General features: G+C 74.7%; 412 protein-coding genes, 6 tRNA genes, 3 rRNA genes, 14 pseudogenes and 3 other annotated features (2 of these 438 cut by a window edge). Of the genes and pseudogenes, 171 read left to right on the forward strand and 264 right to left on the reverse strand.

Annotated features, from left to right (window positions below):
- The 3 genes in view from ACWIZO_RS20990 to ACWIZO_RS21000 are tightly spaced (at most 59 nt apart) and all read left to right on the forward strand, a layout consistent with a single transcriptional unit that may run on beyond the window.
- Positions 1–314 carry the 3' portion of an ABC transporter ATP-binding protein gene (locus ACWIZO_RS20990; RefSeq protein WP_448639561.1) on the forward strand. The gene continues 652 nt to the left of window position 1, outside the view, so 314 of the gene's 966 nt are visible here — the last part of the coding sequence; its start codon lies off the left edge, out of view; the stop codon is at positions 312–314.
- Positions 311–1,159: an ABC transporter permease gene (locus ACWIZO_RS20995; protein WP_448639562.1), complete on the forward strand. Its 849-nt coding sequence runs from the start codon at positions 311–313 to the stop codon at positions 1,157–1,159. Before ACWIZO_RS20990 ends, ACWIZO_RS20995 begins: the two co-directional genes overlap by 4 nt.
- Positions 1,160–1,218: 59 nt before the next feature.
- The gene (locus ACWIZO_RS21000; protein ID WP_448639563.1) at positions 1,219–1,479 is read left to right on the forward strand and encodes a hypothetical protein; all 261 of its coding nucleotides are present in this window, start codon (positions 1,219–1,221) and stop codon (positions 1,477–1,479) included.
- 64 nt (positions 1,480–1,543) lie between these two features.
- On the opposite strand, the gene ACWIZO_RS21005 is transcribed toward ACWIZO_RS21000, so the two are convergent.
- Both ACWIZO_RS21005 and ACWIZO_RS21010 read right to left on the reverse strand, forming a co-directional pair.
- Positions 1,544–1,825: a hypothetical protein gene (locus ACWIZO_RS21005; protein WP_448639564.1), complete on the reverse strand. Its 282-nt coding sequence runs from the start codon at positions 1,823–1,825 to the stop codon at positions 1,544–1,546.
- Positions 1,826–1,970: 145 nt separating this feature from the next.
- Positions 1,971–2,696 (reverse strand): GntR family transcriptional regulator, encoded by a 726-nt coding sequence (locus ACWIZO_RS21010; RefSeq protein ID WP_448639565.1) that lies wholly within the window; start codon positions 2,694–2,696, stop codon positions 1,971–1,973.
- A 225-nt stretch (positions 2,697–2,921) separates the two neighbouring features.
- Here ACWIZO_RS21010 and iolC point away from each other — a divergent pair, with 225 nt between their 5' ends.
- From iolC to ACWIZO_RS21055, 9 genes are all read left to right on the forward strand, one after another.
- Positions 2,922–3,884 (forward strand): 5-dehydro-2-deoxygluconokinase, encoded by a 963-nt coding sequence (iolC, locus tag ACWIZO_RS21015; protein WP_448639566.1) that lies wholly within the window; start codon positions 2,922–2,924, stop codon positions 3,882–3,884.
- On the forward strand, positions 3,877–4,800 hold the full coding sequence (locus ACWIZO_RS21020; protein ID WP_448639567.1) for a class I fructose-bisphosphate aldolase: 924 nt from the start codon (positions 3,877–3,879) through the stop codon (positions 4,798–4,800). Before iolC ends, ACWIZO_RS21020 begins: the two co-directional genes overlap by 8 nt.
- 88 nt (positions 4,801–4,888) lie before the next feature.
- Positions 4,889–5,800 carry a 5-deoxy-glucuronate isomerase gene (iolB, locus tag ACWIZO_RS21025; protein WP_448639568.1) on the forward strand — a complete coding sequence of 304 codons (912 nt, stop codon included), beginning with the start codon at positions 4,889–4,891 and terminating at the stop codon, positions 5,798–5,800.
- On the forward strand, positions 5,797–7,743 hold the full coding sequence (iolD, locus tag ACWIZO_RS21030; RefSeq protein WP_448639569.1) for a 3D-(3,5/4)-trihydroxycyclohexane-1,2-dione acylhydrolase (decyclizing): 1,947 nt from the start codon (positions 5,797–5,799) through the stop codon (positions 7,741–7,743). The genes iolB and iolD overlap by 4 nt, the downstream gene beginning before the upstream one ends.
- 31 nt (positions 7,744–7,774) lie before the next feature.
- Complete coding sequence (locus tag ACWIZO_RS21035) at positions 7,775–8,737, forward strand: sugar phosphate isomerase/epimerase family protein (protein WP_448639570.1); 963 nt, start codon at positions 7,775–7,777, stop codon at positions 8,735–8,737.
- Positions 8,734–9,819, forward strand: a complete 1,086-nt coding sequence (locus ACWIZO_RS21040) for a Gfo/Idh/MocA family protein (RefSeq protein WP_448639571.1) — start codon at positions 8,734–8,736, stop codon at positions 9,817–9,819. Before ACWIZO_RS21035 ends, ACWIZO_RS21040 begins: the two co-directional genes overlap by 4 nt.
- Positions 9,816–10,763 carry a sugar phosphate isomerase/epimerase family protein gene (locus ACWIZO_RS21045; RefSeq protein WP_448639572.1) on the forward strand — a complete coding sequence of 316 codons (948 nt, stop codon included), beginning with the start codon at positions 9,816–9,818 and terminating at the stop codon, positions 10,761–10,763. The genes ACWIZO_RS21040 and ACWIZO_RS21045 overlap by 4 nt, the downstream gene beginning before the upstream one ends.
- A 9-nt stretch (positions 10,764–10,772) precedes the next feature.
- Entirely contained in the window at positions 10,773–12,266 is a 1,494-nt protein-coding gene (locus ACWIZO_RS21050) for a CoA-acylating methylmalonate-semialdehyde dehydrogenase (RefSeq protein ID WP_448639573.1), read from the forward strand.
- A 199-nt stretch (positions 12,267–12,465) separates the two neighbouring features.
- Complete coding sequence (locus ACWIZO_RS21055; RefSeq protein ID WP_448639574.1) at positions 12,466–13,320, forward strand: mycofactocin-coupled SDR family oxidoreductase; 855 nt, start codon at positions 12,466–12,468, stop codon at positions 13,318–13,320.
- Positions 13,321–13,706: 386 nt separating this feature from the next.
- Here ACWIZO_RS21055 and ACWIZO_RS21060 read toward each other — a convergent pair whose 3' ends face one another.
- The 3 genes and pseudogenes from ACWIZO_RS21060 to ACWIZO_RS21070 form a co-directional block, all read right to left on the reverse strand.
- On the reverse strand, positions 13,707–15,356 hold the full coding sequence (locus ACWIZO_RS21060; protein ID WP_448642983.1) for a sugar porter family MFS transporter: 1,650 nt from the start codon (positions 15,354–15,356) through the stop codon (positions 13,707–13,709).
- A 65-nt stretch (positions 15,357–15,421) separates the two neighbouring features.
- Positions 15,422–15,877, reverse strand: a complete 456-nt coding sequence (locus ACWIZO_RS21065; RefSeq protein ID WP_448642984.1) for a hypothetical protein — start codon at positions 15,875–15,877, stop codon at positions 15,422–15,424.
- 19 nt (positions 15,878–15,896) lie between these two features.
- Positions 15,897–16,169: pseudogene (locus tag ACWIZO_RS21070) on the reverse strand (DeoR family transcriptional regulator); the annotation flags it as partial.
- 32 nt (positions 16,170–16,201) lie between these two features.
- On the opposite strand from ACWIZO_RS21070, the gene ACWIZO_RS21075 reads away from it, so the two are divergent.
- Positions 16,202–17,431, forward strand: coding sequence for an FUSC family protein (locus ACWIZO_RS21075; RefSeq protein ID WP_448639575.1), 1,230 nt, complete (start codon positions 16,202–16,204; stop codon positions 17,429–17,431).
- Between the two features lie 151 nt (positions 17,432–17,582).
- Here the strand turns inward: ACWIZO_RS21075 and ACWIZO_RS21080 are convergent, their stop codons facing one another.
- The 4 genes from ACWIZO_RS21080 to ACWIZO_RS21095 form a co-directional block, all read right to left on the reverse strand.
- Positions 17,583–17,975: a tautomerase family protein gene (locus ACWIZO_RS21080; RefSeq protein ID WP_448639576.1), complete on the reverse strand. Its 393-nt coding sequence runs from the start codon at positions 17,973–17,975 to the stop codon at positions 17,583–17,585.
- A gap of 348 nt (positions 17,976–18,323) precedes the next feature.
- Positions 18,324–19,817 (reverse strand): GntT/GntP/DsdX family permease, encoded by a 1,494-nt coding sequence (locus ACWIZO_RS21085; RefSeq protein ID WP_448639577.1) that lies wholly within the window; start codon positions 19,815–19,817, stop codon positions 18,324–18,326.
- Positions 19,818–19,937: 120 nt separating this feature from the next.
- Entirely contained in the window at positions 19,938–20,714 is a 777-nt protein-coding gene (locus ACWIZO_RS21090) for a TIM barrel protein (RefSeq protein ID WP_448639578.1), read from the reverse strand.
- Positions 20,711–21,721 (reverse strand): Gfo/Idh/MocA family oxidoreductase, encoded by a 1,011-nt coding sequence (locus ACWIZO_RS21095; protein ID WP_448639579.1) that lies wholly within the window; start codon positions 21,719–21,721, stop codon positions 20,711–20,713. Before ACWIZO_RS21095 ends, ACWIZO_RS21090 begins: the two co-directional genes overlap by 4 nt.
- Positions 21,722–21,833: 112 nt before the next feature.
- Here ACWIZO_RS21095 and ACWIZO_RS21100 point away from each other — a divergent pair, with 112 nt between their 5' ends.
- Positions 21,834–22,835, forward strand: coding sequence for a LacI family DNA-binding transcriptional regulator (locus ACWIZO_RS21100; RefSeq protein ID WP_448639580.1), 1,002 nt, complete (start codon positions 21,834–21,836; stop codon positions 22,833–22,835).
- Between the two features lie 21 nt (positions 22,836–22,856).
- On the opposite strand, the gene ACWIZO_RS21105 is transcribed toward ACWIZO_RS21100, so the two are convergent.
- Entirely contained in the window at positions 22,857–25,133 is a 2,277-nt protein-coding gene (locus ACWIZO_RS21105) for a cytochrome P450 (RefSeq protein ID WP_448639581.1), read from the reverse strand.
- Positions 25,134–25,253: 120 nt separating this feature from the next.
- Positions 25,254–26,252, reverse strand: coding sequence for a LacI family DNA-binding transcriptional regulator (locus tag ACWIZO_RS21110; protein ID WP_448639582.1), 999 nt, complete (start codon positions 26,250–26,252; stop codon positions 25,254–25,256).
- A gap of 181 nt (positions 26,253–26,433) precedes the next feature.
- Here ACWIZO_RS21110 and ACWIZO_RS21115 point away from each other — a divergent pair, with 181 nt between their 5' ends.
- Positions 26,434–26,610, forward strand: coding sequence for a hypothetical protein (locus ACWIZO_RS21115; RefSeq protein ID WP_448639583.1), 177 nt, complete (start codon positions 26,434–26,436; stop codon positions 26,608–26,610).
- 26 nt (positions 26,611–26,636) lie between these two features.
- Positions 26,637–27,635, forward strand: coding sequence for a sugar phosphate isomerase/epimerase family protein (locus ACWIZO_RS21120; RefSeq protein ID WP_448639584.1), 999 nt, complete (start codon positions 26,637–26,639; stop codon positions 27,633–27,635).
- Between the two features lie 21 nt (positions 27,636–27,656).
- On the opposite strand, the gene ACWIZO_RS21125 is transcribed toward ACWIZO_RS21120, so the two are convergent.
- The 3 genes from ACWIZO_RS21125 to ACWIZO_RS21135 all read right to left on the reverse strand — a co-directional run bounded on the left by ACWIZO_RS21125 (position 27,657) and on the right by ACWIZO_RS21135 (position 30,836).
- Positions 27,657–28,685 (reverse strand): Gfo/Idh/MocA family protein, encoded by a 1,029-nt coding sequence (locus tag ACWIZO_RS21125; RefSeq protein ID WP_448639585.1) that lies wholly within the window; start codon positions 28,683–28,685, stop codon positions 27,657–27,659.
- On the reverse strand, positions 28,682–29,689 hold the full coding sequence (locus ACWIZO_RS21130; protein WP_448639586.1) for a Gfo/Idh/MocA family oxidoreductase: 1,008 nt from the start codon (positions 29,687–29,689) through the stop codon (positions 28,682–28,684). The genes ACWIZO_RS21125 and ACWIZO_RS21130 overlap by 4 nt, the downstream gene beginning before the upstream one ends.
- A gap of 106 nt (positions 29,690–29,795) precedes the next feature.
- A complete protein-coding gene (locus ACWIZO_RS21135; RefSeq protein ID WP_448639587.1) occupies positions 29,796–30,836 on the reverse strand; it encodes a LacI family DNA-binding transcriptional regulator in 1,041 nt (346 codons plus the stop codon).
- Between the two features lie 72 nt (positions 30,837–30,908).
- On the opposite strand from ACWIZO_RS21135, the gene ACWIZO_RS21140 reads away from it, so the two are divergent.
- On the forward strand, positions 30,909–31,745 hold the full coding sequence (locus ACWIZO_RS21140) for an aldo/keto reductase (RefSeq protein ID WP_448639588.1): 837 nt from the start codon (positions 30,909–30,911) through the stop codon (positions 31,743–31,745).
- 103 nt (positions 31,746–31,848) lie between these two features.
- Positions 31,849–33,048, forward strand: a complete 1,200-nt coding sequence (locus ACWIZO_RS21145) for a phytanoyl-CoA dioxygenase family protein (protein WP_448639589.1) — start codon at positions 31,849–31,851, stop codon at positions 33,046–33,048.
- Between the two features lie 124 nt (positions 33,049–33,172).
- Here ACWIZO_RS21145 and ACWIZO_RS21150 read toward each other — a convergent pair whose 3' ends face one another.
- From ACWIZO_RS21150 to ACWIZO_RS21170, 5 genes are all read right to left on the reverse strand, one after another.
- The gene (locus tag ACWIZO_RS21150; protein WP_448639590.1) at positions 33,173–33,988 is read right to left on the reverse strand and encodes an ATP-binding cassette domain-containing protein; all 816 of its coding nucleotides are present in this window, start codon (positions 33,986–33,988) and stop codon (positions 33,173–33,175) included.
- Between the two features lie 4 nt (positions 33,989–33,992).
- On the reverse strand, positions 33,993–35,054 hold the full coding sequence (locus ACWIZO_RS21155; protein WP_448639591.1) for an ABC transporter permease: 1,062 nt from the start codon (positions 35,052–35,054) through the stop codon (positions 33,993–33,995).
- A 59-nt stretch (positions 35,055–35,113) separates the two neighbouring features.
- Positions 35,114–36,094 (reverse strand): substrate-binding domain-containing protein, encoded by a 981-nt coding sequence (locus ACWIZO_RS21160; protein ID WP_448639592.1) that lies wholly within the window; start codon positions 36,092–36,094, stop codon positions 35,114–35,116.
- 199 nt (positions 36,095–36,293) lie between these two features.
- Positions 36,294–37,472: a Gfo/Idh/MocA family protein gene (locus ACWIZO_RS21165; RefSeq protein WP_448639593.1), complete on the reverse strand. Its 1,179-nt coding sequence runs from the start codon at positions 37,470–37,472 to the stop codon at positions 36,294–36,296.
- A gap of 22 nt (positions 37,473–37,494) precedes the next feature.
- Complete coding sequence (locus tag ACWIZO_RS21170) at positions 37,495–39,432, reverse strand: BCCT family transporter (RefSeq protein ID WP_448639594.1); 1,938 nt, start codon at positions 39,430–39,432, stop codon at positions 37,495–37,497.
- A 247-nt stretch (positions 39,433–39,679) separates the two neighbouring features.
- On the opposite strand from ACWIZO_RS21170, the gene zwf reads away from it, so the two are divergent.
- Complete coding sequence (zwf, locus tag ACWIZO_RS21175; RefSeq protein WP_448639595.1) at positions 39,680–41,170, forward strand: glucose-6-phosphate dehydrogenase; 1,491 nt, start codon at positions 39,680–39,682, stop codon at positions 41,168–41,170.
- 85 nt (positions 41,171–41,255) lie between these two features.
- The gene (locus tag ACWIZO_RS21180; RefSeq protein WP_448639596.1) at positions 41,256–41,465 is read left to right on the forward strand and encodes a dodecin; all 210 of its coding nucleotides are present in this window, start codon (positions 41,256–41,258) and stop codon (positions 41,463–41,465) included.
- On the opposite strand, the gene ACWIZO_RS21185 is transcribed toward ACWIZO_RS21180, so the two are convergent.
- Together ACWIZO_RS21185 and ACWIZO_RS21190 are read right to left on the reverse strand one after the other, a co-directional pair.
- On the reverse strand, positions 41,431–42,507 hold the full coding sequence (locus ACWIZO_RS21185) for a lysophospholipid acyltransferase family protein (protein ID WP_448639597.1): 1,077 nt from the start codon (positions 42,505–42,507) through the stop codon (positions 41,431–41,433). The genes ACWIZO_RS21180 and ACWIZO_RS21185 overlap by 35 nt on opposite strands.
- Before the next feature lies 1 nt (position 42,508).
- Positions 42,509–43,375, reverse strand: coding sequence for a patatin-like phospholipase family protein (locus ACWIZO_RS21190; RefSeq protein ID WP_448639598.1), 867 nt, complete (start codon positions 43,373–43,375; stop codon positions 42,509–42,511).
- Positions 43,376–43,467: 92 nt separating this feature from the next.
- On the opposite strand from ACWIZO_RS21190, the gene ACWIZO_RS21195 reads away from it, so the two are divergent.
- Complete coding sequence (locus tag ACWIZO_RS21195; RefSeq protein WP_448639599.1) at positions 43,468–44,037, forward strand: N-acetyltransferase family protein; 570 nt, start codon at positions 43,468–43,470, stop codon at positions 44,035–44,037.
- 16 nt (positions 44,038–44,053) lie between these two features.
- Here ACWIZO_RS21195 and ACWIZO_RS21200 read toward each other — a convergent pair whose 3' ends face one another.
- Together ACWIZO_RS21200 and ACWIZO_RS21205 are read right to left on the reverse strand one after the other, a co-directional pair.
- The gene (locus ACWIZO_RS21200; protein WP_448639600.1) at positions 44,054–44,956 is read right to left on the reverse strand and encodes an MOSC domain-containing protein; all 903 of its coding nucleotides are present in this window, start codon (positions 44,954–44,956) and stop codon (positions 44,054–44,056) included.
- A 24-nt stretch (positions 44,957–44,980) separates the two neighbouring features.
- Entirely contained in the window at positions 44,981–45,622 is a 642-nt protein-coding gene (locus ACWIZO_RS21205; RefSeq protein WP_448639601.1) for a LysE/ArgO family amino acid transporter, read from the reverse strand.
- Between the two features lie 72 nt (positions 45,623–45,694).
- Between ACWIZO_RS21205 and ACWIZO_RS21210 the strand changes: the two genes are divergently transcribed.
- Complete coding sequence (locus ACWIZO_RS21210; RefSeq protein WP_448639602.1) at positions 45,695–46,660, forward strand: LysR family transcriptional regulator ArgP; 966 nt, start codon at positions 45,695–45,697, stop codon at positions 46,658–46,660.
- Here ACWIZO_RS21210 and ACWIZO_RS21215 read toward each other — a convergent pair.
- Positions 46,636–47,127 carry a DUF5313 family protein gene (locus tag ACWIZO_RS21215; protein ID WP_448639603.1) on the reverse strand — a complete coding sequence of 164 codons (492 nt, stop codon included), beginning with the start codon at positions 47,125–47,127 and terminating at the stop codon, positions 46,636–46,638. The genes ACWIZO_RS21210 and ACWIZO_RS21215 overlap by 25 nt on opposite strands.
- A gap of 89 nt (positions 47,128–47,216) precedes the next feature.
- Positions 47,217–47,732, reverse strand: a complete 516-nt coding sequence (locus ACWIZO_RS21220; protein WP_448639604.1) for a MarR family winged helix-turn-helix transcriptional regulator — start codon at positions 47,730–47,732, stop codon at positions 47,217–47,219.
- A 165-nt stretch (positions 47,733–47,897) separates the two neighbouring features.
- Between ACWIZO_RS21220 and ACWIZO_RS21225 the strand changes: the two genes are divergently transcribed.
- A complete protein-coding gene (locus tag ACWIZO_RS21225; protein WP_448639605.1) occupies positions 47,898–48,638 on the forward strand; it encodes a ComF family protein in 741 nt (246 codons plus the stop codon).
- Here the strand turns inward: ACWIZO_RS21225 and ACWIZO_RS21230 are convergent.
- The gene (locus tag ACWIZO_RS21230) at positions 48,616–48,939 is read right to left on the reverse strand and encodes a hypothetical protein (protein ID WP_448639606.1); all 324 of its coding nucleotides are present in this window, start codon (positions 48,937–48,939) and stop codon (positions 48,616–48,618) included. The two genes, ACWIZO_RS21225 and ACWIZO_RS21230, sit on opposite strands and share 23 nt — an antisense overlap.
- Before the next feature lie 215 nt (positions 48,940–49,154).
- Between ACWIZO_RS21230 and ACWIZO_RS21235 the strand changes: the two genes are divergently transcribed.
- On the forward strand, positions 49,155–49,616 hold the full coding sequence (locus ACWIZO_RS21235; protein WP_448639607.1) for an ester cyclase: 462 nt from the start codon (positions 49,155–49,157) through the stop codon (positions 49,614–49,616).
- 48 nt (positions 49,617–49,664) lie between these two features.
- Here the strand turns inward: ACWIZO_RS21235 and ACWIZO_RS21240 are convergent, their stop codons facing one another.
- On the reverse strand, positions 49,665–50,525 hold the full coding sequence (locus tag ACWIZO_RS21240; RefSeq protein WP_448639608.1) for an amidohydrolase family protein: 861 nt from the start codon (positions 50,523–50,525) through the stop codon (positions 49,665–49,667).
- A 176-nt stretch (positions 50,526–50,701) separates the two neighbouring features.
- Between ACWIZO_RS21240 and ACWIZO_RS21245 the strand changes: the two genes are divergently transcribed.
- On the forward strand, positions 50,702–51,253 hold the full coding sequence (locus ACWIZO_RS21245) for a DUF6158 family protein (RefSeq protein ID WP_448639609.1): 552 nt from the start codon (positions 50,702–50,704) through the stop codon (positions 51,251–51,253).
- Here the strand turns inward: ACWIZO_RS21245 and ACWIZO_RS21250 are convergent.
- Entirely contained in the window at positions 51,204–51,548 is a 345-nt protein-coding gene (locus ACWIZO_RS21250; RefSeq protein WP_448639610.1) for an IS630 transposase-related protein, read from the reverse strand. The two genes, ACWIZO_RS21245 and ACWIZO_RS21250, sit on opposite strands and share 50 nt — an antisense overlap.
- 90 nt (positions 51,549–51,638) lie before the next feature.
- Positions 51,639–52,484 carry a PaaX family transcriptional regulator gene (locus ACWIZO_RS21255; RefSeq protein ID WP_448639611.1) on the reverse strand — a complete coding sequence of 282 codons (846 nt, stop codon included), beginning with the start codon at positions 52,482–52,484 and terminating at the stop codon, positions 51,639–51,641.
- 313 nt (positions 52,485–52,797) lie between these two features.
- Between ACWIZO_RS21255 and ACWIZO_RS21260 the strand changes: the two genes are divergently transcribed.
- Positions 52,798–53,730: a DMT family transporter gene (locus ACWIZO_RS21260; protein ID WP_448639612.1), complete on the forward strand. Its 933-nt coding sequence runs from the start codon at positions 52,798–52,800 to the stop codon at positions 53,728–53,730.
- Between the two features lie 99 nt (positions 53,731–53,829).
- Here ACWIZO_RS21260 and ACWIZO_RS21265 read toward each other — a convergent pair whose 3' ends face one another.
- Together ACWIZO_RS21265 and ACWIZO_RS21270 are read right to left on the reverse strand one after the other, a co-directional pair.
- A complete protein-coding gene (locus tag ACWIZO_RS21265) occupies positions 53,830–56,058 on the reverse strand; it encodes a DUF222 domain-containing protein (RefSeq protein ID WP_448639613.1) in 2,229 nt (742 codons plus the stop codon).
- 101 nt (positions 56,059–56,159) lie between these two features.
- A complete protein-coding gene (locus ACWIZO_RS21270) occupies positions 56,160–56,855 on the reverse strand; it encodes a GNAT family N-acetyltransferase (RefSeq protein WP_448639614.1) in 696 nt (231 codons plus the stop codon).
- Positions 56,856–56,991: 136 nt separating this feature from the next.
- Here ACWIZO_RS21270 and boxC point away from each other — a divergent pair, with 136 nt between their 5' ends.
- The 5 genes from boxC (at position 56,992) to ACWIZO_RS21295 (ending at position 63,400) form a co-directional block, all read left to right on the forward strand.
- Positions 56,992–58,719, forward strand: coding sequence for a 2,3-epoxybenzoyl-CoA dihydrolase (boxC, locus tag ACWIZO_RS21275; RefSeq protein WP_448639615.1), 1,728 nt, complete (start codon positions 56,992–56,994; stop codon positions 58,717–58,719).
- 2 nt (positions 58,720–58,721) lie between these two features.
- Entirely contained in the window at positions 58,722–60,203 is a 1,482-nt protein-coding gene (gene boxB / locus ACWIZO_RS21280) for a benzoyl-CoA 2,3-epoxidase subunit BoxB (RefSeq protein WP_448639616.1), read from the forward strand.
- Positions 60,204–60,382: 179 nt separating this feature from the next.
- On the forward strand, positions 60,383–62,068 hold the full coding sequence (locus tag ACWIZO_RS21285) for a benzoate-CoA ligase family protein (protein ID WP_448639617.1): 1,686 nt from the start codon (positions 60,383–60,385) through the stop codon (positions 62,066–62,068).
- A 50-nt stretch (positions 62,069–62,118) separates the two neighbouring features.
- Positions 62,119–62,451, forward strand: a complete 333-nt coding sequence (gene fdxA, locus ACWIZO_RS21290) for a ferredoxin (protein ID WP_446760739.1) — start codon at positions 62,119–62,121, stop codon at positions 62,449–62,451.
- A gap of 31 nt (positions 62,452–62,482) precedes the next feature.
- Positions 62,483–63,400, forward strand: a complete 918-nt coding sequence (locus ACWIZO_RS21295; protein WP_448639618.1) for an LLM class flavin-dependent oxidoreductase — start codon at positions 62,483–62,485, stop codon at positions 63,398–63,400.
- Between the two features lie 7 nt (positions 63,401–63,407).
- Here the strand turns inward: ACWIZO_RS21295 and ACWIZO_RS21300 are convergent, their stop codons facing one another.
- A complete protein-coding gene (locus tag ACWIZO_RS21300; RefSeq protein WP_448639619.1) occupies positions 63,408–65,213 on the reverse strand; it encodes an AMP-binding protein in 1,806 nt (601 codons plus the stop codon).
- 298 nt (positions 65,214–65,511) lie between these two features.
- Between ACWIZO_RS21300 and ACWIZO_RS21305 the strand changes: the two genes are divergently transcribed.
- The 6 genes from ACWIZO_RS21305 to ACWIZO_RS21330 all read left to right on the forward strand — a co-directional run bounded on the left by ACWIZO_RS21305 (position 65,512) and on the right by ACWIZO_RS21330 (position 70,607).
- Positions 65,512–66,378, forward strand: coding sequence for an amidohydrolase family protein (locus tag ACWIZO_RS21305; protein WP_448642985.1), 867 nt, complete (start codon positions 65,512–65,514; stop codon positions 66,376–66,378).
- A 40-nt stretch (positions 66,379–66,418) separates the two neighbouring features.
- Positions 66,419–67,465: a zinc-dependent alcohol dehydrogenase family protein gene (locus tag ACWIZO_RS21310; RefSeq protein WP_448639620.1), complete on the forward strand. Its 1,047-nt coding sequence runs from the start codon at positions 66,419–66,421 to the stop codon at positions 67,463–67,465.
- Positions 67,466–67,687: 222 nt separating this feature from the next.
- A complete protein-coding gene (locus tag ACWIZO_RS21315) occupies positions 67,688–68,314 on the forward strand; it encodes an antibiotic biosynthesis monooxygenase (protein ID WP_448639621.1) in 627 nt (208 codons plus the stop codon).
- 211 nt (positions 68,315–68,525) lie between these two features.
- A complete protein-coding gene (locus ACWIZO_RS21320; RefSeq protein ID WP_448639622.1) occupies positions 68,526–68,780 on the forward strand; it encodes a hypothetical protein in 255 nt (84 codons plus the stop codon).
- Positions 68,781–69,053: 273 nt separating this feature from the next.
- The gene (locus ACWIZO_RS21325) at positions 69,054–69,308 is read left to right on the forward strand and encodes a hypothetical protein (protein WP_448639622.1); all 255 of its coding nucleotides are present in this window, start codon (positions 69,054–69,056) and stop codon (positions 69,306–69,308) included.
- Positions 69,309–69,392: 84 nt separating this feature from the next.
- On the forward strand, positions 69,393–70,607 hold the full coding sequence (locus ACWIZO_RS21330) for a hypothetical protein (protein WP_448639623.1): 1,215 nt from the start codon (positions 69,393–69,395) through the stop codon (positions 70,605–70,607).
- On the opposite strand, the gene ACWIZO_RS21335 is transcribed toward ACWIZO_RS21330, so the two are convergent.
- The 4 genes from ACWIZO_RS21335 to ACWIZO_RS21350 all read right to left on the reverse strand — a co-directional run bounded on the left by ACWIZO_RS21335 (position 70,597) and on the right by ACWIZO_RS21350 (position 76,677).
- Positions 70,597–73,926, reverse strand: coding sequence for a sensor histidine kinase (locus ACWIZO_RS21335; RefSeq protein WP_448639624.1), 3,330 nt, complete (start codon positions 73,924–73,926; stop codon positions 70,597–70,599). The genes ACWIZO_RS21330 and ACWIZO_RS21335 overlap by 11 nt on opposite strands.
- A complete protein-coding gene (locus tag ACWIZO_RS21340; RefSeq protein WP_448639625.1) occupies positions 73,923–75,266 on the reverse strand; it encodes a hypothetical protein in 1,344 nt (447 codons plus the stop codon). Before ACWIZO_RS21340 ends, ACWIZO_RS21335 begins: the two co-directional genes overlap by 4 nt.
- Positions 75,267–75,358: 92 nt before the next feature.
- Positions 75,359–76,024 carry a response regulator transcription factor gene (locus tag ACWIZO_RS21345; protein WP_448639626.1) on the reverse strand — a complete coding sequence of 222 codons (666 nt, stop codon included), beginning with the start codon at positions 76,022–76,024 and terminating at the stop codon, positions 75,359–75,361.
- Entirely contained in the window at positions 76,015–76,677 is a 663-nt protein-coding gene (locus tag ACWIZO_RS21350) for a sensor histidine kinase (RefSeq protein WP_448639627.1), read from the reverse strand. Before ACWIZO_RS21350 ends, ACWIZO_RS21345 begins: the two co-directional genes overlap by 10 nt.
- Positions 76,678–76,837: 160 nt before the next feature.
- On the opposite strand from ACWIZO_RS21350, the gene ACWIZO_RS21355 reads away from it, so the two are divergent.
- Positions 76,838–79,246: an Hsp70 family protein gene (locus tag ACWIZO_RS21355; protein WP_448639628.1), complete on the forward strand. Its 2,409-nt coding sequence runs from the start codon at positions 76,838–76,840 to the stop codon at positions 79,244–79,246.
- Between the two features lie 42 nt (positions 79,247–79,288).
- On the opposite strand, the gene ACWIZO_RS21360 is transcribed toward ACWIZO_RS21355, so the two are convergent.
- The 3 genes from ACWIZO_RS21360 to ACWIZO_RS21370 form a co-directional block, all read right to left on the reverse strand.
- Positions 79,289–79,495, reverse strand: coding sequence for a hypothetical protein (locus ACWIZO_RS21360; protein ID WP_448639629.1), 207 nt, complete (start codon positions 79,493–79,495; stop codon positions 79,289–79,291).
- A 100-nt stretch (positions 79,496–79,595) separates the two neighbouring features.
- Positions 79,596–79,721 carry a hypothetical protein gene (locus ACWIZO_RS21365; protein WP_448639630.1) on the reverse strand — a complete coding sequence of 42 codons (126 nt, stop codon included), beginning with the start codon at positions 79,719–79,721 and terminating at the stop codon, positions 79,596–79,598.
- Positions 79,722–79,961: 240 nt separating this feature from the next.
- Positions 79,962–81,155: an NAD(P)/FAD-dependent oxidoreductase gene (locus ACWIZO_RS21370; protein WP_448639631.1), complete on the reverse strand. Its 1,194-nt coding sequence runs from the start codon at positions 81,153–81,155 to the stop codon at positions 79,962–79,964.
- Between the two features lie 176 nt (positions 81,156–81,331).
- Between ACWIZO_RS21370 and ACWIZO_RS21375 the strand changes: the two genes are divergently transcribed.
- Positions 81,332–82,255 carry a fumarylacetoacetate hydrolase family protein gene (locus ACWIZO_RS21375; RefSeq protein ID WP_448639632.1) on the forward strand — a complete coding sequence of 308 codons (924 nt, stop codon included), beginning with the start codon at positions 81,332–81,334 and terminating at the stop codon, positions 82,253–82,255.
- Here ACWIZO_RS21375 and ACWIZO_RS21380 read toward each other — a convergent pair.
- From ACWIZO_RS21380 to ACWIZO_RS21395, 4 genes are all read right to left on the reverse strand, one after another.
- Positions 82,150–82,743: a phosphatase PAP2 family protein gene (locus ACWIZO_RS21380; RefSeq protein ID WP_448639633.1), complete on the reverse strand. Its 594-nt coding sequence runs from the start codon at positions 82,741–82,743 to the stop codon at positions 82,150–82,152. The genes ACWIZO_RS21375 and ACWIZO_RS21380 overlap by 106 nt on opposite strands.
- A 91-nt stretch (positions 82,744–82,834) precedes the next feature.
- On the reverse strand, positions 82,835–83,464 hold the full coding sequence (locus ACWIZO_RS21385; protein WP_448639634.1) for a DedA family protein: 630 nt from the start codon (positions 83,462–83,464) through the stop codon (positions 82,835–82,837).
- A gap of 72 nt (positions 83,465–83,536) precedes the next feature.
- Positions 83,537–84,877, reverse strand: a complete 1,341-nt coding sequence (locus tag ACWIZO_RS21390; RefSeq protein ID WP_448639635.1) for an ATP-binding protein — start codon at positions 84,875–84,877, stop codon at positions 83,537–83,539.
- Positions 84,874–85,554: a response regulator transcription factor gene (locus ACWIZO_RS21395; protein ID WP_448639636.1), complete on the reverse strand. Its 681-nt coding sequence runs from the start codon at positions 85,552–85,554 to the stop codon at positions 84,874–84,876. Before ACWIZO_RS21395 ends, ACWIZO_RS21390 begins: the two co-directional genes overlap by 4 nt.
- Before the next feature lie 83 nt (positions 85,555–85,637).
- Here ACWIZO_RS21395 and ACWIZO_RS21400 point away from each other — a divergent pair, with 83 nt between their 5' ends.
- Positions 85,638–86,444 carry a COG4705 family protein gene (locus ACWIZO_RS21400; protein ID WP_448639637.1) on the forward strand — a complete coding sequence of 269 codons (807 nt, stop codon included), beginning with the start codon at positions 85,638–85,640 and terminating at the stop codon, positions 86,442–86,444.
- Positions 86,445–86,460: 16 nt separating this feature from the next.
- On the opposite strand, the gene ACWIZO_RS21405 is transcribed toward ACWIZO_RS21400, so the two are convergent.
- The 10 genes from ACWIZO_RS21405 to ACWIZO_RS21450 all read right to left on the reverse strand — a co-directional run bounded on the left by ACWIZO_RS21405 (position 86,461) and on the right by ACWIZO_RS21450 (position 99,025).
- Positions 86,461–87,675 (reverse strand): alpha/beta hydrolase, encoded by a 1,215-nt coding sequence (locus tag ACWIZO_RS21405; RefSeq protein WP_448639638.1) that lies wholly within the window; start codon positions 87,673–87,675, stop codon positions 86,461–86,463.
- A gap of 32 nt (positions 87,676–87,707) precedes the next feature.
- Positions 87,708–89,342: an alpha/beta fold hydrolase gene (locus ACWIZO_RS21410; RefSeq protein WP_448639639.1), complete on the reverse strand. Its 1,635-nt coding sequence runs from the start codon at positions 89,340–89,342 to the stop codon at positions 87,708–87,710.
- Positions 89,343–89,509: 167 nt separating this feature from the next.
- Positions 89,510–90,709, reverse strand: coding sequence for an imidazolonepropionase (gene hutI / locus ACWIZO_RS21415; protein WP_448639640.1), 1,200 nt, complete (start codon positions 90,707–90,709; stop codon positions 89,510–89,512).
- Positions 90,706–92,040 carry a formimidoylglutamate deiminase gene (locus ACWIZO_RS21420; RefSeq protein WP_448639641.1) on the reverse strand — a complete coding sequence of 445 codons (1,335 nt, stop codon included), beginning with the start codon at positions 92,038–92,040 and terminating at the stop codon, positions 90,706–90,708. The genes hutI and ACWIZO_RS21420 overlap by 4 nt, the downstream gene beginning before the upstream one ends.
- Positions 92,037–93,251 carry an allantoate amidohydrolase gene (locus ACWIZO_RS21425; RefSeq protein ID WP_448639642.1) on the reverse strand — a complete coding sequence of 405 codons (1,215 nt, stop codon included), beginning with the start codon at positions 93,249–93,251 and terminating at the stop codon, positions 92,037–92,039. Before ACWIZO_RS21425 ends, ACWIZO_RS21420 begins: the two co-directional genes overlap by 4 nt.
- Positions 93,252–93,279: 28 nt before the next feature.
- A complete protein-coding gene (gene hutU, locus ACWIZO_RS21430) occupies positions 93,280–94,959 on the reverse strand; it encodes a urocanate hydratase (protein ID WP_448639643.1) in 1,680 nt (559 codons plus the stop codon).
- A gap of 60 nt (positions 94,960–95,019) precedes the next feature.
- The gene (gene hutH, locus ACWIZO_RS21435; RefSeq protein ID WP_448639644.1) at positions 95,020–96,558 is read right to left on the reverse strand and encodes a histidine ammonia-lyase; all 1,539 of its coding nucleotides are present in this window, start codon (positions 96,556–96,558) and stop codon (positions 95,020–95,022) included.
- A gap of 74 nt (positions 96,559–96,632) precedes the next feature.
- Positions 96,633–97,592, reverse strand: coding sequence for an IclR family transcriptional regulator (locus tag ACWIZO_RS21440; RefSeq protein ID WP_448639645.1), 960 nt, complete (start codon positions 97,590–97,592; stop codon positions 96,633–96,635).
- A gap of 141 nt (positions 97,593–97,733) precedes the next feature.
- Positions 97,734–98,828, reverse strand: a complete 1,095-nt coding sequence (locus ACWIZO_RS21445; protein WP_448639646.1) for an FUSC family protein — start codon at positions 98,826–98,828, stop codon at positions 97,734–97,736.
- The gene (locus tag ACWIZO_RS21450) at positions 98,825–99,025 is read right to left on the reverse strand and encodes a hypothetical protein (protein ID WP_448639647.1); all 201 of its coding nucleotides are present in this window, start codon (positions 99,023–99,025) and stop codon (positions 98,825–98,827) included. The genes ACWIZO_RS21445 and ACWIZO_RS21450 overlap by 4 nt, the downstream gene beginning before the upstream one ends.
- A 225-nt stretch (positions 99,026–99,250) precedes the next feature.
- Here ACWIZO_RS21450 and ACWIZO_RS21455 point away from each other — a divergent pair, with 225 nt between their 5' ends.
- Positions 99,251–101,476, forward strand: coding sequence for a malate synthase G (locus ACWIZO_RS21455; RefSeq protein ID WP_448639648.1), 2,226 nt, complete (start codon positions 99,251–99,253; stop codon positions 101,474–101,476).
- A gap of 53 nt (positions 101,477–101,529) precedes the next feature.
- Complete coding sequence (locus ACWIZO_RS21460; protein ID WP_446761516.1) at positions 101,530–101,958, forward strand: GlcG/HbpS family heme-binding protein; 429 nt, start codon at positions 101,530–101,532, stop codon at positions 101,956–101,958.
- Between the two features lie 154 nt (positions 101,959–102,112).
- Here the strand turns inward: ACWIZO_RS21460 and ACWIZO_RS21465 are convergent, their stop codons facing one another.
- Positions 102,113–103,198, reverse strand: a complete 1,086-nt coding sequence (locus ACWIZO_RS21465; RefSeq protein WP_448639649.1) for an SDR family oxidoreductase — start codon at positions 103,196–103,198, stop codon at positions 102,113–102,115.
- 221 nt (positions 103,199–103,419) lie between these two features.
- Between ACWIZO_RS21465 and ACWIZO_RS21470 the strand changes: the two genes are divergently transcribed.
- Entirely contained in the window at positions 103,420–103,914 is a 495-nt protein-coding gene (locus tag ACWIZO_RS21470) for an N-acetyltransferase family protein (protein ID WP_448639650.1), read from the forward strand.
- Positions 103,915–103,956: 42 nt separating this feature from the next.
- Here ACWIZO_RS21470 and ACWIZO_RS21475 read toward each other — a convergent pair whose 3' ends face one another.
- Complete coding sequence (locus tag ACWIZO_RS21475; protein WP_448639651.1) at positions 103,957–104,859, reverse strand: EamA family transporter; 903 nt, start codon at positions 104,857–104,859, stop codon at positions 103,957–103,959.
- Positions 104,860–104,929: 70 nt separating this feature from the next.
- Between ACWIZO_RS21475 and ACWIZO_RS21480 the strand changes: the two genes are divergently transcribed.
- Entirely contained in the window at positions 104,930–105,796 is an 867-nt protein-coding gene (locus tag ACWIZO_RS21480) for a LysR family transcriptional regulator (RefSeq protein ID WP_448639652.1), read from the forward strand.
- 43 nt (positions 105,797–105,839) lie between these two features.
- Here ACWIZO_RS21480 and ACWIZO_RS21485 read toward each other — a convergent pair whose 3' ends face one another.
- Positions 105,840–107,219, reverse strand: coding sequence for a patatin-like phospholipase family protein (locus ACWIZO_RS21485; RefSeq protein WP_448639653.1), 1,380 nt, complete (start codon positions 107,217–107,219; stop codon positions 105,840–105,842).
- Between the two features lie 286 nt (positions 107,220–107,505).
- Positions 107,506–107,820 carry a hypothetical protein gene (locus ACWIZO_RS21490; RefSeq protein WP_448639654.1) on the reverse strand — a complete coding sequence of 105 codons (315 nt, stop codon included), beginning with the start codon at positions 107,818–107,820 and terminating at the stop codon, positions 107,506–107,508.
- A gap of 245 nt (positions 107,821–108,065) precedes the next feature.
- Here ACWIZO_RS21490 and ACWIZO_RS21495 point away from each other — a divergent pair, with 245 nt between their 5' ends.
- Together ACWIZO_RS21495 and ACWIZO_RS21500 are read left to right on the forward strand one after the other, a co-directional pair.
- Positions 108,066–109,478 carry a TrkH family potassium uptake protein gene (locus tag ACWIZO_RS21495; RefSeq protein WP_448639655.1) on the forward strand — a complete coding sequence of 471 codons (1,413 nt, stop codon included), beginning with the start codon at positions 108,066–108,068 and terminating at the stop codon, positions 109,476–109,478.
- Positions 109,471–110,136: a potassium channel family protein gene (locus ACWIZO_RS21500; RefSeq protein WP_448639656.1), complete on the forward strand. Its 666-nt coding sequence runs from the start codon at positions 109,471–109,473 to the stop codon at positions 110,134–110,136. The genes ACWIZO_RS21495 and ACWIZO_RS21500 overlap by 8 nt, the downstream gene beginning before the upstream one ends.
- 175 nt (positions 110,137–110,311) lie before the next feature.
- Here ACWIZO_RS21500 and ACWIZO_RS21505 read toward each other — a convergent pair whose 3' ends face one another.
- From ACWIZO_RS21505 to ACWIZO_RS21520, 4 genes are all read right to left on the reverse strand, one after another.
- Positions 110,312–111,073 carry an alpha/beta fold hydrolase gene (locus tag ACWIZO_RS21505; RefSeq protein WP_448639657.1) on the reverse strand — a complete coding sequence of 254 codons (762 nt, stop codon included), beginning with the start codon at positions 111,071–111,073 and terminating at the stop codon, positions 110,312–110,314.
- 44 nt (positions 111,074–111,117) lie between these two features.
- Complete coding sequence (locus tag ACWIZO_RS21510; protein WP_448639658.1) at positions 111,118–111,639, reverse strand: alpha/beta fold hydrolase; 522 nt, start codon at positions 111,637–111,639, stop codon at positions 111,118–111,120.
- Positions 111,636–111,938 (reverse strand): alpha/beta fold hydrolase, encoded by a 303-nt coding sequence (locus ACWIZO_RS21515; RefSeq protein ID WP_448639659.1) that lies wholly within the window; start codon positions 111,936–111,938, stop codon positions 111,636–111,638. Before ACWIZO_RS21515 ends, ACWIZO_RS21510 begins: the two co-directional genes overlap by 4 nt.
- A 153-nt stretch (positions 111,939–112,091) precedes the next feature.
- Positions 112,092–113,042, reverse strand: a complete 951-nt coding sequence (locus ACWIZO_RS21520) for an alpha/beta fold hydrolase (protein WP_448639660.1) — start codon at positions 113,040–113,042, stop codon at positions 112,092–112,094.
- Between the two features lie 185 nt (positions 113,043–113,227).
- On the opposite strand from ACWIZO_RS21520, the gene ACWIZO_RS21525 reads away from it, so the two are divergent.
- Positions 113,228–114,214 (forward strand): RNA polymerase subunit sigma-70, encoded by a 987-nt coding sequence (locus ACWIZO_RS21525; protein WP_448639661.1) that lies wholly within the window; start codon positions 113,228–113,230, stop codon positions 114,212–114,214.
- Entirely contained in the window at positions 114,211–114,834 is a 624-nt protein-coding gene (locus ACWIZO_RS21530) for an MBL fold metallo-hydrolase (RefSeq protein ID WP_448639662.1), read from the forward strand. The genes ACWIZO_RS21525 and ACWIZO_RS21530 overlap by 4 nt, the downstream gene beginning before the upstream one ends.
- 110 nt (positions 114,835–114,944) lie before the next feature.
- Here ACWIZO_RS21530 and ACWIZO_RS21535 read toward each other — a convergent pair whose 3' ends face one another.
- The 5 genes from ACWIZO_RS21535 to ACWIZO_RS21555 all read right to left on the reverse strand — a co-directional run bounded on the left by ACWIZO_RS21535 (position 114,945) and on the right by ACWIZO_RS21555 (position 120,956).
- Complete coding sequence (locus ACWIZO_RS21535) at positions 114,945–117,113, reverse strand: S8 family serine peptidase (protein ID WP_448639663.1); 2,169 nt, start codon at positions 117,111–117,113, stop codon at positions 114,945–114,947.
- A gap of 348 nt (positions 117,114–117,461) precedes the next feature.
- The gene (locus ACWIZO_RS21540) at positions 117,462–117,665 is read right to left on the reverse strand and encodes a hypothetical protein (protein WP_448639664.1); all 204 of its coding nucleotides are present in this window, start codon (positions 117,663–117,665) and stop codon (positions 117,462–117,464) included.
- Positions 117,666–117,781: 116 nt separating this feature from the next.
- Positions 117,782–118,690, reverse strand: coding sequence for an NAD-dependent epimerase/dehydratase family protein (locus ACWIZO_RS21545; RefSeq protein WP_448639665.1), 909 nt, complete (start codon positions 118,688–118,690; stop codon positions 117,782–117,784).
- A gap of 195 nt (positions 118,691–118,885) precedes the next feature.
- Positions 118,886–119,881: an NAD(P)H-dependent flavin oxidoreductase gene (locus ACWIZO_RS21550; RefSeq protein WP_448639666.1), complete on the reverse strand. Its 996-nt coding sequence runs from the start codon at positions 119,879–119,881 to the stop codon at positions 118,886–118,888.
- Positions 119,882–120,080: 199 nt separating this feature from the next.
- Positions 120,081–120,956 carry a helix-turn-helix domain-containing protein gene (locus tag ACWIZO_RS21555; protein WP_448639667.1) on the reverse strand — a complete coding sequence of 292 codons (876 nt, stop codon included), beginning with the start codon at positions 120,954–120,956 and terminating at the stop codon, positions 120,081–120,083.
- Positions 120,957–121,073: 117 nt separating this feature from the next.
- On the opposite strand from ACWIZO_RS21555, the gene ACWIZO_RS21560 reads away from it, so the two are divergent.
- A complete protein-coding gene (locus ACWIZO_RS21560; RefSeq protein ID WP_448639668.1) occupies positions 121,074–122,252 on the forward strand; it encodes an MFS transporter in 1,179 nt (392 codons plus the stop codon).
- Positions 122,253–122,526: 274 nt separating this feature from the next.
- Here ACWIZO_RS21560 and ACWIZO_RS21565 read toward each other — a convergent pair.
- Together ACWIZO_RS21565 and ACWIZO_RS21570 are read right to left on the reverse strand one after the other, a co-directional pair.
- Positions 122,527–123,281 (reverse strand): annotated as a pseudogene (locus ACWIZO_RS21565) (helix-turn-helix transcriptional regulator).
- Complete coding sequence (locus ACWIZO_RS21570) at positions 123,278–123,442, reverse strand: hypothetical protein (protein ID WP_448639669.1); 165 nt, start codon at positions 123,440–123,442, stop codon at positions 123,278–123,280. Before ACWIZO_RS21570 ends, ACWIZO_RS21565 begins: the two are co-directional and overlap by 4 nt.
- Here ACWIZO_RS21570 and ACWIZO_RS21575 point away from each other — a divergent pair.
- Positions 123,423–124,058, forward strand: a pseudogene (locus tag ACWIZO_RS21575) (SDR family NAD(P)-dependent oxidoreductase); the annotation flags it as partial. The gene ACWIZO_RS21570 and the pseudogene ACWIZO_RS21575 overlap by 20 nt on opposite strands.
- 277 nt (positions 124,059–124,335) lie before the next feature.
- Here the strand turns inward: ACWIZO_RS21575 and ACWIZO_RS21580 are convergent.
- Positions 124,336–125,112, reverse strand: coding sequence for a class I SAM-dependent methyltransferase (locus ACWIZO_RS21580; RefSeq protein ID WP_448639670.1), 777 nt, complete (start codon positions 125,110–125,112; stop codon positions 124,336–124,338).
- Positions 125,113–125,471: 359 nt separating this feature from the next.
- On the opposite strand from ACWIZO_RS21580, the gene srmL reads away from it, so the two are divergent.
- From srmL to ACWIZO_RS21605, 5 genes are all read left to right on the forward strand, one after another.
- Positions 125,472–126,611, forward strand: a complete 1,140-nt coding sequence (srmL, locus tag ACWIZO_RS21585) for a PheS-related mystery ligase SrmL (protein WP_448639671.1) — start codon at positions 125,472–125,474, stop codon at positions 126,609–126,611.
- 111 nt (positions 126,612–126,722) lie between these two features.
- Complete coding sequence (locus ACWIZO_RS21590; RefSeq protein WP_448639672.1) at positions 126,723–128,327, forward strand: FAD-dependent monooxygenase; 1,605 nt, start codon at positions 126,723–126,725, stop codon at positions 128,325–128,327.
- Positions 128,328–128,540: 213 nt separating this feature from the next.
- Positions 128,541–129,410, forward strand: coding sequence for an alpha/beta hydrolase family protein (locus tag ACWIZO_RS21595; protein ID WP_448639673.1), 870 nt, complete (start codon positions 128,541–128,543; stop codon positions 129,408–129,410).
- Complete coding sequence (lysS, locus tag ACWIZO_RS21600) at positions 129,407–132,790, forward strand: lysine--tRNA ligase (protein WP_448639674.1); 3,384 nt, start codon at positions 129,407–129,409, stop codon at positions 132,788–132,790. Before ACWIZO_RS21595 ends, lysS begins: the two co-directional genes overlap by 4 nt.
- A gap of 113 nt (positions 132,791–132,903) precedes the next feature.
- A complete protein-coding gene (locus ACWIZO_RS21605; protein WP_448639675.1) occupies positions 132,904–133,230 on the forward strand; it encodes a hypothetical protein in 327 nt (108 codons plus the stop codon).
- 3 nt (positions 133,231–133,233) lie between these two features.
- Here the strand turns inward: ACWIZO_RS21605 and ACWIZO_RS21610 are convergent, their stop codons facing one another.
- Both ACWIZO_RS21610 and ACWIZO_RS21615 read right to left on the reverse strand, forming a co-directional pair.
- A complete protein-coding gene (locus ACWIZO_RS21610) occupies positions 133,234–134,091 on the reverse strand; it encodes a DMT family transporter (RefSeq protein WP_448639676.1) in 858 nt (285 codons plus the stop codon).
- The gene (locus ACWIZO_RS21615) at positions 134,088–135,290 is read right to left on the reverse strand and encodes a cation:proton antiporter (RefSeq protein WP_448639677.1); all 1,203 of its coding nucleotides are present in this window, start codon (positions 135,288–135,290) and stop codon (positions 134,088–134,090) included. Before ACWIZO_RS21615 ends, ACWIZO_RS21610 begins: the two co-directional genes overlap by 4 nt.
- 154 nt (positions 135,291–135,444) lie before the next feature.
- Between ACWIZO_RS21615 and ACWIZO_RS21620 the strand changes: the two genes are divergently transcribed.
- Positions 135,445–136,209 (forward strand): hypothetical protein, encoded by a 765-nt coding sequence (locus ACWIZO_RS21620; protein ID WP_448639678.1) that lies wholly within the window; start codon positions 135,445–135,447, stop codon positions 136,207–136,209.
- 11 nt (positions 136,210–136,220) lie between these two features.
- Here the strand turns inward: ACWIZO_RS21620 and ACWIZO_RS21625 are convergent, their stop codons facing one another.
- Positions 136,221–137,816 carry an FAD-binding protein gene (locus tag ACWIZO_RS21625; RefSeq protein ID WP_448639679.1) on the reverse strand — a complete coding sequence of 532 codons (1,596 nt, stop codon included), beginning with the start codon at positions 137,814–137,816 and terminating at the stop codon, positions 136,221–136,223.
- Positions 137,817–138,062: 246 nt separating this feature from the next.
- Here ACWIZO_RS21625 and ACWIZO_RS21630 point away from each other — a divergent pair, with 246 nt between their 5' ends.
- Entirely contained in the window at positions 138,063–140,984 is a 2,922-nt protein-coding gene (locus ACWIZO_RS21630; protein WP_448639680.1) for an AfsR/SARP family transcriptional regulator, read from the forward strand.
- A gap of 33 nt (positions 140,985–141,017) precedes the next feature.
- Here ACWIZO_RS21630 and ACWIZO_RS21635 read toward each other — a convergent pair whose 3' ends face one another.
- A complete protein-coding gene (locus ACWIZO_RS21635; RefSeq protein WP_448639681.1) occupies positions 141,018–142,499 on the reverse strand; it encodes a class I adenylate-forming enzyme family protein in 1,482 nt (493 codons plus the stop codon).
- Between the two features lie 149 nt (positions 142,500–142,648).
- Between ACWIZO_RS21635 and ACWIZO_RS21640 the strand changes: the two genes are divergently transcribed.
- Together ACWIZO_RS21640 and ACWIZO_RS21645 are read left to right on the forward strand one after the other, a co-directional pair.
- Entirely contained in the window at positions 142,649–143,086 is a 438-nt protein-coding gene (locus ACWIZO_RS21640) for a hypothetical protein (RefSeq protein WP_448639682.1), read from the forward strand.
- Positions 143,087–143,090: 4 nt separating this feature from the next.
- Positions 143,091–143,294: a zinc-ribbon domain-containing protein gene (locus ACWIZO_RS21645; RefSeq protein WP_448639683.1), complete on the forward strand. Its 204-nt coding sequence runs from the start codon at positions 143,091–143,093 to the stop codon at positions 143,292–143,294.
- A gap of 117 nt (positions 143,295–143,411) precedes the next feature.
- On the opposite strand, the gene ACWIZO_RS21650 is transcribed toward ACWIZO_RS21645, so the two are convergent.
- Positions 143,412–144,266, reverse strand: a complete 855-nt coding sequence (locus ACWIZO_RS21650; protein WP_448639684.1) for an SDR family NAD(P)-dependent oxidoreductase — start codon at positions 144,264–144,266, stop codon at positions 143,412–143,414.
- Between the two features lie 453 nt (positions 144,267–144,719).
- Here ACWIZO_RS21650 and ACWIZO_RS21655 point away from each other — a divergent pair, with 453 nt between their 5' ends.
- The gene (locus tag ACWIZO_RS21655; RefSeq protein WP_448639685.1) at positions 144,720–145,718 is read left to right on the forward strand and encodes a YihY/virulence factor BrkB family protein; all 999 of its coding nucleotides are present in this window, start codon (positions 144,720–144,722) and stop codon (positions 145,716–145,718) included.
- A 225-nt stretch (positions 145,719–145,943) separates the two neighbouring features.
- On the opposite strand, the gene ACWIZO_RS21660 is transcribed toward ACWIZO_RS21655, so the two are convergent.
- Positions 145,944–146,930: an anti-sigma factor RsbA family regulatory protein gene (locus ACWIZO_RS21660; protein WP_448639686.1), complete on the reverse strand. Its 987-nt coding sequence runs from the start codon at positions 146,928–146,930 to the stop codon at positions 145,944–145,946.
- 183 nt (positions 146,931–147,113) lie between these two features.
- Between ACWIZO_RS21660 and ACWIZO_RS21665 the strand changes: the two genes are divergently transcribed.
- The 4 genes from ACWIZO_RS21665 (at position 147,114) to ACWIZO_RS21680 (ending at position 151,426) form a co-directional block, all read left to right on the forward strand.
- Positions 147,114–149,015, forward strand: coding sequence for a SpoIIE family protein phosphatase (locus ACWIZO_RS21665; RefSeq protein ID WP_448639687.1), 1,902 nt, complete (start codon positions 147,114–147,116; stop codon positions 149,013–149,015).
- A gap of 319 nt (positions 149,016–149,334) precedes the next feature.
- Entirely contained in the window at positions 149,335–149,721 is a 387-nt protein-coding gene (locus ACWIZO_RS21670) for an ATP-binding protein (RefSeq protein ID WP_448639688.1), read from the forward strand.
- A 487-nt stretch (positions 149,722–150,208) separates the two neighbouring features.
- Complete coding sequence (locus ACWIZO_RS21675) at positions 150,209–150,391, forward strand: helix-turn-helix domain-containing protein (RefSeq protein ID WP_448639689.1); 183 nt, start codon at positions 150,209–150,211, stop codon at positions 150,389–150,391.
- A 456-nt stretch (positions 150,392–150,847) separates the two neighbouring features.
- Positions 150,848–151,426: an integrase core domain-containing protein gene (locus ACWIZO_RS21680; RefSeq protein ID WP_448639690.1), complete on the forward strand. Its 579-nt coding sequence runs from the start codon at positions 150,848–150,850 to the stop codon at positions 151,424–151,426.
- A gap of 290 nt (positions 151,427–151,716) precedes the next feature.
- Here the strand turns inward: ACWIZO_RS21680 and ACWIZO_RS21685 are convergent, their stop codons facing one another.
- The 4 genes from ACWIZO_RS21685 to ACWIZO_RS21700 form a co-directional block, all read right to left on the reverse strand.
- On the reverse strand, positions 151,717–152,562 hold the full coding sequence (locus ACWIZO_RS21685; protein WP_448639691.1) for an alpha/beta fold hydrolase: 846 nt from the start codon (positions 152,560–152,562) through the stop codon (positions 151,717–151,719).
- Between the two features lie 841 nt (positions 152,563–153,403).
- A complete protein-coding gene (locus ACWIZO_RS21690; protein ID WP_448639692.1) occupies positions 153,404–153,787 on the reverse strand; it encodes a cupin domain-containing protein in 384 nt (127 codons plus the stop codon).
- A 21-nt stretch (positions 153,788–153,808) separates the two neighbouring features.
- Positions 153,809–154,582, reverse strand: coding sequence for an alpha/beta hydrolase (locus tag ACWIZO_RS21695; protein WP_448639693.1), 774 nt, complete (start codon positions 154,580–154,582; stop codon positions 153,809–153,811).
- 34 nt (positions 154,583–154,616) lie between these two features.
- Entirely contained in the window at positions 154,617–155,438 is an 822-nt protein-coding gene (locus tag ACWIZO_RS21700; RefSeq protein ID WP_448639694.1) for an alpha/beta fold hydrolase, read from the reverse strand.
- A gap of 347 nt (positions 155,439–155,785) precedes the next feature.
- On the opposite strand from ACWIZO_RS21700, the gene ACWIZO_RS21705 reads away from it, so the two are divergent.
- Both ACWIZO_RS21705 and ACWIZO_RS21710 read left to right on the forward strand, forming a co-directional pair.
- A complete protein-coding gene (locus tag ACWIZO_RS21705) occupies positions 155,786–156,535 on the forward strand; it encodes an SDR family oxidoreductase (protein WP_448639695.1) in 750 nt (249 codons plus the stop codon).
- 117 nt (positions 156,536–156,652) lie between these two features.
- Positions 156,653–157,393 carry a ZIP family metal transporter gene (locus ACWIZO_RS21710; RefSeq protein ID WP_448639696.1) on the forward strand — a complete coding sequence of 247 codons (741 nt, stop codon included), beginning with the start codon at positions 156,653–156,655 and terminating at the stop codon, positions 157,391–157,393.
- Positions 157,394–157,469: 76 nt separating this feature from the next.
- Here ACWIZO_RS21710 and ACWIZO_RS21715 read toward each other — a convergent pair whose 3' ends face one another.
- Positions 157,470–157,673, reverse strand: coding sequence for a hypothetical protein (locus tag ACWIZO_RS21715; protein WP_448639697.1), 204 nt, complete (start codon positions 157,671–157,673; stop codon positions 157,470–157,472).
- A gap of 279 nt (positions 157,674–157,952) precedes the next feature.
- Here ACWIZO_RS21715 and ACWIZO_RS21720 point away from each other — a divergent pair, with 279 nt between their 5' ends.
- From ACWIZO_RS21720 to ACWIZO_RS21730, 3 genes are read left to right on the forward strand one after another with little or no spacing between them, the layout of a single operon-like run.
- Positions 157,953–158,453, forward strand: a complete 501-nt coding sequence (locus ACWIZO_RS21720; protein ID WP_448639698.1) for an ATP-binding protein — start codon at positions 157,953–157,955, stop codon at positions 158,451–158,453.
- Positions 158,450–160,075: a hypothetical protein gene (locus ACWIZO_RS21725; protein WP_448639699.1), complete on the forward strand. Its 1,626-nt coding sequence runs from the start codon at positions 158,450–158,452 to the stop codon at positions 160,073–160,075. The genes ACWIZO_RS21720 and ACWIZO_RS21725 overlap by 4 nt, the downstream gene beginning before the upstream one ends.
- On the forward strand, positions 160,063–160,503 hold the full coding sequence (locus ACWIZO_RS21730) for a hypothetical protein (protein ID WP_448639700.1): 441 nt from the start codon (positions 160,063–160,065) through the stop codon (positions 160,501–160,503). The genes ACWIZO_RS21725 and ACWIZO_RS21730 overlap by 13 nt, the downstream gene beginning before the upstream one ends.
- Here the strand turns inward: ACWIZO_RS21730 and ACWIZO_RS21735 are convergent.
- Positions 160,486–161,598, reverse strand: coding sequence for an IS630 family transposase (locus tag ACWIZO_RS21735; protein ID WP_448639701.1), 1,113 nt, complete (start codon positions 161,596–161,598; stop codon positions 160,486–160,488). The genes ACWIZO_RS21730 and ACWIZO_RS21735 overlap by 18 nt on opposite strands.
- Positions 161,599–161,753: 155 nt before the next feature.
- Here ACWIZO_RS21735 and ACWIZO_RS21740 point away from each other — a divergent pair, with 155 nt between their 5' ends.
- Together ACWIZO_RS21740 and ACWIZO_RS21745 are read left to right on the forward strand one after the other, a co-directional pair.
- On the forward strand, positions 161,754–161,999 hold the full coding sequence (locus ACWIZO_RS21740) for a response regulator transcription factor (RefSeq protein WP_448639702.1): 246 nt from the start codon (positions 161,754–161,756) through the stop codon (positions 161,997–161,999).
- A gap of 263 nt (positions 162,000–162,262) precedes the next feature.
- Positions 162,263–162,478, forward strand: coding sequence for a hypothetical protein (locus ACWIZO_RS21745; RefSeq protein ID WP_448639703.1), 216 nt, complete (start codon positions 162,263–162,265; stop codon positions 162,476–162,478).
- A gap of 339 nt (positions 162,479–162,817) precedes the next feature.
- Here ACWIZO_RS21745 and ACWIZO_RS21750 read toward each other — a convergent pair whose 3' ends face one another.
- Both ACWIZO_RS21750 and ACWIZO_RS21755 read right to left on the reverse strand, forming a co-directional pair.
- Positions 162,818–163,126 (reverse strand): hypothetical protein, encoded by a 309-nt coding sequence (locus ACWIZO_RS21750; protein ID WP_448639704.1) that lies wholly within the window; start codon positions 163,124–163,126, stop codon positions 162,818–162,820.
- Positions 163,127–163,162: 36 nt separating this feature from the next.
- A complete protein-coding gene (locus ACWIZO_RS21755) occupies positions 163,163–163,642 on the reverse strand; it encodes a hypothetical protein (protein WP_448639705.1) in 480 nt (159 codons plus the stop codon).
- A 159-nt stretch (positions 163,643–163,801) separates the two neighbouring features.
- Between ACWIZO_RS21755 and ACWIZO_RS21760 the strand changes: the two genes are divergently transcribed.
- Positions 163,802–164,554: a transposase family protein gene (locus tag ACWIZO_RS21760; protein ID WP_448639706.1), complete on the forward strand. Its 753-nt coding sequence runs from the start codon at positions 163,802–163,804 to the stop codon at positions 164,552–164,554.
- On the opposite strand, the pseudogene ACWIZO_RS21765 reads toward ACWIZO_RS21760, so the two are convergent.
- Positions 164,526–165,774: pseudogene (locus tag ACWIZO_RS21765) on the reverse strand (IS3 family transposase). The gene ACWIZO_RS21760 and the pseudogene ACWIZO_RS21765 overlap by 29 nt on opposite strands.
- Positions 165,369–165,497 (reverse strand) — a sequence feature (AL1L pseudoknot). (Overlaps the previous pseudogene by 129 nt.)
- A gap of 382 nt (positions 165,775–166,156) precedes the next feature.
- Between ACWIZO_RS21765 and ACWIZO_RS21770 the strand changes: the two are divergent.
- From ACWIZO_RS21770 to ACWIZO_RS21790, 5 genes are all read left to right on the forward strand, one after another.
- The gene (locus tag ACWIZO_RS21770) at positions 166,157–166,393 is read left to right on the forward strand and encodes a helix-turn-helix domain-containing protein (protein WP_448639707.1); all 237 of its coding nucleotides are present in this window, start codon (positions 166,157–166,159) and stop codon (positions 166,391–166,393) included.
- A 251-nt stretch (positions 166,394–166,644) separates the two neighbouring features.
- Positions 166,645–167,685, forward strand: coding sequence for a TIR domain-containing protein (locus tag ACWIZO_RS21775; RefSeq protein WP_448639708.1), 1,041 nt, complete (start codon positions 166,645–166,647; stop codon positions 167,683–167,685).
- A 13-nt stretch (positions 167,686–167,698) separates the two neighbouring features.
- Entirely contained in the window at positions 167,699–169,081 is a 1,383-nt protein-coding gene (locus ACWIZO_RS21780; protein ID WP_448639709.1) for a tetratricopeptide repeat-containing protein, read from the forward strand.
- Positions 169,082–169,116: 35 nt separating this feature from the next.
- Positions 169,117–170,760: a patatin-like phospholipase family protein gene (locus ACWIZO_RS21785; protein WP_448639710.1), complete on the forward strand. Its 1,644-nt coding sequence runs from the start codon at positions 169,117–169,119 to the stop codon at positions 170,758–170,760.
- A gap of 13 nt (positions 170,761–170,773) precedes the next feature.
- Positions 170,774–172,183, forward strand: a complete 1,410-nt coding sequence (locus ACWIZO_RS21790; RefSeq protein WP_448639711.1) for a M4 family metallopeptidase — start codon at positions 170,774–170,776, stop codon at positions 172,181–172,183.
- 210 nt (positions 172,184–172,393) lie between these two features.
- Here the strand turns inward: ACWIZO_RS21790 and ACWIZO_RS21795 are convergent.
- Positions 172,394–172,716, reverse strand: a pseudogene (locus tag ACWIZO_RS21795) (transposase).
- Positions 172,717–172,928: 212 nt separating this feature from the next.
- Between ACWIZO_RS21795 and ACWIZO_RS21800 the strand changes: the two are divergent.
- Both ACWIZO_RS21800 and ACWIZO_RS21805 read left to right on the forward strand, forming a co-directional pair.
- Positions 172,929–173,732, forward strand: coding sequence for an HARBI1 family protein (locus tag ACWIZO_RS21800; RefSeq protein WP_448639712.1), 804 nt, complete (start codon positions 172,929–172,931; stop codon positions 173,730–173,732).
- On the forward strand, positions 173,729–174,541 hold the full coding sequence (locus ACWIZO_RS21805) for a transposase family protein (protein WP_448639713.1): 813 nt from the start codon (positions 173,729–173,731) through the stop codon (positions 174,539–174,541). The genes ACWIZO_RS21800 and ACWIZO_RS21805 overlap by 4 nt, the downstream gene beginning before the upstream one ends.
- A gap of 271 nt (positions 174,542–174,812) precedes the next feature.
- Here ACWIZO_RS21805 and ACWIZO_RS21810 read toward each other — a convergent pair whose 3' ends face one another.
- Entirely contained in the window at positions 174,813–175,823 is a 1,011-nt protein-coding gene (locus ACWIZO_RS21810) for a hypothetical protein (protein ID WP_448639714.1), read from the reverse strand.
- Positions 175,824–176,118: 295 nt separating this feature from the next.
- Positions 176,119–176,286 carry a hypothetical protein gene (locus ACWIZO_RS21815; RefSeq protein ID WP_448639715.1) on the reverse strand — a complete coding sequence of 56 codons (168 nt, stop codon included), beginning with the start codon at positions 176,284–176,286 and terminating at the stop codon, positions 176,119–176,121.
- Between the two features lie 199 nt (positions 176,287–176,485).
- Here ACWIZO_RS21815 and ACWIZO_RS21820 point away from each other — a divergent pair, with 199 nt between their 5' ends.
- The 9 genes and pseudogenes from ACWIZO_RS21820 to ACWIZO_RS21860 all read left to right on the forward strand — a co-directional run bounded on the left by ACWIZO_RS21820 (position 176,486) and on the right by ACWIZO_RS21860 (position 186,022).
- Positions 176,486–177,133, forward strand: coding sequence for a DUF4062 domain-containing protein (locus ACWIZO_RS21820; protein ID WP_448639716.1), 648 nt, complete (start codon positions 176,486–176,488; stop codon positions 177,131–177,133).
- An 11-nt stretch (positions 177,134–177,144) separates the two neighbouring features.
- Positions 177,145–177,960, forward strand: a pseudogene (locus ACWIZO_RS21825) (S8 family serine peptidase).
- Between the two features lie 529 nt (positions 177,961–178,489).
- Positions 178,490–179,713, forward strand: a complete 1,224-nt coding sequence (locus tag ACWIZO_RS21830) for a toll/interleukin-1 receptor domain-containing protein (protein WP_448639717.1) — start codon at positions 178,490–178,492, stop codon at positions 179,711–179,713.
- Between the two features lie 133 nt (positions 179,714–179,846).
- Positions 179,847–182,102 carry a hypothetical protein gene (locus tag ACWIZO_RS21835; protein ID WP_448639718.1) on the forward strand — a complete coding sequence of 752 codons (2,256 nt, stop codon included), beginning with the start codon at positions 179,847–179,849 and terminating at the stop codon, positions 182,100–182,102.
- A gap of 14 nt (positions 182,103–182,116) precedes the next feature.
- A complete protein-coding gene (locus tag ACWIZO_RS21840; protein ID WP_448639719.1) occupies positions 182,117–183,265 on the forward strand; it encodes a TRAFAC clade GTPase domain-containing protein in 1,149 nt (382 codons plus the stop codon).
- Between the two features lie 3 nt (positions 183,266–183,268).
- The gene (locus ACWIZO_RS21845; RefSeq protein ID WP_448639720.1) at positions 183,269–184,207 is read left to right on the forward strand and encodes a hypothetical protein; all 939 of its coding nucleotides are present in this window, start codon (positions 183,269–183,271) and stop codon (positions 184,205–184,207) included.
- Between the two features lie 29 nt (positions 184,208–184,236).
- Positions 184,237–184,698 (forward strand): hypothetical protein, encoded by a 462-nt coding sequence (locus tag ACWIZO_RS21850; RefSeq protein ID WP_448639721.1) that lies wholly within the window; start codon positions 184,237–184,239, stop codon positions 184,696–184,698.
- A gap of 326 nt (positions 184,699–185,024) precedes the next feature.
- Positions 185,025–185,432 (forward strand): IS630 transposase-related protein, encoded by a 408-nt coding sequence (locus ACWIZO_RS21855; protein WP_448639722.1) that lies wholly within the window; start codon positions 185,025–185,027, stop codon positions 185,430–185,432.
- 56 nt (positions 185,433–185,488) lie between these two features.
- On the forward strand, positions 185,489–186,022 hold the full coding sequence (locus ACWIZO_RS21860) for an IS630 family transposase (RefSeq protein WP_448642986.1): 534 nt from the start codon (positions 185,489–185,491) through the stop codon (positions 186,020–186,022).
- Positions 186,023–186,064: 42 nt separating this feature from the next.
- Here the strand turns inward: ACWIZO_RS21860 and ACWIZO_RS21865 are convergent.
- A pseudogene (locus ACWIZO_RS21865) lies at positions 186,065–187,262 on the reverse strand (IS3 family transposase); the annotation flags it as partial.
- Positions 186,857–186,985: a sequence feature (AL1L pseudoknot), on the reverse strand. Its footprint overlaps the pseudogene before it by 129 nt.
- 67 nt (positions 187,263–187,329) lie before the next feature.
- Positions 187,330–188,652 (reverse strand): annotated as a pseudogene (locus ACWIZO_RS21870) (NF041680 family putative transposase); the annotation flags it as partial.
- Between the two features lie 431 nt (positions 188,653–189,083).
- Here ACWIZO_RS21870 and ACWIZO_RS21875 point away from each other — a divergent pair.
- Positions 189,084–189,911 (forward strand): transposase family protein, encoded by an 828-nt coding sequence (locus ACWIZO_RS21875; protein ID WP_448639723.1) that lies wholly within the window; start codon positions 189,084–189,086, stop codon positions 189,909–189,911.
- A gap of 1,078 nt (positions 189,912–190,989) precedes the next feature.
- Here ACWIZO_RS21875 and ACWIZO_RS21880 read toward each other — a convergent pair.
- Positions 190,990–191,949, reverse strand: coding sequence for a TIR domain-containing protein (locus tag ACWIZO_RS21880; RefSeq protein WP_448639724.1), 960 nt, complete (start codon positions 191,947–191,949; stop codon positions 190,990–190,992).
- 550 nt (positions 191,950–192,499) lie between these two features.
- Here ACWIZO_RS21880 and ACWIZO_RS21885 point away from each other — a divergent pair.
- The 4 genes from ACWIZO_RS21885 to ACWIZO_RS21900 all read left to right on the forward strand — a co-directional run bounded on the left by ACWIZO_RS21885 (position 192,500) and on the right by ACWIZO_RS21900 (position 195,983).
- On the forward strand, positions 192,500–193,312 hold the full coding sequence (locus ACWIZO_RS21885) for an ISAs1 family transposase (protein WP_448639725.1): 813 nt from the start codon (positions 192,500–192,502) through the stop codon (positions 193,310–193,312).
- 48 nt (positions 193,313–193,360) lie between these two features.
- A complete protein-coding gene (locus tag ACWIZO_RS21890; RefSeq protein ID WP_448639726.1) occupies positions 193,361–193,687 on the forward strand; it encodes a transposase in 327 nt (108 codons plus the stop codon).
- Positions 193,645–193,773: a sequence feature (AL1L pseudoknot), on the forward strand. Its footprint overlaps the gene before it by 43 nt.
- Positions 193,732–194,436 (forward strand): IS3 family transposase, encoded by a 705-nt coding sequence (locus tag ACWIZO_RS21895; protein ID WP_448642987.1) that lies wholly within the window; start codon positions 193,732–193,734, stop codon positions 194,434–194,436. Its footprint overlaps the feature before it by 42 nt.
- A gap of 308 nt (positions 194,437–194,744) precedes the next feature.
- Complete coding sequence (locus ACWIZO_RS21900; protein ID WP_448639727.1) at positions 194,745–195,983, forward strand: IS110 family transposase; 1,239 nt, start codon at positions 194,745–194,747, stop codon at positions 195,981–195,983.
- 34 nt (positions 195,984–196,017) lie between these two features.
- Here the strand turns inward: ACWIZO_RS21900 and ACWIZO_RS21905 are convergent, their stop codons facing one another.
- The gene (locus ACWIZO_RS21905) at positions 196,018–196,278 is read right to left on the reverse strand and encodes a hypothetical protein (protein WP_448639728.1); all 261 of its coding nucleotides are present in this window, start codon (positions 196,276–196,278) and stop codon (positions 196,018–196,020) included.
- 74 nt (positions 196,279–196,352) lie between these two features.
- Here ACWIZO_RS21905 and ACWIZO_RS21910 point away from each other — a divergent pair, with 74 nt between their 5' ends.
- The 3 genes and pseudogenes from ACWIZO_RS21910 (at position 196,353) to ACWIZO_RS21920 (ending at position 197,979) form a co-directional block, all read left to right on the forward strand.
- The gene (locus tag ACWIZO_RS21910; RefSeq protein ID WP_448642988.1) at positions 196,353–197,261 is read left to right on the forward strand and encodes a transposase; all 909 of its coding nucleotides are present in this window, start codon (positions 196,353–196,355) and stop codon (positions 197,259–197,261) included.
- Positions 197,240–197,461, forward strand: a pseudogene (locus ACWIZO_RS21915) (integrase core domain-containing protein); the annotation flags it as partial. The gene ACWIZO_RS21910 and the pseudogene ACWIZO_RS21915, both read left to right, overlap by 22 nt.
- A 161-nt stretch (positions 197,462–197,622) precedes the next feature.
- The gene (locus ACWIZO_RS21920) at positions 197,623–197,979 is read left to right on the forward strand and encodes a hypothetical protein (protein ID WP_448639729.1); all 357 of its coding nucleotides are present in this window, start codon (positions 197,623–197,625) and stop codon (positions 197,977–197,979) included.
- Between the two features lie 493 nt (positions 197,980–198,472).
- Here ACWIZO_RS21920 and ACWIZO_RS21925 read toward each other — a convergent pair whose 3' ends face one another.
- From ACWIZO_RS21925 to ACWIZO_RS21935, 3 genes are all read right to left on the reverse strand, one after another.
- Entirely contained in the window at positions 198,473–199,432 is a 960-nt protein-coding gene (locus ACWIZO_RS21925) for a collagen-like protein (protein ID WP_448639730.1), read from the reverse strand.
- Positions 199,433–201,225: 1,793 nt separating this feature from the next.
- Positions 201,226–201,507 (reverse strand): type II toxin-antitoxin system RelE family toxin, encoded by a 282-nt coding sequence (locus ACWIZO_RS21930; RefSeq protein WP_448639731.1) that lies wholly within the window; start codon positions 201,505–201,507, stop codon positions 201,226–201,228.
- The gene (locus ACWIZO_RS21935; RefSeq protein ID WP_448639732.1) at positions 201,504–201,770 is read right to left on the reverse strand and encodes a type II toxin-antitoxin system Phd/YefM family antitoxin; all 267 of its coding nucleotides are present in this window, start codon (positions 201,768–201,770) and stop codon (positions 201,504–201,506) included. Before ACWIZO_RS21935 ends, ACWIZO_RS21930 begins: the two co-directional genes overlap by 4 nt.
- A gap of 821 nt (positions 201,771–202,591) precedes the next feature.
- Here ACWIZO_RS21935 and ACWIZO_RS21940 point away from each other — a divergent pair.
- Positions 202,592–203,419 (forward strand): transposase family protein, encoded by an 828-nt coding sequence (locus ACWIZO_RS21940; protein WP_448642989.1) that lies wholly within the window; start codon positions 202,592–202,594, stop codon positions 203,417–203,419.
- 102 nt (positions 203,420–203,521) lie between these two features.
- Here ACWIZO_RS21940 and ACWIZO_RS21945 read toward each other — a convergent pair whose 3' ends face one another.
- The 3 genes and pseudogenes from ACWIZO_RS21945 to ACWIZO_RS21955 all read right to left on the reverse strand — a co-directional run bounded on the left by ACWIZO_RS21945 (position 203,522) and on the right by ACWIZO_RS21955 (position 207,277).
- Positions 203,522–203,680: a hypothetical protein gene (locus ACWIZO_RS21945; RefSeq protein WP_448643014.1), complete on the reverse strand. Its 159-nt coding sequence runs from the start codon at positions 203,678–203,680 to the stop codon at positions 203,522–203,524.
- Positions 203,681–203,900: 220 nt separating this feature from the next.
- Positions 203,901–204,143 (reverse strand): annotated as a pseudogene (locus tag ACWIZO_RS21950) (RNA polymerase sigma factor); the annotation flags it as partial.
- A gap of 86 nt (positions 204,144–204,229) precedes the next feature.
- Entirely contained in the window at positions 204,230–207,277 is a 3,048-nt protein-coding gene (locus tag ACWIZO_RS21955) for a BTAD domain-containing putative transcriptional regulator (RefSeq protein ID WP_448639733.1), read from the reverse strand.
- Positions 207,278–207,471: 194 nt separating this feature from the next.
- Here ACWIZO_RS21955 and ACWIZO_RS21960 point away from each other — a divergent pair, with 194 nt between their 5' ends.
- Positions 207,472–207,774 carry a hypothetical protein gene (locus ACWIZO_RS21960; RefSeq protein ID WP_448639734.1) on the forward strand — a complete coding sequence of 101 codons (303 nt, stop codon included), beginning with the start codon at positions 207,472–207,474 and terminating at the stop codon, positions 207,772–207,774.
- Positions 207,775–207,833: 59 nt separating this feature from the next.
- On the opposite strand, the gene ACWIZO_RS21965 is transcribed toward ACWIZO_RS21960, so the two are convergent.
- On the reverse strand, positions 207,834–208,943 hold the full coding sequence (locus tag ACWIZO_RS21965) for a catalase family protein (protein ID WP_448639735.1): 1,110 nt from the start codon (positions 208,941–208,943) through the stop codon (positions 207,834–207,836).
- A gap of 5 nt (positions 208,944–208,948) precedes the next feature.
- Positions 208,949–210,460, reverse strand: a complete 1,512-nt coding sequence (locus ACWIZO_RS21970; protein ID WP_448639736.1) for a peroxidase family protein — start codon at positions 210,458–210,460, stop codon at positions 208,949–208,951.
- A 479-nt stretch (positions 210,461–210,939) separates the two neighbouring features.
- On the opposite strand from ACWIZO_RS21970, the gene ACWIZO_RS21975 reads away from it, so the two are divergent.
- The 3 genes and pseudogenes from ACWIZO_RS21975 to ACWIZO_RS21985 all read left to right on the forward strand — a co-directional run.
- Complete coding sequence (locus tag ACWIZO_RS21975) at positions 210,940–211,332, forward strand: helix-turn-helix domain-containing protein (RefSeq protein WP_448642990.1); 393 nt, start codon at positions 210,940–210,942, stop codon at positions 211,330–211,332.
- Positions 211,333–211,347: 15 nt separating this feature from the next.
- Positions 211,348–211,926: an IS630 family transposase gene (locus ACWIZO_RS21980; RefSeq protein ID WP_448639737.1), complete on the forward strand. Its 579-nt coding sequence runs from the start codon at positions 211,348–211,350 to the stop codon at positions 211,924–211,926.
- A gap of 20 nt (positions 211,927–211,946) precedes the next feature.
- Positions 211,947–212,658 (forward strand): annotated as a pseudogene (locus ACWIZO_RS21985) (IS256 family transposase); the annotation flags it as partial.
- Positions 212,659–212,697: 39 nt separating this feature from the next.
- Here ACWIZO_RS21985 and ACWIZO_RS21990 read toward each other — a convergent pair.
- The gene (locus ACWIZO_RS21990; protein WP_448639738.1) at positions 212,698–213,699 is read right to left on the reverse strand and encodes an IS256 family transposase; all 1,002 of its coding nucleotides are present in this window, start codon (positions 213,697–213,699) and stop codon (positions 212,698–212,700) included.
- 74 nt (positions 213,700–213,773) lie between these two features.
- On the opposite strand from ACWIZO_RS21990, the pseudogene ACWIZO_RS21995 reads away from it, so the two are divergent.
- From ACWIZO_RS21995 to ACWIZO_RS22020, 6 genes and pseudogenes are all read left to right on the forward strand, one after another.
- Positions 213,774–214,148: pseudogene (locus ACWIZO_RS21995) on the forward strand (transposase); the annotation flags it as partial.
- A gap of 850 nt (positions 214,149–214,998) precedes the next feature.
- On the forward strand, positions 214,999–215,937 hold the full coding sequence (locus ACWIZO_RS22000) for a CapA family protein (RefSeq protein WP_448639739.1): 939 nt from the start codon (positions 214,999–215,001) through the stop codon (positions 215,935–215,937).
- 1,439 nt (positions 215,938–217,376) lie between these two features.
- Entirely contained in the window at positions 217,377–217,589 is a 213-nt protein-coding gene (locus ACWIZO_RS22005) for a hypothetical protein (protein ID WP_448639740.1), read from the forward strand.
- 46 nt (positions 217,590–217,635) lie between these two features.
- On the forward strand, positions 217,636–218,262 hold the full coding sequence (locus tag ACWIZO_RS22010) for a hypothetical protein (RefSeq protein WP_448639741.1): 627 nt from the start codon (positions 217,636–217,638) through the stop codon (positions 218,260–218,262).
- A gap of 309 nt (positions 218,263–218,571) precedes the next feature.
- A complete protein-coding gene (locus ACWIZO_RS22015) occupies positions 218,572–219,456 on the forward strand; it encodes a hypothetical protein (protein ID WP_448639742.1) in 885 nt (294 codons plus the stop codon).
- Complete coding sequence (locus ACWIZO_RS22020; RefSeq protein ID WP_448639743.1) at positions 219,456–221,045, forward strand: asparagine synthetase B family protein; 1,590 nt, start codon at positions 219,456–219,458, stop codon at positions 221,043–221,045. The genes ACWIZO_RS22015 and ACWIZO_RS22020 overlap by 1 nt, the downstream gene beginning before the upstream one ends.
- A 526-nt stretch (positions 221,046–221,571) precedes the next feature.
- Here the strand turns inward: ACWIZO_RS22020 and ACWIZO_RS22025 are convergent.
- The 5 genes from ACWIZO_RS22025 to ACWIZO_RS22045 all read right to left on the reverse strand — a co-directional run bounded on the left by ACWIZO_RS22025 (position 221,572) and on the right by ACWIZO_RS22045 (position 225,276).
- Positions 221,572–222,102 carry a carboxymuconolactone decarboxylase family protein gene (locus ACWIZO_RS22025; RefSeq protein WP_448639744.1) on the reverse strand — a complete coding sequence of 177 codons (531 nt, stop codon included), beginning with the start codon at positions 222,100–222,102 and terminating at the stop codon, positions 221,572–221,574.
- 66 nt (positions 222,103–222,168) lie between these two features.
- The gene (locus ACWIZO_RS22030; RefSeq protein WP_448639745.1) at positions 222,169–222,663 is read right to left on the reverse strand and encodes an integrase core domain-containing protein; all 495 of its coding nucleotides are present in this window, start codon (positions 222,661–222,663) and stop codon (positions 222,169–222,171) included.
- A 1,030-nt stretch (positions 222,664–223,693) separates the two neighbouring features.
- Positions 223,694–224,209: a hypothetical protein gene (locus ACWIZO_RS22035; protein ID WP_448639746.1), complete on the reverse strand. Its 516-nt coding sequence runs from the start codon at positions 224,207–224,209 to the stop codon at positions 223,694–223,696.
- Positions 224,210–224,749: 540 nt separating this feature from the next.
- Positions 224,750–225,043 carry a DUF5615 family PIN-like protein gene (locus tag ACWIZO_RS22040; protein WP_448639747.1) on the reverse strand — a complete coding sequence of 98 codons (294 nt, stop codon included), beginning with the start codon at positions 225,041–225,043 and terminating at the stop codon, positions 224,750–224,752.
- A complete protein-coding gene (locus tag ACWIZO_RS22045; protein ID WP_448639748.1) occupies positions 225,040–225,276 on the reverse strand; it encodes a DUF433 domain-containing protein in 237 nt (78 codons plus the stop codon). Before ACWIZO_RS22045 ends, ACWIZO_RS22040 begins: the two co-directional genes overlap by 4 nt.
- 1,058 nt (positions 225,277–226,334) lie before the next feature.
- Between ACWIZO_RS22045 and ACWIZO_RS22050 the strand changes: the two genes are divergently transcribed.
- The gene (locus ACWIZO_RS22050) at positions 226,335–227,051 is read left to right on the forward strand and encodes a site-specific integrase (RefSeq protein ID WP_448639749.1); all 717 of its coding nucleotides are present in this window, start codon (positions 226,335–226,337) and stop codon (positions 227,049–227,051) included.
- Between the two features lie 110 nt (positions 227,052–227,161).
- On the opposite strand, the gene ACWIZO_RS22055 is transcribed toward ACWIZO_RS22050, so the two are convergent.
- From ACWIZO_RS22055 to xylA, 8 genes are all read right to left on the reverse strand, one after another.
- Positions 227,162–227,235: transfer RNA gene (locus ACWIZO_RS22055), tRNA-Pro, on the reverse strand.
- Between the two features lie 75 nt (positions 227,236–227,310).
- Complete coding sequence (locus ACWIZO_RS22060) at positions 227,311–228,192, reverse strand: alpha/beta fold hydrolase (RefSeq protein ID WP_448639750.1); 882 nt, start codon at positions 228,190–228,192, stop codon at positions 227,311–227,313.
- A 62-nt stretch (positions 228,193–228,254) separates the two neighbouring features.
- A complete protein-coding gene (gene der, locus ACWIZO_RS22065) occupies positions 228,255–229,604 on the reverse strand; it encodes a ribosome biogenesis GTPase Der (RefSeq protein ID WP_448639751.1) in 1,350 nt (449 codons plus the stop codon).
- Positions 229,601–230,296 carry a (d)CMP kinase gene (gene cmk / locus ACWIZO_RS22070; protein WP_448639752.1) on the reverse strand — a complete coding sequence of 232 codons (696 nt, stop codon included), beginning with the start codon at positions 230,294–230,296 and terminating at the stop codon, positions 229,601–229,603. Before cmk ends, der begins: the two co-directional genes overlap by 4 nt.
- Positions 230,297–230,436: 140 nt before the next feature.
- Entirely contained in the window at positions 230,437–230,799 is a 363-nt protein-coding gene (aroH, locus tag ACWIZO_RS22075; protein ID WP_448639753.1) for a chorismate mutase, read from the reverse strand.
- A 121-nt stretch (positions 230,800–230,920) separates the two neighbouring features.
- Entirely contained in the window at positions 230,921–231,835 is a 915-nt protein-coding gene (locus tag ACWIZO_RS22080; protein WP_448639754.1) for an aldose 1-epimerase family protein, read from the reverse strand.
- Positions 231,832–233,235, reverse strand: coding sequence for a xylulokinase (xylB, locus tag ACWIZO_RS22085; protein ID WP_448639755.1), 1,404 nt, complete (start codon positions 233,233–233,235; stop codon positions 231,832–231,834). The genes ACWIZO_RS22080 and xylB overlap by 4 nt, the downstream gene beginning before the upstream one ends.
- A gap of 7 nt (positions 233,236–233,242) precedes the next feature.
- Positions 233,243–234,433 carry a xylose isomerase gene (gene xylA, locus ACWIZO_RS22090; protein ID WP_448639756.1) on the reverse strand — a complete coding sequence of 397 codons (1,191 nt, stop codon included), beginning with the start codon at positions 234,431–234,433 and terminating at the stop codon, positions 233,243–233,245.
- A 66-nt stretch (positions 234,434–234,499) separates the two neighbouring features.
- Here xylA and ACWIZO_RS22095 point away from each other — a divergent pair, with 66 nt between their 5' ends.
- Entirely contained in the window at positions 234,500–235,699 is a 1,200-nt protein-coding gene (locus tag ACWIZO_RS22095) for an ROK family protein (RefSeq protein ID WP_448639757.1), read from the forward strand.
- Positions 235,700–235,814: 115 nt separating this feature from the next.
- Here the strand turns inward: ACWIZO_RS22095 and ACWIZO_RS22100 are convergent, their stop codons facing one another.
- The 7 genes from ACWIZO_RS22100 to ald all read right to left on the reverse strand — a co-directional run bounded on the left by ACWIZO_RS22100 (position 235,815) and on the right by ald (position 242,351).
- Positions 235,815–236,663: a pseudouridine synthase gene (locus ACWIZO_RS22100; protein WP_446760975.1), complete on the reverse strand. Its 849-nt coding sequence runs from the start codon at positions 236,661–236,663 to the stop codon at positions 235,815–235,817.
- A 169-nt stretch (positions 236,664–236,832) separates the two neighbouring features.
- Positions 236,833–237,681, reverse strand: coding sequence for an SMC-Scp complex subunit ScpB (scpB, locus tag ACWIZO_RS22105; protein WP_448639758.1), 849 nt, complete (start codon positions 237,679–237,681; stop codon positions 236,833–236,835).
- The gene (locus ACWIZO_RS22110) at positions 237,678–238,526 is read right to left on the reverse strand and encodes a segregation and condensation protein A (RefSeq protein WP_448639759.1); all 849 of its coding nucleotides are present in this window, start codon (positions 238,524–238,526) and stop codon (positions 237,678–237,680) included. The genes scpB and ACWIZO_RS22110 overlap by 4 nt, the downstream gene beginning before the upstream one ends.
- Positions 238,527–238,587: 61 nt before the next feature.
- Positions 238,588–239,097, reverse strand: a complete 510-nt coding sequence (locus tag ACWIZO_RS22115) for a hypothetical protein (RefSeq protein WP_448639760.1) — start codon at positions 239,095–239,097, stop codon at positions 238,588–238,590.
- A gap of 73 nt (positions 239,098–239,170) precedes the next feature.
- Complete coding sequence (locus ACWIZO_RS22120) at positions 239,171–240,079, reverse strand: ParA family protein (protein ID WP_448639761.1); 909 nt, start codon at positions 240,077–240,079, stop codon at positions 239,171–239,173.
- A 200-nt stretch (positions 240,080–240,279) separates the two neighbouring features.
- Positions 240,280–241,257, reverse strand: a complete 978-nt coding sequence (locus ACWIZO_RS22125) for a site-specific tyrosine recombinase XerD (protein ID WP_448639762.1) — start codon at positions 241,255–241,257, stop codon at positions 240,280–240,282.
- Complete coding sequence (ald, locus tag ACWIZO_RS22130) at positions 241,236–242,351, reverse strand: alanine dehydrogenase (RefSeq protein ID WP_448639763.1); 1,116 nt, start codon at positions 242,349–242,351, stop codon at positions 241,236–241,238. Before ald ends, ACWIZO_RS22125 begins: the two co-directional genes overlap by 22 nt.
- A 181-nt stretch (positions 242,352–242,532) precedes the next feature.
- Here ald and ACWIZO_RS22135 point away from each other — a divergent pair, with 181 nt between their 5' ends.
- Both ACWIZO_RS22135 and ACWIZO_RS22140 read left to right on the forward strand, forming a co-directional pair.
- Entirely contained in the window at positions 242,533–243,174 is a 642-nt protein-coding gene (locus tag ACWIZO_RS22135) for a hypothetical protein (protein ID WP_448639764.1), read from the forward strand.
- Between the two features lie 47 nt (positions 243,175–243,221).
- Positions 243,222–243,920 (forward strand): hypothetical protein, encoded by a 699-nt coding sequence (locus ACWIZO_RS22140; RefSeq protein WP_448639765.1) that lies wholly within the window; start codon positions 243,222–243,224, stop codon positions 243,918–243,920.
- A 74-nt stretch (positions 243,921–243,994) separates the two neighbouring features.
- On the opposite strand, the gene ACWIZO_RS22145 is transcribed toward ACWIZO_RS22140, so the two are convergent.
- The 8 genes from ACWIZO_RS22145 to steA are packed head-to-tail and all read right to left on the reverse strand — an operon-like array spanning position 243,995 to position 254,466.
- Positions 243,995–244,594 carry an NUDIX domain-containing protein gene (locus ACWIZO_RS22145; RefSeq protein ID WP_448639766.1) on the reverse strand — a complete coding sequence of 200 codons (600 nt, stop codon included), beginning with the start codon at positions 244,592–244,594 and terminating at the stop codon, positions 243,995–243,997.
- Position 244,595: 1 nt separating this feature from the next.
- A complete protein-coding gene (locus tag ACWIZO_RS22150; protein WP_448639767.1) occupies positions 244,596–246,344 on the reverse strand; it encodes a CTP synthase in 1,749 nt (582 codons plus the stop codon).
- On the reverse strand, positions 246,322–248,715 hold the full coding sequence (locus ACWIZO_RS22155; RefSeq protein WP_448639768.1) for a hypothetical protein: 2,394 nt from the start codon (positions 248,713–248,715) through the stop codon (positions 246,322–246,324). Before ACWIZO_RS22155 ends, ACWIZO_RS22150 begins: the two co-directional genes overlap by 23 nt.
- Complete coding sequence (locus ACWIZO_RS22160) at positions 248,712–249,896, reverse strand: glycosyltransferase family 4 protein (protein WP_448639769.1); 1,185 nt, start codon at positions 249,894–249,896, stop codon at positions 248,712–248,714. The genes ACWIZO_RS22155 and ACWIZO_RS22160 overlap by 4 nt, the downstream gene beginning before the upstream one ends.
- Positions 249,889–251,553 carry a murein biosynthesis integral membrane protein MurJ gene (murJ, locus tag ACWIZO_RS22165; protein WP_448639770.1) on the reverse strand — a complete coding sequence of 555 codons (1,665 nt, stop codon included), beginning with the start codon at positions 251,551–251,553 and terminating at the stop codon, positions 249,889–249,891. Before murJ ends, ACWIZO_RS22160 begins: the two co-directional genes overlap by 8 nt.
- Complete coding sequence (locus ACWIZO_RS22170) at positions 251,550–252,383, reverse strand: hypothetical protein (protein WP_448639771.1); 834 nt, start codon at positions 252,381–252,383, stop codon at positions 251,550–251,552. Before ACWIZO_RS22170 ends, murJ begins: the two co-directional genes overlap by 4 nt.
- Positions 252,380–253,333 carry a copper transporter gene (locus ACWIZO_RS22175; protein ID WP_448639772.1) on the reverse strand — a complete coding sequence of 318 codons (954 nt, stop codon included), beginning with the start codon at positions 253,331–253,333 and terminating at the stop codon, positions 252,380–252,382. Before ACWIZO_RS22175 ends, ACWIZO_RS22170 begins: the two co-directional genes overlap by 4 nt.
- Positions 253,330–254,466, reverse strand: a complete 1,137-nt coding sequence (steA, locus tag ACWIZO_RS22180) for a putative cytokinetic ring protein SteA (protein ID WP_448639773.1) — start codon at positions 254,464–254,466, stop codon at positions 253,330–253,332. Before steA ends, ACWIZO_RS22175 begins: the two co-directional genes overlap by 4 nt.
- Positions 254,467–254,681: 215 nt before the next feature.
- On the opposite strand from steA, the gene ACWIZO_RS22185 reads away from it, so the two are divergent.
- Positions 254,682–255,545, forward strand: coding sequence for a TetR/AcrR family transcriptional regulator (locus tag ACWIZO_RS22185; RefSeq protein WP_448639774.1), 864 nt, complete (start codon positions 254,682–254,684; stop codon positions 255,543–255,545).
- Positions 255,546–255,635: 90 nt separating this feature from the next.
- Here ACWIZO_RS22185 and ACWIZO_RS22190 read toward each other — a convergent pair whose 3' ends face one another.
- The 6 genes from ACWIZO_RS22190 to ACWIZO_RS22215 all read right to left on the reverse strand — a co-directional run bounded on the left by ACWIZO_RS22190 (position 255,636) and on the right by ACWIZO_RS22215 (position 260,582).
- Entirely contained in the window at positions 255,636–256,352 is a 717-nt protein-coding gene (locus ACWIZO_RS22190; protein WP_448639775.1) for a methylase, read from the reverse strand.
- Positions 256,353–256,557: 205 nt separating this feature from the next.
- On the reverse strand, positions 256,558–257,001 hold the full coding sequence (locus ACWIZO_RS22195) for a hypothetical protein (protein ID WP_448639776.1): 444 nt from the start codon (positions 256,999–257,001) through the stop codon (positions 256,558–256,560).
- Positions 256,943–258,400 (reverse strand): AAA family ATPase, encoded by a 1,458-nt coding sequence (locus tag ACWIZO_RS22200; protein WP_448639777.1) that lies wholly within the window; start codon positions 258,398–258,400, stop codon positions 256,943–256,945. The genes ACWIZO_RS22195 and ACWIZO_RS22200 overlap by 59 nt, the downstream gene beginning before the upstream one ends.
- Before the next feature lie 25 nt (positions 258,401–258,425).
- Positions 258,426–259,484 carry an NAD kinase gene (locus ACWIZO_RS22205; protein ID WP_448639778.1) on the reverse strand — a complete coding sequence of 353 codons (1,059 nt, stop codon included), beginning with the start codon at positions 259,482–259,484 and terminating at the stop codon, positions 258,426–258,428.
- A 94-nt stretch (positions 259,485–259,578) separates the two neighbouring features.
- Complete coding sequence (locus ACWIZO_RS22210; protein WP_448639779.1) at positions 259,579–260,403, reverse strand: TlyA family RNA methyltransferase; 825 nt, start codon at positions 260,401–260,403, stop codon at positions 259,579–259,581.
- Complete coding sequence (locus ACWIZO_RS22215) at positions 260,403–260,582, reverse strand: hypothetical protein (protein WP_448639780.1); 180 nt, start codon at positions 260,580–260,582, stop codon at positions 260,403–260,405. The genes ACWIZO_RS22210 and ACWIZO_RS22215 overlap by 1 nt, the downstream gene beginning before the upstream one ends.
- A 318-nt stretch (positions 260,583–260,900) precedes the next feature.
- On the opposite strand from ACWIZO_RS22215, the gene ACWIZO_RS22220 reads away from it, so the two are divergent.
- Positions 260,901–261,239: an alkyl sulfatase C-terminal domain-containing protein gene (locus ACWIZO_RS22220; protein WP_448639781.1), complete on the forward strand. Its 339-nt coding sequence runs from the start codon at positions 260,901–260,903 to the stop codon at positions 261,237–261,239.
- 37 nt (positions 261,240–261,276) lie between these two features.
- Here ACWIZO_RS22220 and ACWIZO_RS22225 read toward each other — a convergent pair whose 3' ends face one another.
- Positions 261,277–262,425, reverse strand: a complete 1,149-nt coding sequence (locus tag ACWIZO_RS22225) for an HAD-IIA family hydrolase (protein ID WP_448639782.1) — start codon at positions 262,423–262,425, stop codon at positions 261,277–261,279.
- The gene (locus ACWIZO_RS22230) at positions 262,422–262,793 is read right to left on the reverse strand and encodes a tetratricopeptide repeat protein (RefSeq protein WP_446761000.1); all 372 of its coding nucleotides are present in this window, start codon (positions 262,791–262,793) and stop codon (positions 262,422–262,424) included. Before ACWIZO_RS22230 ends, ACWIZO_RS22225 begins: the two co-directional genes overlap by 4 nt.
- A 171-nt stretch (positions 262,794–262,964) precedes the next feature.
- On the opposite strand from ACWIZO_RS22230, the gene ACWIZO_RS22235 reads away from it, so the two are divergent.
- Positions 262,965–264,296, forward strand: coding sequence for a DUF1015 family protein (locus ACWIZO_RS22235; protein WP_448639783.1), 1,332 nt, complete (start codon positions 262,965–262,967; stop codon positions 264,294–264,296).
- 23 nt (positions 264,297–264,319) lie between these two features.
- Here the strand turns inward: ACWIZO_RS22235 and ACWIZO_RS22240 are convergent, their stop codons facing one another.
- The 14 genes from ACWIZO_RS22240 to argC form a co-directional block, all read right to left on the reverse strand.
- Positions 264,320–264,679, reverse strand: a complete 360-nt coding sequence (locus ACWIZO_RS22240; RefSeq protein WP_448639784.1) for a single-stranded DNA-binding protein — start codon at positions 264,677–264,679, stop codon at positions 264,320–264,322.
- 99 nt (positions 264,680–264,778) lie between these two features.
- Positions 264,779–265,669, reverse strand: a complete 891-nt coding sequence (locus ACWIZO_RS22245; RefSeq protein ID WP_448639785.1) for a hypothetical protein — start codon at positions 265,667–265,669, stop codon at positions 264,779–264,781.
- A gap of 1,081 nt (positions 265,670–266,750) precedes the next feature.
- A 5S ribosomal RNA gene (gene rrf, locus ACWIZO_RS22250) occupies positions 266,751–266,867 on the reverse strand.
- A gap of 154 nt (positions 266,868–267,021) precedes the next feature.
- A 23S ribosomal RNA gene (locus ACWIZO_RS22255) occupies positions 267,022–270,166 on the reverse strand.
- A gap of 511 nt (positions 270,167–270,677) precedes the next feature.
- A 16S ribosomal RNA gene (locus ACWIZO_RS22260) occupies positions 270,678–272,200 on the reverse strand.
- The 16S, 23S and 5S rRNA genes sit together here, the layout of an rRNA operon.
- A gap of 364 nt (positions 272,201–272,564) precedes the next feature.
- Positions 272,565–273,842: a tyrosine--tRNA ligase gene (tyrS, locus tag ACWIZO_RS22265; RefSeq protein WP_448639786.1), complete on the reverse strand. Its 1,278-nt coding sequence runs from the start codon at positions 273,840–273,842 to the stop codon at positions 272,565–272,567.
- Positions 273,835–274,518, reverse strand: a complete 684-nt coding sequence (locus ACWIZO_RS22270; protein WP_448642991.1) for a DNA-3-methyladenine glycosylase — start codon at positions 274,516–274,518, stop codon at positions 273,835–273,837. The genes tyrS and ACWIZO_RS22270 overlap by 8 nt, the downstream gene beginning before the upstream one ends.
- Positions 274,482–275,942, reverse strand: a complete 1,461-nt coding sequence (gene argH / locus ACWIZO_RS22275) for an argininosuccinate lyase (RefSeq protein ID WP_448639787.1) — start codon at positions 275,940–275,942, stop codon at positions 274,482–274,484. Before argH ends, ACWIZO_RS22270 begins: the two co-directional genes overlap by 37 nt.
- A complete protein-coding gene (locus ACWIZO_RS22280; RefSeq protein WP_448639788.1) occupies positions 275,939–276,475 on the reverse strand; it encodes an arginine repressor in 537 nt (178 codons plus the stop codon). The genes argH and ACWIZO_RS22280 overlap by 4 nt, the downstream gene beginning before the upstream one ends.
- Positions 276,472–277,419 (reverse strand): ornithine carbamoyltransferase, encoded by a 948-nt coding sequence (argF, locus tag ACWIZO_RS22285; RefSeq protein WP_448639789.1) that lies wholly within the window; start codon positions 277,417–277,419, stop codon positions 276,472–276,474. The genes ACWIZO_RS22280 and argF overlap by 4 nt, the downstream gene beginning before the upstream one ends.
- Positions 277,416–278,600: an acetylornithine transaminase gene (locus tag ACWIZO_RS22290; protein ID WP_448639790.1), complete on the reverse strand. Its 1,185-nt coding sequence runs from the start codon at positions 278,598–278,600 to the stop codon at positions 277,416–277,418. Before ACWIZO_RS22290 ends, argF begins: the two co-directional genes overlap by 4 nt.
- Positions 278,597–279,649, reverse strand: a complete 1,053-nt coding sequence (gene argB / locus ACWIZO_RS22295) for an acetylglutamate kinase (protein ID WP_448639791.1) — start codon at positions 279,647–279,649, stop codon at positions 278,597–278,599. Before argB ends, ACWIZO_RS22290 begins: the two co-directional genes overlap by 4 nt.
- On the reverse strand, positions 279,646–280,797 hold the full coding sequence (gene argJ, locus ACWIZO_RS22300; RefSeq protein ID WP_448639792.1) for a bifunctional glutamate N-acetyltransferase/amino-acid acetyltransferase ArgJ: 1,152 nt from the start codon (positions 280,795–280,797) through the stop codon (positions 279,646–279,648). The genes argB and argJ overlap by 4 nt, the downstream gene beginning before the upstream one ends.
- Complete coding sequence (argC, locus tag ACWIZO_RS22305; RefSeq protein ID WP_448639793.1) at positions 280,794–281,834, reverse strand: N-acetyl-gamma-glutamyl-phosphate reductase; 1,041 nt, start codon at positions 281,832–281,834, stop codon at positions 280,794–280,796. Before argC ends, argJ begins: the two co-directional genes overlap by 4 nt.
- 259 nt (positions 281,835–282,093) lie before the next feature.
- Between argC and ACWIZO_RS22310 the strand changes: the two genes are divergently transcribed.
- Positions 282,094–282,828 (forward strand): 3-keto-5-aminohexanoate cleavage protein, encoded by a 735-nt coding sequence (locus ACWIZO_RS22310; protein ID WP_448639794.1) that lies wholly within the window; start codon positions 282,094–282,096, stop codon positions 282,826–282,828.
- Between the two features lie 6 nt (positions 282,829–282,834).
- Here the strand turns inward: ACWIZO_RS22310 and ACWIZO_RS22315 are convergent, their stop codons facing one another.
- The 3 genes from ACWIZO_RS22315 to pheS are packed head-to-tail and all read right to left on the reverse strand — an operon-like array spanning position 282,835 to position 287,178.
- Positions 282,835–283,641, reverse strand: a complete 807-nt coding sequence (locus tag ACWIZO_RS22315; protein ID WP_448639795.1) for an SDR family NAD(P)-dependent oxidoreductase — start codon at positions 283,639–283,641, stop codon at positions 282,835–282,837.
- The gene (gene pheT / locus ACWIZO_RS22320) at positions 283,634–286,114 is read right to left on the reverse strand and encodes a phenylalanine--tRNA ligase subunit beta (RefSeq protein WP_448639796.1); all 2,481 of its coding nucleotides are present in this window, start codon (positions 286,112–286,114) and stop codon (positions 283,634–283,636) included. Before pheT ends, ACWIZO_RS22315 begins: the two co-directional genes overlap by 8 nt.
- A complete protein-coding gene (gene pheS / locus ACWIZO_RS22325; RefSeq protein WP_448639797.1) occupies positions 286,111–287,178 on the reverse strand; it encodes a phenylalanine--tRNA ligase subunit alpha in 1,068 nt (355 codons plus the stop codon). The genes pheT and pheS overlap by 4 nt, the downstream gene beginning before the upstream one ends.
- A 204-nt stretch (positions 287,179–287,382) precedes the next feature.
- Between pheS and ACWIZO_RS22330 the strand changes: the two genes are divergently transcribed.
- The 3 genes from ACWIZO_RS22330 to ACWIZO_RS22340 all read left to right on the forward strand — a co-directional run bounded on the left by ACWIZO_RS22330 (position 287,383) and on the right by ACWIZO_RS22340 (position 292,071).
- Complete coding sequence (locus tag ACWIZO_RS22330) at positions 287,383–288,225, forward strand: EamA family transporter (protein ID WP_448639798.1); 843 nt, start codon at positions 287,383–287,385, stop codon at positions 288,223–288,225.
- A gap of 103 nt (positions 288,226–288,328) precedes the next feature.
- The gene (locus ACWIZO_RS22335) at positions 288,329–290,623 is read left to right on the forward strand and encodes a diguanylate cyclase domain-containing protein (protein ID WP_448639799.1); all 2,295 of its coding nucleotides are present in this window, start codon (positions 288,329–288,331) and stop codon (positions 290,621–290,623) included.
- Positions 290,624–290,721: 98 nt separating this feature from the next.
- Positions 290,722–292,071 (forward strand): sodium/calcium exchanger protein, encoded by a 1,350-nt coding sequence (locus ACWIZO_RS22340; RefSeq protein ID WP_448639800.1) that lies wholly within the window; start codon positions 290,722–290,724, stop codon positions 292,069–292,071.
- Positions 292,072–292,078: 7 nt separating this feature from the next.
- On the opposite strand, the gene ACWIZO_RS22345 is transcribed toward ACWIZO_RS22340, so the two are convergent.
- The 6 genes from ACWIZO_RS22345 to ACWIZO_RS22370 form a co-directional block, all read right to left on the reverse strand.
- Entirely contained in the window at positions 292,079–292,672 is a 594-nt protein-coding gene (locus tag ACWIZO_RS22345) for a DinB family protein (RefSeq protein ID WP_448639801.1), read from the reverse strand.
- Positions 292,673–292,697: 25 nt separating this feature from the next.
- The gene (locus ACWIZO_RS22350; protein WP_448639802.1) at positions 292,698–293,489 is read right to left on the reverse strand and encodes a TrmH family RNA methyltransferase; all 792 of its coding nucleotides are present in this window, start codon (positions 293,487–293,489) and stop codon (positions 292,698–292,700) included.
- A gap of 168 nt (positions 293,490–293,657) precedes the next feature.
- Positions 293,658–294,044 carry a 50S ribosomal protein L20 gene (gene rplT / locus ACWIZO_RS22355; protein ID WP_093579784.1) on the reverse strand — a complete coding sequence of 129 codons (387 nt, stop codon included), beginning with the start codon at positions 294,042–294,044 and terminating at the stop codon, positions 293,658–293,660.
- 34 nt (positions 294,045–294,078) lie between these two features.
- Positions 294,079–294,273, reverse strand: coding sequence for a 50S ribosomal protein L35 (gene rpmI / locus ACWIZO_RS22360; protein WP_448639803.1), 195 nt, complete (start codon positions 294,271–294,273; stop codon positions 294,079–294,081).
- Between the two features lie 115 nt (positions 294,274–294,388).
- Complete coding sequence (gene infC / locus ACWIZO_RS22365; RefSeq protein ID WP_448639804.1) at positions 294,389–294,988, reverse strand: translation initiation factor IF-3; 600 nt, start codon at positions 294,986–294,988, stop codon at positions 294,389–294,391.
- A gap of 408 nt (positions 294,989–295,396) precedes the next feature.
- On the reverse strand, positions 295,397–295,891 hold the full coding sequence (locus ACWIZO_RS22370; protein ID WP_448639805.1) for a PH domain-containing protein: 495 nt from the start codon (positions 295,889–295,891) through the stop codon (positions 295,397–295,399).
- A gap of 41 nt (positions 295,892–295,932) precedes the next feature.
- On the opposite strand from ACWIZO_RS22370, the gene ACWIZO_RS22375 reads away from it, so the two are divergent.
- From ACWIZO_RS22375 to ACWIZO_RS22390, 4 genes are all read left to right on the forward strand, one after another.
- On the forward strand, positions 295,933–296,979 hold the full coding sequence (locus ACWIZO_RS22375; RefSeq protein ID WP_448639806.1) for an MBL fold metallo-hydrolase: 1,047 nt from the start codon (positions 295,933–295,935) through the stop codon (positions 296,977–296,979).
- A gap of 87 nt (positions 296,980–297,066) precedes the next feature.
- Positions 297,067–297,795: a GAF and ANTAR domain-containing protein gene (locus ACWIZO_RS22380; RefSeq protein ID WP_448639807.1), complete on the forward strand. Its 729-nt coding sequence runs from the start codon at positions 297,067–297,069 to the stop codon at positions 297,793–297,795.
- Positions 297,792–299,246 (forward strand): PP2C family protein-serine/threonine phosphatase, encoded by a 1,455-nt coding sequence (locus tag ACWIZO_RS22385; RefSeq protein ID WP_448639808.1) that lies wholly within the window; start codon positions 297,792–297,794, stop codon positions 299,244–299,246. Before ACWIZO_RS22380 ends, ACWIZO_RS22385 begins: the two co-directional genes overlap by 4 nt.
- A 129-nt stretch (positions 299,247–299,375) precedes the next feature.
- Positions 299,376–300,518 carry a uroporphyrinogen-III synthase gene (locus ACWIZO_RS22390; protein ID WP_448639809.1) on the forward strand — a complete coding sequence of 381 codons (1,143 nt, stop codon included), beginning with the start codon at positions 299,376–299,378 and terminating at the stop codon, positions 300,516–300,518.
- Positions 300,519–300,688: 170 nt separating this feature from the next.
- Here the strand turns inward: ACWIZO_RS22390 and ACWIZO_RS22395 are convergent, their stop codons facing one another.
- Positions 300,689–302,068 (reverse strand): MFS transporter, encoded by a 1,380-nt coding sequence (locus ACWIZO_RS22395; RefSeq protein WP_448639810.1) that lies wholly within the window; start codon positions 302,066–302,068, stop codon positions 300,689–300,691.
- A 136-nt stretch (positions 302,069–302,204) separates the two neighbouring features.
- Between ACWIZO_RS22395 and ACWIZO_RS22400 the strand changes: the two genes are divergently transcribed.
- From ACWIZO_RS22400 to ACWIZO_RS22415, 4 genes are all read left to right on the forward strand, one after another.
- Positions 302,205–303,005 carry a hypothetical protein gene (locus ACWIZO_RS22400; protein WP_448639811.1) on the forward strand — a complete coding sequence of 267 codons (801 nt, stop codon included), beginning with the start codon at positions 302,205–302,207 and terminating at the stop codon, positions 303,003–303,005.
- A 61-nt stretch (positions 303,006–303,066) separates the two neighbouring features.
- On the forward strand, positions 303,067–304,041 hold the full coding sequence (locus ACWIZO_RS22405) for a methyltransferase (protein ID WP_448639812.1): 975 nt from the start codon (positions 303,067–303,069) through the stop codon (positions 304,039–304,041).
- Between the two features lie 72 nt (positions 304,042–304,113).
- Positions 304,114–304,551: an NAD(+)--rifampin ADP-ribosyltransferase gene (gene arr / locus ACWIZO_RS22410; protein WP_448642992.1), complete on the forward strand. Its 438-nt coding sequence runs from the start codon at positions 304,114–304,116 to the stop codon at positions 304,549–304,551.
- 527 nt (positions 304,552–305,078) lie between these two features.
- Positions 305,079–305,390 (forward strand): hypothetical protein, encoded by a 312-nt coding sequence (locus ACWIZO_RS22415; RefSeq protein WP_448639813.1) that lies wholly within the window; start codon positions 305,079–305,081, stop codon positions 305,388–305,390.
- 247 nt (positions 305,391–305,637) lie between these two features.
- Here the strand turns inward: ACWIZO_RS22415 and ACWIZO_RS22420 are convergent, their stop codons facing one another.
- The 3 genes from ACWIZO_RS22420 to ACWIZO_RS22430 are packed head-to-tail and all read right to left on the reverse strand — an operon-like array spanning position 305,638 to position 311,089.
- Positions 305,638–305,979, reverse strand: a complete 342-nt coding sequence (locus ACWIZO_RS22420) for a Rieske (2Fe-2S) protein (protein ID WP_448639814.1) — start codon at positions 305,977–305,979, stop codon at positions 305,638–305,640.
- Complete coding sequence (gene nirB, locus ACWIZO_RS22425) at positions 305,976–308,504, reverse strand: nitrite reductase large subunit NirB (protein ID WP_448639815.1); 2,529 nt, start codon at positions 308,502–308,504, stop codon at positions 305,976–305,978. The genes ACWIZO_RS22420 and nirB overlap by 4 nt, the downstream gene beginning before the upstream one ends.
- Positions 308,504–311,089, reverse strand: a complete 2,586-nt coding sequence (locus ACWIZO_RS22430) for a molybdopterin oxidoreductase family protein (protein WP_448639816.1) — start codon at positions 311,087–311,089, stop codon at positions 308,504–308,506. Before ACWIZO_RS22430 ends, nirB begins: the two co-directional genes overlap by 1 nt.
- 174 nt (positions 311,090–311,263) lie before the next feature.
- On the opposite strand from ACWIZO_RS22430, the gene ACWIZO_RS22435 reads away from it, so the two are divergent.
- From ACWIZO_RS22435 to ACWIZO_RS22460, 6 genes are all read left to right on the forward strand, one after another.
- A complete protein-coding gene (locus ACWIZO_RS22435) occupies positions 311,264–312,082 on the forward strand; it encodes a TetR/AcrR family transcriptional regulator (RefSeq protein WP_448639817.1) in 819 nt (272 codons plus the stop codon).
- Between the two features lie 125 nt (positions 312,083–312,207).
- The gene (locus ACWIZO_RS22440) at positions 312,208–313,218 is read left to right on the forward strand and encodes a DUF2382 domain-containing protein (protein ID WP_448639818.1); all 1,011 of its coding nucleotides are present in this window, start codon (positions 312,208–312,210) and stop codon (positions 313,216–313,218) included.
- A gap of 100 nt (positions 313,219–313,318) precedes the next feature.
- A complete protein-coding gene (locus ACWIZO_RS22445) occupies positions 313,319–313,924 on the forward strand; it encodes a hypothetical protein (RefSeq protein WP_448639819.1) in 606 nt (201 codons plus the stop codon).
- Positions 313,925–314,039: 115 nt separating this feature from the next.
- On the forward strand, positions 314,040–314,684 hold the full coding sequence (locus ACWIZO_RS22450) for an N-acetyltransferase (protein ID WP_448639820.1): 645 nt from the start codon (positions 314,040–314,042) through the stop codon (positions 314,682–314,684).
- Between the two features lie 98 nt (positions 314,685–314,782).
- On the forward strand, positions 314,783–315,130 hold the full coding sequence (locus tag ACWIZO_RS22455; RefSeq protein ID WP_448639821.1) for a YciI family protein: 348 nt from the start codon (positions 314,783–314,785) through the stop codon (positions 315,128–315,130).
- A 2-nt stretch (positions 315,131–315,132) separates the two neighbouring features.
- Positions 315,133–316,374 (forward strand): RNA polymerase sigma factor, encoded by a 1,242-nt coding sequence (locus tag ACWIZO_RS22460; RefSeq protein ID WP_448639822.1) that lies wholly within the window; start codon positions 315,133–315,135, stop codon positions 316,372–316,374.
- On the opposite strand, the gene arfB is transcribed toward ACWIZO_RS22460, so the two are convergent.
- Entirely contained in the window at positions 316,346–316,786 is a 441-nt protein-coding gene (gene arfB, locus ACWIZO_RS22465) for an alternative ribosome rescue aminoacyl-tRNA hydrolase ArfB (protein ID WP_448639823.1), read from the reverse strand. The two genes, ACWIZO_RS22460 and arfB, sit on opposite strands and share 29 nt — an antisense overlap.
- A gap of 161 nt (positions 316,787–316,947) precedes the next feature.
- A complete protein-coding gene (gene yidD, locus ACWIZO_RS22470; protein WP_448639824.1) occupies positions 316,948–317,481 on the reverse strand; it encodes a membrane protein insertion efficiency factor YidD in 534 nt (177 codons plus the stop codon).
- Positions 317,482–317,528: 47 nt separating this feature from the next.
- On the opposite strand from yidD, the gene mmuM reads away from it, so the two are divergent.
- A complete protein-coding gene (gene mmuM, locus ACWIZO_RS22475; protein WP_448639825.1) occupies positions 317,529–318,476 on the forward strand; it encodes a homocysteine S-methyltransferase in 948 nt (315 codons plus the stop codon).
- Between the two features lie 78 nt (positions 318,477–318,554).
- Here the strand turns inward: mmuM and ACWIZO_RS22480 are convergent, their stop codons facing one another.
- Complete coding sequence (locus ACWIZO_RS22480; protein WP_448639826.1) at positions 318,555–319,412, reverse strand: SDR family oxidoreductase; 858 nt, start codon at positions 319,410–319,412, stop codon at positions 318,555–318,557.
- Between the two features lie 136 nt (positions 319,413–319,548).
- The gene (locus ACWIZO_RS22485) at positions 319,549–319,677 is read right to left on the reverse strand and encodes a hypothetical protein (protein ID WP_448639827.1); all 129 of its coding nucleotides are present in this window, start codon (positions 319,675–319,677) and stop codon (positions 319,549–319,551) included.
- Between the two features lie 157 nt (positions 319,678–319,834).
- On the opposite strand from ACWIZO_RS22485, the gene ACWIZO_RS22490 reads away from it, so the two are divergent.
- The 4 genes from ACWIZO_RS22490 to ACWIZO_RS22505 all read left to right on the forward strand — a co-directional run bounded on the left by ACWIZO_RS22490 (position 319,835) and on the right by ACWIZO_RS22505 (position 324,921).
- Entirely contained in the window at positions 319,835–322,387 is a 2,553-nt protein-coding gene (locus ACWIZO_RS22490) for a DEAD/DEAH box helicase (protein WP_448639828.1), read from the forward strand.
- A 141-nt stretch (positions 322,388–322,528) separates the two neighbouring features.
- Positions 322,529–323,311, forward strand: a complete 783-nt coding sequence (locus ACWIZO_RS22495; RefSeq protein ID WP_448639829.1) for a sulfite exporter TauE/SafE family protein — start codon at positions 322,529–322,531, stop codon at positions 323,309–323,311.
- Positions 323,308–324,072: a sulfite exporter TauE/SafE family protein gene (locus ACWIZO_RS22500; protein ID WP_448639830.1), complete on the forward strand. Its 765-nt coding sequence runs from the start codon at positions 323,308–323,310 to the stop codon at positions 324,070–324,072. The genes ACWIZO_RS22495 and ACWIZO_RS22500 overlap by 4 nt, the downstream gene beginning before the upstream one ends.
- Before the next feature lie 105 nt (positions 324,073–324,177).
- Positions 324,178–324,921, forward strand: a complete 744-nt coding sequence (locus ACWIZO_RS22505) for a hypothetical protein (RefSeq protein ID WP_448639831.1) — start codon at positions 324,178–324,180, stop codon at positions 324,919–324,921.
- Between the two features lie 60 nt (positions 324,922–324,981).
- On the opposite strand, the gene ACWIZO_RS22510 is transcribed toward ACWIZO_RS22505, so the two are convergent.
- The 4 genes from ACWIZO_RS22510 to ACWIZO_RS22525 form a co-directional block, all read right to left on the reverse strand.
- Positions 324,982–325,761: a hypothetical protein gene (locus ACWIZO_RS22510; protein ID WP_448639832.1), complete on the reverse strand. Its 780-nt coding sequence runs from the start codon at positions 325,759–325,761 to the stop codon at positions 324,982–324,984.
- Between the two features lie 145 nt (positions 325,762–325,906).
- Positions 325,907–327,580, reverse strand: coding sequence for an alpha-amylase family protein (locus tag ACWIZO_RS22515; protein ID WP_448639833.1), 1,674 nt, complete (start codon positions 327,578–327,580; stop codon positions 325,907–325,909).
- A 118-nt stretch (positions 327,581–327,698) separates the two neighbouring features.
- Positions 327,699–328,772 carry a TIGR03885 family FMN-dependent LLM class oxidoreductase gene (locus ACWIZO_RS22520; protein ID WP_448639834.1) on the reverse strand — a complete coding sequence of 358 codons (1,074 nt, stop codon included), beginning with the start codon at positions 328,770–328,772 and terminating at the stop codon, positions 327,699–327,701.
- Positions 328,773–328,843: 71 nt separating this feature from the next.
- Positions 328,844–329,761, reverse strand: coding sequence for a helix-turn-helix domain-containing protein (locus ACWIZO_RS22525; protein ID WP_448639835.1), 918 nt, complete (start codon positions 329,759–329,761; stop codon positions 328,844–328,846).
- A gap of 106 nt (positions 329,762–329,867) precedes the next feature.
- Between ACWIZO_RS22525 and malQ the strand changes: the two genes are divergently transcribed.
- Positions 329,868–331,757 carry a 4-alpha-glucanotransferase gene (gene malQ, locus ACWIZO_RS22530; protein ID WP_448639836.1) on the forward strand — a complete coding sequence of 630 codons (1,890 nt, stop codon included), beginning with the start codon at positions 329,868–329,870 and terminating at the stop codon, positions 331,755–331,757.
- A gap of 66 nt (positions 331,758–331,823) precedes the next feature.
- On the opposite strand, the gene ACWIZO_RS22535 is transcribed toward malQ, so the two are convergent.
- On the reverse strand, positions 331,824–333,632 hold the full coding sequence (locus tag ACWIZO_RS22535; RefSeq protein WP_448639837.1) for an ExeM/NucH family extracellular endonuclease: 1,809 nt from the start codon (positions 333,630–333,632) through the stop codon (positions 331,824–331,826).
- A 362-nt stretch (positions 333,633–333,994) separates the two neighbouring features.
- On the opposite strand from ACWIZO_RS22535, the gene ACWIZO_RS22540 reads away from it, so the two are divergent.
- Both ACWIZO_RS22540 and ACWIZO_RS22545 read left to right on the forward strand, forming a co-directional pair.
- Complete coding sequence (locus ACWIZO_RS22540) at positions 333,995–334,225, forward strand: hypothetical protein (RefSeq protein ID WP_448639838.1); 231 nt, start codon at positions 333,995–333,997, stop codon at positions 334,223–334,225.
- Between the two features lie 74 nt (positions 334,226–334,299).
- The gene (locus ACWIZO_RS22545; protein WP_448639839.1) at positions 334,300–334,503 is read left to right on the forward strand and encodes a hypothetical protein; all 204 of its coding nucleotides are present in this window, start codon (positions 334,300–334,302) and stop codon (positions 334,501–334,503) included.
- A 118-nt stretch (positions 334,504–334,621) separates the two neighbouring features.
- Here ACWIZO_RS22545 and ACWIZO_RS22550 read toward each other — a convergent pair whose 3' ends face one another.
- Positions 334,622–335,872 carry an MFS transporter gene (locus ACWIZO_RS22550; RefSeq protein ID WP_448639840.1) on the reverse strand — a complete coding sequence of 417 codons (1,251 nt, stop codon included), beginning with the start codon at positions 335,870–335,872 and terminating at the stop codon, positions 334,622–334,624.
- 38 nt (positions 335,873–335,910) lie between these two features.
- Between ACWIZO_RS22550 and ACWIZO_RS22555 the strand changes: the two genes are divergently transcribed.
- The 3 genes and pseudogenes from ACWIZO_RS22555 to ACWIZO_RS22565 form a co-directional block, all read left to right on the forward strand.
- Complete coding sequence (locus tag ACWIZO_RS22555) at positions 335,911–336,324, forward strand: hypothetical protein (protein ID WP_448639841.1); 414 nt, start codon at positions 335,911–335,913, stop codon at positions 336,322–336,324.
- A 76-nt stretch (positions 336,325–336,400) separates the two neighbouring features.
- Positions 336,401–337,276: a DUF998 domain-containing protein gene (locus ACWIZO_RS22560; protein ID WP_448639842.1), complete on the forward strand. Its 876-nt coding sequence runs from the start codon at positions 336,401–336,403 to the stop codon at positions 337,274–337,276.
- Positions 337,277–337,377: 101 nt separating this feature from the next.
- Positions 337,378–337,671 (forward strand): annotated as a pseudogene (locus ACWIZO_RS22565) (pyridoxamine 5'-phosphate oxidase family protein); the annotation flags it as partial.
- Here the strand turns inward: ACWIZO_RS22565 and ACWIZO_RS22570 are convergent.
- Positions 337,662–338,621 carry a DMT family transporter gene (locus ACWIZO_RS22570; protein ID WP_448639843.1) on the reverse strand — a complete coding sequence of 320 codons (960 nt, stop codon included), beginning with the start codon at positions 338,619–338,621 and terminating at the stop codon, positions 337,662–337,664. The pseudogene ACWIZO_RS22565 and the gene ACWIZO_RS22570 overlap by 10 nt on opposite strands.
- A 98-nt stretch (positions 338,622–338,719) precedes the next feature.
- Complete coding sequence (locus ACWIZO_RS22575; RefSeq protein WP_448639844.1) at positions 338,720–339,469, reverse strand: SDR family oxidoreductase; 750 nt, start codon at positions 339,467–339,469, stop codon at positions 338,720–338,722.
- 87 nt (positions 339,470–339,556) lie between these two features.
- Here ACWIZO_RS22575 and ACWIZO_RS22580 point away from each other — a divergent pair, with 87 nt between their 5' ends.
- The gene (locus ACWIZO_RS22580; RefSeq protein WP_448639845.1) at positions 339,557–341,140 is read left to right on the forward strand and encodes a UDP-N-acetylglucosamine 1-carboxyvinyltransferase; all 1,584 of its coding nucleotides are present in this window, start codon (positions 339,557–339,559) and stop codon (positions 341,138–341,140) included.
- Here the strand turns inward: ACWIZO_RS22580 and ACWIZO_RS22585 are convergent.
- A complete protein-coding gene (locus tag ACWIZO_RS22585) occupies positions 341,089–341,997 on the reverse strand; it encodes an SDR family NAD(P)-dependent oxidoreductase (RefSeq protein WP_448639846.1) in 909 nt (302 codons plus the stop codon). The two genes, ACWIZO_RS22580 and ACWIZO_RS22585, sit on opposite strands and share 52 nt — an antisense overlap.
- Positions 341,998–342,071: 74 nt before the next feature.
- Here ACWIZO_RS22585 and ACWIZO_RS22590 point away from each other — a divergent pair, with 74 nt between their 5' ends.
- Positions 342,072–342,968, forward strand: a complete 897-nt coding sequence (locus ACWIZO_RS22590) for a polysaccharide deacetylase family protein (protein ID WP_448639847.1) — start codon at positions 342,072–342,074, stop codon at positions 342,966–342,968.
- Positions 342,969–342,975: 7 nt separating this feature from the next.
- Here ACWIZO_RS22590 and ACWIZO_RS22595 read toward each other — a convergent pair whose 3' ends face one another.
- The 3 genes from ACWIZO_RS22595 to ACWIZO_RS22605 form a co-directional block, all read right to left on the reverse strand.
- The gene (locus ACWIZO_RS22595; protein WP_448639848.1) at positions 342,976–344,025 is read right to left on the reverse strand and encodes a heparan-alpha-glucosaminide N-acetyltransferase domain-containing protein; all 1,050 of its coding nucleotides are present in this window, start codon (positions 344,023–344,025) and stop codon (positions 342,976–342,978) included.
- A gap of 43 nt (positions 344,026–344,068) precedes the next feature.
- Positions 344,069–344,812 (reverse strand): DUF5995 family protein, encoded by a 744-nt coding sequence (locus ACWIZO_RS22600; protein WP_448639849.1) that lies wholly within the window; start codon positions 344,810–344,812, stop codon positions 344,069–344,071.
- 92 nt (positions 344,813–344,904) lie between these two features.
- Entirely contained in the window at positions 344,905–345,483 is a 579-nt protein-coding gene (locus ACWIZO_RS22605; protein WP_448639850.1) for a TetR/AcrR family transcriptional regulator, read from the reverse strand.
- Positions 345,484–345,569: 86 nt separating this feature from the next.
- Between ACWIZO_RS22605 and ACWIZO_RS22610 the strand changes: the two genes are divergently transcribed.
- Positions 345,570–346,442: an SDR family NAD(P)-dependent oxidoreductase gene (locus ACWIZO_RS22610; RefSeq protein WP_448639851.1), complete on the forward strand. Its 873-nt coding sequence runs from the start codon at positions 345,570–345,572 to the stop codon at positions 346,440–346,442.
- Positions 346,443–346,509: 67 nt separating this feature from the next.
- On the opposite strand, the gene ACWIZO_RS22615 is transcribed toward ACWIZO_RS22610, so the two are convergent.
- Entirely contained in the window at positions 346,510–348,435 is a 1,926-nt protein-coding gene (locus ACWIZO_RS22615; RefSeq protein ID WP_448639852.1) for a PucR family transcriptional regulator, read from the reverse strand.
- Between the two features lie 287 nt (positions 348,436–348,722).
- Here ACWIZO_RS22615 and ACWIZO_RS22620 point away from each other — a divergent pair, with 287 nt between their 5' ends.
- Positions 348,723–349,715, forward strand: a complete 993-nt coding sequence (locus tag ACWIZO_RS22620; protein WP_448639853.1) for a DUF2877 domain-containing protein — start codon at positions 348,723–348,725, stop codon at positions 349,713–349,715.
- A 219-nt stretch (positions 349,716–349,934) separates the two neighbouring features.
- Here the strand turns inward: ACWIZO_RS22620 and hisG are convergent, their stop codons facing one another.
- From hisG to rpe, 7 genes are read right to left on the reverse strand one after another with little or no spacing between them, the layout of a single operon-like run.
- Positions 349,935–350,801: an ATP phosphoribosyltransferase gene (gene hisG, locus ACWIZO_RS22625; protein WP_448639854.1), complete on the reverse strand. Its 867-nt coding sequence runs from the start codon at positions 350,799–350,801 to the stop codon at positions 349,935–349,937.
- 28 nt (positions 350,802–350,829) lie between these two features.
- Positions 350,830–351,093, reverse strand: coding sequence for a phosphoribosyl-ATP diphosphatase (locus tag ACWIZO_RS22630; RefSeq protein ID WP_446761074.1), 264 nt, complete (start codon positions 351,091–351,093; stop codon positions 350,830–350,832).
- Entirely contained in the window at positions 351,090–351,629 is a 540-nt protein-coding gene (gene ribH, locus ACWIZO_RS22635; RefSeq protein ID WP_448639855.1) for a 6,7-dimethyl-8-ribityllumazine synthase, read from the reverse strand. Before ribH ends, ACWIZO_RS22630 begins: the two co-directional genes overlap by 4 nt.
- Positions 351,626–352,948, reverse strand: coding sequence for a bifunctional 3,4-dihydroxy-2-butanone-4-phosphate synthase/GTP cyclohydrolase II (locus ACWIZO_RS22640; RefSeq protein WP_448639856.1), 1,323 nt, complete (start codon positions 352,946–352,948; stop codon positions 351,626–351,628). The genes ribH and ACWIZO_RS22640 overlap by 4 nt, the downstream gene beginning before the upstream one ends.
- The gene (locus tag ACWIZO_RS22645) at positions 352,945–353,553 is read right to left on the reverse strand and encodes a riboflavin synthase (protein WP_448639857.1); all 609 of its coding nucleotides are present in this window, start codon (positions 353,551–353,553) and stop codon (positions 352,945–352,947) included. The genes ACWIZO_RS22640 and ACWIZO_RS22645 overlap by 4 nt, the downstream gene beginning before the upstream one ends.
- Position 353,554: 1 nt before the next feature.
- Positions 353,555–354,745 carry a bifunctional diaminohydroxyphosphoribosylaminopyrimidine deaminase/5-amino-6-(5-phosphoribosylamino)uracil reductase RibD gene (gene ribD / locus ACWIZO_RS22650; protein WP_448639858.1) on the reverse strand — a complete coding sequence of 397 codons (1,191 nt, stop codon included), beginning with the start codon at positions 354,743–354,745 and terminating at the stop codon, positions 353,555–353,557.
- Entirely contained in the window at positions 354,742–355,416 is a 675-nt protein-coding gene (gene rpe / locus ACWIZO_RS22655) for a ribulose-phosphate 3-epimerase (protein WP_448639859.1), read from the reverse strand. Before rpe ends, ribD begins: the two co-directional genes overlap by 4 nt.
- Positions 355,417–355,645: 229 nt before the next feature.
- Here rpe and ACWIZO_RS22660 point away from each other — a divergent pair, with 229 nt between their 5' ends.
- Entirely contained in the window at positions 355,646–355,924 is a 279-nt protein-coding gene (locus ACWIZO_RS22660; protein ID WP_448639860.1) for a hypothetical protein, read from the forward strand.
- A gap of 109 nt (positions 355,925–356,033) precedes the next feature.
- Here the strand turns inward: ACWIZO_RS22660 and ACWIZO_RS22665 are convergent, their stop codons facing one another.
- The 18 genes from ACWIZO_RS22665 to pyrR all read right to left on the reverse strand — a co-directional run bounded on the left by ACWIZO_RS22665 (position 356,034) and on the right by pyrR (position 376,085).
- A complete protein-coding gene (locus tag ACWIZO_RS22665) occupies positions 356,034–357,428 on the reverse strand; it encodes an RsmB/NOP family class I SAM-dependent RNA methyltransferase (protein ID WP_448639861.1) in 1,395 nt (464 codons plus the stop codon).
- Complete coding sequence (fmt, locus tag ACWIZO_RS22670) at positions 357,425–358,402, reverse strand: methionyl-tRNA formyltransferase (protein ID WP_448639862.1); 978 nt, start codon at positions 358,400–358,402, stop codon at positions 357,425–357,427. Before fmt ends, ACWIZO_RS22665 begins: the two co-directional genes overlap by 4 nt.
- Positions 358,351–358,884 carry a peptide deformylase gene (def, locus tag ACWIZO_RS22675; RefSeq protein ID WP_448639863.1) on the reverse strand — a complete coding sequence of 178 codons (534 nt, stop codon included), beginning with the start codon at positions 358,882–358,884 and terminating at the stop codon, positions 358,351–358,353. Before def ends, fmt begins: the two co-directional genes overlap by 52 nt.
- Positions 358,885–358,975: 91 nt before the next feature.
- The gene (locus ACWIZO_RS22680; RefSeq protein ID WP_448639864.1) at positions 358,976–360,967 is read right to left on the reverse strand and encodes a primosomal protein N'; all 1,992 of its coding nucleotides are present in this window, start codon (positions 360,965–360,967) and stop codon (positions 358,976–358,978) included.
- 41 nt (positions 360,968–361,008) lie between these two features.
- The gene (locus ACWIZO_RS22685) at positions 361,009–361,647 is read right to left on the reverse strand and encodes a hypothetical protein (RefSeq protein ID WP_448639865.1); all 639 of its coding nucleotides are present in this window, start codon (positions 361,645–361,647) and stop codon (positions 361,009–361,011) included.
- Complete coding sequence (locus ACWIZO_RS22690; RefSeq protein ID WP_448639866.1) at positions 361,644–362,024, reverse strand: hypothetical protein; 381 nt, start codon at positions 362,022–362,024, stop codon at positions 361,644–361,646. Before ACWIZO_RS22690 ends, ACWIZO_RS22685 begins: the two co-directional genes overlap by 4 nt.
- A 105-nt stretch (positions 362,025–362,129) precedes the next feature.
- Entirely contained in the window at positions 362,130–363,326 is a 1,197-nt protein-coding gene (gene metK / locus ACWIZO_RS22695) for a methionine adenosyltransferase (protein WP_448639867.1), read from the reverse strand.
- 144 nt (positions 363,327–363,470) lie between these two features.
- Entirely contained in the window at positions 363,471–364,685 is a 1,215-nt protein-coding gene (coaBC, locus tag ACWIZO_RS22700) for a bifunctional phosphopantothenoylcysteine decarboxylase/phosphopantothenate--cysteine ligase CoaBC (protein WP_448639868.1), read from the reverse strand.
- A gap of 155 nt (positions 364,686–364,840) precedes the next feature.
- Complete coding sequence (gene rpoZ, locus ACWIZO_RS22705; RefSeq protein ID WP_012949163.1) at positions 364,841–365,104, reverse strand: DNA-directed RNA polymerase subunit omega; 264 nt, start codon at positions 365,102–365,104, stop codon at positions 364,841–364,843.
- A 52-nt stretch (positions 365,105–365,156) separates the two neighbouring features.
- A complete protein-coding gene (gmk, locus tag ACWIZO_RS22710; RefSeq protein WP_448639869.1) occupies positions 365,157–365,762 on the reverse strand; it encodes a guanylate kinase in 606 nt (201 codons plus the stop codon).
- 49 nt (positions 365,763–365,811) lie between these two features.
- Positions 365,812–366,168 carry an integration host factor, actinobacterial type gene (mihF, locus tag ACWIZO_RS22715; protein WP_448639870.1) on the reverse strand — a complete coding sequence of 119 codons (357 nt, stop codon included), beginning with the start codon at positions 366,166–366,168 and terminating at the stop codon, positions 365,812–365,814.
- A gap of 393 nt (positions 366,169–366,561) precedes the next feature.
- Positions 366,562–367,440 carry an orotidine-5'-phosphate decarboxylase gene (gene pyrF / locus ACWIZO_RS22720; RefSeq protein ID WP_448639871.1) on the reverse strand — a complete coding sequence of 293 codons (879 nt, stop codon included), beginning with the start codon at positions 367,438–367,440 and terminating at the stop codon, positions 366,562–366,564.
- Between the two features lie 73 nt (positions 367,441–367,513).
- A complete protein-coding gene (locus tag ACWIZO_RS22725) occupies positions 367,514–368,845 on the reverse strand; it encodes a dihydroorotate oxidase (RefSeq protein WP_448639872.1) in 1,332 nt (443 codons plus the stop codon).
- Positions 368,842–372,147: a carbamoyl-phosphate synthase large subunit gene (gene carB / locus ACWIZO_RS22730; RefSeq protein WP_448639873.1), complete on the reverse strand. Its 3,306-nt coding sequence runs from the start codon at positions 372,145–372,147 to the stop codon at positions 368,842–368,844. The genes ACWIZO_RS22725 and carB overlap by 4 nt, the downstream gene beginning before the upstream one ends.
- Positions 372,147–373,313: a glutamine-hydrolyzing carbamoyl-phosphate synthase small subunit gene (gene carA, locus ACWIZO_RS22735; protein WP_448639874.1), complete on the reverse strand. Its 1,167-nt coding sequence runs from the start codon at positions 373,311–373,313 to the stop codon at positions 372,147–372,149. The genes carB and carA overlap by 1 nt, the downstream gene beginning before the upstream one ends.
- Positions 373,310–374,596, reverse strand: a complete 1,287-nt coding sequence (locus tag ACWIZO_RS22740; RefSeq protein ID WP_448639875.1) for a dihydroorotase — start codon at positions 374,594–374,596, stop codon at positions 373,310–373,312. The genes carA and ACWIZO_RS22740 overlap by 4 nt, the downstream gene beginning before the upstream one ends.
- Positions 374,593–375,513 (reverse strand): aspartate carbamoyltransferase catalytic subunit, encoded by a 921-nt coding sequence (locus tag ACWIZO_RS22745; RefSeq protein ID WP_448639876.1) that lies wholly within the window; start codon positions 375,511–375,513, stop codon positions 374,593–374,595. The genes ACWIZO_RS22740 and ACWIZO_RS22745 overlap by 4 nt, the downstream gene beginning before the upstream one ends.
- The gene (gene pyrR, locus ACWIZO_RS22750; RefSeq protein ID WP_448639877.1) at positions 375,510–376,085 is read right to left on the reverse strand and encodes a bifunctional pyr operon transcriptional regulator/uracil phosphoribosyltransferase PyrR; all 576 of its coding nucleotides are present in this window, start codon (positions 376,083–376,085) and stop codon (positions 375,510–375,512) included. Before pyrR ends, ACWIZO_RS22745 begins: the two co-directional genes overlap by 4 nt.
- Positions 376,086–376,313: 228 nt before the next feature.
- Here pyrR and bldD point away from each other — a divergent pair, with 228 nt between their 5' ends.
- Together bldD and ACWIZO_RS22760 are read left to right on the forward strand one after the other, a co-directional pair.
- A complete protein-coding gene (bldD, locus tag ACWIZO_RS22755) occupies positions 376,314–376,853 on the forward strand; it encodes a transcriptional regulator BldD (protein WP_446761096.1) in 540 nt (179 codons plus the stop codon).
- Positions 376,854–377,193: 340 nt separating this feature from the next.
- Positions 377,194–377,343 (forward strand): hypothetical protein, encoded by a 150-nt coding sequence (locus tag ACWIZO_RS22760; RefSeq protein ID WP_448639878.1) that lies wholly within the window; start codon positions 377,194–377,196, stop codon positions 377,341–377,343.
- 24 nt (positions 377,344–377,367) lie between these two features.
- On the opposite strand, the gene ACWIZO_RS22765 is transcribed toward ACWIZO_RS22760, so the two are convergent.
- From ACWIZO_RS22765 to ACWIZO_RS22785, 5 genes are all read right to left on the reverse strand, one after another.
- On the reverse strand, positions 377,368–380,076 hold the full coding sequence (locus ACWIZO_RS22765; RefSeq protein WP_448639879.1) for a LuxR C-terminal-related transcriptional regulator: 2,709 nt from the start codon (positions 380,074–380,076) through the stop codon (positions 377,368–377,370).
- 248 nt (positions 380,077–380,324) lie between these two features.
- Positions 380,325–383,024 (reverse strand): hypothetical protein, encoded by a 2,700-nt coding sequence (locus tag ACWIZO_RS22770; protein WP_448639880.1) that lies wholly within the window; start codon positions 383,022–383,024, stop codon positions 380,325–380,327.
- Between the two features lie 115 nt (positions 383,025–383,139).
- Entirely contained in the window at positions 383,140–383,337 is a 198-nt protein-coding gene (locus ACWIZO_RS22775; RefSeq protein ID WP_448639881.1) for a hypothetical protein, read from the reverse strand.
- Positions 383,338–383,759: 422 nt separating this feature from the next.
- Entirely contained in the window at positions 383,760–383,936 is a 177-nt protein-coding gene (locus ACWIZO_RS22780) for a hypothetical protein (RefSeq protein WP_448639882.1), read from the reverse strand.
- 400 nt (positions 383,937–384,336) lie between these two features.
- Complete coding sequence (locus ACWIZO_RS22785; protein ID WP_448639883.1) at positions 384,337–384,516, reverse strand: hypothetical protein; 180 nt, start codon at positions 384,514–384,516, stop codon at positions 384,337–384,339.
- 434 nt (positions 384,517–384,950) lie between these two features.
- On the opposite strand from ACWIZO_RS22785, the gene ACWIZO_RS22790 reads away from it, so the two are divergent.
- Together ACWIZO_RS22790 and ACWIZO_RS22795 are read left to right on the forward strand one after the other, a co-directional pair.
- A complete protein-coding gene (locus ACWIZO_RS22790; protein ID WP_448639884.1) occupies positions 384,951–385,799 on the forward strand; it encodes a glutaminyl-peptide cyclotransferase in 849 nt (282 codons plus the stop codon).
- Positions 385,800–386,011: 212 nt separating this feature from the next.
- The gene (locus ACWIZO_RS22795) at positions 386,012–386,404 is read left to right on the forward strand and encodes a hypothetical protein (RefSeq protein WP_448639885.1); all 393 of its coding nucleotides are present in this window, start codon (positions 386,012–386,014) and stop codon (positions 386,402–386,404) included.
- 33 nt (positions 386,405–386,437) lie between these two features.
- Here ACWIZO_RS22795 and nusB read toward each other — a convergent pair whose 3' ends face one another.
- The 15 genes from nusB to ACWIZO_RS22870 form a co-directional block, all read right to left on the reverse strand.
- Entirely contained in the window at positions 386,438–386,845 is a 408-nt protein-coding gene (nusB, locus tag ACWIZO_RS22800; RefSeq protein WP_446761105.1) for a transcription antitermination factor NusB, read from the reverse strand.
- Positions 386,846–386,866: 21 nt separating this feature from the next.
- Positions 386,867–387,427, reverse strand: coding sequence for an elongation factor P (gene efp, locus ACWIZO_RS22805; protein WP_446761106.1), 561 nt, complete (start codon positions 387,425–387,427; stop codon positions 386,867–386,869).
- A complete protein-coding gene (locus ACWIZO_RS22810; protein WP_448639886.1) occupies positions 387,428–388,531 on the reverse strand; it encodes a M24 family metallopeptidase in 1,104 nt (367 codons plus the stop codon).
- Positions 388,528–388,962: a type II 3-dehydroquinate dehydratase gene (gene aroQ, locus ACWIZO_RS22815; RefSeq protein WP_448639887.1), complete on the reverse strand. Its 435-nt coding sequence runs from the start codon at positions 388,960–388,962 to the stop codon at positions 388,528–388,530. The genes ACWIZO_RS22810 and aroQ overlap by 4 nt, the downstream gene beginning before the upstream one ends.
- Positions 388,959–390,017 (reverse strand): 3-dehydroquinate synthase, encoded by a 1,059-nt coding sequence (aroB, locus tag ACWIZO_RS22820; RefSeq protein ID WP_448639888.1) that lies wholly within the window; start codon positions 390,015–390,017, stop codon positions 388,959–388,961. The genes aroQ and aroB overlap by 4 nt, the downstream gene beginning before the upstream one ends.
- A complete protein-coding gene (locus tag ACWIZO_RS22825; protein ID WP_448639889.1) occupies positions 390,014–390,547 on the reverse strand; it encodes a shikimate kinase in 534 nt (177 codons plus the stop codon). The genes aroB and ACWIZO_RS22825 overlap by 4 nt, the downstream gene beginning before the upstream one ends.
- A complete protein-coding gene (gene aroC, locus ACWIZO_RS22830; RefSeq protein WP_448639890.1) occupies positions 390,544–391,722 on the reverse strand; it encodes a chorismate synthase in 1,179 nt (392 codons plus the stop codon). The genes ACWIZO_RS22825 and aroC overlap by 4 nt, the downstream gene beginning before the upstream one ends.
- Positions 391,723–391,892: 170 nt before the next feature.
- On the reverse strand, positions 391,893–392,558 hold the full coding sequence (locus tag ACWIZO_RS22835; RefSeq protein WP_448639891.1) for a prepilin peptidase: 666 nt from the start codon (positions 392,556–392,558) through the stop codon (positions 391,893–391,895).
- Positions 392,555–393,421: a shikimate dehydrogenase gene (locus ACWIZO_RS22840; RefSeq protein WP_448639892.1), complete on the reverse strand. Its 867-nt coding sequence runs from the start codon at positions 393,419–393,421 to the stop codon at positions 392,555–392,557. The genes ACWIZO_RS22835 and ACWIZO_RS22840 overlap by 4 nt, the downstream gene beginning before the upstream one ends.
- Positions 393,414–395,243, reverse strand: coding sequence for an endolytic transglycosylase MltG (mltG, locus tag ACWIZO_RS22845; protein ID WP_448639893.1), 1,830 nt, complete (start codon positions 395,241–395,243; stop codon positions 393,414–393,416). Before mltG ends, ACWIZO_RS22840 begins: the two co-directional genes overlap by 8 nt.
- Positions 395,240–395,899 carry a Holliday junction resolvase RuvX gene (gene ruvX, locus ACWIZO_RS22850; RefSeq protein ID WP_448639894.1) on the reverse strand — a complete coding sequence of 220 codons (660 nt, stop codon included), beginning with the start codon at positions 395,897–395,899 and terminating at the stop codon, positions 395,240–395,242. The genes mltG and ruvX overlap by 4 nt, the downstream gene beginning before the upstream one ends.
- Before the next feature lie 5 nt (positions 395,900–395,904).
- A complete protein-coding gene (gene alaS, locus ACWIZO_RS22855) occupies positions 395,905–398,592 on the reverse strand; it encodes an alanine--tRNA ligase (RefSeq protein WP_448639895.1) in 2,688 nt (895 codons plus the stop codon).
- Positions 398,593–398,653: 61 nt separating this feature from the next.
- Positions 398,654–398,950, reverse strand: a complete 297-nt coding sequence (locus tag ACWIZO_RS22860; RefSeq protein ID WP_446761117.1) for a hypothetical protein — start codon at positions 398,948–398,950, stop codon at positions 398,654–398,656.
- Positions 398,950–399,375, reverse strand: a complete 426-nt coding sequence (locus tag ACWIZO_RS22865) for a DUF948 domain-containing protein (protein ID WP_446761118.1) — start codon at positions 399,373–399,375, stop codon at positions 398,950–398,952. The genes ACWIZO_RS22860 and ACWIZO_RS22865 overlap by 1 nt, the downstream gene beginning before the upstream one ends.
- Before the next feature lie 88 nt (positions 399,376–399,463).
- The gene (locus ACWIZO_RS22870) at positions 399,464–400,798 is read right to left on the reverse strand and encodes a replication-associated recombination protein A (RefSeq protein WP_448639896.1); all 1,335 of its coding nucleotides are present in this window, start codon (positions 400,796–400,798) and stop codon (positions 399,464–399,466) included.
- A 36-nt stretch (positions 400,799–400,834) separates the two neighbouring features.
- Between ACWIZO_RS22870 and ACWIZO_RS22875 the strand changes: the two genes are divergently transcribed.
- Positions 400,835–401,689, forward strand: a complete 855-nt coding sequence (locus tag ACWIZO_RS22875; RefSeq protein WP_448639897.1) for an aldo/keto reductase — start codon at positions 400,835–400,837, stop codon at positions 401,687–401,689.
- A gap of 163 nt (positions 401,690–401,852) precedes the next feature.
- Positions 401,853–402,722, forward strand: a complete 870-nt coding sequence (locus ACWIZO_RS22880) for a hypothetical protein (protein ID WP_448639898.1) — start codon at positions 401,853–401,855, stop codon at positions 402,720–402,722.
- Between the two features lie 92 nt (positions 402,723–402,814).
- Here ACWIZO_RS22880 and aspS read toward each other — a convergent pair whose 3' ends face one another.
- The 4 genes from aspS to ACWIZO_RS22900 are packed head-to-tail and all read right to left on the reverse strand — an operon-like array spanning position 402,815 to position 407,558.
- Complete coding sequence (gene aspS, locus ACWIZO_RS22885) at positions 402,815–404,590, reverse strand: aspartate--tRNA ligase (RefSeq protein WP_448639899.1); 1,776 nt, start codon at positions 404,588–404,590, stop codon at positions 402,815–402,817.
- A gap of 27 nt (positions 404,591–404,617) precedes the next feature.
- Positions 404,618–405,562 carry an aldo/keto reductase gene (locus ACWIZO_RS22890; RefSeq protein ID WP_448639900.1) on the reverse strand — a complete coding sequence of 315 codons (945 nt, stop codon included), beginning with the start codon at positions 405,560–405,562 and terminating at the stop codon, positions 404,618–404,620.
- A 35-nt stretch (positions 405,563–405,597) separates the two neighbouring features.
- Positions 405,598–406,878, reverse strand: coding sequence for a histidine--tRNA ligase (hisS, locus tag ACWIZO_RS22895; RefSeq protein WP_448639901.1), 1,281 nt, complete (start codon positions 406,876–406,878; stop codon positions 405,598–405,600).
- Positions 406,875–407,558 (reverse strand): MBL fold metallo-hydrolase, encoded by a 684-nt coding sequence (locus tag ACWIZO_RS22900; protein ID WP_448639902.1) that lies wholly within the window; start codon positions 407,556–407,558, stop codon positions 406,875–406,877. Before ACWIZO_RS22900 ends, hisS begins: the two co-directional genes overlap by 4 nt.
- 170 nt (positions 407,559–407,728) lie before the next feature.
- On the opposite strand from ACWIZO_RS22900, the gene ACWIZO_RS22905 reads away from it, so the two are divergent.
- The 3 genes from ACWIZO_RS22905 to ACWIZO_RS22915 all read left to right on the forward strand — a co-directional run bounded on the left by ACWIZO_RS22905 (position 407,729) and on the right by ACWIZO_RS22915 (position 409,990).
- Positions 407,729–408,565, forward strand: a complete 837-nt coding sequence (locus ACWIZO_RS22905) for a peptidylprolyl isomerase (RefSeq protein WP_448639903.1) — start codon at positions 407,729–407,731, stop codon at positions 408,563–408,565.
- Entirely contained in the window at positions 408,562–409,281 is a 720-nt protein-coding gene (locus tag ACWIZO_RS22910; RefSeq protein WP_448639904.1) for a peptidylprolyl isomerase, read from the forward strand. Before ACWIZO_RS22905 ends, ACWIZO_RS22910 begins: the two co-directional genes overlap by 4 nt.
- A 61-nt stretch (positions 409,282–409,342) precedes the next feature.
- A complete protein-coding gene (locus ACWIZO_RS22915) occupies positions 409,343–409,990 on the forward strand; it encodes a class I SAM-dependent methyltransferase (protein ID WP_448639905.1) in 648 nt (215 codons plus the stop codon).
- Between the two features lie 268 nt (positions 409,991–410,258).
- Here the strand turns inward: ACWIZO_RS22915 and ACWIZO_RS22920 are convergent, their stop codons facing one another.
- The 20 genes from ACWIZO_RS22920 to ACWIZO_RS23015 form a co-directional block, all read right to left on the reverse strand.
- Positions 410,259–412,691 carry a RelA/SpoT family protein gene (locus ACWIZO_RS22920; protein ID WP_448639906.1) on the reverse strand — a complete coding sequence of 811 codons (2,433 nt, stop codon included), beginning with the start codon at positions 412,689–412,691 and terminating at the stop codon, positions 410,259–410,261.
- Positions 412,692–412,780: 89 nt separating this feature from the next.
- Positions 412,781–413,377 carry an adenine phosphoribosyltransferase gene (locus ACWIZO_RS22925; protein ID WP_448639907.1) on the reverse strand — a complete coding sequence of 199 codons (597 nt, stop codon included), beginning with the start codon at positions 413,375–413,377 and terminating at the stop codon, positions 412,781–412,783.
- Positions 413,374–414,795 carry a protein translocase subunit SecF gene (secF, locus tag ACWIZO_RS22930; RefSeq protein WP_448639908.1) on the reverse strand — a complete coding sequence of 474 codons (1,422 nt, stop codon included), beginning with the start codon at positions 414,793–414,795 and terminating at the stop codon, positions 413,374–413,376. Before secF ends, ACWIZO_RS22925 begins: the two co-directional genes overlap by 4 nt.
- A complete protein-coding gene (gene secD / locus ACWIZO_RS22935) occupies positions 414,792–416,525 on the reverse strand; it encodes a protein translocase subunit SecD (protein ID WP_448639909.1) in 1,734 nt (577 codons plus the stop codon). The genes secF and secD overlap by 4 nt, the downstream gene beginning before the upstream one ends.
- A gap of 11 nt (positions 416,526–416,536) precedes the next feature.
- Complete coding sequence (gene yajC / locus ACWIZO_RS22940; RefSeq protein WP_448639910.1) at positions 416,537–416,902, reverse strand: preprotein translocase subunit YajC; 366 nt, start codon at positions 416,900–416,902, stop codon at positions 416,537–416,539.
- Between the two features lie 175 nt (positions 416,903–417,077).
- Positions 417,078–418,202, reverse strand: a complete 1,125-nt coding sequence (ruvB, locus tag ACWIZO_RS22945) for a Holliday junction branch migration DNA helicase RuvB (RefSeq protein ID WP_448639911.1) — start codon at positions 418,200–418,202, stop codon at positions 417,078–417,080.
- Positions 418,199–418,843, reverse strand: coding sequence for a Holliday junction branch migration protein RuvA (gene ruvA / locus ACWIZO_RS22950; protein WP_448639912.1), 645 nt, complete (start codon positions 418,841–418,843; stop codon positions 418,199–418,201). Before ruvA ends, ruvB begins: the two co-directional genes overlap by 4 nt.
- Positions 418,840–419,421: a crossover junction endodeoxyribonuclease RuvC gene (gene ruvC, locus ACWIZO_RS22955; RefSeq protein WP_448639913.1), complete on the reverse strand. Its 582-nt coding sequence runs from the start codon at positions 419,419–419,421 to the stop codon at positions 418,840–418,842. The genes ruvA and ruvC overlap by 4 nt, the downstream gene beginning before the upstream one ends.
- A 159-nt stretch (positions 419,422–419,580) precedes the next feature.
- Complete coding sequence (locus tag ACWIZO_RS22960; RefSeq protein ID WP_448639914.1) at positions 419,581–420,333, reverse strand: YebC/PmpR family DNA-binding transcriptional regulator; 753 nt, start codon at positions 420,331–420,333, stop codon at positions 419,581–419,583.
- Positions 420,330–421,004 (reverse strand): pyridoxal 5'-phosphate synthase glutaminase subunit PdxT, encoded by a 675-nt coding sequence (pdxT, locus tag ACWIZO_RS22965; RefSeq protein ID WP_448639915.1) that lies wholly within the window; start codon positions 421,002–421,004, stop codon positions 420,330–420,332. The genes ACWIZO_RS22960 and pdxT overlap by 4 nt, the downstream gene beginning before the upstream one ends.
- Entirely contained in the window at positions 421,001–421,924 is a 924-nt protein-coding gene (gene pdxS, locus ACWIZO_RS22970) for a pyridoxal 5'-phosphate synthase lyase subunit PdxS (protein WP_448639916.1), read from the reverse strand. The genes pdxT and pdxS overlap by 4 nt, the downstream gene beginning before the upstream one ends.
- 65 nt (positions 421,925–421,989) lie before the next feature.
- Positions 421,990–422,526: a hypothetical protein gene (locus ACWIZO_RS22975; protein WP_448639917.1), complete on the reverse strand. Its 537-nt coding sequence runs from the start codon at positions 422,524–422,526 to the stop codon at positions 421,990–421,992.
- An 11-nt stretch (positions 422,527–422,537) separates the two neighbouring features.
- Entirely contained in the window at positions 422,538–423,770 is a 1,233-nt protein-coding gene (locus ACWIZO_RS22980) for a glycosyltransferase family 4 protein (RefSeq protein WP_448639918.1), read from the reverse strand.
- A complete protein-coding gene (locus ACWIZO_RS22985) occupies positions 423,770–424,735 on the reverse strand; it encodes a phosphatidylinositol mannoside acyltransferase (RefSeq protein ID WP_448639919.1) in 966 nt (321 codons plus the stop codon). Before ACWIZO_RS22985 ends, ACWIZO_RS22980 begins: the two co-directional genes overlap by 1 nt.
- The gene (pgsA, locus tag ACWIZO_RS22990) at positions 424,732–425,367 is read right to left on the reverse strand and encodes a phosphatidylinositol phosphate synthase (protein ID WP_448639920.1); all 636 of its coding nucleotides are present in this window, start codon (positions 425,365–425,367) and stop codon (positions 424,732–424,734) included. Before pgsA ends, ACWIZO_RS22985 begins: the two co-directional genes overlap by 4 nt.
- Positions 425,367–425,945, reverse strand: a complete 579-nt coding sequence (locus ACWIZO_RS22995) for an HIT family protein (RefSeq protein WP_448639921.1) — start codon at positions 425,943–425,945, stop codon at positions 425,367–425,369. Before ACWIZO_RS22995 ends, pgsA begins: the two co-directional genes overlap by 1 nt.
- Positions 425,942–427,999 (reverse strand): threonine--tRNA ligase, encoded by a 2,058-nt coding sequence (thrS, locus tag ACWIZO_RS23000; RefSeq protein WP_448639922.1) that lies wholly within the window; start codon positions 427,997–427,999, stop codon positions 425,942–425,944. The genes ACWIZO_RS22995 and thrS overlap by 4 nt, the downstream gene beginning before the upstream one ends.
- A gap of 100 nt (positions 428,000–428,099) precedes the next feature.
- A complete protein-coding gene (locus tag ACWIZO_RS23005; protein WP_448639923.1) occupies positions 428,100–428,651 on the reverse strand; it encodes an MOSC N-terminal beta barrel domain-containing protein in 552 nt (183 codons plus the stop codon).
- 52 nt (positions 428,652–428,703) lie between these two features.
- Positions 428,704–429,084, reverse strand: coding sequence for an HNH endonuclease (locus ACWIZO_RS23010; protein ID WP_448639924.1), 381 nt, complete (start codon positions 429,082–429,084; stop codon positions 428,704–428,706).
- 57 nt (positions 429,085–429,141) lie between these two features.
- Positions 429,142–429,552, reverse strand: coding sequence for a DUF1905 domain-containing protein (locus ACWIZO_RS23015; RefSeq protein ID WP_448639925.1), 411 nt, complete (start codon positions 429,550–429,552; stop codon positions 429,142–429,144).
- On the opposite strand from ACWIZO_RS23015, the gene ACWIZO_RS23020 reads away from it, so the two are divergent.
- The gene (locus ACWIZO_RS23020) at positions 429,532–430,080 is read left to right on the forward strand and encodes a dihydrofolate reductase family protein (protein ID WP_448639926.1); all 549 of its coding nucleotides are present in this window, start codon (positions 429,532–429,534) and stop codon (positions 430,078–430,080) included. The genes ACWIZO_RS23015 and ACWIZO_RS23020 overlap by 21 nt on opposite strands.
- Before the next feature lie 50 nt (positions 430,081–430,130).
- Here the strand turns inward: ACWIZO_RS23020 and ACWIZO_RS23025 are convergent.
- From ACWIZO_RS23025 to ACWIZO_RS23040, 4 genes are all read right to left on the reverse strand, one after another.
- A tRNA-Val gene (locus tag ACWIZO_RS23025) sits at positions 430,131–430,202 on the reverse strand.
- A gap of 26 nt (positions 430,203–430,228) precedes the next feature.
- Positions 430,229–430,579 carry a TIGR02611 family protein gene (locus ACWIZO_RS23030; RefSeq protein ID WP_448639927.1) on the reverse strand — a complete coding sequence of 117 codons (351 nt, stop codon included), beginning with the start codon at positions 430,577–430,579 and terminating at the stop codon, positions 430,229–430,231.
- A gap of 125 nt (positions 430,580–430,704) precedes the next feature.
- Entirely contained in the window at positions 430,705–431,619 is a 915-nt protein-coding gene (locus ACWIZO_RS23035; protein ID WP_448639928.1) for an anti-sigma factor domain-containing protein, read from the reverse strand.
- Positions 431,616–432,266, reverse strand: coding sequence for a sigma-70 family RNA polymerase sigma factor (locus tag ACWIZO_RS23040; protein ID WP_448639929.1), 651 nt, complete (start codon positions 432,264–432,266; stop codon positions 431,616–431,618). The genes ACWIZO_RS23035 and ACWIZO_RS23040 overlap by 4 nt, the downstream gene beginning before the upstream one ends.
- A gap of 138 nt (positions 432,267–432,404) precedes the next feature.
- Between ACWIZO_RS23040 and ACWIZO_RS23045 the strand changes: the two genes are divergently transcribed.
- From ACWIZO_RS23045 to ACWIZO_RS23060, 4 genes are all read left to right on the forward strand, one after another.
- A complete protein-coding gene (locus ACWIZO_RS23045) occupies positions 432,405–432,854 on the forward strand; it encodes an SsgA family sporulation/cell division regulator (RefSeq protein ID WP_448639930.1) in 450 nt (149 codons plus the stop codon).
- A gap of 67 nt (positions 432,855–432,921) precedes the next feature.
- Positions 432,922–432,994, forward strand: a tRNA-Gly gene (locus ACWIZO_RS23050).
- 43 nt (positions 432,995–433,037) lie between these two features.
- Positions 433,038–433,108: transfer RNA gene (locus ACWIZO_RS23055), tRNA-Cys, on the forward strand.
- A gap of 43 nt (positions 433,109–433,151) precedes the next feature.
- Positions 433,152–433,223 (forward strand) — tRNA-Val (locus ACWIZO_RS23060).
- A 51-nt stretch (positions 433,224–433,274) separates the two neighbouring features.
- Here the strand turns inward: ACWIZO_RS23060 and coaE are convergent.
- Positions 433,275–433,901, reverse strand: a complete 627-nt coding sequence (gene coaE, locus ACWIZO_RS23065) for a dephospho-CoA kinase (RefSeq protein ID WP_448639931.1) — start codon at positions 433,899–433,901, stop codon at positions 433,275–433,277.
- 154 nt (positions 433,902–434,055) lie between these two features.
- Between coaE and ACWIZO_RS23070 the strand changes: the two genes are divergently transcribed.
- Positions 434,056–434,325, forward strand: a complete 270-nt coding sequence (locus tag ACWIZO_RS23070) for a hypothetical protein (protein ID WP_446761158.1) — start codon at positions 434,056–434,058, stop codon at positions 434,323–434,325.
- 182 nt (positions 434,326–434,507) lie between these two features.
- On the opposite strand, the gene rpsA is transcribed toward ACWIZO_RS23070, so the two are convergent.
- Positions 434,508–435,971: a 30S ribosomal protein S1 gene (rpsA, locus tag ACWIZO_RS23075; protein ID WP_448639932.1), complete on the reverse strand. Its 1,464-nt coding sequence runs from the start codon at positions 435,969–435,971 to the stop codon at positions 434,508–434,510.
- 214 nt (positions 435,972–436,185) lie between these two features.
- On the opposite strand from rpsA, the gene ACWIZO_RS23080 reads away from it, so the two are divergent.
- Entirely contained in the window at positions 436,186–437,025 is an 840-nt protein-coding gene (locus tag ACWIZO_RS23080) for a class I SAM-dependent methyltransferase (protein ID WP_448639933.1), read from the forward strand.
- A 21-nt stretch (positions 437,026–437,046) separates the two neighbouring features.
- Here ACWIZO_RS23080 and ACWIZO_RS23085 read toward each other — a convergent pair whose 3' ends face one another.
- Together ACWIZO_RS23085 and polA are read right to left on the reverse strand one after the other, a co-directional pair.
- The gene (locus tag ACWIZO_RS23085) at positions 437,047–437,481 is read right to left on the reverse strand and encodes a hypothetical protein (protein WP_448639934.1); all 435 of its coding nucleotides are present in this window, start codon (positions 437,479–437,481) and stop codon (positions 437,047–437,049) included.
- Between the two features lie 234 nt (positions 437,482–437,715).
- Positions 437,716–440,469: a DNA polymerase I gene (gene polA, locus ACWIZO_RS23090; protein ID WP_448639935.1), complete on the reverse strand. Its 2,754-nt coding sequence runs from the start codon at positions 440,467–440,469 to the stop codon at positions 437,716–437,718.
- Positions 440,470–440,581: 112 nt separating this feature from the next.
- On the opposite strand from polA, the gene ACWIZO_RS23095 reads away from it, so the two are divergent.
- The gene (locus ACWIZO_RS23095) at positions 440,582–440,986 is read left to right on the forward strand and encodes a PaaI family thioesterase (RefSeq protein ID WP_448639936.1); all 405 of its coding nucleotides are present in this window, start codon (positions 440,582–440,584) and stop codon (positions 440,984–440,986) included.
- Positions 440,987–441,046: 60 nt separating this feature from the next.
- Here ACWIZO_RS23095 and ACWIZO_RS23100 read toward each other — a convergent pair.
- Both ACWIZO_RS23100 and ACWIZO_RS23105 read right to left on the reverse strand, forming a co-directional pair.
- Positions 441,047–441,724: pseudogene (locus ACWIZO_RS23100) on the reverse strand (IS982 family transposase); the annotation flags it as partial.
- 1,028 nt (positions 441,725–442,752) lie between these two features.
- Positions 442,753–443,397, reverse strand: a complete 645-nt coding sequence (locus tag ACWIZO_RS23105; RefSeq protein WP_448639937.1) for a GNAT family N-acetyltransferase — start codon at positions 443,395–443,397, stop codon at positions 442,753–442,755.
- Between the two features lie 191 nt (positions 443,398–443,588).
- Between ACWIZO_RS23105 and ACWIZO_RS23110 the strand changes: the two genes are divergently transcribed.
- The 4 genes from ACWIZO_RS23110 to ACWIZO_RS23125 are packed head-to-tail and all read left to right on the forward strand — an operon-like array spanning position 443,589 to position 447,812.
- A complete protein-coding gene (locus ACWIZO_RS23110) occupies positions 443,589–444,926 on the forward strand; it encodes a branched-chain amino acid ABC transporter permease (RefSeq protein ID WP_448639938.1) in 1,338 nt (445 codons plus the stop codon).
- A gap of 3 nt (positions 444,927–444,929) precedes the next feature.
- Positions 444,930–445,928 (forward strand): branched-chain amino acid ABC transporter permease, encoded by a 999-nt coding sequence (locus tag ACWIZO_RS23115; RefSeq protein WP_448639939.1) that lies wholly within the window; start codon positions 444,930–444,932, stop codon positions 445,926–445,928.
- Entirely contained in the window at positions 445,918–446,958 is a 1,041-nt protein-coding gene (locus ACWIZO_RS23120) for an ABC transporter ATP-binding protein (protein ID WP_448639940.1), read from the forward strand. Before ACWIZO_RS23115 ends, ACWIZO_RS23120 begins: the two co-directional genes overlap by 11 nt.
- Positions 446,955–447,812, forward strand: a complete 858-nt coding sequence (locus ACWIZO_RS23125) for an ABC transporter ATP-binding protein (RefSeq protein WP_448639941.1) — start codon at positions 446,955–446,957, stop codon at positions 447,810–447,812. Before ACWIZO_RS23120 ends, ACWIZO_RS23125 begins: the two co-directional genes overlap by 4 nt.
- A gap of 490 nt (positions 447,813–448,302) precedes the next feature.
- Here the strand turns inward: ACWIZO_RS23125 and ACWIZO_RS23130 are convergent, their stop codons facing one another.
- Both ACWIZO_RS23130 and ACWIZO_RS23135 read right to left on the reverse strand, forming a co-directional pair.
- The gene (locus tag ACWIZO_RS23130) at positions 448,303–449,643 is read right to left on the reverse strand and encodes an ABC transporter substrate-binding protein (RefSeq protein ID WP_448639942.1); all 1,341 of its coding nucleotides are present in this window, start codon (positions 449,641–449,643) and stop codon (positions 448,303–448,305) included.
- A 159-nt stretch (positions 449,644–449,802) separates the two neighbouring features.
- Positions 449,803–450,408 (reverse strand): ANTAR domain-containing response regulator, encoded by a 606-nt coding sequence (locus tag ACWIZO_RS23135; RefSeq protein ID WP_448639943.1) that lies wholly within the window; start codon positions 450,406–450,408, stop codon positions 449,803–449,805.
- Between the two features lie 78 nt (positions 450,409–450,486).
- Between ACWIZO_RS23135 and ACWIZO_RS23140 the strand changes: the two genes are divergently transcribed.
- Positions 450,487–450,560 (forward strand) — tRNA-Leu (locus tag ACWIZO_RS23140).
- Between the two features lie 274 nt (positions 450,561–450,834).
- Positions 450,835–452,526, forward strand: coding sequence for an aminotransferase class I/II-fold pyridoxal phosphate-dependent enzyme (locus ACWIZO_RS23145; protein WP_448639944.1), 1,692 nt, complete (start codon positions 450,835–450,837; stop codon positions 452,524–452,526).
- On the opposite strand, the gene ACWIZO_RS23150 is transcribed toward ACWIZO_RS23145, so the two are convergent.
- From ACWIZO_RS23150 to ACWIZO_RS23160, 3 genes are all read right to left on the reverse strand, one after another.
- On the reverse strand, positions 452,504–453,379 hold the full coding sequence (locus ACWIZO_RS23150) for an acyl-CoA thioesterase (protein ID WP_448639945.1): 876 nt from the start codon (positions 453,377–453,379) through the stop codon (positions 452,504–452,506). The two genes, ACWIZO_RS23145 and ACWIZO_RS23150, sit on opposite strands and share 23 nt — an antisense overlap.
- Positions 453,376–454,791 (reverse strand): pyruvate kinase, encoded by a 1,416-nt coding sequence (gene pyk, locus ACWIZO_RS23155; RefSeq protein WP_448639946.1) that lies wholly within the window; start codon positions 454,789–454,791, stop codon positions 453,376–453,378. The genes ACWIZO_RS23150 and pyk overlap by 4 nt, the downstream gene beginning before the upstream one ends.
- Positions 454,792–454,870: 79 nt before the next feature.
- Positions 454,871–456,004, reverse strand: the 3' portion of a protein-coding gene (locus ACWIZO_RS23160) for a glutamate synthase subunit beta (RefSeq protein ID WP_448639947.1). The gene runs 354 nt beyond the window's last position; 1,134 of the gene's 1,488 nt are visible here — the last part of the coding sequence; its start codon lies off the right edge, out of view; the stop codon is at positions 454,871–454,873.

Below are 456,004 nucleotides of genomic sequence, written 5' to 3' on the forward strand. Positions count from 1 at the left end.
GGGTGGTCGTCCTCGACCGCGGCCGGGTCGCCGCCTCCGGGACGCTCGCCGAGCTGCTCGGCCGGCGGGAGCTGCGGCTGCGCCTGGGTGGGCTCTCCGCCGCGGCGCAGGCCCGGCTGGCCGCGGTCGGCGCGGTCACCCGCCACGGCGAGGAGGTCACCGTCGCGCTGCCCCCCGACGACGACGGGTCGGTCGTGCCCGGCCTGGTCGCCGACCTGGTGGGCCTGGGCGTGCGGGTGCACGCGGTCGAGCCGGCGCGGATCAGCCTGGAGGAACGGCTGCTGGGCATCCTGCGCCACGAGGAGGGACCGTGACCGTCCTGACGGTCGCCGGGCTGACGCTGCGCGAGGCGGCCCGCCGCAAGGTGCTGCGCGCCCTGGGCGTGCTCACGCTGGCGCTGCTGGGACTGTCGGCCTGGGGCTTCGCCAAGCTGGCGTCGGTCGACCCCGAGTTCGGCGCGCTGACCAGCGGCGAGGCGCGGCTGGTCGCCTCCCAGCTGCTCAACCTCGTCATGTTCGGTCTGAGCCTGATCGCCGCGCTCGGGACGGCGTTCCTGGCCGGGCCCACGCTGTCGGGCGAGGTGGAGTCGGGCATGGCGCTGGCCGTGCTGGCCCGGCCGGTGCGCCGCAGCACCGTGCTGCTCGGCAAGTGGCTGGGGCTGGTGGCCTTCGGCAGCGGGTTCGTCGCCGTGGCCGGGCTGGCGCAGTTCCTCGTCGTGCAGATCACGGTCGGCTACTGGCCGCCGGACCCGGTGGTCGGGCTGCTGCTGCTCGCCGCGCAGACGACGGTGCTGATGACGCTCGCGCTGCTGCTGTCCACCGCCGTCTCCCCGATGGCCTCGGGCATCGTCGCGGTCGGGCTGTTCGGCGCGACCTGGGTGGCCGGCGTGGTCGGCAGCGTCGGTGAGGTGGTCGGCAACGACGGCGTGGCGCAGGTGGGCACGGTCTCGCGGGTGCTGCTCCCCACCGACGGGCTGTGGCGCGGCGCGATGTACGCGTTCCAGGACGCGACGGCGTTCGGCGCCCTCGGCGCCGGGTTCGAGGGCTCCCCGTTCCTCGGGGTCGCCCCGCTGAGCGCCGGCTACCTCGCCTGGGTGGCCGTGTGGCTGCTGCTGATCGGCGGGCTGGCCGCGCTGTCGTTCACCCGCCGGGACGTGTGAGCGCCGCCCCGCCGGCGGGTACCGCGAGCGGCGAGGAGGCCGACGGCGAGGAGGTGGGTGTGGCGCGAGGACGGCGGAGCGGGCTGCAGGAGGAGCTGTTGCGCCTGCTGCGCCCGCCGGTGCCCCGGCGGGCGGAGGTGCTCAGCGAGCGGGTGGCCCCAGCGCTGGCGGCGATCGGCGACCGCCTGGCCGGCCGGCCGGCCGAGGAGGTGCTCGAGGCGCTCGACGCCGCGGTCCGGGACGCCGGCGGCACGCCGGACCGCGCGGCGCTGCGGGAGTTCGCCGCCCAAGTCGAGGCCGGCGAGAACCCCTTCACCTGAGGGAGGGCCCCGTCCTCCCCACCCCTGCCAGGCTCGGGGCAGGCCCCTGGACGGGGGCCGGGCGTCAGCGGGTGCGGAAGAGGTCGCGGTGGGCCTGGCGGACGAGGGCGGCGGCGGTCTCACCGTCGGCGTCCCCGCGGCCGGCGATCAGCGCGGCGAGGTCGTCGCGGTCGCTGACGGTGGCGTAGTCGGCGAGCTCCTGCTCCACCGCGCGGCGGGCCCGCCGCGCGGCGCGGCGGCGACGGAGCCCGTCCAGGAAGGGCAGCTCGGGGGTGGTGGCGGCGAAGGCGAAGGCGGTGCCCTGCATGACGGTCTCCGTGGTGTCGGTGGGAATCTCCTCCTCCATGGTCGTCCACCGGCCTTGGCAGATGTCGCCGGAACACTGTGAGTGTCCCCACCACGGGTGAGCAGATGTGGTCGGAGCCACCGCCTCCGAGGGCCGCGGCATCCGGCAGGTCCTGTCGACACCCACCAGGTGGACCGGGTGCCGGTCAGCGGCCGACGAGCGTCGTCTCGAAGTCGTAGCGGGAGGCGCGGTAGACGTGCCGGCCGTACTCGACGGCGGCGCCCTGGTCGTCGAAGGCGGTCCGCTGCATCGTCAGCAGCGCCGAGCGCGGAGCCTCCTCCAGCAGCCGGGCCTCGTCGGCCCGGGCGAGTCGCGCCCCGATGCGCTGGTGGGCCACCCGCAGGTGCACACCCTGGGCGCGCAGGTACTGGTAGAGGCCCCGCTCGGTCATCTCGTCGACGGTGGGCCGGAAGCGCCCCGGCAGGTGGTTGGTCAGCAGCGCCAGCGGCTCGCCGCGCGAGCGCCGCAGCCGGCGCAGCACGACGATCTCGTCGCCCTCGGGCACGTCGAGCTCCTCGGCCACGTCGGCCGGCGCGGGCACCCGCTCCAGGGACAGCACCTCGGTGGTGGGCGCGTCGCCGGCCCGCGACAGGTCGTCGTAGAGGCTGGTGAGCTCCACGGAGCGCCGCACGTGCGGCTGGATGACCTGGGTCCCGACGCCCCGCTTGCGCACCAGCAGCCCCTTGTCGACCAGCTCCTGCACCGCCCGGCGCACCGTCGGGCGGGAGAGCCCGTACCGCTGGGCGAGCAGGACCTCGTTCTCCAGCCGCGAGCCGGCCGGGAGGGCGCCCCCGGTGATGGCGCCCTCGATGGCCTGGGCCAGCTGGAAGTACAGCGGCGTCGGGCTGGACCGGTCGATGTCGAACACCATCACAGGGGCCTCCTCGGCTGCGGGCGTCGCACGCGTGCGGCCGACGACCCGGCACGCCGCGGTCATGATCGCACCTGCACACGTGCTGTTGTCCTCACTCGTCCGGGGCGCTCGACGTCCCGACGTCCTGTTGCCTTTATGTCCTAACAAAGTCTTGACACAGCCGTGTGTGCCGGAGCACAGTCGCCAGGGCAGGCCGACCGACGAGCAGGGGGACGGAGCACCGTGGGAAACGCCCGGGAGATGGTCGTGATGGGCCGCAGCGGGGTGGACGTCTACCCCCTGCAGGTCGGGGTCGGCCTCGAGGACGTCGAGACGTTCGGGAAGTTCCTCGGCGGCAGCGCCGCCAACGTGGCGGTCGCCGCGGCCCGGCTCGGCCACGCCACCGCCCTGGTCACCGGCGTCGGGGACGACCCGTTCGGCCGGTTCGTGCGGCGGGCGCTGCGCGACCTCGGCGTCGACGACGGGCTCGTGGTGGTCGACCCGGCCCACCCGACGCCGGTCACCTTCTGCGAGATCTTCCCACCCGACGACTTCCCGCTGTACTTCTACCGCCGGCCCACCGCCCCGGACCTGCAGGTCCGCCCGGAGGACCTCGACGCCGCCGCGATCCGCGACGCGGAGCTGTTCTGGGCGACGGTGACCGGCCTGTCCGAGGAGCCCAGCCGATCGGCCCACCACGCCGCGTGGGAGGCCCGGGGACGGCGCCGGCACACCGTGCTGGACCTGGACTACCGGCCGGTGTTCTGGGCCTCGCGCGAGGAGGCGTCGGCGCAGGTGCGGGCGGCCCTCCCGCACGTGACCGTCGCCGTCGGCAACCGCGAGGAGTGCGAGGTCGCCGTCGGCGAGACCGAGCCCGACCGCGCCGCCGACGCGCTGCTCGACGCCGGGGTGGAGCTGGCGATCGTCAAGCAGGGGCCGCGCGGGGTCCTCGGCAAGACCCGCACCGAGCGGGTCGTCGTCCCGCCCACGCCGGTCGAGGTCGTCAACGGCCTCGGCGCCGGCGACGCGTTCGGCGGGTCCCTCGCCCACGGCCTGCTCGCCGGCCTGCCGCTGGAGCAGCTGCTGCGCAACGCCAACGCCGCCGGCGCGATCGTCGCCTCGCGGCTGGAGTGCTCGACGGCGATGCCGACCGCCGACGAGATCGCCGCCCACGTCACCGCCTCCCTGGAGGGCACCCGTGTCTGACACCGCCCTGTCCCCCGCCGACGTGCTCGGCGCGCCGCCGCTGTGCACGACCTACGCCGAGGTCACCGAGCTGCGCAGCCGCGACCCGCAGGCGATCGGCCGGGCCCTGGCCGCGCGCCGCCGGCGGCCGTCCTTCCTGCCCGAGGACGGCCGGCTGATGCTGGTCGCCGCCGACCACCCGGCCCGCGGTGCGCTGTCGGCCCAGGGGCGGCCGTCGGCGATGAACAGCCGCACCGACATGCTCGACCGGCTGCGCGCCGCGCTGGCCCGCCCTGGCGTGGACGGCCTGCTCGCCACCGCGGACGTCGCCGAGGACCTGCTGCTGCTGGGCGCGCTCGAGGACAAGGTCGTCGTGGCCTCGATGAACCGCGGCGGCCTGGCCGGTGCCAGCTTCGAGCTCGACGACCGGATGACCGGCTACGACGTCGCCGGCGTGGTCGAGGCCCGCTTCGACGCCGCCAAGATGCTCAACCGGATCGACCTCGACGACCCGGGCACGGTGCGGATGCTGGAGACCGCCGGGCGTGCGGTCACCGAGCTGGCCCGCGCCGGCGTCGTCGCGATGCTTGAGCCGTTCCTGTCCCGGCGGGTGGACGGCCGGGTCACCAACGACCTGAGCGCGGACGCGGTCATCAAGTCGGTGCACATCGCCCAGGGCCTCGGCGCCACCTCGGCCTACACCTGGCTCAAGCTTCCGGTCGTCGCGGACATGGAGCGGGTCATGGACGCCACGACCCTGCCCACGCTGCTGCTCGGCGGGGACCCCTCCCGCCGGCCCGAGGAGACCTACGCGCAGTGGCGCGACGCCCTCGCCCTGCCGGCGGTGCGCGGCCTGGTCGTCGGCCGCACACTGCTCTACCCGCCCGACGACGATGTCGCCACCGCCGTGGACACCGCGGTCTCCCTCGTGCACTGATCGAAGGACCCTCCTGCCCCCCACCGCTCGCACGCTCGCGGCGGGGCCCTGCAGGAGGGCCGCCCGCGCCTCTTCCCAGGAGCAGCTGATGACCGCGACCACCCAGTCGCAGCACCTGCCCGCCGGCAGCGCCGCCGCCGGTCCCTACGCCCTCGAGGTGACGCCCGAGTCCGCCGGCTGGGGGCACTCGAGCCTGCGCGTGCTCGAGCTGTCCGCCGGTGACCGCCACACGCTGGACACCGGCCCGGACGAGGTCGTCGTCGTCCCGCTGCAGGGCGGCCTGACCGTCGAGTGCGACGGGGAGGTGCTCACCCTCACCGGGCGCAGCAGTGTCTTCGCCGGTCCGACCGACTTCGCCTACCTCCCCCTCGAGGTCACCGCGGAGCTGTCGAGCGCCGACGGGGGGCGGTTCGCGCTGTGCGGTGCGCGCGCCCGCCGGCGGCTGCCGGTCCGCCACGGACCCGCCGCGGACGTGCCGGTGGAGCTGCGGGGCGCCGGCCGGTGCAGCCGCCAGGTGAACAACTTCGCCACCGCCGACGTCTTCGAGGCCGACGCGATCATCGCCTGCGAGGTCATCACCCCCGGCGGCAACTGGTCGTCCTACCCGCCGCACAAGCACGACGAGACCTCCGAGGTGGAGAGCGAGCTCGAGGAGATCTACTACTTCGAGGTCGCTCGCGGGCCGCAGGGCCAGCCGGGCCTGGCCTACCAGCGGGTCTACGGCACCCCCGAGCGGCCCATCGACGTGCTCGCCGAGGTGCGCGACCGCGACGTCGTCCTCATCCCCCACGGGTGGCACGGCCCGTCGATCGCCGCCCCCGGGCACGACCTCTACTACCTCAACGTCATGGCCGGCCCCGGCACTGAACGCGCCTGGCGGATCGTCGACGACCCCGACCACGCCTGGATCCGCGGCACCTGGGCCGACGAGCCGGTCGACCCCCGACTCCCCCTGCACTCCCCCGCCGGCACCGACGAGAACGGAGCCCCCCGATCGTGAGCGAGTACCCGCCCCCGGCCCGCACCGAGACGGTGCGGCTGACCGTCGCCCAGGCCGTCGTCCGGTTCCTGGCGCAGCAGTACACCGAGCGCGACGGGCAGCGGCAGCGGCTGTTCGCCGGCTGCTTCGGCATCTTCGGGCACGGCAACGTCGCCGGGCTGGGCCAGGCGCTGCTGCAGGCCGAGCTGGAGGAGCCCGGGGCGCTGCCGTACGTGCTGGGCCGCAACGAGCAGGCCGTCGTGCACACCGCCGTGGCCTACGCCCGCGCCAAGGACCGGCTGCAGACCTGGGCGGTCTCCACCAGCGTCGGCCCCGGCTCGACCAACATGCTCACCGGCGCGGCCCTGGCGACCATCAACCGGCTGCCGGTGCTGCTGCTCCCGGCCGACACCTTCGCCACCCGCTCGGCCGGCCCGCTGCTGCAGGAGCTCGAGCGGCCCGACAGCGGCGACGTGACCGTCAACGACGCCTTCCGGCCGGTGTCGCGCTACTTCGACCGGATCTGGCGGCCCGAGCAGCTGCCCGGCGCCCTGCTCGGCGCGATGCGGGTGCTCACCGACCCGGCCGAGACCGGCGCGGTCACCCTCTGCTTCCCGCAGGACGTGCAGGCCGAGGCCTTCGACTGGCCGGTCGAGCTGTTCACCGAGCGCACCTGGCACGTCGGCCGGCCGCTGCCCGAGCCGGCCGCGCTGGCCCGCGCCGTCGAGGTGATCCGCTCGGCGCGCCGGCCGCTGGTCGTCGCCGGTGGCGGGGTCATCTACTCCCAGGCCACCGAGGAGCTGGACGCCTTCGTCTCGGCCACCGGCATCCCGGTCGGGCAGACCCAGGCGGGCAAGGGCGCGCTGCCCTACGACCACCCGCAGTCGGTGGGGGCCATCGGCTCCACCGGGACGACGGCGGCCAACGCCCTGGCCCGCGAGGCCGACGTCGTCATCGGGATCGGCACCCGCTACCAGGACTTCACCACCGCCTCGCACACCGCCTTCAACGACCCCGGGGTGCGGTTCGTCAACGTCAACATCGGCTCGCTGGACGCCGTTAAGCACGCCGGAGTCGGCATCCAGGCCGACGCCCGGGAGACGCTCACCGCGCTCACCGACGCGCTGGCCGGCTGGTCGGTCGACGACGCGTACCGCACCCGCACCGCGGAGCTCGCCGCGGCGTGGGAGGCCACCGTCGAGGCGGCCTACCACCCGGAGACCCCGAGCGCCGGCGAGGGCGGCCGGCTGACCCAGAACGAGGTCATCGGCCTGGTCAACGAGGTGTCCGCCCCGCGGGACGTCGTCGTCTGCGCCGCCGGGTCGATGCCCGGCGACCTGCACAAGATGTGGCGGGTGCGCGACCGCAAGGGCTACCACGTCGAGTACGGCTACTCGACCATGGGCTACGAGATCCCCGGCGGCATCGGCATCCGGATGGCCAGCCCCGACCGCGACGTGTTCGTCATGATCGGCGACGGCTCCTACCTGATGATGCCGACCGAGCTGGTCACCGCCGTCCAGGAGGGCGTCAAGATCGTCGTCGTCCTGGTGCAGAACCACGGCTTCGCCTCGATCGGCGCGCTGTCCGAGCAGCTGGGCTCCCAGCGCTTCGGCACCCGCTACCGCTACCGCTCGGACTCCGGCCGGCTCGACGGCGACGTGCTGCCGGTCGACCTCGCCGCCAACGCCGCCAGCCTCGGCGTCGACGTCCTCGTCGCCCAGGACGGGCCGAGCCTCGAGGCCGCGCTGCGCAAGGCCAAGGCCAGCGACCGGACGACGGTCGTGCACGTCGAGACCGACCCGCTCGTCGACGCGCCGTCGAGCGAGTCGTGGTGGGACGTGCCGGTCAGCGAGGTCTCGACACTGTCGAGCACCCAGGAGGCCCGCGCCGTCTACGACCGCTGGAAGGCCGTCCAGCGGCCCGCCTACCTCGCGCCGTCCGAGGGCGGCGCGGACTCGTGATGCCCCGCCCGTCCCCCGGAGGAGAGAACACATGACCGCGCAGCACCCCGCGGCTGGCCGCGCCCGCATCCGGGTGGGGTCGGCACCCGACTCGTGGGGCGTCTGGTTCCCCGACGACCCCGAGCAGGTGCCGTGGCAGCGCTTCCTCGACGAGGTGAGCGCCTGCGGGTACGAGTGGATCGAGCTGGGCCCCTACGGCTACCTGCCCACCGACCCGTCCCGGCTGTCCGACGAGCTGGCCGCGCGGGACCTGAAGGTGTCGGCCGGCACCGTCTTCGAGCACCTGCACCGGCCCGACTCGTGGGACGCCGTGTGGGGCCAGGTCCGGGACGTCGCCGCGCTGACCAAGGCGATGGGCGGCACCCACGTCGTCGTCATCCCCGACACCTTCCGCGACCAGAAGACCGGCGCCGACGTCGAGTCCCGCGACCTCACCCCCGAGCAGTGGGAGGCCAAGACCACCGGCGTGACGCGGCTGGGCCGGGCGGTGCAGGAGGAGTACGGCCTGTCGATCGCCTTCCACCCGCACGCGGAGACCCACGTCGGCTGGCAGCGCGACATCGAGCGCTTCCTCGCCGACACCGACCCGCAGTACGTGCCGCTGTGCCTGGACACCGGGCACGTCAGCTACTACCGGGGCGACAACCTCGAGCTGATCAACAGGTACCCGGAGCGGATCGGCTACCTGCACCTCAAGCAGGTCGACCCGACGATCGTCGACGAGGTGCTGGAGAAGGACATCACCTGGCCCGACGCGGTGCGGATGGGCGCGATGACCGAGCCGCCGGGCGGCGTCCCGGCCTACCCGCCGCTGTTCGAGGCGATCGAGGCGCACGGTCTGGACGTGTTCGCGATCGTCGAGCACGACCTCTACCCCTGCGCGCCGGACGTGCCCCTCCCCATCGCCCGGCGCACGCACCGCTACATCGGCGGCTGCGGGTTCCCCTCGCTGCAGCTGGGCTCCCCGAAGACCCCCCGGGAGGACCGGGCGTGACCACCGCCGAGACCCGCGCCGGGACCCGCGCCGGGACCCTGCCCGCCCTGGCCGACGTCCCCGCGCGCGAGCTGCGGGTCGCCGTGCTGGGCGTCGGGATGATGGGCGCCGACCACGTCGCCCGCCTGCACAGCCGCGTCTCCGGCGCGCAGGTGGTCGCGGTCAGCGACGCGTTCGCCGAGAAGGCCGAGCAGGTGGCCGCCGGCGTGCCCGGCTGCCGGGTGGTCGGCGACCCGCTGGCCGCAATCACCGACGACGACGTCGACGCCGTGGTGATCGCCACGCCCGGCCAGTTCCACGAGGAGCAGGTGCTGGCCTGCATCGAGCGCGGCACGCCGGTGCTGTGCGAGAAGCCGCTGACCATGGACGCCGGGAGCTCCCTGGCGCTGGTGCGGGCCGAGGACGAGTACACCGCCCGCACCGGCCGCCGGCTGGTCCAGGTCGGCTTCATGCGCCGCTTCGACCCGGAGTACGCCGAGCTCAAGGCGCTCGTGGACGCGGGCGGCCTCGGCGAGCCGCTGGTCGTGCACTGCGCGCACCGCAACGCGTCGGTCCCGCCGCACTTCACCAGCGAGATGATGGTCAACGACTCGGTGGTGCACGAGATCGACGTCGCCCGGTTCCTGCTCGACGAGGAGATCGCCGCGGTCACCGTGCTGCGGCCGCGGGCGACCCGGCACGCCATCGCCGGCCAGTCCGACCCGCTGCTGGTGCTGCTGGAGACCACCGGCGGCCGGGTGGTCGACGTCGAGTGCTTCGTGAACACCGGCGTGGGCTACGAGGTGCGCACCGAGGTCGTCGGTGAGGACGGCAGCGCGATGATCGGCCTGGACGCCGGGCTGGTGCGCACGTCCGGCGGGCAGGCGGGGGCGAGCCGGTCGACCGGCATCGCCCCGGACTTCCGGCAGCGCTTCGGCCGGGCCTACGACATCGAGCTGCAGCGCTGGGTGGACGCCGCCCGCCGCGGCGAGGTCGACGGCCCGGGCGCGTGGGACGGCTACGCCGCCCAGGCCGTCTGCGCGGCCGGTGTCGAGGCGCTGCACAGCGGGCAGCGCACCGTCGTGCGGATGGAGGCCCGGTGAGGATCGCCCTGGACCCGCAGATGCTGCGGACCACCCCCCTGCTCGAGCTGCCCGACGTGGTGGCCGGCATGGGCTACGAGTGGATCGAGCTCTCGCCCCGCGAGGACTTCGTCCCGTTCTTCAAGCACCCGCGGGTGGACACCGCCACCGTGCGGGCGTTCAAGTCGCGGCTGGCCGACGCCGGCGTCGGCGTCACCTCGCTGCTGCCGGTCATGCGCTGGTCGGGCCCGGGCGAGGTGGAGCGGCAGGCCGCCGTCCGCTACTGGAAGCGGGCCATCGAGATCTGCGTCGAGCTCGGCGTGGACACGATGAACTCGGAGTTCAACGGCCGGCCGGAGGCGCCCGAGCTCGCCGAGGCGATGTTCTGGCGGTCGATGGAGGAGCTGCTGCCGCTCTTCGAGCGGGAGGGCGTCAAGCTGGCTCTCGAGCCGCACCCGGACGACTTCATCGAGCTCGGCCTGCCGGCGCTGGACATGATCCGCGGCATCGACTCGCCGTGCGTCTCCTTCCTGTACTGCATGCCGCACACGTTCCACCAGGGCGACGACGCGCCGGGCATCATCGCGAACGCCGGCGAGCTGCTCACCCACGTGCACGTGGCCGACTCGATGGACCACCGGGCCTCCGACGGGCTGCGCTACATCACCAATCCGCCGGGCAACACCACCCGCGTGCACCAGCACATGGAGCTCGGCCGCGGCGACGTCGACGCCGACGAGGCCTTCGCCGCCCTGGCCGGGATCGGCTTCGACGGCGTCCTCACCACCTGCGTCTTCGGCTGGGACGACCAGGCCCGCGAGTCCGGCACCCGGATGCTCGCCGCCATCCGCGACCTGGTCGACAAGCACTTCGCCGGCCAGGCGCCCGGCGGTGGCGCGCCGTCGGGCGCTCCCCACCGCAGCAACCTCCCGCAGACCCCGCTCCCCGACGACACCGCTCCCTGAGAGGCCACCATGCCCACCTCCATCCCCCACTGGATCGACGGCGCACGGCGCGAGGGCGCCAGCGGCCGCACCGGAGACGTGACCGACTCCGCGACCGGCGAGGTCATCGGCGAGGTCGCGCTCGCGTCCACCGAGGAGGTCGACGCCGGGGTCGCCGCCGCCTCGGCCGCCTTCCCGGCCTGGCGTGACACGTCCCTGGCCAAGCGCACCGCGGTGCTCTTCCGCTTCCGGGAGCTGCTCAACGCCCGCAAGCCCGAGCTGGCCGCGATCATCACCGCCGAGCACGGCAAGGTCCTCGACGACGCCCTGGGCGAGGTCTCCCGCGGCCAGGAGGTCGTGGAGTACGCCTGTGGCGTGCCCTCGCTGGTGCGTGGCGGGTTCACCGAGAACGCCTCGACCAACGTCGACGTGCACTCGGTGCGCCAGCCGCTCGGGCCGGTCGCGATCATCAGCCCGTTCAACTTCCCGGCGATGGTGCCGATGTGGTTCTTCCCCATCGCCATCGCCACCGGCAACACCGTCGTCCTCAAGCCCAGCGAGCAGGACCCGTCGGCGGCGCTGTGGATCGCCGAGCTGTGGAAGGAGGCCGGGCTGCCCGACGGCGTCTTCAACGTCGTCCAGGGCGACAAGGTCGCCGTCGACCGGCTGCTCGAGCACCCCGACATCCAGTCGGTGTCCTTCGTCGGGTCCACGGCGATCGCCCAGTACGTGTACGAGACCGGCACCCGGCACGGCAAGCGGGTGCAGGCCCTGGGCGGGGCGAAGAACCACATGGTCGTGCTGCCCGACGCCGACCTGGACCTGGCCGCCGACGCCGCGGTCAACTCCGGGTTCGGCTCGGCCGGTGAGCGCTGCATGGCGATCAGCGCCGTGCTCGCCGTCGGCGGGGTCGGCGACGACCTCGTGGCCCGCATCGCCGAGCGCACCAACACCCTGCGCACCGGCGACGGCCGCCAGGGCTGCGACATGGGCCCGCTGATCAGCAAGCGGCACCGCGACCGGGTGGAGTCCTACGTGGCCGCCGGTGAGGAGGAGGGCGCCAAGCTCGTCGTCGACGGCCGCGAGGTGCAGCCCGAGGGCGGCGAGAACGGGTTCTGGCTCGGCCCGACCCTGGTCGACCACGTCGAGCCGTCGATGAGCGTCTACAAGGACGAGATCTTCGGGCCGGTGCTCTCGGTGCTGCGGGTGGACACCTACGAGCACGCCGTCGAGCTGATCAACCGCAACGAGTACGGCAACGGCACCGCGATCTTCACCAACGACGGCGGCGCCGCCCGGCGCTTCCAGCACGAGGTGCAGGTCGGGATGATCGGCATCAACGTGCCGATCCCGGTGCCGATGGCCTACTACTCCTTCGGCGGGTGGAAGAACAGCCTCTTCGGCGACTCGCACGCCCACGGCGCCGAGGGCGTGCACTTCTTCACCCGCGGCAAGGTCATCACCAGCCGCTGGCTGGACCCCAGCCACGGCGGCCTCAACCTCGGCTTCCCGCAGAACGCCTGACAAAGGACCCCGTCCTCCTCACCGTTCGCACGCTCACGGTGAGCCTCGGGACGGGGCCGTAGGACCGGCCGGCGCCGGTGGGGCTCGTCCCCACCGGCGCCGGCCGTCCCCGTCCGACCGACTTCCAGACGTGCGACCCGCACGCGCCACCAGGACACGCGCCACCAGGACACGCGCCACCAGGAGAGGACACAGCGCCATGACCGGACCGAGGTTCGACCCCGATCGCTTCGCGGGGAGGGTCGCCCTCATCAGCGGCGCCGGTCGCGGGCAGGGGCGGCAGTTCGCCATCGACCTCGCCAAGGAGGGAGCCGACGTCATCGGCTTCGACATCTGCGAGGACATCCCGGGCGCCAGCACCGCGATGGCCACGAAGGCCGACCTGGAGGAGACCCGCGCCGCGGTCGAGAGCACCGGACGCCGCATGGTGGCCGAGCAGGCCGACGTCCGCGACTACGCGGCGGTCGAGGCCGTCGTGGCCCGGGGGCTCGCCGAGTTCGGCCGGATCGACGTCGTCGTCGCCAACGCCGGGATCTGCTGCGGCGCCGGGCCGTTCTGGGAGATCGACCTGCAGGACTGGAAGAACACCGTCGACACCGACCTGACCGGCGCCTGGCACACCGTCCGCGCGGCCACCCCGGCCCTGATCCAGGGCGGGCGCGGCGGGGCCATCGTCATGGTCGCCTCCGCCGGGGCGACCAAGGGCTTCCAGAACATCACCCACTACGTGGCGGCCAAGACCGCGCTGGTGGGCATGCTCAAGCCGATGGCCGCCGAGCTCGGGCCGCACTTCATCCGGGTCAACGCGTTGTCGCCGACGAACGTCAACACGGCCATCTACATGACCGACACCAACAAGCGGCTGTTCCTGCCCGACAACCCCGCCCCCACGGACGAGGAGTACGAGATCGCGTCGCGGCCGCAGCACGTGATCCCCATCGGGTGGATGGAGACGCGGGACACCTCGGCCGCCCTGCGCTGGCTGGTCTCCGACGAGGCGCGCTACGTCACCGGGCTCGAGCTGCGGGTCGACGCGGGCGTCGTCCTGCGCTGAGCCACCCACCGGAACTCCTCCGGAGCGCCGTCGTGCTCTGCCCACCAGTGTGGGCAGAGCACGACGGCGTTCGGGAGGTCCCCCACGGGCGGCCGGCGGACGGCACCGCTCCCGCTCGGCGGGTGTCGCCGACGCGTGCGGCACGCACCCCGCGATGACCGCCGTCGGACCGGCGCGGTGCCGAGGTCCGCGCCCGTGCGGCGGTGCCGCGCACCGGGCCCCAGCGGCCACAGCCGGCCCGGCACCGCCCCGCCGGCCACCGGGACACCGCCGCCGGACCGGGTGCGCACCGCAGCCACCGGCGGGTCGCCGGGCACGCAGACCGCCGCCGCCCCCGGGGCAGGGACCCCGGGGGCGGCGGCGGTCTGTGCAGGCGCAGCGGGCGATCAGCCGCCCCGGACGCCGGCCGGGGCCTCGTGGACCAGATGCGCCGCGTCGTGCGTCCGGAAGTCGTCCTCGAGCTCCTCCAGCGTGCGCCCGCGGGTCTCCGGCGCGAACTTCTTGGCGAAGACCCACGAACCGACGTTGACGAGCGCGAAGAGCCCGAACGTCGGGGTCGCGCCCAGTGCCTCGACCAGGGGCGGGAACGCGAAGGAGATGGCCGCGTTGACCGTCCACAGGACGAAGACCGCGATGCCCATGGCGAAGCCCCGGATGGTCATCGGGAAGATCTCGCTGAGCAGCAGCCACACCAGCGTGCCGATGAACGTCTGCACGAAGAAGACGACGAGCAGCATCGCGGCCAGGATCAGGTAGCTCCGGAAGCGGGACTCCGGCAGCAGGAAGGACAGCGCCAGGATCGCGTGTCCCGCCGCGACACCGGTGAACCCGGTGAGCAGCAGGGTCCGGCGGTTGAAGTGCCCGATCAGGACGATGCCCAGGACCGTGCCGATGATCGCGACGACGCCGACGGTGATCGTGAGGATCAGCGACGCGCTGGCCCCGAGGCCGGTCGACTCCAGGATGGTCGGTGCGTAGTAGTTGACGGTGTTGATGCCGGTGGCCTGCTGGATGGTGGCCAGGCCGCAGCCGATCCACAGGATCCGGCGCATCCACGGGTAGGCCCGCAGGTCGCGCATCGCCGCGCCCTTGTCCTCGTTGACGTCGCGCTGGGCGTGCGTGGCGATGACGTCGTACTCCTCGGCCGCCTCCGCCGGGTCCCGGCTGAGGCCGAGGACGCGGCGGCTCTGGTCGAGCCGCCCGCGCACGGCGTACCAGCGGGGGGAGTCGGGGAGGAAGAACATGCCGATGAAGAGGGCCACCGCGGGGACCGTGGCGACACCCAGCATCCAGCGCCAGACGTGCGGGTCGTGGATGAGGGCGTCGAGCAGCGCGTTCATCGCGAAGGCGAGGAACTGGCCGGTCACGATCATCAGTTCGTTGATCGTCACCATGCGTCCCCGCCGGTCCGCCGGCGCCATCTCCGCCAGATAGAGCGGGCAGGTCACCGCGGCGGCGCCGACCCCGAAACCGAGCAGGACCCGGCCGGTGACCATGACGCCCACGTTGGGAGCGGTCGCGCAGATGAGCGCGCCGACCAGGAACAGCCCGGCGCAGACCAGCAGGCTGCCCTTGCGGCCGAGGACGTCGGCCAGCTTGCCGCCGAGCAGCGCGCCGAACGCCGCGCCGGGGAACAGCAGGGAGCTGACCACCAGCGCCTCGGTGGTCGAGGTCAGGTCGAGGTCGTCCTTCAGGTACAGCAGGGCACCGGAGATGACACCGGTGTCGTAGCCGAACAGCAGACCTCCCAGGGTGGAGATCACCGTCAGCTTGACGAGGAAGCGGTTGTGCGCGGGTGAGCGCTTTCCCGCGGCGGCGCTGGGACCGGAATGGCCGCCGTGGGAGGAATGGATCGCCGACATTGGCGCCTCTCTCAGGGAACAGGCCGTGTCCGGCCTGTGTGCGGAATGGGTGGCGAATCGGTCGTGCCCCCCGCTCCCGTCCTCTTCTCGAACGGGGACGCTGAGCGGAGGAGATGGCAGTCGCACGGTCGATCGGTGTTCGGGATCGCACATCTGCGGATCGGTTCCGCACATCCGGCGATCAGGGCGCGCGGGGGCGGAAGAGGACCCGGGAACGGGCCGGCGCCGGGCCTCCCGGCTCACGCGCCGACGACACGGGGGACCACCCCCGCCCGGTCCAGGGCGGCGGCGAGCCCGGCGGGGAGCCGGCGGTCGCAGACCACCGCCGTCACCCGGTCCGGCGGTGCGACCAGGGCCGGCGCGGAGGTCCGGAGGGTCTCGGGCGTGGTCACGAGGACGACCTCGTCGGCGATGTCGAGGAGGCGGCGCTGCACGCCGGCCTCCGCCGGCGTCTGGGCGTACAGGCCGCGGGCGTCGACGGCGGCCGGGGACACGACGAACGTCCGCGCCCGGAGCTGCGCGACCGCGGCCTCCGTCGTCGGTCCCACGCGGGAGGGCCCGCGCGATCGCCAGGCCGGTCGTCCCCGCGTCGACGGCGACGGTGTCACGGTGGCCGACGAGCCCGGCGGCGTGCCGCGCGACGCGTCCCTGCTCCTCGGTGCAGGCCTCCCCCGGGAGGACGCGGCGGAGCTCACGCGGGGGGAGGCTGGCCCCGCCGTGCACCGGACGTACCCGGCCGGCCGCCTGCAGGCGGTGCAGGTCGCGCCGGACGGTCATCTGCGAGACCGCCGGCTGGCGGGCGAGGTCGGCGACGGACACGAAGCCGAGGGCGTGCAGCGTGGACACGATCCAGGCCTGGCGGTCCGCCGCGCGGCGGCCCGGACCGGGGCCGGTCACGGCCGGCCCCCGGGGTGCGCGGACGTCGGGTGCGCGGACGTCGGGTGGGCGGACGTCGGGTGCGCGGACCCCGCGCGGCGAGCCGGGCACCGGTGACGCCGGGGATCACCGACCATGACGGGGTGGAGCCATGGCGCCGGCGGATCGGGGGGCACGCCGCCGGGTTGCTGCTCCTCGTGCGCGGACGCGGTCGCTCGGCCGCCTCCCGCGCGGCCCGCATGACGGGGGCGACGGTCGCGGCCTTCCTCGTCGCCCAGGGCGTGGGGCTGCACACCCCGCCGCCCCTGATCGCCGCGCTCACCGCCCTGCTCGTGGTGCAGGCGACCCTGAGCAGCACGCTCCTGCACGGCGTCCAGCGCGTGCTCAGCGTCGTGTCGGGAGTGGCCCTGGCCGTGCTGTTCGCCGCCGTCGTGGGGCTCACCTGGTGGAGCCTCGCGGCGCTGGTGGGCGCCTCGATCCTGGCCGGTCAGCTGCTCCGGCTGGGCCCGCACCTGGTGGAGGTCCCGATCAGCGCGATGCTCGTGCTGGGTGCGTCGGGCGCGGAGGAGGTCGGCAGCGGGCGCGTCGTCGAGACGCTCATCGGGGCGGCCGTCGGGGTGCTGGTCAACGTCGTCTTCCCGCCGGCGGTCCAGACGCGGTACGCGATGCAGGCGCTGGAGCGCTTCGCCGAGGAGATCGCCTGCCTCCTGCACGACGCGGCGGCGGACCTGCGCGCCGGTCCCGCGACCGTGGAGCAGTCGACCCGCTGGCTGGAGGACGCCCGCCGGCTCAACCGGCACGCCCCACGGGTGGACCGCGCGCTGGCCCACGCCGAGGAGAGCCGCCGGCTCAACGTCAGGGCGCTGCGGGTCCCGCCGGTCGGCAGGGGGGCGCGGAGGGGCCTGGACACCCTCGAGCACGCCTCGGTGTCGCTGCGCACCCTGTTCCGGGCCGTCGACGACGCCACCCGCGAGCGGACCGGGGTCGACGAGGACGCCGGCTACGCCGACGTCGTCCGGCAGACCGTGGCCAGCCTGCTGGAGCGGATGGGCACCGTGGTCCGCGAGTTCGGCCGCGGGCTCGTCGCCGAGGCCCGGGGCGCCGCGGGCGCCGAGCAGGACCGGCTGGCCGGGGCGCTGGAGGCGCTGCGCAGCGGCCGGGCGCTGGTGCAGGACCTGCTGATCGGCGACCCGCGCAGCCACTCGGGCCTGTGGGAGCTCAACTCGACCCTGCTGGCGACCATCGACCGGGTGCTCGACGAGTTCGGCCCGGTCACCGACCCGCCGGCGCGACCCGCGGAGGCCTCCCGGGCCCGGTGGGCCGCCGTGACGGCGGGACAGCGGCTGCGCGCGGCCCGCCGCCCGACGACCTGACCCGGCGGCAGGGTGCGGACGCGCCGGTCGGCAGGGGGTGCCGGACGTCGGCTCGCACGACGGCGCCCGTGCGGACACGTGCTCCTCCAGGGGAACGGGACGGCGGTGAGAGGGACGGCGGTGAGAGGTGCGGGCCCCGCAGGGGGCTCGCTCAGAGGTCGCCGTCGAGGAACTGGGCGCGCCCGAGGCCGAAGGACCAGTCCTCGCGGGTGTTCGTGGCGACGGAGACGACCAGGTCGCCGGGCGAGAGGCCGGTGACCTCCTGCAGGTGGCTGGCGAGACCGGCGTAGAGGGCCCGCTTCTGCTCCTCCGACCGGCCCTGCTGGAAGACCTGCAGGACGACGAGGTCGTCGGTGCGCTCGATGCCCAGGCCGGTGTCCTCGCAGATGAGCTGCCCCGGCCGGTGCTCGGTGATCACCTGGTACCGGTCCCCCGGCGGCGCGGCGAAGACGTCGAGCACGACGTCCTGGACGGCGTCGGCCAGGCGCCGGAGCTGCTCGGGGCTGCGCCGCCCCTCGACGACGTCGATGCGGACCAGCGGCATGGCGGGCTCTCCAGGGGTGGCGGCGGGAGGTCCGGCGTGGCGCCGGCCACACAACTATGTCAGGACATTAAGACTTAGTGAAGAGGCCGGGGGGATTTCCCGGGCACGCCGAGAGCCGGTCGCCGGGGTCGGCGACCGGTGGACACGCACCCGGCCCCGCGCCCGGGTCACGGGAACGGGGCCGCCTCCTCCCCTCGGACCGGGACGCGGCCGGTGCCGGCAGCACGGTGCGGCACGCGGGCCGACGGGGTGGTCAGGACGGGCCCGACCGCACGCCCGTCACCGGCCCCGGACGAGCAGGGGCCGGACGAGCAGGGGCCGGACGACCAGGGGCCGGACGACCAGGGGTCAGACGACCAGCGACAGCACGAGCACCGCCAGCAGCCCGACCACCGAGATCAGCGTCTCCATGACCGACCAGCTCTTGATGGTCTGGCCGACGGTCATCCCGAAGTACTCCTTGACCAGCCAGAAGCCGGCGTCGTTGACGTGCGAGAAGAACACCGACCCGGCGCCGATGGCGAGCACGAGCAGCGCCACGGTCGAGGCGTCGAGGCCCTCGGCCAGCGGGGAGACGATGCCGGCCGCGGTGATGGTGGCGACCGTCGCCGACCCGGTGGCCAGCCGGATACCCACGGCCACCAGCCAGCCCAGCACGAGCACCGACAGGTTCAGGTCCTCGGCGAAGCGGCCCACCAGGTCGCCGACGCCGGCGTCGATGAGCACCTGCTTGAACCCGCCGCCGGCGGCGACGATGAGCAGGATGCCGGCGATGCCGGGCAGCGAGCCGCCGAGGGTGGCCGAGATCCGCTCGCGGCCGAACCCGACGGCGGTGCCCAGGGTGAACATCGACACCACGACGCCGGCCAGCATCGCGATCACCGGCGTCCCGATGACGTCGAGGAACGACCGCAGCCCGTTGCCCTCGTCGAGGGTGAGCTCGCCGATCGCGCGCAGCAGCATGAGCAGCACCGGCAGCAGGACGGTGAGCACCGTGGCGCCCAGCCCCGGCCGGCGGCGCGGCGCGGTCCGCGGGTCGTCGCCCAGGGCGTCCACATCGCGCGGGTCGTCGACCCCGCCGGCCCCGGTGGCCGGCCGCCCGGCCGGGGTGGCCTCGCGCGGCTCGTCGCCGGTGGTGGCCCGGTCGCCGACGCCGGCGCCGACCAGCGCCCGAGGCGCGGCGAGCGGGACCCGGCGGCTGATGAACTCGCCGAACAGCGGGCCGGCGACGACGACGGTGGGGATCGCGGCGATCAGCCCGAAGATCAGCGTGCGGCCGAGGTCGGCGCCCAGCGCGTCGATGGCCACGAGCGGGCCGGGGTGCGGCGGCACCAGGCCGTGCAGCACCGACAGGCCGGCGAGCGCCGGGATGCCCACGCGCAGCACCGGCTGGCGGGTGTTGGCCGCGGCCAGCAGCACGATCGGCACCAGCAGGACGACGCCGACCTCGAAGAACAGCGGGATGCCGATGAGGGCGGCGACCCCGCCCATCACCCACGGCAGCCGGCCGGGCGGGACCCGGTCGGTGAAGGCGTGCACGACCGCGTTCGCGCCGCCGGACTCGGCGAGCATCCCGCCGATCATGGCGCCCAGGGCGATGAGCAGCCCGACGCCGCCGACGGTGGTGCCGACGCCGCCGCTGAAGCTGGTGACCACGTCCGTGGGGGCCACGGCCGCGACCGCGCCGAGCACCCCGGACCCGATGATCAGAGCCAGGAACGGGTGCACCTTGAGCCAGGTGATGAGCACGACGACGGCGGCGATGCCCAGCAGCGCGGCGAGCACCAGCTGCCAGTCGTTGCTGGTGTGCTCGATCGCCTCGGCGGCCAGCAGGTGCGCCATGAGGATGCCTCCCCGTCGGGGTCCGGACGTCGGGGGCCGGGACGCCGCGCCCCTGCTCGAGAACGTAGCGGCCCCGGACGCACCCGACGACCGCGCGCCCGCGCCCCGCGGGTGCGGCGGTCAGGAGTAGGCGGCCCGGAAGGAGGAGAGGGCGGCCTCCGGGTCGCCCGACGCCCAGCCCTCCAGCGCGACGACGCCGTCGTAGCCGAGGCGGTCGAGCGCGGCGGCGACCGCCGGGTGGTGGATCTCCCCCGTGCCCGGCTCGCACCGCCCCGGGACGTCGGCCACCTGGATCTCCCCGACCAGCGGCAGCGCCCGCTCGACCAGCGCGACGAGGTTCCCCTCCCCGATCTGGGCGTGGTAGAGGTCGAGGTTCAGCCGCAGGTGCGGGTTGCCCACGGCCTCCACCAGCGCGATCGTGTCGGCGGCCCGGGCGAAGGGGGTGCCGGGGTGGTCGACGGCGGTGTTGAGGTTCTCCAGCGTGAACACGCGCCCGGCCCGCTCCCCCAGCGCCGCGAGCCGCTCCAGCGTGCGGGCGGCGGTCAGCCACATGGCGGGGGTCACGACCTTGGCGGGGACGACGGGCAGCCCGCGGCCGTCGAGCCCGGTGCCGTGCACGTTGAGCCGTGGGCAGTCCAGCCGCTCGGCGACCGCCAGCGAGCGCTCGGCGGTGCGCAGCAGCTCCGCGGCGCCGTCGGGGTCGGCCAGCGTGCCGGTGACGTAGCCGGTCATCGACGAGAACGTCGCGCCGGTGGCGACCAGCCCGTCGACGTCCTTCGCCGTCCAGTCCCAGATCTCCACCTCGAAGCCGAGCCCGGCGATGCGCCGCACCCGCTCGGCGAACGGCAGGTCGAGGAAGAGCATCTCGGCCGAGGCGGCCAGCCGATGGCGGCTCACCGCGCCACCCGCACGGTGGCGCCGGCGCGCACCGACTCCGCCGCGGCGAGCGCGATCGCCAGCGCCGCGCGGGCGTCCTCACCGGTCACCGGGGCCGGGGTCCCACTGCGGACGGCGTCGACGAAGGCGGCCAGCTCGGCGGTGTAGGCGCCGGGGAAGAGCTCCTGGTCGCCGCGGACGGTCTCGACCAGCCGCCCGGCCGGCCCCGAGAAGGCCAGGCCGGTGCGCCGGCCGTCGCCCATGGTCGCCATGCCGCCCGAGCCGAGCACCTCCCCGCGGACGTCGTAGCCGTAGGACGCCTCGAAGCACGCCTCGGCCACCGCCAGCGCGCCGTCGTCGAAGCAGACCGTGACCACTGCGGTGTCGAGCAGCCCGCGGTCCCGCCAGCCCGGCTCCACCAGCGCGTCGGCGACCGCGTGGACCTCGACCGCCTCGGCGCCGGGGTGCAGGTAGCGCAGGGTGTCGAAGTCGTGGATCAGCGTCTCGAGGAAGATCGTGTCCGGCAGGACGCGTGCGGGGTCGAAGCCGCCGGGGTCGCGGGTGAGCGAGCGCAGCAGCCGGGGTGTGCCCAGCGTCCCGGCGTCCAGCAGCGCCCGGGCGCCCCGCCAGTCCGCGGCGAACCGCCGGTTGAAGCCAACCTGCAGGACCACGCCCGCGGTGCGGGCCGCGTCGATCGCCCGGTCGGCGTCGGGGAGCGTGACCGCCATCGGCTTCTCGCAGAAGACGTGCCGCCCGGCGCCCGCTGCGGCCACCACCAGGTCGGCGTGCGACCGGGCCGGCGCGGCGACGACGACCGCGTCGACGTCCGGGTCGTCCCACAGCTGCGCCACGTCGGTGTACGCCCGGCCGGCACCGAGCGCGCCGGTCAGCCGCTCGGCGGCACCCGGCGCGGGGTCGGCCACGGCGGCCAGCCGCGCGTGCGGGAGCCGCAGGGCGAGCGTCTCGGCGTGGAAGGCGCCCATCCGCCCCGACCCGACCAGGGCGACGCCCACGGTCCCGTTCGTCATGACGACTCCTCCTCTAGAACGTTCTAGGTGACTGTCAGGGTGACGCCGGTGGTCCTGACCCGTCAAGGGCAAGCGACTAGAACGTTCTAGCGGATCGGGCTACGCTCGCCCGGTGCCGCAGACAGGGGCCGACCGGAGGCCGACGCTGGCCGACGTCGCTGCCCGGGCCGGCGTCTCCACCGCCCTCGTGTCGATCGTCATGCGCGACGCGCCGGGCGCCAGTGCCGCGACGCGGGAGCGGGTGCGGCGTGCCGCGGACGAGATCGGCTACCGCCCCGACACCCGCGCCCGCCTGCTGCGCAGCTCCCGCAGCCGGCTGCTCGGCGTGGTCTTCGGGGTCCAGCACGCCTTCCACGGCGACCTGCTGGCCGGGCTCTACGACGCCGCCGAGGAGGCCGGGTACGAGCTGGCCCTGAGCGCCGTCACGCCGGGGCGCGGCGAGCAGCGGGCGGTCGACAGCCTGCTGCAGGACCGGTGCGAGGCGCTCCTGCTCCTCGGCCCGCAGACGCCCACGGCCGCGCTCACCGACCTGGCGGCCCGCCTGCCGGTCGTCGTCGTCGCCCGTCCGGTGCGCTCCTCGACGGTGGACGTCGTCCGCACCGCCGACGACGAGGGCCTGCGCCTGGCGGTCGACCACCTGGTCGGGCTCGGCCACCGCGACGTCGTGCACGTCGACGGCGGACGGGCGCCCGGCGCGGCGGAACGCCGGCGCGGCTACCGGGAGGCGGTGCACCGCCACGGCCTCGACGCCCGGTACGTGACCGGCGGCCTCACGGAGGACGACGGCGCCGCCGCCGCGCGTGCCCTGCTCGCCGGACCGCCGCCGAGCGCCGTCACCGTCTTCAACGACCGCTGCGCGGTGGGCGTGCTGGACGTCCTGCGGCGGGCGGGCCGCTCGGTGCCGGGTGACCTGAGCCTGGTCGGCTACGACGACAGCCGCCTGGCGCGGCTCTCCTCGGTCGACCTCACGTCCGTCGCCCAGGACGTCGAGCGGCTGAGCACCCTGGCGGTGCGGCGTGCCCTGGCCCGGCTGGACGGGGTCCCCGTCGGGCAGCGTGAGCTCGTCGTCCCGCCCCGGCTCGTCGTCCGGAGCACCACCGCCCCGCCGGGCTGAGCGCGGGACGGGGCGGCAGCCTCAGAGGTCCAGCACCAGCCGGTCCGTGCGGGCACGGGACACGCAGATCATCATGCAGGTGTCCGCCGCGCGCTCCTCGCCGGAGAGGACCGAGTCGCGGTGGTCGGGCCGGCCCTCGAGGACGGCGGTCTCACAGGAGCCGCAGGTGCCCTCCGTGCAGGAGGAGAGGACGCCGACGCCCGCCTCCTCGACGACCGACAGGATCGAGCGGTCCGGCGGCACGGACAGGGTCAGCTCGCTGCGCCGCAGCACGACCTCGAACGCCTCCGACCGCACCGGCTCGGCCAGCGGCCGGGCCGAGAACCGCTCGACGTGCAGCGCGCCGGCCGGCCAGGGAGCGCACCGCTGCTCGACGGCCGCCAGCAGCGGCTCGGGGCCGCAGCAGTAGACGCGGGTGTCGGCCTGGGGAGTGCCGAGCAGCGCGTCGAGGTCGAGCAGCCCGGTCTCGTCCTGGGGGCGCACCGACACCCGGTCGCCGTAGCGGGCGAGCTCGTCGAGGAAGGCCATCGAGGCCCGCCGCCGGCCGCCGTAGACCAGGCGCCAGTCGGCGCCGGCGGCCTCCGCGGCCCGGATCATCGGCAGGATCGGCGTGATGCCGATGCCCCCGGCGATGAACAGGTACCGGGGCGAGGGGTGCAGGGGGAAGTTGTTGCGCGGGCCGCGCACGCGGACGACGTCGCCGGGCTGCAGCCGGTCGTGCACGTGGGAGGACGTGCCCCGGCTCTCCGGCTCGCGCAGGACGCCCACCCGCCACGCGTGGGAGTCGGCGGGGTCGCCGCACAGGGAGTACTGCCGGGTCGGCGCGGCCGGCGGGAGCGCGTCGCCGAGGAGCAGGTCGACGTGCGCGCCGGGCTCCCACGGCGGCAGCGGGGTGTCGTCGACCTGCCGCAGGGTGAGGGTCACCACCCCGTCGGCGACCGCGCGCTTGTCCTCCACGCGGACGTCGGCCTCGAACTCGCTGGCCACCACGGTGGTCGAGGTGGTCCGGTGCTGCACGGTCTCGACGTGCCCGGTCTCGACGTGCGCGGTCCCGAGGTGCGCCGGGTGGCGCGCTGCCCCGCCCACCGGGAACGACAGCAGCAGGGAGTCCCAGACGTACATGTTCGGCGTGGTCCTGTACCGCACCGGCGGCGCGGCGAGGGTGTAGTCGCCCAGCACGGGCAGCGCCTCCTCCAGCGCGACCCTGGCCTCCAGCCGCGCGAGCGGCGCGCCCAGGCAGCCGTGCCGGCCCTCCCCGAAGCCGAGGTGGCGGGCCACGCCGCGGGTGACGTCGAAGCGGTCGGGGTCCGCGAACCGGCGCTCGTCGCGGTTGGCCGCCCCGTAGACCAGCACCACCCGGCCGCCCGCGGGGATGGTCACCCTGTGCAGGGTGACCTCCCGGGAGGTGGTCCGGCCGACGAGCTGCAGCGGGCTGGAGTGGCGGATGGTCTCCTCGACCGCCGCGGGGACGAGCGAGGGGTCCCGGCGCAGCAGCTCGCGCTGGTCGGGGTTCTCGGCGAGCAGCTTGAACAGCGAGCCCGTCAGCCCCGCGGTGCTCTCCACCCCGCCGAGGAAGAGCACCATCATCAGGCCGAGGATCTCCGAGGCCGGCGTCAGGTGCTCGTCGGCGAACGGCACCCCGCCGATCTCGGCCTGCACCAGGGCGCTGACGACGTCGTCGCGCGGGTGCGCCCGCCGGTCCTCGAGCAGGTCGACGAAGTAGCGCTGGATGCCCTCGGTGGCGGCCTTGGCGACCGGGGTCAGGCTGGGGTCGTCCGGACGGCGGTCCTTGAGCTCGTGCACCCAACGGTCGAGCTGCGCGCGCCCCTCCTCCTCGGCGCTGGGCAGCCCGAGCACGGTGAAGAAGACCTCGTTGGGCATCGGCCAGGCCAGCTCCTGGGCCAGGTCGACCGTGCCCCGGTCCCGCCAGCGCGCCACCAGCCGGCGAACGACGGCGCGGATCGCCGCCTCCTTGTCGCCGATGCGGCGCGGCAGGAAGTGCGGCTGGATGACCGCGCGCACCTGGTCGTGGCGCGGGTTGTCGATGTCGGGCAGGAACCCGGGGCCGCTCTGGTCCTTGGCGGTGTCGTCGATGTCGATGCCCTCGAAGCTCCGGAAGGTGTCCGGGTCGGTGGCGGCAGCCCGGACGTCCTCGAACCGGGACAGCGCCCACCAGTTCCACTTCTCGCTGTGGAAGACCGGGGCCTCCTCCCGCATCCACCGGTACACGGGGTACGGGTCGGCCTGGAACTCCGGGCTGAAGGGGTCGTACTCCATCGTGGTCGGGGCGGTGGTCATGTCGGTCTCCGCGGTCGCGTGAGGTGGCCAGGACGGCGCGGCGGTACCGGTGCGCCGCGCGCTTTTGAAGCGCTTCAAACGTCAGGGTGACGGGTGGCGGGCGTCACCGTCAAGGGACCGTCAGGACGAGGCCGGCGGACTCGTCGTCCCCCGGACGACGAGGTGCGGGGGGACGACCACCTCGCGCTGCTCCGTGCGGCCCTCGTCCAGCCGCTCGACCACCGCCGCGACCGCCAGCCGGGTCAGCTGCACGGAGTCCTGGCTGACGGTGGTCAGGTCGATGTGGGCCAGCCGGGAGAGCGGGCTGTCGTCGTAGCCGACGACGGAGACCTCCCCCGGCACGTCGACCCCGCGGCGCAGCAGGGCGTCGAGCAGGCCCACCGCGGAGGCGTCGTTGTAGGCGACCACCGCCGTCGGGCGGACGTCCGACCCGAGCAGGGTGCGCGCCGCGCGGGCGCCGGACTCCTCCCCCGGGTCCCCGCCCACGACCTGCAGGTGCTCCCCCAGTCCCCGGCGGCGCATCGCCCGCTCGTAGCCGCGCCGCCGCGCGGTGGCGATCGGTCCACGACCGCCGTCGACGTGGGTGATGCGCCGGTGCCCGAGGCCGGCCAGGTGCTCCACGGCCTGCGCCACGCCCTCGTCGTCGGCAGCCCGGACGACGTCGACGCCGTCGGCCGACACCGGGCGTCCGACGGCGACCACCGGCACCTGCCGGGCCAGCGCGGTCAGCCGGGCGGCGGGCGCGTTCGGCCCCAGCAGGACCAGGGCCTCGCACCGCGAGTCGAGCAGCGTCTCCACTGCCCGCCCCTCGTCCCGGGTGCGGGTGACCGTGCTCAACACCAGGTCGTACCCGTGCTCCTCGGCCGCCTCGTGGACGTCCTCGACCAGTTGGGCGTGGAACGTGCTGCGGACGTCCATCACGACGCCGATCAGCCGGCTGCGCCTGCGGGCCAGCAGGCTCGCGGCGCGGTCGGGCCGGTACCCCAGCCGGGCCGCGGCGTCCAGCACGCGCTCGCGGGTGCCGCTGCTCGGCCCCGGGGAGCCGCGCAGCACGAGGGACACCGTCGCCGGCGAGACCCCCGCCTCGGTGGCGACGTCCTGCAGCCGGGGACGGCGCACCTGCTCCTCGCCGCTCAGGTCGGACCACCCCGCTCCCTTGACACCACCACGGTCCGCTGCTGTGATCGACGCCATCCTTGAAGCGCTTCAAGCGCCGTCGGGCGAGCCGACCACCGCGCGCAGCGTGCCACGCCGGCGGGGATCCCCCGTCCATCGAGCTCCGTGTCCCGGGAGGACGGCCATGTCCCAGCAGCCCCTGTCCGTGTCCCAGCAGCCCTGTCCGTGGCGGTGGTCGGCGCCGGGACGGCCGGCCGCAGCTCCGCCGCCCGGTACCGCCCAGGTGGACACCGTCCTCGGTGAGTGCCTCCGGGCCGTCGTGCAGTCCGACGGCGCCGCCGTCGCCATCCCCACCCACTGACCCACCGACCGGGAGGCCGAACCCCGATGTCCCTCAAGCTGGGCGCCTACACCGCCTGCCTGCACGACCGTCCCCTGGCCGAGGCCCTCGACGTGCTGCAGGCCAACGGTCTGACCTCGGTCGAGGTCAACACCGGCGGCTTCATCCCCTCGCCGCACTGCCACGTCGACCTGCTGCTCTCCTCCGAGCAGGCCCGCCGCGACTACCTGGACACGTTCGCGTCGCGCGGGATGGAGCTGACCGGGCTCAACTGCAACGGCAACCCGCTCAACCCCCTGCCCGGGGTCGGCCCCAAGCACGCCAACGACCTGCGCCGCACCATCGAGCTGGCCGGGCTGCTGGGTGTGCGCACCGTCGTCACGATGTCGGGCACCCCCGGCTCGGACCCCGACGCCAGGTACCCGTCCTGGGTGGTCAACCCGTGGGACGGCGTCTACCTGGACGTATTGGACTACCAGTGGGGCGTGGCCTCCGAGTTCTGGACCGGGATCGACGCCCTGGCCCGCGCCCACGACGTCCGGGTGGCCATCGAGATGCACCCGCACAACCTGGTGTTCTCGCCGGTCACGCTGCGCCGGCTGGTCGACACCGTCGGCGCCACCAACGTCGGCGCCGAGATGGACCCCTCGCACCTGATGTGGCAGGGCATGGACGTCGTCGCCTGCATCCGCGACCTCGGCCCGCTGGTGTTCCACGCCGCCGCCAAGGACGCCGCCATCACCCCCGGGGTCGGCATCCGCGGCGTGCTCGACACCTCGTTCACGCGGGTGCCCGCCGACGCCCCCGGCAGGGTGCCCACCGGCTACGGCTCCTGGTGCAGCGCGTGGCCGGAGGACCCGGCGTGGCGGTTCGTCGCCGTCGGCGTGGGCCACGACGTCGACTGGTGGACCGAGTTCCTCCGCGCGCTGGCCGAGGTCGACCCGGACATGGCGGTCAACATCGAGCACGAGGACGCCGCCCACGACCGTCTGGAGGGCCTGTCCCTCGCCGCGGAGACCCTGCGCGCCGCGGCGGAGGAGGTGTAGCGCCCCTCCCCTCCCCGGCCGTCAGGCCGGCGGGGCGGCCGTCGTGCGGGGCCGTGTCGGGAGCCCGGCCAGCCGGTAGCACCGGTCGATCAGCGTCATAGTCGCGACCGCGTCGTCCGGGCCGGTCGGCACCGGCGGGCCGCCCCGCACGGCGGCCGCGAACGCCTCCAGCTGGTAGGTGTAGGACGACCGGGTGCCCAGGTGCTCGGTGCGCTCGCCGTCGGGGGTGCGCACCAGCACGCGGTCGTCGCGGGCCGGCTCGACGAACGCCGGCGCGGTCGCCTCGCCGCGGGTGCCGACGATCCGCAGGGAGAAGTCCCGCTCGGGGTGCACCATGCTGCAGCGCACCGTCGCGGTGGCGCCGGACGGGAAGGACAGGTCGACGTCGAGCCACTCGTCGACGCCCGGGGCCCCGGCGCGCTCGCCGGCCCGCGCGGCGACGACCTCCGGCTCGCCGCCCGTCCAGGGCGCCAGGCTGCGCGCGGCGTGCAGGCCGTAGCAGCCGAGGTCCATGAGGGCGCCGCCGGCCAGCTCGAGCGACCAGCGGGGGTCGCCGTCGTCCGGCGGGAGCATGGCGATGGTGGCCTCGACGGAGACGAGGTCGCCCAGCTCGCCGGTGTCCACCAGCTCCAGCATCCGGCGCATGACCGGGTGGTGGAGGTGGTGGAAGCCCTCCACGACCGTGACGCCCGCACGCCGGGCGGCGTCGCGGACCTCGGCGGCCTCCGCCGCGTCGGAGGCGAACGGCTTCTCCGAGAGCACGTGCTTGCCGGCCTCGATCGCGGCGAGGTTCCACGGTCCGTGCAGCGCGTTGGGCAGCGGGTCGTAGACGGCCTCCACCTCCGGGTCGGCGAGGACGTCGGCGTAGGAGGGCAGCACGCGCTCGACGCCGTGCGCGCGGGCGAACGCCTCGGCCCGGCCCCGGTCGCGGGCGGCGATCGCGACCAGCCGGTGGCCGGTGGCCCGCGCGGGGACGGCGATGGCGCGCTCGGCGATCCGTGCGGCGCCGAGCACCCCGATCCGCAGCGGGCCGGCCGCGTCCGCCGTCACCGGTACAGGGCCGGCTGCTCGGGGAGCTCCACCGCCACGCGGCTCCCGGTGTGCAGGGACTGCAGCGCCGCGTCGGAGACCACCTGCGCGACGTGGCCGTCCCAGGCGCTGGGCCCCTGCGGCGGCCGCCCGCCGGCGACGGTGTCGACCCACTCGCGCAGCTCGACGTCGTAGGAGAGGGCGAAGCGCTCGCGCCAGTCGCCCGGGACCAGCCCGGCGACGGTGCCCTCGCGGCGGATGGTCACCGGCGCGGGTGTGGCCAGCTCGACGGTGCCGGTCTCCCCGGACACCTCGCAACGGATCTCGTAGCCGTAGTGGACGTTGACCGACACCTCGACGTCGACGAGCACGCCGTCGGCCATCTCGAACAGCACCAGCAGCGGGTCCTGCAGCTCGCCGCCGCGGCTGCTCCTGCGCGGGGTCAGGACCCGCACGGCGGCGATCTCGGTGCCGAGCAGCCAGCGCAGCTCGTCGATCTCGTGGACGGCGGTGTCGGCGATGGACATGTCGCGGGTGTAGTGCGGGGGCACCGAGGCGTTGCGGTGCGCGCAGTGCACGAGCAGCGGCGCGCCGATCGCGCCGTCGTCCACCGCCTGCTTGAGGGCCCGGTGGGCGGGGTCGTAGCGGCGGTTGAAGCCGACCTGCACCAGCCGGCGGCCGGCGGCGACCTCCGCCTGCACGATCCGTAGGCAGGACTCCTGGGTAGGGGCCAGCGGCTTCTCGCAGAACACCGGCTTGCCGGCGGCGACGGCGGCGAGCACGTACGGCTCGTGGGTCGGCCCCCAGGAGGTGACGACGACGGCGTCGACCGCGTCGGAGGCGATCAGCTCCTCGCCGCTGGGCAGGGCCTTGGCGGCCGGCAGCCGCGCGGCCACGGCCGCGGCGCGGTCGGCGTCCGCGTCGGCCACCGCCACCACCCGACTGCCCCCGGGACCGCCGTCGAGCCGGCGGACGTGCTCCTGGCCGATCATGCCGACCCCGACGACCCCGACGTCCAGCCCCACGACGGCCTCCTCGACTCCGCTGCGCCCGACTCCGCTGCGCCCCACGCGGTCCGCGCCGGGTCCAGGTTCCGCGCTCGGCGGAGCGCAGGTCAACGGCGGGAAGCCCTCAAGAACCCCTCAGGACCTCGGCGGGGACGTTGTACGGCGTGACCACCTGGACCCCCGAGTGCCAGGACCGCGGCGTGCCCGGCAGCCCGCCGTGGGCCTGCATGACCACGTGGCAGGCGCGGCGCAGGTCCAGGGCCAGGTCGTGGTGCAGCACCGCGGACAGCCGCCCGGCCCGCAGCAGGGCGACGTTCTCGGCGTCCAGGTCGTGGGCGACGAAGGCGCGGCAGGCCCGCCCGGCGTCGGCGAAGGCCGCGACGGTCGCGGCGTTGCCGCCGGCGGCGTACATCGAGTAGACGCCGGCGATGCCCGGGTCGGCGGCCAGCGTCTCCCGGACCAGCTCGCGCAGCACGTCGTCCTCCCCGGTGGCGTCCACCAGGTCGACCTGTCGCCGGCCGGGGCGCAGCGACCGGGTGGTCGCCCGGAAGCCCATCTCGCGGTCGTCCTCGCCGCGGAAGGTGCCGGTGCCGCGGGTGACGAGGACGGCGGCGGCGTCGGGCAGCCACTGGTCGAGCAGGTAGGCCGCGGTCGCACCCGCCGCCCGGTTGTCCAGGCCGACGTAGGCGACCCGGCGGCTGGTGGGCAGGTCGGTGGCCAGCGTGACCACGGGGATCCCGGCGTCGGCCAGCCGCTCGACCGCGGCCACGACCGGTGGGCAGTCGGGGGCCTTCAGGACGACGCCCTGCGACCCGCGCCGCGCGATCCCGTCGAGCGTGGCGGCCAGCTCGGCGACCGGCGGGGCGTCGGCCAGGTGGAACCGCGCCCGGAACGTCGCCGGCCGGACCAGCGGCAGCTGCGACTCCAGGGCCGCCCGGACCGCGGCGGAGAACCGGTCGGGCGCGTCGACCACCAGGTCGAGGAGGAACGTGCGCCCGGTCAGCCGCACCTGCGAGCGCTGCCGGTCCAGGTCGGCGATGGCGCGGTGCACCTCCTGCACCGTGCTCTGCCGCACCCCGCCACGCCGGTTGAGCACGCGGTCGACCGTCGCCTCCGACAGGCCGGCCTGGCGGGCGATCTCGCGGACGGGGTACGGGTGGGCCACGCGGGCAGTCTGACGGGTTCCTGACGGGTCGCCGAGGTTGCCCGGCAGCCGGGCGCTCACCAGGCTGAGGGGATGACCGCCGTCCCCACCGTCCGCCTCCACAACGGTGTCGCGATCCCCCAGCTCGGGCTGGGCACCGCCCGGCTCCCCGACGAGGAGACGCGGCGGGTCGTCGGCGAGGCGCTCGAGGTCGGCTACCGGTTCGTCGACACCGCCGCCAGCTACGAGAACGAGCGCGGTGTCGGGCGGGCGCTCGCCGCGGCGGGCCTGCCGCGGGAGGAGGTGTTCGTCTCCACCAAGCTGCGCGGGCGGGAGCAGGGGTTCGCCGAGGCCAAGCAGGCGCTGCGGTCGAGCCTGGACCGCCTCGGCCTCGACCACGTCGACCTCTACCTCGTCCACTGGCCGCTCCCCCGGCTGGACCGCTACGTCGAGTCGTGGCTGGCCATGGAGGAGCTGCTGGCCGAGGGGCTCACCCGGGCCGTCGGGGTGTCGAACTTCCTGCCCGAGCACCTCGACCGCCTCGCCGCCGCGAGCTCGACCGTGCCGGCGGTGAACCAGATCGAGTGCCACCCGCGGGAGCCGCAGCTCGCGCAGCGCGCCGACGACGCCCGGCGCGGCATCGTCACCGAGTCCTGGTCACCGCTGGCCACCGGCGGGGAGCTGCTGGCCTCCCCGGTGCTGGCCGGGATCGGCGCCCGGCACGGCCGGACCCCGGCGCAGGTGGTGCTGCGCTGGCACGTGCAGCAGGGGCTGGTGACCTTCCCCAAGGCGTCCTCGCGCGCCCGGCTGGTCGAGAACCTCGACGTCTTCGACTTCGCGCTCACCGACGAGGACCTGGCCGGCATCGCCACGCTCGCCGACGGCACCCGCGTCAACGGCCAGTACCCGGACTCCTGGGAGGAGTTCTGACCCTCCCGGCGTGAGGGGTTCTCGAGGGGTCCCCGACCTTGTGGGTCCCGCAGCGGCCGGTCAGGCTCGGGGGCACCTCACCCCGCACAGGAAGGACGGCGCCATGGCCGCACCGGTCACCGCCCGGACCACCCCCGGCTGGTTCACCGCCGACGACTGCCGCCTGGCCGACTTCCGGGCCGTCGTCGAGACGACCACCGACCTGGCCGCGTACCCGCACGCCGACGAGGTGCGGGAGGGCGTCCTGGTGTACGGGTCGCGGCTGCGCGACGCCGTCGCCGGCCCGGACGGGCGCCGGGAGGTGCAGGCGGAGCTCGCCCGCGCGCTCGCCGACGGTCCGGGGATCGTCGTCTTCGCCGGCGCCTTCCCCGACGCCGGCGTGGTCGACCGGGCCACCGCCGTCTTCGAGGCGCTGATCGCCGAGCAGAAGGCCGCCGGCGTCGCAGGCGGGGACCACTTCGCCAGGCCCGGGGCCAACGACCGCGTCTGGGGAGCGCTGGACAAGTTCGCCGTCCGCGACCCGGAGGCCTTCGCCGACTACTACGCCAACGACGTCCTCGCCCTGGTGTCCGAGGCGTGGCTGGGCCGCGGCTACCAGGTCACCAGCCAGGTCAACGTGGTCAACCCCGGCGGGCAGGCGCAGGTCGCCCACCGCGACTACCACCTCGGCTTCATGTCCGAGGAGCAGGCGCTGGCCTACCCCGCCCACGTCCACCGGCTCTCCCCGGTGATGACCCTGCAGGGGGCGGTCGCGCACTGCGACATGCCCGTGGAGACCGGCCCGACGATGTACCTGCCGCACTCGCAGAAGTACGCCCCCGGCTACGTCGCCTTCCACCGGCCGGAGTTCACCGCCTACTTCGACGAGCACTTCGTGCAGCTGCCGCTGCGCACGGGCGACGCCGCCTTCTTCAACCCGGCGCTGTTCCACGGTGCGGGCACCAACCGCTCGGCCGACGTGCGCCGCATGGCCAACCTGCTGCAGGTCTCCTCCGCGTTCGGGCGGGCGATGGAGACCGTCGACCGGACCGCGATGTGCCGCGCCCTCCACCCGGTCCTGCGCGCCCGCAAGGCCGCCGGCGCGGACGAGCGCGCGCTGCGCAACGCCGTCGCCGCCTCCGCGGAGGGCTACGCCTTCCCCACGGACCTCGACCGCGACCAGCCGATCGGCGGCCTGGCCCCCGAGACGCAGGCCGAGCTGGTGTGGCGGGCGCTGCAGGAGGACTGGTCACCCCAGGCCCTGGACGCCGAGCTCACCGCCCAGGCCGGGCGGCGCGCCGGCGGGGCGGCCCGGGACGGCTGACCCGCGTCCCGCGCCGACGATCCACGGAGGAGGACCGGTGGCAGACCTGGACACGGCCCCGCCGGCCGGGTCCCGAGGAGGACCCGGCCGGCGGGGCCGGTGTGGGGACGCCGTGGTCGGCGGGTCAGCGCTTGAGCTCGTGCTGGAGCTCGGCGAGCTCCTGGCCACCGGCCATCTCGGTGGTGAGCTCCTCGAGGGTGACCTCCGAGCGCTTCTTGTCCAGCACCCGCCGGCCCAGCTTGAGGATGATGAAGTGGTCGCCCACCAGGTAGGCGTGGTGCGGGTTGTGGGTGATGAAGACGACCCCGAGGCCGGCGTCGCGGGCCGCGGCGGTGTACTTGAGCACCACGCCCGACTGCTTGACGCCGAGGGCCGCCGTCGGCTCGTCGAGGATGAGCACCCGCGCGCCGAAGTACACCGCCCGGGCGATCGCGACGCACTGCCGCTGGCCACCGGAGAGGGTGCCGATCGGCTGGTTGATGTCCTTGACGACGATGCCCATCTTCTGCAGCTCGGCGTCGGCGATCTCCCGCATGGCCTTGATGTCCAGCGGTGCGAGGGGGTACTTCCCCTTGCGGATCTCCGAGCCCAGGAAGAAGTTGCGCCAGACCTCCATCAAGCCCACCACCGCGAGGTCCTGGTAGACGGTGGCGATCCCGGCGTCCAGGGACTCGCGCGGCGAGGAGAAGTGCCGCTCCTGCCCGTCGACGCGCAGGGTGCCCTCGGTGTGCCCGTGCAACCCGGATATGATCTTGATGAGGGTGGACTTTCCGGCGCCGTTGTCCCCCAGCACGCAGGCCACCTCCCCGGCGTTGACCGTCAGGTTGATGCCCTCCAGCGCGCGGATGGCGCCGTAGCTCTTGCCCACGCCCTCCATCTCGACCAGGGGCGTGCCCCTGGCCAGGTCGCTGGCGGCGTGTTCGGCGATCGTGTCGGTCACGTCGTCACCTCCTCTGGGCGGCGTAGTTCTTGATGTACAGGTTCACCAGCACCGCGAGCAGCAGCATCACGCCGAGGAAGGCGCGGAACCAGTTGGGGTCCCAGCCGGCGTAGACGATGCCCTGGGTGGTCATGCCGAAGATGAACGCGCCCAGCGCCGACCCCACCGCCGAGCCGTAGCCGCCGGTCAGCAGCGCGCCGCCGACGACCGCGGCGATGATGTAGATGAACTCGTTGCCGACACCGAGGCCGGCCTGCACGGTGCTGAAGTTGAACAGCAGGTGCATCCCCAGGAACCAGGCCAGGAACGCCACGCCCATGAACAGGCCGATCTTGACCTTGCGCACCGGGACGCCGACCGCGCGGGCGCTGGCGTCGTTGCCGCCCGAGGCGGTGACCCAGTTGCCGGTCCGGGTGCGCAGCAGCAGCCAGGAGCCGATGGCCACGAACAGCAGCCACCACAGCACCGTGACCTTCAGTGTGATGAAGCCCAGGTCGATGTCGCTGGCGAAGACCGCCTTGGCGCTGGCGAACCCGTCGATGGCGCTGGTGTTGGGGGTGGCCACCGTGCCGGTGACCAGCTTGGTGACGCCGAGGTTGACGCCCTGCAGGATGAAGAACGTCGACAGCGTGATCAGGAAGCTGGGGATCCCGGTGCGCACCACGAGGTAACCGTTGACGAACCCGATGGCCAGGGCGATCACCAGGCTGACCACCACACCGACCCACATGTTCAGGCTGAACTGGTAGGTCAGCATCGCCGCCGACAGCGCCGCGGAGGTCACCGCGACACCGGCGGAGAGGTCGAACTCCCCGCCGATCATCAGCAGCGCCACGCCGACCGCGACGATGCCGATCGTCGAGGAGGCGTAGAGCACCGTCGCCAGCGCCGGCAGTGTCCGGAACGGCTCGGCCACGGCGTAGAAGAAGATGAAGATCACGATCGCCGCGGCCAGCGCGCCGACCTCCGGACGACCCAGGACGCGGGAGACCAGCGACCGTTCGGCGCGGCCCGGCGGTGTGGCCGCGGGCGCGGTGGGCGGCTTGGCCACCACGGATGAGCTCATGGCGTGCTCCAGACTCGGTGGGACGGAGGCCGGGGGGAGCCGGGTCCCCCCGAGCGGGCTTACCGGGTGTTGTTCTTCGCGTACTCGACGATCGGGCCGATGTTGCTCTCGTCGACGACGGACGGACCGGTCAGCACCGGGCCCCCACCGCCGATGTCGTTGCCGTTGGTCAGGTTCAGCCACAGGGCCGTCACGGCCATGTAGCCCTGGACGTAGGGCTGCTGGTCGACGGAGAAGGCGATGCCGCCGCTCTGGATCTGCTCGGCGACGTCGGCGTTGAGGTCGAAGGTCTCGATGTTGGCCTGGCTGCCCGCGTCGGCCTTGGCCTGCTGGGCGGCCAGCGCGATGTCGGCACCCAGGGCCACAACGTTGGTGACCGAGGCGTCCTGCTGCAGCTTGGCCCCGATGGTCTGCTGCACGGCCGGCAGGTCGCGGCCGTTGACGTAGAGGACCTCGGTGTCGGGGTTGGTCGCCGCCACACCGGCGCACCGGGCCTCGAGCTGCACCTGCCCCTGCTCCTGGATGACGCAGACGGTGTGCCCCGGCGTCTCCTGGGTGATCTTGGTGCCGACGGTCTGCCCGGCCAGGTCCTCGTCCGAGCCGAAGTACATCGAGACACCGTAGTTCCGGTAGTCGTTGATGCCGGCGTTGAACGCGACGACGGGGATGCCGGCGTCGACGGCCTTCTGCACGTTGGGGCCGATGGCGTCGGGGGTGGGCAGCGTGGTGGCCAGCCCGTCGACCCCGCTGTCGATCGCGTTCTGGATGAGCGTCGACTGCTCGCCGGCGTCCTGGTTGTTCGAGTAGTTCAGCGTGATGTTGTGGTTCGCGGCCGCCGCCTCGGCGCCGTTGCGGATCTTGTCCCAGAACGTGTCGCCGGGGGCCTCGTGCGTGACCATCGCGACGGTGAAGCTCTCACCCTCGGCAGCGCCTCCGCCGCCCTCGTTCTGGGCACCGCCCTTGCTGCTGCACGCGGCCAGCGCCACGGTCGCAGCGCTGACTGCCACGACCGCCTGCAGCGATCTCCGGGTGCTCCTCATGCGCCTCTCCTCGTCGAGTCGGCCACCGTGCTGGCGGCCCGCAGTCCGCCCGGTGCCGAACTCGGCCTCGGCGCTGCAGCGGTCATGTCCTTACATGCGGACATGTGCAATGTGACATGGCCCACGAGCAGCGTCAAGGGTGCTCCGGTCGGCTCCCCGTGCCCAGAGGGCGACGCCTGGGCGCCGGCCGCGCCGCAGGTCACACCGCCGGGACGTCGACCCGTCGCCCTTCGGCCGCCGACGCGGTGAGGGCGTCGAGGACCACCGCGGCACGGACGGCATCGGGCAGGCCTGCGCCGTGCGGCTCCCCCGTCGCGACGGAGGCCAGCGCGCAGCGGGCCTCGACGACCTTGAGGTCGTCGTAGCCCATCGGGTTGCCCGGCCCGGGCTGGAAGGCGGCGTACTCGCCCGCGCCGGGCCCGACCAGGACGGTGGCCACCGGCTGGTCCTGCGCGGCCGGTCCGCGGCTGACCTGCAGCTCGCCCATCCGGCGGTAGTCCCAGGCCAGGCGCCCGGCGGTGCCGTGCACCTCGAACCCGTAGGCGTTCTGCTCGCCCACCGCCACCCGGCTGGCCTCGAGCGCCACCCGCGCGCCCGAGGACAGCCGCAGCAGGGCGGCCACGTGGTCGTCGTTCTCGACCCGCCCGGGGACGCCGTCGACCGCCAGCGCGTGCCCGGCGGTCGGGACGCTCGGGCGCAGCCGTTCCGGGACGAAGACGGCGGTGTCGGCGAGCACGGAGGTGACCTCGGCGCCCAGGACGTGGCGGACCAGGTCGACGGCGTGCGAGGCGAGGTCGCCCAGGACGCCGTTGCCGCCGCGGGCGCGCTCGTACCGCCAGGTCAGCGCCCCCTCCGGCGCGGCGGCGTAGTCGCTGAGGAACGCGAAGCGGGCGTGGGTGACCCGCCCGATCTCCCCGGCGGCCACCAGCTCGCGGGCGAGGGCGACCGCGGGGGCGTGCCGGTAGTTGAACCCCACGACGCCCTGCACGCCCGCGGCGGCCGTGGCGTCGGCGACCGCCCGCGCGTCGTCCGCGGTGAGCCCGACCGGCTTCTCGATCCACAGGTGCCGGCCGGCCTCGGCGACCGCGACACCGATCTCCCGGTGCAGCCAGTTGGGCGCGGTCACCGACACCAGCTCGACCTCCGGGTCGGCGAGCAGGTCGCGCCAGTCCGTGCAGCCGCGCACGAAGCCGAACCGGTCGGCGGCCTCGGCGGCCCGGCCGGGGACGTCGTCGGCGACGGCCACCAGCCGGGGCACGACGCCGAGGTCGGGGAAGTGGTGCCGGACCCGCGCGTGGGCCCGGGCGTGGACCCGCCCCATCCAGCCGAAGCCGATGACGCCGATCCCGATGCTCCGCGCGGTGCCGGCCGTCTCCACGTGCTCCCTCCGGCCGGCGCGGCTAGCCGAGTGGCCCGCGCGGCCGGCCGGGGACCCGCACGCCGGGATCGCCCTGCCGCGGGACGACCGGACCGGCCTCCGGCAGCCGGCGCCCGTCGGTCCCGTGCGCGAGGACCGAGGAGGGAGGGTCGTGGTGCGGGCCCCCGGCCGGTGCGGGGGTCGCCTCGGAGGCGGGGGGCAGGTCGGCGAGCGGCAGGTCGGCGGGCGGCGCCGGCTGCACGGCCAGGTCGAAGTGGTCGCCGTGCCGGGTGATCCCGTGGACGACGGCCCGCTCCACGGCCACGCTGGCGTAGGCGCCGCGCAGGACCACCGGGTCGCGGCGCAGGTCCTTGACCAGGGCCACCGCCATCCCGACCATGACCACGGCGAACGGCAGCGCCGCGATGATCGTGAGGTTCTGCAGCCCGGTCAGGGCCTCGCCCTCCTCCCCCAGCAGCAGCATGATCGCCGCGACGGCGCCCATCACGACGCCCCAGAAGACGACCACCCACCGGCTCGGCTCCAGGGTGCCGCGCTGGGACAGCGACCCCATGACGATGGACGCGGCGTCGGCGCCGGAAACGAAGAAGATCGCCACCAGGACCATCACCAGCACCGTGGCCGCGGTGGCCAGCGGGTACTGCTCCAGGACGCCGAACAGCTGCCCCTCCGTGGTGCCCTGCCCGGCGATGTCGACACCGCCGCGCTGGACGGCGATGCCCGCCCCGCCGAAGACGGCGAACCACAGCAGGCTGACCACGCTGGGCACCAAGAGCACGCCGGTGACGAACTGGCGGATGGTGCGCCCGCGGCTGATCCGCGCGATGAACAGCCCGACGAACGGCGTCCAGCTGATCCACCAGGCCCAGTAGAAGACCGTCCAGCCGCGCAGCCAGGTGGCCATGGGGTCGCCGCCGGTGGCCTCGGTGCGGGCGGCCATCGCCCCCAGGTCGGAGAAGTAGCTGCCCAGGGCGTCGGGGAGCAGGTTGAGGATGAACACCGTCGGGCCGGCCACGAAGACGAACACGGCGAGGGTCAGGGCCAGCACCATGTTCGTGTTGGACAGCCACTGGATCCCGCGCTCGATGCCGGAGACCGCGGAGGCGACGAAGGCCGCCGTCAGCACCGCGATGATCCCCACCAGCACGCCGTTGCCGACGTCCCCGGCCCAGCCGAGGATCTCCACCCCGCTGCCGATCTGCAGCGCGCCCAGGCCGAGCGAGGCGGCCGAGCCGAACAGCGTGGCGAAGATCGCGAGGACGTCGATCACGCGGCCCGCCGGGCCGGAGACCCGCCGCTCGCCGAGCAGGGGGACGAACGCCGCGCTGATCAGCTGCCGGCGTCCGCGGCGGAAGGTGCCGTAGGCGATGGCCAGACCGACGACGGCGTAGAGCGCCCACGGGTGCAGCGTCCAGTGGAACAGCGTCGTGGCCATCGCCGTCTCGACGGCCTCGGGCGTCTCGGCGCCGACGGTGAGCGGCGGCGGGGACACGTAGTGCGCCAGCGGCTCGGCGACGCCGTAGAACATCAGGCCGATGCCCATGCCGGCGCTGAACATCATCGCCACCCACGAGATGGTGCGGAACTCCGGCCGCTCGCCGTCGTGGCCCAGGGGGATGCGGCCGTAGCGGCTGGCCGCCAGCCAGATGACGAAGACGACGAAGGACGTGGCCAGGAGCACGAAGAACCAGCCGAGGTTGCCCGTGACCCAGTTGAGCGCCGACCCGCTGGCGGTGCTCAGGCCCGAGGGGCTGAGGAAGCCCCAGACGACGAAGCCGAGGGCCATGACCGCGGCGACGGCGAACAGCACCTTGTCGACGTCCCAGTGCCGGTCGGCCACGGACGGCGGTGGCTCGGCGATGGCGGGATGTGTCCCGGACACGGAGACGTCCCGCGCCCGGACGGGCGGCGTGCCGTTCGGGCCGGGATCGGCGGTCGGCTCGTGACCTGCTTCGTTCATGGCGCTCCCCAGGGTGTGGCGCGTCCCGCGACGGGCCGGACGGGGCCGGTGGTCACCATGAGTCTGGCGGGAGTCGCCCCAGACCTGAAGACACCGGCAGCACATGGCCCCGTGAGCCCGGTCGCGGCTGGGTCGGGCGACACCGTCGGGTGCCGCAGGTCTCGCGCCCGCCGGGGACTGCGGCCAGACTGGACACCCGCCGGAGCCGACCATCCCCGAGGGCACGGCGGCAGGGGGCTGCGACGCGATGACGACCGATCAGGACCGCCGCTCGCCGGCATGCTGCCTGGTGATCTTCGGCGCCTCGGGCGACCTGACCGCGCGCAAGCTGCTGCCCTCGCTGGAGCGGCTGGCCGCCTACGGAGCGCTGCCCCGCGAGTTCGCGCTGGTCGGGGTGGCGCGCACCCCGATGACCGACGACGAGTTCGCCGCGCTGTGCCGGGACCGCGTCGCCGGTGAGGGCAACCCGCGGTGGCGGGAGCTGACGGACACGGTCCGCTACGTCCACGGCGGCTACGACGACCCGGCCACCTACGCGCGACTGGCCGAGGTGCTCGCCGAGTGCGACCGCGACCACGGGACGGCGGGCAACCGCGTCTACTACTTCTCGGTGCCGCCGCGGCTGTTCAGCCCGGTCGCGCTGTCGCTGGGCAAGGCCGGCATGGGCCGGGCCGACGGCGACGGCTTCGTCCGGGCGGTCATCGAGAAGCCCTTCGGCTGGGACGAGGACAGCGCCCGCGACCTCTACGCCGACCTGTCCTCGGCGTTCGGTGAGGACCAGATCTTCCGGATCGACCACTACCTGGCCAAGGAGACGGTGCAGAACCTGCTGGCGCTGCGGTTCGCCAACTCGATCTTCGAGCCGATCTGGAACCGGACCTGGGTCGACAACGTGCAGATCACCGTCGCCGAGACGCTGGGGGTCGGCGAGCGCGGCGGCTTCTACGAGACGACCGGCGCCATGCGCGACATCGTGCAGAACCACGTGCTGCAGGTCCTGTCGCTGTTCCTCATGGAGCCGCCGACGTCCTTCCACCCGGAGGCGATCCGCGACGAGAAGGTCAAGCTGCTGCGCGCCATCCGCCCGCTCGACGAGGAGGCCGACATCGCCGCCAACGCCGTCCGCGGCCAGTACACGCGCGGCGGCACCCGCGAGGACCTGATGCCCGGCTACCGGGAGGAGCCCGGCGTCGACCCGCTCAGCTCCACCGAGACCTTCGTCGCCCTGCGCCTGGACATCCACAACTGGCGCTGGAACGGCGTCCCGGTCTACGTGCGCACCGGCAAACGGCTGCCCGCCCGCGTCACCGAGGTGGCCATGGAGTTCCACCGGCCGCCGCAGCTGCCGCTGTTCCCCGGCACCGCCTCCAACCTCGGGCCCGACGCGCTCATCGTGCGGGTGCAGCCCGACGAGGGGCTGAGCCTGCAGTTCGGCGCCAAGGTCCCCGGGCACGCCTTCCGGGTGCAGAAGGCGTCGATGGACTTCTCCTACGAGAGCTTCGAGCAGGAGTCCATCGACGCCTACGAGCGGGTCATCCTCGACGCGCTCATCGGCGACCCCACGCTGTTCATCCGGGCCGACGAGGTCGGCCGGTCGTGGCGGATCGTCGACCCGGTGCTGCGGTACTGGAGCCAGGACGACCGGCCGATCCCGCTGTACCAGGCGGCCACCTGGGGCCCGGCGGAGGCCACCGCCCTCGTCGCCCGCGACGGCCGCGGCTGGCGGCGGCTGGACTAGCCGCGGCTGAACCGACGCGGCCCGGCCGACGGCGCCGGACCGTCCCCCGCCCGGGGCTCCCGGGCCCGACCCGGAGGAGTCCCCGGTGAGCGACCATGTGTACCGGCTTAGCGAGATCGTCGGGAGCAGCACGTCCGGCGTCGACGACGCCGTCCGCACCGCGATCCGCCGCGCCTCGCAGAGCGTGCGGAACATCGAGTGGTTCGAGGTGCAGGAGATCCGCGGCGCCGTGAACGACGGCGAGGTGGCGCACGTCCAGGTCACCCTGAAGATCGGCTTCCGCGTCGAGGAGTGACCACCGCGGCGCGGGGGTCCCCGGCAGCGGACGTGGTGGCGATCCAGGTGTCAATCGTCTCCCACCACCGGTAGAGCCAGTCGGTCAGCTCCTCCTCGTCGCGCGGGACCTCCGCAGCCGGGACGAACCACCAGCGCAGGTGCAGCGTCTTGTCCATCGGCAGGCCCCGCCAGACGTCGCGCACCGTGCTGAGGTGCTCCAGGCCGGTGTGCGCGACGAGGACGACGTCGGCGTGCGGGGCCGCGCGCAGCGCCGCGGCGACCCCGCCCGGGCGCGGGGGCAGCAGGTGCCGCATCGCCTCGGCCCGCCGCACCGCCGACAGCAGGCCGCGCTCGCGCAGCCGCTGCAGGGCCCGGACCTTGCGCCGCGGGGTGAAGTTCGCGCCCTCCGGGAAGATGAGCAGCGCGTCCTCCTCGCCCAGGTCGCGGGCCAGGTCGGCGATCGCCTGCTCCGAGCCGTGCCCGGCGGCCGGGTCCGAGGCGACGAAGTGGTTGGGCAGCCGGTTGAGGTAGACGTCGATGAGCGGGTCGAGCTGCAGCACGTCCTTGAGCACGACGCGCGGCTGGCGCAGGTGGTCGCGGTTCATCAGCGTGTGCACGAGCAGGAACGAGTCGCCCGGGCCGGCGTGCCGGGAGAGCACGACCATGGCGTTGGTCGAGCCGGGCACCCCGTCGTCCAGCGGCGACCACGACTCGCCGTCGGTGACCAGCCGCAGCGCGAAGAGCCGCTGTGCCGCCCGCATCAGGGTGTCGAGCAGCAGGCGCAGCACGGTGTAGTGCGCCGCCCGGGACGCCGGCGACCGCAGCCGGCGCCCGAAGCCGCTGAGCACCCACAGCACCGCCGCGGCCGCGAGCCCGGCGACCTCCAGCGCGAGGTAGACCAGGGCGAAGCACAGCAGGCGCAGCGCCCGCAGCCGCCCGGGCAGGAACACCGAGGCGAGCACCGACACGACCGCGAGGGCGGGCAGCAGGACGACCGCGGCCACGAGCGCGGCGATCAGGAGCGGGCCGGTGAGCCGGCGCACGCGGCGGGGTGGCAGCACGTCAGGCTCCTCCGTCCCGGCCGGCGGCGATCCGGTCCAGGTGCTCGCGGGCCGCGGCGTGGGCCCGCTCGATCCGGGCGGGCACGCCGGAGAAGTCGCGGTAGCGCAGCGCGCCGGACGCCGGCGCCGGGTCGCCCGCGGGGAGGACGTGCACCGTGACGCCCGGCGGGAGCGCGGCCAGGTCGGCGGCGAAGCGGTGCCGGCGGGCGATCTCGAAGGCGACCGTGGCGACCTCCCAGGGCCGGGTCGGCGGGCGCAGCGGGCGGTCGATGCGCCCGACGTGCAGCACGTAGACGGTGTCGGCACCGAGGGCCACCGCCCGGCCGACCGGGATGCTGTGCACCAGCCCGCCGTCGAGGTGGTGCTCGCCGTCGATCTCCACCGGGGGCAGCAGCCCGGGGACGGCGCAGGAGGCGAGCACGGCGTCGACCAGGGGGCCGTCGGTGAACCACCGCTCGGCCGCCCGCTCGATGCTGGCCGCGACGCACTGGAACGGAACGGCCAGCTCGGCGAAGGTCTGCACCGGCAGGTGCTCGGTGAGCAGGTCGCGCAGCGGCTCCCGCGGGTGCAGGTGCGTGCGGGTGCGCACCAGCGTGCGCGCGCGGCCCAGCAGGGACCCGGCGAAGACCCCCCGGGAGGCCAGCTCCTCCCAGACCCCGCGCAGCCGGTCGACCGCGCCCGGGGCCGGGTCGGCGGCGACGACCGCGCCGTTGATCGCGCCCACCGAGGTGCCCACGACCAGGTCGGGGCGGATGCCGTGCTCGAGGAGCGCCTGCAGCATCCCGACCTCGGCCGCGCCGAGCACTCCCCCGCCGCCGAGGACGAACGCCGTCCCGCCCGGGCTGGCCGGCACGGGGAGCGGGGCCATGCCGGCATCGTGCCACCCGCCGCGCGGGGACGACCCGCGTGCTCCCGGGCACACCCTGGACGCAACCACCCCCGCTGGGCGTTGGACCGGGCATGAGCAGCCACCGGACCGCCCAGCGGGCCCCCAGCGCGACCGGGCCGCTGACCGAGGTCGACCTCGCCAACGGGACGCCGGCACTGGTCTGGCCGCTGCTGGACACCGACGGGGAGGCGCTGCAGCGGGGCTACGCCGAGCTGTCGTCGGCCTCGCGGCGGTCGCGGTTCCTCACCGAGCCGCCGGAGCTGTCCGACTCACTGCTGCGGCTACTGGTCGACGAGGTCGACGGCGTCGACCACGTCGCCGTCGTCCTCACCGCCTACCCCGCCGGTGGCGGCGCCCGCCCGGTCGGTGTGGCACGCCTGGTGCGCCACACCGGCGAACCCGAGGTGGCCGACGTCGCGGTCACCGTGCTCGACGCCTGGCAGGGCTGTGGGGTCGGCCGGGCGCTGCTGGCGGCCGTGCTCGACCGCCGGCCCCCCGGCGTCGTCCGGTTGCGGACGACGGTCGCCGCCGAGAACCGGGCCTCGCTGCGGATGCTGGGGCGGGTGGGCCAGATGACGACCCGCCACGAGGGAGCGGGCCAGCTCACCGTCGCGGTGACCGACCTGCCCCCTGCCGCCTGAGGCCCGGGACGCGCCCTCAGAGGGAGACGACCGGCGCTCCCCGGCGGATCTCCCCGTCGGTGAGGACGTCGGCCCGCAGGCCGCCGCGGTGGATGAGCGGCCGCAGGACCCCCGGCCCGCTGAGCCGGTCGAGGTGGACGCAGGGCTCGCACAGCCGGCGCCCCTCGCACAGCACGTCCCCGATCCGGAACCGTCGTCCGACCAGGGCGTTGACGTCGATGCCGCGGGTGAGGACGTTGCGCCGGGTGCCGGCGAAGTCCAGGTCGTGCCCGGTGGCGGCGAGCTCGTCGAGGACCTCGGCGGCCATCAGGGTCAGGTCGTAGCCGGGGCGCCGTCCGGCGCGGGGGGTGAAGGTGCCGGCGCCCGCAGCGTAGCGGTCGCCGTCGAGCCCGTGGCCGGCGCGGGCCCGCGCGACCTCGAGCAGCCGCATCGGCGCCTCCGCGGCCGGCGCGACGGCGAGCCCCTCGACGGTGCCGCGCAGCTCGGGCCCGGCCGGCTGCCGCTGCAGCACGGGGTCGAGGGAGGCGACGGCGTGGGCCTCGCGGATGCGCAGGTCCGCGGTGGCCCGGCCCAGCAGGGCGGGCGCCTGGGGGCTGAGGACGACGCCCGGCGGCGTGCCGAACGCCAGCACGGCCGCCGTCCCGGCCGGCTCCTCCACGACGGCGATCCACCACCCGGGCCACTGGAAGCGCACGGGGTCGGCGATGGGCACCAGCCCCGACCCGCGCTCGGCCAGCCAGGTCCGCCAGGCGCCCAGCGCCTGCGTCAGGTCCTCGCCGGACCCGGGCACCTCGGGCCCTGACACCTCGGGCAGCGGCAGGTCGGCCACCGGCACCTCGGTCACCGACGCCAGGCAGGCGGCGAACCCCCGGGCGAGGGCACCGGCGGGGGGTCCGGGTGGGAGCTCGACGTCGATCACAGGTCCTCCTCGGGTCCGGGTGGGTCAGGCGCCGCCGACGCCGCGGACGCCGCGGAGGGCGAGCGAGACGGCGAGCGCGGTCATGACGACGGCGATGACGCCGTCGAGGGCACGCCAGGCCGCCGGGCGGGCGAACACCGGCCGCAGCAGCCGGGCGCCGTAGCCGAGGCCGGTGAACCAGACGACGCTGCCGAGACCGGCACCGGCGGCGAACTGCCACCGGTGCTCGCCGTAGGTCGAGGCCATCGAGCCGAGCAGCACCACCGTGTCTAGGTACACGTGCGGGTTGAGCCAGGTCAGGGCCAGGCAGGTCCCGACGGTCACCGCGAGCCCGGTGCGGGCGCCGGCGGCGTCGGGCAGCAGCGCGCCGGGGCGCAGGGCGCGGCGCGCGGCCAGCACGCCGTAGCCCAGCAGGAACGCCGCGCCGGCGAAGCACACCACCGGGACGAGCCACGGCACGCGGGACAGCGCCGCGCCGGCGCCCAGCACCCCGGCGAGGATGAGCGCGAGGTCGGAGAGGGCGCACACCGCCACCACCGCGGGCACGTGCTCGAGACGGAGCCCCTGCCGCAGGACGAAGGCGTTCTGGGCGCCGATGGCCACGATCAGGCCCAGGCCCAAGGCGAGCCCGGAGGCGGCGGCGAGCAGCGCCGGGGTGGTCAGCACGGCATCGACGCTAGGAACGGATCACTCCCCGGTCCAGCTCAACATCCTGACGCATCGTTAGCGTAGCTGTTCATGGAGCTGGACCTGGCCCCCCTGCGGGCGCTGGACGCCACCGTCCGCGGGGGCACGCTGGAGGCCGCCGCCCGGGCGCTGCACGTCACCCCGTCGGCGATCAGCCAGCGGTTGCGCGCGCTGGAGGTCGCGACCGGCCGGATCCTGCTGGTGCGGACCAAGCCGGTGCAGGTCACCGAGTCCGGGCAGGCGGTGCTGCGCCTGGCCCGGCAGGTCGACCTGCTCACCGCCGACGTCGCCCGCGAGCTCGGCGGCGACCCCTCGCCCGAGCACCTGCCCACCCTGCCGATCGCGGTGAACGCCGACTCGATGACCACCTGGGTGCTGCCCGCGCTGGCACCCCTGGCCGGCGACGTCTGCTTCGACCTGCACCGCGAGGACCAGGAGCACACCAGCGCCCTGCTGCGCGCCGGCACGGTGATGGCGGCGGTGACCGCGGACGCCGAGCCGGTGCCCGGCTGCACCTCCACCCGCCTGGGCGGGATGCGCTACCGGCCCATGGCCACGCCGGGGTTCGCGCGGCGCTGGTTCCCCGCCGGCCCCACCGCCGCCGCGCTCGCGCGGGCCCCGGTCGTCGTCTTCGACCGCAAGGACGACCTGCAGCACCGCTACCTGCACGCCCGGGCCGGGTCCGACGTCGCCCCGCCGGTGCACTACGTCCCCGCCGCGGCGGACTACGTCACCGCCGTCGCCCTCGGCCTGGGCTGGGGCATGGTCCCCGGCCTGCAGGCGCGGGGGCTGGCGGTCGAGCTCGCCGACCTCGACCCGGCCGGCGCGGTCGACGTCACGCTGCACTGGCAGCAGTGGCGGCTGCGCTCGGCCACCCTCGACCGCGTCCGCGAGGCCGTGCTGGCCGCAGCGGCCCGCGAGCTGGACCAGCCCGCCCCCGGCCGAGGCCCCGCCGGCTCCGGCGCGGCGACGGCGCGGGACCGGGCGGGGGGTCAGCGACCGGTGCGGCCGCGGTAACGGGCGGCGCGCCGGGCCGCCGCGGCCCGCCGGCGCTCGCTGTCGCGCTGGTCGCGCGCCAGGGCGGCGCGCTCCCGCTGCGCGGTCGCGGTGCCCGCCGGGTAGCCGGCCTTCACCACCCGGTTCTCCGTGCTCTCGGGCATGTAGGCCATCGAGTAGAACAGGCCGAGGATGAGGCCGGCACCGGCGCAGGCGGCGCGCAGCCCCCACGGTGCCGGCAGGAACACCATGATCAGCACGACCGGCACGGCGAGCTGGACCAGCATGCGCAGGACGTGGCGCAGCCACCACGTCCGCACCGTGGTGTCGTGCAGCACCCAGCCGCGGTGCCGCTCGGGCAGCCGCCCGCCGAACGCGTACCAGACCCACCGGTGCGGAGCCGGCCGGACGACGGACCCGGCCGGCGGGCCGGCCTGCGGGGCGGTGATGCTCATGGCGCGTGGCTGCTCCTGCTCGACGACGGTCACGTGCCCATGGTGCCCGCAGAACATTGGTGGGCCAACCGTTGGGGTACAAAGTGTCAGCCATCCCACACGGTCCCGGGCCCTGGCCTGGCTCAGGCGACCGTCGCCTCCGCAGCGGCACGGTCCGCGGGGTCGGTGCCGGCGAGCGCCTGCTGGGAGGCGGCGATCACCCGGGTCAGGGCGCCGTGCAGGCCCACCAACTCCTCGAGGGACATGCCGAGCCGCTCGACGATGCCGGCCGGGATCCGCTCCGCCTGCTCACGCAGCGCCCTGCCCTGGTCGGTCAGCGCCAGCGCCAGGTTGCGCTGGTCCCTCGGGTCGCGCTCGCGGCGCAGCAGGCCGGCCGCCTCGAGCCGCTTGAGCAGCGGGGAGAGCGTGCCGGGGTCGAGCTGCAGCAGGCCCGACAACTCCTTGACCGACAGCGTCCCGTGCTGCCACAGCGCCAGCATCACCAGGTACTGCGGGTGGGTCAGGCCGAGCGGCTCGAGGACGGGACGGTAGACGGCGACCACGTTGCGGGCGGCCACCGACAGGGCGAAGCACACCTGCCGGTCCAGGGCGAGCACGTCCTCGGGCCCGGGCGGCTGCGGGGTCTGGCTGGTCGTCACGCCTCCACGGTAGAGGGGTGGCGCACCAACGGTTGGCCTCCCAACGACGGCTCCCCCGCGCCGGCGTCCCGGCTCCGGCACCGCGAGGTCTCGCCGGCCCCGCCTCCCGTGCCCTACGGTCGCGCCTTCCGAGGTCTCCACCACCGGGTTCGTCGAGGACGTGGGATGCCAGCTGAGCTGCACGCGCTGCGACCGTCGCCGGCCGGCTTCCCCGCCTGCCCCGGCTGCGTCTACTGGACGACGGGGAGCCCGGCCGTCTGCTACCCGTGCGCCACCGCCCCGAGCCCCCTGACGTCCGGCCCGGCGTGCGCTCTCTGCGGGCAGGCGCTCGATGGCGACGGCCGCTGCCCGAACACCGTGTGCACCCTCACGGACCCGCACTTCTCCCGCATCTACACCGTGACCAGCCGCTCGGACGAGATGTGGGAGGCAATCTGGAGCTACAAGTACGGCGAGGAGCGCGCCTGGGCCGAGGTGCTCGCCCGCATCCTCGTCGGCTTCCTGGAGGACCACCGCGACGACCTGGCGCGCTTCGACCTGATCACCACCGGGGCCATCTACGTCGGACCCCGCGCCCAGCGGCTGTGGGACTACCTGCGCCTCGTCGTGGACGCGGCCGCGCGGGTCGGCCCCGACTGGCCGTTCGCGCCCGGGCTGATCGCCAAGTCGGTGCCGACGGGCCGGTTCCTCGGCATCGACGCCGGAGCCCGCCAGCGGATCGCGGAGGGTGAGCTGCGCGCCGCGCTGTCGGTCCCCGAGCCCGACCGTGTGGCGGGACGACGGGTCCTGGTCTTCGACGACGTGTACTCCGAGGGCTTCTCCCTGCGGGAGATGGCCCGGGTGCTCCTCGCCGCCGGCGCCGTCGAGGTCGCCGGCCTCGTGCTCACCCGCCGCAAGGGCGGCTGAGCGGACGATGGCGCCACGCCGCCAGCGCCAGCGCCGACGCCGCGGCCAGGACCACCCCCGCGACCGGAGCGCCGAGGAGGACCAGGGCGATGGCGATCCAGAAACCGCCGACCAGCGGCAGCGGAGCGTCGTCCAGGTCCCGCGGCGCCGGCTCCGGTGGCGCCGGTCCCGGCAGCCCATCCGCCGCCCGCCCCGCCGGCGCGGGTTCCTCGGCGTCCTCCGCCCAGGACCGCACGACGTCGTCCCACACCCGCTGCTCCTGATCGCCGAGCACGGTCACCTCCTCGTCGGCCCCGACCATCCCCGGTACCGGGACCTCGGACCACGGCCGCGACCGGTCGGCTGCGGCACGCCGCCCCTGCCGGTCGCCGGCAACCACCGCGACCCGTTCCCGGGCCCGCTCCCCGACCGCGACCGGGGCCGGGGCCGGGGCCGGGGCCGGACGACCCTGTCGCCCCGCACGGGCGCGAGGAGCATCGGGAACGCCCGGGGAGGACCAGCGGGAGGAGACGTGCCATGACGCAGGCCACGGGTTCGACGGTCTCGAGGGAGCGGGCGCGCGAGGCGATGACCCGCTTCATGGCCGCCTGGGAGCAGGGCGACGTGTCGGCCGTGGACGAGGTCTTCGCCGAGGACGTCGTCTACCACGGTCCGCCGTTCCCCGACATGGGCCGCGCCGAGCTGGGCGAGTTCATCACCGGGTTCCGCACCGGCTTCTCGGAGATCCACGTCCAGGTGCACGAGCACGTCGCCGACGGGACCACCTCGGTGCACCGCTGGACGGCCGAGGCCGTGTTCTCGGGGACGACGTCGCTGCTGCCGGGGGTGGAACCGACCGGGAACCGCACGACCGCCGAGGGCGCCCACGTCCTGCACTGGTCCGGTGACCGGGTGTCGGAGGCCTGGCACCTCGGCGACTGGCTCGGCTGGCTGATGGGGGCCGGTGTCCTGCCGCCGATGCCGGCGACGGGCGCCTGAGACCACCGCCCCGGTCCACGACCGACGCCGTCGGCGAGCCTGGTCCCCTCAGGCCGGGTCGAGCCCGGAGTAGACCCGCAGGGCGTTGCCGCCGAGGACGAGCGGGACGACGTCGTCCGGGAGGCCCAGCGAGGCGACGGCGCGGGCGTTGACCGCCTGCCCGGGGACGCCGGGCCAGTCGGTGCCGTAGATGAACTTGCGCGCGAGCCGGCCCAGGTCGAAGCGGGCGTAGTACTCCGGCAGCCGCTGGGGAGGCAGACCCGAGAGCTCGATCCAGACGGTGGGCCGCGACACCGCGAGGAACGCCGCCGCGTCGTACCACCACCCGCGCCCGCCGTGCGCGAGCACAACCTGCAGCTCGGGGAAGTCGCGCAGGACGGCGTCGAGCAGCTGCGGGTCGGCGTAGGCGTTGGTGGACCCCGGGAAGCTGCTCGTGCCGCAGTGCACGACCAGCGGCACCCCGCGCTCGACGAGGACCGCGTAGGCCGGGTACATCGCCGCGTCGTCGGCACGGAAACCGCCGTGCACCGGGTGGATCTTCAGCGCCGCCGCGCCGAGGTCGAGCTGGCGCTCGAGCTCCCGGGCGATCGGGAAGTGCAGGTGCGGGTTGACGTTGGCCACCGGGCGGAACCGCCGGGGGTTGGCCTCGACCAGGGGCAGCAGGTCGTCGAAGAGCTGGTAGCCGGTGGCCTTGGGGCTGTACTCGCAGAACAGCAGCGCGACGTCGACGCCCTCCTCGGCGAAGAGCCGGTCGAGCGCGGCGGGGTCCGGCGTCCCGTCGGCGCGCCAGACCTCCTCGAGGACGCCCGGCCGGCCGAACCGCCGCGCCCAGTCGACCCACGCGGGAGCGAGCGAGGACAGCCGCGGCACGTGCACGTGGGCGTCGACCAGGACGTGCCCGTCGAGCATCGTGTCCCCTCCCGTCGTCCGGCCGCGCCATCCTAACGTCCTACACGCAGCGCTCCCCTCGTCCGGTGCGGTGTAGACGGTCGGCGGAGCGTCCGGGCCGGGCCGCTGACAGCGCCGCGCGCGGCGGGCACCATGCGACCGAGGCCACAGCGCAGGCGGCACGCGGAGGAGCAGCCATGACCGAACGACCCGGGGTCCCGGCCCGCGACCTGTCCGACGAGGAGCTGGAGCGCCAGGGCGTGCACGCCCACGCCATGCGGCACTGGGTGTTCCTGCACGGCACCGCCGACCAGTTCCGCACCCACACCGAGCGGATGCTCGAGCTCGAGCAGGAGTACCTGCGCCGGCACCCGCAGCGCACGTGGCAGGGCTCGGGCGGCGGTGCCGTGACGCCGTCCCGCGACGACCGCATCCGCGACCTGGTGCAGACCTTCTCCCGCGCCGTCACCGCCCTGCTCGACGAGGAGCCCGCACCGGCCACCTCCGAGGGCCGCGACCGTGACCCCGAGGAGGCGCAGACCGCACTGCTGCGCCGCTTTGCCGAGGCACCCGGGGGCCGGATGCACAAGCTGGAGGCCCACCAGATCGCCCGCCAGCTCGCCCCGGACAACCACCTCGTGGCCCGGCTCTACCGCCAGGACCCGCCGCTGCTGGCGGCCGAGCGGGACATGCGGGTGCTCACCGAGGCCGGCCGCCAGTGGCTGGCGTCGCACGCCGCGACCGCCTGACAGCGGTTTTCAGGCGGCTTGGGGGGGTGAGGTAGCCGGCGTGCTCGGTCAAGGTGGCATCCGCGGCCACCTGCAGCCGGGCCGGCAGCCAGGCCTGCAGCCGCTGGGTCTTCTCCGGTCTGGGTCCGTGCCGGTATGCGGTCGGCGCCAGGCTGCCGGTGTTTCGCCGGCGGGTCAGGTAACGGCCGACGGTGTTCACCGACACCCCGAAGGTCACTGCCGCCTGCTCCTGGGTCATCCCGCGATCGACTGCGGCGACGACCCGCTCACGCAGATCCATCGAGTACGCCCGCATGCCTTCAGCGGTACCCATCAAGCAATCAGCACACCGCTGTGAGTCCATCCGGCCGCGACGCGGGCACCCCCCGCGGGGGGCGCCTCGGTCTCAGCGGTCGCGGCTGAGCTCGGCCCACGCGGCCGTGGCGCGGGGCGCCCAGGCGGCGTGCCGCTCCCGGAAGACCTCGGCGGCCCGGTTGCCGCTCCACCGCGGCGGCAGCAGCTCGGTGGGCAGCGCGGGGTCGAGCAGCGGGAAGCGGCGCCACTCCTGGACCAGCCGGACCTGCGCCACCAGCGCCTGCCGGTCGGTGCGGGGACGGCGCCGGGCGACCAGGTCGAGGAAGTCCTCGTAGCGGCCCTCGATCTCGTCGAGGTCCCAGGCGCTGCGCACCAGCGACCGCTCGTCGCCCACGGCGCCGGCCTGCGCCACGAACGACCAGCTGCCGGCGAGCAGGCCGCAGTCGGACAGCACGCGCAGCGCCTCGGGCTCGCGGTCGATCCGGGGGGTGACCCAGGTCGTCGCGTTGACCGAGCCGAAGCCGGCCCAGCCCAGCTGCGTGCGCAGCCGCTGGCGCAGCGGCCGGGCGTTGTCCGGGACGCCGACGGTGAGCAGCAGCCACCGCCGGTCCCACTCCCGCTGCTCGGCGGCGAAGCCGTAGATCCGGTCGGTGCCCTCCCGCAGCAGCCGGGTGCCGGCCTCGGTCAGCGCCCACCGGGTCTCGCGCCCGACCCGGCTGCCGGCGATCCACCCGCTGTCGGCGGTGCGCATGATGGCCTGACGAGCCGCCTTCTCGGCGACGTCGAGGTCGGCCAGCAGGTCGATCAGCGTCGCCGTCCAGACCGGCCGGCCACTGGGGAGCACGAACTCGCCGAGGACCGTGAGCAGGAGGCTGCGGGCACTGGCGACACCCAGCTCCTGACGACGGGTCACGAACGGCCCGTCCACGACCTCCACGCCTCCATGGTGTCACCCGGGCGCAGGGCGACGGGACGGCCACCCGGACGCCGGCCTCCCCGTCGGCGCGGGCGGTGTCGAGTTGACAGACCGCGGAGTGGCGCTACAGCATCCCGGCGTCGGACGACGCGCGGTGTAGTGCGTCCGGACTCGACGGAGCGGTCCATGACGAGGCGGGGCACCGTGCCACGGGAGGTCGACCTCGACCCGCCCGACGGTGGGGTGCGCGAGCCGCCGCACCGGCTCGGCGAGCGCGTGCGGCACGGCGCCGGGAGTCGGCAGTGCCCGCTCGGTGACGCACCGGCCCGTCGGCGTGACTGACCTCCCGGTGACCGCGCCCGGCCGGTCGCGGGTGCAGCGCCTGGGCGCCCCGTCGCTGTTCGTGCTGCTGTGGAGCACCGGCTTCGTCGGCGCCCAGTCCGGCCTGCCCTACGCCGAGCCGCTGACCTTCCTGGGACTGCGGATGGTGTTCGCCGCGACCCTGCTGGCGCTCGTCGCGCTCGTCCTGCGCGCGGAGCTCCCCTCCCGTCCGGCGCAGTACGGCCACTCCGCGGCCGTCGGCCTACTGCTGCACGCCGGGTACCTCGGCGGGGTGTTCGTCGCGGTCTCCCTCGGCGTGCCGGCGCCGGTGTCGGCGGTCGTGGTGAGCCTGCAGCCGGTGCTCACCGTGGTACTGGCCGGTCCGGTGCTGGGCGAGCGGGCGGCGCCGCGGCAGTGGCTCGGGCTGGCGGTCGGGGTGGCCGGCGTCGCCGTCGTCGTCTGGCCCGGCCTCACCGCCGCGGCCGGGCAGGCGGGTTCGCTCTCGCCGCCGGGCCTGCTGGCCTGCCTGGTGGCGCTGGCCTCGGGCACCGCCGGCACCGTCTACCAGAAGCGGTACGGCACCGGCGTCCCGATGCTGTGCGGCACCGCCGTGCAGTACGCCGCCGCGGCGGTCGTGCTGCTGGCCGGCGCGCTGGCCACCGAGGAGATGACGGTCCGCTGGACCGGGGAGTTCGTCCTGGCCATGGTCTGGCTGGTGCTCGCCCTGTCGCTCGGCGCGGTCCTGCTGCTGCTCCTGCTGCTGCGGCGGGGCACGGCCGCCGAGGTGTCGAGCCTCTTCTACCTGGTGCCGCCGGCCGTGGCCCTCGAGGCCTGGCTGCTGTTCGGGACCGTGCCGGCCGCGGTGTCACTGGCCGGCATCGCGCTCACCGCCGTGGGTGTCGCGCTGGTGGTCGCCCCCCGCCGCCGGCCGGTCGCGGCCGGGTAGCCCTGCGCGCGACGGGCGGCTCGCGCCTCGTGCGATCGGGCGCCGCCGGTCCCGACCGGACGTCGTCCCTCGGAGTGACCGGGACCGCGCCACGTGTGCTCAGAACGGTGGTGGGGTGGTGACCGCGGTCAGGCCGGTGGGTGTGGTGACGGTGAGGGTGCCGTCGGGGGTGAGGGTGTGGGTCCAGCCCGGTGCCTGGTGCTTGCCGCGGTGGTGGGTGGTGCAGAAGCCGGCCAGGTTGGCCGCTGAGGTCTCCCCGTGCGGGTGGGGCGTGGCGTGGTCGAGCTCCCCGGCCCTGGGGACGCGGCGGCGGCAGCCGGGGAAGCGGCAGTGCCGGTCGCGGGTGCGCAGGAAGCGGTCCAGCGCCGCGGCGGGCCTGTAGCCGACGGTGGGGGCGGGCACGGTCAGGCCGGGGCGGGCGCTCAGGTCGTGGCCGCAGGTCTGGGGCCGACGGCGGCAGGCGCGGGTGCCGCAGTGGGCGGTGCGGTGCAGTGCGGGCAGGTCGGTGAGGACGAGCAGGGCACCGCTGACCGCGTCGGTGAGCGCGAGGCGAGGGTGGTCGGCCAGTCCGCCGCCGGCGGTGGTGGCCAGCAGGGCGGCGAGGTCGGCGCGCTGGGTGTCGGTGGCGGCGGCCAGCGCGCCGAGCGCGTCGGGGGCGGTGGTGACCTGGCCGGCGGGGCTGGTCTGCCAGGCGGTCTCCTCGGCGGCGTCGGCCCGTTGCGCGGTGGCCACCATCCGCTGGGCGGCGCCCAGGGCCAGGCGGGCGGTGTGCACGGCTGCGGCGGCGTCCTCGACGGCCCGGTCGGCCGCCGCCCACCAGCCGGAACCGCCTGGAGACGCACCTGTGCTGTCGCCGCCGTGCGGCGTGGCGCCTCGCGCTCGACTGCACGAGGAGCAGAAGTCATCGGGCCGGTCCCGGTGGTCGGCGCCGATCCCGTCGGCGGCTTCGGCGTCGAGCCGGTCCGGGTGGTCGGGCTCCGGTCGGCTCGCCTCGTCGGCGGGGTCAGGTGGCCACCCCGGTGTCCAGCCCGGGTCGCCGGGTGCCGCGGCATCGCTGGGCGCCGGGTCGTCGCCGAAGGCCTGGCGCACCAGCTCGTCGAGCCAGCGGTCGAAGTCCGCATCGCTGAGCTCCGCGGCGGCCCGTTCGACCGGACCGCACTCGACGTCGGTGGGCTCCGCGGAGTCCACCGGCCCGGCGACCACGGGCGCGCTGGTGTCGACGGGCTGCTCAGCACCCGTGGTCTCGCCGGCACCCCTGGTCTCGCTGGTGCCGGTGCAGCCGGGACCAGCGGCGAGCGTCATGCCGGCGTCGGCGGCGGGATCGGCGGTGTCCGCGCCGGTGGCGTCCGGGTCGGTGTCGGCTGCGTGACCTGTGGGGTCCAGGCCGGCGAAGGCTCGGGCGAGCTGGCGGGCCATCTCCGCGGGCACCAGCTGCCCGTCGACCTCACCGACACCGTCCCCGCCCAGCAGGGTTTGCACCGACGCGACAATGGTCAGCAGCACCTGCACCGGCGGCAGCTCGCCCTCGCCAGGGCGCAGCACCAGGTCCATCAGGCAGTCCACCGTCTTCTGCCCGCGGCTGCGCGTGTCGGCCGGGTCGGGGTCGAGGGCATCCACACAGGCCGCCAGCGCCCGCACGAACGCCTGCGCCTCCGGTGTGGTGCACACCACCGTGACCGCCGACATGCCCAGCGTGCGCTCGGCCCGCACTGACACCCCCCGCTGCCGCAGCGCCCGGGCCAGGTCCCGGGCGGCGTCGCGGGCGTCGTGCCTCGCGACCACGCGCCGCACCCGCTCGCCGAGCTGCACCGGGGTGGTCACCCGGTGCCGCCTGGCCATCCAGGCCAGCAGCTCCGCTTCGATCCGCCCGCGCAGGGCGTCATCGGCGATCGGGGCCACGTGCTCGAGCAGGCACCACAGGTGCCCGGCGTGCAGCAGCCCGGACTCCAGCGCAGCCAGCACCCGTGGCAGCCGCTGCACCAGGATCAGGGACCGTTCGAGCTCGGCCTCGGCGCGCTGCGCGGTGACGCCCAGGGCGACCGTGAGCTCCTGGGTGGCCCACTCGCTCACCGGGCGCAGTACGTCCGCCCGCGCCGCCCACCGCTGGGCCGACATCGCGCCACGCTCACCCTGCGCCCGGTCGGCCGAGGCCGGCCGGGTCGCGGCGAACGCGGCCAGCGCCCGCGCGCGGCGCGCGGTCTGGCGGGAGATCTCCCGCTCGGCGGCCTGCACCTCACCCAGTGGGCCGGCCGCCCAGCCCACCGTGGGAGCGGCGGTGTCGTCGGTGCGCGGCGCGTCGAGCACCTCACCCGCCGACCCCACCGCCATGCGTTCGATCATACGTTCGAACACTCAGGTGAGCAACACCTGTGGACGACGAAGGCGCAGCTCAGGGCCTCGTGCCGACCGGGACGAGGCCGCGCCGAACGTCAGTACCGGTGCTGCTCCGGGTCGACGTAGCCGCCGCTCCCCTCCTCGCCCGGCCCCCGGTCGGCCCCCACGGCAGCCGGCTCGGAGGACGACCGCGGCCGGCTCGCTGCCCGTTCGCGCTCGGCGAGGTAGCGGGCCTGCCGGTCGCCGGAGGGCGGGGCGGCCACGCCGGTGCCCGGCCGCCCGTCCTGCCGCTGCCCGACGTCACGCCCACCCGCGCCGTCAGCACCCGCCGCGTCAGCACCCGCGTCGTCCCGGCCGGCGCCACGACCGCCGACCTGCTTGCGCAGCCGGCCGTCCTCGGCCGCGGAGAACCCGCGGCGCTCCAGCCAGGCCGTCACCGCGGCCCGCTCGGGGTGGGTGTCGCGGACCACGTTGAGCACGTAGTTCAGGCCGCGGGCGGCGGCCTCCTCCTCGAGGTGGCGCATCACGAACAGCCCGACGCCGGAGCCGCGCGCGCCCGCCTCGACGGCGAGCAGCACCTCCGCGTCACCCCAGACGTCGTCGAGCCAGCCGTAGCCGACCACGGCACCGTCGCGCTCGACACGCCACCAGTCGCTGGACAGCCGTTCGCCCGGCCGGCGGGCCTCGGTGCGGAAGACGCCCTCGGGCACGGAGGCGAAGACCCGCTCGCGGTCGGCGTCCCACCGGGGGTCGTCCTCGTGCACCCACCGCAGGGTGTGCGCAGCGGTCACCGAGACCTCCGTCGACGTCCGTGGTCTGCGCCACATGTCTACAGCCGAGGCGTTACTTGCGCGAGGTCGTGTAGCACGACACGATGGTCGCGGCAGGCCCTCCGGGGCCGATCCGCCCGCATCCTCAGGAGGCGCCGTGACCACCCTCGACGACCGTTCGACGACGGCGGAGGGACCGGCCCCCGTCGCCGAGCCGGCCGCGACCACCGAGGTCTCCTTCGACACCTCCCCCGAGCGCTACCGGCACTGGCGGCTGTCGGTCGAGGGCGAGGTCGCGACCCTCACCCTCGACGTCGCCGAGGACGGCGGGATCGTGCCGGGCTACGAGCTGAAGATGAACAGCTACGACCTGGGCGTCGACATCGAGCTGCACGACGCGCTGCAGCGGATCCGGTTCGAGCACCCCGAGGCCAAGGTGGTCGTGGTCACCAGCGCCAAGGAGCGGATGTTCTGCGCCGGCGCCAACATCAAGATGCTCGCGGCGTCCCCGCACAGCTGGAAGGTGAACTTCTGCAAGTTCACCAACGAGACCCGCAACGGCCTCGAGGACGCCTCGGCCCACTCCGGGCTGCGCTCCATCGCCGCGGTCAACGGCACCGCCGCCGGCGGCGGCTACGAGCTGGCGCTGGCCTGCGACGAGATCGTGCTCGTCGACGACAACTCCTCGGCGGTCTCCCTGCCGGAGGTCCCGCTGCTCGGCGTGCTGCCGGGCACCGGCGGCCTGACCCGCGTGGTCGACAAGCGCGGCGTCCGCCGGGACCTGGCCGACGTCTTCGCCACCACCGCCGAGGGCGTCCGCGGCGAGCGCGCCGTGCGGTGGCGGCTGGTCGACGCCAGCGTCAGGGCCCGCGACTTCGACGCCGAGGTCGCCCGGCGGGCCGCCGCGGCCGCCGCCGCGTCGAGCCGGCCGGGTGCCGGCACGACCGGCGTGGCGCTGACCCCGCTGCGCCGCGCGGTCGACGGCGACACCACCCGCTACGAGCACCTCCGCGTCGTCCTCGACCGCGACTCGGGCACCGCGACGATCACCGTGCTCGGCCCCACCGCAGTCCCCGGCAGCGTCGAGGAGCTGCAGGAGCAGGGCGACGCGGCCTGGCTGCTGGCCACCACCCGCGAGCTCGACGACGCGATCCTTCGGCTGCGGACCAACGAGCTCGCCGTCGGCACCTGGCTGCTGCGCACGGAGGGGAACGTCGCCACGGTCGCCGCCTACGACCGGTTCCTGCTGGCCAACCGGGGGAACTGGCTGGTCAACGAGACGATCGGCTTCCACCGCCGCACGCTGAAGCGCCTGGACACCACCAGCCGCAGCCTGTTCGCGCTCATCGAGCCCGGCTCCTGCTTCGCCGGCTCGCTGGCCGAGATCGCCCTCGCCGCCGACCGCCAGTACATGCTCGAGGGCCGGTTCGAGGACGACGAGCGCCCGGAGCCGGCGGCGGTCATCCGGCTCGACGAGTTCAACACCGGGCTGCTGCCGATGGGCAACGGCCTCTCCCGCCTGCAGGTCCGCTTCCTCGGCAGCGCCGACGAGCTGGCCGCGGCCGAGGCGGCCGTGGGCCGCGACCTGCCGGCCACCGACGCGGACGGCCTCGGCCTGGTGACCAGCACGCCGGACGACATCGACTGGGAGGACGAGGTCCGCCTGGCGATCGAGGAGCGCGCCAGCTTCTCCCCCGACGCGCTCACCGGCATGGAGGCCAACCTGCGCTTCGCCGGCCGCGAGACCCCGGAGACGAAGGTCTTCGGCCGGCTCACCGCCTGGCAGAACTGGATCTTCCAGCGGCCGAACGCCGCTGGGCCCGAGGGAGCACTGCGCCGCTACGGAACCGGCAAGCGCGCCGACTACGACAGGAAGCGGGTCTGACCATGACCACCACCGAGTCCACCCCGCAGAGCGGCACGGTCACCGGGGACGCCCCCACCCCCACCGGGCCGCTGTCGCGCATCGACTACAGCGAGCGGATCCCGAACAACGTCAACCTGGCCGGCGACCGCAAGCTGCAGCGGGCGCTGGAGGGCTGGCAGCCGAAGTTCCTCGACTGGTGGAAGAACCTCGGCCCGTCCATCCCGACGCACGACGTCTACCTGCGGACGGCGATCGCCGTCGGCCGCGACGGGTGGGCGCACTTCGACCGAGTGCCCATGGAGGAGTACCGCTGGGGCATCTTCCTCGCCGAGCGCGACCCCGACCGGAAGGTCAACTTCGGCGACCGCAAGGGCGAGCCGGCCTGGCAGGAGGTGCCCGGCGAGCACCGGTCGGACCTGCGCCGGCTGATCGTCGTCCAGGGTGACACCGAGCCCGCCTCGGTCGAGCAGCAGCGGCACCTGGGCATGACCGCGCCGTCGCTCTACGACATGCGCAACCTCTTCCAGGTCAACGTGGAGGAGGGCCGCCACCTGTGGGCGATGGTCTACCTGCTGCACGCCTACTTCGGGAAGGACGGCCGCGAGGAGGCCGAGCAGCTGCTCAAGCGCAACTCCGGTGACTTCGACTCCCCGCGCATCCTCGGGGCGTTCAACGAGGAGACGACCGACTGGCTGTCGTTCTTCATGTTCACCTACTTCACCGACCGGGACGGCAAGTACCAGCTCGGCACGCTGAAGGAGAGCGGCTTCGACCCGCTGGCGCGCACCTGCGAGTTCATGCTCAAGGAGGAGGCGCACCACATGTTCGTCGGGACGACGGGCGTGCAGCGCACCGTCCAGCGGACCGCGGAGCTGATCGAGGAGCACGGCACCGACGACATCTGGTCCCACGGCGGCATCCCGCTGTCGGTCATCCAGAAGTACCTGAACTTCCAGTACTCCGTCTCGATGGACCTCTTCGGCTCCGAGACCTCCTCCAACGTCGCGGCGTACTACACCGCCGGGCTCAAGGGCCGCTGGATGGAGACCCGCCGCAAGGACGACCACCAGCTGCACGACCTGACGATGGAGGTCCCGGTCGTCGAGGACGGGCAGCTGTCCACCCGCACGGTGCCGATGCTCACCGCGCTCAACCTCGACCTGCGCAACGAGTACGCCGCCGACTGCGAGAACGGCGTCCGGCGGTGGAACCAGGAGCTGGAGGACGCCGGCCTGGAGCAGCGGCTGTACCTGCCGCACCAGGGGTTCAACCGCAAGGTCGGCGCCTTCGCCGGGCACCACGTCACGCCCACCGGCGAGATCGTCGACGAGGCCACCTGGCAGCAGCGGGTCGGCGAGTTCCTGCCCACCGCCGAGGACCGGGCCCGCGTCGCCGAGCTGATGGTGCCGCACTACGAGCCCGGCGAGTTCGCCGGCTGGATCGCCCCGCCCTCGGTCGGGATCAACTCCCTGCCGGTCGAGTACGACTACGTGCGCTTCTAGAAGGACCCTCCTGCCCCCCACCGCTCGCGAGCTCGCGGGCCCCTGCAGGAGGGCCAGCACTGCGGCCGGGCCCTGGGGGGCCCGGCCGCGGCCCGCACGACGCCGGCCGACGCGGCCGGCCTCCCCTCCCCCGAGCGGTCCTCCGCCTCGGTCCCCCGGCACGGAAAGGGTCGAGCACCGTGGCCACCCTGGACACCGTCCCCACCTCCCCCGCCGCCCTGCGGCCCGAGGCGCCGGTCCCCTCCGGCGAGCCGTTCAACGCCGCCGAGTGGCTGGTCACCCGGCACGCCCGCGCCACGCCCGACCGCCGCGCGATCACGGCGATCGACCTCGACGGCAGCGTCCGGACCCTGACCTACGCCGAGATCGACGCGGCCGTCCGCGCCTTCGCCGCCGCCCTCGTCGCCGCCGGGATCCGCCCGGAGGAGCGCCTGCTGCTGTGCATGGGCGACACCCCCGAGCTGCTCACCGCCTTCCTCGCCGGGCTGCGCATCGGCGCGGTCCCGGTGCCGGTGAGCACCATGCTCACGCCCAAGGACATCGCGGTGCTGGCCACCGACAGCCGGGCCCGCCTGGTGGTGCTCAGCTCGGAGTTCGCCGCGCTCGGGACCGCGGTCGCCGGCAGCCGGGACCTGACCGACGTCGTCGTCCTCACCGCCGACGCGCTGCCGGAGGTCCCCGGGGTGCGCGTGCGCACCTGGGCGGACTTCACCGCCGCCGGCGCGGACTTCGCCGAGCAGGCCGCGCAGCCCTACCCCACGGTCGCCGACTCCCCCGCGTTCTGGCTCTACACCTCCGGGACCACCGGCACGCCCAAGGCCGCGATGCACCGGCACGGCTCGCTGCGCGACACCGCCGTGACCTACGCCCGCGACGTCCTGGCGATCGGCCCCGACGACGTCACCTTCTCCGTGGCGAAGTTCTTCTTCGCCTACGGCCTGGGCAACACGCTCACGTTCCCGTTCTCGGTCGGCGCGAGCACGGTCCTCGACCGCTCGCGGCCCAGCCCCACCGGGACGCTGCGGGTGCTGCGCGAGCAGCGGCCGACGCTCTTCTTCGCCGGCCCCACCTACTACGCGGCGCTGCTGGCGGCCGGCCTGCCCGCCGACGCGTTCACCGGGGTGCGCGCCTGCGTGTCGGCCGGTGAGGCGTTCCCGGCCCCGCTGTTCGAGCGGTTCACGGGCACCTTCGGCGTGGAGATGCTCGACGGCATCGGCTCCACCGAGATGCTGCACATCTTCATCAGCGGCCGGCCCGGCCGCACCCGGCCGGGCGCCACCGGCGAGCTGGTCGCCGGCTACGACGCGCGGATCCTCGACGACGACGGGCAGCCCGTCCCCGACGGCACGCCCGGCAACCTGTGGGTGACGGGGTCGTCGGCGGCGACCGGCTACTGGTCGCGCACGGAGGTGACCCGCCGGGTGTTCCAGGGCGAGTGGGTGCGCACCGGCGACACCTACGTGCGCAGCCCCGACGGGTACTTCAGCTCACTGGGCCGCACCGACGACATCATCAAGGCCGGCGGGATCTGGGTGTCCCCGACCGAGGTGGAGGAGCGGCTGCGCGCCCACCCCGACGTGACACAGGCGGTGGTGGTCCCCGTGCCCGACGAGACCGGCCTGGACAAGCCCGTCGCCTGCGTCGTCCTCACCCCGCAGGCCGCCACCGGCGCCGAGGACCTCGTGGCCTGGTGCCGGGACGGGCTGGCCGCCTTTAAGCGGCCACGGCACATCGTCGTGTTCGACGAGCTCCCCACCACGGCCACCGGCAAGCTGCAGCGCTTCCGCATCCGCGAGCTGGCGACCGAGCGCCTCGGTGGTGCGGCCGAGCCCGACCTGACGCCGATCACCGGGGGCCCGGCGTGAGCGCCACGCGCGCCTGACCCCGATCCCCACACCCGCCAGGAGGACTCCCCGTGCCCTACGTCATCGGCGCCGAGTGCATCGACACCACGGACATGTCCTGCGTCGAGGAGTGCCCGGTCGACTGCATCTACGAGGGCGACCGCAAGCTCTACATCAACCCCAAGGAGTGCATCGACTGCGGCGCCTGCGAGCCGGTCTGCCCGGTCGAGGCCATCTCGCAGGACCGCCGGGTCACCGAGGAGAACGAGCCGCACGTCGCCGACAACCGGCGGTTCTTCGTCGAGCCGCTCCCGGGTCGCGACGCGCCGCTGGGCAGCCCGGGCGGCGCGTCGAAGGTGGGCCGCATCGGGGTGGACACCGAGCTCGTCGCCGACGGCTCGTGATGCTCCGGGCCCTGGACGACGGGGAGGTGCCGTGCGGGTCGTCCTGACGCTGGGCGCCGACCAGACCGCCGTGGCCGCCGAGGCGCGCGGCGCGGAGGACGCGGGCTACGACGGGATCGCCACCGGCGAGCACCTGTTCTTCCACGGCGCCCCGTCCAACGCCTTCGTCGCCCTCGCCGCGGCCGCGGGGGCGACCGACCGCATCCGCCTGCTCAGCTCGCTGACGGTGCTGCCGCTCTATCCCGCCGCCCTGGCCGCGAAGCTGGCGACGACCCTCGACCAGGTCTCCGGTGGCCGCTTCGACCTGGGGGTCGGCGTCGGCGGCGAGTACCCGCCGGAGTTCGTCGCCGCCGGCGTCGACGTCGGGCAGCGCGGCGCGCGCACCGACGAGGCGCTGGACCTGCTGCGCCGGCTGTGGGCCGGCGGCCCGGTCGAGTTCGCCGGCCGGTACACCCGCATCGAGGGCCTGGCGCTCTCCCCCGGGCCGGTGCAGCCCGGCGGCCCGCCGCTGTGGCTCGGCGGCCGCCGGGCACCGGCGATCCGGCGGGCCGGCCGGTTCGCCGACGTCTGGATGCCGTACATGTACACGCCCGAGCAGCTGGCCCGCAGCCTCGCCGAGGTGCGCGAGGCGGCCGAGCGGGCGGGGCGGGACCCCGCGGCCGTCCGGGGTGCGGTCTTCTCCTGGGGCGGGGTGGACGCCGACGCGGCCCGGGCCCGGCAGGAGGTCGTCGACGGCGTGAGCGCCGTGTACCAGCAGGACTTCGCGCCGCTCGCCGACCGCTACCTGCTGCACGGCGACCCCGACCGCGTGCTCGCCCGGGCCCGCGAGTACGCCGACGCCGGCGCCGAGACCCTGGTGTTCTCCCCGGTCGGGACCGGCGCCCGCCGGCGGGAGGTGGTCGACCTGTTCACCGCGGCCGTCCTCCCCCGGCTCACCGCGGGCGGGTGAGGGGAGCTCAGCCCTCCCGGCAGACGACCCGCGGCGGCAGCGGCCGGCTCGACAGCAGCGCCACCAGGTCGGCGCGGCGGTCGCGGACGGCGGCCTGGTTGACGTAGCCCTTGTCGGTGATCTCACCGGCGTCCAGGCGGGCCGGCTCGGTGAGCACCAGGACGCGCTCGACGCACTGCGAGGAGCCGCCGCCCCGCGCGGCCAGGCGCCGCAGGGTGGCGGCCAGGTCGGCACGCAGCGCCTCGTCCGGGACGCCGTCGGCGTCGACGCGGCCGGCGGCGTCGGGGTGCACCCACACCATGGCGGTGACGCGCTCGCCGTCCTGGCCGCAGATCACCGCGTCGGTCAACAGCCCCTCGGCGGCCGACAGCAGCAGGGGCCGCAGCGTCCCGACGCTGATGAAGGTGCCGGTGGACAGCTTGAAGTCCTCGGCGATCCGGCCGCGGAAGACCAGGCCCGCCGCCGGGTCGGCGGGGTCGGCGAGCGCGACGGCGTCGCCGGTGCGGAAGAAGCCGTGCTCGTCGAAGGCGGCCGCGGTGAGGTCGGGACGGCGGTGGTAGCCGGGCGTGACGTTGGGCCCGGTCACCCGGACCTCGGTCTTCTCCCCCACCGGCACCAGCGCCAGCTCCACCCCGGGCAGGGGGACGCCGAGGACGTCGCTGCGGGTGATCGGGAAGTGCGCCGAGGTCGCGGCCGGCGCGGTTTCGGTCAGCCCCCAGGAGGTGGTCATCGTCATCGAGGCGCCGTGGTCGGCGGCCAGCGCCTCCAGCCGGTCCCACAGCTGCTGCGGCAGCGCGGCCCCGGCGAAGAAGCCCAGCCGCAGGCGCCCGAGGAAGGCGCGTGCGGCCGCCGGGTCGCGCTCGAGGTGCGGCAGCAGCGCGGCGTAGCCGGCCGGCACGTTGAGGTACAGGGTGGGGCGGGCGTCGGCCAGGTTGCGTACGGTGCGGCCGACCAGCGCCGGGGCGGGCCGCCCGTCGTCGATCCACAGCGTGCCGCCGTTGGCCAGCACCATGCCCAGGTCGTGGTTGCCGCCGAAGGTGTGGCTCCACGGCAGCCAGTCGAGCAGCACCGGCGGCTCCTGCACGAGGAAGGGCCAGACCTGGCGGATCTGCTGCTGGTTGGCCATGAGCATGCCGTGGGTGTTGAGGACGCCCTTGGGGCTGCCGGTGGACCCCGAGGTGAACAGGATCTTGGCCACGTCCTGCCGGCTCAGCGCGGCGCACCGCCGGTCGACGTCGGCGGTGGGGTCGGCACCGAGGTCGGCCGCCGGGACCGAGCCGGGCAGGTCGCCGTCCCGGCTGAGCACCGGCCGCCCGCCGGCGACGGCCGCCACGGCCGCGGCGAAGGAGGCGTCCTCGGCCACGACCAGCCCCGGTTCCACCAGGTCGGTCATCGCGCGCAGCTCCGCGTGGTCGGCGCTCTGCAGCGAGTAGGCGACGCTGGTGGGCACCACCGGGGCGCCGACGGTCATCGCCGCCAGGGTGACGAGCAGGTGCAGCCGGCTGTTGCCCGACAGCACCTGCACCGGGCGGTCGGCCAGGCCCCGGTCGAGCAGGCCCTGGGCGAGCCGGTCGGCCTGCGCCCGCGCCTCGCCCCAGGTCAGCCGGGCCCACTCGCCGTCGACACCGCGCTCGGCGACCAGGAGCCGCTCGGGGTGCTCCTCGCTGTGCCGCCGGAACTCGGAGACGACGCTGACCGGGTGCTCGGCCAGCGGTTCGGCCGAGCGCAGCAGCACGCGGCCGTCGGCCAGGCGGTCGGACTCGATCCTCGGCGCGGCGAAGGTCGCCGGTCGCCCGCGGTCGTGGTCGGGCATGTCGTCCCTCCGGTGACCGGTGGCGGGCACCGGTCGGACGCGCTACAGCCGGGAAGCGCACCAGCGGTTCGTCTGGAGCGGAACGGGTGGCTCATCAACGCACGCACCCGCCTGCGGGGTCAAGGTGGACGGCGCTGCCTCGCCCGGCCGCGTGCGGACCGTCCCCTGGCGTGCCGTACCCGACCCGGGGAGGGTGGTGGCCGGCGGCCCCACCCACTCCCAGGAGGACCTCGTGGACCCGACCGACACCGCCTCCTCGACCGCCGCCTCCCCTGCGGCCGGTGCTGCGGTGAGCGGGCTGGACCTCGACGCGCTGGTGGCCATCGACGTGCACGTGCACGTCCACGCCGACTCCTCCGGTCACCTGGCCCTGGACGACGAACTGAACGCGGCGGCCGCGAAGTACTTCAAGGGCGACCCCTACGACCCGACCGTCGCCGACATCGCCGCCGACTACCGGTCGAGGCAGATGGCCGCGGTCGTCTTCACCGTCGACGCCGAGGCCGCCACCGGGCAGCCGGCCCTGTCCAACGAGGAGATCGCGCAGGCCGCCGCGGAGCACCCCGACGTGCTCATCCCGTTCGGCTCGATCGACCCGCACCGCGGCGTCGCCGGTGTCCGCGCCGCCCGGCGCCTGGTCACCGAGCACGGCGTCCGCGGCTTCAAGTTCCACCCCAGCCTGATGGACTTCCTGCCCAACGACCGCGCGCACCACCCGCTCTACGCGGAGCTGGAGAGCCTCGGGGTGCCCGCGCTGTTCCACACCGGCCAGACCGGCATCGGCTCCGGACTGCCCGGCGGGCGGGGCATCAAGCTGCGCTACTCCGACCCGATGCTGCTCGACGACGTCGCCGCCGACTTCCCCGGCCTGACGATCATCATGGCCCACCCCTCGGTGCCCTGGCAGGACGCCGCGATCGCCGTCGCCCAGCACAAGGCCAACGTCTACATCGACCTCTCCGGCTGGTCCCCGAAGTACTTCCCGCCCCAGCTGATCCGCGCGGCCAACACGCTGCTCAGGGAGAAGGTGCTGTTCGGCTCGGACTACCCGCTCATCCGCCCCGAGCGGTGGATCCGTGACTTCGAGGCGCTCGAGATCCGCGACGAGGTCAAGCCGCTGATCATGAAGCAGAACGCCGTCCGCGCCCTCGGACTCGGCCGGTGAGGCGGGTCGGGGCCTCCCCCGCGACGGCGGAGGAGAGCTGATGTCCGAGATGGCCGGCGTCCGCCTGCTCGGCGACAGCACCGTCGAGCACGTCCGGGTCGAGGTGCCCGAACCCGGGCACGGTCAGGTCCTGCTCGCGATGAAGGCGTCCTCGATCTGCGGCAGCGACATCCGCGCCATCTACCGCGAGCACCTGGGCACCGACCCGGAGGCCTACCAGGGCGTCATCGCCGGGCACGAGCCGTGCGGTCAGGTCGTGGCCGTCGGCCCCGGCACCCGCCGGCTGCGGCCCGGCGACCGCGTGGTCGTCTACCACATCGCCGGGTGCGGCGTCTGCGAGGAGTGCCGCTCGGGCTACATGATCGGGTGCACCTCGCCGCTGCGGGCGGCGCACGGCTGGCAGCGCGACGGCGGGCACGCCGAGTACCTGCTCGCCGAGGAGGCCACCTGCATCCTGCTGCCCGAGCCGCTGTCCCACGTCGATGGGGCGCTGGTGTCCTGCGGCTTCGGCACCGCCTACGAGGGCCTGCTGCGGCTGCAGCTGTCCGGGAAGGACCGGCTGCTGGTCACCGGGCTCGGGCCGGTCGGCCTGGCCGCCGCGATGCTCGGACGGGCCCTGGGGGCCGGGCCGGTCATCGGCACCGACGTCGCTCCCGAGCGGCTGCGGATGGCCGAGGAGCTGGGCCTGGTCGACCACGCCGTCCCGGCCGACGAGCGGGCCACCGACACGATCTGGGAGCTGACCGGCGGCCGCGGCTGCGAGGCCAGCATCGACTGCTCCGGAAGCGGCGCCGCCCGCGTGGTCGCCCTGGAGAACACCCGGACCTGGGGACGCTGCGCCTTCGTCGGCGAGGGCGGGCAGATCACCTTCGCGGTGTCCGAGCTGCTCATCCACAAGCAGATCAGCCTGCACGGCTCGTGGGTGACCTCGCTGCGGCACATGGAGGACCTGCTGGAGCACCTGGTGCGCTGGGAGCTGCACCCGGAGCGCATCGTCACCCACCGCTTCGGGCTCGACCGGGCCGGCGAGGCCTACCGCGTCGCCGACGGGGGCGCGGCGGGCAAGGTCTGCATCGTCTTCGAGTGACGTCGTCCTCGTGTGACGTCGTCCTCGTGTGACGTCGTCCTCGTGTGACCTCGCCCTCGTGTGACCTCGTCGTCGAGGAACCCGTCTTGGGTCGGTCCGCTCGTCCCCGGACGGACGCCGCCCCGCGCGCGGAGGACCGTTGTCCGGCGCTGCGCGAGGGAGGACGCTCGGCCGTGCGGCGATGCCGCAGGGGCGTCGCCGCCGGTCCGAGAGGAGGGCGGCATGTACGCCCGATCGACCACCATCCGCGGCAACCCCGGCTCGCTCGACGACGCCATCGCCTACGTGCGGGACGAGGTCTGGCCGGCCGTGCAGGACATGGACGGCTGCGTCGGCCTGTCGATGACGTGCGACCGCGAGAGCGGCCGGTGCATCGCGACGTCGGCCTGGGAGGACCGGCAGGCGATGCAGGCCAGCGCCGAGCGCGTCGCCCCCATGCGCTGGCAGCTGATGGACCGCTTCGGAGCAGGCGACGACCTCGAGGTGCAGGAGTGGGAGATCGCGGTCCTGCACCGCGAGCACCCCTCCCGGGACGGCGCCTGCGCCCGGCTCACCTGGAGCCGCGGCGACCCGGGCCGGGCCGACGAGGTGCTCGACCTGTACCGCACCCACATGGTGCCGCGGATCCAGGAGCTGCCCGGTTTCTGCAGCCTCAGCCTGCTCCTCGACCGGGACAGCGGCCACGCCGTCGGCACGGTCGTCCTCGACAGCCGCGCCGACCTCGAGCGGACCCGGGAGCAGGCCCGGCTCCTGCGGGAGGAGGGCGTGCGCACCATGGGCGTCGACGTCCTCGACGTCGCCGAGATGGACCTCGTCCTCGCCCACCTCCGGGTGCCCGAGACCGTCTGACCCGGCACCCGCGCGGCCCAGGACCCGGCGCGGGCCGGGTCCTGGGCCGCGCGGCGAGAGGGGGGTGCTCCCCACTCCCGGAAAGGGGGTTGGTCCTCGCCATTCTGTAGGGACACCTCGATGGTCCCCCTTTCCCGATGAGCGCATTCTTCTCTCACGGCACGAACCGCCGGTTCGGACCGCGAAACCCCCTCACGGAAGAGAGAACCCGATGTCCTTCTACAGCTCCTACGTCCCCCTCTACGGCGACGGCGGCAACGGTGGCGTGGCGGTCAACGCCGGCAACATCAACTTCGGCGGCAGCCAGACCAACACGGCCAGCGCGGACGGTGGCGCCGGCGGACTGTTCGGCGACGGCGGCGACGGCGGTGTGGCGGTCAACGCCGGCAACGTCAACATCGGCGGCGTCCAGTCCAACACCGCCAGCGCCGACGGCGGCGACGCCAGCCACTTCCTCCTCGTCTGACCCACATCTCCCTCCCAGCGAGCCCCGGGCGACTCCCGCCCGGGGCTCGCTCGTCCGCGTGCCCGGGGACGCCGGCTGCGGTGCCGCTCCCCGGTGGTCGGGGTGGCACCACCCCACCACCACGGGGGTCCTCCCCCCATCGAGAAGGGGGTTGGTCCTCGCCATTCTGTAGGGACACCTCGATGGTCCCCCTTTCCCGATGAGCGCATTCTTCTCTCACGGCACGAACCGCCGGTTCGGACCGCGAAACCCCCTCACGGAAGAGAGAACCCGATGTCCTTCTACAGCTCCTACGTCCCCCTCTACGGCGACGGCGGCAACGGTGGCGTGGCGGTCAACGCCGGCAACATCAACTTCGGCGGCAGCCAGACCAACACGGCCAGCGCGGACGGTGGCGCCGGCGGACTGTTCGGCGACGGCGGCGACGGCGGTGTGGCGGTCAACGCCGGCAACGTCAACATCGGCGGCGTCCAGTCCAACACCGCCAGCGCCGACGGCGGCGACGCCAGCCACTTCCTCCTGGTCTGACCCACCTCCCAGCCGGCGAGCCCGGGCGGTTCCCGCCCGGGCTCGCCCCCGTACCCGGCACGTGCCGACGAGGAGGACCTCACCGTGAACGCCGATCCCCGGCTGGGCCCGGACACCGCGACCAGCGGAGCAGTCGCAACCGCCCGGGACCTTGTGGACCTCACCCTGCAGGGCGCCGAGGCCAACGCACGTCCCGACCTCGTCCGCCGGCTGACCGCCGCCCGGGACGCGCTCGACGCCCCGGCCTCCCCCCGTGCCGACGCCGTGCGCGACGCCGCCAAGGCCGTCCTGCACGCGCTCGACACCCTCGAGGTCGACCTCCGCACCCGCCGCGCCACCCTGGCCGATCCCGGCCTCGCCCCCCGGCTGCGCGGCGAGCGCGACCGGGCGCGGGACCTGCTGCAGCAGTTCCAGGCCCGCGCGAGCACCTGGGGCCAGGTCCTGGCGGAGGGCTTCGCCGCCGTCTCCTCCGACGTGGACTACGGCGTGCTCAACGGGATCCGCACCGTCGTGGCCGAGGCCGAGGAGGCGATCGCGGCCGCCCGGAGCGCGAGGAGCGCCGACCGGCTCGACCAGTGGCTGACCGAGCGCCTCATCGCCGAGGCAGCCGCCGTCCAGCGGCTGCTGCGCGACGGCGCGCGGGCGGTCGCGGCCCGGCTCGCCGCCCAGCTGGAGCTGCCGGACGCGCTCCCGGTCCGGGCGCCGTCGGCCCGGACGGCCGCCCAGCTGGTCGCCGGGCTCCCCGCCCGTCCGCCGGCGACCCCGGCTCCGTCCCGGGCGGCTGCGCGGTTGCTCACCGTCGGGATGCCCACCTACGGCGGGCTGCTGATGGGCGTCGTCATCCCGCGGTTCCTCGGCCTGGCCCTGCCGGCCTGGGTGTTCCTGGTCTGCTCCGTCGCCGGAGCGCTCACCATGGGTGGGGCCGCGTGGACCGTCGAGCGTCACCAGCAGCGGGAGGCGCGCCGCACCCGGGTGCGGGCGACCCTGCGGACCCGCAGCGACGACTGGCACCTCGCCCTCGGCAAACAGGCCCGCGACGCGCTCCGGGCTCTCCAGCAGGAGCTCCGGGACGCCACCGCGGCCGCCGTCGGACGGCGCGCCGAGCTGCTCGACCAGCAGTACCGGGCGGCTCGCGCGGCCGCGGACGCCGCGGAGCAGGCCGGCGTCGCCATGGGCGAGATCGCCGCCGACCTGGACTCGATCCGGCAGATGCGGGCGCGGGCCCGCGGCGTCCTCCTGCCGACCCCGCGCCGGGAGCTGGCGGCCGCCGAGACCCGGCTGCTGCGGGTCATCCGCTGACGCGGTCGGTCCCGACCCCACCGGCAGGAGGTGGGGACAGCCGCCGGCACGTGCCGGCCAGCAGCTCGGCGGCGGCCCGGGTGGCGGTCGGCGACACCGGGTTGCGGGCCGTCCGCTGCCAGCGGGCCAGTTCCCGCGCCGCGGCTCGCGCCAGCTCCTCGCGGCCGGCCTGGGGAGGACACCCCAGCCGGGCCCACGACTGGTCCCCGCGGCCGCCGAGCAGGCGTTCGGCGGCGAGGCGGTCGCCGTCCGGGAGCTCGACCTCCCCGGCGTACAGGGCGTCGAGCAGGTCGAGCTCCGCGAGCTCGGGAGCGCCGGACCGGATGCGGTCGAGCGCGTAGAGGAGCGCTGCGCGGTCACCCGGCGGCGGGGCCGTCCGGACCAGGGCCTCGAGAGCCCCGAGCACGGTGCGCGCAGCGACCACCGGAGCGCGGCCGACGAACGCCGTGACGACGACCTCCCGCAACCGGCTCAGCCCGCTCCTCCACCGGAGCGCCTCCACGAGCGCGGCACGGGTCGGCGCCGCACCGGTGCGGACCAGCTCCACCGCGCACCGGGCACCGTCCTCGCCGAGCCGCTCCACGAGCTCCAGCGGGACGACGCCGGCGGCGGCTCCGGGGCCGGCCGGGTGCAGTGTCCGGAGCAGCGCGCGGTGGTCGGCGTCGTCCAGCACCGCGGCCGCCCGGACCAGGCCGTCGGCGACCGGCACCACCGCCCGGCACCGGCGACGGACGGCGGGAGGGAGGACGTCGGGACCGGGGCGCCCACCGGCCGCCTCCGGATCGAGGAGCACGCCGATCGTCCGGGTCGGCCGCACCGGTCCCGGGTCGCCGTCCGGGTCCGGCCCGCCGCCCTCCTCCGGCCACGGCCCCTGCGCGCGCAGGAGCAGCAGGCGGGCGTCGGCGACGGGGTTCCCGGGATCGGGCGGCACTCCGATCCGCGTGGCCTGCAGGGCCGGGTCGGCGGACAGGGCGGCGGCGAGCGTGCCCGCCGCCGGATCGGCCGCCCCGGCACCCGGGGGTCCGACGACGGCCACCCGCACCGGTCCGGCGAGGTGGCCGGCGAGCGCGCGGAGCCGCTCGGCGTGGGGGGTGTCGCGGTACAGGTCACCGGCGATCCGCACCGCGGCTCGGACGTCGCCGAGCAGCGGGAGGGCCGGTGCGGGCCCGCTCCCGGGCACGGCGCCTCCGGGCAGCGGGACGCGGCCCTCGACCGTCGTGCCCGCGCCGGGTGCCGAGCGGACGTCGACGCGCCCACCGACCGAGCCGATCCTGGCCACCACGTTGCGGAGGCCCCGTCCGGGAGCGCCGGAGGCGGCATCGACGTCCCAGCCGGGGCCCTCGTCGCGGACCGTGAAGCCCAGGTGTGCGCCGGCGACGGCCAGGCGCACCTCGACGGGGGCGCCGGGCGCGTGCTTGCGCGCGTTGCCCACCGCCTCGAGGCAGCAGAAGTAGACCGCTGCCTCCACCTCGGGCGCAGCGCGCAGGCCGGGCGCCACTCCGCTGGTGTCGAGGGTGACCGGCAGGAGCCCGCCGTCGTACTCGGCGTGCAGGGCGGCGACCAGGCCGCGCTCGGCCAGCACCGGCGAGGAGACCCCGGTGGCCGTGCGCTCCAGGACGGCCTCGGCCTCGTCGAGCTGCTGGGCGAACCGGTCCAGCTGGGCGCGCGCCTCCGCCGGCCGCCCGGCGCCCAGGTGGTGCTCGACCAGCCCCAGCACCAGGCTCGACGAGACCAGGTGGTGCTGGGCACCGTCGTGCAGGTCCCGTTCGATGCGGCGCCGCTCGCGGTCGGTCTCGGCGACGACCCGGCGGCGCGCGGCGGCGATCTCGGCAGCGTGCGCCAGCGCCGCCCGGAGCTGGCGCTCCAGCTCGGTGCCCGAGCGGGCCGCCTGCAGCACCACGGCCAGGCTGCCGGCGACGGCCTCCAGCAGTCGTGCCCGCTGCCCCTGCAGACCGGCCACCGTCGCGGGGTCCACGGCGAGGGTGCCGACCCGTTCGCCGCGGTGCCGGACCGCGACCTCGACCAGCGCGGCGGCCTCCTCCTCCCCCGGCCTGGTCCAGCCGTACGACCGGTCGCGCAGACCCGGCCGGTGCACGACCAGCCGGCAGGCGGTCGCGCCCAGCCCGCGCCCCACGGCCTCCACCACCCGGGCCAGGTCGGGCACGTCGCGGCCGGTGGGCCGGGGCAGCGCGGCGAGCTGGGCCAGGACGCCGTAGGGCGCCGGCCGCCGCCCGTACAGGAGCCGGTCGGCCGTGCGGTCGGCCAGGACGCAGGCGGGCAGGAAGGCCGCCGCCGCCACCAGGGTGGCCACCGCCGTCCCGAGGCCGGGACCGGCGGCCCTCCCCACCGCGACCTGCACCGCGACGTAGCCGGCGCCGACCAGCGCCGTGACCAGCGCGACGGCGATCCCGCGGCCGGACGGCTGTCCGGCGGTCCGCCGGGCGGCCACGAGCACCGCCCCGGCGACGACGGCACCGGACAGCCGGGCGGACCAGAACAGCAGCGCGGTCTGCTGTCCTGCCGCAGGTCGACCGGGAGGGTCGACGGGCACGGGGCCGGTCCACCCGCCGGGCCACGGCAGCGCGGTCAGGACGGCCAGCGCTCCGCCGACGACCGCGACGGCGGCCAGCACGCCCGCCAGCCACCGGGCCTGCGCGGAGAGCCGGCCGCCGTCGGGAGCGCCGAGCCTGCCGTGCGCCGCCGCGACCCCGGTGAGCGGCACGGCGAACACCATGACGAGCACGCAGCGCAGGGACAGCGGCGCGGGGACGGCCGCGAGGGCCGCCGTTCCCCCGACGGCGGCGACCACCGGCGGGCGGCGCAGCACTCCCCGGCGTGAGCTCGGGAACGTCGGGGAGCACGACACGAGCACCGCGGTGGCGTAGGCCGCCGAGGCCACGACGGGGAGCACCCGCTGCGGCAGGACGCCGGCCATCGGGGACCCGGTCACGGTGCCGACCACCGCGGCCGCCGCCGCGGACTGCAGGCTGAAGGCACCGGCCACGGTGACCAGCGCGAGGCCCAGGAGCCGGACCGGACGGGCACGGTCCCGGACCGCCAGCGCGGCGGCCCCCGCGCCCAGGAGGACCAGGCCCAGCACGGAGTCGAGCACGGCCGGGGCGAGCGGCTGGCTGCGAGACACCCCGGCGAGGACGCCGCGGGCCCAGCTGCCGTGCCCCGCGGGGAACCCCGGGACGGCACCCGGCGCGTGCGCCGCCAGGGTCACGACCACGCCGAGGACGAGCCAGCCGACCGACAGCACCGCGCAGACCAGCAGGACGGCCGCGGCTGCCGTGCGGGCAGGACGCGGCGCGGTCACCGGACCGCCGACCCGGTCGCGGCGTCGACTGCGGTGTCCACGTCGGCGTCGGCGTCGGCGATCGGCTCGAGCCGGTCCGGCAGCCAGGCCCGCAGCAGGACCGGGCCGGGCTCGCCCGGGGGGAGCTCCAGGGTCCCGCCGAGCGCGGCGAGCCGTTCGGCGTCGTCGGCGAGCAGGGCCCCGAGGCGCTCGCGGGGCACGGGCGGCGCCGGGTCCTCGATGCAGACGCCGACCCGCCCCTCGGCGTGGTCGAGCCACACCCCGATCCCCGGCTCGGCCGGGCGGCCGGCGAGCACGCGCAGCGCCGACGCGGTGACGAAGTACACCCCGGACTCGATCTCCCAGCCCAGCCGTCGCCGCGTGCCGCCGGAGAGGTGGACCGGCCGGGGGAGGTCGGCCACCAGCTCCTCGAGGGCCGCCGCCAGGCCCTGGTCGCGCAGCACCGCCGGGTACACCCCGCGGGCGACGGCGCGGAAGCGCTCCAGCAGGGAGTCCAGCTCGACGCGCGCCCGGGACAGCGCCTCCCGCACGGGTCCGGGCTCGGCCGGGACGGCGTCCAGCGCGGCCCGCGCCGCCGCCAGCTCGGCCCGCAGCCGGCCCATCCGGTCGCTGGTGACGTGCGAGATCTCACCGGCCAGGCGCCGCCGCTCGACGTCGCGGGCGGAGGCCAGTCGCCGTCGCGACGCCTGCAGCTCGTCGGCCAGGTCCGCCGCCCGCCGCACCTGCCGCGCGAGCTCGGCGTTGAGGGCGACGACGCGCAGCAGCAGGCCCGCGCCGTTCGCGATGTCCTGCAGAAGCCGGCGGTCGGCGGTGGTGACCGCCGCCGGCTTGCTGATCGCCAGCACGGCCTGCAGGTGCGGCCCGTCCAGCACCGGGGCGACCTGGTCGGTGTCCGGCCGCTCGAGCAGGACGGCGAGGTTCGGGACGGTCTCCTCCGGGGAGTCCGCCGGCTCCGGCCGCGGGGGGTGGCGCGCGGCCTCGACGAGGTGGTCCTCCACCGCCAGCCAGACCGCCGCCTGCCGCGCCCCGGTGCCGGCGGCCACCGTCTCCGCCAGCCCGGGCAGGGTCTCCTCCAGCGTCCCCGTCCGGCTGCGCCGGGCCGCGTCGGCCAGCGCCGCGTCCGGGCTGACCGCGCGGTGCGGGGCCACCCGGGCGACCAGGCGGTCGAGCACCGGCAGGACCGGGCCCAGGGCCGCCGCGGCCAGCGCCACCGCAGCGAACGGCAGCAGGACCGCGACCTGCCGAGAGCCCACCGCGTCCCCGACGCCCTGGACGACGACCAGCAGCGCGGCCACGGGCACGGCGACCAGCAGCCAGCGGAGCGCGGCAGCCCGGGTCATCACCACCCCCGGCCCTCGGCGGTCGGTCCGGAATCGGGTCCGTTCCCACGCTAGGGGGGTCGGCGGGTGGGGCCAACCCTCCCCCGCGCCGGTCAGCCGTCGTCGCGCTGCGAGCGCAGGTAGGTGAGCACCGCGAGCACCCGGCGGTGGTGCGCCGTGGCGTCGTTGGGCAGGCCCAACTTGTCGAAGATGTTGGCGATGTGCTTCTCCACGGCCTTCTGCGTGACGAACAACTCGGTGGCGATGCCGTTGTTCGAGCGGCCCTCGGCCATCAGCCCCAGCACCTCGAGCTCCCGCGCCGACAGGGAGTCGACGGCCTGCTTGCGGTCCCCCTGGGGGCGCTGCACCAGCCGCTTGGCCAGCACCGGCTCGATGACGATTTCGCCGTCGCGGATGCGGGTGAGGGTGTCGGTGAGCACGTCGACGCTGCCCACCTTCTCCTTGAGCCGGTACCCGATGCCGTCGGTGCCGATCTGCAGGATCCGCACGAGGTAGTGGCTCTCGGCGTAGTGGGAGAGGAACAGCAGCCCCATGTCCGGGTGGGCGGCCCGCAGCCGCTCGGCGGTGACCAGCCCGCCGTCGGGCTCCGGCGGCATGCGGATGTCGAGGATGGCGACGTCCACCGGCTGGTCGGCCAGCAGGTCGACGAGCGCGTCCCCGTCGGCGGTGCAGCCGACCACCTCGTGACCCGCGGCACGCAGCAGCATGAGCAGGCCCTCGCGGAAGAGGGCCCCGTCCTCGGCCAGGGCTACCCGCACGGGATGCTCACGGTGATCGAGCCGGTCCCGGGCCCACCCGCGGTGGTCACCTCGCCCCCCAGTCCCCGGACCTGGTCCCCCATGACGGAGGCCAGCCGCACCGGCACCCCGTCGACGACGATGCCCAGCACGTCCCCCCCTCCCCGGAGGGTCACCCCGGCCGGGGGTCCACCGGGCTCCAGGGCGCGCAGACAGTCGGTGACCGCGAAGTACGCGGCGCCCTCGACGGCCGGGTCCAGGCGCCCGACCGGCGCGGTGATCACCACGGGCACGTCGATGCCGTCGGCGGCCTCGCACAGCGCCGCCTGCAGCCCGGCCTGGTCGAGCAACGGGGGGTAGATCTCCCGCGCGACCTGCCGCAGCTCCTGCAGCACGGCGTGCAACTGGTCCTGGAGCCCGTCGACCGACGCGCGCAGGTCCGTCTCCCCGTCCGGCACCCGGCTCCGGAAGACGCCGAGCTGCAGCGCGAGCGCGGAGATCCGCAGCGAGGCACCGTCGTGCAGCTGGCGCTGCAACCGCAGCCGCCGCAGCCACCGTTCACGCTCCGCCCGCCGCGGCGCCCCGCCGGGCACCGGGTTCCCCGGCGACCGGTCGCCGGGGCCGGCGGCGGGGGCCAGGACCTCTCCTGCGCCGGGGGCGGGTTCACGCGCCATCGTCGAATGGTTCCCGGCGCCCCTCCCCCGGCGCCAGGGGGACCGCCCCCGACCTCGGGTGGGGACAACCCCACCGGCGCGGCGTCGACCTCCCGCTCCCGATCCGGGCCGGTGCCCGCGCGGGGGCCGATACGATGCGGCTCTTCCTGAGGGGAGCGTCGTGACCCACAGCCTCGGGGTGGACCTCGGTACGACCTCCGTCGCGGCCGCCGTGGGCCGCGACCGGGGTGTCGACGTGTTCCCGCTCGGTGAGGGCTCCCTGGTCGTCCCCGCCGTCGTCCTCGTCCGGGACGACGGCCGGCTGGTGACCGGCGACGCGGCGGCCCGGCGCGCCGCGAGCAGCCCGGACCGGGTCGCGCGGGAGGTGCGGCGCAGCCTCGGGAACCCCGACCCCCTGGTCCTCGGGGGCCGTCCCCACACACCGACCGTCCTGCTGGCCGCCCTGCTGCGGGACGTGCTCGGGCGGGTCCGCGAGGTCGAGGGCGAGGACCCCGGCGAGGTGGTGCTCACCCACCCGGCCACCTGGGGACCCTTCCGCCGCGAGCTGTTCGAGGAGGTCCCCGCGTCCGCGGGGCTGGCCACGGCCCGGTACGTTCCCGAGCCGGAGGCCGCCGCGGCGCACCACGCGACGACGCACCGGCTGGCCGAGGGCGAGACCATCGCCGTCTACGACCTCGGCGGGGGCACCTTCGACGCCACGGTCCTGCGTCGCAGCAGGACCGGCTTCGACGTCCTCGGCACGCCGGACGGGATCGAGCGCCTGGGCGGGGCGGACTTCGACGACGCCGTCCTCACCCACGTCGACAACGTCTCGGGCGGGGCACTGTCCGAGCTGGACACCGGCGATCCACGGACCGTGGTCGCGCTGACCCGGCTGCGCCAGGACTGCGTCCTCGCGAAGGAGACGCTGTCGACCGAGCCGGAGACGACCATCCCGGTGTTCCTGCCGACCAGGCACGTCGAGGTCCCGCTCAACCGCGCCGAGTTCGAGAACATGATCCGGGCAGCGGTCGAGTCGACCATCGGCACCCTCGACCGGGCACTGCGGACGGCCCGGGTCGAGGCGGGCGAGCTGACGGCGGTGCTCCTCGTCGGCGGCTCCTCCCGCATCCCGCTGGTCGCGCGGATGGTCTCGGAGGAACTGGGGCGGCCCACCGTGCTCAGCGCCCACCCCGTGCACGCCGTGGCCCTCGGCGCGGCCCTCCTCGGCCGGTCCCGGACCGGTCGGGACACGACCGCCGAGCGCGCCGCCTCGGCTGCCCCGGCTCCGCGGCGGGTCCCGTCGTCGGTCCCCGCGCCGCGCGCCGCGGCCGGTCCGGCGGTGAGGACGTCGGACCCGGAGCCCGGGACACGGCCGTCCCCCGTGGCGTCGGTCGTGGCGCCGCCCGCTCCCGCCGCGAGCGGGCCGCCGCGCGGGCCGGGGACCCCGCCGCCGGGATCGCCGTCACCGGGCGGGCCGGGGTCGGGCTCCCGGCGCCGGCCGCTGCTCGCGGGCGTCGCCGCGGTGCTCGTCGTCGCGCTGGCCGGCCTCGGGATCTACCTCGTGCTGCGCCCGGCGCCGCGCGACGTCGACGAGGGCGCCGGCTCCCCGCCCTCCTCGTCCGCCTCCTCGTCCTCCTCCTCGTCCGAGGCGTCGCCGTCCCCGCAGGTGGCGACCAGCGTGCCCGTCCCGTCCGTGGCCGGCACCATCCCGGTCGGGGAGACCCCGGGGTTCGTGGCGGCGGCGCCGGACGGCCGTCAGCTCTACGTCGCCAACCGCGCCGCCGGGGTGGTCACCGTCGTCGACACCGCGGCCGAGCAGGTGACCGCGACGATCCCGGTCACGGCCGGCCCGAGCCAGTTCCTGACCTTCTCGCCCGACGGCAGGGAGGTCTACGTCAGCGTGTGGGACGACGCGCGCACGGTCGCGGCGGTCGGCGTGCTCGACACGACGACGAACACGGTCGTCGACACGATCGGCGTCCGGACCCGGCCCTTCCTCGCCGCGGTCACCGCCGACGGGGAGGAGCTCTACGTGCCCAACCACGACTCGGGCACCATCTCGGTGATCGACACCCGCACCAGGGACGTCGTCCACGACTTCACGGTGCCGGCCAACCCGCACTGGATCGACTTCACCCCCGACGGCACACGCGCGTACGTCGCCGACCACGAGTCCGACCTGGTCTCCGTCGTCGACCCGGCGACCGACACCGTCGTCGCGGAGATCCCGGTCGAACACAGCCCCCACAGCGTGGCCGTGAACCCGGTGCGGCCCCTCGTCGCCGCCGTCAACTTCGACTCCGCCTCGGTCTCGGTGATCGACACGGACAGCAACGCGGTGGTCGGCACGGTCGCGGTGGGGACGCACCCCCAGTTCGTCACCTGGGCCCCCGACGGCCGGTTCGCCTACGTCGTCAACAACGGCGACGACTCCGTCTCGGTGATCAGCGCGGACGGTCTCACCGTGACCGCCACGATCCCCACCGGTCCGTCACCGACGTCCCTCGCCGTCCTGCCCGACGGCACCACGGGGTACGTGAGCGACCTGGACGGCGGCACGCTGACCGTGCTGGACCTCGCGGCCTGAACCGGCGGTGCGGACCTGCCGGGAGGCCGGGGAACCGTCCCTTCAGGCCGGGGCTGCTCGGGCCGCGAGGTACATGTCGAGCACCGCGTCGATCTCGGCACCGCGGGCGGCGACGGCGGCGCGGGCGCTCGGGGTGTCCTTGCGACGCTGCTGGCTGCGGGCCTCCGCGAGCCTGGTCCGCGCCCGGGAGAAGTCGACCTCGAGGACGGCGCGCAGGCCGTCCAGCGGGCTCTCGACGGTGGTGGTCATGGCGAACTCCGATCGTGGGTCTCCCGCGGGCTCCGGACGGGCGCGGGCGGAGGGGTGGGTGGGGGACGAGGGCGAGGCGGCGCGGGGTCGCGCGGACGGCTCACCCGGGCGACGACGCGGTGCGCCGCAGGGGGAGCTGGGCGGCCAGGTGCCAGGCGGTGCAGTCGGCACAGCCGGCGATCCAGCGGTGCGCGGGGTGCCGGTGGCACGGGCGGGGACGGGACACGGCGGTGCTCCTCTCGCGTGACCGACGCCCGTTCCCGGGCCTCGGGACGGCGGTGTCGTCCTGGTTCTCCAGCACGAGGCAACGATGTCCTCCGGCGGCCGGGCGGACCATCGGGCGCACCCCCGATCAGCCGCGCGCCGACCCCACTCCTCAGAGGGGGGGACACCCCACCGGGATACGGGGCCCGCCTCCCGCCCGCGGTGTGGCCGGCCGACCGCGACCGCGGCGGGCCCGGCCCCGTCAGGCGTCGACGGGCGCGTAGAGCCCGGCCGACGGGCTCCGGCCGGTCACCAGGAGGTCGGCCACCACGCGGGAGGCCACCCACGCCTGCACGTGACCGGTGCCGTTGTAGCCGCCCAGCGCGAGCACCCGCCCGCCGGTGCCGGGCACCGGCCCGCAGCGGGGCAGGGGGTCCTCGGCGAAGCCCACGACCCCCGCCCAGCGGTGCGTCACCGGTGCCTCCACCCCGAGCTCCTCGAGCAGCCACCGGTCCAGGCGCGCCTGGACGGGCGCGGAGACCTCGGCCCGGGCCGTCCAGCTCGCGTCCCCGTCGAGGTCGGAGAAGCCGCCGAGCACGATCCGGCCGTCCGCCGTCTGGTGCGCGTACTCGTGGCCGTAGCGCGCGTAGACGGGGAACGGGAGGACCGCCCGGCGCAGCGGTGCCGTGGCGAGCGCGTTCAGGCGCCGCGGGCGGACGGCCCCCGCCGGGGGCACGAGCGCGGCCAGGTCGCCGTCCACGGCCACGACCGCCCGGTCGCACCGGACGACCCCCGCCGCGGTCCGCACGCGGACGCCGTCGCCGTCGGCGGCCGGTGGTCCGACCACCGCCGAGTGCTCGAAGAGCCGCACGCCGCGGGACGCCAGGACGCCGGCGAGCGCGCGGAGCCAGCGGACCGGGTGCACCGATCCGTCGTGGGGGAGGAACAGCCCGGCCCGGTCGGGCCGGGTGAGCGGGGCCGGGAGGTCACCGGCGTCGACCAGTCGTCCCGGGAAGCCGTCCTCGGCGAGCGCGGCGGCGTTCGCCCGGACGTCGCCGGCCTCGTCCGCGTCGACGGCGAGCCGCAGCAGCCCGCCGACGCGGAAGTGGTGGCGCGCGCCGACGGACCCGGCCACCTCGAGCAGCTCGCGCTGGGCGGTCAGCGTCGCGCGGTGGACGGCGGCCGCCCGCTCGCGTCCCCAGAGGCGGCGGCTGTCGTGGTACATCGGCGCGGCACCGGCGATGAGGAAGCCGCCGTTGCGGCCGCTCGCGCCGGAGGCCACCTCGTGCCGCTCCAGCACGACGACCGACAGGCCGGCATCGATGAGCCGCCGCGCGGTGGCCAGGCCGCCCACACCGGCGCCGATCACGCAGACGTCCGTCCGCGCCTCCCCCTCCAGCGGGGCGCGCGGGCGGTACGGCTCGTCCTGCCACAGCGGGACGGAGGAACCGTGCACGCGTCCACCTCCTCAGGCGCGGGCCGGTCGGCTGCTGGACGGTCCCGGCCCCGCGACTGTGCCGCACGGTGCCGCACGGTGCCGGACGGCCGGTCACCGGCACCGACGCGGACCGCCGGGTTGACGCGGTGCCGTCCGGTGTGTGGCATGACCGGGTTCCCCGAGGAGGTCCGACCGTGCGGTTCGCCACCTACGTCTCACCTCGCGACGGGGCCGACCACGTCGCGCTCGTCGTCGACGGCGCGCTGCACGGCCTGCCCGACCGCCGGCTGGTCGACCTGCTGGCCCCCGAGGCGCTGGCCGATGCCGCCGACCGCGCCCTGCGCGCCCCGGTCGAGGTCCTTCCGGAGGGCAGCGTGCGCCTGCGGGCCCCCGTCCCCACGCCGCCGTCGGTGCGGGACTTCATGGCCTTCGAGCAGCACGTCGTGACCGCCAGCGCCGCGCTGGGGCGGCCGGTGCACCCCGACTGGTACGAGCTGCCGGTCTTCTACTTCACCAACCCCGCAGCCGTGGTCGGCCCGGCCGACGACGTGGCCGTCTCCCCCGGCTCGTCGGCGTTCGACTACGAGCTGGAGGTCGGCGTCGTGGTCGGCACCGGCGGCGGCGACCTCGACCCCGCCACGGCCGAGGCGCACGTCGCCGGGTACACGGTGCTGTGCGACTGGAGCGCGCGGGACCTGCAGGCGCGCGAGATGGCCCTGGGGCTGGGACCGGCGAAGGGCAAGGACGGCGCCACCAGCCTGGGGCCCCACCTCGTCACGCCCGACGAGCTGCCCGACCGCGGCACGGGCACCGCACCGGACCTCGGCATGCGCGCGCTGGTCAACGGTGAGCTGTGGAGCGAGGGCCGGCTGTCGGACCTGCACTGGAGCGTGGGCCAGCTGCTGGCCTATGCCTCCCGCGGCACGCAGCTGCGCCCCGGGGACGTCCTGGGCACCGGCACGGTCGGCACCGGCTGCATCCTCGAGCTCTCGGCGGTGCACGGTCCCGCGGCCTACCCGTACCTGCGGCCCGGCGACCGGGTGCGCCTCGAGGTCGACCTGCTCGGCGCCGTCGACACCACGATCCGCCCGGCGCCACCGCTGCGCCCCCTGCGCTGAACGACCCGACGACCCGTGCGGGCGAGCAGCCGGGACCCGGCGAGCTCGGCGACCACGAGGCCGACGGCCCCGGCCACGAGGCCCAGCAGGAGCCCGGCCACGACGTCCTGGACGTGGTGGACGTGCGCGGCGACCCGGGCGAGGGCGACGAGGACCGCCCCGGCGCCGACGAGCACGCCCACCGCGCGGCGGTGGCGCAGCACCAGCGCGCTCAGCAACCCGCCGGCCGCGGCGTGGTCGGAGGGGAACCCGTTGTCGGCCGGGTGCGGGAACAGCGGGTGGACCGACAGGTCCTGCACGAACGGGCGGGGGTCGTCGTGCAGGTGCCCGGCGATCCAGATGCCCAGCCCGAGCACCGCCAGGCCGGTCCCGGCCGCCACGGCCAGGCGCAGCTTCCCGGCCCGGTCGAGGACCAGCCACACCAGCCCGGCCACCAGCGCCAGCCCGAGCAGGAGGTACTGCGCCGCCAGGACGATCACCGTGGTCACCGGACCACCGTCGCCGGGCCACCTGACCGGCGCCTGAACGGATCCGGCCCCGCGTCCTCTCCGGCCGTGAGCCGTCGCCGGGCCGGCACGGTCAGTCCGGCACCGAGGAGGAGTGCACCCGCGAGCCGCCCCGCCGGGCGCGCAGGGCCTCGACCGCGACCGGCACCAGCGAGAGCGCGACCACGGCCACGACGAACGGCTCGACGTGGTCGCGCACGACGGCGACCTGCCCCAGCCAGTAGCCCAGCAGCGTCACGCCCGTCGTCCAGGCGAGCCCGCCGACCAGGCTGTGGAGGGCGAACCGCCGCAGGTCCATCCCCGCCACGCCGGCCATGACGGTGGCGACCGTGCGCACCACGGGGACGAAGCGCGCCAGGACGACGGTCCGGGCGCCGTTGCGGTCGAAGAACGCCCGGGCCCGCTCGACCGAGCGGCGCCGGGACGGTCGGGAGTCCGGCCGCTGGAAGACGGCCGGGCCGGCGGTGCGGCCGATCCACCAGCCGACGAGGTTGCCGGCCACCGCGGCGAGCGGCAGCAGGAGCAGCACCAGCCACAGCGGCGCGACCAGCCCGCCGGCCACCAGCAGACCGACGGTGAACAGCAGGGAGTCCCCCGGGAGGAAGAAGCCCAGCAGCAGGCCGCACTCGGCGAACAGGACCAGCATCGCGCCGGCCAGGCCGAACGTGTCGACCAGGTGGGTGGGGTCCAGCAGTCCGCTCACCGGCGCGACGGTAGGCGGCGGTCCTGAGCGCGACCTGGACGTCGTCCGGACGGCAGCTGGACGGCGGGGACCTCAGCCGGCCGGCAGCTCGACGGTGAACCGGCCGCCCTCCCCCGGGACGGCGGTGATCGCGCCGCCGGCCGCGGTGGCCAGCCGCCGCGCCAGTGCCAGCCCCAGGCCGGCGCCGTCGTGGCCGTCGTCCGGGTCGCCGCGCCAGCCGGGGTCGAAGACGCGCTCGGCGTCCTCGCGCGCGACCCCGGGCCCGTCGTCCGCGACCACGATCGACACCACACCGGCCCGGGAGGTGCCCTCCACCCGCACCTCGTGCACGGCGTAGCGGACGGCGTTGGCCACCACCGGTGCGGCGACGCGCTCGAGGACGGGGGCGTCCACCCCGACGACCAGGTCGGCCGGGAGGTGGCACCGCGCGCGCAGACCCGGCCGCCCCGCCGCGGCCCGGCCCAGCAGGGGGCCGAGCACCTCGGCGGGCGCGCACCGGCCCGGAGCCCGCCCGGTGGCCGACCGGGCGGCCGCCATCAGCGTCTCGAGGACGTCGCGCACCTCCGCGACCGCCTCGTCGAGCGCGTCCAGCGCCCGGTCCTGCTCCGCCGGGTCGTGGGCGTGCCCGCGCAGCAGGTCGATCCCGGCCTGCACCCGGGCGAGCGGTGTGCGCAGCTCGTGACCGAGCTCGTCGGAGAGCCGGCGTTCGTGCCGCAGCACCGCGCCCAGGCGGTCGAGCACGCCGTCGAGGGTCCGGGCCAGCTCGTCGAGCTCCAGCGGGCGCGCCGCGTCGCCGAAGCGGCGGTCGACGTCGTCGGCGCTCCACCGACCCGCCTGGCCGGTCATCTCCCGCACGGGTCGCAGCGCCCGGCGCACGTTGGCCCGCAGGACCAGGTGGACCACGACCATGAGCAGCACGCCGAGCACCGCGCTGCCGATCCCCGCCAGCCGCGCGAGCTCCTGGTAGGGCGCCAGCGAGGTGCTGGTCACCACCGTGGCGATGCGGCGGCCGCCGTCGCGGACCGGGAGCGCGAGCAGCCGCGTGCGGTCCGGCAGCCCGGTGTCGGCCGTCGTGACGTCTCCGGTGCGGGACAGGGCGGCCGCCTCCCGGTCGGCGTCCGCCGTGCTGCCCGGCGGCGCCTCCACGACCGTGCCGTCGGCGGCGAGGATCCACGTACCCACGTCGAGGGCGACGTCGTCGCGGGGGTCGGCGACCCGCACCCGCCCGTCGGGACCCAGCTGCACCGTGGCGGCCGTCGCCTCGGCCCGGGCCCGGAGCACCCCGTCGGCCTGCCGGGCGAGCGCCGCCCCGAGCAGCACGTTCGCGCCGACGGTGAGCAGCGCGACCCACAGCGCCACCACCAGGGTCGCCGACCAGGACAGCCGGCTGCGCAGGCTGCGCGTGGGGGTCACGCGAACCGGTACCCGACGCCGTGCACCGTGGTGATCGACCGCTCCGGCTCGCCCGCGGCCGAGAGCTTGCGCCGCAGCCGGGCCACGTACTGGTCGAGCGTGTTGTCGGCGACGATCGCGCCGTGCGGCCAGCCGGCCGACACCAGCGACCCGCGGCGGACCACCTGTCCGGCCGAGCCCATGAGCGCGGCGAGGACCCGGTACTCCGTCGGCGTCAGCGGCTGCCGGCCGGCGGGCCCGAGGAGGGAGTGGTCGGCGGGGTCCAGCCGCAGACCGCTGCTCTCCGGCGGCGGCCTGCGCCGGCCCCGCCGGACCATCGCCCCCACCCGGGCCAGCAGCTCGCTGACGTGGAAGGGCTTGGCCAGGTGGTCGTCGCCGCCGGCCGCGAAGCCCGACAGGACGTCGTGCAGCTGGTCGCGGGCGGTGAGGAAGAGCACCGGCACGTCGATGCCGCGGGCCCGCAGGGCCTGGCAGACGTCACGGCCGTCGGAGTCGGGCAGCCCGATGTCGAGGACGACGACGTCGAACGGGACCCGCGGGCCGGCGCCGACCGCGCGCAGGGCGGTGGTGCCGTCCCCGGCGGTGACGACGTCCAGGCCGCCCTGCCGGAGTCCGCGGGCCACCAGCTCGCGCAGCGCCAGGTCGTCCTCGACCAGCAGCACCCGCGCCCCCTCCACGACGGGCCATGCTCCCGGGGGGACGGCGACCCCGCCACCACCGTTCAGGCGGCGTTCAGCGCGCCGCCGGCACCGTGCCCCTCATGACGAGGACTCCCCTGCACGGGCCGACGGGCCGGGCCCTGCTGAACAAGGTGCCCCAGGTGACGATCTGGTTCTGGGTCATCAAGGTGCTGTCCACCACGGTCGGCGAGACCGTCGCCGACTTCCTCAGCGGGCTCGGGCTGGGGCTGCAGGGGACGACGGTGGTCATGTCGGTCGCGCTCGTCGCCGCGCTCGCGTGGCAGTTCCGCACGCGCGCCTACGTGCCGGCCGTCTACTGGCTGACCGTCGTCCTGGTCAGCGTCGTCGGCACCCTGGTGACCGACAACCTGACCGACGCCCTGGGCGTGCCGCTCGAGCTGAGCACGGCGGTGTTCGCCGTCGCCCTCGCCGCCACCTTCGCGGTCTGGTACCGCGCCGAGCGGACGCTGTCGATCCACAGCATCGTGACCGTCCGGCGCGAGGCGTTCTACTGGCTGGCCGTCCTGGTGACCTTCGCGCTGGGCACCGCGGTCGGCGACCTCGTCGACGAGCGCCTCGGGGTGGGCTACTGGCCGACCGCCCTGGCCGTGGCCCTGCTCCTCGCCGCGGTGACGGCCGGCCACCTGGTGCTCGGCGCGAACGCCGTCCTCACCTTCTGGATCGCCTACGTGCTGACCCGGCCGCTCGGCGCCTCCCTCGGGGACGGCCTCGCGCAGCCGCACGCCGACGGCGGGCTGGAGCTGGGCACGACCTGGACCAGCGTGCTGTTCCTCGCAGCGATCCTGGCCGTCGTCACCTCCCTCTCGGTGACCCGGTACGACCAGGACCGCGTCCCGGCGGAGGCGGGCGGCCGGCCGCGCGGGTGAGCTCCTTCCCCGGGGGTCAGGAGCCCCCGAGGAGGAAGTCGAGCAGGACCTGGCGGGCGGTCTGGGTGGCGATGCTGCCGTCGACGGCGTCGAAGGCGTGCACCGCGAAGGGCAGCACCTCCACCGTGACGTCGTCGCCGCGGGCGGTGAGAGCTGCGGCGAACGCCGTCACCACCTCGGGGCGGGTGCCCAGGTCGTGCGCGCCCACCACGAGGAGGGTGGGCGGCAGGCCCGGCCGGACGGCGGAGCTCGGCGACACGGCGGCGTAGCGCTCCGGGTGGTCCTCGGGAGTCCCGCCGGTGAACCACTCGGCCGCCTCCCGCGAGTTGTCGACGTCGTCCTCCCACGACTGGACCACGTCGGTGACGGGGTAGAAGCCGACGACGGAGGCCGGAGGGGCCGGCGTCCGCCCGCAGCTGGACGCGATCGTCCCGGCCTGCAGGCGGTAGGCCGCGCCCAGCGCCAGCGCCCCGCCCGCCGACATCCCGCCGACCGACACCCGGGCGGGGTCGACGCCGTAGCGGGCGGCGTCGTCCTGGACCCAGGCCAGCGCACACACGACGTCCTGCGGAGCCCGGTCCCACGTCGGCGTGGTGGGCGTGGCCAGCCGGTGGTCGACGGCGAAGACGGCGACCCCGTGCTCGGCGAGCCAGCGCCCGGTCCCACCGAGGTCGGCCCTGTCCCCGCTGCGGTACCCGCCCCCGTGGACCAGCACCACCGCCGGCGTCGCCCCCCGGACGTCGGCCGGGGGCAGGTACACGTCGACGTCCAGCGCCGTGTCCCCGGGGCGGGCGTAGGTCGTGGTCTCGTCCGGCTGCGCCGCCGGGGTGCCGATCTGCGTGAGGACGCCACGCCACGGGACGTCGGCACCGGCGCGGGCGGCGGCGGAGACCTGCAACCCCACGACGGTCAGGGCGGCCAGGACGCAGACGACCGTCGCCGCGGTCAGCACCCGCCCCCACCGCACCAGCCCGGCCCGCAGTGTCACCAGGGCCAGCACGAGCCCCGCGACGGCGAGCAGGGCGACGTGCACCGGGAGGTCGCCGGCGAGGACCGAGCCGATCGGCCCGACCACGGGGACGGCGGGCAGGTACGCGCCGAGGAGCACGGCGCCGCACACCACCGCCAGCGCGGAGGCGAGCAGGGCGACCAGCGCCGGCAGCAGGCGGCGCGGCGATCCGGACCGCGAGGCCGGGAGCGGCGGGTCGACCAGGGCGTCGGAGAGCGACATCGGGACCATCTCCGGGGATCGGGAGCGGGTGGTCAGGCCGGCGGCGCGTCGAAGGGGCCCTGGTCCTGCGGGCAGACCGTCCCCTCCGCCGGTGTGGCGCCGGTGAGCAGGTACCGCACGGCCAGCCGCATCGCGCAGGAGCTGGAGGACAGCGCGGGGTGCCCGACGCCGTCCACGGTCAGCAGCGCGCTGTTCGGCAGCAGGTCGTGCACCCGCTCCGCGTTGCGCAGCGGGGTGGCCGGGTCGTGCCGGGTGTTGACCAGCAGGACGGGGGAGGCGGTCCGGGAGTCCCACGGGCCGGTGTGGCGCTCGGTGGCGCGCCCGTGCCACACGGCGCAGGGCAGCCCGAGGAAGGCCCACCGGGAACCCGCGTAGGGGGCGACGGTCCGGTCGTACCGGCGTCCGAGCTGCCCGTAGCGGTGCGGATCGGCCGGGTTGTCGGTGTCGGCGCAGGTGATGGCCACGTTGGCGGTGAGCAGGCCCTCGAACCCGGGGACCGCCGACGGCCCGAGCACCGCCAGGAGCTCCCCCACGACGTCGGTGTCACCGGTGGCGACCGCCTGCAGGAACTGGGCGAGCGCCGGCCAGTTGCCGGGGTCGTACAGCGTGGTGAGGCCGAAGGTGACCTCGAGCAGCTCGGCGTAGCCGAACTGCTCGGGCGGCCGTCCGGGGAGGGGAACGGTCAGCGGAGAGGTGCGCAGCCGGTCGGCGAGCACGTCGAACGCGCGTCGCGGGTCGCCGTCCGCGGCGAACGCGCACCGCTCCGGGCCGGCCTGCCCGCACTGCTCGAGGAACTGCTGCAGGGTGTCCGCGCTGCCCTCGGCGGAGTGTCCGCGCAGCCACGCGGTGCTGCCCTCCTCCCCGTCGGCCCAGGCGGGGTCCAACACCGAGTCGAGGACGAGCGCACCGACGCGGTCGGGGAAGACGTTGGCGACCACCTGGCCGAGGAAGGTGCCGTAGGACAGCCCGATCAGGTTGATCCGGTCGTCGCCCAGCGCGGCCCGCAGCACGTCCAGGTCCCGGGCGGCCGGGAGCGTGCCGACGTGGTCGAGCAGGTCGCCGTTGCGGGTCCGGCAGGCGTCGGCGAGGCGGCGCGCCTGGGCGACGGCCTCGGCCTCCTCGGCCGGGGTGGTGGGGAAGTCCTGGGCGGTGGTGTAGGACAGGGTCCACAGCTCCGCGGGGTCGTCGAAGCAGCGCACCGGTGAGCTCTGACCCGTGCCGCGGGGGTCGGCGCCGACCAGGTCGTAGCGGGCCAGCACCTCCGGCGGCAGCAGCTGCCGCCCCATGGCGCGGATCGTCCCGGCGGCGTCGGATCCGGGGCCGCCGAAGTTCACGAACAGCGAGCCGATCCGGTGCGCCGGGTCGGTGGCGGGCAGCCGGACCAGGTGCAGGTCCAGGCTGCGGCCGCCGGGGTCGGCGTAGTCGTAGGGCACCGCGGCGGTCGCCTGCTGGTAGCCGTCGCCGGCGTCCCGCCACTCGATCGTCGGCACCGGGACGCCGGGCACGCCGCCCGGCGGGAGCTCGGCCGCGGCGGTGGCGGGGACGGGCGGCGCAGCGGGCCCCGCGGTCGTGGTGCAGGCCGCCGTGAGCGCGGTGGCCACGGCACACGTGGCGGCCAGGACGGACGGCAGCAGGCGCCGGGTCGTTCGGGTGCGGGTGGTGCTCATGCGGACCTCCGGGCCTCGGTGCTGCGGGGACGAGGGCACCGAGCGTGCGGCCGGAGGAGCGCCGTCCACGAGCCCCGCGCGGGGCGACCCGGGGTCCCGCGCGGGTGGTCCTGCGGCGGCCCGGGATCCCTCGTGCGAGGGACGGCGTCGGGGTGACCGCCGCGACCTCAGGACCGCCCGTGCGTCCCCTGCTCGGCCCGCGCGGACGCGTCGAGGTCGAGGGCCCGGGCGATCGGTACGCCGGGGCGGTAGGCCAGGTGCCGGTACGACGGCGCGTCGAGCACGGCGAGGTCCGCGCGGGCACCCGGGGTGAGCCGGCCGACGTCGGTGCGCCGCAGGGCGGCCGCGCCGCCGGCGGTCGCGGCCCACAGCGCCTCGGCCGGGGTCATGCGCATCTCGCGGACGGCGAGCGCGATGCAGAAGGCCATCGAGGAGGTGAAGCAGCTGCCCGGGTTGCAGTCGGTGGCCAGCGCGACGGTCACCCCGGCGTCGAGCAGCCGGCGCGCCTCCGGGTACGGCGAGCGCGTGGAGAACTCCACCCCCGGCAGCAGCGTGGCGACCGTCGTCCCGGCGGCGAGCGCGTCGACGTCGGCGCCGGTGAGGTGGGTGCAGTGGTCGGCGCTGGCCGCGCCGAGCTCGACGGCCAACCGGACGCCGGGGCCGGCCGACAGCTGGTTGGCGTGCACGCGCAGCCCGAGCCCGGCGGCGCGGCCGGCCTCCAGGACGGTCCGGGCCGCCGCGCCGTCGAACGCGTGCGGGGAGGCGGGCTCGCAGAAGACGTCGACCCAGCGCGCGTGCGGGGCGCAGGCGGCGAGCATCGGGCCGCGGACCAGCGCGAGGTAGTCGTCCGTGCGGCCGGTGTACTCCGCCGGCACGACGTGGGCGCCGAGGAACGTCGTCTCCGGGGTGCACTCGGCGGCGATCCGCAGGGCCCGCGCCTCGTCGTCCACGGTCAGCCCGTAGCCGCTCTTGACCTCCACGGTCGTGGTGCCCTGGGCCCGCATCTCGGCGAGCAGGGCCCGCAGCCGCCCGCGCAGGGCGTCGTCCGGGGCCGCGCGGGTGGCGCGGACGGTCGCCGAGATCCCGCCGCCGTCGTAGCGGGCGCCCGACATCCGGGCCTCGAACTCCGCGGCCCGGTCGCCGGCGAAGACCAGGTGGGCGTGGGAGTCGACGAAGCCGGGGACCACCGTCCGGCCCCCGACGTCGACGCGCCGGTCGGCCACCGGCGCCGCGCGCTCCGGCCCGACCCAGGCCACCACGCCGTCGGCGACGACGACGGCGGCGTCGGGCACCGTGCCCAGGGCGCCCTCGCCCCGCCCGGGGTCGTTCGTGACCAGCTCGGCGATGCCGGTGACCAGGGTGCTCACCGGCCCTCCCACAGCGGGTCGACGGCGTCGGCGAGCAGCCGGCCGACGTCGCCGAGGACGTGCCGGCCCCCGCGGACGACGACGCGGCCGTCCACGACGACGGTGTCGACGTCCGCGGCGGTGGCGACCAGCGGCGCCTGACCGGGGGCGCAGCCGGCGGTGCGCGGGCTGTCCAGCCGGACGGCGACGAGGTCGGCGCGGCGGCCCGGCGCCAGGCAGCCCCCGTCGGGCCAGCCGAGGGCGCGGTGCCCCTGGGCGGTGAGGGCGGCGACGAGCTCGGCCGGAGGAAAGCGCCCGCGCTGCCCGCTGGCCAGCCGCTCGTGGGCCTCGAGCAGCCGGGCCTCGGCGAGCAGGTCGGTGAGGGCGTGCTGGTCGCCGCCCAGGCACAGGGGCGCGCCGGCGTCGGCCAGCCGGCGGAACGGCCCGATGCCGTCGGCGAGGTCGGCCTCGGTGCTCGGGCAGGCGCAGACCGCGGTCCCGGTGCGCCCGAGGACCGCCACGTCGTCGTCGGTCAGGTGGGTGGCGTGCACCGCGGTCGTCGCCGGGCCGAGCACCCCGTGCTGCTCCAGCAGCGCGGTGGGGGTGCGGCCGTGGACCGCCCGGCAGGCCTCGTTCTCCCGGGGCTGCTCGGAGAGGTGGACGTGCAGCGGCCGGCCGCGCGCCGCCGCAGCCACGACCCCCAGCTGCCCGGCCGGCACCGCGCGCACCGAGTGCACGGCCGCGCCCACGCGCACGCCGGGGCCCTCCGGCAGGGCGGCCACCCGCGCGGCCCAGGCGTCGGCGTCGGCGTCGGCGAAGCGCAGCTGCACCTCGTCGAGCGGCGTGTGGCCGCCGGCCTCCAGTCCCCCGGCGAGGTAGCAGGCGTCGAGCAGGGTCAGCCGGATCCCCGCCTCCGCGGCGGCCTGCACCAGCGCCGCCGACATCGCGTTCGGATCGGCGTAGCGCCGGCCCCGGGGACCGTGGTGGAGGTAGTGGAACTCGCCGACGCAGGTGACCCCGGCCAGCGCCATCTCGGCGTACGCCGCCCGGGCCAGCGCGAGGGAGGTGTCCGGGTCGAGCCGGGCGGCGACGGCGTACATCCGGCGCCGCCAGGTCCAGAACGTGCCGCCTCGGTCGTGGGTGCGCCCGCGCAGCGCCCGGTGGAAGGCGTGCGAGTGCGCGTCGGCGAGGCCGGGGAGCACCAGGCCGGGCAGGCGGGTGTCGCCGGGCCGCGCGGGGGCCCCGGTCTCCACCGCGGTGATGCGGCCGTCGTCGACGAGCACCCGCACGCCGGCCACCGGCCCGGTGTCCAGCCACGCGTGCTCGCACCACCAGCCTGCCGTCCCCGTCACGCCAGCGCCTCCACCGCGCGGGCCAGCGCCGCGACGCCGGCCAGGCAGTCGGCCTCCTCGGCGTGCTCCTCCGGGGAGTGCGAGGTGCCCGTCGGATTGCGCACGAACAGCATCCCGCTGGGGATCCCGGCGGCCGACAGGACCCCGGCGTCGTGCCCGGCCGCGGTCGGCAGCACGGGCGCGGGCGCGCCGTCGGGGCCGGCGAGCAGGGCGGCGAGCCGGTCGCGCAGGGCGGGGTCGAAGACCGTCGACGGCGTCCACGACTCCTCGTCCGGCGCGGTCCCCGCGGCGTCGGCCACGTCGGCGACGACGGTCCGGACCGCGCCCTCCTCCGGCCCGCGGGCGTCGAGCCAGGCGGTGACCCGCGACGGGATGGCGTTGACCCCGTTGGGGTGCACCAGGACCCTGCCGACCGTCGCCACGGCGCCGTGCCGCTCGGCGGCGCTCCTCGCCCGCGTGATGACGCCGGCCAGGGTCAGCACCGGGTCGTCCCGGTCGACCAGCCGGGTGGTGCCCGCGTGGTCGGCGCGCCCGCGCAGGTCCAGCCGCCAGCGCCCGTGCGGCCAGATGGCGTCCGCCACGCCCACCGCCGCGCCCCCGCCGTCCCGCGCGCCGGCCAGTCCCCGGCCCTGCTCGACGTGCAGCTCCAGGTAGCCGCCGATCCGGCGCAGGGTCTCCTCGTCGCGGCCCAGGGACCGCGGGTCGTGGCCGGCCGCCGCGAGGGCCTCGGCCATCGACACGCCCTCGGCGTCGGTCAGGGACCGGGCGCGGTCGGCGTCCAGCGCGCCGGTGAGCAGGCGCGACCCGGCGCAGGCGATCCCGAACCGCGCGCCCTCCTCGTCCGCGAAGCAGGCGATGGCCAGCGGCCGCCGCGGCTCGGCCCCGCGGGCGCGCAGGAGGTCCAGCGCGGCGAAGGCCGAGACCACGCCCAGCGGCCCGTCGAACGCGCCGCCGTCGGGCACCGAGTCCAGGTGGCTCCCGAGGACCAGGCCGGGCCGGCCGGCGGCGACCGCGGCGTCCGGGTCCGCGGTCCAGGCCCACAGGTTGCCGGCGCGGTCGGTGGTGACGTCCAGGGACCGGCGCTGCGCCTCGCCCCGGAACCACTCCCGGAGCACGGCGTCGGTTGGGGTCCAGGCGAACCGGTGGTACCCGCCGGTGGCGGCGTCCCTGCCGACCGGCGCCAGCTCCGCCCACATCCGCCCGAACGTCACCGCCGCGCTCCCGCCGGCCGGACGCCGGTCACGACCCCGCCCCGCCCGTGCTCATGCCCTCGCGCATCGGCGTCCGGACGCCGCGCTCCGCGGCCACCTCGACGGCCCGGTCGTAGCCGGCGTCCACGTGCCGGATCACGCCCGTGCCCGGGTCGTTGCGCAGCACCCGCGCCAGCTTCTGCGCGGCCAGCGGCGTGCCGTCGGCGACGCTGACCTGGCCGGCGTGGATGGACCGGCCGATCCCGACCCCGCCGCCGTGGTGGATCGACACCCAGCTGGCCCCGGACGCGGTGGTGACCATGGCGTTGAGCAGCGGCCAGTCGGCGATGGCGTCCGAGCCGTCGGCCATCGCCTCGGTCTCGCGGTAGGGAGAGGCGACCGAGCCGCAGTCGAGGTGGTCGCGGCCGATGACGATCGGCGCGGCGACCTCCCCGGAGGCGACCAGCTCGTTGAACCGCAGCCCGGCCCGGTCGCGCTCGCCGTAGCCGAGCCAGCAGATGCGGGCCGGCAGCCCCTGGAAGGCGACCTTGTCCTGGGCGGCACGGATCCAGCGCTGCAGGTGGTCGTTGTCCGGGAAGAGGTCGAGCACGGCGCGGTCGGTGGCCGCGATGTCGGCGGGGTCCCCGGACAGCGCCGCCCAACGGAACGGGCCCTTGCCCTCGCAGAACAGCGGCCGGATGTAGGCCGGGACGAAGCCGGGGAAGGCGAACGCCCGCGCGAAGCCGCCGAGACGGGCCTCGTCGCGGATGGAGTTGCCGTAGTCGAACACCTCGGCGCCGGCGTCGAGGAAGCCGACCATGGCCTCGACGTGCTTGGCCATGGAGGCCCGTGCCCGGTCGGTGAACTCCTCCGGCTTCCGGTCGGCGGAGTCGCGCCAGTCGCCGAGCTCGACGCCCTCGGGCAGGTAGGACAGCGGGTCGTGCGCGGAGGTCTGGTCGGTAACGACGTCGACCTCCACGCCGCGGCGCAGCAGCTCGGGGAACACGGTGGCCGCGTTGCCGACCAGCCCGACCGACAGCGCCTGCCGGTCCCGCCGAGCGGCCAGGCAGCGCTCGACCGCCCGGTCGAGGTCGGCGGCCACCTCGTCGAGGTAGCGGTGCTCGACCCGGCGGCGCAGCCGGGCCTCGTCGACGTCGACGACCAGGCAGACCCCGCCGTTGAGGGTGACCGCCAGCGGCTGGGCGCCGCCCATGCCCCCGCAGCCGCCGGTGAGGGTGAGGGTGCCGGCGAGGGTGCCGCCGAACCTCCTGGCCGCCACCGCGGCGAAGGTCTCGTAGGTGCCCTGCAGGATGCCTTGGGTGCCGATGTAGATCCACGAGCCCGCGGTCATCTGGCCGTACATGGTCAGGCCCAGCCGCTCCAGCCGGCGGAACTCCGGCCACGTGGCCCAGTCGCCCACCAGGTTGGAGTTGGCGATGAGCACCCGCGGCGCCCACTCGTGGGTCTGCAGCACCCCGACCGGGCGGCCGGACTGCACGAGCATGGTCTCGTCCTCGCGCAGGGTGGTGAGGGTGCGCACCATGGCGTCGAAGCTGCGCCAGTCGCGCGCCGCGCGCCCGGTGCCGCCGTAGACGACGAGGTCGTCGGGGCGCTCGGCCACCTCGGGGTCGAGGTTGTTCTGCAGCATCCGCAGCGGCGCCTCGGTCTGCCAGCTGCGCGCGGTCAGGCCGCTGCCGCGGGCGGCGCGCACCGGTCGTGCTCCGTCCATGTCGTCCTCCTCTGCGTGGGCCGGCCGTGCGGGCCGGCGGGTCGGGTCCTCGCCCGGGCGTCAGGACAGGGACAGGCCGGTGGCCGCCACGACGGCGCCGTCGGCAACCAGCCCGACCACCGTCTCGATCTCCGGTGCCAGGTGCCGGTCGGGGCCCGGGCCCGGCACGCCCGCGGCACGGACGGCGTCACGCACCGCGGCGGTCGCCGGGGCCGGGGCGAGCGGCGCGCGCAGGTCGAGGGCGCGGGCCGCGGCGAGGACCTCGACGGCGAGCACCCGGGTCAGGCCGTCCACCGCGCGGCGCAGCTTGCGGGCGGCCGCCCAGCCCATCGAGACGTGGTCCTCCTGCATCGCCGACGACGGGATCGAGTCGACGCTGGCCGGTGCGGCCAGGCGCTTGAGCTCGCTGACGATCCCGGCCGCGGTGTACTGCGCGATCATCAGGCCGGAGTCGACCCCGGGGTCGGCCGCCAGGAACGGCGGCAGCCCGCGGTTGCGGGCGACGTCGAGGAAGCGGTCGGTGCGGCGCTCGCTGATGCCGGCGACATCGGCGGTGACGATCGCGAGGAAGTCGAGGACGTGGGCCACCGGGGCGCCGTGGAAGTTGCCGTTGGACTCGACCCGCCCGTCGAGGGTGACGACGGGGTTGTCGATGGCGGAGTCGAGCTCGCGGGCGGCCACCGTGCCGGCGTGGTCGACGGTGTCGCGGGCGGCACCGTGCACCTGCGGGGAGCAGCGCAGCGAGTAGGCGTCCTGCACCCGGGTGCACTCCGGCCCGCGGTGGCTGGCCACGATGCCGCTGCCGGCGAGCAGGGCGCGCAGGTTGGCCGCCGAGGCGGCCTGCCCGGGGTGCGGCCGCAGCGCCTGCAGGTCGGCGGCGAAGACGGCGTCGGTGCCCAGCTGCGCCTCGACGCTCATCGCCGCCGCCACGTCGGCAGTGGTCAGCAGCCGGCGCAGGTCGGCCAGCGCGAGCACCAACGTGCCGAGCATCCCGTCGGTGCCGTTGACCAGCGCGAGGCCCTCCTTCTCGGCGAGCTCGACCGGGGTGATGCCGTGCGCGCGCAGCGCCTCGGCGGCCGGGCGGAGCGCGCCGCCGGCGTCGCGGACCTGCCCCTCCCCCGTGAGCGCCAGCGCCGCGGCCGACAGCGGGGCCAGGTCGCCGGAGCAGCCCAGGGAGCCGTACTCGTGGACGACCGGGGTGAGCCCGGCGTCCAGCACCGCCGCGTACGCCGTGGCGGTCCCGGGCCGCACGCCGGTGCGGCCGGTGGCCAGGGTGGACAGCCGCAGCAGCATCATCGCCCGGACGACCTCCCGCTCGACCTCGGGGCCGGAGCCGGCGGCGTGCGAGCGGACGAGGCTGCGCTGCAGGTCGGCGCGCATCCGCGCGGGGATGTGCCGGGTGGCCAGGGCACCGAACCCGGTGGACACCCCGTAGTGGGGGCGGTCATCCTTCGCCAGGGAGTCGACGACGTCGCGGGACCGGGCGATCTCGGCGAGCGCGGCGTCGGCCAGGGCGACACCGGCGCTCCCGCGGGCGACGCGGACCACGTCCTCCGGCGAGACGGGACCGGTACCGACGACGACCCGCTGGACATCCATGCGTCCCATCAGACAGCTCCGGCACGCCCGCTCCCAGGGCCGGAGGGCCGGTCCTGTCTGGGATCTCAGACGTTCTACCTGGCGCGGGACGGGCCCCGGGACGACGGTGCCCGGCCGTTGATGCGCCTCGTCAGCTCCCCGGCCGTGCGGGCGACCCGGTGCGCGATGCGCTCGCGCACCGCCGGGTCGACCTCCTCGGCGACGAAGGTCACCGCGACGCTGGCCGCCGGCCGGCCGGCGTGGTCGTGCACGGGGGCGGCGATGGAGGCGAAGCCGGGGGTCACCTCTCCGTCCTCGCCGGCGTGCCCGGCCCGGCGGACGTCGGCGAGCAGGCGGCGCAGCTCGGAGAGCCCGGTGGGGCCGACACCGTGCCGGTCGACGAAGGCCGTGACGTCGGGGAACAGGGCGCGGACCTGCGCGGCCGGCAGGTCCGCGAGCATCGCGCGGCCGCTGGCCGTCAGCTGCGCGGGCAGGCGCACCCCGACGTCGGTCACCAGCGGCGGCCGGCCCGGGGCGCGCTGCTCGACGACGTAGAGCACCTCGCGACCGTGCAGCACCGCCAGGTGCGCCGACTGGCCGAGCGCGTCGACCAGCCGGGCGAGCACCGGGCGGGCCAGCCGGGCCAGCGGCTCCTGCCGGGCGTAGGCGCTGCCGATCTCGAAGGCGCTGACGCCCAGGCCGTACCGGCGCTCCTCCGGCAGGTGGACGACGAAGCCCGCCGCCACCATCTCCGCGAGCAGGTGGTAGGTCGTGGACCGGGGCAGCCCGAGCTCGCGGGCGAGCGCCGCGGCCGGCACCGGCCCGGGCTGCCGGGCCAGCGCCTGCAGCAGGGCGAGCGTCTGACGGGCGGCCGGCACGCCGCCGCGCGCGCTCCCCGGCTGCCTCGAGGCGGCCTCGGACACCCCTCCCACGCTACGTGCGGCGGCGTCCACCCGACCGGCGGTGGCTCCCTGGCGCAGGCTGGTCGAGCGACCCAGCTCCCGCCGGGCGAGCGTGACCGCCAGCTCGTCGACGACGTCCTCGGGCCTCGTCACCCAGGACGGAGGAGGAGCTGCTGCGCTCGGTCGACGGGTGACGGGCGGCGGGACTCCTCGTGCGTCTGCCAGCACTCGGTACCGGGCCGGGGGTCGGGGCCGCTCATGGGGCCGAGCCCGGCCGGGTGCGCCCTCGCCCGGCTACGGTCCGTCCGGCTCCCGCACCGGCAACGCGTCCAGCGAGCGCTGCACCGTCTGGACGACGTCCCCGGCGACGAACAGGTCGTCGGCGCTGGTCGCCCGCGCGTGCCGGACCGCGTCGGCGAACTCGTGCAGGCACGCCTGCGCGCGGCGCACCGCCTCGGGCTCGGCCGCGGCGTCCTGCACCGAGCGCAGCGCGGCGGCCAGCGCGGCGAGGGTGCGGGCCGCGGGCGGGCGGAGCGCCGGACCGAGCGCGACCCGCTCGAAGTCGGCCCGCTCGGTCTCGGCGATCACCTGGGTCAGCTGCTCGACCATCAGGCTCAGCCGCTCCAGCGCCCGGGCCTGCCGGTACTGCGCCTCCGCGGCGGCGCGGTGGTGGCGGGCCCGGCGGTTGCCCCGGCGGGCCTCGGCAGCTCGCTGCACCGCCTCCCGCATCTGCGCCAGCACCGGGTCGATGCGGTGCGTGCGCCGGCGCCACTCGTCCTCGGTGGGCGGGTGCTCCTGCTGCAACCCGTCGGCGAGGTCCTCGAGCTGGCCGGCCAGCGTGTCGCGCAGCACCTGCAGCTGCTCGGCGGCCGGCGCGAGCGGCAGCGGCGGGAAGGCAGCGGTGACCGCGAGGCCGATGACCGCGCCCACGGCGGTCAGACCCGTGTAGGCCACGACGAAGCCGGAGTCCTGCGTGCCGAGGACGAGCACGAACAGCGCCGAGGTCGCCGTCCAGCTGCCGGAGCTGCCCAGGAGCCGCCAGCCGGCCAGGAGCACGCTGGCGGCGGTCACCACGGCGAGGGCACCGACGCCGTCCCCGAGCACGGCCGACACACCGAGGGCGAGGGCGGCGCCGAGCGCGATCGCGGCGACCGACTGCAGCGATCCGCGCACCGAGCCGCTCAGCGTCGTGGAGGTCGCGATCACCGCGCCCAGCGGGGCGTAGTACGGGTACTGCTGGGCCGGGTCGAGGGGGAGCAGGAGCGCCACGTGCCAGGCCAGCGCCGCGGCGAGGGCGGCCTTGACGGCCAGCCCGGCCCGCGGGTGGCGCGCCCAGGTCCGCCGCACCCGTCCCGGCCGGCCGAGGTACGGGCGCCGGGCGCCGCTCACCGGCCCAGGTGGGCCCGGATCGCGGCGACGACCGCGCCGACCGGCCCCACCGAGCGGACGACCGCCACCGGTGTGCCGTCCCGCCGTGCGGCCGCCACCAGCACCGAGCCGAGGTCCCGGGCGCCGTCATCGGTGGAGCCGCTGGACTGCAGCTCCGCCCCGGCGGGTTCGGCGAGGGACGGGGCGGAGTCGGCCATGTCGCCTTCCTACCGCCTGACGCGGCAGGGCCCGGCCAGAGGGCCTCGGCGGCGGGGTCACCGGGATCGTGGTCGGGCCACGCCGGACCACCGCGTCCGGGGAGGTCCTCGGCGCCCCGGGAGGCGGTGTCCGCAGGGGAGGTGCAACCGTGCCCTGCGCCGGGAAGGAGACTCCCCCGACGGGACGGGGTGTCCCGGCGGACGACAGGGACGAGGGTGGAGATCGTGAGTGACGCACGCGCTACCGGTGGACTGCAGGTCGACCCGGCACTGCGGGATTTCGTGGCCGACGAGCTGCTGGCCGGGCTCGACCTCGAGCCCGAGGGCTTCTGGTCGACCCTGGCCGAGCTGAACGAGCGGTTCGCCGGACGGGTCGGGCAGCTGCTGCGCCGCCGCGACGAGCTGCAGCAGCAGATCGACGACTGGCACCGCGAGCACGGGACCGGTGACGTCGAGGCACTGGAGGCGTTCCTCACCGAGATCGGCTACCTGCTGCCGCTGGAGGACCCGACGGTATCGGTCACCCGCGTCGACCGCGAGATCGCCGAGGTGGCCGGCCCGCAGCTGGTGGTGCCGGCGACCGTGCCGCGGTACGCGCTGAACGCCGCGAACGCCCGCTGGGGTTCGCTGTTCGACGCCCTCTACGGCACCGACGCCCTCCCGACCGAGCACGAGCTGGCCCCGGGCTACGACGAGCGCCGCGGCGCGCAGGTGATCGCCGAGGCCGACCGCCTGCTCGACCGCTTCTTCCCGCTCGCCGAGGGCAGCCACGCCGACGTCGTCGCCTACCGGGTGCCCTCCCCGGGCGAGCTCGCCGTCGACACCTCCGCCGGGAACACCGGCCTGGCCGACCCCGCGCAGTTCGCCGGGCACCGGCCCGGCGACGGCGACCGCCCGGCCGCGGTGCTGCTGCGCCGCAACGGGCTGCACCTGGAGCTCACGATCGACCCGTCGACGCGGGTGGGGACCCAGCACCACGCCGGGGTGTCCGATGCCGTGCTGGAGTCGGCGGTGAGCACGATCGTGGACCTGGAGGACTCCGTCGCCACGGTGGACGGGCCGGACAAGGTCGGCGCCTACCGGACCTGGCTGGGGCTGCGCACCGGCGAGCTGACCGCGACGTTCGGCAAGGGCGGCAGGACCGTGACCCGCGAGGTGCACGGCGACCGCACCTACGTCGCGGCCGACGGCGGGGAGCTGACCCTGCCCGGCCGGTCGCTGCTGCTGGTGCGCAACGTGGGCCACCACATGCGCCTGGACGCCGTCCGCACCGCCGGCGGGGAGCCGATCCTCGAGGAGGTCCTCGACGCGCTCGTGTCCGCGACCGCCGCGCTGTACGACCTGCGCGGGCAGGCCCGGTTCAGCAACACCCGGACCGGCAGCGTCTACATCGTCAAGCCCAAGATGCACGGCCCGGACGAGGTCTCCCTGTCGGTGGAGCTGCTCGCCGCCGTCGAGGAGGCGCTCGGCCTCGAGCCGACGACCCTCAAGATCGGCATCATGGACGAGGAGAAGCGGACCTCCACCAACCTGGAGGCCTGCATCGCCCGGGCGGCCGACCGCGTCATCTTCGTCAACACCGGCTTCCTCGACCGCACCGGCGACGAGATCCACACCGACTTCGAGGCCGGCCCGGTGGTCCGCAAGGACGAGCAGCGGTCGCAGACCTGGCTGAAGACCTACGAGGACCGCAACGTCGACGTGGCGCTGCGCGCCGGGTTCGCCGGGCAGGCGCAGATCGGCAAAGGCATGTGGGCCAAGCCCGCCGCCATGCGCGAGATGCTCGACACCAAGGGCGGGCACCCGAGGGCCGGGGCGAACACGGCGTGGGTGCCCTCGCCGACCGCGGCGACGCTGCACGCGCTGCACTACCTGGAGACCGACGTGCTCGCCGTCCAGGAGGAGCTCAGGCAGCGTCCGCTGGCCGACCGGCGCGGCCTGCTCGTGCCGCCCGTGCTCCCCGAGGGCGGTGCCGGCCTCGCCGAGGAGGACAAGCGCCACGAGCTGGAGACCAACGCGCAGTCCATCCTGGGCTACGTCGTCCGCTGGGTCGGGCTGGGGATCGGTTGCTCGACCGTCCCGGACCTCGAGGGCGTCGGCCTGATGGAGGACCGCGCGACACTGCGGATCTCCAGCCAGCAGATCGCGAACTGGCTGCACCACGGCCTCGTCGAGGAGGCGCAGGTGCGCGAGACCTTCGCCCGGATGGCGGCGGTGGTCGACGAGCAGAACGCCGACGAGCCGGGCTACCGGCCGATGTGTGCCGACCTCGACGGCAGCCCGTCGTTCCAGGCCGCGCTGGACCTGGTCTTCTCCGGGCGGCGGGAGCCCAACGGCTACACCGAGCGGGCACTGACCACGTGGCGGCAGCGGGCCAAGTCCACCGAGGACGGCGAGGGGCAGACCCGCGACGCCGTCGTCGCGGACCGCACCCCGAGCCCGGCGCCCTGAGCCCGGTCCAGCCCGCCCGACGTCACCACCCGCACCGACCACGAGGAGCCGCCATGGCCATCGACCTGCAGACCGCCCGCACCGTCATCGAGGGAGCGCGGGCGGCCGCCCGCGAGAAGGGGTTCAAGCCGCTGACCGTCGTCGTCCTCGACGCCGGCGGGCACGTGGTGGCCGCCGAGCGCGAGGACGGCTCGTCGACCAAGCGGTTCGAGATCGCGTTCGGCAAGGCCCACGGGGCGATCGCGCTGGGCCTGGGGTCGCGGGCCCTCATGGCGCGGGCCGAGCAGCAGCCGTACTTCATCGCCGCCGCGACGGCGGCGGTCGGCGGTTCGCTGGTCCCGGTCCCGGGCGGCGTCCTCGTACGGGACGGGTCCGGGACGCTGCTCGGCGCCGTGGGCGTCTCCGGGGAGACGTCGGACAACGACGAGGCCGCCGCCGTCGCCGGCATCGAGGCGGCCGGCCTGCAGGCGCAGCCGGACTGAGCAGCCCCGTGCCGACCGCCGCGGCGTCCTGACCGGGATCCCGGTCAGGACGCCGCGGCGGTCGGCGTCGTGGGGCCTCCGGTGCGCAGGTGCGGTCGCCGGCGCGCGCGGGCACGCCGGTGCGGGCTACCGCAGCTGCGCAGTCGGGGCGCGGCTACTCGCGCGGTGGCAGCACCCGGCGCTCCTGCAGCACGCGGATCCAGTGCCGGAACGACTCCTCGGTGTCCATGACCTCGCAGAAGCCGTGCTGCTTGATCTTCACCGTGCTGACGAACGCCAGGGGCGGCTCCGAGGCGCCGTGCAGGACGCAGAAGTCGGCGTAGTGGTGCGACTCCCCCAGCAGCTCCTGCATGCCGAGGGGGCGCAGACCGTGGTCGGCGACGATGCGGTCCCACACGTCGGCCTTGGACGGCAGGAACTCCGCCATGCTCAGCGGCTCGTCGGGGCCCACCTCCACGTCGAGCTCCTCGGCCAGGGCCGGCCACAGGTCGCGCCACTCGAACACCTCGCCGTTGGTGAGGTTGTAGTGCTGCCCGTCGGCCCTCGGCTCCGTGGCGGCCCAGCGGATGGCGCCGGCGACGATGCGGGTGTCGACCGCCTCCCAGACGAAGCGCGGGCCGCCCGGGAAGGAGAAGGGCCGGCCCTCCCGCCGGCAGATCGCGGCGTAGGCACCGATCACCGGCGGCAGGTTCATCACGACGCCGTGGTCGGGCCCGACGACGAGCTGCGGACGGAAGATCGTGTACCGCAGGCCGCGCTGCGCGGCCCGCTCGGCCAGGAAGTCCTCCTGCAGCCAGTAGAAGTTGGCGTGCTCGTCACGGGGGTGGCGCTCGCGCGCCGGGACCCGCATCGGGTGCACGTGGATGCCGTAGGCCTTGGTGCCCTGCAACAGCGTCACGTGCTGGAGGGCGTCGTCACCGGACAGCGCCTCGACCAGGTTCTGCAGCATCTCCAGGTTGGTCTGCATCTGGTCGTCCTCGGTCCACCCCGCGACGAGACCGGGCTTCTCGTAGACGGCGGCGTAGACGAGGTGGCTCACGTCGGTGACGCCGGCGAGCGCCGCCGTACAGGCGCCCGCGTCCCGCAGGTCCACCGCGAGGTGCCGGAAGGGCCGCTCGCTGACGACCTCCGGCCTGCGCCGCGACACCGCCACGACGTCCCAGTCGTCGTCGAGGAAACGGTCGACGACGGCGGCTCCGACCAGTCCGCTGGCTCCGGCGACGAGGACGGTGTTCGGCATGGCGCAGCTCCTGGGGGCGGGGTTCGCGGCCACGGCCGGGCCGACGCCTGAACCGACGCCTGAGCCAGCGTCCGCCGGGCGCCGCTGTGGTGCGCAGCACCCTGGCGAAGGGGTTCGCGCACTGTCGAGCGCCGGACGCCGAGTCCGCACGGCGTGCTGAGTTCACTTGACGAACCCATCGGGGAGGAGGACGGTTCGGGAATCGAACTCAGGAGGCCACGATGGACATCCCCGTGGACACCCGGCCGGTGCGACCGGACGACGGCCCGCTCTTCTGCCGGCTGTGGGACCGGCTCTCCCCCGAGACGGTGTACCGGCGCTTCCACGCGCCGCTGCGCCACCCGCCGGCCGATGCGCGCCGGTTCGTCGAGGTCGACCACGCCCTGCGCGAGGCGCTCGTCGCGGTCGTCGGCGGTGAGGTGGTCGGGGTGGCGCGCTACGACCGCTCCCCCGTCGACCCCGCCACCGCCGACGTCGCCGTGGTCGTCGAGGACGCCTGGCAGGGCGTCGGCGTCGGCCGCCACCTGCTCGCCGAGCTCACCGAGCTGGCCGCACGGCGCGGCGTGCGCACCCTCACGGCCGACGTCCAGGCCGACAACGACCGCATGGTCGGGCTGGTGCGCCGGCTGCTCCCCGGTGCCGTCCTCGCGCCCGCCCACGGCGTCTACGCCGTGCAGGGCACACTGGCCGGCGCGCCGCTGGCCGCTGCCGCCTGACGCACGAGGTGGGCGTCAGGTCGCCGCGTCCACCACGGCCGGTCACGGCCGGTCGCGCCGCCCCCGTCGCACGGTGGTGGCGACGGCCCCGGCGCTGGCGGCGACCACGCAGGTGATGGCCAGCGCGCCGACCGGTGCGAGGCGCTGGCCGAGCAGGACCGCCCCCGTGCCGGCGGCCACGGCGGGCGCCAGGCTCATCAGGACGGCGAAGGTGCTGCTGGGCAGCCGGCGCAGGCTTATCGCCTCCAGGGCGTAGGGCAGCAGCGAGGACAGCGCGGCGACCGCGGCGCCGGCGGCCAGGACGGCGGGTGAGAACAGCGCGGTCCCGGCGGCGGCCAGGGAGAGGGGTGCCACGGCGACGGCACCCACGGCCAACGCCAGGGCCAGGCCGTCGAGCCCGGCCAGGGTGGTGGCCGAGCGCTGGGCGGTGAGGATGTAGCAGGCCCACAGCGCACCGGCGCCCAGTGCGCAGCCGACGCCGACTGCGTCCGGGTCGGCCGGACCGCCGTGGCCGAGCAGGACCACCCCGGTCAGGGCCAGCGCCGCCCACAGCACGCTGAGCCAGCGCCGGGAGGTCAGCACCGACAGGGCCAGCGGCCCGAGGATCTCCAGGGTCACCGCGGTGCCCAGCGGCAGCCGCGCGATCGCCTCGTAGAACAGCACGTTCATGCCGGCCAGCGCGCCGCCGTAGCCGACCACCACCGGCCAGCCACCGCGGCGCACCGCGCGCAGCGACGGCCGGCACAGCGCCAGCAGCACCACCGCGGACAGGCCCAGGCGCAGGCCGACCGCGCCGACGGCACCCACGCGGTCGAACAGGCCGGTGGCCACGGCCGCGCCGACCTGCTGGGCGAACTGCCCGGCCAGCACCAGCCCCACCCCGAGCCGGGTGCCGGCCGGGAGGACCGCCGGGGTGCGCTGGTCTGCGGGTGCGGTGGTGGTCACGCCTCCCGACGCTAGGAACCGGGCCGGGCGCGCGGAAATGCCGATCCGGCGGCGGTCATACCCTGCGGGCATGACCGCCGACCTGCGGCACCTGCGGGCCTTCCTGCACATCGCCGACGCCGGCACGATCACCGCCGCGGCGGCCCGGATGCACATGACCCAGCCGGCGGTCTCCCGGCTGCTGGCCCAGCTCGAGGCCCACCTGGGTGTGCGCCTGGTCGAGCGGTCCACCCACTCCCTGACCCTCACCCGCACCGGCGCCGCCTACCGCGACCGCGTGGCCGCGGCGGTGACCGCCGTCGACACCGTCCTCGACCCGGCCGCGCCGCCGTCCTGGCCGCTGCGCCTCGGGCACGCGTGGTCCGCGCTGGGGGTGCACACCCCGGTGCTGCTGCGCCGGTGGGCCGAGCGGTACCCCGACGTCGAGCTGCAGCTGGTGCAGGTCGACCACCGCAGCGCGGGCCTGTCCGACGGCCGCGCCGACGCCGCCGTGGTCCGCGGCCCCGTCCCCGGTCCGGGGGTGCGCAGCGAGCACCTGCTCGACGAGCCCCGGGTGGCCGCCGTCCCCGCCGAGCACCGGCTGGCCGACCGGCCGCGGCTGGCGCTGACCGACCTCGCCGACGACCCGGTCGTGGTGAACAGCGTCTCGGGGACGACCGGAACGGGGCTGTGGCCCCCCGATCGCCGCCCCACCCGCACCGTCGAGGTCACCAGCACCGAGGACTGGCTCGCCGCGATCGCCGCCGGCCGCGGCGTCGGCGTCACGGTCAGCGCGACCGCCGAGCTCAACGGCTACCCCGGCGTCCGGTTCCTCTCGCTGACCGACACCCCGCCCGTGCCGGTCTCGCTCGCCTGGACCGACCCGCCCAGCCACCCGGCCGTCGAGGCCCTGGTCCGCCTCGCCCGCGAGGTGCTCCCCCGCCGTCCCCTCGGCTGACGACACGGCGCGACCTGGCGCGAGTCGGCGCCGGGTGCGGGCGTCAGCGCCAGAACGCGGCGAGCCGCCCGGCGAGGGCTCGGCCCTGGTCGTGCCCGGCCCGAGCGGCGGGCGGACGCGTCGACGGATCCATCAGGTTCTCGCCGAACGCCGCGCGGGACCTGCTGTCCGGGAAGACGGTCTCGACCCTGCTGCCGCCGGCGCGCAGGGCCTCGACCTGCGCCGCCAGGTGGGTGCCCCACTCTCTCGGGTGCCGGGATCTGCCGCCCAGGGGTGACAGCACGAGCACCCGCCCGCATCCGGCTGCCAGGTCGGCGTTCTCGACGGACCGGTAGCCGCCGTCGACGTACCGGCGGTCGCCGATCCCGTAGGCGGGGCCACCGGCACAGCTGGCGGCCACGGCGTCCACCAGGTCGACCCCGCTGGAGCGGTCGAACACGACCGGGTCACCGGTGCGGGCGTCGACCGCGGTGACGAGCACCCGCCGCTCCGGCCAGCGCCGGCCGGGCAGCCGGGCGGCGACCGTGGCGCGCCACCGCGTCCACCCGGCGCCGTCCGCCCCGGCCACGTCGAGCGCCGCCGCACCCATCCGGCGGCGCATGTCGGCCGCGTCCTCGGCAGCGGCGATGATCCGGCCCGTCCGCTCCACGTGGTCGGCGAGAGGACCCCGCCCACCGGCGGGGCCGACCCGACCGGTGCGGTGCGGGGGCGGCGCGGCGAGGACGGCGGCGAGCAGGTCGGGCGGGGTCGCGCCGGTGAGCTGGGCCGCGGCCGTGGCCCCGGCCGACGTCCCGACGACGAGATCGGCGTCGGTCACGTCCAGCCCGGCGTCGAACAGGCCGGCGACGACGCCGATCAACCAGGCGTTGCCCGCCGATCCGCCGCCACCGAGGACCAGCGCCCGGTTCCCCGCGGCGCCCGTCGGAGGTGTGGCGCCGGCCTGCGGCTGACCCCGGCCGGAGCTCGTCGTCGGGGGGACGTGCGGGGTGGTGGAGGGGTTGGTGTTCATGGGAGTCGCCTCTCGCGGATCGCCTGGCGGCGCTCCCGGTGGCGACGACGTCAGTCGCGCGATCGTGGACGGGAGGGAGCACCCACTGCGGACACTGCGTTGGACACTGCGTTCACGGGTCTCACCTCCTGCCGGTGGAGCACGATCGCCGGGACGGTCGCACGCCGGTGACGCGGCGCGCAACCGACATCCGGCCGGCGACGGGTCATAAGTCCGGGGGACGGCGTAGCGCAGCAGGGCGACCCCGTTGCCGAACCGCCGGTTCTCCACCAGCTCGAGGTCGGTCGGCTCGTCGGCGGTCTCGAACAGCCGTCGACCGCGGCCGACGACGACCGGGTTGACGTAGAGCCGGTACTCGTCGACGAGGTCGAGCCGGCGGGAGGTCTCGACCAGGTCGACCCCGCCGAGCGTCATGTCCCCGCCCGGCTGCTGCTCCAGGGCGGATCTCGTCGGGGTCCACCTCGGCGCGCAGCGAGGCGTTGGGGCCGACCTCCTGCAGCGTGCGGGAGAACACGATCTTCGGCACCGCCCGCCAGGTGCCGGCGAACTCGCGCATGACCGGCGGGGTGTCCGGGTCCTGGTCGGCGTCCGGCCTGAACGCCTCCATGAGCTCGTAGGTGACCCGGCCCCGATGTCACGCCCGTGATCCCGCCGGTGACGCCCAGCCGGCGTCCGCCACCGCGGGGTGGGTTCCCGAGGGCTACTCCAGGATGCGGATCTCGACCTGGGTCCAGGTGATCTGGACCCGGCCGGTGATCCGCTGCGGCTGCGCGTCCCGGACTGCGACCTGCCGGGCCGTGCGCCCGACCATCTGCACCACCTTGGCCGACGCGACCGCGGTCAGCGCGACCGCCGACGCGGCCAGCACCGGCCCGGCGGTGCCCAGCCGCGCCAGCGTCGAGACCAGCCGCTCGGGGAGCTGGCCCACCCCGCCCTCCTCCGCGTCCCGGCGGGCGACTGCTGCCCCGTCCGCGCCGATGATCGCGTCGGGCTCCACGGGCTGCTGATCGGTCATCGCGTCCTCCGTCCGCACGCCCCGCCACACCGGTCGGGCGCCTCCCGGTGTGGGGAGCATGCCCTCCCCGGAGCCCCGCCGGTGCGGTCGTCCGGCCTCCGCTGGGCACAGCGCCTCCTGGGCACAGCGCCTCCTGGGGACCGGCCGCACGGAGACGAGGGCCCCTGACCGGCGAGTAGGCGGTAGCTTCTGGGCGTCATCGGTGCTGCAGCCGTGAGGCGGGTCGCTGGCCGACGGGGGGGTCGTTGAGCGCGACGGAACCGGGCATCGACCGCGCGCAGCGCCGCCCGGCGCGGACGCGCCGGCTGCGGACGCGGCTGGTCCGGCTGGTGCGCACGCCGCATCCGGCGCAGGCCGGCGTACTGGCGTTCGCGGTGGCCGTTCTCGCGGTCACCGTGCTGCTGTGGCTGCCCGTGGCCGCCGAGCCGGGGCAGACGACCACCGTCCGGGAGGCGTTGTTCACGGCGACCTCCGCGGTGTGCGTGACGGGTCTGGCCGTCGTCGACACCTCCAGGCACTGGTCGGGCTTCGGGGAGCTCGTCATCCTGGTCGGCATCCAGGCCGGCGGGTTCGGGATCATGACGCTGGCCTCGCTGCTGGGACTGGCCGCCTCGCGCCGCCTCGGCCTCCGTACCCGACTGCTGACCAGCTGGGAGACCAAGGCCGAGGGGCTCGGTGACGTCCGCCGCGTGCTGCGCGGCGTCGCGCGCACGACGTTCACGGTGGAGGCGCTGGTCGCCCTCGCCCTGACCCTGAGGTTCTGGCTGGGATACGACCACCCGGCCCTCGAGGCGCTCAACAGCGGGGTGTTCCACGCCGTCTCGTCGTTCAACAACGCGGGCTTCTCCCTGTACAGCGACAACCTGGTGGGCTTCGCCTCCGACCCGTTCGTCTGCCTGCCGATCGCGGCGGCCGTCGTCCTCGGCGGCCTGGGTTTCCCGGTGCTGTTCGAACTCCGGCGCGAGCTGACGTCCCCGAGGCGTTGGTCGTTGCACACCAAGACGACGCTGTTGACCTACGCCCTGCTCCTGCTCGGCGGCACCGTCGTCATCGGCGCCTTCGAGTGGACCAACCCCGGTACCCTCGGCCCGCTGAGCGTGCCTGGCAAGCTGCTCACCAGCTTCTTCCAGGGGGGCGTGCAGCCTCGGACGGCCGGGTTCAACACCGTGGACGTCGCCGCCATGCAGCCGGAGAGCCTGCTGGTCCAGGACGTGCTCATGTTCATCGGCGGTGGCAGTGCCAGCACCGCCGGCGGGATCAAGGTCACCACCTTCATGGTGCTGTTCTTCGCCATCGTGGCCGAGTCCCGGGGCGATCCCCACGTCGACGCCCTCGGCCGGGAGATCAGCTCACCGGTGCTGCGGCAGGCCCTCACCGTGGCGCTGCTCGGCGTCGCCCTGGTCGTCTCCGGGACCCTCGTCCTGCTCGCTGTCTCCGGGCTGCCCCTGGACCAGGTGCTGTACGAGACCGTCTCGGCCTTCGCCACCGTGGGGCTGTCCACCGGGATCACCGCAGACCTGCCCCCGGCCGGGCAGTACGTGCTGATCGCGCTGATGTTCCTGGGCCGGACCGGGCCTGTCACGCTGGCGACAGCGCTGGTCCTGCGTGAACGACGCCGGCTGTACCGGCGTCCGGAGGAGAGGATGCTCGTTGGGTAGGAACCGCGAGGACAGCGTCCTGGTCGTCGGACTGGGACGCTTCGGCAGCTCGATCTCCACCACCCTGGAACGCCTCGGACACGAGGTGCTGGCCGTCGACGCCGACCTCGAGCTGGTCCAGGAGTGGTCGACCCGGCTGCGGCACGTGACCCAGGTCGACGCCACCAGTGAGAACGCGATGCGGCAGCTGGGCGCCGAGCAGTTCGACATCGCGGTGGTCGGCATCGGCGACGACATCGAGGCGAGCCTGCTCAGCACGGGCATCCTGCTCGACCTGGGACTGCGGGAGGTGTGGGCCAAGGCCATCACCGCCGCCCACGGGCGCATCCTGGAGCGCAGCGGCGCCCACCACGTCATCTACCCGGAGCGCGACGCCGGCGAGCGCACCGCCCACCTCCTGTCCGGTCGCCTCATCGACTACATCGAGTTCGACGACGGCTTCGCGATCGTCAAGATGAAGGCGCCACGAGAGGCCCTCGGCAGGACCCTCGCCGAGTCGGCCCTGCGCAGCAGGTACGGCGTGACCATCGTCGGGGTCAAGCGCGGCGGTGAGGACTTCACCCACGCCGTCCCCCAGACGACCGTCAGGGACGGCGACCTGCTCATCGTGTCCGGAGCCAGCCATCTCATCGAGAAGTTCGCCGCCGAGGCCTGCTGAGCCCCGGACACCTCCCCGGCGTCCACCGCGATCGCTCCGCCGCTCGATGACCCCGTGGACGGCGGACGAGGTCGCGGAGGAGACCCGCGGATCGACGCGCCCGGGGGCAGCCTGCGGCCGGTGGGTGGGTCCGCCGCCCCTGCGACGGCCCCACCCGGACACGGGAGGCAACGGTTCAGACGCCGGCGACCGTCCGTCCGCGCACCTCGTGTCCCAGCGACTGCAGCGCCTGCAGGACGACGTCGACCACCGGCTGGGGCTTGGTGACGAAGGCGACGTGCGAGCCCTCCTGCTCGGTGATGGTGGCGCCGGCCCGCTCGGCCATGCTGCGGACGACGTCGCTGCCGGCGGCCTTGTCCCCGGTGGCGACGACCGCCCACGACGGCAGGCTCTTCCAGGCCGGTGTCCCGCTCGGCTCGGTGAAGCCCCGCCTCGACGCGGGCCGCTGCGTGACGGCCATCACCGCACTCTCCTCGGGGGACACGTCGGCGGCGAAGGCGTCGTGGAACCGGGCGGGGTCGATGACGAACTCGACCTCCGTCCCGTCCCCCTCCCCGGTGGGGTACCGCAGCTCGACGAGAGCGCTGTTGAGGACGCTGTCCGTGGAGTTCCCCTCGATCTCCAGGAGCGTCTCCCCCTCGTCCGGGGCGAAGGCGGCCACGTAGACCAGGCCGATCACGTTCCCCGGGCGTGCTCCGGCGTTGCTGATGACCGCACCGCCGTAGGAGTGCCCCACGGCGAGCACCGGGCCGGGGATCTGGCCCAGTGCGCTGGCCACGTAGGCGGCGTCGTGGGCGATGCCCCGCAGGGGGTTGGGGATGGCCTGCACCCGCACCCCGGCGGCGGTGAGGCCCGCGATGACGCCGCTCCAACCGGAGCTGTCGGCGAAGGCCCCGTGGACGAGGGCGACGGTGGGGGTGGTGGCGGACTCGGACACGACGATCTCCTCGATCTCGGGAACGGCGCGGATCTGGTGGTGGGTCAGCTGCCCAGGAAGGCCAGCAGGTCGGCGTTGAAGCCCTCCTCGTGGGCTCCGGTGAGGCCGTGCGGAGCTCCCGGGTAGACCTTGAGCGTCGCGTCCGGCACCAGGTCGACGGACCGGCGAGCGGCGGCGACGATGGGCACGATCTGGTCGTCGTCCCCGTGCAGGATCAGCGTGGGGACGTCGATGGCCTCGAGGTCCTCGGTGAGGTCGGTCTCGGAGAAGGCCTTGACGCAGTCGTCGGCGCCCTTGATCCCGACCGACATCGACTGCAACCAGAACTCGTCCCTCTTGCCCTGCGAGACGGTCGGACCCGGACGGTTGGCGCCGTAGAACGCGGCGGACAGGTCCTCGTCGTACTGCGACCGGTCCCCGGCCACGCCGGCACGGATGTCGTCGAACACCGAGATCGGCAGTCCGTCGGGATTCGCGTCGGTCCGGACCATCAACGGCGGGATCGCGCTGAGCAACACGGCCTCGGCCACGCGTGCGGTGCCGTGACGACCCATGTAGCTGGTCACCTCCCTCCACCGGTGGAGTGCCCGACCAGGACGACCTCGTGCAGGTCGAGGTGCTCGATGAGCCCGGCGAGGTCCTCGGCGTAGGTGGTGAGGTCGTTGCCCTCCCGGGGTTGGGAGGACCGGCCACCGCCTCGCCGGTCGTGTGCGATCGCGCGGTAGCCGGCGTCGGCGACCAGCTGGAGCTGGGGATCCCATGCGTCGGAGGTCGACGGCCACCCGTGGCTGAAGACGACCGGCTGCCCGCTCCCCCAGTCCTTGGAGGAGATGTCCACGCCGTCCTCGGTGGTGAACGTCCCCACGATCCCTCCCCACGGTCCGTCGCATCGGCCGGGTACACCCCTCGGTGGAGGCGCCGAGGACGTTCCTCGCGCCGGCGGGGCCGCGCATGGGTCAACTGACCTCGAGACAACCGGAGGCCGAACGGCGTGACGCTGCTACGGGGCGTGACGCGGCTACGGCGAGACGGACGGCCCCGGCGAGCCACCATCGCCGGCGTGGAAGGTGCGGAGGGCCGCCAGGACGTCGGCCGGGCGCTCCTCGACCAGGAAGTGCCCGCAGTCCAGAGCGGCGCCCGAGACGTCGTCGGCCCAGTCGCGCCAGACCGCGAGCGTGTCGTACCACGCCTCCAGCGCGCCCCTCCCCGCCCACAGGACCTGCGTCGGGCAGGTGATCCGGTGCCCCGCGGCCCGGTCCTCGTCGTCCCACCGACGATCGCAGGTGGCACCGGCCCGGTAGTCCTCGCACATGGCCTCGATGGCGGCCGGATCCCGGGCGCACCGCACGTAGTCGGCGACGGCGGCCGGCGGGAAGCGGCGGATGGCGCCGCCGAACTCGGCGTCGAACAGGAAGAACTCCGGGTCCTGCTCGATCAGCCGCTCCGGGATCGGGCGCGGCTGGGCCAGGAAGCCCCAGTGCCAGTACCCGATGGCGAAGCGGTCGTCGGCGCGGGCCCAGACCTCTCCGGTCGGGATGACGTCCATGACGGTCAGGCGGCGCACGGCAGCCGGTGAGTCGAGCGCCATGCGGTAGGCCACCCGGCCGCCGCGGTCGTGGCCTGCCACGTCGAACCGGTCGAAGCCGAGCTGCTGCATGAGACGGGTGCAGTCCTGGGCCATCGCCCGTTTGCCGTAGCTCTCGTGCGTCGGTACCGCGGCGGGCTTGGAGCTCTCCCCGTAACCGCGGAGGTCGGGAGCCACGACGGTGAAGTCCCTGGCCAGCTCGCCGGCCACCAGGGCCCAGGCCAGGTGTGTCTCGGGGTAGCCGTGCAGGAGCAGCAGCGGCGGCCCGTCGCCTCCTGCGCGGACCCGCAGCGACACCTCCCCGACGGTGATCCGGGACAGCGGGAGCCGGTCGAACTCGGGTGGGAGCGCGGCCTCGCTCCCCATCGCGGTGGGATCGGACATCGGTCCTCCTCGGGAGCCGGCGCAGGCGCCGCATCCTGCACCGGCGGTCCACCGGAGCGCTTGGGTCGATCGACTCGACTTCCGCCCCGGGAGGGCGGTGCGGCACCCCCGGCTGCGGCACACTGCTCGGGACATCGCACGGCGCCCGGTGATGACTTCTCGGGCCGCCCGCCGTCACAGACACCATGAGCTCCCTCACCGACGACCTCCGGACGCTCGACGAGCGGGCCTTCGGCGCCCGCGTCGAGCTGCACCGCCGCGAGCTGCACGTCCACTGCTACCGCCTGCTCGGGTCGTTCGAGGAGGCCGAGGACCTCGTCCAGGAGGCGTTCCTCCGCGCGTGGCGCCGGCGCGAGACGTACGAGGGCCGCGCGTCGGTCCGCGCGTGGCTGTACCGGATCGCGACGAACGCCTGCCTCGACGCGCTCGACAGACGCCCGCGGCGGCCGGGCGCCGACGGTGAGATCACCTGGCTGCAGCCCTACCCGGACGCGCTGCTGGAGCAGCTGCCCGACCGGCGTGAGGGCCCGGAGGACGTGGCGCTCGCCAGGGAGACCGTCGAGCTGGCGTTCGTCGCCGCGATCCAGCACCTCGCGCCCCGGCCGCGGGCCGTGCTCGTGCTGCGCGACGTCCTCGGCTGCTCCGCGAGGGAGACCGCCCGGCTGCTGGGGACGACGGAGGCGTCGGTCAACTCCGCGCTGCAGCGTGCGCGGGCCGGGTTGCGGGAGAGCCTGCCCGCAGACCGTGAGGCGTGGACACCCACCGCCGCGACGACCGCGGCGGAGCGGGAGCTGCTCGCCCGCTACGTCGAGTGCAGCGAGCGCGCCGACGCCGAGGGCCTGGCCGCGCTCCTGCACGCCGACGTCCGCTTCTCGATGCCGCCGACACCCGGCGTGTGGACCGGCCGGAGCACGGTCGTGCAGAGCTGGATCGACGACGGGTTCGGGTCGGCGGCGTTCGGCAGCATGCGGTGCGTGGTCACCCGCGCCAACGGTCAGCCCGCGGTCGCGGGCTACCTGCGCAGGCCGGGCGACGCCGCACACGAACCGCTGGCGATCGACGTCCTCCGGGTGGAGGACGGGGTCGTCACCGAGATCGTCACCTTCGACGGCGCGGTGTTCGAGCACTTCGACCTGCCGGCCACCCTGAGCGCGGCGGGCGGCACGAGGTGAACGCCCCCACCCCGGTCACCGTCACGCCGGTCCTCGTCGCCGACCTGCTCGCCGAGGGCGAGCGGATGCCGGTCTACGTGCACGTCATCGACCATCCCGAGGGGCGCGTGCTGGTCGACACCGGCATGACGGAGCTGCACCCGCTGGTCGCCGACATGGATCCCCGCCTCCGGCCACTGAGCGGACAGGACGTCGACCTCGCCGGCATCGACGTCGTCGTCAACACCCACCTGCACTTCGACCACTGCGGCGGCAACCACCTCTTCGCCGGCAGGCCGGTCTACGTCCAGCGTCGGGAGCTCGACGACGCGCGCAGCCAGGACGACTACACCATCCGCGAGTGGGTCGACGCGCCCGGCGTGCGGTACGTGCCGGTCGACGGCGAGCTCGAGCTGCTCCCCGGCCTCCGGCTCCTCCCGGCACCCGGCCACACGCCCGGCACGCAGGTGGTCGTCGTCGGGACCGGCGGGCGTCCGGTCGTGATCGCGGGCGACGTGGCGGTGTGGTTCGGCGAGCTCGACGAGCCGCACACCGAAGGCCAGCAGCTGGTGCGGGCGCTCGATCCCGAGCTGGTGTGGCTCGCGCACGCGCACGAGCCGTGGCGGCCCCGCACCGCCTGACCGTGCGGCACCCCGCCCGCTCCCCGAGCGTCGAGGTCAGCGCCGGGCCGGCCCCTGCTCGGGCCGGCACCGCGCTCCCTCTCCTGGTCGACCTCGAGCCCCGGCCGGACTCACCGGCGGCTGAGTCCCTCGGCGCCGGTCGCCCTCACGCGGTCGAGGAGGACGTCGAGGCCGGTGACGGTCCAGGCGATCCCGAACCAGACGCGCTCCGTCCCGGACCAGCGCCGGATCCGGACCTCGTAGGTCTCCCCCGGTCGGGCAGCGAACTCGGCGATCTCGTAGCTGTTGTCCCACGAGGTGCTCGTCGCGACCGTGGCGCCCGAGGAGTCCCGCACGTGCAGGTCGAGGTCGACCGTGAGGTGCGAGGACAGCGGGAGGCTGAGCCCCAGGAGGTGCAGGACCCTGACGTGCGAGCTCCAGGCGAGTGCGACCTTCACGCGCGAGCGGAGGCCGGTCCGCGGCACGGTGACCCGGTAGGACGACGTGGTGAAGCCGTTCCGGTCGAGGTCCGCGCTGCGCACGGTGCCGACGTCCCATCCGCGGCGGGCCCCGTCCCCGCCGCGCCGTTCCCGGTGCCGGGCGATCCGCACGGCGGCGAGCGAGTCGAGCGCGCCGGAGCCGTCGGCGGCGTCGACACCCGCGACGAGGTCGTCCCGCCACGTGCCACCGGAGGGGTTCCGCCAGGCGCCGGCCAGCAGGATCGCTCGGCAGCCCTCCGGCCACGAGCGCAGCAGCGGCGCGGTCTGCTGGACCAGGGCCGCACCACCGGCGACGGCCGGGGCCGCCATGCTCGTACCGCTCTTCGTGAGCCCGACCGCGGTCACCGCCGTCCCGTTCGCGGCCAGCTCGGGGAGCTCCCGGTCGCCGTGCCGCGATGCCGGGTTGCCGACGACCGACGTGGAGGACATCGCCGCGGCCTGGTCGTCGTGGTTGCCGACGGTCAGCCGGTTGAACCCCTTGTGGTTGACGAACTCCGAGGCCGGTCCGTTGCCGGCCGCCTCGCAGATTGTCGGGTACGGCCAGCGCAGTGCGAGGTGGTCCTTGTAGACGTCGTCGAACGAGAGCTCGGAGGAGGTCTGTTCGGCCGTGCGGTGGAAGCTCTGGCTGATCACGGTGCAGCCCCGCTCGATCGCCGCCCAGCGGATCGCGGCGAGGGACTTGCTGTTCGCGGAGTGCAACGAGCAGTCCGGCGCATGACCGTGCGGCGCGCCGGGCCGCTTGTTGCGGATGATCCCGTGGGTGTGCCGGCTGTGGTCGCTCGTGGCCGGGTCGGAGCGGAACCGCGCGGCGATGACGAGGTCGGTGGTGGTGTCCGGCCCGTCCTCGTAGACCGCCACCCTCACACCCCGGCCCGTCGCCCCGGCGGCGTGCGCGTCGTCGGCGTTCGCGATGGCGATCGAGTCCGCGAGGTCCTCGATGCCCTCGACCTCGTGCAGGAACACCGCCGCGACCTCGGGCCGGTCGGCGAGCGCGGCGACGCGACCCGCGGGCAGCTGCCCGAACACCACGGGCGCCGCGTCGTCGATCCGCTCCGTCGCGAAGTCGACCTCCCCGGCCGCCGCGGCGAAGCGCTCGCCGAGCCGGACCCACTCCTCGCGAGCCGCCAGCTCGTCGCGCGAGGGCTCCAGCGTGGGCTCGTCCTCCGACTTCTCCGGGTCCGCCGCGTCGCCTGCGTGCAGCCACACGGCGACGGGCACCGGTTCGTCGGCGCCGAGGTCGCGCACCCGCGCGTCGAGGTGCGGGTGCACCCGCCCGAACCGCTCGGCGCGGCGGGCGGCGATCCCCGCCAGCAGGGAGTCGACGTCCACCGGCTCGCCCCGGTCGTCGAACGCCAGTTGCACCGGCTCGTCGCCCCCGCGTCGCGCGGCCTTGAACACGTCCACGAACGGGCCCTCACCACCCAGGGTCATCGGCAGGCGCTCGACGTCGAGCTCGCCGATCCGGAGCCGGACGGCGTGGTGGACGACGACGTCGTCCGGCACCTGCGCCGGCGTGTCGACCAGGACGAACGGGACGGTCACCACCTCGTGCCCGTCGCCGTCGCCGTCGCCGTCGCCGTCGCCGTCGGGGCCCACCTCGCCGATGCGCAGGACGTGTGCGCCCAGCGGGAGCCCGTCGGTCGACACCGTGGCGGTGCCGTCGCCGGCCGGCGTCACGGTGGCCCGCTGCCCCGGCACCGTGACACCACCGACCGCATCCGGCGCGATGTCGCCCCGGGCCCGTACCGAGATGACCGTGCCGCGGCGGACGACCTCACCGGGTTCGATGCTCGTGGTCACCATCGGTCCTGTCGCCCTGGCAGTGGAGGTCATCTCGGCTCGGCTCCGCTCGTGTGACGGTGGGGATCGACACCCAGGAGCAGCGGGCGTCCCCTCCTGATACGCGGCGGCCGAGGAGCAGGGGTAGCGCGTCGCCGACGGCGCGGCCGCGTCCCCTCGGCGACGCGCACGGCCTGCAGCGCCCCTGTGGCCACGCACCGACGTCGGCCGGCTCGCGATGACGTCGTGTCAGGTCGTCGGCAGGCGCCCGACGCAGACGAGGACGGCGGCCAGGCGGGCGCCGGGGTCCCGGCCGGTGCGCGCGGTCCGGGCGGTGCTCCCGGGGGCGCCGCGGGCCGCGAAGCTGGACTAGCGGGACCGCTGCTGACGGCGGGCGATGACCACCAGCAGCGCGAGCACCAGCGCGAGGGGCGCCCACGCCGGCAGCGCGAACGGGCCGAGCAGCAGCTGCGCCACGACGAGGAGGACCTGGAACCCCACCCAGACACCCACCAGCAGGACCAACCAGTACACGACGGGCCGCTCCTGGCGCAGGCGCTGCAGGTGGTCCACGTCTCCTCCTCCACTCCCGCACCCGGGCCGGGCGCGTCGTCCCTGCACAACGTCGGGCGCCGCGCCGGGCGTTCCCGTCTCCCCCTCCCGGGGGTGCTTGATCAGCCGGGAGCCCGTCACGGACGCGCGACCAGGCCGGTCCGGAGCTCGTCGAGGGCCTGGGCGAGGCCCACCCGCGGCGTCCAGCCCCACCGGCGGGCGCGGTCGGCGCGCAGCTGCCCGGTCCACACCGGCTCGTCGGTCCACTCCGGCGCGACGCCCAGCGCGTCGGTCACCGTGCCGAGGTAGTCCCGCCACGTCGCCGGCTCGCCCGCGACGATGACCGGCGTCGTGCTCCCGGCCACGGGGCCCCGCTCCGGGTCGTCGGCGGTCGCGACGGCGCCGGTGGCGACGTCGGCGACCAGCGCCGCCAGGTCCTCCACGTGCACCCAGGCCCAGGTCTGCGCCGGGTTCACCCGGCGGTCGCCGTTCCGGACGGCCCGCGGTCGCAGGGTGTTCCAGACCGACGTGTCACCGGCGCCGATGATCGCCGGCGGGCGCACCAGCACGGTGGTGAGCCCGCCGACCTGCGCGAGCGCGGCGTCGGTGGCGTTCTTGGTGTCGGGGTAGTCCCCGCTGCCCTCGGGCAGGAGGGCACCGTCCTCGGCCACGTCCCCGACACCGGCGGAGCGGTCGTACACCCCGGCCGTGGACACGTGCACCAGCCGGGCGACGCCGGCGTCCCGCGCGGCCCGGGCCAGCACCGGCGTCCCCTCGGCGCCCACCCGGTACTGCACCTCCCGCGACGAGCCCATCGGGTGCACCGTCGTGACGACCGCGTCGGCCCCCTGGGTCACCGCGCGAGCCAGGGACTCGTCGGCGAAGTCACCGACGTGCTCGCTGACCCCGTCGAGCGCCGGCGCGCTGCCCGCCCGGCGGACGACGGCGCGCACCCGCGCCGACCGCTCCACGAGGGCCCGGCACACCGCGGTGCCCACCAGTCCGTTCGCACCGGTCACCACGACGACGGGAGAGGAGTCGGCCACGCCGTCCACCCTGCCAGCGGCTCCACGACGGCGCTCCCTGCGCGGTCCGCACGGCGTCGGGCCGCTCGGCGACCTCGGTGCGGCGTCCCCGGCGGAGCACGGTGTGCGAGTCGGCGCCGCTGACGCGGGCGCCGACGACGGACAGCGGGCGGGTGCTCGACGCGGCGGCGCCCCCCGGCTGACGGGCGCCGCGGTCTACGAGCGCCGGGCGAGGACGGAGTCCGCGGTCCGGGCGAGGTCCTGCACGATGTCGGCCGCGGGTCGGATGTCGTCGACCAGCGAGCAGGACTGACCGCAGTAGAGGACCGCGTGGTCGAGGTCGCCCTCGAACCCCTCCATCGGCATGAAGATGCCGTAGCGGGGCAGTTCGACCGTCTGCCCCGCGACCGGCATCTTCCCGACGACGTCCCCCTCACCGGCCCGGGACCCGAGCGGCAGCGAGCCGGCCGCCTCCCAGTCGCGGACGGCCCCGTTGCGCAGCACCCGGTGCGGGGCGTCGGGCCACCCGACGTCGAACATCCTCGTGTAGAACGTGTCCTCCGCGGTCGCGGCGACGACGCGGTCCTTGTACTCCCGGGCGGCCCGCGACTCCTGGCTGCAGAGGAATCGGGTGCCCAGGGAGACCGCCTGGGCGCCGAGGTCGAGGGCGGCCGCGACCTGCTGCCCGGTCGCGATACCCCCGGCGGCGACGACCGGTAGCGGGGCGACCGCCTCCACCGTCGCGGGCAGCAGGACCGACAGCGTCGTGGTGCCCCGCACGTGACCGCCCGCCTCCACGCCCTGGACCATCACGGCGTCCACACCGGCGGCCGCTGCGCGCCGGGCCTCGGCGACCGAGCCGCACTGGACCACGACCCTCGTCCCGACCCGGTGCGCCTCCTCGACGTACGGGCTCGGGTCGCCCCAGAAGAGCACGAGGACGGGCACCCGCTCCTCCAGGCAGCAGGAGACCGCCTCCTCGTCCATCAGCGGGACGATCAGGTTGACCGCGAAGGGCCGGTCCGTGAGCGCCCGCAGCTGCCGGATCGACTCCCGAATCGCCGGCGTGGGCAGCCCGCCCATCCCCAGCACCCCGAGGCCACCGGCACCGCAGACCGCGGCCGCCAGCTCCGGGCCGGCGAGGCCGCCGCCCATGCCGGCGTTCCAGATCGGCACCTCGGTGCCGAGGGACGTGCACAGCGGAGTGGTCACCATCGCGCACCTCCGGGGTGGCTGGGGCCGTTCGAACCGGCAGAGGGGCACCGTAGACCCGGCCGAGGGCGCCGTGGCGGCTCCTCGGGCCCGGGGCGGTGCACCCACCCGACGGACGGCGCTGCTCCTCCTCCCCCCACTCGTCACCGGCGGTGGGGACGGGATCGCGCCGGGCTGCACGGAGACACCTGGGGAGCCGTCAGCGTGCCTGTGCCCTGCTGCTCGCGGGCCCTCCGGAGACCGACATCAGGGCGCGGGTGGACTCGTCGGCCCGCTCACCGTGGATCTCGTAGACCTGCAGCCGCTGCTCGGGACGATCCGACTGCGACCACAGTTGGTAGCCGACGGTGATGGTGCCGGCGTTCGGGTGGTGCATCCGCTTGACCCCGGCCACGCACTCGCCGACCCTTCCGCTCGCCCACAGCGCAGCGAACGCGTCGTCGCGCACGCACAGCTCACCGACCATCGCGGTGAGCGCAGGATCATCGGGGTGCTTGCCGCTGAGGAACCGCAGGTACGCGACGAGGACTCCGGCTTCCTCGGCCCAGTCCCGGTACATCCCGCGCACGGTGGGGTCCTCGAAGACCATCCGGGGCATCGACGGCCTGGTCGCCGGGTCGAGCGGCGCCCCGGCCGGCAGGTGTGGGGCGAACAGGGCGTGTCCGAGCTCGTTCCAGGCCAGGATGTCGTTGCGCCGTCCCAGCACCAGGGCCGGTCGTCCTCGGAGGGCGCGGAGCATCGACAGGGACGCCTGAGAGGCTCGTTCGGGCCCTCCTCGCCCGCCGGGGCCCACACGTCTACCTCGTCCCAGGTCGAGCAGGTGCTCGGTCTCGGTGACGGTCAGCTGCAGCGCCCGAGCCAGTCCCAGCAGCACCTCGTCGGAGGCGTGCTTGCTGTGCCCCTGTTCGAGGCGCGTGTAGTAGGCGACGCTCACGCCGGCGAGCTGCGCGACCTCCTCACGACGCAGGCCGGAGACACGACGACGGACGCCGAAGCCGGTCAGCGGCGTCCCCTCCGGGAGCAGAGCCGCCCGCTTGCCACGCAGGAAGTCCGCGAGATCACCGGGGTTGGACACGACTCAACGGTACGGAGGGCCGGCTCGGCGAGCCTCTCCCTACGAGTGGTAGGAAAGCCGGTCAGCCGATGAAGCGGTGTCTGGTCACCGAGTTCGCGGGTCCTCAGGGTCGAGCGCGTGCCTCTCCTCGCCCTGACCTTGACCGCGTTCGCGATGGGTACCGCTGAGTTGATCCCCAACGGCCTGCTCCCCCTCATCGCCTCCGACCTCGGCGTGGCCGTCTCCCGAGCAGGCTGGGTGACCACCTGCTTCGCACTCGGTGTCATGGTCGGGGGTCCCGCGTTGGCAGCCTGCACGATGCGCGTCCCCCGGAAGCCGCTGGTCCTCGGCATGACGGTCGTGTTCCTCATGGCCAACGTCGCGATGACGCTGGCCACCACCCTGTCCTGGGCCCTCGCTCTCCGGTTCGTCGCCGGCTCGATGCTCGGGGGGTTCCTGGGTCTGGGCATCACCATCGCCGTCGGACTCGTCCCTGCGCAGCGCCAGGCGACGTCCATCGCGGTCATCTTCCTCGGCTTCACGATCTCCAACGTGCTCAGTGTCCCGCTCGGCACCGTCGTCGGCAGACACTCCGGCTGGGCGGCGGCGTTCTGGGTCGTCGTCGTCCTGGCTGCGCTCGGGCTGGTCGCGATGTGGCTGGCCGTGCCAGGTCCTTCCGGGGAGGGCCACTCCGAGGACCTCGGCTTCGGGATGCTCCGGAACGGCCGTCTGTGGGTGCACTTCGTCGCCATGGCGCTCGGTTACGGCGGCGTGTTCGCCCTGTACACCTACATCGCTCCGTTCCTCACCGACGTCGCCGGGTTCGCCTCCGGCTCGGTCGCCTGGATCCTGCTGCTGTTCGGCATCGGCGTCATCGCCGGCAACCTGCTCGGTGGTCGGTACGCGGACCGCTCCACCGCCGCCACGACCATGGTCGTCCTCGCGGTGCTGGCAGCGGCGCTGGTCACTTCGTGGGGGTTCGGTACCACCAGGTGGATCGTGCTGGTGCTGCTCGTCGTCCTGGGCGTCGGGGGTTTCGGCATCGTCCCTCCGATGCAGAGCTACGCGATCCACGTCTCCGGCGCCAGCTCGACGATGGTCTCCGCACTCGCCTCGGCCGCGTTCGCCGCCGGCATCGCGCTCGGCTCAGCCGCCGGGGGTGCCGCACTCGACCTCAACGACGACTACCGGCTGCTGCCCCTCGTGGGGGCCGCCATGGTCGTCCTCGGCCTCGTGACGTTCGCCGCGAACCACCGCAGCCACACGGGTCGACGCTCGTCCGTGGGCGAGGCTCCCCATGAGCTCGCGGACGCCTGACGGCTGCGGTCACGCAGACGTCCACTCACAGGAGACAGCCCGAGGACACGATCCGGACTGCGGCGAACGACCTCGCACGGACCCCGGTGGTGGTCGGGAGTCAGACGAGCGCCAGCGCGGGCTGCCGGCCACCGCGGGGACCGCCGCCGAATGTGACGCTGTCTCCTGGGGTCATCCGTCCTCCTGTGGACGGGTCTGCCGGGCGGAACCCAGGTCCGCCGAGCCGCACACCTCCGGCTGCTGAGGTGCGCCGCGACGTCCGTGCGTCGGCCGGTCAGGGTCGTTCGGTCGCCGGGGTGGCCGCGTCGGTGGTGGTCGGAGCCGTGTGGGTCGCCGCCCAGCTGGCGAGCAGCCTGAGTGCGTCGTCGGAGGGGGTGCCGGGCCCGGCGGTGTAGATCGTCATGGGCAGGTCCGCAGCGTCCTCGGCCGGCAGGTCGAACGTGTGGTGGCCCAGCTCGAGGGCGCCGACCGCGGGGTGGTGGAACTGCTTGGTGCCGTTGTGGTGGATGCGGACGTCGTGCGCGGCCCAGCGGGTGCGGAGCTCCTCGCTGACCGTGGAGAGCTCTCCGACGAGCCCACGCAGCTGGGTGTCGTGCGGGCAGCGGCCGGCCTCAGCGCGCAGGAGGGCGACGGTGGTGGCCGCGAGCTCCCAGTCGGCGTAGGAGTCGTGCGCCCCCGGGTCGAGGAACTGGAAGCGGGGAAGTTCGCCGGCCGCCGGGGGACCTCGAACACCGGGGCGTGCAGTGCCCAGCCGAGGGCGTTGGTGGCGAGGATGTCGAGCCGACCGCTGGCCACGAACGCGGCCGAGCCGGTCATCGAGTCGAGCATCCACTGCACCCGCGGCGCGATGCGCGGCCGGGACCGGCGCTGCGGCGTGCGGGCCGGCCGGGCCGCGGCGCGGGTCAGGTTGAACAGGTGGGTGCGCTCGGCCTCGTCGAGCTGCAGCGCGCGGGCGACGGCCTCCAGGACGTCCTCGGACACGCCGGCGATGTGGCCTTTCTCCAGCCGCGTGCACCAGTCGGTGCTCACCCCGGCGAGGACGGCGACCTCCTCGCGAGGACGGCGACCTCCTCGCGGCGCAGTCCGGGCACCCGCCGCCGCCCGCCACCCGGGAGCAGGCCGGCCCGCTCGGGGGTGATGCGGGCTCGCCGGGTGGCGAGGAACTCGCGGATGTCGGAGCGGTTGTCCACGCCCGTCGACGGTGGGCCGCCCAGCAGCCGGAGGGAGGTCGAGCTCCTCCCCCCTCACGAGTTCGGCCTCCCACGGCCGCGCGCAGAGGCGTTCCGTGGAGTCAACGGCCCATCTCCGGAACGAGGAGCAGCCTGGCAGTGGCGGCGGTGCCGCTCGTCTCCCGGCACGTCCCGCGTGCGGAGGACGACCAGCCGCCGGTGTCCGTGCGGTCGGAACTGGGTGCCGTGCGGCCCGGCCGGCTGTGGCTGGTGCTCGGCGCCCGGTCCCGCCCTGGTCGGGACGGGCTCCGCCGTGCTCACCCTCGTCCCCCCGATCGCCATCGCCCTCCCGTGGCCGCCGACCCGTGTCCGGAGGTGCACCGTGACCACCGTCGCCGTCGTGGGTGCCGGTCGCGGCCTGGGTGCCGCCGCGGCCCACCGCGTCGGCCGGGCGGGCTTCGACACCGCCCGGCGGGCTCGCCGGCAGGAGCACGTCGACGCACCCGCCGCGGAGCTGACCGTCGAGGGCCTCACCGCACGGGGCCACGCCGCAGACGACCGCGACGCCGACTCGCTGACGGCCGCCCTCGACCGGGCCGCCGCGACGCTCGGACGGGTCGATGGGCTGCAGTGTCGAGGTGCAGCGATACGGCCCGGTTCCGCAGCAGGAGCTCCTCCCGCTGCTCGACGCCACCCCGCACCAACTGGCCGGCGCGCTGCAGTTCTCCCCGGATCTCGTCGGACGTGTCGCTCCGCGGCGTCGGTCCCGGCGGTCACACGGGGCAGCGGGGTGGGGGCGGTCCCGCTGGGCAGCAGCTGCAGCGCGTCGTGCGTCCGGGATCCAGCCTCGGCGGCGTGGACGAGCACGACCAGTCCGGGGTCGGCGGACAGCTGGAACTCCTGGGTGCCGAAGGTCAGGCCCCCGACCAGCGGCTGCCTCCGTCGCCGCGCTCCAGGACGAAGGCGAAGGACGAGGCGTCGGCACGGACAGGCCGCCCCGTCCCGTCGCGGACCGCGGCTGTCCGCAGCCCGGCGGCCGCCGCGAGGTCCCGGAAGCCGGCCTGGGTGTGCCAGTGCAGCGTCCAGGTCCGGTCGACGACCGTGCTCTCGCCGGCGGTGTGCCGCTCGTAGCGCAGCACGGCCCGCTGCGTCCGGCTGCTCTCGTCGCGTTCCTCCGACACGACCGAGAACCGCAGGAGGGCACCGTCCTCCGCGCGCACCTCGCGGACCTGCCCCCACGAGTGCTCGGGAGTGGGCGCAGGGACGAACAGCGGGACGAGCGCGGCACCACCGGCCGCGAGGTGGGCACGGATCGCCCGCAGTGCCAGGAGTGCGGCCTCGTCGTCCGGCAGGAGGGTGAAGGTCGGGCCCGCCAGGAAGATCGACCGGTAGCGCTCGGGCAGGTCCAGCGCCTCCATCCTCTGGTGGTGCAGGACGACGTCGAGCCCGGCCCGCGCGGCCGCGCTACGGCAGCGCGCCAGCATGTCCGCCGACGAGTCGACGCCCTGGACCGCCAGGCCCCGCCGACGCAGGTCCAGCAACGGCTCACCGTCCCCGCACCCCAGCTCGAGGGCCGGCTCACCGTGCCGCCGGATGAACCGGGCGTAGGGCTCCGGGTCCGGGGACACCGACTTCAGCGGGTGGTAGAGGTCGGCGACGATGCCGGTGTAGAAGTCCGCCGGTCGGACCACGGCAGCACCTCCTGTGGTGTGGTCTCCCCAGGCTGCACCGCCCCGGTCGAGAGCGCGTGTCGCGGCTGTCGTCCGTGTCGGGGGCCGGTGTACGGGGACGTGGCCGTGCGGTCCGGCGCTCCGTGACCGGTGGAGGCCACCGACGCGGCCCTCACGCGTGCCGCCGGGCAGGGCCCTTCGCCCGTGGGGCGGCAGCTCGCCGAGCGCTACGGTCGGCCCGTGCCCGGACCCACGACCTCCTTCGTCCGCCCCCGGCTGCCGAGCAGCCGTGCGGGCACCGAGGTCTGCCGGTAGTCCGATCACGGAGCCGTCGGCCGGGGGGTTGACCCACCAGCCGCCGACACCCCAAGGGGGACTCCGTGACCACCCTGCTCTCCGCCCGTGACCTGCAGGCCGCGCTCGAGCTGCGCGACCTGTCCGACCCGGCCGACGGCCCGCACGCCATGCAGCTGCTGCTCGAGGACCTGCTGACCGCGCTGACCGACGCGTGGCCCTGCACGCTCGAGGTCCAGCGGCGCCGGCCGCTGGTGAGCGTCGAGGACAACTACGACCGCCTCGGCTACGCGCCCGAGGACGTCACCCGGGACGTCCGGTACAGCCGGTACGCCGCCGAGACGGTCATGCTGCGCAGCCACACCAGTGCCGGCATCCCGCCCGCCCTGCGCGCGCTCGCCGCCACCTCCACCGCCGAGGCCGAGGTCGACGTCCTGCTGGCGCTGCCCGGCCTGTGCCACCGCCGGGACAGCATCGACCGCCTGCACGTGGGCACCCCGCACCAGCTCGACCTGTGGCGCATCGGCACCGGCGCCGCCGCGGGCCCGCTGGACGAGGACGACCTGCAGCAGATGGTCGAGCTCCTCGTGGGCGTCGTCCTCCCCGGCGCACGCTGGCGCACCCAGCCCGCCCGGCACCCCTACACCGACCGCGGCCGGCAGGTCGACGTCCACACGCCCACCGGTTGGGTCGAGCTGGCCGAGTGCGGACTGGCCGCCTCGCACGTCCTCGCCGGCGCCGGCCTGGACCCCGGTCGCTGGAGCGGGCTGGCCCTGGGGCTGGGCCTGGACCGGGCGCTGATGCTGCGCAAGGGCATCGACGACATCCGCCTGCTGCGCTCCACCGAGCCGCGCACCGCCGCGCAGCTGCGCGACCTGCGCCCGTGGCGGCCGGTGTCGTCCCGGCCGCCGGTCCGCCGGGACCTGTCGATCGTCGTCGACACCCCGGCCGACGACGAGCTGCTCGGCGACACGGTCCGCGCCGCGCTCGGATCCGCGGCCGACGAGCTGGAGTCGGTGCGGATCGTGACCAGCACCGGCTACGCCGACCTGCCACGGGCCGCCCGCGACCGGCTGGGCCTGCGCCCCGACCAGGTCAACGTGCTGCTGCGCCTGGTGCTGCGCCCGCTGTCGGGCACCCTGACCGACCAGCGGGCCAACGAGCTCCGCGACGAGGTGTACGCCGCCGTGCACCGTGGACCGCACCTCGAGTGGGCCGCCCGGTGACCGCCCTACCCACCTGGTGCGGCGCCCCCGCCGGCGGACCCCGTACGCGCTTGGAGCGGTGTTGGACCCGCCCCGGTCACCGTTGCCCGACACCGCACCGAGGAGGACCGCATGACCGCAGCCGGAGCAGGAACCGACGACGCCCGCACCGTCCTGGTCGTCGGCGCCGGGCCGGTGGGCCTGACCGCGGCCTGCGAGCTGGTCCGCCAGGGCGCCCGCGTCCGGCTGGTCGACACCCTGGCCGAGCCGACCGACCAGTCGCGCGCCGTCGTCATCCACCCGCGGACCCAGGAGCACCTGGCCGCCATGGGCGTGCTCGACCGGATCGAGGCCGAGGCGCTCGCGGTCACCGCGCTCGAGCTGCGCGCCGGGCGGCAGGCCGCGCTGCGGGTGCACGCCACCACCGCGGAGGTGGACTCCCGCTTCCCGCGCATCCTCGACCTGGCCCAGCCGGAGACCGAGGCCGTCCTGACCGCGCTGGCCGGCGAGCTCGGGATCACCGTCGAGCGCGGCACCTCCCTCGACGGCCTCGACCAGGACGACGACGGCGTCACCGTCACGCTGACCTCCCCCTCCGGGACCGCGCGGCACCGCTACGGCTGGGTCGTGGGCACCGACGGCGGCCACAGCCGGGTGCGGGCGGCCGTGGGCAGCCGCCTGGAGGGCGTGTTCTCCGGTCAGCACTTCCTCTTCGCCGACGTCGCCGCCGACGGCGCGCCGTCGGCCGACACCATCCGCGTGTACCTGCACCCCGACGGCATCGGCGGGGCCTTCCCCATGCCCGGCGGGCGCCTCCGGCTGCTGTTCCTCGTCGCCGCCCCGCAGCCCGGCGCCGAGCCGGCGCTCGAGCAGGCACAGCGGCTGGTCGACGAGCGCATGGGCGGGGTGTGGCGACTGCGCGACCCGCGGTGGCTCACCTACTTCGAGGTGCACCACGGGCAGGTCCCGCAGTACCGCTCCGGCCGGGTGCTGCTGGCCGGGGACGCCGCGCACGTCCACAGCCCGGCCGCCGGGCAGGGCATGAACACCGGGGTGCAGGACGCGGTCAACCTCGCCTGGAAGCTGGCCCTGGTGAGCACCGGCCGGGCCGCAGCGGAGCTGCTCGACACCTACCAGACCGAGCGGCACCCCGTCGGCGCCCGGGTGGTGCGGCTGACCAGCACCATGACCGACGCGATGACCGCGGACGGGGCGCGCGGGCACCTGCGCGACCTCGCGCTGTCGGTCCTGGGGCACGTGCCTGCGGCGGGCGAGCGCCTGGTCTCGGAGATCACCGAGACGACCATCGCCTACCGCGGCAGCCCCGCGGTCACCGGCCTCGCCGGCGGCCGGCGGCACGCCTCTCCCGGCGACCACGCCCCCGACGTGCCCGGTCTGACCACCGCCGACGGCGCGGAGACCTGGATCGGGGACCTGCTCCGCCGTCCCGGGTTCCTGCTGCTCACGACCGCCGGCGACCCGGCGCGCCTCGACCGGCTGCGCGCCGCTCTCGGCTCCCTCGGCACGGTGGTGCCCGTGGTGGCCGCACCCGGCGCACCCGCGGGCGCCCTCGTCGACCCGGCCGGGGAGGTCGCCCGCCGCTACGGGATCGGCGAGACCGGGCTCGCCCTCGTCCGGCCCGACGGCTACGTCGGCTACCTGTCGGCCGGCGCCGACGACCAGGCTCTCACCGAGTACCTGACCGACTTCCTGCACGTCGAGCGGCAGCCGGCCTGACCCGGCACGGCGTCCGGCGCGAGGGTGCGCGGCACGGTGACCAGCGTGCACCCGGCGGGCCGCAGCACGTCGACGATCCCGGTCACCGCCTCGACCTCGTCGGGTGGTCGGCTCGCCCGACGCCTCGCCCGACGCCTCGCCCGTTGGAGCCGGGTTGGAGGCGGGACCGGCACGGTCCCGGTCGCGACACCGCCCGCACCAGGGAGGACACCGATGGCCCGGCCCCCGCGCCTCCACTTCCCGGACGAGGACCTCGACGGCCGGCTCGCCCGGACGCTGTCGATGGCCCTGGTGTCCGCCGCCGACCTGGGTGAGGCGATGGCCGCGGCCTCCCGCGTGGACCGGCCCGACCGCGACCGCTGGCACGCCGCCTGGGCGGGAGCCGCCGCCGCGGCCGAGGACGCGGCGGCGCTGGTGGACGCCCCCGCCGAGCAGGTGGCGATCCCCTACGCGGGCACGACGCTGGAGGGCTGGCTGTTCGCACCCGACGCCTCGGGGACGCCCCGCCCCACGGTCCTGCTGCCGTGCGGCTACGACTCCACGGCCGAGTACGGCTGGGCCGACGTGCCCGCGGCCCTCGCGCGTGGCTACAACGCGCTGACCTTCGAGGACCCCGGCCAGGGCGCGGCGCTGATCGAGCAGGGCCTGGTGCCCCGCCCGGACCTCGAGGCGGTCCTCACGCCGGTGCTGGACTGGCTGCTGACCCGCCCGGAGGTCGACCCCGGCGCGGTCGTGCTCGCGGGCCGCTCGTCCGCCGGCCACCTCGCGCCGCGGGCCGCCGCGTTCGAGCACCGCCTGGCCGCGCCGGTCTGCGACCCGGCGCAGCCGGGCATGGGGGTCCGCGTCCACCGCGGGGCAGCCGGCCTGCTCGCCAGACCGGTGGTGCGGGCGCAGATGCGGGCCCGCGCGCAGCGGTGCGAGTTCTTCGGCGCCCGGATGGCCGCCCACGGCCTCGACGACGTCGGCGCCTACGCCGGCGGGCACTGCGCCGGCCTCGGGCAGCAGGTCCGGGCGGCCGCGGTCCACCCGCGCCTGCACCGGATCCTGGCGGGCCGGGTGTCGGCCGGGGCCGGGACCCGGTGACCACCCCGGGACAGCCGCCGGGTCGGCCGCCGGGCACCGGGACGGCGGCCGACCAGCGCGCGCACCGGCTGCGCAAGCTCGAGGCGCTGCACGAGCGCCGGGCGCTCCCCTACCGCTACCCGACCGACGCCACCGCCGCGGGCCTGCACGACCGGTACGCGGGCCTGGCGCCGGACCAGCAGACGGCCGACCGGGTGCGGATCGCCGGCCGGCTCGAGCTCGTCCGCCGGCAGGGCCACCTGACCTTCGCCACGCTGCGCGACCGCACGGGCACCGTCCAGCTGTTCGTCGACAGCTCGGTGCTCGGCGCCGACCGGCACGCCGAGTTCGACGACGTCGACCGCGGGGACTGGCTCGGCGCCGAGGGCACCGTGATCACCACCCGGCGCGGTGAGCTGTCGGTGTGTGTCGAGGACTTCGCCGTCCTCGGCAAGGCGCTGCTCCCGCCGCCGGACGCCCACCACGGCCTGCCCGACGTCGAGACGCGCTACCGGCAGCGCTACACCGACCTGGAGGTCAACGAGCGGACCCGCGAGGTCTTCCGGATCCGGCACACCGCCGTGCGCGCCCTCCGCCGCCACCTGGAGGACCGCGGCTTCACCGAGGTCGAGGGGCCGGTGCTGCAGAGCACCCAGGGCGGCGCCAGCGCGCGCCCGTTCGTCACCCACCACAACGCGCTGGACCTGGACCTCTACCTGCGCATCGCGCTGGAGCTGCACCTCAAGCGGCTGATCGTCGGGGGCATGGAGCGGGTCTTCGAGATCGGCCGGGTGTTCCGCAACGAGGGCATCGACACCCGGCACAACCCCGAGTTCACGATGCTCGAGGCCTACCAGGCCTTCGCCGACTACACCGACGTGATGGACCTGGTCGAGGACATGGTCACCGCCGCCGCCCGGGCCGCGCTCGGCGAGGACCTCGTCGTCCACCACGCCGGGCAGGCGGTCGACCTGGGCGCGACGCCGTGGCCGCGCCGGCGCTTCGCCGACATGATCGCCGACGTCACCGGCGCGGTGATGCACCCGGCGATGCCGGTGGAGGAGGCCCGCGCCGTGCTCGACCGGCTCGGCCTCCCCTACGAGGCCGGGTGGGGCTCCGGCCGGCTGATGAAGGAGGTCTACGACGAGCGCGTGCAGCACGACGTCGTCGGGCCGGTGTTCTGCGTCGACCACCCGCGCGAGGTCTCCCCGCTGGCCCGCACCCACCGCGACGACCCCGCCTACGTCGAGCGCTTCGAGCTGATCGTCGCCGGCTTCGAGCTGTGCAACGCCTACTCCGAGCAGAACGACGCCGTCGAGCAGCTGGCCGCCTTCGAGGCCGAGGCGCGCGCCAAGGAGCACGGGGACCCCGAGGCCGGCGACGTCGACCTGGACTACGTGCGGGCGCTGGAGCGCGGCATGCCGTGCACCGGCGGCCTCGGCATCGGGATCGACCGGCTGGTCATGCTGCTGGCGAGCGTCGACTCGATCCGCGAGGTCATCCTCTTCCCCACCCTGCGGCCGGAGTCGGGGCCGCCGCCCGGCGGCGGCCCCGGCGGCGCCCCGCGGCCACTGGTCACCCCCACGCCGCTCCCGGCCCACGGCGGCCCGGTGACCGCGCTCCCCGACCTCGCGCCGTCGGCGCACCCCGTGCCCGCACCACCGCCCCGCGCGCGGGTGCGCCCGCGCACCGTCGCGCTGCTGTCGGCGCTGACCGCGCTGTGCGGCGTGCTGCAGCTCGCCGTCCGCCTGCCGGTGGTGCACGACCGCATCGGCGGCGGTGCGGTCGACGTCGACCCGCTCTGGGTGCCCGTCGCCGGCTCGGTGGCCTCCGTCGTGATCGGGCTGCTGCTCCTCCTGCTCGCCCGGCAGCTCGCCCGGCGCAAGCGCCGCGCGTGGCAGCTGGTCGTCGCGCTGTTCGCGGCCGGGGCGGTCGCGCACGCGGTCAAGGGGCCGCACCCGGTCGCGGTGGCGCTGTGCGTCGCGATGGTGGCCGCGCTGGTGGCCGCCCGCTCGGCGTTCCGCGCGCCCGGCGACCCGCCGTCGCTGCTGCGGCTGCTGCACGTGCTGCCGCTGTACCTGGCCGGCGTCCTGCTCTTCGGCCTGACCACGCTGTGGGCCGAGCGCGCCCGCGTCGAGCCGGCCCTCACCCTCGGCGGCGCGCTGGAGACGGTGCTCGGCGGGCTGGTCGGCCTCGACGGGCCCTACGCCTACCGCTCGGCGTTCCTCGCCCGGTTCCTCCCCGACGCGCTCCTCGCCCTCGGCGTCGCCGGGCTCGTCGTGCTCGGCGTCCTGCTGCTGCGGCCGCTGGCCGCCCGCCGGCCGCACACCGGGGAGGACTGGGAGCACGCCTCGCGCCTGGTGCACACCTACGGCTGGGACACGCTGGCCTACTTCTCGCTGCGCGACGACAAGAGCTTCTTCTTCTCCCGCGACGGCGAGGCGTTCCTCGCCTACACCTACCTGAGCGGGTACGCGCTGGTGTCCGGGGACCCCGTGGGGGCGCGGGAGTCGGTCGTGCGGGTCCTCGACGAGTTCCTCGACCTGTGCGACGAGCGCGCGTGGACGCCGGCGCTGCTGGCGGTCCGCGAGGCGAGCATGCCGCTGTACGCCTCCCGCGAGTTCACCTCGGTGTACCTCGGCGACGAGGCGGTCATCGACTGCCGCCGGCCGCTGCTCGAGGGGTCCGCGCACAAGGGCCTGCGGGCCGCCGTGCGGCGGGTCAGCCGCACCCACCGGTTCCGGCTGCTCGCCGAGGCCGACGCCCCGCCGGCGCTGGTCGACCAGCTCAACGCGATCAGCGCCCGCTGGCGGGGCAAGGCACCCGAGCGCGGGTTCACCATGACGCTGTCGCAGGACGTGCGCGGCGCCGGCGCGGACCCGCAGTTCCTCCTCTGCGTGGCCCTCGACGAGCGCGGCGTGCCCGGCGGCTTCCTGCGGCTGGTGCCGGCCTACGGCCCGTCCTTCGGCTACACGCTGGACCTGATGCGGCACGACCCGGACGCCCCGAACGGGATGACGGAGTTCCTCATCGCCCAAACCGCCGCCGCCCTGGGCGCCCGGGGCGTGGCGCGGCTGTCGATGAACTTCGCCGTGTGGGGACGGCTGTTCGCCGGCGACGTCGAGTTCACCCCCGCCCAGCGCGCGGCCCGCTGGGCGGTCGGCGCGCTCAACCCCTTCTTCCAGATCCGCTCGCTGCGCGACTTCAACGAGCGCTTCGACCCCGAGTGGCTCCCGCGCGTCCTCGCCGTCCGCCGGCGCGCGGACCTCCCGCGGGTGGGGCTGCGCTACGCCGGCGCCGAGGGCTTCCTCGCCGTCCCCGGCCTCGGGCCGCTGCTCGTGCCCCGCGCCGTCGGTGGCGTGCCGGCGCCCCCGGACCCCCCGGGCCGGGCGGCGGCGTGAGGCGGCCGGGGCCGGGTGCCGTTCGGTGCCGGCTCCCTCGCCGCGGTCGAGCGGGCGGTGACGGCGGCCGGGCCGCAGGTGTGCGGCACCGCCGACGTCGCCCACCTCACGCCGTGGGTGCTGGGGCCGGCGAAGGCGTCGCCGTCGTCGCCCGCGAGGGGCTCGCGCCGGGGCGCTCCGGGCGGACCCGCCGCACCGACGTCCCGGTGGCGCTGCCGGTCGTGCAGGGCGTCGCCGAGACGGTCCGCGCGCTGCTGTTCGTCGTCGTGCCGGGCGTGAGCGCGTCCTACCGGATCCCCTCGGCGGTCACGGCGCAGGTGCTCGTGGCCAGGTGTGCGCTGGGCTTCGCCGGCGTCATCCGGCGGCGGCACACCCGTCCCGACGTGCCCCGGCCCCACCGGATCCCCGGCCGGCTGCCCGGGGTGTGGCTGGTCGGCTGAGCCCTACGGGACCGCGCCGTGCACCGCGGCGGAGCGGGCGAGCGCCACCGTGGCCGCGACCAGGGCGGCGACCAGCACCGCCACCAGCAGCCACTCCGTCCCGCCCGCGCGCAGCCGCTCGCCGAGCACGGCGACGCCGAGCGCCGCGCCGACCACCGGCTCGCCGACGGTGGCCGCGGGCAGCGAGGCGCCGAGCGGGCCGGCCTGGAACGCCGCCTGCTGGACGGCGGTCCCGCCGAGCAGCGCCGCCGCCAGCAGCCAGGTGCTCCACGAGGTCAGCACCGCGGCCACACCGTCGTCGAGCAGGTCCACCACCCCCTTGGTGAGCGCCGCGGCCAGCCCGTAGGCCAGGCCCGTGGTGAGCGCGAGCAGGACCGCGCGCGGCGCGCCCCGCCGCAGCGCCGCGCCGAGCAGGCACGCGCCCCCAACCGCGCCGAGGACGGCCCAGGCCGGCAGCCACGTCCGCCAGCCGGCCGCGTCGTCCCCGGCGGTCGGCTCCCCGGTGACGACGAACGCGGCCAGCGCCACGACGAGGACCGCGGCCCACACCCAGTCGGCGCGGCCCAGCCGCCGCCCGGCCCACCGGGCGCCGAGCGGGAGCGCGAAGAGCACCGTCGTGACCAGGAGCGGCTGCACGAGCAGCAGCGACCCCAGGCCGAGGGCGGCGGCCTGCGCCGCGTAGCCGCCGGTGTCGGCGAGGGTGCCGGCCCACCACCGCGGTGACCGGGCCAGGGTGAGGGCCAGGCGCAGGCCCCCGCCCGCGCCCTCCGGCACCGCCGCCGCGGTCCGCTGCTGGACCGCCGAGGCCAGCGCGAACAGGGCCGCGGCCAGCAGCGCCAGCCCGGCCGCGGCCGCGCTCACCCGCTGCCCGCCGGGCCTCCCGCTGCCGGCACCGGCGCCGCCACGGCCGGCCGCCGGTCCAGCGCGACGACCAGCGCGGGGAACAGCAGCACGGTCAGCACCCCCGCGCCGACCAGCGCGGCGGCGTTCTCCGGCAGCATCGTGCCGCTGCGCACGCCGATCTCGGCCAGCGCCACCAGCACGGGCAGCGCCGTCGCACTCACCAGCGCGGTCTGCACCCGCTGCCGCGCCGGGAGCACGCGGCGGTAGAGCAGCAGGGCGGGGCCGCCCCGGACCGCCAGCATGAGCACGAAGAACAGCAGCAGCCGCAGCGGGGCGTCGGCGATCGAGGCGAGGTCCAGCGCCATGCCGGAGGAGACGAAGAAGACGGGGACGAAGAAGCCGTACCCGACCGCGTCGAGCTTGGCCTCCAGCTGCGGCGCGGCGGCGCCGACCCAGTGCCGCAGCACGACGCCAGCGAGGAAGGCGCCGAGCACCGCGTCGAGGTGGAACTGGTCGGTGACCGCGATGAGCGCGATCAGCAGCAGCACCGTGGCGCGCAGGGTGATCTGCGCGGTCTCGTCCTGCCCCGCCCTGATCACGGCGGCCAGCCGACCGCCCTCCCGGATGCTGCGGCGCAGCAGGCCGAGCACCACGGCCAGGACGGCGACCGCGGCCAGCGAGACGAGCGCGGCCAGGCGCCCCTGGCTGCCCAGGAACACCGCGATGGCGAGGACGGGGAACAGCTCGCCGACGCCACCGGTGGCCAGCAGGTACCGCCCGAGCCGGCCCCCGAGCAGGCCCTTCTCCCGCAGGACGGGCAGCAGCGTGCCGAGTGCGGTGGTGGTCAGCCCGAGCGCCACCGGGAGGAAGGCCCGGACCACGCCCGTGGCCGCCAGGACCCCCACCACCCCCAGCGCCAGCGCCAGCGAGACCGACCACGCCAGGACCGCCCGCCGGCCGGCGTCCTCGCGGAACAGCCGGGGGTCCAGCTCGTAGCCGGCCAGCAGGAAGACGAAGCCGAGCCCCACGTCGGCGAGCACCCGCACGTCCGCCGCCGCCCCGACGTCGAGGACGTGCGGGCCGAGGACCATCCCGCCGGCCAGGAGCAGCACCACCTGGGGCACCAGCAGGCGCGGGAACAGCCCGACCACGACGGCCGCCAGCAGCGAGACGGCAGCGACGGCGGCCAGGGTGTCGATCGACAGGACGTCGTCCACCCGGTCCTCCCCTCGCCCGCGAGCGCAGCGATCCTCGCCGGTCCCGGTGCGCGGTGGAAGGCACGCCTGCGCGGTGGAAGGCACGCCTGCGCGTTCTCTGCCGCGGCGGCGGGGACGGCACGATCGCGGGACGTGCCGGACGCGAGGAGGCGACGTGGACCCCGAGCGGAGGGACCTGCTGGGTGCGGGCCTGGACCCGGAGCTGCTCCCCGTGCTCAGCGGCCGGCGCGAGCTGGTCGCCTGGCTGGTCCTCGGCTTCCTCGTGGCCTTCCTCGTCACCCGCTTCGTCACGCACGCCATCCGCACCGGCCGCGGGCCGTTCCGGGACGCCAGCGTCGGCGGCGTGCACGTGCACCACGAGGTCTACGGCATCTTCCTGCTGCTGGGCACCGGCACGGCGGAGTTCACCTGGCGCCCGGACGGCACCGGCGGCGCCCTGCTCGCCGTGCTGTTCGGCGCCGGCGCCGCGCTGACCCTCGACGAGTTCGCGCTGTGGCTGCACCTGGAGGACGTCTACTGGTCGCGCGAGGGCCGCAGTTCGGTGGACGCGGTGCTGATCGCGTTCGTCGTCGGCGTGATGCTGCTCGTCGGCGCCAACCCCTTCGACACCGACGACGCCCAGGGCGAGGGCCTGCTCGCGCTGACCGTGCTGCTCCACATCACCACCGCCCTCGTCGCCGTCCTCAAGGGCCGGGTGGTCCTCGGTGTCGTGGGCGTGTTCGTGCCGTTCGTGGCCCTCGTCGGCGCGGTCCGGCTGGCGCGGCCGGCGTCGCCGTGGGCGCGGTGGCGCTATCCCGAGGGCAGCGCGCACCGCGCCCGGTCGCTGCGCCGGTTCCCGCCGGGCCGGCGCAACCGCTGGGACGCCCTGGTCGACCTGTTCACCGCCGTGCCGCCACCGGCTCCCGCCCCCACCCGGTGACCGGCGCCCGGTCAGCGGCCCGGCAGGCGCACCGACTGGGCGTGGTGGAACTGGTCGGTGGGGTCCCAGCGGCCCTTGACCTCCTGCAGGCGCGCGTAGGCCGGCCCGAAGTACAGGGTCGGCCAGTCCCGCAGGTCGACGTCGGGGTAGTTGACGTAGCAGCCGTCGGTGACGTCGTCGCGCGCCGGCTCCCCGCCGGTGGCGGCGTAGACCGAGGCGTAGCAGCGGCGGATCCAGCCGAGGTGCACCTCGTCCTCGGCGGGGTCGGTCCAGTAGGTCTGGTACTGCAGCTTCATGATCGACGACCGCTGTGACACGGCCGTGTCGCCGGGAGCGACGGCGTTCACCTGACCGCCGTAGGTGTCGACCTGCACCAGCGCCTGGGGGTTGCTGTAGGAGGGGTCGGTCAGCGCGGCGTGCAGCGCGGCGACGTGGGACTGCGGGAAGGGCCGGCGCAGGTAGGCCGACTTGTACTTGCCCCGCTGGTTGGGACCCGAGCCGTTGAGCGTCTGGGTGGCCTGCAGCCACGGCATGGTGCGCCGCGTGGTGGTGGGCAGCGCGGCCGCGGGCATGCCGGCGTCGAGCGCGGCGAGGAACCCGTCGAGCAGCGCGGGGTCCTCGCCGGAGGCCTGGGTGACCAGCGTGATCGTGCCGGCGGAGACGTGGGAGAGCTTGAGCAGGCCGAACAGCCGGCGTCCGGGGCTGTCCGGCGCGCTGTTGGCGGCCAGCCAGCCGCCGTAGTCGCCCAGCAGGGTGGCGAACGACGCCGCGTCGAGGGCGCTCCACTGCCAGGTGGTGGTGGCGAGCTGGACGGTCGGCGGCGGCGCCGGCAGGTCGTGGAAGGTGTAGGCGACGACGACGCCGAAGGTGCCGCCCCCGCCACCGGTGTGCGCCCAGAACAGGTCCCCGGTCTCCGGGTCGTCGGGGCGCGCGGTCACCAGCCGCACGGAGCGGTCGGCGTCCACGACCACCACGTCGACGGCGGACAGGTGGTCGACGGTCAGCCCGTGCTCGCGGGACATCAGCCCGTAGCCGCCGCCGACGACGTGCCCGCCCAGGCCCACCGAGTAGCAGGACCCCGCGGGCAGCGTCACGCCATGGCTCTTGTAGAGGAGCTCGTAGACGTCCCAGTTGGTGCAGCCGCTCTCCAGCCGGATGCCGTCGTCGGTGCGGGTGACCGCGCGCATCCCCGAGACGTCCAGGACGACCCCGCCGGGGTTGTCGGTGACGAAGCCCTCGTAGCAGTGGCCGCCGGCGCGCACGGTGACCCGCCGGCCGGCGGCGACCGCGGCGCGGACCGCCGCCAGGCACTGGTCCTGGGTGGTCACCACGACCACCGCCGCGGGGGTGCCGGTGAACCGCTGGTTGAACCCCGTGACCAGCGCCGGGTAGCGCGGGTCACCGGGGCGGACCTCGACGGCGGGGACCGGCGCTCCGCCCGCCCCCGGCTGCGGAGCGGCGACGGCCGGGAGCGCGCCGACGACCGACCCGGCCGCGACCCCGGCGGCCGCCGTCCCGGTCCCCATCAGGAACCCGCGCCGCGACAGCCCCCGCCGCCCTCCGTCCCGTCCCCCGGTGTCCCCCCTGGTCTCTCGCACGCTCGTCACGGCTCCCCCTGCGGTCCGGGCCCCCGGTCGGGGCCGGTCGGGGGACCCTCCGGCGGGGCGCTCCAAGCGGGCTCCAACCGGGCACCCGGCCGTGTCCGGACCCCTACCGGGACGGCGCCACATGCGGTACGCAGTGGTCCGACGCTGCAGCGTCATCGACGGTGGCCACGTGCCCCCGCCCGCTCCTCCGGGACGGGGCCGGCCCCGTCGTCGCGGGCACGGGGGTGGCACGCGAGGGGGTCCATCGTGGGCGGCGACGCTCCGGCCGACGTGCTGTCCTTCCGGGACCTGGGCCCGCTCGAGGTCTCCCGCGGTGGGGAGCCGGTCGCCCTCGGCGGCGCGCGCCTCGCCGCGGCCCTGTCCCTGCTGCTGCTCTACGCGGGCCGGCAGGTCAGCGTCGACGCGCTCACCGAGGCCGTGTGGGGCGCGGACTCCCCGGCCCGCTCGCCGTCGACGCTGGACTCGCACGTCTGGCGGCTGCGCAAGGCGCTGGAGCCCGGCCGGCGGCCGGGCGTCCCCTCGGCGGTGCTGCTGCGCGAGCCGGGCGGCTACCGGCTGGTCGCCGATCCCGCGACCATCGACTCGCGGCTGTTCCCCGGGCTGGCCGCCGACGCGCGGGCTCTGCTGGCGGCCGGCCGCCCGCACGAGGCCGCCCGCGCCGCGGAGCAGGCCCTGGCGCTGTGGCGCGGGCGGCCCTACCCGACGGTGGCCGACGAGTCGTGGGCGACCGCCGCCGTCGCCCGGTTGCAGGAGCTGCGCGACCAGGTGCGCGAGCTCCTGGCCGAGGCGCTGCTGGCCGGCGGCGCCCCGGAGCGGGCGCTGCTCGAGGTGGGCGCCGCCGTCGCCGAGACGCCGCTGCGCGAGCGGCTCTGGAGCCTGCGCATGCTCGCCCAGCACCGCCTGGGCCGGCCGGAGGAGGCGCTGCGCAGCTACCGGCAGGTCCGCGCGGTACTGCGCGAGGAGCTCGGGCTGGAGCCGGGGCCGGAGCTGCGCGAGCTGCACGGGCGGATCCTCGCCGAGGACCCGACGCTCGCCGGCCCGCCGGCAGCCGCCCGCGCCGGGCCGGCGGTCCCGCTCCCGCGGCGCGGGCCCCCGGAGGGGACCGCCGCGCCCCGGCCGGCGCACCTCCCCCACCGCACCGCGTCGCTGGTGGGGCGCGAGCGGGAGCTGGCCGAGCTCACCGGCCTGGTGACCAGGGCTCGGCTGGTCAGCCTGGTCGGGGCGGCCGGGTGCGGGAAGACCCGGCTGGCCATCGAGGTGGCGCGCGCGGTCGCCGACCGGTTCCCCGACGGCGTGTGGTTCGTCGACCTCACCGCGGCCGGTGACGCCGTCACCGTCCTGTCCACCGTGGTGTCCGCGCTGGGGTTCGCCCCCGCCGACACCGACCGGCCCGCCGACGCGCTGCGGGCCTCGCTGCGCGACCGGCGGGCGCTGCTCGTCCTCGACAACTGCGAGCAGGTCCTCGACCCGGTGGCCGACCTCGTCGACGACTGGCTCGCCGGCTCCGGCGCGCTCACCGTGCTGGCCACCAGCCGCGAGCCGCTCGAGGTCGCCGGCGAGCGGCTGCACCGGCTCGGCCCGCTGCCCCTCCCCGAGGACGACGACGTCACCTCCTCCCCCGCGGTCGCGCTGCTGCTCGACCGGCTGGCCGCCGCGGGCGCGGACCGCGAGGACCTCGGCCTGCTCAGCGCGGTGGTGCGGATCGCGACCGCGGTCGACGGCGTACCGCTGGCCCTGGAACTGGCCGCGGCGCGGGCGCGGGCGTTCAGCCTCGACGAGATCGCCCACCAGGTCACGGCCGACCCGAGCTCGCTGGCCCGGCCCGGACGCGGCAGCGACCACCACCGCACGGTGCGCGCCGCCATCGAGCAGAGTGTCGCGCTGCTGCCCGACGACGAGGCGGAACTGCACCGCGCGGCCTCGGTCCTGCCCGGGCCGTTCACCGTGGCCGTCGCCGGCGCCGTCCTCGGCGGTCCCGGGGCGGAGCCGCGGCCGGGCACGGTCACCGCCGACCTCGTCGCCCGGCTGGTGCACCGCTCGCTGCTGGTGCCGCTCGGGCCGGCGCGGCCGGGCGGCCCCTCGCGGTTCGTCCAGCTCGCGACGGTGCGCGGGCACGCCGCGCACGCGGCCGGGGCGGACGCTGCCGCGCTGCGCCGACGGCGCGACGGGTGGACGAACGCGCTGACCGTGGCCAAGCCGCCGCTGGGCCGCGTGGCGGAGAGCGCGTGGTTCGACGCCCTCGACGACGACCTGCCCACCCTGCGCGCCACGCTGCAGCACCTGCTCGTGGAGGCGCCCTCCGCCGAGGGGGTGCGGCTGGCCGGCCGGCTGGGCACCTTCTGGTACTTCCGCGGCAAGACCATCGAGGGCCGGACGTGGGCCGAGCGGGCGCTGGCGGTCGAGCACCTCGCCGACCCGGTGTCGGCGGCGCTCGTGCGGCTGACCCTCGCCCACCACCTCTCCTCCGGCGGTCAGGACGACCTCGCCGCCGCCCACCTCGCCGTCGCCACCGGGCTGCTCGAGGGCAGCCCCGGGACGCGGTCGCGCAGCGTGGCCGAGGTCCAGACGCTGCTCGCCCACGCCCTGGTGGTGGCCGGCGCGCTGGAGCCGGCGCGGGCCGTGGCCGCCGCCGTGGCGGCGGCGGCGCGGGCCGACAGCGGGGACGCCGACCTCGACCTGCTGGCGCGGACCTGCGCCACCCTCGTCGACAGCGGCTCCGGCGTCCTCCCGGGCGGGCGGCTGCCCGCCCTGCACCGGCGGGCGCTGGCCCTGGGCAACGTGCACGTCGCGCTGCTGGTGGCGGGGGTGGCCGTCGTCGCCGCGATCCGCTCCGGCGACGCGGCCACGGCCCTGTCCTGGTCGGACCGGATGATCGCCCACCGGCTGGTGCTCGGCACCTCCGACGGGCCGGTGGCCCTGGAGCTGCGGGGCGTGGCCACGGCGATGGCCGGCCGGCCGCAGGAGGCGGTCCGGCTGCTGTCCGCGGCCCGCACGCAGGCCGGGCGCAACGGGCTGCGCTGGCCGGCGTTCGGGGCGACACCGGACGTGCTGCGGGAGGTCACCGCCGCCCTCGACCCGGGCGCCGCGGAGCGGGCCCGCGTCGACGGCGCCCGGCTCACCCTGGCCGACGTCGTCGACCCGCCCCGCACGGTGGCCGAGACCGCCTGACCGCACCCGCCGGACTCCCGCCCCGGTCCCGGCTCAGGCGGGCACGCCGAGGGCGGCGGCCGTCGCGCGGAGGGCCGCCCGGTCGGGCTTGCCCTGCTCGGTGAGCGGCACCCGCTCGACCGGCAGCAGCTGCACCGTGGCTGCGACCTCCCGGCCGTGCACGGCGGTGACCGCCGCCCGGCAGGACGCGACGTCGACCTCCCCGCCCGGCCACGCCTCGGCAGCCACGACCCGCACGCCGCGGGCGGCGTCGGGGACGACGACGGCGTAGCGCACCGAGGGCTGGCGGCAGAGCGTCTCCTGCAGGTCGACCGGCACGACCGTCCCCGGCGTGATCATGTCGGCGGCACGGCCCAGGACGCGCAGCATCCCCTCCTCGTCGAGGGAGCCGAGGTCGCCGGTGCGGTACCAGCCGTCGACGAAGGCCGCGGCCTCCTCGGCCGGCCGGTTGCGGTAGCCCGCCGCCATCCCCGCCGACCGGACCTCCACCGTCCCCGCCCACGGGTCGAGCGTCCCGTCGGGCCGGCGGAAGCGGACCCGCACCCCCGGGAGCACGTGCCCGGCGCAGGAGAAGCGCGAGGGCCGGTCGTGCTCGGCGGCCGACAGCGCACTGACGATGCCGACCTCGCTGGCGCCGTAGGTGTGGGCGATGACCGGGCCGAGCCGCGCGCGGGCCCGCCTGCGCAGCACCGGGGGGGCCAGGGCGCCGATGTGGGTGATCGTCTGCAAGGAGCCGAGGTCGTGCCGCGCCACCTCGGGGCGGTCCATGAGGTCGAACAGCTGCGGCTCGACGAGGAAGAGGTCGGTGATGCGCTCGCTGTCGACGGCCGCCAGCGTGGCCGCGCCGTCGTAGTGGTCCTGCAGCACCACGGTGCCACCGCCGAGCAGGGTCTGGTCGACCAGCACCTGGGTGAGGTGGGCCAGCGAGCCGTTCGCCAGCTGCCGGCGGTCGGCGCGGGCCGGGCCGGCGACCATCGCGGTGTAGGTCGCGAAGTCCCGCCGGCTGCACTTGGGCACGCCGGTGGTGCCGCCGGAGGGGATCACCACCGCGAGGTCACCCGGGCGGGCGCCGCACGGCGGTGGGCCGTCGTCGAGGCCGGCGGCGAGCGCGTCGAGCCGCAGCGCTCCCCCGGGCACCGCGCCGACCGTCGCGACCGGCGCCGTCACCCCGTCGGGCACCAGGTCGGCGGTCTCCGGGAAGACGACCAGCAGCCGCGGGTCGACCTGGGCGACGAGCCGGGCCCTGCGGGCGGCGTCGGGCGGCGCGGGGAGGAAGGCCACCGCGGCCCCGGCCAGGTGCGCGCCGTAGCGGACCGCGAGGGCCTCGGGCCGGTTCGGGGCGAACAGCGCGACCAGGTCTCCCGGCCCGACGCCGAGGGACCGCAGGGCCCGGGCGTACCGGGAGACGGCGGTCAGCAGGCCGGAGGCCGGGGTGTCGCTGCCGGCGTACCGCAGGACGGGGCGGTGCCCGCTCCGCTGCAGCACGTCGAGCAGGTCCTGCACGTAGACGTCCACGGTCGTCCCCTCGGTGTCGGGCGGGCGGGCGGTCGGTGCGGTCAGCGTCGACCCGCCCGCTCCAACCCCGCGCCAGCCCGCGGGTCGGACCGGCGGTGGAGCCGGCGTCGGGACGGTGCGGTCCAGCCCCTCGCCGATCGGAGCGCCGCGTGCACGCCTCCTCCGAGGGCCCGGACCTGCAGTTCGCCGTCGGGGGCGTCCTCGGCGCGACCTGGTCCCAGGCGACGTGGTCGGCCACGGTGTGGCCGCGTCGGCCGCCACGGGCCAGCTGCGCGCGGTGCTGGCCGACGCGCTGGCCACCGCTGGTCGTCGGCGTCGACGGATCGACGCGGTTCCTCGACGACACCGGCACCGGCCCGCTGGGCACCGGCTCCACCCCGGCCCTGGCCGGCGACACGCTGGCCCCCGGCGAGCCGGTGCTGCTCTGCAGCGACGGGGAGTCCGGCGCGCTGAGCTGGTGGTCGGGGTGGCGTTGGGCCGCCGACGGTGGCTGGGTCGTGCGTCCGGCACCGGCGGCGCGGTCGTGGAGAGCGGCGGTGCCAGGTGGGCGCGGCCGCCGGACGGCGGGGGTCGGCTGCCTGGGCTGACGGCGTGTTCCTCCTCTTCGGCTTCGGCACCGAGCAGCAGGACCTGGGCCCCGGGGAGGTCCGCACCTGCCCGCGCTGCGGCAACACCACGCAGTGGGCGCGCGTGCGGCAGGTCAAGCAGTTCACGGTCTTCTTCCTGCCGATCGCCCGGTGGGGACGCCGGCAGCTCGAGGTCTGCGGGTTCTGCGGCACCGCCGTCGAGGTCTGAGCACGGTCACCGCGAGTTCGGTCGGCGGCCGCGCGGCCGCGGCCTCCCCAGGGTCCGCGGAAGTGCTGGAACCGCAGCTCGACAGCTCGCGGGTCCGTCCCGGCTGAGCGGCGGGCCTCAGGCGCGCCGGACCACCGGGGGTTGGCCGGTGCTGCCCCGGCTCACCCCCACCAGCCCGCGGGCGCGCGGCTCCCCGCCGTAGGCGGCGTGCATCCGCGGGCCGGCGGCGCGCAGGCCGCCGTCGACCGTGATCTCCTCACCGGTGACGAATCGTGCCGCGTCGCCGGCCAGGAAGGCGATGACCTCGGCGACGTCTTCGGGAGTGCCCAGGTCCGGCCAGGGCTGCGCCTCGCGCATGACCGCTCGGGCCGTGTCCAGGTCCGACCCGATCAGCGGCGTGACGATCAGTCCCGGACAGACGGTGTTCACCCGGATCCGGTCGCCGGCCAGCTCCGCCGCGGCCACCCGGCCGAGGTTGACCACCGCGGCCTTGGCCGCCGAGTACGCCTGGGGGCCGGCTCCTCCGCTGAACGCGGCCACCGAGGCCGTGTTCACGATGGACCCGCCGCGTCCGGCTGCCCGCATCACACGGGCACCGTGCTTGATCCCGAGGAACACACCGCGCACGAGAACGGCGAAGGTGTAGTCCCAGTCCTCGACCGCGATGTCGGTCAGGGCGCCGAAGGCGCCGCCGACTCCGGCGTTGTTCACCACACAGTCGATCCGGCCGAACTCCGTCACACAGGCCGCCACGGCTCCGGCGACGTCAGCTTCCTCCGACACGTCGGCGCGGACGAACCTGACCCGCCCGCCGAACTCCTCGCCGAACTCCTCCGCCACCTGCGCGCCGTTCCCGCTGTGCAGATCGGCCAGGACCACGTGCCACTCCTCGGCGAGCAGCCTCGCCACCGTCGCGCGGCCGATGCCACTGGCGCCGCCGGTGACCAGGGCAGCACGGCTCGCGGTGCTCATCAACGGGCGATCCGATGGCCGGTGGGCACGATGTCCTCCTGCAACCGACGCTGGTCCGGTCCGTCGGACGACCGTACTGTCGGGCCGGCTCACCAGCCCACCACGGTCACGCAAGCGGACCGGTGCGAGGAACAGTCGGCCGGTCCCCGAACACCCACCGGCCGTCCGCACGACGATGAGGCGGCAGAGCGGCAGCGAGGGGCTTCCGAGGTCCTCGCCGGGGACCCCCGACGATCCGCACGGACAGATCCTGCAGTTCTCGGACAGCCATGCGGTGGTGTGAGCCACGAAACGGGCGATCCCGTTGACGCCTCCCATCGCGATCGTCCGATACGCACCGAACACGTCGCCCGAGAAGCCGACGACGTACGTCCCGCTGGTGAGGAACCCCAGCCGGCACGTGGAGAGCTCGGCCTGGGGGCGTACGTGCGCCGGACGTGGTGCACTGCGCCTGTGGCCCTCGCCGACACGCTCGACCGTCTGCAGCGCCGTCATCCCGCCGCCGGCTTCCCGATCGCCGTCGTCTACAAGTACGTCGACGACTCCGGTCCCTACCTGGCCGCGCTGATCACCTACTACGCATTCGTCTCGTTGTTCCCGCTGCTGCTGCTGTCCTCGACGATCCTCGGTCACGTCCTGGCCGGGAACCCGCAGTTGCAGCAGCGGCTGATCGAGTCGGCACTCAGCCAGTTCCCCGTCGTGGGCGACCAACTCGGCCAGCCCCGCGGGCTCAGCGGCGGCACCCTCGGCGTGGTGATCGGCGTGCTGGGCGCGCTGTACGGCGGGCTCGGGGTGGCCCAGGCGGTGCAGCACGCCATGAACACCGCCTGGGCGGTGCCGCGCAACAACCGGCCCAACCCGTTCCTGGCCCGCGGCCGCAGCCTGCTGCTACTGGCCACCGCCGGGCTGGCGGTGATCGGCACGACGGTCCTGTCCACCCTCGGCGCGCACGACGTCGGCTCCCTCGGCGCGGTCGTCCGGGCCCTGGCCCTCACCGCCTCGGTCCTGGTCAACGCCTTCGTCTTCGTCTTCGCCTTCCGGCTGGGCACCGCCCGGCACCTCACCGTGCGCCAGGTGCTGCCCGGGGCGGTCACCGCCGCCGTCCTCTGGCAGCTGCTGCAGACCTTCGGGGTGACCTACGTCAGTCATGTGATCGCCACCGCCAGCGCCGTCAACGGGGTGTTCGCCCTGGTCCTCGGGCTGCTCGCGTTCCTCTACCTCGCCGCGGTCGTCGCCGTCCTGTGTGTGGAGATCAACGTGGTCCGGGTCGACCGGCTCCATCCCCGGGCGCTGCTGACCCCCTTCACCGACGCGGTCGACCTCACCCCCGGCGACCGGCGCAGCTACACCGGCCAGGCGAAGGCAGAGCGCCAGAAGGGATTCGAGACCGTACACGTCACCTTCGACCCACCCGACCGCGACGGCGAGGAGCCCGACCGCCCGCCCGGGTGACCCAGGGATCGCGCTGGAAGCGGCCACGCCCGCCACGGATCCCGGCCCGTGGGTGACCTGACCGCCGCCGACGGGAGCCGATCCCACCCAGTGCTCCGGCAGCCGCCTGTGAAGACACGGCGCGAGGGACAACCGGTGGTCAGCAGCACGCACCGTCGAACGGGGTACCGCCGGAGGTGCCTCCGGACCCACCGGGCCCCGTCCCCACCGCCCGCCTCCGGTGCCTCACCTCCAGCCGGTGGACAGCCGGACGCTGACCCCGTGCTCGTCGCGGCGGATCGCGACGTGGTCGCACAGCTGGCGGGCCAGCCACAGGCCCATGCCGCCGTGGGACAGGTCCTCCCCGTGCGCGGGTCCGTAGCCGGCGAAGGAGTCCTCGAGGCCGTGGCCGGAGTCGCGGATGGTGGCCACCAGCCGTCCGGGCGCGGTCCACAGCCGCAGGCCCGCGGGCGGGGTGCCGTGCCGGACGGCGTTGGAGGTCATCTCGTCGACGGCCATGAGGAAGTCCTCGAGCACGTCCGGCGGCCCGTCGACGGCGGCCAGCGCGTCGCGGACGGCGTGGCGCAGACCGGAGTAGTCGGTGATCGCGTCCTTGGTCAGCGCCGGCGGGGTGGCCTCCAGCGGCTCGTCGGGGACCGGGAGTGAGCGCAGGTAGGCGGCCGGGTGGACGTAGTCGGGGTTGGCGGTCCAGCCGCCGGCGGTGACCAGTTGAGGGTGGGTGTGCCGGACGGAGGCCAGGATCGGCTCGGGCAGGGCGGCGCTGAACACGCACAGCCCCCGCAGCGGGAGCTGCCGGAAGGCGACGTTGATGACCGCCTCGTAGGCCTGCCACTCCCGCCAGTCGGCGACGGTCGTGCCGAAGTCCGGCTCACCGACCACGCGGATCCACCGGCCGGGAGCGGCGTGTTCGGCGGCGATGCGGCGGAAGGCGTTGATCGCCGTGGCGGTGCGGGACCGGTAGAGGGTGTGCCGCTCGACGACGAGCACGCGCGGGTCGGCACCGACCGCCTCCCGCAGCGGACCGCTGCTGTGCGGGCCGGCGGCGATCAGCGCGGCGTCCCCGGTGGCCAGCCCCTCGAGCAGCCAGGCAGCCGCGGTGGTGGTGAGCTGCGCGGCGTCGTCGTAGACCAGGCCGCCGTGCCGCGGCTTCGGTGCGGGACTGCCGCCGCCCGTGTCGTAGCCGTCGGGCCGAGCAGGGTCGTTACCGTGCAACGCCTCGCCCCTCGTGGTGCCGTCCGTCTGCCGTGAGGGCCGACGTGGTCACGGCTCCCGTTCCCCTCCGGTCTACCCCCTGCCCGCCCATCCACGCCGCCGCACCGCACTCCACCACCCTTGGCACCGGACGGACCGGCCGACCACGGGGGCGCCGTCCTCGGATTCGGGCAGGATGACGTCATGTGCGCCCACGCCGTCGGCAACGGCTCCGACGCACGAACCGAGCCCGCCACCGAGGGCGGCCGGCTGGCCGCTGTGCGCGCCACCCAGCTGCTCGACGCCGCGGCCGAGGATTCCTTCGACCGGCTCACCCGGATCGCCCAGCGGCTGACCGGCGCGCCGCTGGCGTTCCTGACCGTGGTCGACGACGTCCGCTCCTACTGGCTGAGTGCTCAGGGCTTGCCGGAGGGCGGCCCGGTGCAGAACACCGTCGAGGAGTCGTTCTGCCAGTACGTGCTCGACGGCGACCCGCTGGTGCTCCCCGACGTGACCGCCGACGAGCGCACCGCCGCCAACCCGTCGGTCACCGGCATGGGCGTGCGCGCCTGGGCGGGGTTCCCGGTCCGCACGCCCGACGGGCAGGTGCTGGGCAGCTTCTGCGTCGTCGACACCGCGGTGCACCCGTGGACCGCCGATGACGTGCAGTTGCTGGAGGAGTTGGCCGCGATCGCCTCCCGCGAGGTCGCGCTGCGGATGTCCACGCTGGAGGCCGAGTCGGCCCGGGCCGTCGCCCGGGCCGAGGCCGACCGGGCCCGGCTGCTGGCCCGCATCAGCGATCTGCTCACCGTCGACCTGGGGCCCGGCGACGTGTGGCGGGCGCTGGTCGCCCTCACCGTGCCCGACCTCGGCGACCTCGCCTACGTCAGCACCGTCGAGCCCGACGGCGGCCTGACCCCCGCCGCGGCGGCGCACCGCGACCCCGCTCAGTTGGCCGTCCTGCAGCAGTGGATCGAGCGTGCCGGGCGGCGCACCGGCGAGGCCGCCGGACCCGGGCACGTCGCCCGCACCGGGCGCGTCGAGCTGATCGACCTGCCCGAGGCACCCGGCCTGACCACGGCGCAGCACGAGGCCGTCGACCTGCTGGCGGTGCGCAGCGCGCTGGTGGCTCCGGTGCTCAGCCGCGGCGACGTGGTCGCGGTCCTGACCATCGCCCGGGTGCGGGGCTCAGCGCCCTACACCGAGCGCGACCGCGACCTGGTGGACGCGTTGATGACCCGGGCGGGCCTGGTGGTCGAGGCCGCGCGGGCATCGTTCCTGGACCGCACCGTGTCGGAGACGATGCAGCGGGCGCTGCTGCCCACGCTGCTGCCGCAGCCCGACCACCTGCAGCTGGCCTCCCGGTACGCCCCGGCCGAGAACACCCAGCTGGTCGGCGGGGACTGGTACGACGCCTACCTCGACGCCACCGGCACCACCAGCCTCGTGGTCGGGGACGTCGCCGGCCACGACATCGCGGCGGCGGTCACGATGGGCCAGTTGCGCACCGAACTGCGGATGGCCGGCCTCGACGGCGCCGTCGGCCCGGCCGGGGTGCTGAGCACCGTCGACGTCGCCTGCGCCACCTTCGGCCAGGACGTGTTCGCCACCGCGCTGGTGGCCCGCGTCGAACGCTTCCGCTCCGATCAGCCGGCGCGGGACCGGAAGCTGGTGTGGAGCTCGGCCGGGCACCCGCCGCCCGTGCTGCTGCACCCCGACGGCGCCGTCGACGTCCTCACCGACCGGGTCGGGCTACCGCTCGGCGTGGACCCGTCACGGTCCCGCCCCGAGCACCGCCACGTCCTGCCGATGGACTCCACCCTGCTGCTCTACACCGACGGGCTGCTCGAGCAGCAGGACGTCCTCGACGCCGCCTCCGAGCGGTCCGGCAGGTCGGGCGCGCGGGACCTCGACGCCGGCCTGGCACGCCTGCTCGACCTGCTCGCCGGCAGCGTCGGACTGGAGCTCGAGGAGCTCTGCGATCGGATCATCACCGAGCTCCTCCCACCGGGCGGTGCGGCCGACGACGTCGCGCTGCTGGCCATCCGGCCGTACACCGAAGACCGACCGCGGCCGCCGCAGGCCGGCCCCAACGTCGTGTCGTGACGACCCGGCCGCTCACTGGGCGCCGCCTGCGTCCGAACGCAGCTGCTGGGCCGGTAGGCGCCGCTCGACCCGGTCGATGCCGAGAGCCAACCGCTTGCTGTGCCGCCCCGAGCCGCATCGGGCGCGCGTCTCCTGCGATCGCAGCGCCGCGGGACCGCGCCGCGAACACGCGCCGAGCCTCGGGACTGCGGAGGATGCGGTCGGCGACCGCAGACGTCGCTCCCCGGTTGCCGAAGGCGGGGCACCCTCCACGGACGACGCCGACCGAGATGAGCCGACGTTCCAGGGAAGCCGGCTGAAGCGGCCCTGTCCCGCGACCGTGGGACCGCACGACGAGGCCGAGGTCACCGGCGCGCACCAGCTGCGAGACGTGCGGGCCGCCGTGCGGTTCTGGCTGTCGGCTGCCGCCGACTGCGGCAGCAGCACAACGGTCCTCGACGAGCTGTTGCTCGCGATGGACGAGTTGGCCGCCAACGGACTGCGGCACGGTGGCGTGCCCGTGCGGGTGCGTGCGGTGCTCACCACGCGATGCCGACTGCTGGAGGTCAGCGACGCCGACGCCCAGAACGGACCGAAGCCGGCTGAGGGACGGGATTCCGCGCTCGGCGGCATGGGGCTGCACGTGGTTGCGTACCTGAGCTTCGCACGCGGGTGGGAGGTACGCGGCGACCGGAAACACGTCTGGGCGTGCCTGCCGATCGACTGAGTCGTCCTCGCGCGCTGTCCGACTCCAGACGCTGGAGGAGGCCACCTACCGTCCAGGCGTCACCGGAGCGCTGGAGCCTGCTCCTCCGCAGGAGCAACGATCGAGATGGCAAGTCGACACAGACCCGCGCATGACAACCTCGTGCCTGGTCAGCCGGACGCGTTGCCCGTGACGAACGGGGCAGGGTCGTGGGGTGTCCAGGACGCTGGCCCGTGCCGCCGCTGTCGCTGATCGTCGAGTGACCGGACTGTCCCGCAGGTCCTCGCGGACCTGGTCGCCGAACCGGGGCCGCGCTGGCAGGCGCGCCAGGACGCCCGGCTGGCCGACCGGCCGCGCCGGCGGGCGATCGGCGCCGGTGCCCGGTGTCGGCTTGTCGCGCGTCAGACTTCCTAGCAGGGCCCGTTGCTTACGGGTCTGACCTGGCAAGGAGCCTGATCGTTCATGGCGAGACCGCCGGTGTTCCCGGCCGAGGAGAAGGTCGGCGGTCGTGCTGTCGATCCTGGCCGGTGAGGTCACCGTCGCCGAGGCCGCGCGGCGGGTGAAGGTGTCCGAGCAGTCGGTCGGCAACGGGAAGCGCCAGTTCCTGGAGTCCGGTCGGGCCGGCCTGGTGGCCGGCAAGTCCGGGCCCTCGACCCGGGAGGCGCAGCTGACGCCGAGGTCAGCGAGCTGACCCAGGCTCTCGGTGAGGCCGCGGTCGAGCTGCGGGTGTGGAAGAAGTCCGCCGAGGGTCGCCTGGGCCCTGCGCGGACCTCGAGGGGATCCGCGTCGAGGCGGGCATGCCGACCACGAGGTTCTGCGCGTTGATCGGCGTGCCCGAACGGACCTGGCGCCGCCGTCAGGCCCGCGCCCGGGCCGCCCGGCCGGCGCGGGGCCCGTGGCCGCGGCCGGCCCGCGAGCGGGTCCGCGACGCCGCCCGCCGGCATGCGCTGGCCCATCCCCCGTGGGGGCATCGGAAGGTGTGGGTGATGTGCCGCCACGACGGCCATCGGGTCTCCCAGGCCACCGTGCTGCGCCTGCTGGGCGATGAAGGCCTGCTGCTGGAGGCCGACTACCAGCGCGAACGCCGCCAGCTCGCGGCCCGCCGCAAGGCCGCGTTCGCCACCGAGCCGACCGGGCCTGACCAGGTGTGGCAGCTGGACTTCTCGCCAGTATCGAGACCACCGCCGGCGGCACCTGGCGGCCGGCCGGCTGCCGGGACTACTGGAGCAAGTACGAGCTGGGCTGGCACATCGCCCCGACGGCCAACCAGCACGACGCGATCGCCGCGGTCGAGCTGGCGCTCACCGAGGCCGCCCGCCTGGCCGGGCGGCCGTTGGTCGACCTGGCCGAGCACGACGAGCAGGGCAACATGATTCCGCTGGTGACGATCGTGACCGACAACGGCGGGCCGTTCCGGTCGTTTCGGTTCGAGGCGTTCATCGCCACCCACCCCGAGCTGCGGCACGTGCGCACCCGCGTGAAGACCCCGGGCCAGAACGGCTCACGCGAACGCGGGTTCGGCTCGCTGGAGTACGAGAAGCTGTTCCTCGAAGAGATCCCCGACGCCCTGGACCTGGTCGCCCACGCCGAGGACTACCGGGTCGAGTACAACACCGTCCGCCCGCACGAAGCCCTGGCCTGGAACCGCCCGCTCGACGTTCACCTGGGTCTGGCCGACCCGGTGATCCCCGACCTTCCCGAGACCGAAGATCTGCCAGCTGCTTGACGCGGGACAGTAGGCAGCTGGCCACGCCGTGGGCCAGGGCCGCGTCACCCTCACAGGGAGTCGGGCAGCCTTACAGGCGAGGAAGCAACCGAACCCAGGGCAGTCCCGGCGTGGTTGGCGTCACCGCGGATCAGTAAGCCATGAGCTACGCCACCGTCATGGGACGTGATCCCTGCGCCTCGATGGGAGGGACCGGCGTGCACAGGTGGGTGCACGCCGGTCCTCGTCGACCTACCTGGTCGTCCTCTTCTGCTCCGGGTCTGGCACTACCAGGAGCCGCTCGCGCGGGCTCAGCAGACAGCATGCAGCGCGGTGAGGATGACGTCGGTCACCGCTTGGGGCTGCGAGATCATGATCACATGTGAGCCGTCGAGCTCAGTGATGTGAGCGCCAGCGCGCTCAGCGTTGGCCCTTACGACGTCCGCGCCGGCCGCCTTGTCCCCGGTACCGACGACCGCCCAGGAGGGCAGCGTCTTCCAGGCCGGTTCGCCGCTCGGCTCGTCGAAGGCTGCGGCGGCGACCGGCCGCTGCGTCGCGGCCATGGCGGCCGCCTGCTCGGCCGGCAGGTCAGCGGCGAACGCTGCGCGGAAGGCAGCCGGGTCGATGAAGAGCTCGGTCGCCGTCTCGTCACCCTGCCCGGTCGGGTACTGCTTCTCGACGATGGCAGGTCCGAGCAGACTGTCCTGGGACCTGCCCGCGATGTCGTTCACGGTCTCCCCCGCCTCCGGCGCATAACCGGACACGTAGACGAGGCCGACGACGCTGGGGGTCGTGGTGGCGGCGTTGCTGATGACCGCTCCGGCGTACGAGTGACCGACGAGCAGTACCGGCCCCTCGATCTGGTCCACGACGCTCGCGACATAGGCGGCGTCCGAGGCCAACCCACGCATCGCTATGCCCGGTGCGACGACGGTGTGGCCCGCTCGCTGCAGCAGCTCGACGACTCCGTTCCAGCTTGAGGCGTCAGCGAAGGCGCCGTGGACGAGCACGACGGTGGCTCCCTCACCCGGGGGCCGCTCCGGGTGAGCGGCGGCGCTGACGGAGGACGCACCGACCAGGACCATGGCCGCAACCAAGACGGAGAGTGGACGGCACAGTCGACCGACGGCGTGTTGACGGGACAGGACGAATGGCATGACAGCTCCTCGGGTAGGGGTGCACGAATCGACACTCCCGGGCCTGAGCAGGCCCGGGATCGGTACGCGTGACGCCGTACGCGCGTCGTCCGACGTGGGCGCTGAACAGTCGGACTGGTGCGGATGGAGATGGGCTTCGACTGTCCAGCGCCCAAGAGGATGCGACCGGCAGCATCGGTCAACGGCTGTGCCGGCCGTCTGCAGGTGGGTCACCAGACAACCCGTGCAGATGGAGACGTCGGGGAAGCCTCCGGGTCGGCCGGCTTCCCGCCTGGACGATCATCGACGCGCGATGAGCATCGCAATCAGCGTCGAAGGACTTGTTTCGGGTCGCGGCATGACCAGCCACGGGGACGTGCAGCACAGCGCGAACACTGAGGACCACCCGAGCACGAGCGTCGCCGATTTGACCTCTCAGCGAGGCGAGGAGGTCGGTGCTTGCTGAGTCCGGCCAGATCGTCGGCGCAGGAGTTCCGGTCGTTTGCTCTCCAGCGCTGGGAGGACGGCCAGGCGCCGCCGGCCGTGCGCGAGCTCGCGGCACCCGGCATTGGCCACCAGCTACAGCTGCGGATCCCCTGCGTCGAAGGGCGGCGGCGAGCCGTGGCAGAGCACCACGGGCTGCCCGCTTCCCCCGACCGCTCATGAACGAAGGCCGTTGGCGGCCACCACCGCGATAGCGGTGTGCGGCAACCGGTCCCCGGCAGGCCCGACCGTTGACGCGTAGGCCAACCGCACACACCTCGCCGCGCGCGACAGGTCCAGACCCTCACCCGCCCAGGCGCATCCGGATGGGTCACCTGCGTTCACCTCGTGTCGTCCTGCGGCTCGGCTGGCTTCGCCGCTAGGTCGGTCGTTGGGTGGTCAAGGTCGCCAACGGCTGTCCGACCTCGACGATGTAGGTAGACAGCATCCGTCCGGTGCCCGGACCGAGGTCGCGCGCGTTGTGCGGGACTCTCGGCGGGATGAGGAAGCCGTCGCCGGCGTGGAGGATCAGCGTGTTGGAGTCCCGGATCCTCATCTCGACCGTCCCAGCGAGGATGTATCCCACTTCCTCCCCGGGATGGGTGTGCCAGCCGGATTCGACGCCGACCGGGATCTCGGTGAGCACCTGCACGATCTCCCGCCCGGGGATGGACGAGGAGGCGCGCTGGACTTCGGTGCGCTTGAGCGCGCCGGCGAGCTCGTCGGTCGGCCGTAGGACGCCCGGGTCCGAGTCAGAGACCATGATCGCTCCCCTGCTCGAGCGTCAGACGGCCGCGGGCGCCGGGGTCTCTACGCCTCGGGAGAGCGCGTCGAGCGCCTGGTGGATCACGCCGGCGGCGATCTCGGGCCGGGCGACGAAGAGGACGTGGGAGCCCTCGGCCTCGGTGATGACGGCTCCCGCCCGCTGCGCCATCCCGCGGACCACGTCGGCGCCGGCCGCTCGGTCCCCGGTGGAGACCAGGGCCCACGACGGCAGCGTTCTCCACGCCGGGGTCCCGTTCGGCTCCGAGAACCCGAGAGAGGAGACGGGGCGCTGCGTGGCGGCCATGTCGGCGGCCTGCTCCGCGGTGAGGTCCGCGGCGAAGACGTGGCGGAACTTCGCCGGGTCGATCGAGAACTCGCCGACCGTCCGACCGTCCGGCCCGGCCGGGTACTGCCGCTCGACCAGCGCCGTGTTCAGGACGCTGTCGGTGGAGCCGCCCTCGACCTCCATGAGCACTTCACCCTCATCGGGGGCGAACGCGGAGAGGTAGACCAGCCCCACGACGTTTCCCGCTCTGGTCGCGGCGTTGGTGATGATCGCCCCGCCGTAGGAGTGACCGACGGCGAGCACCGCGCCGGGGAGCTGGGCCAGCGCGCTCGCGACGTAGGCGGTGTCCTCGGTGATACCCCGCAGAGGGTTGGAGACGGCGACGGCGCTGACGCCGGAGGCGCGCAGTTGCTGGATGACGCCGATCCACCCGGAGCTGTCGGCGAACGCGCCGTGGACCAGCGCGACGGTGGGGGTGGACGGGGACACGACGGTTGTACCGGTCATGACGATCTCCTCGAGGGTGGGCGGAAGGGAACGGTCAGCTGGCCAGGAAGGCGAGCAGGTCGGCGTTGAACTCCTGCTCGTGCGCACCGGTCAGCCCGTGCGGGGCACCCGGGTAGACCTTGTAGGTCGCGTTCTTCACGATCTTGCTGGACTTCTCGCCAGCCGACACGATGGGCACGATCTGGTCGTCGTCCCCGTGCAGGATCAACGTGGGGACGTCGATGGCTCTGAGGTCCTCGGTCGTGTCGGTCTCGGAGAACGCCTTGATGCAGTCGTAGGCGCCCTTGATGCCCACGGTCATCGACTGCAGCCAGAACTCGTCCCGCTTGCCCCGGGAGACGTGGGAACCCTCGCGGTTCGCGCCGTAGAAGGGCGCGGACAGGTCCTCGTAGAACTGCGACCGGTCGCCGGCCACCCCAGCCCGGAGCTCGTCGAACACCGACACCGGCAGCCCCTCGGGGTTCGCGTCCGTCTTGAGCATCAGCGGGGGGATGGCCGACAGCAGCACGACCTTGGCTACCCGGGAGGTGCCGTGCCGGCCGATGTACCGGGTCACCTCGCCACCGCCGGTGGAGTGCCCGACCAGGACGGCGTCGCGCAGGTCGAGGTGCTCGATGAGGCCGGCCAGGTCATCGGCGTAGGTGGTGAGGTCATTGCCCTCCCACGGCTGGGAGGAGCGCCCGCCTCCGCGGCGGTCGTGGGCGATGGCCCGATAGCCGGCATCGGCCACCAGTTGCAACTGCGGGTCCCAGGCGTCCGAGGTCAGCGGCCAGCCGTGGCTGAACACGACCGGCTGCCCGCTCCCCCAGTCCTTGAAGAAGATGTCGACGCCGTCCTTGGTGGTGTAGGTGCCCATCGGGTCTCCCGGTGTCCGTCACGACAGCTCGTGTGAGTCGGTGGTGTGTGAGGCGAACGCTGCTCGGGAGGGTCCTTGCGGAGCATCGGTCGGCTGACTGAACCGGGCAGATGTCGTCGTAGTCGACGTCGGCCGCCCGCCTGGTCACGCAGGCGACGTGACCGGCACCGGGCGTCCGTGCCGCTCGCGGCCCCGACCCGGACCCAGGGCCGGACGGGGTTCCCGACGATCGACTGATGCTCACGACGCACTGGGGGCGCGAAGGTCGAGCCGGGGGCGCGAAGGTCGAGCCGGCAGTTCCGGGGACGTGCCCCACGACCACCCGCCCACATCGAGGAGAGACCCTCATGGGACAGCTCGACGGAAGAACGGCACTCATCACCGGCGCCACCAGCGGTATCGGCCTGGCGACCGCTCGTCGCTTCTCCGCGGAGGGGGCCCAGGTCGTCATCACCGGTCGTCGGCAGGACGTCCTGGACAAGGCGCTCGCGGTCATCGGTGATCCGGCGATCGGTGTCCGGGGTGACGTGAGCGATCTCGGCGACCTCGACAAGCTCGTCGAGGTGATCTCCGATCTCGGCACCGGCCTGGACGTCGTGTTCACCAACGCCGGAGGGGGCGAGTTCGCCGCTCTCGGGCAGATCACGCCGGAGCACTACGCCGAGACGTTCAACGGCAACGTCTTCGGGACGCTGTTCACCGTGCAGAAGGTGCTGCCCCTGCTGAACGACCACGCGTCGGTCGTGCTCGCCGGGTCCACGTCGACCCTGCACGGGACGCCGTCCTTCAGTGTGTATGCCGCCTCCAAGGCGGCCATCCGCTCGTTCGGGCGCACCTGGGCAGTAGAGCTGGCAGGCCGCGGGATCCGGGTGAACACGCTGATCCCCGGGCCGACCGAGACGCCCGGGCTGGCCGGGTTGGCTCCGGGCGCCGCGGAGGCCGCGGAGATGCTGGAGGGGATGGCGGCCGGGCTGCCGCTGCGGCGGCTCGGGAACCCCGAGGAGATCGCGAACGCGGCGCTGTTCCTGGCCGGGGACCAGAGCAGCTTCATGACCGGCAGCGAGCTCCTGGTCGACGGTGGCGAGCTCCAGGTCTGACGCGGTCGCCGCCGCCCGCAGCGCCGCTCCCGGACACGGGCCGGTCGTCCCGCTGCCGCCGGCCGTCGTCGGAACAGGGGCCGGCGAGGCGGTCGATCGCTGCTCCCGGCGACCCTGATGGTCCCTCTCGTCCTCGCGCTGGCGACGTTCGCCTCGACCGTCCTCGGCGGGCTGTTCGCGCTGCGCAACCGCGACCGGCTCCACCGGATCCTGGGGTTCACAGCCGGCGTCCTGCTCGGCGTGGTGGCATTCGACCTCCTGCCCGAGATCGACGAGCTGGCCCGTGCCACGGGCACCGCCTTCACCGTGCCGATGGAGGCACTGGTGGTCGGGTTCCTCGCCTTCCACGTGGCCGAGAAGCTGACGGTCGTCCACTCGGCGCACGAGGGCGAGTACGCCCCGGGCCACCGCCACGACCACCCGGAGGTCGGGGTGGTGTCGGCCCTGGCCCTGTCGGCCCACTCGTTCTTCGACGGCGTCGGCATCGGGCTGGCCTTCCAGCTGTCGCCGTCGGTCGGCCTCGGTGTCGCCCTCGCCGTGATCGCCCACGACTTCTCCGACGGGCTGAACACCGTGGCCCTGATGCTCCTCAACGGCAACACGTCCGCCCGCAGCCTGGGGCTGCTCGCCCTTGACGCGACCACACCCGTCCTCGGCGCCGCGTCCACCCTGTTCTTCCAGGTCGGCGACCGGACCCTGCTGCTCTACCTCGGCTTCTTCGCCGGCTTCCTGCTCTACGTCGGTGCGTCCGACATCCTGCCCGAGGCGCACGCCAACCACCCGTCCCGGGTGACGCTGCTGCTCACCGTTGCGGGAAGCATGTTCATCTACGCCATCGCACTCGTCCTGCGTGGGTGAGGTGACCCCACCGGCGTGCCCCGGCCGATCGGGGCGTCGCCCGGCGCGACGGTGCCGGCGCCGCGGCCCCGGCCGGCTACGACCCGGGCTGACGGTCCTCCGCGTCACCCGACGGGTCGATCCGGACGAGTGAGCGGACGTGTTCGTCCTGGACACGGAGAATGGCCTGGTCACCGCGGAAGAGCACGGTCCAGCCGTCTTCCCGTTCGACGGTCACGTCGTCGTAAAGCATCTCGAGGACCTCGTCGTCCTCGCCGTAGAGCATCCGGTACGTCGGCATCGCGGTCCCCTCTCGGTGTCAACCGCAGGTGCCCGGCAGCAATCGCCTGTCGGCGAGCCGTGCATGGTCGAGACGTCCCTCACTGTGGCCGCTCGCTCCGCCGACAGCATGGGCCATACGACGTTCGCTTGAAGCGACTGGACACCACGCCCGCGGCGGAGTGGTAAGTCGAAGCCCGAGAGCCGCCTGGTCGATCCGAGGCTTTCGCCGATCCCCTCGGCGAGACAGACTTCGCACGGGACGCACGTCCCGGTCCGGCGAACCGAGAGGTCCGAGGCCGTGGTCGAGACCAGCGGGAGTTCTAGCCCTCGCGCCCCAGATCCAGAGGACCCCCCGGCGAGCGCCGAGCCGCTCCTGGGACGCGACGACGACCTCCGGCAGCTGACGGCTCTCGCCGGCCCCGCCGGTCATCCCCAGCACGGCCTGCTGCTCATCGGGGAGCCGGGCGTCGGCAAGACCGCGTTGCTGGAGTACGCACGTGACGCCGCCGCAGCGGCCGGTACGGCTGTGCTGTGGGCCACGGGAGTGCAATGGGAAGGAGAGATCAGCTCCTCCGGGCTCAACCAGCTCCTGCTCCCGGTGCGGAGCCACTTCGCCTCACTGGACACGGCTCACCGAGACGCGCTCTCGACCGCGCTCGGCCTCTCGCTCGGGCCCTCGGTCGAGCCACTCGTCCTGTGCACCGCCACGCTCGCCCTGCTCGAGAGCGTCGCCGAGAGGCGACCGCTGCTCCTCGTCGTCGACGACCTCCAGTGGATCGACCGGGCGACGACCGGGTGATCGGGTTCGTCGCGCGCCGCATCGGCGCCTCATCCATCAGGCTCCTGGCTGCGACACGTCCAGGAACGGAGGCGCTGCTGCACCACACCGGTCTGCCGGAACGAGTGCTCAAGCCTCTGGACGAGCGGGGTGCCGACGCCGTCGTCCGGCAACGCTTTCCCGTCCTCTCCGCGGGTGTCCGCCGGCGGCTGGTGTCGGAGGCGCAAGGCAATCCGCTGGCACTCGTGGAGCTGCCCACTGCCCTGACGTCCGCGCAGCGGACGGCGTTGTCGCCGCTGCCACCGATCCTGTCGCTGAGCGGGCGGCTCCAACAGCTGTTCTCGCAACGCATCGGGCAGTTGCCGCCTTCGGTGAGGCGCTTGCTCCTCCTCGCCGCTCTCGAGGGCACCGGAGACCCTGGAGCGCTCAGTGCGGCCATGGGTGAGGACTGGCCCGAGGCGATGTCGGCGGCCGAGGATGCCGACCTCGTCCGGTCCGTTGCGGGACAGGGGCGTGTCGTCCTGCGGCACCCGCTCATCGGCGCAGCGGCCGTCGGCATGGCCACGACAGCGGAGCGGCGACAGGCTCACCAGGCTCTGGCCGACGTCACCACCGACCAGCTCGATCGCCGGGCCTGGCATCTCGCAGAAGCGGCCGTTGGACCCGATGAGGACACGGCCGCACTGCTGGAGCAAGCGGGGCACCTCGCGCTGCACAAGGGCGACGCCGTCCGCGCCGTCCTGATGTTGCTGCGCAGCGCCGACCTCAGCCCTCGAGGAGCGGACCGTGCGCGGCGGCTCGCCGCGGCCGCGTTCCTCGGCGCGGATGCAGCCGGGGAACTCCGAACCGTTCCGCGCCTGCTCGCCCAGGCACGTCAGGCCGACCCGGAGGGCCGAGCGGCCCTTCCCGCCGCCGTCGCCGCCGGGTACCACCTCCTCAACGGTGACGGCGACGTCGACACCGCCTGCTTGGTGCTCGTCCGGGCGATCGGGGGCCTGGTGCCGACGGTGGGACCTGCACCGCTTAATGACGGCGAGCCGTTGGTCGAAGCGCTGCACAGCCTGGAGCTCGTGTGCTCCTTCACCGGACGCGACGAGCCGTGGGTGCCCTTCGACCGGGTCATGGCCGAGCTGGGTGATCGCATGCCGCTGGTCCTGAGGGTGTCAGGTCGTACGCACGGAGACCCGGCTCGGGCGACCAGCACAGACCTGAAGCGTGTGGGCGACCTGGTGGCGACGATCGACCAGGAACGGAGTCCCACCCAGGTCATCCGCATCGCCATCGCCGCCTTCTTCATCGACCGACTGCCCGGTTGCCACGGCGCCCTTCGACGGGTGGTCGACGACGGCTTGGAGGGAGGCGCGGTCGCCTCCGCGGTCAATGCCCTGATGATCCTGTGCCACGACGCGCTGCAGGGGGGCCGATGGGACGAGGCGGAGGCGCTGGCCCACCGCGGCATCGCACTGGGTGACGAGCACGGCTACGCACTGATCACCTGGCCGGGCGTCTACGGCTTGGGTCTCCTGCACGCGGCACGAGGGCGCTGGGAGGAAGCGCGAGCCTCGGCACGGGACCTCACCGGGTGGGCCGAGCCCCGGGGACTCGGTCTCGTCGAGCAGTTGCGTGCCGGGTGCGCGGGCTGACGGCGCTCGGCGCGGAGAACTTCGACGAGGCTCACCGCCAGCTCTCGGCGATCTGTTCGGCGGGCAGTGTCCCATTCCACAACCCGATCGCGCTTGCCGTCGGCTTCGACCTCGTCGAAGCCGCTGTCCGTACCGGGCACCGCGATGCGGCTATCAGGCACGCCGCCGCGCTGCGCGCGCTACCCGTGACGGCGGGATCACCCAGACTCGCGCTCACCGCAATCGGTGCGGCCGCTCTCGCGGGCGACGACTTCGGACTGTTCGAGGTGGCGCTGGCGCAGCCCGGCGCCGAGGAGTTCCCTTTCGAATACGCACGCGTACAACTTGCGTACGGGGAGCGACTCCGACGCACTCGTGAGGTGACGCCGGCGCGGAAGCACCTCGCCCTCGCATATCAGTCCTTCGACTACCTAGTGCTCCGTAACTGACGTCGTTGGTGTCTTGCGGTGGCGCGGGTCGGTGGCCTTGGCGATGACCGTGTCGGGGTCCTTGGTCCAGGTGAAGGGTGCGCAGCGGTCGTTCCAGGCGTCGATGAAACGCTCGATGGCAGCGATGAGGTCGGCCACGGTGGGAAAGTTGCCGCGGCGCAGGGCCTGCCGGCTGATGATCGAGAAGAACGCCTCGACCAGGTTCAGCCAGGAGCCCGAGGTCGGGGTGAAGTGCAGCTGCACCCGCGGGTGCCGGGCGAGCCAGGCCCGAACGGCGGGGTGCTTGTGGGTGGCGTAGTTGTCGACCACCACGTGCAACTCGCGGCGCGAATAGGCGGCGGCGACCTGCTTGAGAAATGCCAGGAACTCCTGGTGCCGATGCCGGTCGGTGCAGGCCTCGGTGACCCGCCCGGTGGCCACCTCCAGTGCGGCGAACAGCGTGGTGGTGCCGTGCCGGAGGTAGTCGAAGCTGACCGCCTCCGGGTGCCCGGGCCGAACCGGCAGCACCGGCGCGGTCCGCTCCAGAGCCTGCAGCTGCGGCTTTTCGTCCACGCAGAGCACCACCGCCTGCTCCGGCGGATGCAGGTAGAGCCCGACGACGTCACGGATCTTGCCCTCCAGCGGAGGGTCGGTGGAGAACTTGAAGGTCTGCGCCCGCCAGGGCTGCACGCCGAAGCGGTGCCAGATCCTCGCCACCGTGGCGTGCGAGATCGGCGTGCCCTCGCCGGCCAGCGCCGCGGCCAGCAGCCGCGAGGACCAGTGGGTGGCGCCGTACTGGATCGGCGGCTCGGTCAGCGTCAGCTCCAGCACCCGGTCCCGGAGCGCCTCCGGCAGCGGGGAGGGCTTGCCCGGCCGCGGCTCGTCGGCCAGGCCGGCCAGGCCCCGCTCGGCGTAGCGGCGCCGCCACGTCACCACCGTCGGCTCGGCGCAGCCGACCATCGCGGCGATCTGCTTGCCCGGCACCCGCTCGGCGGCCAGCAGCACGATCCGGGCGCGTTCGACCTCCCGCGCCGGCGCGCCCTTGGCCCGCACCCGCCGCTCCAGCTCCCGGCGATCAGCCTCCGGCACCTCCACGGTGCGCACCCGATTGGGCATGAGCCATCGTCACGCCGACATTCAAAAACAGCAACGATCACTGCGACGGAGCACTAGGTGCGCAGCCTTGGGCGGTTCGGGCCGAACGGGAGCTGCGGGCCACCGGCATGACGAGGAGCCGCCGTCACGGCAACCCCGAGCCCGAGTTGACCTCCATGGAGCGCGAGATCGCCGAACTGGCCGCTGGTGGGGCATCCAACAGGGAGATCGGCGAACGGTTGTACATGTCCCCCCGCACAGTGGGGTCCCACCTCTACCGGATCTTCCCCAAGCTCGGCATCACGAGTCGCGGCGGGCTCCGGGACGCGCTCAACGCCGAGCAGGAAGGCAACGCGAACAACCGACCCGACCGGACACCAGGACCGTCCTCGGCGACCAGAGTCCGGGACTCGCCCCCGTGATAAACGCAGTCGCCCAGCCGACCGGCTCGACCAGGCGCTCCGCTGGTGACCGCTGCTGCCCGCAGACCGCGTTGCTGTACGCGTTGCTGTACTCACGCGAGAGGCGGGCCACCCTCGTTGGGTGACCCGCCTCTGACCTGCGGTTTCACTGTCGGGCTGACAGGATTTGAACCTGCGACCCCTTAACCCCCAGCCGTCGGCCGCGGGTTCGCGCGCGTCCGCCTAAGTTCGTCCGCGCAGGTCAAACGGCATACGGAACGACGATGGACCGCAGCGGACGAGGGCGAATCGGGCGCAATGGTGGTCAAAATGGTGGTCAAAATGGTGGTCAAAACCGGCTGTTCACCCTGCGAGGACACTCGGCCGACTCGTCGGGATCCGTTATCACTGAACGTGACCGCGATGAAGGGGTCATCGACTACCGCTCCCTCATCACTAAAATGGCCCGTCGCCAGGAGTATCCCGCGACCGCCGGTTGATGCGCTGCTTGTCCCCCCTCAAGATTGGCCCGTCCGCCGTCGTTCGCGGTCGTGCTACTTGCGCAGGTCGTAAGGCTGCCACGTCCGCTCTGGTTCAGCCCGACGCAGGCTTGTTCCGGCCGCGTTGCTACTACTCCCCCGCACTCGGGCGCTTCGGCCACGTCGCGGCCTACTCGATGCACAGTGATTCGCGTAGCGCTGAGGCCGAGGTCGGAAGCCTGGTGCGTCGACGCCGTCAGGGAGGACACGCGGCGTGGGATGTATCCGCAGGACCGGTGGTACCACAGGATGCCCGGACGTCCGCCACAAACGCTTCGCCGGGCCACCGGCGCGCCCAGGTCACGGCTCGACACGGACGACGACGCCGCGAGTGACGGGTGCCCGAAATGGGTCACCCGAGATGACGTCAACGACCGCGAGCCCCGGTGACCGGGCACGGATGAGGACCGTGCCCGGCGCACCGAGCGGGGTGAGGACCGAACCATCGGTGCCGACGACGCTCTCGGAGAGGACGCCGAGCAGCTCCACCGCGGTGCCCGACCGGATGTGGCCGCCCGTCGCGGCGAAGCGCACCACGTCGCCCACGACGATCGCTAGCTCCGACGGCATGCCCTCCTCGTCCGGCCGGACGTCGATGTAGCGGCTCACCTCACCCGACCTCCGGCCAAAGTGCCGACCCCTCCCTCAGGAGACCCTCACGACGTCCTCACTGGGGTCCCAGTCCACGACGACGGGAATGCGCGGCGTGGGCACCTTCGCCTCAGCGCCCGTTGTTGGGACGACCTCCGCGGCACGGAGAACCTTGGGATAGATGATGGCCACGGCGTTGCCGTCCATCGTGTTGATGTCGGCACCACCGCGAATGGGCTGACCGTCCTTGGTGATCTCACCAGGGAGCCGATAACACATGATCGAGTCCTGGTCGGGCTCGGTACCCATGATCTTGGTCGGGTCCAGCGGGGTGAGCACCTGCTGATCGACCATTTCCTTGGACCAGCCCTGGGTCCGCCAGAAGTACTCGTAGGCCTTCTGCCTGTCGATGCGTTCGACCAGCGCCTGACGCATGTGCTCATGCGGAAAGCCCAGCGTATGGCCGGCCTCATGGCGGACAACCCGGCGGTACTCCTTTTCGTCCGTGCTCATCGTGAAGCCCTGCAGGTTCATCGAGGTTTTCTCACTAGCTTTGACGGCTTGATTGATGTCGTCGCTGGTCGCGGCCGGGGTCGCAGAACAGGGCGCGGGCTCTCGGGGTGAAGATCGTCTCGCCAAAGGCCGATCGCCACTTCCCGGGAGCCCGCTGTGTCTCATCGTGCCAGCCTCGACGTGTCCGCGACGGTGTTGAAGGCGGTGACCGGCTGGATCGCCCGCCGCCGGCGTCGACCGGGATCGCGTCCGGCGCAGCGCGCCGGCACGGTGCACACCCAGGTCGTGCTGGCGCTGCGCTGGCTACGCCACCGCCTCGACGTACGCACCCTGGCCGGCGAGGCGGGGCTGAGCATCGCCACCGCCTACCGGTATCTGCACGAGGCGCTCGACGTGATCGCCGGGCACGCGCCCGACCTGGCCGACGTGCTCGACCACGCCCGCCGCGGCGAGCTGCCCTTCCTGTGCCTGGACGGCACACTCGTCCCGACCGACCGGGTCGCCGCCCGCGCCGAGCGCGGCCATCACCTGTGGTACTCCGGCAAGCACCACGCCTTCGGCGGCAGCGTGCAGGTGCTGTGCGACCCCGGCGGCTTCCCGCTGTGGGTCTCCGACGTCCGCCCCGGCTCGACACATGACCTCACCGCGGCCCGCGAGCTCGTCCTGCCCGCGCTGTACCCGCGCGCCGCCCGGGGATTGCCGGTGCTGGCCGACAAGGGCTACACCGGCGCCGGCGTCGGCGTGCACGTCCCGGTCCGCCACCACCCCGACGGGCCGCTGCACACCGACAACCGCTGCTACAACTCCCTGATCACCGCGCTACGCGCACCCGCCGAACGCGGTCACGCCCTGCTCGGCCGCTGGCGGGCCCTCGACCGGGTCACCGTCATGTCCTGCGCCGGGTTCAGTGGAGGCTCGGAACTGACGCGGTGACGGTAGTCGCCGCGGGGTTGTGCCGGTAGAAGACGTCTTCGTGCTCGGCCGGTGGGATCAGGCCGATCTCGCCGTGCAGCCGGCGGTGGTTGAACCAGTCGATGTACTCGGCGACGGCGATCTGGAGGTCGTCGATGCCCTTCCAGGGGCCGCGGTTGCGGACCAGTTCGGCCTTGAACAGCGAGTTGAAGGCCTCGGCCAGGGCGTTGTCGTAGCTGTCGCCGGTGGAGCCGACGGAGGCGACCGCGCCGGCCTCGGCGAGGCGCTGGGTGTAGCGCACGGCGACGTATTGCGATCCCTTGTCGGAGTGATGGACCAGACCGCTGACGTCGCGGCCGGCCCGTCGGCGGGTCCAGAGGCCCATCTCCAGGGCGTCGAGGGCCAGGTCGGTGCGCAGCGAGCGAGACAGTTGCCAGCCGACCACCCGGCGGGAGAACACGTCGATGACGAAGGCGGCATACACCCACCCGGAGAAGGTCCGGCAGTAGGTGATGTCGGCGACCCACAGCTGGTCGGGGCCGGTCGCGGTGAAGGCGCGGTCGACCAGGTCCGGGCGGGTGTCCGGGCCGGTGCCGGGCACCGTGGTCCGCGGGCCCCTCGTCCGCGTGATACCGCGCAGACCCTTGCGGCGCATCAGCCGGGCGACGGTGCAGCGGGCCACCTGATGGCCTTGCCGGTGCAGTTCGGCGTGCATCTTGCGCACCCCGTAGACGCCGTAGTTGTCGCTGTGCACCTGCTCGATGACCTCGGTGGTCGCCGCGTCCGTCTGTGACCGCGCCGACGGCGGCCGCGACGTGGCGGCGTAGTAGGTGCTCGGGGCGATCTTCGCGCCGGCCTCGGTGAGGACGCGGCAGATCGGCTCGACCCCGTGCTCGAGCCTGTACTGGTCGATGTAGGCGACGATCAGCGGGAGGGGCGGTCGAGCTCCGCCGCGAAGAAAGCCGACGCGCTCTTCAGGTCGCGTTGGCCCGGCGCAGCTCGCGGACCTCACGTTCGAGCTCGGCCAGCCGGGTGGCGTCATCGGTCGTGGTGCCCGGCCGGTGCCCCTGGTCGATCTCGGCCTGGATGACCCAGTTGCGCAGCGTCTCGGGGTTGATGCCCAACTGCTCGCCGATCCGCTTCAACGCCCCGGTCCGGGTCGCTGGGTCCCGCCGGGCGTCGACCGCCAGCCGGGTGGCCCGCTCCCGCAGCTCGTCGGGGTACTTCCTCGGTGCCGCCATGACTCTCATCCTCACGTGGATTGAGAGCCTCCATCAGACCCGGTACGGGACATCAGCCCGCACCGCATCGGCGCCATTGCCGCCGCCGCATTGGTGCTGACCTCACTCGACCGCGGAACCAGGTGAGAAAACCTCAATAACCCTGCGATTAGCCGGTCGCGCTCGTCCTCGACTACCCGGACGGCCGAGCGGCCAGACGTCCTATCCGGTGGACCTTCGTGAGCACTGGAGGATGATCGGGGGCCGAGACGCAGGCCCCGACGGGATGAGGGAGTCTCCAACCGCCGGACTGGGGCAGCTCGGCAGTCCGCTCCTCCACCATCGGCGGCTACTGATCGTCGACGCGTGCCGGCGACTGTGCCGCACGCATCTAGGAGCTGCCGTGGATCTCGACGAACTGCGGATCAGCCGGGCCGCCGTCGTGACGGTCGCCCAGGCCGCCTCGGTCTTCGGTGTCGACGTGCGCACCGTTGCCCGCGCTATTAAGAACGGCGAGCTGCCGGCTGTCCGCCTTGGACGGCGGGTGCTCATCCCCCGCCTGCCCCTCCTCGCGGTGCTCGGGGTGACCGCCGGCGACGCTGTGGCCGAAGGCCCCGATGTCGGCGCCATGGACCGGTAGTCCGCGCGACTCGGCGGCACGAATCAGCCGATCCGCGTTATCCCTCCGTGGCCCGCGAGGCGGCACCGCACCCTCGGGCCAGGTGGTCCCCGCTCAAGTCCCCTCCTGCCGGCAACCAAACCGGGGGCAGTCGCCAGGTCGCGGTGACGCCACGGTGACGCCTCGGGCCGAGAATCGCCCGAGTCGGGAGGCATGCGACAGTCGTTAACCACTCGGGCGCAACTGTCGATCCTGGTCGCTGGAGTGGGGCAATGCGCATTGCGGTGTTTGGTAGTTCGAAGCACATGGCCGAAGCGGAGTCGGATGCCGAGGCGTTCGCTGCGTGCTGCCGCGGACTGGGGCGGGCGATGGCTGACATGCCGTACAAGGTCCTCGTCGAGAGTCCACGTCCACGAACGGCGGACCGGTGGGTCGTGGAGGGACTCCTGACCGCGGCCAACCCACCGCGTGCGCAGGTCTGGGTCTACCTCCGTGACAAGCCCGGACAGCCGCGACCGTTCCAGGACGAGGCCGATGAGCACCCCGGCGTGCTGAGGTACCGACCGTTGAACGAGCGGTCACTGGCTCCCGCACACCTACGCATGGCGCGCGAAGCCGACGTCGCCATCGTGGTGGGCGGCGGTGAACACGCCTACCCGGCCGGACTTGCCGCCGCCATGATGAGGGTACGGCTCATGCCGGTCGCCACCTTCGGTGGTGCTGCGCTACGCCTGTGGCGCGAGTTCACTGACGACGACGCTCGACGGGTCACGTGCCTACCGAAGCACGACACCTGGGACATGTTGGCCGGCACCCCACAGCAGGTCCTCGACGCCACTACCGATGAACTGCGCTCACTGCCGCGGCTCATGCTCGTGCACGGACGCAGCAACGACCGAACGGTCATCACGGACATCCTGCAGGGCGCGGGCTTCCGGGTTCCGATCGTTCTGCGTGAGCAGTTCAGTCCTGGACAGACCCTGCCGGAGAAGTTCGAGGACGAGGCGCTGCAGGCCGACGCCGCGGTCGTCCTCTTCACGCCTGACGACGAGGCGTCGGCGCTGCTCGACCCCGAGGGCCATCCGGTCGCGCCGCGCGAGCTCGGGCGCCGAGTGCGGGCCCGACAGAACGTCAGCCTTGAGTGCGGGTGGTTCTGGGCTCAACTGGGACGAAACCGCGTACTGGTGCTGACAAAGGGGGATCTCGAGCTGCCGTCCGACCTCTCAGGTCTCGTGTACGAGTCCTACGTCGACAGTCCGACTGAGCGGACCGACTCCCTCCTGTCCTTTGCCCGCGCCATCCGTTGTGGCTAGTGGTGAGACGTCGATGACGAGGCCCATCGCCTTCATGGTGATGCCCTTCACGGTGAAGCCAACCGGCCTCACTGGAAAGAGAATGCCCGCCGAGGTCGACTTCGACGCCCTGTGGGAACGGGTCTATGAACCTGTGCTCGAGGGCCTCGACTACACCGCCGTGCGCGCCGACCGGGATGTCGGCGCGCTGATCATCGGCGAGATGATCCAGCGGCTTGCCATCGCCGACCTCGTCGTCGCTGACCTGTCCTTGCCGAACGCGAACGTGTATTACGAGCTCGGTGTCCGCCATGCTGCCCGCCCCACGGGTTGTGTTCTGGTGGCGGCCGAGTGGGCCAAGCCGCTGTTCGACGTGGCGCAGATGCGCCAGCTGCGCTTCCCCCTGCCGGAAGGGCGCGTAACCAAGCGGACCGCGGCACGAGCGCGCGCCGCGCTCGAGAGCCAGATCCGCCCCCTGGTGCAGGGTCGATCCCCGGTCTTCGACGCCGTGCCCGGGTACCCCGACCAAATACAGCTCGACCGCCAGTCGGCCTTCCGCACGCTGGTCGAGGAACTGTCCGCCTTTGACGCCGACGTCCGTGCGGTGGGACTGGCGCCCGTAGGTGACCGCGAACGGCGCGCCCGCGAGCTTGTGAAGACCTACGGACAGCGGCCGGCGGTGCGTGAAGCGGTCGCCCAGCAACTGATCCGTCTGCTGCGTGACCACGTTGGCTGGCAGGCGGTTCTCGACTACGTCGACGCTCTGCCGGAGGACCTTCGGCGGCACTCGCTGGTTCTCGAGCAGCGGTCGCTGGCGCTCGCGCGCACAGGCGACGTTATCGGTTCGATCTCTGCCCTGCAGCAGCTGATCGCCCAGCACGGGCAGTCGTCGGAACGATGGGGACTTCTCGGCGGCCGGTTCAAGCAGTTGCAGGCCAGCGCCACCACAGCGGCCGAGCGGCGGAGGTACCTCAATAGGTCCATCGACGCCTACGAGCGGGGCATGCGCGCAGACCTCAACGACTACTACCCGGCCAGTAACCTCCCGCGGCTCTACCGGCAACGACGGGGGCCCGATGACCTCGAGCGCGCCGCCGCGGTGGCCGTGGTGACCACCGAGGCCTGCCGGCGGCGACTCGATTTGGGGGCCGATGACGGCTGGGCCCGAGCGTCACTGTTGGGCATGGCGTTCTTCCAGGGGGATGTCGGGGCGGCCCAACGGCTGAGGGACGACGTCGAGCGGAGTGACCCCGCCAAGTGGCAGTTGGACACCACCATCACGGACCTGCGAGTTGACGTCACTCACCACGACGACCCCGGGATCCGCAACGGACTCACTGCCGTCCTCGCCGACCTGGAGGCGATACTCGCCGAACAAAGCAACCCTCCGCCGACCCGGACGGACGCCATCCCATGACTGACCCGCCTGCGGCAGTAGCCATCAGCGGCCACATGGTCGACACCCCCGACCGGGAGACACCCCGCTTTCCAGCCAGCCAGGTCGAGCGCGTGACCCGCGAGATCGAGGACACGTTCGACGCCTGGCAGGTCGGACCGGCGACGACAGTCGTCAGCGGTGGGGCCCGTGGAGCCGACATCCTCGCCGCCGAGGCGGGCCTGCGCCGCGGCGCGCGGGTGCGGTTGTGCCTGGCCCTGCCCCCCGATAAATTCCAGAAGCGATCCGTCGAGCTCCCAGACAGCGACTGGGCGAACCGCTTTCACGAACTCCTGCCACGCTGCGAAGTCGAGATCGTGCCGTCCGGCGATGCAGCGCCGGACGGGGAGGACGTCTTCGCCCGGGCGAACATCCGACTGGTTGAGCTGGCCGGCTCGATCACGCCCTCCCCGCACGCACTGCTGGTGTGGAACGGGCAAAGCGGGGATGGGCCCGGCGGAACCGCGGACTTCGTTCGCCGGCTGGGTTACACCGGCCCCGACCCCCGCGTGCGGGTGATCGATCCAACTCCCCGCCGCTATGAGGAGCGCCAGTCCGCCTCGGGGCCGAAGCGGCTGCTGGCTCTGGACGGCGGCGGCATCCGGGGCGTGCTGACGCTCGAGGTGCTCGCCCGGCTGGAAGAACAGCTGCGGCAGCAGCGCAGTGACCGCGACCTCGTGCTCGCCGACGTCTTCCACTACTTCGCCGGCACCAGCACCGGTGCCATCATCGCGGCCGCGTTGGCCATGGGCCAGCCGGTCGAGCAGATCCAGGAGCGCTACACGACGCTGGGCCGCAAGGTCTTCCGCAAGCGGCTGCTCCCGATGCGCCTGCGCTCCATGTATCGGGACGGCCCCTTGACTGAGGAACTGGAGGACTTCTTCGGCACCGGCACAACCCTCGGAGACCCGAGGTTTCGATCCCTACTGCTGCTGGTTCTGCACAACACCGTGACCGACTCACCGTGGCCGCTGAGCAACTGCACTCAAGCCAAGTACAACCGCGCCGACCGCTACCTGAACCCCGTCCCCGACCGCAACCTCGACCTTCCGCTAAGCACCCTGGTCCGCGGCAGCACCGCCGCACCGGTCTACTTCCCTCCCCAACGACTACGGGTTGGGGCCCGCGACTTCCTCTTCCAGGACGGCGGGATGACCCCCTTCAACAACCCCGCCCTCCTGCTGTTTCTCATGGCCACGCTGCCGGAGTACGGGCTGTGCTGGCCGGCCGGGGAAAAGGACTTGCTCGTCGTTTCCGTGGGCACCGGCTCGGCGGCCGCGATGCATCCCGGCCTGCGGCCCCGCCAGGTGGACCTACTGTTCAACGCCTCTAACTTTCCAGGCGTGTTCATGCGGGGAGCGTCCGTGGGACAGGACCTCGTCTGCCGATCCCTCGCCCGGACCCGTGCCGGCGAGGAGATCGACCGCGAGTTCGGCAGACGCCTCGACGCCGTCGCGCCCGGCGGACGCAACCTGTTCACCTACGTCCGGTACGACGCGGACCTCTCCGACGAGTCACTCGCCACCCTCGGCATCTCCAGCCGCGACGCAAGCCGGCTGCGCAAACTTGACGCTGTAAGCGCAATATCTCAGTTGAGGGAGGTCGGTCGCTCGGTCGCCGCGCGGGTCGACGTCGAGACGCAATTCGCGGACTCCGAGTGACGAGGACGCGGCGATGCCTGGGACCCCACTGTCGGTCTTCGTCTCTTACGCCCACGAGGACGAGGCCCACCGCGCTGCGCTGAGTACCCAGCTGTCACTCCTTCGGCGCTCAGGCCTGATCCGCGAGTGGCACGACCGGCAGCTGGAAGCTGGCCAGAGGTGGCGCGAGGAGATACTCGCCGAGCTGACCGCGGCCGACATCATTCTCCTGCTGGTCAGTCCGGACTTCATCGCCTCGGATTTCGCGTGGGGTGAGGAAGTCAGCCATACCATGAGCCGGGAGGCGGAGGGCACGGCGCGGGTGATACCGATCATCGTGCGTCCGGTGGACTGGCAGTCCGCGCCCTTCGGGAGACTTCAGGCGCTGCCTCGGGACGCCAAGCCGGTGACCCTGTGGCGCAACCGCGACGCGGCCTGGCTGGCCGTGGCCGAGGGCATCAAAACGACGGCGGAAGAGCTCGTCGAGGGCTCAGCACCGGAACCCCGCCCGAGGACCAAGGTGTCTTCACGCGGCGGGAAACCGCGGCGGAGCCCCCCACCCGGCCCGCCCCCGTCGTCGTCGGCACGGCGCCGGGCGGTCCACGACGCAGCGGGCAGCTCAGCGATCCCGGGCGCGCTCGCGCGTGCAGAAGGCGATCCGCCGACCGGCGATCCGATCGTCGACGAGACCTTCGAAGCGATTGGGTCCACGCAGGACTTCTTCCACAACGTCTTCGGACGCGCCTCGCTCGACGGCCGCGACCACGACCTGACCGCCGTCGTCCACTACCGACATGGCTGGAACAACACGGCGTGGAACGGGCAGTTGCTCCTTGTCGGGGACGGCGACGGACGACTGTTCACGCGGTTCAGCGGGTGCCTGGAGGTGCTCGCGCACGAGCTCAGTCACGCGGTGATCGAAAGCTCCACGAAGCTCACCTTCTGGGGTGAGTCGGGAGCGATCTGCGAGTCCATCGCCGACGTCTTCGGCGTCCTCGTACGGCAGTACCGTCTCGGCCAGACGGCGGTCGAGGCCGACTGGCTTCTCGGGGCGGGACTGCTCGCTGACGGGGTGAACGGTGTGGCACTGCGGTCCCTGAGCAGCCCGGGGACCGCCTATGACGACCCGCTGCTGGGCAAGGACCCCCAACCCAGGCACCTGCGGGACATCGTGTCATCACAGGAGGACAACGGCGGCGTGCACGTCAACTCCGGCATCCCGAGCCGGGCCTTCTACCTGACTGCGACGGCTCTCGGCGGTCACTCCTGGGAACGCGCCGGACGCATCTGGTATGAGACGGTCGTCGATCCGCGCCTGCGCCCGGACGTCGGCTTCCGCGAGTTTTATCAGCTCACCTGGGACAAGGCGCGGGAGCTGTACGGTGATGCTTCCGACGAGGCCCTCGCCGTCGAGTACGGCTGGCGTCTGGTGGGCGTTGCTTAGGTGCAGCTCCTTCCTTGCCCCCACCCCGGACACTTCCGTGCGGGAGCCATGCTGTACGTGTGCACCGGACGCAGCGCATGGGACCCCGGAAGAGGGCTGTCCCAGAGTCAGAGCAGCGTCTCGGCCGACGTCTCAAGCCGTGCACGCCGAGGTGACGTCCCGCCCGGTGGTGGAACTCGGTCCGGTTCGCGGGGTCTTCTGCAGGTTGGACTATGACGCGGTCAGAGCCGGCTGCGCCACCTCGTCGGGTCGGTCGAGCAGGGCCATGGAGCCTTCGGAGAGGTAGCGGCGGTCAGAGACCTGCCATTCGTCGTGCGCCTCGACCAGCACCGCACCGGCCAGCCGCGGCAGGGTGGCGGGGTTGGGAAAGACACCGACGACGTTGGTGCGGCGCTTGATCTCTTGTTCAGCCGTTCCAGCGGATTGGTCGACCAGATCTTCTTCCAGTGAGGTCTTCTCAACCGATTTGCGCGGAAGAGCTTTGCTGAACGCTGAATGAGCAGGTCAGTGGCTGGACGACGACGTCGCTGCACAGGGGCGTGGGGTCCGGCAGAGGATGGCGTCGACCAAGAACGACCCTCATCCGCACGGACCCCACGTGATCACTTACTGAGGTTTTCTCACTAGCTTTGACGGCTTGATTGATGTCGTCGCTGGTCGCGGCCGGGGTCGCAGAACAGGGCGCGGGCTCTCGGGGTGAAGATCGTCTCGCCAAAGGCCGATCGCCACTTCCCGGGAGCCCGCTGTGTCTCATCGTGCCAGCCTGGATGTGTCCGCGACGGTGTTGAAGGCGGTGACCGGCTGGATCGCCGGCCGCCGGCGTCGACCGGGATCGCGTCCGGCGCAGCGCGCCGGCACGGTGCACACCCAGGTCGTGCTGGCGCTGCGCTGGCTACGCCACCGCCTCGACGTACGCACCCTGGCCGGCGAGGCGGGGCTGAGCATCGCCACCGCCTACCGGTATCTGCACGAGGCGCTCGACGTGATCGCCGGGCACGCGCCCGACCTGGCCGACGTGCTCGACCACGCCCGCCGCGGCGAGCTGCCCTTCCTGTGCCTGGACGGCACACTCGTCCCGACCGACCGGGTCGCCGCCCGCGCCGAGCGCGGCCATCACCTGTGGTACTCCGGCAAGCACCACGCCTTCGGCGGCAGCGTGCAGGTGCTGTGCGACCCCGGCGGCTTCCCGCTGTGGGTCTCCGACGTCCGCCCCGGCTCGACACATGACCTCACCGCGGCCCGCGAGCTCGTCCTGCCCGCGCTGTACCCGCGCGCCGCCCGGGGATTGCCGGTGCTGGCCGACAAGGGCTACACCGGCGCCGGCGTCGGCGTGCACGTCCCGGTCCGCCACCACCCCGACGGGCCGCTGCACACCGACAACCGCTGCTACAACTCCCTGATCACCGCGCTACGCGCACCCGCCGAACGCGGTCACGCCCTGCTCGGCCGCTGGCGGGCCCTCGACCGGGTCACCGTCAGCCCGCACCGCATCGGCGCCATTGCCGCCGCCGCATTGGTGCTGACCTCACTCGACCGCGGAACCAGGTGAGAAAACCTCACTCTGCCACGCTCGACGTGCCCGAGGCCACCGCCGTCCTGCTCACCGACCTGCTGATCGCCGAACGCCGCCGCCGCGGCACCGGCATCGGCGCCCGCGCCGCCTCCGCCCGCGACCAGGCCATCTTGGTGCTGCGCTGGTTCCGCCAGGACGCCGACATGCCCACCCTGGCCCGCGACACCGGCGTCTCGGTCGCCACCGGCTACCGCTACCTGCACGAGGGCATCGACGTGCTCGCCGACCAAGCCCCCGACCTGCACCGAGTGCTCGAGGCCGGAAGTGCCGCCGGCTGCAGCCACGTCGTCCTCGACGGCACGCTCATCCGCACCGACCGCTGCCGGACCACCAACCCCGAGTCCGGTCACGACCTGTGGTACTCCGGCAAACACCGCGCCCACGGCGGCAACGTGCAGGTCGTCTGCGACCCGGACGGTTTCCCGGTGGCCGTCTCCCCCGTCGAGCCGGGCTCGATGCACGACCTCGCCGCCGCCCGGGCCACCGGATTCCTCGGTGCGCTGCACGCCGCGGCCGCGCTGCTGGGCCTGCCCACCCTGGCCGACAAGGGCTATGACGGCGCGGGCGTCGGCATCCATACGCCGGCCAAGGGTGCCCACCTGGCACCCAGCACCGCGACCTGCAACCGACTGCTGACCCGGCTGCGCGCCGAGGGTGAGCGCGGCATCGCACTGCTCAAGAACCGGTGGAAAGCACTGCGCCGGATGCGGCTGTGCCCGCAGCGGATCGGTGCGGTCGTCGCCGCCGCACTCATCCTGACCAACGCCGAGCGACCAAACCGTTGAGAACACCTCACTGCTGACACATGGGCCTGACTTGCAGGGATGCTTCTCCTCGCCGTGCGTAGACGGCCAATCCTGGTGAGAAAACCTCAGTAGATCGATGGTCTGCGCGAACGTCCTTGAGTTCGGGACGACACCCACCTCGACGAGGCGGTTTAGTTCGTCGGCCAGCACCCCTGGGTCTCCGTCAGCCATTCCGTAACCAGATGGCCACGCCTGTCGACCAAGTTAGAGCGGATCCGTCGAACGGGGCCGCCTCGGAGCTGAACCTCGTTTACCTACGTTCCCCCGTGCGGTGCAGGATGGCACGCAACTCGGCAGCTAGCTTCTCCTGCAGCTGCCGGATGGAACGGTAGCGCAGGTGCCTCTGTCCTCGGACGTCGAAGTAGGCCTGACTGTCCTCGTGACAGACGATAATCGTCGGAACACCGCAGCCCCAGGCGTAACCGATCTCCAGCGCCACATTCGGGTTTCCCTGTGAGACGTCGGCGATGACGAGCGCAGCCCCCGCAATCCTGCTTTTCATCATGTCCACCACGTCGCCGGTGAACGACACCTCATCCATCCGTTCACACAAGAGTCCCATGTCGCGCACAGCCGGTGCGATACCGAAGTGCAAGTGGTCGCCGAAGACGTCGTCGAAGGGCATCGCGACGAAGGCGTGAGCGCGCTGCGCGGAGTCGTACCCCACTGACGCGAGCCGGTCTCTGGCCGAAGGGGGCTGTCGAGACGGTCGAGGTCGGTCGGACCTAGGCACGGCGGCGTCCAGACCCAAGTCACGGAGAACTCCGCGCATACGGTCAGATCTCCGCGGGTCGGTCTCGAGGAAGACGACCCGCTCAAGGCGATCCGGCGCACGGCCTCCACCGACAGCGTCCAGGATCCCGGCAACCTCTGACTTGAGCGCCTCCAACTCGTCCAACCCGAAGCCGACGCCGTGCAGGGTCAGGCACAACTCGGACGACGCCAAGCCCTCACGCGCGCTGATGCTCACCGCGCGATCAGCGAACTGACGGATGTCCGAGTACCCGAATCGGGGAAGGGGAGGTACGCCTAGGAAGAGAACCGCACGCGCTGCAATGCCGACGGGATGTCGCACGACGGTGTACTCACCCACACCCGGTAACGGCACCGCGCCACGACCACCCATTCGCGCCACCGCGGCGTTGTCTACCCCGTAGAGCGCTTGGGCGTACTTCAGCACCAGCACGTCGGTGGGTCGGACCAATGCATCGCCCACCTCGACGCGCACGGCGACAGGTGATTCACCGTCGGCCATGCTCACGTCCCTTCATTGAGGTTGAGGTACTTCTACCTGCTGTCGATGCGAGCCTGCTGCGCGGTGAGCCGCGAGAGCGCCGAGCCGCACAGCCATCCACGACACGACCGGCGCGTCGCCCCTCGACGAAGCGTGCCGGCTGGCCATCACACCAGCGTCACCTTCAACCGATGAGGTGGAAGCACACACACGGTTCGGTCAAGATCCACAGCAGCTGAGCGTGGAGACGCTCATACCCACCACCGGACACGCGGACGACGACCGGGCGCGCCGGCAGGCGGCCGACCTCTGTCGACGACACCTAGACCGGCTCGCCGGCCGACCGAGGTCGACAGTCCTCCTCGCTCATGTTCGCGAGGACAAGACATGGGTGCACCGGCTGAGGTCCTTCCTGAGCCAGCTCGTCGCCGAGATGGTCGTCGATGCGGACGGAGAGTGCGGTCAGGAGGGTGTTGAGGTTGGTCGTCACGACCCGAGCCTGTACACCCGATCGGCGTGGTCCCGGACGGCGAGCCGAGCTGCCGGTCTGACGGACCGAACCGGAGTAGGGTGCCGCCACTGTCCGATGGCGCATCAGGTGAAGCGGCTCCGGCCGACACCGCGACGACGTCGGCACCGCGCACGTGCGAGCGGCGGGACGGCCCGGGCGGCAACCGGAGCCGGGCGACGTGGCCAGACGGGTACTCGACATCTTCTTGTCCTCGACATCGGTGAACCTGCGGGAGCACCGCAGCACCGTCACCGACGTCCTGAGCCAGATGGGCCAGTTCGCGGTCTGGATGGAGACGTTCGGTGCGCGGCCGAACAAGCCGCTGGACACCTGCCGGGAGGAGGTGGAGGCCTGTGATGCCCTGATCGTCCTGGTCGGCCACCGCTACGGCTGGGTGCCGTCGGAGACCGACGGCGGTGACGGCAAGCGCAGCATCACCTGGTTCGAGGTGCAGTGGGCGCTCGACGCTGGCCGGCCGGTGTACGCGTTCCTGGCCGACCCGACGCGCCGTGGTCCGACCCCCGCGAACAGGACCGTCTCGTCACCGCGACAACGCAGGCGCAGAGCATCGGCGTGTGGCGCGCCGTCCGCGGGCTCCTGGAGTTCCGAACGTTCCTCGACGGGCATGTCACACGAGCGCTGTTCCGGTCGCCCGACCACCTTGCGGGCCTGGTCGCGACGAGCCTGTTCCCATGGCTGCTCGAGAACGCTGGCCCCGTGCGTACATCTACTGCGGCGGACCGGGCCAATGCGGCGGACCGGGCGCCCTCCCCCGGCATCCCCCCGGACCGGCCACCGCAGGGGAGCGGGGCGCGCGACGAGCTGAGGTACCAGCAGGTGTACTGGCAGAAGCAGATCCACGTCCGGAGCGCGCGCGAGTTCATCGGCGACCGTCCTCCCGTCCGGGTCGCAACCGTCGCAGGCCGTCCGCAGACCAAGCACCCGGCGCTCGGGGACGTGGAGATCACTCTCGTCTCGCTTCAGAGCGCCTCGGTGCCACCGCCCCCCGACAACTACACCACGGCGCTGGCCGCCTTGATCTCCGCTGTCGGTCACGACGGCTTCGGCGGCGTGGCCCCCGGCACGCCCCTGCTGGCGATCAGCGTGCTGGACGATCACCTCGGCGCGTCTAACGCGGCCATCGCTGCCGGGGTCGACCGCGCCGTGCTCGGCGGCGCCCGGATCATCTGCCTGGCGCTGGGATTGCCGGGGCGCTCCGACGTGGTCGACGACGCGGTGCGGGCGGGAGTGGTGGTGGTCGCACCGGCCGACAACGGCGGCGACGAGATGCGTCGGTACCCGGCCGCGTCGACCGGCGTCCTCGCCGTCGGGGCGGTCGACCACCAGGGGCGGCTGATGCCCTGGACCAGCCGCGGACCCTGGGTCCCCGTCATGGCGCCGGGCTATGAGATGTCCCTCCCGGCCGGCGAGCGCGGTTACGCGCCGTGGCAGGGCACCTCGTAGTCGTGCGCCATCGTCGCCGGTGCGGCCGCGCTGCTGCTGCAGGCCGATCCGGAGCTGACCCCGGCACGGATAGAGGACGTGCTGGTCGCCACGGGGCAACCGGTCGGTGGACCGGACGGCTGTGCTCACGGCGTGGGCCTCGACGTGTACGCCGCCGCCCGCCGCCTCGTTGACGGTCCCGAGGTGTGACGGGCCGGCACCGGTGCACCGTCGTGCCGTGGGCCTCGCATTCGTCGTCCTCCGTCCGAGCAGCGCGTTGACACACCGGTGACGGCCGCGCAGGACGATCCGTGCGACACCGACGGGGAGGACCGCCCACCCCGGTGCGCCGGGTGTCCTGGGCCGGGCCCGGGGTCTGGAGGTCGAGACGATGCTCATCCTGATGGCTGCCGCCGCGGACGACGGTGAGGTCTCCGCGGTCCGGGAGGTGCTCCACCGCTCGGGTCACACGGTGACCGATGACGCCGCCGCGGACGTCGACCTGGCTGTGGCGCTGGTGTCGCCCGACGCCGCCGAGGAGGGGCTGGCCGCAGTCTCCAGGACGCTGGCGCCCCCCAGCGGGAGGGGCGTCCCGACGGTGGGCGTCGTGGTCGGGGACCCGACCCGGCTCCCGCCGGCGGCCGAGGCCATCCCCCGGTCCGGCGGGTGGGTGCCGGCCGGGGGGTCGGACGCCGACGCGGACACCCTCGTGCGCGCCGTCGACGCGGCCGTCGGGAGCATGGCCGCGAGCGACGAGCCGGACACGGTGGACGGCCGGCAGGAGCCCGGCCCCCCCGACCGGCCTCCGCCCTCGCGGCATCTGCGCGCCCGTGCCAGGGACCTCCTGGCCGTGTCGTCGGCCAGGGCCCGGGAGGCGGCCCGCGACGTCGCCGGCGCGGCCAGGCACCGCCCGGCCGGCACCGACCCGGCCGGCACCGACGGCGCCGCCGAGAAATGCGTCGTCTTCGTCTCCCATTCGAGCCGGGACAGGAAGGCCAAGGACGTCGTCGCCGAGCTCGAGCGCCTCGGCTACGCGGTGTGGGTGGACCACTCGAACATCAAGGGCGCGGACGACTGGCGGGTGAGCATCGAGCGCGCGATCCGCGCCGCGGACGTGTTCGTCCTCCTGCTCTCCCCGAGCGTCACGCGCAACCCCCGCTACGTCTGGGTCGAGCTCGGTCTGGCGCAGAGCGCGGGCAAGAAGATCGTGCCCGTGCGGCTGCACCGCACCGACACGATGCCGGAGGGCTTCAACCTCGTGCTCTCGGGCCTGCAACGGGTCGATCTCTTCCCCGACTTTGCCACCGGGATGACGAGGCTGGCGGACGCGCTCGGGGGTGCGGACCGGAAGCAGCCCTCCGGTGCGCTCACCGCCCGGCTGCGGCGTCGCACCGGGCAGATCCGCCATTTCGCGGACGAGCACGAGCTCGGGCGGCACCTCAAGGTGGTGGCGGCGGCAGCGGCCTCGGGTGCCGTCCTGGCCGCCGCAGCACTGCGGAGCGCCATGGAGGAGCAGCAGGCCCAGAGTCAACGACTCTTCGACGAGCAGCGCGAGGCCGGCGAACGGGAGCAGCAGCAAGCGCTCGAGGACTACCTCGACCGCACGGCACGGCTGATCAACGACGGCATGCAGGAGGTCAAGCTGTCGAACGGGATTTCTCCGGCCGACTACAGGGACGAATTCCGTCCCACCTTCACGTCGATCATCGGGGAGGTCCGAGGCAACCGCCCACCCCGGAAGGACCTCCAACCCCGGCACGACCAGTTGGTCGACGAGCTCCGCAAGCTCCTCGCCGCCCTCGACAGCGCCGTGGAGAAGGCCGATCGCGGTGACGTGGCGGGGTTCCAGCGGGCGGTCGAGCGCTACAACAAGGCGTGGTCAGGCCTGGTGATTTCGACGCTGCAGTGGTTGGAGTCGGCTCGGCACGACCTGGCGGCTCCCGGGACCTCCCGACTCGCCTGATCCCCGGTGCGTATCACGCGCGCTGCATCCGCACTCCACCCAGCACCGGCGGCCTCGCCGAGGGGCCCGGTACCCGACGCCGGTGGTGCGGACGGGTGCGCACCACCGACCGGACCGATCCCGAGGGGGTCAGATGACCGACGTGCAGGAACGGATCGACGCGCTGCTGCGGGACCGCCGGGCCCGGCTGCCGGCGGTCACGGCCGAGATCGAGCGGTGGGGTCGTCTCGACGGCGCCCTGAATCAGCTCACGTCCGCACTCGAGGACCTGCGGGCTCACCCGAAGACGCCCGGGGAGGTGCGCGGGAGCCTGACCCTCCCGCAGGCGTCCGACCTGCGCCGCGAGGCCGCGGAGCTGATCGAGACCTACCGGGTCGTACAGGCGCGCCTCGGGCGCCCGACCATCAACATCGGTGTGAGTGGCGCTGCCCGCGTCGGCAAGAGCACGCTGCTGCAGTCGATGACGGGCCTCGGCGACGACCAGATCCCCACGGGATCGGGGATCCCCGTCACCGCCGTCCGCAGCCGCATCTACCACGCCCCCGCTCTGCACCGGGCGGTCGTGCGGCTGCACACCGACCAGTCCTTCCTCGACGAGGTCGTGGGACCCCTGCACGCCAAGCTCGGCTTTACCGCCCGCGCCACCTCGCTCGACGAGTTCCGCCGCTGGAGCTACGGGGAGGCGGAAGCCGGCGAGACCGAGCACCGCAGGCGCCTGGAGGACGTGCAGCGCTCCCTCGACACCTTCGCGGGGTGTCTCACGGGCGGTGAGCGGGTCATCGAGGACCTGAGCCAGCTGCGGCCGTGGGTCGCGTACCCGACGAACGCCGAGCTCACCGCCGCCGAGACGTCGGGCACGCCGGTGAGCCGCCTGTACCTCGCGGTCCGGGACATCCGGATCGACGTGCCGTTCCCGCGGTCCGTGGTGGAGCAGCTCGGCATCGTGGACCTCCCCGGGCTCGGAGAGATCGACCCGGATGCCGAGCAGCGCCACGTCGACGGCCTGCGCAACGAGGTCGACGTCGTCCTGATCGTGAAGCGTCCGGTGCAGGGCATGGCCTATTGGGGCGACGGCGACCTCCGGGCGGTCACGCTCATCGACCAGGCGCGCGGCTTCGTCCGTGACCGGCGCGACTTCCTCTCCCTTCTGGTCAACGCCGGCGCCGACGACGACCCGCACCTCGTCAGCTCGCTGGGCGACGACATCCGGCGGCAGGTCAACGACGGCCAGGACGGCCGGTTCATCACCGTCTACCGCGCCGATGCGGCCTCGGGGGACTCCGTCGTCGACGACCTGCTCCAGCCCCTGCTCGAAGCGCTCGCGACGAGCCTGCCCAGGATGGACCACGAGATCGGCGAGGGCGTCGCGGTCGCCGCGGCGGCGCTGGCCGGCCGCGTTCGGACGGCGGTCGGCGACGTGGAGCGCGCGCTGCTCGAGCTGCAGAGGCGCACGGTCGCCCCCGCCGAGAACCTCGACCAGCGCGTTAAGGACCTACGTGAGGACCTCGCGGTCGCGCTGACCGCGTACGTCGCCGAGCTGGGGCAGCTCGCGGCCGGGGACCGCGACGACGACGACTTCGTCGCCTCCGTCGAGGAGAGCCACCGCGCGATCGTCGAGTGGATCGACTCGGGGTTCGGCGAGGGCGAGGAGGCCTGGTGCCGCACCGCCGTGCGCGCGATGACCACCGACAAGAACGCCGCGCCCTTCACGGTGCACCAGCTCAACCGCATCCGGGTCGAGATCGGCCGGCGGTTCGGCACCCTGAACGACTTCTTCAGCCATCGTCTGGACGAGGTCTGGACCCGCCTCGCGGCCATCATCGGCGCCTCGACCGGTGAGCTCCTCGACGGCGTCGAGGGCCGGGCCGCGCTGGAGCGACTGGCGCAGTACCTGGAGGAGGGCACCGAGCCCTGCCCGCACCTGTCCGGCGCGCTCGAGGAGGTGCTTGACATCCGCCTGGAGTACCGCACCCAGCTGTATCCCCAGGTCCGCGCCCAGCTCGGTGACCTGCTCAACTTCGAGACGACGAACCCCTTGACCGGCGAGCGCCGGGACCAGATCACGGTCGAGACGACCGAGGCGGGGGCACGGCAGCTGTTCCGCTTCGTCACCGCCCGGGCGCACCAGGCCGCCTACCGGATCCGCAAGTCGCTGCTGAACGAGGCCGTGACCCCGAGCGTCGTCGTCCACGCCTTCGCCGAGCAGTTCGAGGACGACCTCATCCGGTCGGCGCACTCGGAGCGGGAGTTCAAGCGGTTCGCTCGCAGCTACCGGGACCTGCTGTGGCCCGGTGTGTACGAGGGGATCGAGCTGGACGACGCGCGCGTGGGGCGGGTCAGACGGGCAGCCGCGGCCGTCGCCGACTGTGTGGCAGGAGTGGGCGCATGAGCGGAGGAGGCGCCGTGAGCGACGAGCTCTCGTTCAAGGTCAGCATGCTCGGTCCGACCCGGGTCGGTAAGACCTCGATCATCGCGAGCATGCTGCACGGGGGGCAGCAGCTGCTCACCGGGACGCCGGTGACCATGCGCGCGGCCGACACGGCCACCGACCGGCGGATCACGCAAACCCGTCGCGCCCTGCGGGCCGCCCTCCACGCCGGCGAGTTCCGGCCCGACAGCCTGAAGAGCACCAGCGAGCCGCACGAGTACGGCTTGCTGCTCGACCCGGGGGTGGACGGCGCCGGCGTGCGGTTCGACCTGCTCGACTTCCCCGGGGAGTGGCTCGACCCGCTCAGCCGTCCGGACGACTCGCAGGAGGCCTGGGAGAGGTGCGTCCGGTTCATCGACCAGAGCAGCGTGCTGATCGTGCCCGTCGACGCGGCCGTCCTGATGGAGGCCGATCGCAAGGAGTACCGCTCAGCGTGGCCGTCCATCCTCACGATCGACCAGGTCCAGGACGTCGCCACACGCTGGGCCTCGACACGCAGGGTCCGCGACACCGAGCCCGCGCTCGTCGTCTTCTGCCCGGTCAAGTGCGAGGTGTACTTCGCGGACAACGGCGGCTTCCGTGACGAGTCTGACGAGCTGTTCCAGCGCTTCATGCAGGTGTACGGCAGCGTGGTCGCGCAGGTCCGGGCGGAGTACGCGGACGTCGCCCAGCTGTACTGCCCCATCGACACCCTCGGCTGGGCCGAGCTCCGGTCGGCCGTGTGGACGCCGTCGGCGGTGGAGGCGTCCGGTTGGCGGTTCGAGCCCACGTTCACGCTGCGGGCCGACGCACTCGCGGGGACCGCGCAGTTGCGGACGAAGGGCGCCGACGACCTCCTAGCCGCGCTCTGCGCCCAGTTGATGGAGGCCCGCCGGGCCGCCGACGCCGTCACGGCGGAGGCGGCCGGCCAGGAGTACGTACGGGTGAAGGCGAGGGCGGAACGCCGGGAGGGGCTGTTCATGGACGTGTGGCTGTGGGCGAGCCGGGAGCGGTCCCGGCGCAGGCAGCTGGCCGAGCAGGCGGGCCGGGAGGCGCAGGAGATCCGCAACCGGCTCGACGCCCTCGACAAGATCGTGAGCGACATCGGGCGCCGCGACCGCGGGAACCGCGTCAAGGACCTGTAGGCCGTGGACGTCTACCTCGAGACCCGCGGCAACGCGCGGAGCACCGGCTACAGGTTCCTCGGCGGCGGGCCGGGCGTGCGCTGGTGGCGGCGCTATGGCGAGCGGACTGCCTTCGAGGAGGCGACGCTCCTCGTGGAGCGCGACACCGCGGGGATGCGGGTCTACCTGGGCGGCATCCCGTCGAGCCGGCGTGATCCCACGGGGAGCAGCAACCGTGTCGCGATAGTGCTCGAGATCCCCGCCGGCGCCGAGGTCGCGGACGAGGACCCCGACCTGCTGCTGCGGCTGGTCGCCGCGTGGCTGCATGACGTCGCCGAGGGGCACGAGCCCGGCGTCCTCCAGCGCGCACTCGACGAGGCGTTGCCCGAGGACGAGGTGGCCCGGCTGTACACCGGGGCGGCCCCCGGCGAGATCCCCAGGCTGGTGCGCGACGTGGCCAGGTCACTGCCGTCGGTGGCACCGGACGACGAGCCGGCACCGCCGGGTCCCGCGACGTCGTGGATCGCCCCGGTGCGGTCGGCGGCGGCTCGGGCGGCCTTCCTCGACCGGGTGCGCACCATGCTCGGCCAGCACGACGACGGCGCAGCGGCGCTGGTGAACCTCGTTGACGACGCCGAGTCGTACGCCCTGGCGCCGAACGCCCCCCCGACCGCGGTGCTGGCCACGGACCCGGACGGCCGCATGGACGACGCGTTCGCGCCGCTGATGCCAAAAAAAGCGCCGGTGGCTCAGCCGGGAGCGCCGACGGCGGGTGGATCGGGGCGCGATCCGGATCGCAGGGTGGTCGCGGCCCTACTCGCGGTGGCGGTGGTGGTCCTGGCACTCGTGGTCTGGGACTCGACGACCGCGGGGCGGACGCCGGACGGCGGGACAACCCCGAGCAGGACGAGCCCGACGCCCTCCCCAACCCCGACGCCCTCCCCCACCCCGGCGTCTGGGTGATGGCGCTCCAGTCCGGGGAGTGGAAGCTCGTGCACGACCAGGTGCCGTCGTGGACGCACGACGGGGCCCTGCTCTTCACCATCGACCGGACGATGTCGCCGCGGACGGAGGGCGGGCGGGCGTACCACCTGACGGGTGAGCTCCGCATACCGCGGTCACTGCTACCACCCGTGCTCCGCGACGCGGTGACGGCCCATGCCCTCGAGCGCCTGAAGAGGGAGGCGGAACGACTGATCGACGAGAATGGGCTGCTCGGGTTCGGCATGGCCGGGGTCCGCGCCCTCGAGAAGGGGGTGAGGATCCTCACCTCCGGAGGACGTATGGACGGCCCGGCCGACACCGGGTTCGTCCGGATAGACGTCTGGATCTGTGACGAGAAGGGTCGACCGGACCGGCGTGGCGACGGCTACGTCCGGCTCTCCCCTCCCCCGTTGACCGGGAGGGTCGTGGCCGTCGTGCGCCGTGTGCTGCCCCCCACCGCGACCGGCTGACCCGAGGACCCAGTCCGACCGCGCGGCGCCGGACCCAAGCGCGCCCCGCGCCAGGCCGGAGCGATCGAGGCGACGCGGACCCCTGCCGGACCTCGAACCGCAGGCCAGGCGGGCGGCGACGGACGAGTCGGCCTGTAGGCCGGGGACGAATCCCGGGTGGTTGGCGACGACGCTGGGCGGCCTAAGCTCGCCTTTTAGGTTCAGGCGGCGGCTTTGTGGATGGCGGGATGGCGTGGTGTCCTGCGCCGGGTTCAGTGGAGGCTCGGAACTGACAGCGGTGTGCTGATTGCTTGACGGTGCGCGGGCAACGGGGTAGCCCAATCGGCATGCGGGCGTACTCGACGGATCTGCGTGAGCGCGTGGTGGCCGCCGTCGATGGCGGCATGACGTCTGAACGGGCTGCGACGGTGTTCAGGATGTCGGTGCGGACCGTGGAGCGGTATCTGCAACGCCGGCGGGCCACCGGCAGCCTGGCGCCTACCGGGCAGCGGCACGGGTCGGTGCCGGAGAAGAAGACCCGGCTGCAGGCCTGGCTGCCGGCCCGGCTGGCCGAGGCGGCGGACGCGACCTTGGCCGAGCATGCCGCCGCGTTCACCGAGAGCACCGGGGTGGTGGTGTCGCTGGCGACGATGTCCCGCACGATCGGCACGCTGCCCGCCGACGCCCCGGCGCAGGCGGTGACTGCGTCGGGGCGGGCGCGGCGGCCGGGCCGGCCGCTGAAGTCACAAGCCTGAGCGCCACCGAGCGCGACGAGACCGCGCGCACCCGGTGGCGCACCGACCTGGCCACGATCGACCCGACCCAGGTGGTGTTCGTCGATGAGTGCGGCACCCACACGTCGATGACCCGCCGCAGGGCCCGGGCGCCCCGCGGCGCCCGGGCGGTCGGGGCGGTGCCGCGCAACCGCGGGCCGGTGACCACGCTGATCGCTGGGCTGTCGTGGGCCGGGATGACGGCGGCGATGACGGTGGAGGGCGGCACCGACACCGCGGTGTTCGCCACCTACCTGCAGCACTTCCTGCTGCCCGCGCTGCACCCGGGGCAGGTCGTGGTGGTGGACAACGTCGGCGCGCACAAGCCCGACCGGATCCGCGCGCTGGTCGAGGCCGCCGGCTGCCGGCTGGTGTTCCTGCCCGCCTACTCACCGGACCTGTCCCCGGTCGAGGAGGCGTTCGGCAAACTGAAGACCCTCATCCGGGCGGCCGCCGCGCGCACCCGGGCGGCGCTGGACGCCGCCATCGCCGTCGCGCTGGCCGCGGTCCCCGCCACCGATGCCGCCGGCTGGTTCGCCCACGCCGGCTACCCCATCCGACAAGCCACATGAGAACCGCTGTGACGCGGTGACGGTAGTCGCCGCGGGGTTGTGCCGGTAGAAGACGTCTTCGTGCTCGGCCGGTGGGATCAGGCCGATCTCGCCGTGCAGCCGGCGGTGGTTGAACCAGTCGATGTACTCGGCGACGGCGATCTGGAGGTCGTCGATGCCCTTCCAGGGGCCGCGGTTGCGGACCAGTTCGGCCTTGAACAGCGAGTTGAAGGCCTCGGCCAGGGCGTTGTCGTAGCTGTCGCCGGTGGAGCCGACGGAGGCGACCGCGCCGGCCTCGGCGAGGCGCTGGGTGTAGCGCACGGCGACGTATTGCGATCCCTTGTCGGAGTGATGGACCAGACCGCTGACGTCGCGGCCGGCCCGTCGGCGGGTCCAGAGGCCCATCTCCAGGGCGTCGAGGGCCAGGTCGGTGCGCAGCGAGCGAGACAGTTGCCAGCCGACCACCCGGCGGGAGAACACGTCGATGACGAAGGCGGCATACACCCACCCGGAGAAGGTCCGGCAGTAGGTGATGTCGGCGACCCACAGCTGGTCGGGGCCGGTCGCGGTGAAGGCGCGGTCGACCAGGTCCGGGCGGGTGTCCGGGCCGGTGCCGGGCACCGTGGTCCGCGGGCCCCTCGTCCGCGTGATACCGCGCAGACCCTTGCGGCGCATCAGCCGGGCGACGGTGCAGCGGGCCACCTGATGGCCTTGCCGGTGCAGTTCGGCGTGCATCTTGCGCACCCCGTAGACGCCGTAGTTGTCGCTGTGCACCTGCTCGATGACCTCGGTGGTCGCCGCGTCCGTCTGTGACCGCGCCGACGGCGGCCGCGACGTGGCGGCGTAGTAGGTGCTCGGGGCGATCTTCGCGCCGGCCTCGGTGAGGACGCGGCAGATCGGCTCGACCCCGTGCTCGAGCCTGTACTGGTCGATGTAGGCGACGATCAGCGGGAGGGGCGGTCGAGCTCCGCCGCGAAGAAAGCCGACGCGCTCTTCAGGTCGCGTTGGCCCGGCGCAGCTCGCGGACCTCACGTTCGAGCTCGGCCAGCCGGGTGGCGTCATCGGTCGTGGTGCCCGGCCGGTGCCCCTGGTCGATCTCGGCCTGGATGACCCAGTTGCGCAGCGTCTCGGGGTTGATGCCCAACTGCTCGCCGATCCGCTTCAACGCCCCGGTCCGGGTCGCTGGGTCCCGCCGGGCGTCGACCGCCAGCCGGGTGGCCCGCTCCCGCAGCTCGTCGGGGTACTTCCTCGGTGCCGCCATGACTCTCATCCTCACGTGGATTGAGAGCCTCCATCAGACCCGGTACGGGACATGGTGCTGGTCCTCGTCGGCTGCCTTTTGGGCGTCCGGGTGAGCGGCCGCAGGGTTTCGGTGGGCTGGCCGGGGTGCCCAGCAGCGGCAGCAGCCGAGGGAATCCGCGGCGGATGCGGGTCGGGGTGAGCCGGGCGGTGGGTAGGCGGCGTTCCCAGGGCAGCCGGGTGTCGGCGGTGATCGGGCGGGCCAGCCGCAGCTGGGTGTAGGCGGCCAGGATCAGCCAGGTCCAGCGGTCGGCCTGCTCGGGCGTGCGCACCCGCGGGGTGGTCCAGCCCAGCGCCTGCTTGCAGAAGCGGAAGGTGTGCTCGAGGTCGAAGCGGCGGATGTAGGCCCGCCAGCACAGATCCAGGTCCGGGCTGCCGGGTCCGGTCCACCACAGCCACAGCGTCTTGACCGCCCGCCCACGAGGGCCGGGCAGGTGCTCGACCTGCACCCGGATCACCGTGCCGGCCACGATCGGCGGTAGGTCGTAGTCGGTCCAGCGGCCGCGGCCGGCCAGCTTGGGATGCAGCCCCGCCCAGGCCGTCACCTGCACCCGGCCGTACTGCTCATCGCCGGACTCCAGGATCTGGTCCGGCGGCGGCCAGCCGGCCGGGTCGGCGCAGCAGAATCGGGCGCCGTGTCGGCGCGGCTGGCCCAGCTGCCCCGGACCCCGGGCCGCCGGATCGGTGTAGAAGACCCGGTCGCCGCGGATGCGGACGAGGATCGCCACGGCGGTGTCGGCCAGGTCGACGGTGAGCGCGATCGGGTCATAGCCGGCGTCGAAGACGAACATCGGCACCCGGCCCGTGGCTCCGAGCCGTTCGGTCAACGTGCGGATCTGAGCGGCGGTGGCCTGCCCGGGATCCTCGCCCGGAGCCACCCGCCGCACGTCGAGCGGCGCGGTCCAGCAGTCGAGCGCCCAGCTCAGCTGGGCGATCCAGGAGTAGCACCAGCCGGCCACGATCGGCTGACCGGCCGAGTGCCGGGTCGGCGAGTAGTAGAACCCCCGGCCCGCCGAGCACTCGGCATCGCAGCGGGGCCAGGTGCTGGCATCCACCGCGAAGACCGGCGCACCACCGCCCCGGTGGGCGACGAGCAGCTCGGCCAGCCGCTGGGCGTCGACCTCGCCGACGGCCAGGGCGGCATACACGCTGCCCCAGCCGCGCCGGTGTGTCGGGACCAGGCTCAGATGCGGCAGCGACGGCATCGCCTCCGCCGCCAGCAGCGCGTCGACCAGCTCGAAAAGCGCATCCCGCCGCCGGCCCAGGCATCGGTACAACTCGCCGCTGAAGCGCTGCAGGCCCGCGGTCGTCAGGCTCTGGTCAACCCCACCGGCCAGGATCAGACTGTTCATCACGGCCACCGCCGTCGCTTCGAAGCCTCGCAACTCCGAAGGATCCAGCGGTGGCCGCCCTCATGCCAGGCCCAGCATCACGGCGACGCCCTCAGCGCGCCCGGCGGGTTAAAAGCCAAGCTAAGACGACGTTGCGGAAGTCCGGCTTCGTGCACCTCGCCGACAGTTGGCGCAGGTGGGGCGGACGCGCCGCGGTGTGCCCATCTAACTGACGTACTTCCGCAGCCGACCGGATCCGTCCGGAAACTGCTTCACCCCGAAGGGCATCACGATGAAGCATTCAATAGGATTCACGTACTGAGGTTTTCTCACCAGCTTTAACGGCTTGACTTGTGTCGTCGCTGGTGGCGGCCGGGTTTCAGGAAGAGGGCGCGGACTCTCGGGGCGAAGATCGTCTCGCCAAAGGTTCTCCTCTTTCCCGGGAGCCCGCTGTGTCTCATCGTGCCAGCCGCCATGCCCGCTTGGACGTGTCCGCGCCGATCCTCAAGGCCGTCACCGGGTGGATCGCCCGCCACCGTCGCCGTCCCAGAACCCGACCGGCGCAGCGGGCCGGCACGGTGCACACCCACGTCACCCTCGTGCTGCGCTGGCTGCGCCACCGCCTGGACGTGCGCACCCTCGCCGGTGACGCAGGCCTGAGCGTCGCCACCGCCTACCGCTACCTGCACGAAGGCCTCGACGTGATCGCCGGGCACTCGCCCGACCTCCAGGCCGTGCTCGCCGAGGCCCGAACTGCCGGGCTGCCCTTCCTCTGCCTGGACGGCACGCTGGTCCCGACCGACCGGGTGGCCGCCCGCGCCGTGGTCGACGGCCGGCCAGCACACCACCGGTGGTACTCCGGCAAGCACCACGCCTTCGGCGGCAGCGTCCAGGTCATCTGCGACCCGACCGGGTTTCCGCTGTGGGTTTCCGCTGTGCGCCCCGGCTCGACCCACGACCTGACCGCTGCCCGCGAGCTGGCGCTGCCGGCGCTCCACCTCCATGCCGCCCGCGGGCTGCCGGTGCTGGCCGACAAGGGCTACACCGGCGCCGGCGTCGGCGTGCACGTCCCGATTAAGCACCACCCCGACGGGCCGCTGCACACCGACAACCGCTGCTACAACCAGCTGATCACCAGGCTGCGAGCCCCCGCAGAGCGCGGCAACGCCCTACTCGGCCGCTGGCGCGCCCTCGACCGGGTCACCCTCTGCCCACAGCGAATCACTGCGATTGCCGCTGCTGCACTCGTCCTGACTTCACTCGACCGCGGAAACAGGTGAGAAAACCTCACTGCATCCTCTCCAGGTGCTTAACACCGTAGCGGGCCCTATAGGACTAGTCGCTGTGCTCGCACAGGGGTTCGCCTGTCGAATGTCTCTCGAACCCCGCCAGAGTCGTTCATCAAAGGAGTGCTACGGGGTGACGTCCCGGCTGGCGGCGTAGCTCACCGCCTGCGGAGGTTCTGCGGGTCGGACTCCGACGGCGCCGTCCTCGCAGTCACCGATAGCGAAGTTGAGTGAGGCCGCGACGGGGCCCCGGGACGAGACTGCGCCGAGGCTCGGAACACGACGGGCAGGGTCTCCTGCCCGGTCGCCAACTACACGGGGGGTGCGTAGCGAGTGAGGCGTCGGGCAGTTCCAGCCCTCCCGCCTGTGCGGTGAATACGGGAAGTGGATTGCGACGCAGATCCTCAGCAGCCCGCTGACCGGTATGTCCTGGTTTGCCTCGGTGAGAAGGTGAGCAATTGCTGACCGACCATGCCCAGCGTGGCGGCGAACCACGGGGTGCAGGCTTCCTAGTGTCGCATCGATGTTCCTCCCCCGAGCCCCGAGTATCCCCTGGAGGCCTCGCTGAGGTTCGTCCGAGGGAGAAGACAGGGACGCGCATGCAAGTTCCGCAGAAAGCGAACAGGCTTCCCCATGTTGGCGCTGCACCTTCCGCAGATTAAGCTACTCCAACACCGCCTCTCGCATCCCATCCGGCCTCAACCCGCAGCATTCGTAGTCTGCCCTCTCCAGCTGCTGCGGGGCGCCGATGTGGGGCGGCCACCCGAGGCCGCCCGAACTTAGCAACGGGTGTGTTCGCCGGGAGCCATCCCCGCGCTCAGTCCCAGCTTCGCTCCGGTGCAGGTCTGACGCAGATGACATCCGTCCTCCTCGTGCTCCGGCGGTGGATGTGAGCGCAAGCAGGCGCTCGCCGGTGGAGCCGCCGCTGACTGTGCCCGTGCGACCGCGCCGAGGGACGGGCAGTACCACCCGAGCGGACGAGGGACCTCGGGCAGTCTTGGGGCCGTCCGTGCGCAGCCGAAACCGTGACCTAGCTGCCTCCGGGACCGCATACGGGGCGTCACCGATGTGATCAGGCCTCCAGGTATCGCCGGACGAGGACGAGATCGTGCTGGGCGGCCGGGTAATCGCACATTCCCTTGCGCTCGGCTGCACGGATGGCGGCGAGGATGAAGAACTCAGCGGCGTGGAGGTCCCGTTCGAACAGGAGGATGCTCCCGAGTCCGTTGAGTGCAGAAGGGTCCATTGGATCGATCCACAGCGTCTCGAAGAAGCGCCGCTCGGCACGCGACAACAGCTCGTCGGCAGGGGCACGACCGGCCTGGATTGCATCCCAGTGCTTGAGCATGTAAGCGTTCTTCAGGTGATAGCCGTCCAGGTTCACGATCATGGGATCGAGGGGCCAGCGCGCTCGGGCCTGCGCCATGACGTCGTCGAGCGATCGCTGCAGATCGACAGCAGCCTGTAGCGACTGTCCGAGTGCACCAGTCATGTCCTCCTGGCCGTGAGCGATGGTGCGGATCATCCGCCGTAGCTCGTCCGACTCGCTCCGCATCACCGGGGCCAGCCGTGTCGGTACCCCGGTCGCATCGCGGATCGCGCGCCGGAACAGCGGGCTGGCCATGGCACCTTCCTTGCCGAGGTCCAGGCGGACGGTGTTCCCCAGACACTGCGGCAGCGGTGTTGCATCCAAGACACACGGCAGGATCAGCCGCTGCTGGTGCAGCGCCATCAGCCACTCCGAGTTCACCCAGCGCGAGGCCGCGGCCGCCTCGGACCAGAGCAGCAGGAGCGATCCGCATTCCAGGATGGAGCGCTGCAGCTGGGGTCCGAGTAGCTGACCGAGCCAGATCTCGGAGTCGTCGAGCCAGATGCTCAAGCCGTCGTCCTCCAGCGCAGCCTCGAGCCGGCGAGCGGTGTCTCGATCCTGCGAGGAGTGACTGAGGAAGGCGTCGCACCCCCTGGGCGTGCGCCGATCTCCTGTCACGCTGTTCTCCCCATCCGACGACGTGGGCACCACGGCCGGTTCCATGCTGGGGCTGCGCTGTCACCAGACCGTCAACTATGTGTCACGCCGTCCGGCCGGGACGCAGCTGGTCGATCCCGACAACCCAGAGGCGAGAGCAACGGGGCAGCACACCGCATGAGGTGAAGCTGGGCGGCCACCGGCGAATGCGCCCCACCAGTCGGCCGCGACGTCGGCCTACAGGCCGCGCTAGGTCCGCAGCCGCTGGAGCCCCCGACCGGATCCACTCGATGTCGCGGAGGACGGTCCGAGGGCGCCGGCCACCGAGCCGCGGCACTGTCGCCACCTCGTCGCCGCGAACTACGGCGGCGACGGCGAGGGCCCTCGGACTCCGCGGCCCACGGCATGGCGAGGCTCCGCCCCGGCCGGCGCGCTCCTCCTCGAGTCCCTGCGCTTGGTGGTCGAGTCATCGACAGCACCCTCAGCGGCCAGCTGGACCTGCAATGACAGATGGTCGCTTCCGGACCGGGGCTGGCTCAGGGCCGCTGCAAAGTCGGGCAACGAGCGCTTGAGCTGGGAGTTCGGGGGCGGGCACGGGCCGTGTGGTGATCTGAAGGTGATTGAAGCCGTCGATCACCAGCGAGAGGCCCGTGCCCGCGAGTTCATCTTCCCCGTCCGCGTGCTCAACACTGTCGCCGAGGCCGGCCTGCCACCCGAGGCGCTGGGTGCGGCCGAGTCGATCGGTCTGCTCCAGGCCCTGTCTGCGGTTCCTGACCCGCGTAAGGCGCGGGGCCGTCGTCACGGTCTGCAATCGATTCTGCTGCTCGCGGTCGGCGCCGTGCTGGCCGGCGCCCGCTCGTACGCGGCGATCGCGCAGTGGGCCGTGCACGCCGAGCAGGCGGTGAGCGTCTGCGGGCCGACGCCGCATGCGACCACGTTCGGCCGGGTGTTGGCCGCCGTCGATGCCGCCGCGCTGCAGCGGGCGCTGACCGGCTGGGTCCTGGCCCGCCGCCAGGACCGGCAGCGACAGCGCGCCCAGCATGTTCGGCCGCGCGGTGAGGTCCGTGCGGTGTTGGCCGTCGACGGCAAGACCCTGCGCGGCGCCCGCGACGGCCCCGGTGGACAGGCCAAACTGATCGCGGTCTTCGATCACGCCGCGGGCCTGGCGCTGACCCAGGCCGAAGTGAACGGCGGAGACGAGCTGGCCGCGGTCACCACCGTCCTGGACACCGTGCCTGACCTGCACGACCTCGTGGTCACCGCCGATGCCTTGCACTGCCAGCGCGCACACGCGAACTATCTGCACAACCGCGGAGCCCACTACCTGTTCACCGTCAAGAGCAACCAGCCGACGCTGCGCACGGCGCTGGCCCGACTGCCCTGGGCGCAGGTGACCGGGCTGCGCGAGCGCCATGTTGGACACGGCTGAACCGTCCCCGGTCTCGTAGCGGGTCTGAATCCACGGGAGAGTGGAGTCGTGCCCGCACCGAGGAAGTACCCAGACGAGCTGCGTGAGCGAGCGATCCGCTTCGCCTGCGACCTCGTCGACGGTCCGGAGAAGCTGAGCGTCAACGCCGCCTGCCGCCGGGTCGGTGAGCAGCTGGGCATCCAGCCGGACACGCTGCGGAACTGGGTCAAGCAGGCCCGTGTCGACGCCGGCGCCGAGCCGGGGCTGACCACCGATGAGCGGGCCCGGCTGCGTGAGCTGGAGCGGGAGGTCCGCGAACTGCGCCGCGCGAACGCAATCCTGACGACGGCCTCGGCTTTCTTCGCGGCGGAACTCGACCGCCCCGCGCCGCGCTGATCGACTACATCGACACCTACCGGGAGCAGTTCGGGGTCGAGCCGATCTGCCGGGTCCTGCATGAGCACGGCCTGCAGATCGCCCCGAGCAGCTACCGGGCGGCCAAGCGGCGGCCGCCCTCGGCCCGCGCGCAACGGGACACCGTGGTCCTGGAGCGCATCCGCACGGTGCACGGCGACCGCAAGATCGGCCGCGGGGTCTACGGCGTGCGCAAGGTGCACGCACAGCTGCGCCGCGAGGGGGGCGTGGCCGGCCGCCGGGTCTCCCGCCGCCAGGTCGAGCGGCTGATGCGCACCGAGGGGCTGCACAGCGCCCGCCGCGGCCGGGCGTTCAAGACCACGCGAGCGGACGCGGCGGCGGCCCGACCGCCGGACCGGGTGCAGCGCGACTTCACCGCACCGGCGCCCAATCGGCTGTGGCTGGTGGACTTCACCTACGTGCCGACCTGGTCGGGCATGGCGTTCACCGCCCTCGTCCACGACGCCTTCAGCCGGCGGATCGTCGGCTGGCGCACCGCCTCCTCCATGCCCACCGAACTGCCGCTAGACGCCCTGGAGATGGCGTTGTGGACCCGTGAACGCGCAGGCGAGGACGTCGTCGGCGTCATTCAACACAGCGATGCGGGCAGTCAGTACACCGCGATTCGGTACCAGGACCGACTCGCCGACGCAGGTGCGGTCGCCTCCATCGGCAGCGTCGGCGACTCCTACGACTGCGAGCATTCTGCTGTCGCTGCGGCGGTGGCCTGACCCCTGTTACGACCGGCCCTGCGGGTGCCTTCGCGTTGACGTGTCGACCATCGCCGCAGCGACGCTTCGACCACTGGTCGGGCGGCAGTGACCTCATAGGAGTGGTTGTGGCCGTGGCCCACCCTGCCGGATGAGAATCGGTGGGCCGTCGCCTCGGTCAGACGCCGTGATTGCTTGGTGCCGCGAACCCGCATAGGAGTGTGGCGTGGAGGCTTGAGGCACCCTGTCCTGCTGCTGCGAGCGCGAACCTCAGACTCTTCGATGGCAGGCCTCCCCGGGGCGACGTGCCCGTCGGGGAGGAGGCCGGCATGGACGTTCTGGTGGAGCGCTGCGCGGGGTTGGACGTGCACCGGGACACGGTGGTGGCCACGGTCCGGGTGCCCGCCCGCGGCAGGCGGGGGCGGGAGCAAGCCACCCGCACGTTCGCGACCACGACGGCGGGGATCTGCGCGCTGGGGGACTGGCTGGCCGAGCACCGCATCAGCCGGGCCGGGATGGAATCGACCGGGGTGTACTGGAAACCGGTCTACTACCTGCTCGAAGACCAGCTCGAGGTGTGGCTGATCAACGCCGAGCACCTGCACCACGTCCCCGGCCGCAAGACCGACGTGGCCGACTTGGCGTGGATCGCGCAGATGATCGAGCACGGGCTGGTGCGCCCCAGCTTCGTCCCACCCCCGCCGATCCGGGAACTGCGGGACCTGACCCGGCACCGGCGCACGCTGGTCGAGGAGCGCACCCGGGTCATCCAGCGGCTGGAGAAGGTGTGCCAGGACGCCGGGATCAAGCTGACCAGTGTCGCCTCGGGGCTGCTGACCAAGTCCGGGCGGGCGATGGTGGAGGCGCTGGTGGCTGGCCAGTCCGATCCGGCCGTGCTGGCCGAGCTGGCCCGCGGCCGGCTGCGGGCCAAGATCCCCGCTCTGCAGCAGGCGCTGGCCGGGCGGTTCCGGACCGGGCATCACGGGCTGCTGGTCGCCCAGATGCTGGCCCACATCGACTTCCTCGACGCTGCGATCGCCGACCTCGACGCCCTCCTGGCCACCGCCGCGGAGCCCTTTCGTCCCATCCTCGGGCGGCTGACCACGATTCCCGGCGTCTCCGAGCGCACCGCGCTCATGCTGCTGGCCGAGTGCGGAGCCGACATGAGCGTCTTTCCCACCGCCGCGCACCTGGCCAGCTGGGCCGGCATCTGCCCGGGCAACAACAGCTCCGGCGGCCGGCCCAGATCCGGGCGCACTCGGCATGGCTCGGTCGCCCTGCGCACCGCGCTGACCGAGGCCGCACACGCCGCCGCCCGTACCAAGGGCACCTATCTGGCCGCCCACCACGCCCACATCCGCAGCCGCCGCGGCGTGGCCAAGGCGATCGGGGCCACCCGCCACGACCTGCTCATCGCCTACTGGCACGTCGTCCACGACGGCGTGGACTACGCCGAGCTGGGACCGGACTGGGCGCAGCGCCGACGCTCACCCGAACACCGCATCCGCAAGCTCGTCCACGAACTGGAGAAACTCGGACAGACCGTCACCCTCGGACCCGCCGCCTGACACCGGCCCGACATCCCAGCAGCGGTTCCGGGATTCACACCTCAGCCTGATCGCAGCAGGTCCCATCGCAGTCCTGTCCGCCGACCCGACCAGCGGCACGACCGTGATCTGTGAGGAGACCTCGGCCATGACCAGAATGCTGCTGCGTCGCGACGATGTCATCGTCGGCGTCGATACACACAAGGACGAACACGCCGCCGTGCTGCTCGATGGCCTCGGCGGCAAGCTCATTGAGCTTTTCGTGCCGGCCACCGTGGACGGGTTCGTGCACCTGCTCGCCGTCGCGACTGCGCACGTCGGCTCAAGTGGCCGCCTGGTGGCTTCGGCGTCGAGGGCACCGGCTCCTACGGGATCGGCCTCGCTCGCTTCCTGCGCCGGCAGGGACACAAGGTGCAGGAGGTCAACCGGCCGCCCCGCAAGGGCGAGCGTCGGTTGTCTGGCAAGAGCGACACGATCGACGCTGAGCATGCTGCCCGGCAGGTCCTCACCGGTGCTCGATTGGCCACGCCGAAGACCGCCGACGGCAGCATCGAGTCGCTGCGGCTGCTCAAGGTCGCCCGCGATACCGCGGTCAAGGCGCGCACCGCAGCCATGATCACGCTAAAGGCGACGCTGGTGACGGCGGCCGACGATCTGCGCGCCGAGCTCGAGCCGCTCACCGATCACAAGCTCATCCAGGCCTGCGCCGCGTTGGACTCCGCCGCGGACCCCGTCGATCCCGACGCCGCCATGCGACATGTGCTGAGCTCACTGGCGCGACGGTGGCTGCAACTGCACGAGGAGATCAAGGCTCACAGCAGGCACCTGAAGAAGCAGACGACAGCCGTCGCCCCGCGGCTCATTGAAGCCGTCGGCATCGGGCTCGACATCGCTGCCGAGATGCTGGTGACCGCCGGCGACAACACCGACCGGGTCCGCTCCGAGGCCGCCTTCGCCAAGATGTGCGGCGCCTGCCCCATCCCCGCCGGCTCCGGACGAACCAACGGTCGTCACCGTCTCTATCGGGGCGGGAACCGGCAAGCCAACGCCGCGCTCTACCGAGCCGTCATCGTCCGGATGCGCTGGCACCCAGCCAACGATCGACTACGTCACCCGTCGCACCGCCGAGGGCCTCTCCAAGCGCGAGATCATCCGCTGTCTCAAGCGCTACCTGGCCCGCGAGATCTACCGCCTCCTCCCGGCTCCTGTTCTGCAGCAGCCACCGGCGCAGGAGGTGACACTTCCCCTGCGAGCCGCTTGACGGATATAGGAGCTTCAACGCCCAAGCCGAGAGCCTGATCGGTCTGTACAAGACTGAGTGCACCCGCCGCGACGGGCCCTGGCGCACCGTCGAGGACCTCGAGCTGGCCACCCTGTCGTGGGTGCACTGGTTCAACACCACCCGACTGCACAGCACCCTTGACCACAGGCCCCCGGTCGAGGTCGAGCAGGAGTACTACCGTTCCATCACCGCCGAGCAGCAACCGCTGCCGGCATAACCGCCCCGCTACAAGACCGGGGACGGTTCAGTCTGGCTGGCCCGGGAGCGGGGGCACACGGTGTTCGCGGTGACCCGGACGGCCAGCTGGCGCGGGACCTGGTCGAGGGACGAGAGGGCGAGTACGCGATCCTGGCTGCTTCGTCGCTGAACTGGACGCAGGTGCGAGCACCACGCTGGCTGACCGGCCGCTATCGGCTCTCCGAGGAGGCGCCCGGCCTGGGCGCAGCGCCGGTGGCCGGGGCCGACGTGGCGCCGGTGGTGCTGGACCTCGTGATCAGCCCGCAGCGGCGGTCCGCCGCCCCGACCTGGTGGCGGCGACCGGTGACCGTGCTCGTCCCCAGCGCCACCGGCACCGTCGGCAGTGAGGTGGTGCGCCCGGCTGGCGAGGGCAGCTTCGCCGTCCGGGCCGGCGCGCGGGACCGCAGCGGGCGGCCGCCCTGCTGCCCGCCGGCATGCCGTCCGCCCGGCCGTGACCCGCTCCTCCCCATGAGGCGCTCGAGCGGCGCGGGGACGTGACCGGACTGACCTGGACGCACCTGCGGCCGGCGCACTCCCCGTCGGACCTGGTCACCGTGCACCGGCCGAGGTGCACGACCGCTCGGAGAGCACGGTGCCCGCCGGCGAGGGCCGCCCGGACGGCGAAGGGCGCCCCGGGTCCGCGGTTGCGGACCCGGGGCGCCCCTCGATTCTTGCTGCGCTGATCAGGCGATGCTGATCAGGCGATGCTGATCAGGCGATGCTGATCAGGCGATGCTGATCAGGCGATGCTGATCAGGCGATGCTGATCAGGCGATGCTGATCAGGCGATGCTGATCAGGCGATGCTGATCAGGCGATGCTGATCAGGCGATGCTGATCAGGCGATGCTGATCAGGCGATGCTGATCAGGCGATGCTGATCAGGCGATGCTGATCAGGCGATGCTGATCAGGCGATGCTGATCAGGCGATGCTGATCAGGCGATGCTGATCAGGCGATGCTGATCAGGCGATGCTGATCAGGCGATGCTGATCAGGCGATGCTGCGCACGTTGGACAGGTCGGCGCCGGTCTGGCTGTTGGCCGCGGCGTCGGTGTCGACGATGGCGCGCAGGACCAGCCCGCCCTGCAGCTTGATCAGCCGCGAGGTCAGAGTGGCCAGGTAGCGAGCGCCCACCCGCGGATCCAGCACGGTGCGCGGCGTGACGTCCAGCGCCGCCTGCTTCACCTTGGACGCCAGCTCGGCGGGGCTGGGCTGGTGGAGCCACGCCGGACCCGAGGCGCCCTGCGGACCCTGCACACCGGGCAGGCCCACCGGGCCGGCCGGACCGGCCGGACCCTGCTCACCCTGCGGGCCCTGCAGCCCGCGGACACCAGCAGCCCCCTGCTCGCCCTGCAGACCGGGCAGACCCTGGATGCCGGGCAGGCCCTGCTCACCCTGCTCGCCGGTCTCGCCGATCACGCCGCGCGGGCCCTGGACGCCGCGCAGGCCCTGCTCCCCCTGCAGCCCCTGCTCACCAGCCACACCTCGCGGGCCGGTCTCGCCGCGCAGCCCGGGCGTGCCGGCCGGGCCCTGCGGACCCTGCTCGCCGGGGCGACCGGTGGAGCCGGGCAGACCCTGCTCGCCCCGCGGGCCGGTCTCCCCCTCGGGCCCCTTCTCGCCCTGCAGGCCGGTCTCGCCCTGCGGGCCCTGCTCGCCTCGGGGACCGATCGGTCCCTTCTCACCGCGGTCACCGACCGGACCGATCGGACCGGTCCGGCCTTTCTCACCCTTGTCACCAGGCTCACCAACGGCGCCGACCGGACCCCTCTCGCCCTTGTCGCCCCGCTCGCCGACCGGACCGGCCGGGCCCTTGGGACCCTTGTCGCCGGGCTCGCCGGCGGGGCCGACCGGACCGGTCGGGCCCTTCGGACCGCGGTCGCCGTCTTCGACGGTGACGTCGACGGGAACCTCGACGGTCTCGCTGCGTGTGGTGCTCTTCGACTGCGCCATGGTTGGAATGGCCTCTCAGATGGGTGGTCATGGGGTGGGCGGCGGCTGGATGGCCACCCGCGGTTCGGCTCGTCCCGGCCCGCGCTGAGTCGGGCGGATGCCGGCCCGGCCGGCGTCGGACGGGTCTGGCCCGAGAACCGCTCCGCCCTTCCGTGCCCCGTGGCAGCGGCAGCAAGCGCACGACCCCTTGTGAGACGTGCCACCACGACAACCGGCGGAGGCCAACAGGTCACCGACCGATCAGCGGGGATGATCACTGGCGTCGATGAGTGCGCCGCATCGCTCGAGAGCACGTGTCCGGCGACGTCGCGTCACGTTGGCGTGGGCCAGCCGAAGTCGGTGGCGCGGCGTCAGCGCGGCATCAGCGGGGACACGAAGACATCCGGGCTCGTGTACTGGTCGCCTTCAGCAGCTCCGCCCCACGTCCGGAGGCCCTCCTCCACGAGATCAGCCGGTCGAATCCCGTCATCACACGTCCTCGACCGACATCTCCGGTCACCACACCTGATCCTGGTCGGCGGCGTGGCGATGATCGGCTACGCCGTGTACCTGCAGCACGTCTCCCTGCCCGGCTACACCGTGCGTGACGTGGGTCAGCGAGCGGCGCTCAGCGTCTCCGGGCTCGTTATGGTCCTCGTGGGCCGGTGCGGCTCGAGGTGCTGGCGCAGCATGCTGGTCTGCGCGGCGTCCCCCTGCACACGCTGCCGTATCCGCCGCGAGCTTCCTGGCGGCCGATGCCCACACCAGGGTCGTCCAGGAGCACCTGGGTCGCTCGTCGTGCGCCGTCACGGCCGACGTCCACAGCCCCGTCGGTCCCGTCCAGCAGCGCAAGGCGGCGGCCGGCTCGACGAGGCGCGGCGGTGGTGACCGTTGCTGTCCTCCGGCCGCGTTGCTGTACTCGTGCGAGAGGCGGGCCGGCTCTCTCGACCGACCCGCCCCTGATCTGCGGTTCTGCTGTCGGGCTGACCGGATGTGAACCTGCGACCCCGTGACCCCCAGATCTGCGCAGCGCGTCCGCAGCAGTCCGCCGAAGTGCAGATGCGCAGCTTAAGCTGCATACGGAACGACCGTGAACCGGAGTGAATGACCCGAACGAGGAGCAACGGTGGTCAGGATGGTGGTCGGCAACCGGCCTGCTGACCAGGGCTGACACCGCCCACGAACTCTCCGGGCCGCCCTCGCTCGCCGAGAGGGTGCCCGACCACTCCGCGCAGCGAGGCAGGGGCATCGCCTGTTGGACGACACAGGTCGCCCAGGGCACGTCCTGACCGACACCGTGCACGTCGACCGCCCGGCGGTGGGGCCCGCGGCTCCTCGCGGACTGCGGGTCACGCCGCAGGCGGCTGGACTCCGGGTAGTGAGGCCCGGGAGCCGGATCAGGCGGGGCGCCGCCCAGCAGGTAGCGGACCGCTGTCTCGCCGAGGTCGGCGACGAAGGCACCGTCGTCACGGCGGCGGAGTGCCGCAGCGTGTGCAGTCCGGCGTGCGCGAGGCCGGCCCTTGCGGCGGCGACCTCCGGAGAACGTAGGACGTTGCGGGGATCGCAGGGCTCGCCGGTCCCGGTGGTGACGACGAACCCGGTCTGCTGCCAGAGGGAGCCGGCCCGCCGTCGCTCCTCGGCCTGGCTCGCCCGGATCCCGCGCAGCAGCCGTGTCGGAGATCCTCGGCCACTCGCCGATCGCCATCACCGGGGACGTCTACGGGCACGTCGCACCCGACGTCTCCTGCGACGCCGTGGCCATCCTCGGCACCATCCTCGGCGAGTGACAGGACGGGAGGCCGGCCGCAGGTCGTTCAGCTGGAGCGGTAGACGTCCCGGCGGTGGTCGACCCGCAGGACGACGACCTCGCGGGGTTCCTCGAGCACCCGGTACAGCACCCGGTAGGTCCCGCGTCGCGCCGACCAGACTCCGGCCAGCTCACCGCGCAGCGGCTTGCCGGCTCTGCGCGGGCTCGTGACGAGCGTCGTGGTCAGGAAGTCGATGACCGCTGCCGCCACCGGCTCCGGCAACCTCTCGGCGAGCGCGCGTCTCGTCGGCGACGTGAGGACCAGCTCGTAGGGCTGCCCCTCGGTCACGGCCGCAGCCGACGGACCGCCTCCACACCGCGGGTCACGTCGCCCCGTGCGTACGCGGCGTCCGCGTCCCGGATGTCTGCCAGCGCCTCCGCGTCGTTGAGGACCGACAGCGTCTCCTCGAGGGCATCGAGGTCGTCGGGACTGATCAGGACCGCTGCGGCCCGGCCGTTCCGCGTGATCACCACGCGCTCGTGCTGGTGCTCCACCCGGTCGATGACCTCAGACAAGTGGTCGCGGACCACCCGCAGCGACTCGGTGCTCATGGCCACAATTGTGGCGCCCCGAGGCCCGTGACGTCCAGAGCCAGGTATCCGTCGGGGAGCCCCTACGGCTCCGCCGGGCGTCGTCTCCGAAATGAGTGAGGGTGACCTGCTGGTGGTCAAGACGGTGGTCAGACCCCCAGGAGAACAGTCAGGGGCCGTTCCGGATCACTCCGGACACGGCCCCTGACCTGCGGTGTCCCGCTGTCTGGCTGACAGGACGTGGACCTGCGAACCTTTGACCCCCAGCCGTCGGCCGCCGGTGCGCACACGTTCATCCAGATTTGTCTGTGCAGCTTAACCGCTATATGGAACGACGGCGGAAGGCAGCGAACAGCACCGAACCGGGCTCGATGGTGGTCAAAATGGTGGTCAACGGTCGCCGTCCGGCCATGCCCGGACGCCTCTGGTCCATGGCACGCCTGCTCGTCACTGAGCGTCACGGCAGCCCGCAGAAGAGCCCCCCGGCTTGTGCCGTGCCCGGCGATGACTGAGGCGCTTGAGGACATCGGCGGTGTGCCGCTCCTCGCCCCCGGTCAATCGAGGCTTCCCGCAGCACGCGGTCAACCCGTCTACCTGCGAGTTGACCTCGACGTCATTCACTACCAATGGCGGACGTCGAATCGCGAGGTCAGATGCGTGCTGCGGGGCTGGATGTTGATGACTGGCACCGACCATCAACGGGGTATGCCGAGGTTTTCTCACCAGCTTTAACGGCTTGACTTGTGTCGTCGCTGGTGGCGGCCGGGTTTCAGGAAGAGGGCGCGAGCTCTCGGGGCGAAGATCGTCTCGCCAAAGGTTCTCCTCTTCCCCGGGAGCCCGCTGTGTCTCATCGTGCCAGCCGCCATGCCCACTTGGACGTGTCCGCGCCGATCCTCAAGGCCGTCACCGGATGGATCGCCCGCCACCGTCGCCGCCCCGGAACCCGACCGGCGCAGCGGGCCGGCACGGTGCACACCCACGTCGCCCTCGTGCTGCGCTGGCTGCGCCACCGCCTGGACGTGCGCACCCTCGCCGGTGAGGCAGGCCTGAGCGTCGCCCCCGCCTACCGCTACCTGCACGAAGGCCTCGACGTGATCGCCGGGCACTCGCCCGACCTCCAGGCCGTGCTCGCCGAGGCCCGAACTGCCGGGCTGCCCTTCCTCTGCCTGGACGGCACGCTGGTCCCGACCGACCGGGTGGCCGCCCGCGCCGTGGTCGACGGCCGGCCAGCACACCACCGGTGGTACTCCGGCAAGCACCACGCCTTCGGCGGCACGGTGCAGATCCTCAGCGACCCGAGCGGCTTTCCGCTGTGGACCTCCGCCGTGCGCCCCGGATCGACCCACGATCTGACCGCGGCCCGGGCGCTGGTCCTGCCGAGCCTGTACCCGTACGCCGCCCGCGGCCTGCCGGTGCTGGCCGACACGGGCTACACCGGCGCCGGCATCGGGGTTCACGTGCCGATCAAGAACCAGCCCGACGGGCCGCTGCATCCGGACAACCGCTGCCACAACCAGCTGATCACCGCCTTGCGCGCGCCCACCGAACGAGCCATCGCCCTGCTCGGCCACTGGCCAGCCCTCGACCGGGTCACCCTCTGCCCGCAGCGCATCGACGCGATTACCGCGGCCGCGCTTGTCCTGACCTCACTCGACCGCGGAACGAGGTGAGAAAACCTCGCCGATCATGAATTGGTCGTGTATGAGCTCGGTCCCTCATCGTGGCGAGGGCCCGAACACTGGAGGAACATCCCGCCCACGCGGGCCGCGCAGTCAGCTCAGTATGAAGTCCCGGAGCCCGACCGTTGTCAGCGCGCCCCGGAGGCGAGCGAGGATCCGGGCACGCGTCGGGCCGATGCTGCCGACCGGCATGCCCAGGCGGGCGCCGATCTCCTGGTAGCTGATCGCAGGAGACGCGAGCAGCAACTCCATGAGCTGCTGGTGTCGGTCGGGGGAGCTCGGCCAGCACGTGACGGACCAACTCCTGCTGCTCCTGCCGCAACGCGGCTACCTCGGGCCCGTCCTCGTCAGGGCCGTCATACCGGACGCCGCTCCCCGCAATGCGGTCCTCGTCCCAGTCGGTGAGCTGCTCACGACCCCCCTGGCGGATGACCTGCAGGCACACCCGCTGGGCAGTCGTCTTCAGCCAGCCCGCCACGTGCCCGGGCTCCCGGAGGTCGGCGATGTGCTCGACCAGCCGCAGCCACGTCGTCTGCACCGCGTCCGCGGCCTGCGCCTCGTCGAGCCGGAACCCGCGGACGACCGACCACAGCAGGCCGGCGTACTCGTCGACGATCGCGTTCCAGGCCGCCGGGTCGCCCTCGGCAGCGCGGTGGACCAGCACGGTGACCTCGGCAGGCTCCATGTCTCTGTTCCTCTCGTCCGCCCGGCGCATCGCGCCGGCACGGGAGAGGTTCGGGAGGCCGCGCTAGCGGAGCGCCAGCCGGACGAAGCCGCTGGTCAAAGAGGGGGGAACGGGCCTCAGCCGCGGGGGGTCAGCCGCTGCGCGAGCGCGCGCGTCCGCGGCTGGGGTGGCACCCCCAGCTCGCAGAGCATCTGCTGGCAGCGCCGCAGGGCTCGGTGCGCGTCGACGAGGTCGCCGTCGGCGAGGTGGACGGCGATGAGCAGCTGGTGGGCGTCCTCCGAGCAGTCGTCGGCCCGCAGGGCTCGCTCGGCGAGGGTCCGGGCGGTCGTGGTGTCCCCCCGCGCCAGCAGCAGGTTGCCGGCCCGGACGGCGCTGGAGACGAACCTGCCGCGCAGGCGGTCGCGCTCCCACTCCAGCCAGGTCCCGCCGGTCACGTCGGCGAGCAGGTCCCCGCCCCACAGCTCCACCGCCCGCAGGTAGGCCGTCAGTGCCGCCGAGGGCACGCCCTGGCGCTCCAGCTGGGCGGCCTCGTCCAGGGCCCGCTCGAACTGCAGCACGTCGGTCTCGAGCGCTCCGTCGGTCACCAGGTGCAGCACCGGGCCGGCACTCCGCAGGAAGTACGGCGGATCGAGTTCGCCGCGGTCGGGCTCGAGGACGTTCTGCAGGTAGGCGAGGGTCACCCGCAGGTTCCGGCCGGCCGCCGCGTCGTCGAGGTCGGGCCACAGCTCCGAGGTGATCGACGTCCGGGTCGGCCGGTCGTGGGTGAGCAGGTAGCCGAGGAGCTGGCGCACCCGCTCGCGGCGCAGCTCCGGCGCGGTGACGACCACGCCGTCGCGGCGGAGCTCGAGCGGGCCGAGGACGCGCAGGTGCAACCGTGCGGTCGGCACCGCCGGGATCGCGCGCAGCAGCGAACGGGCGGTGGAAGCGAGGGTCGGGGGTGCCGTTGCGGCCTGGGCACGCAGGGTCGCGCGGGCGACGGGGCCGAGGTCCTCGACCAGCGCGCGGGCACCGTCCTGACCGGCTGCCACCATCGCCAGGGCCAGCTCGGCCACCCACGGGACCGGCAGGAGGGCGCGCAGGGCCGGCCAGGCGGTGGCCGGGAGGACGCCGGCGGCCCCGGTCGACCTGCGCTCGCGCAGCTCGACGAGGGCGCGCGCCCCGGCGTGCAGGTCGGCGAGGGCACCGGGCGGCGGGTCGGCGTCCCAGTGCTCCCGGACCTCGGGCACGAGCACGTAGAGCAGGGGCAGCGCGACCGGCGAGACCCGGACGGCGGCCGAGCTGCGCGCCCCGTTGAGCGGGGTGGTCGGCCGGAGGACGGCGGCGGCCTGCTGCTCATCCCCCGTGGACAGCGCGTGGAAGGCCTCCGCCAGCGTCAACGCGATGGGCGCCCACCCGGCCGGGGAGCCGCGGAGGATCGACCGGGACGTCTGGAGGAGCTCGTCCGCCTCCGCACGCCGCCCCAGGACATCGAGCACCGAGACCGCACAGGGCACCAGATCGGGGGACGTGAGGACCTTGTCCGGCTGCATGTCGTCGAGCAGGTAGGGCAGCAGCCGCTCCGCCTCGTCCAGGCGCCCCCGCAGGCGGAAGGACTCGAGGAGGAGGCACCGCGAGACGCCGTGCATCGTCGTCGCGGGGTGGGACAGCGCGCGTCGGGCCAGCACCTCGCCGGTCGAGGCGTCGCCCAGCCTCAGCAGGACGAGGTGGGCGTGCAGCCAGTGCTGCACGGGGTGGTTGAGCGCCGTCCGCGACACCAGGCTCGGTGTCGCCAGCGCGGCCCGGACCTCGTCGGTGGAGCGCGCCTCCCCGCCGCGGATGAGCGCCACAAACGCCGGGGCTCCGGGGTGCCCCTCCTCCGCCAGCTCCTCCAGCTGCTGCAGCAGGAACTGCATCCGCCGCCGGTCCCCGCCCCAGAAGGCCAGCTGGACGAGCGCGTTGAGACAGGCGTAGCGCAGGTCTTGGGCTCCGTGCGCACCGGCGAGCGCCTGCACCAGGAGCTCCTCGGCCGCGCCCGGGCTGGTCGGCTCCGTCGCCATGGCGGCGAGCAGCAGGCCCTCGGGGCTCTGCTGCACCTCGGGAGGCAACCGGCGCAGCCACGACTCGAGGACGTCGGTCGGCACCAGCGCGGTGCAGCACTCGCAGACCTCGACGACCAGCCGGCGGACGTCCTCCCACGCCCGGGCGTCGAGCAGCAGGCCCATCGCCTCGTGGTACTGGCCGCGGCTGCGCAGGACGGCGGCCGCGGTCCGTCGCGCCTCCGCCACCTGCCCGGCGCCGAGGTGGTGCTGGAGGGCCGCCGCCCACAGCCCGTGCAGCGACCACCAGCCCGAGCGCGAGCGCACGACCAGGGGCAGCCCGTCCAGCAGGGACCGGAGGTCCACGTCTCGATCGAGCAGTGCGGCGGCGATCTCCTCGTCCGCGCCCCCCACGGCGACGAGCAACGCGAGTGCGTGCCGGCGTTCCGGTGACAGCTGGGTGAGCAGTTCCTCCCAGACGTACCCGCTGACGGCGAACGGGCCCGCCGTGGCGGTCAGCTCGGCCAGGGCCGGCCAGCCCCCGACGTCGCTGAGCAGCTCCGGGGAGACGCCGCGGGACTCGGCGAACGCGGCGACCTCGTCGTCGCGGAACTGCAGGTCCTCCTCCCGCAGCACCACGGCGTCCCCGGTGGCCACGAGCCGGGAGACCGACAGCGGCAGCGGCGGGCGGGAGGCGAGGACGAGGTGCCCGGTCCTCGGCAGCTCCTCGACGAGGTGGCCGAGGAACTCTCCGGCCAGCGAGCCCCGGTCCACCAGGTGGACGTCGTCGAGGACGAGGGCGATGTGGCGAGGGGCCGCGCTCCAGATCGCCTCGGCCACCGCGACCGCGGCCTGCCGCGGGTCCTCGGGCACCGGGGCGGAGAGGCCGACCGCGGCGAAGGCGCCCGAGGCCAGGACGGACAGCGTGGTGTCGTCCACCTGGCAGGTCAGCCAGCGGTCCTCCCCCGCGGGCGAGAGGGCGTTCTCGCTCACGGCCTGCCCCAGCAGCGACGTCTTCCCGAAGCCGGCCGGTGCGACGACCGCGGTGAGGGGGCGCTCGAAGCGGCTCCGCAGGACGTCGAGCAGCCGGGGACGCACGATCAGGTCCCTGTTCGCGAGGGGCGGTGCGTACCGGAGCGCCCGGCTCATGCGCCGACTGTAGGGACGGGGCGACCGTCGGTACACCCGGACTCGTTCCAGCTGACGCGCCGCTGGCAACGTGCCGGCCGGGCGGTGTATCAGCGCGGGTAGCTCGCGCCTCTGGGGAGTGCGGACTCGTTGGGACCCTGGCCCGGCGTTCCGCGTCCGTGGGCGTGCGGCCCGAGTGTCGGTGGGGAGAGGTCATGGACGGGAGTGACGGGTACCGGTGGGAAGACGGTCAACTGATCACCCTCCTGACCGAGCGGCTGGACGACCCTGACGGCGACTATCCGGGGGCACCGCCGTCCGGCGCGCAGCAGGACCGGCCTGCCGAGTTCTCTCTGGAGGACGTCGTTGCGGCGGGGCGGGCCGCGTTCTGCTGGCTCGAGGTGGTCGTCACGGTGCGGGAGCTCGCCAGGCCTCTCCAGCCGACCGCCGGGACCTCGGCCGGCGACGAGTCCGGCTCCCCGCTCGGTCGCTCCCCCACCCGGTCGACGACGACCTGAGGGCGCAGGGCAGACCCGCCCCGGCGTGCGGCGCACCGCGCGCAGTGGGCCGATCGGCGTCAGGCCGGGAGCTCCCCGATGCTCGACGGCTCCCGCTCCCGGACCCCGTTCACCGTGTGCCGGAAGTCGCTGGAGCGCGCGTACAGCACGCGCCGGGAGCGCATGATCGAGCCCAGGGGGCGGTGGGCCTCCAGAGCGTGCCACGGGTTGAACGACAGGACATCGTCGGCGTAGCGGCGACGGGCGTCGCTGTACGGGTCCTGCGCCGGCAGGTGCAGGACCGCGACCCGCTGGTGCGGGGACAACTCCTCGGGCCAGAGCTTCGAGACGTCCTCGATCGGCATCCGGCCGACGTCGACGCACAGCTGTGCGCGGACCTCGTACTCCACGCTGTGGCAGGCGAAGAAGTCCGCGACCAGGTCGCGCAGCGCGGAGTCCCCGGCGCGCCTGCCCACGCGCCTGCCGGTGAGCGCCCGCACGTCCTCGGACAGCGGAGCGGCCGAGATCTTGGCGACGTGGTCGCCGTAGCGCAGGGCCGCCATCGAGTGGAACGTCTCCCCGAGGATGTGGTGGTTCGGCGTGGTCAGCGCCTCGACGAACCACGGCAGCGGGAGCCGGAGGGGGGCGGACACCCGGGCGGCCATGCGGGCGAGGAACCTGACGGACCGTTGCCGCAGATCGCTCTCGCGGGGCTCCCGCTCGAGCTGCTTCTGCAGCTTGGCGTACTCGCCGACCGTGCCGAAGGGCAGGGTCGGGTGGTTGACCAGCAGGAGGTCCTGCGTGGTGGCGCCGTCGTCGAGGACCCGGGGACCGTCCACCCCGATCACCTTGATGGCCATCCCGCGTGGGCCGGGCACCTGGTCGGAGCGGAGGTCACCGGGCAAGGTGGAGAAGCGCACGATGACCGGATAGCTGCGAGGGGCTGCGAACAGGCCCTGGGCGAGGTGTGCCGGCAGGTCCGGTTCGACGCGCAGTTCGCCGGCGAGGACGCCGTGGCTCTTGGCGTGCGCGTCGCGCAGGCCGTGCCTGCGCTTGGCGGCGACCTGGCGGTTGGCGCGCTCCATCGCCCTGCCGATCCGGCGGACGAGTTCGTCCTCGTCCGGGAACGGCTGCTCCAGGTCCGCCCGGTAGCGCACGTAGGGCTGCGTCGTGGGTTGCGTCGTGGTCACGGGGGTCACCGTGCCGCCGCCGAGCCGGTGCGGGTGAACGTGACCAGCGGCTCGGTGGCCTCGCCGGGGGTGTTCCGGTCGACGAGGTCCTGCAGGCGACTGGTCCGTTCGATCGCGCGCATCCCGGCCTTGGAGAAGGTCGAGGCGTTGTAGACACTCTTGGCGAGCAGCGGGTTGGTGAGCGCCTGGGAGAAGGCGTCCACCGCCACCATCGTGCCCATCACCGTGGGCAGCGCGGAGTTCGGCCGGACGTCCTCGGCGAAGAGGCCGACGTACAGCTCGACGTCGTCCACCGACCGGTACTTCTCCGCCAGCGCCCGGCCCACCTCGGGGTCGGTGGAGAAGTCGCGGAAGGACCGCAGCCGCGGGTAGCCGCAGGCACGGCGGTAGTCGTTGAAGCTGGCCAGTGCCGCCGTCCGGCCGATGGCGATCGTGCGCTCCTCGACCTTCCGCAGGAACTCCGCCGTGTTCCGGATCCCGATCTCGGTGCTCGGCTGATGGGACGCCTCGTCGAAGAGCGCGGCGAGCCCCTTCCGTGGGACGACGTCGGTCTGCCACAGGACCTTCTCGGCGTCGCGTCGCTCCCCGCCGACGTCCAGTTCGGTGGGGACGAGGGGGTGCCAGCGATAGAGCAGGTCGAACTCGATGGACATCCAGTTCTGCCGGTACCACTTCTCCCGGACGCCGATCCCTGGCTCCACGAACAGCTTGAAGTGGAACGGCGTGATGTGGTTGATGTAGTCCTCGACCACGATCTTGAGCAGGATGACGATCAGTGTGTTGCGGGCCGTCTGGAAGACGCGCTCGTCGTCCCAGTCGGGGTGCTCGGCCGAGATGAGGTCGGCGAGGCGGTTGTGCTCGCGGAGGAACAGCGTGCTGAGCATCGCGAAGCCGTAGTGGATGTTGCCTCTGGGGATGCCCAGGGCGAACAGGCTCCGCTTCTGGGGTGCGCTCAGCTCCCCCAGCTCGACGGCCTTCCGGTCAACGCCGGGGTAGCTGAGCGGGAGGCCCCTGAACTCCGGCTTCACCTGTCCGTCCCGGTCGAAGTAGTAGGGCGGGAACTCGCCGCCGTCGATCTGCTGGCTCTTGAGCCGGCCGCAGCAGTGGGTCCGCAGCAGGTCGGTCACGTCCTCGGTCTGGCCGTAGAGCTGACTCAAGTCGATGTCGTGGGTGGAGGTGTTGCGCGTCACGTCGTTGGGGTCCGTGCGGAGGAAGCCGTCGACGAACCACTGCGCGAAGTGGGAGAACAACAGGGTCGACTTCGCCGAGACCCGCGGCTCCTTCCTGCAGAACAGCTCCGCGACCGATGCCTCCGACGGCAGCCGGTGTTGCAGCCGGGTGTCCGGCGGCAGGTGCCGGGCGCTGTACGTGCGGTCGGTGAGCGACTCCCACGACGTGTACGGGGTCTTCGTGCTCAGGATGTTCGGCCGTGTGTCCATCTTGTAGATCAACCGGTTGATGAGCGTCCGGTTTGTCGCCGACCGGACGCCGGGCAGCCATCGCAGCAGCGTCCACATGAGCTTCAAGTGGGTGGCTGCCCAGAGTTCGGAGCCGTTGCGCCAGCCGTTCGTGCGCCAGTACGACCGGCGCGCGGATAATGCGGAAACCGCTGACGTGTCCGGGTCCGCCCCCGTGTCTGGTCCCCTGCCGGGCTGCCCGTCGAGTGAGACCCCACCTGGAACGCTCGTCGGCTGTGTGCCAGTACTCGCTTTCACGGCTGCTCCAGTTCAGTCCTTGACTCCGACGGAGACCGTCTCCTCCGGGCGGGTCCATGCAGTCTTTGGATCGGGCGTCACCGCACCGTCACCGCACCATCACCGCGTCCGCCGTGGCGCACCGAGGCATGGAGGGGCGGCCCGGCCGAGACGACACCGCCGGCACAGAGCTCCGGGTCGGCTGTCGCCGGGGGGCCGAGACCCGGAACAAGATCGCCGCGGTCTGACAGCGGTGTGCGGCTTGTTTGTCGGAGTAAGCCTGATGCATGCGGGCGTACTCGATGGATCTGCGTGAGCGAGTGGTGGCCGCGGTCGATGCGGGGATGAGACCCGGGGAGGCGGCGGCCCGGTTCGATGTGTCGGTGCGGACGGTGGAGCGGTATGTGGCCCGCCGACGCACCACCGGCAGCCTGGCGCCGACCGTGCAGCGGCACGGGTCGGTGCCGGAGAAGAGGGACCGTGTGCAGGCCTGGCTGCCGGCCCGGCTGCAGCAGGCCGCAGATGCCACCCTGGCCGAGCATGCCGCCGCCTTCACCGCCGAGGTCGGCGGTGAGGTGTCGCTGGCGACGATGTCGCGGGCGATTGCCACCCTGCCCGCTGATGACCCGGCGCAGGCGGTGACCGCGCGCGGCCGCCGGCGGCGGCCGGGCCGGCCGCTGAAGGGGAAAGCCTGAGCGCCACCGAGCGCGATGAGACCGCGCGCGCCCAGTGGCGCACCGACATGGGCCCGGGCCGACGCGGCCCGGCTGGTGTTCGTCGATGAGTGCGGCACGCACACCTCGATGACTCGCCGCCGCGCCCGCGCACCCCGCGGGCAGCGGGCGCGGGGTGCGGTGCCGCGCAACCGCGGTCCGGTGACCACGCTGCTGACCGGGCTGAGCCTGACCGGCATGGCCCCGGCGATGACCGTGGAAGGCGGCACCGACACCGCGGTGTTCGCCACCTATCTCGAACACTTCCTGCTGCCCGCGCTGCGCCCCGGGCAGGTCGTGGTGGTGGACAACGTCGGCGCGCACAAGCCCCACCGGATCCGCGCGCTGGTCGAGGCGGCCGGCTGTCCGCTGGTGTTCCTGCCGGCCTACTCACCCGACCTGTCCCCGGTCGAGGAGGCCTTCAGCAAACTCAAGACCTTCATTCGGGCGGCCGCCGCTCGTACCCGGGCGGCCCTCCTCGACGCGGCGATCGCCGCCGCACTGGCGGCGGTCACCGCCGCCGACGCCGCCGGCTGGTTCGCTCACGCCGGCTACCCGATCCGACAAGTAGCGTGATTACCGCTGTCACCGCGGTGATCGGGGCGGCGCCGCATGAGCGCACCGATGCCCGGACCGCCCAGCGCAACGGCTCCCGGCCACGCATCTTGGCCACCACGGCCGGTGAGCTGGAGCTGCGGATCCCCAAGCTGCGCGCCGGGTCGTTCTTCCCCTCGCTGCTGGAACGCCGACGGCGGATCGATCAGGCACTGTTCGCGGTGGTCATGGAGGCCTACCTGCATGGTGTGAGCACGCGGAAGGTCGACGACCTGGTCAAGGCCCTCGGTGCCGATTCGGGGATCTCCAAGTCCGAGGTCAGTCGAATCTGCGCCGACCTCGACGCCGAGGTGGCCGCGTTCCGCGACCGGAGCCTGGCCGAGCAGGCGTTCCCCTACGTGTTCCTGGACGCCACCTACTGCAAGGCCCGGGTCAACCGGCGGGTGGTCTCCCAGGCCCGTGGTCATCGCCACCGGGGTCGCTGCCGACGGCGTCCGGGAGGTGCTCGGCTTCGCCGTCGGCGACTCCGAGGACGGCGCCTTCTGGACGGCGTTTCTGCGCACCCTGAAGGCCCGCGGGCTGGCCGGCACGCAGTTGGTCATCTCCGACGCGCACACCGGGCTGAAGGCGGCGATCGCCGCGGTGCTGCTCGGCGCCAGCTGGCAGCGCTGCCGGGTGCACTTCATGCGCAACGTGCTGGCCCGCGTTCCGAAGGGCAACGCCGAGATGGTCGCTGCGGCGATCCGCACGATCTTGGGCCTGTCAGCGGCTTTGTGGCTCCCAGGCGGCCTCTCACTGCCGCTTGATCGCCGGGTACTGCCGGCCGACCTCGGAGTCGGTCCAGGCATCCAGCGCCTCGCGGGCGGCGGCCTCGGTCGGGGCGGCGTAGATGCACCGCAGTTGGGCGGCGACGCGCTTGCGGTCTTTGTAGTTAACCCAGCGCAGGCTGGCGCGCGTCAGGTGCACGATGCAGGTCTGCACGATCGTGTCCGGCCAGACGGCGGTGACCGCCTCGGGCAACCCGGTGAGTCCGTCGCAGACGACGATGAGGACGTCCTCCACGCCGCGGGCGCGAAGCTCGTTCATCACCCGCAGCCAGAATTTGGCGCCCTCGACTGCCTCCACCCACATGCCCAGGACCTCCTTCTTGCCGTCGGGGTCGACCCCGACGGCCAGATGCGCGGCCTTGTTGCGCACCGTGCCGTTGTCTCTGACCTTGCAGACCACCGCGTCCAGGAAGATCACCGGCCAGACCCGGTCCAGCGGTCGGGATTGCCACTCGGCGACCTCCTCGAGCACCGAGTCGGTGATCGTGGAGATCAGGTCCGGGCTGACGGTCACGTCGTAGATCTCGGCCAGATGGGCCTGGATGTCGCGCACCGTCATGCCGCGGGCGTAGAGGCTGATCACCAGCGCGTCAATGCCGTCGCGGCGGCGGGCGCCCTTGGGCACGATCTGCGGGTCGACGGTGCTGGCCCGATCCCGGGGCACCTGCAGGTCCACGTGCCCGGCCTCGGTGAGCAGCCGCTTGGGCGTGGACCCGTTGCGAGAGTTGCCGCTGCCCCGACCGGCCGGATCGCCAGCCTCATAGCCCAGATGGTCGGTCAGCTCCTCAGCCAGCGCCCGCTCCAGCACCGCCTTGGTCATCTGCTGCAGCAGCCCGCCCTCAACCAGCAGCTCCACGCCCTGTTCCTGGGCCTGCGCGACCAGGTGCTCGGCCAGCTGCTCATCGACCAGCCCTCGCTCCGGTCGCCGGCGCTTGCCCACCGACTCAGTCTCGACTGCATCGGTCATCGCGTGTCCTCTCCAAGCCGCCCATGCGGCTCCGGTTCAGGTCACGCACTTACACAGACGGTCTGACACGCCCCCAGCCCGACGCCGAGCACGTGCGCTCCCAGCTCGACGTCATCGCCGGCATGCTGAGCCGCCAGTTCCCGCAGGTCGAAGCCATGCTCCGCGAGGCCGCCGAGGACCTGCTCGCCTTCACGGCGTTCCCGGTCGCGCACTGGAAGAAGGTCTGGTCGACCAATCCGCTGGAGCGGCTGAACAAGGAGATCAAGCGCCGCACCGACGTCGTCGGGGTCTTCCCCAATCCCGAGGCCCTGCTCCGCCTCGCCGGTGCGGTGCTGGTCGAGGCGCACGATGAATGGCAGGTCTCCGACCGCCGCTACTTCTCCGAAGGCTCCATGGCCCAGCTGAACCCGGCCAGGGAGGTGGCGCAGCCGGCCCTGATCGCGTCATAGTCACCACACCGCTGACCGACACGGTGAGGACTACATCCACCACTCAGCGGGACGTCACCCGCGGGTCCGCACCCCCGAGCAGGCTGACCGCTGGACCTGGCTGGTGCTCGCCGCCTACACCCAGCTGCGGTTGGCCCGCCCGATCACCGCCGACGCGCGGCTGCCCTGGGAACGCCGGCTACCAACCGCCCGGCAGACCCCAACCCGCATCCGCCGCGCTTTCCTCGGCTGCTGCCGCTCCTGGGCACCCCGGCCAGCCACCGAAACCCTGCGGCTGCTCACCCGGCAGACCCAAAGGCAGCCGACGAGGACCAGCACCCCGCCAACGCGCCGTCCAAAGATCGCCGCCTGAGTTAAAAGGCGAGCTGAGCAGTGCTGTGCCGGGGCGTTCGGCGCAGGCGCGCTCTCATCTGCGCTCAGCTGAGGCGCCCGCACAGCTCTGCTCGCGTGAGGATTCGGCAGCAGGCCGTGCCCGCCACGCAGACAGGACGTCCTCGCGCTGCTGAGCACGCCGACCCGGCCCATCCGAGCGCCGACCTGCTTAACCATTCCGAGCATGCGCGGGGCAGGATGTCCACCGGAACACGCGGACTCGGCGACGGAGGCGGCCCGCCGCCTGCCGCCACATGGGGCGCGGTCGGCCTCGGCGAAATTGCTCCGGCCGCTGTTGATCGTGGTCCTCACCGTGATGATAACCGCGTGCTCACCCGGTGGCCCTGTCGAACCGTCCGCGGGCCAGGGGCCGGCGTCCAACACCTCGGGCGGCGCGTCCGCCGACCAGGCGACGCCTCCCGCGGAGGCGAGAGAGTCTGGGGATCAGTCCGCGCTCACGAGTGTGGAGGTCAGTGCGGTGGGCGACGTCATCATGGGGGCGACGCCGGAACTGCCTCCCGACGATGGCCGCCACGTGTTCGACGCCGTCGCTGAGGAGCTCACCGGCGACGTCGTGCTGGCCAACCTGGACCAGGCCCTCACCGACATCGCGACGTCGACCAAGTGCGGCGCGACCAGCAGCGGCTGCTTCGCCTTCCGGACACCACCGTCGTATGCCCAACGGCTGCGCGAGGCGGGGTTCACCGTCATCAACCTGGCCAACAACCACTCCCACGACTTCGGCGACGCGGGCCTGCGTGACTCGCAGGCCGCGCTGACGGCGGCAGGTCTGCAGTACACGGGCATGCCCGGGCAGGTGACCCTGCAGAGCGTCGGGTCTCTGCGGGTGGCGATCCTCGGTTTTGCACCCTATGGCTGGGCGCAGAGCCTGCTCGACATCCCGGCTGCGCAGCGGCTCGTCGGTCAGGCCGCCGATCAGGCCGATGTGGTCCTGGCGACCATCCACGCCGGCGCGGAGGGCCCCGACCAGTCCCACGTCCGCCCGGGCCCGGAGATCTTCCTCGGCGAGAGCCGAGGGGACGCCATGGCCTTCTCCCGTGCGGTGATTGACGCCGGCGCGGACGCGGTCCTGGGCGCCGGTCCGCACGTGCTGCGGGGCATGGAGTGGTACCGCGGCCGGTTGATCGCCTACAGCCTGGGCAACTTCACCGGCTACCGCACCCTGTCCAACGACGGCCCGGCGGGCGTCGGCGCAATCCTCACGCTACGGCTGGCCGCCGATGGAACCTGGAACTCCGGCCGACTGGTCGGCACCGTGATGGTCGACCCGGGACTCGCGCAGATCGATCCCGGCCAGCAAGCCCTGAGCGTGGTGCGGGACCTGTCCCGCACCGACTTCGGTGCCTGCGGCGTCGACATCTCCCCCAGTGGCGAACTGAGTGCACCCACCTGCTGACACCCAGGCCACCCCGCAGGCCTGGCCGGCTTGCTCACGAGGCGAGACAAGGACCAGCCACGCTTCCGCTGCCCTCCTTGGTCTCGTGGAGCGCTGCAACGCCCCCGCTCTCCATCGCCCACGAGAACTGCGGGCCCTCATCGCTTCTGTGAACGCTCATCACGATCTGCACCTTAGGGCCGCCGAGCGTCCACTGGGGTGACCCCGAAGTGCCACCAGGGGACTCATGTAAAGTATGCAAACTCTCGGAATCTCGCACGTGGGGTTTCCTTCCAATGCGCAACTACGATCAAAGCGACTGACCGGCCGCTGAGTGAATCGTTCATCGGGTGCCAGCCCCGCTGACACCGGTGAGGATCAGTCTTCTCCAGTCCTTACGCATACCGCATCCCCGGGATTTATCGCTCCCCCATTCTGCGCTTCGGCACACGTGCTCGTCGAGGCTGCCCCAAGCGCGACAAGATGAGCAAAGAGCTCAGCAGCGAAGCGAGGTCCTCATGTGTGTCGGCTCATGCTGTTCGCCGGTTCCGGCCTTCGAGCCGGCACACGTCGGAGCGGGCGCCGGCTGGCGGTTCTGGGCGGGTCGGAGGGAGCCGCACACGGGGCAGTAGAAGGCGATCAGCGCGCCGCCGGCCGGTGGGCGGGAGGGGTCCTCAGCGTCGTGCCGGTCCACCACCATCAGCATCCTCTGTCTGCTTCACGAGATGGGTCGGTGCCTGGCACGCGGTGCCGGCCGCCGTCGAACCCCCAGCGGACCCTGAGCCGTGCCGCCGCGGCCGGTTGCACGACCGTCAGATGACGTCCGGTTTCCGGTCGCCCAGCCCGGCTCCGGTACACGTGGAGTAGCGCCATCTGATGAGCTCGGCGTGCGTGAGGGCGGCTGCTAGGCAGTCGATGCGGGCGTCGAGGTGTGGCTGGGCGCCGTCGACGGCCGTCTCCCTCGCTCCCGGTGGCGGTGGCTCACTGGGAGCTCTGTAGTCGGGGAGGCGACGTCGCGGCGGTTTCGGGTGCGTCCGGCAGCCTGTTCCGCGGCGCTGGTGGGTGGGCGGTGGCCAGGAGCCACTCGGCAAGCTCGCTGAGAAGGCGCTGAGCCCGGTCGAGGTGCTCGGGGATCGCCGTCCCACGGGTCGCCGTTGGGCTGGCTGCTGTGCCGCCAGAGCCACTCACGAACGGCGGTCAGGAGGTTGACCGGGGACTTTGTCGGATGGGTGTCGGGATTTCCCATCGAGACGCACCTCCTCGCGGCGCTCCATTGCGCCGCGCGTGGGTCTATCAGGCGCCGCTCTGCCGCTCCGGCAGGGAGTGTAGGTGCCGGCCGTCGCTGGGGCCTGCGCCTGCGGACGGGCTCAGGAAGGTGCCGGCCGTCAGCGCATGGGACAGCCCCCGTCAGGTTGGCTCCTTGCCCGTGAGGCTGCGGCCTCGCGGTGAGGATCAACGCCGTGCCCAAGCTGTTCCTCAAGGAGTTCCGGCGCGACGTGATCGCCATTGCCCGGCAAGGCGACCACCTGAGCGGCCCATTCAGTGACGCCTGGAGAGCCGATCGACATGGCGAGACGCGAGCATCTATTCCATGCTCCCGCTCTGTGGTAGACACGCAGCCCCCGGGGATCGTCAGCCGCCCGTTTGACAGCGGATTGCGCGCCACAGCATGAGTTCCGTGGTGCTCCAAACCCGCCTTGAAGCGAAGGTTCCACGGATATGGATATGATGAATGTCCGCAAGGTGATCCGTTCGGCAGCAGTCGCCCTCATTGCGGCGGCCACCTTCGCCGGGACAACGCAGACAGCGAATGCGGTACCGCCCGACATGCTCGCCGATGACTTGGCGGAGCTGTGGACGACGGTGCTCCAAACGCCGAGCAATGAGAATCCCTTCAGCAACCCGGACGCCGACGCCTGCTGGGATCTCGGCGCCAACATCGTCGCCCCGTTGGGCCCGACGGGAGTCGAATCGTGCACGGTGAAGCCCGGCACCCGGCTGTTGGTGGCAGGCTTCACCGTCGAGTGCAGCACCCCCTGGGAGGCTCCCCCCGAGACTGACCTGCAGGCATGCGCCCGCGCAAACGACGCTCCCGAAGCGCCGACGGTGACCCTCGACGGCCAGCCGGTGTCGCTGACGGAGGTCACCACGGACGTCACGCCACTCACGCTGCCTGAGGACAACGTGTTCGGTTCCCCGGACAGGGAGGGGCAGTTCGCCGCCCACGGCTGGGTCGCTCTGCTGCATCCGCTGACGCCCGGCACGCATACGATCGAGATCGTCATCGACGACCCGAACAACCCCATCACAACGGTGATGGAAGTACTTCCGCCGGGTCAGGCCTGACCTGACGTCCGAGGTCTCGGTCCGAGCAGGTGGTCCGCCTGCTCGGATCATCCTTCCATGCGTCGATCTCGGCGGTTCCGGAGGGCAGGGTCGACCCGGTGGTCTCCCCGGTCACCGTGTGCAACGGCTCGACGCCCCCTCGTGTTGCAGGTCCGTCGATGCCTGTTCGACACCGCGTCACGTTCGTACAGTCCCGGGGTGGAGTTCCGCCGTGTCCGCCGAGCCGACCTGAGCCGACGGATCCACCAGGAACGCAGATCACCGGTGGGCGCCGTCACATCCGTGGCCGATGGACCCCGGCAAGCCGCCATGCCCCGTCCTCCCTCGCCGGCGGACCTGGCCGCCTACCGCTGCGTCGTCGACGACGTCGTGCAGCGTCTCCGGCACGGGACCGTCGACGAGGGGCGGGGAGCCGGTCCCGTCCTCGACCGGGCCGCCGAGTACCCGGAGGTGCGCGCCGTCCTGGACTTCGTGCCGGGCGGCACGGAGGAGGTGCTCGCGCGGATCGCACACCAGGTCGACGCCTTCCGAGCCAGTGCCCGGTCCAACGCGAGAACACCGGCGACACTGCTCAAGATCTATCTGCTGCAGCAGATAGACGTCCTGTGGTGGTCCTCGGTCCCGGCCTTCACCGACGATGAGGACGTCCTGGGCTCGTCGGAGCTGACTTGGCTGCCGTCCTTGCGTCGCCGGCGCCTGCTCTCGTTCCGCTACCGGGTATGCGCCACCGGGTGGCCGGCGCGGGCCCGCAACCACGCACTACGCCGGTGGGCTCCCGAGCGCGAGCCGCTGTCCTCGGGGTTGAGCTACCCCGTGGCCCGGCCGGCCATGATCGCACTGCTGAACGAGATCGCCACCAGGTTCACCGAGACCGCCGGGCCCTGGGAGGGTGGCCTGTGGGTCAACTGCATCGTCCGCAGCGCCGCCGTCCAGCAGCGGCTGCGCGACCTGGGGTACTCGGCTCTGCTCCCGAGTGCGCACTGCACCGGCTACGCCGCTGACATCGAGATGGCCTGGCTGCGCCGGCACGGCGTGGCTCCCGCCCTGGAGGATCTCCTGACCGGCTACCGGGACGAGGGGGTGCTGAACGTGATCGACGAGGGCCAGGCCTGGCACGTGTGCCTGAACCCCACAGTGGTCAGCAGGTATGAGCACCTGGCCCCGCTCGCCGTCGGCACGGCGGTGACCGGCTGATGTGCGGGATCGCCCTGGTACTCGGGGCGGGCGCCGGCCACGAGCAGGAGCTGTTCACCACGATGCTGTCCACGATCTCCCCCCGCGGAGAGGTCGATGAGGTCCTCTGCGCGGACGACGCTCTGCTGGGCACTGCCCGGCTGCGCATCGTCGACCGCCAGCACGCCGTCCAGCCCTGGACGTCCGAGGACGGGCGCTGGGCGCTCTGCTTCAACGGGGAGGTCTTCAACCACGCCGACCTGCGCCCCCAGTTGCACGCCGAGGGACGGCGCACCCGGTCGCAGAGCGACACCGAGGTGGTACTCGAGACGGTGCTGGCCTGGGGTGAGGACGCGCTGCTGCGGATGCGTGGCGAGTTCGCCTTCGCGCTCGTCGAGCGGGCCACTCGCCGGGTGTTCCTCGCTCGCGATCCGGTCGGGGTCAAGCCGCTCTACTGGGCCACGGCGGGCGGCCGTCTGCACGTGGCGTCCGAGGTCAAGGCCCTGGTCTCGCTCGGTGTGGCCGTCCACGAGGTGCCTCCGGGTCACTGCGGCTGGGCTGCTCCCGACGCCTCTCCGGCCCTGCACCCCTACATCGACCTCTACCGGCTGGGCGAGGGCCGGCCCGAGCTCACCGACGTCGACGCAGCGGCGGAGGCGCTCCGAGCGACCCTGATCGACGCGGTCCGGATCCGGGTGGACACCGACCTGCGCGTCGGTGTGGTGCTCTCCGGCGGTCTCGACAGCTCGCTGACCCTGCTGCTGGTGCGCGAGCTGCACCCCGACTGTGTGGCCTTCACCGTGGGCGCGGAAGGCAGCGAGGACCTGACCTACGCCCGAAGGCTCACCGCCGACCTCGGGGTGCCGCACGTCGTGGTCCCCGTCCGGCCGCGGGAGCTGGGCCTGCGCGACGTGCGCGAGGCGATGCGCGTCTCCGAGCTCACCGAGTACGGCGACATCATCAACGCCGTCGTCTCTCAGCGACTGTTCGCCGCCGTCCACCGCGCCGGCGTGAAGGTGGTCCTCACCGGCGACGGCTCCGACGAGCTGTTCGGTGGGTACACGATGTACCGCCGGATCGGTGACGCCGACCGGCGCCGGCTGTTCCTGCACAAGATCGCTCACCTCAGCCGTACGGAGTTGCAGCGCGTCGATCGCACCTCGATGGGCAACCGGGTCGAGGCGCGGGTGCCGTTCCTGGACGTGACGATGCTCGACCTCGCCATGCGGATCCCGCAGGAGCTCAAGTACCGCGACGGCTACGAGAAGTGGATCGTGCGGCACGCCTTCGCCGATCTCCTCCCCGACTACGTCGCCGCCCGGCACAAGAACCCGATGTCGCACTCCAGCGGGCTGCACGAACGGATCCGGCTCTTCCGGCCGCTGTTCCCGCGCCTCTACCGCGACCTCGGCTACCAGTGCGCCGCGCCGCTGCAGCGCGACTTCTCCGAGGTGCTCAGGGAGCACGATTACGACCTCGACGCCGCCGTCACCGCGGCCCGGACCCCGCGCGACCTCACGCTCGGCGAGCACGTCCGTGACCTCGCCGGAGCGCTGCGCTGGAATCTCGCCTCCCTCGTGCGCCGACCCGTTCGCCCGACCAGCACGTGACCGGGACCGTATGCCCGGTGCCGGTCCGACGCCGGGTCGTGGCGCAGCCGCTCCGTGGCGCGGACGCCGGCTGACGAGCCGACCTGACGCGGCAAGCCAGCAGTTCTGCGACAGGCCCGCCAGCAGTCAGCGCCGGACCGTGCCACCTGGATCAGCGGATCGCACACCTCGACGTGCCGCGCTCTAGATCGTCAGAGCACATCGACGACGATCTCCCGGTCGGCGTGGACCCACCGCCGTCAGCTGGACACCTGCAGGCTCGGCCCGAGCCGAGGAGGGAGGGTCGGGTTATCGCCCCGCGGGCGGACGCGGCGACAGATCCATCGCATTGGCGCCGAACATGTGCTTGGAATTGCCATACGGGAAGATCGTCCCGACTCTGGTGCCGCGTGCGCGTAGTTCGTCGACCTGTGTTGCGAGATGCACGCCCCAGTCCACCGGAGTCCGTGATCTGCCGCCGAATGGTGACAGCACCAGCACCCGTGAGCACCCGGCTGCGAGATCGGCGTTCTCGGCGTGGACACCGTCAGGTCAGCATGTATCCGGCGGGACGAGTCAGCCGCTCCGCTGCCGCCCGGTGCAGCTCCGGCGTGGCAGTGATGCCAAGGCCCTCCACCAGCCGGTTCATCATGTTGAACAGTCCGCAGACGCTCACCGCATCGTGCAAGGCCCGCTCATCCCAGCCCGCGGCGTAGACCGCCGCGACCTCCGCGTCACCGGCCTTCGCCGGGGTCAGGGTCAGGGTGCGCGCGAGGGCCAGTACGGGGCGCATCCGCTCCTCGACCGGCGCAGTGGCGAGATCGTCGACCAGCGCAGCGACCAGCTGCTCCTCGACTCCCTGGGACGCCACGATCGCGGTGTGCACGCCTTGGCAATACCCCGAGGCGTTCAGTCCCGAGACGTAGGCACCGATGAGTTCGCGCTGAGCCACAGACAGCGGCGAGGGTCCACGCATCAGCCGCTGCACGTAATCAGCCAATGGTGTCGCGTGGTCGGGGAACCGCCGGAACACATCCGCCAGGACGGCGTCGTCGGGGAGCGAGGGCAGGTGGGGCATGGGGTGAGGTCCAAGTCCGGAAGCGTGTTGGATCACGGGTTGCGGGGTGGGTGTCCCGCCCCGGGTTCAGTGAAGGCTCGGAACTGACGCGGCGACGGTAGTCGCCGCGGTGTTGTGCCGATAGAAGTTGTCCTCGTGCTCGGCTGGTGGAACGAGGCCGGTCTCGCCGTGCGGGCGTCGGTGGTTGAACCAGTCGATGTACTCGGCGACAGCGATCTCAAGGTCGTCGATGCCCTTCCAGGAACCGCGGTTGCGGACCAGCTCGGCCTTGAACAACGAGTTGAACGCCTCGGCCAGCGCATTGTCATAGCTGTCGCCGGTGGAACCGACCGAGGCGACGGCGCCGGCCTCGGCAAGGCGTTGGGTGTAGCGCACGGCGACGTATTGCGACCCCTTGTCCGAGTGATGGACCAGGCCACTCACGTCCCGGCCGGCGCGGCGGCGGGTCCAGAGACCCATCTCCAGGGCGTCGAGGGCCAGGTCGGTGCGCTGAACACAGGCCCGGACAGGACACAATCGCTCAGCTCGACGCCGAACGACGCCGAGCCAGGTCGGCGCCACTGCGACTGGAGGAGTCACAAAATCAAGTGCCATACACCTCATGCCTCCAGGGCGTGGCCAGTGGCGGACCGTTGACCGCCGGCACGCGCGAGTAGTCAGCCTCGTCGTATCGGTGGTCCGTCAGAGGTTGTTTCGCGGCAGCTGCCCACAGTTCGCCAGCCCGAGGTTGTCCACGCCTGCGCCTCCGCGATGCCGGCGACGGACGAACCGAACCCGGGCCCAGCCAGCGAACTGACGACGGTGCCAGCACAGGTGTGGCCGTTGAGGCTGGGAGCGGCCGACGCGGACGGCACGGTGGCCACCACGACCGCAACAGCAAGCCCCAACACGGCGGCCAAACGGGGAACGGACACGGGCACGGGGCTCCTCCGAGACATGGGATGAGAGGGCCAGCGTCCACGCCGCGCAGCGAACGTGTCACTACTTCCGATGCGTCTCCGGGCCTGTCCGGAGACTCCGCCGACGTTGAACCCCGACGGGGTGCGGACGAGCGCTCCCACCACGCCGTCGGAGCAGGAGCCAGCACGGCCATCCCACTGAGCCCACTGAGCGCCCTATGCGCTGTCGGCTTGGTCGTGGTGCTGCCGCACGCACTCGGCCGCAGGCCCAAGGGTGGACGCGGCCGATCGTCGACGCGACCACCGCGTGCAAGACATGAGCCCTCCGACTCGCGCCACCAGTGGGCCCTCAGCCGAGCTCTTCCACACCTCGACGACTCCCCTCTCGCCCTGGCACCGCCGCGCCGACCGGCCCCTCGATCGCTACTGCAGATGACCAAGATCACGAGGTATCACACCTCTTGCACGCCGCACCTGCGCGTTTACGACGCGCGAGCGAGCGAAGGGACGGCACTGCGCATACCGGAGCCTTGGAGTCGTTGCGACGTGTTTCCGGCGTTGGTGGCAGGCCGCGCAGCGGCCATGAGGATGGTGCGCGCGTCGCCGAGCCGCAAAGCGGTTAGCTTCGACGTGTCCTGCAGCCGTCGGGGTCTGCGCTTCTGCTGTCAGCCCGTGGTGATCCACGCCAGTAGCTACTCCGACACCCCTTCCGCGGCGGGCACCTCCAAGCCGAGCTGATCAGCGATCCGCACGGCGATGGCCGGTACTGACAGGCCGAGGCGTTCTGCGGCGGCGCGGCAGTAGAGGAGGACCGCCGAGACGGCGTGCGTCCACAGCCGCGGTTCCCAGCTGCCGGCCTCCATCAGCAGATCGGGATGCAGTCCGCCACGCATGCACGCGGCCGCGTAGATGGCGTACTGCGTCCGGCGGCGCACGGTGCGGCCGTCGAGCATCAGGTCGCCCAGGTAGCGATCCGTCAACCCCTCGTACTCCAGCCGCTCGCTCCCCGGCGGGCAGGCCAGCCCGAGCGCCCCCGCTGCCACCTCCAGCAGCGCGACGTCCGGGGTGAAGTGGCCGCGGACGTCGCACGGCCGGACCGACAGCATGAGCTCGAAGGCGTCCTCGTTCCCGCCCGCCAGCCCGGCCAAGATTGCGATCTGCGCTCTGCGGTGCAGGACGTCCGGGTCCTCGCCCGATCGCTTGGCCACGGCGCGATCGTCCCGCGCCAGGCCCTGACGCATCCACTCTCGTTGCCCGCCTACTCGTCACAACGAGTTCCACGGACCGCGAGTGCATGAGGTGTGTCGGCTCGTGATCTTGTCCGGTTCGGCAGCTGTGGCGGGAGCGGAGAACGTCCGCCGGCGAGGAGCCGGGTACGCAGCCGATCGGGTCGACGGTCCGGCGGTGGTCAGCAGCGGATGCCGGGAGTTGAGGCGGTGGACTCGGCGGCCGTGGCTCCTGGGAGGGGAGCTGCAGCGGTTCTCGCCGCCTGTCCGGCAGCGCCGCCGAGAGGAGGATGCGCAGTGAGGGGTGACATCGCGCGGCGGCGGAGATGACCCTGCCGAGCAGGTGTCACTGGCAACGGATCACGACGAGTCCGCGATGCCCGACCGGTCGGAGGCACCACGTGATCGTGGACGCCGGACAGGAGCCGCGTGGCCCGGAGCGAGCGCAGTTGCATCCCTACTGGGGACGGCGGATACGCAACAGGCCGCGTTGCGCGATGGCGATCGTGCCCGTCAGCGTGGTCAGGTCGTGACCGGGGACCACCTCGGCGAGCGCGGGACCACGGTCAAGACCGACTGATCCGCTGGTCGCAGCACGAAGATCCCGGCGTGGCTGCCCGGCGGGTAGGTCCGGACGTCGCCCAGTCCACGATCCAACGTGATCAACAGTCGTCCTGCGGTGGCCGCAGCGGCCACGACCTGAGGATCGGTTGCGCCTGCGAGGTTCTCCTCGACGACGGTGTCGACATCGTGTCCGGCGGCGATGAGCACCTGGCTGGCCGAGCGAGGCATGTTCTCGTCGAGCTTAACCTTCACTCGCGGCTCAGCGGTACCAGCTCCTCACGAGCCAGCAGCGCCCCGTAAGCGGCGGCCGCCTGCACTCCTTCGGAGGTCAGGGTCGGATACTCCGCGACGATGTGTTCGGTGTTCAACCCGGCGGCCAGGCAGTCGAGCACCACGCTGACCGGCACGCGGGTGCCAGCGATGACCGCCTGGCCGCTCATCACGGCCGGATCGGTGGCAATCAACCCCAGTCGATCGGGACTCATGCACTCAGTGTGCCCGCGCGCATGATCTACGCCAGCATGCCGGTCCTCCCGGCCGCCCAGTTTCCTAGCAACGCGACGTCACCTCGGTGGTGTGAGCTACGGCCGGAGCCCGGAGCTCGGCGGGGACCGTCCCCTTACCGCTGCAACCAATGAACGGAGCCGAGCACCGACGGCGGCATGACACATCCGAGCCCCGACGTACAGGAGCAGAACCGGAGAAATCGGAAGGCTCAGGGGCGCCAACGGGCCTAGGTACGCAGAGGCAGGCATGGGCAGGCAGTTCACGGCCGACGCTCGAGGCACCCGATGCGGCAGTCCGGCGGCTCGGCCCTGCCGTTGTGCCGGTGTTCCGACACGTCGACGTCGATGACGCCAGCAGGGCGTTGCGCGCCGGCAGGAGGAATGAGCATCAGTGTCGCAGGGACGACGCCGCCGGCCTCCGGTCTCCTGCGCGGGCGCCGTGTCAGGTGTGGTGAGCAGCATGTCGGTCTCGGTGATCGTGAGCCGGACCGGAGGAGCACCGGAGGAAGTCAGGAGGTCTCCGCTGCACCGTCACCAATCGGACCCAGCCGGCGCCTTCTCGGGTGGCGTGCCGCACCAAGCGACGGCGCGCAGAGAGCGGGAGGGCCACGAGGAGGACGACGTGACCGACGCACAGCGGGTCCGGGACGGGATGACCGGCGACGCGTTACTGCTGACGCCGGAGGAGGCTGCACAGGTCCTCCGCGTGGGCCGCACCACCGTCTACGCCCTCATGAGGCCGGCGACCTGCGCCCAGTCCACATCAGTCGCAGCTGCCGGCTGGCCCGCGCCGAACTCGAGCGCTATGTCCGCATGCTGCAAAACCGCCCACAGGCGGCGCCTGCCCAGCACCGTCGACGCAGCCAGCCCAAGTCGGCGAATCAGAGCGGGCTCTTCGATCACGATCCCTGGGATGCGTCCTGACCTGTGCAGAACGGGCGCCGTGGTCGGACGGGTGCTGAACACTCTCCGCCGAACCATCAGGAAGGCCGAGAGCGGCCGGACGGCCGCCGGCCTCAGCGATGGGAGGGAGTCTCATGGCGAAGCGAGGGAACGGCGAGGGGTCGATCTTCAAGCGGGCCAGCGGACGATGGTACTCGGCTCTGACCCATCGAGACGACTTCGGCGAGGTGAAGCGGCGGGAAATCAGCGGCAGGACGCAGGCGGAAGCGCTGCTCAAGGCAATCCGCGGTGACCGCTTGGAGGCTCTCTACCGCGTCATGCTGGCGACCGGCCTCCGCCGCGGTGAGGCGCTGGCCCTGCACTGGCGGGACGTCGACCTCGAAGCAGCCGTCGTCCGGGTGCGCTGGACGCTGTCGCGGACGTCTGCGGGTCTCGAGCTGGGCGAGCCGAAGACCGAGAAGTCGCGGCGCACCGTGCCGCTCCCCGTCCCCGCCGTCGAGACATTGCGGGCGCACCGCAAGCGCCAGGCCGCGGAGCAGCTCGCCGCAGGCAGCCTGTGGCAGTCCAGCGGGCTCGTGTTCACGTCAGAGATCGGCACGCCGTTGGAACCGCGCAACGTCCTACGTTGGTTCGAGGCACTGGCCGAGCGAGCCGGCCTGCGCGGCGTCCACCTGCACACGCTGCGTCACTCGGCGGCGAGCTTCCTGCTCGCCGCGGGCACGCACACCAAGGTGGTGCAGGAGCACCTCGGGCACAGCTCCTACGCCATCACGGCCGACATCTACAGCCACGTGGCCCCGGTGCAGCAGCGCGAGGCGGCCGACAAGCTCGGGCAGGCGATCCACTGGTGACGTTGCGGTCCGAACCGCGTTGCGGTTCCTGTTGCGGTGCGGTCGCCGCACTCACGCGAGAGGCGGGTTGGTCTGATCGACCAACCCGCCTCTGACCTGCGGTTCTGCTGTCGGGCTGACAGGATTTGAACCTGCGACCCCTTGACCCCCAGTCAAGTGCGCTACCAAGCTGCGCTACAGCCCGAGCGCCGGGCGGCTCGCACCGCCCGATCGCTGCGAGAGCAGGTTACCGCACCGGGTCCCGGCGTCCGTCCGGTGGTCAGCCGCCCGTCGGCACCCGGTCCCCGGCAGCCAGGACCTCCCGCAGCTTCCCGGCCACGGCGTCGACGTCCGCCGGCTCGCCGTGGCCGGCGTCGAGGAAGCTGCCGTGGTCGCCGGGGAACACGACCGGCGTGATCCCCAGCCGCTCGGCGACCGCCTCGCCGCCGCGGTGGGCCAGCTGTCCCGCCGACCGCTCCCCGACCGCGACGACGATCCGCGTGGACGCCGCCCGCAGCGCCTCGATGTCGTGCTCGTGGTGCGTCGAGGACACGATGTTCTGCCCCAGCAGCACGTCGTCGCGGGACCCGTCGTCCTCGGTGGGCAGCCCGAACACCGCGGGGTCCGGGACCGGCCGGGCGGCCCAGTCCTCGGGGACCGGCCCGGAGTGCATGACGAGCGCGATGAACTCGGCCATTCCGGCGCCGAAGCCACGACCCAGGTAGGTCTCGTGCACGTGCCGCGAGGCGGCCAGCGCCGTCTCGCGGTCGGGCAGGAGCGCGGCCGCCGGCGGCTCGTGCGCCACGAGCGTCCGCACCTGCTCCGGGTGCCGGGCGACCAGCACCAGCGCGTTCCCCGCTCCCCCGCTGGTGGCGAAGACGTCGATGGGTCCGGCGTCCAGGGTCGCGATCAGCCGGGACAGGTCGTCGGCGTGCTCCTCCGGTGTCGACGTGGCGGCGCCGTCGGTGCGCCGGCTGCGGTCGGCTCCGCGCGGGTCGTAGGTGACCACCGTGCGGTCGGGGAAGCGCGCCGCCAGCGAGGCCAGGCCCGAGGCGCCCATCGGCGAGGCGATCACCAGCAGCGGCGGACCGTCCCCCGGCCGGACGTCGTAGGTGACGACGGCTCCGGCCGTCTCCAGGGTGTGCGTCTGCGGTGCAGTCATCTCGGCCTCCGGGTTCGTGGGATCGCGCAGTGGAGACCCGCCCCGGAGGCCGGACTCATCGGTCAGCCGCGCTGCCGCTCGCTCCCCCGGCCCTCGCGGACCTTGACGGAGATGTCGATCGGCGTCCCGCCGAAGCCCCACCGCTCGCGCAGCTTGCGCTCGAGGAAGCGCCGGTAGCCCGCCTCGAGGAACCCGGTGGAGAACACGACGAACCGCGGCGGCCGGACGTCGGCCTGCGTCACGTACTTGATCTTCGGCGCGCGCCCGCCCCGGGCCGGCGGCGGCGTCTCCATCACCAGCTGGCGGACGTAGGCGTTGAGCTCGGCCGTGGGGATCCGCGTCTCCCACGAGGCCAGCGCGGCCCGCAGGTGGTCGGCGAGCCTGCCAACGCCGCGGCCGCTGACCGCCGAGATGTTCACCCGCGAGGCCCACCGCACGCGGGCGAGATCGCGCTCGACCTCCCGCTCCAGCTGGGCGTGCCGGTCCTCGTCGATGGCGTCCCACTTGTTGAACGCGATGACCAGCGCGCGGCCGGCCTCGATCACCTGGGTGATCACCCGCTGGTCCTGCTCGCTGATCACCTCGTCGGCGGCCAGCAGGACGACGGCGACCTCGGCGGCCTGGATCGCGGCCTCGGTGCGCAGGCTGGCGTAGTACTCCGTGCCGCTGGCGGTGTTGACCTTGCGGCGCAGGCCGGCGGTGTCGACGAACCGCCACTCCTCGCCGCCGAGGGTGATGATCGAGTCGACCGGGTCGACGGTGGTGCCGGCGACGGAGTCGACGACGGAGCGCTCCTCCTTGGCCAGCCGGTTGAGCAGGCTGGACTTGCCCACGTTGGGCCGGCCGACCAGCGCCACCCGGCGCGGACCGCCCTCCTCCGGCTCCCCGCGCGGCGCCTCGGGCAGCGCGTCGAGGACCAGGTCGAGCAGGTCGCCGGAACCGCGGCCGTGCAGCGCGCTCACCGGCTGCGGCTCCCCCAGGCCCAGCGACCACAGCTCGGCGGCGCCGGCCTCGCTGCGCTCGTCGTCGACCTTGTTGGCGACGAGGATCACCGGCCGGTCGCTGCGGCGCAGGATGCGCGCGGCCGCCAGGTCGGTGTCGGTGGCCCCGACCTGGCTGTCGACGACGAGCACGACGACGTCGGCGGTGCGCATCGCGTGCTCGGCCTGCCGGCTGATCGAGGCACCCAGCCCGTCGGCCCGCGGGTCCCAGCCGCCGGTGTCGGTCACGGTGAACCGCCGGCCGTTCCACAGCGCCTCGTAGGAGATGCGGTCGCGGGTGACCCCCGGGACGTCCTGCACCACCGCGGCCCGCCGGCCCAGGACCCGGTTGACCAGCGTCGACTTGCCCACGTTGGGTCGCCCGACGATCGCCACCACCGGCAGCGGAGCGCCGGTCCCCTCCTCGCTCACGAGCCCACCTCCACTGCCGAGCAGGCCAGCTCCACCACGCGGTCGACCACCTGGTCCCGGTCGAGGTCGGTGCTGTCGACCACCACCGCGTCGGCGGCCGGCCGCAGCGGGCTGTCCGCGCGGCTGCTGTCGTACTCGTCGCGGCGGCGCAGGTCGGCGGCCAGGTCGGCGATCTCGTCAGGGGTGGTCAGCCCGAGCTGGGCCGCCCGCCGCTGCGCGCGGGCCTCCGGCGCGGCGGTCAGATAGACCTTCACGGTCGCGTCGGGCAGCACCACGGTGCCGATGTCGCGGCCCTCGACGACGACGGCGTCGGCCGCGGCCGCCAGCGACCGCTGCTGGTCGACCAGCCGGCGGCGCACCGCGGGCACCGCCGAGACCGCCGACACGGTGCGGGTGACCTCGGCGCCGCGGATGCGCACCGCGACGTCGGTGCCGTCGACCGCCACCTGCTCGGTGTCTGCGTGCGTCCCCACCTCGATGCGGGCGAGGGCCACCACGCGGGCCACCGCCTCGGCGTCCTCCGGGTCGACCCCGGCGTCGAGCACGGCCACGGTGGCGGCGCGGTACATGGCGCCGGTGTCGAGGTAGGCCGCGCCCAGCCGGGCGGCCACCGCGCGCGCCACCGACGACTTGCCCGTCCCCGACGGCCCGTCGAGGGTCACCTGTCCCCGGAAGCCGCTCGCCGCGCTCACTGCGCGATCACCCCGCGCAGTGGTGGCCGCTCGCTGGCGCTCGCTCACTGCGCGATCACCCCGCGCAGTGGTGGCCGCTCGCTGGCGCTCGCTCACTGCGCGATCACCCCGCGCAGTGGTGGCCGCTCGCTGGCGCTCGCTCACTGCGCGATGTCCCGTCGCAGCGCCACGGCACCCCGCAGGTACACGTGCTGGATCTCCGTCCGCGGCTTCGGGGTCTCCACGTGCGCCATCAGCCGCAGCACCCGCGGCAGCGCGTGCGGCACGGAGATCTCGGTCGCGCACATCAGCGGCACGTCGCCCATGCCCAGCTCGCGGGCGGCGAGCGCGGGGAACTCCGAGACGAGGTCGGGGGTCGCGGTGAACAGGATGCTGATGATGTCGTCGTGGTGGAGGCCGTTGCGCTCGACCACCGTGCTCACCAGCTCCCGGGTGGCCTCGAGGACCTGGTCGCGGTCGTCGGCGTCCACCTGTGTCGCGCCCCGGATGGCCCGTACGGCCACGTGCACCCTCCTCGGTCGGTCCCGGCTCCCGTTCCGGGGTGCCCGGTCGAGTCTAGGTACCTCCCGCCACCGCCCTCCCCGTGGCAGCCGCGGGCACGACGAGCGGTGCCTCCGGGGCGGGTCAGAGCGGGCGGATGCCCCAGGTCGACGTCGTCGACTCCCCCGGCGCCAGCCGGACGACCGCCTCCCCGGAGCGGAAGGCGTCCGGCGGGCAGGTCATCGGCTCGACGGCCAGCCCCTGCCGGCGGCGGGACGCGAGCTCGACGACGTCGCCGCTGAACAGCTGCAGGTAGCGGTAGGAGGCGTCCAGCCAGACGGCGGCGCCCCGGCCGTCGGGGCCCACCAGCCGCACCTCGGCCACCCCGTCGGCGTCGCGCGCGAGGTCGGTGAGGCAGTCGTCGAGGCGCAGGTCGCCGATCCGCCGGCCGGTGCGCAGGTCGTACGGCGTCCCCTCGACCGGCTCGGTGCCCACCGGCAGCAGCCGCTCGTCCGGGGTGATCCGGGTGGCCGCCGGCACGGTGAGCACGTCGCCGTCGAGCCGTCCGCCCGGCGAGGCCAGGTAGGGGTGGTGGCCCTCGCCGTAGGGCAGGTCGGTCTCGCCCTCGTTGCTCGCCGTCGTCGTCACCCGCAGCCCCTCGGCCGACAGCGCGTAGGCCACCTGCAGCCGCAGGGCGAACGGGTAGCCCGGCTGCGGGAACAGCACGTGCTCGAGGACGACGGCGTCCTCCGCCCGGCCGGCCACCCGCCAGGCGGCGTACCGGACCAGGCCGTGCAGCGCCGTCCCGCGCTCGGGCTCGGTCACCGGCGTGACGTGCCGGGCGCCCTCCCAGGACCAGACGCCGTCGCGCAGCCGGTTGGGCCAGGGGGCGAGCACCTGCCCGCGGCAGTCGGCGGCCATCTCGCGGGACCCGTACCCGTCGACGACGTCGCCGCCGCCGGCCCGGTAGCTGCGCAGCCCGCCGCCGACCTCGACGACGACGGCCTCGGCGTCCCCGGCGCGCAGGACGTGCTGCTCGCCCGTGGGGAGCAGGCTCACCGCGCGCGGCCGGCGGTGAGGTCGCGGACCTCGGCGTAGCGCTCGCGGACGAACGGGACCGGGTCGGCCTCGAAGGTCTCGGTGCTGGTGGCCGGCCACACCGGCGGGGAGTCGCCGCCGGCGAGCACCCAGGCGGCCTGCCGGGCGGCGCCGTCGGCCACGTACTCCCCCGGCGGCGGCACCAGGACCGGCACGCCGAGGACGGCGGGGGCGAGCCGGCGGACGGCCTCCGAGCGGGCGCCGCCGCCGACCAGGAGCACTCGGCGCACCGGGTTGCCCTGGGCGGCGATGGCCTCCAGCCCGTCGGCGAGGCCGCACAGCAGCCCCTCGACGGCGGCGCGCGCCAGGTGCGCCGGGGTGGCGGTGGCCAGGGTCAGGCCGTGCACCGCCCCGGTGGAGCGCGGGCGGTCCGGCGTCCGCTCGCCCTCCAGGTAGGGCACCAGCACCAGGCCGCCGGCCCCGGCCGGCGCGCTGAGCGCCAGCCGGGACAGCTCCGCGTGGTCGACGCCGAGCAGCCGGGCGGTGGCGTCGAGCACCCGGGCGGCGTTCAGCGTGACGACCAGCGGCAGGAAGTTGCCGGTGGCGTCGGCGAACCCGGCCACGGTGCCCGACGGGTCGGCGCTCGGCGTGGTGGACACGGTGGAGACCACGCCAGAAGTGCCGATCGACAGCACGACGTCACCGGGCTCGGCGCTGATGCCCAGCGCCGCGGCCGCGTTGTCGCCGGTGCCGGGACCGAGCACCGCGCCGCCGCCGGCGACCGTCCCGGCCCGCTCGGCCGGACCGAGCACCCGCGGCAGCACCGGCGTGCGGCCGAAGGCCCGCTCGAGCAGGTCGGGCCGGTATGCCTCCTCCGCCGGCGACCAGTAGCCGGTGCCGCTGGCGTCCCCGCGGTCGGTGACCAGGGCGTCGAGGCCCGGCGTACCGGCCAGCTGCCAGGTGAGCCAGTCGTGCGGCAGGCACACCGCCGCCGTCCGCGCCGCGTTCGCCGGCTCGGCCTCGGCCAGCCAGCGCAGCTTGGTGACGGTGAAGGAGGCCACCGGCACCAGGCCGACGGCGTCGGCCCACGCCTGCGGGCCGCCCAGCTCGGCGGTCAGGTCCGTCGCCGCCTGCGCCGAGCGGGTGTCGTTCCACAGCAGGGCGTCGCGCACGACCCGGCCGTCCTCGTCGAGGCAGACCATCCCGTGCTGCTGCCCGCCGACGGCCACCGCGGCGACGTCGTCGAGGCCGCCGGCCTCGGCGACCGCCGTCCGCAGCGCCGCCTCCCAGGCGGCCGGGTCCACCTCGGTGCCCTCCGGGTGCGGCGCCCGGCCCTCCCGGACCAGGGCGCCGCTGTCGGCGTCCCGCACCACGACCTTGCACGACTGGGTCGACGAGTCGACCCCGGCCACCAGTGTCATGACCGGCTCAGCGGGCGCCGAGCAGGTGCTCGAGCATCAGCTGGTCGACGCGGACGACCCCGGCGCCGCGCTGGGCGACGGTGTCGGCGTCGAAGTCCTCGAACGACGAGCGGTCGACCAGCAGCTCCTCGAAGGTCTCGCCCTCGCCCAGGGTCGGCTGCCGCAGCTCCGGGACGCGGGCGGCGGCGAGCGCCTCCTGCACCTCGGGGTCGGCGCGGAAGGCCGCGGCCCGCTCCTTGAGCAGCAGGTAGGTGCGCATGTTGGCCTCGGCCGAGCGCCAGACGCCGTCCATGTCCTCGGTGCGCAGCGGCTTGTAGTCGAAGTGCCGGGGACCGTCGTAGGACGGGCCGCCCTGCGGGCCGCCGTTCTCCAGCAGGTCGACGGTGCTGAAGGCCTGCAGCAGGTCGCCGTGGCCGAACACCAGGTCCTGGTCGAACTTGGGCCCGTGCTGGCCGTTGAGGTCGATGTGGAAGAGCTTGCCCAGCCAGATCGCCTCGGCGATGCCGTGGGTGAAGTTCAGGTTCGACATCTGCTCGTGGCCGGTCTCGGGGTTGATCCCCACGAGGGAGGCGTGGTCGAGCTTGGAGATGAAGGCGATGGCGTGCCCGACGGTGGGCAGGAAGATGTCGCCGCGGGGCTCGTTGGGCTTGGGCTCCAGCGCGAAGCGCAGGCCGTAGCCGCGGGCCTCGGAGTAGGCCGCCAGGGTGTCGATCGCCTCGGCGTAGCGGTCCAGCGCGGCGAGGAGGTCCTTGGCGGTGTCGACCTCGGTGCCCTCGCGGCCGCCCCACAGGACGTAGGTCTGCGCGCCCAGCTCGGCGGCGAGGTCCATGTTGCGCATGACCTTGCGCATGGCGTAGCGGCGGACCTCGCGGTCGTTGGCGGTCAGGCCGCCCTCCTTGAACACCGGGTGGGTGAACAGGTTGGTGGTGACCATCGGCACGACCAGGCCGGTCTCGTCCAGCGCGGCGCGGAAGCGCTTGACGTGCTCGTCGCGCGCGGTGGTGTCGCTGCCGAACGGGATCACGTCGTCGTCGTGGAAGGTGACGCCGTAGGCGCCCATCTCGGCGAGGCGGTGCACCGACTCGACGACGTCGACGGCCGAGCGGCTGGCCTCGCCGAAGGGGTCGCGGCCCGGCCAGCCGACGGTCCAGAGGCCGAAGGTGAACTTGTCCTCGCGGGTGGGCTGCAGCGCGCTCATGGGGATCCCTCCACTGAATTTGTATTGCCATAGAACATAACCCGTGGACCCCGTTAGTCTCAAGAGGTGACGACGACCCGGCCGCAGCCCAGCGTCGCGCGCCAGTCGACGCTGCGCAGCACCAACCTGGCGCTCGTGCTGCGGACCGTCTGCGCCGCGGACACACCGCCGTCGCGGGCCGACGTCGCCACCCGGGCCGGGACGACGCGGGCGACCGCCACCCGGCTGGTCGACGACCTGGTCGCCGGCGGCCTGCTCGACGAGGGCGCGCGGCCGACCCCGTCGGGTCCCGGACGACCGGCCACGCCGCTGCTGCCCGGCGCGCGCACCGGAGCCCTCGGCCTGCAGGTCGACGCCGGACTGCTCGCCGCCCGGGTGCTGGACCTGCGCGGCCGGGTGGTGGCCGAGCAGGTGGAGGAACGGGACCTCGCCGGAGCCGACCCGGAGCCGACGCTGGCCCGCCTCGGCGCGCTGGCCACCGAGGTCGTGTCCGGGGCCGGAGGGGTGCGGCTGGCCGGGGCCGGGCTGGCACTGCCGGGCCTGGTCGACGCCGGGAGCGGCGTGCTGCTGCGGGCACCCAACCTGGGCTGGTCCGGCGTCCCCGCCGCCGACCTGCTGGCCACGCACCTGCCGGGCGGCCTCACGCCGGCGCCCGGCAACGAGGCCGACCTGGCCGCCCGCACGGTCGCCGAGGCGGCGCCGGGGCGGCCGGGTCCCCTGCGGGACTTCCTCTACCTGTCCGGGCAGATCGGCATCGGCGGCGCCGCCGTCCTCGACGGACGCGTCGTCGGCGGCAGCGCCGGGTGGGCCGGCGAGGTGGGCCACGTGTGCGTCGACCCGGCCGGCCCGGCCTGCCGCTGTGGCTCGACCGGCTGCCTGGAGCAGTACGCCGGGCGGCACGCGCTCATGGCCGCCGCCGGGCTGGCGCGCGACGCCCCGCCGGCGGAGCTCGCCGCGCGGGTGGCCGCGGGGGACGCCGACGCCGAGCGGGCCGTGACCGCGGCGGCCGACGCGCTGGGCGTGGCGCTCGCCGGCGTCCTCAACGTGCTCGACCTGCCCACCGTCGTCCTCGGCGGGCAGCTGGCCGCGCTCACCGGGCTCCTGCGCCCGCGAGTCGAGCACCTGCTGGGGCGGCGGGTGCTCTCGGCGCGGTGGCGCCGCGTGGACGTGCGGGAGGCCTCCGCGCTCCCGGCCGCCGGAGCCACGGGCGCGGCTCTCCGGGCGCTGGACGGCGTCCTGGCCGACCCCGCCCGCTGGATCGACTGACCACCGCCTCCCCCTGGCCTCCCCGCCTCCCCGCCGTGATCATCGGCGGGTGGCTGCCCGACACGCCGACGGGGGCAGCCAGGTGCTGATGGTCACGGGGGAACGGAGGCGGCTCCTACAGGCCGACGAGCTCCTCGAGAGCGCCGACCTCCTGGCGGGTCAGCCGGCGGATCGAGCCACTGCGCATCCGCTGCAGCTGCACCGGGCCGACCGCGGTGCGGGTCAGCCGCGACACCGGCAGGCCGACGTGCGCCAGCAGCCGGCGCACGATGTGCTTGCGGCCCTCGTGCAGGACCACCTCGACCACCGACTGCCCGGCGTGGGTGTCGACGACGGAGAAGGAGTCGACCTTCACCGGGCCGTCCTCGAGCTCGACGCCCGCGCGCAGCCGGCGGTGCACCTCGCGGGACACCGAGCCCGACACCTGCGCCAGGTAGGTCTTCTTCACCCCGTAGGAGGGGTGGGCCAGGCGGTGGGCCAGCTCGCCGTCGTTGGTGACCAGCAGCAGGCCCTCGGTGTCCTGGTCGAGCCGCCCGACGTGCACCAGCCCGGGGGCGAGGTCGCCGACCATGTCGCCGATCGTGGGCCGCTCGCGGTCGTCGCTCATCGCGGTGAGCACGCCGGAGGGCTTGTTGATCGCGTAGGTGACGCGGTCGTCGCGCAGCTCGATCCGCCGCCCGTCGACGGCGATCTTGTCGGTGGCCGGGTCCACCCGCATGCCCTGGACCACGACGGTCCGGCCGTTCACGCTGATCCGGCCGCGGTCGATCATCTCCTCGCAGACGCGGCGGGAGCCGACGCCGGCGCGGGCGAGCACCTTCTGCAGCCGCTCTCCCTGGCGCTCCTCGGGTGCGGCGGCGGGCTCGCGGTCGGCGGGGTGGGCCGGGGCGAGCTCCATGTCCTCCGACCAGCCCTCGCCGGCCGGGGTGCCGGGGAGCTCGTCGGGGTGCGGGGCGGTGGTCATCGCGACCAGTCTCCCACCCCGCGGCCACCCGCCGGACGGCGCCGACGGGGAGGTGCTCAACCTCCGGGGACCCACCCGTGACGCTTGCGGACCGCCGCCACCTGCGGTGGGCTCCGGTCGTGGCCGGCCGCGAGGACCTCCATCAGGTCCTCCAGGAAGGCCGGGACCGTCAGCCCTGCGACGTCTCGCGGGCGACGGCGGCGGGGTCGGGCAGCAGCGGCGCCAGCGGGGGCAGCTCGTCGAGGCCGGTCAGGCCCAGCCGCTCCAGGAACAGCGGCGTCGTCCCGTAGAGACCGCCGCCACTGTCGGGGTCGGTGCCCACCTCGGCCACCAGGCCGCGGGCGAGCAGGGTGCGCATGACGCCGTCGACGCCGACCCCGCGGATCGCCGACACCCGGGCGCGGGTCACCGGCTGGCGGTAGGCGATGACGGCGAGCGTCTCCAGCGCGGCCTGGGTCAGGCGGGTGCGCTGCCCGTCGGCCAGGTGGCGCTCGACCACGGGGGCGAACTCCTCCCGCGTGTAGAGCCGCCACCCCTCCCCTACCCGGCGCAGCGTGATGCCGGCGCGGCGGGTGTCGTAGTCGGCCGCGAGCTCGCCCAGCGCCGTCCGCACGCGGGCCGGCGGGCAGCGCAGCGCCCCGGCGAGGGTGGCCTCGTCGACTGGGCCGTCGGCGACGAACAGCAGCGCCTCGAGCCCGCCGCGCAGCTCGCCGGCGTCGAGCTGCTCCTCCGGCTCGGGCGGCGGCGGCAGCTCGAACAGCGCCGGCGGCTCCGGCCCGGTGGACCCCGCGGTCGGCCCGAGCGGCGGCGTCGGCTCGGGTTCGGCGGGCACCGGTGGGGGCTCGGCGTCGGGCACCGCCGGCCGCTCGGCCACCCGGGCGGCCAGCTCCGCGGCGACGGCGTCCCAGACGGCGGGGTCGGCGTCGGGGCGGCCGGCCGTCTCCTCGCGGGTGGCCGCCAGCTCGGCGGCCAGCGCCTCCCAGGAGACGGGGCCCCGCTCGTCGTCCGGGCTGGTCACGAGGCCTCCTCCCGGTCGTCGTCCCCGGGCCTGCCGTCCCCGAGGTCGGCCACGGCCGGGACGGCGGCCGGGCCGGTCCACCGCACGTGCAGCTCGCCGAGCGGCGTCAGCTGGGTGAACGTGACGCGCTGCTGCCGGTAGAGCTCGAGCAGGGCGAGGAAGCGGGCGACGACCTCCATCGTCGTCGAGCAGTCCCCGGTCAGCGCGCGGAAGGTGAGCGTGCCGGAGCCCAGCAGCGCGCCGCGGACGGCGAGCAGCTGCTCGGCGACGCTCACGGCCGGGGCGTGCAGGTGCGCCACGCCGACCGTCGGCGGCTCCTTCGGGGCCAGCGCCCGCGCGGCCAGGGCGGCGAAGCGCTCGGGCGTGACGCCCAGCAGCACCTCGGGCAGCAACCCGGCGAAGCGCGGCTCCAGCGGCACCTCGCGGGTGTACCGGCCGACGGCGCCGGTCTCCCGCTCGCGCAGGAACGCGGCGGCCTGCTTGTAGGCGCGGTACTGCAGCAGGCGGGCGAAGAGCAGGTCGCGCGCCTCGAGCAGCTCGAGGTCGTCCTCGTCCTCGATCTCGGCGGCCGGCAGCAGCCGGGCGGCCTTGAGGTCGAGCAGGGTGGAGGCGACGACGAGGAACTCGCTGGCCTGGTCGAGGTCGAGCTCGTCGCCCATGGCCCGCAGGTGGGCGATGAACTCGTCGGTGACCACCGACAGGGCGATCTCGGTGACGTCGAGCTGGTGCTTGGCGATCAGCTGCAGCAGCAGGTCGAACGGGCCCTCGAAGTTGGTGAGCCGGACGGTGAAGCGCGCCGGGCCGACCTCCGGGCGCTCCGCCACCGCCTGCGCTGCACCGTTCACGGAGGGCAAGGCTACGGCCGGCCCCCGACAGATCCCGCCATTCGCGTGCGGACGGCGGGCCTCAGCCGCGGAGGCGGCGGACCAGCACCGAGTCCTCGCCGTTGTCGGCCAGGTCGGCGAGCAGCACGGTGATCGCCTCGCGCACGATCCGGCCGCGGTCGGCGGCCACGCCGTGCTCGGCGCGCAGCGACAGGCGGGCGCTCTCCAGCGCGAGCAGCTCCTCGGCGGAGATGTAGACGGTGATCTTCTCGTCGTGGCGGGTGCGGGCGCCCCCGACCGGGCGGGCGGCCTTGCCCCGGGTGCGGGCACCGGGAGCCGACGGCGCCGGGGCGACCGGTGCGCGGTAGGCGGCCAGCGGGTCGGCCTGCGCGCCGCCGGGGACCAGCGTCAGGCCGGCACCGCCGGGAGTCGGCTCCTCGTCCGGCACGGCGGCCACCCGCCGGTGCGCCGACCGCAGCGCCGAGGAGGTGGTGGCCGACTTCAGGTCGGGCAGCTCGGTGACCTCCGCCGCGGGCGTGTCGGTGCGCCGGAACAGCTCGTCGGCACCGGGCAGCACCGGACGGCGCGTCACGCGACCTCCTCGCCGGCGCTCGTCGGACGCGCTCCGCGACGTCCGCGGCACACGGGTGAGCTCGCACGCCCGCTCACAGCGCGATCACCTCCTTGGCCAGGTCACGGTAGGCGGCCGCGCCCGAGGAGGTCGGCGCCCAGGTGGTGATGGGCTGGCCGGCGACGGTGGTCTCCGGGAAGCGCACGGTGCGCTGGATGACCGTTTGGAACACGGTGTCGCCGAAGGCCTCGACCACCCGGCTGAACACCTCCCGGCAGTGCACGGTCCGGGAGTCGTACATCGTCGCGAGGATCCCGGACACCTCCAGCGACGGGTTGAGCCGCTCCTTGACCTTGTCGATCGTGTCGACGAGCAGCGCCACGCCGCGCAGCGAGAAGAACTCGCACTCCAGCGGGATGACCACGCCGTGCGCGGCGGTGAGCGCGTTGACGGTCAGCAGGCCCAGCGAGGGCTGGCAGTCGATGAGGACGTAGTCGTACTCGTCGCGGACGGAGTCCAGCGCGCGCAACAGCGTCTGCTCGCGGGCGACCTCGCTGACCAGCTGCACCTCGGCGGCCGACAGGTCGATGTTGCTCGGCACCAGGTCCAGGCCGGGCACGTCGGTGCCCACGCGGACGTCGGCCAGCGTGGTGTGCCGCTCCATGAGCGCGTTGTAGACGGTGCGCTCGAGCTGCTGGGCGGGCACGCCGAGGCCGACCGACAGCGCGCCCTGCGGGTCGAGGTCGACCAGCAGCACCCGGCGGCCGTACTCGACCAGCGCGGCGCCCAGGTTGATCGTCGACGTCGTCTTGCCGACGCCGCCCTTCTGGTTGCACATCGCGATGACCTGCGCCGGGCCGTGCCGCTCGAGGGGCGGCGGCTCGGGGAGCCGCCGCTGCCGTGCGCGCGCGGGGTCCAGCTTCGAGGTGGCGGCGCCCATCTCGGTGCCGCCCTCGGCCGGGAGCACGAGGGCCTGTCCGGCCACGTCCCCTCGGATCGCCATGGGTCGCCCTTCCTCCGGTGCCCTGCCGGCGGTGCCGGCCGCGGGCAGCCGTCCTGTCCGCTCGGGTCGTGACCGACGGTAGGGACGCCAGCACGGATCTCGCGGGCCGACACGCCGGGGATGGCGAGTGTTGCCGTTGTCCCCAGGCGGTCACCGCGCCGCCGTGGGCAACTTGTGCCGGAACAGCGCCCAGCCGGTCGTCAGCTCAGCGCGCGCGGGTGGCTGCTCGCGTAGACCTCGCGCAGCTTGTCGACCGTCACCAGCGTGTACACCTGCGTCGTGGTCACCGAGGCGTGGCCGAGCAGCTCCTGCACCACGCGGACGTCGGCGCCGCCGTCGAGCAGGTGGGTGGCGAAGGAGTGCCGCAGCGTGTGGGGGGACACGTGCTGCGCCAGCGCGGCGTCGCCGGCCCGCTCGGCCGCCGTCCGCAGGATCGCCCAGGCGCTCTGCCGCGACAGCGGCCCGCCGCGGGCGTTGAGGAACAGCCGCCCGCCGCGGACGCCGCCCCGCCCGGCCGCCGCCAGCGCCGGGCGGGCCCGCACCAGGTACTCCTCGACCGCGCGCAGGGCGTAGCTGCCCACCGGCACGATCCGTTCCTTGCCGCCCTTGCCGGCCAGCCGCACCACCGACTGCCCGCGGTCGAGGTCGTCGACGGCCAGGCCCACGGCCTCGGAGATGCGCGCGCCGGTGCCGTAGAGGACCTCCAGCAGCGCCCGGTCGCGCAGCCCGCGCGGGCCCTCGAGCGAGCCCGCCGCCTCGATCAGGGCCACCACGGCCTCCACCGGGATCGCCTTGGGCAGCCGCCGCGCCGGCGCCGGCGGGCGGACCTCGGCGGCGACGTCGCCGGGCACCAGCCCGTCGAGCAGGGCGAACCGGTGCAGGCCACGGACGGCGACCACCGCCCGCGCCGCCGACGTCGCCGACAGCGGCGGGTGCTCGTCGTCCCCGGCGCGCAGCGCGGCCAGGAACCCCGAGACGTCGCTCTCGGCCACCTCCCCCAGCCCGCGCACGCCGGCGTCGGCGAGGAACCGCGCGTAGCGGCGCAGGTCGCGGCGGTAGGAGGAGATCGTGTTGGCGGCCAGGCCCCGCTCGACGGCGAGGTGGTCGAGGTAGCCGGTCACCACCCGCTCGACGTCGGGCGGCGCAGCGGTCGCGGTCAGGTGAGGACCTCCTCCCACGGCACGGCGTCCATCCCGTGCGCGTCGGCCACCTCCCGCAGCACCACGTGGCCGGCCACGACGTTGACGCCGTGGGCCAGGGCCGGGTCGGCGCCCACCGCGGCCCGCGTGCCCTGGGCGGCCAGGGCCATGACGTAGGGCAGCGTGACGTTGGTGAGCGCGTGCGTGGAGGTGTTGGGAACGGCTCCGGGCATGTTCGCCACGCAGTAGAACACCGACTCGTGCACGCGGAAGGTCGGCTCGTCGTGTGTCGTGGGCCGGCTGTCCTCGAAGCACCCGCCCTGGTCGACGGCGATGTCGACGAGCACCGAGCCGGGCTTCATCCGCTTCACCAGGTCGTTGCTCACCAGCGTGGGCGCCTTGGCCCCGGGCACCAGCACCGCGCCGATGACCAGGTCGGCGTCGAGCACGGCGCGTTCGACCTCGTAGGAGGTGGAGGCGACGGTCTGCAGGTGGCCCTGGTAGATCCGGTCGGCGGCGCGCAGCTTGTCGATGTCGCGGTCGAGGACGACGACCTCGGCCTGCATGCCCAGCGCGATCGCCGCGGCGTTCATCCCCGACACCCCGGCGCCGAGGACGACGACCTTGGCCGCGTAGACGCCCGACACCCCGCCGAGCAGCACCCCGCGCCCGCCGTGGGCCCGCTCCAGGCTGTGCGCGCCGACCTGCGGCGCCATCCGCCCGGCGACCTCGCTCATCGGCGCCAACAGCGGCAGCGCGCCGTTCGCCGTCTGCACGGTCTCGTAGGCGATCGCGGTGGTGCCGGAGGCGACCAGGGCCTCGGTGCACGCCCGCGAGGCGGCCAGGTGCAGGTAGGTGAACAGCGTCTGCCCGGCGCGCAGCCGCCCGTACTCCTCCTCCACCGGCTCCTTGACCTTGAGCAGCAGGTCGGCGTCGGCCCAGACGTCGTCGGCGCTGCCGACGATCCGCGCGCCCGCCGCGGTGAAGTCGGCGTCCGGGATGGAGGACCCCTCCCCCGCGCCCGCCTCGACGAGCACCGTGTGGCCGGCCCGGGTCAGCTCGGTGACCCCGGCCGGGGTCAGCGCCACCCGGTACTCCCTGTTCTTGACCTCTCGGGGCACCCCGACGTGCATCCGATCGCTCCCGTCCGTGCGGCCGGGCCGAGGTCGTCGGCCCGCGCCAGCTCCTGGGTCGTGCTGCTGCGGCCGCCCGGTGGGGCGGCTCCGGCCGGAGCCTAGCCAGCGCCCGCGCTGCCGCCACCGCGCGCAGCCCCGACGATGGCCGGGGTCACCCGCCCGGAGGAGGAAGTTCCTGATGCGCCTGTACGCCGCCCGTCCCGACCGCCGGCTGCGCCAGGTCCTCGCCGACGTCGGCGTGCTCGCGTGGGCGGTGCTGTGGGTGCTGGTCGCGCGGGTGGTGCACGGGTCGGTGCTCGTGCTGGCCGAGCCCGGCCGCGCGGTGGAGGACCTCGGGACGTCGGTGGCCGACAGCATGGGCTCGGCGGCGTCGGCGGCCGAGGACGTGCCCGTGGTCGGCGACGAGCTGTCCGCGCCGTTCGACGCGCTCGGCGACGCCGCGGGCTCGGTGAGCGGGGCGGGGCAGTCCGCGCAGGACGCCGTCGGCACGCTCGCCGTGGTGCTCGCCGTCGTCCTCGTCGTCCTCCCCGTCGGCTGGGCGCTGCTGCGCTGGCTGCCGTGGCGGCTGCGCTGGGTCCGGGAGGCCTCGGCGGTGGCGCGGATGTCGGGCGGCCCGGGCGACCTCGAGCTGCTCGCCGCCCGCGCCGTCGCCACCGCTCCCCTGACCCGGCTGGCCGCGCTGCCGCCGGGCACCGGCGCCGCCTGGCGGGCCGGCGACCCTGCGGCGGTGCGCGCGCTGGCCGCGCTGGAGGCCGCCCGGCTGGGGCTGCGGCTGCCCGATCCCGGCCCGGGTGCCACCGCGCCCCCGCTCTCGGGTTGAGGTCGCCGCCCCGCGTGCCGATGTCCCTGCTGAGCCAGGAGGTGGGCGTGGGACGGACGGGACGCAGCCGGGCGCGGTCGCGGCGGCGGGGGCGCTCCGGCCCCTCGGCCGGCGGGATCGCCGGTGGGGTGCTGGTCGCGACGGCGGTCGGGCTGGTGACGCTGTCGGCGCCGGCCACGGAGATCGGCGCGCAGGTGACCGCCTCCTGGGCGCCGTTCCGCAACGCAGGGACCGCCGACGGTCCCGAGCCGGCCCCGGTGGTCGAGTCGCCGGAGGTCTGGACCGGCGTGCCCGACCCCGTCGTCGACACCCCGGTGCTCGCCGTCCCGGCGCCGCGCCGGCTGCAGGTGGAGCTGCCCACGCCGCTGGTGCCCCACGGCGAGCCGCTGCAGACCACCCCGCCACCGGCCCAGTGCGGCGGGTACGGCAGCCTCCGGCAGGTCCCGCCCGGTGTGGTGCCCGGCGCGGGGTCGGCCACGGTGAGCTGGCAGGCCGACGGCCGGGACGTCGTGCAGGGCTACCGGGTGACGGCGGTCAGCCAGCAGCTGGTGGCCGGTGAGCAGCCCGCGCCGCCGCAGGTGACCGTCGGCCAGCGTGGCGACTGCGGCGAGGTGACCGCGGCCCTGGGCGGCCTGACCGGCGGGGTCCCCTACGTGTTCTGGCTCGAGGAGCTCGTGCTCGACGAGGACACCGGCGTCACCGAGTACGTGCAGATCGGCTGGTCCAGCCCCGTCGTCATCGGCTGAGAAGGGACCCTCTCGCCCCCCACCGCTCGCAGGCTCGCGGCGGGCCCCTGCGAGAGGGCCGAACTGCGAGGTCGCTAGGTCGCGTCGACGGGGCGCAGCCGCGTGCCCGCGGCGCGGTGCTGGGCGGCGGCGAGCAGACCGACGACGGCGGCCGAGTTCCGGATCGACCCGTCGAACACCCGCTGCACGGCCTCGGCCAGCGGCACGGTCTCGACGGTCATGTCGAGCTCCTCGTGCTCGACGGTGAAGCCGTCCGGCCGGTCGACGTCGGAGAGCCCCTCGGCGAGGTAGACCAGCACGAGCTCGTCGCAGAAGCCCGGCGTGCTGTACGTCGTGGTGAGCAGCGACCAGCGCTCGGCGGCCATGCGCACCTCCTCGGCGAGCTCGCGCTGGGCGGTGAGCAGCGGCGCCTCGCCCTCCGCGTCGCGCAGGCCGGCGGGCAGCTCCCACAGGTAGCCGCCCACCGGGTGCCGGTACTGCCGCAGCAGGACGACGTCGCCGTCGTCGGTCAGGGCGACGACGGCGACCGCGCCGGGGTGGCGGACCACCTCGCGCACGCTGTCGCCGCCGCCGGGCATCGCCACGGTGTCGCGGACCAGGGTGATGACCCGGCCCTCGTAGACGGTCTCGGTGCCCAGCACCCGGTAGTCGCCCTCGGCGGCCGGCTCGCTCATCTCAGATGCCCACCTTCTCGGCCTCGTGCTCCACCGGCACGGGCAGCCGCGCGGACTCCTGCCGCTCGATGGCCGCCCGCACGAACGCGGCGAACAGCGGGTGGGGGCGGGTCGGGCGGCTCTTGAGCTCCGGGTGCGCCTGGGTGCCCACGAAGAACGGGTGCACCTCGCGCGGCAGCTCGGCGAACTCGACCAGCAGCCCGTCGGGTGAGGTGCCGCTGAACACCAGCCCGGCCTGGGTGAGCCGGTCGCGGTAGGCGTTGGCGACCTCGTAGCGGTGCCGGTGCCGCTCGGTGATCTCCGTCGACCCGTAGGCCGCCGCGACGACCGAGCCCTTCTGCAGCGCCGCCGGGTAGCTGCCCAGCCGCATGGTGCCCCCCATGCCGCGCTCGCCGGCGATGACGTCGACCTGGGTGGCCATGGTGGCGATGACCGGGTCGGCGGTGTCGGGGTCGAACTCGGTGGAGTTGGCGCCCTCGATGCCGGCCAGGTCGCGTGCGGTCTCGATCACCATGCACTGCAGGCCCAGGCACAGCCCCAGGGTGGGGATGGCGTTGGTGCGGGCGTAGCGGATGGCGCCGAGCTTGCCCTCGATGCCGCGGACGCCGAACCCGCCGGGGACGCAGACCCCGTCGACGTCGCCGAGCGCGGCCGCCGCACCCTCGGGGGTCTGGCACTCGTCGGAGGGCACCCAGCGGATCTGCACCCGGCTGCGGTGCGCGAAGCCGCCGGCGCGCAGCGCCTCGCTCACCGACAGGTAGGCGTCGGGCAGGTCGACGTACTTGCCGACCAGCGCGATGGTCACCGTCTGCTTGGGGCGGTGCACCCGGTCGAGCAGGTCGCCCCAGACGGTCCAGTCGACGTCGCGGAAGGGCAGCCCGAGCCGGCGGACGACGTAGGCGTCGAGGCCCTCGCGGTGCAGCACCTTGGGGATGTCGTAGATGGACGGCGCGTCGGGGCAGGAGATGACGCCCTCGGCGTCGACGTCGCACATCAAGCTGATCTTGCGCTTGAGCGGCGTGCCGATCTCCCGGTCGGCGCGGCACACCAGCGCGTCGGGCTGGATGCCGATGTTGCGCAGCGCGGCCACCGAGTGCTGGGTGGGCTTGGTCTTCAGCTCCCCCGACGGCGCGATGTAGGGCACCAGCGAGATGTGCAGGAAGAAGACGTTGTCGCGGCCGATCTCGTGGCGCACCTGCCGGGCGGCCTCGAGGAAGGGCAGCGACTCGATGTCGCCGACGGTGCCGCCGATCTCGGTGATCACCACGTCGACCGGCTCGTCGTCGACGGTGCCGGCCTCGGCCGCGGCCAGGATGCGGGCCTTGATCTCGTTGGTGATGTGCGGGATCACCTGCACGGTGTCGCCGAGGTACTCCCCGCGCCGCTCCTTGGCGATCACCTCGGAGTAGACCTGCCCGGTGGTGACGTTCGAGCGGCCGGTCAGGTCGGTGTCGAGGAACCGCTCGTAGTGGCCGATGTCGAGGTCGGTCTCGGCGCCGTCCTCGGTGACGAAGACCTCGCCGTGCTGGAACGGGTTCATCGTCCCGGGGTCGACGTTGAGGTAGGGGTCCAGCTTCTGCATGGTCACCCGCAGGCCCCGCGCGGACAGCAGCGCGCCGAGCGAGCTGGCCGTCAGGCCCTTGCCCAGGGAGGAGACGACCCCACCGGTGACGAAGACGAACTTCGTCGGCTGGGAGTTGTGCAGGAGGCGACTCGAGGCGGACTGATCACGTGTTCCAGGTCGACCCACGGGAGACGACCGTAACACGGTCCGGGCCCTCGCCCGGGGCGTTCCCGGGGACGTCCCCGTTCCTCCCGGTGGCCCGCGGCGCCCGGGCCGCCAGCGCCACGAGCAGCGGCACCAGCAGCGCTGCGGCGGTGGCCGGCAACGCCACGCCGGAGTCGTTGACCGCCGCGCCCAGCGCCAGGCTCAGGGCGGTGGCCAGCAGCCCGGCGCGCAGCACCGCGGCGTCGGCCGGGCGCAGCCCCGAGCCGCCGTCGCGCAGCAGTCCCGGCCCGCTGCGCCCGCCCCTCACGCGGAGGCCGGGCCGGCGGACCAGCCAGACGGCGGCGAGCAGCGCCACCGGCAGCACCCACGACAGCGAGCTGCCCACGAGGATGTCGAGGTTGGCCTGCGCCTTGCGGCTGACCACGGTCCACGCCTCGCCGGTGAGCACCTGCTCGACGAAGCGGCCCAGGTGGCTGCGCTCGTCGGCCGGGCGCAGCCAGTCCAGGACGGCCAGCGTGCCCACCGCGAGCACCCCCGCGGCGAGCACCGCACCCAGCCGGACGGCGGTCACCCGCACCCCGGTGAGCAGCATCGCCAGCAGCAGGAAGCCGGGCAGCACGGCGAGCACGCCGCCGAAGTCGCGGCCCAGCCCCGGGGCGCCGACCAGGGTGACGGTGACCAGGCCCGCGGCGAGGGCGACGGCGCCGGTGACGCGGCGCTGCCGCCGCCCGCCGTCGTCGCGGCCCCGGCCGGCGCGCCGTCCCGCGGCGGTGGCGGCCGCGGCGGTGACCAGCAGCGCCCCGCCGGCGAGCAGGCCCGAGCTGAGGTTGCCGTAGCCGGTGAAGCGACCGGCCACGATCGCGTCGTAGCCGAGCAGTCCGTTGAGCTCCAGCGTCGAGCCGGTGAGCACGTCGCCGACCAGCGTGGCCACGGTGACGGCGAGGACGGCGAGCAGCGGCCCGGTGTGGCGGCGGCGCCACGGGCCCAGGGCGGCCACGGCCAGCACGGCCGCGCCGGCCAGCAGCACCGACCCGGCCAGCGCCAGGCGCGGTGACCCGGCGCGCTCCCACGGCAGCAGCCCGGCGAGGTAGGTGGCCGCGGGCAGCGCGGCGGCGGCGAGGGCGGCCGGCTCCAGCACCGGACGCAGCCGGACGCGGGGCCGGCTGTCGCGGCGGACGCCGAGCACGAGCAGCCCGAGGGCGACGACGGCGGTGACGACGGCGACCAGGACGGCGTAGAAGAGCCCGGTGCTGCGGTGGTGGGTGACCGCGGCGGTGTTGGCGCGCTCCAGGGCGGCGACGGCCTCGGCGGTGCCCGGGTGCTCCCCGGTCACCGTCAGCGGCTGCCCGTTCACCGACGCCGGCCGCTCGAGGTCGAGGGCGCGCAGGACGGTCGGCGCGACGTCGATGAGCTGGGTGTACGGCGCCCGGCCGGTGCTGGCCGAGGTGAGCCAGCCGGGCCCGGTGAAGCCGGGACCCGAGGCCAGGCCGACGTGCAGCTGCGGGCGGCCGTCGTTGACCTCCGAGACGCCCTGAACGAGCAGCAGCGTCTCCCCCGGCAGCGCGGCCACGGCGGCGCGCAGGCGGGCGAGCTCGTCGTCGATGCCGGTCAGCGCGGCCTCCCGCGACCGGGGCTCGGTGCCGGTCTCGCTGCCCTCGCCAGGGACGCCGGCGTCGACCAGGCCGTCGAGGGAGACCAGCGTCAGCGGGCAGGGCTCGAGCAGCGCGGCCACGCCGGCCGGGTCGGCCGGCAGCGCCTCCTGCTGCGTGAGCCCGACGCCGGGCGCGGCGACGGCGACCACCGGCGCCCGGCCGACGACGGTGGCGCAGCCGACCGCCTCGCCGAGCACCGCCGGCTCGGCGCCGAAGCGGGCGGTGGCCTGGTCCTCCGCGACGGCGCGCACCGCGGTGAGCGGGTCGGCCAGCCCGACGTCGGCGAGCCTCTCCTGCAGGCCGCAGAACGACAGCTCCGGGCTGGCCGGGGACCCGGCGGGGGCCGCCCCGGGCGTCGGCGTCGCCGCGGTCTCCCCGGGGACCTCCCCGGGCAGCGGCACGGTCGGCACCGGCACCTGTGGCGCGGCCTCGTCGGGCGCCGGGAAGCGGGCGCGGTTGCCCGCGCCCAGGGTGGCCCAGCCGTCGAGCAGGCAGGTGGTCGAGCGGGCGGCGCGGACCGACACCGCGCCCATCGGGGAGCTGCCGGCCAGCTCGGCCAGGGCGGGGGTGCGCTCGGGGTCGACGTCGCTCCACAGCAGCCCGGGCACGCCGACGACGAGGACCCGGTCGGCGCGCCAGTCCCCCGCCGCCTCCTCGGCCGCCCCGGCCCCGGGGAGCCCGGGGACGAGCAGCGCCAGGACGGCCAGCAGGAGAACGAGCAGCCGCCGGCCCCGCCTCATCGCCGGCCGCTCCCGGGGGGGCCCAGCAGCTCGCGGTAGACGGCGACCAGCTGCCGGGCGGTGGCCGCCTCGTCGGGCCAGCCGGCCGCCCGCTGCCGGCCGGCGGCGGCCAGCGCGGCGGCCCGGGAGGGGTCGGCCAGCAGCGCGGTGACCGCCGTCGCCAGCGCGGCGGGGTCGCCGGGCGGGACCAGCTCGGCGGCGTCGCCGAGCAGCTCGGGCAACCCGCCGGCCCGGCTGGCGACCAGCGGCGTGCCGGCGCGCAGCGCCTCCTGCGCGGTGAGCGAGCGCGCCTCCCACCGCGAGGGCAGCACGACGAGGTCGGCGGCGGCCAGCAGGTCGGCGACGTCGCCGCGGCGGCCGAGCAGCGCCACCGGCAGCCGCTCTGCGGCGACGCGGGCGGACAACCCGGCCGCCAGCGGCCCGTCCCCGGCGATCGCGACCAGCGGCGGCCGCGGCGCGGTGGCCCAGGTGGCCGCGGCGTCGAGCAGGACGTCGTAGCCCTTCTGCGGGTGCAGCCGCCCGACGGCGAGCACCAGCGGCCGCCCGTCGGCCAGCCCCAGCTCGGCGCGGACGTCGTCGCGGCCTCGCCGAGCCGGGGGCAGCGCCGGCGCGGCGACCGGGGCCACCCGCACGTCGCGGGCGCCCAGGCGGCGGGCGTTGGCGGCGAGGTCGCCGGAGGCGGCCAGCACGACGTCGGCGGCGCGGACGGTGGACCGCTCGGCCTGCGCGAGCACCCGGCGCAGCGGCCCCGACCGCTCGGGCAGCGCGTTGTGCAGGGTGACGACGAGCGGCCGGCGCGGTGCCCGGCGGCCGGCGGCGCGCACCGCGGCGGCGACCAGCCCGGCGCGCAGGCCGTGGGCGTGCACCAGGTCGGCGCCGGCCAGCGCCCGGCGCAGGGCGATCCCGGCGCGGACATCGGCGAGCGGGTCGAGCCCGGCGGAGATCTCCACCGGCGTGAACGCCGCGGCCCCGGAGAAGCCGAACAGCGCGTCGGTGGCGGCCGGCCCGCAGACGGTGACCGCCGCCCCGGCGCCGGCCAGGGCGGGGAGCACCGAGCGCAGGTGGGTGCCCACGCCGCCGGTGCTGGTGGCCAGCACCTCGGCGACCCGGCGCCCGGCCAGCGGGGCCGGTAGCGGTGCGGGCCCCTCCGACGGGACCTGCGGCGGGGCCTGCTCAGCCACCGTCCACCTCCGTCCGGCCGGGTGTGCGCAGGGCGTGCACCGCCGCGGTCAGCGGGCGGCGCGCCGTCCCCATCATGACCGCCGCGGCCACGACGGTCACGGCCGCCGCGGCGAGCAGGCCGCTGCCCACCGTCGCGGGCAGCGGACCGGAGGGCACCGGGTCGGCGCCCAGGCCGCGGGCCACGAGCAGGCCGGCGGCGGCACCAAGGAGGGCGGCCAGCAGCGCCGGCAGCCCGCAGCGCGCCAGCCCGGCCAGCCCCGCGGCGCCCGCCACCCGCGCGGTCACGGCCAGCAGCGCCAGACCGGAGACGGTCACCCCGAGGCTGTGCCCCGCGGCCAGGGCCGGCGCCCGGTCGGCGGCCGGCAGCGCGGCGGCGAGGACGAGGTCGGCGGCCACGGCCAGCAGCCACCCGCCGAGCACGCACGCCGTCGGCGCCCTCCACAGCCCGCGCGCGTAGAGCGCCCGGGTGAGGACGGCGACCAGCCCGTAGCCGGCCAGCCCGGGGGCGAAGGCGAGGATGGTGTCGCGCAGCGCGGCGACGTCGGCGGTGCTGCCGCCGAGCAGGAAGACCCGCGCCATCGGCCCGGCGACGGCGGCCAGCACGGCCGCGGCCGCCAGGGTGGCGACGACGACCAGCACGGTGACCGGCGCCAGCGCCCGCCGGTAGCCGGCCTCGTCGCCGCGGTCGGCCCGCTCGGCCAGCAGCGGGTAGGCCGAGGTCGCCAGCGGCACGGCCACCGCCGCCCACGGCACGAGGAACAGCGTCAGCCCGGCGGTGTAGACCACCTGGGTGCCGTCGGGGGCACCGCTGTTGGCCAGCCGGATGGCGACGGCGGCCACCAGCTGCTGGCCGGCCAGCGTCAGCACCCCCGCCACGGCCAGCCGGCGCACCCGCGGCGCGGCGCCGACCGGGAAGCGCAGCGCCGGCCGCAGGCCCAGCCGCAGGCGGCGCAGCGGGAACACCAGCGAGAGCGCGAGCGCGGCGACGCCGAGCGTCGTGCCGACCCCGAGGACCAGCTCGGCCGGCGTGGAGAGGTCCGCGGCGTCGCGGGCGCCGCCCACGAGCGCGAACAGCGCGTAGGCGGCGGCCACCACGAGGCTGGACAGCAGCGGCGCGAGGGCCGGGCCGGCGAAGCGGCGGTGCGCCTGCAGGACGCCGGTGAGCACGATGCCGATGCCGTAGAGGACGACCTGCGGCGCGAAGACGAGCAGGAAGCGGGCCGCGAGCGCGACCTCGGCGTCGGTGCCCCCGCCCAGCAGCAGCCCGGCGATCGGCTCGGCGAGGACGGCGACCAGCGCGGCCAGCGGCACGAGCAGCAGGAGGGTCCAGCCCAGCAGCGCCGAGGCGGTCCGGCGCACCTGCTCCCGGTCTCCGGCGGCGATCCCCCCGGCCAGCATCGGCACCACGAGCGAGGCCAGCGCCCCGCCGGCCACCACCTCGAACACGATGTTGGGGACGGTGTTGGCCGCGGTGTAGGTGTCGCCGGTGCTGTCGGCGCCGACGGCGTTGGTGAACACCAGCGTGCGGCCGAAGCCGGCCAGCCGGGCCAGGACGGTGAGGACGGCGATCAGCGCCGCGGCGCCGGCCACCCCCTGCGTCAGCTGCCGGCGGCGTCCCGGCACCGTCCCGGCGGCCGCCGGCCCGGCCGGGGTCACGTCCGGCGGCGGCCGAGCCGGTCGAGCTCGCGCAGGACCGGGGTGGCCTCGATGACCCGGGTGAAGCTGACCCGCTCGCTGGCGAGGGTCAGCGCGGTGACCGCGGCCAGCAGACCCGCCCGCGCCGGCCGCCCGGGGACGGCGGCCAGCCGCAGCCCGAGCAGCGCACCGAGGGCGTTGGCGCCGGCGTCGCCGAGCATCACCTGCTCGCCGAGGTCGGCGGGCAGCACGGCCAGCGCGGCGCCCAGCGGCCCGGCGACCAGGTCGCCGGCCGGCCCGGACAGGGTGGCCGTGGCGGTCAGGACGGCGGCCTTCGCGGCGCGGCCGGGGCGCAGGTCGAGCAGGTTGACCAGGTTGGCGGTGCCGGCGACCAGCCCGGTGGTGAGGACGCTGTCGGCGAGGTCCCGGTCCTCGCGGGTGAGCAGTGCCGCGACCGCGGCCGCGGCGCCGATGCCGGCGACCTTGACGGCGCCGGCCGACACGCGCCCGGCGCGCAGCGCGCGCAGGTGCCCGGCCAGCCCCTTGTCGCGGGCCTGCTCGGGCCGGGCGCCGGCGAGGTCGTCGTAGCCGCCGACCAGGCCCGACACCGCCCCGACGACCGCGGCCGCCGTCCGGGTGCCGGCCGGTGCGCCGAGGACGGCGGCCGCGGTCGCGGCGACGGCGGTCGCCGGCCCCCCGAGCAGGCTGACCGGCCGGCCGGCGTGGTTGGTGCGCCGCCAGGGGATCCCGGCCGGGCGGGCGCCGAGCGCGGCCGCCGCGGCCAGGCCGCCGCGGGCGGCGGCCGCGCCGGCGAGGACCAGCAGCGCGCGCCGCGGTCGGGCCGTCGTCACGGGGTGGTGGCGGGCACCGGGGGCACCGGCTGGGTGTCCTCCGCGGTGCCGTACTTGCCGGAGGTGCCCTCGCCCTCGCGGCCCAGCGCCAGGACGGTGCTGATCTGGCCGGCGGGGCTGGTCACGTTGTCGACGGTGGAGACCGCCGCGGAGACCTCCGGGTCGGCGCGGACGACGCCGACGAGACCGGTCTCACCGGCCGACTCGGTGTCCCCGGCCACGACGGCACCCGATCCCGCGGCGTCCAGCGCGGTGACCAGGTCGAGCACGGAGTCGGTCGTGTCGGCGGCCTCCTCGGCGTCCGGGGCGCCGGCGGTGAGCACGACGGCGAAGTCCGCCGGCGTCACGGCGGAGGAGTCCTGCACGAGCACGTCGAGGGCCGACAGCCCGGCGAGGACGGCGGAGACGGCGGCGGTGTCGGGCGCCGGGGCCGCGGGGTCGGCCGGGACCATCAGCACCTGGGCGAGCAGCGCGCCGACGAGCTGGCCGGTGTCGTCGGTCTCGGGCAGCTGCACGCCGGTCGGGCGGCCGGGGCCGGTGACGTAGCTCTGCAGGCCCGGCTCGCCGGCCGCGTCGCTGTACTCGGGCTGGACGGTGATCTGCCCGCTCACCGTGCCGCCGGCCTGGGTGACGAGCGCGGTGACCTCCTTCACGGTGTCGGTGGTGACGTCCTCGGAGGCCTGCACCAGCAGCACGCTGCGGTCGGTGAGGGTGCCCTGCACCAGGGCGGGGGCGACGGCGGACTCGAAGGCGTTGCTCGATGCGGCCTGCGCCTGCAGGTCCTGCGTCTGGTCCTCCAGGTCCCGCTTGTCGTCCTGCAGCGAGGTCACCTGCCCCTGCAGGTTGTCCAGGAGCGGCCCGGACAGCTGGGTCGCGCCGATCACCAGGCCGAGGGCGATGGCGAGGAAGACCGCGATCAGGGAGACCAGGTGGTAACGGAAGTCGATCACGAGAAGAGGTTCTCCAGCCAGAACACGAAGCTGTCCCATTGGTCGACCACCAGGTCGAAGTAGATGCGCCCGGCGGTGGTCACGGCCAGGGCGGCCACGATCGCCAGCAGCGCGGCCAGGACCAGCACGACCAGGGCGACGCCGGAGATGCGGCTGCGGTAGAGCCGGCTCACGCCCTTGGCGTCGACCAGCTTGCCGCCCAGCCGCAGCCGGGTGAGGAAGGTCGAGGCCATGCCGCCGCGGCCCTTGTCGAGGAACTCCACCAGCGTGGCGTGCGTGCCGACGGCGACAATGAGCTTGGCGCCCTTCTCGTCGGCCAGCAGCATCGCGATGTCCTCGCTGGTGGCCGCCGCCGGGAAGGTGATCGCGTCCACGCCGAGGTCCTGCACCCGCTTGAGCCCGGGGGCGCGGCCGTCGGCGTAGGCGTGCACCACCACCTCGGCGCCGCTCCTGAGGACGTGGTCGCTGACCGAGTCCATGTCGCCGATGATCATGTCCGGCTGGTAGCCGGCCTCGACGAGGGCGTCCGCGCCGCCGTCGACGCCGACGAGCACCGGCCGGTAGTCGCGGATGTAGGACCGCAGCGCCTGCAGGTCCTCCTTGTAGTCGTACCCGCGGACGACGACCAGCACGTGCCGGCCCTCGATCCTCGTCTGCACGTCCGGGACGCCGACGCCGTCGAGCAGCAGCGCCCGCTCGCGCCTCATGTACTCCATCGTGTTGGTGGCGAAGGCCTCCAACTGGGTGGAGAGGCCGGCCTTGGCCTCGGTCATGGCGCTGGCCACGGTGTCGGGCGTCTGCTCGGTGCCCTCGGCGACGGCCGTGCCGTCGGCGGTGAACAGCCGGTTGCCCTCGACGCGGACGCGCGCACCCTCCTTGAGGGCGCCGAACACGTCCTTGCCGACGCCGTCGACCAGCGGGATGCCCGCGGCGGTGAGGATCTCCGGGCCGAGGTTGGGATAGCGGCCCGAGATGCTCGGCGCGGCGTTGACCACGGCGCCGACGCCGGCGGCGACCAGGGAGTCGGCGCTGACCCGGTCGATGTCGACGTGGTCGATGACGGCGATGTCGCCGGGTCGGAGGCGCTTGGTGAGGTTCTTCGTGCGGCGGTCCAGCCGGACGGTGCCGCTCACCCCCGGCTCCGTCTCCTGGGCGCGGCTCCGTCGCAGGGTGCCGATGCGCATTGACGCATGCTCCCACGGGGGTCGGGGAGGCCTTCCCTCCGACGCGCTCCAGCAACGACCCGGTCACGCAGGGTGTCCGACACCACGGACGGCGCGACACGCCCGGCACACCTGCCCCACCCGTCGCGCCGGAGCACCCAGGCACGCTGTCTAGCGTCGCCGCCGTGACACGTGGGGCTCCAGCTGCCAGCGTCCCGGCGTCCCCGCCCGGGGCCGCGGACGACGCGCGGACGCCCCCCACCCCGCCGGTGATGCGCGCGGTGGCCGGTGGCGCCGCCCCGGCCCCGGCAGCCGCCCTCGAACCGCCCGTGCCCGAGGAGCCGGAGGGACCGGCCGCTCCCGTTACGGCCGCCGCCGCGGAACCGGCGCCGCGCGAGCGGGGACCGCGTCGGCGCCGGGGCGCCGGGGTGCGCGAGCAGCGGCGGCTGGAGACGCGCGACCGGATCGTCGAGGCGGCCGCGGAGCTGTTCGCCGAGCGCGGCTTCGACGCCGTCAGCGTCGTGGAGATCGCGCAGCGCGCCGGGGTGGTGGAGAAGACGGTGTTCAACCACTTCCCCGTCAAGGAGGGGCTGGTGCTGTCCACCGACCCGCCGATGCGGGCCGCGCTGCTCGGCGCCGTCGCCTCCCGGCCGGCCGGTGAGTCGGTCGCCGCGGCGGCCGGCGTCTTCCTCGTCTCGGCGATGGCGCAGCTGGGCGCCCCGGAGGCCGCCGAGGGCGTGGCGGCGATGGCCCGGGTGGTGCGCGGGTCGCGGACGCTGCAGGTGCGCGAGCGGGAGATCCTCGGGGAGCTCACCGCGGCGCTGGCCGCGCGGATCCGGCAGGAGACCGGCGCGCCGGCCGGCGCGGTGGAGCCCGAGCTGACCGCCTCGGCGGTCACCGCCCTCTACGGGCGGCTGCTGGAGCTCGCCCGCGACCGGGTGCTGGCCGGCGTCACCGGCCCGGACCTGGCCGCGGAGCTGCGGACGGCGGGCCGGCGCGGCCTGTCGCTGCTGCAGTTCGGGCTCGCGGGGTACGCCAAGCGCCGCTGAGCCGGCCCGCCGGTCCCGGCGCCCCGTGCACGGCGGCCGCCACGGGGACCCGCCGGCAGCCTGCATCGCGCCGCCGGGCCGCCCGGGTGCTCAGACGTCGAGCTGGAGGGCGCGCAGCAGCTGGTCGGAGCGGTCGCCGGGGATGGCCGGGTCCCGGGTGAACAGCGCGACGGCGACCATGTACTCGTCGTCGCCGGCCCACCCGCGGCCCTCGGCGACGATCCGCCGGATGTGCTCGCGCACCTTGGGCTCGCTGCTGTAGGGCCCGTAGTCCAGCCCCATGGCGAGGAAGTTGACCACCCGGTAGCCGAGGTCGGCCGCGGTCGAGACCGTGGTGAGCGGGTCGGCGTAGCTGGCCACGGCCGTGATCACGTTGTCGTAGCCGGCCTTGAGCAGCTGCAGGGTGAGGTCGTTGCCGCGCTCGCCGCCCCACAGCTCGGGCATGAGGATGTCGCGGTCGGGCGCCGGGATGTAGGGCGGGTTGGCGATCGCCGTGGTCACCGGCTCGCCGCCGGCGGCGTCGGCCTGATCGAAGAAGTCGCCGAGCTCGACGGTGTAGCGCTCGGACAGGCCGCGCCCGGCGATGTTGGCCCGGGCGCTCTGGACGGAGTCGGCGCTGATGTCGAAGCTGCGGACGCGCAGGCCCGGCAGGCCCGCGACGACGTCGGCGATGGCCGAGGCGTCACCGGTGCCCAGCTCGACGACGGGGGCGGCCTCCCAGCCGAGCTGCTCGCGGTACTGCTGCAGCAGCATGCAGACGGAGAAGCCGTAGTGCGCCGACTCGTCGGCGGAGTCGAAGCAGCTCATCGGGCGGCCCCGTCGACGGCGGCCCGGACGGGCGGGCGGGACGGGTTCGGGAACGGCTTCGGCGCACGCACGGGGCTCGGCCTACCCGTCCCGGGCGACGCCCACTCCTGCGTCCCACCATCCGGTCGTGCCCGATCGGTCGTCCGGGCCGCCGTCCGGCTCCGTCCGGGCCGCCGCCGGACCCCTGCCGGGTCCCGGCCGTCGCTCAGTCCGCCCGCGCCGCCGCGGCCACGGCCAGCAGCTCGCGGGCGTGCGCCTGGCCGGTGTCGCTGTCGGCCAGGCCGGAGAGCATGCGGGCGAGCTCGCGCACCCGGTCCTCGCCGTCGACGGCCCGGATGTCGGTGGCGGTGACCCCGGCGGCGGTGTCCGGTGACTTGTCGACGACGAGGTGCGTGTCGGCGAACGCGGCGACCTGCGCCAGGTGGGTGACGACGACGACCTGGTGCTCGCGCGCCAGCCGGGCGAGCCGCCGGCCGATCTCGCCGGCCGCCTGCCCGCCGACGCCGGCGTCGACCTCGTCGAAGACCATCACCGGCACGGGGTCGGCCCCGGCGAACACCACCTCGATGGCCAGCATCACCCGCGAGAGCTCACCGCCGGAGGCGCCGCGGTGCACCGGCCGCGGCGGTGCGCCGGGGTGGGCGGCCATGAGCAGCGCGACCTCGTCGATGCCGTCGGGGCCGGGCTGGTCGGGGTGGCTGTCGATCGAGAAGGAGACCCGCGCGCTCTTCATCGCCAGGCCCGCGAGCTTCCCGGCCCACCTCGGCGGCGAAGCCGTCGGCGGCGGCGCGGCGGCGGGCCGAGACCCGGGCGGCGAGGTCGTCGACCTCGGCGCGGGCGGTGTCGCGGGCGGCCTCCAGCGCCTCGAGCGCCTCATCGGAGACGTCGAGCTCGTCGAGCTTGCGCCGGGCGTCCTCGGCCCAGGCCAGCACGCCGGCCAGCCCCTGCCCGGGGTCGGCGTACTTGCGCACCAGCGCGGTGATCGCCGCCCGCCGGTCGAGGACCTCGGCCAGCCGGGCGGGGTCGGCGTCGAGGTCGGCGACGTACCCGGCGAGCTGCACCGACACGTCGGAGACGACGGCGACGGCGTCGGCGAGGTCGCGGGCCAACAGCACCAGCGCGGGGTCGTCGGTGCCGGCCAGCGCCCGCTCGGCGGTGGCGAGGGCCGCGGTGGCGTCCTGCGGCAGGCCCTCGGCGCCGAGGTCGCCGGTGATGTCGCCGACCAGGGCCATCCGCGCCTCGTCGACCGCGGCCCGCAGGGCGTCGGCGTCGCCCAGGCGCCGGGCCAGCGCGTCGAGGGCGTCGTCCTCGCCGGGCTCCGGCGCCAGACCCTCGATCTCCTCCAGCCCGTGCCGCAGCACCTCGGCGGCCTGCGCGAGCTCGCGGGCCTGGCCGCGGCGGCGGTCGAGGTCGGCGGCCAGCTCGCGCCAGCGGGCGTGGGCGGCGCGGTAGTCCTCGAGCAGCTGCAGGTGGGCGGCGCCGGCGTAGCGGTCGAGGGCGTGGCGCTGCTCGGCGGGGCGGGACAGCCGCAGCTGGTCGCTCTGCCCGTGCACCGCCAGGAGTCCCTCGGCCAGCTCGGAGACCACGCCGACGGGGACGCTGCGCCCGCCCAGGTGCGCCCGCGAGCGGCCCTCGGCGCTGACGGTGCGGGCGAGGATGAGGCTGCCGTCGTCGTCGGGCTCGGCGCCGGCGTCGGCGGCGCGCTCCCACACCGGCGACTCCGGCGGCAGCTCCAGGCGGCCCTCCACCCCGGCCCGGCCGGTGGCGCGCACCCGGCCAGGGTCGGCGCGGCCGCCGAAGAGCAGTGTCAGCCCGGTGACCACCATCGTCTTGCCGGCGCCGGTCTCGCCGGTGACGACGGTCAGGCCGCGGCCCAGCTCGAGGGTGACGTCGTCGATGGCGCCCAGCCCGCGGATCCGCAGCTCGGTGAGCCGGCCCCGGGCGTGCCCGTCCGCTCGGGTGCGGGCAGCCGCCGCGGCGCTCTCGACGGCCACCTCGGCCGGTGCGGGGGCGACCGGGGTGCCGTCCTCCCCGGGCGGGGAGGTCACGGTGCGGCGGCTGCGGCCGCTGCGCTCACGCGTCGGGGTCCGCGGCGCCACCGCGCACCTCCCCCCGGGACGCTGCCGCGGCCTCGTCGCCACCGGGCAGCGAGACGACGTCGCGCATGAGCACGTTGCGGGAGGGCCGCAGCTCCTGGCCGGGATCGTGCCGCCGGGCGTCGCGGAACCCGCGCACCGGCAGGCCGAACTTGGCCACCAGTCGGTCGCCGAAGGTGGCCGGGTGCACCCGGGCGATGCGCACCGGCCGGGCGGCACGGCGCACGTCGACCCGGCCGCCGTCGGGCACGTCGAGGGCGCGCCGGCCGTCGGCCGAGACCCGGGCGCGGTTGCCGTCCGGGGGGATGGCCACCGACAGGACGGAGTCCGGCGAGGTGACCAGCGGCCGGCCGAACAGGGCGTGGGCGTTGGACGGGACCAGCAGCAGCGCCTCCACGTCGGGCCACACCACCGGGCCACCGGCGGAGAAGGCGTAGGCCGTCGAGCCGGTGGGGGTGGCGAAGAGCAGGCCGTCGCAGCCGAAGCTGGTCAAGGGGCGCCCGTCGACGGCGATGACGACGTCGAGCACCCGCGAGCGCTCGGCCTTCTCCACCGAGACCTCGTTGAGCGCCCAGGTGCCGCCGACGACCCCGCCGGCCGCGTCGAAGACGTCGACCTCGATCGCCAGCCGCTTCTCCACCGAGTACTCGCAGTCCTCGATGGCCGTCAGCGTCTCCTCGACCGCCTCGGGCTCGGTCTCGGCGAGGAAGCCGACCCGGCCGAGGTTGACGCCCATGAGCGCGGCGTTGCTGTAGCGGGCCAGCTCCGCGGCGCGCAGGAAGGTGCCGTCGCCGCCGAAGACCATGACGATCTCGGCGCCGCGGGCCGCCTCGGCGTCGGCGGGGACGACCTCGGCACCCTCGATCCGCAGCTCGCCGGCCTCGTCGGCCAGCACGCGCACGGTGATGCCCGCACGTGCGAGCCGGGCGGCGGAGCTGCGGGCCAGCACGACGATGTCCTGCCGCCCGGTGTGCACCGCCAGCAGCACGTGTCGTCCGCCGCCGGGACGCCATCCGGCCTGACCGGCCTCGCTCATCGGTCCTCCTCGCTGCTGCTGCGCGTCGTGCCTCGCCGTCGGTCCCCAGCGTCCCCCCGCGCCGGCGTCGGCGCCGTCGCGGGGCAGGTCGACCTCACCGCGCCGCTCCCCGCGGGCCGGCACCCCGCGGCCCCTCCTCGACCGCGCGCAGGACGTCGGCCTCCTGCGGCCGGCCGGCGTCGCGGCGCAGCCACAGGAAGAACTCGACGTTGCCGGCCGGGCCGGGCAACGGGCTGGCGACGACGCCGGCGGTCCCCCACCCCAGGTCGGCGGCGACGGTGGCCACCTCCAGGACGGCGGCGGCCCGGGCGGCCGGGTCGCGGACGACACCACCGGCCCCCAGCCGCTCGCGGCCGACCTCGAACTGCGGCTTGACCATGGGCAGCAGGTCGGCGTCGTCCGTGGCGCAGGCCGTCAGCGCGGGCAGCACCAGGCGCAGGGAGATGAAGGAGAGGTCGGCGACCACGAGGTCGGCCGGCCCGTCGAGCTGCTCGGGGGTCAGCGTGCGGACGTTCGTGCGCTCGAGCACCATCACCCGCTCGTCGGTGCGCAGCGACCAGGCCAGCTCGCCGTAGCCGACGTCCACGGCCACCACCTCGCGCGCGCCGCGGTGCAGGAGCACCTCGGTGAAGCCGCCGGTGGAGGCGCCGGCGTCGAGGGCGCGGCGGCCCTCGACCGGGACGGGGAGTGCCTCCAGCGCGCCGAGGAGCTTGTGCGCGCCGCGGGAGACCCAGCGCTGCTCCTCGGGGTCGGTGCGCACCACGACGGGGGTGCCCGCGTCGACACCGGTGGCCGGCTTGGTGGCGGCCTGCCCCGAGACGGCCACCCGGCCCTCGGCGATGAGCTCGACGGCGTGCTCGCGGGAGCGGGCCAGCCCGCGGCGCACGAGCTCGGCGTCGAGCCGGCTGCGACGGGCCATCAGAGCTGGTCGATCGTGGCGAGCTCGCGCTGCAGGCGGTCGTGCACGGCCTCGAAGACGGCCACGTGCTCGGCGACCGGGCGCTCGTCGAGCCCGGCGTAGGGGCTCCCGGCGGCGGTCTCGCCTCCGGCGAGCACCCCGCCCGGGTCGCCGCCCGGGACCGCCGGCCCGCTCGGCACCGGACCGGGCGGCACCGGACCGGGTCGCGGAGCGGGGGCCACCGTGCCGACGGGACCGGGCCGCGGCGGACCCGGGACCGGACGCGGCCGGTTCGGCTCGGTCATGGCACGGACCTCTCGGACGGGGAGGGGACTGGGGCCGCGGAACGGGCGGCACCGGGACACCGGAGGAGGCCGCTGACTGCGCCCCCTCCGGCCCGCGAGGGTACCGGCCGGGGACGACGGTGACGGGTGCGCGGACGGGACCGGTAGCGTTCCGCGGGCCGCTCGGCACCGGACCGGACGGCGCCCGTCCGACCCCCGAGGAGGCCTGCCGCCGTGGCGACGCTGGAGCAGTGCGTGTCCGCCCTCGAGGACGTCATGGGCACCCTCGCCGCGCAGCCGGCGGCCAGCGGCCTGGACCGCTCGCTGTCGTGCCGGCTGACCGACCTGGGGCAGGTCGTCCGCGGGCGGCTGGTGAAGGGACGGGTGCACGGCCTGCGCGCCGAGCCGGACACCGCCGGTGGCCCGAAGGCCGACATCCGCCTCACCATGACCAGCGACGACCTCGTCGCCCTCACCGAGGGACGGCTGGGGTTCGCTCCCGCGTGGGCGTCGGGTCGGGTGCGCATGGAGGCCGGGCTGCGCGACCTGCTGCGGCTGCGCTCGCTCCTCTGACCCGGCCGGCCGGCGGCGGCCGGCGCCGTCGTCCCGGTCACCGCTCCCCCAGTGCCCACCCGGCCAGCGTCCGGCGGGCCTCCTCGTCCCCGGCCCGCACCTCGGCAGGAGCGCCGTCGGCGTCGCGGGTCCACGAGGCCAGGCAGAGCGCCCGCAGCCCGTCGAGCCCGTCGCCGTCGAGTCCGTCGCCGTCGAGTCCGTCGCCGCTGCGCCCGCCCGGCCGGTCGCCGGCGTCCCCGGCCGCGCGCAGCTCCAGCGGCCCGGTCCCCTCGGCGGTCGCGAACCAGCGGCCGCACCGCCAGCCGCCGCCGTCGCGGAGGACCGGTGGGTGGACCTCGAGCAGACCGGCGGCGTCGGCGGCGAGCAGGTCGGGGCGGTGCAGCGGGCCGGCGGCCAGCAGGGTCGCCGGGTCGGTGACCCCGCTGAGGACCAGGAGGCTCGCCGCCCCCGCCCGCTGGCTGCCCTCGATGTCGGTGTCGAGCCGGTCACCGACGACGAGCGGACGCTCCGCACCGGTGCGACGCACGCACTCGGCGTGCATCGCCGGGTCGGGCTTGCCGGTGACCAGGGGCTCGCGGCCGGTGACGTCCCGGACGACACCGACCATCGCTCCGTTGCCCGGCAGCGGCCCTCGCGGCGAGGGGATGGTCGCGTCGGCGTTCGTGGCCACGTGGCGGGCGCCGTTGCGGACGGCGACCACGGCCTCGGCCAGCTGCGCCCAGCCGACCTCCCGGCCGTAGCCCTGCACGACCGCGGCCGGGTCGTCCTCGGCGCGGTCGACGACGGTCAGACCGGCCGCGCGCAGCGCCGCGGCGACACCAGGGCCGCCCACCGGCAGCACCCGCGCGCCCCGGCCGAGCAGGCCGGCCACGACCGAGGCGGCCGCCTGGGAACTGGTGATGACCTCGTCGGGCCCGGCGGGGACGCCGAGGGCGGTGAGGTGGTGGGCGACCTCCTCCGGGGGTCGCGCGGCGTTGTTCGTGACGAACCCCAGGCGCATCCCCGCCTCGCGGGCCGCGGCCAGCGCTGCGGGGACACCGGGCACCGCGTCGGGGCCGACGTAGACGACGCCGTCGAGGTCGAGCAGGGCGACGTCGTGGACCTGCGCGGGCGGGCGGTCGCAGCCCGCGGCCAGACCCGGACGGTCCACCGCGCCGGGGCCCCCGGGGGCCGGCGCGGCGCTCACGCCGACTCCTGACGGGCGGCGCGCCGGGCCCGGACACCGCGCAGGGCCCGCGCGTAGTGACCGAGGTCGGGGCGCATCGCCACCGCCAGCGCCAGGTGCTCGGCGGCCAGGCCCAGCTCCCCGGCGCGACTGGCGGCCATGCCGAGGCCGAACTGCGCGTAGTCGTCGGTCGGGTTGACCGCGGTCAGCGCCGTGAAGCTGTCGATCGCCTCCCGGTAGCGCCCGGTGTCGTACTGGGCGCGGGCGAGGGCCTCGAGCACGCTGCGCGACCCCGGCTCGGCCTCCGCCGCCCGGCTCAGGAGGGTCGCCGCGGCCGCCGGGTCGCCGTTGGCCAGCAGGTCCAGCCCCCGCTGATACCACTCGTACACGCCGCCCCCGGGTGCCCCCTCGTCCGTGGCGCCTCCCGATGATGTCCCTGCTGTCGACACCGCTGCCCTCCCGCTCCTCCGGCTGCCGCGCACCGGCCGGCACCCCGGCGGTCCGGGTCCCGGACCCGGCCGGGACGACGGACCGCGACGGACGACTCCTACGATCCCGTCGTGCACGCGTCGTCGGCGGGACCCCCGCACCCCGCAGCGACGGGACTGGACGTCCGGCCCTTCCGCGCCCTGACCTACTCGCGCCACGACCCCGAGCACCTGGCCCGGGTGAGCTCGCCAGCCTACGACCTGGTGACACCCGACGGCCGCGAGCGCCTGGCCGCCGCCGACCCGCACAACATCGTCCGCCTCATCCTGCCGGGCGGCACGTCCGGTGCCGGCACCGCCGGGGCGCCCGCCGGCACGGGCACGGCGGCCCGGCACGCGGACGGGCGGGCCACCCGGGCGGCCCGGACGCTGCACGAGTGGGAGGCCGCCGGCGTCCTCGTCCGCGACGAGGTCCCGGCGTCGTGGCTCTACGCGATGCAGCCGGCGCAGGGGCCGGCCACGATCGGCTGGCTCGGCGCAGTGGCCGTGGCCGGCGGTGGCCGGTCGGTGCTGCCGCACGAGGACACCTTCCCCGCGGCCGTCGAGGGCAGGCGCGCCCTGCTGGCCGCCACGGCCACCGACCTCGAGCCGATCGTGCTGGCGCACGACCCGGAGCCGGAGGTCGCCGACCTGACCCGGGCGGCCCTGGGCGGCGTCCCGGCGATGGAGGTGACCGACACCGACGGCGTTCGTCACCGGTTGTGGCGGGTCACCGACGCGGACACGCTGCGGCGGCTGAGGGACGCGCTGGGTCGCACGGGGGCGGTCATCGCCGACGGCCACCACCGCTTCGCCGCTGCGCAGGCGCTCCACCGGACCCACCCCGACGGGGACTGCCGGGTGCTGGCCCTGCTCACGCCCATGGGCACCGGCGGCCTGCGGGTCGAGGCGATCCACCGGGTGGTGCCCGACCTGTCGCTCGACGACGCCGCGGCCGCCGCCGCGCGGGGCTTCACGGTCACGGAGGTCTCCCTCCCCCGCGGCCTCGGCGACCTCGCCGCGGCCACCGCGCGGGTGGCGCCTGCCCCCGAGGTCGGGAGCTTCCTGCTCACCGACGGACGGCGGCTGCTGCACCTGACCGACCCCTCGCCGGACGTGCGGGCCACGGTCCCGGCGGAGGCACCCGCCGCCTGGCAGCACCTGGACGTCGTCCTGGCCACCACCGGGCTGGTCACGGGGCTGTGGGGACGGCCGGACGACCCCGCGTCCCTCCTGGTCGCCCACGACGTGCCCGAGGCCCTCCGGCTGGCCACCGAGCGCGCCGGCGTCGCCCTGCTGCTGCGCCCGCCCTCCCCGGCCGACGTCGCCGCGGTCGCCCGGGCCGGTGCCCGGATGCCGCGCAAGTCGACGCTGTTCGTGCCCAAGCCGCGCACGGGTCTGGTGCTGCGCCCGCACGGCGACTGACCGCCCCTGTCCGGCGGCTGTCCTCACGCCGTCCGCACCGAGTTCCCGGCCGACGTCCGCGGCACCTTGCGACCCCGCCGGCAGTTGACCTCGCACACCGAGACGGTGCCGCCCCCGGTGCGCCAGAACCGCCGCTGCAGGGCTCCCTCGACCTCGATCACGTCGCCGGCGAGCCAGGCGGCGACCCGTCTCTGCAGCGCCCTGTCGTAGGTGATGCAGGTGAGCACGTCGACCGACTGGCCGCGGGCCCGCGGCTCAGGGCGGCGCACGATCAGGCGCCAGGTCACCAGGGTGTCCCCGCTCGGCAGGGTCTTGCACTCCGCCGGCGCCGAGAGCCGCCCGCGGAGCACCACGTCGTTCCGGTCGATCACTGCCACGCTCATGACGGCAGCCTGACCGCGCGCCGGGTCCCTGCGGGGCCCTGGAGGCCGGTTGTGGACCCGACGCGGCGGTGTGGACGGCGCGGACGCCGCCGTCGGTGGTCAGTGCGTGGCGTCGTCCGCCGGCGGGTCCACCTCGCCGAGCAGCTCGGCGACCTCTCGCTCGACGTCGGCGTCGAAGTCGAGACCGTCGGCTCCGGTGACCTCGTCCGGGTCGGCCTCCTCGTCGGTGCCGGTGTCCGCGCTGTCGCCCGGTGGGGCCACGGCCGGTTCCGCGGTGGCTCCCTCGGCCTCCTCGGTGACCGGAGCAGGGACGGGCAGGTCCTCCTCGCCGAACGCGACGTCGTCGTCCTCCTCGGGCGAGCCGGCGGTCACCGCGTCGCGCCAGGCCGGGGCCGTCGGGTCGCCGGTCGTGTCCAGCAGGTCGGCGTAGGCCGACGCGAGCCGTCGCGTGCCCTCGTCGGTGAGGTCCACGGCGGTCGGCGTCGGACGCCCGCCGAGCGCGCCCTCGAGCACCAGGCGCGCGGCGGAGACCTCACCGAGGTCCTGCCGGGCCCCGGCCTCCACGAGCCGCAGCTCCACGAGCTCCTCGGCGCCGGAGGTGTCCGCGAGGGCGTCCCGCACGAGGCGCAGCGCCACCTCCGGGCGGCCCATCGCCCGCTCGCAGTCGGCCAGGACCGCCCGGTACCCCTCGTCACCGCTCATCCGGCGATAGGCGCGCAGCTCCCGTGAGGCCTCGGCGTAGTCGCCGGCGTGGTACGCCGCGACCCCGACCGCCTCACGGACGACGGCGATGCGGGAGGCCCGGTCCCGGGCCGCGCGCGCATGGGCGAGCGCCAGGTCGGGGTCCTCGTCGACCAGCGCGCCGGCGGCGACGAGGTGGCGGGCCACCCGCTCGGCGTTCCGGCTCTCCAGTCCGCGCAGGGAGGCGCGCACCGCGGGATCGAGCTCTCGCGCGTCGGCCCAGTCGGGCAGGTCCGGACCCGGCGCCACCGACGGGGTGCGGTCCGTGGAGCCTGCGCGGTCGGACGCGGGACGGCGCTCCCGCCGGTCCCCGTCGCCGGCGCGGTCCGGGCGGCCCGTTCCACGGCGGTGGGGACGGGCGCCACCGGCCTCCGGGCGGCGGTCACGCCAGTCGGCGCGCTGTCCTCCGGTCCGAGCCGGCCGCTCACCCTGCGGACGACGGTCCCGCCACTCCGGCCGGGGTGGCCGCTGCTCGGCACCGTCGGTCCGCTCGCGCCGGTCCTGCCAGGCCCGCTCACCGCGCGGAGCCGCGTCCTCCCGGCGGGCGCTGGGCCGGCCCGTCGAGGAACGCTCGGCGCCCGGCCGGCGGTCGCGCCACTCCGTGGTCCGGTCCCCCGACGGACGCCTGGTGCGCCAGTCCCCGGTCGGTCGGTCGCCGCCAGGGCGCCGGTCCCGCCAGCCACCGGTCTGCTCACCCGTGGGACGCCGCTCGCGCCGGTCGTCACCGCCTGCACCCGCGGAGTACCGATCCGGCCGGTCACCGCCGGCCCGGCCTGCGCTGGAACGGCCGTCACGGGAGTCGGCGCCGGTAGGACGGCGGTCCCGCCAGTCGCCCGTCGGCCGGTCGCCACCGGGACGCCGGTCGCGCCAGTCGCCGCTCGACGTGCCCCGGGACGCCGAACGCTCCGTCTGCCCTCCCCGACCGCCGGACGACGGACGGCCGCCCTGGCCGTCCGTCGGGGTCCGTCCGCCACCAGCGACCCGTCGGCCCGTCGCACCGCCGTCGCGTCCGTCCCGGTCGGTGGCCCGGCCGGAGCCCTCGCCACTGCCGGGCCGGCCCGCCGCGGTGCCGCCCGTGCGGCGATCCGTGGCACCCGTGCGTCCAGCAGCGCGTGGCCCCCGACGGTCGTCTCGGCCAGACCAGCCCTGGCCGCGGTCGTTCGCGCCGCTGGGTCGGCCGCGGCCGGTAGAGCCGCGTCGGGGAGATGTCATGTGGTCGTCACTACCTCGATGGACAGGTCGGCACTCACTCGGAGTGCCGGGGCGGGCTCGTGCACGCACGAAGACGGGGGCCGGAGCCCTTGGCTCCGACCCCCGTCTGGGAATGGTTGTCCGGCGGTGTCCTACTCTCCCACCCCGTCTCCAGGGCAGTACCATCGGCGCTGAGAGGCTTAGCTTCCGGGTTCGGAATGGGACCGGGCGTTTCCCTCTCGCCATGACCGCCGTAACACTGTGAACGTGACCAACCCCCGGCCCCCACACCCCCGGCGCGGATGTCCGCGGGCGGGGTGGGGCGGGTTGGGTGCGTTCAGAACCGCACAGTGGACGCGACACAAGACTCTTCCGATGCTGCTTGCTGGTGGCTTGACCGGTGGTGTGGCGTGGTCAAGCCCTCGGCCTGTTAGTACCGGTCAGCTCCACACCTTGCGGTGCTTCCACTTCCGGCCTATCAACCCGCTGGTCTGGGCGGGGGCCTTACCCCATTGACTGGGTGAGAGACCTCATCTCGAAGCGAGCTTCCCGCTTAGATGCTTTCAGCGGTTATCCCTGCCGAACGTAGCCAACCAGCAGTGCACCTGGCGGTACAACTGGCACACCAGAGGTTCGTCCGTCCCGGTCCTCTCGTACTAGGGACAGCTCTTCTCAAGTCTCTTACGCGCACGGCGGATAGGGACCGAACTGTCTCACGACGTTCTAAACCCAGCTCGCGTACCGCTTTAATGGGCGAACAGCCCAACCCTTGGGACCTACTCCAGCCCCAGGATGCGACGAGCCGACATCGAGGTGCCAAACCATCCCGTCGATATGGACTCTTGGGGAAGATCAGCCTGTTATCCCCGGGGTACCTTTTATCCGTTGAGCGACACCGCTTCCACCTGCCGGTGCCGGGTCACTAGTCCCAGCTTTCGCTCCTGCTCGACCCGTCGGTCTCACAGTCAAGCTCCCTTGTGCACTTGCACTCGACACCTGATTGCCAACCAGGCTGAGGGAACCTTTGGGCGCCTCCGTTACCCTTTGGGAGGCAACCGCCCCAGTTAAACTACCCACCTGACACTGTTCCTGATCCGGATCACGGACCCAGGTTAGACATCCAATTCGACCAGAGTGGTATTTCAACGGCGACTCCACGAACACTGGCGTGCCCGCTTCCACGTCTCCCACCTATCCTACACAAGCCGAACCGAACACCAATATCAAGCTGTAGTGAAGGTCCCGGGGTCTTTCCGTCCTGCCGCGCGTAACGAGCATCTTTACTCGTAGTGCAATTTCGCCGAGCCTGTGGTTGAGACAGCTGAGAAGTCGTTACGCCATTCGTGCAGGTCGGAACTTACCCGACAAGGAATTTCGCTACCTTAGGATGGTTATAGTTACCACCGCCGTTTACTGGCGCTTGAGTTCTGAGCTTCGCACACCCGAAGGCGCACTAACCCGTCCCCTTAACGTTCCAGCACCGGGCAGGCGTCAGTCCGTATACATCGTCTTACGACTTCGCACGGACCTGTGTTTTTAGTAAACAGTCGCTTCTCACTGGTCTCTGCGACCCCCCACCGCTACCCACCGCACGGATGGTCACAGTCAGGGGTCCCCCTTCTCCCGAAGTTACGGGGGCATTTTGCCGAGTTCCTTAACCACAGTTCGCTCGATCGCCTCGGTATTCTCTACCTGACCACCTGAGTTGGTTTGGGGTACGGGCCGCTCGGAACTCGCTAGAGGCTTTTCTCGACAGCATAGGATCATCGGATTCGCCTCACTCGGCTATGCGTCAGGCCTCACCCTGCATGTCCGGCGGATTTGCCTACCAGACGGGCCACACCCTTGCACCGGTACTACCACTCACCGGCCCGACTACCTTCCTGCGTCACCCCATCGCTTGCCTACTACCAGTCCGGGTCCCCAGCTACTCCCCGCGACCCGTCCGAAGACGAGCCACCGGTTTCGGTGGGTCAGCATCGCTGGGTCCAGCATGGGCGTTCCTTCGCGGGTACGGGAATATCAACCCGTTGTCCATCGACTACGCCTGTCGGCCTCGCCTTAGGTCCCGACTCACCCTGGGCGGATTAGCCTGGCCCAGGAACCCTTGGTCTTCCGGCGGGGGAGGTTCTCACTCCCCTCTCGCTACTCATGCCTGCATTCTCACTCGCATGGCGTCCACGGCTGGATCCCTCCGCCGCTTCACCCGCCACACGACGCTCCCCTACCCACCCCACCACCTGGCCGCCATCCCGAAGGATGCCGGCGGGCTATCGGTGGAGTGCCACGGCTTCGGCGGTGTGCTTGAGCCCCGCTACATTGTCGGCGCGGAACCACTTGACCAGTGAGCTATTACGCACTCTTTCAAGGATGGCTGCTTCTAAGCCAACCTCCTGGTTGTCACTGCGATCCCACATCCTTTTCCACTTAGCACACGCTTAGGGGCCTTAGCCGATGATCTGGGCTGTTTCCCTCTCGACTACGAACCTTATCGCCCGCAGTCTCACTGCCGCGCTCTCACTTACCGGCATTCGGAGTTTGGTTGACGTCAGTAACCTTGTGGGGCCCATCAGCCATCCAGTGCTCTACCTCCGGCAAGAAACACGCGACGCTGCACCTAAATGCATTTCGGGGAGAACCAGCTATCACCGAGTTTGATTGGCCTTTCACCCCTACCCACAGCTCATCCCCCAGGTTTTCAACCCTGGTGGGTTCGGTCCTCCACGCGGTCTTACCCGCGCTTCAACCTGGCCATGGGTAGATCACTCGGCTTCGGGTCTAGGACACGCGACTAGAAACCGCCCTGTTCGGACTCGCTTTCGCTACGGCTACCCCCCACGGGTTAACCTCGCCACGCACCACTAACTCGCAGGCTCATTCTTCAAAAGGCACGCAATCACCGCCCGCACACGAAGCGCGGATTCACGGCTCTCACGGCTTGTAGGCACACGGTTTCAGGTACTATTTCACTCCCCTCCCGGGGTACTTTTCACCTTTCCCTCACGGTACTCGTCCGCTATCGGTCACCAGGGAGTATTCAGGCTTAGCGGGTGGTCCCGCCAGATTCACACCGAATTCCACGGGCTCGGTGCTACTTGGGATACAGAAACAAGGAGACGACAGGCTTTCACCTACGGGGCTCTCACCCTCTACGGCGACCCCTTCCAGAGGCCTTCGGCTAACCCGACCGCTTTCTCACTCCCCGCCACCCCGGCAGAGGCGACACGACTGTCCCACGACCCCGACGACACAACGCCTGCCGGCTATCACATGCCATCGGTTTAGCCTCATCCGCTTTCGCTCGCCACTACTCACGGAATCACGGTTGTTTTCTCTTCCTGTGGGTACTGAGATGTTTCACTTCCCCACGTTCCCTCCACACGCCCTATGTGTTCAGGCGCGGGTCACACCACATGACTGGTGCGGGGTTCCCCCATTCGGACACCCTCGGATCAACGCTCGGTTGGCAGCTCCCCGAGGCATATCGCAGCCTCCCACGTCCTTCATCGGCTCCTGGTGCCCAGGCATCCACCGTGTGCCCTCAACATCTTGACCACACACAACCCACCCCTCCACGACCCCTCCCGAAGGAGACAGCCGCGCCCGGGGGCGGGACACCTACAAGCAAACACCCTGCAAACAAACTCTGCAAAACAGAGATCAAAAGATGCTCGCGTCCACTGTGCAGTTCTCAACGACCAACCCGCAAACCCTCCACACGACCCCACCAGCACCGAGAACACTCGGCCGGTCTGAGACCAGGAAGGCCCGGACGAAGACAGCAACCCCTCCCGCCACAGGCTCACACCCACAGCAGCAGAGCCCGCTCCCTCAGGACCCAACAGCGTGCCTACGACCGACCCACCCCTGCCACCCCGTTCCCCACGCCACCAGTGAAGATGACGCCGTACTAGGAGCAGCAGCAGCTGCCGGCCGAACTGGTCAGCGTTCCACCCTCGAGCACTGTCACGAGCACCCGCGGCCACCCGGTAGTGGGCGACCGTCACGACCCGCGCACAGCTCTGCACCCGACAACCATCCGGCTGCCGAGCGAGATGCTCCTTAGAAAGGAGGTGATCCAGCCGCACCTTCCGGTACGGCTACCTTGTTACGACTTCGTCCCAATCGCCGATCCCGCCTTCGACGGCTCCCTCCCACAAGGGGTTGGGCCACCGGCTTCGGGCGTTACCGACTTTCGTGACGTGACGGGCGGTGTGTACAAGGCCCGGGAACGTATTCACCGCAGCGTTGCTGATCTGCGATTACTAGCGACTCCAACTTCATGGGGTCGAGTTGCAGACCCCAATCCGAACTGAGACCGGCTTTTTGGGATTCGCTCCACCTCACGGTATCGCAGCCCTTTGTACCGGCCATTGTAGCATGTTTGCAGCCCTAGACATAAGGGGCATGATGATTTGACGTCATCCCCACCTTCCTCCGAGTTGACCCCGGCAGTCTCCCATGAGTCCCCACCATCACGTGCTGGCAACATGGAACGAGGGTTGCGCTCGTTGCGGGACTTAACCCAACATCTCACGACACGAGCTGACGACAACCATGCACCACCTGTGCACGACGCCAAAGGCACCCCGCATCTCTGCGAGATTTCCGCGCATGTCAAGCCTAGGTAAGGTTCTTCGCGTTGCATCGAATTAAGCAACATGCTCCGCCGCTTGTGCGGGCCCCCGTCAATTCCTTTGAGTTTTAGCCTTGCGGCCGTACTCCCCAGGCGGGGCGCTTAATGCGTTAGCTGCGGCACGGAGACCGTGGAATGGCCCCCACACCTAGCGCCCAACGTTTACGGCGTGGACTACCAGGGTATCTAATCCTGTTCGCTCCCCACGCTTTCGCTCCTCAGCGTCAGTTGTTGCCCAGAGACCCGCCTTCGCCACCGGTGTTCCTCCTGATATCTGCGCATTTCACCGCTACACCAGGAATTCCAGTCTCCCCTGCAACACTCGAGTCTGCCCGTATCGACTGCAGGCCCGGAGTTGAGCTCCGGGTTTTCACAGCCGACGCAACAGACCGCCTACGAGCTCTTTACGCCCAATAATTCCGGACAACGCTTGCACCCTACGTATTACCGCGGCTGCTGGCACGTAGTTGGCCGGTGCTTCTTCTGCTCCTACCGTCACTTCCGCTTCGTCGGAGCTGAAAGAGGTTTACAACCCGAAGGCCGTCATCCCCCACGCGGCGTCGCTGCGTCAGGCTTCCGCCCATTGCGCAATATTCCCCACTGCTGCCTCCCGTAGGAGTCTGGGCCGTGTCTCAGTCCCAGTGTGGCCGGTCACCCTCTCAGGCCGGCTACCCGTCGTCGCCTTGGTAGGCCACTACCCCACCAACAAGCTGATAGGCCGCGGGCCCATCCCCAGCCGGAAACCCTTTCCACCACCAGACCATGCGGCCAGCAGAGGACATCCGGTATTAGCCCCAATTTCTTGGAGTTATCCCAGAGCCGGGGGCAGGTTGCCCACGTGTTACTCACCCGTTCGCCACTCATCACCACCCGAAGATGGATCAGCGTTCGACTTGCATGTGTTAAGCACGCCGCCAGCGTTCGTCCTGAGCCAGGATCAAACTCTCCGTAGATGCTTGAACCAGGCCGAGAACCGAGACCTGACAGATCTCGATCACATCAACCAAAGGAATCCCACCCAGGCATCACGCCCAGGCCGGGGTTACTACTTGGCACTGACTTTCGGCACGCTGTTGAGTTCTCAAGGAGCGGACGCACACCAACTCCACCCTCTCGGGCTTCCTCGGTGGCTAGTTGTCCAACCCTGCGCCCGCACCGGGTGTTCCCTGCTGGGTCCTCCCCGTCGGCCCTCCCGGGCCGTGCGGCGCGCAGAGATGAAGTTACGTGGCTGTCGGGACCGTGTCAAACGAGCCGGCCCGTGACCGTCGACACCGTTTCGGAACCGGCGTGTCACCTGGCGTTCACACGCCCGCGGCGTCAGCCGGCCCGCTGCACCCCGGCGACGGCTCGCTTGCCACGGCGCAGCACCAGCCACCCCCCGGGCAGCCACTCGTCATCCCGGGGGACGGCATCGGCGTCGGTGACCCGCTCGTTGTTCAGGTAGGCGCCGCCCTCCTTCACCGTCCGGCGGGCGTCGGACAGGCTCGAGGCCAGTCCGGTCCGCTGCAGCAACTGGGCGACGCTCGGCGTCTCGCCGTCCAAGGTGACGCTGCCGGCCTCCCGCAGCGCCGCGCCGAGGGTCTCCGGACCCAGGGCGGTCAGGTCCTCCCGGCCGAACAGGGCGCGCCCGGCGGCCTCGGCCTGCCGCAGCTCCTCGGGGCCGTGCACCAGCAGGGTGAGCTCCTCGGCGAGGGCGCGCTGCGCCGCGCGGGAGGCGGGGCGCTCGGCACTCTCGGCGAGGACGGCCGACACCTCCTCGGCCGGGCGCTCGGAGAACAGCGGCAGCCACGTGCGGGCGTCGGCGTCGTCGGCGTTGAGCCAGAACTGGAAGAAGGCGTAGGGCGAGGTGAGCGCCGGGTCGAGCCAGACGGATCCGCCCTCGCTCTTGCCGAACTTGGTCCCGTCGGACTTGGTCACCAGCTGGGTCGACAGGGCGTGCACCGTGGCGCCCTCGGTGCGGCGGACCAGGTCGATGCCCGCCGTGAGGTTGCCCCACTGGTCGGATCCGCCGCTCTGCAGCGTGCAGCCGTGCCGCCGGTGCAGCTCGCGGAAGTCGTTCGCCTGCAGGATCTGGTAGCTGAACTCGGTGTAGCTGATGCCGGCCTCGCTGTTCAGCCGGGCGGAGACGGCCTCCTTGGCCAGCATCCGGCCCACCCGGAAGTGCTTGCCGAGGTCGCGCAGGAAGTCGATGGCCGAGAGCGGCCCGGTCCAGGTGAGGTTGTCGACGTAGACCGGCGGCGCCAGGCCCTCCCGCTCGGCGGGCAGGTCGAGGAACGGCGCCACCTGGCGGCGGATGCTGTCGACCCAGCCGGCGACGGTGGCCCGGTCGTTGAGCTGCCGCTCGGCCGACGGGCGCGGGTCGCCGATCAGGCCGGTGGCACCGCCGACCAGCACGATCGGCCGGTGGCCGGCCCGCTGCAGGGCGCGGAGCACCATGAACTGCACGAGGTGGCCGACGTGCAGGCTGGGCGCCGTGGGGTCGAAGCCGCAGTAGTAGGTGACCGGGCCGGCGGCCAGGTGCGCGCGCAGCGCCTCCTCGTCGGTGGTCTGGGCGATCAGCCCGCGCCGGTGCAGCTCGTCGATCACGTCAGTCACGGCGTCGATCCTCCCTGCCCGGCCGGGGCCGGGGACGCCCACCCGGGCGGAAGGCGCTCACCGACGCCGCCCCGGTCTCCCAGAACCGCCACGGCAGCTCGGTGGCCACGCTGATGCCCACGCGCGGCCCCGTGGAGACGGCGGACGGCGGCTCGCCGGCGTGCAGCCGGACCGGCGAGGCGGCGTCCAGCAGGTCGGCGCCCTTGTCGTCCGGGCCGATCGCCAGCGCCTGGGTCAGCCGGGCCGGGCCGCGGGCGAGGTCGCGCGCGGCGCGGGCGGAGGCACGACGGCCGGTGGCGACCTCCTCCCCCACCACCACCTCGCCGGCACGCAGCAGCACCGCGGAGCCGACCCCCTCGGGGCCGACGACGACGTTGGCGCACCAGTGCACGCCGTAGCTGAAGTAGACGTAGAGCCGCCCGGGCGGGCCGAACATGATCGCCGCGCGCGGGGTGGGGCCGCGGTGCGAGTGCGCCGCGGGGTCGGTCCCGTCCCCCGCGTAGGCCTCCACCTCGGTCAGCCGCACGGCGACGGTCCCCTCCGGCCGGTCGCTGACCAGCCAGCAGCCGAGCAGCACCGGGGCGACGACGTCGGCCGGCCCGAGCAGCTCGTCGGCGGTGACCAGGCGGCCGGGGAGGCTCAGAGCGCGGCCGCCACGGGTGAGTCGGCCGCCCAGCGGCCGTGCGCGGCGGCGACGTCCTCCAGCGACGCGAGCTGGCCGGCGACCCGCTCGGGCGCCGTCCCGCCGCGGGTGCTGCGCGCCGCGAGCGCCCCGCGCACCGACAGCACGGACCGGACCTCGGCGGTGAGCCGCTCGTCGATGCCGGCGAGCTGGTCGTCGTCGAGCTCGTCGAGCTCCACCCCGGCCTCCTCGCAGACGGCGACCATCGCACCGGAGATCTCGTGGGCCGACCGGAACGGCACGCCGTTGCGCACCAGCCACTCGGCGACGTCGGTGGCCAGCGCGAACCCCTGCGGCGCGGCGGCCTCGAGCACCTCCGGGCGCAGGGTCAGCGTGGCGACCATCCCGGTGACCGCGGGCAGCAGGAGCAGCAGCTGCTCAAGGGAGTCGAAGACCGGCTCCTTGTCCTCCTGCAGGTCGCGGTCGTAGGCCAGCGGCAGGCCCTTGAGCATCGTGAGCAGGCCGGTGAGGTTGCCGACGAACCGGCCGGACTTGCCGCGGGCCAGCTCGGCGATGTCGGGGTTCTTCTTCTGCGGCATGATCGACGACCCGGTGGCCCAGGCGTCGTCGAGGCGGGCCCAGCCGAACTCGGTCGAGGTCCAGAGCACCACCTCCTCCCCCAGCCGGGAGAGGTGGACGCCGATGAGCGCGGCGGCGAAGCAGAACTCCGCGGCGAAGTCGCGGTCGCTGACCGCGTCGATGGAGTTGTCGGCGGCGCGGTCGAAGCCGAGCTCGGCGGCGACGGCGTCGGGGTCCAGCGGCAGCGAGGAGCCGGCGAGCGCGCCGGAGCCCAGCGGGCTGACGGCGGCGCGGCGGTCCCAGTCCTGCAGCCGGTCGACGTCGCGGGCGAAGGCGTGCGCGTGGGCGAGCAGCTGGTGGGCGATGAGCACCGGCTGGGCGTGCTGCAGGTGGGTCATGCCCGGCGCCGGGACGTCGGCGTACCGCTGCGCCAGACCCAGCAGCGCGTACTCCAGCGAGGCGAGCTCGCCGACCAGCGCGCGCACGTTGTGCCGCAGGTACAGCCGCAGGTCGGTGGCCACCTGGTCGTTGCGCGAGCGGCCGGCCCGCAGCTTGCCGCCGAGGGTGCCGAGCTTGGCCATCAGCCCGCGCTCGAGCGCCTCGTGCACGTCCTCGTCGGCCTCGACCGGCGCGAAGGTGCCCGTGGCGACCTCCGCCGACAGCTCGGTGAGCGCGCCCACCATCTGCTCGAGCTCGTCGTCGGCGAGCAGGCCGGCGCGGTGCAGCACCCGGGCGTGGGCGCGGGAGCCGGCCAGGTCGTACGGGGCCAGCCGCCAGTCGACGTCGGTGGACTTCGACAGCGCGGCCATCGCCGGGGACGGGCCGCCGCCGAAGCGGCCACCCCACAGCCGGGTCTGCGACGGGCCGGCGGCTGCGGCGGCGGGGTCGGCCGGGCTCACGGTGCGCTGTCCTCCAGGTCGGTCCGCAGTTCCGGGTACACGGCCGGCGTGCGCCGGGCCATGGCGAGCAGGCGCTCGGCCAGGGCCGGGCCGCCGTCCGGCTCGCGGGAGACGGCCAGCAGAGTGTCGTCCCCGGCGATCGTGCCCAGGACGTCGGGGAGGCCGACCTTGTCCAGCGCGGAGGCCAGGAACTGCGCCGCGCCCGGCGGTGTGCGCAGGACGGCGAGGTTGGCGCTGCCCTCCGCGCCGGTCAGCAGGTCGGCCAGCAGCCGGGTCAGCCGGGCGGGGGCGGCCTGGGCGGGGCGCAGCGGCGCGTTCTCCGGCGGCAGCACGTAGGACGCCGGGGCGCCGTCGGAGCCGCGGAGCTTCACCGCGCCCAGCTCCTCCAGGTCGCGCGAGAGCGTGGCCTGGGTGACCTCGATGCCCGACTCGGCCAGCAGCGCGGCCAGCTGGGTCTGCGAGGTGACCGACTGGGCCGCGATGAGCTCGCGGACCCGCGCCTGACGTGCCGAGCGGGTGAGCGCCGTGGTCACGCAGATCGCTCCAGCAGCCAGGTGAGCAGGGCCTTCTGGGCGTGCAGCCGGTTCTCGGCCTCGTCCCAGACCGCGCTCCGCGGCCCGTCGATCACCTCCGCGGCGATCTCCTTGCCGCGGTAGGCCGGCAGGCAGTGCAGGACGACGACGTCGGCGGCGGCGCGGTCGAGCGCGGCCTGGTCGAGCGCGTAGGGCAGGAACGGCGCGACGCGGGCGTCGTACTCCTCCTCCTGCCCCATCGAGACCCAGGTGTCGGTGACCAGGACGTCGGCCCCGTCGGCGGCCGCCGCGGCGTCGGGGGTCCACAGCACCGAGCCACCGGTCTCCGCGGCGACCTCCCCCGCCCGCTTGAGCACGGCCGGGTCGGGCTGGAAGGCGTCGGGTGAGCCGATCCGCACGTGCATCCCGGCGGTCGCCCCGCCGAGCAGGTAGGAGTGCGCCATGTTGTTGGCGCCGTCGCCGAGGTAGCTCATGGTCAGGCCGGCGAGGCGGCCCCGGCGCTCGGCCACCGTCTGCAGGTCGGCCAGGATCTGGCAGGGGTGGAACTCGTCGGTGAGCGCGTTGAGCACCGGCACGCGGCTGACGGCGGCCATGGCCTCGATGCGCTCCTGGCCGAAGGTGCGCCACACGATGGCGGCGACCTGCCGGTCGAGCACCCGGGTGGTGTCCTCCACCGGCTCGCCGCGGCCGAGCTGGCTGGTGCCGGCGTCGATCACGAGCGGGGAGCCGCCGAGCTCGGCGACCCCGACGGTGAAGCTCACCCGGGTGCGGGTCGAGGGCTTGTCGAAGAGCACCGCCACGGCCCGCGGCACGCCGTTGGCCGCGCGCAGCGGGACGGGCGCGGCGTCGGTGTGCCGGGTGCGCTTGAGCTCGGCGGCCAGCGTCAGGACCTCGGCCTGCTCGTCGGGGGTGAGGTCGTCGTCCCGGAGGAGGTGCCGGGTCACGAGTCGGCCGTCGCGGCGTCGAGGGCGGCCGGCAGGGCGGCGACGAAGGCGTCGACCTGCGCGTCGGTGAGCACCAGCGAGGGGGCCAGCCGCAGCACGTCGGGGGCGACGGCGTTGGCGAGGAAACCCGCGTCGCGCAGCCGCTCCTCCAGCACGGCGGCGACCGGCGCGGTGAGGACGACACCGAGCAGCGCTCCCCTGCCCCGGACGCCGGCGACCGCCGGGTGCCCGAGGGCCTCGATGCCGGCGGTGAACCGGTGCTCGAGCTCCTTGGCCCGCTCGAGCAGGCCCTCGTCGCGGATGGTGTCGAGGACGGCGAGCGCGGCCGCGGCGGCGATCGGGTTGCCGCCGAACGTCGAGCCGTGCGACCCGGCGGTCATCAGCTCGGCGGCGTCGCCGAAGGCGAGCGTGGCGCCCAGCGGCAGGCCGCCGCCGAGGGCCTTGGCCACGGTGATCACGTCCGGCTGGAGCCCGTCGGCCTGGGAGGCGAACCAGTGCCCGGTGCGGCCGGTGCCGGTCTGCACCTCGTCGACGGCGAACAGCGCGCCGGCGCCGGCCGCCGTGCGCGCCGCGGCGGCCAGGTAGCCGGGCGGGGCGGGCAGCACGCCGCCCTCCCCGAGCACCGGCTCGAGCAGCACCATCGCCGTCTGCTGCGAGACCACGCCGGCCAGCGCGTCGGCGTCGCCGTACGGGACGTACCGGACGCCGCCGGGCAGCGGCGCGAAGGCCGCCGCCTTCGACGGCTGCCCGGTGAGCGCGAGCGCGCCCATCGTGCGGCCGTGGAAGGCGCCCTCGGCGGTGACCACCTCGGGCCGACCGGTGAGCCGGCTGATCTTGAAGGCGGCCTCGTTGGCCTCGGCGCCGGAGTTGCAGAAGAAGACCCGGCCCGGCCGGCCGGCCAGCTCCAACAGCCGCTCGGCGAGCGTCACGCCGGGCTCGTGCATCGCCAGGTTGGAGACGTGGCCCAGGGTCTGCGCCTGCTTCGTGATCGCCTCGACCACCCGCGGGTGGGCGTGGCCGAGGATCGTCGTCGCGATGCCGCCGAGCAGGTCGGTGTACTCCCGGCCGTCCACGTCCCAGACGGTGGCCCCCGCGCCGCGGGCCAGCGCGACCGGCGGGGTCCGGTAGTTGCCCATCATCACCGCCGACCAGCGGGTGGCCAGCTCCTCGGTGTGGGTCATGCCGGCTCCTCCCGGGTCAGGGTGTGCGCCGGGACGACCATCGTCCCGGTGCCCTCGGTGGTGAACATCTCCAGCAGCAGGGCGTGCGGGGTCCGGCCGTCGACGACGGTCGCCCGCTTCACCCCACCCTCGACCGCCCGCAGGCAGGCGGCCATCTTCGGGACCATCCCCGCGTCGAGCGTGGGGAGGATCGCGGTGAGCTCGGCGGCGTCGATCTGCTGCACCAGCGAGTCGCGGTCGGGCCAGTCGGCGTAGAGGCCCTCGACGTCGGTGAGGACGACCAGCTTGACCGCGCCCAGCGCCACGGCGACCGCGGCGGCAGCGGTGTCGGCGTTGACGTTGTGCACCACGCCGTCCCGGTCCGGCGCGACGGTGGCGATGACCGGGATCTTGCCGCGCTCGAGCAGCGCGCTGACCGGCGTCGGGTCGACGGCGACGACGTCCCCGACCAGGCCGACGTCGACCGGCTGCCCCTCCACGACCGCCGTCGTCCGCTCGGCGGTGAACAGGCCGCCGTCCTCCCCCGACAGGCCGACCGCCAGCGGGCCGTGCTGGTTGACCAGCCCGACCACCTCCGGGGTGACCTGGCCGGTGAGCACCATGCGGACGACCTCGATCGTCTCCTCGGTGGTCACCCGCAGGCCGCCGCGGAACTCGCTCTCGATGCCCAGCCGGTCGAGCATCCCGGTGATCTGCGGGCCGCCGCCGTGGACGACGACGGGCAGGATGCCGCAGGTCCGCAGGAAGACCATGTCCTCGGCGAAGGCACGGCGGCACTCGTCGTCGACCATCGCGTGGCCGCCGTACTTGATCACCACGACGTTGCCGTGGAACTCCTTGAGCCACGGCAGCGCCCCGGTGAGGACGGCGATCCGGCGGGCGTCCCCCTCGGGGTCGTGGGTGCGCATGACCCGGCTGGTGCCGATCCTGCGGCGGGCCGGCGGCACCGGCTCGTCGACGCGGACGTCGGGCGGGGTGGGGTCCTGGGCGCCCGGGTCGTGCACGGTGGTCACGTGCGGCTCGGGGTGGGGTCCGGCCTCGCTGCTCACGTGGAGTACGCCGAGTTCTCGTGCACGTAAGCGACGGACAGGTCGTTGGTCCAGATCGTCGCCTGCTCGCCGCCGGCCCGGAGGTCGACGTCGATGGTGATCCCCCGGCCGGTGAGGTCGACGCCCTCGCGCGGGTCGCCGATCGCGCCGCCCCGGCAGACGGTGACGCCGTTGATCGTGACGTCGACGCGGTCGGGCTCGAAGGCGGCGTCGGTGGTGCCGATCGCGGCCAGCACCCGGCCCCAGTTGGGGTCGTTGCCGAACAGCGCGGTCTTGAGCAGGTTGTTGCGGGCGCAGGCGCGGCCGGCGCTCAGCGCGTCCTCGACGCTGGCCGCGTTGCGCACGGTGATCGCGATGTCCTTGGTGGAGCCCTCGGCGTCGGCCAGCAGCTGCATCGCCAGGTCGGTGCACGCGGCGGTCAGCGCCTCGGTGACCTCCTCGGCGCTCGGGCTGACGCCGCCGGCGCCGTTGGCCATGACGATGACCGTGTCGTTGGTGGACAGGCACCCGTCGGAGTCGACCCGCTCGAAGCTGACGCTGGTCGCCCGCGCGAGCGCGGTCTGCAGGGTGCCGGCGTCGACCACCGCGTCGGTGGTGAGGACGACGAGCATCGTGGCCAGGCTCGGCGCGAGCATGCCGGCCCCCTTGGCCATGCCGCCGACGGTCCAGCCGTCCCGGGCCTGCACGGTGGTCTTCGGGACACTGTCGGTGGTCATGATCGCGCGGGCGGCGTCCGGTCCGCCGTCCTCGCTGAGCGCCTTCACCGCCGCGGTGACGCCGGCGGTCAGCTTGTCCATGGGCAGCCGGACGCCGATCAGGCCGGTGCTGGCCACCGCGACGTCGATGGCGCCCAGCCCCAGCTCGGCGGCGGCGTGCTCCGCGGTGGCGTGGGTGTCCTGGAAGCCGCCGGGGCCGGTGCAGGCGTTGGCGCCGCCGGAGTTGAGCACGACGGCCCGCGCCCGCTCGCCGGCCAGGACCTGGCGGCTCCAGAGCACCGGCGCGGCCGGGAAGCGGTTGGTGGTGAAGACGGCGGCCGCGGCGTCGTCGGGACCGTCGTTGACGACCACCGCGACGTCGGGGGCGCCGGAGGACTTGAGGCCGGCGGCGACGCCGGCGGCCCGGAAGCCCCGCGGGGCGGTGGCGCTCACGGGGCCACGCCCACGACCGGCAGGCCGGTGGTCTCGGGCAGGCCGAGGGCGAGGTTGGCGCACTGGATCGCCGCTCCCCCGGTGCCCTTGGTGAGGTTGTCGACCGCGGCGACGACGACCAGCCGGCCGGCGTCGGGGTCGACGGCGATCTGCAGGGCCACGGTGTTGGCGCCGAGCACCTGGGCGGTGGTGGGCCACTGCCCCTCGGGCAGCAGGTGCACGAACGGCTCGTCGGCGTAGGCCTTCTCGTAGACGGCGCGGGCGGCGGCCTCGTCGGTCCCCGCGGCCAGCGGCGCGGAGCAGGTGGCGAGGATGCCCCGGCTCATCGGCACCAGGGTCGGGGTGAAGCTGACGGTGACCGGCGCCCCGGCGGCCTGGGAGAGGTTCTGCACCATCTCGGGGGTGTGCCGGTGGACCCCGCCGACGCCGTAGGCGCTGACCGAGCCCATCACCTCGCTGCCGAGCAGGTGCGGCTTGGCGGACTTCCCCGCGCCGGAGGTGCCCGAGGCGGCGACCACCACGACCTCGGGGCGGACCAGGCCGGCGGCCAGCGCCGGGGCCAGCGCCAGGGTGACCGAGGTCGGGTAGCAGCCGGGGACGGCGATCCGCCGGGCGCCGGCCAGCTGTTCGCGCCGGCCGGGCAGCTCGGGCAGGCCGTAGGGCCAGGTACCGGCGTGCTCGGTGCCGTACCACCGCGCCCACGCCGCGGGGTCGTCCAGCCGGTGGTCGGCGCCGCAGTCGATGACGAGGGTGTCGTCGGGGAGCTGCGCGGCGACGGCGGCGGACTCCCCGTGCGGCAGCGCGAGGACGACGACGTCGTAGCCCGCCAGCGCGCCGGCGTCGCTCGGCTGCACCTCGAGGTCGGCGTAGGGCAGCAGGTGGGGCTGCAGCTCACCCAGGCGTCGGCCGGCACTCGAGTTGGCGTGCACCCCGGCCAGCCCGAGGTTCGGGTGCCCGGCCAGCAGCCGGCACACCTCTCCTCCCGCGTACCCGGTGGCGCCGGTGACCCCGACCGTCCACGTCTGCGTTCCGCTCACGATGCATGACCATACACGCCCGTGCATGACCGTTCATCCGGGGTCCCGGGGAGGTGTTGCCTCTGCGCGACGTCGTGCTCTGCCCACACCTGTGGGCAGAGCACGACGTCGCGCAAGGGAGGGAGAGCACCGGCCGGTGCGCACGCAGCGCGAGCGTGTGCGGGCGGAACGCCAGCATGTGCAACTGGAGCGCCAGCGTGTGCAGGTGGAGCGCCAGCGTGTGCAGGTGGAGCGGGGTGGAGGAGGGCAGGATGCCGGCGTGCTGCAGGCCTGCCTGAACGGCGCCCGCCGTCCCGAGGACCACCCCGCCCTGCCGGTCACCCCGCCACGGCTGGCCGACGACGCCGTGGCGGTCCGCGCGGCCGGGGCCGGCGGCGTGCACCTGCACCCCAAGGACGCCGCGGGCGCCGACATGCTGGCCGACGCGGAGCTGGCCGCGGCGCTCACCGCGGTCCGAGCCCGGGCGCCCGGGCTGCCGGTGGGCGTCACCACCGGCGCCTGGGCGGTGCCCGACCCGGCGGCGCGGGTGGCCGCGGTGCGGTCCTGGACCGCGCTCCCCGACACCGCCTCGGTCAACTGGCACGAGGACGGCGCCGAGGAGGTCGCCGCGGCACTGCTGGACCGGGGCGTCGGCGTCGAGGCGGGGCTGTGGCACGCCGACGCGGTCCGCGCGTGGCGGGCCTCCCCGCTGCGCGACCGGTGCTGCCGGGTGCTCGTCGAGCTGCCCGACGGACCCGATGCGGCGGGCACCGAGGAGCTCGCCGCCAAGCTGCTGGTCACCATCGGCGCGGGCCCGGACGGGTGGACGCGCGACGGTGTCCCGGTGCAGCTGCACGGCGAGGGCAGCAGCACCTGGCCGGCGCTGCGCTGCGCACTGCGGTGGGGGCTGGGCGCCCGCATCGGTCTGGAGGACACCCTGGCGCTGCCCGACGGCAGCCCGGCGCCGGGCAACGCCGCGCTCGTCCTCGCGGCCCGGTCGCTGGGCGCGCGCTGAGCGCGCTCAGCCCAGCGGGTCGGTGGCGCCGTGGGGCCGGAGGCGGAGCTTGCGGGCGTCGCCGGTCGGCGTCGTGGCGCGCAGGGTGGCGAGGTGGTCGACGCCGGCCCGGACGAAGCGGCCCGACCACGCGTCGAGCTCGCCGGCGGCGATGGCCACCACCAGGTCGACGACGTCCTCGGGGCGGGTCCACTCGGTGCGGCCCTCGTGCATGGGCATGGCGCGGGTCATCGCGGTGTCGACGACGCCCGGCGCCAGGTCGAACGCCCGCACCCCGTGCGCCGCACCGGCCAGGTCGATCGACTCGGTGATCCGCATCTGCCCGGTCTTGCCGACCGAGTAGGCGCTGTAGTGCGGGTTCGCCCGCGTGCCGATGCCGCTGGCCAGGCCGACCACCCGCCCGCTGCCGGCCGCGACCATCCCGGGCAGGACGGCGCGGGCGAGCAGGAACGGCCCGCGCACCTGGCTCTCGACCACCGCCCACCACTGGTCGGGGTCGGCCTCCCACAGCGGCACCTCGGCGGCGTCGACCAGGCCGGCGTTGTTGACCAGCAGGCCGACGGGCCCCAGCACCCGGGTCACCTCGGCGACGGCGGCATCGACGGCCAGGGCGTCGGTGACGTCGGCGGCCACCGCGAGGGTGCGCGCGCCGGTGGCCGCGGCGACCTCGTCCATCGCCGTCCGCAGCCGGTCGGCGCCCCGGGCCACCCCCGCGACGGCGGCGCCATGCGCGGCCAGCCCCTCGGCGAGGTGCCGCCCGATGCCCGCGGAGGCGCCGGTGACGAGCGCGACGAGACCGCTCAGATCAGGCATCGCCGCTGCGCAGGGTGATGCCCTGCATCTCGACGACGGCCAGGATGCCCTCGCGCACGTGCGCGACGTCGGCGGCGGTGAGCGTCCGGTCCGGCGCCCGCAGCACCAGCGAGTACGCCAGCGAGCGGGACCCGGCCGGCACCGGCGGGCCGGACCAGACGTCGAACAGGCGCACCGACTCGAACAGCTCCCCCGCTCCCCCGCGCACCAGCGACTCGACGTGCGACGCGGTGATCTCGTCGGGCACGACGAAGGCGAGATCGAGGAAGACCGGCGGGAAGGTCGAGATCGGCGGCCCGACCGGCACGCCGGCGGCCGGCAGCGCGTCGACGTCGAGCTCCATCGCCGACGTGCGGGCCGGCAGGTCCAGCGCCGCGCACACCCGCGGGTGCAGCTCGCCGGCGTGCCCGACGACCCGGTCGTCCACCACCAGCTCCGCGCAGCGGCCGGGGTGCCAGGGCGCACACTCGTCGGGGCGCACGAACAGCTCGACGCCGGCGGCCGCGGCCACCAGCCGGGCGGCCTGCACGGCGTCGGCCCAGCCGGCCGGGCGGCCCGGGCCCCACCAGCCGCGCGGCTCGCGGTTGCCGGCCAGCGCGACGGCCACGTGCCAGGGCTGGTCGGGCACCGCGCCCAGCAGCGCAGCGAGGGTCTCCTCGTCGGGCCGGGCCTCGACACCCGGCAGCGGCGCGGGCCCGCGGACGCCGCCGGGGAACACCGAGCCGTGCTCGAACAGGGCGACGTCGCGCTGGCCGCGGGCGAGGTTGCGGGCGAGCGTGGCCAGCAGGCCGGGCAGCAGCGTCGTCCGCAGGCCCGGCTCCTCCTCGCTGAGCGGGTTGCGGACCACCAGCACCTGCCGGCGCGGGTCGTCGTCGGGCAGGCCGAGTGCGTCGAGGGCCGGCGTCCCGACGAAGGGGTAGGCGGGGGCCTCGACGTGGCCGGCCTCGGCCAGCGCCCGGCCGATCGCGCGGCGGCGGCGCTGGGTGTCGGTCAGGCCGCGCCCGGGCGGGGCGGTGGGCAGCACGGAGGGGACGTCGTCGTAGCCGGCGAGGCGGACGACCTCCTCGACGAGGTCGGCGGGGTCGGTGAGGTCGGGCCGCCAGGACGGCGGGGTGACCGCGAGCCCGCCCTGGTCATCCGCGGCGTCGACGGCGCAGCCGACGGCACGGAGCGCGTCGAGGACCTGCGCCGGCGAGTACTCGACACCGGCGACGCGGGCCGGCCGGTCGATGTGCAGCGGTATCGCCCGGCGGGGGCCGCGGGTGTCGACGTCCACGGGGGCGCCGACGACGCGGGCGCCGCCGTGCTCGGCCAGCAGCTGCGCGGCGCGGGCGAGCGCGGCGAGGGTCATCCCCGGGTCGACGCCGCGCTCGAAGCGCTTCGCGGCCTCACTCGGCAGCCGGTGCCGGCGGGCGGTGCGGGCCACCCCGGTCGGCTCCCAGTGCGCGGCCTCGAGCAGGACGCTCGTCGTGCCGTCGCCGATCTCGGTGGAGGCCCCGCCCATGACCGCGGCCAGCCCGATCGGGCCGGTGTCGTCGGTGATGAGCAGGTCGTCGGCGTCGAGCACCCGGGTGGCGCCGTCCAGGGTGGTCAGCCGCTCGCCCTCGCGCGCCCGGCGGACGACGATCGGGCCGTTCACGGCGTCGCGGTCGAAGGCGTGCATCGGCTGGCCGAGCTCGAGCATCACGTAGTTGGTGACGTCCACGGCCAGCGAGATGGTGCGGATCCCCGACTGCGCCAGCCGCCGGCGCATCCACCACGGGCTCGGCGCGGTGGGGTCCAGGCCCTCGAGCGCCACCATCGAGAACCGGTCGCAGCGGTCGGCGTCGGCGACCGTGACGTCCCAGGCCGGCTCGCCGGACCAGGCGGGCACCTCCGCCGTCCCCGGGTCGCGCCACCCCACGCCCAGGCCGGTGCCCATCTCGCGGGCGATGCCGCGCATCGCCAGGCAGTAGCCGCGGTCGGGAGTGACGGCGAGCTCGATGACGACGTCGTCGAGGCCCACCACGGGGCGGGCGTCGGCGCCGGGCTCCGGGCCCTCGCCTCCGGTGCCGAGCACGAGGATGCCGGTGTGGTCCTCGCCGATGCCGAGCTCGCGCGCGGAGCAGATCATCCCGTCGGAGACGTGGTCGTAGGTCGTGCGCGCGGCGATCTCGAAGCCGCCGGGCAGCACGGCGCCGGGCAGCGCGACGACGACGGTGTCGTCGACGGCGAAGTTGCTCGCCCCGCAGACGATGCCCCGCGGCCCCGCCTCGCCGACGTCCACCCGGCAGTACCGGATCGGCTTCTTGAAGCCGGTCAGCTCCTCGATCTCCCGCACCCGGCCGACGACCAGCGGGCCGGTGACCTCGGCCGGGCGGTGCACCTCCTCGACCTCCAGGCCGAGGCGGACGAAGGCGGCGTCGAGGTCCTCGACCGTCGTCCCGGCGGGGACGTCGACGTACTCGGCCAGCCAGCCGACGGGGACCCTCACTGGTCGACTCCAAAGGCTCGGGTGAAGCGGACGTCGCCCTCCACGATGTCGCGCATGTCGCCGACGGCGGAGCGGAACTGCAGCGCCCGCTCGATGCCGACGCCGAAGGCGAAGCCGCTGTACTCCTCCGGGTCGACGCCGCAGGCCACCAGCACCCGCGGGTTGACCATCCCGCAGCCGCCCCACTCGACCCAGCGCGGGCCGTCGCGGTGCTCGGGGAACCAGACGTCGAACTCCGCCGAGGGCTCGGTGAACGGGAAGTACGACGGCCGCCAGCGGGTGATCGCCTCCGGCCCGAACAGCGACCGGGCCAGGTGGTCCAGCGTGCCGCGCAGGTGGGCCATGGTCAGGCCGCGGTCGACGGCCAGACCCTCGACCTGGTGGAACACCGGGGTGTGCGTCGCGTCGAGCTCGTCGGTGCGGTACACCCGCCCGGGCGCGACCACGTAGACCGGCGGCCGGCGGGCCAGCAGCGTGCGCGCCTGCACCGGGCTGGTGTGCGTGCGCAGCACCAGACCGGAGTCCTCGGGAGCCACGAAGAGGGTGTCCATCATCGTGCGCGCCGGGTGGTCGGGCCGGATGTTGAGCGCGTCGAAGTTGAACCACTCGGCCTCGAGCTCGGGGCCGTCGGCGACCTCGTAGCCCATGCCGACGAACACGTCGGCGATGCGCTCCATGAGCGTGGTCAGCGGGTGGCGGGCGCCCCGCGGCGTGCGGTCCCAGGGCAGGGTGACGTCGACCCGCTCCTCGGCCAGCACCCGGGCGTCGCGCTGCGCCTCGAGCTCCGCGCGCCGCAGGTCGTGGGCCTCGGTGACGGCGACACGGGCGGCGTTGACCCGCTTCCCGGCGTCGGCGCGGGCGGCCGGCGGCAGCGCACCGAGCTCGCGGCGGGCCAGCGGCACGGGGGCGCGGTCACCGAGGTGGGCCGGGCGGACGGCGGCCAGCGCCTCGAGGTCGGCCGCCGTCGCGAAGGCCTCCCGGGCCGCGGCGACCGCCGCGTCGAGGGCCTCGGCGGAGAGGGCCGCGACCTGCTTGGGGTCGTAGGGGTCGTTGGCGCCGGACACGGGAGGCCATTCTGCCCGGCGCCCTCCGGGAGCCGCTGCCGGGTTTCGGCCGAGGCGTCCCTCCCCCGGTCGAGATCACGCGATCTCGCACGCGGGAGCCGCTCCTGGCGGACGAGATCGCGTGATCTCGACCGGGGGGAGGGGCTGCTCCCGCGACTGTCAGGATCGGCGGGACGGCGGGACGGTGCTCGGGAGGCGGACCGGATGGCGGTGCTGCTGGCGCTCGCGTCGGCCGTCGTCTACGGGATGGCCGACTTCTGCGGCGGGCTGGCCAGCCGGCGGGTGGCCACGGTCGCCGTCGTCTGCGTGTCGCAGGCCGCCGGGCTGGTCGTCCTCCTGCCGCTGCTGCCCGTCCTCGGCGGCGACCCGGCGCGGGCCGACCTCGGGTGGGGAGCGGCCGCCGGCACCGCCGGGGCCGCCGGACTGCTACTGTTCTACCGGGCGCTGGCCGCCGGGGTGATGAGCGTCGTGGCGCCGGTGACGGCGGTGTCGGCCGCGGCCCTGCCGGTGCTCGGCGGGCGGCTGCTCGGCGAGCGGATCGGCCCGCTCGCCGCGCTCGGCATCGTGCTGGCGCTGGCCGCGGTCGTGCTCGTCGCGGCCGACGGCGGGCTGTCCTCACTGCGCACCGCCCGGCTCGGCACGGTCGCCCCCGCGCTGGCCGCCGGCGTCGGCTTCGGCGCCTTCTTCGTGCTGCTCGACCGCACCGGCGGCGAGTCGGGGCTCGGCCCGCTCGTCGCCGCCCGCGTGGTGTCGGTGCTGCTGGTGGGCGGGCTCGCGCTGCTCGCCCGGCGGTCGCTGCGGGTGCCGCGCCCGGCGCTGCCGGTCGTGCTGCTGACGGGGATCGGCGACGTGACGGCCAACGCCCTGTTCCTCGTGGCCACCCAGGTCGGCGGTCAGCTCGCCGTCACCGGCGTGCTGGCCGCGCTGTACCCGGCGAGCACGGTGGTGCTCGCCCAGGTGGTGCTGCGCGAGCGGCTGTCCGGCACGCAGCGCGCCGGGTTGGCGGTGGCCGCGGCGGCGGTCGTCCTGATCGCCCTGCCGGCCTGAGCCCGGCGGGCTCCCCCTTCCGAGGGACCTGCGGCCGCTCCGGCACGTCTGCGGGCTCCTGCCTGCCGACAACCCCTGGGTGAGCCACTCCCCGGAGGCACGGATGCCCCTCGTCACCGACGTCCCGCTCGCCGACGCCCTGCGGGGCGTGCACAGCGTCTTCCAGCCGATCGTCGAGCTCGACACCGGGCGCGTGGTGGCCTACGAGGCGCTCGCCCGCGGCCCGGTCGGCCCGCTCGAGCGGCCCGACGCCCTCTTCGCCGCCGCCCGCGCCGCCGGCCGGCTGGCCGAGCTCGACGAGGCGTGCCGGGCCGCCGCCTTCCGCGGTGCGGTCGACGCCGCGCTCGTGGCGCCGCTGACGGTCTTCGTCAACGTCGAGCCCGAGGTGCTCGACACCGCGCCGCTGGCCGACCTGCTGGCCATCGCCGAGCGCGCCCCCGGCCACCTGCGGGTGGTCATGGAGATCACCGAGCGGGCCATCGCCGCGCGGCCGGCCGAGCTGCTGCGCACGGTCGAGCGGGTGCGCGAGCTGGGGTGGGCGATCGCCGTGGACGACGTCGGCGCGGAGTCGATGTCGCTAGCGTTCCTGCCCCTGCTGTGCCCCGACGTGGTCAAGCTCGACCTGCGCCTGGTGCAGGAGCGCCCCGGCCCGGCGGTCGCGGAGATCATGAACGCGGTCAACGCCTACGCCGAGCGCAGCGGCGCCGTCGTCCTGGCCGAGGGCATCGAGCACGAGGGCCACCTGGAGACCGCGCAGGGGCTGGGCGCCACCCTCGGGCAGGGGTGGCTGTTCGGCCGCCCCGCGCCCGGCCCGGTGGCCGGCCGGCCGGTGGGCGAGCTGGTGCTGCCCGGCGCCGGCCGGCCCAGCGGCGCCGTCGGGGAGGTCTCGCCCTTCGCGTGCCTGCCCGACCACGTGCCGCTGCGGCGCGCGCCCAAGGCGCTGCTCATCGAGCTGTCCAAGCAGCTGGAGCGGGAGGCCATGCGCCTGGGCGAGACCTGCGTCGTGGCCGCGACCTTCCAGGAGGCCCGCCACTTCACCGTCTCGACCACGCAGCGCTACCGCGACCTCGTCGAGCGCACCGGCTTCGTCTGCGCGCTCGGCGAGGACCTGCCGGTCGAGCCGCTGCCCGGCGTCCGCGGCGCGGCCCTGTCCCCGGAGGACCCGGTCCGCGGCGAGTGGGACGTCGCCGTCCTCTCCCCGCACTTCAGCGCCGCGCTGCTGGCCCGCGACCTCGGCGACGACGGCCCGGACATGGAGCGCACCTTCGAGTACGCGCTCACCTACGAGCGGACGACGGTGTCGCGGGCGGCGTCGTCGCTGCTGTCGCGGGTGGCGCCGCGCACCGGCCCGGCCCCCGCCGTCGCCGCCACCCCACCGGTCCCGTCGGCGCCCGCGAGCCGCCCGGCCGGCGGCCTGGCCGTGGGGACGACGAACGCCGAGGTGCTGCTGCGCCGCGCGCTGGAGGCCACGCCGAGCGGGGTGACCGTGGTCGACATGCGGCTGCCCGACCAGCCGATCGTCTACGCCAACCAGGCCTTCCGGGAGCTGGCCGGCCTGCCGTCGGAGGACATCCTCGGCCGCAACTGCCGGCTGCTGCAGAGCCCCGACACCGACCCGGGTGCGGTGGCCCGCATCCGCGCCGCGGTCGAGGCCGGGAGGCCCTGCCGGGAGACCGTGCTCAACCTGCGCGGCCCCGAGCGCACGCCGTGGTGGAACGAGCTGCACCTCGCGCCCGTGCACGACGCCGACGGCACCGTCGTCCAGTACATCGGCGTGCAGGTCGACGTCACCGCCCGGGTGGAGGCCGAGCGCGCCCTGGTGCGCGAGCGGGACCGCACGTCGGCCGCGCTGGCCCGCATCCAGGAGCTGGCCTACACCGACCCGCTCACCGGGCTGCCCAACCGGCGCCGGCTGGAGGAGCAGGTCGAGTCGGCGATCTGGGAGGCCCGCGCCCGCGGTGACGCGCTCGCCCTGCTGTTCGTCGATCTCGACGGGTTCAAGGAGGTCAACGACCGGCTCGGCCACGCCGCCGGTGACGAGCTGCTGCAGGTGGTCGCGCGGCGGCTGCGCGACCGCGTCCGCCGCCGCGACCTGGTGGCCCGCCTCGGCGGGGACGAGTTCCTCGTCGCCCTGCCCGACCTCTCCCCGGAGACGGCGGCGGCCGAGGCCGGGCGCGTGGCCGAGGAGCTGGCCGCCTCCATCCGCCGCCCGGTGTCGCTGCGCGGCACGGAGGTGGGCGTGGGCGCCAGCATCGGGGTGAGCGTCTGCCCGGCCGACGGCGACGCCTTCGCCGACCTGCTGCACGCCGCCGACCTGCGGATGTACGACCGCAAGGCCGAGCGCCCGGAGGTGGTCCGCGAGCCGGCGCGGGCGCCGGCTCCCTCCGTGCTCGGCTGACGGGGGCCCGCCCGGCGTGCAGCCGGGTCCACCCGGGGTAGGAGCGGGGGACGGCGCGGGGTGCGCCGTCCCCCGCTCGCGTCCCCGGAGGTGCGCCCGTGCCCGACGCCGACCCGTCCCCGCGGCGACGGCCGCCTGCGCCCCTCCTGGTCGCGGCGCTCGTCACGCTGCCCGGCGTCTACCTGGGTGCGGCGGCCTACCTGGGCCTGCCCGCGCCGGACCTGCCCCCTCCGCTGCAGGCGCTGCTCTACGGCACCGCGATCGTCGGCGCGGCCTTCCTGCTGTCGTGGGCCGCCGAGGCCGCGCAGGTCGACATCAGCGCCGGCCTGGCGCTGGCCCTGCTGGCACTGCTGGCGGTGCTGCCCGAGTACGCCGTCGACTTCGTCTTCACCTGGACCGCCGGGACGACGTTCGGCGACACCGGCTCGTGCACACCGCCCGGCGGCGGGGAGGACGCCTGCTCGCTGGCCCTGGCCAACATGACCGGCGCCAACCGGGTGCTCGTCGGCGTCGGCTGGCCGCTGGTCGTGCTGGTCGCTGCGGTCGCCGTCGCGCGCTCCCGCCGGTCGGGCTCGGGCGCTCCCGGCACGCGGCGCGGCGAGGTGCGGCTGGCGCCGGCCATGTCGCCGGAGGTCGTGTTCCTCGGCATCGCCACGCTGTACTCGCTGCACCTGCCGCTGCGCTCGAGCCTGACGATCGTGGACGCCGTGGTGCTGGTGACGGTCTTCGTGCTCTACGCCCGCCGGCTGGCCCAGGCGCCGGCCGAGGATCCAGACCTCATCGGCACCTCGCGGTGGCTGGGCGAGCAGCCGAGGCGACGGCGGCGCACCTGGGTGGCCGGGGTCTTCGCCGTCGCCGCGCTGGTCATCCTGCTCTCGGCCGAGCACTTCGCCGAGTCGCTGGTCGAGACCGGCACGACGCTCGGCTTCGACGAGTTCCTGCTCGTGCAGTGGGTGGCCCCGCTGGCCAGCGAGGCCCCGGAGCTCATCGTCGCGTGCCTCTACGCGTCGCGGCTGCGGGCCTCGGACTCCCTGGGCACGCTGCTGTCGAGCAAGGTCAACCAGTGGACGCTGCTGGTCGGCACCGTCCCGCTGGTCTTCGCGCTGAGCTCGACGTCGTTCTCCGGCCTGCCGCTGGACGCCCAGCAGCGCACCGAGCTGCTGCTCACCGCCGCGCAGTCGCTGTTCGCCGTCTCGCTGCTGGTCGGCCTGCGGCTGACCGCCTCCGGCGCGGCCACCCTGTTCGTGCTGTTCGCGGTGCAGTTCGTCGGCAGCATCCTGCTGCCGGCCGACGCCGACCGGGTGCTGGTGCTGGTCCTGTCGGGGGTCTACGTCGTCCTGGCGCTGCTGCGCTTCGCCCGGCACGCGCGCACCACCCGGCGGCTGGCCCGCGACGGCACGGTGACCTCCTTCGCCGAGCTCGAGGAGCGGGAGACCGCGGCCGCCTGAGCCCGCCTCAGGCCAGGCCGGCCGCTCGCCGGGCGGCCCGCTCGACCCGCTCGCGGTGGGCGGCCCGGTCGGCGTCGCCGTCACGGGTCAGGTTGCTGACCTCCCGGCGCAGCCCGGCCGCGCCGTCGAGGCCCTCCCGCAGCACGTCGGCGTGCCCGAGGTGCCGGCTCACCTCGGCGAGCACGTGCACCAGCAGGGTGTGCAGCGTCGGCCGGCGCCGCTCCTCCGGCCACCACGGCACCTCGCCGACGGCGTCCAGCGGGAGCGCCTCGACGGTGGCGTCGGCGTGCGCGGTGGCGCGGGCGTACAGCGCGAGGACGTCGGCGCGCGACTCCTCCGCGGTGGCCCACAGGTCGTCGTCGGGCCCGGCGTCCTCGTCGTCCCACGGCACGGGCCCGGGGATCGGCCGGCCCATGACGAAGCCGAGGTAGCCGCCCTCGATGCACGCCAGGTGCTTGACCAGCCCGAGCAGGTTGGTGCCGGTGGGGGTCAGGGGCCGGCGGACGTCGTACTCCGAGAGGCCCTCGAGCTTCCACAGCAGCGTCTCGCGGGCGGTGACCAGGGAGCCGTGCAGGGTCCTCTTGGCGGCGGCGTCGTCCACGCGGCCACCCTGCCAGCCGGTGCCGTCATCCCTGGGCGAGCTGGGTGGCGTAGAGGCAGATGGCGGCGGCCGCGGCGAGGTTGAGGCTCTCCGCCCGGCCGCGCATCGGGATCCGCACGCGGGCGTCGGCGGCGTCGGCGAGCTCCGCCGGCACCCCGCGGGCCTCGTTGCCGAACAGCCACAGCACCGGGCCGGCCAGGGTGTCCCCCAGCTCGTCGAGGGCGGTCTCGCCGCCGCCGTCGGCGGCCAGCACGCTCACCCCGCGTCCCCGCAGCCCGGCGAGCAGCGGTCCCAGGGGCGCGCTGCGGACGACGTCGACGTGGAACAGGCTGCCGGCGCTGGAGCGGACCGCCTTGCCGCCGTAGGGGTCGGCCGACCCGGCGCCGAAGACCACGGCGCCGGCTCCGCACGCGTCGGCGGTGCGCAGCACCGTGCCGGCGTTGCCCGGGTCGGCCAGCCCGGCCAGCGCGACGGCGAGCGCCGGCGGGGCGTCGACCAGCCGCCCGGCGGGGACGTCGCGGAGCGCGCAGACGGCGACCAGGCCCTGCGGCGTCACCGTCTCCGACAGCCCGGCGGCGGCCCGCTCGGTGACCAGCCGGACGGGCACCGGGGAGGCGGCCAGCAGGTCGGCGTGCGCCGCGGCGGCGGCCTCGGTGGCGAAGACCTCGCGGACGGTGTCGGGTGCGGTCGCCAGCGCCTCGGAGACCGCCTGGCGGCCCTCGGCGAGGAAGGCGCCGGCAGCGTCCCGGCCGGCCCGACGGGTCAGCTTGCGCGCGGCGGCCACCCGGCCCGACCGCTCGGTCAGCAGCTCGCCCACGTCGTCGTCCCCTCCCCGTCCCCGGCCGCGAGATCTGCACAGTGGTGCCCTTCAGGGCCCGGGAGGGCACCACTGTGCAGATCTCGCCGGTGGTCGGGCCCCACAGACGCCGACGCCGCCGGTGCCGGTCCCTGCGGACCGGTCACCGACGGCGTCGGGGAGGAGTGCTTACGCGGCCTGCTCGCCGCCGGCCGGGGCCGCGGCGACGGCGGCGCGGGCGGTCTCCACGAGCGCGGCGAAGGCGGCCGGCTCGTTGACCGCGAGCTCGGCGAGCACGCGGCGGTCGAGCTCGATGCCGGCCAGCTTCAGGCCTTGCATGAACCGGTTGTAGGTCATGTCGTTCTGCCGGGCCGCGGCGTTGATGCGGGTGATCCACAGCTTGCGGAAGTCACCCTTGCGCACCTTGCGGTCGCGGTAGTTGTAGGTGGCCGAGTGGAGGATCTGCTCCTTGGCCTTGCGGTACAGGCGCGAACGCTGACCGCGGTACCCGCTGGCGGCCTCGAGGGTCGTCCGGCGCTTCTTCTGGGCGTTGACCGCCCGCTTCACGCGTGCCACGTGAAGACTCCTCTCTGTTCGGGGAGGCGGGGGCTCAGATGCCCAGCAGCTTCTTGAGGGTCTTGGTGTCGGCCGGGGACAGGACCTGGTCCTGGTCGAGCCGGCGCTTGCGCCGCGAGGACTTGTGCTCGAACTTGTGCTGGTTGTTGGCCTGCTCGCGCATGAGCTTGCCGCTGCCCGTCACGCGCACCCGCTTGGCGGTGCCCTTGTGGGTCTTCTGCTTCGGCATGTCCTCGTCGTCCTGTTCGTCTGTCGTCGCGCGGGCGCGCCGTGCGGCAGCACGCTGCTGCCGCACGGCACCGTCCGTCCGTGGTGGTGCGGTCCTCGGCCCTGCAGGAGGGCCGTCAGGCCGTCGGGGCGGCGCCCTCGGCGGCCCGGTCGGCCTTCGCCTGACGGCGGGCGCCGTCGGTCGCGGCCTGGTTCCGGTGCGGGGCGATCACCATGACCATGTTGCGGCCGTCCTGCTTGGGGTTGGACTCGACGACGCCCAGTTCCTGGACGTCGGCGGCCAGCCGCTGCAGCAGGCGGTAGCCCATCTCCGGGCGCGACTGCTCGCGGCCGCGGAACATCACGGTGATCTTGACCTTGTCGCCGCCCTTGAGGAAGCGCTCGACGTGGCCCTTCTTGGTCTCGTAGTCGTGCGGGTCGATCTTCAGGCGCAGCCGCATCTCCTTGATGACGGTGAGCGCCTGGTTCCGCCGGGCCTCGCGGGCCTTCTGGGCGGACTCGTACTTGAACTTCCCGTAGTCCATCAGCTTGACGACCGGCGGCCGGGCCATGGGCGCGACCTCGACGAGGTCCAGCTCGGAGTCCTGCGCCAGTCGCAGCGCCTCGCCGATCGGCACGATGCCGACCTGCTCGCCCTCCGGACCGACCAGGCGGACCTCGGGGACGCGGATACGGTCGTTGATACGGGGCTCGGTGATGGCCTCTCCTCTGCTCATCGCGGGAGGAGTCGCGCCCGACCGGGCACCGGGACGACGCGGGCCCCGTGAGCAGATGCTCACAGGGCCCGTTCGCCGGTGCGGCACGGACCCGCGGGGGGTCGTGCCCGTCGCGACAACACCGGCCGGGGCGGGCCGGGCTCTCGCGATCCGGGACCTGGGCGCCTCGACGGCACCAGGTGGGAGCGGGCTCCTCTTGGTCAGCGGCCCGGGGCGGGGCCGCTGGGTGGTGGTTCGCGCGCCTCGTGTAGCGGGGAGGCTCGCCCATGCTACAGCGCCCGCCGGCCCGCGGTCATTCCCCCTGCGCCGGCTCCGCCCCGAGCGCCAGCGAGGGGTGGGGGGCAGGCGGCCTCCCCGCAGGGGCCCGCTGCGGGCTCGCGAGCAGTGGGGGGCGGGGAGGTCCTCGTTTCAGTCCCAGAGCAGGGGCCCGGTCGCCGGGCTGGGGTGGGCGGCGCGGTGGGCCGCCAGCAGCGCCCGCAGCCCCTCGACGGCGTCCGCGGCGCGCTCGCCGTCGAGGGCCTGCACCGCCATGACGGTGACCTCGTCGCCGTTGGTGAGCTCCAGGCTCGCCCAGGACGCCGAGCGGTCGAAGCGCACGGCCCGGACGGCGTCCCACGGCAGCTCGTGCCGGCCCAGCACGTTGCGCACCCGGACCCCGGCGGCGTCGGCGTCGACCCGCGCCCGGCCGAGGAACAGCACGCCGGCGCCGACGAACACCCCGAGACCGAGCATCGCGGCCTGGTCGGCGGGACCGAAGGCGACCACCCCGGTCGAGGACGACGTCAGCAGCGCCGCGACGACGGCCATGGCCACCACGACCGTGGCGGCGGCGAGGGCGCAGACGAGCCGCATCCGGCGCGGGACGGCGGTGACGCGGTCGGGGGCGGCGGGCGCTGTCGGCACCCCCCCATGGTCCCAGCCGGGCGGCTGGCAGAGTGCCGGGTGTGGAGGTCACCGGACACGCGCAGCGGGCGGCCTGGCAGGAGCGGACGCTGCCCCCGGTCGAGCGGGTGCGGCCGGGGCTGTGGTCGGTCCCGGTGTCGATGCCCGGTCCGCTGCGCTGGGTCAACGCCTACGTGCTCGAGCTCGCCGGCGGCGGCCTCGGCCTCGTCGACACCGGGTGGGACGCCGACGACAGCTGGGACGCCCTCCGCGCCGGCCTGACCGCGATCGGCGGGGACGTCGCCGACGTCCGCGGCGTCCTCGTCACCCACATGCACATGGACCACGTCGGGCTGGCGGGCCGGGTCCGGGAGGCCTCCGGGGCGTGGGTGGCGATGCACCCGGCCGACGTGTCGGCGATGGCCGCGATGCTCGACCGCTCCCCCGAGGCGTCCACCGAGACCGAGGTCGCCTTCCTCGTCGGCCTCGGTGCGCCCGAGGAGGACGCCCGTACGGACGCCGGGACCCCCGAGGAGCGGGTGCACTGGCGGCGGCTGGCCCGGCCCGACCGGCTGCTCGAGGACGGCGACCGCGCGGACCTGCCCGGCTGGTCGCTGCGTGCGGTGCACACCCCCGGCCACACCGCCGGGCACCTGTGCTTCGCCGACGAGGACACCGGCCTGTTCTTCGCCGGTGACCACGTGCTGCCCCGGATCAGCCCGAACATCTCCACCCACCCCGGCGCGGGCGACCCGCTGCACGACTACCTCGGGTCGCTCGAGGCGGTCGCCGGACGGGAGGCGGCCGAGGTGCTGCCCGGCCACGAGTGGCGCTTCCGGGGGCTGGCCGAGCGGACCCGCGAGCTGCGCGCGCACCACGAGCGCCGGCTGGCCGAGCTGCTGGCCGCCGTCCGGGGGCACCCGGGCAGCACGCCGTGGGACCTCGCCGGGCACCTGACCTGGTCGCGGCCGTGGTCGGACTACGAGCGGCGGATGCGGATCTTCGCCGTCACCGAGACCGACGCCCACCTGCGGCTGCTGGCCAGCCGCGGGCTCGTCGTCGGCGACGGCGGCCCGGTGCCGGCCTGGACGGCGGCGCAGCTCCGCTGAACGCGGACCACGACTAGCCTGGGATCTCCGCAGGCCACGGCATCTCGAAGCGACGGGAGCGCCACGGCCGCTCCCTCCGAGGTGCCCGTGCGCCAGGACGCCCCCTCCCTGCCCCTGGCCGACGAACTGTCGGTCGTCTTCGCCCGCATGTCGGGTCTGCTGCTGTCCGAGGAGACCGTGGCGACCGCACTGGGCCTGATCGGCTCGCTGGCGCTGGAGGTCGTCCCGGGCGCCGACGGTGCCGGGGTGTCGATCGTCGACGACGCCGGACGGCGCTCGTCGGGGTCGACCGACCCGCGGGTCGAGCGCGCCGACGCGCTGCAGTACCAGCTCGACGAGGGGCCGTGCCTGGCCGCGGCCGCCGATCGCACGCTGGTGCGCGCCGACGACCTGGGTGCCGACCCCCGCTGGCCGAGCTGGGCGGCGGCGGCCGTCGGCCTCGGGCTGCGGTCCTCGATGAGTGCTCCCATGGTGGCCGGGGACCGCACCCTCGGTGCCCTCAAGGTGTACGGCCACCGGCCCGGGGCCTTCACCGCCCACGACGCCTCGCTGCTCCTCCTGTTCGCGGCCCAGGCGGCGCTGCTGGTCACCCACGTGACCACCCGGGAGGCGGCGCGGCGGGCCAGCGCCGAGCTGCGCCGGGCGGTGTCCTCCCGCGACGTGGTGAACACGGCGAAGGGCGTGCTGATGGCGCGGCACGGGGTCGGCGAGGAGACCGCGCTGGCCATGCTGCTGTCCCGGTCCGGCGGGGAGTCGGGGTCGCTGCGGCAGGCGGCACGGTCGGTGGTCGACTCCGCCGTCCGCCGGCGCCGGTGACGGCCACGCCCGAGCAGGTGCCCGCCGACGCCCGGCGGGCCCGGCTGCGCGCCGCGTTCGGCCACGCCGACCTGACCCCCGAGCAGCTGTGGACCCGCTACTTCGGCCTGGGCGGGAACGCCGACCTGATCGACGTGGAGGCGCACCTCGAGGGGCTGGTGGAGCTGCCCGACGTCGACGGCGACCTGCTGGCCGTGGCCGTCAACGAGCGCCTCGACGAGCTCCGCGCAGCCTGGCGGGTGCCGTACTCGCGGCCGCTGCGCCCGCCCCGCCCCGCCACCGGCCCGCTCGCCGCGCTGCTGCAGCTGCTCGAGGCCGCCCGCACCGCCGCACCGGAACAGGTGGTCCCCCTCGCGGCGGAGGCCGGCCGGGCCCTCGGCGTCGAGATCGCCGTGCACGTCGTGGACCACGAGCAGCGCCGGCTGGTGCGGCTCGCCGACGACGGCTCGCCGCCCGCCGAGCCGGTCACCGTGGAGGGCACGCTGCCCGGGCGCGTCTTCCGGACCGGTCAGCTCCTGCCGTCGGAGGCCGGGGGCCTGCCCCGCCTGTGGGTACCGCTGCTCGACGGCGCCGACCGGATCGGTGTCCTGGAGGCGCGGGTGGCCGCGGCCCGGGACCTGGAGGACCCCGGTCTGCGCGAGCAGTGCTCGTGGCTGGCCTCGATGGTCGCGCACCTGCTCGTCTCCACGAGCACCCACGGTGACGCGCTGGAGCGCGCCCGGCGCGGCCGCCCGCGGACGCCGTCGGCCGAGCTGGTCTGGCAGCAGCTGCCGCCGCTCACCGCCGCGATGCACGACTTCGTCCTGGCCGGCCTCCTCGAGCCCAGCAGTGACGTGGGCGGCGACGCCTTCGACTACGCCCTGGCCGAGGACACCGTGTCGATGACCGTCCTCGACGCCATGGGGCACGGGCTGGGTGCCGGACTGATGGCCGCCGCGGCCCTCGCCGCCGCCCGCAGCGCCCGGCGGGACGGGCACGGCATCCACGACCAGGCCTGCGCCGTCGACGAGGTCATCGCCGGCACCTTCTCCGGCAGCGCCTTCGTCACCGGGGTGCTGGCGGAGCTCGACGTCACCTCCGGGCGCCTGCGCTACGTCCGGGCCGGGCACCCCCCGCCGCTGCTGCTGCGCGCCGGGCGGGTGGTCAAGCAGCTGGACGGCGGGCTGCGGGTGCCCTTCGGCCTGGAGACGGCGGGGGTCGCCGTGGCCGAGGAGGTGCTCGAACCCGGGGACTGGCTGGCGCTCTACACCGACGGCATCACCGAGGCGCGCGACGCCGGCGGGCGCTGGTTCGGCGAGGAACGCCTGGTCGAGTTCCTGACCCGGGCGGCCGCGGACGGACAGCCGCCGCCGGAGACCGTCCGCCGGCTCGTGCACGCCGTCCTCGAGCACCAGGGCGGGCTGCTGCAGGACGACGCCAGCGTGCTGCTCGCCTGCTGGGCCGCCCGCTGAGCGCACCTGTCCGCACCCGCCCCGGCCGCACCGCCCGCCGTCCCGGAACGACGCCCCCCGTCGGGTCACGCTCCGACGTCACACTGCGGCGTCACACGGTGGCAACGCCGGCGCGACACCATGGGGGACGTGACCTCCTCCCCCACCGCCCCCGACACGGCGCCCGCCGCCGGGCCCGCGGGCCCGGCGCCGCTGGCCGGCTACACGGTGGCCGTGACCGCCGCCCGGCGGCGCGAGGAGCTCGGCGCGCTCCTCGACCGCCGCGGCGCGCGGGTGGTGTACGCCCCCGCGATCCGGATCGTGCCGCTGGCCGACGACGCCGAGCTGGTCGCCGCGACGGAGGCGGTGCTCACCGCGCCGGTCGACCTCGTCGTCGCCACCACCGGCGTGGGGTTCCGCGGGTGGCTGGAGGCCGCCGAGGCCTGGGACCTGCCGCTGGTCGAGCACCTGCGCCCCGCCCGGGTGCTCGCCCGCGGGCCCAAGGCGCGCGGCGCCATCCGCGGCGGCGGGCTGGTCGACGCGTGGTCGCCGCCGTCGGAGTCCTCGGCCGAGGTGCTCGAGCACCTGCTGTCGGGGGCCGAGGGACCGCTGGCCGGGCGCCGCATCGCCGTCCAGCTGCACGGCGACCCGCTGCCGGACCTCGTCGCCGGGCTGCGCGCCGCCGGCGCGGAGGTGCTGACCGTGCCGGTCTACCGCTGGGTGCCGCCCGAGGACGTCGCCCCGCTGCGCCGGCTGGTCGGCTCGGTCGCGGCCGGGACGGTCGACGCCGTGACCTTCACCAGCGCGCCCGCCGCGGCCAGCCTGCTGGACACGGCCGACGCGATGGGGCTGCGCGACGAGGTCCTCGCCGCGCTCCGCGGCCCGGTGCTGGCGGTGGCCGTCGGCGCGACGACCGCCGGCCCGCTGACCGCGGCCGCGGTGCCGACCGTGCAGCCCGAGCGCTCCCGCCTGGGGGCGCTGGCCCGCGAGGTGGTGGCCCGCCTGCCCGAGCGCGACCCGGTGCTGCGGGTGGGCGGGGCGGACCTGCAGGTCCGTGGGCACGCCGCAGTGCTCGACGGCCGGCTGGTGGAGCTGCCGCCGGGGCCGATGGCGGTGCTGCGGGCGCTGGCCGTGCGTCCGGGGGCCGTCGTCGCCAAGGCCGACCTGGTGCGCGGGCTGCCCGGCGCGGGTGACGGCCACGCCGTGGAGATGGCGGTGACCCGGCTGCGTGCCGCGCTCGGACCCGGCCTGGTGGAGACCGTCGTCAAGCGCGGCTACCGCCTGGCGGTCTGACGACGGGACCGGGACCCCGGCTCCGCGGGCCGGTACGGCTCGCGGCGAGGGTTCGGCCAAGGCCCCTGTGACGCCGCCCTCCGCCGTGATCACCGCCGGGTGGCTGCTCCCGTCGGCGTGCCGGGCAGCCACCCGCCGGTGATCAACCGGGGAGGGCGACGGAGCGAGGGTCAGACGCCGGCGGTGCGGGACGCCGGCCGCAGGTACACCGCCCAGGTGACGACGACGCAGACGGCGTAGAAGGCGATGAACGCCAGGTAGGCGCCGTCGCCGCTGCCGGTGGTGAGGAACGACTGCCGGAAGGCCAGGTTCACCAGCACCCCGCCGAAGGCGCCGACCGCGCCGGCGATGCCGATGAGCGCGCCTGACAGGCGCAGCGCGTGCCGGTCCGCGGCGGCCGGGTCGCCGGCCGCCTGCCGCGCCCGGGTGCGGGAGATCGCCGGGATCATCTTGTAGGTCGACCCGTTGCCGATGCCGCTGAGCACGAACAGCAGCACGAAGCCGACGACGAACAGCGGCAGCGACCCGGCCCGGCTGGCGGTGAGCACCACCGCGGCGCCGCCGGCCATCGCCACGAAGGTCCAGCAGGTGATGCGCGCGCCGCCGTACCGGTCGGCCAGCGAGCCGCCGAGCGGGCGGACGAGGCTGCCCAGCAGCGGGCCCAGCCAGGTCAGCGACGCCGCGGCCAGCGGGGTGGCGAAGGAGTGCGCGAACTGGTTCTGCAGCACCTGGCCGAAGGCGAACCCGAAGCCGATGAACGAGCCGAAGGTGCCGATGTAGAGGAACGACACGACCCAGGTGTGCGGCTCGCGGGTGGCCTCGCGCAGAGCCCGCGGCTGGTTGCGCGCCGTCGACAGGTTGTCCATGAGCAGCGCCGCGCCGACGGCGGCCACGACGACCAGCGGGATGTACAGGACCAGCACGACCCGTGGGTGCTCGACCCCGGCGGTGGCCAGCACGAGCAGTCCGACGAGCTGGACGACGGGGACGCCGAGGTTGCCGCCGCCGGCGTTGAGCCCCAGCGCCCAGCCCTTGAGCCGGTCGGGGTAGAAGGCGTTGATGTTGGCCATGGAGCTGGCGAAGTTGCCGCCGCCGACCCCGGCCAGGCAGCTGACGACCAGCAGCGTCGTGTAGTCGACGCCGGGCTCCAGGACGACCGCGGTGGCGATCGTGGGCACCAGCAGCAGCGCGGCGCTGACGATCGTCCAGTTGCGCCCGCCGAACCTCGCGACGGCGAAGGTGTACGGCAGCCGGACGAACGCGCCGAGAGCCGTCGGCAGCGTGGTGAGCAGGAACTTCCCGGCCGGGTCGATGCCGTAGACGGCCTCGGGGAGGAAGAGCACGAGGACCGACCACAGGCTCCAGATGGAGAAGCCGACGTGCTCGGAGAAGACGGAGAAGAACAGGTTGCGGCGGGCGACCGGCTTGCCCGTGGACTCCCAGAAGGCGGGGTCCTCCGGGCGCCAGTCGTCGATCCAGCGCCCGCCGCGCGGCGGGGCGGGCGGCGCCGCGGGGACGGCGGTCGAGGACGTGCGGGTGGGAGCGGCCATGACCAGGGAGGCTCGCGGACGAGCGTTTCCCCGCCGTCGCCGTCGGGCTGTCCTCCTGTTCCGTTGTGCTCACCGGCGCTGCCCCGCAGTGGTGAGGGCGCCGGCCGCGGGCCGACGCCGGGCGCCCGGAGCGGCGATGATCGCTGTCGTGGACCACGTGGATCAGGCACCGGGGCGCGCGCTGGTCGAGTCCGGCGAGCTGGTGGCCGGGTCGATGGCACGGACGGCCGCTGGGCTGCTGTTCGAGCCCGACGGGTCGCGGGTACGGCTGGACCCGCGGCTGGCCGAGTGGCTGCGTCGGACGGCGACGGCGGCCGACGTCGACCGGCCCACACCCGTGTCGAGCCGCGCGCGCTGCCGGGCGGGCGCCGCGCTGGCGTTCGCCGCCGAGCTGTCGGTGACCCGCGCCGCGGCCGGGCGGGCGGTGCGCACCGACGGCTTCCTCTCCCCCGGCCCCGGCGACCGCGCGCGGGCCGACGAGGTCGCCGAGGCCGTCGTCCTCACCGCGCGGGCCACGGTCGAGGAGTGGCGGGTGCGGCACCTGGGCTACCTGCTCGCCGAGGCCGCCGTCTCCCCCGACCTGGACGCCGCCGTCGTCTCCCGGGGGCTCCGGCTGGCCGCGGACCTGACCGGGCGGCAGTGGGTGCTGCTGGCCGCCGTCGGCCGGCGCGAGCGGGTCCCGCTGCCGATGACGCCGGTGCCGCGGGACCCGCGCGGCTGGACGGCGTGGGGCGCGGTCGAGGACCTCGGCGACCTGCAGCGCCGCGGCCTGCTCGACCCGCCGCCGGCGACGCCCCGCCCGGGCGGGGCGGCGCTGCCCCGGCTGCGCCCGGCCGACCTGCGCCTGACCCGCCGCGGCGTGCTCGTGCACCGGCTGCTGGCGCTGGACTTCGTCCGCGACGAGGCGGTCGCCGCCGCCCTGGCCGACCTGGCCTGAACCCCCACGTGCGGTCTCCGGATCCCCTCCACCGGCGCCGGAGCAGTGCCACCATGCCGTCGTGCCCGGCTCCGCTGCCGACCGGCTGGCCCGCCTCGCCGACGGCTACCTGGTCACCCAGCTGCTGCACGTCGCCGTCGCGCTGGGGGTCCCCGACGCGCTGGCCGGCGGCCCCCGGGACGCCGGCGACCTGGCGCGGGAGCTCGGCGCGGTCCCCGGGCCGCTGCACCGGGTGCTGCGCGGGCTGGCCGCCGACGACGTGCTCGCCGAGACCGGGGACGGCCGGTTCGCCCTGACCGACACCGGCCGGCTGCTGTGCGCGGGCGTGCCGGGCTCACTGCGCGACTGGGTGGCCATGCGCGGCCGGCTCTACTACGACGCGGCCGCCGGGCTGCTCGCGGCGGTGCGTGACGGCGGCACCCCGTTCGAGGCGGTGCACGGCCGGCCGTTCTTCGCGCACCTGTCGGCCGAGCCCGCCCGGCTGGCCACGTTCCAGGCGGCCATGGCCGACCGGTCGGCGCGGGAGGCCGGCGCGGTCGTGGCCGCCTACGACACCGGCGGGTTCGCCTCGGTGGTGGACGTCGGCGGCGGCCGCGGCACGCTGCTGCGCGCCGTCCGCGAGCGGGTGCCCGGCGCCGACGTCGTCCTGTTCGACCTGCCCGAGGTCGTGGGCGGCAGCGACCTGCCGGCCGTGGGCGGCGACTTCTTCGCCGAGGTGCCCGCAGGCGCCGACGCCTACCTGCTGTCCCGGGTGCTGCACGACTGGGACGACGGGGACGCGCTGCGCGTGCTGCGCACCTGCCGGGTGGCGATGCGCCCGCACTCGGTGCTGCTCGTCGTCGAGGCCGTGCTGCCCGAGCGGGCCGCCGACGACGCCGCCGCGGTGCGCATGGACCTGCACATGCTCCTGCTGCTGGGCGGCTGCGAGCGCACCGCAGCCGGCTACGGCCGGCTGTTCGCCGACGCGGGGCTGCGGCTCACCCGCGACGTCCCGACCGACGCCGGCGTGCACGTGCTCGAGGCCCGCCCCGTCTGAGCCTCCCTCTCGGGTCGCGGCATCATCGCCGGTGTGGAGGAGGCGACCAGCGGTGCGGACGGCGGCACCCGGGTGCCCGTCACCTACGACCACTGCGAGCACGTGACGGGGCCGTTCTTCCACGGGACGAGGGCCGACCTCGCCGTGGGCGACGAGCTGGTCCCCGGTCGCGGCTCGAACTTCCAGGCCGGCCGGGTGATGAACCACGTCTACTTCACGACGCTGGTGGAGACGGCGGCCTGGGGCGCGGAGCTGGCGACGGCGTTGGCCGGGACCGGGGAGCGGGGGCGCATCTACGTCGTGGAGCCCCTGGGGCCCTTCGAGGACGACCCGAACGTGACCGACAAGCGGTTCCCCGGCAACCCCACGCGGTCCTACCGCACGCGCTCCCCGCTGCGCGTCGTCGGCGAGCTACACGAGTGGCAGGGGCACGCCCCCGAGGCGATCGAGGGGATGCTGGCCGGCCTCGCGCGGCTGCGCGAGCAGGGCCTCGACGTCATCGAGGACTGAGACCCGTCCTGCAGATCAGGTGCACCGCCACCCGTGTCCATGAGGGGAGCCTCCGGGACTGCGGTCCCGGAGGAGCGACCGTGGCGCACGCCCAGGCACTCCACGGCGGCTGACGGACAGGACGTCCCGGCATCACCAGGAGCTGAGGAACACCTCTGGTGCGCTCAGGTCACTCCTGCCGGACAGGAGTGACCTGATGGCGGATGCGAGCAACAATCCAGCCATGCGCAGCTCGACTGCCGAGGGGGACCCCCGGCGTCGGTGGAAGCGGTCGCGCGAGGCCGCTTGATGCAGCGCCTGGACACCGGATCCGCCCACAGGAGGTGAGATTCCGAGTGAGGAACAAGAAGGACGAGGAACGGGAATCAGCGATCAGGGACGCGCTCCTGGACCTGCTCGTGATGCAGGACACGATCCGGTGACAGGGCCCGGCGTTCGCCTTGGCCGCGCAGTCGTTCCTGCTGGTGATAGCACTCGGACGGGACAGCACACTCTTCACACGATTCCTGGCAACTCTCCTCGGCATCGTGATCTCCTACGCTGCATACAACCTCGTGGTGCGGAAGTCTCGCCAGGTGGACCGCATCAGGGAGGAGCTCGAGAAGCTGGGCATGGGAAGTGTGGTCGCTCGCCTCCCCTACGACGAGAGCAGCGATCCGACGCGGTCCGGCTCGTGCCGCTATGCGCCCTCCAACATGCCCGCATCACGCGTGTGGAGAGGAGTGCTCGGGTTCGTCATCTTCGTCGACGTCGTTCTCCTGGGCATCGTGGCATGGGACTGGATGATGGCGTCGGTCGATTGGTCCTCGCTGTTCACCTCGGCGCGATCTGCGCCCTGAGCAGGACAACCGGGCCTGAGCCGGATCACATGTCCCTGACCGACCGCTCAGGGACAGCCGGCCGACTCGCGACGAAGGCGGCCTCAGGGACGACTGCCGGGCCGCCCCGCTCCCCGCTGGTGCCGCTGTCGGAGGGAGAGGGAGAGGGAGGAGAAGAAGAAGGCGATGGCCGCCAACCCGTCGACAGCGGAGTGTGCACGCAGCGCGGCCCGGGGAGGCCCCGGACCGCGCTGTGTGCACAGGACGCTCAGACCTCGACGACGAGCAGGCCGTCGACCTCGCGCACGGGGTGGCGGCGCACCGGGTCCACGCCGCCGGTCGAGGACCCGTCGCTCCACCGGAACGCGTACAGGTGCAGCGGGCAGACCAGCACGTCCGGGTCGGTCTGCCCGTCGGCCAGCGGCCCGCCGGCGTGCGGGCAGGCGGCCTGGGTGGCGTGCAGCGACCCGTCGCGCAGCCGGAAGACGGCGACCTGCACCCCACCGGCGACGAACGCCCGCCCCTCCCCCGGCGGCACGTCCTCGGCCCGTCCGACCGTGTGGGCCCGGACGCCGGGAGGCGCGACGGGCCGGGTGTCGGTGACGCTCACCGGACCGGCACCTGCGGCAGCGGGAGCAGCGGCAGCGCGGGCCGGAACTGCCCCGGCGTCGCCGGCTCGGGACCGTCCTGGCCCCACGGGTCGGTGTAGGCGTCGATGGAGCGCTGCAGCGCGATGTCGAGGTCGGCGCAGGTCCCCTCGGCGTCCTCGACCACCACCGAGCGGATCCGCTCCAGCCCCACTCGCGGCACGAAGTCGTAGGTCCGCTCGAGCCAGTTGGCGTTCTCCCGGTAGTACTGCACGAACCGGCCGGCCACGGTGAGCACCTCCTCCGGGGAGCCGACGGTGGCCAGCAGGTCGCCCTTGCGCACCGAGGCTCCGGCGGCCCCGCCGACGTACACCTCCCAGCGGTCGCTGCCGACCGCGACGACGCCGACGTCCTTGACGTAGGCCTCCGCGCAGTTCCGCGGGCACCCGACGACGGCCATCTTGATCTTGGCGGGGCTCTCGATGCCCTGGAAGCGCGTCTCCATCGCGATGCCCAGCGCCGTGGAGTCGCCGAGACCGAAGCGGCAGAAGTCGCTGCCCACGCAGGTCTTCACGGTGCGCATGCTCTTGCCGTAGGCGTACCCGGACGGCATGCCGAGGTCGGCCCACATGGCCGGCAGGTCCTCCTTGCGGACGCCGAGCAGGTCGATGCGCTGGCCGCCGGTGACCTTCACCATCGGCACCTCGTACTGCTCGGCCACGTCGGCGATGCGCCGCAGCTGGGCGGGGGTGGTGACGCCGCCCTTCATCTGCGGGACGACGGAGAAGGTGCCGTCGCGCTGGATGTTGGCGTGCACGCGGTCGTTGATGAACTCGCCGTCCTTCTCGGGGAGGAAGTCCACCCCCCACACCGTCTTGAGCAGCGAGGTCAGGCCCATCTTCGACCGCGCGTCCTCCTTGCCTCCGGGGGCGAGCGCGGCGAACACGGCCGACACGCTGCGCAGGTCCCGCTCCCGGATCGCGGCCACGAGGTCGGGCTTGGCCAGCGGGACGCCGGGCACGTAGTACGAGGCGGCGGGGTCCTCGGCGACGTCGCCGTCGGCGGCCCACTCCACGACCTGCTTCACCAGGGACGTGCAGGAGCCGCAGCCCTTGCCGGCGCGGGTGCGGTCCATGACCGCCCCGACGCTGCTGCAGCCGTCGGCCACCGCCCCGCAGATGGCGCCCTTGGTGACGCCGTTGCAGTTGCAGACCTGCGAGTCGGCCGGCATGTCCGCGACACCGACCTCCTCCCTGCCGTCGGAGAGGTCGACCAGCAGCCGGATCCGCTCCTCGGGCAGCGGGCTGCCGCGGTCGAGGGCCTGGGTGAGGTAGGCGACCTTGCGGGTGTCGCCGAGCAGCGTGGCGCCGACCAGCCGGTCGTCGCGGACCACCACCGACAGGTGCACGCCCCGCCGCGGCTCGGAGATGACCAGGAACTCGTCGGAGTCCCGCTCGGGGGTGGTCAGGCCCATGGTGGCGACGTCGACCCCGGCGACCTTGAGCTTGGTCGCCGTCCGGCTGCCGTGGTACTCCGCCGTCGGGTCGGCGCCGGTGAGCACGTCGGCGAGCACGGTCGCGTGCTCCCAGGCGGGCGCGACCAGGCCGTAGACCGAGCCGCGGTGCTGGGCGCACTCGCCGATGGCGTAGACGTCGGGGTCGTCGGTGCGCAGCTGGTCGTCGACGACGATCCCGCGCTCGACCTCCAGTCCCGACCGGACGGCGACGTCGGTGTGCGGGCGGACGCCGGCGGCGACGACCAGCAGGTCGCAGTCCAGCCGCCGGCCGTCCCGCAGCAGCACGCCCTCGACGTGCCCGTCGCCGAGCACCTCGGTGGCCAGCACGTCGAGGTGCACGGTGATGCCGAGGGACTCCACGCTGCGCTCGAGGACGGCTCCCGCCTCCCGGGAGAGCTGCGCGTTCATCAGCCACGGCATGGCGTGCACGAGGTCCACCTGCAGCCCGTGGCCCTGCAGTGCGCGGGCGGCCTCCAGGCCCAGCAACCCACCGCCCATCACGACGGCCCGCCGGCACCGGCCGACCGCGTCGAGCATCGCGCGGGTCTCGTCGATGGTGCGGAACCCGTACACGCCGGGCAGCAGGCTGCCGTCCTCGCGCCGGACCCCGGTCATCGGCGGCACGAACGAGTACGAGCCGGTGGCCAGCACCAGGTGGTCGTAGGGGACGACGCCGCCGTCGGAGGTGTGGGCGAGCTTGGCGGCGGTGTCGAGCCGCTCGACCCGGACGCCGGCCCGCAGCTCCACCCCGTTGTCGGCGTACCAGTCGTGGCTGTTGAGGACGATCTCGTCCTCGCCGGTCTCCCCGGCCAGCACGGGGCTGAGCATGATCCGGTTGTAGTTGCCGTGCGGCTCGTCGCCGAGCACGGTGATCCGGAACTGCTCGCCGCCGCCGCGCTCGAGCACCTCCTCGACCAGGCGGGCGCCGGCCATGCCGTTGCCGACGACGACCAGGCGGGCGCGGGGGTCGAGGTCGTCGTCGTCCATGCGCAGCGAGGTGAGCCCGTCGAGGCGGCCACCGAGGACGGTCATCAGACCTCCACCAGCCCGAGGTCGACGACCAGCTCGCCGGTCACGCCCGCGGGTGCGGCGGCGTGCAGCTCGACGACGCAGCCGCCGGGCAGGTCCTCGACCACCCGCAGCGGCACGTGCACGTCGCCCCTGGCGCCGATCGGGAACCAGCGCACCGGCTCGCCGTCGCGCACCAGCAGGACGTAGACGAGCTCGGCGGTGGAGTTGCCGCCGCGGAAGTACAGGGCCTGGGCGGTGGCGCCGGCCGGCACCTGGTAACGCAGGGCGGGGTCGACCGGCCCGGGCTTGCCCAGGCCCTCGCCGGTCAGCGGATACACGCCTTGCAGGAACTTCGGGCTGCTTCTCACGGGATGGCTCCTCCTCGGGCTCCGGGACGGGGTCCGTGGTGCGGGGGGTGCGGGTCGGGTGTGCGGCTGCGGGGCGGGCTGGGTCGCGGCGTCCGGCGCGGGGATGCGCTCCTCGGGGCCGCCGACCCGGCGGACGGCGACGGCGCAGACCTTGAAGGCGGGCATCCGGCTGACCGGGTCGAGCGCGGGGTCGGTGAGCGCGTTGGCGCTGGAGCCGCCGCCCCAGTGGAAGGGCGCGAAGACGACGTCGGGCCGGATCGCGTCGGTGACCGTCGCGGTGAAGCGGGCGCGGCCGCGGCGGGTGGCCAGCTCGACGACGTCGTCGTGGGCGATGCCCAGCCGGCGGGCCAGGTCGGGGTGGAGCTCCGCCCGCGGGGTGGGCGCCACCAGCGCCAGGCTGCGCGACCGGCGGGTCTGGGTGCCCGACTGGTACTGCGCGAGCACCCGGCCGGTCGTGAGCACGTACGGGTACTCGGCGTCCGGGCGCTCGTGCGCCTCGACGTGGTGCACCGGCAGGAAGCGCGCGCGGCCGTCGGGGGTGGCGAACCGCTCGGTGAACAGCCGGGGCGTCCCGGGGTGCTCCGGCGCGGGGCACGGCCAGAACACGCCCTGCTCGGCGTCGATGCGGTCGTAGCTGATGCCCGAGTAGTCCGCCGTCCCCCCGGCGCTGGCCCGGCCCAGCTCGGCGAAGACGGCCTCGGGGTCGGCGGAGAAGCCCGGCACCCCCAGCCGCTCCGCCAGCTCGGCGAGCAGCCGCAGGTCGTCGCGGACGCCCTCGGGCGGGTCGAGCGCCCGCCGGCGGCGGATGACCCGGCCCTCGAGGTTGGTCATCGTGCCGGCCTCCTCGGCCCACATCGCGCTGGGCAGCACGACGTCGGCGAGCTCGGCGGTCTCGGAGAGGAAGAAGTCGCTGACGGCGAGGAAGTCCAGGTCGCCCAGCCGGCTGACGACGCGGCGGGCGTCGGGCGCGGAGACGGCGACGTTGCTGGCGAGCACCAGCAAGGTGCGCACGCCGCCGTCGGTGCCGAGGGCGTCGAGCAGCTCGAAGGCGCTGCGGCCGGGCTGCGGCAGGTCGTCGGGGTCGACGCCCCACACCGCGGCGACGTGCGCGCGGGCCGCGGGGTCGGCGAGCCGGCGGTAGCCGGGCAGCTGGTCGGCCTTCTGCCCGTGCTCGCGGCCGCCCTGCCCGTTGCCCTGGCCGGTCACGGTGCCCCAGCCGCTGCCGGGGCGGCCGGGCAGCCCGAGGGCCAGCGCCAGGTCGATCCAGGCGGTGGCGGTGTCGGTGCCGCTGCGGTGCTGCTCGGCGCCGCGGGCGGTGAGCACGATCGCCTTCTCCGCGCGGGCCAGGGCCCGGACGACCTGCCGCTGCTGGGCGACGGGCACGCCGGTGATCCGCTCCACCCGGTCGGGCCAGTAACCGGCGACGGCGTCCCGGACGGCGGCGAAGCCGGTGGTGCGCGCGGCGACGTACGCCTCGTCGACCAGCCCCTCGGTGACGGCGACGTGCAGCAGCCCGTTGGCCAGCGCCAGGTCGGTGCCCGGCAGCGGCTGCAGGTGCAGCCCGGCGCCGCGGGCGGTCGCCGTCCGCCGCGGGTCGACCACGACGTGCAGCGCGCCGCGCGTCCGGCCGGCCTCCAGGTGCGCCACCGCCGGCGGCATGGTGTCGGCCGGGTTGCTGCCGACCAGCACGACGACGTCGGCCTCGGCGACGTCGGACAGCGGGAAGGGCAGCCCGCGGTCGAGGCCGAAGGCCCGCACGGCCGCGCCCGCCGCCGAGGACATGCAGAACCGGCCGTTGTAGTCGATGGCGCCGGTGCGCAGCGCGACCCGGGCGAACCTGCCGAACTGGTAGGCCTGCTCGTTGGTCAGCCCGCCGCCGCCGAAGCAGCCGACGGCGTCGCGGCCGTGGGTGTCCTGGGTGCGCCGGATCGCGGCGACCACCCGGTCGAACGCCTCGTCCCAGGTGGACTCGACCAGCGGGCTGGTGCGGTCGCCGGGCACCGCGCGCACCAGCGGGCGGGTCAGCCGCTCGGGGTGGTCGAGCAGCTCGGGCGCCGACCAGCCCTTGGCACACAGCCCGCCGCGGTTGGTCGGGAAGTCCAGCGGCACCACGGCGGGCGGCCGGTCGCCGGCGGTCACCGCCATGCCGCACTGCAGCGAGCAGTAGGGGCAGTGGGTGGCGGTGGTCCGGGTGCGGGGACCGGCCGGGGCGAGGGCTCCGGGGACTGCGGCGGGCACGTCCCCGAGCCTGCGGGGGTCCGGTTTCCCCGCAGCGGCACCGGCGTCAACCCTGCGTTCCGGGGACCTCACCGGCGGCCGTGCCGGGCGGTGCGGCCGAGATCACCCCGGCGTGCCGCACGGGACGCGCCGGTACCGGGCCTCGCCGTCGTCCCGGCGGGTCACGATGGGCGTGTGCAGGGTGAGCTCCCCGACGACGCGCCGCCCGGCGCCTCCGTTCCCTCCTCCTCCGGAGACCTCCCCGACCCCGACAGCCCGGCGGCGCGCGGCGCCGCCGCCGCGGTGCTGCCGGCTGGTCCCCCGTCGACCGGACGCGCGTCGCTGGACCGCCGGCGGGTCCTCGGCGCGGCGGTCGAGTACATCGACCGGCACGGCCTCGCCGCGCTGACCATGCGCCGGCTGGGTGCCGCGCTGGGCGTGGAGGCCATGGCGCTCTACCGGTACGTGCCCGGCCGCGAGCAGCTGCTCGACGGCGTGGTCGAGACGGTCATCGACGAGCTCTACGGCGATCCGGAGGTGCACCTGCAGGCCGCCCACGGGTGGCAGGACTTCCTGCAGCGGCTGGCGCACGGCGTCCGGCGGATCGCGCTGGCCCACCCGGAGGTCTTCCCGCTCGTGGCCACCCGGCCGCCGGCCGCGCCCTGGGTCCGCCCGCCCCTGCGCAGCCTGCGCTGGGTGGAGTCCTTCCTCACCGCCATGATCGACAGCGGCTTCTCCGACGATGCGGCGGTCGGCGCCTACCGCGCCTACTCGAGCTTCCTCCTGGGACACCTGTTGTTGGAGGTCTCGCAGAAGGGGGTGGCCATCAACGCGGAGGACGCACCGGACGGCGGGTCCTCCTCCCGCGCCGACCTGCGGTCCTACCTCACGGTCGTACGGCTGGAGTCCCTGCTCTCCCGCGACGAGACGGCCGCGGAGTTCGAGGAGGCCCTCGAGAACCTGCTCGGCCGGTTGGAGACGGTGCGCCAGGAGGGGCGGGCGCCGGGCTCCTGAGCGGATCCGGCACACCGGTGTTTACGACGTAAAGCCCTGGGCACCCAGGGGGTGGCCCGCTGCGCCCCGGCACGACCGCCGCGAGGGAGCCGGGCCGTCCCCGTACGCCGTCCCTGAGGAGCACCGTGATCACCGAGCAGCAGATCAGCAACGTCATCGGCAGCACCGCCGTCGGCCCCGACGGCAAGCACGGCAGCGTCGGCGAGGTCTTCCTCGACGACGCGACCGGCCGCCCCGAGTGGGCCACCGTCCGCACCGGCCTGTTCGGCACCAAGGAGGCCTTCGTGCCCCTGGCCGAGGCCACCGTCGAGGGCGGCGAGCTGCGCGTGCCCTACGACAAGAACACGGTCAAGAACGCCCCGCACGTCGACGTCTCCGGCGGGCACCTCTCCCCCCAGGAGGAGGACGAGCTCTACCGCTACTACGGCGTGGGCACCAGCGGCACCACCGGCCAGGGCGTGGCCGGCACGACCACGGGTCAGGCCACCACGGGTCAGGCCACCACCGGTCAGGCCACCACCGGCACCACGACCGGGACCGCCGGCCGGGACAGCGACCGTGACGGCATCCCGGACTCCCTCGAGGGCCGCGCCACCACCGGCCGGCAGGACCTCAGCGGCCAGGCCGGCACCGTGGGCCGCGACACCTCCGGTCCCACCACCGACAGCGCCATGACCCGCTCCGAGGAGCACCTCAACGTGGGCACCCAGCGCGTCGAGGCCGGCAAGGCGCGGCTGCGCAAGTACGTCGTGACCGAGACCGAGACGGCGACCGTGCCGGTCTCGCGCGAGGAGGTCCGCGTCGAGCGCGAGCCGATCACCGACGCCAACATGCCCAGCGCGATGGACGGGCCGGCCATCTCCGAGGAGGAGCACGAGGTCACGCTGCACGCCGAGCGTCCCGTCGTCTCCAAGGAGGCCACGCCGGTCGAGCGGGTCCGCCTCGACACCGAGACCGTGACCGGTCAGGAGACCGTCAGCGGCGACGTGCGCAAGGAGCAGATCGAGGTCGACACCGACGCCGCCACCACCGGCACCCGCGGCACCACGACCGGGACCACGGGTCAGGACGACCGCGGCCTGGTGCAGAAGGCCAAGGACGCCCTCGACCGCGACAACGACGGCAAGATCGGCTGATCCCCTCCCGAGGTCACCGGCCGGGCACCCGCCCGGCCGGTGACCTCGCCTGTGCTGGTCGCGACCGCGGCCGGCCTCCCCTGCAGTACTGGAGCACCCCATGACCTCTCCGCCCCTCGACACCGGCGCGTCTGCCACGCGCGGCGCCGCCCGTGACGCAGTCGACGCCCAGCACGCCCGCTTCGGCGGGATCAAGTGGGGCGCGGCCTTCTTCGGCTGGCTGTCGGCCAACGGTCTGGCGGTGGTCCTGCTCGCCCTGCTGTCGGCCGCCGGTGTCGCCTTCGGTCTCACCCAGGTGTCCAGCGCCGAGCAGGCGGCCGACCAGGCCACCGCCGCGGCCGACACGATCGGGCTCACCGGCGGCATCGCCCTGCTGATCGTCCTGTTCCTCGCCTACCTCGCCGGTGGCTACGTCGCCGGCCGCATGGCCCGCTTCGACGGCGTCAAGCAGGGTCTGGCGGTGTGGGTCATCGGCCTGCTGGTCGCCGTCCTCCTCGGGATCGCCGGCGCCGTGCTGGGCTCGCAGTACAACGTGCTCTCGCAGCTGAACCTGCCGAGCCTGCCGATCAGCGGAGACACCCTCACCACCGCCGGCATCATCGCGCTGGTCGCCGTGCTGGTCGTGACGCTGATCGGCGCCGTCCTGGGCGGCCAGCTCGGCACGCGGTACCACCGGAAGGTCGACCGCGCGGGGTTCGACGTCTGAGCCTCGCGCTCCCGCCGACGGGGCCGGTCCTCTGCCGAGGGCCGGCCCCGTCGTCGTGTCCGGGTCCGGCCGTGCGGGTCCGGCGCCGGCGCGGTGAGCGTGGTCTGATCGGGTCATGAGCGACCCCGGGCCGACCGTCCACGTCGGCGTCCCCGTCGTCCGGCCGGCCGAGCCGCGCGACGTCCCGCGGATCGCCGCCACCCTGACCGTGGCGTTCGCCGAGTCGCGCTGGGTGCGGTGGGCGCTGCCCGACGACGGGCGCACCCAGCGGCTGACCCGCCTCGCCGAGCTCGACGGGCACCGCGGCGTCGCCACCGGGACCACGTGGGTGAGCGAGGACGTCGACGCCGTCGCCTCCTGGGACGCCCCCGCGGGCGCGGCGACCCCGGTGCCCGCCGACGTCCGTGCGGCACTGGAGCGCGAGGTGCCCCGCCTGCACGCCGACCGCGCCGACGCCGTCGCCCGCACCGAGGCGGAGCTGGCCGCGGCGCTCCCCGGCGGCCCGCACTGGCGGCTGCGGGCGCTGGCCACCCGGCCGCGCTCCCGCCGGCGCGGGCTGGGCGGCGCGGTGCTCGAGCCGGTGCTGCGGCGCTGCGACGAGGACCGGGTGCCCGCGGCGTTCGTGGCGCCGGCGTGGGCGGTCGTGCGGTTCGCCCGCGGGCTGGGCTTCGAGGTGGTGCAGGCGACCCGCTCGGCCGACGGCCGCCTGCCGCTGTGGGTGGTCGTGCGGCCGCCCGGCGTGCCGATGCCGGAGCTGTAGGAACTCCTCGCGGCACGCTGTCGATCCGTGGCGTCCCCGTTCGTACAGGGGGTGAGCGGACCGGCGAGGGGCCGGCCTGCCGGATCCGAGGAGGAGCGATGGCTCTCTACCTGCTCGCGATGCACCAGCCCGTCGGACCCGCACCGGACGCGGAGTTCCTCGCGAAGGTCATGGCCGACCTCGACGTGGTGCGCCGCGACATGGAGGCCGCCGGGGCGTGGGTGTTCGCCGGTGGCCTGCACGACCCCGACGCCTCGACGGTCGTGCGGCCGGTCGACGGCGACGTGCTGGTCACCGACGGCCCCTACGCCGAGGGCAAGGAGCACCTCGGCGGGTTCACCGTCGTCGACGCCCCGGACCTCGACGCCGCCCTCGAGTGGGGACGGCGGACGGCGCTGGCCAGTGGCCTGCCGATCGAGGTGCGGCCGTTCCGGCAGCGCCCCTGACCGTGGCCCCTGACGTCGAGGCGGTCTTCCGCGAGTCCCACGGGCGCGCGGTCGCCGTCCTCACCCGCCTCCTCGGCGACATCGACGCCGCCGAGGAGGCGGTGCAGGACGCGTTCCTCACCGCGCTGGAGCGCTGGCCGGTCGACGGCGTGCCGCCGAGCCCGGCCGGCTGGATCGTCACCACCGCCCGCAACCGGGCGATCGACCGGGTGCGCCGCGAGACCACCCGGGTCGACCGGTACCGCGCCGCGGCACTGCTGCACGACCCCGACCCGCCGCCCGAGGAGGGCGCCGTGCGCGACGACCGGCTCCGCATGCTGTTCACCTGCTGCCACCCCGCCCTGGCCCCGGCGGCCCGGGTCGCGCTGACCCTGCGGCTGGTCGGCGGTCTCACCACCGCCGAGATCGCGCACGCGTTCCTCGTCCCCGAGGCGACGATGGCGCAGCGCCTGGTCCGGGCCAAGGCCAAGATCCGCGACGCGCGCATCCCCTACCGGGTGCCGCAGGACGCCGACCTGCCCGACCGCCTGCGCGGTGTCCTCGCCGTCGTCCACCTGGTCTTCACCGAGGGGCACACGGCCTCCTCCGGTGACCGGCTGGTGCGCACCGACCTGTGTGCCGAGGCGATCCGTCTGGCTCGCGCGCTGGCCGAGCTGATGCCCGACGAGCCCGAGGTGCTCGGCCTGCTGGCGCTGGTGCTGCTGGTCGAGTCCCGCCGGGCCGCCCGGGTCGCGCCCTCCGGGGAGCTCGTGCCGCTGCCCGAGCAGGACCGGCGGCGCTGGGACGCCGGGCTCGTCGCCGAGGGGCAGGAGCTGGTGCGGCGCTGCCTGCGCCGCGACGCGCCGGGGCCCTACCAGGTGCAGGCGGCCATCCAGGCGGTGCACAGCGACGCCCCGACCGCCGCGGACACCGACTGGCGGCAGGTCGTCGCGCTCTACGACCACCTGATGGCGCTCGCCCCCTCCCCGGTGGTGGCGCTGAACCGGGCGGTGGCGGTGGCGGAGGTCCTCGGGCCCGCGGCGGGACTGGCCCTCGTCGACGCGCTGGACCTGCCGCGACACCACCTGCTGCCCGCCGTCCGGGCCGACCTGCTGCGCCGGCTGGGCCGCACCGCGCAGGCCGCCGGGGCCTACGACGAGGCGATCGCGCTGGCGGGCAACGCCACCGAGCGGGCGTTCCTGCAGCGGCGGCGGGCGGAGCTCGGGTGGGAGGGTCCTAGTCCCACCGCCGGCGGGAGCGCTTGAGCTCGCCGCGCTGCTTCTTCGCCGAGATCCGCCGCTCCTGCGAGCCCCTCGTCGGCTTCGTGCGGCGCCGGGCCGGGGGCGGCGGGGCCAGTGCGGCGCGCAGGACGGCGGCCAGCCGCTCGCGGGCGGCCTGCCGGTTGCGCAGCTGCTGCCGGTGCTCGCTCGCGGTGACGGTCAGGACGCCGTCCACCAGCCGACCGGTCAGCCGCTCGGCCAGGCGGGCCCGCTGGGCGTCGGTGAGGCCGGGGACCTCGAGCGGCGCCACCGACAGCTCGACCCGGGAGTCGGCGGTGTTGACGCCCTGCCCCCCGGGCCCGGACGAGCGGGAGAACCGCCACGACAGCGCACCCGCGGGCACGGCGAGGGAGCCGGCGACCGGGAGGTCACCGGTGGTCTCGTCGCCGGCGGGCACGGGAGGAGTCTGACCGGGCACGTCCCGGGCCTGCGCCCGGGCCCCCGCCGTCCCCGTCGGCACCGCCTCCGCGATCACGGCGCCGGGACGCGCTCCGCCGGCGTGTCGTGGTCCCGGCGCCGTGATCGCGGGGACGTCTGGCCCGGGAGGACGGCGCGGGTTCAGGCGGCGGCGGGCACCGGGTCGGCGCCACCGGCGGCACCCGGGCGGCAGCGGACCAGCCGGCGCAGCGTCAGCCAGCCGCCCCGCCGGGCGCCGTGCCGCTCGAGCGCCTCGACGGCGTAGGCCGAGCAGGTCGGGCTGAACGAGCAGCAGGGCGGCCGCTTCGGGCTGACCTCGCGCTGGTAGACCCGGACGGCGGCGACCATCCGCTCGGCCACCCGCGAGCCACGGGCCCCGGTGCCGGTGCGGTGCACGTGCCGCACCGTCGTCGGGACGAGGAACAGCCCGTCCATGCCGCAGCCGATCGCGTTGGCCAGGCAGCAGCCGGTGTTGAGGAACAGCAGGTCGCGCAGGCAGCCGCCGTCACGGTCGTCGCGGTAGCGGCCGCGGTACCCGTAGCCCGGCGGCGGGCCGTAGCCGCGGCCGTACCCGGGGCCGTAGCCACCTCCCCAGCCACCTCCCCAGCCCGGCCGGGGGCCGTACCCGCGGCGGCGGCGTCGCGGCCCCCAGTTGCTGCTCCAGATGAACACCATGGGCCGATCCTCGGGGGCAGCCGTCGGGCGCGCAGGCCGGGCGCACGATGGACGGCGTGCTGCCGCCCCTCGCCGACGCGCTCGCCGCCGGTCCCGTCGTCCTCGACGGCGGCCTGTCCACCGAGCTGGAGTCCCGCGGGCACGACGTGTCCTCGGCACTGTGGTCGGCGCGGCTGCTGCGCGACGAGCCGGACGCCGTCGTGGCCGCGCACGCCGCCTTCGCCGCCGCCGGTGCGCAGGTGGCGACGACGGCCAGCTACCAGGCGACCGTCGAGGGCTTCGGCGCCGCCGGCGTCGGGCGAGACGAGGCGCTGGCGCTGGTGGCCCGCTCGGTGACGCTGGCGCGACGCGGGGCGCCCGAGGGGTGGGTGGCCGGCTCGGTGGGGCCCTACGGCGCGGCCCTGGCCGACGGCTCGGAGTACACCGGCGGCTACGTGGCCGAGGTGGGCGTCGCCCGGCTGCGGGCCTTCCACCGGCCGCGGATGACCGTGCTGGCCGAGGCCGGCGCCGACGTCCTGGCCTGCGAGACGGTGCCCGCTGCCGCCGAGGCCGAGGCGCTGCTGGCCGAGGCCGACGCGCTCGGGGTGCCGGTGTGGCTGTCGCTGACCACCGTCGTCGACGCGGCGGGAGTGGCGCGCACCCGGCGCGGCGAGCCGGCCACCGACGTGTTCGCGATGGCCCGCGGCGTCGGCGCGGTGGTCGCCGTCGGGGTCAACTGCACCGACCCGGCGGCGGTGGGCCCGGCGCTGGCGGCCGCGGCCACGGCCGGGGTCCCGCTGGTCGCCTATCCGAACAGCGGCGAGGGCTGGGACGCCGTCGCCCGGCGGTGGACCGGCAGCGGCGGGGTCGACCCGGCCGCCGTCCCGGGGTGGCTGGACGCCGGCGCGCGGCTGGTCGGGGGGTGCTGCCGCGTGGGCCCGGCCGGCATCGCCGCGCTGACCCGCGCGGTCACCGCCCGGCGACGGTCAGGGCGTGGCGATGATCAGGGTCCCTGATCGTCGTGCGTCCTCCCTCACCGTGCACCGTGAGGGAGGACGCGCTGGGATCAGGGACCCTGATCATCGCGGCGGCCCTCAGAGGATCGGGTTGCCCCCGGTGACGGCGACGCGGGCGCCGGAGACGTACGAGGCCTCGTCGCTGGCCAGCAGCACGTAGACCGGCGCGAGCTCGGCCGGCTGCGCGGCGCGGCCCAGCGGCACCTGCTGGCCGAAACCGGCCACCTTCTCCTCCGGCATGGTCGCCGGGATGAGCGGGGTCCACACCGGCCCGGGGGCGACGCTGTTGGCCCGGATGCCCTTCTCGGCGTAGAGCTGGGCGAGGCTGGCGGTGAAGTTCGCGATGCCGGCCTTGGTCATCGCGTAGACGGCGAGCGAGGGGCTCGGCATGTCCGAGTTGACCGACGAGGAGTTGATGATCGCCGCACCCGGCCGCATGTGCGGGACGGCGTCCTTGCACAGGGTGAACATCGCGCCCAGGTTCAGCCCGACGGTGAGGTCGAACTCCTCGTCGGAGATCTCCTCGAGCGTGTCGTGGCTCATCTGGTAGGCCGCGTTGTTGACCAGGATGTCGACCCCGCCGAGCTCCTCGAGCGCCTTGGGGATGATCGTCTTGGCGTGGCTGCGGTCGGAGAGGTCGCCGGCGACCAGGACGCACTTGCGGCCGGCCTCCTCGACGTACTTGGCGGTGTCCCGCGCGTCCTCGTGCTCGTCGAGGTAGGAGATCAGGACGTCGGCGCCCTCGCGGGCGAACGCGATGGCGACCGCGCGGCCGATGCCGCTGTCGCCGCCGGTGATGACCGCGCGCTTGCCGGTCAGCCTCCCGGACCCGCGGTAGCTCTCCTCACCGTGGTCGGGCTTGGGGTCCATCTCGCCGAGGGTGCCCGGCGGGGTCTGCTGCTGCTCGGGCTGGGACTCGGGGCGGGGTGACGACACGGGTGCTCCTCCGGGTGGGGCGCGCGGCTCCGGGGGCCGTCTCCCCCCGTGGCGCGTCGTCGTCCCGCCTACCCGGTCGTACCCGGCCGGAACCCGGCGTCCGGGCCGAGGGGCCGAGGTCCGCCCGCCCGCCCGGTCAGGCCGCCCCGGGGAGCCGCGGGGCCCCGGCCGCCGTCGGCACCTGCCAGCGCATCTCCAGGTGCCGGTGACCGTCCCGGCCGACGACGGGCACCCAGCGGACCAGCGGACGTTCCTCGACACGCATCGTGCAGCCACCTCTCGTTCACCTGCCGTTCACCTTCTCCCGGGAGGACGGCGGACACCAGCACCGGCCGGAGGTGTCGTGACCGGATCGTGACTGCCGCGTCCCGGTGTCCCGGCAGCGGGAAGCCGCCGGCGGTCGGGCACGCTGTTGAGTCACGATGACCGCGACCGCGCCCCTCCCCCTGCTCGACGACCCCGGCGACCTCACGGCGCTGCGGGGTCGCGGCGCCGACCCCGACGAGCTGTTCACCTCTTTCGCCGCGTGGGCGGAGGCCGGCGGCACGCCGTTGTACGCGCACCAGGAGGAGGCGCTGATCGAGCTGGTCAGCGGCGCCAACGTCGTCCTGTCCACGCCGACCGGCTCGGGCAAGTCGCTGGTGGCCACCGGCGCGCAGTACGCCGCACTGGCCGCCGGGCGGCGCAGCTTCTACACCGCGCCGATCAAGGCCCTGGTGAGCGAGAAGTTCTTCGCACTGTGCGGCGTCTTCGGCGCGGCCAACGTCGGGATGCTCACCGGCGACGCGAGCGTCAACGCCGGCGCCCCGGTCATCGCCTGCACCGCGGAGGTGCTGGCCAACGTCGCGCTGCGCGAGGGCGCCGACGCCGACGTCGGCCTGGTCGTCATGGACGAGTTCCACTTCTACGGCGACCCCGACCGCGGCTGGGCCTGGCAGGTGCCGCTGCTGGAGCTGCCGCGGGCGCAGTTCCTGCTGATGAGCGCCACGCTCGGTGACACCGGCCGGCTGCGCGAGGACCTCACCCGCCGCACCGGCCGCCCCACCGCGCTGGTGGCGAGCGTCGAGCGCCCGGTCCCGCTGCACCACTACTACGCGACGACGCCGGCGCACGAGACCATCCAGGAGCTGCTCGACACGAGGCAGGCGCCGGTCTACGTCGTCCACTTCACCCAGGCCGCGGCGCTGGAGCGCGCGCAGGCGCTGATGAGCGTCAACGTGTGCACTAAGGAGGAGAAGGCGGCGATCGCCGAGACGATCGGCGGGTTCCGCTTCTCCTCGGCCTTCGGGACGACGCTGTCGCGGCTGGTGCGCCACGGCATCGGCGTCCACCACGCCGGGATGCTGCCCAAGTACCGGCGGCTGGTCGAGACGCTGGCCCAGGCCGGGCTGCTCAAGGTCATCTGCGGCACCGACACCCTCGGCGTCGGCATCAACGTGCCGATCCGCACCGTCGCGTTCTCCGCGCTGAGCAAGTACGACGGCTCGCGCACGCGGCTGCTCAACGCCCGGGAGTTCCACCAGATCGCCGGGCGGGCCGGCCGCGCGGGCTACGACACGGCCGGGACCGTCGTGGTGCAGGCGCCCGAGCACGAGGTGGAGAACCTGCGGCAGTTCGCCAAGGTCGCCGACGACCCGAAGAAGCGCCGCAAGCTCGTGCGCCGCAAGGCGCCCGAGGGCATGGTGCCGTGGTCGGAGGCCACCATGAAGCGGCTGGTCGAGGCCGAGCCCGAGCCGCTGACCAGCCACTTCCAGGTCACCACCGGCATGGTGCTCAACGTCGTCGCCCGGCCCGGCGACCCGGTGGCGGCGATGCGCCACCTGCTCACCGACAACCACGAGCCGCGCAAGCGGCAGCTGCGCCACGTCCGGGAGGCGATCGGCATCGCCCGCTCGCTGCTGCAGGCCGGGGTGCTGGTGCGGCTCGACGAGCCGGAGCCGGACGGACGCCGCCACCGGCTGACCGTCGACCTGCCGCCGGACTTCGCGCTCAACCAGCCGCTGTCGACGTTCGCGCTGGCCGCCATCGACCTGCTCGACCCGGCGTCGGACACCTACGCGCTGGACGTCGTCAGCGTCCTGGAGGCCACCCTCGACGACCCGCGGCAGGTGCTCGCCGCCCAGCTCAACAAGGCCCGCGGCGAGGCCGTGGCGCAGATGAAGGCCGAGGGCATCGAGTACGACGAGCGGATCGAGCTGCTCGAGGAGGTCACCTACCCGAAGCCGCTGGCCGAGCTGCTCGAGCACGCCTTCGCCGTGTACGTGCAGAGCAACCCCTGGGCCGCCGACGCGCACCTGTCGCCGAAGTCGATCGTCCGCGAGATGTGGGAGCGGGCGATGACGTTCAAGGAGTTCGTCTCCACCTACGGGCTGACCCGGGCCGAGGGCGCGGTGCTGCGCTACCTCTCCGACGCGGTCAAGGCGCTGCGCAACGGGGTGCCCACCGCCGCGCGCACCGACGAGGTCACCGACCTCGTCGAGTGGCTGGGCGAGCTGGTGCGCCAGGTCGACTCCTCGCTGCTCGACGAGTGGGAGCAGCTGACCAGCCCGGACTCGGCGATCGACGAGCCGGTCGCCGTCCCGGCCCGCGCCCGCCCGCTGACGGGCAACGAGCGGGCGTTCACCGCGATGGTCCGCAACGCGCTGTTCGCCCGGGTGCAGCTGTGGGCCCGGCGGCGCTGGTACGACCTGGGCGAGCTCGACGCGGGCTCCGGGTGGGACGCCGGGCGCTGGGGCGAGGTGGTGCGGGCCTACTTCGCCGAGCACGACGAGGTGGGCACCGGCGCCGACGCACGCGGCCCGGCGCTGCTCGTCTGGGACAGGAGCGAGCCCGGCGTCTGGCGGGTGCGGCAGATCGTCGACGACCCCGCCGGCGACCACGACTGGGGCATCGACGCCGAGGTCGACCTCGGGGCCTCCGACGAGGAGGGCGCGGTCGTGCTGCGCGTCGTCGACGCCGGCCGCAAGGACGCCTGAGCGGCCCCGCCCGGGTGATCACCCCGGGTCCGGCGGAGCCTCGCGGCGCTGGAGGGCCCGCTGCACCCGAGGTGGTCACCGGCGGCGGCCGTGTGACGGGTCACACCACCGGCGTGTGCCAGGCTCGGCGGCGATGACCGCATGACCGTGCCGGAGATGCTCGCGGTCGCCGCCGCAGGGCTGGCCGCGGGCTCGATCAACGCCGTCGTCGGCTCGGGGACGCTGGTGACCTTCCCCGTGCTGCTGGCCACCGGCCTGCCGCCGGTGACCGCGACCGTGTCGAACACCCTGGGCCTGGTGCCGGGCAGCGTCAGCGGCGCGATCGGCTACCGCCGCGAGCTGGCCGGCCAGCGCGGTCTGCTGCTGCGGCTGCTGCCGGCCTCGGTGCTCGGCGCGCTCACCGGCGCCGTCCTGCTGCTGCACCTGCCCGCCGCGGCGTTCGAGGCTGTGGTGCCCGCGCTGGTGGGGCTGGCCGTCGTGCTGGTCGCCGTCCAGCCGCTGCTGACCCGCCGGCTGGCCGCGCGGCGCGCCGCGGCCGGGACGCCGGCGCCCCGGCCGCACGGGTGGCGGCTGGCCGGCCTGGTCGGCGCCGCGTACGCCACCGGCAGCTACGGCGGCTACTTCGCCGCCAGCCAGGGCGTGCTGCAGATCGGCGTGTTCGGGCTGGTGCTGGCCGAGCCGCTGCAGCGGCTCAACGCGGTGAAGAACGTGCTGACGTCGGCGGTCAACGCCGTCGCCGCGCTGGCCTACGTCGTCGTCGCCACCGACCGGGTCGACTGGACCGCCGCCGCGCTCGTGGCCGGGGGCTCGGTGGTGGGCGGCACGGTCGGCGCCCGCTACGGCCGCCGGCTGCCGTCGGCGGTGCTGCGGACGGCGATCGTCGTGCTCGGCTGCGTCGCCATCGGCGTGCTGGTGACCCGGTGAGCGTGCTGGAGTGGCTCCTGCTCGTCCTGGCCGGGGTGGGCGCGGGGCTGGCCGGCAGCGTCGCCGGGCTCGCGTCGCTGGTGAGCTACCCCGCGCTGCTGGCCACCGGCCTGCCACCGGTGACGGCGAACGTGACCAACACCGTCGCGCTGGTGCTCACCAGCGTCGGCTCGATCAGCGCCTCGCGGCCGGAGCTGGCCGGCCAGGGACGGCGGCTGGCGCCGCTGGTGGGCGCGGCGGTCCTGGGCGGGGCGGCGGGCGCCGCGCTGCTGCTGCTCACCCCGGCCGAGGCCTTCGCGCAGGTGGTGCCGTGGCTGATCGGCGGCGCCGCGCTGGCCATCCTCCTGCAGCGCCCGCCGGGTGAGCTGGCCGCCGAGGGCCGGAGGGAGCACGGACGGCGGGACCCGTGGTGGCTGGTGCCCGGCACCGGCGTGATCGGCGTCTACGGCGGCTACTTCGGCGCGGCGGCCGGTGTACTGCTCCTGGCGCTCGTGCTGCTCGGCACCGGCGAGCGCCTGCCGCGCAGCAACGCGTTCAAGAACGTCGTCCTCGGCACGGCCAACGCGGTGGCCGCCGTCGGCTTCGTGGTGCTGTCCCCGGTGGCCTGGGGCGCGGCGCTGCCGCTGGCGCTGGGCTGCCTGGCCGGGGGCCGGCTCGGCCCCCGGGTGGTGCGCCGGGCGCCGCAGGCGGCACTGCGCCGGCTCATCGCGCTGGCCGGCCTCGGGCTGGCCGTCGTGCTGGCCGTGGACGCCTACGGCTGATCCGGGTGGTGTGCGCGGGCACGAGAGGCCAGGCTGTCCCCGGGTGCCTGACCTGGCGACTCCCGGTCGACGACCAGGGACGACGGAACGAGAGGACGGCGGACGGTGGAGACCAGTGACGCGGCAGGACGCTTCCTCGAGGCGCTGCGCGAGCCCGCGCAGCCGGGCGAGGACGGTCCCGAGATGGTCCCCTCACGGCTGTCCCGGGCCTGCGCGCAGGCCGTCCAGGTCGATGGCGCCGCGCTGAGCATCCACGAGGGGGCGGGCCTGCGGACGCCGATCGGCGCCAGCGACTCGACCACCGCACACGCCGAGCAGCTGCAGTTCACCGCCGGCGACGGCCCGTGCCTGCGCGCGCACGACACCGGCAGCGCCATCGTCTTCGACCTCGACGACATCGCCCGCAACTGGCCCAGCCTGCACGCCGCCCTGCTGGGCGACACGCCCTACCGCGCCGTCTTCTCGGTGCCGCTCGCGGCGCCGCTGGGGCCCACGGTCATCGTCGACCTGTACGCGCGCGAACTGGAGACGCTCACCAAGGTCCCGCGGGACGACGTCGAGTCGGTCGTGGTGACGCTGACGGAGGAGCTGGTGCGGTCCGCCGGGGCCGTGGCGGGCGACGAGAGCTCCGGCCGGTGGTGGGACTCCCCGGCCGCGCGGCGGCGCAGCCGCGTGTGGCAGGCCACCGGGATCGCGACGGTCGCCCTCGGCATGGATGTCGTCGACACCCTCGCCGTGCTGCGTGCCCACGCCTTCGCCACCGGCCGGGTGGTCGACGACGTCGCCGACGACATCGTCGCGGGCCGCCTCGACCCCGCGGATCTGCGCGAGGACGCCCGCGGCGCGTGAGCGCCCGCGGCCCGGCCCGGCCGGTGGCGACGACGCGGGCGCCGGGGTCAGCGGCCGGGATCAGCGGCCGACGTAGGCGGCGAGGAAGAGCACGAAGGCGCTGCTGCCCAGCAGCAGCCGCGCGGGGGTGAGCCCGTTGATCAGGCTCGCGGTGGCCTCCACCCACGCCGGCCGGACGGCGGCCTCGCGGGCGCCGCGGCGCACCAGCCGGACCTCGTCGGCCAGCAGCGCGGCGGCCGCGCCGAGCATGGTCAGCCCGATGACGAGGAAGACCAGCGCCAGCCCCTCGCCGAAGGCGTCGGCGCGCCCGCGCAGCAGCAGGACGGCGACCAGCCCGGCGACCAGGCCGAGGGTCGCCCCGGCGGCCGGCGCCCACGGGCCCATCCGCGTGAGCGGGTCGCGGCGGTGGGGACGCGGCGCCGCGGGGCGGGCCGTCACCGGCCCGGTCGCGTGCGGCCCGGTGCCCTCGCCCGGCGCGGCGGGCCCGTCGGCCGGGACCGGCGCGCCCGGTCCGGCCGGGATCGCCGGCCCGACCGCGGTGGACGGGCGCGGCGGGGCGGGCGGGCCGGCCACCGGACCCGGCGCGGAACCGACTCCCGGCGGCGTGCCCGGACCACCGGGCACGCCGGCCGGACCACCGGGCACGCCGCCCGGGCCACCGGGCACGCCGCCCTGCCCGCCGGGGGCTGCGGACGCGCCGGCGGCGGTCGCGCCGGCCGGCCCCGGGTGCGCCGCAGCGGGTGCGTCGGCCGGGCCGGCGGCGGCCGGGACGGTCACCGGTGCGGTGGGCGGCCCGGACGGGACGGGAGCGGACGGGACGGGAGCGGCGGGATCGGACATCCCGGCCACGCTAGGCGCGCCCTCCGACGCTCCCGGACAGGCCCCCCGGGCGCGGCGGTCCGGACCCGCGGCCGACCGCGTGGTCACGGCGCGCGGCCACGCGCCGTCCCGGCCGCATGACCGGCGGTCGGGGGGAGCCCGCAGCTCAGAGCAGGCGCCGGGTGTCGGCGGCCACCACCCGCAGCCAGCGGTGGCCGTAGCCGTCCAGGGTCAGCTCGACCGCGCCGTCGTCGCCGATCGGTGTCGCCTGGGTGACCAGCAGGTCCTCCAGGCGGTGGGAGGCGTCGCAGCCGTCCAGGGTCAGGGGCACGACGCGCGGCTCGGGGCCGAGGTTGTGCACGGCGAGCAGCGTGCCGTCGTCCCACTCGCACACGTGCGCGAGGACCCCGGCGTGCGGCTGCTCCAGCACGCGGAAGGAGCCCCAGCCGAGCTCCGGCGACTCCCGGTAGCGGCGGACGAGCAGCTTCACGAACGACAGCAGCGAGTCCTCGTCGCGGCGCTGGTCGGCGACGTTGACGAACTCCGGCGCGAACCCGCCGGAGACCACCGGCCCGGGCAGCCGGTCGGCGTCGGCCGTCGAGAAGCCGCCGTTGGGTCCCGGCGTCCACTGCATCGGCGTGCGGACGGCGAGGCGGCCCTCGGCGTCGAGGTCCTCCCCCATCCCGATCTCCTCGCCGTAGAACAGCACCGGCGTCCCGGGGAGGCTGAACAGCAGGCTGTAGACCATCCGGACCCGCCGCGGGTCGCCGTCGAGCATCGGCGGGAGGCGGCGGCGCAGGCCGCGGCCGTAGACCTGCATGCGCTCCTCGGGGCCGAACGCGGCGAACACCTCCTGCCGCTCGTCGTCGGACAGCTTGTCGAGGGTGAGCTCGTCGTGGTTGCGGACGAAGGTCGCCCACTGGCTGTCCGGGTCGACGAAGGGCCGGGAGGTGAGCGCCTGCACCAGCGGGCCGGCGTCGGCGCGGGCCAGCGACAGGTACGTGGCCTGCATGCCGACGAAGTCGAAGAGCATGGTCAGCTCGTCGCCGTCGTCCCCCCCGAAGAAGTCGCGCTGCTGCTCGTGCGGCAGGTTCACCTCCCCGAGCAGGACGCCGCTGCCGGTGCGCCGGCCGAGGAACGACCGCAGCGCCCGGAGGTACTCGTGCGGGTCGGGGAAGTCCCCGGCGTCCGCGCCGCCCTGGGCCTCCAGGAAGAAGGGGACGGCGTCGACCCGGAAGCCCGACAGCCCCAGCTGCAGCCAGAACCCCATGATCTTGGCGACCTCGTCGCGCACCCGCGGGTTGGTGACGTCGAGGTCGGGCTGCTCCTTGTAGAAGCGGTGCAGGTACCACTCCCCCGTCGGCTCGTTGAACGTCCAGATCGAGTCCTCCTGGTCGGGGAAGACCACCTGGTCGCTGGTGTCGGGCGGCTCGTCGTCGCGCCAGACGTAGAAGTCGTGGAACGGGTCGTCCTTGCTCCGGCGGCCCTGCTGGAACCACGGGTGCTGGATCGAGGTGTGGTTCACGACGAGGTCGGCGATCACCCGGATCCCGCGGTCGTTCGCCGTCCGGATCACCTCGACGAGGTCGCCGTGCGTGCCCAGCCGCGGGTCGACGCCGTAGAAGTCGGTGATGTCGTAGCCGTCGTCGCGCTCGGCGGTCGGGTAGAAGGGCATCAGCCACAGGCAGGTGACGCCGAGGTCGGCCAGGTGGTCGATGCGCTGGGCCAGGCCGGCGAGGTCACCGCACCCGTCGCCGTCCCAGTCCAGGTAGGTCTCGACGTCGAGGCAGTAGACGACCGCCGTCTTCCACCAGACGTCGGCCGTGTCGGTGATCTTCACGTTCGGGTCCCCTCAGCTCGGGGTGGACGGGACGTCGACTGGGCAGGTGCTGCCGCCGACACGCGCGGACACGCCGACGCGGGCGGCACCAGGTGCCCAGTCGGCGGGCGGACGGCGGTCACGCCCCGCCCGGCCGGCCCTCGGGCAGCACCGTCGGCGCCCCCGGCTCGGGCTCCTGCCAGGGACGGCGGGGGCCGCCGGGGCCGTCGAGCGCCACGGCGGGCTCGGGACGGGTGACGCCGAGCTGCGGCAGCACGTGCTCGCCGAACGCGTCGAGGAACGGCTCCTGCTCCGTGCCCACGTGGTGCAGGTAGACCTCGTCGAAGCCGAGGTCGACGTACTCGGCCAGCCAGGCGGCGTGCTGCCCGAGGTCGGAGCTGACCCGGACGGCACCCTCGACCGCCTCCTGCGGCGTGTACGCGCTGGCCTGCTCGAACGCCTCCGGGCCGTCGAGGTCCCAGCACAGCGGCGGCGGGAAGGTGTTGGTGAACCACTGGTCGTAGGCGATCTGCCGAGCCCGCTCCGGGTCCGGGTCCCAGCACAGGTGCACCTGCAGCACGAGCCGGCCCTGCCCGCCGGCGTCCCGGTAGGCGCCGACCAGCTCGCGCAGCGTCTCGTGCGGCTGGTTGATGGTGATGAACCCGTCGGCCCAGTCGGCGTGCCGGCGCGCCGTCGGGACGCTCATCACCGGGCCGATGAGCGCGGGCTGCTGCTCGGGCAGCGACCAGATCCGCGCCCGCTCGACGTCGACCAGCCCGCGGTGGGTGACCTCCTCGCCGGCCAGCAGCGCGCGGATGACGTCGACGCACTCGCGCAGCCGCGCGTCCCGGACCCGCTTGGGCGGCCACGGGGTGCCGGTGATGCGCTCGTTCATCACCTGCCCGCTGCCCAGCGCCATCCAGAAGCGCCCGGGGAACATCGCCGCCAGCGTGGCGGCGCCCTGGGCGATGACCGCCGGGTGGTAGCGCTGCCCCGGGGCGTTCACCACCCCGCAGGGCAGGCCGGTGGTGGCCAGCGCGGCGCCCAGCCAGGACCAGGCGAAGCCCGAGTGCCCCTGGTTGGAGTTCCAGGGCGCGAAGTGGTCGGAGCACATCGCCGCGGTGAAGCCGACCTCCTCGGCGTGCCGGACGGCGGCCAGCAGATCGGCCGGGTGCACCTGCTCGTGCGAGTTGTGGAAGCCGATCACGGTCATCGGTCGTGCCTACCGCAGCCCGGGCACCGCGGCCACGCGGTGGCGGGTGCACCAGGAACCACTCCACGGTTTCAGGGTGCCGCGCGCAGGGCGGCGATCCACCACTCGACGGCCGGCACCGACGGCTCGAACGGCGGCCAGCCGTTGAGGACGCCGAGCAGCTGCCAGTACCGCTCGACGCGGGCGTCGGTGAAGGCGGCCAGCCGGTCGGCCAGCGCCGTCCGCCGGCCGGGATCCTGCCCACGGCCGTCGTCGAGCAGTTCGGCCACCAGCGCCTCGGCGGCCGGACTGCCCGGCGCCACCCCCTCGGCCAGTGCGCGCCCGCCGAGGGACCGCAGCCGGCCGGCGTCGAGCCCGGGGTCCGGGTCCTCCGGGGTCGCGCCCGCGCCGGCCACCGCCATCTCCCGCACCCGGCCGGCGAAGGCGTCGTCGGCCACCAGGCGGCCGAGCTCCAGCCAGGCGGCGACCTGCTCGGCGGTGGGCTCCTCCGGCAGCTCGGCCGGCAGCGACCGCATCGCCCCGGCCAGGGCGGCACCGGGCGCGTCGTCGGGCAGGCCGGCGAAGGCGCGGTCGACGAACCCGTCGACGATCTGCTGCCGCTCGCGGGCGGACAGCGCGGCCAGGTCGGACACGATACTCATCTCCTCGGTCGGGGTGCCGGCGTGGACGACGGCCTGCAGCAGCGTCCGGCGCAGCCGCAGCAGGCGGATCTCGGCGTCGAGGGCGCACACGTGCTCGGTGGCGACCTCGGCCACCGTGCGGCGCGCGGCCAGCAGCTCGCGGACGGCGGTCAGCCCCAGCCCCAGCTCGCGCAGGGTGCGCACCAGGTCCAGGCGGGCGACGGCCGCGGCGTCGTAGAGCCGGTAGCCGCCGCTCGTGCGGGCCGGCGGGTCGACCAGCCCGGCGTCGGTCCAAAAGCGCACCGTGCGCACGGGCAGCCCGAGCCGGGCGGACACCTCGCCGATGGTCAGGCGCGTCCCGTCGTCCACACCGGCGAGCCTGCACCCTCCAGCCGCTGGAGGGTCCAGGGGAACGAGACCGGCACCACGTCGGTCCTGCGCTGCGATCACCCCGGCGTCCCCGGAGGATCGAGGGGTGACACGCACCCCCAGCACCGACCGGTGGGGCATCGACGCCACCTGGCTCGACGCCCTCGACGAGGAACACGAGGTCGCCCAGGCCACGATCGATCGCCTGCGGGAGGTGATCGGCGAGCCGCCGGAGGACCTCGACCACCGCGCGCCCATCGTCGCCCGCCCCGGCGACGCCCTGGAGGTCGACGAGGCGGAGGTGACCCTCGAGGACGGCTCCACCCGGCAGGTCGACGGCGAGCTGCCCGAGGACTTCCCGCTCGGCTACCACTGGCTGCAGGTCCCCGACGGGCCGCGCCGCCGGCTGGTCGTGTCCCCCGGCCGCTGCTGGCTGCCCGAGGACCGCGCCTGGGGGTGGGCCGTGCAGCTCTACGCCACCCGCAGCCGTGACAGCTGGGGCATCGGCGACCTCGGCGACCTGCGCGCCGTCCGGGAGATGGCGGCCGGGCAGGGCGCCGGCTTCGTGCTGGTCAACCCGCTGCACGCCGTCGCCCCGACGCCGCAGCAGGAGGCCAGCCCCTACCTGCCGGCCACCCGCCGCTTCCGCAACCCGCTGTACCTGCGGGTGCCGGAGGTGCCCGGCGCCGACCGCGTCGACCTCGAGGCCGACGCCGGCCGGGCGCTGTCCGACGGCGACCTGATCGACCGCGACGCGGTCTGGGCCCGCAAGCGCGAGGTGCTGCGCCGGGTCTTCGACGCCGCCGGCCGCGACGACCCCGCCTTCCCCGACTGGTGGTGGTTCCAGGGCCAGAAGCTGCAGGACTGGGCCACCTGGTGCGCCCTGGCCGACGTCCACGGCCCCGACTGGCACACCTGGCCCGAGGAGCTGCGCGACCCCCGCGGCGACGCCGTCGCCTCCTTCGCCGCCGAGCACGAGCACGACGTCGCCTTCCACGCCTGGCTGCAGTGGGCCCTGCACCTGCAGCTGGAGCGCGCGACCGAGGGCATGACCGTCATCCAGGACCTCCCGATCGGCGTGGCCGGCGGCGGCGCCGACGCCTGGACCTGGCAGGACGTGCTGGCCGGCGGCGCCTCGGTGGGCGCGCCCCCGGACGCGTTCAACTCCCAGGGGCAGGACTGGGGCTCGCCCCCGCTGGTTCCCTGGCGGCTGCGCGAGGCCGACTACGAGCCGTTCGTCGAGTCCATCCGCGCCACCATGGCCGGCGCGGGCGGCCTGCGCATCGACCACGTCATGGGCCTGTTCCGGCTGTGGTGGGTGCCCGCCGGCGGGAGCGCGGCCGACGGCGCCTACGTGCGCTACCCGGCCGAGGACCTGCTCGACATCGTCGCGCTGGAGAGCCACCGCGCGCAGGCGGTCGTCGTCGGCGAGGACCTCGGCACCGTCGAGGACGGCGTCCGCGAGGCCATGGCCGAGCACGGCGTCCTGAGCTACCGCCTGCTCTGGTTCGAGGACGACGACCCCGCCGAGTGGCCCGAGGAGGCGATGGCGGCGATCAGCACCCACGACCTGCCCACGGTGGCCGGCCTGTGGAGCGGCGCCGACGTCGAGGAGCAGCGGCGCCACGGCACCGGCACCGACGAGGAGCTGGAGCGCGGCCGGCAGTCGCTGCTGGAGCACCTGCCCGGGCTGCGGAGGAACGCCAAGGCCGAGACGGCGGTCAAGCGGGCGCACGCACTGCTCGCCCGGGCGCCGTCGCTGCTGCTGTCGGCCACCCTCGACGACGCCGTCGGTGAGCAGCGCCGCCCCAACATGCCGGGCACCACCGACCGGCCCAACTGGTCGCTGCCGCTGCCCGTGGCGGTGGAGGACCTGGCCGCGCACCCGCTCCTGCAGGAGGTGTCCCGGACGCTGCACGAGGGCGTGACCCGCACCAGCGACCCGGAGGAGGACGCCCTCGGCGAGCAGCCCGGCGGGGAGGCCCAGACGGGCTGAGCGAGGACCCGGCACGCGGCCGGCGCGGTCCCCGGGAGGGAGCGCGTCGGCCGTCCGGGGGTCACCTCAGGACCGCCGCCCGTCGCAGCGTCCGTCCAGGTCGATCCCGACGACCAGCGGGTCGTGGTCGCTGGACCGGTACGGGTCGGGGGCGTACAGCGCCGGGTCGCCGTCGTACTGGTAGGCGGAGGACTCTCCGGAGTTGACGTTCCAGTGGGCCACGCCGGTGACCTTCGCGGTCAGCTCCGGCGTGGCCAAGGCGTGGTCGAGGGAGCCGGAGAGCCCGTCGAACACGTAGCTGTACCGGCCGGGGTCGAAGCGCTCGCCGAGGTCGGTGAGGCCGGCCGCGCGCAGGACCTCGACCGGGTCCTCCCGGCTGTAGGCGTTGAGGTCGCCCTGCAGGACGACGTCGGGATCGCCGGTCGCCTGGGCCAGGTCCGCGGCGAAAGCGGCCACCGACTCCGCCTGCCGCACGCGGGAGCCGTTCCACTGCCCCTGCCCGTCACCGGCGTCGACGTCGTCGCCGGTCGGGGTGCCCGGGCTCTTGGACTTGAGGTGGTTCGCCACCACGGTGAAGGCGTCGCCGTCCGCGGTGAACGTCTGGGCCTGCGGCTCGCGGGCGTTGGACCACACGTCCTCGTCGACCAGGCCGACCGGGTCGCCCACCGGCTGCACGACGTCGGCGCGGTACACGATCGCGTTGCGGATCACGTCGCGGTCGACGTCGTAGAGCTCGTCGGGCATCGGGACGAAGGCCCACAGGTCGTCTCCCCGGGCTGCGCCCTCGGCGGCGTTGAGGCGGCGCACCAGGTCGGCCAGGGCGGTGTCCGCGTCGCCCGGGGTGAGCCCGGTGGTGTCGGTGTCCTCCATCTCCAGCAGCGTGACGACGTCGGCGTCCAGCGCGGTGATCGCGGCCACCTCCTTGGCCGCCTGCTCCTCGAACTCCTCCGGGGTCGCGGCGCCGCGGCCCCCGTCGGCCGCGAGGGTGAGGAAGTAGTTCAGCACGTTGAAGGTGGCCAGCCGGACGTCGCCGCCGACCTCGTCGGGTGCCGCGGTCCGCGTGTCCTGCGGCGCGAACACGCCCTGCGCGGTGCCGTCGGCGGGCTGCAGCCGGTAGGAGCCGAAGCCCTGGCCGAGCACGAGCGGCTCCCGGAAGGCGAGCACGTCGCCGACGCGCACGGGGGTGGTCGGTGAGAGGTACGGCCGGGTGGCCGCGGTGACCCGGGCGCCGACCCCGTCGTCGAGGACGATCCCGCGCAGCGCGTTGCCCGCGGCGACGCCGGCCGCCTCCGGGGTGCCCGGCCGGGCGACCTCGGTGGGCTGCACGAGCACCCCGCCCTGCGACAGGGTGAGCTCGCCGAAGCTGGTGAGGTCGAAGACGTCGCTGACCGTGAGCGGGTCGGCCGGCTCCACGCGCATGCCCTCGAGGCGCTCGCGGGCGGCGTCGTCGGCCGGCAGGACCAGCGGCGCCGCGGCGGGCAGGGTCTGCTCGTCCCCCTCCGCGCAGACGGCGACGTCGGTGCGCGCGGTGATCTGCGTCTGCTCCCCGGACTCACCCACGGTGCCGCGGACCGCGACGGTGTCGCCGAGGTCGACCGCGGCGCCGGGGCTGGACACGAAGACCCCGTCGGAGGTGGCGTCGCTGCCGTCGCCGTCGGCGTCCTGCAGGGAGAAGCCGGACAGGCCGGGCTCGTCCCCGACGACGACGCCACGGACGGTGACCGAGCTGCCGGTGGCCAGCGGGGTGGCGGGCCCGCTGCCCTGGACGGCGCCGATCTCGTGCGTCGGCGCCGCGTCGCAGACGGCCGCCGGCTCCGCGGGGGTGGACGGGACCGCTCGCGCGACCGCGGGCAGACCGAGGACCGCGAGGGACACGACGGCGGAGCCGACCGCTGCGCGGCGCGCGGGCCTGCGCCGGGGACCGGGGGACGAGTGCACGGGGACCCTCCAGGAGGTGCGGGGACCTGCGCGACGCTGGTGCACGGCACCGCCCGGCGACGGGACGTGATGGCCAGGTGACTCCGCGCATCCAGTCTGTGCCGGAACCCATCGGCCCGCCAGGCCGGGGACCCGACACGCGCCCTGACCTGGACCGGAGCCCGGACGCGTTCGACCGAACGCGTGTTCGACGGCCGTGTCAGACTGCCGAGGTGGCTGGCGGGATGCACCGGGGCAGGTCGCGGCCGTCGCTGGGTGAGCGGGCCGCCGGCTCGGGCGTCGGCGCGGCCGTGCCGTCCGTGAGCGCACCGCCGGACCCCGGTCCCCCGTCACCCCCGCGGGACGACCCGGGCCGGCACTGCTGGGTGCACGCGCCGCCCGGGGCGGCCGGCACGGTGCCCGGGCTGCTGGTCGAGTGGCGGCAGCAGCCCGGCGGTTGGCAGGGGCGGGTGGCCTACGCCGTCCCCGGTCCGCACGGGCCCGTGCTCGTGGAGGCGTGGCTCCCGGCCGGCTCGCTGCAGCAGCGGTGAGCGGGTTTCCCCCGCGGCCGGGCGGCTATGGCCTCCGGTCGAGACCGACCGACCGACGCAGCGGAGGTACCGCGATGACCACCCCACCCGACCGCCCCACCCTCGACGACGTCATGGACACCGAGGAGTCCGCGCCGCGCGACCGCCAGGAGCACGGCAAGACCGACCCGCGGCCCAGCGACGACGCCCTGCAGCACCGCACCGAGCAGGAGCGCCAGGCCGTCGGCAGCGACGACGCCGACCCGGCCGGCGCGGAGTTCCACTCGGCCACCGACTGAGGGAGGGCCCTCCTGCCCCCCCACGCCTCGCTCCGCTCGGCGCGGGACCCTGCAGGAGGGCCGCTCCAGCACCTCACCGCGGGGGCACCGGACGGCGGTCCGGTGCCCCCGCAGGTCCTCAGCGGCCCCGCAGGCGGCGGCTGCGGCCGAGCAGCAGGGCCAGCACGAGCGCCCCGCCCACCCCGGTCCCGGCGACGGCGGCAGCGCCCGGCCACCCGGCGGCCGCCCAGGCGCGGCCGGCCAGGGTGCCGCCGACGGAGGACCCGACGTAGTACCAGAACGAGTACAGCGAGGCGGCCTGCCCGACCGCCCGCGCCCCCAGCGCCGCGCGGGCCGCCACCCAGCCGCTGGCCACGCCGTGCGCGGCGAAGAACCCGACGGTGAGCACCGCCAGCCCGGCGACGAACAGCGCCAGCGGCGCGGCGAGCGTGAGCAGCAGGCCGGCCCCGGTCAGGACGATCGCGGCGGGGACGACGACCCGGCGGCCCACCCGCTCGGCCAGCCCGCCGGCCAGCGGTGCGCTGACCGAGCCCGGCAGGTAGGTGAGGAAGACCAGCCCGGCCAGCGCCGGCGAGAGCCCGTACGGCTGCGCCTCCAGCCGGAAGGTGCCGGCGTTGAACACCGCGACGTTGCCGCCCATGAGCAGCGCCGCCAGCCCGTAGAGGCCCAGCAGCACCGGGTCGCCGAAGCCGCGGGCGAGCTGCTGCAGCACCGGCGTCCCGCGCGGCACCGGCACGAACCGGCGCGAACGGGGCAGCAGCCGCCAGACGGCGACGGTGCACGCCGTCGACAGGGCCGCGATCGCCCCCAGCGCCGTCCGCCAGCCGCCGAGGTCGGCCAGCGCCCCGGCCAACACCCGGCCGCTGAGCCCGCCGATCGCGGTGCCGCCGACGAACAGCCCGATGGCCCGGGAGCTGACCGAGGGGTCGAGCTCCTCCCGCAGGTAGGCCACCCCGACGGCGGGCAGCCCGGCCAGGGCGAACCCCTGCAGAGCGCGCAGGACCAGCAGCGGCTCCCACGCCGGCACGAGCGCCACCAGCACGGCCAGACCGGTCGCCGCGGCGAGGGCCGCGCGCAGGACGCGGATGCGGCCGATCCGGTCCGACAGCGGGCCGAGCACGAGCAGACCGACCGCCAGTCCCGCCGTCGCCGCGGAGACCGCCAGCGTGGCGGCGGCCGGGGAGACGCCGAAGGCGCGGGTGAGCTCGGGCAGCAGCGCCTGCGGGGCGTAGAGGACGGCGAAGACGGCCAGGCCGGCGAGGAACACCGCGACCGACGCGCGCCGCAGCCCCGGCTCGCCGGCACGGTGGCCCCGCGGCAGCGGGTCCGCGCCGCTCAGCGCCGCGGCCGGGGTCGACGGTCGGGGCACGGCACCGGCCCATCGTGCCCTCCTGCTGGGATGGGCCCGTGACCCGCCTGTCCCCCGCCGACGTCGCCTGCTGGGTGGTGAAGACCGCCCGCCCGCCGTCGGTGCTCGCCCCCGGCTGGCGCCGCGGGGAGGAGCGCACGTTCTCCCGCTGCCTGCGCCGCTCCTACCGGCTGGAGCTGATGAGCCCCGGCCAGCCGGTGCTGCTGTGGCTCTCCGGCCGCGACCGCGCGGGCGTGCACGCCACCGGGGTGCTCGCCGGCGACGTCGGCGAGGACGAGCGGAGCCCGCTGGTGCACGTCCGGCTGACGCTGCTGACCGCGCCCCTCCCGCGGGCCGACCTGCTGGCCGACCCCGGAGCCCGCGACGCCGAGGTGCTGCGGATGCCCGCCGGCAGCAACCCGTCGTACCTGACCCCCGCCCAGTACGCGGCCCTGCTCGCCCACCTCCCCTGACCGGGCACCTCGCTGCGCCCTCCCCGCGCGCGGTGCGGGGCGGCGGGCGCGGGCTGGGACCATGGGCCGTGTGCCGATGAGACGGATCGCCTGGGGCGCCCTCGCCTGGCTCCTGACCCTGCAGTTCTTCGTCGTCGAGACGGTCGTCCAGCTCCGCGCCGGCCTGCCCTACTCCCGCTCGGCCGACGTCATCAGCGCCCTCGGCGACGCGACCTGGCCCGGCTCGGCGCTCATGAACGCCTCGTTCGTCGTCCAGGCGGGCCTCATCGGCGCCGGCGCGGTGGCGCTGCTGCCGGCGCTGCGCGGCAAGGCGGCGCGCCCCGCCGTGGCGCTGCTCGGGGCGGCGGCGCTCGGGGTGCTGCTGGTCGGCGTCTTCCCGCGCCTGACCTCCCCGTCGCTGCACACGGCCGGCGCCGTCCTGTACCTCCTCGGCAGCGGGCTGGGCCTGATGGCGCTGGCCTACGCCGTCCGGCCGTGGTCGGAGGCGCTGGGCACCACGCTGGCCCTGCTCGGGCTGTTCGGGACGGCGATGACGGTCTTCTACGGCGCCGGGGTGGTCGAGCTGCTCGGTGAGGGCGGCACCGAGCGGGCGGCGGCCTACGTGCTGCCGATCGGACTCGCGCTGGCCGGGCCGGGGCTGTGGCGGCTCACCCGCACCCGCCCGCAACCGGACACCGACCGCCCCACCCGCCGCCAGCTGCGGGCACGGCAGCGGGCCGCGGAGCGGGACGCGCGCGCCCGCGCCGCCGCCGAGCGCGACGACGCCCTCGAGGCCGCCGCCCGGCGGGCCTCGGCGCAGCAGGACCGCCGGGCGGCCGCCCCGTCCCCGGCACTGCCGGCCGACACCCGTGCCGACACCCGTGCCGACGAGCGGGACGCCGACGAGCGGGCCGACGACGACCTCGACCCCGAGGACCCCTGGGCCGACCCCCGGCGGCGCCGCGGCCAGTAGCGCGGAACCGGTCGCGGCCCTCCGGCGTCCCGGCCACCAGGGGGACGTGACCGCCGAGGAGACCGGACCCACGCTGCGGGAGCTCCCCCGCCGACGAGTGCCACCGGCTCCTGGCCGGCCAGGAGATCGGCCGGCTCGCGGTCGACGCCGAGCACCACCCCCTGGTCTTCCCGGTCAACGACGCGATGGACGGGACGACGATCGTCATCCGCACCTCGCCGGGCACCGAGCTGGCCGCCGCCGACCTCGTCGCCCGCACCCACGCCACCGGTGTGCAGCCGTGGGCGCCGAGCGGGCACGGCTCCTGGCTGCGGCTGATCCCCACGTCGGTCACCGGACGACGGATCGTGCCCGGCGAGCCGCCGCCGGCGGTCGACCCGCGCGCCTACCTCTGACGAAGGACCCCCGTGCCCCCCGCCGCTCGCGCGCTCGCGGCGGGACCCTGCACGGGGACCGTTCCAGGAACGACCGGACGCACCCGGCCCCGGCTGCGCGACAGCGCCACCCCCGCCAGGCACACCGCCCCGCCGGCGACGGCCAGCGCGGGGGGGACCTCGTCGAGCAGCAGCCAGGACAGCAGCACCACCAGCGGCGGCACCAGGTAGGTGGTGACGCCGAGCCGGCCGGCCGGGGTCCGGGCGAGCGCGTACGCCCAGGTGCTGAACGCCAGCGCCGTCGGCACGACGCCCAGGTAGACCGTGCCGAGCAGTGACGACGCCGGCGCCGTGGCCACCTCCCCCACCAGGACGCCGGCCCACGGCAGGCAGCACACCGCGCCGATCGCGCAGGCGGTGGAGGTCACCTGCAGGGGCGGCAACCGGCGCAGCACCGGCTTCTGCGCCACCACCCCGACCGCGTAGGTGACCGCCGCGACCAGGCACAGCCCGATCCCGAGCAGGTCCGCCCCGCCGTCGCGCCCGGCGAGGCCGATGAGCAGCACGCCGGCGAAGGCGACGGCGAGGCCGGTGACCAGCCGCCGCGGGAAGCCCTCCCCCAGCCACACCCCGGCGAGGACGGCGATGAGGATCGGCCCGGTGTTGACCAGCATCGCCGTCGTCCCGGCGTCGAGGTGGCGCTCGGCGGCGTTGAGGGCGACGTTGTAGACGGCGAACCAGCCCACCCCGCAGACGACGAGCAGCGCCCACTCGCGCCGGGTCGGCGCCACCCAGCCGTGCCGCAGCGCCAGCAGCGCCAGGACCGCCGTGCCGACCAGCAGCCGGCCCAGCGCCAGCGCGCCGGGCGAGAGGTCGTCACCGACGGCGCGGATGCCGATGAACGCCGAGGCCCAGGCCAGCACGGTGACGACGACGGCGGCCAGCACCGGGGCGCCGGGAGAGCGGGTCACGGCCCGACACTAGGTGCCGCCCACGCCCACGGTCCGGCGGTTCCCGGACGTGGCAGCCGCGGTGCGGAGAACGGCAGGAACGGCTCCCCGCGGGGTCCTCAGCCGCGCAGGTGCTCGCGGTAGGTGCGCCGTCCCCGGGCGGCCTGCGGCCCCGGCAGCACGCCGCCCTCGCGGAAGGCCGCGCTGAGCCGCCCGGGCAGGGGGGTGGACACCACGTGGACGTTCGGCTCCCGCGCGGCCGCCCATGCCCGGGCCAGGTCGGCCGCGGACAGCTCCTCGGGGCCGCCGAACTCGACGACGTCGCCGGCCGCCGGACGCCCCGCCACCTCGGCGAGGAAGCCTGCGGCCTCGGCGACGTCGACCGGCGCGGCCTGCCAGCCCATCGGCACCGGCAGCACCGGCCCGCGGCGGGCGGTGGAGAGCATCTCGTCGATGAACGTGTGGAACTGGGTGATCCGCGCCAGCGTCACCGGCAGCCCCGAGGCCAACAGCACCTGCTCGGCGGCGAACTTGGCGCGGTAGTAGCCGTAGGGCACCCGGTCCACGCCGACGATCGACACGTACACCAGGTGCCGCAGCCGGTCGCGGTCGAGCGCCTGCACGAGCCGGCGGGTGCCGGCGACGTCGACCTGCCACAGGTCCCCGCGCGGATCGCTGGCGGCGTGCACGACCAGCTCCGCCCCGGCGGCCGCCTGGGCGAGGTCGCGGCCGGTGGCGAGGTCGCCGCGCACCCCGCCCGGTCCCGTCCCGCGACGCGACATCTGCCGCACCTGGTGCCCCGCCGCCTGCAGCGCGGGGACCAGTACGCGGCCCAGCTGCCCACTGCCTCCGGTGACCAGTACGTCCACGCCGTGCAGTGTGACCGGACCGGTCCCCCTCGCTCCAGCGGCGCGCCCCCGCACCGACATCTCACGTGCGAGATAACGTGCCCCCTCGTGACGGCGACCGACCCGACCTCCCCCGCGACGTCCGCCCCCTCGGCCTCCTCGGCCCTCGCGGCCAGCGCGACCCACCGGATCGGCCTGCTGGTCCGCGACGCCCGGCGGCACCGGGGGCTCACCCAGCAGCAGCTGGCCGAGCGGCTGGGCACCAGCCAGAGCGCCGTCGCCCGCATCGAGCAGGGCGGCCAGAACCTGACCCTGGAGCTGCTCGGCCGGCTCTCCGACGCCCTCGACAGCGAACTGATCAGCGTCGGCCCGGCCGGCCCCACCCACCTGCGCGTCACCGGCGGCACGCCGCTGCGCGGCAGCGTCACGGTGAAGTCGTCGAAGAACGCCGCGGTCGCGCTGCTGTGCGCGTCGCTGCTCAACCGCGGCCGGACGACGCTGCGCAACGTGGCCCGCATCGTGGAGGTCGACCGGATCCTCGACGTGCTGCGCTCGATCGGCGTGGCGGCCACCTGGGACGACGCCGGCCGCGACCTGACCCTGCAGGTGCCCGACGAGCTGGACCTGGCCGGCATCGACGCCGACGCCGCCCGCCGGACCCGCAGCATCATCATGTTCCTCGGGCCTCTGCTGCACCGGGCCCACACCTTCCGGCTCCCCTACGCCGGCGGGTGCGACCTCGGCACCCGCACCGTCGAGCCGCACATGATCGCGCTGCGGCCGTTCGGCCTGGCCGTCGAGGCGCACGCCGGCGAGTACCAGGCCAGCGTGGAGCCGACGACCACCGCGCGGCGCACCATCGTGCTCACCGAGCGCGGGGACACCGTGACGGAGAACGCGCTGCTCGCCGCCGCCCGCACCGAGGGCACCACGGTGATCCGCAACGCCAGCTCCAACTACATGGTCCAGGACCTCTGCCTGTACCTGCAGCTGCTCGGCGTCGGCGTCGAGGGGCTCGGGACGACGACGCTGACCGTGCACGGCCGCGCCGTCCTCGACGCCGACGTCGACTACACGATCAGCGAGGACCCGGTCGAGGCGATGAGCCTGCTCACCGCGGGCATCGTCACCGGCTCGGAGCTGACCGTCCGCCGCGCGCCGATCGAGTTCCTCGAGATCGAGCTGGCGGTGCTCTCGGAGATGGGGCTGCGCTACGCGCTCTCGCCGGAGTACCGCGCCGACAACGGGCACACCCGGCTGGCCGACGTCACCATCTCGCCGTCGCAGCTCAAGGCCCCGATCGACAAGATCCACCCGATGCCGTTCCCGGGCCTCAACATCGACCACCTGCCGTTCTTCGCGGTGATCGCGGCCTCGGCCACCGGCTCGACGCTCATCCACGACTGGGTCTACGACAACCGGGCGATCCACCTGTCCGACCTCACGCGGCTCGGCGCCGACGTCCGGCTCATGGACCCGCACCGCGTGCTCGTCACCGGCCCCACCCGCTGGCGCAGCGCCGAGGTGGTCTGCCCGCCGGCGCTGCGGCCCGCCGTCTGCATCCTGCTGGCGATGCTGGCCGCGCGCGGCACGTCGGTGCTGCGCAACGTCGACATCATCGCCCGCGGCTACGAGCACCTCTACGAGCGCCTGGTCGAGATGGGCGCCTCCATCGAGGTCTTCTCGGACTGACGAAGGACCCCCCCCGCCCCCCACCGCTCGCACGCTCGCGGCGGGCCCCTGCAGGGGGGCCGGCTCAGCGCTCCTGGTCGGTGGGGCGGACGAGCACCTCGTTGATCGCCACGTGCGGCGGCTGGCTGACGACGTGGACGATCGCGCGGGCGACGTCCTCGGCCTGCAGCGACCGCATGCTCGGGTGCATCTGCTGCGAGGCGGCCTTGGGTCTCGGGCTGGGTGATGTGGTCGGTCAGCTCGGTGGCCACCGCCCCCGGCTCGACGAGGGAGACGCGCACCCCCTTCGTGGTCACCCCCTGGCGCAGTGACCCGCTGAAGGCGTTCACCGCCCACGTGCTCGCGTTGTAGACGCCCGCTCCCTTGCGCGCCTGCCGGCCGGCGACGCTGGAGGTGTTGACCACGTCGCCCGAGCCCTGCTCGACCATCCCGTCGATGGCGGCGTGGGTCGTGTACATCAGGCCGAGGACGTTGGTCGCCATCGTGCGGCGCCAGTCCTCGGGGTCGGCGCCGACGATCGTGCCGAGCAGCATCACGCCGGCGTTGTCGACCAGGACGTCGAGACCGCCGAGCTCCTCCCGCGTCCGGGTGACGGCGTCGCGGCAGGACTGCTCGTCGGTGACGTCGAGGTCGAGCGTGAGCACCCGCGCGCCGTCGTCCCGGAGCTTGCCGGCCAGCGCGTCGAGCCGCTCCGCGCGGCGCGCGCCGACGGCGACGGCGGCCCTGGCCTCGGCGAGGGCGACGGCGGTGGCCTCGCCGATCCCCGACGGCGCCCCGGTGACCAGGGCGACCCTCCCGGACAGTGGTCGGCCGGCGTCGGTCGTGCGGTCCTCCTCCCGCGCCGCCCGGTGCGGCACCCCGGACAGCCTGCGCCCGCCGATCCGGCAGCGCGGGCTTCCCCTCACCCCCGCACCGGGTCTAGGACCTCCCCATGACCACGAGACGACGGGTGCTGCTGGGGGCCGGGGCCGGGATCGCCGGGCTGGCGGTGGGCGCCGCCGGCGGGGCGCTGGTCGCCGACCAGGACGACGAGGTGCGGGCCGGGGCGACCGCACGCGCCGAGAAGCGCTTCCTCGAGGCCGGCGGCGCGGCCGACGAGGGCGAGGGGGTGGCCCGGCTCGGCACCCGCCGGGTCGTCTGGAACACCACGGTCACCGAGCCGGTCGCCGCGATCACCTTCGACGACGGCCCGACGCCGGACTACACCCCGCGCATCCTCGACGCGCTGGCCCGCGCGGGCGTCACCGCGACGTTCAACGTCATGGGCTGGAACGGCGTGCACCACCCCGACGTGCTGCGCGACGTCGTCGACGCCGGACACGAGATCGGCAACCACACCTGGGACCACCGGGACCTGACCACGCTCACCCAACAGGAGACCCGCGAGGAGCTCGTGCGCTGCAGGGACGAGATCGAGGCGCTGCTGGGCCGGCCGTTCACCAGCTTCCGGCCGCCGCGCGGCGAGCTCACCGGCTACGCGCTGCGCGTGGCCGCCGAGCTCGGCTACGACACCTTCATCTGGTCGGTCACCCGCGGGCCGGGCGACAAGAAGGAGGTCACCGAGATCGAGGACTACATGGGGCAGACCGTGCAGGCCGGCGACGTCCTCGGCCTGCACGACGGCATCGGCCGGGGCACGTTCGACCCGCAGGCGGCCTTCGCGGTGGCCCTGGCCGAACGGCGGGAGCTGGAGGTGCGGGCGCTGCCCTCGGCGCTGCAGCAGATCGCCGACCGCGGCGTCACCCTCCTCAGCGCCAACCGGCTGCTCGAGCGCAGCAGCCCCGAGCCGGTCGGCGGCAGCGTGCCTCCGGCGCCCGACGGCGACTGAGCGGGCTTCAGACCCGGACGACGACGCCGCGGCGCAGCAGCGCCCCGCACAGCGCCCAGGTCACCGCGATCGACAGCAGCGCGTAGAGCCAGGCGGAGGTCACCGGCCCGGCGACGTCGCTGAGCCAGCCGTCGACCGTCGGCTGCACCCCCTCCGACAGCAGCGCGCGGAACACCACCTCGGAGAAGACGAACGCGACGACCGCCTCCACGCCGAGCACCTCGAACGGCCGGAAGGGGCGCGCCACGCCCCGCTGGTCGACCAGCCAGTGCAGCAGGGCCAGCGCCAGCAGCGCGATGCCGGCGGTGATCAGCACGAACGACGGCGACCACAGCCGCTTGTTGACCGGCACCAGCGCGGCCAGCGCCGGCCCGGCGACCAGCAGCGCGGCGCCGCCGGCGGTCAGCCGGACCAGCGCCGCACGGCCGGCGCCCGACCGCAGCGCCCGCCCGGCGAGGACGCCGAGGTAGACGGTGACCGCGCTGCCCAGGTAGGAGTGCGGCGCCTCGGCGGAGAAGGGCAGGCCGAGCGCGGCGTCGACCGCGTGCCCCCAGGACCGGTCGGGGTCGCCGCCCAGCATGAGCGTGAGGACGCTCAGCGCGGCGAGCAGCCCGGCGGCGGCGGCCGGCTGCAGCCTGCGGGGCAGCCGCAGCAGCAGCCAGCACAGCAGGTAGGCACCGGCGATGTGGCCGAGGACGCCCACCCCGGCGGTCAGCGACCCGTACTTGGCCGCGACCACCAGCCAGCCCAGCAGCGCCAGCCTGACCACCCGGGTCAGCGCCGCGCGCGGCCGCTGGGCGCGCCGGGAGAAGGGCACCGACACCCCCACCACCAGCAGGAACACCGGGAAGACGACGTCGGCGAGGCGCAGCCCGTTCCACGCGGCGTGCTCGAGCTGGTCGGGGATCGCGGCGTTGCCGCGGTTGTCGACCAGCAGCATCCCCACGACAGCGGCGCCGCGCAGCACGTCGACCCCGCGCAGCCGGAGGCCCGGCCGCTCCGGGGCGCCCGCGGGCGCGGCGACCTGCCGGCGCTCCTCTCCCGGAGGGGTCGTCACGCCGCCACGCTAGGACGGTGACCTGGGAACTCGCCGGGACCGGTCAGGCCGGTGGCAGCCGCACCCCGAAGCCGAACACGGCCAGCCGCAGCAGCACCGGGCCGGGACGGCGCAGGTCGGCCACCCGGGCCGCGGCCGCCTCCTCGAGCTGGGCGACGCGGCGGGCGTGGGCGTCGGGCCCCTGCAGCCGGGCGCGGTGCAGCTGCTCGGTGTTCTCCCACACCCGGCGGCGGGACTCCCGCAGCAGGGCGCGGGCGGCGGCGCGGTTGGCCCCGCCCAGGAGGCGGTCGAGCGCGGTGCGCCGGCTGCCGGCCGCCGCCAGCTCGCGGTCCTCCGCGGTCACCCGGGCGGCCAGGACGGCGTCGATCCGCTCGTGGTCGCGACGCCGGGACGCCAGCACCGCGGGGTCGGCGAACTCCGCCGGCGGGACGACCCGCACCAGCGACTGCGGGAGGTCGTAGTTGATGTGCGCGTTCATGCCGAGCAGCACGTGCCCCTCGGGGCGGGTGGCCGGGTCGGTGCCGAACGCCGCCCGCCACGGTGCGGGCGGGGTGGCCGGGTCGCGGCGGTGCGCCTCGAGGGCGTCGAGGTAGAGCCCGGCGAAGTCGACGTCCCACGCCGTCACCCAGTCCGGGTCCTCGAACAGCCCGCCGTCGATGGCGGCGTCGACCGCCTGGGTGGTGCGCAGGTACGTGCCGAGGAAGAAGCGCCCGGGGTCGCCGTCGGCCTCCAGCTGCCCGAGCAGCTCCCGCATCCGGCCGACGAGTTCCTCCACCGGTGCGGTCACCCCGACGATCGTGCCCGCCGCGCCGGGAGGTCGCAGCGGGAGGCCCCCGCCGCTCGCGGCCCCCCGCGGGCTCCTGCGGGGACCGCCGAGGATCACGGCCCGAGGAGGGCGGGGAGACGGTCGAGGGCCGTGGTGAGCAGGGCGGGCAGGTCGCCGGCGTCGCCGTCGAGCCAGTCCTGCTGGGCGACCTCGAAGCAGGCGACGACCAGCTTGGCCATCAGCCGGGCGTCGGCCGCGGGCACGCCGCGTCCGTCGCGGAGCCCGTCGGCGAGCGCGGCCTCCCAGCGCCGGAACTTGGCCGCGGCCCGCCACCGCAGCGCCGGGACCGTGGCGACCACCTGCTCGCGGGTGAGCAGCAGGTCCCGCAGCGGAGCCACCTGTTCGGCGAGACGGACGGCGGCGGTGCGCAGGGCCGGCCACGCGGGCACCTCGGCCGGCACCTCGGCGACCGCGGCGGAGGCACCGGCCAGCAGGTCGTCCTCGAGGCCGAAGAGCAGGTCCTCCTTGTCGGCGAAGAGCCGGAACAGGGTGCTGCGCGAGAGGTCTGCCGCCGCGGCGACCTGCTCGGTGCTCGTGGCGGCGTACCCGTGGTCGGCGAACAGCCCGACGGCGCGCCGGGTCACCTCGACCCGGGTCCGGCGACGGCGGCGCTGGGCGGCGGTCTCGGACACGGCACCATGTTGACACGACGTCTCGCCATGACACAGAGTCCCACATCGGGACGCCGTCCCGGACCGCTCACCGATCAGGAGGCGTCGTGGACAGGACCCGCACCGCACTGGTCACCGGCGCCACCTCGGGGCTGGGCCGCGCCACCGCCGGCCTGCTCGCCGCGACCCCGGGCTGGCAGGTGCTGCTCGGTGTCCGCGACGTGCCGCGAGGCGAGGAGGTCGCCGCCGCGCTCGGCCCCGGTACCGGCGTGGTGGACCTGGACCTCGCCTCGCTGGCGTCGGTCCGGGCAGCCGCCCGGGAGATCGCGACGCGGAGCCCGCTCGACGTCCTCGTGCTCAACGCCGGCGTCCAGGTGCGCAGCACCGAGCACGCCTCCGCCGACGGGTACGAGCTGACCTTCGCCGTCAACCACCTCGGCAACCACCTGCTCACCCGGCTGCTGCTGCCGCACCTGGCGCCCGGCGGCCGGGTCGTCGTGGTCAGCAGCGGCACGCACTTCGGCACGCTGCGGAAGTCCGGCCCCTTCCCGCGGCCGCGGTGGGACTCCCCGCAGGTGCTGGCCACGCCGCGCCAGGGGTCGGGGCAGGTGGCCTACGCGACGTCGAAGCTGGCCACCGTCTACTTCGCCCGCGAGCTGGCCCGCCGCTGCCCCGGCCTCGACGTCGCCGCCTTCGACCCCGGCCTGCTGCCGGCCACCGGCCTCGCCCGCGACTACCCCCCGCCGGCGCAGGCGGTCTACCGCACGCTCACGCCGCTGCTGGAGCGGCTACCGGGCGCGCAGCGCCCGGAGCGCGCCGCGGCCCAGCTGACGGCGCTGGTGACCGGCCCGCCCGGCACCGGCGGCCGCTACGTCGAGCGCGGCGTCGAGGCACCGTCGTCGCCGGAGAGCCTCGACCCCGGCCGGGCCCGCGAGCTGTGGGAGGTCAGCGCCGAGCTCGTCGGGCTCTCCGTCGCGTGACCCGACGGCCCCCTCGCAGGGGCCCGCCGGGAGCGGAGCGAACGGCGGGGGGCGAGGGGGTCCTTCCTCACACCAGCGCGTCGAAGCCGTCGTCCGGAGGGAGCAGGCCGGCGTCGACCGGCGGCCGGTGCGGCTGGTCGAGCCCGCGCATCCGCGCGGCGTGCAGCGCCAGCAGGAGGTTCAGCCGCAGCGTGGGGTCGGTCGTGAAGGGCCCCAGCAGCCGCTCGAGCTTGCCGATGCGGTAGCGCATCGTGTTGTAGTGGAAGTGCAGCCGGCGGGCGGACTCCGCGACGTTGAGGTTGGTCTCCAGCAGCACCCGCAGCGTCTCGCGCAGGTCGGCGGAGTCGGGGTCGGAGGCGTCGGCCAGCGAGCCGAGGACCTCGTCGACGTAGGACCGCAGCTCGGTCGAGTCGGGGATGAGCGACAGCAGCCGGAAGACGCCGAGCTGGTCGAAGTGGGTGACCGTGGCCGGCCCGTGGATCTCCTGGCCGACGCCCAGGGCCCGCTGCGCCTGCTGGTGGGCCTCACCGAGCGCCGAGAGCGACAGCGCCGGGCGGCCGATGCCGGTGGCCAGGACGCGGCCCACCCGCCGCACCCGCGCGTTGACCCGCGAGGTGACGGCGGTGACCAGCGCGGTGATCTCCTCCGGGGAGCGCTCGTCGAGCGGCAGCACCGTGACGATCTCGGTGGACAGCCCCGCGACCGCCGCACCGGAGACCTCGGTCTCCAGCGCGGCGCGCCACCCGTCGGCCAGCCGGTCGAGGACGTCGAGGGCCCGGGTGGGGTCGGCCTGCCGGTCGGCGGCGGTCTCGGTGGCCGTCACGAGGACGACGACCGGGCCGTCGAGCCGCCAGCCGAAGGACCGGGTCTGCGCCAGCGCCCGCTCGGTGTGCCGCAGCGACCCGGCGACCAGCCGGCGCACCAGGTCGCCCTGGAAGCGCAGCTCCACCGAGTGCACGGCCTGCTGGCGGATGACCGACAGCGCCGAGATGACCGCGGCCCGCTCGAGGACACCGCCGGCGCCGACCACCATCTGCCCGGTCCGGTGGACGGCGACCAGCCAGCCGTGCCGCTGGTCGCCGGCCATGATGGGTGCGACGGCGTACTCCCCCACCCCGCCGGGCAGCTCGTGGTGGCCGGGGACGAGCAGGATGCCGTCGGCCGGCGAGAGGTCGGCGTCGGCGAGCACGTCGGCCGGGGTGACGACGGTCTGGTCGGCGCGCACGCCCGAGACCCGGCGCGAGGGCGCCATCGTCGCCAGCTCGTCCTCGGCCTCGGCGTCGAGCAGCCACAGCCAGTCGCTGATCTCGGCGACGTCCTCCGGCGGGCCGGCGGTGGTGACGATCTCGCGGTCGGGCCCCAGGCCCAGCACCGCGGCACCCTCGAGGAAGGTGGCCAGCTGGTCGGTCACCTCGGCCAGCCCGCCGCCGGACAGCGCGACGTCGATGAACTGGTCGTGCATGCGGGCCGACATGACCAGGGCCTCGCCCTGCTTGCGGACCACCGCACCGAGGACCTCCGAGACCGCCTCGTCCAGCCGGACGGTCGCGGGCAGGGCGACCACCGGCAGCGCGCGCCGGTCGGCCTCGGCCAGCACCTCGGCGGGCAGCGGCGGCGGCCCCTCGGTGCGGCGGTAGGCCAGCGCGGCGGTGCCCCGGGCCTCCAGGCGCTCGACCAGCGCGCGGCAGTCCGCCGGGTCGGCCGGGGGCAGCCGGGCGCCCAGGACGAGGAGGACGTCGGGACCTGCACCGGTCAGCGGAGCCGACGGGTCGTCCACGACCATGTGCCGTACGAGTCGCGTCAGGCCGGACCGGCCCGCCACCACATCCGCGCCCGCGAGCCGGGGCAGCTGCAGCGCCTCGTCGACCCGCAGCCCGACCTGGTCGCGCCATCCGGGCCGGGCGTCGCGGACCGCCGCGGTCCGGGACGCCCCGGTCCCGTGCCACCCCCGGTGCGGCGGGAGCGGCGTGGTGGGGTACAAACCTGAGGTCATCGAGACCCCACTGTGAGTCACGACTCACCCTCCTCGTCGGCCGTCGTCCTTCGTGAGTTGCAGGAACCTGGCAGGTGTGCCTGGACGGCCACCCTCATTCTTGGCCACATTCGCCATACGAGGACGTGCGACGCGCCGCTTAGCTTCGAGACCCGGTCCGTTCCGTCCGCTGGATGGTAGGCGGTCGCCGCACCTGGCGCCCCGACTGCTCCCGGCGGGGGGACCGCTCCGGGCGGGGGGACCGAGCGGAGAGTCGCCCCCGCCGAGCCGACGGTGAAGGGCCTGCCATGCGCACCATCGACCACACGACCACCGACCCCGAGGCCGCCGTCCGGGGGCGTGCTGCCCGCGCCGGCCTCCCCACGATCCCCCTCCCGCGGGCCTCGGCCCAGGAGACGGTGCGCACCGCGCCCCCCGCCCGTGCCGCCTCCGCCGTCCCCGCGTCGGCCAGCACGGGGATCGCCGACCTCCTGCGCGGGCCCGTGCGCACCGCACGCGTCCTCATGAGCGCGCCGGCCGCCGTCTACCTGCAGGTGCCCACCGACCGCGGCGGTGACGTCGTCGGTGTGCTCAGCAGCGACGCCGCCCGGCTGCCGCTGAGCTGCGTGCTCTTCCGGCCGAGCAACGGCCGACCGCTGGTGAACCTGCCCCCCGGCGCACCCGCCGAGGTCGGTGCCGGCCGGATCGTCGTCGGTGACCTGGTGGTGCGCGCGGCGGCGTGGTGGGACCCGCGGCCGCGGCTGCCCAGCCCACGCCCGGCGCTGCTGCCCGAGGGCGTGCGGCAGTTGCGCACCACCCTCTACGGGGAGGGCGTCCCGCACAGCGCCTTCACCCTGCCCGGCCTGCCCGCCGGGCCGGGCGGTCCGCTGGCCGCGCTGCGCGGCGCCGTCCGCCGGGCCGACCTCGACGCGGCGCTGCGCACGGCCGCCCGGCTCGTGGGCCTCGGCCCCGGCCTGACCCCGGCCGGCGACGACGTCATGGCCGGCACCATGGCCGGCCTCGTGCTGCTGGGGCACCCGGCCGCCGAGCGGTTCGCCGCCGGCGTCTACGCGCTGGCCGCCGGCCGGACGACGGAGCTGTCGCGGGCCCTGCTGCGGCACGCCGCGGCCGGCCGGGTCAGCGGCGAGTACGCGGCGGTGCTGCACGGCCTGGTCGGCGAGCGCCCCCTGGGCCCGGCGATCGCGGGGCTGCTGGCCACCGGCTCCACCAGCGGGCGGGCCCTGGCGCTGGGCCTGTGCACCGCGATCGACCTGGTCGACCGCACCACCCGGGTGCGCTGATCGAGGACCCCGTCCTCCGCACGCCCGCCGACTCGCGCCGGCCCTCCGGACGGGGCCGGCCAGCGGGACGTCGCCGGAGCCCCCGTCCGGCCGGGACGGGGGCTCCTGTGCGTCCGGCGCGGTGATCATCGGCAGCCGGCTGCTCGACGCGCCGACGGCGACCACCACCCGCCGATGATCGGCGTCGGACCGGCGTAGGACCGGCGTCGGCCGACGGCGTCAGATGCGGCAGGCGTGGATGCTGGTGACCAGGATCGCGCGGGCGCCGAGCTCCCAGAGCTCGTCCATGACCCGGTTGGTGTCGCCCTGGCGGACCATCGCCCGCACCGCCGACCAGCCCTCGGTCTGCAACGGGCTGACGGTGGGGCCCTCGAGCCCGGGCGTCAGCGCGGTCGCCTTCTCCAGCAGCTCGTTGGGGCAGTCGTAGTCGAGCAGCACGTACTGCCGGGCCACGAGCACGCCGCGCAGCCGGCGGCGCAGCTGCGCGACGGCGGGGATCTCCTCGGCGCCCTCCCGGCGGACGAGGACCGCCTCGCTGCTGAGCACCGGCTCCCCGATGATCCGCAGCCCGGCCGCGCGCAGCGTCGTCCCGGTCTCGACGACGTCGCACACCGCGTCGGCCACGCCGAGCCGGCAGGCGGTCTCCACCGCGCCGTCGAGTCTGACCACACCGGCCCTGATCCCCGACTCGTCGAGGAAGCGCTGCAGCAGCACCGGGTAGGCGGTGGCGATCCGCTTGCCGGCCAGCTGCTCGATGGTGTCGACGGGCGACTCGACGGGGCTGGCGAAGCGGAACGAGGAGCGGCCGAAGCCCAGCGGCATGACCTCCACCGCCGAGTGGCCCTCGCCCTCGGCCGGCGCGGTCTCCAGCAACATGTCCCGGCCGGTGATGCCGACGTCGAGCGTGCCGGCGGCGACGTAGACGGCGATGTCGCGCGGGCGCAGGTAGAAGAACTCGGTGTCGCTGTCGGGGTCGTAGACGGCGAGGTCCTTGGTGCTGCGCCGCTGGCGGTAGCCGCTCTCGTCGAGCATCGCGGCCGCGGGCTCGCTCAGGGCGCCCTTGTTGGGGACGGCGACGCGCAGCACAGGGGTACTCCTCGGGGTCGTGGGTGGTTCAGAGGTGGGTGTAGACGTCGTCGAGGGTCAGCCCGCGGGCGAGCATGAGGACCTGCACCCGGTAGAGCAGCTGGCTGATCTCCTCCGCCGTCCGCTCGGGGCCCTCGTGCTCGGCGGCCATCCAGGACTCCGCGGCCTCCTCGACCACCTTCTTGCCGGCGGCGTGCACACCGTCGCGGACGGCGGTCACGGTGCCCGAGGCGGGGTCGGCCGCGGCGACCTTGCCCGACAACTCGGCGAACAGCTCGTCGAAGGTCTTCACGCGATGCCCTGCCCGGGGACCGGCGTGACGGCGGGTGTGGCCTGGAAGCCGGTGGCCCGCTGCGGGGCCCGCAGGCCGCGCAGGGTCAGCGCGGTGGCCAGCGCGGCGACGGTGGCCTCCCAGCCCTTGTCCTCGGCCGAGCCGGGCAACCCGGCCCGGTCGCGGGCCTGCTCCTCGGTGTCGCAGGTCAGCACGCCGTTGCCGACGGGCCGCCCGGCGTCGAGGGCGACCCGGGTCAGGCCGGCGGTGACGGCGTCGCAGACGTACTCGAAGTGCGGGGTGCCGCCGCGGATCACCACCCCGAGGGCGACGACGGCGTCGTGCCGCTCGGCCAGCGCCTGGGCGACCACCGACAGCTCCACCGCACCCGGCGCGCGCACGACGGTCGGCTCGACGACCCCGCTGGCGCGGGCCGCCTCGACCGCGCGGGCGAGCAGCGCCTCGGTGATCTCGGCGTGCCAGGTGGTGGCCACGATGCCCAGCGACAGGCCGGCGGCGTCGACCGCCTGCGCCTCGGGGCGGCCCTGACCGCTCACAGCTGCTGCTCCTGCCGGCGGAGGGGGACGTCGGTGCCGGGGACGGTGGCGTGTCCACCGGCGGGGACGTCGGCCGGCCCCGCCTCGGTCTCGGGCTCGATGATGTCGAGCAGGTGGCCCATCCGGTCGCGCTTGGTGCGCAGGTAGGCCAGGTTCTCGGCGGTGACGTGGCTCGGCAGCGGCACCCGGCCGGTGACCTTGAGGCCGTAGCCCTCCAGCCCGGCGCGCTTGGCCGGGTTGTTGGTGAGCAGTCGCATGGTGTGCACGCCGAGGTCGACGAGGATCTGCGCGCCGGTGCCGTAGTCGCGGGCGTCGGCGGGCAGGCCCAGGTCGAGGTTGGCGTCGACGGTGTCGATCCCGGCGTCCTGGAGCTGGTAGGCCTGCAGCTTGTGCAGCAGGCCGATCCCCCGGCCCTCGTGCCCGCGGATGTAGAGCACCACCCCACGGCCCTCGTGGGCGACGGCGGCCAGCGCCGCCTGCAGCTGCGGGCCGCAGTCGCAGCGCAGCGAGCCGAAGACGTCGCCGGTGAGGCACTCGGAGTGCACCCGCACCAGCACGTCCGCGCCGTCGCCGATGTCGCCGTAGACGAAGGCGACGTGCTCGCGCTCGTCGTAGGAGCTGCGGTAGCCGACGGCGGTGAAGGTGCCCGGCACGAGCGGCACGGTGGCCTCGGCGACGCGCTCGACGAGCTTGTCGAAGCGCTTGCGGTAGGCGATCAGGTCGGCGATGGAGATCAGGCACAGGTCGTGCTCGTCGGCGAAGACCCGCAGCTCCTCGGCGCGGGCCATGCCGGTGGGGTCCTTCTCGCTGACCAGCTCGCACAGCGTGCCCGAGGGGCGCAGGCCGGCCAGGACGGCGAGGTCGACGGCGGCCTCGGTGTGCCCGGGGCGGCGCAGCACCCCGCCGTCCCGGGCGCGCAGGGGCACGATGTGGCCGGGCCGGGCGAGGTCGGCCGAGGAGGTCTCGGCGCCGACGAGCAGCCGGATGGTGTGCGCCCGGTCTGCGGCGGAGATGCCGGTGGTCACGCCCTCGCGGGCGTCGACGGTGACGGTGTAGGCGGTGCCGCGGCGGTCCTGGTTGACCCGGAACATCGGCGGCAGGTCGAGGCGGTCGGCGTCGGCCTCGGTGACCGAGACGCAGATGTAGCCCGAGGTGTACCGGACCATGAACGCGACCAGCTCCGGCGTGGCCAGCTCGGAGGCGAAGATGAGGTCGCCCTCGTTCTCGCGGTCCTCGTCGTCGATGACGACGACGGGGCGGCCGTCCTTGATCGCGGCGATGGCGCTCTCGACGGAGTCGAGGCGGACGGGCCCGGTCATCGGCGTGCTCCCAGCAGGCGTTCCACGTACTTGGCGATCACGTCGACCTCCAGGTTGACCGGGTCCCCCGGGGCGCGGCGGCCCAGCGTGGTCTCGCGGAGGGTGGTGGGGATGAGGCTGACCTCGAACCAGGGCTCGGGGTCGTCGGCGGCGCTCAGGGCGCTGACGGTGAGGGAGACGCCGTCGACGGTGATCGAGCCCTTCTCGACGACGTAGCGGGCCAGGTCCGGTGGCAGCGCGACCCGCACGACCTCCCAGTGCTCGCCCGGCGTCCGGGAGACGACCCGGCCGACGCCGTCGACGTGGCCCTGCACCACGTGACCGCCCAGGCGTCCCCCCGCGGCCACGGCCCGCTCGAGGTTGACCGGGTCGCCGTCGGCCAGGGCGCCGAGGCTGCTGCGGCGCAGGGTCTCGGCCATGACGTCGGTGGTCCACACCTCGCCGTCGGTGCCGGTGACGGTCAGGCAGACGCCGTTGACCGCGATCGAGTCGCCGAGGGCGACGTCCTCGAGCACGCGGCGGGCGCGGATGCGCAGGACCGCGGCGTCGCCGGCGTCCTCGCGCGCGGCGAGGGAGCCGACCTCCTCGACGATGCCGGTGAACACCTCAACCCCTCTCGTCCGCGTGCGGTCGGTCCCCAGTGTGACGGGTGGGGCGCAGGCGGACCTGCACGTCCCCGCCCAGCAGGGTGACGTCCCGCACCTCGAGGGGGAGCGCCGCGGAGATCGTGCTGATTCCCAGGTCGCCCACCAGGGAGGGGCCGGCGCCGAGCAGCGTGGGCGCGAGGTGGACGACGGCCTCGTCGACCAGGCCGGCGCGCAGGAACGCCGCGGCCAGGGTGGGGCCGCCCTCGAGCAGCACCCGGCGGACGTCGCGGCCGAACAGCTCGGCGAGCAGCTCGGCCGGGCCCGCCGCGGCGCTGACGTGGGTGGGGGCGGCGGCGTCGAACACCCGCGCGGTGGCCGGCAGCCGGCCGCGCCGGTCGTGGACGACGCGCAGCGGCTGGCGGGCGGCGTCACGGCCGTCGGCGTCGCGGACGGTGAGCTGCGGGTCGTCGGCCAGCGCGGTCCCGGAGCCGACGACGACCGCGTCACAGGTGGCGCGCAGCGCGTGGACGGCGGCGCGGGCCGTCTCGCCGGTGATCCAGCGGCTGGTGCCGTCGGCGGCCGCCACCCGCCCGTCGAGGGTCGCCCCGACCTTCCACACCACCTGCGGGCGCCCCTCCCGGACCCCGGTGAGCCACGCGCCCAGGGCGCCCTCCTCGGCGGCGGCCTGCTCGACGCCGAGCTCGACATCGACCCCCGCGGCCCGGAGCCGGTCGGCTCCTCCCCCGGCCAGGCCGGTGGGCTCGGGGACGGCGACGACGACCCGCGCGACGCCGGCGGCCAGCAGCGCGTCGGCGCACGGCCCGGTGCGCCCGGTGTGCGCGCACGGCTCGAGGGTGACCACGGCGGTGCCGCCCCGCGCCCGCTCGCCGGCCTGCGCCAGCGCGTGCACCTCGGCGTGCGGGCCGCCGGGCGGGGATGTGGCGCCCTCGCCCACGACCGCGCCGTCCGCGTCGAGGACGACGGCGCCGACGGCGGGGTTCGGGCTGGTGGTGCCGAGGACGCCCAGCCCCAGCTCCCGGGCCCGGGCCATGGCGCTGGACTCGCGCGCCCGGGCCGTGGCGCTGGACTCGCGCGCCCGGGCCGTGGCGCTGGACTCGCGCGCCCGGGCCGTGGCGCTGGACTCGCGCGCCCGGGCCGTGGCGCTGGACTCGCGCGCCCGGGCCGTGGCTGCCTGCTCCTGGGGGCTCACCCGGCGGTCGCCGCCGCGGCCTGCGCGCGGAGCGCGGCGATGGCGCGGGCCGGGTCCTCGGCGCCGTAGACGGCCGAGCCCGCGACGAAGACGTCGGCGCCGGCCGCGGCGGCCTGCTCGATCGTGTCGGCGTTGATGCCGCCGTCGACCTCGACGAACAGCCGCAGGTGGCCGGTGTCGACCAGCTCGCGGGCCCGGCGGACCTTGGGCAGCACCTCGGCCATGAACGTCTGGCCGCCGAAGCCGGGCTCGACGGTCATGACCAGCAGGGTGTCGAAGTCGCGCAGGACCTCGGTGTAGTCCTCCAGCGGGGTGCCCGGCTTGATGGCCAGGCCGGCCAGTGCCCCGGCGGCGCGGAGGTCGCGGGCGACGTCGCGGGGGTCGCCGGTGCAGGCCTCGGCGTGCACGGTGACGTTGCGGGCCCCGAGCTCGGCGTAGCCGGGCGCCCAGCGCTCGGGCGCCTCGATCATCAGGTGGCAGTCCAGCGGCACGGGGCTGACCGCCTGGATCGCCTCCACCACCGGCCGGCCCAGGGTCAGGTTGGGCACGAAGTGGGCGTCCATGACGTCGACGTGCAGCCAGTCGGCGTCGGCCACGCGCGCCACCTCGTCGGCCAGCCGGGCGAAGTCCGCCGAGAGCAGGCTGGGGGCGATCATCGGGGTGCGGGCCACGACCTCCGAGTCTAGGTGCGCGGCGATCACCGCTCCCGGTCGCGGTCGGGCGCGGTCTCCGGCGAGCGGTGGCGACGCTCCGCCGCATCTCGGCACCCGGTGTCGACCTGCGGTCGTCTCCCGGCCCCCGAGACAGCACCAGGTCGACACCGGCGAGTCCTCCGGCGCCCGCCACTCGGACGCGTGAGCGGCGCGCGCAGGAGGACACCGCCCTCCGAGGTCCCCGGCCGTGCTGCCGGACGAGGACGAGGACGAGGACCGCTGGGTCCGACGGCCCTGGCTGCGCGTCTGCGTGGAGGAGGTCGCCCGGCCGCTGACCGCGGTCCTCCTGGGCACCGGCCGGTGGTCGGGCTCCTGGGGCCCTGTGCGTCGGGACCCCGAGCCGGTGGCCGTCGGATGGGCCGCCGTGGCCGTGCTGACGGTCGTCGCGGTGGCGGACGTGGTGACCGACGAACGCCGGTTGCAGGAAGCCCGGCGCTGGCTCACCGACCCACCGTCGGGGAGCTGAGCCGGTGAGTGACCACCGCGCCGCCGAAGGAGAGGCTGACGTCGAGATGCGGCCGGACGCGCTCCCTCCCGGAGGTGACGACGCGCGGCCGCATCTCGGCGGGACCGACTCAGCGGGTGCGGCGCAGCAGGGCCGTGAACATCGCGTCGGTGCCGTGCCGGTGCGGCCACAGCTGCCCGTACGGCCCGCGCTCCACCCCCGGCACACCCTCGAGCAGCGGCGCCACGGGCAGCACCTCGACGTCGTCCCGGGCGGCCGCGGCGTCGGCGACCGCGACCGTCTCCGCCACGTGCGGCGAGCAGGTCACGTAGGCGACCACCCCGCCGGGCCGCACGGAGGTCAGCGCCGCGTCCAGCAGCGCCGTCTGCAGCTGCGCCAGCGGGCCGACGTCCTCGGGACCGCGCCGCCAGCGCACCTCGGGACGGCGGCGCAGCGCGCCCAGCCCGGTGCACGGCGCGTCGAGCAGCACCCGGTCGAACGAGCCCGGGGCCCACGGCGGCTCGCGGCCGTCGGCGACGAGCACCTCGACGTCGTCCTCCCCGGCCAGCGCCCCGCGGACCAGCTCGGCGCGGTGCGGCGCCCGGTCGGCGGCGGTGAGGTGCACCCCGGCCGGGCGGACGGCGGCCAGCAGGCCCGCCTTGCCGCCGGGGCCGGCGCAGACGTCGAGCCAGCGGGCGTCCGGGCCCTCCAGCGGCGCCCGGGCGAGCAGCAGCGCGGCGAGCTGGCTGCCCTCGTCCTGCACCGCGGCGGCGCCCTCGCGCACGGACCGGATCCGGCCGGGGTCCCCGCCGCCCAGCCGCACGGCGTACGGCGACCACGGCCCCGGCGTCCCGCCCGACTCCTCGGCCAGCGCCTCCCGGCCCACCCGGCGGGCCACCAGGTGCACCTCCGGCGCGGCGTCGTCGGCCAGCAGGGCGGCCTCGAGCTCCTCGTCGCCCCCCAGGGCCTCCCGCCAGGCGGCGACGACCCACTCCGGGTGGTCGGTGGCCAGCGCCAGGCGCCGGTCGCCCTCGGCGCCCAGCTGCTCGAGCCACGCGGCGCGGTCGCCGCCGGTGGCCACCTTGCGCAGGACGGCGTTGACCAGACCCGAGGCGCCGGTCCCGACGACGGCGCGGGTGAGGTCGACGGTCGTGGCGACGGCGGCGTGTGCGGGCACCCGCAGGTCGAGCAGCTGGTAGGTGCCCAGGCGGAGCAGGTCGAGGACCCGCCGGTCGAGGTCGGCCAGCGGCCGGTCGACCAGCCGGGCGAGGACGGCGTCGAGCGTGCCCTGCGCCCGCAGCGCCCCGTAGGCGAGCTGGGTGGCGAGGGCCGCGTCGCGCGGCTCGAGGTCGCGCTCGCGCAGCAGCTGCGGCAGCAGCAGGTTGGCGTAGGCCTCCCGCGCGGAGACGCCGTCGAGGACGTCGTAGGCGGTCAGCCGGGCGCCGTCGAGGGGTGCGCGGCGGGGCGGACGGCGGTCGCGGCGTCCCCGACGGGGCGCGGCGGGGCGCCGGGGCGGGCCGCTCACGCGCCGAGCCGCTCGCCGGGCGCCGGACGCGCGCCGCGGGCCCAGTCGGCCGCGGGCAGCAGGCGCTTGCCGGCGGGCTGCACCTCACCCAGCCGCACCGCCCCCCGGCCGGTGCCGACGACGACGCCGTCCGGCCGCACCGCCACCTCACCGGGCGGCAGCTCCGGGGCCCCCTGCAGCGGCTCCACCGGGCCCAGCCGCAGCCGGTCCCCGCGCCAGGTCGTCCACGCGCCCGGCGCCGGCGTCACGCCGCGCACGCGCCGGTCGACGACGTGCGCCGGCAGCGCCCAGTCGACCCGGGCGTCGGCGGTCTCGATCCGCGGCGCCAGGCTGATCCCCTCGGCCGGCTGGGGCCGGGGCACGAGGCCGCCGGCGGCGATGCCGTCGAGGGTGGCCACGAGCAGCCGGGCGCCACTGACGGCGAGCCGGCCGAGCAGGTCGCCGGCGGTGTCGCGCGGGCCGATCGGCTCGGTGACCACGCCGTAGACCGGCCCGGTGTCCAGGCCCTGTTCGAGCCGGAAGGTGCACGCACCGGTGACCTCGTCGCCGGCCATGAGCGCGTGCTGCACCGGGGCGGCGCCGCGCCAGGCCGGCAGCAGCGAGAAGTGCAGGTTGACCCAGCCGTGCGCGGGCACGTCCAGCGCCGCGGGCGGCACCAGCGCGCCGTAGGCGACCACCGGCGCGCAGTCGACGGCGAGGTCGGCCAGTTGCGCCAGGAACTCCGGCTCGCGCGGCGAGCGGGGTGTGAGCACCGGCAGGCCGGCGGCGTCGGCGCGCTCGGCCACCGGGGAGCGGCTCACCCTCCGGCCGCGGCCCGAGCGGGCGTCGGGGCGGGTGAGGACGGCGACGACCTCGTGGCCGGAGGCCAGCAGCGCCTCCAGCGAGGGGACGGCGGGCTCCGGCGTCCCGGCGAACAGGAGCCTCAGTGGGGGCTCACCTCCACGCGCGGGACCCAGGCGGCCATGTCCTTCCACTCCGCCTCGGCCAGCGCCGCCAGCGCGGCCGCGCGGGCCTCCGGGTCGAGCCGGTCGACGAACACCACGCCGTCGAGGTGGTCGACCTCGTGCTGCACCGCGCGGGCCAGCAGGTGCGAGCCCTCCACCCGCACCGGGTCGCCGTGCTGGTTCCAGCCGGTGGCGACCACGTGCAGGTGACGGCGGCAGTCGAAGCGGTAACCGGGGATCGACAGGCACCCCTCGGGCGCCTCCTCGGTCTCCTCCCCGACCAGGTCGACCGACGGGTTGACCAGGTGCCCGACCTCCCCGTCGACGTACCAGGTGAACACCCGCAGGCCCACGCCGATCTGCGGCGCGGCCAGCCCGGCGCCGCCGGCGGCGTGCATGGTCTCGGTCAGGTCGGTGACCAGCCGGCGCAGCTCCGCGTCGAAGTCGGCGACGGGGGCTGCGGGCCGGTGCAGGACCGGGTCGCCCAGCAGCCGGATGGGGGTGACGCTCACGAGTCGATCGTAGGAGAAGGACCCCTCGGCCCCCCCGCCACTCGCGAGCTCGCGGCGGGCCCCTGCCGAGGGGCCACCGGGACGGCCGGTCTCAGACCAGCTCCAACGGGTCGAGCTGGACGCGCACGTGCTCGGCGGCCTTCCGCGCGCTGCGCACGCCCTGCGCCTCGGCCAGGGCGGCGGCCAGCGCCGCGCCCGCGCCGCGCGGCACCCGCACCAGGTAGCGCTCCCGCTCGCCCTCCTGGCCGGGCCGCGGGGGCTCGGGCACCGGGCCCAGCAGGTCGGCGTCGACCGGCAGCCGGGCGGTCTGCAGGAACTCGGCCAGCGCCGGCGGCGAGCCCGACAGCGCGGCCATTCGGGTGGCCGGCGGGAAGCCGAGGGCACGCCGGTCGGCCAGCTCGCGCTCGGCCAGCCAGCCCGGGTCCCACCGGACCAGCGCCTGGACGACGGGGTGCGCGGCGTCGGCGGCGACGACGACCGACCCGTGCGGGCGCACCAGCGCGGCCGCGTTCATCCAGCGCCGCAGGGTCTCCTCCCCCGCGCGCAGGTCGGCCCGGCCCAGCAGCGCCCACGAGTCGAGCAGCAGCGCCGCGCCGTACCCCCCCTCGGCCACCGGCTCGGCGCCCGGCGTGGCCACCACCAGCGCCGGCCCGGCGGGCACCGAGGGCAGCACGCCGGACCCGCGCCCCGACACCCGCACCGGCGCGCCGGGGAACGCCCGGCCCAGCTCCTCGGCCGTCCGCGACGCCCCGACCACGGAGGCCCGCAGCTTCGTCCCGTGGCAGTGCGGGCAGTCGAAGGTGGCCGCCGGGCGGGCGCACCAGCGGCAGGCGGGCACCCGTGAGCCGCCCGGCCCGGGGGTCGGTGCGATGCCGAGCGGTCCGGAGCAGACGGCACAGCGGGCCGGCGCCCGGCAGCGGTCGCAGGACAGCCCCGGCGCGTACCCGGCCCGCGGCACCTGCACGAGCACCGGGGTGCCCTCGGCCAGCGCCGCGCGCGCCACCCGGTGGGCGAGGCTGGGCAGCCGGGCGGTGCGCGCGGCCGGGTCGCGGGCGAGCTCGGAGTCCTCGCCGAGGGCCTGCACCCGCGGGGACGCCGCGCGCAGGGTGGCGCGCTCGGCGACCAGCTCGTGCGCCCAGCCGCTCTCGACCAGCAGCTGCGCCTCGGCGGTGCGTGCGGTGGCCGCGACGACGGCGGCGCAGGAGGCCAGGTGCGCCCGGTGGAGGAGCACGTCGCGGGCGTGCGCGTACGGGGCGCGCGGCTCGGCGTGCAGGTCGTCGCCGTCGTCCCAGACGGCCACCAGGCCCAGGTCGGCGACCGGCGCGAACACCGCGGCCCGCGTGCCGAGCACGACCCTCGCGCTGCCGCGGGCGGCGTCGAGGAAGCGCCGGTACCGGGCGTCGGGGGCGGCGTCGGCACGCAGGACGACGAACGACCCCTGCGGCAACCGCGCGGTGGCCGCCGCCTCCAGCCGGTCGAGGTCGCGGCCGTCGGGAACCACCACGAGCGCGCCGCGCCTCCCCGAGAGCGCCGCCCGGCACAGCTCGGCGAGCCGGGCCGGCCAGTCCTCGCCCGGCAGCGCCGTCCACACCGCGCGGGCGGGCCGGCCCTCGGCCACCGCGGCCAGCAGCGCCGGGCCGGTGGGGTACCGGGCGAGACCGGCCGGGTCGGGCGGCTCCGGCGGTGGCGGCGGCTCGGCCGGCGGCCCCTTCTCCGCGGCGGCGCGGCGCGGCGGGACGGCCAGCCGCAGGACGTCGGTCAGCGTGCCGCCCCATCGCTGCGCCACCGAGCGGGCCAGCTCGGCGACCTCCGGGGTGAGCACCGGCTCGGGTGACACCAGCTTGGCCAGCGGGGCGAGCCTGCGGCCGGACTCGCTGACGTCGGTGAGCTCCAGGACGAACCCGTCGACCAGCTGCCCGGCGAAGCGGACCCGCACCCGGCAGCCGGCCCGCACCTGGCCGGCCAGCTCGTCGGGGACGGCGTAGTCGAACGGGCGGTCGAGGTGGGCCAGCGGCACGTCGACGACGACCCGGGCGATCCGCGGCGCTCTCTCCGGCGCGGGCACGGCAGGGTCGTCTGGCACGTGGGAGGACGCTACCGAGCGGCGATGACAGGACCCGCGGCTCAGGGGTCGGTGCCGCGCTCGACGCCCAGCGTGGCCAGCAGGTCCTCGTGGAACTGGATCCACACGAGGTGCAGCGAGTCGCGGTCGTGCCCGTCGACCCAGCCGCGTTCGCCGGCGTCCACCCGGCGCAGCGCGGCGGCGTAGAGCCCGGCGTACCCGCCGAAGCGGGTCAGCCGGCCGCTGAGCTCGGCACAGAGGCCGGTGAGGTCCGCCCCGGCCGACGCCAGCGTCCGCAGCACGCGCTCGTCCCAGCGCCAGTCGGTGTGGTCGTTGGCCGCCAGGGGGTCGAGCCGGGTGGGCCGCAGCTGCCAGTCGGTGCACGCCGCGCCGAAGCGGCGGTTGAGCGGCCGGAAGCGGGCGTGCACGTCGGCGACCACGTCGCGGGCGCCCAGCACGTCGAGCTCGGCGGCCAGCCGGCGCTCGCCCTCGGCCCGACCCGCGTCGGTGAGCGACCAGCCCGAGCTGCCGCCGAAGGACAGCCGCTGCACCCAGCCGCACGCCTCGGCGTCGAGCAGCGCCTCCTCGACGGCGTCCCGGTCGAGCCCGAAGCGGCCGGCGACGCGCGCCGTCGTCGGGAAGCCGAGCACCCGCACGCCGTGGAGGGCGAGGTCCTCGAGCTCGGACGCGTGCGGGATCACGCGCGTCCGTCCACGCGGCCGCTCACCCGGTCGAAGCGCTGCTGCGCCGCCTGCGGCGAGGCCAGTCCGAGCGCTGCCGAGATGCGCTGCCAGGACAGCCCGGACGCGCGGGCGGTCAGCAGCAGCCCCGCCTCGAGCTGGTCGGCCTCCGCGCGGACGGCGGGCAGCAGGGCGATCGCGGCCAGCACCGCGTCGTCGTCCAGGCCGTCACCGGCGGCGCGCCACAGGGCGAACCGGACGAGGTCGGCCGCGGCCGGCGGCTGGGCGCCCCGCAGCCACGGCGGCCGCGGGAGCGCGGACGCGCCCGCGTCGAGCAGTCGGGTCCGGGCGTCGGCCTCGTGCGCCGCGCGGGCCTGGTCGTCGTCGGGAGGAGCCATGACGACCAGGCTCGGTCCTCAACGGATCGTCGTCAACGATCTGTTGAAGCTCTCGGTGGACAGCCGCCTGCTGCCACCCGGGGCGCACCCCGATCGCACCGGCGCTCAGGCGCCGACGGCGGAGCGCAGCGCCTCGACGCGGTCGGTGCGCTCCCACGGCAGCTCGACGTCGGTGCGGCCGAAGTGGCCGTAGGCGGCGGTCGGCGCGTAGATCGGCCGCAGCAGGTCCAGGTCGCGCACGATGGCGCCCGGGCGCAGGTCGAACACCGTGGTGACCGCCTTCTCCAGGACGTCGTCGGCCACGGTGCCGGTGCCGTGCGTGTCGACGAACAGGCCCACCGGGTGGGCGGCGCCGATCGCGTAGGCGACCTGCACCTCGCAGCGGCGGGCCAGCCCCGCGGCGACGACGTTCTTGGCCACCCAGCGCATGGCGTAGGCGCCCGACCGGTCGACCTTCGAGGGGTCCTTGCCGGAGAACGCGCCGCCGCCGTGGCGGGCCATGCCGCCGTAGGTGTCGACGATGATCTTGCGGCCGGTCAGGCCGGCGTCGCCCATCGGGCCGCCGATGACGAACTTGCCGGTCGGGTTGACCAGCAGCCGGTGCCCGGTGGTGGGCAGGCCGAGCGCGGCGAGCTCGGGCTCGACCACCAGCTCCTCGACGTCCGGGGTCAGCAGCTGCTCGATGGAGATGTCCTCGGCGTGCTGGGAGGAGACGACGACGGTGTCGACGCCGACCGGCCGGTCGTCCTCGTAGACGACGGTGACCTGGGTCTTGCCGTCGGGCCGCAGGTAGGGCACCGAGCCGTCCTTGCGGACCGCCGACAGCCGGCGGGCCAGCCGGTGGGCCAGCGCGATCGGCAGCGGCATGAGCTCGGGGGTCTCGTCGGTGGCGTAGCCGAACATCAGGCCCTGGTCGCCGGCGCCCTGCCGCTCGATCTCGTCCTCGGCCGAGCCGGCGGTGCGCGCCTCGTAGCCGGTGTCGACGCCCTGGGCGATGTCGGGCGACTGGGCGCCGATCGAGACGCTGACCCCGCAGGAGGCGCCGTCGAAGCCCTTGCGGGAGGAGTCGTAGCCGATGCCGAGGATCGTCCGGCGGACGACGTCGGCGATGTCGACGTAGCCGGCGGTGGTGACCTCGCCGGCGATGTGCACCTGACCGGTGGTGATCATCGTCTCGACGGCGACCCGGCTGCGCGGGTCCTGACCGAGCATCTGGTCGAGGATCGCGTCGCTGATCTGGTCGGCGATCTTGTCCGGGTGGCCCTCGGTCACCGACTCGGACGTGAAGAGGCGGCGTGGCACTCGGTTCTCCCTGCTTCGGTGACTGAGGTCGGGGCCGGCGGCTGCCCGGCCGGCCGACCGATGACGTTACCGGCGTGTCCCGCCGCTCGGCAGCGCACGGGGGCCGGAGCGGGCGGTGGCTCAGGCAGTGGCTCAGGCGGTGGCTCAGGCGAGGCGCGGCAGCACGGTCTCCCATACGGCCGCGGCGACGGCGTCCTTGCTGCCGCGCGGCACCTCGGTGGCGCTGCCGTCGGCGGCCAGCACGACCGCGGCGTTGTCAGGCCGGCCGAACACCCCGCCGCCGGAGACGTCGTTGACCACGAGCAGGTCGCAGCCCTTGCGGGCCAGCTTGGCGCGGGCGTGGCTGAGCACGTCACCGCTCTCGTCGCCGGTCTCGGCGGCGAAGCCGACCACCAGCTGTCCGGGCGTGCGCTTGGTGACCAGCTCGGCGAGCACGTCGGGGTTGCGCACCAGCGACACCTCCGGGACCTGGCCGGGGTCGTCCTCCTTCTTCAGCTTGGTGGCCGCGACCGCGGCGGGCCGGAAGTCGGCGACCGCTGCGGCCATGACCACGACGTCGGCCTCCGGGGCCTCGGCGAGCACCGCCGCGCGCAGCTCCTCCGCCGTCCCGACCGGCACGACGCGCACGCCGAACGGCGCGGGCAGGTCGACGTTGGCCGCCACCAGCACGACCTCGGCGCCGCGGGCGGCGGCGACCCGGGCCAGCGCCCAGCCCTGCTTCCCCGACGAGCGGTTGCCGAGGTAGCGCACCGGGTCCAGCGGCTCGCGGGTGCCGCCGGCGCTGACCACCACCCGCCGGCCGGTGAGGTCGGCGCGCAGGACGCCGGCCCCGGCGGTCAGGGCCACCTGGGCCAGGGCGGCGACGTCGGCGGGCTCGGGCAGCCGCCCCGGCCCGGAGTCGGGACCGGTCAGCCGGCCGACCGCCGGCGGCAGCACGATCGAGCCGCGGCGGCGCAGCGTGGCCACGTTGTCCCGGGTGGCCGGGTGCAGCCACATCTCGGTGTGCATGGCCGGCACGAACACGACCGGGCAGTGCGCGGTGAGCAGCGTGGCGGTGAGCAGGTCGTCGGCGCGCCCGGCGGCGGCGCGGGCGAGCAGGTCGGCGGTGGCCGGGGCGACGACGACGAGGTCGGCGGTCTGCCCGATGCGCACGTGCGCCACCTCGGGCACGTCGGACCACACGTCGGTGGTGACCGGGTGTCCCGACAGTGCCTCGAAGGTGGCCGCGCCGACGAAGTTCAGGGCGCCGGGCGTGGGGACGACGCGCACGTCGTGCCCGGCCTCGGTGAGCGCGCGCAGCAGCAGCGCGGCCTTGTAGGCGGCCACGCCCCCGGCGACCCCCAGCACGATCCGGCTCATGCGCTCATCCTCCCGCAGACACGACGACGCCCCCGACACCGCGTGCCGGGGGCGACCCCATCCGAACGAGTGGCGACGTCGATCGCGTCACCAGCGGTCGGCCCCTCCGCAGGGGCCTCCGCCTGGGCTCGCGAGGCGTGGGGGCGGAGGGGTCCTCAGTTCTCGCCGGCGGTGTGGGTGAGCAGGCCCTCGTTGATCTCGCGCAGCGCGATGGAGAGGGGCTTCTCCTGGGGCGCGGTGTCGACCAGCGGGCCGACGTACTCGAGCAGGCCCTCCGACAGCTGGCTGTAGTACGCGTTGATCTGCCGCGCGCGCTTGGCGGCGAAGATCACCAGGCCGTACTTGCTGCTGGTGCGCTCGAGCAGCTCGTCGATCGGCGGGTTGGTGATGCCCTCGGGGGCGGGTGCGACTCCGGACACGGGCGGGCGTGCTCCTCGGTTGGTTCGGCGGGAGTGCGGCCTCGGCGGCCGGTCACTCGGAGGCGCCGACCGCCCTACCGGACGACGGCGCAGTCAGCAAGCCTACCAACTCGTCGGCGGCCCGGGTGACGTCGTCGTTGACGACCACGGCGTCGAACTCCCCCGCCGCATCGAGCTCGGCCTGGGCGATGGTCAGCCGGCGCTGCTGCACCGCCGGCGGCTCGGAGCCGCGGCCGGCCAGCCGGCTCTCCAGCTCGGCCCACGACGGCGGGGCCAGGAAGACCAGCTGGGCCCGCGGGTCGCGGGCGCGCACCTGCCGGGCGCCCTGCAGCTCGATCTCCAGCAGCGCCGGCGCCCCGGTGGCGAGTCGCTCGCGCACCGGGGCGGCCGGCGTGCCGTAGCGGTTGCCGGCGTACTCGGCCCACTCCAGCAGGCCGTCCTCGGCGACCAGCCGGTCGAACTCGGCGTCGGTGAGGAAGGAGTAGTGCACCCCGTCCACCTCGCCGGCCCGGCGGGCTCGAGTGGTGACCGACACCGACACCCAGACCTCGGGGTACCGGCGGCGGACCTCGGCGACGACGGTGCCCTTGCCGACCCCCGAGGGGCCGGAGAGCACCGTCAGGCGCGCCGGGGCGGGGGGCTGGAGAGCACTGGGCAACGCGTCGTCCTCGTTCGTCCTGCCGGCGTCGTGGTGCGGGCCTCGGGGCTCAGGCGGTCGAGTCGGCGGGCACCTGCTCGGCGACGACCTGCTCGCCACCGAACTCCGACTCGAGTGCCCGGCGCTGGTTGGCACCCAGGCCGCGCACCCGGCGGGTCGGGGAGATCTCGAGCCGCTCCATGATCTTCGCAGCACGCGCCTTGCCGACGCCGGGCAGGCTCTCCAGGACCGCGGAGACCCGCATCTTGCCGATCACCTCGTCGGTCTCGCCCTGGCGGAGGACGTCACCGACCGTGGTGCCCTTGCTCTTGAACCGCTCGCGGAGCTCGGCACGCGCCTTCCGCGCGGCGGCGGCCTTCTCCAGGGCGGCGGCGCGTTGTTCGGGGGACAGGTCAGGAAGGGGCATGGTGCGTCCGATCGTGTCGTCGTCGGGGTGGTGCCCCGGCGTCTGCGTGCTGTGTCGAGGACTCCGGCGCCCGTGGTCTCGAGCCCCGGCGATCAACCTAGTAACCGGGAATCCGCAGGTCACGCCCCCTGCGCCCGGACGTCTGCGATCACCGCCCGCAGGCCGTCTCACCGTGGGTGCACCAGAGCGGTGACCCTCCGTGAAGAACGCAGGTCAGAGCGCATCCGGAACGCACACGATTCGTAAACTGAGGGTTGCGACACGCCGCGACCGTTCCGCACGACACGCCGTGTGGGCTCGGCGGACGTTCCGCGGACGGTCCGCGACGGAGCGGTCAGCTCCCGGCGGACCGCCGTCCGGACCGGCGGCCCACCGCCCACGGCGCCGGGCGCCTCACGCCGCGAGCTCCTCCGCCCAGCGGGCGGCGGCGGCGCGCAGGGCGGCCGGGTCGGGCCCGGCGGCGAGCACGTCGCGGGAGACGGTGGGGACCACGGCGCGGTCCCGCCCGAACAGCCGGCGCAGGTCCGCAGGCGAGCCGCCCTGGGCGCCGAGTCCGGGTGCGAGCACCGGGCCGCCGAGCCCGTCGAGGTCGACGTCGAGCTCGTGCAGGGTCGCCCCGACGACGACGCCGAAGCTGCCCGTCGTGGCGCCCCAGCGGCCGGCCAGGTCCCGCACGGCGCCGAGGTCGGGCAGCGGGTCGCCGACCACCCAGCCCGGGGTGTTCCAGCCCCGCACCGCGTCGACGACGACCTGCGCCACCGACCGCTCCCCCGCCACCGCGGACTGCAGCGTGCCGGCGTCGGGGTTGGAGGTCCGGGCCAGCACGAACAGCCCGCCACCGGTCAGCCGGGCGGTGTCGACGGCCGGCTGCAGCGCGCCGGGCCCGAGATAGGGGCTGACGGTCAGCGCGTCGACGGCGAGCGGGTGCTCCGGGCGGAGCACGTCGGCGTAGGCGTCCATCGTCGAGCCGATGTCGCCGCGCTTGGCGTCGAGCAGCACGAGCGCACCGGCGGCGCGGGCCCGGGCGACGGCGTCCTCGAGCACCGCGAGCCCGCGCGAGCCGTGCCGCTCGTAGAAGGCGCTCTGCGGCTTGAGGACGGCGACCTGGCCGGCGAGCGCGTCGACGACGGCGTCGGTGAAGCGGGCCAGCCCCTCGGGGCCGTCGGGCAGCCCCCAGCGCTCGAGCAGCGGCGCGTGCGGGTCGATCCCGACGCACAGCGGCCCGCGGGCGGCGACGGCGTCGGCGAGCCGCTGCCCGAAGGGGGCGGTCACGGGCCCTCCTCGCTGGCGCTCGTCGGTCCCGTGCCCGGCGGTGCTGTGTCCACGGGCGACCTCGCGAGCTCGGTCACCGCGCCACCGCCCGGGGCAGGGTGCCGCCCAGCGCGTCCACGCAGTCGCGGGCGAGGAAGGGGTCGGCGAAGGCGCCCGAGGCCGACTGGACGGCGTCCGCGCCCGCCTCGTGCAGCGCCGCGAAGGAGGCGACGTCGGTGACCCCGCCCATCGCCAGCACGTCGAAGGAGTGCCCGCCGTCCTCCCGCAGCGCCACCAGCCGGCGGGTGAGGTCGAGCGCGGCGCCGCGCACCGCCGCGCCCGACAGCCCCGCGACCGCGCGGCCGGGGAACGTCGGCTCGCCGTCGCTGCGCACCACGCGGCTGCCCACGGTGTTGATCCCCGCGACGCCGTCGACCAGCGGTGCCAGCCGCGGCACCAGCGCGGCGAGGCGCGGCTCGTCGAGCCAGGAGATCTTGGCGACCAGGCCGGTGCGGTCGTCGAGGCTGCGGCGCACCGCCTCCACCACCGCCACGGTGGCGTCGGCGTCGAGGCACAGCGGCGGCTCCACCCCGTCCGGGGAGCTGCTGAGCGTGTTCGGGCAGGACAGGTTCAGCTCGACGACGCCCGCGCCGGCCTCCTGCGCCAGCCGCGCCACGGTGACGAAGTCGTCGACCAGCGCGGTGCCGTCGCCGGACCCCATGACGCTGACCAGCAGCAGCTGGTCGTCGTCGACGGCGGCCAGCGACCGCTCCAGGTCGGGCATCCACTCCTCCGGCGCCGGTGACGGGACGCCGAAGGAGTTGACCGTGCTGACGCCCGGGTCGCCGGGCGGCACCCAGTCCCAGGGGTCCGAGACGACGGTCTCCCCCGGTGGGCGCGGCGCGAAGGTCCAGTTCGGCTGCGCGTTCGGCTCGTGCGCGCGGCTGCGGACGGTCTTGTAGGTGAGCACGCTGAACCCGTTGCGGGCGTGGTGGCGGACCCACTCCTCGCCGCCGTTCAGCACGCACGCCGGCACGCCGATCGGGAAGCCGACGTCGCGGCCGAGGACGCGCCAGCGGCGGTCCCCGGCCCGCGGCCGCTCCGGCAGCCGCGGGCCGATCGGCGTCCGCAGGTTGTCGCGGTAGGAGCCGAGCAGGTCGTAGGACGGCGTCCGCACCCCGCAGCCGGCCAGCACCCCGCCGTGGCCGGCGAAGAACGCCACCCGGGTGAGCAGCGGCAGGTCGGCGTCGCCGGCCTCCCCCGCCGCCAGCCGGGCCGCGAGGCCCTCGGCGTCCCCGCGCAGGGCGTGCAGCTCCGCGGCCGGCGGCGTCGCGAACCGGGTGACCCCGGCGAGGAAGGCGGCGGGGAGCCCGTCGACCAGCCCGCGCGCGGCCAGCTCGTCCCGCACCCGGGACACCCCGGTCATGCGCGCGGCGCCGGCGTGGCCCCCAGCCCGGCGTGGACCTCCTGCAGGCTGCGGACGCCGAGGTCGCCGCGGCGCAGCGCCTCCACGCCCTGCACCGCCGCGGCCATCCCCTGCACCGTGGTGATGCACGGGATGCCGGCGGTCACCGCGGCCGTGCGGATCTCGTAGCCGTCCAGCCGCGGCCCGCTGTTGCCCGGGGAGCCGAACGGCGTGTTGACGACGATGTCGACGTCGCCGGCCAGGATCCGCTCGACGCAGTTGCCCGGGCCCTCGCTGTACTTGCCGACCACCTCGCACTCGACACCGTTGCGGCGCAGCACCTGCGCGGTGCCCGCGGTCGCCAGCACCCGGAACCCGAGGTCGGCCAGCCGCTTGACCGGGAAGACCGCGGCCCGCTTGTCGCGGTTGGCCAGCGAGACGAACACCGTCCCCTCGGTGGGCAGCGAGCCGTAGGCGGCGGCCTGCGACTTGGCGAACGCGGTGCCGAAGCCGACGTCGAGGCCCATGACCTCACCGGTCGACTTCATCTCCGGCGACAGCACCGTGTCGACGCCGTGGCCCTCGACGGTGCGGAAGCGGTGGAAGGGCAGCACCGCCTCCTTGACCGCGATCGGCGCGTCCTCGGGCAGGTCGGTGCCGTCGCCGGACGCGGGCAGGACGCCGGCGGCGCGCAGGTCGGCGACGGTCTCCCCGACCGCGATCCGGGCGGCGGCCTTGGCCAGCTGGACGGCGGTCGCCTTCGACACGAACGGCACCGTGCGCGACGCCCGCGGGTTGGCCTCGATGACGTGCAGGACGTCGTCCTTGATCGCGTACTGGACGTTGATCAGCCCGCGCACGCCGATGCGGGCGGCGAGCGCCTCGGTGGCGGTGCGGATCTGCGCCAGGTCCGCCGAGCCGAGGGTGATCGGCGGCAGCGCGCACGCCGAGTCGCCGGAGTGGATGCCGGCCTCCTCGATGTGCTCCATGACCCCGCCCAGGTAGAGCTCGGCGCCGTCGTAGAGCGCGTCGACGTCGATCTCGACGGCGTCCTCGAGGAACCGGTCGACCAGCACGGGGTGCTCGGGGCTCACGTCGGTGGCCTTGGCGATGTAGGCCTCCAGCGAGGCCTCCTCGTAGACGATCTCCATGCCCCGCCCGCCGAGCACGTAGGAGGGCCGCACGAGCACCGGGTAGCCGATGCCGGCGGCGATCTCCCGCGCCTCGGCGAAGGTGGTGGCGGTGCCGTGCTTCGGGGCGGTCAGGCCGGTGTCGGCGAGCACCCGGGAGAACGCGCCGCGGTGCTCGGCGTCGTCGATGGCCTCCGGTGAGGTGCCGAGCACCGGGACGCCGGCGTCCTTGAGCCGCTGCGCCAGCCCCAGCGGCGTCTGCCCGCCCAGGGTGCAGATGACCCCCGCGACCGGCCCGGCGGCGCGCTCGGCCTCGACGACCTCGAGGACGTCCTCGAAGGTCAGCGGCTCGAAGTAGAGCCGGTCGGCGGTGTCGTAGTCGGTGGAGACGGTCTCGGGGTTGCAGTTGACCATCACCGCCTCGTAGCCGGCGTCCTGCAGCGCCATGACCGCGTGCACGCAGGAGTAGTCGAACTCGATGCCCTGCCCGATGCGGTTGGGCCCCGACCCGAGGATGAGCACGGCCGGCTTCTCCCGCGGCTCGACCTCGGTCTCCTCGTCGTAGGAGGAGTAGTGGTACGGCGTGCGGGCGGCGAACTCCGCGGCGCAGGTGTCGACGGTCTTGTACACCGGCCGGATGCCCAGCCGGTGCCGCAGCAGCCGGACGCCGTCCTCCCCCGACAGCTCCGGGCGCAACGCCGCCACCTGCCGGTCGGACAGGCCGTGCCGCTTCGCGCGGCGCAGCAGCTCCGGGGTCAGCGCCGGGGCCGCGCGCACGTCCTCGCCGACCTCGCGCACCAGCGCGATCTGGTCGACGAACCACGGGTCGAAGCCGCTGGCCTCGGCGACCTGCTCGACGGTGGCCCCGGCGGCCAGCGCCCGCTCGGCGGTGTACAGCCGGCCGTCGACCGGCGTCCGCAGCGCCTCCAGCAGCTCCTCGGCGCTGGACCCGTCCTCCGGACCGGTCCAGAAGCCGGCCACCTTCGTCTCGGTCGACCGCATGGCCTTGCCGAGCGCCTCGGGGAAGTTGCGGCCCAGCGCCATGACCTCCCCGACGCTCTTCATCGTCGTGGTCAGCCGCGGGTCGGCGCCGGGGAACTTCTCGAAGGCGAACCGCGGGATCTTCACCACGACGTAGTCCAGCGCCGGCTCGAAGCTGGCCGGGGTGACGCCGGTGATGTCGTTGGTGATCTCGTCGAGCGTGTAGCCGATCGCCAGCTTCGCGGCGATCTTGGCGATCGGGAAGCCGGTGGCCTTCGACGCCAGCGCGCTGGACCGGGAGACCCGCGGGTTCATCTCGATGACGACCAGGCGCCCGTCGGCCGGGTTGACGGCGAACTGGATGTTGCAGCCGCCGGTGTCGACGCCCACCTCGCGCAGCACCGCGATGCCGACGTCGCGCATCCGCTGGTACTCGACGTCGGTGAGGGTCATCGCCGGGGCGACGGTCACCGAGTCGCCGGTGTGCACGCCCATCGCGTCGACGTTCTCGATCGAGCAGATGACGACCACGTTGTCGCTGCGGTCGCGCATGAGCTCGAGCTCGTACTCCTTCCAGCCGAGCACCGACTCCTCGATCAGCACGGTGTGCACCGGGGAGTCGGCCAGGCCGGCCGACGCCATCCGGCGCAGCATCGCCTCGTCGGTGGCGAAGCCCGAGCCCAGCCCGCCCATGGTGAAGCTCGGCCGGATCACGACGGGGTAGCCGACCTCTCCCGCCGTCCCCAGCGCCTCCTCGACGCTGCCGCACACCCGCGAGCGCGGGGCGTCGGCGCCGATGGACCGCACGATGTCCTTGAACAGCTGCCGGTCCTCGCCGCGGTTGATCGCGTCGACGTCGGCGCCGATGAGCCGGACGCCGTAGCGCTCCAGCGTGCCGTTCCCGTAGAGGCCGATCGCGATGTTGAGCGCCGTCTGCCCGCCCAGGGTGGCCAGCAGCGCGTCGGGGCGCTCCTTGGCGATCACCCGCTCGACGAACTCCGGCGTCAGCGGCTCGATGTACGTGGCGTCGGCGACCTCGGGATCGGTCATGATCGTCGCCGGGTTGCTGTTGACCAGGCTGACCCGCAGCCCCTCGGCGCGCAGCACGCGGCAGGCCTGCGTGCCCGAGTAGTCGAACTCCGCGGCCTGGCCGATGAGGATCGGCCCGGAGCCGATGACCAGGACGTGCGAGATGTCGGTGCGCTTGGGCATCAGGCCTTCTCCCCGGTGCTGTGCCGGACCTGCGGCGCCGGGCTGACCGCCGTCCCGTCCTGTCGCTGGGCGTCCATGAGGTCGACGAAGCGCTGGAAGAGCGGCGCGGCGTCGTGCGGGCCGGCCGCCGACTCGGGGTGGAACTGGACGCTGAACGCCGGGGCGTCGAGCAGCCGCAGCCCCTCGACGACGTCGTCGTTGAGGCCGACGTGGCTGACCTCGACGCGGCCGTGGGGGGTGTCGGTGGGCCGGTCCAGCGGCGCGTCGACGGCGAAGCCGTGGTTGTGGCTGGTCACCCGGACGGTGCCGCTGACCCGGTCGAGCACCGGCTGGTTGAGCCCGCGGTGGCCGAAGCGCAGCTTGTAGGTGCCCAGCCCCAGCGCGCGGCCGAGGACCTGGTTGCCGAAGCAGATGCCGAACAGCGGCCGGCCGGCGTCGAGCACGCCGCGCACCGCGGCGACGGCGTAGTCGGCCGCGGCCGGGTCGCCGGGGCCGTTCGACAGGAACACGCCGTCGGGGCCGTGCGCGAGCAGGTCGGCCGCGGTCGCGGTGGCGGGCAGCACGTGGGTCTCGACGCCGAGCGCGGCCAGGTGGCGCGGGGTGGCGGTCTTGATGCCGAGGTCGAGCGCGGCGATGGTGAACCGCCGCTCCCCCACCGCGGGGACGACGTAGGGCTCGGCGGTGCTCACCTGCGGCGCGAGGTCGGCGCCGACCATGCCCTCGGCGGCGCGCACCCGGGTCAGCAGGGCGTCGGGGTCGGTGGTCTCGCTGCTGATCCCGGCGCGCATGGCCCCGCGCTCGCGCAGGTGGCGGGTCAGGGCCCGGGTGTCGACGCCGCTGATGCCGACCACGCCCTGGGCGCGCAGCTCGTCGTCCAGGCTGCCGGTGGCCCGCCAGTTGGCCGGGCGGCGGGCGGGGTCGCGGACGACGAAGCCGGCTACCCACATGCGGCGGCTCTCGTCGTCCTCGCCGTTGACGCCGGTGTTGCCGATGTGCGGCGCGGTCATGGTGACGATCTGGCCGGCGTAGCTGGGGTCGGTGAGCGTCTCCTGGTAGCCGGTCATGCCGGTGGCGAACACCGCCTCGCCGACCGTCGTCCCGACCTGCCCGTAGGCCTCGCCGCGGAACGTCCTGCCGTCCTCGAGCACGAGGATCGCGTCTGTCAACGAACTGCCTCTCCGTCCAGCACGGTGGCCGTCCCGTGGAGGAACGTGGCGACCACCCGGCCGGGGAGCTCCCGGCCGGCGTAGGGGCTGTTGCGGCTGCGGCTGGCCAGCGCGGCCGGGTCGACGGTGGCCCGGGCGGTGGGGTCGAGCAGCAGCAGGTTCGCCGGCTCGCCGGGCGCCAGCGGGCGCCCGTGTCCGGCCAGGCGGCCGATGGCCGCCGGGCGCACCGACATCCGGTCGGCGACCCCGGCCCAGTCGAGCAGGCCGGGCTCCACCAGCGTCTCGAGCACGACCGAGAGCGCCTGCTCCAGCCCGAGCATCCCGGGCCGGGCCTGCGCCCACTCGCTCTCCTTGTCCTCCACCGCGTGCGGCGCGTGGTCGGTGGCGACGGCGTCGATGGTGCCGTCGGCCAGCCCGGCGCGGAGGGCCTCGACGTCGGCGTCCGTCCGGAGCGGCGGGTTGACCTTGTACACCGGGTCGTAGCTCTCGGCGCAGGCCTCGGTGAGCAGCAGGTGGTGCGGGGTGACCTCGGCGGTCACCTGCACGCCGCGCGACTTGGCCCACCGGATGATCTCCACCGACCCGGCGGTGGAGACGTGGCAGACGTGCAGCCGCGCGCCCACGTGCTGGGCCAGCAGCACGTCGCGGGCGATGACCGCCTCCTCGGCCGCGGCCGGCCACCCGGCCAGCCCGAGCCGCGCGGAGAGGTCGCCCTCGTTCATCTGCGCGCCGGCGGTCAGCCGTGGCTCCTCGGCGTGCTGGGCGACGACGCCGTCGAAGGCCTTGACGTACTCCAGCGCGCGGCGCATGAGCGCGGGGTCGGCGACGCAGTGCCCGTCGTCGGAGAAGACCCGCACGCGGGCGGCCGAGTCGGCCATCGCGCCGAGCTCGGCCAGCCGCTCGCCGCGCAGCCCGACGGTCACCGCGCCCACCGGGACGACGTCGACCAGCCCGGCCTGCCGGCCCAGCCGCCACACCTGCTCGACGACGCCGGCGGTGTCGGCGACCGGGTCGGTGTTGGCCATCGCGTGGACGGCGGTGTACCCGCCCAGCGCCGCGGCCCGGCTGCCGGTCTCGACGGTCTCGGCGTCCTCGCGGCCGGGCTCGCGCAGGTGGGTGTGCAGGTCGACCAGGCCGGGCAGGGCGACCAGCCCGTCGGCGTCGACGACGTCGGCGCCGGGAGCGCTCAGCCCCTGCCCGACCGCAGCGACCCGGCCGTCCTCCAGGAGCAGGTCGGCGGGCTCGCCACCCAGGACGCGCGCCCCCCTGATCAGCGTGGTCACGAGGACGCCCCTCCCAGGAGCAGGTACAGCACGGCCATCCGGACGGAGACGCCGTTGGCGACCTGCTCGACGATCGTCGAGCGGACCGAGTCGGCGACGTCGGCGGCGATCTCCATACCGCGGTTCATCGGGCCGGGGTGCATGACGATCGCGTCGTCGCCCAGCGCGGCCAGCCGGAGCGCGTCGAGACCGTAGCGGCGGCTGTACTCGCGGGCGCTGGGGAAGAACGAGGCGTTCATCCGCTCCAGCTGGACCCGCAGCACCATCACCACGTCGGCCTTGGGCAGCACGGCGTCGAGGTCGTAGGAGACCTGCACCGGCCAGGAAGCCACGCCGACCGGCAGCAGCGTCGGCGGGGCCACCAGCGTGACCTCCGCGCCCAGCGTCGTCAGCAGCCACACGTTGGAGCGGGCCACCCGGCTGTGCAGGACGTCGCCGACGATGGCCACCCGGACGCCGTCGAGCCGGCCCAGCCGCCGCCGGATCGTGTAGGCGTCCAGCAGCGCCTGGGTGGGGTGCTCGTGGGTGCCGTCGCCGGCGTTGACCACGCTGCCGCGGACCCAGGTCGCCAGCCGGTGCGGTGCGCCGGAGGCGGAGTGGCGGACGACGATCGCGTCGCTGCCCATCGCCTCCAGGGTGAGCGCGGTGTCCTTGAGGCTCTCGCCCTTGGAGACGCTGCTGCCCTTGGCGCTGAAGTTGATGACGTCGGCGGACAGCCGCTTGGCCGCCAGCTCGAAGGAGATGCGGGTGCGGGTGGAGTCCTCGTAGAAGAGGTTGACCACGGTGCGCCCGCGCAGGGTGGGCAGCTTCTTGACCTCGCGGCCGGCCAGCGCCTGGTCGATCTGCGCGGCGGTGTCGAGGACCAGCGTGGCGTCGGCGCGGTCGAGGTCGGCGGCCTCCAGCAGGTGCCGCTTCACCGGTCCTCCTCCGTCACCAGCACCTCGTCGGTGCCGTCGACCTCGGCCAGGTGCACCCGCACCTTCTGCGCCCGCGAGGTGGGCACGTTCTTGCCCACGTAGTCGGCGCGGATCGGCAGCTCGCGGTGCCCGCGGTCGACGAGGACGGCCAGCTGCACCGCCCGGGGCCGGCCGAGGTCGCGCAGCGCGTCGAGGGCCGCGCGCACCGACCGGCCGGAGAACAGCACGTCGTCGACCAGGACGACGAGGCGCCCGTCGATGCCCGCCGGCGGGAGCACGGTGTCCTCCAGCGCCCGGACGCCGCGCAGCCGCAGGTCGTCGCGGTAGAGGGTGATGTCGATGGTGCCGGTGTCGACCTCGGTGCCGCTGAAGGCCGCGACGCGGGCGGCCAGGCGCCGGGCGAGCGGGGCGCCTCGGGTGGGGATGCCGACGAGCACCAGGTCGGCCAGGGAGTCGCCGGCCTTCTCGATGAGCTGGTGCGCCATGCGGTCGACGACGCGGGCGACGTCGGCGGGGGCGAGCAGGGTGCCCGGAGCCGACTGGCTCGGGGCAGGCTCGGTCGAGCCGGCCATCAGGCCTCCTTCCCCGCCTCACGGGACGGGTCGTTAAAGGAGTGGGTGGACCGGTGCCGACGGTACTGCACCCGCTCGTGTGACCGCCGTCGCGCGTCGTAGCCGCAGGTGGGCACGGCAGTGGAGGGAAGCCCGATCGAGGGGAGACGCTGTCGCCACCCTGGACGAGCCAGTACGCTGCGTGACGACGATTCGGCCAACACGACGACGGACAGTGAGCGGACACGCATGAGCACCGACTACTCGCGGGCCCTCGGTGCCCGACTTCGCGCAATCCGGAACCAGCAGGGGCTGTCCCTGCAGGGGGTGGAGGACAAGTCGCACGGACGCTGGAAGGCCGTCGTCGTCGGCTCCTACGAGCGCGGCGACCGCGCCGTGACCGTCCAGCGGCTCTCGGAGCTGGCCGTGTTCTACGGCGTGCCGGTGTCGGAGCTGCTGCCCGACCCGCGGCCCTCGTCGGCCGTGACGTCGACGACGAAGATCGTGCTGAACCTCGAGTCGCTGGGCTCGCTGCCCGCCGACGAGGCCGGCCCGCTGGCCCGCTACGCCTCGACCATCCAGGCGCAGCGCCACGACTACAACGGCAAGGTCCTCTCCATCCGCGCCGAGGACCTCAAGTCGCTGGCGATCATCTACGACATGAGCCCCGACGAGCTCACCACCCGGCTCATCGAGTGGGGCGTGCTCAACCCCGGGATGGACGGCGCCGCCGCCGGCATGGACGACGACGACGAGGGCTGGGGCGACCGCCGCCGCTCCCCCCGCTGACGGCGGTCCCGGGGCCGACCCGCGGCGGGGCTCCGCACGAGGGCCGGGCGGCGCCCGCACCGGCACCGCCGGTGCAGGCCTCGGGCGTTCCCGTCGACCCCCTGCTCCCAGCCGTGCCGTTCCCGGCCGGGTCACGCGGCGGGAGCGTCGCCACCGTGCTCGGGAACCCGCGGTGCGTGCACCTCCCGCGGACGGCGGGCGCCTGCGTCCACGGCGTGTGCACGGACCGCTCCGCGTCGGCGGGTCACGGTGCGCGCCCGCGCGACCGCGAACTGTCAGAGGGTCCTCCTAGTGTCCGGTCCGCACCGAGTGCCACGGTGCCTGACGCGAGGAGCACCCCATGAGCACGACCCCACCGGTCGTCCTGCCCGACCGTGACCTGCTGCTCGCCGCCCGTCGCCGGGCCGCGCTGCGCCGCGTGCACCGGCAGCAGTCCAGCGCGCGGATGGCCGCGATGCTGGCCGCCGCCGGCGCCGGCCACCGGGACTGAGGACCCGACGGCACGGGCCGGCGGTCAGCGCCGCGCGGACAGCCTCCGGCCGGGCAGCACCCACTCCGCCAGACCGCCGTGGGGAGGGGCGTTGCGCGGTCGGGGGGCCACCAGCGCGTCGGAGAGCTCGGCCCGGCCGGTGATGCCGAGCTTGCCGTAGATGTGGGAGAGGTGCGCCTCCACGGTGCGCACCGACACCACCAGCCGGTCGGCGATCTGCACGTTGCTCAGGCCCCGGCTGGCCAGCCGGGCCACCTCCTCCTCCCGCGCGGTCAGGGACGGGGGCAGCAGCGCCTGCAGGGACTGGCTGCCCGCCAGTCCGCAGGCGCGTGCCAGCGTGACGCCTCGCGCCAGGGCGGTGGCCGCCGACCGCCGCGCGCCCTGGTGCTCGTGGGCGGCCGCCGCCTCCGCGGCGGCGTCGGCGGCGTTGAGCACCAGGCCGGCCTCCTCGAAGCGGCGGCTGATCCCGTCGAGCTCGTCGCCGTCCTCGGCCGTGATCGCCGCCACGTGGTCGGCGAGGTCGCGCACGTAGGCCGACTCGCAGCGCCGGGCGAGGACCGCGAGCCGGTCGGCCGCGTGCAGGGGGCGCCCGAAGCGGAAGGTGGTGTGCAGGACGACGGCCTCGGTCGTCATTTGCCCCTGCTCGGCGGCCTCGCGGGCGGCCTCGCGGCTGAGCCGGGCGGCCTCGGCGGGGTGCCCCTGGACCCCGGCCACCACGGCGCGCGCGAAGAGGACGAAGGGGACGTAGGCGGGGAGCACGGCGCACCCGGGGTCGTCGAGCTCGGCGACGAGCTGCTGGGCGCCGTCGACGTCGCCGAGGAGCGCCCGCGCCATCGCGAGGTGGGAGCGGCAGAGCGGCAGGAGGCCCAGCGGGTCGGCCCGGCGCAGGCCCGCCTGCGCGTCCACGAGCCAGCGGACCGCCACCCGCACCCGCCCGGCGACGAGGGCGGCCCAGCCGCAGTGCAGCGCGGCGACGGCGTCCCCGTACCACTCGGGGCCGGCCAGGGTGCACCGGTGCAGCTCGGCCGCGCGGGCCTCGAGTTCCCGCGCCCGGCCGCTGAGCCGCAGCGCCATGACCTCGGCCTGGGCCGCGGCCAGGTGCACGAAGGCGGGCAGGGCCCGCCCGTCCGGCCAGGAGAGTCCGGCCCGCGCCTCGGTGACCATCGCCAGCGCCGACCGCGGAGCCCCGGTGACGGCGTGGCCCAGCGCGGCCGCGGCGGTCGCGAGCTGCCAGGCCGGTCCCCCGGCCGGGGCGGTGGAGCGCACGGCCGTCGCCTGGTGCACCGCTGCCGCCGGGTCGCCGCCGTGGAAGGCGAGGACCGCCCCGGTCGCCGCGAGCAGCGAGCGGCCCGGGCCCGGACGGGACGCCGGGACCTCCCGGTCGAGGACGGCCTGCGCGTCGTCGACCCGGCCGAGGACGCACGCCAGGTTGAGCACCCGGACCACCGTGGCCTCGACGCGCTCGTCCTCCGTGACGGCGGCCTGCGCCGCCCGGCGGGTGAGCTCCTCGGTCTCCGCCGGGGACCCGGGCCAGGTGGTGGCCTCGACCAGCGCGAGGTGCGCCGGGGCCTGCCCGCCCGCCTCCACGGCGGCCCGCGCGAGCCGTCCGGCGCAGCGGTGGTCGAGCGCCGCGGCCGCGCTGCGTGCGGCCTCGGTGAGCCGTCCGGCGTCCGGGGCCGGGTCGTTCCCGTCGAGCAGCGCCAGGCGCCGCGCCGCGGCCAGTGCCGGGGACCGGTCGTCCCCCGGGCCGGCGAGGAGCTCGCGCCGGACGAGGCGGAGCACCGCCTCCGGTGCGCGGCTCCGGACGACCTCCGTGTACAGCGGGTGCGCGGCGCGGACGAGACCCGGCGTCCCCTCGGCGTGGTCGACGACGACGCCGAGGCGCTCGAGCCGGGCGAGGGCCTGGGGGCTGCTCAGCGCCTCCACGTCGCGGGCCGGCAGCGGTTCGGCGGTGGCGAGGACCTCCAGCACCCGCCACTCCGCGGCGTCCAGCCGGCCGAGCTGGGCCAGCACGATCTCGCACAACCGCTGGGAGGGCACCATGGCCTCCGGCCAGCGCCAGGACCCCTCGTGGTCCCTCAGCCGACCGCTGCGCAGGCCGTCCTCCAGGAGCTCCCGCAGGAACAACGGGTTCCCGCGGCTGAGCAGCCACAGCCGCTGACCGGTGCGGGCGTCGACGTCCCCGTCGAGCACCAGGTCGACCAGCCGGACGAGCTCGGCGCGGCGCAACGGCTCGAGCTGGACCCGGTCGGCCAACCCGTCCTTCCACAGCGGAGCGGACGGGTCCGGCTGCTCCGCGTCCGTGCGGACCGTCAGGACCAGCGTGACGGCGCCGCTCGCGGCGAGCTGGTGCAGCAGGGTCACCGACATCTGGTCGAGCAGGTGGGCGTCGTCGACCCCGAGGACCGGGGTCGGACCGGTCCCGTCCCCGGCGATGGCCGCCGTCGCCTGCTGCAGCAGGGCCAGGCCGGTGGCCCCGTCGTCCACCGCGGGCAGCAGGTGGGCCAGCGCGCCCAGCGGCACGAGCGCGGCCGCGCCGGTGGCCACGGCCCACGCCGTCGGGTGGCCCTGCTGCGCGGCGGCGGTCAGCGCCTCCCGGGCCAGTCGGGTCCGTCCCACCCCCGCGGCACCGGTGATGACCAGGCTGCGCTCGGGCCTGGCGGTGAGCGCGGCGTTCACCGCGCGGAGCTCGGCCTCCCGGCCGACGAGGGGCCAGCGCGTCGCCGTGTCCATCACACGGGGCGCGTGCGATCGGGGACGGACCACGGCCACCCATGTCCCGTCCGTCGTTCCACCGCTCCCGGCATGAGCTCATCAGCCACAGCTGCTCCCCCGAGCTACTGGTACGGATCTCGCGCGGACGACCATAGTCACGAAGCCGTAACGGAATGGGCCCCCGGACACGAGGAGGCGAGACATACCGGTACTGATACGTCCTACGGACGGGTCATGACTGTGTGCAACGGGAGATCTGCGTTCAGTCAACTGCCGGGTCGGGATCCGGTGCCCCCGGATCCCGGCGCCGGGCTGACCGCCAGGCCGGCCGGCCCCCCGCCGAAGGCGGCCACCGGCGGCGTGCCGGCGGTCGCGCCGCCGACCGTCACCGTCCAGTCCGCCGCCGCTGCGGCCCGGGCCAGCCGGTCGGGCGGGACCCCGTCGCGGAGGAGGTCCCCCCAGAGCCCGGCCGGCACCGCCACGGTGCCGCCGGCGGACGCCGGCCCCTCGATCCAGGCGGCGAGCTGTCGGTGCGGCGGCGTCTGTCCGGACACCGGCAGGAAGAGCGCTCCGGTGCCCACCACGACGAGCGCGGACAGGACGACGGCGCCCCGGAGCAGCGGGTGTGGCCGTCCCGCCACGGGGCTCCCGGTCCATGCGGCGGCGACCAGCACGCCGAGCAGGACCACGGCGACCAGGACCACCGGGAGCGCCGGGCCGGCCCCTCGCCACGGCACCGACGCGAGCACGGCGGCCGCACCGGCCACCGCCGCCACCGGACGGAGGTCGCGGGAGGAGAGGCCGACGCCGACGGCCAGAGCCGCGAGCAGCAGGAGCACGGCGCGCTCGGGGCCGTCGAGGGGGAGGTCCGCCGGACCGCCCGGCACGGTGACCACCAGCACGGCGATCGGCAGGACGAGCAGGACCACCAGCCACGACCGGGTGTCCCCCCACGCCGTGCCGTGGGCGGCGTGCCGGGGGCCGGCCGTGTGCCGCGCCGGCGACCGGCCCGGTCCGGCCGCCCCGGCGAGGAGGAGCCCGACGCCCACGGCCAGCGGGACGGCGACCAGGGGCTCGGTGGCCACGCCCACCGCGACGGCGGCGATCGCGAGCGCCCCGGTGACGGGACGACGGGAGCGGGTGAGGACGAGGACGCCCACGGCGGCCCACGCCGTCCCGACGAGCCCGCTCCCGACCGTGGCGAGCACGGTGACCGCCGGCCCCGTGACGAGCACCCCCAGCAGGAGCAGGGCTCCCGCGAGCGGACGCACCCCCCGCGACCGGGCGACCACGAGGAGGGCCACCACCAGGACCCCGGAGGCCACGACCGCCACCTCCCGGGCCCCGGCCAGCAAGGTGTCGTGCCGCCCGAAGGCACCTGTCAACCAGGCGTAGCCGGCCACCTGCAGGCCCAGCAGGCGCTCGCCGGAGCCGGCGGTGGCGCCGTCCACGCCGTGCAGAGCCGCCCACGCGCCGTCCGCCAGCCGGAGCTCCGTCGCGGTGGCCGGGTGCGACCAGGCGACGGAGGCCACCCGCACGAGCAGGAGGACGCCGAGACCCGACAGCCCGACGGCCGCGAGGACCCGGCGGGCGGCGGCCCGGTGGGCCGCGCCGACCCGTCCGGCCCAGCGGAGGGCGGGAGTGCCGGCGACCAGGGCGACGGGACGACGGGCGACCAGGGTCACCAGCGACCACAGGATGAGCCCCAGGCCGATCCACGGCAGGGCCAGCAGGAACAACTGCAGGACGCCCAGCGTGGTGGCCAGCACGTCCCCGCTCCGGGCGCCGGCGTCGAGGTGCCGGAGGTACTCCAGCGAGGCCTGCCAGGCGGCGGGCAGCAGGTGCGGCACGGCGACGAGGACGGCGACCAGCCAGGCGAACAGGGTGGGGACGATCAGCGCGACCCACAGCACGACCACCCGGCGCGCCCGTGGCCTCAGCTTGCGCAGGAGCGGGTGCGGGGGACGCCCCGGGAGCAGGCTGCGCACCGTCGGGCCCACGAAACCGAACAGCTCGGGGACACCCACCAGGTCGGCGAGGACGTAGTAGCCGTCCATCCGCAGGTTGGGCAGGAACTGCCAGGCGGTCTGCGTGTGCATGCTGACCAGGCCGATCAGCAGCCACGGCTCGCCCGTGGCCAGGTAGCACAGGCCCAGCGTCAGCATGGCGATGCAGTTGAAGTAGACCCCGCCGAGGTCGGTCCGCAATCGCCCGACCCGATCGAGGCGGTAGCTGTCGGTGACCTTGCTGTAGAACGCCGGCCAGACGATGTAGAGACCGACACCAATGTCACCAGGGCGGCCACCGCCGTAGCGGCAGGCGGTCACGTGGCCGCACTCGTGGAAGGCGCTGAAGACCACGGTGAGGCCGAGGAGGGCGAGGACGAGTCCCGGGTGCCGGGCCACGTCCACGACGGCGGACTCCAGCCGGCCGAGGGCATCGCCCTGCGCCACCATCCACACGTCGACGGCGAGGAGGGCGGCGACCACTGCCAGCCACACCGGCCGGGTGAACAACGGCCGGAAGAACCCGGCGATGCGCCAGGTGACGGAGGCCGGGATCACACCGGCGCGGTGGCGGAGAGCGAGCAGCGGGTCAGCGCGGACCGGCGCCTGCGGGGTGCCGCCCTCGGCCTCGGCGACGAGGGCGTCGATGTGGTCGGGCGCGACGATCCCGGCGGGCCGGAGCCGCTGCTCGACCAGGAAGGTCACCTGGTCGGCGGTCAGCTCCCGGTCCAACTCGGCGCTCAGGTCGGCCGCGACCTGCTCCGCGTCCCGGCCGTCCAGGGAGCCGGCCAGCCGGTAGAGCAGGCGGGGCACCTGCATGACCTGCCCGTCGACCCGGCGGATGATGAACCGGGGGTCCTCGTAGGCGGAGTCCCGGTACTCGCCCAGCAGCTCCGTGCCCGGGGCCAGCCGCGGCGGCGCACCCGGCGACGGACGGTCGAGGACCTCGCTCTGCGTCACCCTTGCGTCTCCGTTCCCCGTCGGCCGATTCCGGACACGGGGAGGGGCGGCCGGGATCGACCGCCCCTCCCCTGGACGCGGCGGGTGCCTCAGCACCCGCCTGCCCGTGGTCCTGTCAGAAGCTGACGTTGCTGCCGGCCGCCGCCGCGGCGAGGGCGGCGTTGAGCTGGTTGCCGCCGAAGTTGATGTTGCCGGCGTTCACCGCGACGGCGATGGAGAGGTTGCCGTTCTGGAAGAAGCCGGCCTGCATCGTGGTGCGCTCCGGCAGCAGCTCGACCTGCTCGTCGGCGAAGAGCTCGAGGGTCTCGGACATGGTGTCTCCTTCAGGATCGGTACTGGGTGGAGTCCGCCAGGAGCAGGACCGCAGTGGTGCAGCCGGACCCTCCTGCTCGCCCCGTGGGATGCCGGTCCCGGCCGCGGTCCGGTGTCGGCGCGCGGAAGTCTCCAGCCGTCGCAGAACCGGCGGCATCAGCGTCCGGCACCTATTTGCTCCGGTCCCGGCACTGACTGCGCGCCTCCCGCACCACAGCCCCTTCCGGGTGCACACGTACAGGCGGACGACGGCACGGAGGCTGGCACCTTCACATCCGCGTGGGGATCACGTAGGCGTCCTGCGCGGGGAGCGCGCCCGTCGGTCAGCGGCGCATGAACGCGAGGGAGGGGCGGCCGGTGACCCGGCCGCCCCTCCCAGGACCGCTGGCGTGGTGGATTGCCGCCACCCCGCCAGCCGACGCCTCAGCCGATGTTGCTGCCCGCGGCCGCCGCAGCGAGCGCGGCGTTGAGCTGGTCGCCGCCGACGTTCAGGTTCAGGACGTTGGCGGCCGCTGCGACCGCCAGGTTGCCGTTCTGACTGACAGTGAACTGCATCGTGGTCCGCTCGGGCAGCAGCTCAACGGTCTGGTCCTCGAACACGGGATCTCCTCAGGGTCGGTACCGGAAGTGGCGTCACGGGGGTCGGAGCCCGTCGGCGGACCCGTCCTGTGCGCCGGGTGGACTGCCGGCCCCGGCCGCGGTCCAGGGACGGCGTGACCGAGTCTCGGGCGAGGGGGTGGACGCCGACATCCGGGAGGACCACGTATCCGCTCGGGATCCGCCCGCATCCCCGGGCGCCCGCACCACGGCCGCCGCGATCGCTGTACGGAGGAGCATCCACCCGGCACGCAACGGTGCCGCGTGCGGCGCCGTTGCGTGCCGGGGCGGATCGCCCGCATCCCCTGGACGCGAAGAGGGGCGGCCGGTGACCCGGCCGCCCCTCCCGGGCCCGGCACGAGGCCGGGCCGCTCCGTCACTGCATCGGCAGGACGTCGATGCGTCAGAAGGTGACGTTGCTGCCCGCGAGGGAGATGGCCGCAGCGATGTTGGCCTGGTCGCCGCCCACGTTGACGTTGCCGGCGTTCACGGCCGCCGCGACAGCGGTGTTGAAGTTCTGCGAGAAGGTGAACTGCATCGTGGTGCGCTCGGGCAGCAGCTCGACGGTCTGGTCCTCGAACATGGGATCTCCTCAGGTGTCTGTTCTGGGGATGAGGCCTGCCGGGATCAGGACTGCGGTGTCGCCGCTGAACCTCACCCATCGCCCCGTGGACTGCCAGGCCCGGCCGCGGTCCGGGATCGGCAGGCGGAAGTCTCGGGCCGCGCGGCGGACGGCGGCATCGGTGGCCACCACCGATCTCGGCCGGGCCGGATCCCGGTCCCGGCCCGGTCCACCACGGTGCCGACCCCGTGCGCCACCTAGGGCGGGGTTCGGACACGGATCCGGCGGGGTCCTCCCTCCCGGATCCGCCGGCCGGGTCGTAGTCTCTGCGGCCCCCGACCGTCCCGGGTCGCCGGCCGGGTGCGCCGGCCCACGCCGTCGGCACGCCCCCGGCGACCCGGAGACCCGGGGCCCACCGACCCGACCGACCGACCCGAACGGATCGTGACCGCTCGATGAACCGTGGCATCCGCCGCCGGGCCCTCGGTGCCGTCGTCGCCCTCCCCGTCGCGCTGCTGCCTGCCTGTGCGTCACGGGAGAGCGCGGACCTCTCGGTCTACGGGCAGTCGGCGCGGGCCCCGGACGCCGCCGTCGCCGACCCCGAACAGCCGGTGCCCGTGCTGCGGCCGGAGGTGCTCGCCGAGGTGCCGCACGACCCGTCGGCCTTCACCCAGGGCCTCGAGCTGCACGAGGACGCCCTCTACGAGGGCACCGGGCTCGAGGGGAGGTCCCAGCTGCGCGAGGTCGACCCGGCCACGGGCGAGGTCCGGCGGTCCGCCCCGCTCCCCGGCGAGCTGTTCGGCGAGGGCATCACGGTGGTCGGCGACCGCATCTGGCAGCTGACCTGGCAGGACGGCGTGGTGCTCGAGTGGGACCGCGCCACGCTCACCCTCCGCCGGCAGGTGCCGCTGGAGGGCGAGGGCTGGGGCCTGTGCTCCGACGGCACGCGCCTGGTGCGCAGCGACGGCACCGACCGGCTGCACTTCCACGACCCGGACAGCTTCGCCGAGACGGGTTCGGTCGCCGTCACGTTCGACGACGAGCCGGTGACGCAGCTCAACGAGCTGGAGTGCGTCGACGGGCAGGTCTGGGCGAACGTGTGGGGGTCCGACGTGATCGTCCGCATCGACCCGTCGAGCGGGCGGGTCACCGCGCTCGTCGACGCGGCCGGACTGCTCGCCCCCGAGCGACGCACCGATGCGAACGCGGTCCTCAACGGCATCGCCGCGCTGGGGAACGGCGAGTACCTGCTCACCGGCAAGCTCTGGCCCCTCTCGTTCCGCGTCCGGCTCGTGGAGGAGTAGCCCGGTCGCCTCGCACGGCCGGGCGCGGCACCACGGACGCCCCCTCCCCGCACCACGGAGGTGCGGGGAGGGACCACGGGACCGCTGCACGGACCGCACCCTCCGCCGCCGGGACGTGCTGGGATGGCGCGTCGAGGGGGGGTGCCGTCCCGGCGCCACGCCGGCCGGCCTCCCCGCCCCGACGACCACCCCGCGACCGTCCGGAGGCCCCCGTGGACAGTCGGCCCCCCGTCCTGCTCTCGGCGCTGCTGCTCGTGTGCGCCTCGTTCTCCGGCACCGGCCCCGCCGGTCCTGCCGGTCCGCTGTCCGGGTTCCTGGACTCCCTCGGCGTCAGCGCGGCCGTGGGAGGCGGCTCGGGGTCGGTGAGCCTCGTGTCCTGTTCCGGGGACTCCTGCACGGTGACGCTGGGCGGCAGCGGCGCCCGGGCCCACGTCCTCGGGACGACGATCGACTTCGTCTCGATCGACGGCGACCGGGCGGTCCTGCGGGTCGGGGACCAGGACGTCACCTGCACGGCGGGGCAGAGCACCACCGTGGGTGCGCTCGCGCTGGCCTGCACGGAGGTCGCCGGCGACCGGGTGGTGTTCACGGTCACCCGCGGCTGAGGCCGCGCGGCCCCGACGCGGCCCCGACGCGGCTCAGCCGGTGGGGACCTCGGCGTCGAGGATGGCGCCGAGCACGCCGTTGACGTAGGCCGGCGACTCGTCGGTCGACAGCGCCTTGGCCAGCTCGACGGCCTCGTCGATGACGACGGCGTCCGGGACGTCGTCGGCCCACAGCAGCTCGAAGACCGCCATGCGCAGGATCGCGCGGTCGACGTCGGGGAGCCGCTGCAGCGACCAGCCCGAGGCGTGCCGGCTGATCAGCTCGTCGATGCGGTCGGCGTGCGCGGCCACGCCCTCGACCAGCCGGACGGCGTGGTCGGGGACGGGCGGGGACGGGTCGGCGACGCGCTCGCGGAGCAGCTCGACCGCGTCGGCACCCCGCAGGTCGGCCTCGTAGAGGACGTCGACGGCGCGCTTGCGCGCCTTGGTGCGGGCGGCCACGTCAGGAGGACCGGCGGTGCGTCAGTTGGCGCGGCCGAGGTAGCGGCCGTCGCGGGTGTCGACCTTGAGCTTGTCGCCGGTGTTGACGAACAGCGGCACCTGGATCTGCGCGCCGGTCTCCAGGGTGGCCGGCTTGGTGCCGCCGGTGGAGCGGTCGCCCTGCAGGCCCGGGTCGGTGTGCTCCACGACGAGCTCCAGGGTCACCGGCAGCTCGACGTAGAGCGGCGTCCCCTCGTGGACGGCGACGACGGCCTCGGTGTTCTCCAGCAGGTAGTCCGCGCCGGAGCCCACGGTCTGGCCGGGCACGTGGATCTGGTCGAAGGTCTCGCCGTCCATGAAGACGAAGTCGGTGCCGTCCTTGTACAGGTACGTCATGTTCCGCTTGTCGACCGTGGCGGTCTCGACCTTGGTGCCGGCGTTGAAGGTCCGGTCCACGACCTTGCCCGAGAGCACGTTCTTCAGCGTCGTCCGGACGAACGCGCCGCCCTTGCCGGGCTTGACGTGCTGGAACTCGGTGACGGACCACAGCTGGCCGTCGAGGTTGAGGACCATGCCGTTCTTGAGGTCGTTGGTGGTAGCCATCTAGAAGACCAGCAGTTCCTTGCTCGTGAGGGTCAACAACTCGGGCGCGTCCGCCGTGACGACGAGCGTGTCCTCGATCCGGACACCGCCGTGGCCAGGGAGGTACACCCCCGGCTCCACGGTGACGGCCATGCCGGCGGCCAGGGTACCCGCGCCCAGCGGGCCGATGCCCGGCGCCTCGTGGATCTCCAGGCCCACGCCGTGCCCGAGGCCGTGGGTGAAGTGCTCGCCGTGCCCGGCGGCGGCGATGACGTCGCGGGAGGCCGCGTCGACGGCGACGACGTCGGCGCCGACGGCCAGCGCCGCCCGCCCGGCCGCCTGCGCGGCGGCCACCAGCTCGTACACCTCGCGCTGCCAGTCGGCGGCGTGCCCGAGGACGACGGTGCGGGTCATGTCGGAGTGGTAGCCGTCGACGGTGGCGCCGAAGTCGAGCTTGAGCAGGTCACCGGCGCGCAGCTCGGTCGCGTCGGGCCGGTGGTGCGGGATCGCCGAGTTCGCGCCGGCGGCCACGATCGTCTCGAACGACGGCGCCTCCGCCCCCAGGGCGAGCACCCGGGCGTCGAGCTCGCGGCCGACCTGCAGCTCGGTGCGCCCCGGCCGCAGGGCGCCCTCGGCGGCCAGCTCCGCCAGCGCCCGGTCGGCGACCGCGCACGCGCGGCGCAGCGCCTCGACCTCGCCGTCGTCCTTGACCGCGCGCAGCGCCTCGACCGCGCGGCGCACGCTGACCAGCTCCGGCACGGTGCCCCCGGCCGCGGCGCCGGCGAGCACCCGCTGCAGCTGCGCGAGGCCGTCGACGGTGACCTCGTGGCTCTCGAAGCCGATGCGCCCGGCGCCGCGGCGCACCGCCTCCTGCGCGAGGGCCGGCACCGTGGCGCGGTCGACGAGCAGCTCGACGTCGGGCACCTGGGTGCCGGCCTGGGTGGTGTAGCGGCCGTCGGTGCCGAAGAGGTCGGATCCGTCGGTGCGCAGCAGCAGCGCGCCGTTGGAGCCGGTGAACCCGGTCAGGTAGCGGACGTTGAGCAGGTTGGTGACCAGGACGGCGTCCAGGCCTCGCTCGGCCGCGGTGGCCCGCAGCCGGTCCCGCCGCTCGGCAGCCCGGCTCATCGCACACCCTGCGCGGCGACGTACCGCAGCGCCAGCTCGTAGCCCTGCACGCCGAGCCCGGCGATGACGCCGTCGGCGACGCCGGACACGTAGGAGTGGTGCCGGAACTCCTCGCGCCGGTGGATGTTGCTGATGTGCACCTCGACCAGCGGCGCGGTCAGCATCGCCAGCGCGTCGCGCAGCACGACCGAGGTGTGCGACCAGCCGGCGGGGTTGACCACGACGGGGTCGCCGGCGTCGGCCGCGGCGTGCACCCAGCCGATCAGCTCGCCCTCGTCGTCGGTCTGCCGGACCTGCACCGCGAGGCCCAGCTCGCCGGCGACCTCCTCGACGCGCGCGACGAGCTGCGCGTACGTCGTCGTCCCGTACTTCTCCGGCTCCCGGGAGCCGAGCCGGCCGAGGTTGGCGCCGTTGAGCACCTGGACGGTCACGAGGGGTCCTCCGAGACTGCGGCCCACGCCGCGTCGAGCCAGGCCTGGTCGGGGTCGGCGAGGATGCGCGGGTTGCCGAGGCCGTCCAGGACGACGAACCGCAGCGTCGCGCCGCGGGCCTTCTTGTCCACCCGCATGACCGCCTGCAGCGCCGCCCAGTCGCCGGCGTACCGGGTGGGCAGCCCCATCGCGGCGACGAGGTCGCGGTGCCGGTCGACCTCGGCGCGGGTCAGCAGCCCGGCCTGCCCGGCGAGCTCGGCGGCGAACACCAGCCCGACGGCGACCGCCTCGCCGTGCCGCCAGCCGAAGTCCTCGACCCGCTCGATGGCGTGCCCGAGCGTGTGCCCGTAGTTGAGGAATTCGCGCACGCCCGTGTCGTGGAGGTCCTGCCCGACCGCGTCGGCCTTCACCCGCACCGCGCGCTCGATGAGCTCCTCGGTGTCGCGGCGGCCGGTCGGGTCGGCGGTGAGCAGGTCGAGGATCGCCGCGTCGGCGATGAGGCCGCACTTGACCACCTCGGCCATCCCCGACCGGAACTCCGCCTCGGACAGGCCGGCGAGGGCGTCGGTGTCGGCGAGCACGCCGGCCGGGGGGTGGAAGGCGCCGACCAGGTTCTTGCCGGCGGCGGTGTTGATGCCGGTCTTCCCGCCGACGGCGGCGTCGACCATGCCCAGCACGCTGGTGGGCACCTGGACGACGCGCACGCCCCGCAGCCAGGTGGCGGCGACGAAGCCGGCCAGGTCGGTGACCGCTCCCCCGCCCACGCCGACCACGGCGTCGGAGCGGGTCAGCCCCAGCCGGCCGAGCTCGTCCCAGACCCCGGCGGCCACCGCGGCGGTCTTGGCCGCCTCCCCGTCGGGGACGACGACGGCCTCGGCGGCCACCCCGGCGGTCTGCAGCGTCTCGACCGCGGCCCCGGCGAGCGCGGCCAGCGGCCTGGCGTGCACGACGGCGGCCTTGGGCGTGCCGGCCAGTAGCAGCCCCAGCCGTGCCTGGGCGCCGGGGCCGATGACGACGTCGTACGGGTCCTCCCCCGCGACGGTCACCTGCCTCACCGGTCGGCTCCGGCGGGCAGCGCGGCCAGCACCTCGGCGACGACGTCCTGCGGGTCGCGGCCGCCGGTGGTCACGACCACCGTGGCCACCTCGGCGTACAGCGGCGCGCGCTGCTCGAGCAGGGTGCGCAGCATCGCCCGCGGGTTGACCCCCAGCACCGGGCGGTCGCGGGCCAGGCCCGCCCGCCGGACCGCCGAGGCCAGGTCGACGTCGAGGTGGACGACGGTCCCGCCGGCGCGGCCGTAGCCGACCAGCAGCTCGCGGCTGGCCGCGCTGAGCACCGCCCCGCCGCCCAGGGCCAGCACCCCGTCGTGCTCGGCGAGCGCCCGGGCCACGGCCCGCTCCTCCATCGCGCGGAAGTGCGGTTCGCCGTAGGAGACGAACAGGTCGGCGACGGTGGTGCCGGCCTCGGCCTCCACGTCGGCGTCGGTGTCGCGGAACGGGCGGGCCAGCGCGGCGGCGACCGCCGTCCCGACCGTGGTCTTGCCCGAGGCCGGCGGGCCGACGAGGACCAGCAGCGGCGCGGTCACCGGTACGGGAGGGCGTCGAGGTAGGCCCGCGCGTTGCGGCGGGTCTCGGCCACCGCGTCGCCGCCAAACTTCTCCAGCGCGGCGTCGGCGAGGGTGAGCGCGACCATCGCCTCCATCACCACCGAGCCGCGCGGCACAGCGCAGGCGTCGCTGCGCTGGTTGATGGCGACCGCGGCGTCACCGGTGGCGACGTCGACGGTGGCCAGCGACCGCGGCACGGTGGAGATCGGCTTCATCGCCGCGCGCACCCGCAGCACCTCGCCGTTGGTCATGCCGCCCTCGATGCCGCCGGCGCGGTCGGTGACCCGGCGCAGCCGGCCGTCCTCGCTGACGATCTCGTCGTGGGCGACCGAGCCGCGGCGGCGGGCGGTCTCCAGCCCGTCGCCGACCTCGACGGCCTTGACCGACTGCACGCCCATGAGCGCGGCGGCCAGGCGGGAGTCCAGCCGGCGGTCCCAGTGCACGTGGCTGCCCAGGCCCGGGGGCAGGCCGTGCACGACGACCTCGACGACGCCGCCGAGGGTGTCGCCGTTCTTCCGGGCGTCGTCGACCTCGGCGACCATGACCTCGCTGGTGGCCGGGTCGGCGCAGCGGACCGGGTCCTCGTCGATGCGCGGGTTGTCCTCCGGGCCGGGCAGCACGCCGTCGGGGACCACGACCGGGCCGATGCCGACGACGTGGCTGACCACCTCGACGCCGAGCGCCTGGCGGAGGAACGCCTTGGCGATGGCGCCGAGGGCGACGCGGGCGGCGGTCTCGCGGGCGCTGGCGCGCTCGAGCACCGGGCGGGCGTCGTCGAAGCCGTACTTCTGCATGCCGGCGAGGTCGGCGTGGCCGGGGCGCGGGCGGGTCAGCGGCGCGTTGCGGGCCTGCCCGGCGAGCACCTCGGGGTCGACCGGGTCGGCGGCCATGACCGTCTGCCACTTGGGCCACTCGGTGTTGCCCACCTGCACCGCGATCGGGCCGCCCTGGGTGACCCCGTGCCGCACCCCGCCGGTGAGCGTGACGGCGTCCTGCTCGAAGGACATGCGGGCGCCGCGCCCGTGGCCGAGCCTGCGGCGGGCCAGGTCGACGTCGAGGTCGGCGGTCTGCACCTGCACGCCGGCGGGGAGGCCCTCGAGGATGGCGGTGAGCTGCTGGCCGTGCGACTCACCGGCGGTCAGCCAGCGCAACATGCCCGGCATTCTGCCAGCCGCGCACCCGGCCACCTCCGACGGCGGGGGCCGCCACGATCAGGTCCCCTGATCATCGCGCGTCCTCCCTCACGTTCCACGGTCAGGGAGGACGCTCCACGGTCAGGGAGGACGCTCCACGATCAGGTTCCCTGATCGTCGCGCGGGGAGCGTCAAGCGAGCGGGCCCTCGAGGGCCAGGGCGAGGACGGCACCGAGCAGCAGCGGCGGGCCGAAGGGCAGCGCGGTGCGCCAGCCGGCCCGGCGGGTGGCCACCAGCAGCAGCGAGACCGCGGCTCCGGCGAGCACGCCGAGGAAGACCCCGGCCAGCAGCACGCCCCAGCCGGCCCAGCCGAGCACCAGCCCGAGCAGCGCGAGCAGCTTGACGTCGCCGAGCCCGAGCCCCGCCGGGGCGGCCAGCGCGGTCGCCAGGGCGATCCCGCCCGCGGCGGCCGCGGCGAGCACGGCGCGCAGCAGTGCCGGCCAGGTGCCCAGGAGGGCGGCGTCGGCGAGCAGCGCGGCGGCGCAGACGGCGGCGGCGAGCAGGGTCACGCGGTCGGGCAGCCGGTGGACGGCGAGGTCGACCTGCGCGAGCACGACGGCGGCGCCGGCGGCCCACGCGAGCGCGAGGGTGGCCGGCCGGGCGCCGGTGAGCAGCACCGCGCCGCACAGCAGCACCGCCAGCACGGCGCTGCTCGAGAGCACCCGGGCGGGCGAGGGGCGGGCGGCGTCGTCGCGGGCGGCCAGCCGGACGGCGGCCCGGGCGAGCGGGGGTCCGGCCAGGACGGCGGCCGTCACGGCGAGCGCGAGCAGAAGGCCGCGGGGGACGACGCCGCTCACCCGGCGAGGTGGGCGTCCAGGGCGGCGCGCATCTCCCCGAGCGGCGCGGGCTGCCCGGTGATCAGCTCGACCTGGACGGTGGCCTGCCAGAACAGCACCTCGATGCCGCTGATGACGGCCGCGCCCGCCGCACCGGCCCGTCCGGCCAGGGGTGTGGGCCAGGGGGCGTAGAGGACGTCGAGCAGCGTCTGCCCCCGCCGCCAGCCGAGGGCCGCGAGGTCGGGGTGGGCGCCGATCGGCACCGTGCTGACGACGACGGGGGCCTCGACCGCGCCCGGGGACAGCGGCCGGACGTCGGCGGCGACCCCGAGCGCGCCGAGCACCCGGACGGTGTCGGCGGCGCGGTCGGGCGCCCGGACGAGGACGTCGACGTGCTCGGCACCGAGCTCGGCCAGGGCCACGGCCGCGGCGGCCGCCGTCCCGCCGGCACCGATGATCGCGGCGTGCGCGACCCGCCGGACCCCGCCGGTCTGCAGCGCCATGCCGACGCCGTGGACGTCGGTGTTCTCCGCCCGCCAACCCGCCCCGGTGTGCACGAGGGTGTTGGCGGCGCCCAGCAGCCGGGGCAGCGGCTCGACGGTGTCGGCGACCGCCACCGCCGCCTGCTTGCACGGCATGGTCACCGAGAAGCCGCGCCACTCGGGGCCGAGGCCGGCCAGCAGGACGGACAGGTCCTCGGGCCCGAGGTCGAGCGCGTCGTAGGTCCAGCCGGTCAGGCCGAGCGCGGCGTAGGCCGCCCGGTGCAGCAGCGGCGACAGCGAGTGCGCGACCGGGCGGCCGAGGACGGCCGCCCGGCCCGGCGGTCCCGGTGTGGGCGCCGCCCGGCCGGCGGCGTCCGGGGCGAGCACGGGCCGGTCAGCCACCGCACCCGAGGCCGGCGTCGGCACAGGCCTGCCGCGCGGCCTGGAACTCCGCGTAGTCGCTGGTGAAGAAGTGCCGGCCGTCCTCGGAGGCCAGGACGTAGTACAGGAGCCCGCCGGTGGTCGGGGACAGCGCCGCCTCGAGGCTCGCCTCGCCCGGCGAGCTGATCGGGGTCGGGGGCAGCCCGGCCCGGGTGCGGGTGTTGTACGGGCTGTCGGTCTGCAGGTCGGTGACGGTGAGGTCGTTGCCGTTCTTCTGCAGGCCGTAGGCCAGCGTGGCGTCGATGCCGAGCGGGATGCCCTGCGCCAGCCGGTTGTAGACCACCTGCGCGACGTCGGGCCGCTCCTGGTCCAGGCGGGTCTCGGACTGCACCATCGAGGCGACCGTGACGATGTCGTACACCGAGCGGCCGGAGGCGGCGGCCCGCTGCTCGAGCTGCAGGTCGGTGGCGACCTCGGTGAAGCGGGCGACCATGCCGCGCAGCACGTCGGCGGCGGTGTCGTCGGGCTCGACGTCGTAGGTGGCCGGGAAGAGGAAGCCCTCGAGCTGGCCGTCGGCGTAGGCCGGCAGACCGAGGGCGGCGGGGTCGGCGGCGGCCGCCTGCAGGTCCTCGATCGGCAGGCCGGTGGCCTCGGCGACGCGCTGCAGCGTGGCCGCGACGGTGAAGCCCTCGGGGACGGTGACCCGCGAGACCAGCCGGCTGGCGGGGTCGAGCAGCAGGTCCAGCGCGGCCTGGCCGCTCATCTGCGAGCGCAGGGAGTAGACGCCGGGCTGGATGCCCATGGAGTCGGGGTCGGCCTCGGCGGCGTCGACGAAGGGGTCGGCCGAGGCGATGACGCCCTGGTCGACGAGGGTGCGGGCGATGTCGCTGAGGGTGTCGCCGCCGCCGACCCGCACCTCGACGGTGCCGGTGCCGGTGCCGGCGTAGTCCTCGGCCTCGGGGTTGACCAGGCCGATGAGCGCCCTGCCGCCGACGACGATGCCGGCGACCAGGCCGGCCAGGACGACCAGCGCCAGCAGGTTGGTCAGCGGGCCGCGCCGGCGGCGGCCGGAGCGCCCACGGCGCCCGGTGACGTCGTGGTGGTCGTCGTCGTGACCACCGAGGACGAGGTGGTCGTCGTCGTGGTGGTCGTCGTGGTGGTCGTGGTCCGCGTGGCCGGCCGGCGCCGCGGCCGCCCGGCGGGCACGCCGGCCGCGGCTGCCCTCGTCGCGGCGCCCGGGACCGAGGACCTCCAGGCCGCCGGTGGCGTCCTCGTCGTCGTGGTGTCCGCTGTCGTGGTGGTCGTCCCAGGAGGCGCCGTCGTGGTGGTCGTCCCAGGGGGTGTCGTCCCCGTGGGCGTCCCAGTGGGCGGTGTCGGCGGGGTGGTGGCGCGGGTCGACGGCAGGATGCGCCTCGGTGGGCACGTCGACGGCCTCGATGTGCCGGGTGTCGGCGGCGGTGTCGGCCGTGGTGTCGGCCGTGGTGTGGGTCGTGGTGTGGGTCGGGGGGCGCTGCAGCCGCGACCAGGCGCCCGGCGGGCGGGGCGGGAGCCCGGCCGCGGGCGGGGTGGGCGGCCTGCTGCCGGGCAGGGGGCCGGTGCGGTCGTCGCCGGGAGCGGCGTGCCGGCCGCTCAGCGCGGGGGCGGCCGGCGGGCGGTCGAGGAGGCCGGCGCCGCGGGCGGGGCGACCGGGGTAGGTGGGCACCGGGCCGACCGGCGGCCGCGACGTCGGGGAGAGGCCGGCCTGGCGGCCGCGGTCCACGGTGCCCCACGGGCTGCCGGTGCCGCCGAGGGGATCGGGCCCCGCGTGCCGGCCCCGCCCCGACGGCGGCACCGGACCGGTCACGAGCGCCCCCGCTGGGCGTCGAGATAGGCCTGGAGGATGACCACGGCGGCCGCCTGGTCGATCACGGGACGCTGGGCGCGGCTGTCGAGCCCGTTCGCGCGCAGGGAACTGGCTGCGGTCACGGTGGAGAGCCTCTCGTCGACGAGGTGCACGGGCACGCTGCCGATGCGCCCGGCGAGTGCCCGAGAGTAGGCACGGGCCTCGCGGGCCGAGGCACCCGACGCACCCGAGAGGTGTCTCGGCTCCCCCACGATCACCTCTGTCACCTCGTGCTCCACCACGAGCGCCGCGATCTGCTCGAGGTCACCGCCGTCGCGGCGGCGCTCGACGGTCCCCAGCGGGCTGGCCAGCGTGCCGGTGGGGTCCGACAGCGCGACGCCGATGCGCACGGTGCCGACGTCCAGGCCCAGCCGGCGGCCCTGGCGGGTGCGGCGGGGCGGGAGCGGCAGGCCGGCCGGGAGCCCCTGGGACAGGTCGATCTCGGTGGTCTCGTGCGACACGGGCGGGAAGCCCGCGCGCAGGTCGATCGCCTCGGTGGGGTGGTGCACCGGCTGCTGCGGCGGGGTCCGTCGCGGGCGGGACGGCGGCACCGCGGGGCGGCCCTGCACGCGCCGCTCGCCCATGTCGCCGGTCTCGTCGGGGCGCTGCTCGGACACTCCGGTCACCTCCCTGCGGCGGTCGCGACCGCCTGTTCGCCGGCCTGGAGGGCGGCGGGGATGCCGCCCGGGTCCGTCCCGCCGCCCTGGGCGACGTCGGCCTTGCCACCGCCGCGGCCCCCGACCGGGGCGGCCGCGGCGCGCAGCACGTCGTTGGCCGACAGGCCGCGCTCCTGGGCGGCGGGGTTGAGCGCCGCGACGAGAGCCACCTTGCCCCCGGACTCCGAGGCGAGCAAGACAACACCCGGGCGGTCGCCGAGACGCCCGCGGACGTCGAGCGCGAGGGTGCGCAGGTCGCCCCCGGACAGCCCGGGCGGCGACGCCGTGACGACGGCGACCCCGCCGACGTCGTGCGCCTGCCCGGCCAGCGAGCCCGCCGCGGCCTGGGTCTGCTGGGCGCGCAGCTCGGCGATCTCACGGTCGGCGTCGCGCAGCCGGGACAGGATGCCGCCGACCCGGTCGAGCAGGCCGTCGGTCGGGGACTTGAGCAGCTCGCCGAGCTGGCGGACCAGGTCGCGCTCGCGGGCGAGGTAGCGGAAGCCCTCCAGCCCGACGACGGCCTCCACGCGGCGCGACCCCGACCCGACCGAGGACTCGCCGGTGAGCGCCAGCGTGCCGATCTGGGCGCTGCCGGCCACGTGCGTGCCACCGCAGAGCTCCCGCGACCACGGGCCGCCGATCTCGACGACGCGCACCTGCTCGCCGTAGGTCTCGCCGAACAGCGCGAGCGCGCCGATCGCCTGGGCCTCGGGCAGCGTCATGTAGTCGGCACGGACGCGGTGGTCGGCGCGGACCGCGGCGTTGGCGACGTCCTCGACGTCGGCGCGCTGCTGCGTGCTCAGGGCGCCCTGCCAGGCGAAGTCCAGCCGCAGGTAGCCGGGCCGGTTGTAGGAGCCCGACTGCAGCGCCTGCGGGCCGAGCACCTGGCGCAGCGCCGCGTGCACGACGTGGGTGCCCGAGTGCGCCTGGCACGCCGACAGCCGCCACTCGCGGTCGACCTCGGCGGTGAGCTCGGCGCCGCTGGCCAGCGCGCCCTCGAGGACCCGCACCTGGTGCACGACCAGGCCCTTGACCGGACGCTGCACGTCGAGGACCTCGGCGCGGCCACCGTCCCAGGTTAGGGTCCCGGCGTCGGCGACCTGGCCGCCGGACTCGGCGTAGAAGGGCGTGCGGTCGAGCACCACGCGCACGACCTCGCCGGCGCCGGCGTCGGCCGCCCCGCCGTCCTCCCCGTCGAGCTCGGTGACCAGCCCGAGCACGCGGGAGTCGGTGCGCAGGGTGTCGTAGGCGCGCCAGTCGGTCGGGCCGTGCTCGGCGAGCAGCCGGCGGTAGGCCAGGACGTCGACCGAGCCGGTGCGCTTGGCGCGGGCGTCGGCGCGGGCACGGTCGCGCTGGAGCTGCATGAGCGCGCGGAAGCCGGCCTCGTCGACGGTCACGCCCTGCTCGGCGGCCATCTCCAGGGTGACGTCGATCGGGAAGCCGTAGGTGTCGTGCAGGGAGAACGCCTGCTCGCCCGACAGCGCCGGGGTGCCGGCGGCCTTGGCCTCACGGACGGCGGTGTCGAACAGCGCCGTACCGGAGGAGAGGGTGCGCCGGAACGCCTCCTCCTCGGCGTAGGCGACCGCCGCGATGCGCTCGAAGTCGGTGGCCAGCTCCGGGTAGCTGCCGCTCATCGCGTCGCGGGAGACCGGCAGCAGCTCGGGCAGGATGGCGGTGTCGACGCCGAGCAGCCGCATCGAGCGGACGGCGCGGCGCAGCAGGCGGCGCAGGATGTACCCGCGGCCCTCGTTGCCGGGCGTGACGCCGTCGCCGATGAGCATCAGGCCGCTGCGGACGTGGTCGGCCACCACGCGCAGCCGGACGTCGGCGTCGTGGTCCTTGCCGTAGGTCACGCCGGCGAGCTCGGCGCCGCGGCGCAGCACCGGCGCGACCTCGTCGATCTCGTACAGGTTGTCGACGCCCTGGAGCAGGAAGGCGACCCGCTCCATGCCCATGCCGGTGTCGATGTTCTTCTTCGGCAGCTCGCCGACGACCCGGAAGTCCTCCTTGCTCCGGACGTCGGTCAGCTCGTACTGCATGAAGACGAGGTTCCAGATCTCGAGGAACCGGTCGCCGGCGGTGTCGACCAGCGGGCCGCCGTCGGGGCCGTACTCCGGGCCCCGGTCGAAGTAGATCTCCGAGCAGGGGCCGCCCGGGCCGTCGGCGCCGGTGTGCCAGTAGTTGTCCTTCTTGCCCAGCCGCTGGATCCGCTCGACCGGCAGCCCGGCGATGCGGTGCCAGGCCTCGGCGGCCTCGTCGTCGTCGAGGTAGACGGTCACCCAGATGCGGTCGGGGTCGAAGCCCAGGCCGCCGTCGGCCACGGAGCCGGTGACCAGCTCCCAGGCGTGCTGGATGGCGCCTTCCTTGAAGTAGTCGCCGAAGGAGAAGTTGCCGTTCATCTGGAAGAACGTGCCGTGGCGGGTGGTCTTGCCCACCTCCTCGATGTCGAGGGTGCGCACGCACTTCTGCACGCTGGTGGCCCGCGGGAACGGGGCGGGCTCGCGGCCGGTCAGGTACGGGATGAACGGCACCATGCCGGCGACGGTGAACAGCAGCGAGGGGTCCGGCGACACCAGCGAGGCGCTGGGGACGACGGTGTGGCCACGCTGCTCGAAGTGCTGCAGGAAGCGGCGGCGGATCTCGGCGGTCTGCATCTGGGCTCGGGTCTCCTGCCAGGGGTGGCGGCGGCGCGCCGGGCGCGCCGCCGCCGGGAGGTCAGCGGTCGGCGGCGTGTGCCCCGCGACCGGGCAGCCGTCCGGGCAGCTGGACCTGGTCGCGCTCGGGCAGCGGCGCGTCGAGGCCGGTGCCGCTGCGCAGCTCCTGCTCGCGCATCGCCGCCGCGGCGCGCACGTCGGCGCCGAAGTCGCCGATCGCGTCGGCGAGCTCGCGCAGGCCGTCGGCGATCGAGGCGCCGATCCCGGCCGGCGTCATGCGCTCGGCGGCCCGGGACAGCTTGCGGACGAGCAGGGCGCCGATGGTCACGCCCATGGCCAGCCAGAACAGCCGGCGCATCAGGCGGCCCGCCGGGCGGCACGGCGCTCGCGTCGGTCGGCCTTGTCGCGGGCGGCGGCCTCGGCGATCGCCTGGCCCTCACGCCGCTTCTTCGTGGCGCTGCGCACGCCGTAGCTGAACGCGGCGACCTTGATCAGCGGGCTGCCCACGGTGGCGGCGACGACGCTGGTCAGCGCCGCGACGTTGCTCGACACGTTGGCCGCGTTGCCGGTGATGTCGTCGACCCGCTCGAGGTTGCTGTTGACGTGGGCGACCGTCGTCTGGGCCTGGCTGAGGATCGGGCCGCTCTGCTCGCGGGCCTGCCGGATGGTCAGCGTCGCCTCGTCGAGCGTGCGTCCCAGCTTGAGCAGCGGGACGGCGAGCAGCACCACCAGCAGCACCAGCGCCAGGGCGGCGATCAGTCCGGCCCACTCTCCTGCGGACACGCGGCGGCTCCTCTTGCTCGTCGGCTGGTTCGGCGGCCGGCGCGGACGTCGCGGCCGGCGTGGTCACAGTAGTCGCGGCCCTCGGCGGTCAGCGGACGCGGCGGACGATCGCGCGCAGCTTGGCCAGCCGCGCCCCGATCGTCGCCTCGGCGCCGCGGCTCGTGGGCCGGTAGTAGTCCTTCCCCACCAGGGCGTCCGGCGGGTACTGCTGCGGCACCACGCCGTCGGGGTGGGCGTGCGGGTAGACGTAGGTCCCCCCGTGGCCGAGCTCCTTCGCGCCCGCGTAGTGGGCGTCGCGCAGCCCCGGCGGCACCGGCCCGGCCAGCCCCGCCCGCACGTCGGCGACCGACTCGCCCATCGCCACGGTGACGGCGTTGGACTTCGGCGCGGTGGCCAGGTGGACGACGGCCTGCGCCAGCGGGAAGTGGCCCTCGGGCATGCCGATGAAGGCGACCGCGTCGGCGGCCGCGACCGCCGTCTGCAGCGCCGTCGGGTCGGCCATGCCGATGTCCTCGCTGGCGGAGATGACCAGCCGGCGGGCGATGAAGCGCGGGTCCTCCCCCGCCACCACCATCCGCGCGAGGTAGTGCAGCGCGGCGTCGACGTCGCTGCCGCGGATCGACTTGATCAGTGCGCTGGCGACGTCGTAGTGCGCGTCGCCCTGCCGGTCGTAGCGCACCGCGGCCTGGGCGACCGCCGTCTCCAGGGTCGCCAGGTCGATCTCGCCCGCGCCCGCCGCCTGCGCCGCCCCCGCGCCCGACTCCAGGGCGGTGAGCGCCTTGCGCCCGTCGCCGCCGGCCACCCGGACCAGGTGCTCCTCGGCGTCCGCGGCGAGCGTGACCGCGCCGCCGAGGCCACGGTCGCTGGTGAGCGCCCGCCGCAGCAGCGTGCGGACGTCGTCGTCGGACAGAGGCTGCAGCGCGAGCACCAGGCTGCGGCTGAGCAGCGGGCTGACGACGGAGAAGAACGGGTTCTCGGTGGTGGCCGCGATCAGGCTGACGATCCGGTCCTCGACGGCCGACAGCAGCGAGTCCTGCTGGGTCTTGCTGAACCGGTGGACCTCGTCGATGAACAGCACGGTGCGCCGTCCGGCGTAGGTCAGCTCGCGCTTGGCGCTGGTGATGACCGCGCGGACCTCCTTGACGCCGGCGTCGAGGGCCGACAGCTGCACGAACTGCCGCTTGGTGGCCAGCGAGATGACGTGCGCGAGCGTCGTCTTGCCCGTGCCGGGTGGGCCGTAGAGGACCAGCGACATCGGCTCGTCGGCCTCGACCAGGCGCCGCAGCGGCGCGCGGGGGCCGAGCAGGTGCGACTGGCCGACGACCTCGTCGAGCGAGCGCGGCCGCATCCGCACCGCCAGGGGCGCGCCCGGGTCGACCGTCGCGCCGCCCGCGTCCGCCGGCTCGTCGAACAGGGAGGTCACGGGTAGCGACGCTACCTCCGGGGCACGACACCTCCCGTGCAGCAGCGACGCATCGGAGACCGGACCGTCAGCGCCATCGGGCTCGGGGCGATGCCCCTGTCCACCAAGACCGACCGCCCCTCCCGCGAGGACGCGATCGCCACGATCCACGCCGCGCTCGACGCCGGCGTGACGCTCGTCGACACCGCCGACGCCTACGCCGCCGACGAGTCGGAGTTCGGGCACAACGAGTCGCTCGTGGCCGAGGCGCTGGCCTCCCACGGCGCCACCGACGTGCTGGTGGCGACCAAGGGCGGGCACACGCGGCAGGGCACCGACTGGCTCCTCGACGGGTCGCCCGCGTACCTGCGGCGGGCCTGCGAGGCCTCGCTGCGGCGCCTCGGGGTGGACGCGATCGGGCTCTACCAGTTCCACCGGCCCGACCCGGACACGCCGTGGGAGGAGTCGATGGGCGCGCTGCGGCAGCTCGCCGACGACGGCCTGGTGCAGCTGGTCGGCGTCTCCAACGCCGACGTCGCGCAGATCGACATCGCCCGGTCGATCGTGGGGCGGGCGCTGGCGGCCGTGCAGAACCAGTTCTCGCCGGGCTGGCGGTTCTCCGCCGACGAGGTCGCCCACTGCGCGGCGCACGGGCTGGCGTTCCTCCCGTGGAGCCCGTTCGGCGGGGTGACCGCGGCCGGGTCCCTGGAGGCGACGGCGCCCGCCTTCGCCGAGGTGGCCGCCGAGGTGGGCGTGTCGGTGTACCGCGTGACGCTGGCCTGGCACCTGGCGCAGGCCGACGTCGTCGTCCCGATCCCGGGGGCGTCGCGGCCGGCCTCGATCCAGGACTCCGCCGCCGCGGCGGACCTGCAGCTGACCCCCGACCAGCTCGCCCGCCTGGACGCCGCCTGACCCGGTTCCCTCCCGAGTGCGCAGTTGCGGTCGCCGACACGCGCGGACACGCCGCCGTCAGCGACCTCGACTGCTCATTCGGCCGCCGTCCACAGCCGGCTCGGCCGTCCACCGATCCGGCTGAGAGCTCCTCCACGACCTCTGTCGCCGCGACGGTCGCGGCGTGGCCGACTCCGAACTGCGCCCCGCCTACACCTGGCAGGATGCCCGGGACGCCGGGCTGACTCGCGCACAGCGACGGGACGACGGCGTGCGGGTCAGCCGCGGCGCCTACGTCTCCCGCGCCGTCCCACTGTCCCTGCACGCCGCGTGCTCCGCCGTCCTCCCCGTCCTGCCCGCCGGCGCCGTCGTGTCGCACCGGACCGCTGCGGCGCTCCTCGGTGCACCCGTGCCGCATGGCTGGCCGCTCGAGGTCAGCGTGCCGCCGGGCACCTACCGACCACGCCGCCGCCGACTCCGGGTACACGTGCGCGACCTGCTGGCCGAGGACGTGACCTGGCACCGTGGTCTCCCGGTCACCAGCGGCCCGCAGACGTGGCTCGACCTCGCGGCCGTCCTGGACCCACCCGAGCTCGTCGCGGTCGGCGATGCCCTGTACCGAGCCGGGCACCTCGACGAGGGCTCGCTGTCCGGGCGCCTCGCGCGGGCGGACGGCGTGCGCGGGGTCGTCCGGGCGCGGGAGTGGGCGCCGCTGCTGTCCCCGCTGGCGATGTCGCGACCCGAGAGCGTGGTCCGCTGCGTGCTCATCCAGGCAGGTCTCCCCCACCCTCGACCTCAGGTGGAGATCGAGAGCGCGTCCGGCCGCGTGGTCGCGCACAGCGACCTCGGCTGGCCGGAGTGGCGGGTGGCGGTCGAGTACGAGGGACGGCAGCACGCGGACCCCCGGCAGTTCGGTAGGGACCTCGACCGCTACTCGCTGATGGCCGCCGACGGCTGGATCACCATCCGGTACGGCGCCGACCACCTCCGCCGGCCGGAGGTCGTCGTCGACCGGGCGACCCGGGCGCTGCGCAGCCGCGGGGCGGTCTGGTGAGCCGACCGAGCAGTTGCGGTCGCCGACACGCGGCGACACTCCGCGGGGGGCGACCGCGACTGCTCACTCGGGCGGCAGGACCGCAGGACCCCTCAGCCGGTGGGGTCGGTCGGGCCGGGGGCGCCGGGCTCGCCGGGCAGCGGCGGCTCGTCGACCACCGCGTCGATCCCGGCCTCCTTGCGCTGCGCCTCGGTGATCGGCGTCGGGGCACCGGTCAGCGGGTCGTAGCCGGCGCCGGTCTTGGGGAACGAGATGACCTCGCGGATCGAGTCGACCCCGGCCAGCAGCGCGGTCAGCCGGTCCCAGCCCAGGGCGGCCCCGGCATGCGGCGGCGGGCCGTAGGCGAACGCCTCGAGGAAGAACCCGAACCGCTCCCGGGCCTCCTCGCGCGACATGCCCAGCGTCTCGAACACCCGCTCCTGCAGCGCCGCGTCGTGGATGCGGACCGAGCCGCTGAGCACCTCGTTGCCGTTGATCACCATGTCGTAGGCGTCGGACAGCGCCGCTCCCCGGTCCTCGGGGAAGCGCTCCCGCCACTCGGGCGTGGGCGAGGTGAACGGGTGGTGCATGAAGGTCCAGTCGCCGTCCTCGGTCTGCTCGAACATCGGGAAGTCGACGACGAACAGGAACGACCACGACCCGGGCTCGACGAGCTCCAGCCGCCGGGCGATCTCGTTGCGGGCCGCGCCCAGCAGCTCCTGCGACGACCGGCGCGGCCCGGCGGCGAAGAACACGCAGTCGCCCGGGGAGGCCCCGACGGCGGAGACCAGGCCCGCCCGCTCGGTGTCGGAGATGTTCTTGGCCACCGGCCCGCCGAGGGTGCTGTCCTCGGCGACGGTGACGTACGCCAGCCCGCGGTAGCCGCGGGAGCGCGCCCAGTCCTGCCAGGCGTCGAAGGCCCGCCGCGGCTGCGAGCCGCCGCCGGGCATGACCACCGCCCCGACGTAGGGCGCCTGGAACACCCGGAAGGGCGTGTCGGCGAAGAACGACGTCAGCTCGGTGAGCTCGATGCCGAAGCGCAGGTCGGGCTTGTCCGACCCGAACCGGTCCATCGCCTCGCGGTAGGTCATCCGCGGGATCTCGGGCACCTCGTGGGAGGCCAGCTCGCGCCACAGCGTCCGGACGACGTCCTCGGCGATCGCCAGCACGTCGTCGCGGTCGGCGAAGCTCATCTCGAAGTCCAGCTGGGTGAACTCCGGCTGCCGGTCGGCGCGGAAGTCCTCGTCGCGGAAGCAGCGGGCGATCTGGTAGTAGCGCTCCAGCCCGCCGATCATCAGCAGCTGCTTGAACAGCTGCGGCGACTGGGGCAGCGCGTACCACTTGCCCGGCTGCAGCCGGACCGGGACGACGAAGTCGCGGGCGCCCTCGGGGGTCGAGCGGGTGAGCGTCGGCGTCTCCACCTCGACGAACCCGTGCTGCGCCATGACGCCGCGGGCCACGCGGTTGACCTCGCTGCGCAGCCGCAGCACCCGGGCCGGGCCCTGGCGGCGCAGGTCGAGGTAGCGGTACCGGTATCGGACGTCGTCGCTGGCGGCCTGGTCGGTCTCGATCGGGAACGGCAGCGGCGCGGCGGCCGACAGCACCGTCAGCTCGCTCGCGGCCACCTCGACCTCGCCGGTGGGCAGCTCCGGGTTCTCGTTGCCGGCCGGCCGCTGCCGGACCTCCCCGGTCACCTGCACGCAGAACTCGTTGCGGAGGGCGTGCGCCTCCTCCTCGCGGACGACGACCTGGACGTAGCCCGACGCGTCGCGCAGGTCGACGAAGACGACGCCGCCGTGGTCGCGCCGGCGGGCCACCCAGCCGGCGAGGGTGACGGTGGAACCGGCGTCGGACGCGCGGAGCGTGCCGGCGTCGTGGGTGCGGAGCACTTCAGCGCCTTTCAGCAGGGGGGAGAGTCACCAGCGGTCGTGCACGTGCACGCGGATGCGCTCGTCGTAGAGCCGCTCGAGGTCGGCGAGCTCGGCGTCGGTCAGCGGCGGGAGGTCGGCGGCCGCGGCGTTGGACCGCGCCTGCTCGACCGAGCGGGCGCCGGGGATGACGCAGGTGACGCCGGGCTGCTGGACCACCCAGCGCAGCGCCACCTGGGCCGGCGTCCGGCCGCCGCAGATCGCGGTGAACTCGCGCGCGGCGGCGACGCCGACGTCGTAGGGCACGCCGGCGAAGGTCTCGCCCACGTCGAAGGCCTCGCCGTTGCGGTTGAAGTTCCGGTGGTCGTCGGCGGCGAACGTCGTCGACTCGTCGTACCGGCCCGACAGCAGGCCGCTGGCCAGCGGCACCCGCGCCAGGACCCCGACGCCGCGCGCGGCCGCGGTGGGCAGCAGCTCCTCCAGCGGCTTGCGGCGGAAGACGTTGAGGATCACCTGGACCGTCGCCACGCCCGGGTGCTCGAGTGCGGTGAGTCCCTCGGCGACGGTCTCCACCGACACCCCGTAGGCCGCGATCGCGCCGTCCTCGACGAGGGCGTCGAGGGCGTCGTGGACCCGCTGGTCGGAGTAGACGGCCGTCGGCGGGCAGTGCAGCTGCACGAGGTCGAGGGTGTCGACGCCGAGGTTGCGCCGCGACCGGTCGACCCAGGCACGCAGGTTCTCCGGGGTGTACTGCGCGGCCTCGAAGGGGTCGGCGCGGCGGCCGGCCTTGGTGGCCACGAACGGCCGGTCGGACCGGGCGGCCAGGGCCTTGCGGATGCGCTCCTCGCTGCGGCCGTCGCCGTAGACGTCGGCGGTGTCGAGCAGGGTGACGCCGGCGTCGAGGGCGGCGTCGAGCACCTCGCCGGCGGTGTCCTCGTCGACGTCGCCCCAGTCACCGCCGAGCTGCCAGGTGCCCAGGCCGACGACGGACACGTCCGCGCCGGTCCGTCCGAGGGGCCGGGTCTCCATCACGCAGTCACCACTCCCTGAGAAACCGCCGTCGTCAGCGCCTCGAACAGCTCACCCACGGGGACGGCGCGCTGCTCCCCCGTGCGCAGGTCCTTGAGCTGGCCGACGCCCTCGGCCAGGTCCCGCTCGCCGATCACGACCGCGTGCGAGGCGCCCGACCGGTCGGCGGCCTTCATGGCGCCCTTGAGCCGGAGGTCGCCGTACACGGTGTCGGCGGGCACCCCGGCCGCGCGCAGCTGCCCCACCAGCCGGACCGCCAGCCGCTTGGCCTCCGCGCCCAGCGGCACGACGAACGCCCGCACCCCGGCCGACGCCGCGACGTCGAGCCCCTCGGCCTGCACGGCCAGCAGCGTCCGGTCGACGCCGACGGCGTAGCCGATGCCCGACACGTCGGGGCCGCCGAGCGCCGCCGACAGCCCGTCATAGCGGCCGCCGCCGCCGATCGCCGACTGCGCGCCGAGCCCGGAGTGGACGAACTCGAACGTCGTCTTCGTGTAGTAGTCCAGCCCGCGCACCAGCCGGGGCGCCTCGGTCCAGGTCACGCCGAGGTCGGTGAGGTGCTGGCGGACGGCGTCGTAGTGCGCCCGGGTGGAGTCCGAGAGGTGGTCGACCATCAGCGGCGCGTCGTCGAGCTGGGCCTGCACCTCGGAGCGCTTGTCGTCGAGCACCCGCAGCGGGTTGATCTCCGCGCGGCGCCGGGTCTCCTCGTCCAGGTCGAGCTTCTCCAGGTAGGCGACCAGCAGCTCGCGGTACTGCGGCCGGCAGGTCGCGTCGCCCAGCGAGGTGAGCAGCAGCTCGAAGTCGGTCAGCCCCAGGTCGCGGAACCCCTGCACGCCCAGCGCCACCACCTCGGCGTCCAGCGCGGGGTCGTCGACGCCGAGGGCCTCCATGTCGACCTGGGTGAAGTGCCGGTAGCGGCCGGCCTGCGGGCGCTCGTAGCGGAACGCCGAGCCGACCGTCCACAGCTTCACCGGCAGCGCGCCGGTGTGCAGCCGGTGCTCGATGAACGCGCGCACCAGCCCGGCGGTGAGCTCGGGGCGCAGCGTCAGCGACCGGCCGCCGCGGTCGGCGAAGGTGTACATCTCCTTGGTCACGACGTCGGTGGACTCCCCCACCCCGCGGGAGAAGACGGCGGTCTCCTCGAACACCGGCGTCTCGACGTAGCCGTAGCCGGCCCGCCGCAGCGGTGCGGTGAGCGTGTCGCGGACGGCGAGGAAGCGGGCCGACTCCGGCGGCAGGACGTCGAAGGTCCCCTTCGGCGCGCTCAGGTGGGTGCTCACAGGCCGCGCGCCCCCGGAGCGGAGGCGGCCTCGGCCAGATAGGGGTTGGTCGCCCGCTCGCGGCCGATCGTGGTCGCCGGGCCGTGCCCGGGCAGCACGACCGTCGCGTCGTCCAGCGGCAGGACGACGTCGTGCAGCGAGGTGAGCATCGCCTCCCACGAGCCGCCGGGCAGGTCCACCCGGCCGACCGAGCCGGCGAACAGCACGTCGCCGGCCAGCAGCCCGGGGGCCTCCCCCAGGTCGAGGGAGAACACGACCGAGCCCTGCGTGTGCCCGGGCGCGTGCCGCACGGTCAGCTCCACCCCGGCCAGCGACAGCACCGCGCCGTCGTCGAGCCGGCGGACCTCCGAGGGGTCGGGCAGGCGCACCCCGGTGATCAGTGGCGCCAGCTGCGGTCCGTGCCAGCGGACCGGGTCGGCCAGCATCCCGGAGTCGGCCGGGTGCAGGTAGGCCGGGATGTCGTAGCCCTCGCAGACCGGCAGGACGGAGAACGTGTGGTCGAGGTGGCCGTGGGTGAGCACCACCGCGACGGGCTTGAGACCGTCCTCGGCCAGCATCCGGGCGAGCGGCTCGACGGCGTCCATGCCCGGGTCGACGACGACGCACTCCGCGCGCGGCCCGGAGGCGACGGTGTAGCAGTTGGTGCCGAAGGCGCCGGCCGGGAACGAGCGGATGAGCACCCGTGCAGGTTACGCGGGTGATCTCGCGGCCCTCCGGTCCGGCGACCGGGTCCGCTCAGGGAGCGCACCTACACTCGCGGCCGACCAGCGGGGCACTGCGCGACGCGGCGCGGGAGCCGCAGCGGCCGACGCCCCGCCGAGCAGCCGTTCCCCCGAGGAGTGTCCGACCCGTGCCGACCAACAAGCAGCGCCGGGTGGCCGCGCAGCGCCGTCTGCAGCGCCAGCTCGAGCGCCGCGCGGAGCTCGCCCGCAAGCGCCGCCGCAACCTGCTCGTCGTGGTGACCGTCGTCGCCGTCGTGCTCGTGGCCGGGGCGGTGGCCCTGGTCGCCGGCCTGGGAGGTGACGACGACCCGGGCGCCGAGGCCGCCGCCACCAGCAGCAGCTCGTCGGCACCGTCGGCGGGCCCGGGGGCCGAGCGGGCCGGGCAGACCACCACGGCCGGACCCTGCACCTACACCTACGACGCCCAGGGCAGCTCGGGCGTCGCCGTGGATGCACCGTCCGGTGACCTGCCGACCGAGGGCACGGTGACCGAGACGATGACCACGAGCGCCGGCGCGATCGGGCTCACCCTCGATCGAGCGGGGTCTGCGGCGTGCGCCACGGCGAGTTTCGTGTCGCTGTCGGAGCAGGGCTTCTTCGACGACACCCCGTGCCACCGGCTGACCACCAGCCCCGGTCTGCAGGTCCTGCAGTGCGGCGACCCCTCGGGGCAGGGCACCGGCGGTCCCGGCTACAGCTTCCCCACCCAGGTCACCGGCACGGAGACCTACCCGCGGGGCGTGATCGCCATGGCGAACAGCGGGCAGGGCACGGACGGCAGCCAGTTCTTCCTGGTCTACGGCGACAGCCTGCAGGGCAACCCGAACTACACGGTCTTCGGCACCATCGACGAACCCGGGCTGGCCGTCCTCGACACGATCGCCGCGGCCGGGGTGGCCGGCGGGTCGACCGACGGGGCGCCCGCCACCCCGGTGACCATCACCTCGATGACCGTCGTCCCGTGAGGCCGGCGCGGGCGGGCGCCGGGCTGGCCGGCGCGCTGCTGGCGCTCACCGCCTGCTCGGGCAGCGTCACCGGGTCGGCGTCGTCGGTCCCCGGCGGTACCGGCGGCGCCCCGGGCGGCGCGGCCGGCGGGGTGGCGACGACGACCTGCGACTGGGTGGCCGCGCGCTCGGGCAACCCGTACGCCGTCGAGGTCCCCCCGCCGCCGGCGGAGGTGCCCGCCGAGGGCACCGCGGCCGTGCGGATGACGACCAGCCTGGGCGAGCTGACGCTGACCCTCGACCGGGCCGGCGCCCCGTGCGCGGCGGCGAGCACGCTGCACCTGGCCGAGGAGGGCTTCTTCGACGGCTCGGCCTGCCACCGGGAGGTCGACACCGAGGGGCTGCGGGTGCTGCAGTGCGGCGACCCCACCGGCACCGGCGCCGGCGGGCCCACCTACGCCTTCCCCACCGACGTCGACGGCTCGGAGACCTACGGGCGCGGCACGGTGGCCATGGCCAACAGCGGGCAGGGCCTCGACGGCAGCCAGTTCTTCCTCGTCTGGGGCGACAGCGCGCTGCCGCCGGACTACACCGTCGTCGGCTCCGTGGACGACGCCGGGCTGGCCGTGCTCGACGCCGTCGCGGCCAACGGCAACGACGGCTCGCTCGACCCGAGCCCCGGCGGCGGCGCACCGACCGTCCCGGTGACGATCACGGCGGTGACGCCGGCCGGCTGACGCGCCTCCCCGGCCGCGCCGTCCCCGGTGGTGCCCGCGGAGCCGGGGCAGACTCGTGGCGGTGACCGCCCGACCCGATCCGTACGCCGGCTTCCCCTCCGGGTTCTTCGCCCGCGCCGACGAGACCCCCGACGGGCTCTTCTACGCACCCCAGCGCCTGGTCACCCACATCGACGACGCGGCGATCGCCGCGGTCGGCGACCTCTACGCCGAGCTGGGCATCGACGGGTCGGCGCCCGCGCCGCGCCGGGTGCTGGACCTCATGTCATCGTGGGTCTCGCACTTCCGGACGCCGCCGGCCGAGCTGGTGGTCCTCGGCATGAACGCCGAGGAGCTCGCGGCCAACCCCGCAGCCACCGAGCGGGTGGTGCACGACCTCAACGCCGACCCCCGGGTGCCGCTGCCCGACGACGACGTCGACGCCGCCGTCTGCTGCGTGTCGATCGACTACCTGACCCGGCCGATCGAGGTCCTCGCCGAGGTCGGACGCGTGCTGCGGCCGGGCGGGACCCTGGCGGTCACCTTCTCGAACCGCTGCTTCCCGACCAAGGCCGTCCGCGGCTGGCTGCTCACCGACGACGTCCAGCACGGCGCGATCGTCGCCGAGCTGGTCCGGCGCACCGGCCGCTTCGGCGAGCCCGACGTCTCCCTGCGCACGACGCCCGGCGCCGGCGACCCGCTCTGGGCGGTGGTGGCCACGGCACGATGAGCGGCCCGGCGTCCGGCGCTCAGGACACGTCCTCGACGGTGACGTCCACGGCAGCCACCGGCAGGCCGAAGGTCGCCTCCGCCACCGCCGCGACCCGGCGCCGGACGAGTTCGGCGAGGTCCGGCAGCCAGACACCGACGTGCGCGCCGGGACGTCCGCTGATCGAGCCGCGCCACGATCAGGGAACCTGATCGTCGAGCGTCCTCCCTCACGTCCCACGGTGAGGGAGGACGCCGCACGATCAGGTCACCTGATCATCGCGACGCGCTCAGGCGGTGACGCGCTCGACGTCGAAGACGCCCTCGACGTTGCGGACCGTCTGCAGCACCGCGCCGAGGTGGGCCGGGTCGGCCAGCTCGAAGGTGAACCGGCTGACCGCCACCCGGTCGCGGCTGGTCTGCACCGACGCCGAGAGGATGTTGACCCGCTCGTCGGCCAGCGCCCGGGTGACGTCGGAGAGCAGCCGGTGCCGGTCGAGCGCCTCGACCTGGATCGCGACGAGGAACACCGACCCGGGCTGGCTGGCCCACTCGACCTCGACCAGCCGCTCGGGCTTGCGCTGCAGGTCGCCGGCGTTGGTGCAGTCGGTGCGGTGCACGCTCACCCCTCCGCCGCGGGTGACGAAGCCGAGGATCTCGTCGCCGGGCACCGGGGTGCAGCACTTGGCGAGCTTGGCCCAGACGTCGCCCATCCCGTGCACGACGATGCCCGGGTCGCCGCTGGCCGCGCGCCGGTGCACCGGCCGGCGCATGGGGATGGTCGTCTCGGCGATGTCCTCGGCCGCGCCCTCGGTGCCGCCCAGCGCGGTGATCAGCTTCTCGACGATCGAGGAGGCCGAGATCTGGTTCTCCCCCACCGCGGCGTAGAGCGCGGTGACGTCGGCGTAGCGCAGGTCCTTGGCCAGGGTCACCAGGGCCTCGCCGCCGAGCAGCCGCTGCAGCGGGAGGCCGGACTTGCGCATGGCCCGGGTCAGGGCCTCCTTGCCGGCCTCCACCGCGTCGTCGCGGCGCTCCTTGGTGAACCACTGCCGGATCTTGGTGCGCGCCCGCGAGGACCCCACGAAGCCGAGCCAGTCCTGGGACGGGCCGGCCGTCGGCGAGCGGGAGGTGAAGATCTCCACGACGTCGCCGTTGCTGAGCTTGCTGTCCAGGCTCACCAGGGCGCCGTTGACCCGGGCGCCGATGCAGCGGTGCCCGACCTCGGTGTGCACCGCGTAGGCGAAGTCGACCGGCGTCGCCTCGCCGGGCAGGCTGATCACGTCGCCCTTGGGCGTGAAGACGAAGACCTCCTGCGGGCCGAGGTCGTAGCGCAGCGTCTCGAGGAACTCGCCGGGCTCCTGCGCCTCGCGCTGCCAGTCCAGCAGCTGGCGCAGCCACAGCATGTCGTCGGGCGTGCCGACCTTCGCCGCGCCGAGCTCACCGGGACCGGGCCGCCCGCCCGCCCGCGCCTTCTCCTTGTACTTCCAGTGCGCGGCGATGCCGAACTCGGCCGTGCGGTGCATGTCGTGCGTGCGGATCTGCAGCTCGACCGGCTTGCCCTGCGGGCCAATCACCGTCGTGTGCAGCGACTGGTACATGTTGAACTTCGGCATCGCGACGAAGTCCTTGAACCGCCCCGGCACCGGCTGCCAGTGGGCGTGCATGATGCCCAGCGCCGCGTAGCAGTCGCGGACGGTGTCGACCAGGATGCGGATGCCGACGAGGTCCCAGATGTCGGTGAAGTCCCGGCCGCGGACGATCATCTTCTGGTAGATCGAGTAGTAGTGCTTGGGCCGGCCGGTGACGACGGCCTCGATGCCGGCGGCCTTGAGCTGCTCGGTGACCGCGGCGGTGACCTCGGCGAGGTAGGTGTCGCGCGAGGGCGCCCGCTCGGCGACCAGCCGCACGATCTCGTCGTAGCGCTTGGGGTAGAGCGTGGCGAAGGCGAGGTCCTCGAGCTCCCACTTGATGGTGTTCATGCCCAGGCGGTGGGCCAGCGGGGCGAGGATCTCCAGCGTCTCGCGCGCCTTCTTCTCCTGCTTCTCCGGCGGGAGGAAGCGCAGCGTGCGCATGTTGTGCAGCCGGTCGGCGAGCTTGATGACCAGCACCCGCGGGTCGCGGGCCATCGCCACGATCATCTTGCGGATCGTCTCGGCCTGGGCGGCGTCACCCAGCTTCACCTTGTCGATCTTGGTGACGCCGTCGACGAGGTGGGCGACCTCGGGGCCGAAGTCGGCGCTGATGGCCTCCAGGGTCTTGCCGGTGTCCTCGACGGTGTCGTGCAGCAGCGCGGCGACCAGCGTCGTGGTGTCCATCCCCAGCCCGGCCAGGACGGTGGCCACGGCCAGCGGGTGGGTGATGTAGGGATCGCCGCTCTTGCGCTTCTGCGTGGCGTGCGCGGCCTCGGCCACGTCGTAGGCCCGCTGCAGCAGCGCCAGGTCGGCCTTGGGGTGGCTCTGCCGGTGCAGGGAGGCCAGCGGCTCCAGGACCGGTCGGACCAGGCTGGCGCGCTGCCCGGCGACGATGCGGCGGGCCAGCCGGTCCCGGACGCGGCGCGGGCGCGGGGACCCGCCGTCACCCTCCGTGGGCGGCTCGCTGCCGACGTCGTCGGGACGGCGGACCAGCGGCCGGCTCGGGAGCGGCGCGCGCTGGTCGGGCTGTGAGCCGGCCGGCTCCTCGGGCCGCGCGCCAGCCACGTTGGTGACCGGCGCGTCCGGGGGCACGGCTACTCCTGCCCTGTTGAGGAGGAACGACCCTCACCATGCTAGCCGGGACCGGGACCGCCGGAGGCCGGACGGGCCGGACGGGCCCCTCAGGTGGTCCAGAGGGCGTGCACGGCGTGCGGCGCGATCCGCTGGCGCCCGCCGAGCTCGGCCAGCTCGATGACCACCGACACCGCCGTGACGACCGCGCCCAGCTCCTCGACCAGGGCGAGCGCGGCGCCGAGCGTGCCGCCGGTGGCGAGGACGTCGTCGACGAGCAGCACCCGCTGCCCCGGCCGCAGGGAGTCGGTGTGCATCTCGACGGTGGCCGTGCCGTACTCGAGCACGTACTCGGCGCTCACCCGCTCCCGCGGCAGCTTGCCGGCCTTGCGCACCGGGACGACACCGACGCCGGTGTGCAGCGCCACGGCCGCGGCCAGCAGGAAGCCGCGGGCCTCGACGCCGACCACGACGTCGAAGCCGGGGTCGGACGGGGCGCCGTCGTCGGTGTGCGCCACCGCGGCCACCCGGGGGTCGGCCAGCTGCGGCGCGGCCAGGCCCTCGACCATGCGGCGGAACGCCGGCCCGTCGGCGAAGACCGGCGTCAGGTCGCGGAACAGCACGCCCGGGACCGGGAAGTCGGGGACGTCGACCGCGTGGCTCGCGATGAGCTCGTCGAGCGGCTGCAGCGCCTCGGGGACGCTCACCGGCGCTTCTTGGTGCTGCCGGAGCGGCCGCCGGGCCGCTGCGGGCGCTGCCCGGGGCGCGGTGCCGCGCTGGCGCCGTGCGGGCGGGGGCCACGGGCCGGCTCGGGGCCGACGGAGGACGGCGACTCGACGACGACGTCGGCCTGCGCCGGGCCCAGCGCGCCCGGGTCCCGGTCGGCGGGGTCCCGCTCGGCCAGGGCGACCCCGCCGCGGGCGCCGCCGCGGTTGCGGCGGGCGCTGGCGACCGGCCCGGCGACGGCGCGGGTGCCCTGCCGGGCGGCCGCCGAGCGGCGGGCCAGCACGCGGCGGCGCAGCGCGACCTGCTCGGGCTCGCGCTCCTTGAGGTCGGCCACGATCGGCGTGGCCAGGAAGATCGAGGAGTAGGCGCCGGCGGCCAGGCCGACGAACAGCACGAGCGCCAGGTCCTTGAGCGTGCCGACGCCGAGCAGGCCGGCGCCGACGAACAGCAGCCCGGCGACCGGCAGCAGCGCGATCACCGAGGTGTTGATCGAGCGCATCAGCGTCTGGTTGACCGCGAGGTTGGCCGCCTCGCCCCAGGTCATGCGCGCGCCGGAGGACAGGCCGCGGGTGTTCTCGTCGACCTTGTCGAAGACGACGACGGTGTCGTAGAGCGAGAACCCGAGGATGGTCAGCAGGCCGATGACCGTCGAGGGCGTGACCTCGAACCCGATCAGCGAGTACACGCCGGCGGTGACGAGCAGGTCGTGCAGCAGCGCGAGGATCGCCCCGATGGCCATCTTCGGCTGGAACCGGACGGCGAGGAACGCGACGACGGCGACGAGGAACACCGCCAGCGCGAGCAGCGCCTGGTCGGTGATGTCCTGCCCCCACTGGGCGCTGACCGCGTCGGGGCTCACCTCGTCGGGGGCGATCCCGGCGGCGTCGGCGACGGCCTGGACGACGGCCCGCTCGCCGTCGTTGTCCAGGGCGCCGGTGCGCAGCAGCACGGTGTCGCCGCCGACCACCTGCGCCGAGGCGACGTCGGCCCCGGCGTCGGTGGCCGCGGCGCGCACCTGCTCGAGCTGGGCGCTGGTCCCGGGCAGCCGGAAGCTGTTGCCGCCCTCGAAGTCGATGCCGAAGTTGAACCCGCGGAACACCATCGAGGCGATGCAGACCAGCACGACGACCGCGGTGACCTTGTAGATCAGCCGGCTGCGGCCGACGACGTCCAGGCCCGCCTCGCCGTTGTAGAGCCGGTGGGCCAGCGACGCCCGGCGGCGCGGACGGCGGACCGCGCCGGGCTCGCCCTCGGCAGCCAGGCCCGCGTCGACCAGCGCCTCGTCGTCGGCGGCCGCGGCGGCGTCCTCGGTGGCCGCGGCGGTGGCGGCGCGGGCCTCGTCGGCCTCGGTGCCCGGGGGCACGCCGTCGGCCGGCCCGTGGTGCTGCTCGCGGCTCATGCCTGGCTCCTGTCCTGGGACGCGCGGGCGCCGCTGCCGGCGCCGACGAGCTCGCGCCCGGCGGCGGGGACCGGCCCGCCGGCACGGCGGGACCGGTCGACCCGGCCCAGGCCGGAGAAGCGGCTCTGCCCGAAGGTCCGGTAGCGGGCCAGCACGGCCATCAGCGGGTGGGTGAAGAGGAAGACGACGATCAGGTCGAGCACCGTGGACAGACCGAGGGTGAACGCGAATCCCTTCACGTCGCCGATGGCCAGCCAGTAGAGGATCGCCGCGGCCAGGAAGCTGACCGCGTCGGCCGACAGGATCGTGCGGCGGGCGCGGACCCAGGCGCGCGGCACCGCCGACCGCAGCGTGCGACCCTCCCGGATCTCGTCCTTGAGCCGCTCGAAGTAGACGACGAACGAGTCGGCCGTGATGCCGATCGACACGATGAACCCGGCGATCCCGGCGAGGCTGAGCGTGAACCCGATCTGGCGGCCCAGCAGCACCAGGCTGGCGTAGACGACCACCGCCGAGAGGAACAGGCTGGCGATCATCACCAGGCCGAGCAGCCGGTAGTAGACCAGGGCGTACACGAAGACCAGGGCGATGCCGATGGCGCCGGCGATGAGGCCCGCCCGCAGCTGCTCGGCGCCGAGCTCGGTGGAGATCGACTGCGCGGTGGCCTGGGTGAACGTCAGCGGCAGCGCGCCGTAGCGCAGCTGGTTGGCCAGCTCCTCGGCGCTCTGCTGGGTGAAAGAGCCGGTGATCGTGGTCTGGCCGTTGATGGCGGTGGTGATGCTGGGCGCGGAGACCACCCGGCCGTCGAGGGTGAAGGCGACGTTGTTGCCGATGTTGGCGGCCGTGTACTCCGCCCAGGTGGCCCGGCCGGTGGAGTTGAAGTCCAGCAGCACGACCCACTCACCGGTGGTCTGCTGTGTGCCTGCGCTGGCGTCGGTGATGTCGGTGCCCTCGAGGATCGCCGGGCCGAGGAGGTACTTGACGCTGCCGTCCTCGCTGCACGCGGCCACGTGGTCCTCGGAGCGGTCGACCGCGCCGGCGGCCTCCTCCGGCGAGCAGGTCAACGTCGCGTACGCGGCGGCGGCCTGCTCCTGGGTCACCGGCGGAGCGTCGGGGTCGGGGATGGCCGGGTCGGCCACGGCGCCGTCGGTGGTCGTCGCGCCCGCGCCGTCGGCGGGCGCGGCGGAGTCGGTGGGCGCGGCGGAGTCGGTGGGCGCGGCGGAGTCGGTGGCCGCGGCGGAGTCGGTGGCCGCGGCGGGGTCCGACGGCGTGGCCGCGTCGGCGGGCGCCGCGCTGTCGCCCGCGCCGGCGCTCTCGCTCGGGGCGGCGCTGTCGCCGGTCTCCGCCGGCGCGGCCGGCTCGGGACCGCTGATGACCGGCCGGAACCGCAGCTGGGCGGTCTGGCCCAGCTCGCGCGCCTGCTCGCCGTTGTCCCCGGGCACCGAGATGACGATGTTGGAGTCGCCCTCGGTGACCACCTCGGCCTCGGCCACGCCGAGGCCGTTGACCCGCTGCTCGATGATCTGGCGGGCCAGCTCGAGGTCCTCGGGGGCCGGCGCCTGGCCGTCGGGGGTGCGGGCGGTGAGGGTGACGGTGGTGCCGCCGCGCAGGTCCAGGCCCAGCTGCGGCGTCCGGTCGGTGCCGGTGGAGAAGATCAGGCCGTACATGACGGCGATGATCAGCACCAGCGCGCCGAAGTAGCGGCGCGCGGGCAGGGCGCGGTTGGCCACGGGTCCTCCGGTCAGAGGGTCTTGCCGGAGGGGCCGTCACCGGGGCGGTCGTCCCGGGCCGGCAGGTCGTCGGCCACGGGGTCGACGACGGGGTCCACCACCGGGTCCACGGCCGGGCCGGTCACCGCCGGCTGCCGGACCTGGACGACGGCCTGGCGCGCGTAGGTCACCACGACGCCCGGGGCGATCTCGACCTGGACGGTGGCCGGGTCGTCGAGACCGGCGACCGTGGCGTACACGCCGCCGGCCATCGTCACCGGCGCGCCGACGGCGAGGGCCGACTGCGTCTGGTTCTGCTGGCGCTTGCGGGCCCGCGCCGGCAGCACGATCAGCGCCACGAACGCCAGCACCAGCAGGAGCAGGGGGAACAGTTCCACGACGGGAGTGCCTCTCTACCGCGCTCACGTGCACGCGGTGGGTGCGGTCCGGGTCGGGACCGCTCGGGTACGTCGGTCACGGCACGCACGGCAACCGGCCGCCGACACACGGGTCGCACGGCCGGGACCGGGTCGACCCGGCGAGGGGTCGAGTTGCGCGCCAGCGCCGACGAGTCTAGGCGTCGAACAACGGTTCCGACGACGAACCCGGGTCGCGCGGGACTGCTGTGACACCCCCGAGGGGGATCCCGCCGCGCGGCACCGGCCGGCCGAGGTGCCGCCACGCCGCCTCGGTGGCCACCCGTCCCCGCGGGGTGCGCGCCAGCAGGCCGGCCCGCACGAGGAACGGCTCGCACACCTCCTCGACGGTGTGCGACTCCTCCCCCACGGCGACGGCCAGCGTGCTCACGCCCACCGGGCCGCCGTGGAACTTCGCGACCAGCGCCTCGAGCACCTCGCGGTCGAGCCGGTCGAGGCCGAGCTCGTCGACGTCGTAGAGCGCGAGCGCGGCGCGGGCGACGGCGCGGGTGACCCGCCCGTCGGCCTCCACCTCGGCGTAGTCGCGCACCCGGCGCAGCAGCCGGTTGGCGATGCGGGGCGTGCCGCGGGAGCGGCCGGCGATCTCGGCCGACCCGTCGTCGGTGAGGTCGACGCCGAGCAGGTCGGCGCTGCGCGCGAGCACCTGCTGCAGCTCGGCGGGCTCGTAGAACTCCATCTGCCCGACGAAGCCGAACCGGTCGCGCAGCGGGCCGGTGAGCAGGCCGGCGCGGGTGGTGGCGCCGACGAGGGTGAACGGGTTGATCTCCAGCGGGATGGCGGTGGCCCCGGGCCCCTTGCCGACGACGACGTCGACCCGGAAGTCCTCCATCGCCATGTACAGCAGCTCCTCGGCCGGCCGGGCGATGCGGTGGATCTCGTCGATGAACAGCACGTCACCGGGGCCGAGGTTGGACAGCATCGCGGCCAGGTCGCCGGAGCGCTCGATCGCCGGGCCGCTGGTGATCTTCACCGCGGTGCCCAGCTCCGAGCCGATGATCAGCGCGAGGCTGGTCTTGCCCAGCCCGGGCGGACCCGACAGCAGCACGTGGTCCGGCGGCCGGCCGCGGCGCTTGGCGCCCTCGAGCACCAGCGCGAGCTGGCGGGCCACCTTGGGCTGGCCGATGAAGTCGTGCAGCGAGTGCGGCCGCAGCGCCGACTCGACCACCCGCTCCTCGTCACCGGCCTGCGGCGAGACGCCGAACTCCCGGCCCAGGCCGCCGTCGACCTCCCCGGTCAGCGCCCGGTCGAACGGCGTGCTCATGACCTGCCCAGCAGCTGCAGGGCCTGGCGCAGCAGCAGCGCGACGTCGACCCGCCCGGTGGCGGTGAGCTGCTCGTCGGCCACCGGCGTCAGCGCGGTGATGGCGGTGTCGGCCTCCCGGCTGCTCCAGCCCAGCCCGACCAGCGCCGAGGCGAGCTGGTCACGCCACGGTGCCACCGCCGTGAGCGGGCCGGCGCCGGCAGGCAGCGCGGCCGGGCCGTCGAGCTGGGTGTCCGTCGTCGTGGTCCCCAGCCGGTCGCGCAGCTCCAGGATCAGCCGCTCGGCGCCCTTCTTGCCGATGCCGGGCACCTGCATCAGCGCCTTGACGTCGGCCATCGACACCGCGCGGCGGACCTCCCGCGGCGGGTGGATGGCCAGCACCGCCTGGGCCAGCCGCGGGCCGACGCCGTTGGCCGTCTGCAGCAGCTCGAACAGCTGGCGCTCGTCGTCGTCGGCGAAGCCGTAGAGGGTCAGGGAGTCCTCGCGGACGACGAGGCTGGTGGCCAGCCGCGCGTCCTGGCCCACGGTCAGCCGGGCGATGGTGCCGGGCGTGCACTGCACCGACAGGCCGATCCCGCCGACCTCGACCACCGCGCCGTCCGGCGAGACGGCGGCCACCCGGCCGCTCACCGACGCGATCACCGGCTCACCCCCGTCCAACGCGGCAGCGTCGTCGAGCGGACCGGCGCGCCGATCCCGCCGGCGATCGCGGCGACCCGCAGCCGGTCCTGGGCCGGGCCGCGCCAGACGTGGCAGACCGCCAGCGCCAAGGCGTCGGCGGCGTCGGCCGGCTTGGGGGCGGCCGACAGGCCCAGCACCCGGGTGACCATGAGGGCGACCTGCTCCTTGTCCGCGCGGCCGTTGCCGGAGATGGCCGCCTTGACCTCGCTGGGCGTGTGCCAGGCGACCGGTCGGTCGGCCTGCGCCGCGGCCAGCGCCGCGACCCCGGCCGCCTGGGCGGTGCCGGTGGCGGTGCCCTTGTTGTTCTGCGTGAAGACGCGCTCGATGGCCACGACGTCGGGCCGGTGCTCGCGCAGCAGCGCCGTCACCTGGGTGTGCAGCTCCAGCAACCGCAGCTCCAGGTCCAGCTCGGCGGAGCTGCGGATGACCCCCACCCCGACGGCGGCCGGGCGGGCGCCGGGGCGGCCGTCGACCACTCCCCACCCGCACCGGGTCAGCCCCGGGTCGATGCCGAGCACCCGCATGGCGCTGCCTCCCACGGACGCGTCTCCCCCCGGCCGAACTGGTGTTCGACCGAGGCTAACCGCCGTGGCCGACGATCGGGTGCGACACGCCCGTCCGGTGCCGTGCTGGAACGGCCCCCTCGCAGGGGCCCGCGCCGAGCGGAGCGAGGTGTGGGGGGCGAGGGGGTCCTTCGATCAGCCGACGCGCTCGAGCACCTCGTCGGAGACGTCGTAGTTGGCGTAGACGTTCTGGACGTCGTCGCAGTCCTCGAGCGCGTCGATGAGGCGGAACACCTTGCCGGCGCCGTCCTCGTCGAGCTCGACGGTGACGCTGGGGACGAAGCCGGCCTCGGCCGAGTCGTAGTCGATGCCGGCGTCCTGCAGGGCGGTGCGCACGGCGACCAGGTCGGTGGGCTCGCAGACGACCTCGAAGGTGTCGCCGAGGTCGCGGACCTCCTCCGCGCCGGCGTCGAGGACGGCCATGAGCACGCTGTCCTCGTCGACGCCGGCGGCCCGCGGCACGACGATGACGCCCTTGCGGGTGAACAGGTAGGACACCGAGCCCGGGTCGGCCATCGAGCCGCCGTTGCGGGTCATCGCGGTGCGGACCTCGGAGGCCGATCGGTTGCGGTTGTCGGTGAGGCACTCGACGAGCACCGCGACGCCGCCGGCGGCGTAGCCCTCGTAGGTGATGTTCTGGTACTCGACGCCGCCGGCCTCCAGGCCCGCGCCGCGCTTGACCGCCCGGTCGATGTTGTCGTTGGGGACCGAGGTCTTCTTCGCCTTCTGGATGGCGTCGTAGAGCGTCGGGTTGCCCGCCGGGTCACCGCCGCCGGTGCGGGCCGCGACCTCGATGTTCTTGATCAGCTTGGCGAACAGCTTGCCGCGCTTGGCGTCGATCGCGGCCTTCTTGTGCTTGGTGGTCGCCCACTTGGAATGGCCGCTCACTGATCTCCTCCGGGGTGGGGGGCACCGGCGCCGGCGCCACTGGGGACAGCCACCGCCCCGCCGACCGCGGCCGCGCGCCGCACGATCTCCACGAAGAGCGCGTGGACCCGGGTGTCCCCGGTCAGCTCGGGGTGGAAGCTGGTGGCCACGACGTCGCCCTGGCGCACCGCGACGATCCTACCGTCGGCCGCTCCGCCCACGACCCGCCCGAGGACCTGCACCCCCGGCCCGGCCTGCTCGACCCACGGCGCGCGGATGAACACCGCCGACAGCGGTCCGCCGGGCACGCCGACGAGCGCGATCCGCGACTCGAAGGACTCGGCCTGCCGGCCGAAGGCGTTGCGCCGCACGGTGACGTCGAGGCCGCCCACGGTGGGCTGGTCCGGCGGGGCGTCGAGCAGCCGGTCGGCCAGCAGCACCAGGCCCGCGCAGGTGCCGTAGGCCGGCAGCCCGCCGCGGACGGCGTCGCGCAGCGGCTCGAGCAGGCCGGTGCGGACGGCGAGCTTGGTCATCGTCGTCGACTCCCCGCCCGGCAGGACCAGCCCGTCGACGGCGGCCAGCTCCTCGGGACGCCGGACCGGCACCGCCTCGGCGCCCAGGCCGGTGAGGACGGCGAGGTGCTCGCGGACGTCGCCCTGCAGCGACAGGACGCCGATGCGCGGCCCGCTCACCAGCCGCGGGTGGCGAAGCGCTCGGTCTCGGGCAGCGTCGCCACGTTGATCCCGACCATCGGCTCGCCCAGGCCGCGGGAGACCTTGGTGATCACGGCCGGATCGTCGAAGAAGGTGGTGGCCTGCACGATCGCCGCCGCGCGCTGCGCCGGGTCGCCGGACTTGAAGATGCCCGAGCCCACGAACACGCCCTCGGCCCCGAGCTGCATCATCATCGCCGCGTCGGCCGGGGTGGCGATGCCGCCGGCGGTGAACAGCACGACCGGCAGCTTCCCGGCGCGGGCCACCTCGACCACCAGGTCGTGCGGGGCGCGCAGCTCCTTGGCCGCGACGTACAGCTCGGTCTCGTCGAGGGTGGCCAGCCGCCGGATGCCGGCGCGCAGGGCCCGCATGTGCCGGGTGGCCTCGACGACGTTGCCGGTGCCGGCCTCGCCCTTGGACCGGATCATGGCCGCGCCCTCGGCGATCCGGCGCAGCGCCTCGCCCAGGTCGGTCGCGCCGCAGACGAAGGGCACGGTGAAGTCGCGCTTGGCGATGTGGTGGGCCTCGTCGGCCGGGGTCAGGACCTCGGACTCGTCGACGTAGTCCACGCCCAGGCTCTGCAGCACCTGCGCCTCGACGAAGTGGCCGATGCGGGCCTTGGCCATCACCGGGATGGAGACCGCGTCGATGATCCCCTGGACCATGTCGGGGTCGCTCATGCGGGCGATGCCGCCCTGCGTGCGGATGTCGGCGGGTACCCGCTCCAGCGCCATGACCGCGACCGCGCCGGCGTCCTCGGCGATGCGCGCCTGCTCCGGGGTGACGACGTCCATGATCACGCCGCCCTTGAGCTGCTCGGCCAGGCCGCGCTTGACGCGGTCGGTGCCGGTCGCCGGCGCGGCGGTCGGGTCGGTCGGGACGTCGGCGTGCGAGGACACGGGCTGCTCCAGGAGAGGGGGGACCCGGGCCGGACGGCCCACGACCGCGACCATCGTAGGTCGGGTCAGCGGGCCGCCGACGTGCCGCTGGTCACGGCATCCAGTCCGTCCTCGACGTCGAAGAACCGCGGCAGCGGCCGGTCGCCGTGCAGCCGCAGCAGCCGGGGCAGCCGGCGCTCGCGCAGCAGGTGCGTGTCGCGGACGGCGTCGTTGTAGAAGCGGCGCGCCAGGGCGATGCGGTCCTCGGCCTCAGCGAGGCCGCCCAGCAGCGCCGGCGGGAGGCCGATCAGGTCGGCGGGGAGGGCGCGCAGCTCCCGGCCGAGGGCGTTCTCGGCCAGCTCGCGGTCACCGGCCGGCAGCTCGCGGGCCTCGTAGGCCGCCGTCTTCAGCCGGGCGGTGCGGTCCTCCCCCAGGACGGCGGAGTGCTCCGCGGCCAGGTCGGCGGCGAGGGCGGCGCGCTGCCCCAGCCGGGTGTCGAGGACCGTCCACGCCCGCGCCACGCGCCCCTCCAGGCGGCGCAGGCGGGTGAGCGTCCACGCCGTCCAGGCCAGCAGGAGGACGACGACGCCCACGAGGAGGAGCAACCAGGCCTCGGGCGTCACGGCCGACCACGCTAGCGGCGGACCCTCCGCAGCAGGGACGGCCACGCTCCCGCGTCGTCGATCCCGCCCGCCGTGCCGGTCGCGGCGGGCAGCTCCTCCCCCTCCTCGTCGGCGGCGGTGACCTCGCCGGAGCCGGGCAGGACGACGGTCTCGTAGACGGCGAGCACCCGGCGCGCCACCACCTGCCAGTCGTAGCCGGCGGCCACCTCGCGTGCGGTGGCCGACAGGGCGGCCCGGCGGGCGGGGTCGGCGAGCAGGTCCGACAGCGCCCGCGCCAGCGCCCCGCTGTCGCCACGGCGGACGAGGACGCCGGCCGTGCCGTCCTCGAGCACCCGGGCGAAGGCGTCGAGGTCGCTGGCCACGATCGGCGCGCCGGCGGCCATCGCCTCGATGAGGACCACACCGAAGGACTCGCCCAGCAGGTTGGGCGCGCAGTAGACGTCGACCGAGCGCAGGAACGCGGCCTTGTCGGTCTCGGAGACCTCCCCGAGCAGCGCGACGTGCGGCCGCAGGTCCTCGGCCACGGCCTCCTGCAGCGCGTCGGGGTCGCCGCGGCCGGCGACGAGCAGCCGCGCGCCGGGGTGCTCGCGGACGACGGTCCGCATGGCCTCCAGCAGCACCGGCAGGCCCTTGCGCGGCTCGTCGTAGCGACCGAGGAACCCGATGGTCGGCCCGTCGACGCCGCGGGCGGTGCCGGGGAGGGGCGGCCCCTCGGCGAAGGGGGCGACGTGCACGCCGTTGGGGACGATCACCGCGTCGCCGCCCAGGTGCTCGACCTGCACCCGGCGGGCGAAGTCGGAGACGGCGATCCGCCCGGAGATCTTCTCCAGCCAGGGGCGCACGACCGGCCCCCAGGCGGCCAGCCACTTCGAGCGCACCGTGGCGGCGTGGAAGGTGGCCACGATCGGTCCGGTGGCGATCATGCAGACGAGCAGGCCGATCGACGGCGGCGCCGGGTCGTGCACGTGGACGACGTCGAAGTGCCCCTCGCGCAGCCAGCGGCGGACCCGGGTGGCCGACACCGGCCCGAACTGCACGCTGGCCATCGAGCCGTTGTAGGGGATGGGGACGGTGCGCCCGGCGAAGGTGATCCAGGGGTCGGTGAGCGACTCCTCGTGCTCGGCCGGGGTGAGCACCTCCACGTGGTGGCCCAGGCCGCGCAGCGTCTCGGCGAGGTCGCGCACGTGGTACTGGACGCCGCCGGGGACGTCCCACTGGTAGGGGCAGACCAGGCCGATCCGCATCAGCCGCGCCTCCCCGTGGGCGGGTCGGGCGGCACGTCGGCCCAGACGCGGCCCAGCACGTGCCAGTCCTCGGGGCGGACGGCGAGGTCGCGGGTGAAGGCGTCGGCGACGCCTTGCATGCCCGCGGCGACCCGGTCGCGCAGGCGGCTCGGCCCGTCGACGCGCACCTCGGGCCGGACGGCGAACTCCCAGCCGCGTTCGGTGAAGCGGCAGATCGCCGGGTGCAGGGCGGCCCCGGTCCGGGCGGCCAGCAGCGCGGGGCCGGCGGGCATCGTCGTCGGCCGGCCGAACAGCTCCACCGGGACCCCGCCGGGCCCGAGGTCGCGGTCGGCGACCAGGCAGGTGAAACCACCACCGGCCAGCTCCTCCCGGAGGACGGCGGAGCTCGGCCGCTCTCCCCCGGTCAGCGGGAGCACCCGGATGCCGAGGGACTCCCGGTACTCCAGGAACCGCCGGTAGAGCGACTCCGGTCGCAGCCGTTCGGCGACGGTCGTGAACGGCCCGCCGAGCCAGTCGACGAGCCACACGCCCGCGGCGTCCCAGTTGCCGCTGTGCGGCAGGGCGGCGACGACGCCGCGGCCGGCCTCCCGCGCCCGCTCGAAGTGCTCGACACCGGAGTGGACGGTGCCGGCCACGATCCGCTCGCGGGGCAGCCGCGGTAGCCGGAAGGCCTCCTGCCAGTAGCGGGCGTAGGAGCGCAGCGCGCGGGCGGTGAGCTCGGCGAGCTCGTCGTCGGCGAGCCGCCCCCCGGTGGCCACCCGCAGGTTGGCCCGCAGCTGGCGCACGCCGCGGCCGTCGCGGCCGGCCGCCCACCGGCCGCCGGCGTCGAAGGCGCCGCGGGCCAGCGGCTCGGGCAGCCGCTGCACGGCCCGCCAGCCGGCCGCGTACCCGAGGTCGGTGAGCCGGTCGGCGACCCGGGCACGGGCGGGGACGGCGGTGCCGGCACGGGTGCGCTCACCGCTCACCGCGCCGGAGTCGACGCCGCCGGCGCCGCCTTGCCCCGGGCGCCGCGGTGGACGGCGACCACCCGCTGCACCACCGTCACCGCCCCGCCGACGACGAGCAGCCACAGGCCGACGTCGACGGCGTAGGGCAGGCCGAGGCCGGTCAGACCCGTGCCGGCGAGCACCAGGATCAGCCGCTCGGTGCGCTCCACCAGCCCGACGTCGCAGGGGATGCCGACACCCTCGGCGCGGGCCTTGGTGTAGCTGGTCAGCACGCCCAGGACGAGACCGACGAGGGCGAGCAGGGCGAGCAGGCGGTTGTCGCCGTCGCCGGTGTACCACCACACCAGACCACCGAAGACGGCGGCATCGACGGCCCGGTCGCAGGTGGAGTCCAGCACCGCGCCGAAGGCCGAGCCGCCGCCGCGGGCGCGGGCGAGGGCGCCGTCGAGCATGTCGAGCAGCACGAAGACCGTGACGGTGAACGCGCCCCAGAACAGCTGCCCGTGCGCGACGAGCAGCACCGCGCCGGCGATCGCGCCGAGGGTGCCGGTGAGCGTGACCATGTCCGGGGTCACCCCGGCCCGGGCCAGCCGGGTGACCACCGGCGCCCAGAACCGGCCGACGGCGGCGCGGGCACCCGAGCCCAGCATCAGGCCCCCCGCGGCGCGGCGGCCGCCGGCCAGCTCTCGGCCAGCAGCGTGCGGGTCTCGGCCAGCACCTGCGGCAGGACCCGCGTCAGGCCGATGACCGGCATGAAGTTGGTGTCGCCGCCCCAGCGCGGCACCGCGTGCTGGTGCAGGTGGTCGGCGATGCCGGCGCCGGCCACCGCGCCCTGGTTCATCCCGATGTTGAAGCCGTGCGCGCCGGTCACCTGCCGCACCACCCGCATCGCCGTCTGCGTGAACGCGCCCAGCTCGGCGACCTCGGCGTCGGTGAGGTCGGTGTAGTCGGGCACGTGCCGGTACGGGACCACCATGAGGTGTCCGGCGTTGTACGGGTAGAGGTTCAGGACGGCGAAGACCGTCTCGCCCCGGGCGACGACCAGCCCGTCCTCGTCGGGCATGGCCGGGATGAGGCAGAACGGGCAGTCGTGCTCGCCGGTCGGCTTGCCCGACCCGCGGATGTAGGCCATCCGGTACGGCGTCCACAGGTGCTCGAAGACGGTCGCCGGGCCGCCGTCGTCGCTGGAGACGGGGACCGAGAAGCTCGCCTCCGGGCCGGTGCTCACGCCGGCCCCAGCGGGCTCTCGGCGGTGGGGTCGGCGTTGTGGCGGGCGGCCACCCACGCGGCGACGGCGTCGACGGCCTGCTCGACCGGCACCCCGTTGCGCTGGCTGCCGTCCCGGAAGCGGAAGGAGACCGCACCGGCCTCGGCGTCGGTGGCCCCGGCGATGAGCACGAAGGGCACCTTCTGCTTGGCGGCGGTGCGGATCTTCTTCTGCATGCGGTCGTCGGAGTCGTCGACCTCGACCCGGATGCCGCGCTCCCGCAGCCGCAGCGCCACGTCGGTCAGGTAGCCGACCTGGTCGTCGGTGACCGGGATGCCGACCACCTGCACCGGCGCCAGCCAGGCCGGGAAGGCGCCGGCGTAGTGCTCGGTGAGGACGGCGAAGAAGCGCTCGATCGAGCCGAACAGGGCGCGGTGCAGCATGACCGGCCGCTGCCGGGAGCCGTCGGCGGCGGTGTACTCCAGGCCGAAGCGCTCGGGCAGGTTGAAGTCGACCTGGATGGTCGACATCTGCCAGCTGCGGCCGATGGCGTCGCGGGCCTGCACGGAGATCTTCGGGCCGTAGAACGCCGCGCCGCCCGGGTCGGGGACGAGCTCCAGACCCGAGTCCAGGGCCGCCTGGCGCAGCGCCTCGGTGGCCACCTCCCAGCTCTCGTCGGAGCCGACCGACTTGTCCGGGTTCCGGGTGGAGAGCTCCAGGTAGAAGTCGGACAGGCCGTAGTCGGCGAGCAGGCCGAGGACGAAGTCGAGCAGGCCGCGCAGCTCCCCGGGCATCTGCTCGGGAGTGCAGTAGATGTGCGCGTCGTCCTGGGTGAAGCCGCGGGCGCGGGTCAGCCCGTGGACCACGCCGGACTTCTCGTACCGGTAGACGGTGCCGAACTCGAACAGCCGCAGCGGCAGCTCCCGGTAGGAGCGGCCGCGGGACCCGAACACCAGGTTGTGCATCGGGCAGTTCATCGGCTTGAGGTAGTAGTCCTGCCCCTGCCGGCGCACGGTGCCGTCGGCGTCGCGCTCCTCGTCCAGCTGCATGGGCGGGTACATGCCCTCGGCGTACCAGTCGAGGTGGCCGGAGATCTCGAACAGCCGGCCCTTGGTGATGTGCGGGGTGTTGACGAAGGAGTACCCGGCCTCCTCGTGCCGCTGCCGGCTGTAGGCCTCCAGCTCCCGCCGGACGACGCCGCCCTTGGGGTGGAACACCGCCAGGCCCGACCCGATCTCGTCGGGGAAGCTGAACAGGTCCAGCTCGGCGCCGAGCCGGCGGTGGTCGCGGCGCTCGGCCTCGGCCAGCTGCTCCAGGTAGGCCTTGTGCGCCTCCCGGCTCTCCCACGCGGTGCCGTACACGCGCTGCAGCTGCGGGTTCTTCTCGCTGCCCCGCCAGTAGGCCGCCGCCGACCGGGTCAGGCTGAACGCCGGGATGCCCGAGGTGCGCGGCAGGTGCGGGCCGCGGCACAGGTCGGTCCACACCCGCTCGCCGGTGCGGGCGTCGAGGTTGTCGTACATGGTCAGCTGCGCGCCGCCGACCTCGACGTCGGCGCCCTCGGTGCCGTCGGCACCGCCCTTGAGCCCGATGAGCTCGAGCTTGTAGGGCTCGTGCGCGAGCTCGGCGCGGGCGTCGTCGTCGGTGATCTCGCGGCGGGAGAAGCGCTGGCCGGCCTTGACGATCTGCTGCATGCGCTTCTCCAGCGCCTGCAGGTCCTCCGGGGTGAAGGGCTCCTCCGGGTCGAAGTCGTAGTAGAAGCCGTTCTCGACCGGCGGGCCGATGCCCAGGCGGGTGCCGGGGAACAGGTCCTGCACCGCCTGCGCGAGCACGTGCGCGGTCGAGTGCCGGATGACCGCGCGGCCCTCGGGGCTGGCGGCCGGCACCGGCTCGACGTCGGCGTCGGCCTCGGGGCGCCAGGCCAGGTCGCGCAGGTCGCCGGTGGCCAGGTCGCGGACGACGACGGCGCCGTCGGGGCCCTTGAGCGCGACCCCGGCGCCCTTGAGCGCCTGCTCGGCCGTGGTCCCGGCCGGCACCCGGATCGGGGCGGTGGCGGCGGGGGTGGGCGCGGCGGACACGGGGTCTCCTGGGGTCGCTCGGGGTGCGGGTCGGCGTCCGTCCGGACCGGGCGGGCACCGGTCAGCGTATCGAGCGCCCGCCTCCGGCCCGGAGACCCGACTACGCCGGGACGACGTGGTCGCCGACGGCGACCGTGCCCGGCTGCACCACCTCGGCGTAGACGCCGAGGCAGTGCCGGGGCAGGCGGGTGACCTCCAGCACGGTCGAGCCCAGGCGCAGCCGCCGGCCCACCCAGCCGCGCTCCAGCTCGTCGGGCGGGTCCCCGGGCAGGTCGAGCAGCAGGTTGGCGCGCGGGTCCTCCGCGCCGCAGCCGGCCGGCACGATGCCCGCCGCGGCGCGGTCGAGCGCCTGGCGGGAGACCAGGTGCACCGCCGCCCCGCCGTCGGGCCGGGTGTCCAGCGGCTCGAGTCGCACGGCCTCGCCGAGCGCGGCGGTGACGGCGGCGGCGTCGGCGTCGGGGTCGCCGGTGGCGGGGACCGCCGCCAGCTCGGGAGCGTCCTTGCCGCGCAGCCGGCGTCCGGACCCGGTGACGACCGCCCACGCGCGGTCGCCGGCCAGGCCGGCCGGGCCGACCTCGGCCCGCGACAGCGCCGTCCCCGCGCAGCCGCGCACCGGGTAGACCGAGACCGCCACGACCGTGCCCGCGCTCACGGCGGTCACGGTACGGCGGCTGTAGCGACCGCGCCCCGGTGACCGACCACGCTCAGGCCGCCTGCCCGCTTCGGCGGCGCAGCCGGCGCAGCTGCGCGTCGAGGTAGGGCCGCGCCCGCCGCTGGCCGCCGCGGACGGCGATCGCCTCGGCGAGCCCGGTGAGGACCCGGCCCAGCCGCTCCTCGTCGGCCGGCCAGCCGCGACGCAGGCACTCCTCGAGCCACTCGACCGGCGCGGTGTGCCCGCGCGCGCCGTTGCAGCGGCTGCAGGCCGCGACCTCGTTCTCCAGCCACGACGGGCCGCCCTTGACCCGGGGGACGACGTGCTCGGTCGTCGGGGTCACCTGCCCGGAGAGCGTGCGGCCGCACCAGATGCAGGTGCCGCCGTCCCGTTCCACGGCCGCCTCCAGGCGCGCGGCCCTGTCCAGTGCCATCTCCCCCATGGTGCGCCCGATCCGGGGCAGGCGGCGGGGCAGACGGCGGGAGCGAGGTCAGGCCGGCCGCTCCTCCAGCCGGACGGTGACCTGGTCGTCGGCGGCCTCGCCGATGGCCCGGCGCAACGCGGCCTCCACCGGCAGCTCGTGCGTCCCGTCACCGAGGGCCGTGGACGAGCTGCGGAACGGCACGCCGTCGACCGTCCCGCGGACCTCGACCAGGCCGCGGGTGCCGGAGTACCGGGCCGACCCGGGCACCTGCACGGAGGTCCAGCCGCCCTCACCCTCGACGACCGCGCAGGGTGTGGCGGTCCGGCGCCGGCGACAGCGGCTGTGCGAGGACGGCGCGCCCGGTACCGATGAGGAACCGCGTCGGCCAGGGTCTCCCCGACGACACCGACCACCCCGGCCCGGACGAGCGGCCGGACCAGCAGCGAGGAGCACACCATGGGCGCGATCAAGGTGCACGAGTTCACCACCGTCGACGGGGTGGTCGACGTCCCGATGTGGACGGTCGACTACGGCTTCCCCGACGACCTGTCCGACGCGATCGGCGCGCTGACCAGGGAGGCGTCGGGGATCCTGCTCGGGCGCACGACCTTCGAGATGTTCGCCCCGGCCTGGTCGACCCGGACCGTCGAGGACGACCCGGGCGCGCCGTTCTTCAACGACACGACCAAGTACGTCGTGTCCTCCACGCTCACCGACGCGGGGTCGGTGTGGCGCAACTCCGAGGCGATCGGCGGCTACGACGCCGACCGGATCCGGGAGCTCAAGGAGCGCGAGTCCGGCGACCTCTACGTCAGCGGCAGCGCCACCCTGGTGCGGGCGCTGGTCGCCGACGGCCTGCTCGACGAGCTGCACCTCTACGTCTACCCGCTGGCCGTGGGCACCGGCATCCGGCTGTTCCCCGAGGGCACCTCGCAGAAGCTGTCGCTGCTCGGCGTCGAGGCGCTGAGCAACGGGGTGGCGCACCTGACCTACGGTCCGGCCTGAGACGGCGAGAGGGCCGGACCCCCTCGGGGAGTCCGGCCCTCTCGTGCGCGTGGGCGATACTGGGTTCGAACCAGTGACCTCTTCGGTGTGAACGAAGCGCTCTACCACTGAGCCAATCGCCCGCTGCGGCGTCCATGATGCCAGACGGTCACCGCCACAGGGGCACCCACCCCGGCACCCACCCCGGCACCCCGGCCAGGTGCAGGGTGACGACCAGCACCCCGTAGACGAACGCCGCCGTCAGCGCTCCGACGCCCAGCCGCACCCAGACCGGCTGGCGGCCGAGCCAGTCGGTCCAGGCCCGGACGTTGCGCTTGGTGAACTCCAGCAGCCGCTCGGCCCAGGTGAACTCGGTGCCCAGCACGAACAGCCCCGCGATGACGGTGAGCCACCCCGGACCGGGCAGCGGGATGGTGACCAGGCCGACGGCCACCACCAGCCCGCCGACGATGCCGACGCCGACCCGGTAGCAGGAGTCCAGCGACCTGCGCGCGGCCACGCGCCTGCGCCAGCGGCTCCCGGCAACCCGCTCCCGGAGGCTGTGCCCGTCCTGCGCGCCCCGCTCCCGCCGCTGTTCCGCGGCCGGCCGCCCCCGCGAGGGCGGCGGCACGGTGTCCCGTCCGCTCAGCTGGTCACCTGCCCGTTCGCCACCACGTCCGTCGGAGCCGACGGAGCCCGACGACCGGGCTCGATGCTGATCGCGTACGTCTCGTAGTCGTCGAGACCGGTCGATGCGGAGCCTACGGTCCGCAGGTCGGTTCGTGCGGACACGACGTCGAAGGTGCCGAGCGCCACAGCGGCGTCCCCCTCCGGCACGCCCCACACCACGTAGGTGCTGTCGCTCCTGTCGTTGACCCGCAGGCCGTGCGTGACGACCTGCACCTGGCCGTCGCGGGCCACGACCGTGGCCACCGAGTGGCCGTCGGTGTCGGAGACCGGGGCGATGGTCGCCCGGCCCGGCTGCAGCAGCGCCTCCATCACCTCGGCCTGCTCGGCGGCGGCGGACTGCGCCTCGTCGCGGGCGGACCCGAGGACGACGTTCCAGGTGCCCAGCGCCAGGATCGCCGCCACCGCGGCGGCCACCAGCGCGTTGGGCAGCACCCGCCGCCACGCCGACCGCCCGACCTCCTCGGCCGGTGACCGGTAGGCGGTGGAGCCGGTGGGCGCGGGACGGTCGGTGCGCCGTCGTCCGCCGGGCGGGCCGGGCGGCGCGGGGACGGCCGGCCCGGCCGGCAGGGGGGCCCGCGCCGGGTTCGCGGTGGGATCCTGGGGGCCGGCTCCGGCCGGCGGCGGCAGCTGCTCGGTGCGCTCGACGGCGGCCCGCAGCCGGTCGCGCAGGTCCGGGGAGGGCTCGGCCGGCGGGAGGTCGGACGCCAGGGCGGACATCACCTCCGAGGTCTCGGCGACCGTGCGCGCGCAGCGGGGGCACTGCGGCAGGTGGGCGCCGAAGACGGCCTCGTCCTCCGGCTCGAGCGCGTGCAGCGCCCAGCCGACGGCGAGCTCGTCGAAGGGCTCGTGGGACCCGGGGGCCGCGCTCACCGCGCTCCTCCGTCGACTGCCGTGGGGCCGCTGAGCGCGCCCCCGGCCGTGGCACCGGCCACCGCGCCGAGCTCCTCCTTGAGGCGGCGCATGCCGGCGAGCATGCGCGTCTTCACCGTGCCCAGCGGTGCCCGGGTGAGGGCGGCGACCTCCCGCTGGGTGTAGCCGCCGTAGTAGGCCAGCGTCAGGGCCTCCCGCTGGGCGTCGGGCAGCGCCCCCAGCGCAGTGCGCACCCGCTCGGAGACCACGCGGCTCCACGCCTCGTCCTCGACGTCGTGCCCGCTGGTCGGGGCGGTGAGCGCCAGGTCGTCCTCGGCGCGGGACTGGCGGCGCCGGTGGGACTCCTCGCGGCGGACCGCGTCGACCGCCTTGTGGTGCACCATCGCCATCAGCCACGAGGAGAAGCTGCCGCGCGCGCGGTCGTAGGCGTGCGGGTCGCGCCACACGCTGAGGAACACGTCCTGGACGACGTCCTCGGCCAGGGTGTCGTCGGCCAGGATGCGGCGGGCCAGCGCGAAGGCCGGCCGCCGGAACCGGTCGTAGAGGTCGTCGACGGCACCCCGGTCGCCGGCGCGCACGCGCGCCACGAGGTCCGCGTCGCCGGAGTCCCCCTCCGGACGTCGTGCCGGACGCGTCACGGCTCCCATCGTCACACGTCGTCTTCGCGCACCGGGCCCGGCGCGGTTCACCACGCCGCGACGGAGCCGCCGGTCACCACCCGTCCGGGCGACACGCCCGGGGAGAGCAGCGCGCAACATCCCGCCCCGCCGGTCGTTCTACCCGTCATGGCCCACCGAGCTTCCCCCGGGTACGCCGTCCCCCTGACGATGCACCTGGTCGGTCCCACGACCTGGACCGAGGTCCCCGCCGTCCTCTCCTACGAGGTCCGCGACCCCTTCGCGGTCGGCATCGGCTTCGGGGACACCGCGGAGTCCGCCGACGACGGCATCACCTGGCTGCTGGCCCGCGAGCTGCTGACCGCCGGCCTCGAGCGCCCCGCCGGGGACGGCGACGTGCGCCTGTGGCCGGCGCGCACCAGCGGCGACGTCCTCTACCTGCACCTGCGCGCACCCTCGGGCGAGGCGCTGTTCGAGCTGTCGCGGGCGACGGTCGCGGCCTTCCTCCTGCAGACCGAGACCCTGGTGCCTCCCGGCCAGGAGACGGCCGCCCTCGACGTCGACGAGCAGCTGGCGGCCCTGCTGTCCAACGGTGGCGCCGACCCGGGAGCCCGCTGACCTCCCGGGACCCCCTGCGGGACCCCTCTCCCGGGGTCGGGTATGGTTCTCCCCGTACGACAGCAACGCGGACGTGGCTCAGTTGGTAGAGCATCACCTTGCCAAGGTGAGGGTCGCGGGTTCGAATCCCGTCGTCCGCTCGGGACCTCGGGCGCTGGTCGCGAGACCGGCGCCCGTGTGTGCGGTGGAGTGGCCGAGAGGCGAGGCAACGGCCTGCAAAGCCGTCTACACGGGTTCAAATCCCGTCTCCACCTCGCCTCCGCGCCGGTGGAGCGGGCCGGTCGGCAGATCGGATCCGGGCGATTGGCTCAGTGGTAGAGCGCTACCTTGACACGGTAGAGGTCACTGGTTCGAACCCAGTATCGCCCACCCCCCGCAGGGCCCCAGGTCGACGACCTGGGGCCCTGTTCCGTCCGGCGGTCAGGCGCCGCCGGGGACCGCACCGGCCGCTCCCCCGGTCCGCGGCAGGACGCGCTCGGCCCAGAACCGGTCCACCTGCTCGGCCAGCGCCTCCGGCCCACCGCTGTTGTCCAGGACGACGTCGGCCACCGCCCGGCGCTGCTCGTCGGTGGCCTGCGCCGCGATCCGGGCACGGGCGTCCTCCTCGGACAGGCCCCGCTGCAGCAGCCGGGCCACCCGCGTCTCCAGGTCCGTCTCCACGACGAGCACCAGGTCGTGGACGCCGGCCTGGCCGGTCTCGACCAGCAGCGGCACGTCCTGGACGACGACGGCGTCCGGCGCCGCCCGGTCGATGACCTCCCGCGCCCGCGCCCGCACGAGCGGGTGCACGATGCCGTCCAGCCGCGCGCGGGCCTCGGGGTCGGTGAAGACGATGGCGGCGAGCGCGGCCCGGTCCAGCGAGCCGTCGACGGCGCGCACGCCCGGACCGAAGGCGCCGACGACGGCGGCGAGCCCGGGGGTGCCGGGCTCGACGACCTCGCGGGCGATGCGGTCGGCGTCGACGACCACCGCGCCGCGGGCCGCGAGCAGCGCGGCCACCGTGCTCTTGCCCGACCCGATCCCACCGGTCAACCCGATCCGCAGCATGCACGGACGGTAGCCAGCACGCGGTCGGCGGTCACGGACGGGTAACGCCCGTCCGCCCCGTCCGGCGCGTCGCAGCAGTCACACCAGTCACAGCTCATAACGTCCGCCACGGCGATCCCCCGCCGGACAGCAGCCGAGAGAGGCAGGCACACCGATGTCGCAGACCCGCACCGCCACCCCGTCGGTCGTCGCCGGCCCCCGCGCCGCGGGCCGGCACCGGATCGAGCGCACGGGTGGCGTCCGGGTGACCGACCTGCCCGCGGTCCGGGAGCGGCTGGCGATGCGCGGGGCCACGCCGTCGCGTCGCAACGCCTTCCTCCGCTGGCTGCTCGACGCCGCCCCCGCCGGCCGCCACACCTGGCAGGCCCTGGCCGCCGCCGGTGGCCGCCCGCGGTCGGCCTTCGCGATCATCCTCAGCCTCTGACGAAGGGCCCTCCTGCTCATGCAGGAGGGCCGAGCCCGCCCGTCCGGTCGGGGAAGCCGGGCGGGCCGTCCCCCGCCGCCGCGTCGCACGGCGCGGACCGGGGACACGGCAGAGGCCCAGGACCCTCCGCGGGTCCTGGGCCTCTGTCGTGTCGGTCAGACCGTCAGCAGGCGGTCAGCCGGTCACTCCCCGCCGGCGAGCTTGGCCCGCAGCGCGGCGAGCGCCTCGTCGCTGGCCAGCGTGCCACCGGAGGTGTCGGTGCTGGCCGTGTCGCCACCGGAGGAGTAGTTGCCACCGGCCGCGGCCTCCGCGTCGGCCTCGCGGGCCGCCGCGATCTGCTTGCGGTGCGCCTCGAAGCGGGCCTGGGCCTCGGCGTACTGCCGCTCCCACGTCTCGCGGGCCTCGTCGTAGCCCTCGAGCCACTCCCCGGTCTCCGGGTCGAAGCCCTCGGGGTAGATGTAGTTGCCCTGCTCGTCGTAGGTGGCGGACATGCCGTAGGCGGCGGGGTCGAACTGCTCCTCGTCGCCGATGACGCCCTCGTTGGCCTGCTTGAGCGACAGCGAGATGCGGCGCCGGTCGAGGTCGATGTCGATGACCTTGACCAGGATCTCGTCGCCGACCTGCACGACCTGCTCGGGGATCTCCACGTGGCGCTCGGCCAGCTCGGAGATGTGCACCAGGCCCTCGATGCCCTCGTCGACCCGGACGAACGCGCCGAAGGGCACCAGCTTGGTGACCTTGCCCGGCACGACCTGACCGATCTGGTGGGTGCGGGCGAACTGACGCCACGGGTCCTCCTGCGTCGCCTTCAGCGACAGGGAGACCCGCTCGCGGTCGAGGTCGACGTCGAGGACCTCGACGGTGACCTCCTGGCCCACCTCGACGACCTCGGAGGGGTGGTCGATGTGCTTCCAGGACAGCTCGGACACGTGCACGAGACCGTCCACGCCGCCCAGGTCGACGAACGCGCCGAAGTTGACGATCGAGGAGACGACGCCGGTGCGGACCTGGCCGCGGGCGAGCTTGTTGAGGAACTCGCTGCGGACCTCGGACTGCGTCTGCTCCAGCCACTGCCGGCGGGAGAGGACGACGTTGTTGCGGTTCTTGTCGAGCTCGATGATCTTCGCCTCGAGCTCGCGGCCCACGTAGGGCTGCAGGTCGCGGACGCGGCGCATCTCGACCAGGGAGGCGGGGAGGAACCCGCGCAGGCCGATGTCGAGGATGAGGCCACCCTTGACGACCTCGATGACGGTGCCGGTGACGACCTCGTCGGCTTCCTTCTTGGCCTCGATCGTGCCCCAGGCGCGCTCGTACTGGGCGCGCTTCTTGGACAGGATCAGGCGGCCTTCCTTGTCCTCCTTCTGGAGGACGAGGGCTTCCACCTCGTCGCCGACCTTGACGACCTCGTTGGGGTCGACGTCGTGCTTGATGGACAGCTCGCGCGAGGGGATGACGCCCTCGGTCTTGTAGCCGATGTCCAGCAGCACCTCGTCCCGGTCGACCTTGACGATGACGCCTTCGACGATGTCGCCGTCGTTGAAGTACTTGATCGTCTGGTCGATCGCGGCGAGGAAGTCCTCGGCGGTGCCGATGTCGTTCACCGCGATCTGGGGGGTGCTGTCAGGACGGACCTGGGTGGAGGTCATGTGGTCGAGTGCTCCGGACGGGGGGTGCGTAGGGACGGGGTACCGCGGCCGGGTGACCGCGGGAGCGGTGGAGAGCCGGCGCGCGCCGATCCCTTGCGGGTACAGCACTGACAGACCTCTGGCGCTCCCCCATGGTACGGACGCGAGCGCGTGCGGGTCCACCTGGGTGGCGATCTCTGCCCGGTTCCCCGCGGCGTGTCACGATCGGCGTGTCATGATCCCGCCGACCGCCCTCCCCCTGGGCCCCGACGGCTATCCCGCCGCCGGCGGCGTCGAGCGCCGCAGCGCCGGAGCGGCCGAGTCGGTGCGGGCCAACCGCGGCTGGTGGGACGCCGCGGCGCCGGCCTACCTCGCCGAGCACGGCGCCGACCTCGGCGACGTCGACTTCCTGTGGTGCCCCGAGGGGCTGCGCGAGGCCGACGCGCACCTGCTCGGCGACGTCGCCGGGCGGCGGGTGCTGGAGGTCGGCTGCGGCTCGGCGCCCTGCGCGCGGTGGCTGCGGCGGGCCGGCGCCGACGTCGTCGCCCTCGACGTGTCCGGCGGGATGCTCGCCCGGGCGGCGGACCTCGGCCGCACCACCGGGGTCGAGGTCCCCCTGCTGCAGGCCGACGCCGGGGCGCTGCCGCTGGCCGGCGCCTCGGTCGACGTCGTGTGCTCGGCGTTCGGGGGGCTGCCGTTCGTCGCCGACGTCGAGGGGGCGCTGGCCGAGGTGGCGCGGGTGCTGCGACCGGGCGGGCGCTTCGCCGCGTCGGTCAACCACCCCTTCCGCTGGCCACTGCCCGACTCCCCCGACCCCGACGACCTCCGCGTCGTCTCCTCCTACTTCGACCGCCGGCCCTACGTCGAGACCGACGGCGAGGGGCGCACGGTCTACGTCGAGCACCACCGCACGGTCGGCGACTGGGTGCGCGCCGTCGTCGCTGCCGGGCTGGTGCTGGACGACCTGGTCGAGCCCGAGTGGACGCCGGGCCGCGCCCAGGAGTGGGGTCAGTGGTCCCCGGCCCGCGGCGCCCTGGTCCCCGGCACGCTCGTCCTGGTCGCCCACCGAACCTGACCTTCGACCTGAGGTGGAGGGTCAGGACCGGCGCTGGACGGCGAGCCAGCGGTCGGCAGCTCGGGCGCCGCGCAACCGGACGACGACCACGCCGCGGGCCTGCGCGGCTGCGGCGAGGTGGACGGCGTTGGTGCGCCGGATGGTGCCGAACCCGCGGCCGGCCACGGTCCACAACGGGTGGGAGCCGCACAGCCAGCCGCGCGGCCGCTCCCGGTTGCCGTTGTAGAGCTCCTGCTGCGTCACCGCCCGGCGCAGCGTGCGGCGGGCCAGCCGCCACACGACCACCGGCCACGGGTGGTCCAGCCACACGACCGCGTCCGCGGCGACGAGCAGTCGCGGCTGGACCGACGCGTACTGGTACTCGGTCACCCACCCGCTCGTGGCCAGCAGCGCGTCGACGTCGGCCTCGAACGACGGGCGCGGCACCCAGCCGGGCCCGTGGAAGAGAGCGTCCATCTCGGTGTGCGGCAGGCCGAGCCGGTGGGCGAGCTCTCGGGCGAGCGTCGTCTTCCCCGCCCCGGGCTCCCGGCGACCAGCACCCGCCGGATCCCGCCCGGCAGGGACGGGGGCGGCGGGCAGGTGATCGACGGTGTGCGCGGACGCGCCGTTCCGGGAGTGCGAACACGGCGTGCGCGCACACCGTCGTGCTCCGGGCGGCGCGGCCCGCGACGTCCGGGGTCCACCGGTGGCTCAGTGCGCGGCGGAGTCCCAGCTGCGGCCGCTGCCGACGGAGACCTCGAGCGGGACCGAGAGCTGCGCGGCGCCGGACATCTCCCGGCGCACCAGCGCCTCGAGGGCCTCCCGCTCCCCCGGCGCCACCTCGAGCACGAGCTCGTCGTGCACCTGCAGCAGCATCCGCGAGGACAGGCCCTCGGCCGCGATCGCGCGCTCGACACCGAGCATCGCCACCTTGATGACGTCGGCGGCCGACCCCTGGATCGGGGCGTTGAGCGCCATCCGCTCGGCCATCTGCCGCCGCTGGTGGTTGTCGCTGGTGAGGTCGGGCAGGTAGCGGCGGCGGCCGAGCGTCGTCTCGGTGTAGCCGGTCTGCCGGGCGTGGTCGACGACGCCGTCGAGGTACTCGCGGATCCCGCCGAAGCGCTCGAAGTAGGCGTGCATCTGCTCGCGCGCCTCCTCCGGGGAGATGCGCAGCTGCTGGGCCAGGCCGTAGGCCGACAGCCCGTAGGCCAGGCCGTAGCTCATCGCCTTGATCCGGCGGCGCATCTCGGGGTCGACGTCCTCGATGGGGATCCCGTAGGCCCGCGACGCGACGAAGGAGTGCAGGTCCTCCCCCGAGGTGAACGCCTCGATGAGGCCCTCGTCGCCGGAGAGGTGGGCCATGATCCGCATCTCGATCTGGCTGTAGTCGGCCGTCATCAGCGACTCGTGGCCGGGGCCGACGACGAACGCCTGCCGGATCCGCCGCCCCTCGGCCGAGCGGATCGGGATGTTCTGCAGGTTCGGGTCGATCGAGGAGAGCCGGCCGGTGGCCGCGACGGTCTGCTGGAACGTCGTGTGGATGCGGCCGCCGTCGTCGACCATCGGGATGAGCCCGTCGATGACGGTGCGCAGCCGGGTCACGTCGCGGTGGCGCAGCAGGTGCTCGAGGAACGGGTGCCCGGTCGAGGCCAGCAGGCTGGTCAGCGCGTCGGCGTCGGTGGTGTACCCGGACTTGATCTTCTTGGTCTTCGGCAGCCCGAGCTCGTCGAACAGCACCGCCTGCAGCTGCTTGGGCGAGCCGAGGTTGATCTCCCTGCCGATGACGGCGTAGGCCTCGGCGGCCGCGGCGGCCACCCCCTCGGCGAACTCGCGCTGCAGCTCGGTGAGCAGGTCCACGTCGACGGCGATGCCGCGCTGCTCCATCCGCGCCAGCACGCGGGTCAGCGGCAGCTCCATCCCCTCGAGCAGGTGGTCGCCGCCCTTCTGGCCGAGCACCTGCTCGAGGGCGTCGGAGAGGTCGTTGACCGCGACCGCCTTGACGACGTCGGCGTGCGCGGCCTCGGCGGCGAGGTCGGCCTCGCTCGGCCCGAGCCCGTCGAGGGTCATCTGGGACTCGGGCTCGGCGGCGTCCTCGAGCGCGCGCTTGAGGTAGCGCACCGACAGGTCGCCGAGGTCGAACGAGCGCTGTCCAGGAGTGGCCAGGTAGGCGGCCAGCGCGGTGTCGCTCACCAGGCCCTGCAGGTCCCAGCCGCGTGCCCACACCGCCAGCAGCGGGCCCTTGACGTCGTGCGCCACCTTCTCGGTGCCCGGGTCGGCCAGCCAGTCGGCCAGCGCCCGCTCGTCGTCGGCGTCGAGGTCGGGGCCGACGTCGACGAAGACGGCGTGGTCGTCGCCGGCGGCCAGCGCCACACCGGTCAGCTCACCCGTCCCCCGCCCCCAGCTGCCGCGGAGGACGACGCCGGTGCGCCCCGTGCGGGCGTGCGCGTCGAGCCAGGCCGACAGCCCGCCGGCCGGCACGTCGTCGGCGGTGACCTCGAAGCCGCCCTCCACCTCGGGCTCGGCGCTGCTCAGCGTGGCGAACAGCCGGTCGCGCAGCACCCGGAACTGCAGGTTGTCGAAGAGGGTGTGCACCTCGTTGCGGTCCCAGGGGCGCACGGCGAGGTCCTGCGGGCCGACCTCGAGGACCACCGAGCGGTCCAGCTCGGTCAGCCGGCGGTTCTGCAGCACCGAGGACAGGTGCTCGCGCAGCTTCTCCCCGACCTTGCCCTTCACCGTGTCGACCCGGTCGACCAGCTCGTCGAGCGAGCCGTACTCGCGCACCCACTTGGCCGCGGTCTTCTCACCGACGCTCGGGATGCTGGGCAGGTTGTCGCTCGGGTCGCCCCGGAGCGCGGCGAAGTCGGGGTACTGCCGCGGCGTCAGCCCGTACTTGGCCTCGACCTCCTCCGGCGTGAACCGGGTCAGGTCGGAGACGCCCTTGCGCGGGTAGAGCACGGTGACGTGCTCGTTCACCAGCTGCAGCGCGTCGCGGTCGCCGGTGCAGATGAGCACGTCCATGCCCTGCTCGACGGCCTGCACGGTGAGCGTGGCGATGACGTCGTCGGCCTCGAAGCCCTCCGCGGTGATCACCGGGACGTGCAGCGCCCCCAGCACCTCCTGGATGAGGCTGACCTGGCCGCGGAAGTCGGTCGGGCTCTCGGTGCGGTTGGCCTTGTACTCCGCGTAGATCTCGCTGCGGAAGGTCTTGCGGCCGACGTCGAAGGCGACCGCCAGGTGCGTGGGCTGCTCGTCGCGCAGCACGTTGATCAGCATCGACGTGAAGCCGTAGACGGCGTTGGTCGGCTGGCCCGTGGTCGTGGAGAAGTTCTCCACCGGCAGGGCGAAGAAGGCGCGGTAGGCCAGCGAGTGCCCGTCGAGGAGCAGCAGCCGCGGCCGCGCCCCGGGGGTCGACGGGGCGGCGGGCGCGGTGCTGGCGGACTCTGTGGCGGTCACCGGAGCGGACATCGCCGCCGATCCTAGAAGGACCCGGGTGCCCCCCGACCGCCGCGAGCCCGGTGCGGGACCTCCTGCGGGGCCGCGCCGGAGGTCACTGCCGGCGGTCGTTACCGTGCCGGGCGTGACGACCTCTCCTCCGGACTGGCTGTCGGACGCGCCGCGCAGCCCGCTCGACGACAAGCTCGGCATCGAGATCGTCGACTACTCCCCCGACCGGCTGGTGGCGACCATGCCCGTGGAGGGCAACCAGCAGCCCTACGGTCTGCTGCACGGCGGGGCCACCTGCGCGCTCGTGGAGTCACTGGGCTCGTGGGCGGCGGTCATCGGTGCCGGCCCCGGACGGCGGGTCGTGGGCGTGGAGCTCAACGCCAGCTACCTGCGGGCGGCCACGACGGGCTCCGTCACCGCCGTCTGCACGCCGGTGCGCCGCGGCCGGAGCCTGTCCACCTTCGTCATCGAGGTCTCCGACGACCAGGGGCGGACCACCGCCAGCGCCCGCCTCACCTGCGCCATCTCGCCCGGCTGAAGAACCCTCCTGCCCCCACCACTCACCAGCTCGCGGTGGGCCCCTATCGAGGATCAGTGACGGCTGGTCGGTGGCGCGGTCTGGCCAGATGGCGGCGGTCAGGGCGAGCAGGCGTTGGCGACCCGGGTGGCCACGCCGGTGAAGCTGCGGCCGCCGTGCAGCTCGAAGTCGAGGTGGCCTTCCAAGGTGTCGTAGACCGACTTGATCAGCTGCCGTTCGGGCGCCAGCGGCTCCCGATCAAGGCGAGGCGGGTGATCGCGGTTCCAAGGCGCAGCAGGCCCGCACCGCAGGCGTCCAGGCCCCAGAAGCGTCCAAGCCCCAGAATTAGTGCGAGTGGCTGGGCAGTAGCTTGAGCTGGCGGCCCCGGCCAGGCCGAGCGGTCCACGTTGGGTCGGGAGCGGGCGCACTCGACCGGGGTGGAGTCGACCAGCCACACCGGATGCGGCCACAGGTCGGCATCTGCGGCCAGCATCCGGATCGGTCGCTCGAGTACCGACAACGTACCGCGCAGCCGCCCGTTGTAGCCGGACTGTCCCGGCAGATACGGGAAGGCGCCAGACATCGCGGCGGGCACCAGTCGCAGCCAGCGGGCACACCCAGCAGGACCTGGGCGGTGGCCAGAGTGAGCAGCTCCGGACCGGTCAACCGCGGTGGGTGACCGGCGCGTTCACCGCCGGTCAGATGGTCGTCGATGCGGAGGTGAAGTGCGGTCAGGAAGGTGGTGAGGTCGGTCGTCACAACCCGAGCCTGGACATACTTCGCCCGCGCCTACAGCACCCTTCGGCCCTCCCGACTGTTCAGACGTGCTCGTCTGTCGCCGCTTCACTCCCACGAACTCAACCCGGTCGAGCCGGTGTGGGCGCATCTGCGTCGGTCGGTGGCCCACCCGACCAAGCACACCATCGCTGGCTGATCTCACTGGTGAAGACCCGCCAGAAACGGATGCAGTCCCGCCCCGGGCTCCTGAAGATGTCCCCTCCGACCACCGATCTCGAGTCCGGACCGTCTCTGACACCCTTCCTTGAAGGTCGTCGGGGCTGGCCTACTGCTAGCTCAGGCCCTCGAAGCGAGACATCCCGTTCGCACGTAAGCGTCCACTAACCCTTGAAGACCTCAACCAGCACCGTACAAATTGGGGCAACGATCGCGCCTGCCAGCGTCAACCACGCTGCTCGGTCGGTCTTTGGGCTCCCATTCGCGCTACCGGGAGGCAGCGCAGCCTCCGCCCACGCGATCTGTTCACGCAGGCCGCGGATCTTTTGTTGTAGAGGAGGTTTCCGGCTATGAGGAGGGATGGCGCTAACAGGAAGGCGACGAGGGACACCATGACTCCCGTGTCGGTGTCATCGGTGGAGGCGAGAGTCACGAAGAAGAAGGTGTAGCCCACGACCCCGCCCCAGATGAACCAGCGCCGCCGTCGGCGACGAGTCTCACGGAGCCGGAATAGCAGCACCGGCAGCGGTTCGGTTTCGGTGATCACAAATTCCCCCAGGCTAGGACGTTGACCGCGGGTGGTACGGGCGCCTCTGGCACAGTCGTGCTCCGCCACTTTCCCGTCGGGCCGTCATCGCAGCGTCAACTGAGCGTCACTGAGGCGAGCTCGTCCATATGCGGTTAGACCCCGCGGATGGCGCCCGTCAGGCGCCCGTGGCGTATGCCGCGGACCGAGGTTGCGTCCTCAACTCCTCACAGCCAGGAATGACGTCACCCCCGTCAGCCGGCTACTGATCGCCTACGACCACTGCCCGGCTGCGGGACGGGCTCGTTCAGGCCTCCGCGGCCGCCTCGAGGCCCGGCAGCACCCGCGGCAGGGGGCGGCGGCGCGGCGCCGGCCGGCGCGGCACCGGGACGCCCCCGCGCTGCCAAACGGCCAGCGACCGGACGAGCGTCTCGCGGGGGACGATCCGGCGGGTGGTGAGCGGCGCGAAGCCCATGCGGGCGAAGAACCGCTGCCGCTCGGCCTCGTGCCCGCCGACGGCGGCCACGACGTGGTCGGCGCCCACGCTCTCGGCGTGACCCGCGGCCGCGGCCAGCAGCGCGGCGCCGGCGCCGCGGCGCCGGTGGTCGCGGTGGACGACGAGGTTGTCCACGGTGACCTGCGGGACGCCGAGCAGCGCCGACAGCGGGTCGAGCCCCAGGACGGCCAGCCCGACGACCACCTCGCCGGCGGAGCCCGCGCCGCGGTGGGGCGCGCACGCCCCCGGGAGGACGGCGAGGACGACCCGGTGACCGGGGTCGGACAGCAGCCGGCGGAACCCCGCGGCGGCCGCGGCGCCGGGTGTCTGCCCGGTGAGGACCCCCTCGGCGTGCGCCTCGACGCGGTGCTGGCGCACCAGCGCGAGGACGGCGGGCAGGTCGTCGGGACGCGCCGTGCGCGTCACCACGCGGGACCGCTGACCGGTTCCTGACACGGGAGTCCTCCCCTGGACGGTGGGAGGAGACTGCACCCGCGCCGCCCCGTGACCGGGCCGACGCGCCGGTCGTGGGACGGGAGTGACCACACGGGCGTGTCGCTCTTCGGTCACAGCTCGGCGACGGGGAAAGGCCGCGCGACACGCCTGGGTTACCGTCCGGGCTCCACTGCCACGACCTGGGAGGTTGTGTGACGCACCCGTCAGCCCGCTCCGGGCGGACCGGGGCCGCCCGGAGCACGGTCCGCTCCGGCCCCGCGACGGCCGCCCACGGGGTGCTGCTGCGCATCCTGCTGGTCCTCGTCGCCGCGGCCGGCCTGGCCGTGCTGGTACCCGGCACCGCGAGCGCCCAGGGCGAATCGGTCGTGGGCACCCTGCAGACCGGCCGCAGCGGTCCGATCGAGGGCATCGAGGTCACGGTCACCACCGCCGCCGGCGACGAGGTCGACAGCGTCGAGACCGACGAGGACGGCCGGTTCGCCGTCGAGGTCCCCGGCCCCGGCCAGTACACCGTCAGCATCGACGCCGACTCCCTGCCCGACGGCGTCGTCATCACCGGCGAGGACAGCCGCACCGTCACCGTCGACCCCGGTCGCCGCCAGCCGGTCCAGTTCGGCCTGAACGACGGCACCCAGGGCTCGGGCGGCGGCAACGTGGAGGCCATCCAGTTGCTCGTCGACGGCCTGCGCTTCGGCCTGCTCATCGCGATGTGCGCGGTCGGACTGTCGCTGATCTTCGGCACCACCGGCCTGACCAACTTCGCCCACGGGGAGCTGGTCACCATCGGCGCCCTGTTCGCCTGGTGGGTCAACACCGGACTCGGTGTGCCGATCATCCCGGCGGCGATCATCGCGATGATCGGCGGCGCGGCGTTCGGCGCGCTCAACGAGCTCGGCCTGTGGCGGCCGTTGCGCCGCCGCGGCACCGGCCTGGTGGCCGCGCTGGTCGTGTCGATCGGCCTGTCCCTGCTGCTGCGCTACCTGATCCAGATCGTCTACGGCGGGTTCTCCAACCCCTACTCCGGCCTGGGCACCTCCCGGGCGGTCGACTACGGGCTCTTCCGCCTGACCAACCAGTCGCTGATCTCGATCGTCATCTCGGTCGCGGTCCTGGTCCTCGTCGCGGTCATGTTGCAGCGCACCAAGATCGGCAAGGCGATGCGGGCGGTGGCCGACAACCGGGACCTCGCCGCGTCCTCCGGCATCAACGTCAACCGCGTCATCCTGGTCGTCTGGATGATGGGCGGGGCGCTGGCCGCGCTCGGCGGCGTCCTGCTCGGCCTGTCCGACCAGGTGCGCTGGGACATGGGCTTCCAGCTGCTGCTGCTGATGTTCGCCGGCGTCACCCTCGGCGGCCTCGGCACCGCCTACGGCGCCCTGGTGGGCAGCGTCATCGTCGGCGTCTTCGTCCAGGTGTCGACGCTGGTCATCCCGAGCGACGTCAAGTACGTCGGCGGCCTGGTGCTGCTCATCGTCATCCTCGTCATCCGGCCCCAGGGGATCCTGGGCAGCCGCGCACGGATCGGCTGAGCCATGGGCGACCTCCTCAACGCACTGGCCGTCGCGGGCAAGTCGGCGCTCGGCTTCCAGGCGGTGTTCTTCGCGCTGCTGGCCATCGGCCTCAACGTGCACTTCGGTTACACGGGCCTGCTGAACTTCGGCCAGATCGGCTTCGCCATGCTCGGCGGCTTCGGCATCGCGATCTCGGTGACCCAGTGGGGCCTCGACTTCTGGGTCGGCGTGGTCGTCGGCCTGGCCGCCGCGGTCTTCCTCGCCCTGCTGCTCGGTCTGCCGACCCTGCGGCTGCGGGCGGACTACCTGGCCATCGCGACCATCGCGGCGGCGGAGGGACTGCGGCTGCTGTTCCGGTCGGTGTCGGCCAGCCCCGTCACCGGCGGCACCCGCGGCCTGGCCGGCTTCAACGGCGACTTCATCTCCCTGGCCCCGTGGGACACCAGTCGGCGCTACCCGATCCTCGGCACCCGCTGGAGCGGCGGCGAGCTGTGGGTGGCCCTCGTCGGCTGGGTCCTCGTCGCGCTGCTGTGCCTGCTGGTGTGGCTGCTCATGCGCAGCCCGTGGGGCCGCGTCCTCAAGGCGATCCGCGAGGACGAGGACGCCGTGCGGGCGCTGGGCAAGAACGTCTACCTCTACAAGATGCAGTCGCTGGTGCTCGGCGGCGTGATGGGCGCCCTCGGTGGCATGGTCTACGTGGTGGCCACCGGCGCGGCGAACCCCGACCAGTTCCAGAACGCGAACACGTTCCTGGCCTACACCGTGCTCATCCTCGGCGGGGCCGCGCGCGTGCTCGGCCCGGTGGTGGGCGCGATCATCCTGCTGTTCGTCATCCAGTTCGCCGACACCGGTCTGCGGGCACTGATCGACAACGGCGTCATCCCGGAGGGGCTGCTGTCGGCCACGGACGTGGCGCAGATCCGGTTCGTCCTGGTGGGGCTGGGCCTGATGCTGCTGCTCGTCTTCCGGCCGCAGGGCATCTTCGGCGACCGACGAGAGGTGATGCTCGATGCCCGCTGAGAACACCGGCCCGGCCGGCGGCGACCAGACCACCGGCGCGACGGCGGCCTCCCGGCAGCAGGGCTCCGCGACCGCCGGCCGCAGCCCCCAGCGGCTGGCCCAGGCGGCGCTGCGCGACGTCCCGTGGGAGGTCGGCGTCGCCAAGCCCGACCCGGTGGTCGTCGTCGAGAACGTCACCCGCACCTTCGGCGGCCTGACCGCGGTGTCGGTCGACCACCTGGAGGTCCAGCGCGGCGGCATCACCGGCCTGATCGGGCCCAACGGCGCCGGCAAGACGACGCTGTTCAACCTGCTCACCGGGTTCGACCAGCCCGACACCGGCACGTGGAGCTTCGACGGCCGCCCGCTGGGCAAGCTCGCGCCGCACCAGGTCGCCCGGCTCGGCGTCGTGCGCACCTTCCAGCTGACCAAGGCGCTGTCCCGGCTCACCGTCCTGCAGAACATGCTGCTCGGCGCACAGGGGCAGAAGGGCGAGAGCTTCCTGCGGGCCCTGGTCCCGGGGACCTGGCGCAGGCAGGAGGCGGCGAACACCGACAAGGCGATGGACCTGCTGCGGCGGTTCAAGCTCGACGCCAAGAAGGACGAGTTCGCCGGCACCCTCTCCGGTGGCCAGCGAAAGCTGCTGGAGATGGCGCGGGCGCTGATGAGCGACCCGCAGGTGGTCATGCTCGACGAGCCGATGGCCGGGGTGAACCCGGCGCTCACCCAGAGCCTGCTCGGGCACGTCAAGGACCTCCGTGAGGAGGGCATGACGGTGATCTTCGTCGAGCACGACATGGACGTCGTGCGCGACATCAGCGACTGGGTGGTCGTCATGGCCGCCGGCCGGGTGATCGCCGAAGGCCCGCCCGAGTCGATCAGCCAGAACCAGGCGGTCGTCGACGCCTACCTCGGCGCGCACCACGACGCCCCGCTCACCGTCGAGGAGGAGGACCGGGTGCTCGCGCAGGCCGAGCAGCAGATCGCCGCCGAGGAGCTCGGCGGCGGCCGCGTCCTCGGGTCCGACACCACCGGGGAGGCCGGCCGATGAGCGAGCCGCTGTTCGAGGTCGACGAGTCCGGCGAGGACGTCACCCGCGCCGACGAGGCCGCCGCCGGCGCCACCGAGCTCTCCCCCGCGGAGAAGGCCGCCACCCGCGAGGAGCACCTGCGGCTGGCCGAGGGGGCGCTGGTGCGCGCCGACGACCTGGTCGCCGGTTACGTGCCCGGCGTCAACATCCTGCGCGGCTGCGACTTCTACCTGCAGGAGGGCGAGCTCGTCGGCATCATCGGCCCCAACGGAGCCGGCAAGTCGACGCTGCTCAAGACCCTGTTCGGGCTGATCCCCGTCCGCTCCGGGAACGTGACGCTGCGCGGCGAGGACATCACCTCCGCCCCGGCGCACCGGCTGGTGTCCCTGGGCGTGGGCTACGTGCCGCAGAACAACAACGTGTTCCCCTCGCTCACCATCGAGGAGAACATGCAGATGGGCGTCTACCTGCGGTCGAAGACGTTCAGGGAGCGCTTCGACTACGTCGTCGACCTGTTCCCGCTGCTCGGCGAGCGGCGCAAGGGCAAGGCCGGCTCGCTCTCGGGCGGCGAGCGGCAGATGGTCGCCATGGGGCGGGCGCTGATGATGGACCCGTCGGTGCTGCTGCTCGACGAGCCGTCCGCGGGCCTGTCGCCCGCCTACCAGGACGAGGTGTTCATCCGCTGCCGGCGGATCAACGCCACCGGGGTCTCGATCATCATGGTCGAGCAGAACGCCCGGCGCTGCCTGCAGATCTGCGACCGCGGCTACGTGCTCGACCAGGGCCGCAACGCCTACACCGACACCGGCCGCTCGCTGATGACCGATCCCAAGGTCATCGAGCTCTACCTGGGGACCCTCGCCAAGGCGCAGTGAGTCCCTGAGCCCGCCGACGAGGCCGGCGTCCCCACCCCGGGGGCGCCGGCCTCCTCGGTTCCGGCCCCGGCGCAGGGGCCCTCCGCCTGGGCCGGCGAGGCGTGGGGGGCACCGGGTCCTCCTGCTGCGCGCCTCCGATGGCGGCATGAAGGGCCTCCCTTGCCGGGCGCTGACCGCCGGCGGCTCCCGCGTGCCGGTGCACGCCGCCCCGCCCGTCCGGCCGCCCGCGTCACGCCCACGACGACACCGTCGTCGCCCGCGACGGGGCCGACCGGGACGGGACCACTCCCCCGTCACGCTGCTCGAGCTCACCGACGGCGGCCTGCGGCGCAGCGCCGTGTGGCCCGACGAGAGCCACCTCGGGCCTCGACCCCCACGACCGGCCGGCCGACCGAGCGCCCGAGAGGCAGCGGCTGCAGCGCTGACCGCACGACAGCGGCCCGGCACCCCATGAGGGGTACCGGGCCGCGGCCGGAGGGAGAGGACTACATCAGCGCTGCGGGCCGATGCCGTTCTCGTTGAGCCCCTGGATGATCCGCGAGGACTCCTCGAACCCGATGACGACGATGCCGTCGGGGTTGAGGTCCACCATCTGCTGGACCTCGGAGTCGAAGTTCGCGGCGTTCGGGTCGTAGATGACGCTCACGACCTGGTCCTCGGACAGACCGCCGGACAGCAGGTTGTTGCGGGTGTTCTCCGCGAGACCGGTGCCGTAGGCGTCGTTGCGGGCCAGGATGCCCACGGTGTTGTTGCCGTCCTCCGCGATCAGGTCGGCCAGGGCACGCGCCTGCAGGACGTCCGGCGGGGCGGTGCGGAAGTACAGGCCGTTGTCGGCGTAGTCGGTGAACTGGTCCGACGTGTTGGCCGGGCTGATCTGCATGACGCCGGCCGACGTGATCCGGTCGATCACGTTGAGGCTCACGGTCGAGGACGCGGCGCCGACGATGGCGTTGACGCCGGCCTGCAGCAGCCGGTCGACGGTCTGCGTCGCGGTGTCGGTGGTGGCGTCGCCCGAGTCACCCTCCTCCAGGCGGACGTCCTGGCCGAGGACGCCGCCGGCGGCGTTGACCTCCTGCACGGCCAGCTTGGCGCCGGCGACCTCGGGGGGGCCGAGGAAGGCGAGGTCACCGGTCAGCGGCAGCAGGGTGCCGATGACCAGCTGCTCGCCGGTGGTGCCGGGAGCCGCGGGCGCGGGGCCCTCGTCGGTGGTCGCGTTGGCCTCGTCACCGGCGAGCACGTACTGGGTGGCCGAGTCGTCGATCTTGTTGTCGTCGCCGAACTGCTGGATGCCGAAGCTCGCCGCGGCCGGCTCACCCGCATCGACGAAGGCCAGCGGGCCGCTGACGCCGTCGTAGTCGGGGTTGCCCCCGGCGTTGACGATGTCGATGCACGCCTGGAACGAGTCGCACTTCTCGCCGCCGGTGGTGACACCGTTGACGTAGGCCTTGAAGACGTTGGCGTCGTTGCTGCCGGCCAGTTGGGCGGCCAGTGCGGTGAGCACGACGGCGTCGTAGGTCTCACCGGCGTAGTTGAAGGTGTTGCCCAGGTTGGGATCGACCGTCAGCAGCCGGTCGGTGAAGTCGCCGGCCAGCTCGGTGAGGGGCAGCGTGCCCTTCATCCCGGCGAGGGCACCCTGCTCCTCGAAGTCCTCCCCGAGGGGGGACCCCGTGTTGCCGTCGGTGCCGTAGACGTTGACCTGCTTCTCGCCGCCGCCCGAGGCGTCGCCGCCCGAGCCGCTGCCGCTGTCGTCGCTGCCGCCACCACAGGCGGTCAGGGCGACGAGCGCAGCGGAGGTGACGGCGATGCTGCGGGCGTAGGTACGCGTGCGCATCCAGCAACTCCCAGTTGTCGTACGTCGGTCCGGGGCAGGCGGGAGCGCCCGCCTCGTCAGCCCGCCGAACCTAACTGCTGCGCCGGGAGATCGAGCCGGCCGGGAGGACACCGATACGGTGTCGTGACCTGGCCTTCTCCGGTGGGGTGATGCCGTCCCTCAGGAGGGTGCACCGTCCGCCGGGACCGGCGTGTCGGGGGCCAGGATCCGCTCGGCGAGCGCCTTCATCGACGTCCGCTCGTTCATGGCGGTGCGCTGGATGAAGCGGAAGGCCTCGGCCTCGGTCATGCCCTGCTGGCTCATCAGGACGCCCTTGGCCTTCTCCACGACCTTGCGTGCCTCCAGGCGCTCCTCGAGGGAGCGCACCTCGCCGTCGAGCGCGGCGATCTCGGTGAACCGGGCACGGGCGACCTCGATGGCCGGGACGAGGTCGTTCTTGGAGAACGGCTTGACCAGGTAGGCCATCGCGCCGGCGTCCCGGGCCCGCTCGACCAGCTCTCGCTGGCTGAAGGCGGTCAGCACGATGACCGGCGCAATCCGGGTCGAGGCGATCTGCTCCGCGGCCGCCAGCCCGTCGAGGACGGGCATCTGGATGTCGAGGATGACCAGGTCGGGTGTCAGCTCGCGGGCGCGGTCGACGGCGGTCTGGCCGTCGCCGGCCTCGGCCACGACGACGTACCCCTCCTCCTCCAGCATCTCCTTGAGGTCGAGGCGGATCAGCGCCTCGTCCTCGGCGATGAGGACCCGGGTCGGCTCGCTGCTCACGGCGGGGAGCCTAGCGACGACGGGGCGTCTCGGCTGCCCGGCTAAGCTGCACCTGCCGTGACCTCGGTCGCGGCACCAGCCCCCGTACCCCAATCGGCAGAGGGAGCGGACTCAAAACCCGCGCAGTGTGCGTTCGAGTCGCACCGGGGGCACTCCGCTGATCGTCGGCCTACCGGCCGACACCGCCACCACGTGCCGTCCCCGGCTCGCGTGGAGCCGTGCAGTCGAGTCCTCCTCGGGGACCCTCCGGGCCCCGCTCGTCGGCCGACACCGCCACCACGTGCCGTCCCCGGCCACCGTGGAGCCCACCCCGGCACTCGGTCGCGGGAGCCTCCGGCCCCCACTCCTCGCACCACCCCGCAGGGCGGCGTCCGTCCCGGCGTCCTCGTCCTGAGGGCCGCCGGGGGCACCGCATACGGTGGCGGGGTGAGCGAGCCCGTGCCCCACATGACCCCCGAGCAGTTCCGGCAGCACGGTCACGAGGTGGTCGACTGGATCGCCGACTACTGGTCGCGGCTGGAGTCCTTCCCGGTCCGGTCGAGGGTTGCGCCCGGCGACGTGCGGGCCGCCCTCCCGCCGTCGGCACCCGAGCACGGCGAGCCGTTCTCCGCCGTCCTGGCCGACCTCGAGCGCGTCGTCCTGCCGGGGATCACCCACTGGCAGCACCCCGGCTTCCTCGCCTACTTCCCGGCCAACACCTCCGGACCCTCCGTGCTCGGCGACCTGCTCTCGGCGGGCCTCGGCGTGCAGGGCATGTCGTGGGTGACCAGCCCGGCGGCCACCGAGCTCGAGCAGCACGTCCTCGACTGGCTGGCCGACCTGCTCGGCCTGCCGGCGGCGTTCCGGTCCACCGGCACCGGCGGCGGCGTCGTCCAGGACTCCAGCTCCGGGGCCAACCTGGTGGCGCTGCTCGCCGCGCTGCACCGGGCCAGCGGCGGGGCCACCGTCCGGCACGGCGTGCTGCCCGACGAGTACACGGTCTACGTCTCCTCGGAGACGCATTCGTCGATGGAGAAGGCGGTGCGGATCGCCGGGCTCGGCACCGACGCCGTCCGGCTGGTGGAGGTCGACGGCGACCTGGCGATGCGCCCGGCGGCCCTGGCCGCGCGGCTGGAGCGCGACACCGCCCGCGGTCTGCGCCCGGTGCTCGTCTGCGCCACCGTCGGGACGACGTCGACCACCGCCGTGGACCCGCTGGCCGAACTCGGCCCGATCTGCCGCCGGTACGGCGTCTGGCTGCACGTGGACGCCGCCTACGCTGGCGTGAGCGCCGTGGCGCCGGAGCTGCGGCCGCTGCAGGCCGGCGTGGAGGAGGCCGACAGCTACACCACCGACGCGCACAAGTGGCTGCTCACCGGCTTCGACGCCACCCTGTTCTGGGTCGCCGACCGGGCCGCGCTCACCGGGGCGCTGGCGATCCTGCCGGAGTACCTGCGCAACGCCGCCACGGACGCCGGCGCCGTCGTCGACTACCGCGACTGGCAGATCGAGCTCGGCCGCCGGTTCCGGGCGCTCAAGCTGTGGGCGGTGCTGCGCTGGTACGGCGCGGAGGGGCTGCGGGCGCACGTGCGGTCCGGTGTGGCGCTGGCGCAGGAGCTGGCCGGCTGGGCCGACGCCGACGACCGCTTCGACGTCGTCGCGCCGCACCCGCTGTCGCTGGTGTGCCTGCGGCCGCGCTGGCCGGCCGACGTCGACGCCGACGTGGCCACCATGACGCTGCTGGAGCGGCTCAACGACGGCGGGGAGGTCTTCCTGACCCACACCACCGTCCGCGGGCAGGTGGTGCTGCGGGTGGCGCTCGGCGCCCCAACGACGACGCGGGCGCACGTCGAGCGCGCCTGGGCGCTGCTGTGCGAGGGCCACGACTGGCTGGCCGACGACTTCGCCGAGCAGGCCGCCGAGCGGGCACGGGCCGAGGCGGAGCGCCGGGCCGAGGCGGAGCGCCGGGCCGAGGCGGAGCGCCGGGCCGAGGCGGAGCGCGCCGCCGCGGCCACCGACAGGGGCACGCACGGCGCGGAGGCGGGACCGGAGGAGACCAGTCAGGAGGGGACCGGCCGGGAGGAGGTCGGGGCACCAGCGGGCGAGCCCGCCGCCGTCACTCCCCCAGTGTCCGGATGAGCCCCTCCTGCGCGACGGTGGCCACGTGGGTGCCGTCGGCGGACCAGATGCTGCCGAAGCACAGCGCCCGCCCGGCCGAGGCGGCCGGGCTGTCGGTCTCGTAGAGGAACCACTCGTCGGCGCGCACCGGCGCGTGGAACCACACGGCGTGGTCGAGGCTCGCGCCGACGTAGCGGGCGCCCCAGCCGCCGCCGATGCGCGCCAGCCCGGCCGAGAGCAGCGTCAGGTCGGTGACGAAGGTGAGGGCGGCGGCGTGCACGGCGGCGTCGTCGGGCAGCCGGCCGGCGACGCGGAACCAGGCGTGGGTCTGGGTGCGCGGCGGGGCCTTGGGCTCGGGCGCGAAGGGGTTGGCCAGCGGGCGCTGCTCGACCGCCCGGCTGATCTCCAGCGCCGGTGAGGCGAGCTCGCCGTGCCCGGCCGCGTACTCGGCCAGCGAGGGCAGCTCGTCGGGCCGCGGGACGTCGGGCATCGGCCGGGCGTGCGCGACGACGGCCTGCTCGCCGGCGTGGAAGTCCGCCGTCAGCGCGAAGACCGCGACGTCCTCACCGCGGCGCCGCTGGCAGGCGATGACACGGCGGGAGGAGAACGACCGGCCGTCGCGGATCCGCTCGACGGTGTAGCGCAACTCCTCGTGCGGGTCGCCGGGCCGCAGGAAGTAGGAGTGCAGTGAGTGCACGCCCCGGCCGCTCCCCACCGTCCGCCCGGCGGCCATGAGCGCCTGCCCGGCCACCTGGCCGCCGAAGATCCGCTGCAGCCGGGTGGTGGGCGTTTGGCCGACGAAGACGTCGGTCTCGCGCTCCTCGAGGTCGAGGACGGTCATGAGGGCGGCGGCCTGGGACCCGCCGCCGCTCACGAGTCGGTCCCGACCTCGTGCACGCGGATCAGGTTGGTCGACCCGGGGGTGTTGGGCGGGCTGCCGGCCACGACGACGACGCGGTCGCCCTCCCGGAGCCGGCCGATGGACAGCAGCGAGAAGTCGACCTGGCGGACCATGTCGTCGGTGTGCTGCACGGAGGGCACGAGGAAGGTCTCCACGCCCCAGGACAGCGCCAGCTGGCTGCGGACCCGCCCGTCGACGGTGAAGGCCAGCAGCGGCTGCCGCGGGTGCAGCGCGGCCAGCCGGCGGGCGCTGTCGCCGGTCTGCGTGAACGTCGCGAGCGCCTTGACGTCCATCGCCTCGGCGATGTCGCGGGCCGCGCGCACGATCGCCCCGGAGCGGGAGCGCGACTTGCGGTGCAGGTCGGGCACCCACGCCTCGTCGCTCTCGACCGCGTCGATGATCCGCTCCATCGTGCGCACCGCGCCGATCGCGTAGCGGCCCACCGACGTCTCCCCGGAGAGCATCACGGCGTCGGCGCCGTCGAGGACGGCGTTGGCGACGTCGGAGGCCTCGGCGCGGGTCGGGCGGGAGTTCTCGATCATCGACTCGAGCATCTGGGTGGCCACGATGACCGGCTTGTTGCGCTCGCGGGCGGCCTGGACGGCGCGCTTCTGCACCAGTGGCACCGTCTCCAGCGCCAGCTCCACGCCGAGGTCGCCGCGGGCGACCATGATCCCGTCGAAGGCCTCGACGATGGCCTCGAGGTTCTCCACCGCCTCGGGCTTCTCCAGCTTGGCGATGACCGGGACGGAGATGTCCTCCTGGCGCATGATGTCGCGCACCAGCTCGACGTCGGCCGGCGAGCGGACGAACGACAGCGCGATGAAGTCCACCGACAGGTGCAGGGCGAAGCGCAGGTCCTCCTCGTCCTTCTCCGACAGCGCCGGGACGCTCACGGCCACGCCGGGCAGGGACAGGCCCTTGTTGTTGGAGACCTGGCCGCCCTCGACGACCAGGCACCACACGTCGGGGCCGTCGACGGAGACCACCGACAGCGCCAGCTTGCCGTCGTCGACCAGCAGGCGGTCGCCGACCCGGGCGTCGGCGGCCAGGCCCTTGTAGGTCGTGGAGACGCGCTCGGCGGTGCCCTGGACGTCGTCGACGGTGATGCAGACCCGGCTGCCGGTGTCCCAGGTGACTGGCCCGTCGGCGAAGGTGCCGAGGCGGATCTTGGGGCCCTGCAGGTCGGCCAGGATGGCGACGGCGTGGCCGGTCCTGTCCGAGGCCTGGCGCACCTTGAGGTAGGCGGCCTCGTGGTCGGCGTGCGAGCCGTGGCTGAAGTTGAGCCGGGCGACGTCCATCCCCGACTCGACGAGGGCGGTGATCTGCTCGAGGGAGTTCGTGGCCGGGCCCAGGGTGCAGACGATCTTCGCGCGACGGCTCATGTCGTAGACGCTAGTTGACGGACCCTCCCGACCCCCGACCCCTCGCGGGTCCGCGAGGGGCGAGGGTCAGGAGGGACCGTCAGCGCAGCGCGACCGCCGTCGGGGTGACCGGGCGCGGCAGCATGGAGCTGCCGGTCAGCCACGTGTCGGCGGCGCCGGCGGCGGCGCGGCCCTCGGCGATCGCCCAGACGATGAGCGACTGGCCGCGACCGACGTCACCGGCGACGAACACGCCCGGCACGGTCGACATGAACTCCTCGTCGCGGGCGACGTTGCCGCGGGCGTCGAGCTCCAGGCCGAGGGTCTCCACCAGGCCCTCGCGCTGGACACCGGTGAAGCCCATGGCCAGCAGCACCAGCTGGGCCGGCAGCTCCCGTTCGGTGCCCTCGACCTTCTGGAAGCGGCCGTCGACCCGCTCGACCTCGTGGATGACCAGCGCGCGCACGTGCCCCTCGTCGTCGCCGAGGAAGCGCTCGGTGTTGACCGAGTACAGCCGCTCGCCGCCCTCCTCGTGCGCCGAGGAGATCCGCATGATCATCGGGTAGGTGGGCCAGGGGTTGCCCTCCGCCCGCGTGTCCGGCGGGGCCGGCATGATCTCCAGCTGGGTCACCGAGCGGGCGCCCTGCCGGTGCGAGGTCCCCAGGCAGTCCGCGCCGGTGTCACCGCCACCGATGATGACGACGTCCTTGCCCGCAGCGGTGATGGGCGGGTCGTCGAGCTCGCCGAGCGCCTGCCGGTTGCCGAAGGGCAGGAACTCCATGGCCAGGTGGATGCCCGACAGCTCCCGCCCGGGCGCGGGCAGGTCGCGGCCGACAGTGGCGCCGGCGGCCAGCACGACGGCGTCGTACTCGCTGCGCAGCTGCTCGGCGGACAGGTCGGCCTCGCCGCTGCCGCCGACCTCGACGCCGGTGACGAAGCGGGTGCCCTCGGCGCGCATCTGGTCCAGCCGCCGGTCGAGGACGGCCTTCTCCATCTTGAACTCGGGGATGCCGTAGCGCAGCAGCCCGCCGATCCGGTCGGCCCGCTCGTAGACGGTGACGTCGTGGCCGGCGCGGGTCAGCTGCTGGGCGGCGGCCAGCCCGGCCGGGCCCGACCCGACGACGGCGACCTTCTTGCCGGTCCGCTCGGCCGGGGCCTGCGGACCGACGTGGCCGCGCTCGAAGGCCTGGTCGACGATCTCCCACTCGATCTGCTTGATCGTGACCGGCGAGTC

Source organism: Geodermatophilus sp. URMC 63 (assembly GCF_053502565.1).

Bases quoted from the DNA above. Each gene is read 5' to 3' on its own strand.
- ACWIZO_RS21005 (WP_448639564.1), bottom strand. From the start codon at position 1,825: ATGGAGGAGGAGATTCCCACCGACACCACGGAGACCGTCATGCAGGGC.
- ACWIZO_RS21010 (WP_448639565.1), bottom strand. From the start codon at position 2,696: ATGGTGTTCGACATCGACCGGTCCAGCCCGACGCCGCTGTACTTCCAG.
- iolB (WP_448639568.1), top strand. From the start codon at position 4,889: ATGACCGCGACCACCCAGTCGCAGCACCTGCCCGCCGGCAGCGCCGCC.
- ACWIZO_RS21035 (WP_448639570.1), top strand. From the start codon at position 7,775: ATGACCGCGCAGCACCCCGCGGCTGGCCGCGCCCGCATCCGGGTGGGG.
- ACWIZO_RS21050 (WP_448639573.1), top strand. From the start codon at position 10,773: ATGCCCACCTCCATCCCCCACTGGATCGACGGCGCACGGCGCGAGGGC.
- ACWIZO_RS21055 (WP_448639574.1), top strand. From the start codon at position 12,466: ATGACCGGACCGAGGTTCGACCCCGATCGCTTCGCGGGGAGGGTCGCC.
- ACWIZO_RS21060 (WP_448642983.1), bottom strand. From the start codon at position 15,356: ATGTGCGGAACCGATCCGCAGATGTGCGATCCCGAACACCGATCGACC.
- ACWIZO_RS21080 (WP_448639576.1), bottom strand. From the start codon at position 17,975: ATGCCGCTGGTCCGCATCGACGTCGTCGAGGGGCGGCGCAGCCCCGAG.
- ACWIZO_RS21085 (WP_448639577.1), bottom strand. From the start codon at position 19,817: ATGGCGCACCTGCTGGCCGCCGAGGCGATCGAGCACACCAGCAACGAC.
- ACWIZO_RS21095 (WP_448639579.1), bottom strand. From the start codon at position 21,721: ATGACGAACGGGACCGTGGGCGTCGCCCTGGTCGGGTCGGGGCGGATG.
- ACWIZO_RS21105 (WP_448639581.1), bottom strand. From the start codon at position 25,133: ATGACCACCGCCCCGACCACGATGGAGTACGACCCCTTCAGCCCGGAG.
- ACWIZO_RS21115 (WP_448639583.1), top strand. From the start codon at position 26,434: ATGTCCCAGCAGCCCCTGTCCGTGTCCCAGCAGCCCTGTCCGTGGCGG.
- ACWIZO_RS21120 (WP_448639584.1), top strand. From the start codon at position 26,637: ATGTCCCTCAAGCTGGGCGCCTACACCGCCTGCCTGCACGACCGTCCC.
- ACWIZO_RS21140 (WP_448639588.1), top strand. From the start codon at position 30,909: ATGACCGCCGTCCCCACCGTCCGCCTCCACAACGGTGTCGCGATCCCC.
- ACWIZO_RS21145 (WP_448639589.1), top strand. From the start codon at position 31,849: ATGGCCGCACCGGTCACCGCCCGGACCACCCCCGGCTGGTTCACCGCC.
- ACWIZO_RS21155 (WP_448639591.1), bottom strand. From the start codon at position 35,054: ATGAGCTCATCCGTGGTGGCCAAGCCGCCCACCGCGCCCGCGGCCACA.
- ACWIZO_RS21160 (WP_448639592.1), bottom strand. From the start codon at position 36,094: ATGAGGAGCACCCGGAGATCGCTGCAGGCGGTCGTGGCAGTCAGCGCT.
- ACWIZO_RS21170 (WP_448639594.1), bottom strand. From the start codon at position 39,432: ATGAACGAAGCAGGTCACGAGCCGACCGCCGATCCCGGCCCGAACGGC.
- zwf (WP_448639595.1), top strand. From the start codon at position 39,680: ATGACGACCGATCAGGACCGCCGCTCGCCGGCATGCTGCCTGGTGATC.
- ACWIZO_RS21190 (WP_448639598.1), bottom strand. From the start codon at position 43,375: ATGGCCCCGCTCCCCGTGCCGGCCAGCCCGGGCGGGACGGCGTTCGTC.
- ACWIZO_RS21195 (WP_448639599.1), top strand. From the start codon at position 43,468: ATGAGCAGCCACCGGACCGCCCAGCGGGCCCCCAGCGCGACCGGGCCG.
- ACWIZO_RS21210 (WP_448639602.1), top strand. From the start codon at position 45,695: ATGGAGCTGGACCTGGCCCCCCTGCGGGCGCTGGACGCCACCGTCCGC.
- ACWIZO_RS21225 (WP_448639605.1), top strand. From the start codon at position 47,898: ATGCCAGCTGAGCTGCACGCGCTGCGACCGTCGCCGGCCGGCTTCCCC.
- ACWIZO_RS21230 (WP_448639606.1), bottom strand. From the start codon at position 48,939: ATGGTCGGGGCCGACGAGGAGGTGACCGTGCTCGGCGATCAGGAGCAG.
- ACWIZO_RS21235 (WP_448639607.1), top strand. From the start codon at position 49,155: ATGACGCAGGCCACGGGTTCGACGGTCTCGAGGGAGCGGGCGCGCGAG.
- ACWIZO_RS21240 (WP_448639608.1), bottom strand. From the start codon at position 50,525: ATGCTCGACGGGCACGTCCTGGTCGACGCCCACGTGCACGTGCCGCGG.
- ACWIZO_RS21245 (WP_448639609.1), top strand. From the start codon at position 50,702: ATGACCGAACGACCCGGGGTCCCGGCCCGCGACCTGTCCGACGAGGAG.
- ACWIZO_RS21250 (WP_448639610.1), bottom strand. From the start codon at position 51,548: ATGCGGGCGTACTCGATGGATCTGCGTGAGCGGGTCGTCGCCGCAGTC.
- ACWIZO_RS21265 (WP_448639613.1), bottom strand. From the start codon at position 56,058: ATGGCGGTGGGGTCGGCGGGTGAGGTGCTCGACGCGCCGCGCACCGAC.
- boxB (WP_448639616.1), top strand. From the start codon at position 58,722: ATGACCACCACCGAGTCCACCCCGCAGAGCGGCACGGTCACCGGGGAC.
- ACWIZO_RS21300 (WP_448639619.1), bottom strand. From the start codon at position 65,213: ATGCCCGACCACGACCGCGGGCGACCGGCGACCTTCGCCGCGCCGAGG.
- ACWIZO_RS21310 (WP_448639620.1), top strand. From the start codon at position 66,419: ATGTCCGAGATGGCCGGCGTCCGCCTGCTCGGCGACAGCACCGTCGAG.
- ACWIZO_RS21315 (WP_448639621.1), top strand. From the start codon at position 67,688: ATGTACGCCCGATCGACCACCATCCGCGGCAACCCCGGCTCGCTCGAC.
- ACWIZO_RS21320 (WP_448639622.1), top strand. From the start codon at position 68,526: ATGTCCTTCTACAGCTCCTACGTCCCCCTCTACGGCGACGGCGGCAAC.
- ACWIZO_RS21325 (WP_448639622.1), top strand. From the start codon at position 69,054: ATGTCCTTCTACAGCTCCTACGTCCCCCTCTACGGCGACGGCGGCAAC.
- ACWIZO_RS21340 (WP_448639625.1), bottom strand. From the start codon at position 75,266: ATGACCCGGGCTGCCGCGCTCCGCTGGCTGCTGGTCGCCGTGCCCGTG.
- ACWIZO_RS21350 (WP_448639627.1), bottom strand. From the start codon at position 76,677: ATGGCGCGTGAACCCGCCCCCGGCGCAGGAGAGGTCCTGGCCCCCGCC.
- ACWIZO_RS21360 (WP_448639629.1), bottom strand. From the start codon at position 79,495: ATGACCACCACCGTCGAGAGCCCGCTGGACGGCCTGCGCGCCGTCCTC.
- ACWIZO_RS21400 (WP_448639637.1), top strand. From the start codon at position 85,638: ATGACGAGGACTCCCCTGCACGGGCCGACGGGCCGGGCCCTGCTGAAC.
- ACWIZO_RS21405 (WP_448639638.1), bottom strand. From the start codon at position 87,675: ATGTCGCTCTCCGACGCCCTGGTCGACCCGCCGCTCCCGGCCTCGCGG.
- ACWIZO_RS21410 (WP_448639639.1), bottom strand. From the start codon at position 89,342: ATGAGCACCACCCGCACCCGAACGACCCGGCGCCTGCTGCCGTCCGTC.
- hutU (WP_448639643.1), bottom strand. From the start codon at position 94,959: ATGGACGGAGCACGACCGGTGCGCGCCGCCCGCGGCAGCGGCCTGACC.
- hutH (WP_448639644.1), bottom strand. From the start codon at position 96,558: ATGGATGTCCAGCGGGTCGTCGTCGGTACCGGTCCCGTCTCGCCGGAG.
- ACWIZO_RS21450 (WP_448639647.1), bottom strand. From the start codon at position 99,025: ATGGCCGACTCCGCCCCGTCCCTCGCCGAACCCGCCGGGGCGGAGCTG.
- ACWIZO_RS21460 (WP_446761516.1), top strand. From the start codon at position 101,530: ATGGCCATCGACCTGCAGACCGCCCGCACCGTCATCGAGGGAGCGCGG.
- ACWIZO_RS21465 (WP_448639649.1), bottom strand. From the start codon at position 103,198: ATGCCGAACACCGTCCTCGTCGCCGGAGCCAGCGGACTGGTCGGAGCC.
- ACWIZO_RS21470 (WP_448639650.1), top strand. From the start codon at position 103,420: ATGGACATCCCCGTGGACACCCGGCCGGTGCGACCGGACGACGGCCCG.
- ACWIZO_RS21480 (WP_448639652.1), top strand. From the start codon at position 104,930: ATGACCGCCGACCTGCGGCACCTGCGGGCCTTCCTGCACATCGCCGAC.
- ACWIZO_RS21485 (WP_448639653.1), bottom strand. From the start codon at position 107,219: ATGACGCTCGGCGGGGTCGACCTGGTCGAGACCTCCCGCCGGCTCGAC.
- ACWIZO_RS21490 (WP_448639654.1), bottom strand. From the start codon at position 107,820: ATGACCGATCAGCAGCCCGTGGAGCCCGACGCGATCATCGGCGCGGAC.
- ACWIZO_RS21520 (WP_448639660.1), bottom strand. From the start codon at position 113,042: ATGTCCGATCCCACCGCGATGGGGAGCGAGGCCGCGCTCCCACCCGAG.
- ACWIZO_RS21525 (WP_448639661.1), top strand. From the start codon at position 113,228: ATGAGCTCCCTCACCGACGACCTCCGGACGCTCGACGAGCGGGCCTTC.
- ACWIZO_RS21590 (WP_448639672.1), top strand. From the start codon at position 126,723: ATGACCGCAGCCGGAGCAGGAACCGACGACGCCCGCACCGTCCTGGTC.
- ACWIZO_RS21595 (WP_448639673.1), top strand. From the start codon at position 128,541: ATGGCCCGGCCCCCGCGCCTCCACTTCCCGGACGAGGACCTCGACGGC.
- ACWIZO_RS21650 (WP_448639684.1), bottom strand. From the start codon at position 144,266: ATGAGCACCGCGAGCCGTGCTGCCCTGGTCACCGGCGGCGCCAGTGGC.
- ACWIZO_RS21665 (WP_448639687.1), top strand. From the start codon at position 147,114: ATGTGCGCCCACGCCGTCGGCAACGGCTCCGACGCACGAACCGAGCCC.
- ACWIZO_RS21685 (WP_448639691.1), bottom strand. From the start codon at position 152,562: ATGCCATTCGTCCTGTCCCGTCAACACGCCGTCGGTCGACTGTGCCGT.
- ACWIZO_RS21690 (WP_448639692.1), bottom strand. From the start codon at position 153,787: ATGGTCTCTGACTCGGACCCGGGCGTCCTACGGCCGACCGACGAGCTC.
- ACWIZO_RS21695 (WP_448639693.1), bottom strand. From the start codon at position 154,582: ATGACCGGTACAACCGTCGTGTCCCCGTCCACCCCCACCGTCGCGCTG.
- ACWIZO_RS21700 (WP_448639694.1), bottom strand. From the start codon at position 155,438: ATGGGCACCTACACCACCAAGGACGGCGTCGACATCTTCTTCAAGGAC.
- ACWIZO_RS21705 (WP_448639695.1), top strand. From the start codon at position 155,786: ATGGGACAGCTCGACGGAAGAACGGCACTCATCACCGGCGCCACCAGC.
- ACWIZO_RS21710 (WP_448639696.1), top strand. From the start codon at position 156,653: ATGGTCCCTCTCGTCCTCGCGCTGGCGACGTTCGCCTCGACCGTCCTC.
- ACWIZO_RS21715 (WP_448639697.1), bottom strand. From the start codon at position 157,673: ATGCCGACGTACCGGATGCTCTACGGCGAGGACGACGAGGTCCTCGAG.
- ACWIZO_RS21735 (WP_448639701.1), bottom strand. From the start codon at position 161,598: ATGCCCAATCGGGTGCGCACCGTGGAGGTGCCGGAGGCTGATCGCCGG.
- ACWIZO_RS21740 (WP_448639702.1), top strand. From the start codon at position 161,754: ATGGAGCGCGAGATCGCCGAACTGGCCGCTGGTGGGGCATCCAACAGG.
- ACWIZO_RS21745 (WP_448639703.1), top strand. From the start codon at position 162,263: ATGGACCGCAGCGGACGAGGGCGAATCGGGCGCAATGGTGGTCAAAAT.
- ACWIZO_RS21755 (WP_448639705.1), bottom strand. From the start codon at position 163,642: ATGAACCTGCAGGGCTTCACGATGAGCACGGACGAAAAGGAGTACCGC.
- ACWIZO_RS21775 (WP_448639708.1), top strand. From the start codon at position 166,645: ATGCGCATTGCGGTGTTTGGTAGTTCGAAGCACATGGCCGAAGCGGAG.
- ACWIZO_RS21780 (WP_448639709.1), top strand. From the start codon at position 167,699: ATGACGAGGCCCATCGCCTTCATGGTGATGCCCTTCACGGTGAAGCCA.
- ACWIZO_RS21785 (WP_448639710.1), top strand. From the start codon at position 169,117: ATGGTCGACACCCCCGACCGGGAGACACCCCGCTTTCCAGCCAGCCAG.
- ACWIZO_RS21790 (WP_448639711.1), top strand. From the start codon at position 170,774: ATGCCTGGGACCCCACTGTCGGTCTTCGTCTCTTACGCCCACGAGGAC.
- ACWIZO_RS21830 (WP_448639717.1), top strand. From the start codon at position 178,490: ATGGCCGCGAGCGACGAGCCGGACACGGTGGACGGCCGGCAGGAGCCC.
- ACWIZO_RS21835 (WP_448639718.1), top strand. From the start codon at position 179,847: ATGACCGACGTGCAGGAACGGATCGACGCGCTGCTGCGGGACCGCCGG.
- ACWIZO_RS21855 (WP_448639722.1), top strand. From the start codon at position 185,025: ATGCGGGCGTACTCGACGGATCTGCGTGAGCGCGTGGTGGCCGCCGTC.
- ACWIZO_RS21880 (WP_448639724.1), bottom strand. From the start codon at position 191,949: ATGGAACCGGCCGTGGTGCCCACGTCGTCGGATGGGGAGAACAGCGTG.
- ACWIZO_RS21900 (WP_448639727.1), top strand. From the start codon at position 194,745: ATGGACGTTCTGGTGGAGCGCTGCGCGGGGTTGGACGTGCACCGGGAC.
- ACWIZO_RS21925 (WP_448639730.1), bottom strand. From the start codon at position 199,432: ATGGCGCAGTCGAAGAGCACCACACGCAGCGAGACCGTCGAGGTTCCC.
- ACWIZO_RS21935 (WP_448639732.1), bottom strand. From the start codon at position 201,770: ATGAGCACCGAGTCGCTGCGGGTGGTCCGCGACCACTTGTCTGAGGTC.
- ACWIZO_RS21945 (WP_448643014.1), bottom strand. From the start codon at position 203,680: ATGGAGTTGCTGCTCGCGTCTCCTGCGATCAGCTACCAGGAGATCGGC.
- ACWIZO_RS21955 (WP_448639733.1), bottom strand. From the start codon at position 207,277: ATGAGCCGGGCGCTCCGGTACGCACCGCCCCTCGCGAACAGGGACCTG.
- ACWIZO_RS21960 (WP_448639734.1), top strand. From the start codon at position 207,472: ATGGACGGGAGTGACGGGTACCGGTGGGAAGACGGTCAACTGATCACC.
- ACWIZO_RS21970 (WP_448639736.1), bottom strand. From the start codon at position 210,460: ATGTGGACGCTGCTGCGATGGCTGCCCGGCGTCCGGTCGGCGACAAAC.
- ACWIZO_RS21975 (WP_448642990.1), top strand. From the start codon at position 210,940: ATGGATCTGCGTGAGCGAGTGGTGGCCGCGGTCGATGCGGGGATGAGA.
- ACWIZO_RS21980 (WP_448639737.1), top strand. From the start codon at position 211,348: ATGAGACCGCGCGCGCCCAGTGGCGCACCGACATGGGCCCGGGCCGAC.
- ACWIZO_RS21990 (WP_448639738.1), bottom strand. From the start codon at position 213,699: ATGACCGATGCAGTCGAGACTGAGTCGGTGGGCAAGCGCCGGCGACCG.
- ACWIZO_RS22010 (WP_448639741.1), top strand. From the start codon at position 217,636: ATGGATATGATGAATGTCCGCAAGGTGATCCGTTCGGCAGCAGTCGCC.
- ACWIZO_RS22015 (WP_448639742.1), top strand. From the start codon at position 218,572: ATGCCCCGTCCTCCCTCGCCGGCGGACCTGGCCGCCTACCGCTGCGTC.
- ACWIZO_RS22020 (WP_448639743.1), top strand. From the start codon at position 219,456: ATGTGCGGGATCGCCCTGGTACTCGGGGCGGGCGCCGGCCACGAGCAG.
- ACWIZO_RS22025 (WP_448639744.1), bottom strand. From the start codon at position 222,102: ATGCCCCACCTGCCCTCGCTCCCCGACGACGCCGTCCTGGCGGATGTG.
- ACWIZO_RS22045 (WP_448639748.1), bottom strand. From the start codon at position 225,276: ATGAGTCCCGATCGACTGGGGTTGATTGCCACCGATCCGGCCGTGATG.
- ACWIZO_RS22050 (WP_448639749.1), top strand. From the start codon at position 226,335: ATGGCGAAGCGAGGGAACGGCGAGGGGTCGATCTTCAAGCGGGCCAGC.
- ACWIZO_RS22060 (WP_448639750.1), bottom strand. From the start codon at position 228,192: ATGACTGCACCGCAGACGCACACCCTGGAGACGGCCGGAGCCGTCGTC.
- xylB (WP_448639755.1), bottom strand. From the start codon at position 233,235: ATGACACTGGTGGCCGGGGTCGACTCGTCGACCCAGTCGTGCAAGGTC.
- xylA (WP_448639756.1), bottom strand. From the start codon at position 234,433: ATGAGCGCGCTGCAGCCCACCCGCGAGGACAAGTTCACCTTCGGCCTC.
- ACWIZO_RS22100 (WP_446760975.1), bottom strand. From the start codon at position 236,663: ATGACCACCGCCCCGCACCCCGACGAGCTCCCCGGCACCCCGGCCGGC.
- ACWIZO_RS22120 (WP_448639761.1), bottom strand. From the start codon at position 240,079: ATGGCGATCCGAGGGGACGTGGCCGGACAGGCCCTCGTGCTCCCGGCC.
- ald (WP_448639763.1), bottom strand. From the start codon at position 242,351: ATGCACGTCGGGGTGCCCCGAGAGGTCAAGAACAGGGAGTACCGGGTG.
- ACWIZO_RS22135 (WP_448639764.1), top strand. From the start codon at position 242,533: ATGCGCCTGTACGCCGCCCGTCCCGACCGCCGGCTGCGCCAGGTCCTC.
- ACWIZO_RS22145 (WP_448639766.1), bottom strand. From the start codon at position 244,594: ATGAGCGAGCCGGCCGCCGAGGGCGACTACCGGGTGCTGGGCACCGAG.
- ACWIZO_RS22155 (WP_448639768.1), bottom strand. From the start codon at position 248,715: ATGAGGCGGGGCCGGCGGCTGCTCGTTCTCCTGCTGGCCGTCCTGGCG.
- ACWIZO_RS22190 (WP_448639775.1), bottom strand. From the start codon at position 256,352: ATGAGCTGCTTCGACTCCGCCGACGAGTCGGCGCACTACGGCTTCTCC.
- ACWIZO_RS22195 (WP_448639776.1), bottom strand. From the start codon at position 257,001: ATGGCCGCCCACCCCGGCGCACCGCCGCGGCCGGTGCACCGCGGCGCC.
- ACWIZO_RS22205 (WP_448639778.1), bottom strand. From the start codon at position 259,484: ATGAGCGAGGCCGGTCAGGCCGGATGGCGTCCCGGCGGCGGACGACAC.
- ACWIZO_RS22210 (WP_448639779.1), bottom strand. From the start codon at position 260,403: ATGGCCCGTCGCAGCCGGCTCGACGCCGAGCTCGTGCGCCGCGGGCTG.
- ACWIZO_RS22240 (WP_448639784.1), bottom strand. From the start codon at position 264,679: ATGAGCGTGGCAGTGATCGACCGGAACGACGTGGTGCTCCGCGGGCGG.
- ACWIZO_RS22290 (WP_448639790.1), bottom strand. From the start codon at position 278,600: ATGACCCACACCGAGGAGCTGGCCACCCGCTGGTCGGCGGTGATGATG.
- ACWIZO_RS22315 (WP_448639795.1), bottom strand. From the start codon at position 283,641: ATGCCTGATCTGAGCGGTCTCGTCGCGCTCGTCACCGGCGCCTCCGCG.
- ACWIZO_RS22330 (WP_448639798.1), top strand. From the start codon at position 287,383: ATGGCGGTGCTGCTGGCGCTCGCGTCGGCCGTCGTCTACGGGATGGCC.
- ACWIZO_RS22335 (WP_448639799.1), top strand. From the start codon at position 288,329: ATGCCCCTCGTCACCGACGTCCCGCTCGCCGACGCCCTGCGGGGCGTG.
- rpmI (WP_448639803.1), bottom strand. From the start codon at position 294,273: ATGCCGAAGCAGAAGACCCACAAGGGCACCGCCAAGCGGGTGCGCGTG.
- infC (WP_448639804.1), bottom strand. From the start codon at position 294,988: ATGAGCAGAGGAGAGGCCATCACCGAGCCCCGTATCAACGACCGTATC.
- ACWIZO_RS22395 (WP_448639810.1), bottom strand. From the start codon at position 302,068: ATGGCCGCTCCCACCCGCACGTCCTCGACCGCCGTCCCCGCGGCGCCG.
- ACWIZO_RS22400 (WP_448639811.1), top strand. From the start codon at position 302,205: ATGATCGCTGTCGTGGACCACGTGGATCAGGCACCGGGGCGCGCGCTG.
- nirB (WP_448639815.1), bottom strand. From the start codon at position 308,504: ATGACCGTCCTCGGTGGCCGCCTCGACGGGCTCACCTCGCTGCGCATG.
- ACWIZO_RS22445 (WP_448639819.1), top strand. From the start codon at position 313,319: ATGACCTCTCCGCCCCTCGACACCGGCGCGTCTGCCACGCGCGGCGCC.
- ACWIZO_RS22450 (WP_448639820.1), top strand. From the start codon at position 314,040: ATGAGCGACCCCGGGCCGACCGTCCACGTCGGCGTCCCCGTCGTCCGG.
- ACWIZO_RS22455 (WP_448639821.1), top strand. From the start codon at position 314,783: ATGGCTCTCTACCTGCTCGCGATGCACCAGCCCGTCGGACCCGCACCG.
- yidD (WP_448639824.1), bottom strand. From the start codon at position 317,481: ATGGTGTTCATCTGGAGCAGCAACTGGGGGCCGCGACGCCGCCGCCGC.
- mmuM (WP_448639825.1), top strand. From the start codon at position 317,529: ATGGACGGCGTGCTGCCGCCCCTCGCCGACGCGCTCGCCGCCGGTCCC.
- ACWIZO_RS22485 (WP_448639827.1), bottom strand. From the start codon at position 319,677: ATGCGTGTCGAGGAACGTCCGCTGGTCCGCTGGGTGCCCGTCGTCGGC.
- ACWIZO_RS22490 (WP_448639828.1), top strand. From the start codon at position 319,835: ATGACCGCGACCGCGCCCCTCCCCCTGCTCGACGACCCCGGCGACCTC.
- ACWIZO_RS22495 (WP_448639829.1), top strand. From the start codon at position 322,529: ATGACCGTGCCGGAGATGCTCGCGGTCGCCGCCGCAGGGCTGGCCGCG.
- ACWIZO_RS22510 (WP_448639832.1), bottom strand. From the start codon at position 325,761: ATGTCCGATCCCGCCGCTCCCGTCCCGTCCGCTCCCGTCCCGTCCGGG.
- ACWIZO_RS22520 (WP_448639834.1), bottom strand. From the start codon at position 328,772: ATGACCGTGATCGGCTTCCACAACTCGCACGAGCAGGTGCACCCGGCC.
- ACWIZO_RS22545 (WP_448639839.1), top strand. From the start codon at position 334,300: ATGACCACCCCACCCGACCGCCCCACCCTCGACGACGTCATGGACACC.
- ACWIZO_RS22560 (WP_448639842.1), top strand. From the start codon at position 336,401: ATGAGACGGATCGCCTGGGGCGCCCTCGCCTGGCTCCTGACCCTGCAG.
- ACWIZO_RS22590 (WP_448639847.1), top strand. From the start codon at position 342,072: ATGACCACGAGACGACGGGTGCTGCTGGGGGCCGGGGCCGGGATCGCC.
- ACWIZO_RS22615 (WP_448639852.1), bottom strand. From the start codon at position 348,435: ATGACCTCAGGTTTGTACCCCACCACGCCGCTCCCGCCGCACCGGGGG.
- ACWIZO_RS22620 (WP_448639853.1), top strand. From the start codon at position 348,723: ATGCGCACCATCGACCACACGACCACCGACCCCGAGGCCGCCGTCCGG.
- ACWIZO_RS22640 (WP_448639856.1), bottom strand. From the start codon at position 352,948: ATGACCGGGCCCGTCCGCCTCGACTCCGTCGAGAGCGCCATCGCCGCG.
- ACWIZO_RS22690 (WP_448639866.1), bottom strand. From the start codon at position 362,024: ATGGCTCCTCCCGACGACGACCAGGCCCGCGCGGCGCACGAGGCCGAC.
- coaBC (WP_448639868.1), bottom strand. From the start codon at position 364,685: ATGAGCCGGATCGTGCTGGGGGTCGCCGGGGGCGTGGCCGCCTACAAG.
- mihF (WP_448639870.1), bottom strand. From the start codon at position 366,168: ATGCCCCTTCCTGACCTGTCCCCCGAACAACGCGCCGCCGCCCTGGAG.
- ACWIZO_RS22725 (WP_448639872.1), bottom strand. From the start codon at position 368,845: ATGACCGGGGTGTCCCGGGTGCGGGACGAGCTGGCCGCGCGCGGGCTG.
- carB (WP_448639873.1), bottom strand. From the start codon at position 372,147: ATGCCCAAGCGCACCGACATCTCGCACGTCCTGGTCATCGGCTCCGGG.
- pyrR (WP_448639877.1), bottom strand. From the start codon at position 376,085: ATGGCCGGCTCGACCGAGCCTGCCCCGAGCCAGTCGGCTCCGGGCACC.
- bldD (WP_446761096.1), top strand. From the start codon at position 376,314: ATGAGCACCGACTACTCGCGGGCCCTCGGTGCCCGACTTCGCGCAATC.
- ACWIZO_RS22760 (WP_448639878.1), top strand. From the start codon at position 377,194: ATGAGCACGACCCCACCGGTCGTCCTGCCCGACCGTGACCTGCTGCTC.
- ACWIZO_RS22765 (WP_448639879.1), bottom strand. From the start codon at position 380,076: ATGGACACGGCGACGCGCTGGCCCCTCGTCGGCCGGGAGGCCGAGCTC.
- ACWIZO_RS22775 (WP_448639881.1), bottom strand. From the start codon at position 383,337: ATGTCCGAGACCCTCGAGCTCTTCGCCGACGAGCAGGTCGAGCTGCTG.
- ACWIZO_RS22785 (WP_448639883.1), bottom strand. From the start codon at position 384,516: ATGTTCGAGGACCAGACCGTCGAGCTGCTGCCCGAGCGCACCACGATG.
- ACWIZO_RS22790 (WP_448639884.1), top strand. From the start codon at position 384,951: ATGAACCGTGGCATCCGCCGCCGGGCCCTCGGTGCCGTCGTCGCCCTC.
- efp (WP_446761106.1), bottom strand. From the start codon at position 387,427: ATGGCTACCACCAACGACCTCAAGAACGGCATGGTCCTCAACCTCGAC.
- ACWIZO_RS22810 (WP_448639886.1), bottom strand. From the start codon at position 388,531: ATGAGCCGGGCTGCCGAGCGGCGGGACCGGCTGCGGGCCACCGCGGCC.
- aroC (WP_448639890.1), bottom strand. From the start codon at position 391,722: ATGTTGCGCTGGCTGACCGCCGGTGAGTCGCACGGCCAGCAGCTCACC.
- alaS (WP_448639895.1), bottom strand. From the start codon at position 398,592: ATGCAGACCGCCGAGATCCGCCGCCGCTTCCTGCAGCACTTCGAGCAG.
- ACWIZO_RS22860 (WP_446761117.1), bottom strand. From the start codon at position 398,950: ATGCGCCGGCTGTTCTGGCTGGCCATGGGCGTGACCATCGGCGCCCTG.
- secF (WP_448639908.1), bottom strand. From the start codon at position 414,795: ATGAGCCGCGAGCAGCACCACGGGCCGGCCGACGGCGTGCCCCCGGGC.
- ruvB (WP_448639911.1), bottom strand. From the start codon at position 418,202: ATGAGCACGCCGTTCGACCGGGCGCTGACCGGGGAGGTCGACGGCGGC.
- ACWIZO_RS22980 (WP_448639918.1), bottom strand. From the start codon at position 423,770: ATGCGGATCGGCCTGGTCTGCCCCTACCAGTGGGACGTCCCCGGCGGC.
- pgsA (WP_448639920.1), bottom strand. From the start codon at position 425,367: ATGCTGGGCTCGGGTGCCCGCGCCGCCGTCGGCCGGTTCTGGGCGCCG.
- ACWIZO_RS23010 (WP_448639924.1), bottom strand. From the start codon at position 429,084: ATGGCACTGGACAGGGCCGCGCGCCTGGAGGCGGCCGTGGAACGGGAC.
- ACWIZO_RS23020 (WP_448639926.1), top strand. From the start codon at position 429,532: ATGGGCGCGATCAAGGTGCACGAGTTCACCACCGTCGACGGGGTGGTC.
- ACWIZO_RS23040 (WP_448639929.1), bottom strand. From the start codon at position 432,266: ATGGGAGCCGTGACGCGTCCGGCACGACGTCCGGAGGGGGACTCCGGC.
- ACWIZO_RS23045 (WP_448639930.1), top strand. From the start codon at position 432,405: ATGGCCCACCGAGCTTCCCCCGGGTACGCCGTCCCCCTGACGATGCAC.
- coaE (WP_448639931.1), bottom strand. From the start codon at position 433,901: ATGCTGCGGATCGGGTTGACCGGTGGGATCGGGTCGGGCAAGAGCACG.
- ACWIZO_RS23070 (WP_446761158.1), top strand. From the start codon at position 434,056: ATGTCGCAGACCCGCACCGCCACCCCGTCGGTCGTCGCCGGCCCCCGC.
- rpsA (WP_448639932.1), bottom strand. From the start codon at position 435,971: ATGACCTCCACCCAGGTCCGTCCTGACAGCACCCCCCAGATCGCGGTG.
- ACWIZO_RS23080 (WP_448639933.1), top strand. From the start codon at position 436,186: ATGATCCCGCCGACCGCCCTCCCCCTGGGCCCCGACGGCTATCCCGCC.
- ACWIZO_RS23085 (WP_448639934.1), bottom strand. From the start codon at position 437,481: ATGGACGCTCTCTTCCACGGGCCCGGCTGGGTGCCGCGCCCGTCGTTC.
- polA (WP_448639935.1), bottom strand. From the start codon at position 440,469: ATGTCCGCTCCGGTGACCGCCACAGAGTCCGCCAGCACCGCGCCCGCC.
- ACWIZO_RS23115 (WP_448639939.1), top strand. From the start codon at position 444,930: ATGGGCGACCTCCTCAACGCACTGGCCGTCGCGGGCAAGTCGGCGCTC.
- ACWIZO_RS23120 (WP_448639940.1), top strand. From the start codon at position 445,918: ATGCCCGCTGAGAACACCGGCCCGGCCGGCGGCGACCAGACCACCGGC.
- ACWIZO_RS23125 (WP_448639941.1), top strand. From the start codon at position 446,955: ATGAGCGAGCCGCTGTTCGAGGTCGACGAGTCCGGCGAGGACGTCACC.
- ACWIZO_RS23130 (WP_448639942.1), bottom strand. From the start codon at position 449,643: ATGCGCACGCGTACCTACGCCCGCAGCATCGCCGTCACCTCCGCTGCG.
- pyk (WP_448639946.1), bottom strand. From the start codon at position 454,791: ATGAGCCGTCGCGCGAAGATCGTCTGCACCCTGGGCCCGGCCACGAAC.